The organism is Bradyrhizobium sp. ORS 86, assembly GCF_045571475.1.
GTDB lineage: Bacteria > Pseudomonadota > Alphaproteobacteria > Rhizobiales > Xanthobacteraceae > Bradyrhizobium.
In genome coordinates, this window is record NZ_CP120699.1 from 2,798,855 (window position 1) to 3,251,078 (window position 452,224).

The 452,224-nt window shown below is 64.3% G+C and carries 431 protein-coding genes, 4 tRNA genes, 5 pseudogenes and 2 riboswitches (2 of these 442 cut by a window edge); of the genes and pseudogenes, 252 read left to right on the forward strand and 188 right to left on the reverse strand.

Annotation, left to right across the window (positions count from 1 at the left end; all coding sequences use genetic code 11):
* Positions 1–394: the start of an FkbM family methyltransferase gene (locus tag P6U25_RS12585; protein WP_407151487.1), read on the reverse strand. 473 nt of this gene lie to the left of the window's left edge; 394 of the gene's 867 nt are visible here — the first part of the coding sequence; the start codon lies at positions 392–394; its stop codon lies beyond the left edge, outside the window.
* Positions 395–638: 244 nt separating this feature from the next.
* Between P6U25_RS12585 and P6U25_RS12590 the strand changes: the two genes are divergently transcribed.
* From P6U25_RS12590 to P6U25_RS12600, 3 genes are all read left to right on the forward strand, one after another.
* A complete protein-coding gene (locus P6U25_RS12590; protein ID WP_407151488.1) occupies positions 639–1,979 on the forward strand; it encodes an MFS transporter in 1,341 nt (446 codons plus the stop codon).
* Positions 1,980–2,015: 36 nt separating this feature from the next.
* Positions 2,016–2,393 (forward strand): SPW repeat protein, encoded by a 378-nt coding sequence (locus P6U25_RS12595; protein WP_407151489.1) that lies wholly within the window; start codon positions 2,016–2,018, stop codon positions 2,391–2,393.
* 156 nt (positions 2,394–2,549) lie between these two features.
* The gene (locus tag P6U25_RS12600; protein WP_407151490.1) at positions 2,550–2,765 is read left to right on the forward strand and encodes a hypothetical protein; all 216 of its coding nucleotides are present in this window, start codon (positions 2,550–2,552) and stop codon (positions 2,763–2,765) included.
* Positions 2,766–2,828: 63 nt separating this feature from the next.
* On the opposite strand, the gene P6U25_RS12605 is transcribed toward P6U25_RS12600, so the two are convergent.
* The 3 genes from P6U25_RS12605 to galE form a co-directional block, all read right to left on the reverse strand.
* Positions 2,829–3,530 (reverse strand): fumarylacetoacetate hydrolase family protein, encoded by a 702-nt coding sequence (locus P6U25_RS12605; RefSeq protein ID WP_407151491.1) that lies wholly within the window; start codon positions 3,528–3,530, stop codon positions 2,829–2,831.
* Between the two features lie 35 nt (positions 3,531–3,565).
* The gene (locus tag P6U25_RS12610) at positions 3,566–5,377 is read right to left on the reverse strand and encodes an ABC transporter ATP-binding protein (RefSeq protein WP_407151492.1); all 1,812 of its coding nucleotides are present in this window, start codon (positions 5,375–5,377) and stop codon (positions 3,566–3,568) included.
* A gap of 99 nt (positions 5,378–5,476) precedes the next feature.
* Positions 5,477–6,490 (reverse strand): UDP-glucose 4-epimerase GalE, encoded by a 1,014-nt coding sequence (gene galE / locus P6U25_RS12615; RefSeq protein WP_407151493.1) that lies wholly within the window; start codon positions 6,488–6,490, stop codon positions 5,477–5,479.
* Between the two features lie 85 nt (positions 6,491–6,575).
* Here galE and P6U25_RS12620 point away from each other — a divergent pair, with 85 nt between their 5' ends.
* The gene (locus tag P6U25_RS12620) at positions 6,576–7,667 is read left to right on the forward strand and encodes a glycosyltransferase family 4 protein (RefSeq protein WP_407151494.1); all 1,092 of its coding nucleotides are present in this window, start codon (positions 6,576–6,578) and stop codon (positions 7,665–7,667) included.
* On the opposite strand, the gene waaF is transcribed toward P6U25_RS12620, so the two are convergent.
* Positions 7,649–8,713, reverse strand: coding sequence for a lipopolysaccharide heptosyltransferase II (gene waaF / locus P6U25_RS12625; RefSeq protein WP_407151495.1), 1,065 nt, complete (start codon positions 8,711–8,713; stop codon positions 7,649–7,651). The genes P6U25_RS12620 and waaF overlap by 19 nt on opposite strands.
* 137 nt (positions 8,714–8,850) lie before the next feature.
* Between waaF and rfaD the strand changes: the two genes are divergently transcribed.
* From rfaD to P6U25_RS12655, 6 genes are all read left to right on the forward strand, one after another.
* Positions 8,851–9,831: an ADP-glyceromanno-heptose 6-epimerase gene (gene rfaD, locus P6U25_RS12630; protein ID WP_407151496.1), complete on the forward strand. Its 981-nt coding sequence runs from the start codon at positions 8,851–8,853 to the stop codon at positions 9,829–9,831.
* Between the two features lie 18 nt (positions 9,832–9,849).
* Complete coding sequence (rfaE1, locus tag P6U25_RS12635; RefSeq protein WP_407151497.1) at positions 9,850–11,322, forward strand: D-glycero-beta-D-manno-heptose-7-phosphate kinase; 1,473 nt, start codon at positions 9,850–9,852, stop codon at positions 11,320–11,322.
* Positions 11,319–12,611, forward strand: coding sequence for an O-antigen ligase family protein (locus tag P6U25_RS12640; RefSeq protein WP_407151498.1), 1,293 nt, complete (start codon positions 11,319–11,321; stop codon positions 12,609–12,611). The genes rfaE1 and P6U25_RS12640 overlap by 4 nt, the downstream gene beginning before the upstream one ends.
* 84 nt (positions 12,612–12,695) lie before the next feature.
* Entirely contained in the window at positions 12,696–14,609 is a 1,914-nt protein-coding gene (locus P6U25_RS12645) for an SDR family NAD(P)-dependent oxidoreductase (protein WP_407151499.1), read from the forward strand.
* Between the two features lie 41 nt (positions 14,610–14,650).
* Positions 14,651–15,865: a glycosyltransferase family 4 protein gene (locus P6U25_RS12650; protein ID WP_407151500.1), complete on the forward strand. Its 1,215-nt coding sequence runs from the start codon at positions 14,651–14,653 to the stop codon at positions 15,863–15,865.
* Complete coding sequence (locus P6U25_RS12655; protein ID WP_407151501.1) at positions 15,862–16,797, forward strand: NAD-dependent epimerase/dehydratase family protein; 936 nt, start codon at positions 15,862–15,864, stop codon at positions 16,795–16,797. Before P6U25_RS12650 ends, P6U25_RS12655 begins: the two co-directional genes overlap by 4 nt.
* Before the next feature lie 24 nt (positions 16,798–16,821).
* Here P6U25_RS12655 and P6U25_RS12660 read toward each other — a convergent pair whose 3' ends face one another.
* Positions 16,822–17,838 carry an MraY family glycosyltransferase gene (locus tag P6U25_RS12660; RefSeq protein WP_407151502.1) on the reverse strand — a complete coding sequence of 339 codons (1,017 nt, stop codon included), beginning with the start codon at positions 17,836–17,838 and terminating at the stop codon, positions 16,822–16,824.
* Positions 17,839–17,850: 12 nt separating this feature from the next.
* Positions 17,851–18,816 (reverse strand): lysylphosphatidylglycerol synthase transmembrane domain-containing protein, encoded by a 966-nt coding sequence (locus P6U25_RS12665; RefSeq protein ID WP_407151503.1) that lies wholly within the window; start codon positions 18,814–18,816, stop codon positions 17,851–17,853.
* A gap of 333 nt (positions 18,817–19,149) precedes the next feature.
* Here P6U25_RS12665 and P6U25_RS12670 point away from each other — a divergent pair, with 333 nt between their 5' ends.
* The 6 genes from P6U25_RS12670 (at position 19,150) to P6U25_RS12695 (ending at position 27,754) form a co-directional block, all read left to right on the forward strand.
* Positions 19,150–20,562 (forward strand): mannose-1-phosphate guanylyltransferase/mannose-6-phosphate isomerase, encoded by a 1,413-nt coding sequence (locus tag P6U25_RS12670; RefSeq protein ID WP_407151504.1) that lies wholly within the window; start codon positions 19,150–19,152, stop codon positions 20,560–20,562.
* A 431-nt stretch (positions 20,563–20,993) separates the two neighbouring features.
* Entirely contained in the window at positions 20,994–22,010 is a 1,017-nt protein-coding gene (locus P6U25_RS12675) for a Gfo/Idh/MocA family oxidoreductase (RefSeq protein WP_407151505.1), read from the forward strand.
* A 31-nt stretch (positions 22,011–22,041) separates the two neighbouring features.
* Complete coding sequence (locus P6U25_RS12680; protein WP_407151506.1) at positions 22,042–23,193, forward strand: DegT/DnrJ/EryC1/StrS family aminotransferase; 1,152 nt, start codon at positions 22,042–22,044, stop codon at positions 23,191–23,193.
* A 45-nt stretch (positions 23,194–23,238) separates the two neighbouring features.
* Entirely contained in the window at positions 23,239–24,768 is a 1,530-nt protein-coding gene (gene murJ / locus P6U25_RS12685) for a murein biosynthesis integral membrane protein MurJ (RefSeq protein WP_407151507.1), read from the forward strand.
* Positions 24,769–24,898: 130 nt separating this feature from the next.
* Complete coding sequence (locus P6U25_RS12690) at positions 24,899–27,208, forward strand: xanthine dehydrogenase family protein molybdopterin-binding subunit (protein ID WP_407151508.1); 2,310 nt, start codon at positions 24,899–24,901, stop codon at positions 27,206–27,208.
* Positions 27,209–27,307: 99 nt separating this feature from the next.
* Positions 27,308–27,754 (forward strand): c-type cytochrome, encoded by a 447-nt coding sequence (locus P6U25_RS12695; protein ID WP_407151509.1) that lies wholly within the window; start codon positions 27,308–27,310, stop codon positions 27,752–27,754.
* A 94-nt stretch (positions 27,755–27,848) separates the two neighbouring features.
* On the opposite strand, the gene P6U25_RS12700 is transcribed toward P6U25_RS12695, so the two are convergent.
* Positions 27,849–28,271, reverse strand: a complete 423-nt coding sequence (locus tag P6U25_RS12700; RefSeq protein ID WP_407151510.1) for a CHRD domain-containing protein — start codon at positions 28,269–28,271, stop codon at positions 27,849–27,851.
* A gap of 164 nt (positions 28,272–28,435) precedes the next feature.
* Here P6U25_RS12700 and P6U25_RS12705 point away from each other — a divergent pair, with 164 nt between their 5' ends.
* Positions 28,436–29,371, forward strand: a complete 936-nt coding sequence (locus P6U25_RS12705; protein ID WP_407151511.1) for a c-type cytochrome — start codon at positions 28,436–28,438, stop codon at positions 29,369–29,371.
* A gap of 70 nt (positions 29,372–29,441) precedes the next feature.
* Here P6U25_RS12705 and P6U25_RS12710 read toward each other — a convergent pair whose 3' ends face one another.
* Positions 29,442–29,687: an Lrp/AsnC ligand binding domain-containing protein gene (locus tag P6U25_RS12710; protein WP_066501746.1), complete on the reverse strand. Its 246-nt coding sequence runs from the start codon at positions 29,685–29,687 to the stop codon at positions 29,442–29,444.
* A gap of 164 nt (positions 29,688–29,851) precedes the next feature.
* Between P6U25_RS12710 and thiD the strand changes: the two genes are divergently transcribed.
* Entirely contained in the window at positions 29,852–30,655 is an 804-nt protein-coding gene (gene thiD, locus P6U25_RS12715; RefSeq protein WP_407151512.1) for a bifunctional hydroxymethylpyrimidine kinase/phosphomethylpyrimidine kinase, read from the forward strand.
* Positions 30,656–30,788: 133 nt separating this feature from the next.
* Here thiD and P6U25_RS12720 read toward each other — a convergent pair whose 3' ends face one another.
* On the reverse strand, positions 30,789–33,272 hold the full coding sequence (locus tag P6U25_RS12720; RefSeq protein ID WP_407151513.1) for a hypothetical protein: 2,484 nt from the start codon (positions 33,270–33,272) through the stop codon (positions 30,789–30,791).
* Between the two features lie 667 nt (positions 33,273–33,939).
* On the opposite strand from P6U25_RS12720, the gene P6U25_RS12725 reads away from it, so the two are divergent.
* The 4 genes from P6U25_RS12725 to P6U25_RS12740 all read left to right on the forward strand — a co-directional run bounded on the left by P6U25_RS12725 (position 33,940) and on the right by P6U25_RS12740 (position 40,233).
* Positions 33,940–34,752, forward strand: coding sequence for a UDP-2,3-diacylglucosamine diphosphatase (locus tag P6U25_RS12725; RefSeq protein ID WP_407151514.1), 813 nt, complete (start codon positions 33,940–33,942; stop codon positions 34,750–34,752).
* The gene (locus tag P6U25_RS12730; RefSeq protein ID WP_407151515.1) at positions 34,749–35,840 is read left to right on the forward strand and encodes a glycosyltransferase family 4 protein; all 1,092 of its coding nucleotides are present in this window, start codon (positions 34,749–34,751) and stop codon (positions 35,838–35,840) included. The genes P6U25_RS12725 and P6U25_RS12730 overlap by 4 nt, the downstream gene beginning before the upstream one ends.
* Before the next feature lie 71 nt (positions 35,841–35,911).
* Positions 35,912–36,901 (forward strand): threonine/serine dehydratase, encoded by a 990-nt coding sequence (locus P6U25_RS12735; RefSeq protein WP_407151516.1) that lies wholly within the window; start codon positions 35,912–35,914, stop codon positions 36,899–36,901.
* 659 nt (positions 36,902–37,560) lie between these two features.
* Positions 37,561–40,233, forward strand: a complete 2,673-nt coding sequence (locus tag P6U25_RS12740) for an autotransporter domain-containing protein (protein WP_407151517.1) — start codon at positions 37,561–37,563, stop codon at positions 40,231–40,233.
* Between the two features lie 168 nt (positions 40,234–40,401).
* On the opposite strand, the gene P6U25_RS12745 is transcribed toward P6U25_RS12740, so the two are convergent.
* Positions 40,402–41,661 (reverse strand): hypothetical protein, encoded by a 1,260-nt coding sequence (locus P6U25_RS12745; protein WP_407151518.1) that lies wholly within the window; start codon positions 41,659–41,661, stop codon positions 40,402–40,404.
* 75 nt (positions 41,662–41,736) lie between these two features.
* On the opposite strand from P6U25_RS12745, the gene P6U25_RS12750 reads away from it, so the two are divergent.
* A complete protein-coding gene (locus P6U25_RS12750) occupies positions 41,737–42,786 on the forward strand; it encodes an MFS transporter (RefSeq protein ID WP_407151519.1) in 1,050 nt (349 codons plus the stop codon).
* Here P6U25_RS12750 and dgcA read toward each other — a convergent pair.
* The gene (gene dgcA / locus P6U25_RS12755) at positions 42,756–43,757 is read right to left on the reverse strand and encodes an N-acetyl-D-Glu racemase DgcA (RefSeq protein WP_407151520.1); all 1,002 of its coding nucleotides are present in this window, start codon (positions 43,755–43,757) and stop codon (positions 42,756–42,758) included. The two genes, P6U25_RS12750 and dgcA, sit on opposite strands and share 31 nt — an antisense overlap.
* A gap of 135 nt (positions 43,758–43,892) precedes the next feature.
* Between dgcA and P6U25_RS12760 the strand changes: the two genes are divergently transcribed.
* The 3 genes from P6U25_RS12760 to P6U25_RS12770 all read left to right on the forward strand — a co-directional run bounded on the left by P6U25_RS12760 (position 43,893) and on the right by P6U25_RS12770 (position 46,768).
* Entirely contained in the window at positions 43,893–45,026 is a 1,134-nt protein-coding gene (locus tag P6U25_RS12760) for an MlaE family ABC transporter permease (RefSeq protein WP_407151521.1), read from the forward strand.
* A gap of 2 nt (positions 45,027–45,028) precedes the next feature.
* Entirely contained in the window at positions 45,029–45,805 is a 777-nt protein-coding gene (locus P6U25_RS12765) for an ABC transporter ATP-binding protein (RefSeq protein ID WP_407151522.1), read from the forward strand.
* Positions 45,806–45,907: 102 nt separating this feature from the next.
* Positions 45,908–46,768, forward strand: a complete 861-nt coding sequence (locus P6U25_RS12770; RefSeq protein WP_407151523.1) for an MlaD family protein — start codon at positions 45,908–45,910, stop codon at positions 46,766–46,768.
* 684 nt (positions 46,769–47,452) lie between these two features.
* On the opposite strand, the gene P6U25_RS12775 is transcribed toward P6U25_RS12770, so the two are convergent.
* The gene (locus tag P6U25_RS12775; RefSeq protein ID WP_407151524.1) at positions 47,453–53,197 is read right to left on the reverse strand and encodes a negative regulator of septation ring formation; all 5,745 of its coding nucleotides are present in this window, start codon (positions 53,195–53,197) and stop codon (positions 47,453–47,455) included.
* A 377-nt stretch (positions 53,198–53,574) separates the two neighbouring features.
* Between P6U25_RS12775 and P6U25_RS12780 the strand changes: the two genes are divergently transcribed.
* Positions 53,575–53,952, forward strand: a complete 378-nt coding sequence (locus P6U25_RS12780) for an Hpt domain-containing protein (protein ID WP_407151525.1) — start codon at positions 53,575–53,577, stop codon at positions 53,950–53,952.
* Positions 53,953–54,116: 164 nt separating this feature from the next.
* Positions 54,117–54,437, forward strand: coding sequence for a 2Fe-2S iron-sulfur cluster-binding protein (locus P6U25_RS12785; protein ID WP_407151526.1), 321 nt, complete (start codon positions 54,117–54,119; stop codon positions 54,435–54,437).
* Positions 54,438–54,441: 4 nt separating this feature from the next.
* On the opposite strand, the gene P6U25_RS12790 is transcribed toward P6U25_RS12785, so the two are convergent.
* Positions 54,442–54,903: an acyl-CoA thioesterase gene (locus P6U25_RS12790; RefSeq protein ID WP_407151527.1), complete on the reverse strand. Its 462-nt coding sequence runs from the start codon at positions 54,901–54,903 to the stop codon at positions 54,442–54,444.
* A 164-nt stretch (positions 54,904–55,067) separates the two neighbouring features.
* Between P6U25_RS12790 and P6U25_RS12795 the strand changes: the two genes are divergently transcribed.
* A complete protein-coding gene (locus P6U25_RS12795) occupies positions 55,068–56,096 on the forward strand; it encodes an NAD(P)/FAD-dependent oxidoreductase (protein WP_407151528.1) in 1,029 nt (342 codons plus the stop codon).
* A 125-nt stretch (positions 56,097–56,221) separates the two neighbouring features.
* The gene (locus P6U25_RS12800) at positions 56,222–56,791 is read left to right on the forward strand and encodes a DUF2147 domain-containing protein (RefSeq protein WP_407152506.1); all 570 of its coding nucleotides are present in this window, start codon (positions 56,222–56,224) and stop codon (positions 56,789–56,791) included.
* 112 nt (positions 56,792–56,903) lie between these two features.
* Here the strand turns inward: P6U25_RS12800 and P6U25_RS12805 are convergent, their stop codons facing one another.
* Together P6U25_RS12805 and P6U25_RS12810 are read right to left on the reverse strand one after the other, a co-directional pair.
* On the reverse strand, positions 56,904–58,862 hold the full coding sequence (locus P6U25_RS12805; protein WP_407151529.1) for a hypothetical protein: 1,959 nt from the start codon (positions 58,860–58,862) through the stop codon (positions 56,904–56,906).
* 83 nt (positions 58,863–58,945) lie between these two features.
* Positions 58,946–60,022 (reverse strand): YbhN family protein, encoded by a 1,077-nt coding sequence (locus tag P6U25_RS12810; RefSeq protein WP_407151530.1) that lies wholly within the window; start codon positions 60,020–60,022, stop codon positions 58,946–58,948.
* Positions 60,023–60,618: 596 nt separating this feature from the next.
* Here P6U25_RS12810 and P6U25_RS12815 point away from each other — a divergent pair.
* The 3 genes from P6U25_RS12815 to P6U25_RS12825 all read left to right on the forward strand — a co-directional run bounded on the left by P6U25_RS12815 (position 60,619) and on the right by P6U25_RS12825 (position 66,681).
* Positions 60,619–62,037: an MFS transporter gene (locus tag P6U25_RS12815; RefSeq protein WP_407151531.1), complete on the forward strand. Its 1,419-nt coding sequence runs from the start codon at positions 60,619–60,621 to the stop codon at positions 62,035–62,037.
* 81 nt (positions 62,038–62,118) lie between these two features.
* A complete protein-coding gene (locus P6U25_RS12820) occupies positions 62,119–64,122 on the forward strand; it encodes a S9 family peptidase (protein WP_407151532.1) in 2,004 nt (667 codons plus the stop codon).
* A gap of 156 nt (positions 64,123–64,278) precedes the next feature.
* Positions 64,279–66,681, forward strand: a complete 2,403-nt coding sequence (locus P6U25_RS12825) for an EAL domain-containing protein (RefSeq protein ID WP_407151533.1) — start codon at positions 64,279–64,281, stop codon at positions 66,679–66,681.
* Between the two features lie 21 nt (positions 66,682–66,702).
* On the opposite strand, the gene P6U25_RS12830 is transcribed toward P6U25_RS12825, so the two are convergent.
* Complete coding sequence (locus P6U25_RS12830) at positions 66,703–67,137, reverse strand: hypothetical protein (protein WP_407151534.1); 435 nt, start codon at positions 67,135–67,137, stop codon at positions 66,703–66,705.
* A gap of 119 nt (positions 67,138–67,256) precedes the next feature.
* On the opposite strand from P6U25_RS12830, the gene P6U25_RS12835 reads away from it, so the two are divergent.
* Complete coding sequence (locus P6U25_RS12835; RefSeq protein ID WP_407151535.1) at positions 67,257–67,835, forward strand: hypothetical protein; 579 nt, start codon at positions 67,257–67,259, stop codon at positions 67,833–67,835.
* 69 nt (positions 67,836–67,904) lie between these two features.
* Positions 67,905–68,498: a YdcF family protein gene (locus P6U25_RS12840; protein ID WP_407151536.1), complete on the forward strand. Its 594-nt coding sequence runs from the start codon at positions 67,905–67,907 to the stop codon at positions 68,496–68,498.
* A gap of 20 nt (positions 68,499–68,518) precedes the next feature.
* On the opposite strand, the gene P6U25_RS12845 is transcribed toward P6U25_RS12840, so the two are convergent.
* Positions 68,519–69,862, reverse strand: a complete 1,344-nt coding sequence (locus P6U25_RS12845) for a PLP-dependent aminotransferase family protein (RefSeq protein WP_407151537.1) — start codon at positions 69,860–69,862, stop codon at positions 68,519–68,521.
* 183 nt (positions 69,863–70,045) lie between these two features.
* On the opposite strand from P6U25_RS12845, the gene P6U25_RS12850 reads away from it, so the two are divergent.
* The gene (locus P6U25_RS12850) at positions 70,046–70,282 is read left to right on the forward strand and encodes a DUF1127 domain-containing protein (protein ID WP_407151538.1); all 237 of its coding nucleotides are present in this window, start codon (positions 70,046–70,048) and stop codon (positions 70,280–70,282) included.
* 27 nt (positions 70,283–70,309) lie between these two features.
* Here the strand turns inward: P6U25_RS12850 and P6U25_RS12855 are convergent, their stop codons facing one another.
* On the reverse strand, positions 70,310–70,735 hold the full coding sequence (locus P6U25_RS12855) for a universal stress protein (protein ID WP_407151539.1): 426 nt from the start codon (positions 70,733–70,735) through the stop codon (positions 70,310–70,312).
* Between the two features lie 135 nt (positions 70,736–70,870).
* Positions 70,871–71,413: a SixA phosphatase family protein gene (locus P6U25_RS12860; RefSeq protein WP_407151540.1), complete on the reverse strand. Its 543-nt coding sequence runs from the start codon at positions 71,411–71,413 to the stop codon at positions 70,871–70,873.
* Between the two features lie 95 nt (positions 71,414–71,508).
* On the opposite strand from P6U25_RS12860, the gene P6U25_RS12865 reads away from it, so the two are divergent.
* The 5 genes from P6U25_RS12865 to P6U25_RS12885 all read left to right on the forward strand — a co-directional run bounded on the left by P6U25_RS12865 (position 71,509) and on the right by P6U25_RS12885 (position 79,362).
* Complete coding sequence (locus P6U25_RS12865; protein WP_407151541.1) at positions 71,509–72,996, forward strand: NAD(P)/FAD-dependent oxidoreductase; 1,488 nt, start codon at positions 71,509–71,511, stop codon at positions 72,994–72,996.
* A 62-nt stretch (positions 72,997–73,058) separates the two neighbouring features.
* A complete protein-coding gene (gene msrB / locus P6U25_RS12870; RefSeq protein ID WP_407151542.1) occupies positions 73,059–73,559 on the forward strand; it encodes a peptide-methionine (R)-S-oxide reductase MsrB in 501 nt (166 codons plus the stop codon).
* Between the two features lie 184 nt (positions 73,560–73,743).
* Complete coding sequence (locus P6U25_RS12875) at positions 73,744–75,552, forward strand: flagellar hook-basal body complex protein (RefSeq protein WP_407151543.1); 1,809 nt, start codon at positions 73,744–73,746, stop codon at positions 75,550–75,552.
* Between the two features lie 44 nt (positions 75,553–75,596).
* Complete coding sequence (gene flgK, locus P6U25_RS12880; protein ID WP_407151544.1) at positions 75,597–77,474, forward strand: flagellar hook-associated protein FlgK; 1,878 nt, start codon at positions 75,597–75,599, stop codon at positions 77,472–77,474.
* Positions 77,475–77,481: 7 nt separating this feature from the next.
* Positions 77,482–79,362, forward strand: a complete 1,881-nt coding sequence (locus P6U25_RS12885) for a flagellar protein (RefSeq protein ID WP_407151545.1) — start codon at positions 77,482–77,484, stop codon at positions 79,360–79,362.
* Between the two features lie 74 nt (positions 79,363–79,436).
* Here P6U25_RS12885 and flbT read toward each other — a convergent pair whose 3' ends face one another.
* Positions 79,437–79,868 (reverse strand): flagellar biosynthesis repressor FlbT, encoded by a 432-nt coding sequence (flbT, locus tag P6U25_RS12890; protein ID WP_407151546.1) that lies wholly within the window; start codon positions 79,866–79,868, stop codon positions 79,437–79,439.
* Between the two features lie 369 nt (positions 79,869–80,237).
* Here flbT and P6U25_RS12895 point away from each other — a divergent pair.
* The 3 genes and pseudogenes from P6U25_RS12895 (at position 80,238) to P6U25_RS12905 (ending at position 82,798) form a co-directional block, all read left to right on the forward strand.
* Positions 80,238–81,835: pseudogene (locus tag P6U25_RS12895) on the forward strand (flagellin).
* 205 nt (positions 81,836–82,040) lie between these two features.
* Positions 82,041–82,406, forward strand: a complete 366-nt coding sequence (gene flaF / locus P6U25_RS12900; protein ID WP_280972510.1) for a flagellar biosynthesis regulator FlaF — start codon at positions 82,041–82,043, stop codon at positions 82,404–82,406.
* A gap of 26 nt (positions 82,407–82,432) precedes the next feature.
* Positions 82,433–82,798 (forward strand): hypothetical protein, encoded by a 366-nt coding sequence (locus tag P6U25_RS12905; protein WP_407151547.1) that lies wholly within the window; start codon positions 82,433–82,435, stop codon positions 82,796–82,798.
* A gap of 11 nt (positions 82,799–82,809) precedes the next feature.
* On the opposite strand, the gene P6U25_RS12910 is transcribed toward P6U25_RS12905, so the two are convergent.
* The 4 genes from P6U25_RS12910 to P6U25_RS12925 form a co-directional block, all read right to left on the reverse strand.
* A complete protein-coding gene (locus tag P6U25_RS12910) occupies positions 82,810–83,196 on the reverse strand; it encodes a hypothetical protein (RefSeq protein ID WP_407151548.1) in 387 nt (128 codons plus the stop codon).
* Positions 83,197–83,359: 163 nt separating this feature from the next.
* Positions 83,360–83,857 carry a hypothetical protein gene (locus P6U25_RS12915; protein WP_407151549.1) on the reverse strand — a complete coding sequence of 166 codons (498 nt, stop codon included), beginning with the start codon at positions 83,855–83,857 and terminating at the stop codon, positions 83,360–83,362.
* A 22-nt stretch (positions 83,858–83,879) separates the two neighbouring features.
* Complete coding sequence (gene flgJ / locus P6U25_RS12920) at positions 83,880–84,236, reverse strand: flagellar assembly peptidoglycan hydrolase FlgJ (RefSeq protein WP_407151550.1); 357 nt, start codon at positions 84,234–84,236, stop codon at positions 83,880–83,882.
* Positions 84,236–85,360 carry a flagellar basal body P-ring protein FlgI gene (locus P6U25_RS12925; protein WP_407151551.1) on the reverse strand — a complete coding sequence of 375 codons (1,125 nt, stop codon included), beginning with the start codon at positions 85,358–85,360 and terminating at the stop codon, positions 84,236–84,238. The genes flgJ and P6U25_RS12925 overlap by 1 nt, the downstream gene beginning before the upstream one ends.
* 265 nt (positions 85,361–85,625) lie before the next feature.
* Here P6U25_RS12925 and P6U25_RS12930 point away from each other — a divergent pair, with 265 nt between their 5' ends.
* Positions 85,626–86,039, forward strand: coding sequence for a flagellar assembly protein FliX (locus P6U25_RS12930; RefSeq protein WP_407151552.1), 414 nt, complete (start codon positions 85,626–85,628; stop codon positions 86,037–86,039).
* 24 nt (positions 86,040–86,063) lie between these two features.
* Here the strand turns inward: P6U25_RS12930 and P6U25_RS12935 are convergent, their stop codons facing one another.
* A complete protein-coding gene (locus P6U25_RS12935) occupies positions 86,064–86,450 on the reverse strand; it encodes a winged helix-turn-helix transcriptional regulator (RefSeq protein ID WP_407151553.1) in 387 nt (128 codons plus the stop codon).
* A gap of 104 nt (positions 86,451–86,554) precedes the next feature.
* On the opposite strand from P6U25_RS12935, the gene P6U25_RS12940 reads away from it, so the two are divergent.
* The 5 genes from P6U25_RS12940 (at position 86,555) to P6U25_RS12960 (ending at position 90,903) form a co-directional block, all read left to right on the forward strand.
* Positions 86,555–87,166, forward strand: a complete 612-nt coding sequence (locus P6U25_RS12940) for an NAD(P)-dependent oxidoreductase (RefSeq protein ID WP_407151554.1) — start codon at positions 86,555–86,557, stop codon at positions 87,164–87,166.
* A 210-nt stretch (positions 87,167–87,376) separates the two neighbouring features.
* A complete protein-coding gene (gene dksA / locus P6U25_RS12945) occupies positions 87,377–87,742 on the forward strand; it encodes an RNA polymerase-binding protein DksA (RefSeq protein ID WP_197082755.1) in 366 nt (121 codons plus the stop codon).
* A 258-nt stretch (positions 87,743–88,000) separates the two neighbouring features.
* Positions 88,001–88,828, forward strand: a complete 828-nt coding sequence (locus P6U25_RS12950) for a phytanoyl-CoA dioxygenase (RefSeq protein WP_407151555.1) — start codon at positions 88,001–88,003, stop codon at positions 88,826–88,828.
* A gap of 173 nt (positions 88,829–89,001) precedes the next feature.
* Positions 89,002–90,030, forward strand: coding sequence for an SDR family oxidoreductase (locus P6U25_RS12955; RefSeq protein WP_407151556.1), 1,029 nt, complete (start codon positions 89,002–89,004; stop codon positions 90,028–90,030).
* Positions 90,031–90,117: 87 nt separating this feature from the next.
* Entirely contained in the window at positions 90,118–90,903 is a 786-nt protein-coding gene (locus P6U25_RS12960) for a 2-keto-4-pentenoate hydratase (protein WP_407151557.1), read from the forward strand.
* Between the two features lie 197 nt (positions 90,904–91,100).
* Here the strand turns inward: P6U25_RS12960 and P6U25_RS12965 are convergent, their stop codons facing one another.
* Positions 91,101–91,832 carry a carbonic anhydrase gene (locus tag P6U25_RS12965; protein WP_407151558.1) on the reverse strand — a complete coding sequence of 244 codons (732 nt, stop codon included), beginning with the start codon at positions 91,830–91,832 and terminating at the stop codon, positions 91,101–91,103.
* A 1,009-nt stretch (positions 91,833–92,841) separates the two neighbouring features.
* On the opposite strand from P6U25_RS12965, the gene P6U25_RS12970 reads away from it, so the two are divergent.
* The 5 genes from P6U25_RS12970 (at position 92,842) to P6U25_RS12990 (ending at position 95,188) form a co-directional block, all read left to right on the forward strand.
* The gene (locus P6U25_RS12970; RefSeq protein ID WP_407151559.1) at positions 92,842–93,270 is read left to right on the forward strand and encodes a DoxX family protein; all 429 of its coding nucleotides are present in this window, start codon (positions 92,842–92,844) and stop codon (positions 93,268–93,270) included.
* A gap of 306 nt (positions 93,271–93,576) precedes the next feature.
* Positions 93,577–93,900 (forward strand): ArsR/SmtB family transcription factor, encoded by a 324-nt coding sequence (locus tag P6U25_RS12975; protein ID WP_407151560.1) that lies wholly within the window; start codon positions 93,577–93,579, stop codon positions 93,898–93,900.
* Complete coding sequence (locus P6U25_RS12980) at positions 93,897–94,328, forward strand: SRPBCC family protein (protein WP_407151561.1); 432 nt, start codon at positions 93,897–93,899, stop codon at positions 94,326–94,328. Before P6U25_RS12975 ends, P6U25_RS12980 begins: the two co-directional genes overlap by 4 nt.
* 76 nt (positions 94,329–94,404) lie before the next feature.
* Complete coding sequence (locus tag P6U25_RS12985; protein WP_407151562.1) at positions 94,405–94,641, forward strand: hypothetical protein; 237 nt, start codon at positions 94,405–94,407, stop codon at positions 94,639–94,641.
* A gap of 118 nt (positions 94,642–94,759) precedes the next feature.
* Positions 94,760–95,188, forward strand: coding sequence for a DUF1801 domain-containing protein (locus P6U25_RS12990; protein WP_407151563.1), 429 nt, complete (start codon positions 94,760–94,762; stop codon positions 95,186–95,188).
* 161 nt (positions 95,189–95,349) lie between these two features.
* On the opposite strand, the gene P6U25_RS12995 is transcribed toward P6U25_RS12990, so the two are convergent.
* The 6 genes from P6U25_RS12995 to flgF all read right to left on the reverse strand — a co-directional run bounded on the left by P6U25_RS12995 (position 95,350) and on the right by flgF (position 99,783).
* Positions 95,350–95,643: an antibiotic biosynthesis monooxygenase gene (locus tag P6U25_RS12995; RefSeq protein WP_280976967.1), complete on the reverse strand. Its 294-nt coding sequence runs from the start codon at positions 95,641–95,643 to the stop codon at positions 95,350–95,352.
* A 98-nt stretch (positions 95,644–95,741) separates the two neighbouring features.
* Positions 95,742–96,182 carry a hypothetical protein gene (locus P6U25_RS13000; RefSeq protein WP_407151564.1) on the reverse strand — a complete coding sequence of 147 codons (441 nt, stop codon included), beginning with the start codon at positions 96,180–96,182 and terminating at the stop codon, positions 95,742–95,744.
* Positions 96,183–96,402: 220 nt separating this feature from the next.
* Positions 96,403–97,155, reverse strand: coding sequence for a flagellar basal body L-ring protein FlgH (gene flgH, locus P6U25_RS13005; protein WP_407151565.1), 753 nt, complete (start codon positions 97,153–97,155; stop codon positions 96,403–96,405).
* Positions 97,156–97,160: 5 nt separating this feature from the next.
* Entirely contained in the window at positions 97,161–98,213 is a 1,053-nt protein-coding gene (gene flgA / locus P6U25_RS13010) for a flagellar basal body P-ring formation chaperone FlgA (RefSeq protein ID WP_407151566.1), read from the reverse strand.
* Positions 98,214–98,215: 2 nt separating this feature from the next.
* The gene (gene flgG, locus P6U25_RS13015) at positions 98,216–99,004 is read right to left on the reverse strand and encodes a flagellar basal-body rod protein FlgG (RefSeq protein ID WP_407151567.1); all 789 of its coding nucleotides are present in this window, start codon (positions 99,002–99,004) and stop codon (positions 98,216–98,218) included.
* Between the two features lie 14 nt (positions 99,005–99,018).
* Complete coding sequence (gene flgF, locus P6U25_RS13020) at positions 99,019–99,783, reverse strand: flagellar basal-body rod protein FlgF (protein ID WP_407151568.1); 765 nt, start codon at positions 99,781–99,783, stop codon at positions 99,019–99,021.
* Between the two features lie 381 nt (positions 99,784–100,164).
* Between flgF and fliL the strand changes: the two genes are divergently transcribed.
* From fliL to P6U25_RS13040, 4 genes are read left to right on the forward strand one after another with little or no spacing between them, the layout of a single operon-like run.
* Complete coding sequence (fliL, locus tag P6U25_RS13025) at positions 100,165–100,653, forward strand: flagellar basal body-associated protein FliL (RefSeq protein WP_407151569.1); 489 nt, start codon at positions 100,165–100,167, stop codon at positions 100,651–100,653.
* Between the two features lie 18 nt (positions 100,654–100,671).
* Positions 100,672–101,874, forward strand: coding sequence for a flagellar motor switch protein FliM (gene fliM / locus P6U25_RS13030; RefSeq protein WP_407151570.1), 1,203 nt, complete (start codon positions 100,672–100,674; stop codon positions 101,872–101,874).
* Positions 101,871–102,341 (forward strand): DUF6468 domain-containing protein, encoded by a 471-nt coding sequence (locus P6U25_RS13035; protein WP_407151571.1) that lies wholly within the window; start codon positions 101,871–101,873, stop codon positions 102,339–102,341. The genes fliM and P6U25_RS13035 overlap by 4 nt, the downstream gene beginning before the upstream one ends.
* Positions 102,338–103,138, forward strand: a complete 801-nt coding sequence (locus P6U25_RS13040; protein WP_407151572.1) for a MotE family protein — start codon at positions 102,338–102,340, stop codon at positions 103,136–103,138. The genes P6U25_RS13035 and P6U25_RS13040 overlap by 4 nt, the downstream gene beginning before the upstream one ends.
* An 89-nt stretch (positions 103,139–103,227) precedes the next feature.
* Here the strand turns inward: P6U25_RS13040 and P6U25_RS13045 are convergent, their stop codons facing one another.
* Complete coding sequence (locus tag P6U25_RS13045) at positions 103,228–103,620, reverse strand: type II toxin-antitoxin system HicB family antitoxin (protein ID WP_407151573.1); 393 nt, start codon at positions 103,618–103,620, stop codon at positions 103,228–103,230.
* A gap of 44 nt (positions 103,621–103,664) precedes the next feature.
* Positions 103,665–103,853, reverse strand: coding sequence for a type II toxin-antitoxin system HicA family toxin (locus tag P6U25_RS13050; protein ID WP_407151574.1), 189 nt, complete (start codon positions 103,851–103,853; stop codon positions 103,665–103,667).
* Between the two features lie 227 nt (positions 103,854–104,080).
* Here P6U25_RS13050 and P6U25_RS13055 point away from each other — a divergent pair, with 227 nt between their 5' ends.
* The 3 genes and pseudogenes from P6U25_RS13055 (at position 104,081) to P6U25_RS13065 (ending at position 109,842) form a co-directional block, all read left to right on the forward strand.
* The gene (locus P6U25_RS13055) at positions 104,081–107,887 is read left to right on the forward strand and encodes a tetratricopeptide repeat protein (RefSeq protein ID WP_407151575.1); all 3,807 of its coding nucleotides are present in this window, start codon (positions 104,081–104,083) and stop codon (positions 107,885–107,887) included.
* Positions 107,888–108,182: 295 nt separating this feature from the next.
* A pseudogene (locus P6U25_RS13060) lies at positions 108,183–108,413 on the forward strand (hypothetical protein).
* 163 nt (positions 108,414–108,576) lie between these two features.
* On the forward strand, positions 108,577–109,842 hold the full coding sequence (locus P6U25_RS13065) for a YbfB/YjiJ family MFS transporter (RefSeq protein ID WP_407151576.1): 1,266 nt from the start codon (positions 108,577–108,579) through the stop codon (positions 109,840–109,842).
* Here P6U25_RS13065 and P6U25_RS13070 read toward each other — a convergent pair.
* The 4 genes from P6U25_RS13070 to P6U25_RS13085 all read right to left on the reverse strand — a co-directional run bounded on the left by P6U25_RS13070 (position 109,839) and on the right by P6U25_RS13085 (position 113,673).
* Positions 109,839–110,990 carry an aminotransferase class V-fold PLP-dependent enzyme gene (locus P6U25_RS13070; RefSeq protein ID WP_407151577.1) on the reverse strand — a complete coding sequence of 384 codons (1,152 nt, stop codon included), beginning with the start codon at positions 110,988–110,990 and terminating at the stop codon, positions 109,839–109,841. The two genes, P6U25_RS13065 and P6U25_RS13070, sit on opposite strands and share 4 nt — an antisense overlap.
* 54 nt (positions 110,991–111,044) lie before the next feature.
* Positions 111,045–111,932: a hypothetical protein gene (locus tag P6U25_RS13075; RefSeq protein ID WP_407151578.1), complete on the reverse strand. Its 888-nt coding sequence runs from the start codon at positions 111,930–111,932 to the stop codon at positions 111,045–111,047.
* Positions 111,933–112,018: 86 nt separating this feature from the next.
* On the reverse strand, positions 112,019–112,771 hold the full coding sequence (fliP, locus tag P6U25_RS13080) for a flagellar type III secretion system pore protein FliP (protein ID WP_407151579.1): 753 nt from the start codon (positions 112,769–112,771) through the stop codon (positions 112,019–112,021).
* Entirely contained in the window at positions 112,768–113,673 is a 906-nt protein-coding gene (locus tag P6U25_RS13085) for a flagellar biosynthetic protein FliO (protein ID WP_407151580.1), read from the reverse strand. The genes fliP and P6U25_RS13085 overlap by 4 nt, the downstream gene beginning before the upstream one ends.
* A 357-nt stretch (positions 113,674–114,030) precedes the next feature.
* On the opposite strand from P6U25_RS13085, the gene flgB reads away from it, so the two are divergent.
* The 10 genes from flgB to P6U25_RS13135 all read left to right on the forward strand — a co-directional run bounded on the left by flgB (position 114,031) and on the right by P6U25_RS13135 (position 122,967).
* Positions 114,031–114,441, forward strand: a complete 411-nt coding sequence (gene flgB, locus P6U25_RS13090) for a flagellar basal body rod protein FlgB (RefSeq protein WP_407151581.1) — start codon at positions 114,031–114,033, stop codon at positions 114,439–114,441.
* Between the two features lie 27 nt (positions 114,442–114,468).
* Complete coding sequence (gene flgC / locus P6U25_RS13095; RefSeq protein ID WP_407151582.1) at positions 114,469–114,894, forward strand: flagellar basal body rod protein FlgC; 426 nt, start codon at positions 114,469–114,471, stop codon at positions 114,892–114,894.
* 29 nt (positions 114,895–114,923) lie between these two features.
* Complete coding sequence (fliE, locus tag P6U25_RS13100; RefSeq protein ID WP_407151583.1) at positions 114,924–115,235, forward strand: flagellar hook-basal body complex protein FliE; 312 nt, start codon at positions 114,924–114,926, stop codon at positions 115,233–115,235.
* Between the two features lie 109 nt (positions 115,236–115,344).
* The gene (gene fliQ / locus P6U25_RS13105; protein ID WP_066514213.1) at positions 115,345–115,608 is read left to right on the forward strand and encodes a flagellar biosynthesis protein FliQ; all 264 of its coding nucleotides are present in this window, start codon (positions 115,345–115,347) and stop codon (positions 115,606–115,608) included.
* A gap of 18 nt (positions 115,609–115,626) precedes the next feature.
* A complete protein-coding gene (fliR, locus tag P6U25_RS13110; protein ID WP_407151584.1) occupies positions 115,627–116,397 on the forward strand; it encodes a flagellar biosynthetic protein FliR in 771 nt (256 codons plus the stop codon).
* 8 nt (positions 116,398–116,405) lie between these two features.
* Positions 116,406–117,479, forward strand: coding sequence for a flagellar biosynthesis protein FlhB (flhB, locus tag P6U25_RS13115; protein ID WP_407151585.1), 1,074 nt, complete (start codon positions 116,406–116,408; stop codon positions 117,477–117,479).
* 145 nt (positions 117,480–117,624) lie between these two features.
* Positions 117,625–120,198, forward strand: coding sequence for a cell cycle histidine kinase CckA (gene cckA / locus P6U25_RS13120; RefSeq protein WP_407152507.1), 2,574 nt, complete (start codon positions 117,625–117,627; stop codon positions 120,196–120,198).
* 150 nt (positions 120,199–120,348) lie between these two features.
* A complete protein-coding gene (locus tag P6U25_RS13125; RefSeq protein ID WP_407151586.1) occupies positions 120,349–121,302 on the forward strand; it encodes a Tim44 domain-containing protein in 954 nt (317 codons plus the stop codon).
* A gap of 148 nt (positions 121,303–121,450) precedes the next feature.
* Positions 121,451–122,125: a lectin gene (locus P6U25_RS13130; protein ID WP_407151587.1), complete on the forward strand. Its 675-nt coding sequence runs from the start codon at positions 121,451–121,453 to the stop codon at positions 122,123–122,125.
* Positions 122,126–122,259: 134 nt separating this feature from the next.
* Positions 122,260–122,967, forward strand: a complete 708-nt coding sequence (locus P6U25_RS13135; protein ID WP_407151588.1) for a glutathione S-transferase — start codon at positions 122,260–122,262, stop codon at positions 122,965–122,967.
* Between the two features lie 330 nt (positions 122,968–123,297).
* Here the strand turns inward: P6U25_RS13135 and P6U25_RS13140 are convergent, their stop codons facing one another.
* Positions 123,298–123,657 carry a GFA family protein gene (locus tag P6U25_RS13140; protein ID WP_407151589.1) on the reverse strand — a complete coding sequence of 120 codons (360 nt, stop codon included), beginning with the start codon at positions 123,655–123,657 and terminating at the stop codon, positions 123,298–123,300.
* A 9-nt stretch (positions 123,658–123,666) separates the two neighbouring features.
* Positions 123,667–124,341 carry a methyltransferase family protein gene (locus P6U25_RS13145; protein WP_407151590.1) on the reverse strand — a complete coding sequence of 225 codons (675 nt, stop codon included), beginning with the start codon at positions 124,339–124,341 and terminating at the stop codon, positions 123,667–123,669.
* Positions 124,342–124,478: 137 nt separating this feature from the next.
* Between P6U25_RS13145 and P6U25_RS13150 the strand changes: the two genes are divergently transcribed.
* Positions 124,479–124,805 carry an ArsR/SmtB family transcription factor gene (locus P6U25_RS13150; RefSeq protein WP_407151591.1) on the forward strand — a complete coding sequence of 109 codons (327 nt, stop codon included), beginning with the start codon at positions 124,479–124,481 and terminating at the stop codon, positions 124,803–124,805.
* Positions 124,805–125,251, forward strand: coding sequence for an SRPBCC family protein (locus P6U25_RS13155; RefSeq protein ID WP_407151592.1), 447 nt, complete (start codon positions 124,805–124,807; stop codon positions 125,249–125,251). The genes P6U25_RS13150 and P6U25_RS13155 overlap by 1 nt, the downstream gene beginning before the upstream one ends.
* A 27-nt stretch (positions 125,252–125,278) precedes the next feature.
* Here P6U25_RS13155 and P6U25_RS13160 read toward each other — a convergent pair whose 3' ends face one another.
* Positions 125,279–125,758: a hypothetical protein gene (locus tag P6U25_RS13160; RefSeq protein WP_407151593.1), complete on the reverse strand. Its 480-nt coding sequence runs from the start codon at positions 125,756–125,758 to the stop codon at positions 125,279–125,281.
* A gap of 98 nt (positions 125,759–125,856) precedes the next feature.
* A complete protein-coding gene (locus tag P6U25_RS13165) occupies positions 125,857–126,171 on the reverse strand; it encodes a hypothetical protein (RefSeq protein ID WP_407151594.1) in 315 nt (104 codons plus the stop codon).
* Positions 126,172–126,388: 217 nt separating this feature from the next.
* Between P6U25_RS13165 and P6U25_RS13170 the strand changes: the two genes are divergently transcribed.
* Both P6U25_RS13170 and P6U25_RS13175 read left to right on the forward strand, forming a co-directional pair.
* Positions 126,389–128,044 (forward strand): fumarate hydratase, encoded by a 1,656-nt coding sequence (locus tag P6U25_RS13170; RefSeq protein WP_407151595.1) that lies wholly within the window; start codon positions 126,389–126,391, stop codon positions 128,042–128,044.
* Positions 128,041–128,715: a DUF429 domain-containing protein gene (locus P6U25_RS13175; protein ID WP_407151596.1), complete on the forward strand. Its 675-nt coding sequence runs from the start codon at positions 128,041–128,043 to the stop codon at positions 128,713–128,715. The genes P6U25_RS13170 and P6U25_RS13175 overlap by 4 nt, the downstream gene beginning before the upstream one ends.
* Positions 128,716–128,819: 104 nt before the next feature.
* On the opposite strand, the gene P6U25_RS13180 is transcribed toward P6U25_RS13175, so the two are convergent.
* From P6U25_RS13180 to P6U25_RS13195, 4 genes are all read right to left on the reverse strand, one after another.
* Positions 128,820–129,116, reverse strand: a complete 297-nt coding sequence (locus P6U25_RS13180) for a hypothetical protein (protein ID WP_407151597.1) — start codon at positions 129,114–129,116, stop codon at positions 128,820–128,822.
* A gap of 85 nt (positions 129,117–129,201) precedes the next feature.
* Positions 129,202–129,756: an inner membrane-spanning protein YciB gene (locus tag P6U25_RS13185; RefSeq protein ID WP_407151598.1), complete on the reverse strand. Its 555-nt coding sequence runs from the start codon at positions 129,754–129,756 to the stop codon at positions 129,202–129,204.
* Between the two features lie 81 nt (positions 129,757–129,837).
* The gene (locus tag P6U25_RS13190) at positions 129,838–130,428 is read right to left on the reverse strand and encodes a hypothetical protein (RefSeq protein ID WP_407151599.1); all 591 of its coding nucleotides are present in this window, start codon (positions 130,426–130,428) and stop codon (positions 129,838–129,840) included.
* 211 nt (positions 130,429–130,639) lie between these two features.
* Positions 130,640–132,043, reverse strand: coding sequence for a carotenoid oxygenase family protein (locus P6U25_RS13195; protein ID WP_407151600.1), 1,404 nt, complete (start codon positions 132,041–132,043; stop codon positions 130,640–130,642).
* A 111-nt stretch (positions 132,044–132,154) separates the two neighbouring features.
* Here P6U25_RS13195 and P6U25_RS13200 point away from each other — a divergent pair, with 111 nt between their 5' ends.
* A complete protein-coding gene (locus P6U25_RS13200; protein WP_407151601.1) occupies positions 132,155–132,880 on the forward strand; it encodes a TetR/AcrR family transcriptional regulator in 726 nt (241 codons plus the stop codon).
* 10 nt (positions 132,881–132,890) lie between these two features.
* Here the strand turns inward: P6U25_RS13200 and P6U25_RS13205 are convergent, their stop codons facing one another.
* Positions 132,891–133,493, reverse strand: a complete 603-nt coding sequence (locus P6U25_RS13205; RefSeq protein ID WP_407151602.1) for a hypothetical protein — start codon at positions 133,491–133,493, stop codon at positions 132,891–132,893.
* A gap of 164 nt (positions 133,494–133,657) precedes the next feature.
* Here P6U25_RS13205 and P6U25_RS13210 point away from each other — a divergent pair, with 164 nt between their 5' ends.
* On the forward strand, positions 133,658–134,314 hold the full coding sequence (locus P6U25_RS13210; RefSeq protein ID WP_407151603.1) for an SET domain-containing protein-lysine N-methyltransferase: 657 nt from the start codon (positions 133,658–133,660) through the stop codon (positions 134,312–134,314).
* Between the two features lie 16 nt (positions 134,315–134,330).
* Here P6U25_RS13210 and P6U25_RS13215 read toward each other — a convergent pair whose 3' ends face one another.
* Both P6U25_RS13215 and P6U25_RS13220 read right to left on the reverse strand, forming a co-directional pair.
* A complete protein-coding gene (locus P6U25_RS13215) occupies positions 134,331–134,621 on the reverse strand; it encodes a DUF6522 family protein (protein ID WP_407151604.1) in 291 nt (96 codons plus the stop codon).
* Positions 134,618–135,052 (reverse strand): RrF2 family transcriptional regulator, encoded by a 435-nt coding sequence (locus P6U25_RS13220; protein ID WP_407151605.1) that lies wholly within the window; start codon positions 135,050–135,052, stop codon positions 134,618–134,620. Before P6U25_RS13220 ends, P6U25_RS13215 begins: the two co-directional genes overlap by 4 nt.
* A gap of 83 nt (positions 135,053–135,135) precedes the next feature.
* On the opposite strand from P6U25_RS13220, the gene P6U25_RS13225 reads away from it, so the two are divergent.
* Positions 135,136–135,597: a group III truncated hemoglobin gene (locus tag P6U25_RS13225; protein ID WP_407151606.1), complete on the forward strand. Its 462-nt coding sequence runs from the start codon at positions 135,136–135,138 to the stop codon at positions 135,595–135,597.
* A complete protein-coding gene (locus tag P6U25_RS13230; protein WP_407151607.1) occupies positions 135,594–135,752 on the forward strand; it encodes a hypothetical protein in 159 nt (52 codons plus the stop codon). Before P6U25_RS13225 ends, P6U25_RS13230 begins: the two co-directional genes overlap by 4 nt.
* A gap of 59 nt (positions 135,753–135,811) precedes the next feature.
* Here P6U25_RS13230 and P6U25_RS13235 read toward each other — a convergent pair whose 3' ends face one another.
* Entirely contained in the window at positions 135,812–136,210 is a 399-nt protein-coding gene (locus P6U25_RS13235) for a hypothetical protein (RefSeq protein ID WP_407151608.1), read from the reverse strand.
* 29 nt (positions 136,211–136,239) lie between these two features.
* Positions 136,240–136,464: a hypothetical protein gene (locus P6U25_RS13240; protein WP_407151609.1), complete on the reverse strand. Its 225-nt coding sequence runs from the start codon at positions 136,462–136,464 to the stop codon at positions 136,240–136,242.
* 315 nt (positions 136,465–136,779) lie between these two features.
* On the opposite strand from P6U25_RS13240, the gene P6U25_RS13245 reads away from it, so the two are divergent.
* From P6U25_RS13245 to P6U25_RS13260, 4 genes are all read left to right on the forward strand, one after another.
* Entirely contained in the window at positions 136,780–137,088 is a 309-nt protein-coding gene (locus tag P6U25_RS13245; RefSeq protein ID WP_407151610.1) for a hypothetical protein, read from the forward strand.
* Between the two features lie 202 nt (positions 137,089–137,290).
* Positions 137,291–138,115, forward strand: coding sequence for a helix-turn-helix domain-containing protein (locus P6U25_RS13250; protein WP_407151611.1), 825 nt, complete (start codon positions 137,291–137,293; stop codon positions 138,113–138,115).
* Between the two features lie 61 nt (positions 138,116–138,176).
* A complete protein-coding gene (locus P6U25_RS13255) occupies positions 138,177–138,842 on the forward strand; it encodes a DsbA family oxidoreductase (protein WP_407151612.1) in 666 nt (221 codons plus the stop codon).
* A gap of 83 nt (positions 138,843–138,925) precedes the next feature.
* Positions 138,926–139,564 carry an NIPSNAP family protein gene (locus P6U25_RS13260; protein ID WP_407151613.1) on the forward strand — a complete coding sequence of 213 codons (639 nt, stop codon included), beginning with the start codon at positions 138,926–138,928 and terminating at the stop codon, positions 139,562–139,564.
* Between the two features lie 21 nt (positions 139,565–139,585).
* Here the strand turns inward: P6U25_RS13260 and P6U25_RS13265 are convergent, their stop codons facing one another.
* The 3 genes from P6U25_RS13265 to P6U25_RS13275 all read right to left on the reverse strand — a co-directional run bounded on the left by P6U25_RS13265 (position 139,586) and on the right by P6U25_RS13275 (position 142,311).
* On the reverse strand, positions 139,586–140,443 hold the full coding sequence (locus P6U25_RS13265) for a transglutaminase domain-containing protein (protein WP_407151614.1): 858 nt from the start codon (positions 140,441–140,443) through the stop codon (positions 139,586–139,588).
* A 329-nt stretch (positions 140,444–140,772) separates the two neighbouring features.
* A complete protein-coding gene (locus P6U25_RS13270; protein ID WP_407151615.1) occupies positions 140,773–141,627 on the reverse strand; it encodes a tetratricopeptide repeat protein in 855 nt (284 codons plus the stop codon).
* A gap of 69 nt (positions 141,628–141,696) precedes the next feature.
* Entirely contained in the window at positions 141,697–142,311 is a 615-nt protein-coding gene (locus P6U25_RS13275; protein ID WP_407151616.1) for a FecR domain-containing protein, read from the reverse strand.
* 476 nt (positions 142,312–142,787) lie between these two features.
* On the opposite strand from P6U25_RS13275, the gene P6U25_RS13280 reads away from it, so the two are divergent.
* Complete coding sequence (locus P6U25_RS13280; protein ID WP_407151617.1) at positions 142,788–146,999, forward strand: hypothetical protein; 4,212 nt, start codon at positions 142,788–142,790, stop codon at positions 146,997–146,999.
* A gap of 94 nt (positions 147,000–147,093) precedes the next feature.
* On the opposite strand, the gene P6U25_RS13285 is transcribed toward P6U25_RS13280, so the two are convergent.
* Together P6U25_RS13285 and P6U25_RS13290 are read right to left on the reverse strand one after the other, a co-directional pair.
* The gene (locus P6U25_RS13285; protein ID WP_407151618.1) at positions 147,094–148,278 is read right to left on the reverse strand and encodes a GNAT family N-acetyltransferase; all 1,185 of its coding nucleotides are present in this window, start codon (positions 148,276–148,278) and stop codon (positions 147,094–147,096) included.
* Positions 148,279–148,475: 197 nt separating this feature from the next.
* Positions 148,476–150,230: an adenylate/guanylate cyclase domain-containing protein gene (locus P6U25_RS13290; protein WP_407151619.1), complete on the reverse strand. Its 1,755-nt coding sequence runs from the start codon at positions 150,228–150,230 to the stop codon at positions 148,476–148,478.
* Between the two features lie 470 nt (positions 150,231–150,700).
* Between P6U25_RS13290 and P6U25_RS13295 the strand changes: the two genes are divergently transcribed.
* Positions 150,701–151,402 (forward strand): Bug family tripartite tricarboxylate transporter substrate binding protein, encoded by a 702-nt coding sequence (locus P6U25_RS13295; protein WP_407151620.1) that lies wholly within the window; start codon positions 150,701–150,703, stop codon positions 151,400–151,402.
* Between the two features lie 218 nt (positions 151,403–151,620).
* Here the strand turns inward: P6U25_RS13295 and P6U25_RS13300 are convergent, their stop codons facing one another.
* Together P6U25_RS13300 and P6U25_RS13305 are read right to left on the reverse strand one after the other, a co-directional pair.
* The gene (locus tag P6U25_RS13300) at positions 151,621–151,842 is read right to left on the reverse strand and encodes a hypothetical protein (protein WP_407151621.1); all 222 of its coding nucleotides are present in this window, start codon (positions 151,840–151,842) and stop codon (positions 151,621–151,623) included.
* 163 nt (positions 151,843–152,005) lie between these two features.
* Positions 152,006–155,260 carry an AMP-binding protein gene (locus P6U25_RS13305; protein ID WP_407151622.1) on the reverse strand — a complete coding sequence of 1,085 codons (3,255 nt, stop codon included), beginning with the start codon at positions 155,258–155,260 and terminating at the stop codon, positions 152,006–152,008.
* A 657-nt stretch (positions 155,261–155,917) separates the two neighbouring features.
* Between P6U25_RS13305 and P6U25_RS13310 the strand changes: the two genes are divergently transcribed.
* Positions 155,918–156,772 (forward strand): SDR family NAD(P)-dependent oxidoreductase, encoded by an 855-nt coding sequence (locus tag P6U25_RS13310; RefSeq protein ID WP_407151623.1) that lies wholly within the window; start codon positions 155,918–155,920, stop codon positions 156,770–156,772.
* A 242-nt stretch (positions 156,773–157,014) separates the two neighbouring features.
* Here P6U25_RS13310 and P6U25_RS13315 read toward each other — a convergent pair whose 3' ends face one another.
* Positions 157,015–158,787, reverse strand: a complete 1,773-nt coding sequence (locus tag P6U25_RS13315; RefSeq protein WP_407151624.1) for an adenylate/guanylate cyclase domain-containing protein — start codon at positions 158,785–158,787, stop codon at positions 157,015–157,017.
* Positions 158,788–159,584: 797 nt separating this feature from the next.
* Positions 159,585–160,034, reverse strand: a complete 450-nt coding sequence (locus P6U25_RS13320; RefSeq protein ID WP_407151626.1) for a hypothetical protein — start codon at positions 160,032–160,034, stop codon at positions 159,585–159,587.
* Positions 160,035–160,188: 154 nt separating this feature from the next.
* Between P6U25_RS13320 and P6U25_RS13325 the strand changes: the two genes are divergently transcribed.
* Both P6U25_RS13325 and P6U25_RS13330 read left to right on the forward strand, forming a co-directional pair.
* Positions 160,189–160,410 carry a hypothetical protein gene (locus tag P6U25_RS13325; protein WP_407151627.1) on the forward strand — a complete coding sequence of 74 codons (222 nt, stop codon included), beginning with the start codon at positions 160,189–160,191 and terminating at the stop codon, positions 160,408–160,410.
* A 35-nt stretch (positions 160,411–160,445) separates the two neighbouring features.
* Complete coding sequence (locus tag P6U25_RS13330) at positions 160,446–162,488, forward strand: pyrroloquinoline quinone-dependent dehydrogenase (protein WP_407151628.1); 2,043 nt, start codon at positions 160,446–160,448, stop codon at positions 162,486–162,488.
* Between the two features lie 21 nt (positions 162,489–162,509).
* On the opposite strand, the gene P6U25_RS13335 is transcribed toward P6U25_RS13330, so the two are convergent.
* Both P6U25_RS13335 and P6U25_RS13340 read right to left on the reverse strand, forming a co-directional pair.
* Complete coding sequence (locus P6U25_RS13335) at positions 162,510–162,974, reverse strand: PaaI family thioesterase (RefSeq protein WP_407151629.1); 465 nt, start codon at positions 162,972–162,974, stop codon at positions 162,510–162,512.
* A 36-nt stretch (positions 162,975–163,010) separates the two neighbouring features.
* Entirely contained in the window at positions 163,011–164,486 is a 1,476-nt protein-coding gene (locus tag P6U25_RS13340) for an amidase (protein ID WP_407151630.1), read from the reverse strand.
* Between the two features lie 164 nt (positions 164,487–164,650).
* On the opposite strand from P6U25_RS13340, the gene P6U25_RS13345 reads away from it, so the two are divergent.
* The 3 genes from P6U25_RS13345 (at position 164,651) to P6U25_RS13355 (ending at position 165,479) form a co-directional block, all read left to right on the forward strand.
* Entirely contained in the window at positions 164,651–164,782 is a 132-nt protein-coding gene (locus P6U25_RS13345) for a peptidylprolyl isomerase (protein ID WP_407151631.1), read from the forward strand.
* Positions 164,783–164,868: 86 nt separating this feature from the next.
* The gene (locus tag P6U25_RS13350) at positions 164,869–165,153 is read left to right on the forward strand and encodes a hypothetical protein (RefSeq protein WP_407151632.1); all 285 of its coding nucleotides are present in this window, start codon (positions 164,869–164,871) and stop codon (positions 165,151–165,153) included.
* A 95-nt stretch (positions 165,154–165,248) separates the two neighbouring features.
* Positions 165,249–165,479, forward strand: a complete 231-nt coding sequence (locus tag P6U25_RS13355; RefSeq protein WP_407151633.1) for a hypothetical protein — start codon at positions 165,249–165,251, stop codon at positions 165,477–165,479.
* 206 nt (positions 165,480–165,685) lie between these two features.
* Here the strand turns inward: P6U25_RS13355 and P6U25_RS13360 are convergent, their stop codons facing one another.
* Positions 165,686–165,895: a hypothetical protein gene (locus P6U25_RS13360; protein WP_407151634.1), complete on the reverse strand. Its 210-nt coding sequence runs from the start codon at positions 165,893–165,895 to the stop codon at positions 165,686–165,688.
* A 1,086-nt stretch (positions 165,896–166,981) separates the two neighbouring features.
* Here P6U25_RS13360 and recA point away from each other — a divergent pair.
* The 3 genes from recA to P6U25_RS13375 all read left to right on the forward strand — a co-directional run bounded on the left by recA (position 166,982) and on the right by P6U25_RS13375 (position 169,978).
* A complete protein-coding gene (recA, locus tag P6U25_RS13365) occupies positions 166,982–168,067 on the forward strand; it encodes a recombinase RecA (protein ID WP_280977055.1) in 1,086 nt (361 codons plus the stop codon).
* 100 nt (positions 168,068–168,167) lie between these two features.
* Positions 168,168–168,890 (forward strand): hypothetical protein, encoded by a 723-nt coding sequence (locus P6U25_RS13370; RefSeq protein ID WP_407151635.1) that lies wholly within the window; start codon positions 168,168–168,170, stop codon positions 168,888–168,890.
* A 161-nt stretch (positions 168,891–169,051) separates the two neighbouring features.
* The gene (locus tag P6U25_RS13375; RefSeq protein ID WP_407151636.1) at positions 169,052–169,978 is read left to right on the forward strand and encodes a hypothetical protein; all 927 of its coding nucleotides are present in this window, start codon (positions 169,052–169,054) and stop codon (positions 169,976–169,978) included.
* Positions 169,979–170,015: 37 nt separating this feature from the next.
* Here P6U25_RS13375 and P6U25_RS13380 read toward each other — a convergent pair whose 3' ends face one another.
* The 4 genes from P6U25_RS13380 to gcvT form a co-directional block, all read right to left on the reverse strand.
* Positions 170,016–170,447 (reverse strand): acyl-CoA thioesterase, encoded by a 432-nt coding sequence (locus P6U25_RS13380; RefSeq protein WP_407151637.1) that lies wholly within the window; start codon positions 170,445–170,447, stop codon positions 170,016–170,018.
* A gap of 294 nt (positions 170,448–170,741) precedes the next feature.
* The gene (gcvP, locus tag P6U25_RS13385; protein WP_407151638.1) at positions 170,742–173,615 is read right to left on the reverse strand and encodes an aminomethyl-transferring glycine dehydrogenase; all 2,874 of its coding nucleotides are present in this window, start codon (positions 173,613–173,615) and stop codon (positions 170,742–170,744) included.
* A 183-nt stretch (positions 173,616–173,798) separates the two neighbouring features.
* Positions 173,799–174,164, reverse strand: coding sequence for a glycine cleavage system protein GcvH (gene gcvH / locus P6U25_RS13390; RefSeq protein ID WP_407151639.1), 366 nt, complete (start codon positions 174,162–174,164; stop codon positions 173,799–173,801).
* Between the two features lie 9 nt (positions 174,165–174,173).
* Positions 174,174–175,319, reverse strand: a complete 1,146-nt coding sequence (gene gcvT, locus P6U25_RS13395; RefSeq protein ID WP_407151640.1) for a glycine cleavage system aminomethyltransferase GcvT — start codon at positions 175,317–175,319, stop codon at positions 174,174–174,176.
* Between the two features lie 142 nt (positions 175,320–175,461).
* A riboswitch (glycine riboswitch) is annotated at positions 175,462–175,549 on the reverse strand.
* 200 nt (positions 175,550–175,749) lie between these two features.
* Here gcvT and alaS point away from each other — a divergent pair.
* Positions 175,750–178,419, forward strand: a complete 2,670-nt coding sequence (alaS, locus tag P6U25_RS13400) for an alanine--tRNA ligase (protein WP_407151641.1) — start codon at positions 175,750–175,752, stop codon at positions 178,417–178,419.
* 16 nt (positions 178,420–178,435) lie between these two features.
* On the opposite strand, the gene P6U25_RS13405 is transcribed toward alaS, so the two are convergent.
* Positions 178,436–178,936: a DUF3455 domain-containing protein gene (locus P6U25_RS13405; protein ID WP_407151642.1), complete on the reverse strand. Its 501-nt coding sequence runs from the start codon at positions 178,934–178,936 to the stop codon at positions 178,436–178,438.
* Positions 178,937–178,974: 38 nt separating this feature from the next.
* Complete coding sequence (locus tag P6U25_RS13410) at positions 178,975–180,189, reverse strand: NADP-dependent isocitrate dehydrogenase (RefSeq protein WP_407151643.1); 1,215 nt, start codon at positions 180,187–180,189, stop codon at positions 178,975–178,977.
* Between the two features lie 519 nt (positions 180,190–180,708).
* Between P6U25_RS13410 and P6U25_RS13415 the strand changes: the two genes are divergently transcribed.
* On the forward strand, positions 180,709–181,908 hold the full coding sequence (locus P6U25_RS13415) for a TrmJ/YjtD family RNA methyltransferase (RefSeq protein ID WP_407151644.1): 1,200 nt from the start codon (positions 180,709–180,711) through the stop codon (positions 181,906–181,908).
* A gap of 357 nt (positions 181,909–182,265) precedes the next feature.
* On the opposite strand, the gene P6U25_RS13420 is transcribed toward P6U25_RS13415, so the two are convergent.
* Positions 182,266–183,594 (reverse strand): hypothetical protein, encoded by a 1,329-nt coding sequence (locus tag P6U25_RS13420; RefSeq protein WP_407151645.1) that lies wholly within the window; start codon positions 183,592–183,594, stop codon positions 182,266–182,268.
* A 32-nt stretch (positions 183,595–183,626) separates the two neighbouring features.
* Complete coding sequence (locus P6U25_RS13425) at positions 183,627–186,353, reverse strand: autotransporter outer membrane beta-barrel domain-containing protein (RefSeq protein WP_407151646.1); 2,727 nt, start codon at positions 186,351–186,353, stop codon at positions 183,627–183,629.
* Here P6U25_RS13425 and P6U25_RS13430 point away from each other — a divergent pair.
* Entirely contained in the window at positions 186,334–186,690 is a 357-nt protein-coding gene (locus P6U25_RS13430) for a hypothetical protein (protein ID WP_407151647.1), read from the forward strand. The two genes, P6U25_RS13425 and P6U25_RS13430, sit on opposite strands and share 20 nt — an antisense overlap.
* A gap of 251 nt (positions 186,691–186,941) precedes the next feature.
* Here the strand turns inward: P6U25_RS13430 and P6U25_RS13435 are convergent, their stop codons facing one another.
* Positions 186,942–188,156 (reverse strand): cation:proton antiporter, encoded by a 1,215-nt coding sequence (locus tag P6U25_RS13435; protein ID WP_407151648.1) that lies wholly within the window; start codon positions 188,154–188,156, stop codon positions 186,942–186,944.
* A 107-nt stretch (positions 188,157–188,263) separates the two neighbouring features.
* Positions 188,264–188,324, reverse strand: a riboswitch (Fluoride riboswitch).
* 362 nt (positions 188,325–188,686) lie between these two features.
* Positions 188,687–189,661, reverse strand: a complete 975-nt coding sequence (locus tag P6U25_RS13440) for a L,D-transpeptidase family protein (protein ID WP_407151649.1) — start codon at positions 189,659–189,661, stop codon at positions 188,687–188,689.
* Between the two features lie 188 nt (positions 189,662–189,849).
* On the opposite strand from P6U25_RS13440, the gene P6U25_RS13445 reads away from it, so the two are divergent.
* Positions 189,850–190,833 (forward strand): lytic transglycosylase domain-containing protein, encoded by a 984-nt coding sequence (locus tag P6U25_RS13445; RefSeq protein ID WP_407151650.1) that lies wholly within the window; start codon positions 189,850–189,852, stop codon positions 190,831–190,833.
* A gap of 46 nt (positions 190,834–190,879) precedes the next feature.
* Here the strand turns inward: P6U25_RS13445 and P6U25_RS13450 are convergent, their stop codons facing one another.
* From P6U25_RS13450 to P6U25_RS13460, 3 genes are all read right to left on the reverse strand, one after another.
* Entirely contained in the window at positions 190,880–191,275 is a 396-nt protein-coding gene (locus P6U25_RS13450; protein WP_407152508.1) for an NUDIX hydrolase, read from the reverse strand.
* Between the two features lie 114 nt (positions 191,276–191,389).
* Positions 191,390–192,580, reverse strand: coding sequence for an acetate/propionate family kinase (locus tag P6U25_RS13455; RefSeq protein ID WP_407151651.1), 1,191 nt, complete (start codon positions 192,578–192,580; stop codon positions 191,390–191,392).
* A 28-nt stretch (positions 192,581–192,608) separates the two neighbouring features.
* Positions 192,609–195,026: a phosphoketolase gene (locus P6U25_RS13460; protein WP_407151652.1), complete on the reverse strand. Its 2,418-nt coding sequence runs from the start codon at positions 195,024–195,026 to the stop codon at positions 192,609–192,611.
* 227 nt (positions 195,027–195,253) lie between these two features.
* Between P6U25_RS13460 and P6U25_RS13465 the strand changes: the two genes are divergently transcribed.
* Both P6U25_RS13465 and cynS read left to right on the forward strand, forming a co-directional pair.
* Positions 195,254–195,982 (forward strand): SDR family oxidoreductase, encoded by a 729-nt coding sequence (locus P6U25_RS13465; RefSeq protein ID WP_407151653.1) that lies wholly within the window; start codon positions 195,254–195,256, stop codon positions 195,980–195,982.
* A gap of 133 nt (positions 195,983–196,115) precedes the next feature.
* A complete protein-coding gene (cynS, locus tag P6U25_RS13470; RefSeq protein WP_407151654.1) occupies positions 196,116–196,604 on the forward strand; it encodes a cyanase in 489 nt (162 codons plus the stop codon).
* Positions 196,605–196,714: 110 nt separating this feature from the next.
* On the opposite strand, the gene P6U25_RS13475 is transcribed toward cynS, so the two are convergent.
* Complete coding sequence (locus P6U25_RS13475) at positions 196,715–197,542, reverse strand: oxaloacetate decarboxylase (RefSeq protein ID WP_407151655.1); 828 nt, start codon at positions 197,540–197,542, stop codon at positions 196,715–196,717.
* Between the two features lie 111 nt (positions 197,543–197,653).
* Between P6U25_RS13475 and P6U25_RS13480 the strand changes: the two genes are divergently transcribed.
* Positions 197,654–198,589 carry a LysR family transcriptional regulator gene (locus P6U25_RS13480; protein WP_407151656.1) on the forward strand — a complete coding sequence of 312 codons (936 nt, stop codon included), beginning with the start codon at positions 197,654–197,656 and terminating at the stop codon, positions 198,587–198,589.
* 49 nt (positions 198,590–198,638) lie between these two features.
* Here the strand turns inward: P6U25_RS13480 and P6U25_RS13485 are convergent, their stop codons facing one another.
* On the reverse strand, positions 198,639–198,962 hold the full coding sequence (locus P6U25_RS13485) for a DUF1476 domain-containing protein (protein ID WP_407151657.1): 324 nt from the start codon (positions 198,960–198,962) through the stop codon (positions 198,639–198,641).
* Positions 198,963–199,309: 347 nt separating this feature from the next.
* Between P6U25_RS13485 and purC the strand changes: the two genes are divergently transcribed.
* The 4 genes from purC to purQ are packed head-to-tail and all read left to right on the forward strand — an operon-like array spanning position 199,310 to position 201,628.
* Entirely contained in the window at positions 199,310–200,077 is a 768-nt protein-coding gene (gene purC / locus P6U25_RS13490; RefSeq protein WP_171708996.1) for a phosphoribosylaminoimidazolesuccinocarboxamide synthase, read from the forward strand.
* Positions 200,078–200,087: 10 nt separating this feature from the next.
* The gene (gene purS, locus P6U25_RS13495; RefSeq protein WP_407151658.1) at positions 200,088–200,330 is read left to right on the forward strand and encodes a phosphoribosylformylglycinamidine synthase subunit PurS; all 243 of its coding nucleotides are present in this window, start codon (positions 200,088–200,090) and stop codon (positions 200,328–200,330) included.
* A 13-nt stretch (positions 200,331–200,343) separates the two neighbouring features.
* Positions 200,344–200,922 (forward strand): hypothetical protein, encoded by a 579-nt coding sequence (locus P6U25_RS13500; protein ID WP_407151659.1) that lies wholly within the window; start codon positions 200,344–200,346, stop codon positions 200,920–200,922.
* A gap of 4 nt (positions 200,923–200,926) precedes the next feature.
* Positions 200,927–201,628, forward strand: a complete 702-nt coding sequence (purQ, locus tag P6U25_RS13505; RefSeq protein WP_407151660.1) for a phosphoribosylformylglycinamidine synthase subunit PurQ — start codon at positions 200,927–200,929, stop codon at positions 201,626–201,628.
* A 62-nt stretch (positions 201,629–201,690) separates the two neighbouring features.
* Here purQ and P6U25_RS13510 read toward each other — a convergent pair whose 3' ends face one another.
* The 3 genes from P6U25_RS13510 to P6U25_RS13520 form a co-directional block, all read right to left on the reverse strand.
* Positions 201,691–202,671 carry a DMT family transporter gene (locus P6U25_RS13510; protein ID WP_407151661.1) on the reverse strand — a complete coding sequence of 327 codons (981 nt, stop codon included), beginning with the start codon at positions 202,669–202,671 and terminating at the stop codon, positions 201,691–201,693.
* A 180-nt stretch (positions 202,672–202,851) separates the two neighbouring features.
* Positions 202,852–203,868, reverse strand: a complete 1,017-nt coding sequence (locus P6U25_RS13515; protein WP_407151662.1) for a methyltransferase — start codon at positions 203,866–203,868, stop codon at positions 202,852–202,854.
* A 30-nt stretch (positions 203,869–203,898) separates the two neighbouring features.
* Positions 203,899–204,879 (reverse strand): Bug family tripartite tricarboxylate transporter substrate binding protein, encoded by a 981-nt coding sequence (locus P6U25_RS13520; RefSeq protein ID WP_407151663.1) that lies wholly within the window; start codon positions 204,877–204,879, stop codon positions 203,899–203,901.
* A gap of 170 nt (positions 204,880–205,049) precedes the next feature.
* On the opposite strand from P6U25_RS13520, the gene P6U25_RS13525 reads away from it, so the two are divergent.
* Positions 205,050–206,606, forward strand: coding sequence for a winged helix-turn-helix domain-containing protein (locus tag P6U25_RS13525; protein ID WP_407151664.1), 1,557 nt, complete (start codon positions 205,050–205,052; stop codon positions 206,604–206,606).
* 71 nt (positions 206,607–206,677) lie between these two features.
* Here the strand turns inward: P6U25_RS13525 and P6U25_RS13530 are convergent, their stop codons facing one another.
* Positions 206,678–207,181: a PaaI family thioesterase gene (locus P6U25_RS13530; RefSeq protein ID WP_407151665.1), complete on the reverse strand. Its 504-nt coding sequence runs from the start codon at positions 207,179–207,181 to the stop codon at positions 206,678–206,680.
* A gap of 163 nt (positions 207,182–207,344) precedes the next feature.
* On the opposite strand from P6U25_RS13530, the gene purL reads away from it, so the two are divergent.
* Entirely contained in the window at positions 207,345–209,564 is a 2,220-nt protein-coding gene (gene purL, locus P6U25_RS13535; RefSeq protein WP_407151666.1) for a phosphoribosylformylglycinamidine synthase subunit PurL, read from the forward strand.
* Positions 209,565–209,699: 135 nt separating this feature from the next.
* Here purL and P6U25_RS13540 read toward each other — a convergent pair whose 3' ends face one another.
* Both P6U25_RS13540 and soxR read right to left on the reverse strand, forming a co-directional pair.
* Entirely contained in the window at positions 209,700–209,960 is a 261-nt protein-coding gene (locus P6U25_RS13540; protein ID WP_407151667.1) for a GlsB/YeaQ/YmgE family stress response membrane protein, read from the reverse strand.
* Positions 209,961–210,067: 107 nt separating this feature from the next.
* Entirely contained in the window at positions 210,068–210,541 is a 474-nt protein-coding gene (gene soxR / locus P6U25_RS13545; RefSeq protein ID WP_407151668.1) for a redox-sensitive transcriptional activator SoxR, read from the reverse strand.
* A 124-nt stretch (positions 210,542–210,665) separates the two neighbouring features.
* Between soxR and P6U25_RS13550 the strand changes: the two genes are divergently transcribed.
* A complete protein-coding gene (locus tag P6U25_RS13550) occupies positions 210,666–211,775 on the forward strand; it encodes an efflux RND transporter periplasmic adaptor subunit (protein WP_407151669.1) in 1,110 nt (369 codons plus the stop codon).
* A 29-nt stretch (positions 211,776–211,804) separates the two neighbouring features.
* Positions 211,805–214,894, forward strand: coding sequence for an efflux RND transporter permease subunit (locus tag P6U25_RS13555; RefSeq protein WP_407151670.1), 3,090 nt, complete (start codon positions 211,805–211,807; stop codon positions 214,892–214,894).
* Positions 214,895–214,896: 2 nt separating this feature from the next.
* On the opposite strand, the gene P6U25_RS13560 is transcribed toward P6U25_RS13555, so the two are convergent.
* The gene (locus P6U25_RS13560) at positions 214,897–216,081 is read right to left on the reverse strand and encodes an acyltransferase family protein (protein WP_407151671.1); all 1,185 of its coding nucleotides are present in this window, start codon (positions 216,079–216,081) and stop codon (positions 214,897–214,899) included.
* 194 nt (positions 216,082–216,275) lie between these two features.
* Between P6U25_RS13560 and P6U25_RS13565 the strand changes: the two genes are divergently transcribed.
* On the forward strand, positions 216,276–216,449 hold the full coding sequence (locus P6U25_RS13565; protein ID WP_024582607.1) for a DUF1328 domain-containing protein: 174 nt from the start codon (positions 216,276–216,278) through the stop codon (positions 216,447–216,449).
* Positions 216,450–216,567: 118 nt separating this feature from the next.
* On the opposite strand, the gene P6U25_RS13570 is transcribed toward P6U25_RS13565, so the two are convergent.
* Entirely contained in the window at positions 216,568–216,927 is a 360-nt protein-coding gene (locus P6U25_RS13570; RefSeq protein ID WP_407151672.1) for a DUF427 domain-containing protein, read from the reverse strand.
* Between the two features lie 182 nt (positions 216,928–217,109).
* On the opposite strand from P6U25_RS13570, the gene P6U25_RS13575 reads away from it, so the two are divergent.
* Entirely contained in the window at positions 217,110–217,346 is a 237-nt protein-coding gene (locus tag P6U25_RS13575) for a BolA family protein (RefSeq protein ID WP_407151673.1), read from the forward strand.
* Between the two features lie 24 nt (positions 217,347–217,370).
* Positions 217,371–218,563 (forward strand): annotated as a pseudogene (locus tag P6U25_RS13580) (low temperature requirement protein A).
* 24 nt (positions 218,564–218,587) lie between these two features.
* On the opposite strand, the gene egtD reads toward P6U25_RS13580, so the two are convergent.
* Together egtD and egtB are read right to left on the reverse strand one after the other, a co-directional pair.
* A complete protein-coding gene (egtD, locus tag P6U25_RS13585; RefSeq protein ID WP_407151674.1) occupies positions 218,588–219,556 on the reverse strand; it encodes an L-histidine N(alpha)-methyltransferase in 969 nt (322 codons plus the stop codon).
* Positions 219,557–219,609: 53 nt separating this feature from the next.
* Entirely contained in the window at positions 219,610–220,863 is a 1,254-nt protein-coding gene (gene egtB / locus P6U25_RS13590; protein ID WP_407151675.1) for an ergothioneine biosynthesis protein EgtB, read from the reverse strand.
* A gap of 295 nt (positions 220,864–221,158) precedes the next feature.
* Between egtB and grxD the strand changes: the two genes are divergently transcribed.
* From grxD to P6U25_RS13610, 4 genes are read left to right on the forward strand one after another with little or no spacing between them, the layout of a single operon-like run.
* On the forward strand, positions 221,159–221,491 hold the full coding sequence (gene grxD / locus P6U25_RS13595) for a Grx4 family monothiol glutaredoxin (protein WP_407151676.1): 333 nt from the start codon (positions 221,159–221,161) through the stop codon (positions 221,489–221,491).
* Positions 221,488–222,039 carry an O-acetyl-ADP-ribose deacetylase gene (locus P6U25_RS13600; protein WP_407152509.1) on the forward strand — a complete coding sequence of 184 codons (552 nt, stop codon included), beginning with the start codon at positions 221,488–221,490 and terminating at the stop codon, positions 222,037–222,039. Before grxD ends, P6U25_RS13600 begins: the two co-directional genes overlap by 4 nt.
* 46 nt (positions 222,040–222,085) lie before the next feature.
* The gene (locus tag P6U25_RS13605) at positions 222,086–223,366 is read left to right on the forward strand and encodes a serine hydrolase domain-containing protein (RefSeq protein WP_407151677.1); all 1,281 of its coding nucleotides are present in this window, start codon (positions 222,086–222,088) and stop codon (positions 223,364–223,366) included.
* Position 223,367: 1 nt separating this feature from the next.
* Complete coding sequence (locus P6U25_RS13610; RefSeq protein ID WP_407152510.1) at positions 223,368–224,630, forward strand: serine hydrolase domain-containing protein; 1,263 nt, start codon at positions 223,368–223,370, stop codon at positions 224,628–224,630.
* Positions 224,631–224,667: 37 nt separating this feature from the next.
* Here P6U25_RS13610 and P6U25_RS13615 read toward each other — a convergent pair whose 3' ends face one another.
* The 3 genes from P6U25_RS13615 to P6U25_RS13625 all read right to left on the reverse strand — a co-directional run bounded on the left by P6U25_RS13615 (position 224,668) and on the right by P6U25_RS13625 (position 227,800).
* A complete protein-coding gene (locus P6U25_RS13615; protein WP_407151678.1) occupies positions 224,668–225,735 on the reverse strand; it encodes a threonine aldolase family protein in 1,068 nt (355 codons plus the stop codon).
* Positions 225,736–225,960: 225 nt separating this feature from the next.
* Positions 225,961–226,578, reverse strand: a complete 618-nt coding sequence (rpsD, locus tag P6U25_RS13620; protein WP_407151679.1) for a 30S ribosomal protein S4 — start codon at positions 226,576–226,578, stop codon at positions 225,961–225,963.
* Positions 226,579–226,990: 412 nt separating this feature from the next.
* A complete protein-coding gene (locus P6U25_RS13625; RefSeq protein ID WP_407151680.1) occupies positions 226,991–227,800 on the reverse strand; it encodes an IclR family transcriptional regulator in 810 nt (269 codons plus the stop codon).
* Between the two features lie 251 nt (positions 227,801–228,051).
* On the opposite strand from P6U25_RS13625, the gene P6U25_RS13630 reads away from it, so the two are divergent.
* The 6 genes from P6U25_RS13630 to P6U25_RS13655 are packed head-to-tail and all read left to right on the forward strand — an operon-like array spanning position 228,052 to position 233,021.
* Positions 228,052–228,669, forward strand: a complete 618-nt coding sequence (locus P6U25_RS13630) for a flavin reductase family protein (protein ID WP_407151681.1) — start codon at positions 228,052–228,054, stop codon at positions 228,667–228,669.
* Positions 228,670–228,700: 31 nt separating this feature from the next.
* On the forward strand, positions 228,701–230,026 hold the full coding sequence (locus P6U25_RS13635) for an MFS transporter (protein ID WP_407151682.1): 1,326 nt from the start codon (positions 228,701–228,703) through the stop codon (positions 230,024–230,026).
* Positions 230,027–230,048: 22 nt separating this feature from the next.
* A complete protein-coding gene (locus tag P6U25_RS13640; protein ID WP_407151683.1) occupies positions 230,049–230,909 on the forward strand; it encodes a fumarylacetoacetate hydrolase family protein in 861 nt (286 codons plus the stop codon).
* Positions 230,910–230,912: 3 nt separating this feature from the next.
* Positions 230,913–231,716: a 2-oxo-hept-4-ene-1,7-dioate hydratase gene (gene hpaH / locus P6U25_RS13645; protein WP_407151684.1), complete on the forward strand. Its 804-nt coding sequence runs from the start codon at positions 230,913–230,915 to the stop codon at positions 231,714–231,716.
* Positions 231,717–231,741: 25 nt separating this feature from the next.
* A complete protein-coding gene (locus P6U25_RS13650; RefSeq protein WP_407151685.1) occupies positions 231,742–232,134 on the forward strand; it encodes a RidA family protein in 393 nt (130 codons plus the stop codon).
* A gap of 11 nt (positions 232,135–232,145) precedes the next feature.
* Positions 232,146–233,021, forward strand: a complete 876-nt coding sequence (locus tag P6U25_RS13655) for an amidohydrolase family protein (RefSeq protein ID WP_407151686.1) — start codon at positions 232,146–232,148, stop codon at positions 233,019–233,021.
* Between the two features lie 61 nt (positions 233,022–233,082).
* Here P6U25_RS13655 and P6U25_RS13660 read toward each other — a convergent pair whose 3' ends face one another.
* Together P6U25_RS13660 and murI are read right to left on the reverse strand one after the other, a co-directional pair.
* Complete coding sequence (locus tag P6U25_RS13660) at positions 233,083–233,859, reverse strand: HpcH/HpaI aldolase family protein (protein ID WP_407151687.1); 777 nt, start codon at positions 233,857–233,859, stop codon at positions 233,083–233,085.
* A gap of 58 nt (positions 233,860–233,917) precedes the next feature.
* On the reverse strand, positions 233,918–234,715 hold the full coding sequence (murI, locus tag P6U25_RS13665; RefSeq protein ID WP_407151688.1) for a glutamate racemase: 798 nt from the start codon (positions 234,713–234,715) through the stop codon (positions 233,918–233,920).
* A 181-nt stretch (positions 234,716–234,896) separates the two neighbouring features.
* On the opposite strand from murI, the gene P6U25_RS13670 reads away from it, so the two are divergent.
* Complete coding sequence (locus tag P6U25_RS13670; protein ID WP_407151689.1) at positions 234,897–235,526, forward strand: cytochrome b; 630 nt, start codon at positions 234,897–234,899, stop codon at positions 235,524–235,526.
* A gap of 19 nt (positions 235,527–235,545) precedes the next feature.
* On the opposite strand, the gene P6U25_RS13675 is transcribed toward P6U25_RS13670, so the two are convergent.
* The 4 genes from P6U25_RS13675 to P6U25_RS13690 all read right to left on the reverse strand — a co-directional run bounded on the left by P6U25_RS13675 (position 235,546) and on the right by P6U25_RS13690 (position 240,660).
* On the reverse strand, positions 235,546–236,718 hold the full coding sequence (locus tag P6U25_RS13675; protein ID WP_407151690.1) for a M20 aminoacylase family protein: 1,173 nt from the start codon (positions 236,716–236,718) through the stop codon (positions 235,546–235,548).
* A gap of 279 nt (positions 236,719–236,997) precedes the next feature.
* Complete coding sequence (purB, locus tag P6U25_RS13680; RefSeq protein ID WP_407151691.1) at positions 236,998–238,305, reverse strand: adenylosuccinate lyase; 1,308 nt, start codon at positions 238,303–238,305, stop codon at positions 236,998–237,000.
* Positions 238,306–238,633: 328 nt separating this feature from the next.
* Positions 238,634–239,287: a response regulator gene (locus P6U25_RS13685; RefSeq protein ID WP_407151692.1), complete on the reverse strand. Its 654-nt coding sequence runs from the start codon at positions 239,285–239,287 to the stop codon at positions 238,634–238,636.
* Positions 239,287–240,660, reverse strand: a complete 1,374-nt coding sequence (locus P6U25_RS13690) for a histidine kinase (RefSeq protein WP_407151693.1) — start codon at positions 240,658–240,660, stop codon at positions 239,287–239,289. The genes P6U25_RS13685 and P6U25_RS13690 overlap by 1 nt, the downstream gene beginning before the upstream one ends.
* A 288-nt stretch (positions 240,661–240,948) precedes the next feature.
* Between P6U25_RS13690 and P6U25_RS13695 the strand changes: the two genes are divergently transcribed.
* The 6 genes from P6U25_RS13695 (at position 240,949) to P6U25_RS13720 (ending at position 244,962) form a co-directional block, all read left to right on the forward strand.
* Entirely contained in the window at positions 240,949–241,710 is a 762-nt protein-coding gene (locus P6U25_RS13695) for a MotA/TolQ/ExbB proton channel family protein (protein WP_407151694.1), read from the forward strand.
* Entirely contained in the window at positions 241,707–242,378 is a 672-nt protein-coding gene (locus P6U25_RS13700; RefSeq protein ID WP_407151695.1) for a hypothetical protein, read from the forward strand. Before P6U25_RS13695 ends, P6U25_RS13700 begins: the two co-directional genes overlap by 4 nt.
* On the forward strand, positions 242,371–242,979 hold the full coding sequence (locus P6U25_RS13705) for a hypothetical protein (protein ID WP_407151696.1): 609 nt from the start codon (positions 242,371–242,373) through the stop codon (positions 242,977–242,979). The genes P6U25_RS13700 and P6U25_RS13705 overlap by 8 nt, the downstream gene beginning before the upstream one ends.
* Positions 242,980–243,367: 388 nt before the next feature.
* Positions 243,368–243,502, forward strand: coding sequence for a hypothetical protein (locus tag P6U25_RS13710; RefSeq protein ID WP_407151697.1), 135 nt, complete (start codon positions 243,368–243,370; stop codon positions 243,500–243,502).
* A complete protein-coding gene (locus P6U25_RS13715; protein ID WP_407151698.1) occupies positions 243,499–244,095 on the forward strand; it encodes a TetR family transcriptional regulator in 597 nt (198 codons plus the stop codon). The genes P6U25_RS13710 and P6U25_RS13715 overlap by 4 nt, the downstream gene beginning before the upstream one ends.
* Positions 244,096–244,221: 126 nt before the next feature.
* Positions 244,222–244,962 (forward strand): metallophosphoesterase family protein, encoded by a 741-nt coding sequence (locus tag P6U25_RS13720; protein WP_407152511.1) that lies wholly within the window; start codon positions 244,222–244,224, stop codon positions 244,960–244,962.
* A 158-nt stretch (positions 244,963–245,120) separates the two neighbouring features.
* Here P6U25_RS13720 and P6U25_RS13725 read toward each other — a convergent pair whose 3' ends face one another.
* Together P6U25_RS13725 and rpe are read right to left on the reverse strand one after the other, a co-directional pair.
* Positions 245,121–245,261 carry a hypothetical protein gene (locus tag P6U25_RS13725; protein ID WP_407151699.1) on the reverse strand — a complete coding sequence of 47 codons (141 nt, stop codon included), beginning with the start codon at positions 245,259–245,261 and terminating at the stop codon, positions 245,121–245,123.
* 178 nt (positions 245,262–245,439) lie between these two features.
* A complete protein-coding gene (rpe, locus tag P6U25_RS13730; protein WP_407151700.1) occupies positions 245,440–246,141 on the reverse strand; it encodes a ribulose-phosphate 3-epimerase in 702 nt (233 codons plus the stop codon).
* Positions 246,142–246,452: 311 nt separating this feature from the next.
* Here rpe and P6U25_RS13735 point away from each other — a divergent pair, with 311 nt between their 5' ends.
* Positions 246,453–247,250 (forward strand): EF-hand domain-containing protein, encoded by a 798-nt coding sequence (locus tag P6U25_RS13735; protein ID WP_407151701.1) that lies wholly within the window; start codon positions 246,453–246,455, stop codon positions 247,248–247,250.
* On the opposite strand, the gene P6U25_RS13740 is transcribed toward P6U25_RS13735, so the two are convergent.
* The 6 genes from P6U25_RS13740 to P6U25_RS13765 all read right to left on the reverse strand — a co-directional run bounded on the left by P6U25_RS13740 (position 247,247) and on the right by P6U25_RS13765 (position 253,517).
* Complete coding sequence (locus tag P6U25_RS13740) at positions 247,247–248,242, reverse strand: P1 family peptidase (protein ID WP_407151702.1); 996 nt, start codon at positions 248,240–248,242, stop codon at positions 247,247–247,249. The genes P6U25_RS13735 and P6U25_RS13740 overlap by 4 nt on opposite strands.
* A 169-nt stretch (positions 248,243–248,411) precedes the next feature.
* Positions 248,412–249,530 carry a branched-chain amino acid ABC transporter substrate-binding protein gene (locus P6U25_RS13745; protein WP_407151703.1) on the reverse strand — a complete coding sequence of 373 codons (1,119 nt, stop codon included), beginning with the start codon at positions 249,528–249,530 and terminating at the stop codon, positions 248,412–248,414.
* 159 nt (positions 249,531–249,689) lie between these two features.
* A complete protein-coding gene (locus P6U25_RS13750) occupies positions 249,690–250,436 on the reverse strand; it encodes an ABC transporter ATP-binding protein (RefSeq protein ID WP_407151704.1) in 747 nt (248 codons plus the stop codon).
* Positions 250,433–251,266, reverse strand: a complete 834-nt coding sequence (locus P6U25_RS13755) for an ABC transporter ATP-binding protein (protein ID WP_407151705.1) — start codon at positions 251,264–251,266, stop codon at positions 250,433–250,435. The genes P6U25_RS13750 and P6U25_RS13755 overlap by 4 nt, the downstream gene beginning before the upstream one ends.
* Positions 251,263–252,585 carry a high-affinity branched-chain amino acid ABC transporter permease LivM gene (gene livM / locus P6U25_RS13760; RefSeq protein WP_407151706.1) on the reverse strand — a complete coding sequence of 441 codons (1,323 nt, stop codon included), beginning with the start codon at positions 252,583–252,585 and terminating at the stop codon, positions 251,263–251,265. The genes P6U25_RS13755 and livM overlap by 4 nt, the downstream gene beginning before the upstream one ends.
* Before the next feature lie 14 nt (positions 252,586–252,599).
* Positions 252,600–253,517 carry an ABC transporter permease subunit gene (locus P6U25_RS13765; protein ID WP_066499910.1) on the reverse strand — a complete coding sequence of 306 codons (918 nt, stop codon included), beginning with the start codon at positions 253,515–253,517 and terminating at the stop codon, positions 252,600–252,602.
* A 614-nt stretch (positions 253,518–254,131) separates the two neighbouring features.
* On the opposite strand from P6U25_RS13765, the gene P6U25_RS13770 reads away from it, so the two are divergent.
* Positions 254,132–254,656: a hypothetical protein gene (locus tag P6U25_RS13770; protein ID WP_407151707.1), complete on the forward strand. Its 525-nt coding sequence runs from the start codon at positions 254,132–254,134 to the stop codon at positions 254,654–254,656.
* On the opposite strand, the gene pcaC is transcribed toward P6U25_RS13770, so the two are convergent.
* The 3 genes from pcaC to P6U25_RS13785 form a co-directional block, all read right to left on the reverse strand.
* On the reverse strand, positions 254,636–255,028 hold the full coding sequence (gene pcaC / locus P6U25_RS13775; RefSeq protein ID WP_407151708.1) for a 4-carboxymuconolactone decarboxylase: 393 nt from the start codon (positions 255,026–255,028) through the stop codon (positions 254,636–254,638). The genes P6U25_RS13770 and pcaC overlap by 21 nt on opposite strands.
* A 142-nt stretch (positions 255,029–255,170) precedes the next feature.
* A complete protein-coding gene (pcaD, locus tag P6U25_RS13780) occupies positions 255,171–255,953 on the reverse strand; it encodes a 3-oxoadipate enol-lactonase (RefSeq protein WP_407151709.1) in 783 nt (260 codons plus the stop codon).
* 119 nt (positions 255,954–256,072) lie between these two features.
* The gene (locus tag P6U25_RS13785) at positions 256,073–257,428 is read right to left on the reverse strand and encodes a 3-carboxy-cis,cis-muconate cycloisomerase (protein WP_407151710.1); all 1,356 of its coding nucleotides are present in this window, start codon (positions 257,426–257,428) and stop codon (positions 256,073–256,075) included.
* A gap of 220 nt (positions 257,429–257,648) precedes the next feature.
* On the opposite strand from P6U25_RS13785, the gene P6U25_RS13790 reads away from it, so the two are divergent.
* From P6U25_RS13790 to P6U25_RS13830, 9 genes are all read left to right on the forward strand, one after another.
* Positions 257,649–258,095 carry an SRPBCC family protein gene (locus P6U25_RS13790; protein WP_407151711.1) on the forward strand — a complete coding sequence of 149 codons (447 nt, stop codon included), beginning with the start codon at positions 257,649–257,651 and terminating at the stop codon, positions 258,093–258,095.
* 155 nt (positions 258,096–258,250) lie between these two features.
* A complete protein-coding gene (locus tag P6U25_RS13795) occupies positions 258,251–258,736 on the forward strand; it encodes a (2Fe-2S)-binding protein (protein ID WP_407151712.1) in 486 nt (161 codons plus the stop codon).
* Between the two features lie 103 nt (positions 258,737–258,839).
* Positions 258,840–259,646: an FAD binding domain-containing protein gene (locus P6U25_RS13800; RefSeq protein WP_407151713.1), complete on the forward strand. Its 807-nt coding sequence runs from the start codon at positions 258,840–258,842 to the stop codon at positions 259,644–259,646.
* Positions 259,647–259,694: 48 nt separating this feature from the next.
* The gene (locus tag P6U25_RS13805; RefSeq protein ID WP_407151714.1) at positions 259,695–260,603 is read left to right on the forward strand and encodes an AAA family ATPase; all 909 of its coding nucleotides are present in this window, start codon (positions 259,695–259,697) and stop codon (positions 260,601–260,603) included.
* Between the two features lie 119 nt (positions 260,604–260,722).
* Positions 260,723–261,925: a vWA domain-containing protein gene (locus P6U25_RS13810; protein WP_407151715.1), complete on the forward strand. Its 1,203-nt coding sequence runs from the start codon at positions 260,723–260,725 to the stop codon at positions 261,923–261,925.
* Positions 261,926–261,950: 25 nt separating this feature from the next.
* On the forward strand, positions 261,951–262,274 hold the full coding sequence (locus tag P6U25_RS13815) for an XdhC family protein (RefSeq protein WP_280977144.1): 324 nt from the start codon (positions 261,951–261,953) through the stop codon (positions 262,272–262,274).
* Between the two features lie 2 nt (positions 262,275–262,276).
* Positions 262,277–262,978: an XdhC family protein gene (locus P6U25_RS13820; protein WP_407151716.1), complete on the forward strand. Its 702-nt coding sequence runs from the start codon at positions 262,277–262,279 to the stop codon at positions 262,976–262,978.
* The gene (locus tag P6U25_RS13825; RefSeq protein ID WP_407151717.1) at positions 262,975–264,579 is read left to right on the forward strand and encodes an NTP transferase domain-containing protein; all 1,605 of its coding nucleotides are present in this window, start codon (positions 262,975–262,977) and stop codon (positions 264,577–264,579) included. The genes P6U25_RS13820 and P6U25_RS13825 overlap by 4 nt, the downstream gene beginning before the upstream one ends.
* 128 nt (positions 264,580–264,707) lie before the next feature.
* Entirely contained in the window at positions 264,708–265,115 is a 408-nt protein-coding gene (locus tag P6U25_RS13830; RefSeq protein WP_407151718.1) for a DUF4189 domain-containing protein, read from the forward strand.
* A gap of 64 nt (positions 265,116–265,179) precedes the next feature.
* On the opposite strand, the gene P6U25_RS13835 is transcribed toward P6U25_RS13830, so the two are convergent.
* A complete protein-coding gene (locus P6U25_RS13835; protein WP_407151719.1) occupies positions 265,180–265,968 on the reverse strand; it encodes a DUF4239 domain-containing protein in 789 nt (262 codons plus the stop codon).
* 448 nt (positions 265,969–266,416) lie between these two features.
* On the opposite strand from P6U25_RS13835, the gene P6U25_RS13840 reads away from it, so the two are divergent.
* The 7 genes from P6U25_RS13840 to P6U25_RS13870 all read left to right on the forward strand — a co-directional run bounded on the left by P6U25_RS13840 (position 266,417) and on the right by P6U25_RS13870 (position 273,408).
* Entirely contained in the window at positions 266,417–266,827 is a 411-nt protein-coding gene (locus P6U25_RS13840) for a DUF2000 family protein (protein ID WP_407152512.1), read from the forward strand.
* 474 nt (positions 266,828–267,301) lie between these two features.
* Complete coding sequence (locus P6U25_RS13845; protein WP_407151720.1) at positions 267,302–268,024, forward strand: TetR/AcrR family transcriptional regulator; 723 nt, start codon at positions 267,302–267,304, stop codon at positions 268,022–268,024.
* Positions 268,021–268,806 carry an HlyD family secretion protein gene (locus P6U25_RS13850; RefSeq protein WP_407151721.1) on the forward strand — a complete coding sequence of 262 codons (786 nt, stop codon included), beginning with the start codon at positions 268,021–268,023 and terminating at the stop codon, positions 268,804–268,806. The genes P6U25_RS13845 and P6U25_RS13850 overlap by 4 nt, the downstream gene beginning before the upstream one ends.
* Entirely contained in the window at positions 268,803–269,759 is a 957-nt protein-coding gene (locus P6U25_RS13855; RefSeq protein WP_407151722.1) for an ABC transporter ATP-binding protein, read from the forward strand. Before P6U25_RS13850 ends, P6U25_RS13855 begins: the two co-directional genes overlap by 4 nt.
* A complete protein-coding gene (locus P6U25_RS13860) occupies positions 269,756–270,919 on the forward strand; it encodes an ABC transporter permease (RefSeq protein ID WP_407151723.1) in 1,164 nt (387 codons plus the stop codon). The genes P6U25_RS13855 and P6U25_RS13860 overlap by 4 nt, the downstream gene beginning before the upstream one ends.
* Positions 270,920–271,111: 192 nt before the next feature.
* Positions 271,112–272,353, forward strand: coding sequence for an adenylate/guanylate cyclase domain-containing protein (locus P6U25_RS13865; RefSeq protein ID WP_407152513.1), 1,242 nt, complete (start codon positions 271,112–271,114; stop codon positions 272,351–272,353).
* A 137-nt stretch (positions 272,354–272,490) separates the two neighbouring features.
* Entirely contained in the window at positions 272,491–273,408 is a 918-nt protein-coding gene (locus tag P6U25_RS13870) for a PhzF family phenazine biosynthesis protein (protein WP_407151724.1), read from the forward strand.
* A 99-nt stretch (positions 273,409–273,507) separates the two neighbouring features.
* On the opposite strand, the gene P6U25_RS13875 is transcribed toward P6U25_RS13870, so the two are convergent.
* Together P6U25_RS13875 and P6U25_RS13880 are read right to left on the reverse strand one after the other, a co-directional pair.
* A complete protein-coding gene (locus P6U25_RS13875; RefSeq protein ID WP_407151725.1) occupies positions 273,508–273,969 on the reverse strand; it encodes a DUF488 family protein in 462 nt (153 codons plus the stop codon).
* Between the two features lie 6 nt (positions 273,970–273,975).
* A complete protein-coding gene (locus P6U25_RS13880; RefSeq protein WP_407151726.1) occupies positions 273,976–274,815 on the reverse strand; it encodes a DUF72 domain-containing protein in 840 nt (279 codons plus the stop codon).
* A 125-nt stretch (positions 274,816–274,940) separates the two neighbouring features.
* Between P6U25_RS13880 and P6U25_RS13885 the strand changes: the two genes are divergently transcribed.
* The 6 genes from P6U25_RS13885 (at position 274,941) to P6U25_RS13910 (ending at position 282,541) form a co-directional block, all read left to right on the forward strand.
* On the forward strand, positions 274,941–275,297 hold the full coding sequence (locus P6U25_RS13885; RefSeq protein ID WP_407151727.1) for a hypothetical protein: 357 nt from the start codon (positions 274,941–274,943) through the stop codon (positions 275,295–275,297).
* Between the two features lie 523 nt (positions 275,298–275,820).
* Positions 275,821–276,954, forward strand: coding sequence for a glycosyltransferase (locus P6U25_RS13890; RefSeq protein WP_407151728.1), 1,134 nt, complete (start codon positions 275,821–275,823; stop codon positions 276,952–276,954).
* Positions 276,955–276,961: 7 nt separating this feature from the next.
* On the forward strand, positions 276,962–278,464 hold the full coding sequence (locus P6U25_RS13895) for a glycosyltransferase family 39 protein (RefSeq protein WP_407151729.1): 1,503 nt from the start codon (positions 276,962–276,964) through the stop codon (positions 278,462–278,464).
* Between the two features lie 81 nt (positions 278,465–278,545).
* Positions 278,546–279,241: a DUF899 family protein gene (locus P6U25_RS13900; RefSeq protein WP_407151730.1), complete on the forward strand. Its 696-nt coding sequence runs from the start codon at positions 278,546–278,548 to the stop codon at positions 279,239–279,241.
* Between the two features lie 424 nt (positions 279,242–279,665).
* Positions 279,666–280,835 carry a tlde1 domain-containing protein gene (locus P6U25_RS13905; protein WP_407151731.1) on the forward strand — a complete coding sequence of 390 codons (1,170 nt, stop codon included), beginning with the start codon at positions 279,666–279,668 and terminating at the stop codon, positions 280,833–280,835.
* A 209-nt stretch (positions 280,836–281,044) separates the two neighbouring features.
* Positions 281,045–282,541 (forward strand): AMP nucleosidase, encoded by a 1,497-nt coding sequence (locus tag P6U25_RS13910; RefSeq protein WP_407151732.1) that lies wholly within the window; start codon positions 281,045–281,047, stop codon positions 282,539–282,541.
* Positions 282,542–282,563: 22 nt separating this feature from the next.
* Here the strand turns inward: P6U25_RS13910 and P6U25_RS13915 are convergent, their stop codons facing one another.
* Together P6U25_RS13915 and P6U25_RS13920 are read right to left on the reverse strand one after the other, a co-directional pair.
* The gene (locus P6U25_RS13915) at positions 282,564–283,193 is read right to left on the reverse strand and encodes a glutathione binding-like protein (RefSeq protein ID WP_407151733.1); all 630 of its coding nucleotides are present in this window, start codon (positions 283,191–283,193) and stop codon (positions 282,564–282,566) included.
* A 10-nt stretch (positions 283,194–283,203) separates the two neighbouring features.
* Positions 283,204–283,797, reverse strand: a complete 594-nt coding sequence (locus P6U25_RS13920; RefSeq protein WP_407151734.1) for a cysteine hydrolase family protein — start codon at positions 283,795–283,797, stop codon at positions 283,204–283,206.
* A gap of 128 nt (positions 283,798–283,925) precedes the next feature.
* Here P6U25_RS13920 and P6U25_RS13925 point away from each other — a divergent pair, with 128 nt between their 5' ends.
* A complete protein-coding gene (locus P6U25_RS13925; protein ID WP_407151735.1) occupies positions 283,926–284,765 on the forward strand; it encodes a LysR family transcriptional regulator in 840 nt (279 codons plus the stop codon).
* Between the two features lie 323 nt (positions 284,766–285,088).
* A complete protein-coding gene (locus P6U25_RS13930) occupies positions 285,089–285,868 on the forward strand; it encodes a Crp/Fnr family transcriptional regulator (RefSeq protein ID WP_407152514.1) in 780 nt (259 codons plus the stop codon).
* Positions 285,869–285,883: 15 nt separating this feature from the next.
* On the opposite strand, the gene P6U25_RS13935 is transcribed toward P6U25_RS13930, so the two are convergent.
* The 5 genes from P6U25_RS13935 to groES all read right to left on the reverse strand — a co-directional run bounded on the left by P6U25_RS13935 (position 285,884) and on the right by groES (position 289,431).
* Complete coding sequence (locus P6U25_RS13935; protein ID WP_407151736.1) at positions 285,884–286,081, reverse strand: hypothetical protein; 198 nt, start codon at positions 286,079–286,081, stop codon at positions 285,884–285,886.
* Between the two features lie 21 nt (positions 286,082–286,102).
* A complete protein-coding gene (locus P6U25_RS13940) occupies positions 286,103–286,324 on the reverse strand; it encodes a hypothetical protein (RefSeq protein WP_407151737.1) in 222 nt (73 codons plus the stop codon).
* Positions 286,325–286,538: 214 nt separating this feature from the next.
* Positions 286,539–286,970, reverse strand: a complete 432-nt coding sequence (locus P6U25_RS13945; RefSeq protein ID WP_407151738.1) for a phasin family protein — start codon at positions 286,968–286,970, stop codon at positions 286,539–286,541.
* A 460-nt stretch (positions 286,971–287,430) separates the two neighbouring features.
* Positions 287,431–289,071, reverse strand: a complete 1,641-nt coding sequence (groL, locus tag P6U25_RS13950) for a chaperonin GroEL (RefSeq protein ID WP_407151739.1) — start codon at positions 289,069–289,071, stop codon at positions 287,431–287,433.
* A 45-nt stretch (positions 289,072–289,116) separates the two neighbouring features.
* Complete coding sequence (gene groES / locus P6U25_RS13955) at positions 289,117–289,431, reverse strand: co-chaperone GroES (RefSeq protein ID WP_407151740.1); 315 nt, start codon at positions 289,429–289,431, stop codon at positions 289,117–289,119.
* Positions 289,432–289,809: 378 nt separating this feature from the next.
* Here groES and P6U25_RS13960 point away from each other — a divergent pair, with 378 nt between their 5' ends.
* Both P6U25_RS13960 and P6U25_RS13965 read left to right on the forward strand, forming a co-directional pair.
* Complete coding sequence (locus P6U25_RS13960; protein WP_407151741.1) at positions 289,810–290,100, forward strand: usg protein; 291 nt, start codon at positions 289,810–289,812, stop codon at positions 290,098–290,100.
* A gap of 154 nt (positions 290,101–290,254) precedes the next feature.
* Positions 290,255–290,821: a cupin domain-containing protein gene (locus P6U25_RS13965; RefSeq protein WP_407151742.1), complete on the forward strand. Its 567-nt coding sequence runs from the start codon at positions 290,255–290,257 to the stop codon at positions 290,819–290,821.
* 96 nt (positions 290,822–290,917) lie between these two features.
* Here the strand turns inward: P6U25_RS13965 and P6U25_RS13970 are convergent, their stop codons facing one another.
* Positions 290,918–292,168, reverse strand: a complete 1,251-nt coding sequence (locus tag P6U25_RS13970) for a NupC/NupG family nucleoside CNT transporter (protein WP_407151743.1) — start codon at positions 292,166–292,168, stop codon at positions 290,918–290,920.
* A 115-nt stretch (positions 292,169–292,283) separates the two neighbouring features.
* On the opposite strand from P6U25_RS13970, the gene P6U25_RS13975 reads away from it, so the two are divergent.
* Complete coding sequence (locus P6U25_RS13975) at positions 292,284–293,507, forward strand: MFS transporter (RefSeq protein ID WP_407152515.1); 1,224 nt, start codon at positions 292,284–292,286, stop codon at positions 293,505–293,507.
* Between the two features lie 174 nt (positions 293,508–293,681).
* On the opposite strand, the gene P6U25_RS13980 is transcribed toward P6U25_RS13975, so the two are convergent.
* Both P6U25_RS13980 and P6U25_RS13985 read right to left on the reverse strand, forming a co-directional pair.
* Entirely contained in the window at positions 293,682–294,443 is a 762-nt protein-coding gene (locus P6U25_RS13980; RefSeq protein ID WP_407151744.1) for an SDR family oxidoreductase, read from the reverse strand.
* Complete coding sequence (locus tag P6U25_RS13985; RefSeq protein WP_407152516.1) at positions 294,440–295,216, reverse strand: peptidase; 777 nt, start codon at positions 295,214–295,216, stop codon at positions 294,440–294,442. Before P6U25_RS13985 ends, P6U25_RS13980 begins: the two co-directional genes overlap by 4 nt.
* A 360-nt stretch (positions 295,217–295,576) precedes the next feature.
* Here P6U25_RS13985 and P6U25_RS13990 point away from each other — a divergent pair, with 360 nt between their 5' ends.
* Entirely contained in the window at positions 295,577–297,172 is a 1,596-nt protein-coding gene (locus P6U25_RS13990; protein ID WP_407151745.1) for an ABC transporter substrate-binding protein, read from the forward strand.
* A gap of 176 nt (positions 297,173–297,348) precedes the next feature.
* On the opposite strand, the gene P6U25_RS13995 is transcribed toward P6U25_RS13990, so the two are convergent.
* On the reverse strand, positions 297,349–297,642 hold the full coding sequence (locus P6U25_RS13995; protein WP_407151746.1) for a GYD domain-containing protein: 294 nt from the start codon (positions 297,640–297,642) through the stop codon (positions 297,349–297,351).
* A gap of 445 nt (positions 297,643–298,087) precedes the next feature.
* Between P6U25_RS13995 and pdhA the strand changes: the two genes are divergently transcribed.
* Genes pdhA through P6U25_RS14010 form a run of 3 tightly spaced genes read left to right on the forward strand, consistent with a single transcriptional unit; the run spans position 298,088 to position 301,279 of the window.
* A complete protein-coding gene (pdhA, locus tag P6U25_RS14000; RefSeq protein WP_407151747.1) occupies positions 298,088–299,185 on the forward strand; it encodes a pyruvate dehydrogenase (acetyl-transferring) E1 component subunit alpha in 1,098 nt (365 codons plus the stop codon).
* The gene (locus P6U25_RS14005; protein WP_407151748.1) at positions 299,178–300,158 is read left to right on the forward strand and encodes an alpha-ketoacid dehydrogenase subunit beta; all 981 of its coding nucleotides are present in this window, start codon (positions 299,178–299,180) and stop codon (positions 300,156–300,158) included. Before pdhA ends, P6U25_RS14005 begins: the two co-directional genes overlap by 8 nt.
* 20 nt (positions 300,159–300,178) lie before the next feature.
* Positions 300,179–301,279 (forward strand): dihydrolipoamide acetyltransferase family protein, encoded by a 1,101-nt coding sequence (locus P6U25_RS14010; RefSeq protein WP_407151749.1) that lies wholly within the window; start codon positions 300,179–300,181, stop codon positions 301,277–301,279.
* 55 nt (positions 301,280–301,334) lie between these two features.
* Here P6U25_RS14010 and P6U25_RS14015 read toward each other — a convergent pair whose 3' ends face one another.
* The 3 genes from P6U25_RS14015 to P6U25_RS14025 form a co-directional block, all read right to left on the reverse strand.
* Positions 301,335–302,177: a transglutaminase domain-containing protein gene (locus P6U25_RS14015; RefSeq protein WP_407151750.1), complete on the reverse strand. Its 843-nt coding sequence runs from the start codon at positions 302,175–302,177 to the stop codon at positions 301,335–301,337.
* A 39-nt stretch (positions 302,178–302,216) separates the two neighbouring features.
* On the reverse strand, positions 302,217–303,161 hold the full coding sequence (locus P6U25_RS14020) for an alpha-E domain-containing protein (RefSeq protein ID WP_407151751.1): 945 nt from the start codon (positions 303,159–303,161) through the stop codon (positions 302,217–302,219).
* Between the two features lie 386 nt (positions 303,162–303,547).
* Positions 303,548–304,966: a circularly permuted type 2 ATP-grasp protein gene (locus P6U25_RS14025; protein ID WP_407151752.1), complete on the reverse strand. Its 1,419-nt coding sequence runs from the start codon at positions 304,964–304,966 to the stop codon at positions 303,548–303,550.
* Between the two features lie 225 nt (positions 304,967–305,191).
* On the opposite strand from P6U25_RS14025, the gene P6U25_RS14030 reads away from it, so the two are divergent.
* The 3 genes from P6U25_RS14030 to P6U25_RS14040 all read left to right on the forward strand — a co-directional run bounded on the left by P6U25_RS14030 (position 305,192) and on the right by P6U25_RS14040 (position 307,277).
* On the forward strand, positions 305,192–305,947 hold the full coding sequence (locus P6U25_RS14030; protein ID WP_407151753.1) for a competence/damage-inducible protein A: 756 nt from the start codon (positions 305,192–305,194) through the stop codon (positions 305,945–305,947).
* 6 nt (positions 305,948–305,953) lie between these two features.
* Positions 305,954–306,481, forward strand: a complete 528-nt coding sequence (gpt, locus tag P6U25_RS14035) for a xanthine phosphoribosyltransferase (protein WP_407151754.1) — start codon at positions 305,954–305,956, stop codon at positions 306,479–306,481.
* 172 nt (positions 306,482–306,653) lie between these two features.
* A complete protein-coding gene (locus P6U25_RS14040; protein WP_407151755.1) occupies positions 306,654–307,277 on the forward strand; it encodes a hypothetical protein in 624 nt (207 codons plus the stop codon).
* Positions 307,278–307,293: 16 nt separating this feature from the next.
* On the opposite strand, the gene P6U25_RS14045 is transcribed toward P6U25_RS14040, so the two are convergent.
* Positions 307,294–308,316, reverse strand: a complete 1,023-nt coding sequence (locus P6U25_RS14045) for a methionine synthase (RefSeq protein ID WP_407151756.1) — start codon at positions 308,314–308,316, stop codon at positions 307,294–307,296.
* Between the two features lie 100 nt (positions 308,317–308,416).
* Here P6U25_RS14045 and P6U25_RS14050 point away from each other — a divergent pair, with 100 nt between their 5' ends.
* The 3 genes from P6U25_RS14050 to P6U25_RS14060 all read left to right on the forward strand — a co-directional run bounded on the left by P6U25_RS14050 (position 308,417) and on the right by P6U25_RS14060 (position 310,839).
* The gene (locus P6U25_RS14050) at positions 308,417–309,121 is read left to right on the forward strand and encodes a glutathione binding-like protein (RefSeq protein ID WP_407151757.1); all 705 of its coding nucleotides are present in this window, start codon (positions 308,417–308,419) and stop codon (positions 309,119–309,121) included.
* A gap of 132 nt (positions 309,122–309,253) precedes the next feature.
* Positions 309,254–309,865 (forward strand): 2-hydroxychromene-2-carboxylate isomerase, encoded by a 612-nt coding sequence (locus P6U25_RS14055; protein WP_407151758.1) that lies wholly within the window; start codon positions 309,254–309,256, stop codon positions 309,863–309,865.
* A complete protein-coding gene (locus P6U25_RS14060) occupies positions 309,865–310,839 on the forward strand; it encodes an NADPH:quinone oxidoreductase family protein (RefSeq protein WP_407151759.1) in 975 nt (324 codons plus the stop codon). Before P6U25_RS14055 ends, P6U25_RS14060 begins: the two co-directional genes overlap by 1 nt.
* Before the next feature lie 205 nt (positions 310,840–311,044).
* Here the strand turns inward: P6U25_RS14060 and P6U25_RS14065 are convergent, their stop codons facing one another.
* The 8 genes from P6U25_RS14065 to P6U25_RS14100 all read right to left on the reverse strand — a co-directional run bounded on the left by P6U25_RS14065 (position 311,045) and on the right by P6U25_RS14100 (position 321,185).
* Positions 311,045–311,935, reverse strand: coding sequence for a crotonase/enoyl-CoA hydratase family protein (locus tag P6U25_RS14065; RefSeq protein WP_407151760.1), 891 nt, complete (start codon positions 311,933–311,935; stop codon positions 311,045–311,047).
* A 133-nt stretch (positions 311,936–312,068) separates the two neighbouring features.
* The gene (locus P6U25_RS14070) at positions 312,069–313,490 is read right to left on the reverse strand and encodes an amidase (RefSeq protein WP_407151761.1); all 1,422 of its coding nucleotides are present in this window, start codon (positions 313,488–313,490) and stop codon (positions 312,069–312,071) included.
* The gene (locus P6U25_RS14075) at positions 313,483–314,655 is read right to left on the reverse strand and encodes a M20 aminoacylase family protein (protein ID WP_407151762.1); all 1,173 of its coding nucleotides are present in this window, start codon (positions 314,653–314,655) and stop codon (positions 313,483–313,485) included. Before P6U25_RS14075 ends, P6U25_RS14070 begins: the two co-directional genes overlap by 8 nt.
* Before the next feature lie 7 nt (positions 314,656–314,662).
* Positions 314,663–316,183 carry a M81 family metallopeptidase gene (locus P6U25_RS14080; protein WP_407151763.1) on the reverse strand — a complete coding sequence of 507 codons (1,521 nt, stop codon included), beginning with the start codon at positions 316,181–316,183 and terminating at the stop codon, positions 314,663–314,665.
* Between the two features lie 163 nt (positions 316,184–316,346).
* Positions 316,347–318,011, reverse strand: a complete 1,665-nt coding sequence (locus tag P6U25_RS14085) for an ABC transporter ATP-binding protein (RefSeq protein ID WP_407151764.1) — start codon at positions 318,009–318,011, stop codon at positions 316,347–316,349.
* Positions 318,008–318,895, reverse strand: coding sequence for an ABC transporter permease (locus tag P6U25_RS14090; protein WP_407151765.1), 888 nt, complete (start codon positions 318,893–318,895; stop codon positions 318,008–318,010). Before P6U25_RS14090 ends, P6U25_RS14085 begins: the two co-directional genes overlap by 4 nt.
* Positions 318,896–318,898: 3 nt before the next feature.
* A complete protein-coding gene (locus P6U25_RS14095; RefSeq protein ID WP_407151766.1) occupies positions 318,899–319,840 on the reverse strand; it encodes an ABC transporter permease in 942 nt (313 codons plus the stop codon).
* Positions 319,841–320,054: 214 nt separating this feature from the next.
* Positions 320,055–321,185, reverse strand: coding sequence for a M20/M25/M40 family metallo-hydrolase (locus tag P6U25_RS14100; RefSeq protein WP_407151767.1), 1,131 nt, complete (start codon positions 321,183–321,185; stop codon positions 320,055–320,057).
* Between the two features lie 266 nt (positions 321,186–321,451).
* Between P6U25_RS14100 and P6U25_RS14105 the strand changes: the two genes are divergently transcribed.
* A complete protein-coding gene (locus P6U25_RS14105; protein WP_407151768.1) occupies positions 321,452–323,050 on the forward strand; it encodes an ABC transporter substrate-binding protein in 1,599 nt (532 codons plus the stop codon).
* 117 nt (positions 323,051–323,167) lie between these two features.
* On the opposite strand, the gene P6U25_RS14110 is transcribed toward P6U25_RS14105, so the two are convergent.
* Complete coding sequence (locus P6U25_RS14110; RefSeq protein ID WP_407151769.1) at positions 323,168–323,455, reverse strand: hypothetical protein; 288 nt, start codon at positions 323,453–323,455, stop codon at positions 323,168–323,170.
* A gap of 291 nt (positions 323,456–323,746) precedes the next feature.
* Here P6U25_RS14110 and P6U25_RS14115 point away from each other — a divergent pair, with 291 nt between their 5' ends.
* The gene (locus P6U25_RS14115; RefSeq protein WP_407151770.1) at positions 323,747–324,034 is read left to right on the forward strand and encodes a PilZ domain-containing protein; all 288 of its coding nucleotides are present in this window, start codon (positions 323,747–323,749) and stop codon (positions 324,032–324,034) included.
* Positions 324,035–324,334: 300 nt separating this feature from the next.
* Here the strand turns inward: P6U25_RS14115 and P6U25_RS14120 are convergent.
* Positions 324,335–324,421: transfer RNA gene (locus tag P6U25_RS14120), tRNA-Leu, on the reverse strand.
* A 223-nt stretch (positions 324,422–324,644) separates the two neighbouring features.
* Here P6U25_RS14120 and P6U25_RS14125 point away from each other — a divergent pair.
* Entirely contained in the window at positions 324,645–325,076 is a 432-nt protein-coding gene (locus P6U25_RS14125; RefSeq protein WP_407151771.1) for a twin-arginine translocation pathway signal, read from the forward strand.
* A 40-nt stretch (positions 325,077–325,116) separates the two neighbouring features.
* On the opposite strand, the gene P6U25_RS14130 is transcribed toward P6U25_RS14125, so the two are convergent.
* Together P6U25_RS14130 and P6U25_RS14135 are read right to left on the reverse strand one after the other, a co-directional pair.
* Positions 325,117–326,316 (reverse strand): FAD-dependent monooxygenase, encoded by a 1,200-nt coding sequence (locus P6U25_RS14130; protein WP_407151772.1) that lies wholly within the window; start codon positions 326,314–326,316, stop codon positions 325,117–325,119.
* A gap of 7 nt (positions 326,317–326,323) precedes the next feature.
* Positions 326,324–326,569, reverse strand: coding sequence for a zinc-finger domain-containing protein (locus tag P6U25_RS14135; protein ID WP_407151773.1), 246 nt, complete (start codon positions 326,567–326,569; stop codon positions 326,324–326,326).
* A gap of 237 nt (positions 326,570–326,806) precedes the next feature.
* On the opposite strand from P6U25_RS14135, the gene P6U25_RS14140 reads away from it, so the two are divergent.
* Both P6U25_RS14140 and P6U25_RS14145 read left to right on the forward strand, forming a co-directional pair.
* Positions 326,807–327,937 (forward strand): hypothetical protein, encoded by a 1,131-nt coding sequence (locus P6U25_RS14140; protein WP_407151774.1) that lies wholly within the window; start codon positions 326,807–326,809, stop codon positions 327,935–327,937.
* Between the two features lie 76 nt (positions 327,938–328,013).
* Positions 328,014–328,766 carry an alpha/beta fold hydrolase gene (locus P6U25_RS14145; protein ID WP_407151775.1) on the forward strand — a complete coding sequence of 251 codons (753 nt, stop codon included), beginning with the start codon at positions 328,014–328,016 and terminating at the stop codon, positions 328,764–328,766.
* Here P6U25_RS14145 and P6U25_RS14150 read toward each other — a convergent pair.
* Positions 328,752–330,146 (reverse strand): hypothetical protein, encoded by a 1,395-nt coding sequence (locus P6U25_RS14150; RefSeq protein WP_407151776.1) that lies wholly within the window; start codon positions 330,144–330,146, stop codon positions 328,752–328,754. The genes P6U25_RS14145 and P6U25_RS14150 overlap by 15 nt on opposite strands.
* Positions 330,147–330,343: 197 nt before the next feature.
* On the opposite strand from P6U25_RS14150, the gene cysE reads away from it, so the two are divergent.
* Positions 330,344–331,171 (forward strand): serine O-acetyltransferase, encoded by an 828-nt coding sequence (gene cysE / locus P6U25_RS14155; protein WP_407151777.1) that lies wholly within the window; start codon positions 330,344–330,346, stop codon positions 331,169–331,171.
* A gap of 182 nt (positions 331,172–331,353) precedes the next feature.
* Complete coding sequence (locus P6U25_RS14160) at positions 331,354–331,566, forward strand: DUF3126 family protein (protein WP_066511091.1); 213 nt, start codon at positions 331,354–331,356, stop codon at positions 331,564–331,566.
* A 152-nt stretch (positions 331,567–331,718) separates the two neighbouring features.
* Here the strand turns inward: P6U25_RS14160 and P6U25_RS14165 are convergent, their stop codons facing one another.
* Positions 331,719–332,429, reverse strand: a complete 711-nt coding sequence (locus P6U25_RS14165; RefSeq protein ID WP_407151778.1) for a hypothetical protein — start codon at positions 332,427–332,429, stop codon at positions 331,719–331,721.
* A 219-nt stretch (positions 332,430–332,648) separates the two neighbouring features.
* Between P6U25_RS14165 and P6U25_RS14170 the strand changes: the two genes are divergently transcribed.
* Together P6U25_RS14170 and P6U25_RS14175 are read left to right on the forward strand one after the other, a co-directional pair.
* Positions 332,649–332,978, forward strand: a complete 330-nt coding sequence (locus P6U25_RS14170; protein WP_407151779.1) for a DUF6949 family protein — start codon at positions 332,649–332,651, stop codon at positions 332,976–332,978.
* Between the two features lie 190 nt (positions 332,979–333,168).
* Complete coding sequence (locus tag P6U25_RS14175; protein WP_407151780.1) at positions 333,169–333,699, forward strand: gamma carbonic anhydrase family protein; 531 nt, start codon at positions 333,169–333,171, stop codon at positions 333,697–333,699.
* Positions 333,700–333,706: 7 nt separating this feature from the next.
* Here the strand turns inward: P6U25_RS14175 and P6U25_RS14180 are convergent, their stop codons facing one another.
* Positions 333,707–333,943 (reverse strand): hypothetical protein, encoded by a 237-nt coding sequence (locus P6U25_RS14180; protein WP_407151781.1) that lies wholly within the window; start codon positions 333,941–333,943, stop codon positions 333,707–333,709.
* 616 nt (positions 333,944–334,559) lie between these two features.
* Here P6U25_RS14180 and P6U25_RS14185 point away from each other — a divergent pair.
* Complete coding sequence (locus P6U25_RS14185) at positions 334,560–335,096, forward strand: hypothetical protein (protein ID WP_407152517.1); 537 nt, start codon at positions 334,560–334,562, stop codon at positions 335,094–335,096.
* 1,132 nt (positions 335,097–336,228) lie between these two features.
* On the opposite strand, the gene P6U25_RS14190 is transcribed toward P6U25_RS14185, so the two are convergent.
* Positions 336,229–336,891 carry a hypothetical protein gene (locus P6U25_RS14190; protein WP_407151782.1) on the reverse strand — a complete coding sequence of 221 codons (663 nt, stop codon included), beginning with the start codon at positions 336,889–336,891 and terminating at the stop codon, positions 336,229–336,231.
* 50 nt (positions 336,892–336,941) lie between these two features.
* Here P6U25_RS14190 and P6U25_RS14195 point away from each other — a divergent pair, with 50 nt between their 5' ends.
* The 5 genes from P6U25_RS14195 (at position 336,942) to P6U25_RS14215 (ending at position 339,201) form a co-directional block, all read left to right on the forward strand.
* Positions 336,942–337,352 (forward strand): hypothetical protein, encoded by a 411-nt coding sequence (locus P6U25_RS14195; RefSeq protein ID WP_407151783.1) that lies wholly within the window; start codon positions 336,942–336,944, stop codon positions 337,350–337,352.
* 120 nt (positions 337,353–337,472) lie between these two features.
* Entirely contained in the window at positions 337,473–338,258 is a 786-nt protein-coding gene (locus tag P6U25_RS14200; protein WP_407151784.1) for a sterol desaturase family protein, read from the forward strand.
* Positions 338,259–338,275: 17 nt separating this feature from the next.
* On the forward strand, positions 338,276–338,653 hold the full coding sequence (locus P6U25_RS14205; RefSeq protein WP_407151785.1) for a hypothetical protein: 378 nt from the start codon (positions 338,276–338,278) through the stop codon (positions 338,651–338,653).
* A gap of 13 nt (positions 338,654–338,666) precedes the next feature.
* Positions 338,667–338,864, forward strand: a complete 198-nt coding sequence (locus P6U25_RS14210; RefSeq protein ID WP_407151786.1) for a hypothetical protein — start codon at positions 338,667–338,669, stop codon at positions 338,862–338,864.
* Positions 338,865–338,892: 28 nt separating this feature from the next.
* A complete protein-coding gene (locus P6U25_RS14215) occupies positions 338,893–339,201 on the forward strand; it encodes a DUF6166 domain-containing protein (protein WP_407151787.1) in 309 nt (102 codons plus the stop codon).
* Between the two features lie 28 nt (positions 339,202–339,229).
* Here the strand turns inward: P6U25_RS14215 and P6U25_RS14220 are convergent, their stop codons facing one another.
* From P6U25_RS14220 to P6U25_RS14230, 3 genes are all read right to left on the reverse strand, one after another.
* Complete coding sequence (locus tag P6U25_RS14220) at positions 339,230–339,988, reverse strand: GntR family transcriptional regulator (protein ID WP_407151788.1); 759 nt, start codon at positions 339,986–339,988, stop codon at positions 339,230–339,232.
* 257 nt (positions 339,989–340,245) lie between these two features.
* Positions 340,246–340,860, reverse strand: coding sequence for a transglutaminase-like cysteine peptidase (locus P6U25_RS14225; RefSeq protein WP_407151789.1), 615 nt, complete (start codon positions 340,858–340,860; stop codon positions 340,246–340,248).
* A gap of 332 nt (positions 340,861–341,192) precedes the next feature.
* Positions 341,193–341,810, reverse strand: a complete 618-nt coding sequence (locus P6U25_RS14230; RefSeq protein WP_407152518.1) for a PilZ domain-containing protein — start codon at positions 341,808–341,810, stop codon at positions 341,193–341,195.
* 186 nt (positions 341,811–341,996) lie between these two features.
* On the opposite strand from P6U25_RS14230, the gene P6U25_RS14235 reads away from it, so the two are divergent.
* The 6 genes from P6U25_RS14235 to P6U25_RS14260 all read left to right on the forward strand — a co-directional run bounded on the left by P6U25_RS14235 (position 341,997) and on the right by P6U25_RS14260 (position 350,919).
* Entirely contained in the window at positions 341,997–343,148 is a 1,152-nt protein-coding gene (locus tag P6U25_RS14235; protein WP_407151790.1) for a zinc-binding dehydrogenase, read from the forward strand.
* A gap of 431 nt (positions 343,149–343,579) precedes the next feature.
* A complete protein-coding gene (locus P6U25_RS14240) occupies positions 343,580–345,394 on the forward strand; it encodes a patatin-like phospholipase family protein (RefSeq protein WP_407151791.1) in 1,815 nt (604 codons plus the stop codon).
* A gap of 116 nt (positions 345,395–345,510) precedes the next feature.
* Positions 345,511–347,271, forward strand: a complete 1,761-nt coding sequence (locus P6U25_RS14245; protein WP_407151792.1) for a serine hydrolase — start codon at positions 345,511–345,513, stop codon at positions 347,269–347,271.
* A 22-nt stretch (positions 347,272–347,293) separates the two neighbouring features.
* A complete protein-coding gene (locus tag P6U25_RS14250) occupies positions 347,294–348,433 on the forward strand; it encodes an amidohydrolase/deacetylase family metallohydrolase (protein WP_407151793.1) in 1,140 nt (379 codons plus the stop codon).
* Positions 348,434–348,649: 216 nt separating this feature from the next.
* Positions 348,650–349,489, forward strand: a complete 840-nt coding sequence (locus P6U25_RS14255; protein ID WP_407151794.1) for a class I SAM-dependent methyltransferase — start codon at positions 348,650–348,652, stop codon at positions 349,487–349,489.
* Between the two features lie 467 nt (positions 349,490–349,956).
* Positions 349,957–350,919: an alpha/beta fold hydrolase gene (locus P6U25_RS14260; RefSeq protein ID WP_407151795.1), complete on the forward strand. Its 963-nt coding sequence runs from the start codon at positions 349,957–349,959 to the stop codon at positions 350,917–350,919.
* Positions 350,920–351,379: 460 nt separating this feature from the next.
* Here the strand turns inward: P6U25_RS14260 and P6U25_RS14265 are convergent, their stop codons facing one another.
* Positions 351,380–352,441 (reverse strand): PAS domain S-box protein, encoded by a 1,062-nt coding sequence (locus P6U25_RS14265; RefSeq protein WP_407151796.1) that lies wholly within the window; start codon positions 352,439–352,441, stop codon positions 351,380–351,382.
* A 991-nt stretch (positions 352,442–353,432) separates the two neighbouring features.
* Between P6U25_RS14265 and P6U25_RS14270 the strand changes: the two are divergent.
* Positions 353,433–353,635 (forward strand): annotated as a pseudogene (locus P6U25_RS14270) (amidohydrolase/deacetylase family metallohydrolase); the annotation flags it as partial.
* Positions 353,636–353,645: 10 nt separating this feature from the next.
* On the opposite strand, the gene P6U25_RS14275 reads toward P6U25_RS14270, so the two are convergent.
* Positions 353,646–353,816, reverse strand: coding sequence for a hypothetical protein (locus tag P6U25_RS14275; protein WP_407151797.1), 171 nt, complete (start codon positions 353,814–353,816; stop codon positions 353,646–353,648).
* A gap of 441 nt (positions 353,817–354,257) precedes the next feature.
* Positions 354,258–355,868 carry an ABC transporter substrate-binding protein gene (locus P6U25_RS14280; RefSeq protein WP_407151798.1) on the reverse strand — a complete coding sequence of 537 codons (1,611 nt, stop codon included), beginning with the start codon at positions 355,866–355,868 and terminating at the stop codon, positions 354,258–354,260.
* Positions 355,869–356,242: 374 nt separating this feature from the next.
* Between P6U25_RS14280 and P6U25_RS14285 the strand changes: the two genes are divergently transcribed.
* The 3 genes from P6U25_RS14285 to P6U25_RS14295 are packed head-to-tail and all read left to right on the forward strand — an operon-like array spanning position 356,243 to position 359,845.
* Positions 356,243–357,103, forward strand: a complete 861-nt coding sequence (locus P6U25_RS14285) for an FAD binding domain-containing protein (protein ID WP_407152519.1) — start codon at positions 356,243–356,245, stop codon at positions 357,101–357,103.
* A 4-nt stretch (positions 357,104–357,107) separates the two neighbouring features.
* Complete coding sequence (locus tag P6U25_RS14290) at positions 357,108–357,590, forward strand: (2Fe-2S)-binding protein (RefSeq protein WP_407151799.1); 483 nt, start codon at positions 357,108–357,110, stop codon at positions 357,588–357,590.
* Positions 357,587–359,845, forward strand: a complete 2,259-nt coding sequence (locus P6U25_RS14295) for a xanthine dehydrogenase family protein molybdopterin-binding subunit (protein WP_407151800.1) — start codon at positions 357,587–357,589, stop codon at positions 359,843–359,845. The genes P6U25_RS14290 and P6U25_RS14295 overlap by 4 nt, the downstream gene beginning before the upstream one ends.
* A gap of 110 nt (positions 359,846–359,955) precedes the next feature.
* Here P6U25_RS14295 and P6U25_RS14300 read toward each other — a convergent pair whose 3' ends face one another.
* A complete protein-coding gene (locus P6U25_RS14300; protein WP_407151801.1) occupies positions 359,956–360,900 on the reverse strand; it encodes an ornithine cyclodeaminase family protein in 945 nt (314 codons plus the stop codon).
* Between the two features lie 169 nt (positions 360,901–361,069).
* On the opposite strand from P6U25_RS14300, the gene P6U25_RS14305 reads away from it, so the two are divergent.
* On the forward strand, positions 361,070–361,810 hold the full coding sequence (locus tag P6U25_RS14305) for a hypothetical protein (RefSeq protein WP_407151802.1): 741 nt from the start codon (positions 361,070–361,072) through the stop codon (positions 361,808–361,810).
* Positions 361,811–361,872: 62 nt separating this feature from the next.
* Here the strand turns inward: P6U25_RS14305 and P6U25_RS14310 are convergent, their stop codons facing one another.
* A complete protein-coding gene (locus P6U25_RS14310) occupies positions 361,873–362,457 on the reverse strand; it encodes an HdeD family acid-resistance protein (RefSeq protein ID WP_407151803.1) in 585 nt (194 codons plus the stop codon).
* 230 nt (positions 362,458–362,687) lie between these two features.
* On the opposite strand from P6U25_RS14310, the gene P6U25_RS14315 reads away from it, so the two are divergent.
* Positions 362,688–362,909 carry a dodecin gene (locus P6U25_RS14315; RefSeq protein ID WP_407151804.1) on the forward strand — a complete coding sequence of 74 codons (222 nt, stop codon included), beginning with the start codon at positions 362,688–362,690 and terminating at the stop codon, positions 362,907–362,909.
* 180 nt (positions 362,910–363,089) lie between these two features.
* On the opposite strand, the gene P6U25_RS14320 is transcribed toward P6U25_RS14315, so the two are convergent.
* Together P6U25_RS14320 and P6U25_RS14325 are read right to left on the reverse strand one after the other, a co-directional pair.
* A complete protein-coding gene (locus tag P6U25_RS14320; protein ID WP_407151805.1) occupies positions 363,090–363,650 on the reverse strand; it encodes a GNAT family N-acetyltransferase in 561 nt (186 codons plus the stop codon).
* 18 nt (positions 363,651–363,668) lie between these two features.
* Entirely contained in the window at positions 363,669–366,026 is a 2,358-nt protein-coding gene (locus P6U25_RS14325; protein WP_407151806.1) for an Orn/Lys/Arg decarboxylase N-terminal domain-containing protein, read from the reverse strand.
* A 392-nt stretch (positions 366,027–366,418) separates the two neighbouring features.
* Between P6U25_RS14325 and P6U25_RS14330 the strand changes: the two genes are divergently transcribed.
* Positions 366,419–367,576, forward strand: a complete 1,158-nt coding sequence (locus P6U25_RS14330) for an acyl-CoA dehydrogenase family protein (RefSeq protein ID WP_407151807.1) — start codon at positions 366,419–366,421, stop codon at positions 367,574–367,576.
* A 14-nt stretch (positions 367,577–367,590) separates the two neighbouring features.
* On the opposite strand, the gene P6U25_RS14335 is transcribed toward P6U25_RS14330, so the two are convergent.
* Positions 367,591–368,748: a DJ-1/PfpI family protein gene (locus P6U25_RS14335; protein ID WP_407151808.1), complete on the reverse strand. Its 1,158-nt coding sequence runs from the start codon at positions 368,746–368,748 to the stop codon at positions 367,591–367,593.
* 185 nt (positions 368,749–368,933) lie between these two features.
* The gene (locus tag P6U25_RS14340) at positions 368,934–369,551 is read right to left on the reverse strand and encodes a tetratricopeptide repeat protein (RefSeq protein ID WP_407151809.1); all 618 of its coding nucleotides are present in this window, start codon (positions 369,549–369,551) and stop codon (positions 368,934–368,936) included.
* A 398-nt stretch (positions 369,552–369,949) separates the two neighbouring features.
* On the opposite strand from P6U25_RS14340, the gene P6U25_RS14345 reads away from it, so the two are divergent.
* Positions 369,950–370,900 carry an oxygenase MpaB family protein gene (locus P6U25_RS14345; RefSeq protein ID WP_407152520.1) on the forward strand — a complete coding sequence of 317 codons (951 nt, stop codon included), beginning with the start codon at positions 369,950–369,952 and terminating at the stop codon, positions 370,898–370,900.
* A gap of 66 nt (positions 370,901–370,966) precedes the next feature.
* Here the strand turns inward: P6U25_RS14345 and mctP are convergent, their stop codons facing one another.
* Positions 370,967–372,523, reverse strand: a complete 1,557-nt coding sequence (mctP, locus tag P6U25_RS14350) for a monocarboxylate uptake permease MctP (protein ID WP_407151810.1) — start codon at positions 372,521–372,523, stop codon at positions 370,967–370,969.
* A 93-nt stretch (positions 372,524–372,616) separates the two neighbouring features.
* Complete coding sequence (locus P6U25_RS14355) at positions 372,617–372,826, reverse strand: DUF3311 domain-containing protein (RefSeq protein ID WP_407151811.1); 210 nt, start codon at positions 372,824–372,826, stop codon at positions 372,617–372,619.
* 313 nt (positions 372,827–373,139) lie between these two features.
* On the opposite strand from P6U25_RS14355, the gene P6U25_RS14360 reads away from it, so the two are divergent.
* On the forward strand, positions 373,140–373,526 hold the full coding sequence (locus P6U25_RS14360) for an ester cyclase (protein ID WP_407151812.1): 387 nt from the start codon (positions 373,140–373,142) through the stop codon (positions 373,524–373,526).
* A gap of 66 nt (positions 373,527–373,592) precedes the next feature.
* On the opposite strand, the gene P6U25_RS14365 is transcribed toward P6U25_RS14360, so the two are convergent.
* Both P6U25_RS14365 and P6U25_RS14370 read right to left on the reverse strand, forming a co-directional pair.
* Positions 373,593–374,249, reverse strand: a complete 657-nt coding sequence (locus P6U25_RS14365) for a substrate-binding domain-containing protein (RefSeq protein WP_407151813.1) — start codon at positions 374,247–374,249, stop codon at positions 373,593–373,595.
* Positions 374,250–374,485: 236 nt separating this feature from the next.
* The gene (locus P6U25_RS14370; protein ID WP_407151814.1) at positions 374,486–375,811 is read right to left on the reverse strand and encodes an MFS transporter; all 1,326 of its coding nucleotides are present in this window, start codon (positions 375,809–375,811) and stop codon (positions 374,486–374,488) included.
* Between the two features lie 737 nt (positions 375,812–376,548).
* Between P6U25_RS14370 and P6U25_RS14375 the strand changes: the two genes are divergently transcribed.
* Both P6U25_RS14375 and P6U25_RS14380 read left to right on the forward strand, forming a co-directional pair.
* Positions 376,549–377,316 (forward strand): SDR family oxidoreductase, encoded by a 768-nt coding sequence (locus P6U25_RS14375; protein WP_407151815.1) that lies wholly within the window; start codon positions 376,549–376,551, stop codon positions 377,314–377,316.
* A gap of 22 nt (positions 377,317–377,338) precedes the next feature.
* Positions 377,339–378,103, forward strand: a complete 765-nt coding sequence (locus P6U25_RS14380) for an SDR family NAD(P)-dependent oxidoreductase (protein WP_407151816.1) — start codon at positions 377,339–377,341, stop codon at positions 378,101–378,103.
* Between the two features lie 99 nt (positions 378,104–378,202).
* On the opposite strand, the gene P6U25_RS14385 is transcribed toward P6U25_RS14380, so the two are convergent.
* Both P6U25_RS14385 and P6U25_RS14390 read right to left on the reverse strand, forming a co-directional pair.
* The gene (locus tag P6U25_RS14385; RefSeq protein WP_407151817.1) at positions 378,203–379,936 is read right to left on the reverse strand and encodes an adenylate/guanylate cyclase domain-containing protein; all 1,734 of its coding nucleotides are present in this window, start codon (positions 379,934–379,936) and stop codon (positions 378,203–378,205) included.
* 429 nt (positions 379,937–380,365) lie between these two features.
* Positions 380,366–380,920 (reverse strand): PAS domain-containing protein, encoded by a 555-nt coding sequence (locus tag P6U25_RS14390; RefSeq protein ID WP_407151818.1) that lies wholly within the window; start codon positions 380,918–380,920, stop codon positions 380,366–380,368.
* Positions 380,921–381,431: 511 nt separating this feature from the next.
* Here P6U25_RS14390 and P6U25_RS14395 point away from each other — a divergent pair.
* Both P6U25_RS14395 and P6U25_RS14400 read left to right on the forward strand, forming a co-directional pair.
* Positions 381,432–382,235, forward strand: coding sequence for a rhomboid family intramembrane serine protease (locus P6U25_RS14395; RefSeq protein WP_407151819.1), 804 nt, complete (start codon positions 381,432–381,434; stop codon positions 382,233–382,235).
* Positions 382,236–382,422: 187 nt separating this feature from the next.
* Positions 382,423–382,851 carry a CBS domain-containing protein gene (locus P6U25_RS14400; RefSeq protein ID WP_407151820.1) on the forward strand — a complete coding sequence of 143 codons (429 nt, stop codon included), beginning with the start codon at positions 382,423–382,425 and terminating at the stop codon, positions 382,849–382,851.
* A 4-nt stretch (positions 382,852–382,855) separates the two neighbouring features.
* Here P6U25_RS14400 and P6U25_RS14405 read toward each other — a convergent pair whose 3' ends face one another.
* On the reverse strand, positions 382,856–383,896 hold the full coding sequence (locus P6U25_RS14405; protein WP_407151821.1) for a patatin-like phospholipase family protein: 1,041 nt from the start codon (positions 383,894–383,896) through the stop codon (positions 382,856–382,858).
* 224 nt (positions 383,897–384,120) lie between these two features.
* Here P6U25_RS14405 and P6U25_RS14410 point away from each other — a divergent pair, with 224 nt between their 5' ends.
* Both P6U25_RS14410 and P6U25_RS14415 read left to right on the forward strand, forming a co-directional pair.
* Positions 384,121–385,200 carry a hypothetical protein gene (locus P6U25_RS14410; RefSeq protein ID WP_407152521.1) on the forward strand — a complete coding sequence of 360 codons (1,080 nt, stop codon included), beginning with the start codon at positions 384,121–384,123 and terminating at the stop codon, positions 385,198–385,200.
* A 173-nt stretch (positions 385,201–385,373) separates the two neighbouring features.
* Positions 385,374–387,857 (forward strand): putative bifunctional diguanylate cyclase/phosphodiesterase, encoded by a 2,484-nt coding sequence (locus P6U25_RS14415; RefSeq protein ID WP_407151822.1) that lies wholly within the window; start codon positions 385,374–385,376, stop codon positions 387,855–387,857.
* A gap of 118 nt (positions 387,858–387,975) precedes the next feature.
* Here P6U25_RS14415 and P6U25_RS14420 read toward each other — a convergent pair whose 3' ends face one another.
* Both P6U25_RS14420 and thrS read right to left on the reverse strand, forming a co-directional pair.
* Positions 387,976–388,539, reverse strand: a complete 564-nt coding sequence (locus P6U25_RS14420; protein WP_407151823.1) for a nitroreductase — start codon at positions 388,537–388,539, stop codon at positions 387,976–387,978.
* A gap of 84 nt (positions 388,540–388,623) precedes the next feature.
* Complete coding sequence (thrS, locus tag P6U25_RS14425) at positions 388,624–390,669, reverse strand: threonine--tRNA ligase (RefSeq protein WP_407151824.1); 2,046 nt, start codon at positions 390,667–390,669, stop codon at positions 388,624–388,626.
* Positions 390,670–390,924: 255 nt separating this feature from the next.
* On the opposite strand from thrS, the gene P6U25_RS14430 reads away from it, so the two are divergent.
* Positions 390,925–392,184 carry a hypothetical protein gene (locus tag P6U25_RS14430; RefSeq protein ID WP_407151825.1) on the forward strand — a complete coding sequence of 420 codons (1,260 nt, stop codon included), beginning with the start codon at positions 390,925–390,927 and terminating at the stop codon, positions 392,182–392,184.
* A gap of 106 nt (positions 392,185–392,290) precedes the next feature.
* Positions 392,291–393,427: an MFS transporter gene (locus tag P6U25_RS14435; protein ID WP_407152522.1), complete on the forward strand. Its 1,137-nt coding sequence runs from the start codon at positions 392,291–392,293 to the stop codon at positions 393,425–393,427.
* Positions 393,428–393,516: 89 nt separating this feature from the next.
* Here the strand turns inward: P6U25_RS14435 and P6U25_RS14440 are convergent, their stop codons facing one another.
* Positions 393,517–394,815, reverse strand: a complete 1,299-nt coding sequence (locus tag P6U25_RS14440) for an alpha/beta hydrolase (protein ID WP_407151826.1) — start codon at positions 394,813–394,815, stop codon at positions 393,517–393,519.
* Between the two features lie 315 nt (positions 394,816–395,130).
* On the opposite strand from P6U25_RS14440, the gene P6U25_RS14445 reads away from it, so the two are divergent.
* Both P6U25_RS14445 and P6U25_RS14450 read left to right on the forward strand, forming a co-directional pair.
* Positions 395,131–396,501: an APC family permease gene (locus P6U25_RS14445; protein ID WP_407151827.1), complete on the forward strand. Its 1,371-nt coding sequence runs from the start codon at positions 395,131–395,133 to the stop codon at positions 396,499–396,501.
* A gap of 2 nt (positions 396,502–396,503) precedes the next feature.
* Positions 396,504–397,712 (forward strand): hypothetical protein, encoded by a 1,209-nt coding sequence (locus P6U25_RS14450; RefSeq protein ID WP_407152523.1) that lies wholly within the window; start codon positions 396,504–396,506, stop codon positions 397,710–397,712.
* An 88-nt stretch (positions 397,713–397,800) separates the two neighbouring features.
* Here the strand turns inward: P6U25_RS14450 and P6U25_RS14455 are convergent, their stop codons facing one another.
* Together P6U25_RS14455 and yidD are read right to left on the reverse strand one after the other, a co-directional pair.
* Entirely contained in the window at positions 397,801–397,968 is a 168-nt protein-coding gene (locus tag P6U25_RS14455) for a hypothetical protein (RefSeq protein WP_407151828.1), read from the reverse strand.
* Positions 397,969–398,071: 103 nt separating this feature from the next.
* Positions 398,072–398,365 carry a membrane protein insertion efficiency factor YidD gene (yidD, locus tag P6U25_RS14460; protein WP_407151829.1) on the reverse strand — a complete coding sequence of 98 codons (294 nt, stop codon included), beginning with the start codon at positions 398,363–398,365 and terminating at the stop codon, positions 398,072–398,074.
* A gap of 298 nt (positions 398,366–398,663) precedes the next feature.
* On the opposite strand from yidD, the gene P6U25_RS14465 reads away from it, so the two are divergent.
* Complete coding sequence (locus P6U25_RS14465; protein WP_407151830.1) at positions 398,664–399,566, forward strand: hypothetical protein; 903 nt, start codon at positions 398,664–398,666, stop codon at positions 399,564–399,566.
* A gap of 2 nt (positions 399,567–399,568) precedes the next feature.
* On the opposite strand, the gene P6U25_RS14470 is transcribed toward P6U25_RS14465, so the two are convergent.
* The gene (locus tag P6U25_RS14470) at positions 399,569–400,015 is read right to left on the reverse strand and encodes an iron-sulfur cluster assembly scaffold protein (protein WP_407151831.1); all 447 of its coding nucleotides are present in this window, start codon (positions 400,013–400,015) and stop codon (positions 399,569–399,571) included.
* Positions 400,016–400,260: 245 nt separating this feature from the next.
* Here P6U25_RS14470 and folE point away from each other — a divergent pair, with 245 nt between their 5' ends.
* The 4 genes from folE to P6U25_RS14490 all read left to right on the forward strand — a co-directional run bounded on the left by folE (position 400,261) and on the right by P6U25_RS14490 (position 403,867).
* Positions 400,261–400,941 (forward strand): GTP cyclohydrolase I FolE, encoded by a 681-nt coding sequence (folE, locus tag P6U25_RS14475; protein ID WP_407151832.1) that lies wholly within the window; start codon positions 400,261–400,263, stop codon positions 400,939–400,941.
* A 27-nt stretch (positions 400,942–400,968) separates the two neighbouring features.
* Positions 400,969–401,397, forward strand: coding sequence for a phosphoribosyl-AMP cyclohydrolase (gene hisI, locus P6U25_RS14480; RefSeq protein WP_407151833.1), 429 nt, complete (start codon positions 400,969–400,971; stop codon positions 401,395–401,397).
* A 116-nt stretch (positions 401,398–401,513) separates the two neighbouring features.
* A complete protein-coding gene (locus tag P6U25_RS14485; protein ID WP_407151834.1) occupies positions 401,514–402,521 on the forward strand; it encodes a transglycosylase SLT domain-containing protein in 1,008 nt (335 codons plus the stop codon).
* A 164-nt stretch (positions 402,522–402,685) separates the two neighbouring features.
* Positions 402,686–403,867 (forward strand): DUF2336 domain-containing protein, encoded by a 1,182-nt coding sequence (locus tag P6U25_RS14490; protein WP_407151835.1) that lies wholly within the window; start codon positions 402,686–402,688, stop codon positions 403,865–403,867.
* Between the two features lie 60 nt (positions 403,868–403,927).
* Here P6U25_RS14490 and P6U25_RS14495 read toward each other — a convergent pair whose 3' ends face one another.
* The 3 genes from P6U25_RS14495 to P6U25_RS14505 form a co-directional block, all read right to left on the reverse strand.
* The gene (locus P6U25_RS14495; RefSeq protein ID WP_407151836.1) at positions 403,928–404,506 is read right to left on the reverse strand and encodes an Hpt domain-containing protein; all 579 of its coding nucleotides are present in this window, start codon (positions 404,504–404,506) and stop codon (positions 403,928–403,930) included.
* Between the two features lie 8 nt (positions 404,507–404,514).
* On the reverse strand, positions 404,515–405,060 hold the full coding sequence (locus P6U25_RS14500) for a response regulator (RefSeq protein ID WP_280977273.1): 546 nt from the start codon (positions 405,058–405,060) through the stop codon (positions 404,515–404,517).
* A 104-nt stretch (positions 405,061–405,164) separates the two neighbouring features.
* Entirely contained in the window at positions 405,165–405,944 is a 780-nt protein-coding gene (locus P6U25_RS14505; RefSeq protein WP_407151837.1) for an NAD kinase, read from the reverse strand.
* 147 nt (positions 405,945–406,091) lie between these two features.
* On the opposite strand from P6U25_RS14505, the gene P6U25_RS14510 reads away from it, so the two are divergent.
* The 7 genes from P6U25_RS14510 to P6U25_RS14540 all read left to right on the forward strand — a co-directional run bounded on the left by P6U25_RS14510 (position 406,092) and on the right by P6U25_RS14540 (position 415,243).
* Positions 406,092–407,654 carry a S10 family peptidase gene (locus tag P6U25_RS14510; protein ID WP_407151838.1) on the forward strand — a complete coding sequence of 521 codons (1,563 nt, stop codon included), beginning with the start codon at positions 406,092–406,094 and terminating at the stop codon, positions 407,652–407,654.
* 380 nt (positions 407,655–408,034) lie between these two features.
* Entirely contained in the window at positions 408,035–408,406 is a 372-nt protein-coding gene (locus tag P6U25_RS14515) for a hypothetical protein (protein WP_407151839.1), read from the forward strand.
* 97 nt (positions 408,407–408,503) lie between these two features.
* Complete coding sequence (locus tag P6U25_RS14520; RefSeq protein ID WP_407151840.1) at positions 408,504–408,911, forward strand: FixH family protein; 408 nt, start codon at positions 408,504–408,506, stop codon at positions 408,909–408,911.
* On the forward strand, positions 408,908–410,347 hold the full coding sequence (locus tag P6U25_RS14525) for an efflux RND transporter periplasmic adaptor subunit (protein ID WP_407151841.1): 1,440 nt from the start codon (positions 408,908–408,910) through the stop codon (positions 410,345–410,347). Before P6U25_RS14520 ends, P6U25_RS14525 begins: the two co-directional genes overlap by 4 nt.
* Positions 410,344–413,529 carry an efflux RND transporter permease subunit gene (locus P6U25_RS14530; protein WP_407151842.1) on the forward strand — a complete coding sequence of 1,062 codons (3,186 nt, stop codon included), beginning with the start codon at positions 410,344–410,346 and terminating at the stop codon, positions 413,527–413,529. Before P6U25_RS14525 ends, P6U25_RS14530 begins: the two co-directional genes overlap by 4 nt.
* 138 nt (positions 413,530–413,667) lie before the next feature.
* Entirely contained in the window at positions 413,668–414,378 is a 711-nt protein-coding gene (locus P6U25_RS14535; protein ID WP_407151843.1) for a c-type cytochrome, read from the forward strand.
* A 115-nt stretch (positions 414,379–414,493) separates the two neighbouring features.
* Positions 414,494–415,243 carry a cation transporter gene (locus P6U25_RS14540; RefSeq protein ID WP_407151844.1) on the forward strand — a complete coding sequence of 250 codons (750 nt, stop codon included), beginning with the start codon at positions 414,494–414,496 and terminating at the stop codon, positions 415,241–415,243.
* A 261-nt stretch (positions 415,244–415,504) separates the two neighbouring features.
* On the opposite strand, the gene P6U25_RS14545 is transcribed toward P6U25_RS14540, so the two are convergent.
* Positions 415,505–416,569 (reverse strand): citrate/2-methylcitrate synthase, encoded by a 1,065-nt coding sequence (locus tag P6U25_RS14545; protein WP_407151845.1) that lies wholly within the window; start codon positions 416,567–416,569, stop codon positions 415,505–415,507.
* A gap of 183 nt (positions 416,570–416,752) precedes the next feature.
* Complete coding sequence (locus P6U25_RS14550; RefSeq protein WP_407151846.1) at positions 416,753–416,971, reverse strand: GDCCVxC domain-containing (seleno)protein; 219 nt, start codon at positions 416,969–416,971, stop codon at positions 416,753–416,755.
* 134 nt (positions 416,972–417,105) lie between these two features.
* Between P6U25_RS14550 and P6U25_RS14555 the strand changes: the two genes are divergently transcribed.
* Entirely contained in the window at positions 417,106–417,378 is a 273-nt protein-coding gene (locus P6U25_RS14555; protein ID WP_407151847.1) for a hypothetical protein, read from the forward strand.
* Between the two features lie 181 nt (positions 417,379–417,559).
* Positions 417,560–418,759 carry an MFS transporter gene (locus P6U25_RS14560; RefSeq protein WP_407151848.1) on the forward strand — a complete coding sequence of 400 codons (1,200 nt, stop codon included), beginning with the start codon at positions 417,560–417,562 and terminating at the stop codon, positions 418,757–418,759.
* Positions 418,760–418,816: 57 nt separating this feature from the next.
* Here the strand turns inward: P6U25_RS14560 and P6U25_RS14565 are convergent, their stop codons facing one another.
* Positions 418,817–419,362: a tetratricopeptide repeat protein gene (locus P6U25_RS14565; RefSeq protein ID WP_407151849.1), complete on the reverse strand. Its 546-nt coding sequence runs from the start codon at positions 419,360–419,362 to the stop codon at positions 418,817–418,819.
* Between the two features lie 277 nt (positions 419,363–419,639).
* On the opposite strand from P6U25_RS14565, the gene P6U25_RS14570 reads away from it, so the two are divergent.
* From P6U25_RS14570 to P6U25_RS14585, 4 genes are all read left to right on the forward strand, one after another.
* Positions 419,640–419,963: a His-rich protein BRANT gene (locus P6U25_RS14570; protein WP_407151850.1), complete on the forward strand. Its 324-nt coding sequence runs from the start codon at positions 419,640–419,642 to the stop codon at positions 419,961–419,963.
* 190 nt (positions 419,964–420,153) lie between these two features.
* On the forward strand, positions 420,154–420,588 hold the full coding sequence (locus tag P6U25_RS14575) for a hypothetical protein (RefSeq protein WP_407151851.1): 435 nt from the start codon (positions 420,154–420,156) through the stop codon (positions 420,586–420,588).
* Between the two features lie 263 nt (positions 420,589–420,851).
* Positions 420,852–421,568 (forward strand): outer membrane protein, encoded by a 717-nt coding sequence (locus tag P6U25_RS14580; protein ID WP_407151852.1) that lies wholly within the window; start codon positions 420,852–420,854, stop codon positions 421,566–421,568.
* Between the two features lie 181 nt (positions 421,569–421,749).
* Positions 421,750–421,989, forward strand: a complete 240-nt coding sequence (locus P6U25_RS14585) for a DUF6719 family protein (RefSeq protein ID WP_407151853.1) — start codon at positions 421,750–421,752, stop codon at positions 421,987–421,989.
* A 56-nt stretch (positions 421,990–422,045) separates the two neighbouring features.
* Here P6U25_RS14585 and P6U25_RS14590 read toward each other — a convergent pair whose 3' ends face one another.
* Positions 422,046–422,300 carry a hypothetical protein gene (locus P6U25_RS14590; protein WP_407151854.1) on the reverse strand — a complete coding sequence of 85 codons (255 nt, stop codon included), beginning with the start codon at positions 422,298–422,300 and terminating at the stop codon, positions 422,046–422,048.
* 623 nt (positions 422,301–422,923) lie between these two features.
* Between P6U25_RS14590 and P6U25_RS14595 the strand changes: the two genes are divergently transcribed.
* From P6U25_RS14595 to P6U25_RS14605, 3 genes are all read left to right on the forward strand, one after another.
* A complete protein-coding gene (locus P6U25_RS14595) occupies positions 422,924–423,292 on the forward strand; it encodes a hypothetical protein (protein WP_407151855.1) in 369 nt (122 codons plus the stop codon).
* Positions 423,289–424,137 carry an alpha/beta fold hydrolase gene (locus P6U25_RS14600; protein ID WP_407151856.1) on the forward strand — a complete coding sequence of 283 codons (849 nt, stop codon included), beginning with the start codon at positions 423,289–423,291 and terminating at the stop codon, positions 424,135–424,137. Before P6U25_RS14595 ends, P6U25_RS14600 begins: the two co-directional genes overlap by 4 nt.
* A gap of 127 nt (positions 424,138–424,264) precedes the next feature.
* Positions 424,265–425,422, forward strand: coding sequence for a DUF2652 domain-containing protein (locus tag P6U25_RS14605; protein ID WP_407151857.1), 1,158 nt, complete (start codon positions 424,265–424,267; stop codon positions 425,420–425,422).
* Between the two features lie 41 nt (positions 425,423–425,463).
* Here the strand turns inward: P6U25_RS14605 and P6U25_RS14610 are convergent, their stop codons facing one another.
* The 5 genes from P6U25_RS14610 to P6U25_RS14630 all read right to left on the reverse strand — a co-directional run bounded on the left by P6U25_RS14610 (position 425,464) and on the right by P6U25_RS14630 (position 426,951).
* Entirely contained in the window at positions 425,464–425,967 is a 504-nt protein-coding gene (locus P6U25_RS14610) for a hypothetical protein (RefSeq protein ID WP_407151858.1), read from the reverse strand.
* A gap of 135 nt (positions 425,968–426,102) precedes the next feature.
* A complete protein-coding gene (locus P6U25_RS14615; RefSeq protein ID WP_407151859.1) occupies positions 426,103–426,273 on the reverse strand; it encodes a hypothetical protein in 171 nt (56 codons plus the stop codon).
* Positions 426,274–426,344: 71 nt separating this feature from the next.
* Positions 426,345–426,524 (reverse strand): hypothetical protein, encoded by a 180-nt coding sequence (locus P6U25_RS14620; protein ID WP_407151860.1) that lies wholly within the window; start codon positions 426,522–426,524, stop codon positions 426,345–426,347.
* A gap of 41 nt (positions 426,525–426,565) precedes the next feature.
* The gene (locus tag P6U25_RS14625) at positions 426,566–426,748 is read right to left on the reverse strand and encodes a hypothetical protein (protein WP_407151861.1); all 183 of its coding nucleotides are present in this window, start codon (positions 426,746–426,748) and stop codon (positions 426,566–426,568) included.
* A gap of 128 nt (positions 426,749–426,876) precedes the next feature.
* Positions 426,877–426,951 (reverse strand) — tRNA-Thr (locus P6U25_RS14630).
* Between the two features lie 301 nt (positions 426,952–427,252).
* Here P6U25_RS14630 and P6U25_RS14635 point away from each other — a divergent pair.
* The 3 genes from P6U25_RS14635 (at position 427,253) to P6U25_RS14645 (ending at position 429,157) form a co-directional block, all read left to right on the forward strand.
* Positions 427,253–427,969, forward strand: coding sequence for a dienelactone hydrolase family protein (locus tag P6U25_RS14635; protein ID WP_407151862.1), 717 nt, complete (start codon positions 427,253–427,255; stop codon positions 427,967–427,969).
* Between the two features lie 173 nt (positions 427,970–428,142).
* Positions 428,143–428,613, forward strand: coding sequence for a hypothetical protein (locus tag P6U25_RS14640; protein ID WP_407151863.1), 471 nt, complete (start codon positions 428,143–428,145; stop codon positions 428,611–428,613).
* 46 nt (positions 428,614–428,659) lie between these two features.
* Positions 428,660–429,157, forward strand: a complete 498-nt coding sequence (locus tag P6U25_RS14645) for a hypothetical protein (protein ID WP_407151864.1) — start codon at positions 428,660–428,662, stop codon at positions 429,155–429,157.
* A 57-nt stretch (positions 429,158–429,214) separates the two neighbouring features.
* On the opposite strand, the gene rlmB is transcribed toward P6U25_RS14645, so the two are convergent.
* Entirely contained in the window at positions 429,215–430,039 is an 825-nt protein-coding gene (gene rlmB / locus P6U25_RS14650) for a 23S rRNA (guanosine(2251)-2'-O)-methyltransferase RlmB (protein ID WP_407151865.1), read from the reverse strand.
* Between the two features lie 195 nt (positions 430,040–430,234).
* On the opposite strand from rlmB, the gene P6U25_RS14655 reads away from it, so the two are divergent.
* The 7 genes from P6U25_RS14655 (at position 430,235) to P6U25_RS14685 (ending at position 434,186) form a co-directional block, all read left to right on the forward strand.
* A tRNA-Tyr gene (locus P6U25_RS14655) sits at positions 430,235–430,320 on the forward strand.
* 460 nt (positions 430,321–430,780) lie between these two features.
* Positions 430,781–431,764: a glucokinase gene (gene glk, locus P6U25_RS14660; RefSeq protein WP_407151866.1), complete on the forward strand. Its 984-nt coding sequence runs from the start codon at positions 430,781–430,783 to the stop codon at positions 431,762–431,764.
* Between the two features lie 172 nt (positions 431,765–431,936).
* A complete protein-coding gene (locus P6U25_RS14665; protein ID WP_407151867.1) occupies positions 431,937–432,233 on the forward strand; it encodes a hypothetical protein in 297 nt (98 codons plus the stop codon).
* 152 nt (positions 432,234–432,385) lie between these two features.
* Positions 432,386–432,613 (forward strand): hypothetical protein, encoded by a 228-nt coding sequence (locus P6U25_RS14670; protein ID WP_407151868.1) that lies wholly within the window; start codon positions 432,386–432,388, stop codon positions 432,611–432,613.
* 309 nt (positions 432,614–432,922) lie between these two features.
* Positions 432,923–433,123 (forward strand): hypothetical protein, encoded by a 201-nt coding sequence (locus tag P6U25_RS14675; RefSeq protein WP_407151869.1) that lies wholly within the window; start codon positions 432,923–432,925, stop codon positions 433,121–433,123.
* Positions 433,124–433,537: 414 nt separating this feature from the next.
* Positions 433,538–433,660, forward strand: a complete 123-nt coding sequence (locus P6U25_RS14680) for a hypothetical protein (protein WP_407151870.1) — start codon at positions 433,538–433,540, stop codon at positions 433,658–433,660.
* Between the two features lie 310 nt (positions 433,661–433,970).
* Positions 433,971–434,186 (forward strand): hypothetical protein, encoded by a 216-nt coding sequence (locus P6U25_RS14685; protein ID WP_407151871.1) that lies wholly within the window; start codon positions 433,971–433,973, stop codon positions 434,184–434,186.
* Between the two features lie 169 nt (positions 434,187–434,355).
* Here the strand turns inward: P6U25_RS14685 and P6U25_RS14690 are convergent, their stop codons facing one another.
* Complete coding sequence (locus P6U25_RS14690) at positions 434,356–434,742, reverse strand: VOC family protein (RefSeq protein ID WP_407151872.1); 387 nt, start codon at positions 434,740–434,742, stop codon at positions 434,356–434,358.
* Entirely contained in the window at positions 434,739–435,107 is a 369-nt protein-coding gene (locus P6U25_RS14695; RefSeq protein WP_407151873.1) for a MerR family transcriptional regulator, read from the reverse strand. The genes P6U25_RS14690 and P6U25_RS14695 overlap by 4 nt, the downstream gene beginning before the upstream one ends.
* A gap of 134 nt (positions 435,108–435,241) precedes the next feature.
* Here P6U25_RS14695 and P6U25_RS14700 point away from each other — a divergent pair, with 134 nt between their 5' ends.
* The 3 genes from P6U25_RS14700 to P6U25_RS14710 all read left to right on the forward strand — a co-directional run bounded on the left by P6U25_RS14700 (position 435,242) and on the right by P6U25_RS14710 (position 438,438).
* Positions 435,242–436,768, forward strand: a complete 1,527-nt coding sequence (locus P6U25_RS14700; RefSeq protein ID WP_407151874.1) for an FAD-dependent oxidoreductase — start codon at positions 435,242–435,244, stop codon at positions 436,766–436,768.
* Positions 436,769–437,121: 353 nt separating this feature from the next.
* Complete coding sequence (locus P6U25_RS14705; protein ID WP_407151876.1) at positions 437,122–437,919, forward strand: lytic transglycosylase domain-containing protein; 798 nt, start codon at positions 437,122–437,124, stop codon at positions 437,917–437,919.
* Between the two features lie 108 nt (positions 437,920–438,027).
* A complete protein-coding gene (locus P6U25_RS14710; protein ID WP_407152524.1) occupies positions 438,028–438,438 on the forward strand; it encodes a hypothetical protein in 411 nt (136 codons plus the stop codon).
* Positions 438,439–438,460: 22 nt separating this feature from the next.
* Here P6U25_RS14710 and P6U25_RS14715 read toward each other — a convergent pair whose 3' ends face one another.
* Positions 438,461–438,847, reverse strand: coding sequence for a YciI family protein (locus tag P6U25_RS14715; protein WP_407151877.1), 387 nt, complete (start codon positions 438,845–438,847; stop codon positions 438,461–438,463).
* A gap of 493 nt (positions 438,848–439,340) precedes the next feature.
* On the opposite strand from P6U25_RS14715, the pseudogene P6U25_RS14720 reads away from it, so the two are divergent.
* Together P6U25_RS14720 and P6U25_RS14725 are read left to right on the forward strand one after the other, a co-directional pair.
* Positions 439,341–440,538 (forward strand): annotated as a pseudogene (locus P6U25_RS14720) (IS256 family transposase).
* A 187-nt stretch (positions 440,539–440,725) separates the two neighbouring features.
* Positions 440,726–440,799, forward strand: a tRNA-Gly gene (locus P6U25_RS14725).
* 294 nt (positions 440,800–441,093) lie between these two features.
* On the opposite strand, the gene P6U25_RS14730 is transcribed toward P6U25_RS14725, so the two are convergent.
* Together P6U25_RS14730 and P6U25_RS14735 are read right to left on the reverse strand one after the other, a co-directional pair.
* A complete protein-coding gene (locus P6U25_RS14730) occupies positions 441,094–441,486 on the reverse strand; it encodes a tautomerase family protein (protein ID WP_407151878.1) in 393 nt (130 codons plus the stop codon).
* An 81-nt stretch (positions 441,487–441,567) separates the two neighbouring features.
* The gene (locus P6U25_RS14735) at positions 441,568–442,542 is read right to left on the reverse strand and encodes a catalase family peroxidase (protein WP_407151879.1); all 975 of its coding nucleotides are present in this window, start codon (positions 442,540–442,542) and stop codon (positions 441,568–441,570) included.
* Between the two features lie 128 nt (positions 442,543–442,670).
* On the opposite strand from P6U25_RS14735, the gene P6U25_RS14740 reads away from it, so the two are divergent.
* Positions 442,671–443,558, forward strand: a complete 888-nt coding sequence (locus P6U25_RS14740; protein ID WP_407151880.1) for a LysR family transcriptional regulator — start codon at positions 442,671–442,673, stop codon at positions 443,556–443,558.
* Positions 443,559–443,752: 194 nt separating this feature from the next.
* On the opposite strand, the gene P6U25_RS14745 is transcribed toward P6U25_RS14740, so the two are convergent.
* Both P6U25_RS14745 and P6U25_RS14750 read right to left on the reverse strand, forming a co-directional pair.
* Positions 443,753–444,337 (reverse strand): ANTAR domain-containing response regulator, encoded by a 585-nt coding sequence (locus P6U25_RS14745; RefSeq protein WP_407151881.1) that lies wholly within the window; start codon positions 444,335–444,337, stop codon positions 443,753–443,755.
* Positions 444,334–445,509, reverse strand: a complete 1,176-nt coding sequence (locus P6U25_RS14750; RefSeq protein ID WP_407151882.1) for a transporter substrate-binding domain-containing protein — start codon at positions 445,507–445,509, stop codon at positions 444,334–444,336. Before P6U25_RS14750 ends, P6U25_RS14745 begins: the two co-directional genes overlap by 4 nt.
* Before the next feature lie 417 nt (positions 445,510–445,926).
* Here P6U25_RS14750 and P6U25_RS14755 point away from each other — a divergent pair, with 417 nt between their 5' ends.
* The 6 genes from P6U25_RS14755 to P6U25_RS14780 all read left to right on the forward strand — a co-directional run.
* Positions 445,927–447,327 carry an amidase gene (locus P6U25_RS14755; RefSeq protein ID WP_407151883.1) on the forward strand — a complete coding sequence of 467 codons (1,401 nt, stop codon included), beginning with the start codon at positions 445,927–445,929 and terminating at the stop codon, positions 447,325–447,327.
* 17 nt (positions 447,328–447,344) lie between these two features.
* A complete protein-coding gene (locus tag P6U25_RS14760) occupies positions 447,345–448,340 on the forward strand; it encodes an acetamidase/formamidase family protein (RefSeq protein ID WP_407151884.1) in 996 nt (331 codons plus the stop codon).
* 31 nt (positions 448,341–448,371) lie between these two features.
* On the forward strand, positions 448,372–449,610 hold the full coding sequence (locus P6U25_RS14765; protein WP_407151885.1) for an urea ABC transporter substrate-binding protein: 1,239 nt from the start codon (positions 448,372–448,374) through the stop codon (positions 449,608–449,610).
* Positions 449,611–449,706: 96 nt separating this feature from the next.
* Positions 449,707–450,573 carry an ABC transporter permease subunit gene (locus P6U25_RS14770; RefSeq protein WP_407151886.1) on the forward strand — a complete coding sequence of 289 codons (867 nt, stop codon included), beginning with the start codon at positions 449,707–449,709 and terminating at the stop codon, positions 450,571–450,573.
* Between the two features lie 140 nt (positions 450,574–450,713).
* Entirely contained in the window at positions 450,714–451,787 is a 1,074-nt protein-coding gene (locus P6U25_RS14775) for a branched-chain amino acid ABC transporter permease (protein ID WP_407151887.1), read from the forward strand.
* Between the two features lie 2 nt (positions 451,788–451,789).
* A protein-coding gene (locus P6U25_RS14780) for an ABC transporter ATP-binding protein (protein ID WP_407151888.1) crosses the window boundary here: on the forward strand, positions 451,790–452,224 show its 5' portion. 285 nt of this gene lie beyond the right edge of the window; only the first 435 of its 720 coding nucleotides appear in the window; its start codon is at positions 451,790–451,792; the stop codon falls past the right edge of the window.

Consider the following 452,224-nt stretch of genomic DNA (forward strand, 5'->3'; position numbering starts at 1 on the left):
GGGCGTCGAGGTCGTTGCCTTCGATATCGATCTTGCAGTACCTCGGGACGCCGTGCTGCTTCAGAATATCAGCGAGTTTAGCGGCCTGTATCTTGAACGTCCGGCCCACGCCTGCGCCGAAACCCTTGTTTCTCTCGGACCAATCCGGATTGGTTGTTCCCCATTCCGAAACACGATCGTCGACGTAAAAATTGACGTTTCCGGGCGAGTTCGAAACGGCAACATTGACCACCGAGAGCGCGCCCGACGCGACGTATTCCGAAAAGCGCTTGCTGATGGAATCGCAGAATTCCGGCATCGCTTCTATGGCGACGACGCGAAATCCCTTTCTCAAGTAGAATTCAGTATCCTCGCCCTTGTGGGCGCCCACGTCGTAAATGAGAGTCTCGTCCATAGCTGGTCCTTTGCGCGCCCCACGGCCAAGAGGGTAGTTGGGAAAGTGACAATTGAGGGGCTGTTGCGCGGTTTGCACAACCGTCGAATTGGGACGCTGCCTGATCTGTCCTTTTCCGGCGACTAAAGTTCTAGTCTCCAGTTCCAGCCCGGCTGGAACCCTTGGGCTGCAATGTTGTTTGTGACCTAACGACACAACAATCAGGCACAATCCACGCGGGGGCCAGTCCGAGGGAGACAATCCCATGGCAACACTCGGCCTCGACCCCACCCGGCTTAGTTCATCCGAGCATCAGCTCCAGCTTCGTCGTGCCGTTTTCGCGTCCACGATCGGGACCGCGATCGAATGGTATGACTTCTTTCTCTACAGCACGGTCACGGGCCTCGTGTTCGCAAAGCTGTTCTTCCCGCACTCCGATCCCTGGGTCGGTACGCTGGAGGCCTTTGCGATCTATGCGGTCGGCTTCGTCGCGCGCCCGATCGGGGCGGCCATCTTTGGGCACTTTGGCGACCGTATCGGCCGCAAATCGACGCTGATCGCAACGCTGCTGCTGATGGGACTGGCAACCGCGGCGGTCGCCGTGGTGCCGACCTATTCGAGCATCGGCATTTGGGGCGCTGTGATCCTGACCGCGCTGCGCTTCATCCAGGGCATCGGCGTCGGCGGCGAATGGGGCGGCTCGGTGTTGATGTCGATGGAATGGGCGCGCAACGACCGCACCCGCGGGCTGATCGCTTCATGGCCGCAGTTCGGCGTGCCCTGTGGTCTGTTCCTCGCCAATCTTGCCGTGCTGGCGTTCAGCCAGATGTCGGGCGACCAGTTCCTGGCTTGGGGCTGGCGCATTCCGTTCGCGCTCAGCCTCGTCCTGGTCGTTGTCGGCCTCTACATCCGGCTCGGCATTCTGGAAACGCCGGTGTTCTCGAAGCTGCTTGCCGAGCGCCAGCTCGACCGGACGCCGATGCTGACGGTGATCAAGGACTATCCGCGGGAGATCCTGCTGTCCGCGTTTGCGCGCATGTCCGAGCAGGCGCCGTTCTACATCTTCACAGCCTTCGTGTTCTCCTACGGAATCGGTACGCTGCACCTCACGCGCGACCTGCTGCTCACCGCAGTCCTCGCGGCTTCGGTGGTGTCGTTCGTCTCGATCCCGGTGTTCGGGTACGTGTCCGACCAGATCGGCCGCAAGAACATGTACATGATCGGCGCGGCCGTGACCGGTGTCTTCGGCTTCATCTACTTCGCGATGCTCAACACCGGATCGGAGCCGATCGTCTTCCTCGCGATCGTGCTGTCGCTGATCCCGCACGACATGCAGTACGGCCCGCAGGCCGCCCTGATCGCCGAGAGCTTCACCGGACGCCTGCGCTATAGCGGCGCCTCGCTCGGCTACCAACTCGCATCCGTGATTGCCGGCGGCCCCGCGCCGCTGATCGCGGCCTGGCTGTTCGGCACCTTCAAGTCGGCGACCGCGATCGCAATCTATATCGCGCTTTGCGCGGTCATCACCTTGATCGCGACCGCGCTGATGACCGATTACACGGGCAAGGACATCAACGTGGCCAGCGCCCATGAGCGGCGTGCCTGACGCGGCAAGGGTTGAAGCAGCAAGGGAGATATCGACATGATCAAATGGCGAAGCGAATCGGCGCTTGATCTCTACAATCTGGTGGCGGCCATCTTCCTGCTCGCCGCGCCATGGCTGTTCGTGCACGCCAACCAGACGGCGGCGATCGACCTCAGGACCAGTGGCGCTGTAATCGCCGTGCTGTCGCTGGCGGCGATCATCGCGTTTTCGGTCTGGGAGGAGTGGGCCAACCTGGTCGTGGGCTTGTGGCTGATCGTCTCGCCATGGCTGCTCGGCTTCACGCATAGCCGCGCGATGCACTTCAGCATCGCCGCCGGTGCTGTCGTGGCGTTCATGGCGCTGCTCGAACTGTGGCTGGAATATGAGAAGACGCATCTCGGGCCGCCGGCGGCGCAGGTCACCGACAGGCATTAGAGCCGACCGTCCGCCCAATCCTGCAAGCCCGACGTACGCCTCGATCGGGCGCTCGCGCGCCGGTGATCGGACGTGATGAAATAACTTCGACAACAAATCGTTCTTGGTCACAGGAGCCGGGCTTGCCTCGGCTTCCACCACCCCGTGGAGAATCCTATGACCAAACTGACTTTCGCGGCGGTTGCTCTGGTTGCGGCAGCCGCATATTCGGCTCAGGCTTCCGCTGCCGGCGGCAATGCCGCGTCACGGCGCGCTCATGCGTCGACAACGGCCAGCAGCAAGACCGTCGATTGCGTGCGCGCGCCGAACGTTGGATCGTTCGCGACCGCTCCCTTCACCGAGCCACCCTGCATGCCCGGCACGATGCGCTGAGCACGCCCAGCAAAAAGCCCCGGACGTGATGTCCGGGGCTTGGCGCGATATCGTGAGGTTGGTCTATTCCGGCTTGCCGATTGCAACCTTCAGCGTGCCGACGCCGTCGACGCCGCATTCGAGCTTGTCGCCGGGCTGGAGCTGGGAGACGCCGGCCGGGGTGCCGGTCATGATGATGTCGCCGGCAGCGAGCTTCACTTGCTGGGAGAGCTGCCAGATGATTTCCGGCACGCTCCAGATCAGCTCGGTCAGATCCCCCTTCTGCGCTTCCTTGCCGTTGACGGTGAGCCAGATCTTGCCCTTCGAGGGATGGCCGATCTTCGAGGCCGGCTCGATCGCGGAGCAGGGCGCGGAATAGTCGAACGACTTGCCGACTTCCCACGGACGTTCCTTCTTGCGCGAAGCGATCTGCAGGTCGCGGCGGGTCAGGTCGATGCCGACGGCATAGCCGTAGACATGCTCAAGCGCCTTGTCGGCGGGGATGTTCAACCCGCCGCTCTTCATCGCGACGACAAGCTCGACCTCGTGATGCAGGTCCTTGGTCAGCGGCGGATAAGGGATGGTGGCGCCGTCCGCGACCAGCATGTCGGCATGCTTGGCGAAGAAGAACGGCGGCGCGCGCTCGTCATTGCCCATCTCGCGGATATGCTCGAGATAGTTGCGCCCGACGCACCAGATGCGGCGCACCGGGTAGGCGCCGGATTCTCCGACGACGGGAAGCGAGGGCTGCGGGGGAAGCGGAATGACATAGGAGGCGGCGTTCATGAGGCGGTTCTCGCTGCTCTTGTGGTGAACTTGATCTAGCCGGTGGCGCTGATCGGCGCCATGGCCAGCGGGGAAGGGTCGCTATAGTGCTGCAAGCGGAAGAACGAGGCGTAGCGTCCGCCGCGGCGCAGCAGCTCCTCGTGCCGTCCGCACTCCACGATCTCGCCGCCCTCGACCACTAGGATCGCGTCGGCATGCATGATGGTGTGCAGGCGGTGCGCGATCACGATCGTGGTGCGGTTCTGGCAGAGATGCTCGATCGCCTCCTGCACCTGCTTCTCGGATTCGGAATCGAGCGCTGCGGTGGCTTCGTCGAGCAGGATGATGGGCGCGTTCTTGATCAGCGCGCGGGCAACCGCGATGCGCTGGCGCTGGCCGCCGGAGAGTTGGGTGCCGTGCTCGCCGACCGGCGTGTCGTAACCGAGCGGGAAGCTCGTGATGAAGTCGTGCGCGCAGGCCGCCTTTGCGGCCTCGATGATCTCGGCCTCGGTCGCGCCCTCCTTGCCGAAGGCGATGTTGGCGCGAATGGTGTCGCGGAACAGGTAAACATCCTGGCCGACATAGGCGGTCTGCTGCCGCAGCGACTTGCGCGACACCGACGAGATCGACTGCCCGTCGATCAGGATCTCGCCTTCGCGTGCCTCGTAGAAGCGGAGCAGCAAGGCGAGCACCGTCGACTTGCCGCCGCCGGAGGGGCCGACCAGCGCGGTCACCTTGCCGGGCTCGGCGACGAAGCTCATGCGGTTCAGCACCGGCTCACCATCGCGATAGGCGAAGCTGACGTCGCGCAATTCGATCCTTGCGTCGGAGAGCTTGAGCGGCGGCTTGTCGTCGTCGGCCTGCTCGCTCGCCGGGCTATCGACCACCTCGAGCAGCATCCGCGCGCCGACCAACTGGCTGTTGAGGTCGATATTGAGCCGCGCCAGGCGCTTGGCCGGTTCGGTCGCCATCAGGAAGGCGGTCAGGAACGAGAAGAACTGGCCCGGGGTGGCGCCGAGTGCCACCACGCTGTAGCCACCATAGAGCAGGCAGCCGGCGACCGCGAAGCCACCGAGCATCTCCATCAGCGGATTGGAGCGATTGGCGACGCGGGCCATCTTGTTGGCGTTGCGCTCGACGATCGCGATGTTCTCGTCGATGCGCTGCTGCATGGTGTCTTCGAGCGTGAACGCCTTCACCGTGCGGATGCCCTGCAGCGATTCCTGCATCGTCTCCAGGATGTCGGCAGTGCCGGTGAACTGGTTGTAGGCGAGGCCCTTGATCCGCTTCACCAGCTTGCGCAGCACCAGCATCGCCGGCGGCACCGCGACCAGCCCGATGAACGACATCAGCGGATCCTGCCACACCATCACAGCGATCATCGCGACCAGCATCAGGAAGTCGCGCCCGATTGCGTTGACCAGCATGTTGAGCACGTCGGTGATCGACTTGGCGCCGGCCGTCAGCCGCGCCAGGAATTCCGACGAATGCCGCTGCGAGAAGAAGCCGATGCTCTCGCTCATCAGCTTGGCGAACAACCGTCGTTGATTGCTGGCGAGGATGGCGTTGCTGATCTTCGACAGGATCACCATGTGGCCGTAGGTCGCCACGCCCTTGATGAAGAGCAGCACGACGGTGATGCCGGCGAACATGGCGATGCCGGGGATGTTCTTATCCACGTAGGCCTGGTTGATCACCTGGCCGAGCACGTAGGTGGCGCCCGCGGTCGAGCCGGCCGCAATGGCCATCAGCGCGAACGCCATCAAATAGCGCCGCCAATAGGTAACCCCTTGTTCCATGACCAGGCGACGAATCAGGATCGCCGCGCCATAGGGATCGTCGGTAATTTTCTTTGGAAACTGGGCCATCCGCGTTCCATTGACGGCAGGCCTTGCCGGCCGTCAGGGTTGCGGAAACCTCCTTGCCCGCTTGTCAGCGCTTTTTCAAGCCCAATAACGGCTTGATTTTCAGGCCGATTCTGCCTGCAGCGGAAGGCCGCCACGCTCCCGGAACAGCTTCTCCTCCCAGTTCAGCGCATGGGTCGCGATGATCTCGATATTGTCGTAGCGCGGCGTCCAGTCGAGCAGTACACGGATGCGGCCAGTGTCGGCCACCATGGTCATGATGTCGCCAGGCCGGCGGGCCGCATAGGCGACGGCGAAATTGCGCATCGAGACACGACGCACCGCCTCGATGGTCTCGAGCACGGAATAGCCGCGGCCATAGCCGCAGTTCAGCGTCACCGATTGGCCGCCGGCGCGCAGGTAGGACAGCGCCGACCGGTGCGCCTCGACGAGGTCGCTGACATGGATGAAATCCCGGATGCAACTGCCGTCATGCGTCGGATAGTCGGTGCCGAACACGTCGATCTTGGCGCGCTGGCCGGTCGCCGCCTCGACAGCGACCTTGAGCAGATGGGTGGCGCCGACGGTGGCAAGGCCGGCGCGTCCTTGCGGGTCGGCGCCGGCGACGTTGAAATAGCGCAGCACGACGTAGCCCATGCCATGGGCGGTGGCGACGTCGTGCAGCATGATCTCGGTCATCAGCTTCGACGAGCCGTAGGGCGACAGCGGCCGCGTCGGCGCGATCTCGGGTACCGGCACGTGGTCCGGGTTGCCGTAGACGGCGGCCGTCGAGGAGAAGATGAAGCGGTTGACGCCACCCTTCACCGCGGCATTGAGCAGGCTGCGCGTCGTCATGGTGTTATTGCGGTAATAGCCGAGCGGATCGCGCAACGAGTCCGGTACCACGACGGAGCCGGCGAAATGGATGATGCTCTCAACCTTGTGCTGGGCGATCACGCCCTCGACGAGATTTTCGTCGCCGGCGTCGCCGATGAACAGCGGCACGCTCTCGGGCAGGAACGCGGAGAAACCTGTGGAGAGATTGTCGATCACGACGACGCTTTCGCCAGCATCGACCAGCGCGTGGACCATGTGACTTCCGATGTAGCCGGCGCCGCCGGTCACAAGCACGGTCATGGGTGCAGCTCTCCCGTTCTATTTGCCGGGAATGCTAGCGGCGCCGCGGTGAAGAGGGGGTTTCGTCGCGCCTGAACTGGCCACTATGCTTAATGTTGCGTATAGGAACTGGCGCGAAACGGAGACTTGCGTGCCGATCGAGAACATATCTGCCGGCGAGCTCGAACTGATCGTGCCGAACCTGCACCGACGCTATTCGGGCGTCACCGCAACCAACCGCATGGTGGCGCCAAAGCTCGCGCGGATGTTTCGCGCGGCATGGTTCGGCACGCACCGGCCCGACGGCATTGCGGCGATGGGATTCACCGACCTGCTGCGGCTGTGGCGCCGCCGCAGGCCTCTCATTTGGCACGCGCGGCGCAACGACGAGATGATCGCAGGACTCCTGCTGCGCGGGCTCGGCTGGCCGCTGAAGCTCATCTTCACCTCGGCGGCGCAGCGTCATCACACTTGGCTGACGCGCTGGCTGATCCGCAAGATGGACGCGATCATCGCGACCAGCCCGCTGTCGGCATCCTATCTCAAGCGCGAAGCGACGGTGGTGATGCACGGTGTCGACACCGATCGCTACGCGCCGCCGGCCGATCGTACGGCGGCCTTTGCCGAGAGCGGATTGCCCGGGCGCTATGCCATCGGATGCTTCGGGCGGGTACGCGCGCAAAAGGGCACCGACGTCTTTGTCGACGCGATGTGCAGGTTGCTGCCGCGCTATCCCGAATTCAGCGCCGTGGTGGTCGGCGCCGTCGTGCCGGAGCAGCAGGCGTTCGCAAACGACTTGAAGCGGCGCATCGAGGCGGCGGGCCTGCAGTCGCGCATCATTATCACCGGCGAGCTTCCGATCGAGGATGTCGTGCGCTGGTATCAGCGGCTGACGATCTATGCCTTCACCTCGCGCAACGAGGGCTTTGGCCTGACCTTGATCGAGGCGATGTCGGTCGGCGCGGCACTGGTGGCAGCGCGGGCGGGAGCCGCGGAGTTCGTGGTCGAGAACGGCGTCACCGGCATGCTGACGCCGCCGGGCGACGTCGAAGCGCTGGTGGCCGCGCTGGAGCCCTTGATGCGCGATCCGGCGGAGGCGACGGCGATGGGCGCGCGGGCGCAGGTGCGGGTTGTGGATAAGTTCAGCCTGGACGCGGAAGCGAATGCGATCGCCGCGGTCTATCGGACGCTGATCTGAGCCAGCACGCGCTGAGCAGTCTCGACGACGTCGATGGCGGGGAGGTCGCGCATGCAGCGATGGTCGTTCATCCGGCAGATGGTGCTCTGGCACGGTTGGCACGACAGCTTCGCTTTGGTCTGCTGCATGGTGGCGGCGAGGCCGTTGATGGGAGCCCAGAGATAGGGGCTGGTCGGGCCAAAAATGCCCATGGTCGGCGTGCCGATCGCGGCTGCGATATGCATCAGCCCGGAATCGTTTGATATTGCGACGCTGGCCGCGGCCATCGCCAGCACGCCATTGCGGAGGTCGGTGCCCGTGAGATCGCGGACCCGGGCGCCGCCGGCGGCGACGATCTCCTTTGCGAGCGACTTTTCGGCAGGGCCGCCGATCACCCAGACGTCAAATCCACGCTCGGCGAACAGACGCGCCGCCTCCGGATAGTAGGTCCAGCGCTTGGAGGCGCCGACCGAGCCTGGTCCGAGCGCGATGGCTGGACCGGTTCCCAGGCCATTGGCTCGCCGCCATCGTGCGACCTCGTCGGCGGGAACCTGGAGCTGCGGCACCGGCCATTCCGGCGGCAGCGGCGCGCCGTTGGGCAGGGCGAGCGAAGCATTCTGGTCGATGAAGCGCGGCAGCTTCTTCTCGCCCCAGCGCATCGCATTGATCAGGCCGAAGCGGGCCTCGCCGAAGAAGCCGATCCGCTCCGGGATGCCGGCCAGCGTCGGCGCAATCGCGGACTTCCAGGTGCCCGGCAGCACCAGTGCGGTGGCGTAGTTCCGGGTCCGGAGCTCAGCCGCGAGCGCCCGCTGCCGCCCCACCGCCAGCCGGCTGCGGGGCAGATCGGAGATGATCCCGGCACGCACGCCCGGCATGTAGTCCACCAGGGGCGCACACAGGCGGGTGACCAGCAGGTCGACCGGTCGATTGGGCCAGCGCTTCCGGAGCACCCGGATGACCGTGTGGCCCCGCACAAAATCCCCAATCCACATATAGGGAATGACGAGGATCGGACGGGTGTCCGCGGCATCCTCTGTCTCAATGCCTAATATTGAATCGGAATTCATATCTAAAAGGGTGCCAGGCCGGACCGGTTGCGGCCCCGTCGGTAACCGGTTCGCGTCTGGAGGTAAAGCCGTCGTTGCTTGCGGCGCCGGAGTGGGGCAAAGCTGGCGGCTGCAGTGGACTTGGGTGGGATTTCGCAATGTTTCTGGTAACCGGGGGTGCCGGTTTTATCGGATCGAACGTCGTCGCCGCGTTGAATGACGCCGGGCGCAGCGACGTCGCGGTCTGTGACATCCTCGGCAGCGACGGCAAGTGGCGGAACCTGGCCAAGCGTCAGCTCGCCGATCTTGTGCCGCCCGCAGAGCTCGGCCACTGGCTGGAGGGGCGGTGCCTCGACGCCGTCATTCATCTTGGCGCCATCTCGGAGACCACCGCGACCGATGGTGACCTCGTCATCGAAACCAATTTTCGCCTGTCGCAGCGGCTGCTCGACTGGTGCACGGCCAGCCACACGCCGTTCATCTATGCTTCATCGGCGGCCACCTATGGCGACGGCAATCAGGGTTTCGATGACGATCCATCGGTGGCGGCGCTGAAGCGGTTGCGGCCGATGAACCTCTACGGCTGGAGCAAGCAACTGTTCGACCTCGTGGTCGCCGAGCGCGCGGCGAAGGGAGAGCCTCTGCCGCCGCACTGGGCCGGGCTGAAATTCTTCAACGTGTTCGGCCCGAACGAATATCACAAGGGTCCGATGATGAGCGTGCTGGCGCGCCGCTTCGACGACATCAAGGCGGGCCGCGTCGTGCAGCTCTTCAAGTCGCATCGCGAGGGGATCGCCGACGGCGACCAGCGCCGCGACTTCATCTATGTCGACGATGTCGTGCGGGTGATGATGTGGCTGCTCGCAACTCCGTCGGTCAGCGGGCTGTTCAATGTCGGCACCGGCAAGGCGCGCAGCTTCAAGGATCTCATTGTCTCGGCGTACAGTGCGCTCGGCGCGACGCCGAACATCCAGTACATCGACATGCCCGAGCAGATTCGCGGCAGTTATCAGTATTTCACGCAGAGCGAGGTCGATCGCCTGCGGCACGCCGGCTACAACGGCGGCTTCACGGCGCTCGAAGATGCGGTCGACGCCTATGTGAAGGGCTTCCTCGACCGCGCCGATCGATATCGCTGAAGCGGGGCACGGTCACAGATGTTCGATTTTGAAGCCCTGTTGCATGCAATGTCCGGCCAGACCGTGCTCTGCGTCGGCGACCTCATGCTCGACGAGTTCGTGTACGGCGAGGTGTCGCGAATTTCTCCGGAAGCGCCGGCGCCGGTGATCGCAGCGCGGCGCAGCGAGATCCATATCGGTGGCGCCGGCAATGCCGCGCGCATCGTTGCCTCGCTCGGCGGGCGCTGCATCTTCATCGGTCTGATCGGCGAGGACGACGCGGGCGCCCGGCTGCAGGCCGTGCTGGGCCGGGAAAGCCGGATCGAGAGTATATTGGTGCATGATCCCGGCCGGCCGACCACGCGGAAGGTGCGCTTTGTGTCCGAGCATTTCTCGACGCACATGCTGCGCGCCGACTGGGAGCAGTCGGTGCCTGCTTCCGCCGAGGTCGAGCAGAAGCTGATCGATGCCATCCTGCCGCAGCTCGCGCGCGCCGATATCGTACTGCTGTCGGATTACGCCAAGGGCGTCCTGACCGCGCGGGTGATCCGCAACACGATCGATGCGGCGCGCGAACTGGGCAAGTCCGTGATCGTCGATCCGAAGAGCCTCAATTTCGCGATCTATCGCGGCGCCACGCTGCTCAAGCCAAACCGCAAGGAATTCGCCGAGGCGACCCGGAGCCGCGCCGATTCGGACAGCACGATCGCGGCCGCCGCCGAGGATGCGATGCGGCTTGCCGACTGCGAAGCCATGCTGGTGACGCAGGGCGAGCACGGCATGACGCTCGCGCTGCGTGACAAGGGGATCATCCACGTGCCGTCGCTGCCGGTGAAGGTGCGCGACGTGTCAGGTGCGGGCGACACGGTGGCGGCGACGCTGGCGCTAGCGCTGGCTGCGACGGCAGACTGGGAGGCCGCGCTCAGGATGGCGACCGCTGCAGCCGCGGTGACCGTCGGCAAGACCGGCACCGCGATCGTCAGACCCGATGAATTGCGGCGACGGATTCTGCCGCATGCGTCGCTTGCCGCGGAAGAAAAGATCGTCGCGGCCGGCGGCGATATCGATGCTTATCTTGCCGAATGGCGCAAGCAGGATCTACGCATCGGGTTCACCAACGGCTGCTTCGATATTCTTCATCCCGGCCACGTCAAGGTGCTGACCGCGGCGCGCGGCGCCTGCGACCGTCTCGTCGTCGGTTTGAACAGCGATGCCTCGGTGAAGCGGCTGAAGGGAGAGGGGCGCCCGGTGCAGGATGCGCAGGCGCGCGCCGAGGTGCTGGCGGCGCTGGAGGCCGTCGACCTTGTTGCGATTTTCGAGGAGGACACGCCGATCAACCTGATCACGAAGGTGCGGCCGAGCGTGCTGGTCAAGGGTGGCGACTACACCCGCGAGCAGGTCGTCGGCCGTGAGATCGTCGAGGCGTCCGGCGGCGAGGTGTTGCTGGTCGATATCCTGGCCGGGCACAGTACGACGTCGCTGGTCGATCGGGCCCGCGGGGGCAAGGCGTGAACGCGAGCACGGCTTCCCCGACCTCGGCCGCGGCGCTGCCCGCCTGGCGCGATCCGGCGCGGTGGGCGACGACGACCGACGTGATCGCCGTCCTGATCGCGCTGTCGCTGCCCTGGTCCACCTCGCTGGTCGGCATCTTCGGCGTGTTGCTGCTGATCGCGGTCGCTCCGACAATCGACCTGAGGGCGTTCTGGGCGTTGGTGAAGCAGCCGATCTGCGCGGTACCGGCCGCGCTGTTTGGCCTCGCGCTCGTCGGAACGCTCTGGTCGGACGCCGTCTGGGGCGCGAGGTTGTATGCGGTGGAGCCGACAGCGAAGCTCCTGGTGCTTCCGTTCCTGTTCTATCATTTTCAGCGCTCGCGACGTGGAACGTGGGTATTCACGGCTTTCCTGGTGTCCTGCACGCTGCTGATGGTGATGTCCTGGCTGGTGCTGGTGCATCCTGGCCTCTCGCTGAAGCCGTCGGGAGGCGCCGAACGCGGCATCTTCGTCAAGGACTACATCAACCAGAGCCAGGAATTCACGCTCTGTGCGGTCGCGCTGGCCTATCCGATCGTGATGCTCTTGCAGGCCAAGCGCATCGCGCTGGCCGTGCTGCTGATCGTGATCGCCGTGAGCTTCTTCGCCAACATGGCGTTCGTGGTGGTGTCGCGGACGGCGCTGGTCACGGTCCCGATCATGTTCGCGGTGTTTGCGCTGCTCCATCTGCGCTGGCGCAGCATCGCCCTGATCCTGTGCGGGGCTGCCGCGCTCACCGTAGTGGCTTGGTATTCGTCGCCCCAGTTGCGATGGACCGCCGAGACGTTCAGCCGCGACTACCAGCTCTACATGGAGCGCAACGAGCCGACCTCGATCGGCCTGCGGCTTGAGTTCTGGCGAAAGTCGCTCGGCTTCTTCGCCGAGGCGCCGATCATCGGACACGGCACCGGGGCGACGCGAGGTCTGTTCGAGCGCGTCGCGACGCACGTCCAACGGCAGGCTTCAAGCGAAGTGATCGGCAATCCACACAATCAGACGTTGAACGTCGCCGTGCAGTGGGGCATTGTGGGGGTCGCCATCCTTTATGCCATGTGGATCCTGCACCTTTTGCTGTTCCGCGGCGGCGGGCTCGCCAACTGGATCGGGCTCCTCGTCGTGGTGCAGAATATTTTCACTTCATTGTTCAATTCGCACATCTTCGATTTTCACGAGGGCTGGATGTACGTATTGGGTGTCGGGGTCGCCGGCGGCATGGCGCTGAAAGCACGATCGGCGGCGAGCGTGGAACTTGAGCGCCCAATCCGTCCATGATCGCTGGCATGACCGTCGCAGATACGCTATCAGCCTCGATACCTTGTCGCAAAACCCACAGTTGCCGCTAAGCCACCCGCATACATGACGCGCCTTTCACAATTCACTCTGCGCAACTTCCTGATTCTGATCCATGACGCGCTTGTGACGGCGTTTGCGCTGGTGGCGACCTTCTATTTGCGTTTCGAGGGCAGCCTTCTTACGGACCGGCTGCCGCTTTTGATGCGCGTCCTGCCGTGGTTCGTGCTCTTCAGCATCGTGGTCAGCTATCTCTGCAACCTGACCACCGCGAAATGGCGGTTCACGTCATTGCCGGATGCCGTGAACATCCTGCGCGTCGCGGCGGTGCTGACGCTGGCGCTCGTGGTGCTGGACTACGTCTTCATCTTCACTGAAACAAGCTCGCATGGCGTCGTCTTTCTGGGACGCGTCACGATCATCCTCTTCTTCTTCCTCGAGGTGTTCGGGCTGAGCGCGCTGCGCCTCGGCTACCGCTATTTCCGCTATTCTCGCACGCGTCTTCATGCCCGCTCCGACAACGCTGCACCGGCACTGCTGGTCGGACGCACCGCTGACGCGGAAGTCGTGCTGCGCGGCATCGAGAACGGCGCCATCAAGGGACTGTGGCCGATCGGCGTGCTGTCGCCCTCGGCCGCCGATCGGGGCCAGAAGATTCGCAACATTCCCGTCGTCGGCGGGGTCGACGACATCGAGCCCGTGATTCGCGACTTCGGCGTTCGCCAGCGGCCGATCAAGCGGGTGGTCATGACGCCGTCTGCGTTCGAGCCGGAGGCCCATCCGGAAAGCGTGCTGATGCGCGCCAAGCGACTCGGCTTGATCGTTAGCCGTATGCCCTCGCTCGAGGGCGGCGACACACCGCGGCTGACCAATGTCGCGGTTGAGGATCTGTTGCTGCGTCCGAGCCACAAGATCGACTATGGGCGGCTCGAGACCCTGGTGAAGGGCAAATCGGTCATCGTGACCGGCGGCGGCGGCTCGATCGGGGCGGAAATCTGCGATCGTGTCGCAACCTTCGGCGCGGCACGCCTGCTGGTGATCGAGAATTCCGAGCCGGCGCTTTACGGGGTCACCGAAGCGCTGTCGGCCCGAGGCACGGCCGCAGTGGTCGAGGGCAGAATCGCCGACATCAGGGATCGCGAGCGCATCACACGGCTGATGAGCAACTTCAAGCCCGACATCGTGTTCCACGCGGCTGCGCTCAAGCATGTGCCGATCCTCGAGCGCGACTGGAGCGAAGGCGTCAAGACCAACATCTTCGGCTCAGTGAACGTTGCCGACGCGGCGCTGGCCGCCGGCGCTTCGGCGATGGTGATGATCTCGACCGACAAGGCGATCGAGCCGGTGTCGATGCTGGGGCTGACCAAGCGGTTTGCCGAAATGTATTGCCAGGCGCTCGACCACGATTTGATGGCCGGAGCCGACGGCAAGCCGCATATGCGCCTGATCTCGGTGCGCTTCGGCAACGTGCTGGCCTCCAACGGCTCGGTGGTGCCGAAGTTCAAGGCTCAGATCGAAGCAGGCGGCCCGATCACCGTCACGCATCCGGACATGGTCCGTTACTTCATGACGATTCGGGAGGCTTGCGACCTGGTGATCACGGCCGCCACGCATGCGATGACGCCGGCGCGTCCTGACGTCTCGGTCTACGTGCTGAACATGGGACAGCCGGTCAAGATCGTCGATCTTGCCGAGCGGATGATCCGCCTGTCCGGCCTGCAGCCAGGCGTCGATATCGAAGTCGTGTTCAGCGGCATTCGACCCGGCGAGCGGCTGAACGAGATCCTGTTCGCAAGTGAGGAGCCGACCATCGAGATCGGCGTCGCTGGCATCATGGCAGCGAAACCAAACCAGCCGCCGATGTCGACGCTGCGCAAGTGGCTGGCGGCGCTGGAGGATGCCATCGAGAGGGACGACCGAGCGACCATCCGCGCCGTGCTGAAGGACGCCGTGCCTGAATTCGGATCGAATGCCGCCTGATCGCGCCGTCGCGCGCGGCAGGACCATCTCGAAAGCCATCGATGCGCAAGCCCAATAAAGTTGTCGTCGTCAGCCAGCATTATCCGCCGGATCACAGCACGACTGCCGCGATCATGGCCGCGATCGCCGAACGGGTCGCACAAGATGCGGAGGTCGTGGTGGTGTCCGGCATGCCGGGCTCGGCGAGAGAGCCCCGGCCCGGACGGCCGACGGTGGTCGAGATCCGGAACTGGTTGCCGGACAAGGCCGCGCTGATCAAACGCGCTCTGGCCGAGACGTTGTTCACCTGCCGGATCTTCGTCGCGCTGTGGACGCGGCTGCAGCGCGGCGACGTCGCGCTCACGGTCACCGCGCCCTTCGTGCTTCCCTACGCCGTGGCTGTCGCGGCGAGGCTAAAGGGGGCGAAGTCGGCGCTGATCCTGCACGACCTGTTTCCTGATGTGCTCGTCATGGCCGGGCTACTGAAGCCGGCCTCTCTCGTCGCGCGCACAATGCGGGCGATCAATGGGCTGATGTTCCGGGCGCTGAACGTCGTCATCGTGATCGGCCGCGACAGCGAGAAGCTATTGCTGCGGTACCGTGGAATGACGCCAGACAGGATCAGGTTCATTCCGAACTGGACCACGCTGGTGCCGGGCATTCGTCCCGTGGACTCCGACAATCCGTTTCGCAGGGCGATCGGCGCCCGTTTTGTCGTCGGCTTGTCCGGCAATCTCGGATTCACTCACGATCCGGACATCGTGTTTGAAGCGGCGCGGCTGCTGCGCGGCGAAAGCGATATTCATTTCCTGCTCTCGGGCTGGGGGATGGGCTTTGACCGGCTGAGGGAGATGCAATCCGCGGATCGGCTGGCCAACGTCACGCTGGTCGATCGGGTCGCGGACACTGATCTCGACGCGTTACTCTCCAGCGCCGACGTCTGGCTGATTCCCTATCGCAAGCACGTCGCCGGCGTGTCGGTGCCGAGCCGGTTCTACAATCTGCTCGCGGCGGGCCGTCCTGTGATTCTGATCTCGGAAGCCGAGGCCGAGGCCGCACTCACTGTGAAGGAAAACGAGCTCGGCTGGGTCGTGGAACCCGGCAAGCCGGATCAACTCGCCGAAGCCATCAGGCAGGCGTCGCGTTCGCAGGACACCGCGATGGCGGAGCGCGCGATTGCGACGGCCCGGACCTTCAGTCCCGAACGCGCCCTTGGCAGTTACGCCGCGCTCGTCGGCGAGCTATTGTGCAACCGCGATGTGGAGCGGACGGCATGAGTAACGGTCATCGACCGACGGTTTTGGTCACGGGGGCGAGCGGCTTCGTCGGCCGTCACCTGGTGCCCTTGCTGGCCAGTAACGGCTGGGTGGTGCGGCGCGCGGTGCGGACTCCGCCTCAGGATGCAAACGAGGTGGCGATCGATACGCTGGGGCCAACCACCAATTGGCGCGAAGCGGTTGCCGGCGTGGACGCGGTGGTGCATCTCGCCGCGCGTGTTCATCACCAGAAGGAAGAACACGCGATCGAGCTCTACCACAACGTCAATGTCGGGGGGACGCTACACCTGGCGCGGTCGGCGATAGCCGCGGGCGTGCGGGATTTCGTGTTCATCAGCACGATCCTGGTTCATGGCCGCAGCAACAATGGGCGTCCACCATTTCGCGAGGACGACACGCTGACGCCGCGCGGTCTCTACGGCATGTCGAAGGCGGCTGCGGAAGCCGGCTTGAGTGAACTGGTGGCGGGCAGCGGCATGAAGGTCACCGTCGTCCGTCCGCCGATGATCTATGGCGCCGGGGCAAAAGGGAACTTTGCACTGCTCGAAAAAGCCGTGAAGCGCGGTGTTCCGCTTCCCCTGGCCAATATTCACAATCGTCGCGCGTTCCTGTCGGTGGAGAACCTGGCTTCGTTTATTCTCCACCGCCTTGAGCATCCGGGGCAGGATTTCGACGTATTTCTGGTGGCGGACAGCGAGCAGGTGTCGACGCCGCAATTCATCGAGCGGCTCGCCCATGCAGCACAGACCTCGCCACGTCTATTCCGGTTGCCCGCACCGCTGTTGAGCACACTGCTCAAGGCCAGCGGTCGAAGCGAGGCCAACGACAGCCTGCTGGGCTCACTCGAGCTCGATTTGTCGAAACTCGGCACGATTGGATGGCGGCCGCCGCTCAGCCTCGATGACGGCCTGAAACTCGCCTTGAGTCGGTGACCACCCTGATCTGGCCGTGGCCGATCAAGGCATCCTTGGTTGCGAGAACCGATGCAGCAGGAGGGCGACGGCGAGCGCGCCGGCCAACAGCAGGACAATATCCGCGGCGAGGCTATTCAGGGCGACCGAGGTGATCGCAAGCAGCGCCAGCACGACATTGAGCACGAAGACCTCGCCGATGACGCGCCATACCGTAAATCCGTTGTCGGTCGCGCGCTGGTAGAAGTGCGAACGGTGCGCGGCCCAGAACGGCTCGCGTCGCGCCATCCGGCGAAGCAGCGTGACCGTCGCATCCGCCAGATAGTACAGCGGCAGCAGCAGCGCGGCTGCGAATTGCTGATGCAGCGCGAGCTGCAGCAGGCACCAGCCGAGGAGCAGGCCGATCGGCAGGCTGCCGACATCGCCAAGGAAGATTCGTGCGACCGGCCGGTTGAACGGGGAGAAGCCGAGCAGCGCCCCGCACAGCGCGGCGGCGACGATCGTGGTCGCAGCCGGGACATGGCCGAAGCTGCCGAGCAGGGCGACCGCCACCGTGATCGGCACGGCTTCGGCTGCGGTCATCAGGTCCAGCCCGTCCATGAAATTGACGAGATTCACGAACCAGAGGCCGGCGACCAGCAGCAAGCCGCGCTCGAGCCAGAGCGGGCAGGCCGGAACGATCCGCAGATCGCCCGGTGCGGCGAACACCACGACGGCGACGGCCGCGGCTTGCAGCAGCAATCGGGGGACAACCGGCAGGGGGCGGACATCGTCGGCGAAGCCCACCACCGCGATGAACAGGCTGGCGGCGAACACCACGAAGGGAGGAGTCAAGTCCGACAGTCCGGCGAGGACGAGGACGATCGCCCCTGCGAGCAACGTGGCCACGGTGACCGCGATGCCGGCTCCTTGTGGCGTTGGAATCTTGTGCGACGAGCGGGCATTCGGCTTCGCCAGCGCCACGCGCAGCAGCATCGGCCGCGTCGCCTGGATCAGCATGGCCGAGATCGATGCGGCCAGAACCGCTGCGATGAACGACAGGAGGATTTCGAAGCTGGTCATGGCAGTCGACGGCTATTCCGATGCCGGCACTTCGATCGGCGCAGCGCCCTTCGCGGCTTTCTCCGGGCTCAGTATCCACACCAAGCCGCCGAAGATGCCGACCAGGAATGATATCGCACCGAACAGCAGCGAGACATTGACGCCCTCATTCGCGATCAACCCGGCATATCCGAAGGCCAGTCCCATCGTGGCTTCGCGCACGCCCCAGCCCGCGATCGAAATCGGCATCATCGTGATCAGCATGACCGGCGGCAAGAGCTGAAAGATCTGGCCGAACGTGACCGGCGCCGCGATCGACCGCACCACGCACCAGCCGATCACGGCCGTGACCACGTGAATCATCAAGGAAAGCACGATCACCTTCAGCCCGCGCTTGCGGCTGAACAGCACCCGGTTCGCAATCACGGCACAGGCATGTACGTGATGCGTCCCCCACCACCGCTTCAACCACGGCCACGGCAGCACGCCGATCAGCAGGAAGCCGAATCCGGCCGCGAGCGCCGCGAGATCGAGCAGCAGCAGGGCCGTCCAGCCGTGGGGATCGGAAATCAACCGGTAGCTCCACGGCAGGGTGGCGGCGATAACAACGGCAAGCGCAATGAGTCCGATCGCGCGATCGACGAAGATCGAATAGGTCGCCGCGCGCCAGCCCGCGCCGTTGCGCGCAACGAGCCACAGCCGCACCGCGTCGCCGCCGATCGAGGACGGCAGCGTCTGGTTGAAGAAGGTACCGATCATGTTGAAGCGCATCGCCTGCGCGGTCACGAGCGGCGCGCCGCATTCCACACTGATCTCCCGCCAGCGCAACACGCCGAGAAAGATTTGGCCGATCGTGACCGCGATCGCGAGCCCGAGCCAGCCGAGACTCTCGGCCTGGATGCGCGAGGCGAGATCATACAGATTGACCTTGCGCAAGGAGAGATAGAGCAGCGCGGCCGAGATCAGTATCTTGAGGGTAGAAAGCAGGATTCGGCGCATTTCGCCCGCGTTTGCCCAGTTTCAGAATGTGTCAAAAAACCGCGCAAAAAGGCTTTCGCGCGCCCAAATTCGTCGCCTTGGTATGGTGTCCGCACCGATCTGGCAATAGCCGCGCGGCTGTCATTGCCGCTAGCCTGACAAATGGGGCAAAGAGGCCGAAACGGGACTGTCCGCTGTGCACCGGGTACAATACCGGTAAGATCTGACCTGACGCACGGGATCGCATGATGCTACACGTTAATAGTGCTTCCCGAGCAACAGGGGCGTCGATCACGGCCGCCTTCGCGCAATTTTGATGTGTTATCCGCGGACACGACAGGACTTGAGGCATCGATGGACCGACGAATTATCCCCCTGATCATGTGCGGCGGTGCGGGCACGCGGCTGTGGCCGGCCTCGCGCGAGGTGCATCCGAAGCAGTTCCTGTCGCTGTTCGGGGCGCGCTCGACGTTCCAGGACACCCTGCTGCGGGTCGCGGACGCGAGCCTGTTCGAGCGGCCGATCGTGATCACCAATGAGGCCTATCGCTTCATGGTGCTGGAGCAGCTCGCCGAGATCGGCCGCGAGGCCGACGTGCTGCTCGAGCCGATGCGGCGCGATTCCGGCCCGGCGATCGCCGCCGGGGCGGCGTTTGCGCACAGCCGGGACGTTGACGCGGTGGTGCTGGCGCTCGCCGCCGACCATCTGGTGCGCGACACCCAGGCCTTCGTCGCGGCGTGCCGGGAGGGGCTGGCGGCGGCCGCGCAGGGCCGCATCGTGACCTTCGGCGTCCAGCCGGAGCGGCCGGCGACCGAATACGGCTATGTCAGCCCGGGCGAGGTGGTCGCCGGCGCGGTGCGGGCGGTCGGCAAATTCGTCGAGAAGCCGGATGCGGAACGTGCCGCCGGCTATATCGAGGCCGGCTATCTCTGGAACAGCGGCAACTTCATGTTCCGCGCCGCGGTGCTGCTCGACGAGTATCGCACCGTCGATGCCGCCAGCGTGGCGGCCGTCGAGCAGTCGGTGGCCGCGGCGGCGCGCGACCTCGGCTTCGTCAAGCTCGACCCGCCGGCGTTCGGCGCGGCGAAGGCGATCTCGATCGACTATGCGGTGATGGAGAAGACGGCGCGCGCGGCGGTGGTGCCGGTGGCCTGCGGCTGGTCCGACATCGGCTCGTGGCGCCAGGTCTGGGAGCTGTCCGCCAAGGACAGCCAGGGCAATGCGGCGCGGGGAGCTGTGGTGTTCGAGGACTCCCGCAACTGCAACGTCACGACCGACCGTGCGCTGGTCGCGCTCGAGGGCGTCGACGATCTCGTGGTGGTGGCGACCCAGGATGCGGTGCTGGTGTCGCGGCAGAAGGACGCCAACGGGCTGAAGCGGCTGGTCGCCAAGCTGAAGGTGACGGCGCCCGAGGTGACGGAGAGCCACATCAAGGTGCATCGTCCGTGGGGCTCCTACCAGTCGGTCGACAACGGCGACCGCCACCAGGTCAAGCGCATCATCGTCAAGCCGGGCGGCCGGCTCAGCCTGCAGAAGCACCACCACCGCTCCGAGCACTGGATCGTGGTGCGCGGCACCGCGCAGGTGACGGTCAACGAGCTGATCAAGACCGTGCACGAGAACGAATCGATCTACATCCCGATCGGCGCGGTGCACCGGCTGGAGAACCCCGGCAAGATCCAGCTCGAGCTGATCGAGGTGCAGACCGGCAGCTACTTCGGCGAGGATGACATCATCCGCATCGAGGATGACTACCGGCGCACCTGACAGCCTGTAGTTCTATCCAGTCCCGCGATTGCAAGGAGCTCGCGACAAAATCGCAAAGCAATTTTGCGCCGAAGCGACAATGCAATCCATGCTCCAACCTATGCGACACGATGGATTGCTTCGCTGGCGCCCGCAATGATGGGTATGGCGCTGCCCAATCTTTCGCCTGCGATCCTGACGCAAGGCGGCTTGCCATGACCAAAAAAGCTCATCGGACGATGTAACTCTTTGAATCAAAACGTGTCCGGATTTCGTGCTTGGCAATCGCCACATTTGTGGCGCCGTGCTATAGCGGCTGCCAACGAAGCGGGTCATGGTTCGCGCCAAAAGCGCCAAACTTGGGATGAAGCCTTTGTGCTGGTCCCCTTGGAGCCGGGGTGGCTCCCTGAGAAGCCGGGACAACCGCCAGAACGTCAGTTGGGGTCTACAATATGAATGCAAAGGTGTCCGGATCGGGCGCGAAGGCCGACATCAGGCGCGCACTGCGCGTCGGCGTGATCGGGGCCGGCGTGATGGGTAGCAATCATGCTCGCGTGCTGGCCGGGCTGCCCGGTGTCGTGCTGGTCGGGATCGTCGACCCGCTTCCGGAACATCGCTCGCGCGCCATCGACCTCGTCGGCTGCCGCGCGTTCGAGACCCTTGACGGACTGCTTGCCGAAGGCGTCGACGCGGTGACGATCGCAGCTCCCACTCATTTGCATCACGACATCGCGCTCACTTGCATCGCGCGCAACATCCACATCCTCGTCGAGAAGCCGGTCGCATCCACGGTCGAGGAGGGCCACCAGATCGTTGCTGCCGCACAGCGCGCCGGCGTGACACTGATGGTCGGCCATGTCGAGCGCTTCAATCCTGCGGTCGCCGCCATCAAGCAGGCGATCTCGGGTGAAGACATCCTGTCGATCGGCATCACTCGCGTCGGTCCGTTCCCGCCGCGGATGTCCAATGTCGGCGTCGTGATCGACCTCGCCGTGCACGACATCGACCTGATTCGCTGGTTCACCGAATCGGACATCGTCGAGGTGCAGCCGCAACTATCGAGCGCGGTTGCCGAGCGCGAGGACATCGCGCTGCTCCAGTTCCGCACCGCCTCCGGCGTGCTCGCCCACATCAACACCAACTGGCTGACGCCGTTCAAGGCGCGCAACGTCACGGTGGCAACCCGCGGCAAGTACGTGATGGGCGATCTGCTGACGCGCCAGGTCACCGAATGTTTCGGCTTCAAGCCCGACGGCAGCTATTCGATGCGGCATCTGCCGGTCGGTCATGACGAGCCGCTGCGCGCCGAACTGATCGCCTTCCTCGATGCCGTGCGCACCGGCAAGCTGCCGGCGGTGTCCGGTGACGAGGGCGTGGCGAGTCTCGAGATCGCAATCCGCTGCCTGGAATCACCCGCCAGGCCTGCCGCCTCCACGGCGCTCAAGGGACCGCGCCGCGTCGTCGGCTGATGTCATCTTCAAATCACGCGCGAACAGCTCCATGAACCAGCATCTCCGTCCGGAACCTATTCCCTTCATCGATATCTCGGCGCAGCGCCAGCGGCTCGGCAAGTCGATCGATGAGGCGGTTGCCCGCGTCCTCGACCATTGCCAGTTCATCAACGGCCCGGAGGTTACGGCGCTGGAGAGGGCGCTGGCCGAGTATAGCGGTGCCAGACATGTGGTGACCTGCGCCAGCGGGACCGATGCGCTCCTCATGGTGCTGATGGCGAAGAACGTCGGACCGGGTGACGCGGTGCTGTGTCCGTCCTTTACCTTCTGCGCGACCGGCGAAGCGGTGGCGCTGACCGGCGCGACGCCGGTCTTTGTCGATGTCGACGAGGCGACCTTCAACATCGACGTCAATTCGCTCAAGCGCGGGATTGCGACCGCGCGGACGCGCGGGCTGAAGCCGGTCGGCGTCATTCCGGTCGACCTGTTCGGCCAGAGCGCAGATCACGATGCTGTGGCCGCCGTCGCCACAGCCGAGGGCCTGTTCGTACTCGACGATGCGGCGCAGGGCTTTGGCGCCAGCTACAAGGGCCGCAAGCTCGGCACCTTCGGGCTCGCCACCGCGACGAGCTTCTTCCCGGCAAAGCCGCTCGGCTGTTTCGGCGACGGCGGCGCCATCCTCACCGATGACGACGAACTCGCCCACACGCTGCGCAGCATCCGCGTGCACGGGCAGGGCTCGGACAAGTACGACAATGTCCGCCTCGGTCTCACCGGCCGGCTTGACACCATGCAGGCCGCAATCCTGATCGAGAAGCTGAAGATCTTTGAGGACGAGATCGCGGCGCGCAATGTGGCCGCCGACCGCTATTCGCGCGGGCTCGGCAACGTCGTGGCCGTGCCGCGACTGGCCTCCGGCTGCACCTCGGTGTGGGCGCAATACACCATCCGGCTGCCCAAGGGGACCGACCGCGACGCCTTTGCGGCGGCGCTGAAGGCGCAGGGCGTCCCGACTGCGATCTACTACACCAAGTCGATGCATCAGCAGACCGCCTATCGCGACTTCCCGGTCGCCGAGGGCGGCCTTCCGGCCAGCGAGAGCCTGTCGGAGGACGTCATCAGCCTGCCGATGCACGCCTATCTCGACGAGGCGACCCAGGAGCGTGTCATCCAGGCAGTGCGCGGCGCGCTCTCGTCCTGAATGTCCGGTTTGTTCGCATGGTGATCATGCGCTAGAAGCACCGGCATGCTTGGGCGCATCTTCACCGTCGGCGGTTATACCCTGCTTTCACGGCTGACCGGGTTCGCACGCGATATCATGCTCGCGGCGATTCTCGGCGCAGGTCCGGTGGCGGATGCGTTCTTCGTGGCGCTGCGGCTGCCGAATCACTTCCGCGCGATCTTTGCCGAGGGCGCGTTCAACGCCGCCTTCGTGCCGGCCTATGCCCATGTCCATGGCGAGCGCGGCGAGGCATCGGCGCGGCTGTTCGCAGATCGCATCTTCACGCTGCTGTTCGCCTCGCAGGTGGCCCTGCTGGTGGTGGCGATGCTGTTCATGCCGCAGGCGATGAGCATCCTCGCGCCGGGCTTCACCGAGGACGTCGAGCAGCGCAAGCTCGCAATTGAGCTGACGCGGATCACCTTTCCTTACCTGCTGCTGATCACGCTGGTGACGCTCTATGGCGGCATGCTCAACGTGATGCACCGCTTCGCCAGCGCCGCCGCGGCGCCGATCTTCCTCAACCTGGCGATGATGATGACGCTGGCGCTGGCCGCGTTCTTTCCGAGCGCCGGCCACGCCGCCGCCTGGGGCGTGCTGATCTCGGGTTTCCTGCAGTTCTTCCTGCTGGCCGGCGACCTTGCACGCCATGGCGGCCTGCCGCGGTTTGCGCCGCTGAAGCTCGACGAGGATGTCCGCGCTTTTTTCCGCGCGCTGGGGCCAGCCACGCTCGGCTCGATGGGGACGCAGGTGGCGCTATTTGCCGACACCATCATCGCGACCTTCCTGCCGGCCGGTGCATTGTCGGCGCTCTATTATGCCGATCGCCTCAATCAACTGCCGATCGGCGTGATCGGGATCGCGATCGGCACAGTGCTGCTGCCGGAAATGTCGCGGCGCCTGTCCGCCGACGACCACGCTGGCGCCATGGCGGCGCAGCGCCGCGCGTTCGACTTTACCCTGCTGTTCTCGGTGCCGTTCGTGGCGGCATTCCTGACGGTCGCCGATCCGATCATGCGCGCGATGTTCGCTCGCGGCGCCTTCTCCAAGGCGGACGCCGCAACCGCTGGCGCAACGCTCGCCGCCTATGCGGTGGGGCTGATTCCCTTCGTGATGATCCGCAGCGCGGTAGCGACCTTTTATGCCCGAAAGGACACTGCAACCCCGGTGAAGGCGGCACTGACCGGGGTCGCGGTCAACGTCGCGCTCAAGGTCGCTCTGGTCGGGACGCTGGCGCAAGTCGGGCTCGCGCTCGCGACCGCGGTTGGCGCCTGGATCAATCTGTTGCTCGTGCTGTTCTTCGCCGCACGTCGCGGCTTTCTCGATTTCGATCGTACGCTGGTGCGCTCATTCGGCACCTTTGCGGTTTGCGGTATCCTGCTGGCCGTCGCCCTGTGGCTGACCTCGCACTTCGCGGCGGTCTGGTTCGCCCCGATGCAGATTTTCCGTGACGAACTGATCCTGCTGCTGCTCGTCGCGGTCGGCCTCTTCGTCTACGGCCTTGCGATCCTCGTGCTATTCGGTCGCGGCTGGCTATTCGCGCTGCGCCGCGGATAGTTTGCCCTGTTAAATCAAAAGCATAGAGCTGGGCTGCGCGATCGCGTCGCGCCGTGTGGAAAGCGGTTTGCGCTTCCGGAACAACCACGCCAATATGCGGACCAAACAAACCAAGACAATTGGAGACGAGATGGCTGCTCCCATCAAATTCGGCGTCGGTCAAAGTGTGCTGCGCAAAGAGGATGATGCCCTGATTCGCGGCAAGGGCCGCTACACTGACGACGTTGCCCCGTCTCCCGCATTGCACGCGCTGGTGCTGCGCTCGCCGCACGCGCACGCCACATTCACCATCGACGCGACCAAGGCCCGCGGCATGCCGGGAGTGGCGTTGATCCTGACCGCGGCCGATGTTGCCGACCTCGGCGGCTTGCCGTGCCTGTTCAACCTCGAAACCGATCCGTTCACGGCGCCGCCCTATCCGATCCTCGCCAAGGACGAGGTGCGCCATGTCGGCGACGCCGTCGCCTTCGTGGTCGCCGACACTCTTGATCATGCCCGTGATGCGATCGAGGCGATCGACGTCAAGTGGACGCCGTTGCCTGCTGTCGTTGGTCTCGTCAACGCCGTGAAGAAGGGCGCGCCGCAGGTCTGGCCTGATAAGCCGGGCAACGTGCTGTTCGATGTCTCGATCGGCGACAAGAAGGCCGCGGAGGACGCCTTCGCCAAGGCGCATGCGGTGGCCGAGATCACCATCGTCAATCCGCGCGTCATCACCAACTTCATGGAAACTCGCGCGGCGGTCGCCGAATACGATGCCAAGAAGGACCATCTGACGCTGACGATCGGCAGCCAGGGCAGCCACCGCCTCCGTGAGATTCTTTGCGACATGGTTCTGAAGATGCCGAAGGAGAAGATGCGGGTGATCTGCCCCGACGTCGGCGGCGGCTTCGGCACCAAACTGTTTCCGTACCGCGAATATGCGCTGATCTCGGTCGCGGCGGGCCAATTGAAGAAGACCATCAAGTGGACCGCCGAGCGCTCCGACCACTTCATGGGCGACGCGCAGGGCCGCGACAATGTTACGACGGCGAAGATGGCGCTCGCCGAGGATGGCAAATTCCTAGGCATGGACGTCGACCTGATGGGCGATATGGGCGCCTATCTATCGACTTTTGCGCCCTATATCCCGCACGGCGGCGCCGGCATGCTGCCGGGCCTCTATGACCTCCAGGCCTTCCACTGTCGCGTCCGCACCGTGTTCACCCACACGGTGCCGGTCGATGCCTATCGCGGCGCAGGCCGCCCGGAGGCTGCCTATGTGATCGAGCGCCTGGTCGACGCTGCCGCGCGCAAACTCGGCATGACACCTGACGCGATCAGGCGGAAGAATTTCATTCCGCCGAAATCGCTGCCCTACAAGACCGCGACCGGCAAGGTCTACGACTCCGGTGATTTCGTTGCGCATATGAAGCGCGCGATGGAGATCGCCAACTGGAAGGAATTTCCAAAGCGCGCCAAAGCGGCGAAGAAGGAAGGCTTGGTGCGGGGCATCGGCATGGCGAGCTATGTCGAGGTCTGCGGCACCATGGGCGAGGAGACCGCCAACGTGGCGCTCGATCCCAATGGCGACATCAGCATTCTGATCGGCACGCAGTCGAGCGGGCAGGGCCATCAAACCGCCTACGCGCAGATCGTCGCCGAGCAATTCGGGTTGCCGCCCGAGCGGGTCCACGTGCTGCAAGGCGATACCGATAAGATCGCGACCGGGCTCGGCACCGGCGGCTCGTCGTCGATTCCCTCCGGCGGCGTCAGCGTTGAGCGCGCCACGCGCGATCTCGGCAATAAGCTGAAGGAGCTCGCAGCGCAGGCGCTGGAAGCCGGGGCGGGCGACCTCGAGATCGCTGATGGCCGCGTTCGCATCGCCGGTACCGACCGCTCGATCAGCTTTGCCGATCTTGCCAAGCGTCCCGGCGGCGATTCCTCGAAGCTGAACGGCAGCGCGACCTTCTCGAGCGCCGACGGCACCTATCCGAACGGCACGCATCTCGCCGAGGTCGAGATCGATCCGGCCACCGGCATCATCAAGATCATCAACTACGTCATCGTCGACGATTTCGGCGTCACGCTCAATCCGCTGTTGCTCGCGGGCCAGGTGCATGGTGGCGCGATGCAGGGCATCGGTCAGGCGTTGATGGAACGGGCGGTCTACAGCGCAACCGATGGTCAGCTCGTCACCGGGACGTTCATGGACTATGCGATGCCGCGCGCCTCCGATGGTCCGTCCTTCGTGTTCGAGACCCACAACGTGCCCTGCACGACCAATCCGCTTGGCGTGAAGGGAGCCGGTGAGGCCGGTGCGATCGGCTCGTGCCCGGCGGTGGTCAATGCGATCGTCGAAGGGCTGTGGCGCGAATACAAGATCGACCACATCGATATGCCCGCAACGCCCGAGCGCGTCTGGATCGCGATCCGTGAAGCACAACGTCAGCACAAGCTCTGACAAAGCGCCGCAGGCGGAATGAATATCTGCCTGCGGTGTTTGCAAACAAGCCGGCCACAGACTGTGGACCGGCATAAACCGTATCGAGGGGTTTAGCAGATGAAGCGGATCGTCGTTGTTGCAGCGGTGCTTGCGGTCAGTGCCGGTGCGGTCACTGCGCAGCAGGACCAGGTCAAAACCACCCAGGCCATGATGAAGGACAACGGCAAGAACGCAGGCGCGCTGGTGGCAATGGTCAAGGGCGAGAAGCCTTACGACCAGTCGACAGTCAATGCCGCAATGGCCCAGTTCGAAGAGACCGCCAAGAAACTTCCAACGCTGTTCCCCGAGAGCATTAAGGGCCTCAAGTTCGAGGGCGACTACTCTCCCTCGTCAAAAATCTGGGAGGACAAGGCGGGCTTCGAGTCCCACATTGCCAGTTTTGCCAAGGTCGTCGCCGACGCGAAAAGCAGGATCAAGGATCTCGACGCGCTGAAGACAGAACTGACTGTCGTCGGCAAGCAATGCGGTGGCTGTCACGAGACCTACCGCATCAAGAAGGGCTGATCCTTCGATTGAAAAAGGGCGGACGCGGCGAAGCGTCTGCCCTTTCTGTTGTGTCGGCCTCTTTTGTTTTAGTCGAGTTACTTCGTTGCCTGGGTTACTTCGTAACCTGGCCCCGGATCTCGCCGCCCGGATTCGCCGCGGTGTGAACGTTGACGTAGTACTTGCCGGCGAGCAGATCGGCGGCCTGTGCATCGGTCAGCGTGGCACTGCCTTCCACCGGGTTCGAGCCGGCATTGGGGATAGCGACTGCGACGCCGGCGTTCTTTCCGGATTCGGCCGGGCCGTGGAAATGTGCGGCGGTGGCTGGCCCGGTCAGGCCGGAATAGGAGAGCTTCCAGGTCAGCTTCTTGGTCGCTGCGTCGTAATTAATGTCGGCGGTACCGGTGCCCGTGCTGGTGGTTGGCGGTACCTCGGACTTGCCGCTTAGCGTCGCCTTCAGCTTCTCGGCGAAGGCAGGGCCGGCAAAGGCGACCGCAGCACTCAGCGTCAGCGCGGCAAGCATGGTCTTGTTCGGCATGGTTTTCTCCCTGTTGACATCAAACGACAGTATCAGCCTCAAAACAGCAGCCGTCCGGATTTATTCCCAAAATCAACTTGAGCGGGCGAAATTTGATGGAAGCATATGCGCCGCCTTGCGTTCATAGTAGCCGACAGATGCTGGGCTCAATGACGGGTCAGTGAATGCTGCGACGAATTCTCCTGCTGGCCATCGTGGCCGGCATCGCCGGTTTTGGCGTGTTCTGGTGGCTGACGATCCCAGCGACCATTGCAGCGAGCGCGCTGCCCGCCTACCAGCCCGATTTGGCCAACGGGCTCACAACGTTCAATGCAGGTGGATGTTCCTCCTGCCATGCCGTGCCGAAGCAGGACGACCGAACCAAGCTCGGCGGCGGCCTTGCGATCCCGTCGCCGTTCGGCACCTTCTATGCACCGAACATCTCGCCCGATCCAAACGACGGCATCGGCCGCTGGAGCGAGGCTGACTTCGTCACCGCGGTCATGAACGGCACCTCGCCGTCGGGGGTGCACTACTTCCCGGCGTTTCCCTATCCGTCGTATCGGCATGCCAAGATCAACGACGTGCGCGATCTCTTCGCCTATCTGAAGACGTTGCCGCCGGTCGCCGGAAAGGTGCGCGACCATGACGTGCCGTTCCCTTTCAACATCCGCCGCAATATCGGCGTCTGGAAATGGCTGTTCATGGACGGCCGGCCGCTCGTTGCCGATGCAGGCCACTCGGCACAATGGAATCGCGGCGCCTATCTCGTCAACAGCTTCGGCCATTGCGCCGAGTGCCACAGCCCCCGGAATGCCCTCGGCGGCATCGTCGGCGCGCAGCGCTTTGCCGGAGGCCCCAATCCCGAAGGCGAGGGCTGGGTACCAAACATCACGCAAAAGGGGCTGTCGGATTGGAGCGCCAAGGATATCGCCTATTTCCTCGAGACCGGGCAGACGCCGGATGGCGACAGCGCCGGCGGCTCCATGGTGCGCGTGATCCGCAACACCTCGCAGCTCTCGCAGCCCGATCTCGACGCGATCGCCGACTACGTCAAGGCGCTGCCGCCGGTCGACGGGCCGCCGCGACCACCGAAGAAAAAGCTGGCGGAGGAGTCCTGAGGCGCGAACGTTTCGGGCGGCCTTCGCGCCGGCGTAGCCGCCTCAGGCAACGCCTCGACAGATGCGAACCTCACTTCGTTCCGAATGCCTTGAAGGTGATGATGGTGAGGGTATCCTGGATACCCGGGATCACCTGCACCTTCTCGTTGATGAAATGGCCGATATCGGTGTCGTGGTCGACGTAGAACTTCACCAGGAGGTCGTAGTTGCCCGCGGTGGAATAGATCTCGGAGGCGATCTCGGCTTCCGCCAGCGCGTTGGCGACGGTGTAGGACTGGCCGAGCTTGCATTTGATCTGGACGAAGAAAGGAACCATCGCTGTGTCTCCGGGGATTTCCGCGACTATAGGCCAAAAACGAGCGGCCAAGGCAAGCTCAAGTCGGGGGCAAGCCGCGGTAACACCAGGCGAACTTGCTGCCACTCGGCGGTCGGGCTAGGACAGGTCATGATCCCGTTCGCATCAACCGCCGGCGCCGCAACATGACGCCGATCGCGCTCACCATTGCCGGCTCGGATTCCTCCGGCGGCGCGGGCATCCAGGCCGACCTGAAGAGCTTTGCCGCGCTCGGCGTCTATGGCGCCTCCGTGATCACGGCCCTGACGGCGCAGAACACCACCGGCGTCAGCGGCATTCATCCGGTACCCGCGCCGTTCGTCACCGCGCAGATCGACGCGGTATTTTCCGACCTTGCCGTCGGCGCGGTCAAGATCGGCATGGTGGCGCAGGCCGAGACGATCGCGGCAATCGCCGAGGGGCTGAAGCGATGGGCCCCGCGCCACATCGTGCTCGACCCGGTGATGGTCGCGACCTCGGGTGACCGCCTGCTGCCGAACGAGGCGGTCGATGCGCTCAAGACCATGTTGTTTCCGCGCGTATCGCTGATCACGCCAAACCTGCCCGAGGCCGCGGCGCTGCTGAACGAGACCGTCGCTTCGAGCGAGGCTGCCGTCGCGGACCAGGGCAGGCGGTTGCTGGCGATGGGATGCCGCGCCGTGTTGATCAAGGGCGGCCATGCGCAGGGCGCCGAAAGCATCGACTATCTGATCGACGGCGAACGCACCGTCGCGCTTGCCGCGCCGCGGATCGCGACGGCCAATACCCATGGCACCGGCTGTTCCTTGTCATCGGCGATCGCCGCGGGTTTGGCCAAGGGCGAGGACATGGACGCCGCCGTGCGCAGCGCCAAGGCCTGGATCACGGCCGCGATCGCCGCGGCGGATCGCTTTGCGGTCGGGCGCGGCCACGGACCGGTGCATCACTTCCACAACTACTATCCGGATTGACCGCCCGCCGCGCTCAATCTTGGCCTCCAGATCCATGTGCGTCCTCAGGGACCCCGGCGCGGCGCTCCCCAGGACCTGACGGGCGCGACTTCGCGCCAGTCGCCGCCGCTTTGCGGGCATGCTTGATCGGTAGTCAATGGGCGTGACGGAACTTGCCCCGCAGTTCGGCCAAGGCCCCTGCGAACGGATGAAACGTGAAGCTCACCGTGTGGTGCCCTGGGCGAACAGCGACGGCCCGAAAGATGACGTTGGCCCTCAGGATGTCGCTCGGCTCGCCATCCACCGTTGCACGCCACCAGGGATGCCAAACGTCGTTGAGGAGCAGCAGGCCGCCTGACGGCGCGTCGACCTCGACGTCGACTCGCGTATTCTCATAGTGGATCAGGCGTGCCGTTCCGGGCACCGTGCCGGCCGCGCTTGCACGCGGCAGCGCTGGCGCGCGGTCGAGCAGGACGGTGCGGCGCGGATCGACGTCCGTCGGCCAGCCATTGGTGAGAAGCTGGTTGAAATCCGCGATGCGCCAGTCAGAGACCACCATCACACGCGGCAGAGCGCGGGGATTCTCGTACACATAGGCGTCCGCCGTATGGGCGACGAGCGTGAGATCGCCGGGGGCAAGCGATGGATCGACCTTCTCGACCGGCACGCCGACGGCGATGAAGCGCAGACCGAACAGATCGGCGAAGGCGGAGCGATAGGACGGAAATAGCGGCGAGAAGCGGCGCTGGTCATAATCCACGACCGTGTCACCGACCAGGGTGGCGTCGTAGAACCACTTGAGGCGCAGCGGATTGTGCCCGAACACGTGGTCGCAGCCGTGGATCATACACAGGTTCGGCCAATGATAGGCGATGCCGATCAGCTCGACGCGATCGCGCCGGGCCGGATCCGACGCCGCCGCAAGCTTTGATTTCAGCAGCGCCAGCGTTGCGTTCCTGGTGTCGAGGCGCAGTGCATCGAATGTCGAAGGCGCCATGGCAGTGGAAATGTGCGGCGCATTGTTCCAGGCGAGGTCGACGGCGGAGAACGAGCTCAGCAGCAGCATGACCGCAAGGAGCGAGAGACCGTTCAGCCAACGCGCGAGAACGAGCGCCGCGACCGCACCGCTGGTGAAGACGAGCGCGGTGACGACCGGTACGATCACCTGCGTGATGGACCCAATGGCGTGGGCGAGCCACACCGCGATTGCGACGAGCACAACCGGCATAGCCAGCTCGACTGCCCGCTGCGCACTGGTGGGTTGCGGTACCGTGCCTTCGAGCCAGCAATGCACGAGGTAGCCGGCGATGATGGCGAGCAGCGCCCCGATGACGAACGTCGCATCGGCAGGGCGCCGGTATAGCATCACCCCGGGCAACCATTCGTACATCGCATGGAAGACGAGCGTGTACCAGCCGAGTCCATAGAGCAGGACGATGCCGGCAGCGATCGAGAAGAAGCGGATGTCACGCGACCAGGCGAGGCGGCGCACGATGCCAAACGAGACGATGACGACGAGCAGCAGGGCTCCCGAATAGACCAGACCCATGTTTTGCGCGAGCGAGAGATCGGCGCCGCCAAGCGCTGCTTTCCAGGACGACGTTGCCGGCCCCCAGTACTCGATGGCCGGATCCATCGCGCCGTAGAGATCGGCGAAAGCGAGGGTCAGCAGATGTGCCGGATGCAGCGATCCCTGGCCGGCGACCATCCAGCCAATCTCGGGCCGGTTCGAGCGTGCGGCGAGCAGAGCCGTCAGCGTGACCGGAACGGCGGCGATGGGGATGCCGACCAGGCAGCCAGCCGCGAGCGGTCTGATGCTCGCGTTGATGCGCTTGCGCCAATCGTCACCCGCGATCCAGTGGTGCACGACAAATCCGGCGACGAGGTAGAGCGAGATCAGCGCAACCTGATCCCGCCCCACGGCGAGCAGGCCGCCAAACGCGCCGGCCGCCAAGCCGGCGCGCCACGACGAACGTTCGAGTGCGCGCGACAGCATCCAGAGCGTCAACGGCAGATAGACCAGGCTGATGATCTGGCCGGTATGCTGCAATCGTGAATTGGCCGAGCCGCCGAAGGCGAAGGCGAGCGCAGCGACAAGCGCACCGGCCGCATGCCAGCCGCGGTCCCGGAAATACAGAATGATGGCCACGCCGCCGAGCAACAGATAGGCAAAGGTCAGCCCGTCGACCACACGGAAGCCTGGTTTCGGGTCGACGCAGGCGAGCAGAAAATGCAGCGGCGAGAAGATCAGCGATTGCGGATCGGAGATGAGCGGCCAGCCGCCGAAGACGTTGGGCGTCCAGAACGGCGACTGGCCATGTGCCAGCGACGTGGCGAGAAATTGCAGCGGCGGCAGGAATTGCGACTTGGCGTCCCAGGGAATCGTGACGTGGCCGGATAGCCATGGCCATGCAGGCAACAGAAACGCGAGCGCGAACAGCGCGACAGTAAGGCCTAGCGGGAATTTGCCCGCCGAAACCGCCGGTCTGGCCCGCCGCCCCAAAGCGCGTGGTTCGGCACCGGCGAGCCACGGCGTCGCCTGGAAGGACGGCGCGGCCACGGGGTCGTCGATCCACGACAGCGACCGCGCTTCGCTCTCGGGTCCCTCAAGCGACCCGTCCCCCAGGTCGGTTCTCATCTACGGCCCATTGTCTGGCGGAGGCGAGGCTGGGCCTGCATCACAACTCCGGGGCTGCAACCGGCGAACTCCCTTTTGCTATCCGCATGCCGGCTTTGCCTGTTTGGCGCGGAGCGCGCGCTGTCTCCACAACAGCGATTGCACTCCGCCCCCGACGGAGAGTGTATTCTGATATTGAGGACCCCTTGGCTGGGCCATTTGCGCCTCACAAAGGCTGGATATTACGGAATTTCTATGGCACCGCGCGGTGATGAAGCATCCACTCCGCTAGATCTCGAGTTAAGTTCACGCTCCGATAAGCCGACTGCTGCGATAGGTCCTCTCGCGACCGTCTCTTCCGCCGCCGCTGGGGTCAGGTCATCGCTGACGTGCCGCGGATCGTGACGGAGATTGGCGCTTGCCGACTGTGATGTACGGAGCATTTGAAATTGGCGCGCCGGCCTTGTTCTTCGTCGCGCCGTCCGGGTGATGACGGCGGTTGAACCATCCAAGCGAACATCGAAGTGACCTGCGTCCAGGCATCTGCGCGTTGCCATGTCGCCAGATTGTCGCATCACGCTGTTATCGCCAATGAAGAGGCGTGCAACTGATTCTCGTTAGCTTTCCAGGGCCTTCGGTCGCGGGGATCGTCATCGCCTTGTCACAGGAATCTGTTAGGTGCACCGGCATGGGAAGCGACTCCTTGAGTGAAGAAAGCCCCGAGCGGCGCTTTCGCACTTTGTTCATCTCCGACGTCCACCTCGGAGCCCGCGGGTCGCAAGCCGACCGCCTGCTTGACTTCCTCCGCTCTCACGATGCCGACACGATCTATCTCGTTGGCGATATCGTCGACGGCTGGGCGCTGAAATCGAACTGGTACTGGCCGCAGACTCACAACGACTTCGTGCAGAAGATGCTGCGCAAGGCACGCAAGGGCGCCAAGGTGATCTACGTCCCGGGCAACCACGACGAATTTCTGCGCAAATATTACGGCACCCATTTCGGCGGCATCGACGTGGTGGAGAACACCGTCCACACCGGCGCCGACGGCAAGCGCTATCTCGTGATCCACGGCGACATCTTCGACCTCGTGGTGCAGAACGCGCGTTGGCTCGCTCATCTCGGTGACAAAGCCTACGACTTCGCGATCCAGATGAATCGCTTCGTGAACTTCTTCCGCAAGATGTTCGGCGTGCCCTATTGGTCGCTGTCGCAATGGGCCAAGCTGAAGGTCAAGAAGGCGGTGAACTATATCGGTGCGTTCGAGGCCACACTCGCGGGCGAGGCGCGCCGCCACGGCTGCGACGGCGTGATCTGCGGCCACATCCACTACGCGACCATTCATGACGAGCACGGCATCCGCTACATGAACTGCGGCGATTGGGTGGAGAGCTGCACCGCGCTCGCCGAGCACGAGGACGGCCGCTTCGAGATCATCATCTGGACCGATCCGGTGCGCCGCATCGCGCCGGTTCCGCGAGTGACGGCACGCGCCGCATGACGCATATCCTGGTCGCGACCGATGCGTGGCATCCCCAGGTCAACGGGGTTGTCCGCACGCTGACCATGATGGCGCAGGCGGCGAAGTCACTCGGCGTCGAGGTGAGCTTCCTGACGCCGGAATCGTTTCGCACCTTCGCGATGCCGAGCTATCGCGATCTCAGGCTGGCTCTGCCGTATCGGGCGAAGGTCGCCAGCCTGATCGAGGCGGCCAAGCCCGACAGTATCCACATCGCCACCGAAGGGCCGATCGGGCTGTCCGCTCGCCGCTATTGCCGCAAGCGCGGCTTGCCGTTCACGACGAGCTTCCACACCCGCTTTCCCGAATATGTTTCGGCGCGATCACCTGTCCCGGAATCCTGGATCTGGCGCGCGCTGCGCTGGTTCCACAAGTCCAGCCAGGCCGTGATGGCGGCGACACCGGCGCTGGCCGGCGAATTGCGGTTGCGTGGTTTCCGCAACGTGGTGCTGTGGTCGCGCGGTGTCGATACCGCGTTGTTCCATCCGCGCGATGTCGATCTCTGTCTGCCGCAGCCGGTCTATCTCAGCGTCGGCCGCGTGGCGGTGGAGAAGAATCTCGAGGCCTTCCTCGATCTCGATCTGCCCGGCACCAAGGTGGTGGTCGGCGATGGGCCCGCACGTGCGGCGCTGGAGCGGAAATATCCGCAGGCGGTGTTTCTCGGCGCCCGCCATGGCGAGGAACTGGCCGAGATTTACGCGGCCGCCGACGTGTTCGTCTTCCCGAGCCGGACCGATACGTTCGGCCTCGTGCTGCTCGAGGCGCTGGCAAGCGGCCTGCCGGTTGCCGCATTTCCGGTCACCGGCCCCCTCGACGTGATCGGGGCGGCTCCGGTCGGCGTGCTCGACGAGGATTTGCGTCACGCCTGCCTGGAGGCGCTGAGCATCCCGCGGCAGGCCTGCGTTGATTTTGCTGCGCTCCACACCTGGCAGGCCTCCGCGCGGGTGTTCATCGACCGCGCCATGAACGTCCGGCCGGTCGCGCGGGATCGCGAGGGCGAAGCCATCGAGTTCGGCGTCGAAGGACACCATTTCAGCGCGCTGCCGGCCACCCAGCCCACGCCGCGCTGACCGGCCTCGCGTCGCAGGCCTCACGCCAAAGCGTCTTGCCGGACTATCCGCCGCCGCGATAGAAATTGCGGATGATGGAAAACGCCTTAAACCCGCCCGTCGCTGCCGCGGATATCGATGCCGCCGCAAGGGTGGTCGCGCCGTTCGCGGTGCGTACGCCGCTCCTGACCTTTCCCGTTCTCAACGAACGGGTCGGCACCAAGGTCTTCCTCAAGCCCGAGATGCTGCAGCGGACAGGATCCTTCAAGTTCCGCGGCGCCTTCAATAAGCTCGCCTCGATCCCGCAAGGAGCGCGCGGCGGCGGCGTGGTCGCGTTCTCGTCGGGCAATCATGCCCAGGGCGTCGCGGCCGCAGCCAAAATCCTCAACATGCAGGCGACCATCGTGATGCCTGCCGACTCTCCCGTCACCAAGCGCGAGCGGACCAAGTCCTACGGCGCCGAAGTCGTGCTCTACGACCGCGATCGCGACGACCGCGAGGCGATTGCCAACGGCATTGCGAGCAAGCGCGGCGCCACGCTGGTGCGTCCCTATGACGATCCCTTCGTGATTGCAGGGCAGGGCACCGCCGGTCGCGAGATCGCCGAAGACATGACGGCGCTCGGACTCGCGCCCGACATCGTCGTGGCGCCGGCCTCCGGCGGCGGCTTGATCGCAGGTGTCGCCACCGCGGTGAAGGCGAAATTTCCGCAGGCCCAGGTGATCGTCGCCGAGCCCGCGGGCTATGACGACCATGCGCTGTCGCTCAAGGTCGGGCACCGCGAGGCGCATCCGGTGGCGGGGCGCACGATCTGCGACGCACTGATGGCGATGATGCCGGGCGAGCTCACCTTCGCGATCAACAGCAAGCTTTTGGCGACCGGTGTGAGCGCCTCCGACGACGAAGTCGGCGCCGCGGTTGCTTTTGCCTATCGCGAGCTGAAGCTCGTGGTCGAGCCCGGCGGCGCGGTCGGACTCGCTGCATTGCTGGCGGGACGGATCGACGCCAAGGGCAAGAACGTCGTCATCGTGCTCTCGGGCGGCAATGTCGACGCGGAGTTGTTCGCCAAACTGGTGGCCTGACGCGGACTGATCGGATGGACAATGGGCAGAGCGTGGCCGCTCTGCCCATTGTCGTTTTTGGCGGTCGATGCGATCAGCGCATGAAGCCGCGCCGGCCACCACCCATGTTCCTCGATTTGCGCACCGACGTGTGGACCAGAATTGAAGCTCGCGGTGGCACCGAACCTGCGCCCGCCGGGCTTAGCTTCTAATTGGCTGATTTGCTTCTCTTGCGCGCCAAACTTCTGCTCTTTCGCTTAAAGCTGTTTACGCGCTGCTTCCATATTTCGTTGAGTTCTTTCGCTCCGCCTCGGACGAAAACAGAGTCCGACTCTCAATCTCCTCGCTAACTGAGCGCCCGCTTTTTGCAGCAGTTTCGGAGTGCCGATCATGCATGTCACCGCGGCTTCGAAACCGTGTAATTCTTAGCCTTTCGGGAACTCTCGGGGAGCGGAGGTCGCCCAGGAGTCCGCCCGCCTGTTATTCTCTGCTACAGCATTGGTCATCGGAGTTGAGCGTCGGACACAAAGGGAACCAACCGATTTCCGTAAAAACCTAGAGTTGTTCCGTGCCATGATTGCCACATCAATGGGTTTATTCGCTTGACATGCGACTATCGCGTTGATGCAGGGCTGAGTCTGTATAACAGTACCAAAAAAATAAGACAGGGACCGTGGGACATGGAAGGACTCGCTGGCTTCTCTGAGATTGCTACAGATTTGCTAGGTGATCAGCGCTTAGCTCGCACTCTTGTGTGCCTAGCCTTGCTGATGTGCATAGCCTTGCTGGCGACAGCGCGTACCGCATGCGCCCAAAATGTTCTGGTGACACTCGAACAACCTGGAGTCCAGCAATCCTCCCTTTTCACAAATCCGAGCGGATTTGGTGCGACCAGCGTATTCCAAGAGAACTTCAATGAGTTGTCTGCCGGATTCCAGTCGAGTTCCTTTCCGTTCGCACAAAATTCCGCGCTGGGAAGCTACGACCATGGCCAGATCCGACGTGCAGATGCGTTTGGTGGCGCAGGAGGCACGGGGAATTACCTGACCGTCAACCAAAGCATCAATCCGGCTTCTAATCCCACAACACTCACCTTCACGGCCCCACAACGATATTTTGGCATGTGGTGGTCTGCGGGCGACCCGAACAACGTGCTACAGTTCTATTCAGGCAGCACGCTGGTGGAGACTTTCAGAACATCGGATGTCGTGAATTTCATCAACGGATCAGCCAACAAAAGCGCTTTTTTTGGCAACCCAAATAGCGGCGCGAACTCAAGCGAGCCGTATGCCTTCATCAATTTCTACGCCGATCCGTCCAATCCGAATTTAACGTTCAATCGGATCGTCCTTTCAAACGTAGGAATTGGCACTGGCTTTGAGTCAGATAACCATACGATCGCCACGTCCTATGTGGATATCTCGGGTATGGACATCGATCCTGCAACGCCGATTGATCTGGGCGGTAGTCGAGGCTCGACTGATATAAAGGGGGTTGAGGGACCGGGCTCTACCTTGACGGACTCAGGAACCGCGGTCATTGGCGGTAGCGGCTCCGGAGCATTGGGTATTATTGACGGCGGCAAGGTAAGCGTTGGGGACGCCATTATCGGCGAGGAACCGGGTTCCAGCGGTAGTGTCGTGGTAGATGGTTCCGGTTCACAGTTGAACGACACCGGAACGTTGCTGGTCGGGCCGCAGGGCTCCGGTGTGCTTGATATTACGGATGGGGGGACAGTCACTGCCAATGGTGGAACGGTCGTGGGTCCGAATGGCGAGATCACGGGGAATGGCACGATCACGACTCCGACACTCATCAACAATGGCGTGGTGATCCCGACAGGCCCCAATGGCACGCCCGGTGCGCTGACGATCAACGGTAACTATCAGCAAGGAGCCAACGGCACCTTGGGTATCGGTATTGCTGGGCCACAACCGTCCCAAGCCGATCAATTGATAGTCAATGGCTCGGCGAAGCTGGACGGCACGGTGAATGCCGCGTTCGCTCCCGGCACGTCTGTGGCCAAACAATATATGATCCTGCAGTCGGCAGGGCTCGGTGGCACGACGTTTTCGAGCCTGATCAATACCAACCTGTCTCCCAATTTCACCGACAGCCTGAGCTATAGCGCCGACGATGTGTTCCTGAACCTCACCGCCGCGCTCGGTGCCAACACGGCGATCAACGTCAACCAGCGGAACGTCGCCACTGCGATCAACAATCTCTTCAACTCCGGCGCTACGCTGCCGACCGGCTTTGGCAGGCTGTTCAATCTCACAGGGGCGAATCTCGCCAACGCGCTGACACAAATCGATGGCGAGAACGCGACCGGGGCCGAGCGCAGCGCGTTCACGCTGACGAACGAGTTCCTGAGTCTGATGCTCGACCCGCATTTGGCCACCTCCGGCCTTGAGCCCGAGCAGCAGCCCCAGCAGCAGGTCAGTCCGCCGTCTGGGATGGTGTACAAGGCGCCCCGTGCGGTGTTCAAGGCGCCCATTCCAACGTTTGAGCAACGCTGGACCGCATGGGGAGCGGGCTTCGGCGGCAGCGGCACGACCAACGGCAATCCCGCTGTCGGCTCGAACGACGTGACGGCGAGTACCTTCGGCTACGCGGCCGGAATGGATTATCGCTACTCGCCCAATAGCGTTGTGGGCTTTTCGCTCGCCGGCGGCGGCACCAACTGGAGTTTGGCGCAAGGACTCGGCGGCGGCAGGAGCGACGCGTTCCTTGCCGGCATCTATGGCATCACCCATCAGGGCCCGGCCTACCTTGCAGGCGCGCTCTCCTTTGCCAACAACTGGTTCACCACCAGCCGTACTGCTTTGGGCGTGCCGTTTAATGCGAGCTTCCAGGGCCAGAGCTACGCCGCAAGGCTCGAAGGCGGCTACCGCTTTGCCGTCCCGGTTGCTTACGAGACCATCGGCATCACGCCCTATGCGGCGATCCAGGTGCAAGATTTCCGCACGCCGTCCTACAGCGAGGCCGATGTGACCGCCAGCGGCTTCGGCCTGTCCCATGATGCCATGAACGGCACCGATACGCGCAGCGAATTGGGCGGCCGCTTCGATGATCTGACAACTGTGAACGCGATGCCGCTCGTTCTGCGCGCGAAAGTGGCGTGGGCGCATGACTGGGTCAGCAACCCGGCGCTCAAAGCCTCATTCGAGTCGCTGCCCGGGTCGAGCTTCACCGTGACCGGCGCGCCGATCCCGCACGACTCGGCGCTCGCCAGTGCCAGCGCGCAACTATTCCTCACGCCGCACTGGTCAGTGCTCGCCAAGTTCGACGGCGAGTTTGCCTCCGGCGCGCAGATCTACGCCGGCTCGGGCATCCTTCGCTACACCTGGTGAGTGGTGCGACAACGCCCGCGCCATGCGGTCGCGGCGGCAGTTGCGAGATTTCGGAATAATAGAAAATACGGCTGATTTGCCCGACGTGTCAAGTTTCCGTGTCGAACGCCGGCAGCCGCCGGCTACTTTGCATGGGGTTGTTTTCGATATTTTGGCAGTGCGCCGCGCTTACGAGAAGAACGCGATCTTCTCGACCTGGCTCATGCGTCGGATCGGCGCGAGCGGGTCGTTGGCCGCGGCGCTCGGCCTTTTCACGAGGCCGCTGGCGATGATCGTCGAGCCGAGCGAGACGTCGGTCGCGGGAGCCGGAATGGTTTCGAGATCGGCTTGCGTCGCCGCCGGGTTCGCAGTCGCCTCTGCAATCCGCGCATCGGCCGCCAGTTGCGGTTCGAGGATCGGCTCCGGGGTCCGTGCGAGCTCTGGCGCTGGCTCGGCTGCCTGAAGCAGCTCCGTGTTCAGCGCCGGCACAGCGATCTCGGGCTCGGCTGCCATTGCTTCAGCGGCGCGCATCTCTGCAATCAGCATGGCCTCGTCATCGTCGATCGGATCGGGCGCGCCCATCTCCATCGCAATGAGGTCGAGCACCGCTTCGTCCTGCGCGTCGGCGGCCGCCTCATCGGCGACGCGGGCAACTTCGGCAGCCTCGGCTTCCGCCAACGCGGCCTCGGCTTTTGCGAATGCGTCAGCGGTGGGGTGTGACGTCTCGGCCCCAGCAGGTACAGCGTCCGGCGTCACGGGCACCTCGCAAGCAGGTGCCGCCTCCGCGGCCACGATTTCGGGCTGGATGCTATCGGCTGCGGGAGTTGGCGAGGGAGGAGCCGGCGCCTCCGCGACCGGTGCCTCGGCGACGGTAGGCTCTGTCGCAGGCACGGCCGCCTCATCCGCGTTGAACTCGGTCAGCCGACGGGTCAGTGCCGCGAATGCCGCATCCACGACGGCTTTGGCCTCGCCGAGCGAGATCTGGGCGGCGCCGGCCTCGATGGCGCTGGCCTGCGAATCCATGATGTCGCAGATCCGGCCATCGTTGCCGATCTCGCGCAGCCGCCACGAGATTTCCCGGATCACCCGCACGCCCTTGCGGATCGGCGCGAGCCTTTGCTCAAAGCTCAGGTCATCGAGCGCGGCAATGGCGGAGGCCTGCACGGCCTCGACCGCGCCGCGCAAGGCGGCCAACGCCAGTTGGAGCTGCTCGTCCCTGAAGGCGTCTGCGGCCGCCTGTCGCTGCGCGGCCAAGCTCTCCTCGATCCTCGCCACGGCGTCGAGCACCATGCGGGTATCGGCGTTGCGGTTGCGCTTGGCGTACTCGCCGAGGAACCAGCGGCCCCGCGAGGTCTCCATGAAGGCCTCGCTGATCGCGGCATAGTCCTCCTCGCTCGGCTGGGCCGCGCGGGCGGAAATCGGCGACAGGGCGAATGCTTCTTCGGCCATCACAATCTCTTCGCGCAAATCACTGCGCGTTACGCTAACGATCACCACGATATCGCGCGAATCGCAATTGAATTGATGTCTTCCGAATCACAAATCCCCATCGCAGCCAAGGTTGCGTCGCGGCGATTCGCCAGGAGCCTGGCGGCATTCTACGCCACGCTGTTCGGGATGACGGGCGTCCATCTGCCATTTTTCACGGTGTGGCTGAAGGCGATCGGCATCGATGCCACCTGGATCGGCATCATCACGGCGGTGCCGGCGGTGACGCGCTTCACGTTGCTGCCGCTGGTCACCGCTGCGGCGGAACGCCGGCAGATGCTGCGCGGCGTGACGCGTTACGGCCTCAGCTATGGACCGCTGCGGCTGTGGGGATCGACCGCGTTCGTGGCCTGCGCGCTCGCAAGCGGCCTGCTGCTCGGCTATGTCGCTGAGGTCCACCTGATCTGGATCATCACGGCCATGACCGTCGTCACAGCGATGGTAGCCTTGACGCTGCGGCCACTCGACCGGCCAGCCGCCGTGACCGCGCCAACGGCCGGTGCACGAAAGCTTCTGCGCGATCCCGGCTTCCTGGCGATCATCGTATCCTCGGCGCTGATCCAGAGCAGCCACTCTGCCTATTATGTCTTCGCGTCGATCGCCTGGCGGCAGGCCGGCTTCAGCGGCCTGACGATCGCGGGGCTGTGGGTGATCGGCGTTCTCGCCGAGATCGTGCTGTTTGCGCTGTCGCCGCGTTTCACGCTGCCGTCAGCAACGCTCGTGGTGATCGCGGGCGCCAGCGCCGTGGCGCGGTGGACCATCACGGCGCAGGATCCGCCGCTCGCGATCCTCGCGGTCGTGCAGCTCGCGCACGGGTTGACCTTCGGGCTGACGCAGGTCGGCATCATGGGCCTGATGGTGCATCATGTACCGTCCCATGTGATGGCGCGCGGGCAGGGCTACCTCACCGCGTGTGGCGGCATCGTCGCGAGCACCGCGTCGATCCTGAGCGGCATGGTCTATGCGCGCTACGGACTGGGCGTCTACGACATGATGGCTGCGATGGGGGCGGCGGGCGGGCTCGTGATGTGGCTGTCCCGCAGGCGGTTCGCCCATCATCCCCAGAGCGCGGCGTCCGGGGGATAGACGAGGCTGCCGTCGTAGCGCAGGCCGTTCTCGCGGTCGCGCGCCAGCAGCAGCGGGCCGTCGAGGTCGACGAAACGCGCGGCCTGCGCGATCAGCATCGCCGGGGCCATCGCCAGCGAGGTCGCGACCATGCAGCCGATCATGATCTCGAAGCCGAGCGCGCGGGCGGCGTCCGCCATCGCCAATGCCTCGGTCAGCCCGCCGGTCTTGTCGAGCTTGATGTTGACGGCATCATAGCGGCCGCGCAGGCCCTCGAGCGAGGCGCGGTCATGCACGCTCTCGTCGGCGCAGACCGGGACCGGGCGCGTGATCCGCGACAGGGCTTCGTCCTTGCCGGCCGGCAGCGGCTGCTCGATCAGGGTGACGCCGGCTTCGGCGCAGGCCGAGAGGTTGGCGGCAAGATTGCTCTCGGTCCAGGCCTCGTTGGCGTCGACGATCAACTCGGAGGCCGGTGCCGCCTGGCGCACAGCGGCAATCCGCGCACCGTCGCCATCGCCACCGAGCTTGATCTTGAGCAGCGGGCGATGCGCCGCCGAGGCGGTGGCCTCGGCCATCGCCTCGGGGGTTCCGAGCGAGATCGTATAGGCGGTGGTGCGGGCCTCGGGCGCGGGCCGGCCGAGCAGATCCCAGATGCGCTGGCCGGCACGCTTGGCCTTCAGGTCCAACAGGGCGCAGTCAAGTGCGTTGCGGGCAGCGCCCGTAGGCATCCTGGCCTGCAGGGCGTCGCGGTCGATGCCGCCGGCGAGCGGCTCCTGCAGGGCCCGGATCGCCCGCAGGGTCTCCTCCGGCGTTTCGCCGTAGCGGGAATAGGGCACGCATTCGCCGCGGCCCGTCAGGCCGTCTTGGCGGACCTCGGCCACCACGACAACAGCCTCAGTCTTGGCGCCGCGGCTGATCGTGAAGCTGCCGGCGATCGGCCAGCGCTCGATCCGGGCGCTCAGGGAAATTGCGCGGAGTGGGGTGGAAGTCATTTAAAAGTCTACTATTTCCTGGACCGTAGGCTTGCGACCTGCGATCAATTATGGCTGGTTAGTGGCAGATTCGACAACCCGGCCCGGCCGCGCCGGTAACATGCAGGCCAACCAGCCGAGGGGTAGGCAAAAAAGGTGAGCGGCGACCCGACACTGGAGCGGATAGCCCAAGGCGAGGGACTGGCGTTGTGTGCGGCGGGAAGCTGGACAGCCCGCTTTGCTCCGGCGCTCGAGCGGATTGTCTCGGATGCCGAGAGGCTGCGCGGCAGCCGTCCGCATATCTTCATCGACGTCTCCCAGATCTCCAGCCTCGACACCTTCGGCGCCTGGCTGATCGAGCGGTTGCGCCGCAGCCTCAGCGACACCACCACGGAGGCCATGATCGCCGGCCTCTCCGCCAACTATTCCAGCCTGGTGGACGAGGTCCGCCGCGTCGGCGCGGCGCCCAGGGCCGACAGCGAGCCGCTCTCGATCACGGTCATGCTCGAGCAGATTGGCCGCACCGTGGTCGGCATCGCCGGCACCATCGTCAGCCTGGTCGATATGCTCGGCGCCGTGATCACCGCGTCCGGCAAGGTGCTGGTCCATCCGCGCAGCTTCCGCTTGACCTCTACGGTGCATCATCTTGAGCAGGTGTGCTGGCGCGCGGTGCCGATCGTGGTGCTGATCACCTTCCTGATCGGCTGCATCATCTCGCAGCAGGGCATTTTTCATTTCCGCCAGTTCGGCGCCGACATTTTTGTCGTCGACATGCTCGGCGTGCTGGTGCTGCGCGAGATCGGCGTGCTGCTGGTCGCGATCATGGTGGCGGGCCGTTCCGGTTCGGCCTACACCGCCGAGCTCGGCTCGATGAAGATGCGCGAGGAGATCGACGCGCTGCGCACCATGGGCTTCGATCCGATCGAGGTCCTGATCCTGCCGCGCATGCTTGCGCTGGTGCTGGCGATGCCGATCCTGGCTTTTCTCGGCGCGATGGCGGCGCTCTATGGCGGCGGCCTGGTGGCCTGGCTTTACGGTGGCATCGATCCGGAGGCCTTCTTGCTCCGCCTTCGTGACGCCATATCGATCGATCATTTCATCGTCGGCCTCGTCAAGGCACCGGTCATGGCGGCCGTGATCGGCATCGTGGCCTGCGTCGAGGGGCTTGCGGTGCAAGGCTCGGCGGAATCGCTCGGGCAGCACACCACCTCGTCGGTGGTGAAAGGGATTTTCTTCGTGATCGTGATGGACGGCATATTCGCGATCTTCTTCGCATCGATCGGGATCTGATCATGCCGGAGCAGGCAGACAACGCCATCATTCGGGTCCGCGACATCACTGTGCAATTCGGCAAGACCCGCGTGCTCGATGGCCTCAATCTCGACGTCAAACGCGGTGAGATCCTCGGCTTCGTCGGTCCGTCGGGGGCCGGCAAGTCGGTGTTGACACGCACCATTATCGGCCTCGTGCCGAAGGTCTCCGGCCGCATCGAGGTGTTCGGGATCGATCTCGATGCCGCTGGTACCGCCGAGCGGCGCGGCGTCGAGCGGCGCTGGGGCATCCTGTTCCAGCAGGGGGCGCTGTTCTCATCGCTGACGGTGCGCCAGAACATCCAGTTTCCGGTGCGCGAATATCTACGTGTCTCGCAGCGACTGCTCGACGAGATCATGGTCGCCAAACTCGTGATGGTCGGCCTGAAGCCCGAGGTCGCCGACCGCTATCCGTCGGAGTTGTCAGGTGGCATGATCAAGCGCGTGGCCCTGGCGCGCGCGCTCGCGCTCGATCCCGAGCTGGTGTTTCTGGACGAACCGACGTCGGGCCTCGATCCGATCGGCGCCGGCGAATTCGACGAGCTGGTGCGCACCCTGCAGCGTACTTTGGGGCTGACCGTTTTCATGGTAACCCACGATCTCGACAGCCTATATACAGCGTGCGACCGCATCGCCGTTTTAGGGAACGGTAAGATCATTGCTGCAGGATCGATCGCCGACATGAAGGCATCCCAGCATCCCTGGCTGCAGCAATACTTCAACGGCAAGCGTGCCCGCGCCGTTGTGGCTGGCGCATGATCCCGAAATGCGAAGACCGGTTTTCGGACCAGATTATGCGCCACAGAGCAATTCGACGGGCTCCGACGCAGGCTGGCTGCGTGAGAGCCTAGGAGCCGATTGATGGAAACGCGGGCGAACTACGTGCTGATCGGAGCGTTCACGCTGGCGGTGATCGCGGCCGCGTTCGGCTTCGTGCTCTGGTTCCAGAGCCTGCACACCACCAAGCAGCGCAGCCCCTTGCGGGTGGTCTTCGAAGGTCCGGCGTCAGGCCTGCGCAACGGTGGCAGTGTCAATTTTAATGGTATCCGGATAGGGGAGGTGATCTCAGTCAAGCTCGACAATCCGCGCCGCGTGATCGCGCTGGCGATGATCGAGAACAATGCCCCGATCCGCAAGGACACCCATGTCGGCCTCGAATTCCAGGGGCTCACCGGCGTCGCTGCGATCTCGCTGCGCGGCGGTGAGGAGGCGGCCGCGCCGGTGCCGCTCGACGAGGACGGCATCCCGGTGCTCACCGCCGACCCCAACTCCCTGCAGGACGTCACCGAGGCGATCCGCGCCACGCTGCAGAACGTCAATCGCATCGTCGCCGACAATCAGGAGTCGGTGAAGAATTCGCTCAAGAACCTCGAGACCTTCACTTCAGCGTTGGCGCGCAACTCCGAGAAGATCGACAACGTCATGCTCAAGGTCGACGGCGTGATGGGCAAGGCCGACAACTTGATGCTCGGGCTGAACGCGATCGCCGGCGGCAACAATGGCGGCGAGCTCAATCTGATGGTGAAGTCGATCCGCGAGCTTGCCGACGATCTCGACAAACGTTCCAATGCTCTGATCCTCGACGGTCGCAGGACGCTGTCGGACATCAGCCGCGCCGTCAACAATTTCGATCGCAACCCGAGCCGGGTGATCTTCGGCGGTAGCAACAACGCGCCTGAGCCTGCACCAGCCCCCGCACCGCCTGGGCCACGGCGGCGGTGATGCGCCAACGGTGCTTGGCGAATAGCGAATATTTTGCCGGACCCGTCATTGCGAGCCAACGGGTCGCGCGAATGCGCGCCCGGTGACAGGCTCAGCGAAGCAAACCATCCCACCGCGACCGCGGAGGCATGATTGCTTCCGCCTTCGCCGAGGCTTCGGCGGACAAGTCGTCGCTTCAGCGCAAAATTGCCTTGCAATTTTGTCGCGAGCTCCTCGAAGAAAGTGAGTGAGTTCCAGGTCAGCGACGTCACGCCGGTCCGAACCCGCAATGACGGGGGCCGTTCCAAGTTCACGGTTCAAACAGCGCTGTGTCATCACCCGCGCATGCGGGTGATCCAGTATTCCAGAGAGGCCGGTGCTTGAACCGAGAGGCCGCGGCGTACTGGATGGCCCGCCTGCGCGGGCCATGACGACTGAGAGGATGCGCGCCCATCGGGCGCGCGTCCACGCGACCCGTTGGCTCGCAACGAAGAAGTGATGCCTCGATTCACATGTCGAACAGCTTGCTCAGCCGTCATCACCCGCGCATGCGGGTGATCCAGTATTCCAGAGATGTCAGAGCTTGATCGAGAGGCCGCGGCGTACTGGATGCCCGCATGCGCGGGCATGACGACCGAGCGGACAAAACGGAGGCCTTTCGGCCTCCGTTTTTCATTCGCTATTCGCTACTCGCTATTCGCCAATTCACCCCAGCCGCCCGGCCGCATGCGCGAGCAGGGTGTAAACCAGTCCCGTCTCCGAGATCAGGTGGCTGCGCAGTTCGTGCGGGTCGCGGCCGTCGCGGGCGACCTCGTCGAGCAGGCGCTCGAACTCGGCGATGTAGCGGTCGACCGTCTGCTTGAAGCCGCGGTCGGAGCGATACTTCCGAGCCACCTCATCGAAGGCCTTCTGGCCGGCCGGCGTGTAGAGGCGCTTGTTGAACGCCTTGTTCTCGCCGCGCTGGTAGCGATCCCACATTTCGGCGGCCAGATTGCGGTCCATCAGCCGCGCGATGTCGAGCGACAGCGACTCCAGCGGATTGGTGGCGGCCTGCGGCGCCGGGCGGGGCCGCTGCGCCTCGCGGCCCGGGCCGGGGGACGTAGCGTCGCTGCGGTTGAGCAGGTCCGACAGCCAGCCATCGCCGCGGCCATTGTCGGGACCTGTCGGGCTGACTGGCGGCGCTTCGGTCCGCCGCGAGGACGGCATGCCCAAATTCTGCACGCCCAGGTCCGGCGGCGGCAGCGTCGAGGCGCTGTTGCCGTTGTCACGCATGCGCACTTCGCCGCGACCACCGCCAGCGGCGGCCGCCACCAGCGGTTCCTCGCGAACGCTGGCGCGATTGCCGCTGACGACGTCGAGGCCGCGGCCGTGATGCGCCACGATGCGGTTGAGCTCGGCCAGTGCCTCGATCTGGTCGACGATCACCTTGCGCATCTGCGCGGTGTTCTCGGCGGCTTCCTGCGGCATTTCGAGCACGCCGCGGCGCAGCTCGTTGCGGGTGGCCTCGAGCTCGTTGTGCATCTCGGTCGCCATCTGCTTCATCGCCGTGACCATCGCGGAGAACTTCTCCGTCGATTCCTTGAACATCGCATCGGTCTCGGCGTTGCTCTGCTGGTAGAGGTCGTTCATGGCGTCGATCGTCTGCTGACGCTCGTTTTCGGCTGCAAGCCGCACCGCCTCGAATTGCCGGCTGATCGTCGCCGAACCGGCGCCGGCGGTCTCCGCCACCACGCGAGCGATGTCGCGGGCACGCTCTTCGGCCGCAGCGAGCGACTCGTCGAGCAGGCCGGTGAAACGCGACAGCCGCTGGTCGAGATCGGTGGTACGCAGATCGATGGTCGTGATCAGCGATTCCAGTGCCGACTTGCGCTCGTTGACGGACGCCGTCGTGGAGCGATTGGCCTGCTCGACCATGGCAGCCGCGTCGATCAGCGCCTTTCCATGCGTCTCGAACTGGCTCGACAGCTCACCGAGGTCCTCCAGCGCCTTGCTCGTCTTGCCGTTGAACACCGTGAGCTGGTCTTCGAGGGCCTGGGTCGCGATGCCGTTCCGCGAGGTGACGTCGTTCATGGCGGACACGAAGTCGGCCACGCGGGTTACCAGCGCACGCTCAAGCGAGTTGAGGTTGTCGTGGGCGCCGGTCAGCACTTCCTGCAGCAAGATGTTGCCCTCGCGCAGCCGCTCGAACAGCGCCACCGTATCGGTGCGCAGGATCTTGCTGGTCTCCTGCATTTCGGTGACGGCCGAGATCGAGACCTGACGCGACTGATCGATCGCAGCGCGTGAGGCTTGCTCGAGGTCCTTGAGCGACTTCGCCACCGCGCCGGTCGCCTGGTCGCCAGCGGAGGTGATGTTGCGCGCGACGTCGCTGCCGTGCGCCGCCATCGATTGCGAGAACGCCTGGCCGCGGGTTTCGATCGCCTTCAGCGCATCGGCAGTGGCGCGATCGATGTCGGTCGCAAGATGCGTGGCCTTGGCGGTGAGCGCCTCGACCAACGCGCCCCGGCGACTGTCGACCATCTGCGACAGGCGATCGGTCTGTTGCTGCACATAGGTGACGATCTCGTCGGTCTTGCCGGTCATCGCCGAGCCGAACGCGCTCGAAGCAGACAGCACCGAGCGTTCGATATCGGCTGCGGTCGACTTGACCTTGGTCGAGACCTCGCTGGACATGTTGACCAACGCCGCCTGCGCGTTCTGCGCCGATGTCTGGATGTTGTCGGTGGTTTTGGCCGTGACCGCGCCGAGCGAACGCTCGATATCGGCTGAGAGCGTGCGGATCTGGTTGGCGGCATCGGCGGAGGTCGCAGAGAACGAGTTCTGGGCCTCGCGGGCGCTGCCGAGGATGGCCTGCGCAGTCTCTGCACCGGCCGTGGTCAGCGTGCGCTCGATCTCGGCGGAGATCTCGCGAATCTGGCTTGCTGCCTCGGTGGAGGTCGCTGCGAACGAAGTCTGAGCTTCGCGGGCACTGCCAAGGATGGCTTGGGCGGTGTTGGCGCCCACCGCGGTCAGGGTGCGTTCGACGTCGATCGCCAGCGACTTGACGTGGTTGGCGGCGTCCGAGGACGCAGACACGAGGGTTCCCTGCGCCTCGTGGGCGCTGGCGGTGATGGCTTCGGCAGTCGTGGAGCCGACCAAGGACAGCGAACGCTCGACGTCGGCGGCAAGTGCCGTCACCTTGCTCGCAGCGTCCGCCGATGCGTTGATCAGCGTGTTCTGGGCATCACGCGCTCCGGCGGTGATAGCCTCCGCGGTCGCGGAGCCGGCCAACGACAGCGAACGCTCCATGTCGGCGGCGAGGGTGCGGACCAGGCTGGTGGCTTCAGTGGATGCGTCGACCAGCGTGCTCTGGGCCTCGCGCGCGCTTGCGACGACTGCCTCGGCCGTGGCCGCTCCGGCCGTCGTGAGCGAGTGCTGAACGTCGGCTGCGAGCGTGCGCACCAGATTGGCGGCCTCCGTGGATGCACCGGCCAGCGTGCTCTGGGCTTCGCGGGCAGAGGCGACCACGGCTTCCGCGGTGGCCGTGCCGGCCATCGAGAGCGAGCGCTCGACGTCGCCGGCGAGCGACTTGACCTGGCCCGTGACGTCGGTCGACGTCGAGATCAGCGTGGTCTGGGCCTCGCGCGCACCGGTCATGATCGCTTCGGCGGCGGCGGAGCCGGCCATCGACAGCGAATGCTCGACGTCGGTGGCGAGCGACTTGACCTGGCTTGCGGCCTCGGCAGAGGCGGTGACCAGCGCGGTCTGGGCTTCGCGGGCGCCCGACAGCACCGAGGCTGCGGTGGCGCTGCCGGCGGCCTGCAGCGTGCGCTCGACATCGGTCGACAGCGCCTTGATCTGCGAGGCGACGCCGTCGGAGGAGGAGACCAGCGAGGCTTGCGCGTCGCGGGCGCTGGTGAGGATCGAATTGGCAGCGCTGGTCCCGACAGCGGTCAGCACGGCCTCGACTTCGGACGACGTCAGCTTGAGCTGTGCCCCGACGTCCGTGGACACGGTGAGCAGCGCCTGCTGGGCGGTGCGCGCACCGGTCTGGATGGTCTCGCTGGTGTTGACCACGAGGTTGGTCAGCGAGCGCTCGGCGTCCTCGACGTGGGACTTGATGCTCGACGACAGCAGTTCCGCGCGAGCCATCAAATCATCGCTCGCCTGGCGGCCGCTGCTCTCGATGCGGCCCGCGACGGCTTCGACGCGCGAGCCGAGCAGATCCTCGAACTGCGCGACGCGGGTGTCGATGTCGTTGGCAATCGCACCGACGCTGGTTTCGATGCCCTGCTGGACGTCGACGAAGCGCGCCGAGATGGTATCGGTCAGGCGCGCGCTGTGGCCGTTGATGGTCTCGGCGAGGCGATCACTGTGGCCATTGATGGTCTCACTGACGCCGTTGATGCGATGGTCGACCGCGGCAATCGCCTGCACGGTGCCTTCGGTCAGGGTCGTGGTGAGCAGGCCGAGCCGCGAGTCGATCGACTGGATCGCCTGGGCGGCGCCTTCGGTCAGCGAGGTCGCGAGCGCGCCGAGATGGCCGTCGATCGACTCGGTGACGGACTTCGCACGGCTCTCGAAGGTGATTTCGAGCGTCTTCAGGCGGCCATCGATGGTGTCATCCAGCGACCTGAGACGGCCATCGAGCGAACTGTCGAGCGAGCCGATCTTGCTGGCAAGTGAGCTGTCGAAGGTCAGGAGCTTGTCGTCCAGCGAGGCGTCGAGATTGGTGACGCGGTCGCCCAGCGTGGTCTCGAACTGCAGCAGGCGCTGGTCGAGCGAGGCGGTGATCTCGCCGCTGTTCGAGCTGACCCGGTGATCGAAGGTGTCGACGTAGGTCTTGAGGCTGTCGGCGATGTCCTGGGTCCGCTGACCCATGCGCTCGACGATGTCGCCGCCGAAAGTCTTCACCGTGCGATCGAACTCCGAGATGTGGCGCGTGATCAGCGCGCCTAGCGTGCCGGAGTCGCGGGCGAAGCGCTCGGCGAGATCGCTGCCGTGGTTCTTCACCAGCTCGTCGAATGCGCTCATCTGCAGCGACAGCGAGTCGTGCGCGGTCTCGGTCTGGCTCACCACCTTGGCGACCAGCGAATTGACGGTGACATCAAGTGCCTCGCTCGCCTTGTCGCCGCTCGTCATGATCTGGCCGGCGAGGCGGTTGCCGGCATCGTCGATCTTGTTCACGAGATCGTTGCTGCGCAGCTCGAGCTCCAGCAACAGCGAGTCGGCAGAGTTCTTGAGCGAGTCGTGGACCTGCTCGGTGCGGTCGGAGATGCCGTCGACAATGGCCGCCGAGCGCTGCTCGAAGTCGCCCGTGATGCGGTCGACGCGCTCGTTCAGCATCTCGTGGATGCGGTCGGCCAGGTCGGCGAATTCGTCGTGAACGTGGCCGGTCTTGAAGTTGAGGCTGGTGGTAAGCCGTTCGGACGCTTCGAGCACGGCGCGGGTCGTCTCGGCGCTGGCTTCCTCGAGACGGTCGAGCAGGTCGCCGCCGCGCTCGCCGAGCGCGAGGATCATGTTGTCACCGGCATGGCCCAGCGCGGTCGTGATGTGTTGGCCGCGCTCCTCCAGCGCGCTGGTGATGCTCTTTGCCACCTCGTCGACGCGCGAGGCGATCGCATCCGAGATCAGCGCGATGTCATGGCGCAGGTCGATCTGCACGCCGGAGATCGCGCTGCGCACCTGCTCGGCCTGGCCGACCAGATTGTCGCGCTGATGGGCGATATCCTGCAGCAGCGCGCGGATGCGCACTTCGTTGTCCGAATAAGCGCGTTCCAGTGCCGCAACTTCGTTGGCGACGAGGGTTTCGAGCTCGCCGGCGCGCGCGATCGCACGCTCGACACCGTCACCCATCGCCGCGACCTCGCGGCGGATCGCCTGACCGACCGTGACCATGGAATCGGCGGCGGCGTTTTCGGGCTCGGAGAAGCGCATCGCGACTTGTGCCATCGATTGCGCGATCATCTGCATTTCCTGGCCGCGCCAGGCAAGGCTCGCGAGGAAGAAGAACAGCAAGATCGGCGCAAGGAAGAGAGCGGCGAGGCCGGCGAACATGAGGACGCCGCTGCCCTGGGCCATCCCGGCCTGCAGCGACGGCAGGAAGGCAACGGTGAGGATGATGCAGCCGAGCAGCCAGACGCCGGCGGCAATCGATGCGAGCATAAAGGCGTTGCGGGCGGGGCGGCCCTTTCGCAGCGATTGCAGGAGCTGGCCGATGGTCTCGCGATCGTCGTTGGCGGCGCGGCGCGGCGCGCGCGGCTCCTCGATCGGATCGAATGCAGAGCGCTCCGGACGGGGCTCGAATGATGTAGCCGAGAAATCGGGCGAGGCCACCGGAAGGCTCGGCGCCGCCTGCTCGGCGGTAGCGCCGGACTTTTCGGCGGTCTGTTCGTTGATGTTGAGGGCTTCCTGAATCGCAGAAAGCGCGACTTCGGTGGGATCTTTGACCTTCTTGGGAGTGTTCGCCATGTTCAGTCTAACCCCTCTACTATTTTACGCGCGGCGAGCGTGCGAACGTCCCCCCGCAAGCTCGAGCCGGTGCCCGATGCGGAACGCAAGCTGCCCGTCGGCGGCTTGTCCGCTACATCCGCAAACATCCTATTGGTTGAGCGATGCGAATGAAATGCTTGCGATTAATACTTTCTTAATCATCGTTAACAGCTTTAAGCCATAAGGCCTTATGACTACTCGAAATTCCGGCCGAACCGCGTCGATTGTGTCGAGAACTTGTCCGAAATCGGGCCGATTTGTAGATCATCCTGACAACAATCCGTTAACCAGTTTCATGATTGGCTAGGCCGATAGGCCGCCGGGAACCGCCCAGCGGAGAGGACAGGGACCGGGTCATGCCACTTCATCTCGAACGGGTTGAATGGACACAATCGCCGCCGCTCGCGCCCGGCAACGGTCCGATCGACCTCGAACACCTCCGGCGCATGACGCTGGGCGATCCAGGCCTCGAGCGGGAAGTGTTGGCGATGTTCTCCACACAGTCGGCCAAGATCCTGGCTGAATTAGCGGCGTCGTCGGCCGAGGCTGCGACCCATGCTCACACCCTTAAGGGATCGGCGCGCGCGATCGGCGCCTTTGGCGTGGCCGAGGGCGCGGCCCGGCTGGAAAAGGCTTTGTCCAGCGGTTCCGATCCATCCCAACCGCTAACCGAGCTCGGAACCGCCATTGCCGAGGCGCGCGCCGCGATCGACCTGATACTGCATCGATCGTAGGCCTCTCGCCCTTCGAAGGGGCCGGCAAGCCGTCAAACGACCCATCCCAAACCGGCCGGCAGGTTTTCGGCCGCCGCCGCTAGCGCTGCAGGGATCGACCCGTTATAGGACTGCCGGGGACCTTTCCATTCATTGTCCGGCGCACTCCGGCAGCACGAGCGATCATGGCCAAAATCCACTTTATCGACCATTCCGGCGAGAAACGCACCATTGAGATCGAGAACGGCGCGACCGTTATGGAAGGGGCGATCCGCAACGCCATCCCCGGCATTGAAGCCGAATGCGGCGGGGCCTGCGCCTGTGCAACCTGCCACGTCTATGTCGATGAAGCGTGGCGCGAGAAGGTTGGTCCTCCATCGCCGATGGAAGAAGACATGCTGGACTTCGGCTTCGACGTTCGGCCGAACTCGCGGCTGTCCTGCCAGATCAAGGTGACCGACGAGCTCGATGGTCTTGTTGTGTCGACGCCGGAGCGGCAGGCCTAGAGTTCTAGTCGCCGTCCGGATTCACGCCGCGGCGAACCCAGCGTCGAAAATTCTCTTTGACCTCGGCCGGCAACGGCGTCGGCCTGCGGGTCGCCTCGTCGATCATGACGGTAACGGCCCGCGCCGACGCCACGCATTTTCCCTCCGAGAACACCACCTGATCGAAGGCGGTCGAGGTCCGTCCGAATTTCACGAGGCCGAGCCCGAGATCGATCTTGCCGGGCCAGTGCAACTCGGCGCGGAAATGGATGTCGAGGCGCACCATGATCCAGCCGAGCCCGGGAGGCATCAGCCCCATGCTCCGGTCCTTCACCAGCGTGACGCGGCCGGTCTCGAAATAGGTAGCATAGACCGCGTTGTTGACGTGTCCGTTCGGATCGAGATCGGCAAAGCGCACATTGTCGGTGAGGCGATAAGGGAAGTCTTCCAGGCGCGGCGTATCGTCGGCGCGGATCGGGGCATTCACGAGCGGTCTCCGTCAGTTTCAAGCCCATACAGCCGACTTGTCGAGGCTCGGCAAGGGGTTGCCGCGCCAGCCTCTACCCCTATTATGCATTCCCGATCCGGCGCCACCTGATGGCTGGACAGGCGATGGCCGCCCCAGTCGATTTCAACTGAAAAGAAGCGGATATGAGCGAAGCGATTAAAACCGATGTGCTGATTATTGGCGCAGGTCCCTGCGGACTGTTCGCCGTGTTCGAACTGGGCCTGCTCGACATGAAGACGCATCTGGTCGACATCCTCGACAAGATCGGTGGCCAGTGCGCGGAGCTCTATCCGGAGAAGCCGATCTACGACGTTCCCGGCATTCCCTTCGTTACCGGCCAGGGCCTCACCGATCAGCTCATGGAGCAGATCAAGCCGTTCAATCCGACCTTCCATCTCAACGAAATGGTGGAGACGATCGAGAAGGTCGGTGATCCGCTGTTCCGCGTGAAGACCGATGCAGGCAAGGAGTTCGAGGCCAAGGTCGTGGTGATCTCCGCCGGCGGCGGCTCGTTCCAGCCCAAGCGGCCGCCGGTGCCCGGCATCGAGGCCTATGAAGGGACGTCGGTGCACTACGCCGTGCGCAAGATGGAGCAGTTTCGCGACAAGACCATTCTGATCGTCGGCGGCGGCGATTCCGCGCTCGACTGGACGCTCAATCTGCATCCGATCGCCAAGCGCATCACGTTGCTGCATCGACGCGACGATTTCCGCGCAGCGCCCCACAGTGTCGAGCAAATGCGCGCGCTGGTCGCTGACGGCAAGATGGATCTGAAGATCGGTCAGGTCACCGGGCTCGAGGGCGCGAGCGGTCAGCTCGCGGCCGCGACCATCAAGGGCAATGACAACGCGATCTCGACGATCGCCTGCGATACGATGCTGCCGTTCTTCGGGCTCACCATGAAGCTCGGTCCGGTTGCGAACTGGGGCGTGGCGCTGGAGAACAATCTGGTGCCGGTCGACACTGCGGCATTCGAGACCAATATTCCCGGCATCTTCGCGATCGGCGACATCAACACCTATCCAGGCAAGCTGAAGCTGATCCTCTCCGGCTTCCACGAGGGTGCGCTGATGGCGCAGAAGGCGCACCGCTATGTCTATCCTGACAAGCGGTTGGTGTTCCAGTACACGACATCGTCTTCGAGCTTGCAGAAGAAGCTCGGCGTGACCTGATTGCAGCCGAATTGTGGCCGACAGAAACGGCTTCGGCGTCTCGGCCGTCGCGTGGGGTACTAGAACACTCCGCGAAATGGACGTAGACTCTAAAGCTGGGCTTGTCGATTGATCAGGTGATGACGATGCGCACCACGCTATCCAGACTTCGGCTGATCTTCGCGATCGCAACGACGCTTGTCGTTGCGATTCCATTTGCGGCCTCGGCCGCAGAGCCTTCCGCCGTCGGCCTGTGGCAGAAGGTAGAGGACGGCAAGACGACCGGGTGGTTTCTGATCTTAGACCACAGCGGCACCTTCGAAGGCGTGATCGCCAAGATGTTTCCCGACGCCGACGATCCGCCCAATCCCGTCTGCGCGAAATGCACCGATGATCGCAAGAACGCGCCTTGGCTTGGGCTGCCGTTCATCCGCGACATGAAGCGCGCGGGCCTGAAATACGAGAACGGCAACGTGCTCGATCCGCGCGACGGCAAGGTCTACAAGGCCAGGATGACGCTGAGCGCCGATGGGCAGACGTTGACGATGCGCGGCTATCTCGGCATCTCGCTGTTTGGCAAGGACGAAGTCTGGACCCGACTGCCGGACACTGCGATGGCCCAGCTCGATCCGGCGATCGTCGCCAAATACATGCCGTCGCTCGCAGCCGTGAAGACGACGCCGACATCGACCTCGCCGATGACGAAACGGCATTAAAGCGCGATTAGATTGAGGTTGTATCGTCTTCGCTCTTTAGCTCTTGCGCGCGCAAACGGATTCCGCGCTTGTCGCGAAGGAATAGCGTGACGCGTTTTCTTGCGCGTCAACCTTAGCGCCGCTCCGGCGCCGCGGGCAGCGGCGCCACCGGCTCCGAAATGATTTCCGGCACGACGTTGTCGAGTTGCAGCACGCCGGCGGCGGCAGGCACGGCCGCATCCGCCATCGCCGCGTGTCCTTCCGCGGTCGGATGGACAGCGCCACCGTAAACGGCGGAGAGAATACCCCACGTCGCGTCGTGGATATCGGTTGGCTGCATCGAGGCCGGCAGAGCCTGCGGATAAGTCATCGCCGCGAAGTAGCTGTCATTGGCATCGCGGATCCAGCGCGCGCGCGGCAGGTAGGCGCGATAGTCGCCGGCGCTGCGGCCGCATTTGAGCGGTTGGTTCGCCGCGGCGACAATGTCGGACACGAAGCTGTCACCATTGGCCGAGAAGCAGTCGCGATCGAACTCGGGATCGGTCGACGCACGGGCGCAGAAGCCGTGGCTTGCAAAGGCGTCCTGATGTGCGTCGACGAACGTCATCCGGTCGGTCTGCGGATCGCGGCAGATGACGCCGGACTGGCACAGCGCGAGCGCCTTGAGCTGCGGCAGGAACTCGTTCTGCACGAAGCTCGAGACGGTCGCGAGCCGTTGCGGATCAGCGTTGAAGGAGGGATGGATATCGAACCCGGCGCGGCCGCCGGGGCAGGGGGTGCCGCCATTGGTCAGCGCCGGATTGGCATAGGCCGTATAAATGACACGCGACAGGTCGCCGCCGACCAGCGGCTTCAGCGCATCGCGCAGCTTGGCGAAACCGGACGGCAGATCGCGGGCTAGCGCCGAGCGGGCATCGTCGACCGATGCCAACGAGCCGCCGCGCTTGAACAGCGTGCGCTCGGTCGGAGTGTCGACGATCACGTCGGCGACAAGACCGGAGAAGTAGATGTCGTTGGCGCCAATCGACAACAGCACGAGGTCGAGCGTGCGGTCCGGCTGGCGGCGCCTCGCGGCCGCCAGGGCGGCGCGCAATTCGGCGAGCTGGCCGCTCACGGTGCCCGAACAGGTGTTGGCGGTCTTCGTCGGCAGGCACTCGCGCGCCTGCTGCGAGCCGAGTAGCCCGTCGGCAATGGTGGCGCCGGTGCAGGCCAACGGCAAATAGGTCACCGCGATGTGCGGATATTGCACGGCCAATGCCAGCGCAGTGCGGGTCTGGTAGCTGTAGAGTGAGCGATGGCAGGCCGAGTTGAACCATAGCGCGCTGTGGCGCTGCCAGTTGGACAGGGTGTCCGGTGCCTCGCAGGCGCGCCCACCCTTGTAGCCGGCGCGGCTCGGCCGATAGTACTGCGCGCCCCCGAGATAGGAGCGGAAGCAGAAGCCGTCGTCGGACAGCGCGATCGCGCGGTCCGGATTGCCTTCGCCGGAGGCGATGCTGTCGCCGAGGCCGGCGATGAAGAAATCCCGCACCGCGATCTGGGTCGTGACCCGCTGATTTGCTTCGGAACCGCTCGCGACGTCGACGGTTGCGACCGTGGTCCGACCGTAGCGGACGCGCAGATTGACCGGCTCGGCGCAATCGAACGTCGAGGATTGCGGCCCGTCGCCATCGTCAAACGACCAGGCGCAGGTCGCGCCGACCGGGACCGGACCTGTGAGGCGGACGACGATCGCGTGGTCGATCGGCGTCAGGTAGCTTTCTTTGACGTTGTCGCGAGTGCAGGGCTCGTTGACGCGGCCTTGCAGGTCGATGCAGAGCCGGTTGACGGTGTTGCGCGCCCAGCCGCGGCCGTCGCTCTGCAATTCCAGCACCCGCTCCGAGTCCAATACGCTGCGTCCAAGCCCGCTCTCCACCTGGAGGCGGAAGTCACGTTCCTCGCGGAACAGGCGGAAGCGGTTGCGGACCTCCCAGGAAATCTGCAAGGGGGTGTCCTGCGCTTTCGCGGCCGATGCGATGACCGCAGATAGCGCGCTGCCGAGCAGCACCGTGCAGACCGTCAAACGAAACGAAAATCGAGCCAAAAAACCAGCCATGGCGCGTTTGACGTCAACGGTAAGGCAAAAATAAGAGAGCCGGGTTTGGGGGCGAAAAACCCCGTGGGGCGATAACGTCGCTGTTACCTTTTCAGCCGCCTGATCCGCTGCTGTCGGCTTTCGATCGGCTGCCGCACGGTCGCCGAAGCCGTGCAGGCTTGGCTAAGTCGCTTTCGTTCCTGCCAGGGCTGCACCACGTTGAGCCAAAACTCGCGCATGCCCATGATCGAGATCGAAATCCCGAACGGAATCAGGAAATAGAGGATGCGGAACACGACCAGCGTCGCCAGGAGCTGTTCCTTGCTGAATTCCGGCAGCGCCACTAGCATCGCAGCATCGAACACGCCGATCGAGCCCGGGGCGTGACTGGCGAACCCGAGCAGGGTGGCCAGGATGAACACGACGGCCAGCGAAACGAAGTCGATATAGGGCTCGGTCGGCATCAGCAGGTACATCGCGAGCGCACAGAAGCCGAGATCGACCACGCCGATGAGGACCTGCAGGAGCGTCAGCTTCGCCGACGGCAACACCACCTTCCAGCCGTTCTGGCCGAGTTCGCGGCGTTTGTCGCCGGTGAGCAGCCAGTAGAAATAGGCGGCGATGCCGGCGAGGCAGCCGATCGCGATCAGGCGGTTCATTGCAGGCGGCAGGAGGTCCATCGCCGATGCCGCGGCGGGGTGCCAGGCCATGCCGAAACCAAGCACGAACAGGTTGCCCAGCCAGAACGTCAGCCCCGACAGGAAGCAGATCTTGGCGACGTCGATCGCGGTCAGGCCGTAGTCGGAATAGATCCGGAACCGGATCGCGCCGCCTGTGAAGACGGTCGCGCCGATATTGTGGCCAATCGTGTAGCTGGTGAAACTCGATAGCGCTGCGATGCGGTAGGGGACGTGGTTCTTGCCGATCGTGCGGAGCGCGAAGAAGTCATAGAACGTCAGCGTGCAGAAGGCGCCGACGACGCACAGGGCCGCCAGCGCGATCCTGTGCGGCGCGATGTTGGTCAGCGCGGTGAGGATGATACCGGTATCGACGCCCTTCAGGGTCCGGACCAGCGTCGTGACCGCGAACACGATGATGAGCACACTCGCAGCGATCCCGAGCCGTTTCCAGCCGATCTTTTCCTTGAAGCCACGCCTGAGCGTGGTCAGCAGCCGATGCATTCATCCTCCCGGCGGGGGCGCAATTTCAGTGGGACCCGATCACGAACGGCGACGGGTGACGGGCAGACGCACCGTGCGCGATGACCCATAAGGCAAAACCGATGCGTTGTGCAGTCCTTGACAAGCCAAGCTTCGGCTCCCGTCGGTCGTCGTTGTCATATTGGCTACATATGATCTCGTCTTGTGGAATGTGAGTCGCAGGTAAGGCATTTGCCGCGATCGGTTCACCGCACGTTCCGGTGTTCCGGCGGTTTCCTCCACATTTTTTGCACATTTGCCGCCGCTGCTGGCCTGCCGTCCCAATTCGTGAATGGACGATATGCATGAGAGGCAGGGGATACCGCACCCCCGGCGTCGTTTACCAGGACAATAAGTTGGCCCGCAGGCCGCGTATCCGACGATCGGAGGGGCCGGCCGAGCCGTGCAGGGCCGATATCGCGCCAGTCCGTTGGTCAGTTGGTCTATTGAGGCAAAACGACGCGCGGCGTGAAGCGCGCGCCGCTTGGTCGCGGCCATCATACTTCGATCAAAAGCGAAGTGTCCTGTCGAAACGGACGGCTATGTGTTGCATTGGTAGCCAGAGATCGAGGTGAGCCATGCAACGCATATCCCTGAAAGCCGGGTCCGTGCCGGATCGACCCGCAGCCTCCCGTCCGCAACCGACCAGGCTTGCGGCGACACTGACGCTTGCCGCAATGAGCCTCGGCTACGGTGTCGTGCAGCTCGACGTCACCATCGTCAACACCGCACTCAACGCCATCGGCACCTCGCTCGGTGGCGGCGTTGCCGGACTGCAATGGGTGGTGAGCGCCTACACGGTCGCCTTCGCGGCCTTCATCCTGACCGCGGGTGCGCTCGGCGACCGCCTCGGCGCCAAGCGCATCTTCATGGCCGGGTTCGCGCTCTTCACCGCGGCCTCGGTTGGCTGCGCGGCGGCACCAAATGCCGCGACGCTGATCGCGGCGCGCTGCGTGCAAGGGCTGGCCGCGGCCATCCTGGTGCCGAACTCGCTCGCGCTGCTTCGCCATGCCTATGCGGACGAGAAGGCGCGCGGACGTGCTGTCGGCATCTGGGCCGCAGGCGCGAGCCTCGCACTGACGGCCGGCCCGCTCGTCGGTGGTGGCTTGATCGCGCTGGTCGGTTGGCGCGCGATCTTCCTGGTCAATTTGCCGATCGGCCTTGCAGGCTTATGGCTCGCCTGGCGCTATGCCGACGAAACCACGCGCCATTCGGAGCACGAGCTCGACCTGCCGGGCCAGCTCGCCGCGGTGGCTGCCCTCGGCACGCTGGCCGGCGCGCTCATCGAAGGCGGCGCGCTGGGTTGGAGCAATCCATTCGTGGTGGCGGGCTTCGTCGTGGCGGCGTTCTTCGCGGTGCTGTTCGTCTGGCGCGAGTCGCGCGCGACCCAGCCGATGTTGCCGCTGTCGCTGTTCGAGGAGCGGATGTTCGCCGCGACCTCGCTGGTCGGCCTGCTCGTCAATATCGCCTTCTACGGCCTGATCTTCGTGATGAGCCTTTACTTTCAGCAGGTCAACGGTCTGTCGGCGCTCCAGACCGGCCTTGCCTTCGTGCCGATGCTGGGCGCGGTCCTGCCGGTCAATCTGATTGCGCCACGCGTTGCCGAACGGATCGGCGCGGTTGCGACCATCGCGCTCGGCACCGCGCTGGGCGCGGCCGGCTGCCTCGCGATGCTCGGCATCGATCGCGACACCAGCTATCTGGCGATCTGCCTGCAACTGATCGCGATGAGCGCCGGGCTGGGCCTTCTGGTGCCGCCGCTGACATCCGCGCTGCTCGGCAGCGTCGAGCCGAAGCGCTCGGGCATTGCGGCCGGCGTGCTGAATGCCACGCGGCAAACCGGCAGCGTGCTCGGTGTCGCTCTATTCGGCTCGCTGATTGGCCGCTCCTCGGCCTTCATCGCCGGGCTGCATGCGTCGCTCCTCATCTCGGCCGGCGTGCTGCTGGCTGCGGGCGCGATGATTTGGACCGGCACATCATCACAAGCACGGCAATGACCGAAGCCAGTGATTGCGCCGCGGCGGACCCGCATCTAACGTTACCTGGTCGGCGACTGCCGCCGGCGGGGGGCCGATCAAGTGCTTGCTCCAATCGACCGTCGCCTCTTCTTGAGCCGCGCCGTCGCGCTCGGCGTTTCGCTCCCATTCGCCAACCGGATCGGCGCGGCGCGCGGGCAGACGCCCGACCTGGTCGCGCGCAGGGTGTTCTTCGACAATCCCGACTATATCAACGTCCGCCTCAGCCCGGACGGTACGCATTTGTCCTATGTCGCTCCCGTCGATGGCGTGAACAATCTTTGGATTGCGCCGCTCGCCGATCTCAAGACGGCGCGGCCCGTCACCCGCGTTACCGACCGCAATATCGGCGTCTATCATAGCTGGGGCTACACCAATCGACATCTGGTGTTTTTCCGCGACCACGATGGCGATGAGAATTTCCGGGCTGCGAGCGTCGACATTGTGAGCGGCACGATCGTGCCCCTGACGCCCGAGACCGGCGTCAAGTCGTTCAAGCAGGAGGCCGATCGCAAGTTTCCCGAGGAGATGCTGCTGCGGCACAACCAGCGCGACAAGCGCTATTTCGACCTGTTCCGCGTCAACATCGTGACGGGCGCAAGCGAGCTCGTCTTCGAGAACCACGAGTATCTCGGCCTCATCACCGACAGTGCGTTCCAGCTCCGCCTGGCGACGCGCCTGACCGCGGACGGCACGGCCGAGGTGTTCGAGCGCCGTCCGGACGGCGGCTGGGCGCCGTTCATGACGGTGCCGATCGCCGACTCCGATACGACCGAGCTGCTGGACTTCAGCGCCGACGGCAAGACCTTGTACCTGATCGATTCACGCGGCCGCGACAAGGCGGCGTTCTTCGCGTTCGACATGGCGACGCGCCGGACCACGCTGCTCGCCGCCGATGACGATGCCGATATCGCGCTCGCGATTTTCGACGAGAATCGCAGGCCGCTGGCGGCAATGGCCAATACCGACCGAAAGCGGTGGCATGCTGTCGATCATTCTGCGGAGCAGGATCTCGCCGATCTGGTCCGCCATGGTGCCGGCGACATCACCTTCGTCAGCAACAGCCACGATCACGGCCTGGGCACGGTGTATTACGAGCGCGACACCGAAAGCGGCGAGTACGCGCTGCTTGACCGCGGGACGCGCGAGGTGCGTAAACTGTTCACCCAGCGCCAGTCGCTCGCCGGCGTTGCGCTGCGCAAGCTGGAGCCGGTCGTGATCCGTTCGCGCGACGGCCTGCGCCTCAACTGCTACCTGACCCGGCCGGCGGAGGCCGAAGGCGGCCGCGTGCCGCTGGTGCTGGTGATCCATGGCGGGCCGTATCTGCGCGATAGTTGGGGGTTCAGCCCGGTGCACCAGTGGCTTGCCAGCCGCGGCTATGCGGTGCTCAGCGTCAACTATCGCGGCTCGACCGGATTCGGCAAAGCTTTCGTCACCGCCGCCGATCACGAATGGGGCGGCAAGATGCATGACGATCTGATCGATGCGGTCGATTGGGCGGTTGCACAAGGCATCGCCGATCCCAAACGCGTCGGCTTCTTCGGCGGGAGCTACGGCGGCTATTCGGCGTTGGTGGCGGCGACCAAGACGCCCGACGTCTTCGCATGCATCGTCGACCTGTTCGGCATCTCCAACCTCGTCACCTTCATGGCGACCATCCCGCCCTATTGGGGACCGTGGATCAGTGTCTGGAAGAATCGGCTCGGCGATCCCGGCACGGAGACCGGCCACGCATTCCTAGTCGAGCGTTCGCCGCTGACGCATATCGACCGCGCCATGCGGCCGATCCTGATCGCGCAAGGCATGCGTGACGTCAGGGTGGTCGCCGCCGAATCCGAGCAGATGGTCAACGCGCTCAAGCAGCGCAACGTGCCCGTGACCTACGTCACATTTGCCGACGAGGGGCATGGATTTGTGCGGCCGCAGAACCGGCTTGCCTTCTATGGCGTCGCTGAAGCTTTTCTCGCCAAGCATCTCGGCGGCCGCTGCCAACCGACCGGTGGTGATTTCGCCGGCTCGTCCCTGAAGATCGAGACCGGAGGCGACCTTGTGCCGGGACTACGTTGATGAGACGAACAGTGTTCCGGGTGGAAAAATCACGATCACTTCCGACGGTGCGACGCGCCGTTCAAGCCTTCTTCACCATCCGTGGAACCTCGCTCCACGTAATTACCGTTCCTACACGAATGGGGTCGCCTTTATAGGCCCATAACGGGGGCCTATATGTATCGCGTTCTCACCTGTCTCACTTTGGAGCATGACTGGCGGCTGGTCGTCCTTGGCGGGGTGATCTGTATGCTCGCCAGCGCAGTTGCGATCAGCCTGTTTCACCGCGCCCGTGCCGCGCAGGGCCGCTCACGCGACATCTGGATAGGCCTTGATGCGGCGGTGGGCGGTTGCGGCATTTGGGCCACTCATTTTGTCGCCATGCTGGCTTACGATCCCGGCATCGGCGTCGGCTATAGCGTCCCGATCACCGTCATGTCGCTGGTGCTTGCCGTAGCCGTCCTGGCCGTGGGGCTTGCCGTTGCGTCGATCGACGGGCGCTGGTGGACGGTCGCCGCCGGCGGCGCGATCGTCGGTGCCGGTGTCGCGGCGATGCACTATACCGGGATGTCGGGGCTCGAATTGCCGGCTCGCATCGCCTGGTCGCCCGGCATCGTCGCGGCCTCGATCGGGTTTGGCGGCCTGTTTGCCGCGCTTGCGCTGATCGTCGCGGCGCGTGGCGAAACCTTCGGCCACACGGCTGCGGCAACGGGTTTGCTGACGGTTGCGATCGTCTCCCATCATTTCACGGCGATGGGCGCGATCACCCTGATCCCCGATCCGACCATCGTTGCCGACGGACTGACGATATCGCCGTCGGTGCTGTCGTTCATGACTGCCGTTGCCGCGTTTGCCATTCTCGGCATTTCGCTGATCGCAGCGATCCTCGACCGTCGCGCCAAGACCGAGCTTCACAAGCAGAAGCTGGTGTTGGATACCGCGCTCGAGAACATGTCGCAGGGATTGTGCATGTTCGATGCCGACGGCCGCATCATGCTCTTCAACGAGCGCTACAGCGAGGTCATGGGCCGCACCCGCACGCCGCTGCGCGGACGCCTGCTGATCGACGTGTTGCAGGACCTTCGCTCCGCCGGTGAATGGGATGGCGATCCGGACGAGTTCTGCGCCGGCCTGATCGCCGAGGCGAAGGCCGGCAACACCGCGACGCGGATCATCAATCGCAATGGACGCGCGATCCGTGTCGTCGACCAGCCGATGAAGGGTGGCGGGTGGGTCGCGACCTTCGAGGACATCACCGAGTGGCAGCAGGCCCAAGAGCAGATTTCGCACATGGCGCGACACGATGCGCTGACCAATCTGCCAAACCGGACGCTGTTCCGCGAGCAGCTCGAAAAGGCGCTGCGGCTCGCCAAGCGCTCCGACCAGGTCGCGGTGCTCTGCCTCGATCTCGATCATTTCAAGGAGATCAACGACACGCTCGGACATCCGGTGGGCGATGCGCTGCTTCGGGAAGTGGCGCGGCGTCTCGGCGAGTGCGTGACCGAGCATGACACCGTGGCACGCCTTGGCGGCGACGAATTCGCCATCGTGCAGTTCTGCAGCAATTGCGAACCATCGGTCGTCTCGGCGCTCGCAAGCCGCGTCGTCGAGACGATCGCCGCCCCCTACGAGATCGGCGGGCACCAGCTCGTGATCGGCGTCAGCATCGGCATCTCGCTCGCGCCCGAGGATGGCAAGGATCCCGACGAGCTCTTGCAAAAAGCCGATCTCGCGCTGTACCGCGCCAAGGCTGACGGCCGCGGCACCTATCGCTTCTTCGAGACCGGCATGGACGCACGTGCGCAGGCACGTCGCATGCTGGAGCGCGATCTGCGCCTGGCGCTGCAACGCGACGAGTTCGAGGTCCACTACCAGCCGATCCGCGACGTTGCGGGCGATCGCGTCGTCGCGTTCGAGGCGCTGGTGCGGTGGAGTCACGCATTGCGCGGCTTGATCGCGCCGAACAACTTCATTCCGGTCGCCGAGGAGACCGGCCTGATCGTTCCGCTCGGCGAGATCGTGCTGCGCAAGGCCTGTGCCGACGCCGCGGGCTGGCCCGAGGACGTCGCCGTGGCCGTCAATCTCTCTCCGGTGCAGTTCAAGAATCCGAATCTGGTGACGTCGGTGAAGGCGGCGCTGCAAGAGTCCGGTCTGGCGGCCGACAGGCTCGAGCTTGAGATCACCGAATCGGTGCTGCTGCAGAACAGCGAGGCGACGCTCGCCGTGCTGCATGAACTGCGCGGCTTCGGCGTACGGATCTCGCTCGATGATTTCGGCACCGGCTATTCCTCGCTGAGCTACCTGCGCAGCTTCCCCTTCGACAAGATCAAGATCGACCGTTCCTTCGTCACCGATCTCGCGACCCGCGACGAGTCGATGGCGATCGTGCGGGCGGTCACCGGTCTCGGCAAGAGCCTTGGCATTGTGACCACGGCCGAGGGTGTCGAGACCGATACCCAGTTCGACCTGCTGCGCCAGGAGGGCTGCACGCAGGCGCAGGGATACCTCTTCAGCCCGCCACGGCCGGCCGCCGAGGTGGCCAGGATGTTGCGGCGGACGCCGGAGCGTTCCGTGGCCTGATCAACGAGAAGGGCGCCCAAGTCAGGTCTTGCGCAGGGCGAAATAGGCGCCGCAAAACGCCATCACCGCTCCAAGGCATAGCGCGGCGAGGCCGGCGAGCACGGCGGAAGCGGTCGAGACCGAACTCGGCGCCGACGCGGCCTGGCCGGTGCCGGCCAGGACCAGCACGCCGACGACGATCAGGAACTGCCGCATCCGCCGCGGGACCTGACCCGACACCGCGCTCTGCATCAGATTGGTGGTGAAGTAGCCGCCCGAGAATCCGACGGTCGCGATCAGCCACCATGCGATCGCTGCACCCGCGGGCATGAATTCGTGTGTGTCGGACCGCCACAGCCCGCCAAGGTCGAGCCCGTAGCGCGCGCCGAGCATGTGCACGGCCAGCGCCAGCAGCACTCCGGATAGCATCGCGCCACCCAGGATCAGGTAGCGCGGAAAATAGGTCGTCTCGGCCATGCGTCGCTTGTAGGATAGCCGCGGCGTGCCGCGCAAGCTCGCGCGCGTGTTTGAACAAGCGGAATGGCCGATTGCCAACAACGTTGCAGGACCGATCGGAGACAGGCGCGGGCGCTCCCGTGCGCTATGCCTACAAGGCCTCCCTGATCGGCTCAGCGCATCAGTTCGAACTGACCGACGCAGGGCTGTCGTGGACGATCGCCGGCAGATCGGGTGTGTGGGAGTATTCGGACATCTCCGCGATCAAGCTGTCCTATCGTCCGGTGTCGATGCAACAGCAGCGGTTTCGTGCCGACATCGACAACGCCAAAGGCGGCCGCATCGCGGTCCTTTCGACCACCTGGCAAACCGCGACGTTGATCGCGCCGCAGGGGCACCTCTACCGGGACTTCATCGTCGAACTGCATCGCCGGATGCGGGCCGCCGGCAGCAGGGCGATCTTGACGGGAGGCCTCGGGCCGAAGACCTATGCTGCGGCGCTCGCACTGCTGGCGGGTCTGGCCATCGCGATGACGGGACTGTTGCTGCGCGCGCTGGCAACCGCGGAGTGGACCGGCGCGCTGTTCCTGGTCGGCTTTGCCGCGCTGTTTGCCTGGCAGGTCGGCGGCTTCGTCACGCGCAACCGGCCGCGTCGCTACGATTTCGATCATTTGCCCGAGGTGCTGCTGCCGCCGAATCCGCGCAATCAAGCGCAATGAAATGTGACTTCGTCGGTGCGCCCACGCGCGGCATCGTCGAGCTGCGATGGGGTGGCCAGGGGGCAGGGCGTGCAGGATCGAAGTCTACGGATTCCATCTGATGACGAGATTGCCGCGATCAATGCGCGGCACCTGATCGAGACGCCGCTGCGGCCTGCGGATCTCCTGTTCGTGTTCGGCACGCGCGTGGATGTCACCGAACGGGTGGAGGCGGCGGTCCGGCTCTGGCACAACGGGCTCTTTCGCTGGTCGATGGTCAGCGGCGGCGTGACACCAGGCGATCATCGTTCCGAATGCTCGATCATCAAGGCCGCGATGGTCGCGCGCGGCGTGCCGGCCGAACGCATCCTCGAAGAACATCGCGCGCAGAACACCGGCGAGAATGTGATCTTCTCGCTGCCGGTGATCGATGCCGCGCTCGGGCGCGACAGCATCAAGAGCGTGATCTGCCTCGGCAATACCTGGACCGCCCGGCGCTATCCGATGACGCTCCAGCGGCACTGGCCGGAGGTCGAGAAGATGCTGGTCACGGTGGACACCTTCGCAACGCCGCGCGCGCTCTGGCACACCGATCCGGAATTCCGGCGCCGCGTCCTGAGCGAATGGGACAAGATCGAGCCCTATAAGGCGAACGGTTTTATCGCGGACTGGCCGGTTAGTTAAGGGGAGAGGCGCCGCTCGCATTACTCCGTCGAGTCGAAATCCTCTTCGGTCGCGCTCAGCATCCCCGCCAGTGTCCGCAGGCCGACGTCAAGCTGCTCCATCGGCGGCGCCGCGAGCGCGAGCCGTACCGCATTGGGCGCGTGCCCCGGTGTGGCGGCGAAGGTCGTGGACGGCGTCAACGCGATGTCGCGGCGTGCCGCGGCTGCGACCAGCGTCTGCGAGCGCCAGTGCTGCGGCAAGGTCAGCCAGAGGTGATAGGACTTGGGGTTGGTCTGAATTTCGAAACCGGCCAGATGCTTTGCCGCCATCTGCTGGCGGCGGCCGGCATCGATCCGCTTCAGGCGCGACAGTTCGGCGGCGGTGCCGTCGGCCATCAGCCGCTGCCCCGCTGCGAAGGCGTAGCCCGACGCCGTCCAGCCGCCCGAGCGCACCGCGGCCATGATGCTTTCGCGAAGCCGTGGCGGCGCGACGATGAAGCCCAGTGCCAGTCCCGGTGCGACTTTTTTCGACAGGCTGTCGAGCACGATGCAGCGATCGGGCGCGAGCGCCGCCAGTGGCATCTCGTCGTCGAGAAATCCGTAGACAGCATCCTCGATGATGACGAGGCCGAGTTTGTCGACCACGCGCAGCAGCTCGGCGCGCCGCTCCGCCGGCATCGTGATGCTGAGCGGGTTCTGGATCGTCGGCTGGATGTAGAGCGCGGACAGATGCGCCTCGCGGTGCGCCTTCTGAACCGCATCGGGGCGTACGCCGTGCGCATCCATCGCGAGCGGCACGAGCGTGATCCCGAGCCGTGCGGCGATGCCCTTGACGAAGGGATAGGTCAGCGCCTCCACGCCGCAGCGCCCACCGGGCTGCACCACAGCGGCAAGCGCCGCGGCGATGCATTGCCGGCCATTGGCGGTGAACACGACCTGGTCCGGATTCGGCGTCCAGCTCTTCCGCGTGAGGAATTCCGCGGAGATGGTCCGTGCCGCCCGCGTGCCGAAGCTGGTCGCCGGGCGCAGCGCGCCCTCGAGCATCTCGGGCCGTTCCAGCCCCTCCAGGCTCTTGGCGATCATCGTGGCCTGGTGCGGCAGCAGCGGATAGTTGAATTCGAGGTCGATGCGGGCGCCGCGCGGCTCGGTAGGCGCGGCGACGCCGCGCCGTGCCTCGCCCGACACAAATGTGCCGCGTCCGACTTCGCCGACCACGAGTCCGCGCCGCAGCAGTTCGGTGTAGACCCGGCTCGCGGTCGAGACCGCGATCTTGCGTTCATAGGCGAAATGACGCTGCGGGGGCAGGCGGTCGCCGGCCTTGAGCGCGCCGGAGGCGATCTCGGCGGCCACCGCGTCCGCCAACTTCAGATACTCGAACCTCGACATTATTGCACCGAGAGCAATGTTTTAGTTGCTCCGAGCAATCTACCGGAGCAATTAAGACGGAACAAGCCCGTGATTGTACCGAAGAGAGCGTAAGCTAATCCGAGGTTCTCGATGGCGCGGACGCAGAATACGCGTCGCGTCAATGGCATTGCTTTTGCCGCGCGGGTGTCGAAGGAGATGACAATGACCACGATATCGTCGGCCGCGGCACTGCCTAGGCGGCCTGGTGTGTTGGGCAGATTGCTCCGATTGCTCCGAGATCGGAGAGATGCAATCGTCGTCTATTGGTTGCGTCGCGAGGCGATCAAGACCCTGCACCAGCTCGACGACCGGTCCTTGCGCGATATCGGGATCCCGCGCTGCCACATCGAGATCGCCGTCGCCGGCAATGTCGATTTGGAGCTGATCCGGATCCGCTGAGCTTCTGGGGCGGCACCCGCCGCAAGGCTAGTGCCGCACCACCAGCACCGAGCATTTGGCGTAGCGCACCACGTGTCCGGCGTTCGAGCCGAGGAAATAGGTGCGCATCGCTGGGCGGTGCGATGTCATCACGATCAGGTCGGCCCTCATCGCGGCGGCCTCTTCGAGGATCTCGTGATAGATGCCGCCCTGGCGGACCACGCCCGAGATGCGGTGCGGCTCGATGCCGGATTCGCGCGCCACGATGGCAAGGGCCTCTTCCGACGTTTCGCGCTGCTGGCTGTCAAAGTCCGCAGGCACATATTCCGCCAGCATCACCGGCGTCATCGGCAGCACATTGAGCAGGCGGATCGAGCCGTTCCACGTCTTCGCGAGCGTTGCAGCGGTTGCGATCGCCGGCTTCGCCAGATCGGTGTCGGCGAGGTCGATCGGCACGAGAATGGAGCTGTACATCTGCGCCTCCTGTCCGCGATGGTCTGGAGCCGTTTCGTCCCTGTGACGCCGTGCCTCTCTTGTTGTGTTGACGCGAACCGGTCCCCTGTCGCGCGTTGGAACTATAGCATGGCGGGGCTGCGATGTCCGCCCACGTCAACTGCGTGAGGCCTGCTTCAATAGTTTCGGACTGACGAACAGCACGAGCTTGCCGCGGCGGAAGGATACCTCGTCCCAGTCATTGGTCGCGAAGTCGAAGATGGCCAGCCCCGAAGTCGGCAGGTTATCGCTGAGCGCGCGCCTGGCGGCGTCTTCGCCGCTCCCGGTCAGCGTCAGGGCGAGCTCATGCATGCCGGGATTGTGGCCGACCAGCATCAGCCGCTTCGGGTCGGTGACCGAAGCCATCCGGATCGTGGTCAGCAACTGGGTCGGATCGGCGCCGTAGAGTTCCGGCAGGAATTCGACTTTCGGCTGCGGCGCCAGGCCCTTCATGGCCTCGTGCACGATTTCCCAGGTCTGCGCCGCACGGACCGCGGGCGACACGAACACCCGGTCCGGGAACGGTGGATGGTGGGCGATCCAGCCGCCAATCTCCGCTGCATCGCGGTGGCCACGATGATCGAGACGGCGGTCCTTGTCCCGCCCCGAAGGCGCGTCGGTTTCGGTTTTGGCGTGACGCAGCAGCAACAATCGGCGCATGGACTTCCATCTCGATTCGTTCAGTCGAAATTAATTCTACAGCCTCATGCCCTGGACAAGGTGACAAGCGCCGCGGCGGTTCGTAAGAAAACGCCATGACCGGGACTTCCACAAGTGCGGCGGACGGCCTCAATCGGGGGGCCTCGCCGTTCCGTGAGCGTTTGGGATCCGACCTCGATGTCGACATCTGTGTGGTCGGGGCAGGGCTTGCCGGCCTGACAGTGGCGCGCGAGGCCGCGCGGCTCGGCGCGAGCGTTGCCGTGCTCGAGGGCCGCCAGATCGGCTGGAACGCCTCCGGCCATCATCTCGGCACGGTGATGCCGGGTTTCGGTCTGCCGATCGCCGATCTGATCGAGCGGGTCGGCTTCGACGATGCGCGTGAGCTCTGGGCGCTGTCGAGGGAGGGCGTCGAATATGTCCGCGCCACCGCCACCGAGGAATTGATCCCCGGCATCGGTTACAGCGAGGGTGCGCTGGAGGTCTCCAATGTCGACGTCGGCGAGACGCTGATCGGCCGCCTGCAGATGCTCGCCGAGGATTTCTCGACCGAGGTCGAAGGCTGGCAGGTCGATCGCGTGCGCAGTGTGCTCAGAACCCGCCGCTATTTCCACGGCATCCACTATCCGAAGGCGTTCCAGATCGACGGCCGGAGATATGTCCACGGCCTCGCGGAATTGGCGACCCGTGCGGGCGCGCGGATCTTCGAGGACACGCCGGTCGTCAGCATCGACTTTTCAGGCATCCGCAAGCGCATCGTGACGCCGTCGGCGAAGCTGCGCGCCGGGCACATCGTGCTGGCGGGCAACGTCCATCTCGGTGCGCCGCTCAAGCGATTGTCGGACACGCTGCTGCCGGTGTGGCGCTACGCGGCACTGACCGAGCCGCTCGGCGAAGGGCTCAGTGAGGCGGTGGCGTTTTCGGGCTCGGTGACCGACAGCGACGGCATCGACCATTTCCGCGTCGTCGGCGGTGATCGCCTGTTATGGGCCAGTCCGGAAACCACGTGGGACGCGCGGCCGCAGCGCTTGAGCGGCGCTGTGCAGCGGCGGATCGCCACAATGTTCCCGAAACTCGGCAAGGTGCCGATCGCAGAAATGTTCGGCGGCGCAGTCGGCGTCACGGTGCATGGCATGCCGCAGATCGGCCAGTTGCGCAGAGGTCTCTGGGTGGCGAGCGGCTTCGGCCGCCATGGGCTCAACACCTCGGCGATCGCCGGCCAGTTGATTGCGCGCAGCATCCTCTGGGGCGACGACCGCTGGCGGCTGTTTTCGCCGTTCGAACTTGTCTGGGCCGGCGGCACTACCGGGCGCGTCGCCGGCCATCTGATCAGCCTGTGGGCGAGGGGGGCTTCGTCGGCTGCGGGCGTGCTGGCGCGCTACCGTGAGGGCGCGCGGGCCAAGGAGCGGCGCCGCGAGGCACGGCTGGCCGAAGCCAATCTCAAGGCAGGAACCAGGGGAGCGGTCCGTCGGCCGCCGCCGGGTGCTGCGCGGGTGCCACCACGGGCGCCCGCGCCGATGCGTGACGACGAGCCGCATCCGCATATCTCGCAAGAAAGTGAAAGGATCCCCGGCGGGCCGGTGTAACGTTGCGCGGCTGCCTTCGTAACTGATGGCGAACAATGCGCCGTCCGCCTCGGAGAAGAATGATGATCGATCGTCGTATCCTGCTCGCTTCCGTCGCCAGCCTGCTCAGCATCGCCTCTCTCCGCTGGCTGCGTGCCTCGCCGGCGAAGGCCGCCGAGAAGTTCGAGGTCGAGAAGAGCGACGCCGAGTGGCGTGCGCAACTCACGCCGCAGCAATATGAGATCCTGCGCAATCAGGGCACCGAGCGGCCGGGATCGAGCCCGCTGCTCAACGAGCATCGCAAGGGTATCTTCGCCTGCGCCGGCTGCGACCTGCCGCTGTTTTCGTCCGACACCAAGTTCGAGAGCGGCACCGGGTGGCCGAGCTTCTATCAGCCGCTGGAGAATGCGGTGGGCACCACCTCCGACCGCACCTACGGCATGCTTCGCACCGAAGTGCATTGCCGCCGCTGCGGCGGCCATCTCGGCCACGTCTTCGACGATGGCCCGAAGCCAACCGGATTACGCTACTGCATGGATGGCCTTGCGCTGGTGTTTCACCCGGCCACGCCCTCGGCCACCTGAGGCGTCGTTCCCGGCAATTGTTGCCGGCCCGGCAATTGTGCCCCGGTCCAACGACCGGGGCTTTTTTTTCAAGCGCATGATTTTGTTACATTTTGTTTCCTGGCACGAGGCTTGCGACATGCTCCGCCGATGCGGCTGATCCTCTCATTACGAGTCGCCGGAATTTGAATTTGGAGAATATGTCATGGGTATCTTCGGCGCTCTCACCACAGCGGTCGGCGGCCTGCGCGCAGGGTCGTATGCGCTCGAAAACATCTCCGGCAACATCGCCAACTCGCAGACCACGGCCTTCAAGCGCATCGACACGTCTTTCCTGGACCTTGTCCCGCAGACTGCGCTGACCGCGCAGCTCGCAGGCGGCGTCACCGCACAGTCCCGCTCCACCAACACGGTGCAGGGCGACGTGCAATCCGCGTCAGTCGCGACCTTTATGGCGATCAACGGCAACGGCTTCTTCGCGGTGCAGAAGCCCGGCAGCTTCACCGACGGCTCGCCGGTGTTCGACGGCGTCGACCGCTACACCCGCCGCGGCGACTTCCAGCTCAACAAGGACGGCTATCTCGTCAACGGCGCCGGCTATTACCTGGAGGGCGTGCCGATCGACCCGACCACCGGCAACCCCTCGGGCTCGTCGCCGCAAGTGCTGCGGTTCAAGAACGATTTCCTGCCGGCGCAGCAGACCACCAAGATCGATTATCGCGCCAATCTCGCGTCCTATCCTCTGACCACCAAGCACGACACCTCGGTCCCGGGCTCCGAACTGATCCGGCCCGGCTCGTTCAGCTCCGGATACAACCCGCTGGTGCTGGGCACGCCGGCCGCCCCCTATACTGACTCCTCGACTACCGGCACAGTGCAGAACAACAAGGCGACGCCGTCGGTGCCGAACACCGGCAACACCGCGCTGTCCGGCACCGCCGGCACGGACTCGATCAACGCCAATTTCGTTGCCGGCGATACCATCACGGTCAACGGCACCGTCATCACCTTCGTCGCCTCCGGCGCCACCGGCAATCAGCTCAACGTCACCGACAACATCACGACCCTGCTGCAAAAGATCGACTCGATCACCGGCACGGCCACTCCGTCGTCGATCTCGGGTGGCTCGATCACGCTTCACACCGGCACCTCGGCCGATCTCTCGATCACGAGCTCGAACTCGACGGCCTTCGCGGCGCTCGGTTTTGCCGGCGGCAAGGCGACCGCGACGCGTGGCGGTGGCGGCACCGTCGGCACCGGTCAGGTGATCGGCAACGACAACTCGGCCTTCCTCGATCAGAGCGTCTCGGGCGGCGCGGTGACGGCCTACGACGTGTCGGGCGCGCCGGTGAACCTGCAGTTCCGTTGGGCCAAGACCGACAGCTCCTCGCTCGGCGCCGGGCATACCGATACCTGGAACCTGTTCTACCAGGTCAACCCCAACGCGACGGGCACCCAGGTCGCTTGGCAGAACGTCAACATCAACTTCACCTTCGGATCGAACGGCCAGATGTCGCCGCCGATCGCGTCGGTGACGCTCAATAACGCCATCGTCAACGGCGTGTCGCTCGGCAGCCCGGTGATCAATTTCGGCAGCGGCGGCGTGACCCAGTTCGCGGACGCCAACGGCAACGTCCAGGTCAACCAGATTCAGCAGGACGGCTTCCCCGCCGGCCAGCTCCAATCGGTCAGCGTCTCCACCAACGGCCGTATCGTCGGCAACTACACCAACGGCCGCAACATCGATCTCGCGGAGATCTCGGTTGCGACTTTCAACGGCACCAACTTCCTGAAGCGCATCGACGGCGGCGCGTTCGAGGCGACCGACGAGTCCGGCGCCGCGCTGTTCGGCAAGGCCGGCACCATCGTCGGGTCCTCGCTCGAAAGCTCGAACACCGACATCGCCGACGAGTTCACCAAGCTGATCGTCACGCAGCAGGCCTATTCCGCCAACACCAAGGTCATCACCACCACCAACTCGATGGTGCAGGATCTCCTCAACGTGATGCGCTGATCGCGGTGACGACGCGCGGCATGAGTAAAGGCGAGTAACAGATCATGGGTTTGAGCCAAGCCCTCTCCACCGCGATGTCGGGCCTGCGCGCCACGCAGGCCTCGCTGTCGCTGGTGTCGTCCAACGTCGCCAATTCGGAGACGCCCGGCTACACCAAGAAGACACTGAATCAGGTCGCCGGCACCACCGGCGATTACGGATCGAGCGTCCTGATCAGCGGCGTCAACCGGCAGCTCGACGAGTTTCTGCAGACCCAGCTTCGCACCGAGACGTCGGGGGCGTCCTATGCCGACATTCGCTCGACCTATCTCGCCAACTTGCAGAGCGTGTACGGCAATCCCGACTCCACCGGCACGATCGAGGATACCTTCAACAAGCTCCTGACCGCGATCCAGGGCCTGTCGACCAGCCCGGATTCGCAATCGGCGCGGATCGGCGTCGTCAATGCCGCGCAGGCCATGGCGCAGCAGCTCAATGCGACCTCGCAAGGGATCCAGACGCTGCGCGCCAACGCCGAGGCCGGCATCAATGACTCCGTCAATACGGCCAACAACGCGCTGACCCAGATCGCCCGCATCAACGTCCAGCTCCAGGCCGGCGGCCAGACCGACGCGTCGACCGCGGCACTGCTCGATCAGCGCGACCAGTACATCACCCAGCTCTCGCAGTTGATGGACATCCGCACCGTCACCAACAGCCAGAACCAGGTGACCGTGTTCACCAATTCCGGCGTGCAGCTTGTCGGCACCGAGGCGGCGCAGCTCAGCTTCAACGCGCAGGGCACGATGACGCCTAACGCGCTGTACAATTCCGATCCGACCAAGAGCAATGTCGGCACCATCAGCATTACGTTCCCGCACGGCGGCAGCTATGATCTGGTGTCGACCAACTCGATCCGCTCCGGCAAGATCGCCGCCTATCTCGAATTGCGCGACAACACCCTGGTGAAGGCACAGACGCAGATCGATCAGTTCGCTGCGTCGATGGCGAGCGCATTGTCGGACAAGACGACCGCGGGCACTGCGGCATCGGCGGGAGCGCAGTCCGGCTACGACCTCGATCTCTCGGGGTTGCAGAGCGGCAACGTCATCCACATCAGCTACAAGGACAACACCACCGGCGCCACGCACAACCTGTCCATCGTTCGTGTCGACGATCCGAGCGTGCTGCCGCTGAGCAACACGGCCACCGTCGATCCGAACGACGAGGTGCTCGGGATCGATTTCTCCGGCGGCATGAGCTCGGTGCTGTCGCAGCTCAACGGGGCGCTCGGCGCGACGACGGGGTTGCAGTTTTCCAATCCGTCCGGATCGACGCTGCGCGTGCTCGACGACGGCGCCGCCAACCGAACCGACGTGACGGCCGCGTCCGTCACCACGACGGTGACCTCGCTCACATCGGGCGATCCGCAGCTACCAATGTTCACCGACAATGGCGCGCCCTATACCGGCGCGATCACCGCGAACGGCTCGCAGATGACCGGTCTTGCCGCTCGCATCAGCGTCAACAGCTCTCTCGTCGGGGATCCCTCGCGCACCGTCGTGTTCTCGACCAATCCGCCGACCGCGGCCGGCGACACCACGCGCGCCAACCTGCTGCTGTCGCAATTGTCGACCGCGTCCTACAGCTATTCGCCGCAGACCGGCCTCGGCACCAACAGTGCGCCGCTGTCCGGAACGCTGCTGAGCTTCGCGAGGCAGTTCATCAGCCAACAGGGCGAGGCGGCGACGGCCGCCAAGCAGCTCGCGGACGGGCAGGACGTCGTGCTCAATACGTTGCAAAGCAAGATGAATGCGACGTCGGGCGTCAACATCGATGATGAGATGGCGCATCTGCTGGCGTTGCAAAATGCCTATTCCGCCAACGCGCGCGTGATGTCGTCCATCAAGCAGATGTACGACACGCTGATGCAGGCGATGTGAGGGTTCAATGTCGATCGACGGCGTTAGCGGCAGGACCTCCTATATCGGGTCTACCATCCTCAACCTGCGGAGCCAGCTCAACGATCTGACGACGCAGCTCGCAACCGGCAGGGTCTCGACGACCTATGCGGGGCAGGGGCCGGACCGCGGCTTCGCGCTCAGCCTGCGGGCGCAGATCAGCAGTATCAACGCATTCTCCGACACCGCGTCCAACCTCAACACGCGCCTCGGCGTCGCCAATCTCGCCTTGCAGGGATTGAGCGACATCGGCACCCAGGTGAAGAGCGCATCGACGACGGCGACGCTGACCCTCAACGACAAGGGCCAGACCTCGGGCCAGATCACGGCGCAGGCGGCCTTTGCCAATGCGGTCGCGATGCTGAACAGCCAGTCCGGCGACCGCTATTTGTTTTCCGGCCGCGCCATGGATACGCCGGCAACCGTGCCTGCCGACACCATGCTGAACGGCACCGCGACGCAGGCCGGCCTCACGCAGCTTATCAACGAGCGCAGGCAGGCCGACCAGGGTACCAACAATATGGGCCGCCTGAGCGTGTCGTCGCCGCCGGCGACCACGACCGTGACCAGCGTCGCCGAGGATGGGTCGGCCTTCGGGCTGAAGCTGCTATCGGTGCAGTCGTCGCTGACTGGCGCCACCGTGACGCAGCCGACCGGCACGCCGCGGGGGGCGTCGGTCGATCTCGGCGCGGTTAATCCGAATGAAGGCGACACGATCAAGCTCAACTTCACGCTGCCTGACGGCACGACTGAAGCGATCGAGTTGACCGCAACGAAGACGAACCCGCCGCCCGCAGGCTCGTTCCTGATCGGCGTCGATACCGCGGCAACGACGGCGAACCTGCAGTCGACGCTGACGTCATCGATCAAGACGTTGAGCGACACGTCGCTGGTCGCGGCGTCGGCGATCGCGGCGTCGAACAATTTCTTCAATCCGGTCGCGACGGTGTCCGGCAGCGCGGTCAACAACCAGGCCACGCCGCCTGCGCCGATCACTGGGGCGACGACCCTGTCGGGAGCCGCGGGCACAGACTCGCTCGCCACGAGCTTCGCGGCCGGCGACACCATCACGGTGAACGGCACGCCGATCACCTTCGTGGCCTCGGGTGCGACCGGCAATCAGGTCAACATCACCGACAGCGTTCAGACGCTGATGGCGAAGATCGACCAGATCACGGGCACCAAGAACCCGTCGACCATCAGCAACGGTGCGATCACGCTGCATGGCGCTGATGGCGCGAACTTGTCGATTTCAAGCTCCAATCCGGCGGCGCTCGGCGCGCTCGGCATCGCAAACAACACCACTGCGGCCCCGGCGCCGTTGCGGGTCGGCGGCCCGCCCTTCGACACCGCGACCGGCCTGGTGGCGGGAACGCCTGCGAATACCGTGTACTGGTACACCGGCGAGAGCGGGACGGATTCGGCGCGCGGCACCGCGGTTGCGCAAGTCGACCAATCGATCACGGTGCAGTACGGTGCGCGCGCCAACGAGCAGGCGTTCCGCTATTTGTTGCAGAACGTCGCGGTGTACGCGGCGGTCACAACCAACGCCAGCAATCCGAATGCAAGCGCGCAGGTGACGGCGCTGGCGCAACGTGTGACGGCAAACCTCGCGCCGCAGAACGGGCAGCAGCAGATCCAGGACGTTCAGGCCGAGTTCGCCGGAGCGCAATCGGCGACGAAGGCGGCGACGGATCGCCAGACCCAGCTCAAGGGAATGGCGCAGACGATGCTCGACTCGATCGAGGGCGTGAACCAGGACGAGGTCGCAACCAAGATCCTGGCGCTGCAGACCAGTCTGCAGGCGTCGTATCAGACCACGTCGATGCTGTACCAGACGACACTGCTGAAGTATCTGCCGATCGGTTGATCGCGCGGCTGCAATTGCAATCATGAAAAAAGGCCTCCTCGCGGAGGCCTTTTGTCGTCGGATCGGGGGAAGGCTCAGGCGCTCTTGCGAGTGTCGTCCTGGACGGCGGCCTGCAGATTTCGCACGCTTTCGAGCAGCTTCTCTTCGTGCGCGATCAGCTTCTTGGATTCCTTCAGTGCGTGATAGAGGTCACCGTTGAGAATGAAATTGTTGATGCTCTCGATGAACGGCCAGGCACTCGGCGTCGCCGTGATGATGTCGCGCACCAGGCTGAAATAGGTCGGGTGGTGTGCCATCGGATCCGGCGACAGATACATCAGTTGCACGGCGAGGTAGATCAGCTTCGCCGGCGTATCCGCGGTCTCGGGCGTCAGAATGTCCTTCTCGCGCAGGATTGGGATGCGGTCGCCGTCGATCAGGAGACGGGCGCGCTGGTCGGTGTTGGTGATCACGCAATTGCCGACGATGATGCGCTCGTTCGGCTTCAGTTCCACCTTCAGGGCCATGTCCGTTCTCCTCTGTCGGCAGTCGCGCGGGACGTCGTTGCTGCAGATCGAAGTCGAGTTCGGCACTGCTTAGCAGCCGCGGTCGCGGCTTGGGGCCGATGCGACGGCGATCCTTTCCCATGATGGTTAACGCTTGGTGAACGCGGGCGAGAGCCGGCCCGGCGTACTGCAGAAATTCTCCGTCGTCTCAGTAGCCTTCCGGACGAAACTCATTTGCCGGCGATCATTCTATTCTCTTTCATTTGGCTCAAATGCGATCAGGGAGATTTGCTTTTCTTTCGTGGCTTGTTCCGCACGATCGGCTATCCGCCCGATCAGAAAAGATTGGCGCGGTTTCTTCCCTCGGTTTCACACCAGAAAGGTATGAAAATGTCCGACCTTGTTCTCTCCGCTTCCGTTCGTCAGAACCTTCTCTCCCTCCAGTCGACCGCCGATCTGCTCGCCACCACGCAGAACCGCCTTGCCACCGGCAAGAAGGTCAACTCTGCGCTCGACAATCCGACCAACTTCTTCACCGCGCAGTCGCTCGACAACCGCGCCAGCGACATCAACAACCTGCTCGACGGCATCAGCAACGGCGTGCAGGTGCTGCAGGCCGCCAACACCGGCATCACCTCGCTGCAGAAGCTGGTCGACAGCGCCAAGTCGGTCGCCAACCAGGCGCTGCAGGCCGCCGTCGGCTACTCCCAGAAGTCGTCGGTGACGACCGCCGCGATCACCGGCGCAACGGCCGACAACCTGCTCGGCACGCCGACCTACAGCAACGCCCAGCTCGTCGGCTCGGTCGTCAACAACAACCTCGGCACGCCCGCGCCGATCACCGCGGCGACCAAGCTCGTCAGCGCGGCGACCTCCGACACCCTGGCGGCGACGCCGACCGGCGTCCTCACCGTCAACGGCAAGACGATCACGTTCTCGACCGCGCAGACCACCTCGACCACCGACGCGGCGGGCAACGTCACCCTCGGCACCGGCGCGGGCAGCACGCTGACGGTCGGCGACCTGCTCACCGCGATCGACGGCATCACCGGGGCGACCACCGCCTCCTCGGTGTCGGGCGGCAAGCTGCAGATCAGCACCGGCACCACCCAGGATCTGGTGATCTCCGGCACCGGCACCGCGCTGACCGCCTTCGGCCTCACCGCCGGCACCACCGCGCGCACCGCGACCACCGCGCTCGGCGGCCTGACGCTGACGATCGGCGCCACCGGCAACGGCACCGCCACCAACATCACCTTCGGCACCGGCGCCGGCCAGGTGAAGTCGCTCAACGACCTCAACACCCAGCTTGCCGCCAACAACCTGCAGGCCTCGCTCTCCTCGACCGGGGCGCTCACCATCAGCACCACCAACGATGCCGCGTCGGCGACCCTCGGCACGATCGGCGGCACCGCGGCCGGTGCCGGCAAGCAGTTCAACGGCCTCGCCGGCAGCGCCCCGGTGCAGGATCCGACCGCGCTGGCCAACCGCGCCAACCTGGTCGACCAGTACAACAACATCCTGGATCAGATCACCACGACGGCCCAGGACGCTCGTACAACGGCATCAACCTGCTCAACGGCGATCAGCTCAAGCTGACCTTCAACGAGACCGGGTCCTCGACGCTGAAGATCCAGGGCGTGACCTTCAACGCCGCCGGTCTCAACCTCACCAAGCTGACCGAGGGAACCGACTTCCTGGACAACGCCTCGGCCAACGCCACGCTGAAGACGCTCAACACCGCGAGCGGGCTGCTGCGCACTCAGGCCTCGACCCTCGGCTCGAACCTGTCGATCGTGCAGATCCGTCAGGACTTCTCCAAGAACCTGATCAACGTGCTGCAGACCGGCTCGTCCAACCTGACGCTGGCCGACACCAACGAGGAAGCGGCCAACAGCCAGGCGCTGTCGACCCGCCAGTCGATCGCGGTGTCCGCGCTGGCGCTCGCCAACCAGAGCCAGCAGAGCGTGCTCCAACTGCTCCGCTAAGCGTAGCGACAGGCGATTCTGAAACGGCGGGGGAGAGCCCCGCCGTTTCTTTTTGTCTGCGTGTATTCAGTACCTCGCCATGCCGCGAGAAAGACGCATTTGGTAACGGTTGCTAACCATATTTAAAGGCGTTTCCGGCATAGAAAATGAGCAATCTTTTGCAGTCTCTGCGGCCCAAGAAATCCGCATCCATCGAGGTCATTGAATGTCGAATGCAGCCCAGGCCTACGCGCGCACGTCCGTCACGACTGCGTCTCCACGTGAAATCGAAGCGCAGGCGCTGTTGAAGGCCGCTCGGCAGCTACAGGAAGTGCAGACCAACTGGACCGGACCCGGCAAGGAGATGGAGCAGGCGCTGCTGTTCAACCGCCGTCTGTGGTCGATCTTCATGAGTGCCGCAGAGGGCAACGACAATCCGCAGCCGCTCGAGATCCGGCAGAACATCGCCAACATCGGCGTGTTCGTGATGAAACAGACTGTCGACATGCAGATGAATCCCGATCCGGCGAAGCTGAAGTCGCTGATCGACATCAACTGCCATCTCGCCGCCGGCCTGTCCGGCCGCGGCTGATCGGCGGTCCGCGGCGGAGTTTCGGCATGGCCGATTTGATGAGCATCCTGTCGGCCAACTACAAGGCGGTCGGGCTGACCGTGCCGTCGAATACGCCCTATGTCGCGGTCGACCCGAAGCTCTACCAGGGTAGCTGGAGCGGGAAGTACGCCAACAACAAGTCGTTCAACATCACGATCTCGAACATCTCGGGCTTCCGCGCCAAGGTTCACTATCAGAGCGACGGCACCAGCAAATATCAGGACGTGCTGATCAAGGACGGCGGGTTTCGGATCGGCGACACCAAGTTCACGCTGGTGCAGTCGGGCACCGCGCTGATCAAGAACGTGGTGACCGACCCGGCCTCCGGATCAACTTATCTCGATCAGGCCTACGCCACGCAGGCGACCTGAACGTTGTCTGCTTAGACCTGACGATCGGTTGAGCGCGCGCGGGTCGGCGCGACCTTGCTGAGATCGAGGGTGTGGAAATAGGCGCGGCGGCGCAGCACCGCTTCTTCCGGATACTGTCTCACCACCAGGTTGGTGCGATTGTCGACCACCTGATAGACCACGGCGGCGGCATCGCGGTCGATGATGACCTGGTTCGTGAACGTGGCTGTCTGGCTCGAGCCGCGCGCATTGGCGGCATTCGGATCGATCGTGACGCGTATGGTCGGCTCCGGAGCGGTCACGCTCTGACTCGGCGGCAATTCGGTTGCAACGGCCTTCTGCGCCGTCTCGCTCGCGGGAGACACGATCGGCGCCGCAACCGGTGCACCCACCGGCTTGATGTTGAAATCCGCACTCATGGCAGCCTCTTAGTGCGCAAGCACTAGTTTGCTTGAGTCAAATCCCAACCCCTCACGATCCGCAACTCTATGGGGAACCTCTCAATAGGCTGTTAGAGAACACGCTGAACGAGGCGCTGACTGGCATCGTTCGAATTGAATAAAGCTCTAGCGATGCGGTGCATCAGAGCGAACGGCTGACGGCGATCGGCGTCATGTTGCGCGGCCCGGGCACTGCGCGCCGTCCGGCCGCGGTATAGGTGTTGGGGATGTTGCGGCGCTGCACTTCGGCGTTGACGCCGCGCACGATGCCTTCGGACACTGCGTGCGCCGTCGCAAGCACGGTCAAGTTCACCTGCAGCATGGCACGGAACGTCTCGTGGTGCCGACGCAACGTCGCCAGTAGTTCAGGCTCGGTGTGCGACAGCATCGTCTGCATGGATTTCAGATGCTCGACCGCCATCATGTAACGCCGCGACAATTCCGATTTCTGCGCCTCGAGCTGCATGCCCTCGCGCACCTTGCCGGCGCGGACCAATTCGGTCTCCTGCTCGACCACGACAAGCAGCGCGCTCATCACATCCGTCAATTCCTTGGCGAGCCGTGCGACATCGGGTGGCGTCGTCGTCGCAGACCGTGCGGCGGGGGCGGTCGCGGGCCGCTGCTGTGGACGCTGGTTCATCGCGCTTCTCCTTGAGGCCGAATTAGCTGTGGTTGGCTTGCTGCAGGATCAGCGAGCGGTACACCTCGCTGGAAATGCCGACACCGCCGGACTTGGCGAAGTTCTTGGCGTATTGATCGGTCAGCATCGATCGCCACACGCCGGTGCCGACTGTGTCGCCGAACGGGCCATCGCCCTTCAGGCCTGCTGTCATCTGCGAGAACATCGAGCTCAGGAACATCGATTCGAAATCGGTCGCGGTGGCTTTCGCCTTGGCCTGTGCCTGCGGCGACACCTTGGTGAGCGCCTCCTGCAGCACCGGATCGGGGCGCCCCTTGTACAGCGGCATCGTCGCCTGCGCCGGCTTGCCGCCGGTGACGCTGTTGATCAGGCTGCCCATCACATCACCTCGATGTCGGCTTCGATCGCGCCGGCGGCCTTGATCGCCTGCAGGATGCTGATCAGGTCGCGCGGTCCGATGCCGAGGCCGTTGAGGCCGTCGACGAGCTGCTGTAGCGACACGCCGTTTTTCACGACTGCGAACTTCTTGCCGTCCTCGGTGACCTGGACATTGCTCCGCGGCGTCACCACGGTTCGACCACGCGACAGCGGATTGGGCTGGCTGACCTGCGGGCTCTCCGAGATCGTGACGGTGAGGTTGCCTTGCGCGACCGCGACGGTGGCCACGCGGACATCACGGCCCATCACGATGATGCCGGAGCGTTCGTCGATCACGATCTTGGCTGCGAGGTCCGGTTCGACCTGCAACTGCTCGATCTCGGTCAGGAACGCGACGACGTTGCCCTTGAACTCGGGCGGGATCGAGAGTTGCACGGTGGAGGGATCGAGCGGTTCGGCGGTCTTGACGCCGAGATAATCGTTGACCGCGGCGGCGATCCGCTTGGCGGTGGTAAAGTCGGCGTTGCGCAGCGCAAGGCGCACATTGGGAAGCCGGTTCAGCGCGAACTCGATCTCGCGCTCGATGATCGCGCCATTGGCGATGCGCCCGACCGTCGGGACGCCGCGCACGACCTTGGCGGCCTCGCCCTCGGCCTGGAAGCCGGAGATCGCGAGCGTGCCCTGCGCCACCGCGTAGACATTGCCGTCAGCGCCGAGCAGGGGGGTAACGAGCAGGGTGCCGCCGCGCAGATCCTTGGCGTCGCCGAGCGCGGAGACGGTGACGTCCATGCGCGTGCCCTGGGTGCCGAAGGCCGGCAGGTTGCCGGTCACCATCACGGCCGCGACGTTGCCGGTGCGGATGGTGGCGCCACGGATGTTGACGCCCATGCGTTCGAGCATCGCCTGCAGCGACTGCTTGGTGAAGGGGATGTTGTTGAGGGTGTCCCCGGTGCCGTTGAGGCCGACCACGAGGCCGTAGCCGATCAACTGGTTCTGGCGCACGCCTTCGATGTTGGCGAGGTCCTTGATCCGCGACGTCGCGGCGGCAGGCACCATCGAGCCCGCCAGCGCCAGCAACGCGGCGCAGGCCAACCCCAATAGTTTTACGTTGCGGATGCCAGGCATCCCGGTGCTCCCCACAAACTTACTGCTGGACCACGCGACACTCCCATGACGGCGATCCGCCGTTAACCATGCCAGCTTCGTGCCATGATGTTTTGTTCACGCAATCCATTGATATATTTGTCGAAATGACCAGGCTTGATGTTCTCGCCGGATTTGGCAGCCCGCGCGAAACTGCCGTGCGGAGGCAGAAATTGCCGGGCCGTTTACGCGCCGTTAACCATAAGGCGGTGATGCTCGGCCCATTCAGGCCCGCGGGATCATCACGATGCGCATCTATGGACCGAACGGCACCACGCTTGGCACGTCCACCAGCTCGACGCGCCGTACCTCGTCGAGCGGCTTCGCGCTGCCGGACGCTGCCTCGGTTCCGGAGGAGGTCCGCTCCGCCGCCGCGCCGAAGGCCGCGACCAGTCTCGATGCGCTGCTGGCATTGCAAGGCGTGGAAGACCCGACCGAACGCCGCAAGCGCTCGGTCGCTCGTGGCCGGGGCGCGCTCGACGTGCTCGACGACCTCAAGCTCGGGCTGCTCTCCGGCAACTTCGATGCCTCGACCGTGAGCCGGCTGCGCAGTGCGGCGGCGAGCCTGAAGGAATCCTCCGGCGATCCCGGCCTCGATGCCGTGCTGGGCGAGATCGAGCTGCGCGTCGAGGTCGAGCTCGCCAAGGCCGGCCAGCACTAGATCCCTCCGCCATCCAACCTGTGCTCAGGCTGCGAGCGCCTTGCGCTGCGCGTCGTAGCGGCGCTGCGCCGCCAGCACCTCCTTCAAATTCTGCTCGGCCCAGTCGCGCAGCGGATCGACCGCAGCGGCCAGCGTCAGCCCGAGCGGCGTGATCGAATATTCCACCGTGACTGGCACGGTTGCGATCGCCCGGCGGCGCAGCAGTCCGTCACGCTCCAGGCTCTTCAACACCTGCGATAGCATCTTCTGCGAAATGCCTTCGATCGCGCGGCGGAGCTGGTTGAACCGCATCGGCTCGTCACGCAGCAAGAGCAGGATCAGCACCGCCCACTTGTCGCCGACGCGGTCGAGGATCTGACGCGTCGGGCAATTGGCGGAATAAGCATCCGGTTTCAGGCTGGCGGCTTTCATCGCGGTTACTCCGGCGTAATCAGGTGACGCGTAAGTGCGTTCTTCACACCTACATCCAATTGGCTATCTAGTCACCATCGGAAACTACATAATCGGAGACTCTGATGAAGATCGCCATTGCCGGCGCATCCGGCCGGGCCGGCTCGCGCATCACCGCGGAACTGTCCCGCCGCGGCCACACCGTCACCGCCATCGCCCGCAATCCCGAGAAGATCGCCGCGCTGCCCAACGTCACCGCCAAGAAGGGCGACGTCCACGACCAGGCTGGGCTCGCCGCGCTGTGGGCCCGCCACGACGCCGCGATCAGTTCGGTGCACTTCCTGGCGAGCGATCCGGTCAAGCTGATCGGGGCGGCCAAGCAATCCGGGGTCGGCCGCTATCTGGTGGTCGGTGGAGCCGGCAGCCTCGAAGTGGCGCCAGGCGTCCGGCTGGTGACGACCCCGAACTTCCCGGCCCAGTACAAGGCAGAGGCGCAAAAAGGCGCCGAGTTCCTCGATTTGCTGCGGCAGGAGAGGGAACTCAACTGGACCTTCCTGTCGCCCTCGGCGCTGTTCGTGGACGGCGAGCGGACCGGCAAGTTCCGTCTGGGGACGGACCAGCTTTTGACCGCGGGCGACGGGAAAAGCTGGATTTCCTTCGAGGATTTCGCAGTTGCACTCGCCGACGAGATGGAGCGCCCCGCGCACATCCGGAGCCGTTTCACGGTCGGTTATTGAGAGCCCAGGGTGCGCCACGCGGGGGCCGGATAAGGTTGCCTGTGCAAGGCCTTGGGGGCAGACCCGCTTTGGCGGTGGCAGATATTGTCTGTCACATGTCGTGGCTATATAAGGCGCCGCGCGGAGGGGAGCTGTTCCCTCCGCCTGACAGGGACATGGCTGCCTTTGGAAAAGCTGAAGAACTACCGGCCGACTGAAAAAGAGCCTTTCATGAATGAGCGGCAGCGCGAATATTTCCGCGCCAAGCTGCTGGCCTGGAAGGACGAGATCCTCCGCGAATCGAAGATCACGCTGCAAACGCTCCAGGAAGAGAACGTCAATCACCCCGACCTGGCCGACCGCGCGTCCTCGGAAACCGACCGTGCGATCGAGCTCCGCGCCCGCGACCGTCAGCGCAAGCTGATCTCCAAGATCGACGCGGCGCTCCAGCGCATCGAAGACAACACCTACGGTTATTGCGAAGAGACCGGCGAGCCGATCTCGTTGAAGCGGCTCGAAGCCCGCCCGATCGCAACGCTGTCGGTGGAGGCGCAGGAACGCCACGAGAAGCGCGAGAAGGTCTATCGCGACGAGTAGTGGCGGCGGATCGCCACGCATTGCTTCCGGCGCGCACCGGTTGTAGGTTCGCGCCGCCATGATGACACACACTCTCAACATCGCTTCGGCCTTCTTCCTGGCCCGCTGATCCCGCTCCCGCGAGGGAGCCCGCTTCCGCCGGGAAGAGCTGATCAGCCCCACAGGCTTTGCCTGGCGGGATTCCAGCGAATCGAACGAGCCGGCCGAATTCCGCGCATCGCGGAGCGTCGATGGCTGGCGACAGATTGAGAGACAATCATGAACGATCGAGACGACGCGCGGGCACTTGGCGACGCGCAAATCGCACATTTCATCGAACAGGGTTTTGTCAGGATTGACAATGCCTTCCCGCGGGAACTTGCGGAGCAGGGTCAAGCCATCATGTGGCGTGACCTGCCGTGCAGCGCGCATGATCCATCGACCTGGACCGAGCCGGTGATCCGGCTGCCCGGATATGGCGGCGATCCGTTCCGGCAAGCGATCAATACGCCGGTACTGCATCGGGCCTTCGACCAGATCGCAGGTCCCGGCCGCTGGAGTCCGCGCGACAACATCGGCACGTTCCCGGTGCGCTTTCCGCATCCGGATGATCCCGGCGACACCGGCTGGCATGTCGATGTCAGCTTTCCCGGCGACGATTGCGATCCGAGCGAGCGGCACGACTTCTCCGCCTGGCGGGTCAACATTGTCTCGCGCGGCCGGGCGCTGCTGATGCTGTTCCTGTTCTCCGACGTCGGCGAGGACGATGCGCCGACGCGGATCAGGGTCGGCTCGCACCTCCCGATGGCCCGCTATCTGGCGCCAGCGGGCGCAGCCGGACGTGCGCGCATGAAGCTCGACAAGGTCGGCGCCGATTGCGACGTCGCGCTGGCGACGGGCGAGGCGGGCACGGTCTATCTGTGCCATCCCTTCCTCGTGCATGCCGCGCAGAAGCATCGGGGGCGAACGCCGCGCTTCATGGCCCAGCCGTCGCTGGGTGCGAGCGAGCCGTACCGCCTCGAGCGCGACGATGGCGCCTATTCGCCGGTCGAGATCGCGATCCGGCGCGCGCTCGGCATGGAGCGAGGCGGGATGGTGTTTGATTGAAGCGGTCATTCCGCAAACGAGGTCGGCCTCTCCCGCTTGCGGGGGAGGCCGGATCACATCGCCAGATGTGATCCGGGTGGGGCTATCTCCGCGACATGACTCGTCGTGATATCCTCGCCGTTGCCGGTGGTACGATGCCGCGCCGCCGCCGAACCCTGGGAAAGGGCAGAAACATGAGCACGGTGTTGGTCACGGGCGGATCGGGGTTCATCGGCACGTATGTGATCCTGCAACTTCTTGCCGCCGGGCACGAGGTGCGGACCACGGTCCGCAAGCCGGATCGCAACAAGGATGTGCTCGCGATGCTGCGCGCGGGCGGTGCGTCCACGCCCGACAGGGTCGGCTTCGTCACCGCCGATCTGCTGCGCGACGACGGCTGGCAGGAGGCTGCGGCCGGTTGCGACTACGTGATGCACGTCGCCTCGCCGCTGTTGACCCACGTGCCCGATGACGAGAACGAGCTGATCGTTCCGGCGCGCGAAGGGACGCTGCGGGTGCTGCGCGCGGCGCGCGACGCCGGTGTCAAGCGCGTCGTCGTGACGTCGTCGTTTGCCGCGATCGGTTACGGCCATCCGCCGCGATCGGCGCCGTTCGACGAGGCGGTCTGGACCAATCTCGATGGCGACGACGTGCAGGCCTATCCGAAATCCAAGACGCTGGCCGAGCGCGCGGCCTGGGATTTCATCGCCCGCGAGGGCGGCGCCCTCGAACTTTCCGTCGTCAATCCGACCGCCGTGTTCGGGCCGGTGCTCGGCCCCGACTTCTCCAGTTCGATCGGCATCGTCAAGGCGCTGCTCGACGGCGCGATGCCGGCGGTGCCGCGGATCTATTTCGGCCTGGTCGACGTGCGCGACGTCGCCGACCTGCATCTGCGCGCCATGACTTCGCCCCAGGCAAATGGCGAGCGCTTCCTTGCGGTCGCCGGCGAGACCATGTCGGTGCTGCAAATTGCTCGCGTGCTGCGTCAAAAGCTCGGCAGCCGGGCGCGGCGGGTGCCGCGGTTCCAAGCGCCGGACTGGCTGATGCGGCTTGCGGCGCGGCGCAATCCGCTGGCCCGGGCGGCCCTGCCCCTGCTCGGCAAGGTCAGGCGGGCGACCAGTGCGAAGGCGCAAGACCTGCTCGACTGGCGCCCGCGCGGCAACGGGGAAATGATCGTTGCGACCGCCGAAAGCCTGATCAGGCTCGGCCTGGTCAGGTCGTGACGGTGCGCACAGCCCGGCGCGCTTGCCAGACCTCTCCCTGAGTGGTGAATTGCCACGAGCAGACAGAACCTCAGGGAGGCTGCGCCGATGGATAGGATCCTCGCGGCCGCAAAAACGATCGCTACCGCCCGCCGCAGCCGCGCGCCGCTGAAGGCGTTGCCGAAGGATATCGTGCCGCGCGACGAAGCCGAAGGCTATCGCGTCCAGCGGGCGGTGCACGATCTGCTGCGCGGACAGGCCGGCAGTCTCGTCGGCTACAAGATCGGCTGCACCAGCGCGGTGATGCAGGAGTATCTCAACATCTCCCATCCCTGCGGCGGCGGCGTATTCGAGAAGGTCGTGCACGACAGCGGCGCGCGATTGCAGGTGACCGATTATGTTCATGTCGGCGTCGAGTGCGAGATCGCGGTAAGACTGGCGCGCAATCTCGCGGCGGGCGAAGCGCCGTTCACCGCCGAATGGGTGGCGGAGGCGATCGAGGCCTATTGTCCGGCGATCGAGATCGTCGACGACCGTTATGTGAAGTGGGAGACGCTCGGCGCGCCAACGCTGATCGCCGACGATTTCTTCGCCGCCGGCTGTGTGCTCGGGGAGGCGGTGCCGCGCATCTCGGGGCTCAATCCGCTGCACGTCACTGGACGCGCGATCGTCAACGGCGAAGAGGCGGGACGCGGCTCCGGCGCCGATGTGCTCGGCCATCCCCACAACGCGCTCGCCTGGCTCGCCAATCATCTCGCCGCCGAAGGCAAGGGCCTGCACGCAGGCCAGATCGTGCTGACCGGCAGCCTGGTCAAGACCGTTTGGCTGAAGGCCGGCGACAGCGTCGTGATGGAGCTCGATGGACTCGGCACCGTCGAGGCGACGTTCACGTGAAACAGCACATCTCCGTATCAGGAGATGGCTCCACATATGCGCTGTCGTCCCTGCGAAAGCAGGACCCATAACCACCGATGGTCATTGATGCGTGTCGCTGGAATGACGAGTCCCGTTCATAATGCCCGCTGCGGGGTATGGGTCCCTGCGAAAGCAGGGACGACAGTGAGTTTGTTGCCCCATTCCGCGAACACGCATCACACCATCAATTCGACCTTGCCGTCGCGAAGCCGATAGATGCCCCCGACGACCTTGAGCTTGCCCTGGTCGACCGCGGCGCTAAGGATCGGCGTCGCCGACTTCAGCTTGCTGATGTTGTCGATCACGTTCTGCCGGGTCGCGTTCGCCAGGAGGTCGCCGGGCTTGCCTTCGCTTGCCTTCACCGCGGGCGCGATGGCCTTGATCAGCGATGGCAGATGGCCAGGCAGGGTGCTGTTGTTCTTCAGCGATTTGATGGTGGCGTCCACCGCGCCGCAACTGTCGTGGCCGAGCACCATGAACAGCGGCACGTTGAGCGCAGACACCGAATATTCCAGGCTCGCGACCTCCTCGTCGCTGGCAAAATTGCCGGCGACGCGGCAGACGAACAGGTCACCGCGGCCGCTGTCGAACGCATATTCCGGCGCGATGCGCGAGTCGGCGCAACTCAGGATGCCGGCAAAGGGGTTTTGACCGCCGGCCAGCGCCTCGCGCTCATGCTTGAAATCGTGCCGGCGCGACACGCCCTCGACATAGCGGGCGTTGCCTTTCATCAGCCGGTCCAGCGCCGCATCCGGCGACAACACGTTCTGCGGCTTCGGCGGCGGCTTGGTCTCCTTGCCGAACACGGGCGGCGCGAAGGCAAGGCTGGCAGCGATCCCGCCGGCTGCGGCGATGAAGCGGCGCCGCGAAGTTCGGGTGAGAGCAGAGGCATCGCAGACTTGGCACATGAGGGTTCTCCATGGCGACGGCGACATCGCTGATGAATTTATGTCATTGCGGGCGAAGCGAGGCAATCTGCGTACCGCCGTCATACCTGCGCATACACGGGGTCCGGTACGCTGTGGTCTTTCACTGCTGCCTCTGAAAATATTGGATGCTGTTGTGCCTCAACAGGCTCCCGATCGTCGTCCTGGCGAAGGCCAGGACCTATCACGACCCCGTTGCCGATGAACGGGATGGCGGCCCCGGCGTCTTGCGACAACTGACATTCGGGGTAATGGGTCCCGGCCTGCGCCGAGACGACGCTGGGGATAGGTCTTGCTCGATGTCTCAATGCCGTCATTGCGAGGAGCCAACGGGTCGCGCGAACGCGCCCGATCACAAGCTCCGCGACGAAGCAATCCATTGCTTCGCTTGCGGCGGGACGGATTGCTTCGCTTCGCTCGCAATGGCGGCGTGAGGCTTCGGATTCGTCTGTCAAACAGCGCGGTGTCGTCACCCGCGAAGGCGGGTGACCCAGTATTCCAGAGACGCTGGTGCTTGAGCCGAGAGGCTGCGGCGTACTGGATGCGCGGGGCATGACGACGGAGGATGTGGCTCGCATTCTCGCGACATGATGAGTCCGAGTCTTGCATGTCATTAATATTTTCGTCGCGCGGGCTTGACAGGTTTCTGACTGAGTTGCCCGTCGATGGACAAACCGAGCACCGCCTGGAACGGCGGGCACGGCGCTGCGCGCCTTCGCCACCTTACTATTCTGATGGCGCCCTGGCGCACCTCGCTCGGAGGAATAGGGACATCCGCCGGTTTAGAGGCCGAGTATGCAGGAAGAGCCGTCGGCACCGGGACTTCTACGGATAGACTAGGTTCGAGGCTGCGCCTTCAATGAAGCATTGTTCTTAATCGTATTAGCGGTTGCGCCGAATGGCAGCCGTCGCTGGACGTCAGTTTGAACATATCGCCTTGGGCGCCCGGCGGCTTGGATGAAGCGCTTCCGTTCCATCTGGGAGCATTCCGATGATTGACCAACGGACCGCGCCTTACGCTGCTTTCGTTTTGCGGATTACGATTGCCGGCCTCTTCCTGGCCGCGCTCTACGGGAAATTCATCTTGAGGCCGATCAGCCTTTGGTGGAACGGCCTGCTGAAGGCCGGCTATCCGGAATGGGTGCTGACTTACACGTTGAGCGCGGAGTTCGCGTCGGCGGTGCTGTTGCTGCTCGGCGTCTATACTCGCTGGGTCAGCTTGTACACGTTGCCGATGATGCTCGGGGCGACGCACTTCTGGATGGTCCGCAAGAATTTTTGGTTTGTCGAAGGCGGATGGGAAATGCCCTTCGTTTGGGCGGTGATGTTGGTCGTCCAGGCGCTTCTCGGTGATGGGGCTTTTGCGGTAAAGGTGCCGGCATTGCCTTGGGAGCGTCGATTGCAAAAAGCTCCTGCTTGAATTCGCACGAGTCTCAGTTGTCCGTGCCGATGCGCTCGACGTTGTCGTTAGCTTCGCCAGGTGCCGGATTGGCGCAGCGGGGATCGCCAAATTCTATGGCGATCGCTGCGCGTGCGGGCAAATCAACGCACCTGCCGCGGCGGCGATAACCTTCGGGTTATTGCTAGGCCGCCGCCTGTTTCGCGGACGATGCCGCCGGGAAGGACTCTTAAGTCTTACCGCTAAGTCTTAGCGCCCATATTTCGGCTTGACTGATCCATAGCTGGATGGTTATACGTTAATCCATAGCCAGCGGGTTATGGATTGATGTCTAAAGCTCACGACGTGCTGTTCAGAACACTCGCCGATCCAACAAGGCGGGCCATTTTCGAGCGGCTGTGCCGCAACGGAGAGCAGACGGTCGGAGCCCTGACCGTGCATGTCGGCATCTCGCAACCGGCCGTCTCGAAGCATCTCGGTGTGCTGAAGCAGGCCGGGCTGGTGCGGGATCGCCACGAAGGCCGGCAGACCCACTACAGCGCGCAGCTTGGTGCGCTGGCTCCGCTGATCGACTGGACCAGCCAGATGGCCGGCTTCTGGCAGAACCGGTTCGACCACCTCGAAGATCTGCTCAAAAGGATGGACCAATGACCATGCAAGCGACCGAAACGCGCTCCGCCATCGTCGAACGTGAGTTTCCGCACCCGCCGGAAAAGCTCTGGCGCGCGTTGACGCAACCGCATCTGATCGAGGAATGGCTGATGAAAAACGACTTCAGGCCCATCGTCGGACACAGCTTCAATCTGCGCGGCGAGTGGGGCGGCGTGCTGGATTGCAAGGTGCTGACCGTCGAGCCGAACCGGACGTTGGCCTACACCTGGAATTTCGCGCATGAGGACCCCGCTTACAATCTGGAGAGCGTGGTGACCTTCACGCTCACGCCCACCGCCGGCGGCACTCACCTGCGCGTCGAGCAGGCCGGCTTCCAGCCGCATCACAAGCAGGCCTTTGGCGGCGCTCACGCCGGATGGAAGCAGTTCCTTGGCAAGCTCGATGAACTGCTGGCGCGGGGAGACTGACGTTCGCCGCGCGCGAGGTGGGCCGCCGCGTGGCGGCTCGCCGATCCCTATCAATTCGTCTCAGCAGGAGGTCATATTGAACTGGAATAACTGGATCCGGCAGTTTCATCGCTGGCTGTCGATCGCCTTTACCTTGGCCGTCATCGTCAACATCGTCGCCATGATCCAACAGCAGCAAGCACTCTGGATCGGCTTGCTGGCGCTGTTCCCACTCATCCTGCTGTTGCTCACCGGCCTCTACATGTTCGCGCTGCCTTATGCCGCGAAGTGGCGCAGCGGATATGCCGTGAGCGGAGCGGTGCGCACCGAATAGCCGCACGACATCGAGGGCGGCGAGGATCACACGAGACATGTCGCCGCTCTCGACTTTTGCCTCGAACCCGGTATCACGGTCGTGGTTTCATGACGCGGGACCACACCACGAGGTATTAATGACCCCATCGGAACGCATCGACCGGATGATCGCGGAGCTCACGGACTGGCGCGGTAAGACGTTTGCCAACATGCGCAAGGCCATCCTCGCCGCCGACCCGGAGATCACGGAGGAATGGAAGTGGATGGGAAGCCCGGTGTGGTATCGCGATGGAATCATCGCGGTCGCCAATGCCCACAAGGGCAAGGTGAAGCTGACCTTCATGCACGGTGCGAGCCTTCCCGATCCCGACAAGCTCTTCAACGCCGGGCTCGAAGGCAATGCGCGGCGCGCGATCGATTGGCTCGAGGGCGATAAGATCAATGAACGCGCGTTGAAGGATTTGATCCGCGCCGCAATCGCGTTCAACCAGGCGAAGGCGAGGAAGCCGACGAAGAAGGCGGCTGCGGTGGCAGGCGCGCCGGCGCGGAAGAGCAAGAAAGCGTGATGCTCTCGCGGTCGTCGTCGTGGGTCGACGAGCCGCGCATCCTTAAATGGCCCGGCCCCTATGAACGCCGGCGAGGCGCACGAGAGAAGCGCCGGCCAGCATCCACAGCGGATTCAAGTCTGTGAAGACGACCAGGCCCGCGGTGCTGCCGTTGCCGGCGCTCATGCCATCGTATGCACGATCACCGGACCTGCGACCGCGCTGGCTTGCCCGACCAGCAACGGACCGAGATTGTCGTCGATCCAGGCCAGCGCGCGACGGTTGGCCTCCTCGGCGCCGGCGTGGTTGTTGAAGACACTGATTGCGGTCACCGTGTCGTCGCCGGCATAGACCACGTAATAGGCCATGAAGCCTTCGACGTCGCTGATGATCGGGATCGCTCCCTCCTTGATCCGGCGCGCGAGTTCTTCGGCGGTGCCGGCTTTCGCCTTGGCCTGACGGATGGCGGCATACATGGGGATCCTCCTTCCGGCTGCATCGATCGGGCTGCGCTTCGCGCATGCGCGATGGTACGCCGGCCCGGGCTGAGACGCCATCGGCATCGGGGCGGGGATCAGCCGAAGCGCTTGCTTGCGAACGGGTTTGCCGCGCGGCGGTCGGACGGGAGTTTCGGCAGTCTTGCCACATCCGTCTGCGACAGTGTGGGTTTCGGGCCGGGCGCGGGAGGTTGCTCCTGCTGCTGCAGGAACAGCGTGGCTTCGAACACGACGCCGGGCGCCTGCCTCGCCGTGCCGGAGCAGACCGCGCGGTTGCCGTTGAAGCAGCCGGTGAGCTGCGCCTCGACCTCGTCGCAACCGAACACGGTGGTCGGGCCGTCGGCATATCTGCGCGTCGTCAACGTCGCGGTGAAATGGTCGTTATCGAGCTGATAGGAGCCGCCATAGACGAACACGGCGTCGCCGCCGCTGATCCTGCCGTTTGAGAGATGGACTATTCCGGTGCCTTCGCCGCGCGGCGTCCGGAACCACGCCGCATATTGACCGTCTCTGAGCATGGCCGTTGAACTGCAACCCCTGCGTGGTCGTCTAGCTAATTTGCAATCGCGTGAATCGCCACTGCGCTCTGCCGCGAAGGTTAACCGACCAAGAAGACAGCCGCGCAACTTGTTCGCAATGCAGGAAAGCCGCGGCCTCCGTCAGGGGAGCTAACGGAGGCCGCGTCGGTACACCGCGCCGCGCCTAGGTTCGCGACGTGATGTGGGAGCTCGTAAAAGGTCAGAACGGTAGCAGGACGTCCATCACCTGTTGGCCGTAGCGCGGCTGTTGCACGTCGGTGATCTGGCCGCGGCCGCCATAGGCGATGCGGGCCTGCGCGATCTTCGAGGAGTCGATGGTGTTGTCGCTCTGGATGTCCTCCGGACGGACGATGCCGGCCACGATCAGCTCGCGAATTTCGTAATTGACGCGGATCTCCTGCTTGCCTTCGACCACGAGATTGCCGTTCGGCAGCACCTGGGTGACGACGGCGGCGACGTTGGTCTGCAAGGCTTCCTGCCTGTTCACCGAACCCTTGCCGTCGCTGTTGGACGTCGAATCGGTGGTGAGGATGCGGCCGGGCAGGATCTTGTTCGCCTGCGTGATGGTCTGCGAGCCCAGGAAGTTGGTGATACCGGAATCTTCCGTGCTGGTGCGGCTGCGCTGCGTCTCGTTGGCGATCGCAGCCTTGTCGGTGAAGTTGACGGTGACGGTCAGGATGTCGCCGACGCGCGCGGCGCGCTGGTCCTTGAAGAAGGCCCTGGAGCCGCTTCGCCACAGCGAGTTGGGGCTGTAGGAGGCGACCTCGGGCTTCGGCATCGGCATCTGCACCGGCTTGTAGCCGGGCTGCGTGGTCGGATTGTCGATCGCCGAAAGCTTCGGCTGCTCGCCGATCTGGGAGAGCCGGTCGATCGACGAACAACCGCTGGCGATTGTGCCGAGCGCGAGCAGGGCGCCGGTCAGGACAAGACGGTTGATACGATACCAGGACATGAACTTTACTCGGCGTTTGGAGCGACTGAACTGAGCTTGACGGGAGCTGACGTTGATGCGTCGGTGTCGGCGACCGGCACAGGGCGAGGGGTCGCAACCGCGATCGAGACCTCGCCGCGGCCGGTGACGACGCCGGAGATGACGCGCTTGGACTGCAAATTCATCACGCTGACGACGTCGCCCTCGGCGCCGTTGTCCATCGCCTTGCCGCGGATCGTCAGGTAGAGGCCGCCGTTCTGGTAGGCCAACGTGACGTTCTGGTCGCGGGTGACGAGATCGGGCTTGGCGAGATCGGCGACGCGCAGGGCGCGGCCGGCGCCGAGCTGGCGGCGGACCTGCATGCCGACCGCGCTGTCGCGCACCGCCGCATCGCTGCCAACCTCGGCCTTCGGACGGCGCTCGATTACAACGTCCGAGCCCTTCAGCACATCGCCGCGCTCGACGCTACGAGTCAGGATGGCGGCCTCGACGGTTTCGATCGCGGTGCCGGTGAAGCGCAGCTTGACCGGCGCGCTACCTGCGTCGTTGCCGATCTCGAAGCTGACGTCGAAGCGCGTGCTGCGTGGATCGTAGCGCACGGCGATCGGCTGCAATGCCCCGGTGCTGGTGGCTTCGAGCCTGACATCGCCGGGATCGCGGTCGAAGGTCAGGGCGATGTCGGCGGCATTGCCGAGGCCGTGGCGGCGCTCGAGCGCGCGCGCGACCTGCTGCTCGATCTCCTTGGTGTCGATGGTGCGCGCCAGCCGCGTGACGGTGACCTCCTTGAGGTCGCGGGTGTCGACGCCGATGATCTGGCGCGCGCGCAGCGTGGTCAGCACCTGGGCCACCGGCAGCGTGCCGGTGGTGCCGAGATCGGGTGCGCGATAGATTGCGATCGAGGCGGCGCTGCCGGCATTGTCGACGAGGTCGCCGACCCGCACGATGTCGTCCGCGACCGTGACGCTGGCGCGCAGCGTCGGCGCCGCGATGCTTTCGCTTTGGCTTTGCGCGATTGACGCGGTCGCGGTGACGGCGAGCAGGGCGGCGACGAGGAGCGGGCGGGCGATCATCGACATCATCCTCAGCGGAACAGGTTGGCGGTCGACTGCATCATCTGGTCAGCCGCGGAGATCACCTTGGAGTTCATCTCGTAAGCGCGCTGCGCGGCGATCAGATTGGAGATTTCCGAGACCACTTCGACGTTGGCCTGCTCGAGGTTGCCCTGTTGCATGTCGCCGTAGCCATCGGTGTTGGCGGTGCCATCCTGCGGCTGGCCGGAGGCCGGGGTCTCCGTGAACAGGTTGTCGCCGATCGGGTTCAGCCCGGCCTTGTTGATGAAGCGGGTCAGGCCGATCTGGCCGATCGTGGTCGAGGCGGTCTGGCCGGGCAGCGTCACCGAGACCTGGCCCTGCGTGTTGATGGTGATGCCGGAGGCGTTCTGCGGGATCGTGATCGTCGGCTGCACCGGGTTGCCCTGGGCGTTGACGATGCGGCCCTGGTTGTCCATCTGAAACGAGCCGTCGCGGGAATAGGTGAAGGTGCCGTCCGGCATCAGGATCTTGAAGAAGCCTTCGCCGCGGATCGCGATGTCGAGATCGTTGCCGGTCGGCGACAGCGTGCCCTGGGTCATCATCCGCGGCGTGCCGACGGTCTTGACGCCGCCACCGAGGTCGATCCCGACAGGCAGGATGGTGTTCTGCTGCGAGGCCTGCGCGCCGACCCGGCGCACATGGTCGTAGATCAAATCCTGGAACGCGGCGCGCTGCTTCTTGTAGCCGGTGGTTTGCAGGTTCGCGATGTTGTTGGAGATCACCTGGACGTTGAGCTCCTGGGCGGCCATCCCGGTCGCAGCGGTATAGAGTGCGCGCATGGATCAGCCTCCGATCAGGTCGGGACGTCGGCGAGCTTTTCGATCGCCGACTTGTGCAGGTCGCTCTGCTGCTGCAGCAGCGAGGCGATTTGGGTGTAGGTCCGCGTGATCTCGATCATGCGGCTCATCTCGGTGACGGAATTGACGTTGGACTTCTCGATGAAGCCCTGGCGCAGCACCGATTGGGTATCGACCACCGGCACGGCGCCTTCGCCCGGCGCGTAGAGGTTGGAGCCTTCCTTCAGCAGGCGCTGGGCGTCCGGGAACGACACCAGGCGCAGCCGGCCGCGCACCGAGTCGAGCGTGGAGGTGCCCTCGACCACGGTGATGTTGCCGTCGGGAGCGATGCTGATGTCGTGGTCGGTCTGCTGGAAGGTGATCGGGCCGGAGCTGCCCAGCACCTGGTAGCCGTCGGCGGTAACGAGCTGGCCCTGATTGTTGATCTGCAGATTGCCGTCGCGGGTGTAGCGCTCGCCGCCGGGCGTCTGCACCACGAGGAACGCGCTGCCGTCAATTGCGACGTCGAGCGGGTTCTTGGTCTGCTCGGTCGAGCCCTGCGAGAAATCGTGGAACGTCGCGCGGTCCTGCACGAAGGAGACGCGGCGGTCGTTGCCGGCGAAATTGTCCTCGTGCGCGCTCGACGACAGATATTCCTGGAACAAGGACCGGTCGGCCTTGTAGCCATTGGTGTTCATGTTCGCGATGTTGTTGGCAACGACATCGATCTGCCGTTCCAGCACCATCTGCTTCGACAATCCGATCAGAAGCGTGTTCTGCATCGGCGGTTCTCCCCTGTGAGTTGATCCGATGCAGGGGCTCTCCCAAGCCTTCACCCCGGACCGTCGTTAACCTTGGGGTTCTCCCAAACCCGCGGGTTACGCCAATCCCTTAGCGAAAGCCGTGCCAAGTCGAAATGTGATGGTGTTTTAATGGGTTAGATATGCGGTCGAGCCCTCTGCGGGGCGGCAGAAAGGTCTTGTTGACCATATTTGCCCGGCAGTTTTTTCCTAGTTGAGGGGTAATCCTAAGCTTCCGTTAACCATTATGACCCTAGCGTCGCCATTATTGGGGCGCGTGTGCGCCGGCGGCATTTGTATCGCGTCTCTAAGCCAAGGCTGGTGGCAATCGCGTTCGCATCCTTCAATTGAAGCGGGCGGACGATGGCGGACGACGACAAGACGGAAGGCGGCGATGGCGCGGCCGCTCCGAAGAAAGGCAAGCTCAAGCTGATCATTGCCGCGGTCGGCTTCCTCGCCATTGTCGGTGCCGGCGCAGCCGGATGGTTCTTCTTCATGCGCGGCCACGGCGACGAGCAGCACGCCGAGGCGCCGCCGCCGAAGCCGCCATCCTTCGTCGATGTTCCCGACATGCTGGTCAACCTGGTCGGCGCGCCCGGCGAGCGCGTGCAATATCTGAAGCTGAAGCTCGTGCTCGAGGTGAAGGAAGAAAAGCAGGCCGAGGCCATCAAGCCGTCGCTGCCGCGCGTCACCGACCTGTTCCAGACCTATATGCGCGAGCTGCGCCCGAGCGATCTCAACGGCTCCGCCGGCCTGTTTCGCCTCAAGGAAGAGCTGACCAAGCGGGTCAATCTGGCGCTCGCACCCAACCAGGTGAACGCGGTGCTGTTCAAGGAAGTCGTGATCCAGTGACAGGGCGGATATAAAGCCATGGCCGGCACCGACCAGATGGATCAGGACGCCATTGCGGCGCAGTGGGAAGCCTCGCTCGATTCCGAGGATCCCGCGGCTGCCGCCGCGGAGGCGGCCAAGAACGAACTCACCGAGAGCATGGCGCTGCAATGGGCGGCCATGGTCGAGGACGGCAGCCGTGACTTCGGCGGCAAGAACACCAACGGCGAACGTGTCCTGTCGCAGGAGGAGATCGACAATCTCCTCGGCTTCACCGTCGGCGACGTCAATCTCGACGATCACTCCGGCATTCGCGCCATCATCGATTCCGCGATGGTGTCGTACGAGCGCCTGCCGATGCTCGAGATCGTGTTCGACCGCCTGGTGCGGCTGATGACGACATCCTTGCGCAACTTCACCTCCGACAACGTCGAGGTCTCGCTCGACCGCATCACCTCGGTGCGCTTCGGCGACTACATGAACTCGATCCCGCTGCCCGCGGTGCTCTCGGTGTTCAAGGCGGAGGAGTGGGAGAATTTCGGCCTCGCCACCGTCGATTCCAGCCTGATCTATTCGATGATCGACGTGCTGCTCGGCGGCCGCCGCGGCCAAACCCAACTGCGGATCGAGGGCCGGCCCTACACCACGATCGAGACCAACTTGGTCAAGCGGCTGGTCGAGGTGGTGCTGGCCGATGCCGAGCAGGCGTTCCGGCCGCTGTCGCCGGTGACCTTTTCGATCGACCGGCTCGAGACCAACCCGCGCTTCGCCGCGATCAGCCGGCCCGCCAACGCCGCGATCCTGGTGCGGCTGCGCATCGACATGGAAGACCGCGGCGGCAACATCGAGTTGCTGCTGCCTTATGCGACCATCGAACCGATCCGCAACGTGCTGTTGCAGATGTTCATGGGCGAAAAGTTCGGCCGCGACCCGATCTGGGAAGGCCATTTCGCCACCGAGGTGGCGCAGGCCGAGATCTCGGTCGACGCCGTGCTCTACGAGGCCGATATTCCGCTGAAGCAATTGATGCGGCTGAAGGTCGGCGACACGCTGCCGCTCGAGATCCGCGCCGACTCGCTGGTATCGGTGCGCTGCGGCAACGTCACCCTGACGGAAGGACGGATGGGCCGCGTCGGCGATCGCGTCGCGATCCGCGTCACCAAGAATTTGCGCAAGCCGCAGACCACCTTCGCGATGTTCGAGAAGGCGGACGAGCAGACCAAGATGATGGAGGCACCATGAGTCATGTGCTTGGATTAGCAATCGAGAGCCTGGTGACCGTGCTTCTGATGTTGACGATCGGCTATTGCTGGTTGCTCAACAAGCGCCTGCAGCGGCTGAAGGCGGACGAGCATTCGCTGAAAGCGACGATCGCCGAACTGATCACGGCGACCGAGATCGCCGAGCGGGCGATCGGCGGGCTCAAGCACGCGGTGCGCGACGTCAACGAGAATCTCGGCAACCAACTCGACGCGGCGACGCAGATGTCGATCCAGCTCAAGAACCAGATCGCCGAAGGTGATCACGTGGTGCGCCGCCTGTCCAAGATCGCGCTTGCCGCGCGGCCGTCGGCGCCCGCGCCCGCCGCACCCATGCAGGCGGCGCCCGCACCGGTGGCGCCGGCGCCGCGGGTCTCCGCCGCGCGTGCCGTCGCAGCGGCCGCGGAGGCCTTCACCGAGCGCAGGAGGGCCGGCGGCCTCGCTGCATGAAGTCGTTCCGTGACATCCGAGTATTGCCCGTGGTGCTGGCCGCGGTCTTCGGCCTGATGGTGCTGAAGATCGCCGGCCTCGTGCTCGATGGCGGCTATGTGTTCGACTACGCTCCGCAACCGGCCGGGCTGTCGTGGGCGCAGGAAAATTTCAACTTCCCCGGCAGCAGGGTCGCCGCCGACAACAAGGTCAAAGGCGATCCTTCCGACATCACAGGATCGGTCGAGAACAAGGAGACGAAGAAGGACGAGCCGCCGATACCCGCTGCTCCCGCGGCGGTGCCGCCCAAGCCGGACGGCGTGGCGGTCAATATGGATCAACCCGCGCCGGTGTCGGCGACGGAGCGCGCGATCCTGGAACGGCTGCAATCGCGCCGCCAGGAGCTTGATCAGCGTGCGCGCGAGGTCGAGATCCGCGAAAGCCTGTTGAAGGCGGCCGAGAAGCGCATCGAGGCCAAGGTCGAGGAGGCCAAGGCCAACGACGCCAAGGCGAGCGCCGATGCGGCGGCGAAGGCCGCGGCGGAGGCGGCTCGCTTCAAGGGCATCGTCACCATGTATGAGAACATGAAGCCGAAGGACGCCGCCAAGGTGTTCGACCGCCTGGACATCGGCGTGCTCTATCAGATCGCCTCGCAGATCCAGCCGCGCAAGATGTCCGACATTCTCGGCCAGATGCAGCCGGAGGCCGCCGAGCGCCTCACGGTCGAACTCGCCCGCCGTGCCAGCGGCGACACGTCGGCAGCCGCCGACGACCTCCCCAAGATCGAGGGCAAGTTGCTGGCGCCGAAGACGAATTGACGGGCGGCGTAGCTCCTCCGTCTATCGGCAGTGGCCTGTGTGGACAAGTTTGTGTGCCGCGCGAGCCACGATCGCCTCGTTGCGCCGGTTCAAGCTGCCAGGGCTTTCCTAGCGGCCTGAGCGAGAAAGCCCGAGCGCGTGAAGCCTTCTTGTTCGGCACGACGATCGATCTCGTTGAGTATGTCGGACGGAAGAGTGATGTTGACACGAACACTCTTCACGCCCTCCGACGGGGCTGGAATGAGCACGGCTACACCGTCTCGATTTTCGATATTGGCCATGATCTCTTCAAGAGAGGAAGGCTCAGGCACGGCCTCGCCGTCTTCGACCAAACCTTCGAGATGGAGGGCCAAGGCTTCCGCGGCCATCGTACGCGCGTCGTCCAGATCGGTACCCGCAGTGATGACCCCAGGTAGATCGGGAAACGAGACGCCGTAATCGCTGTCGGCGTCCTTATGGATCAGGGCAATGTAGTGTCGCATGGCTTCCCTCCTTGGGGCGGGCCGTTGGCCCTCTCTATGCGATGTCATTTCAGTTTCAGGCCGGACTGCTTCTCGATGCTTTTGAACGTTCCGACGGGGACATCCCGTTTTGGGTGAGGGACTGTCACGCGGCCCGGCTTGCTTGGGTGCTTGAACTGAACATGGCTGCCCTTCTGGGCGACCTGTCTCCAACCATCGGCCAGCAGGGCTTTGATGATGTCCGTCGAGTTCATGTGTGGATTTATACACACAATCAGCCGACTGGCGTCAACACATAAATACACACTGGTAACTAACGGAGAGGCGACCTTCGGTTTGCCCCTTTTTTCGCGGTGCGCCGGTACGCTGTTCGCGGCGCGTTGACGTTAACAGCTCCTTAACGCCGCCCATCCAAAATCGGGACGCGTGGGCGAGGGCGCTTCGCGCTGGCATCGTTGAGGCATTGAGAAGACGTTTCGAGATGGCGCGAACGGCTGCCGCTGGAACATGGTCGCTGGGCCGCGCCTGGACCCGGGCTGCGCGCCTGTGCCTGTTGGCGACCGGCTTCGCTGTTGCAGTTATCGCATCGCCCCGCGCCGCCCGCGCGGACGATCCGGTGCCGGGCGAGGCGACGTTCTCCGCCGCGAACGGGTTTGCCCGGCTGGTGCTCAAGCTGAAGGAAGACGTCGATTCCGAGGTGACGACGGCGGGCTCGATCGTCGTGATCCGCTTTAAGCGCCCGGTCGATATCCCCGTTGAGCAACTGTCGGATGCGGTGCCCGACTATGTCGGCTCGGCGCGCCGCGATCCGGATGGCTCGGCGATCCGCCTGTCGCTGGCGCGCCGCGTCACCATCAATACCATGACTGCGGGCGAGCGCATCTTCGTCGACTTCCTGCCCGACGGCTGGACCGGCCCGCCGCCGCCGCTGCCGCAGGAGGTGATCCGCGAGCTCGCCGAGCGCGCCCGCAACGCCGAGCGCCTGCTTCGCCTGCAGCGCGCAGCCGATGCCGCGAAGAAGCGGCCTCCGGTGCGCGTCCGCGCGCTGCTGCAGCCCACCTTCGTCCGCTTCGTCTTCGAGGTTCCCGACGGTGTCGGCGTCTCCTCGGTGCTGAACGAGCAGAAGCTGACGTTGTCCTTCAATGCGGTGCTGACCTTCGACCTCGCCGACGCCAAGGTCGCCGCGCCCCCCAATGTCGCATCGATCAGCGCGCGCGCCGATACCGATACGTCGGCGGTCGACATGACATTGGTGGGCGACGTCGATGTGCATTCGTTTCGCGACGAGAAGAACTATATCGTCGACGTCGCCTTCCAGCAGAGCGACCAGCAGGCGCAGGCAAAGCCTGCGCTCACCGCGCTGATCCCTGCACCGCGCGGCAAGCCGAAAGCCGCGATGTCGCGAGAGCCGGCCGCGCTCCCGCCCGTGACCTCGGAAGGCATCGCGCAACAGGCCAAGATCGAGATCAAGCCCGAGACATCCGAGCAGCCGCAGGGCGAACCGGCCAATCCGGAGCAGGCCGAGCAGCCGATATCCGCGCCGGCTCAACCGGGGCCGCCCAAGGCGGATTTGCCGAAGGCGGACTCGTTGAAGTCGGATCTGCCCAAATCGGATCTGCCCAAGTCGGAGTTGTCCAAGTCGGATCTGCCGAGCGCCGCGGCCGCACCGCATGACGGCGCGGCCGCGGCTCCGGAAGACGTGAAGCCCGCGGCCGTGACCGAAGCGCCGAAGCCGCCGGCTTCTGCCACGCAGGCGCCGGTAATGGAGACACCGAAGGCGGCCGCGGCACCGTCGCCATCCTCGGAGGCTCGTGCGAGCGGCAAGGCCTCGGTCGAGGCACAGCGCGACAGCGACGGGCTGCGCGTGACGTTCTCGTTCCTCACCGCCACCCCGGCCGCACTGTTCCGCCGTGCCGATGCCGTGTGGATGGTGTTCGACACGGCTGAGGCGATCGACGTCGATCCGATCCGCGCCAAGGGCGGGTCCATCATCGCCGATGTCACACGCATGGCCCTGGACAAGGGCCAGGCCGTGCGCTTCCGCCTCAACCGGCCGCAGATGCCGTCGCTCGAAAGCGATGATCGCTCGCGCGGAGTCAGTTGGACGCTGACCTTCGCCGACCGTGTGCAAAAGCCGCCGTTGCCGCTCACCGTGGTGCGCAACATCACCGAGCCCGCGCTCGCCAATGTCAGCGTGCCGCTCGCCAATCCCGGCCAATTCCACCGACTGGTCGATCCCGATGCCGGCGACGCACTCTGGGTCGTGACCGCGCCGCCGCCGACCCGCGGCATCCTGAAGCGGCAGGATTTCGTCGAACTGTCGCTGCTGGAATCGATCCACGGCCTGGTGGTTCGTCCGAACGCCGACGACGTGAAGGCGGAGATCGGCGACGACAAGGTGACACTGGGACGTCCCGGCGGGCTGACGCTGTCGTCGGCCGATGTGGCCGCCGAGCGCGCCACCGCTGCGGTCAAGCCGCTGTTCGACATCGACGAATGGCACAAGAACGGATCGGAGAATTTCCTCAATCGGCTCGACAGCTTGATTGACGCCACGGCGGCGGCCAATGCCGACCAGCTTCCGCAGGCGCGGCTCGATCTCGCCGACTTCTACATGGCGCGCGGCATGTATGAGGAAGCTCATGCCGTTACCAACCTGATGCTCTCCGAAAGCAAGCGCGGCAGCGAGACGCCGGCGATGGTGATGGTGCACGCCATCGCGAGCATCCTGATCGGCCACCCGGAGCAGGGCCTGAAGGACCTCGCCAACCCGGTGATCGGCAACGGCTACGATTCCCAGTTGTGGAAGGGGCTCGCCTTCGCGCGCGAGGGCAAATGGGTGGAAGCGCGCGAGAAGTTCAAGAACGTCGAGTTCTCGGTGGCCACGCTGCCGCCGGAGCTGCAGCGCATCATCACCATGAACGCGATGAAGGCCTCGCTTGAGGTCAAGGATTATGCCGGCGCTGCACGGCGCAAGAGCGATCTCGACGTGGTCGGTGTCCCTGACGACCTCAAGCCTGCGGTGGCTGTGCTGAAGGGCCGGCTCGCGGAAGCCCTTGGCCAGGAGAAGGATGCGCTGGACGCCTATCACTTCGCCGCCATCTCCACCGATCGTCAGGCGGCAGCGGAAGGCGAGCTGCTCGAAACCCTGCTGCGGCAGAAGCGCGGCGAGATCGGCCGGGATGAAGTGCTGAAACAGCTCGAACTGCTGTCGATGATGTGGCGCGGTGACAACATCGAGCTGAAGACGCTGTTCGTGTTGTCGAAGATCTATGCCGACACTGGACGTTACGCCGATGCCTTTGCCGTGAGCCGCGCCGCGACACGGCTGCAGCCCAATGCACCGGAGTCGCGGCAGGCGCAGGATGCGGCATCGGCGCTCTTCGTGCAGCTCTTCCTCGGACCGAAGGGCGACGAAATGTCGCCGATCGACGCGCTCAGCACCTTTTACGAATATCGCGAGCTGACCCCGATCGGTCGCCGCGGCGACGAGATGATCCGCAGGTTGGCCGATCGTCTCGTCGGCGTCGACCTGCTGGACCAGGCCGCCGACCTCCTGCAGTACCAGGTCGACAAGCGGCTGGAAGGCGCGGCGCGCGCCCAGGTCGCCGCGCGCCTGGCCATGGTGTATCTGACCAACCGCAAGCCGGATCGCGCCATTGCCGCGCTGCGCTCGACGCGCATCGCCGACCTGTCCGGCGAATTGCGGCAGCAGCGGCTGCTGCTTGAGGCAAGGGCGCAGAGCGACGTCGGCCGCCACGATCTCGCGCTCGACATCATCTCGAACATCGCCGGCCGCGAGGCGATCCGGCTGCGCTCCGACATCTACTGGGCGGCGCGGCGCTGGCGCGAGGCGTCCGAGCAGATCGAGCTGTATTACGGCGATCGCTGGCGCGACTTCGCGCCGCTCAATGCCGCCGAGAAGGCCGACGTCATCCGTGCCGTGGTCGGCTACGCGCTGGCCGAGGACGCCATCGGCTTGGCGCGATTCCGCGAGAAATACGCGCCGCTGATGTCCGGCGAGGCCGACAAGCTGGCGTTCGACACCGCCAGCAAGCCGGTCGCGACCTCGAGCGCGGAGTTTGCCGCGATCGCCAGGATGGCGGCGAGCGTCGATACGCTGGACGGTTTCATCCGCGAGATGAGGACCCGCTTCCCCGACGCGACCGCCCGCGCGCCGCTGCCGGACTCAGTCGCGACCGGATCGCTGCCGGACAAGGCGAAGGCCGCACGGGTCAGCACGCTGCCGGCCGTCGGGAGCGAGCGGAGCGTCAGCGCGTCGCGCTAGGCAGACGTCACAATGGGGTATTGAGGAACCGAGTCGGACTCGGGTGTCATCGATGACGGGCGGATGCTGCGATGCCGTGATCGGGATTGGCCTTGGTCTAAAAAAGTCGTCGGTCCGATTGACTCTGCTTGGAGGCGGCGTAGCCTCGTCAGCGGATCGCGAGCAGGCCTCCCACGCCAGCCGAGCCAGAGCGGGTCGCTCCCGCCAGCGCCAGTCAAAGTGGGCCGATTCCACGCGTGAGGTGCACCGAAGCGGCGCTGGCAACAGCGCCGTTTCTGCTGGGGACGTCGTCATCATGTGCAAGCCGATCAAGAGCGAAGCCGTACTCATCGCGATGGCGCGGGCCGAGCTGAAGGTGCATGCCGACTGACCTGATGGCATCGACATCTCGATCCTCCGCGACGGCGAGAGCTGGGAATTTCGCGCCAGCGCTGATGGTGCGACGGTGGCCAAGCCCGGCTATCCCGAATGCGTCGCGATGCTGGTGCAGATCCACCTCAGCAAGCAGTGTGACGTGGAAGGCTAGAGACCAACGATTGCGCCTGAACCGGGACCATTACTGTCCGGGAGCAAAGGCGGAATCTTTGCGTGATGCCTGCACAGGTCATCAAGCTGCGCACGACGCCATTGCCGCGCTGCTTCCTGCAATCGTTACGGACGATCGCAGCAATCGGAACTAATCATTTTTCATGAACGCTCCTGCGGCCTATGTCGTGGGAATGCTGAGTACGAACGCCGACCATCATCGCCGGCACCGTCACGCCGCGTCGCATCGGGACGCGGGCAGGCCGGTGTGGCTGTCCGCGATTGCCGGGCTCTGCGCGTCGCTGGTCGGGCTCGGGCTTGCGCGCTTCGCCTATGCGCCGCTGATCCCGGCGCTGATCGCGGCCAAATGGTTCACGCCGGCGGAGGCCGTCTATCTCGGCGCCGCCAATCTTGCCGGCTATCTCGCCGGCGCGCTGATTGCCCGCGATCTCGGGACACGGATCGGCTCGGTGCGCGCGCTGCGCGGCATGATGGTGCTGGCGGCGCTCTGCTGCTTTGCCTGCGCCGTGCCGATCTCGTTCATCTGGTTCTTCGGTTTCCGCTTCCTCGCAGGCGTGACCGGCGGCGTGATCATGGTGCTGGCGGCAACAGCGATCCTGCCGCACACCGCGCCGAGCAAGCGTGGCTTGGTCGGCGGCGTGATCTTTGCCGGCGTCGGGCTCGGGGTCGCGGCCTCCGGCACACTCGTTCCGCTCTTGCTGCGCCAGGGGCTCAGCGAAGCCTGGTATGGCCTTGGCGTGTTGTCGGCGCTGCTGACGTTGATGAGCTGGAAGGCGTGGCCGGCGGAGACACCGGTGGCGCATGCTGCCGTCGAGCATCATGCCACGGCGCACGGTGCGCGATCGCCTCTGGTACTGATGTTGAGCCTGGAATACGGCCTCAACGCGCTGGCGCTGGTGCCGCACATGGTGTTCCTGGTCGACTTCGTGGCTCGCGGGCTCGGGCAGGGGATTTCGGCCGGATCGTATTACTGGGTGCTGTACGGGCTGGGCGCCGTCATTGGTCCGCTCTTGACCGGGCATCTCGCGGATCGCGCGGGATTCGCAACAGCACTTCGTGCAGCGTTCCTGGTCGAGGGCGTGGCGGTCGCGCTGCCGGCCGTGAGCACGTCGGCGGTCGCGCTGATCGTGTCGAGCCTCATCGTCGGTGGCTTCACGCCCGGCATCGTGCCGCTCGTCATCGGCCGCATCCACGAATTGATCCCGCATTCCGCTGCCGGCCAGCGCACTGCGTGGGCGCAAGCCACCACGACATTCGCGCTGTTCCAGGCGGCGGGCGCCTACGGGATGTCGTTCCTGTTCGCGCAGAGCGGCGGTGATTATGCGCTGCTGTTCGTGATCGGCGCGGCCGCGGTGATCGTCGCGCTGGCGCTCGAGTTCGTGAGCGCTCTTGCAAAGTCAGGCCGCTAGCTGCGCAGCGCCCGCGCCAGCACGGCAATGAACCGGTCGGTGTCGGCTTCGTCGTTGAAGACATGCGGCGACACGCGCATCCGGCCGAGCCGCAACGCGACATGGACGTTCTCGGCAGCAAGGCGCGCGATCAGGTCTCTCGGAACGCCGCCCGCCATGCCGAGGCTCACGATGTGCGGTGCGCGCAGCCGCCGGTCGAGCGCGCTGACGCCGAGGTCGCGGACGCCGTCGGCGATCCGCTGGGTCAGCATCGCAAGCCGCGCGCTGACGGCGGCCGCGCCCCAATCCGCCATCATCTCCATGCCGATGGACGCCAACTCCAGCGAGATGAAATGATCGCGTTCGCCCATGTCGTAGCGCCGCGCATTATCAACATAGCCGAGATCGCCGAAATAAACCGGGTTCTCGGAATTGACATTGCGGCGGCCGGCTGAGGTCTGCTCCAGCGGCACGCCGGTCTGATGGCGCTTCGCGACGTAGAGGAACGCGCGGCCGTAGGGACCGATCAGCCATTTGTAGGTCGGGAAGATCACGGCGTCGGGATCGAGCTGCTTCACATCCATCGCCACGACACCAGCGCCCTGCGTCGCATCGATCACGAACATGGCGCCTTGCCGCCGCAGCGCGGCCTGCACCTTCTCGACATCGATCAGGCCGCCGTCCGACCAGTGCACCGAGGAGATCGAGGCGAGGCCGACCGGCGGCGCGCCTGTCCGCTCGATTGCCGCGAGCACCGCCGAGGTCCAGTCGCCGTCGGCGGGCTGGTCGACGGTTTCGACGGTAAAGCCCTGCGCCGCGGCGCGGGCATGCCATTCCAGCACCGGCGAGGAGTGATCGTTCTCGAGCACGATGACGCGCGTGCCGCGCGGAATGGTCAGCACTTTCGCCATCGTCGCGACGCCGTAGCTGACCGCAGGGATCAGCGCGATGTCGTCAGCATCGGCATTGATCAGGCGTGCCGCAGCAGAGCGGGCGCGTTCGTGCTGGCGGTGGGCAAAGTCCGCGTCCAGCGTCCAGGGCTGGCCCTTGCGCGCCACCGCGATGCGGCCGGCGTCGAGCGTCGTCCGCGGCAGCGGACTGTAGGAGGCCGAGTTCAGGTAGCAAATGTCTTGCGGAACATCGAACAGATGGCGCTGCGAGGGAAGCATGGCGGCTCGTTGCTGGCGTTTTCGGATGAGGTTTGGATCGGGGGGCGCTGGCCGTCATCCGTCGTACTGATCCGGTCCCATCGCCCAGAGTGCCTGGTCGTGGCCATGGGCGAAAGTGCGGTTGGTCTGCGCGGGATTGCGGTTGATCAGCGGGCGCAGATACATCGGGTGGGTGACGCTGCGCACCTCATGCTCGACGGTGAACAGGTGCCTGCCATCTTTGGGATCGACGATGTCGCAGAAGCGGTACTGGTACTGATTGTCCTCGCGCGAGATCAGGTTGCGCTCCAGCAGACGCCTGTAAGGGCCTGAGAAATCGGTGATATAGATCTGGATGTGATGGCCGTCGAACTCCGGCTGCGCCCGGTCGCTCTCGCGGAATTGTAGATACTGATCCTTGCCGACTTTTGCGCACGCAACGGTGCCGTCGCCGTTCGTGACATTGGCGGGGATTCCCATGATTTCCCGATAGAACCGGCCGATCGCCTCGGCGGTGCCGTGCGGCACCTCGAACTCGACATAAGGCATCCCGAGCGTGATGCGCCCGAAGCGGCTTGCGTCCGGCTCATAGCAGCGCAGCCGATTGCCCCAGGGGCAGGTCGCCTCGACATGGTCATTGTGTGCGCGATAGTTGAATGCGGTGCCTTCGAGCTTCGGCGCGACGGACGCAAGCCGGTCGAGCAGCGCCTGCCGCCCGGCGATCACCAGTGCGGTATGGCCGCGCAGCACCTGCGGCTTGCCGCTCGGCAGATGAAACTGGCTGCGGCCGACGTTCACCCACATGTTGCTGTCGGAGACCATCAGATAGGGATCGCGGGTCAGGCCGATCCCGGCGACGTAGAACAGCGTGGCCAGGCGCTGGTCGGGCACCTGCACGTTGACATGTTCGAGATGGATGGCGTTACCGAGGTCTTCTGCGGCGCGGTCGAACGGCTGTTGCATGGACGCGGCTCTCCGGATGCGACGCCGCGCATGATAATGCAATGCGGAGGCCGATCCAGCGAGCGGGCCATGATTGTTTCGCGGGGCTACCCCCCGTAACTCTGCACCAGACTGCCGGCGACCAGCGACCAGCCGTCGACCAGCACGAAGAAGATCAGCTTGAACGGCAGCGAGACCACGACTGGCGGCAGCATCATCATGCCCATCGACATCAGCACCGATGCGACCACGAGGTCGATGATCAGGAACGGCAGGAACAGCAGGAAGCCGATCTCGAAGGCGCGCTTCAGCTCGGAAATCATGAAGGCCGGCACCAGAATGCGCAGCGACATCTCGTCCGGCGTCGCCGGCGGCGGTTCGCCGGAGAGGTCCATGAACAGCTTGAGGTCCTTCTCGCGCACGTTCTTCTGCATGAAGCCGCGCAGCGGCACCGAGGCGCGCTGCAACGCGTCCTCGACGCCGATCTGGTTGGCGACCAGCGGCTTGATGCCGTCGTCGTAGGATTTCTGCAGCACCGGCCCCATCACGAAGGCGGTGAGGAACATGGCGAGCGCAATCATCACCGAGTTCGGCGGCGCGGTCGCTGTGCCGAGCGCGGTGCGCAGCAGCGACAGCACGACCACGATGCGCGTGAACGACGTCATCATGATCAGGATCGACGGTGCGATCGACAGCACCGTGAGCAGCGCGATGAGCTGGATCGCGCGCTCGGTGACGCCGCCATTGCCGCCGCCGAGATTGATGCTGATGTCCTGCGCCATCGCCGGGTCGGCGAACGATCCGGCGGCGATCAGGACAGCGATGAAAAAAACTCTACGCGGGAGGCTCGCGGGCCTCACGAAGGATTCTTCGGGCGGCCGAGCAGCGATGCCATCTCGTCCTCGAGATTCTCGAACCCGCTCTTTTGCGGCGCCGGAGATGCGGGCGGCTCGCTGCGCGGCGGACGCGCTGGCGGGGCGTCGGGCGCAACCGGCGGCGCGGTAGCTTCGCCGCCGCCGGACGGACGGCGCAGCGCCGCCTCAAGCCGTTGCGCCATCTCGGCGAGATTGGCGTCGGCGTTCGGCGGCGGAGCCGGAGGCGCCGGCGTCGTGGCCGGAGCAGGCGGCGTCGGCGCTGCCGCCGCGCGATCGGGCGTGCGCAGCGGTGGCGCCTTGGGCGGCTCGGCGGCGCGCGGCGGACGCGGAATCACTGGTTCGGAGCGCGCCAGTCGCGGCGGTACCGGTTCGGTCCGCTCTGGCGTGAAGCCGGCGAGCGGATCAGTGCGACGCTCGGAGGCGGGCGCGGAGCGACGGACCTCGTCGGCAAAGGACGGGCGAGCCGGGCGCGACGGCAGCTCGGGCAGTTGCGGCTCCGCGTGATCGAAATCGGTGCGGGCGATCTCGCTCTCGTTCCAGGCGGCATCCGGCAGCGGCGCGACCCGCGGCGGGGCGGAATCGGCTGCGACCGCCGGGCGCGTCGACATCTGATCGCGTCCCGGACTCGCCCGCACGATATTCGGCTCCACGACGATATCACTCGGACCGCCGATCATCAGGAGATGCTCGACATTGTCGCGGCGAACCAGCACCAGCCGACGGCGGCCATCGACCGCCGCGGCATCGATCACTGCCAGTCGCGGCATTCGCCCGCGATTGGCATTGGCGCCGAGACGGTTTCCTCCGAAGCGGCGGACGAGCCACGCGGCGACGCCGATCAGCGCCAGCACGGCCACGAATGCGAAGACGAATGTAAGTGCCTGCATACTGGAGTCCCCGGCCATGGTGGCCATCCTCAGCTACCGCTATCAGTGAGCGCGAAACGACACTGCGGTTTGCGCGGCGAATCGCGCCCGAGATCCGCCTTATTCCTTAATTCCCCGCGGCTTGCAGCCGACTGTTCTATTAATAGACCAAGAATCGTTTGTCCCAAAACGACTTCTCAGCGCGCCGAACTGGCTCGGTCCGGGCTGGTTAACGCAGCTTTCGTGGCGAAAATGCGCTCGCCGGCCGCAATTGGGGCGTTCTCCACGGATCCATCGGCTCTTTTAACCCTCCGTTAACCATACACCGGGCAAATTCTGCCTACTTCTGGGGGCCCAGAGGTTAACGGAACCGCGCCAATGTCCATGAACGACCTCCCGATCCTGTCGGCGTTGCGCACCAAGATGCAGTGGCATCAGGAACGCCAGCGCGTGCTCGCCGAGAACATCGCCAATTCGGACACGCCGAGCTTCCGGCCCCGCGACCTGGTCGAGCCGAAGTTTGACCGGACCGGTTCCACAATCGGCGGCGGCATGGGGACGCTGGCGATGACGCAGACCACGGCCGCCCATATGGCGGCGTCGGGCGCACCCGACACGTTCGACAATGATCGCGGCAAGAGCGGCTTCCAGACCCGCCCGGCCGGCAACGCGGTCAATCTCGAAGACCAGATGCTGAAGGTATCGGCCAATCAGATGGACTACGCAGCCGTCACCTCCCTCTACAGCAAAAGCCTGCATCTGTTGAAGACGGCGATCGGCAAGGGCTAGGCCGCCTGAGGGCGGCGGGAGGATGTCATGGCAGATGAGATCAGCGATTTCGCCCGTTCGATGAGCATCGCGACCTCGGGCCTGCGCGCGCAGGCCGGGCGGATGCGGGTGATCTCGGAAAATATCGCCAACGCCGATTCGACCGCGCAGACCGCGGGCGGCGATCCGTACCGCCGCAAGGTACCGACCTTCTCCTCCGCGCTCGATCGCACGCTCGATGCCCAGGTGGTGTCGCTCGGCCGGGTGCGCCCGGATCGGTCGGCGTTCCGCATCAAGCATGAGCCGGGCAATCCGGCGGCGGACGCTTCCGGCAACGTCAAATATCCCAACGTCAATGCGCTTGTCGAAATGACCGACATGCGGGACGCCCAGCGCTCCTACGAGGCGAACCTCAACATCATCAGCGCGACGCGGCGGATGATCCAGCGCACGCTCGACATCCTCAAGTCCTGACACAACAAGAACAGCAGGGATCGTAGATCATGGCTTCACCGACAATCGCCGCCAACGCCTACGCCAACTTCGCCAAGATGATGGAGCGGGGTGGGCTTGAGAAGGCCGGCAATCCCGTCGCCGGGCCGTCGTTCGGCGAGCTCGTCAAGGACGCCGTCGGCAGCGTGATGGAGGTTGGCCGGAAATCCGATGCCCAGACCATGGCGATGGCCTCGGGCAAGGCGAATGTGATGGACGTGGTGACCGCGGTTGCGGACACCGACGTTGCGGTGTCGACGCTGGTCTCAGTCCGCGACCGGGTGATCCAGGCCTATGAAGACATCATGAAGATGCCGATTTGATTCACCGTCATTCCGGGGCGCGAAGCGAACCCGGAATCTCGAGGTTCCGGGTTCGATGCTTCGCATCGCCCCGGAACGACAAAACAAGGTGCAACAGCGAGAACTCCAAATGACCGGACCCGAAACCCTCGACGTGGCGCGCGATGCGATCTGGACCATCGTGGTGGTGTCGTCACCGCTGATGGTGGTCGGCCTCGTGGTCGGCGTGGTGGTGTCGCTGTTCCAGGCGCTGACGCAGATCCAGGAGCAGACTTTGGTGTTCGTGCCGAAGATCCTCGCGATCTTCGTCACACTACTGCTCGCGCTGCCGTTCATGGCCGACTCGCTGCACGCTCACATGATGCGGATTTCGTCGCGAATCATCGGCGGATGAGGCAGTAATGCTCCGGTCATGCGCATCGACATCTCGCTCCTGCCGGCGCTGGCCGCAACCTTCGTGCTGGTGTTCGCCCGCGTGGGCGCGATGGTGATGCTGCTGCCCGGCTTCGGCGAGACCAACATCCCGGCGCGGGTGAAGTTGTCGATCGCGCTGTTGCTGACGCTGATCATCCTGCCGCTGCATCGCAACGCCTATCATGTCGACGTCACGTCGATCGCCTCGATCGGAGTCCTGATGGTGCATGAGCTCATCATCGGCGTCGTGCTCGGCGCGACCGCGCGGGTGACGCTGTCGGCGCTCAACGTCGCGGGCTCCATCATCGCCCAGCAACTCGGCCTCGGCTTCGTCACTGCCGTCGATCCGACCCAGGGACAGCAGGGTCAGATCATCGGCAATTTCCTCACCATCCTCGGCATCACGCTGCTGTTCGCCACCGACACCCACTACCTCGTCATCGCGGCGCTGAGCGAGAGCTACCGCATCTTCTCGCCGGGCGAGGTGATGCCGACCGGCGATGTCGCCTCGCTCGCGACCAGCGCGTTTGCGGCCGCCTTCAAGATCGGCCTGCAATTGTCGGCGCCCTTCCTGGTGTTCGGCCTGGTGTTCAATATCGGCCTTGGCGTGCTGGCGCGGCTGATGCCGCAGATGCAGGTCTATTTCGTCGGCGTGCCGCTCTCGATCATCGTCGGCTTCCTGATCTTCGGCCTCGTGCTCGCGGCAATGATGGGCACCTATCTCGACTACTTCGTCGGCGTCATGCGCCAGCTCGCTCCGATGAACTAGGAGCCGGGATGGCCGAGGATACCGAAGACAAAACAGAAGACCCGACGCAAAAACGTCTCGATGAGGCGCTGGAGAAGGGCGATGTTGTCAAGAGCCAGGAGGTCAACACCTGGTTCGTGATCGCAGGCGCGACGCTGGTGCTGTCGACGTTTTCGGGCTCGATCGGCGGCGGCATCCTGATGCCGCTGCGCAACCTGATCGCCAATTCATGGATGATCCGCACCGACGGTGCCGGCCTGCTCCAGCTCACCCAATCGCTCGGCTATGCCGTGATTGCGGCGGTCGGCGTGCCGTTTCTGATGCTGGCGCTGGCGGCGATCGCGGGCAACATGATCCAGCATCGCCTCGTGTGGTCGGGCGAAAACCTCAAGCCCAAGCTGTCCAAGATATCGCCGGGCGCCGGATTGAAGCGGCTGTTCGGCAAGCAGGCGGTCGCGAACTTCCTCAAGGGCCTGCTCAAGCTGGTCGCGCTCGGCGCCGTCATGGTCGCGGTGCTGTGGCCCGATCGTTTCCGGATGGAAGCGCTCCTGCACGTCGACCCGGCCGAGCTGTTGCCCGCTGTCGTCGGCACAACGGTGCACCTGATGGCCGCGGTGGTTGCGATCCTCGCGGCGGTCGCGATCGGCGACTACTTCTTCCAGTACCGGACCTGGTACGAGCGTCAGAAGATGTCGCTGCAGGAGATGAAGGAGGAGTTCAAGCAGTCGGAAGGCGATCCGCACGTCAAGGGCAAGATCAAGCAGTTGCGGGTCCAGCGCGCCAAGAAGCGCATGATGGCCCAAGTTCCCAAGGCCTCGGTGATCATCACCAACCCGACCCACTTCTCGGTGGCGCTGGCCTACGACCGCAGCATGTCGGCGCCGGTCTGCGTCGCCAAGGGCGTCGATAATCTGGCTTTCAGGATCAGGGAGATCGCCAAGGAGCACGACATTCCGATCGTGGAGAACGTGCCGCTCGCCCGCGCGCTCTATGCCACCGTCGAAGTCGACCAGGAGATCCCGGTCGAGCACTATCACGCGGTCGCCGAAATCATCGGCTACGTGATGCGGCTGAGGCGCGGATTGTCCGGCCTGCGGTCGTAGAAACCGCCGGTTATCCGCGTGAAATGCGCGTAACTTGCGAAATTGCCGCCTGATGGACTTGGTTTTCGGGTCCGATTCAGGCACTCAGGAGCAGGCGGCCGGGGTCCGGACGCCTTCTCGATGCAGCCGAGCCATGTCTCTCCAGATGACTGCCGATTCCAACGATCATCCCGCGACCGAGCCGTTCGTGGCCCATGGACCGGTGCGGCGGGGCGGCAGCATCCTGCTGGTGCTCCTGATCGCCGCTGGTATCGTCGCGGTCGCGGTCTGGCTCATGACCATCGGCCGCAGTCAGGCGCAGCCTTATATTCTCGGCCTGCTGGCGCTGCTCGCGACCTTCGGGCTGTTCAACCTGTTCGCCTTTGCCGCCGGCATCATCCGCTTCTCCGACCGCGCCACCGACGATCCCGTGATGGGGCGCATCGCCGACCACGCGCAGGAGGGGCTGGTCGTCACCGACTCCCGCGGTCACGTGGTCTATTCCAACGCGGCGTATCTCGCGCTGACCGGCGCGGCCGGGCCGCAGGATGTCCGTCCGGTCGAGCGCGTCTTCATCGGCAATCCTGACGTCTCCGAGGCGGTGTTCCGCCTGCTGAAGGCGGCGCGCGAAGGCAAGCGGCAGCAGGAGGAGGTCCGGATCGCCGGCCATGACGGCAGCCAGGGCCGCTGGCTGCGGCTACGGGTGCGCCCGCTCGGCGAGGGCAAGCGCGACGCGAAATATGCGGTGTGGTCGATCGCCGACATCACGCGCGACCGCGAGCGTCAGGAGGATGTGTTCCAGGAGTTGCGCCACGCCATCGAGTACCTCGATCACGCGCCCTGCGGCTTCTTCTCGGTCAATCCAGCCGGCGAGATCGCCTACGTCAACGCGACGCTGGCCAACTGGCTCGACTACGACCTCGCCGAGATCGGCTCGGGCGGCCTGAAGCTGACCGACATCGTCTCCGGCGACGGCGCGGCGCTGTTGACCGCGATCGTGCCGGTGCCGGGCGAGGTCAAGACCGAGGTGTTCGACATCGACCTGCGGATGCGCGGCGGCAAGACCGTGCCGGTGCGGCTCTATCACAAGCTCGCATTTGGCGCCGATGGCGGGCCAGGAGCCTCGCGCACGCTGGTGATCAGCCGCGCCCGCGACGAGCATTCCGATCCGGAGCGCGCCGCTGAGGTGCGCTTCATGCGCTTCTTCGACCACACGCCGATGGCGATCGCGACCGTCGATCGCGGCGGCAACGTGGTCGGCGCCAATGCCCGCTACGCCAAGCTCGCGCAGGGCTTGAACGGCGAGGGCGGTGCGGCCAAGTCGATCTTCCGCGCGGTCAATCCGCGCGACCGCGGCCTGCTGATCGCCGCGATCAACCAGGCGGCCGAGGGGCAGGGCGATATCCCGCCGGTCGAGGTGATGCTCGACGGGCCCAAGGAGCGCTTCGCGCAGTTCTTCGTCACGTCAGTCGAGAAGAAAGACGAGCGCGACGCCGAGACCGCGATCGTCTACATGCTAGAGACCACCGAGCGGCGCACCCTGGAAAACCAGATCAACCAGTCGCAGAAGATGGAGATGGTCGGCCAGCTCGCCGGCGGCATCGCGCACGATTTCAACAACGTGCTCTCCGCCATCATGATGGCGAACGACTTCCTGCTGAACGCGCACAAGCCGACCGATCCGTCGTTCCAGGACATCATGCAGATCAAGCAGAATGCAACCCGCGCCGCGACGCTGGTGCGGCAACTGCTCGCCTTCTCGCGCCGCCAGACGCTGCGGCCGCAGGTGCTCGATCTCGGCGATGCGCTCTCTGACCTCACCATGCTGCTGCGCCGGCTGATCGGCGAGAAGGTCAAGCTCGACCTGGTGCACGGCCGCGACCTGTGGCCGGTCAAGGTCGACGTCTCCCAGTTCGAGCAGGTGATCGTCAACCTCGCGGTGAACGCACGCGACGCGATGCCCGACGGCGGCAAGCTGATCGTCCGCACCGCCAACGTGCCGACCGAGGAAGCCGCGCAGCTCGCCAACAAGGGCATGCCGGCGGCCGACTATGTGAAGATCGAGATTTCGGACACCGGCACCGGCATTCCGGCCGAGATCATCGACAAGATCTTCGAGCCGTTCTTCTCCACCAAGGAAGTCGGCAAGGGCACCGGCCTCGGCCTGTCCACGGTGTACGGCATCGTCAAGCAGACTGGCGGTTTCATCTATGTGGATTCCAGGCCGGGCGAGGGCACTACGTTCCGCATCTACCTGCCGCGGCACCGGCCCGAGCAGGAGGTCGTGCCCGAGGCCCATGCCGGCAACGGCGCGGCAAAGGACGCCGCCGTCGCATCCGAAGCCGCCAAGCCGAAGCCCGATCTCACTGGGCAGGGCACCATCCTGCTCGTGGAGGACGAAGACGGCCTGCGTTCGCTGAACGCGCGCGGCCTGCGCTCACGCGGCTACAGCGTGATCGAGGCCGCGAACGGCGTCGAGGCGATGGAGGCTTTCGACGAGAAGAACGGCGAGGTCGATCTCGTCGTCTCCGACGTGGTGATGCCGGAGATGGATGGGCCGACGCTACTCAAGGAGATGCGCAGCCGCAATCCGAGCCTGAAGATCATCTTCGTCTCCGGCTATGCGGAGGACGCGTTCGAGAAGAGCCTGCCCGAGAACCAGCAATTCGCCTTCCTGCCGAAGCCATTCACGCTGACCCAGTTGGTCGCCGCGGTGAAGGAAACCATGACGCTGCAATAGGATGTGCGCTCGCATCCACAAGGACCATAGTGTCACATCTCCGCGACTGAGGGCCGCAGCCGCGGGTCTCGTTTCCCGCTTCACTTTTACCCGGCCCTGCCCATGTTAAGGGCGCTTCCCCATGCTGGGGAATTCTCTGAGGAACCCAACATGAATTTCTCGCAACGCACGCGTGGAATTGTACGGGCGATCGCCGTCGCGATGGCGTTGGCGCTGCCCGTCGTAATGACCGTTTCGGCGGCCGACGCCCGCGTCGGCGGCGGGGGCTCGCGCGGTTCGCGCACCTTCTCGGCACCGCCGAGCACCAACACCGCGCCGGGCTCGGTCGCACCGATGAACCGCACCTTCAGCCAGCCTGGCAGCCCCAACGTCGGCGCGCCGGCGGCCAATTCGGGTGGCCTGTTCGGCCGTCCCGGCATGGGCCGCGGCCTGCTCGGCGGATTGGCCGCAGGCTTCCTCGGCGCCGGCCTGTTCGGCATGCTGTTCGGCGGCGGCCTGTTCTCCGGTCTCGGCGGCCTGTCCTCGATCCTCGGCCTGTTGCTGCAGATCGGTCTGATCGTGCTCGTAGCGCGGCTGGTGATGTCGTGGTGGCAGCGCCGCAATGCTCCTGCCTATGCCAGCGGTCCTGCCTCAGGCGTTGGCCCGCAGCCGAGTTCCCGCTCCGGTTTTGGCTTCGGCCTCGGCGGCGCCTCGAGCGCACCGGTCGAGATCGCGCCGGCCGACTACGAGACGTTCGAGCGGCTGCTCGGCGAGATCCAGACCGCGTGGTCGAACGAGGACATCGCGAAGCTGCACACGCTCGCGACGCCGGAGATGGTGTCGTACTTCTCGAAGGATCTCGAGGAGAACAAGGCCCGCAACGTCACCAACAAGGTGACCAATGTGAAGCTGCTGCAGGGTGACCTTGCGGAAGCCTGGCGCGAAGGCGACAGCGAATATGCGACGGTCGCGATGCGCTACTCGCTGGTCGACACCATGCGCGATCGCGGCACCGGGCGCCTCGTCGACGGCAGCGAGCAGCCGGAGGAGGTGACGGAGGTCTGGACCTTCGTGCGCCAGCGCGGTGGCCTTTGGGAGCTCTCGGCGATCCAGCAGACCAACTGATCGATTGCCTGGCAATGACGACGCAAGCGCCGCGGCTCGCCCCGCGGCGCTTTTGCTTTGCGCATTTCACGAGCTCATCGCTCAATTGGAATATCCCGCGCCGGTGCGGGTTGATGTCAGCGAACCACGATAACCATTGGAGGATGACATGAACGTCGTTGCCCGGATCGCCGTTCCCGCCTGTCTTGCGCTTGCCGTGGTCGCGCCGCCGGGGCTGGCGCAGACCGCCGACACGAGCTTCTTTGTGACCAGCCAGGGCATCGGCAATGGCGGCAATCTCGGTGGACTGGCCGGCGCCGACAATCACTGCCAGACGCTGGCGCAGGCCGCGGGATTCGGAGTGCCGAAAACCTGGCGCGCTTATCTCTCGACGCAGGCGGCCGATGGGCAGCCCGCGGTGAATGCGCGCGACCGCATCGGCAAGGGGCCGTGGAAGAACGTCAAGGGCATCGTGATTGCGAAAGATGTCGCCGAGCTGCACAGCGCCAACAACAATCTCACCAAGCAGACCGCCCTGTCCGAGAAGGGCGAGGTCCTCAATGGTGCCGGCGATACGCCGAACCGCCATGACGTGCTGACGGGATCGCAGGCGGACGGCACTGCGTTTCCTGCCGGTGAGGACCGCACCTGCAAGAACTGGACAAGCAGCACGCAGGGCGCCGCCATGGTCGGGCATTTCGACCGCAAGGGCCTGCGTGACGACGAGCCGTCAAAATCTTGGAACACATCGCATCCTTCGCGCGGTCCCGACGGCGGCTGCTCGCAGGCCGATCTGAAGAGCACCGGCGGCGACGGCCTGTTGTACTGCTTTGCGGCGAACTGATCCCGGATTGGCGCGTTGACGCCCGCGATAGCGCGCCGCAGATTGCGGGGCGCTATCGCAATTCGAGGCTTCTATTCACGCGCTCAGGGATCCTCCCCAAGGATCCTTCCAAGGATCACTCCCAAGGATCGTCCATGCATTATCAACTCTACTACTGGCCCTTCATCCAGGGCCGCGGCGAATATGTCAGGCTCGCGCTGGAAGATGTTGGCGCTGGTTATACCGACGTTGCGCGCGGCAGGGGCGGCACGGGCGCGATGATGAAGATGATGGAGGGGCAGAAGGGCACGCCGCCCTTTGCGCCGCCGTTCCTCAAGGCCGGCCGTCTCGTGATCGGGCAGACCGCCAACATCCTGCTCTATCTCGGCGTGCGCCATGGCCTGGCGCCGAAGGCCGAGGCCGGAAAGCTGTGGGTGCACCAGCTCCAGCTCACCATTGCCGACTTCGTGGTCGAGATTCACGACACGCATCATCCGCTCGGGCCGTCGCTCTACTACGAGGACCAGAAGGCGCCGGCGAGGAAGCGTACCGATGAGTTCTGGAAATCGCGCGTGCCGAAATATCTCGGCTACTTCGAGGATCTGGTGCACGCCAATGGCGGTGCCTTCGTTACCGGCCGTCGCGCGACCTACGCCGACCTGTCGCTGTTCCAGATCGTGGCAGGGCTACGCTACGCGTTCCCAAAGCGCATGGCGGGATTCGAGAAGAGGGTTCCGCGCCTCATCGCGCTGCACGACCGTGTTGCCGAGCGGCCGAATATCAAGGCGTACCTTGCGAGCAAGCGCCGGATTCCGTTCAACGAGGACGGCATCTTCCGCCGCTACAGGCCGCTAGATCTGTGAGCGGCAGCGCGCGGTCTCTTTTTCATCGTCATGCCCGGCTTGACCCGGCCATCCACGTCTTTGTCGCCGCGAAGATAGATGCCTCGAGTCAAGCCCCAGGGATATCGCATATGCCGCCTTGGGGGCGCTGCGCGCGTCCTCGGCCTCGTGGTTCGAGACGCGCCGCAAGCGGCGCTCCTCACCATGAGGGTCTACTATTGTGCCGCAAAACAAGACCTCATCCTGAGGAGCCCGCCGAAGGCGGGCGTCTCGAAGGATGGCCACAGGGCCTTTTCTCCCAGATGCAATTCCCCTAGGTCAAGCCCGGACATGACGGAGTGAGAAAGCCCGCTATTTGCTCCGCCCGTCCACCGGCGTCATCTCTATCTTCGCAAGGTCGATGCCGTCGATGCAGCTCACATTCACCGCCACCATGTCCGACCCGTCGGGTTTCTTGCCGCGGGCAAAAACCTCGACGCCGCAATCGATGCAGAACTGGTGACGGATCGCGTGGCGGTTGAAGAGATATTCCTTCAGGTTCTCCTCGCCGGCGCGAAGCTGGAAGCTTGGCGGCGGCAGGAAGGCAAAGTGTAGTCCCTTCTTGGTGCAGATCGAGCAGTTGCACGCGGTGACAAAAGCCATGTCGGTGGTGCATTCGAAGCGGACCTGGCCGCAATGGCAACCGCCGGTATAGGTCTTGCTGTCAGGCATGACGTGTCCTCACCAGAGCCCGGGGATCAGACGATAGCGCACCCGCATCGTGTAGTCGGCGTAGCCGGGCAGTCCCGCTGCCAGCGTGCGCTCCTCGATCCGGGTGCGCACCGCGAACATCAGGAAGAACACCGGCACGAAGGCAAGGCCCCACCATGAGCCGAGCATCAGCGGCACGCCGATGAGGAACAGCATGGCACTCGCATACATGGGATGCCGCACCACGGCATAGGGACCGGTCGAGATCACACGATGATCGCGCTCGGCCTGCACCTTCACCACCGGCGCGGCAAAGGAATTGGTCCGGAACACCCAGAGGATCAGGATCATCGAGACGAAGTACAGCACGACGCCAAGCAGCATCAGCGTAACGCCGGCATTGGCGCCATCGAACCGTCGATCGAGCCCCATCGCGACCAGCCAGATCACGACAAGGGCCATCAGCACCAGCATGAAGTACTTGTCCGCGGCGGGCTGCTCCTCGCGCGCCGTCAAGCGCATGCGTTCGGCAAGCAGCCCGGGATCGACTTTGGCAAGCCACAGGCCGCAGGCCGGGCCGAGCACGGCCGAGGCGATGAGATAGGTCCACGCGCCGGGCCAACGCAGCGTGCCGGCGGAGGCGAACAGCAGCGCGCCCATGCCGACGACGAAAAAGGTGTTTTGCAGGAGGACCTTGGTGATCATGGACGGCTCCGAGCGACTCTCGGGGACCTGATCATCGCATGCTTTCCCGTGAACCATACGTCCGCTGCCATCAACTTTCCGATCATCGGGGCTGTTCCCGCTTTGACAAATATATAAGCATATGCTTATATATTGTCATGACCAGTGCGATGCAGCTCACCAATGTTCTCAAAACCCTCGCGGACCCAACGCGGCGCGCGGTGTTCGAGCGGATCGCGCAGGAAGGAGAGGTGGCCGCGACCGGGCTGGTGCGCGGCTCTAAGGTGTCGCAACCGGCGGTGTCGCAGCATCTGCGCGCGCTGCGCGATGCCGGCCTCGTCGCTGAACGGCGCGACGGCAGGCACATCCACTATCGCGTGGCGCCGAAGGGGCTCGGCCCGCTGATCGACTGGCTCGGCCACTACCAGACGTTCTGGGCCGAGCGGTTCGAGAACCTCGAGAAACTTTTGAAGGAGACCGAGTGATGAGTGCGAAACATGCGATCACGGTCGAGAAGGTGCTGCCCCATGCACCCGAGACAATCTGGCGGACGCTGACGACCAGCGAACGGATCGCGAAGTGGCTGATGCCGAATGATTTCGCTGCCGCCGTCGGCCACAAGTTCAATTTCCGTACCGCGCCGATGGGTGACTGGGACGGCGTCGTGCATTGCGAGGTGCTCGACTGCGATCCGCCGCGCCTGTTGCGCTATTCCTGGAAGGGTGGCGCCGACAGCAATCCCGCCTACGGCTCGAAGCTCGACTCGGTCGTGACCTGGACGCTGACGCCGGTCGAGGGCGGCACCCATCTGCGCATGGTGCATGACGGCTTCGTGTTCCCAGGCAACCAGATCGCCTTCGACATGATGAGCCCAGGTTGGGGCAGGGTGCTCGATGGCATCGCGCGCGTCACTGCCGAAGCAGGAAGCTAGCGCAGCTCGATTCTAGTGAATCGGTGCTCACTCGCCCTTGCTGCGCCGGACCGTGATCGAGGCTTCGGTCTTGGTGCGCGTGCATTCCAGGTTGAGGCGGCGATAGCGCATCGTGATGGTGTTGCCGCGCAGGATGCCCATGCGCTTCAGGCAGCGGGAGGTGCCGGTCATGGTGTCGTCCTTCGGCACGGTGAACACCAGTGCCGTGGCGGAGCCGACCAAGTTGAAGAATTCCGGCTTCATCTTGCGGTCGGTCTTGGCGTAGAGCTCGATCGAGTAGTCCTTGCCGCGGCAGCCGAGCGACAATTCCTTCGCCGCCGGATGCGTCAGGTACGTGATGTTGCCGGCGGAGAAATTGATCTTCAGCCCTTCGATCTGGCCGGCGAGCTGCTTTGCGATATCCGCGCAGGGGTCGGCATGCGCCGGCGCGGCAGCAAAGGCTGCGGCTAGCGCCAGCAGCGCACCTGACACGGTGGAGCGAATATTGAACGGTGATCGTCCGGTCATGAATACCCCCGCGGCATGAAATGCGCGAAGGTTCATGCAGGCTCGCGCGCGGCGCGTCAATACGCCGTCAACCTCAGGTAATGTGGCGGACCAGCACTTTACGAGGTGCACTTGCCCTCGTGCGCCTTGGAGGTCCCGGCCGTCATGCGCTCGCAATCATTGCCATAGGTTTTGCCGTCGCAGCCGCACACAGGCTTGAAGATCTTGTTGCAGAACCTCGGCTTGCGCGTGCAGATGCCGGTCTGGTCGACGCGACCGCATGTCCCGGACCTGAACTGGCAGAACTGATCGGAGCGGCATTGGAGGCCCGCGATGCCGCCGCAGCGTTGGCCGAGGATGGCGGCGCTGGAGCCCGTCGACACCGCGATTAGCAATGCCAGCGCTGCGAATGAGGCGAAAAGCCCTGCCTTCATGATGGCCTCCTTCCGAATTCTGGCGTGCTCGCGGCCGGCAACCAGAGATTACATGGCCGCGAAGGATAGCACAGCGATTGCCGTTCCCTGCGCATGGCTGGGGGCAGCCGGCTTCCCTTTCCTTTGTCCGAAAAATGCTTAGAACGGCTCTATGTCGCCGGCGGCCGCCCTGGCCGATGCGGACTTTCGAGCAGACTTGCAGCCCAAAGAGCAGCCCATGAACGCCCCCACCGCCTTTCCCGACCAGCAGAAGCCCGTTCCGTCCTACAAGCACACGCCGCTGTTCCCGCTCGGCGCGGATACCACGCCCTACAAGAAAGTCACGAGCGATGGCGTGCGGGTCGAGAAGGTGCTCGGCAAGGACATGCTGGTGGTGTCGCGCGAGGCGCTGCGAGCGCTCTCGGAGGCCGCGTTCGGCGAGATCAACCATTATCTGCGCCCGGGCCATCTGAAGCAGCTCCGCTCGATCCTCGAGGACAAGGAAGCCAGCGACAACGACAAGTTCGTCGCCTTCGACTTCCTCAAGAATGCGAATATTGCGGCCGGCGGCGTGCTGCCGATGTGCCAGGACACTGGCACTGCGATCATCATGGGCAAGAAGGGCTGCAACGTCATTACCGACGGCGACGACGAGGCCGCGCTCTCTGAAGGCGCGCGCGACGCGTACTTGCGCCGCAATCTGCGCTATTCGCAGGTCGCTCCGCTGTCGATGTACGAGGAGAAGAACACCGCCAACAACATGCCGGCGCAGTGCGAGATCTATGCCGAGGGTGACGACGCCTACAAGTTCATGTTCATGGCCAAGGGCGGCGGAAGCGCCAACAAGAGCTTCCTGTTCCAGGCAACGCCTTCGGTGCTGACCAAGGACCGTCTGCTCGCCTTCCTGAAGGAGAAGGTGCTGACGCTCGGCACCGCGGCATGCCCGCCCTATCACCTTGCGATCGTGATCGGCGGCACCTCGGCCGAGCTCTGCATGAAGACGGTGAAGCTCGCCTCTGCGCGCTATCTCGATGCGCTGCCGACCCACGGCTCGGCCGACGGCAACGCGTTCCGCGATCTCGAGATGGAGCAGGAAATCCTCAAGATGACGCAGAGCCTGGGTGTCGGCGCGCAGTTCGGTGGCAAGTATTTCTGCCACGACGTGCGCGTGATCCGGATGCCGCGTCACGGCGCCTCGCTGCCGATCGGGCTTGGCGTCTCCTGCTCGGCCGATCGCCAGGTGCTCGGCAAGATCACCAAGGACGGCGTCTATCTCGAGGAGCTCGAGCACAACCCGGCGCAGTATCTGCCTGTTGTCGAGCAGTCGCTCGGCGGCGAAGTCGTGAAGATCGATCTCAACAAGCCGATGAAGGAAATCTTGGCGACGCTGTCCCAATACCCGATCAAGACCCGGGTCTCGATGACCGGCACCATGATCGTGGCGCGCGACTCCGCGCATGCCAAGCTGCGCGAGCGGCTGGAGAGAGGCGAGCCGCTGCCGGATTATTTCAAGAACCATCCGGTGTACTACGCCGGCCCGGCCAAGACGCCCGACGGCTACGCCTCCGGCGCGTTCGGCCCGACCACGGCAGGACGCATGGATTCCTTCGTCGACCAGTTCCAGGCCGCGGGCGGATCGATGGTGATGGTCGCCAAGGGCAACCGCGCGGTCGCGGTGCGCGAGGCCTGCAAAAAGCACGGCGGCTTCTATCTCGGCTCGATCGGCGGCGCCGCGGCGAACCTCGCCGAGCACTGCATCAAGAAAGTCGAGGTGGTCGAATATCCCGAGCTCGGCATGGAGGCGATCTGGCGCATCGAGGTGGTCGACTTCCCGGCCTTCATCATCATTGATGACAAAGGCAACGACTTCTTCAAGGAATTGAACCTGGGTTGAGGGTCACAGGCCTCGACGGGTTCTCCAGAGGTTGGGTCGCCGTCACGATCGACGGCGACCGGCGGAGTATTTCATTCCACGCTGATGTCGCGGACGCGCTGGCGGCTCCGTTCGATCGTGCCGGCATCGATATTCCGATCGGCATGACCGACGACGGCGCGCGCGCTTGCGATCGGCTGGCGCGCGAGAGGCTGCGGCCGCACGGCTCGCGCGTCTTCACCGGAGCGCGGCGCTGGCTCTGGCAGGAGTTTCGCGATCCCGACAAGGCGAACGAGGACGCGCTGCGCCGTGGCGAGACGCGCATCTCGCGTCAGCTTTGGCACATCGGGATCAAGATCATGGAGGTCGACGCGTTTATGCGCGCAAATCGCACGCGCGACATCCGCGAGGTTCATCCCGAGCTGGTGTTCCTGCGCTTGAATGGCGGCAAGCCGCTGCCGCGCAAGAAGTCGGAAGAGGGCGATGCCCTTCGCCGCAAGCTGCTCAAGCAGGAGGGCTTTCGCGAGATCGATCATTGGCTCGGCGATGGGCGGATCGGCACCGGCGCAAAGCGCGATGACGTGCTGGATGCGTGTGCCGTTGCGCTCGCCGCACATGAGCCTCACGGCTGCATTCCCGAAGGAGCGCCGCTAAACGACGCGTGCGGTTTGCCGATGCAGATTTGGTTCTAGCGCCGGCGTCGTTCGCAACGATCCGGCCGTGCATGCGCCGGATACTAATGAGGGCCGCGCCGGTGATCGGCGCGGCCCTCGCGCGTGACGGAATGTCCGATGACTCAGGCGCGGGTGCCGGTGAACGGGAAGTTGCCCATCGGGCCGATGCCCATCTCGCCGGAGATGCTGTCGCCGGTGATCTTGCCGCTGAAGTCAAGCGTCAGCGGCATCGGGTTGGTGATCGAAACCTTCCAGGCGACGTCGTCACCGTTCACGGTGCCATCGAAGATGTCGGTGGAATTGCCTTCGGCGCCCTGCGTGCCCGTGAGCGTGCCGCCGGCGGCCTTCAGCGACAGCGTCGCCTTGCGCTCGCCCATCGGCGTCGTCATGGTGAGATTCCAGTTTCCGTCCACCGCCATTGATGTCTCCCCTCGAGATGAAAAAGCGTGCGGGGCGGTATAACTCATATCGCCGCGCAAGCCTAACCCTTTGCGCCTGCGGTGATCAGGCGCGGGCGGCGGCGCGCAGCCGGTTCGTGATCAGGACGCGGAAGGCGAGATACTGGATCGCGAAGGCTGCGACCTTGGCGCCGGCTGCAACCACGGTCACATAAGTCGCCCATAGCTTCATGTCGCCGGTCGCCGCGACGGCGATGGTGCCAGCGCCGAGGGCGAACATCAGCACGGCCCAGGCGAAGCCTGCGGCGGTGACATATTCCGGGATTACCTCGACGACCCGCGGCGGCATGTAGCGCAGCATCCAGCCGCGCTTGAGCATGATGGCCCCGATCGCGACATGCGCGATCGCGGGCTTGGCGAGCACGAAGCGGGGATCGCTGGTCAGCAGCGTCGCCGTGCCGAGCACGATGACGAGCGCGAGGCTCGCCCAGGTCATGAAGCCCAGCGGCTCACCCCTGATCCGCGAATAGACCGCCTGTGCGATTGCGCCTGCGATCGCAACGCCGGTGGCGAGCAGCACATTGTCGGTGGCGAGATAGACCGCCAGGAACACGATGGTGGAGAGGAAGTCGCTCGCGAGCTTGGCCAATACGCTCTTCATCGTCGTGCCTTCCGTTTCCCCTGGCGCTCGATCGTTGTGGTGGTGCGCTCGTCGCGTCGTGCGGCGTGAGTTCTGATGCACTCAGAACCGAAATGTTATGGTGAGGGCAGGGCGTTGGCCGGGGGGCGCGCGGTCCCTGGCCTTGCGATATTCCGGATACCATTTGGTGAAGTAGATTGCGCTGTTGCGCACGGCGAAGGCGATCAGCAGGCCCGACCACAGCGGCAAACCGGGCACATAGAGCACGGCCATGTTGCCGACCGCCATCAGCAGGAATGCGCCGGTCCAGGTCCAGGTGAGCAGGTAGTTGGTGGGCACGAAGCCGGGATGCTGCATGGTCTCTGCGTCGACCATTTCCCGCGCATATTGCAGCGTGAAGGGGTGGCGGAATGCGATCGACAGCAACGCCACCGAGAGCAGGCCAGCGTTCACGGCGAAGCTCACCGCGTTGATGCTGAGTGTCGCATCGATGAAGGTGAGATAGCAGCCGATCGCGGTGAACACGGTCACCGAGCCGACGGTGAGGATCTTGATGGTGCGGCCGCGCGCGATGTCGAGCGCGATCACGGCAAGGCAGATCAGGGCGGCGCAGAACAGGCTCACGGTGGCCGACGTCAGTAGCGACAGCAGGGCGAGGACACCGTAGGGAGCGAGGATCAGGAAGATCGTCATGAGAGCCTCAAAGGCCAATCTTTACACCGTAAAGATAGCCTATGGGTGGATCGCGAGGTCGTCAAGCGAAATCTTTACAGTGTCAAAATCGTGAAAGGGGCCGCGAATGGACGAGGAGGTCAGCGGCCTAGCGGCAATAATCCTGACGGCGCGTCTCGCGCCGCCCGGAATGTCTGATGGCGCGACGGTCCAAAAGCGACGAACGACGAGGCTATTCCGCCGCGACCCAGTTGCCGTGGAATCCATCCGGCACGCGATGGCCGAGATGCACCAGCGCCGCCGGACCGGCTTCGACATCGGTCGCGTTGAACACGGCGAGGTCGCTGCGGTTCTCGCGCGCGCGCCAGACCACGGCGAGCAGCCAGCCATCGCCCTCGGCGGCATCAGGACCGCGCTCGACGAACACCGGCTCGGAGATCGTGTCGCCGGCCGGCAGCAGATAGTGGCCGCGCCGCTTGCCCTGGCCGTCAACGTGGACGATGCCCGACAGTGCGCCGAACATCGGCAGATCGGGATTGGCGCAGGCGTACCAGCCGTGATGGCTCGTCATACCGGCACGGCGGTCGTCGACGCGGGGGAATTCGCCGGTGAGGTCGTCGAGATAGGTCTGCGTGAAGCGGTCGGTGTTGCCGTCGAGATCGAAAGTCCAGCGGCAATAGCGCGCGCGATTCTTCTTCGGATCGGTCGGCGAGCCGTCGGGATGGTTGAACAGCGGCGCCTCCTCGAACTGCATCACGTCGGCGATGATGCGATTTCCCTCTTCCCACGCATGCATGACGTGAAAGACGTAGCAGGTCTCGGCACGGAACCAGACGATGTCCTTCGACGCGCCGCTGCGCTTCATTACGCCGACATAGGCGCCTTTCTCCGGCTCCCAGGCGTAGGGCGCCTGTCCACGCATCGCGCGTTGCATGCTGCCGGTGATCGGCAGGATCGGAAACAGCACGTGGTTCTCGGTAACGATGAAGTCGTGCACCATGCTGGCATAGGGCGCCTCGAAGCGCTCGAACCGCGTCACCATGCCGGACGAATTGACCGCGCCGTACGACAGCGCCGGCGTCAGCGGGCCTGCGGCGTTGTAGCCGAAGAACACCAGTTCGCCGGTTGCGGGATCGATCTTCGGATGCGCGGTGAAGGGACCCGAGATCGCGCCCTTGTAATCGCAATAGCCAAGACGATTAAGCGTACCCGGCTCGATCTCGGTCGGCAGATGGCCTTCCTCGAGCGCAAGCAGGCGGCCTGCGTGGAAGATGATGTTGGTGTTGGCGACGCCGCCGTCGGTCGTGGTGGTGGCGGGCGCGTCGGCGAGCTTGCGGCCAAAGCCGCCGAACAGCGCGCGGCCGGCGTCGTGCTCGGCCTGCCATTTTGGCGTGCGAACCCAGCGGTTGCGGTAGCTGGCGCGGCCGTTCTCGAGATGGAAGGCGTGCAGCATGCCGTCGCCGACGAACCAGTGTGCACCCGGCGCATCGAACTGCGGGTTGGGGCCGTTGCGATAGAGCGTGCCGTTCAGCTCGCGCGGCAGGTCGCCCGTGATCTTCAGGAATGGTGCGTCAGCTTCAAAGGGGATCGGCGCCAGATTGGTTCGCGCCGCATTTGACGTCACCTGGTCAAGCATCTCACGCCTCCTCCATTTTATCTTTACATCGTAAAGATATTGATAGGAGCGAGCATCGTGAGCGTCAAGCAAAATCTTTACACTGTCAAAATCGCGTCATATAAGAGGGCCATGGCTAGATTCTCCAAGGAAAACAAGGCGAGCCGACCGGCGCCGAGGCGTGCGCGGCGGGCCGCCCGCGTTGCGGCCGATCGTCCCGCCCCGCGGCGGCGTGCGGGCGACGCGCCCTACCATCACGGCGATCTGCATGAGGCGCTGTTGAAGGCCGCCGAGCTGGTGCTCGAGCGCGACGGGCTGGCAGGCCTGACGCTGCGCGCGGTGGCGCGCGAGGCCGGCGTATCTCACGCCGCGCCGACGCATCATTTCGGCGATCTCACCGGGCTCGTCAGCGAGCTTGCCGCGATCGGCTTCCGCCAGTTCAACGAGGCGATGATCGCCGCCGGCGCGACCGGCTCAACGCCGAGCGAGAAAGGGCTGGCGCGCGCCAAGGCTTACATCGCCTATGCGCAGACGCATCCCGGCATGTACGGGCTGATGTTCCGCACCGAGCGGCTCGACATGAAGCGGCCGTCGCTACATGAGGCGGCCAATGCCTCGTTCGCCGGGCTCGCCGGCTCGATCGGCGAGAGCCGCCAGGAGCAGATCCGGGAAACGGCGCTCTCGCTCGATCAGGCCGCGGCGATCGTCCGCGCCTGGTCGCTGGTCCATGGCTTCACGATGCTGCTGCTCGACGGGCGGCTGACCGACGTGCTCAGCCGGATGCCGCCGGGCAGCTCGCTCGACATGTTGTTCGAGGCGATGCTGAAGGGATCTGTCAGCAAGGCGCCTGGCTGTTAGCAAAGCGCTTCTAGCGCCTGGTCAGCGCGGTACTCCGGCCGCTCTGGCCGATGGTCTTCACCGCGTCTTTGTCGCACTGGAAACCCCGGGCGAAATCGTCTGCGGCTTGCCGCGCCAGCTCGTTGGCGTTGGGATTGGCCGCGACATCGATGTAGGCGACGTGACAGACCGCGCCGGGCGGCAGCCGCGTCACGGCGAGCATCGCCCGGTTTCTGGGGCTACCGCTCTTGTCCTGTTCGCTGTTGTCGGCGATCAGCCAGCGCTGAATGATAGCGAACGGCTTGCCGTCGGCCGCGCGCCACTCGACGGTATCGCCGGTCGAGCTGAACGGGCCGAACCAGGCTTGTGCAGCCGGCTCCTTGGCCGCCGCCTCACGGTTCCGGCCGACAGAGACCACCTCGCGCAGATCGCCCTCGTTGATCAGCACCACAAAGCCGGACTTTCCTGGACAGACCCGGCTCGCACTGCCGTCCTCGTCGTTGGGCTTGCCGATCATGCGGCAGTCCTTCGGCGCGGTCGAGGTATAGAAGCTGCTGATCGTTTCGGCACCGGCCGGACCGGCATTTGCGCTGACGAGCGCCACAACGGCTGTTGCAAATGTGAGGTATTTCATCGGGAAAGCCTGCGATCCGGACCTACTTGTGTGTCTGACATGTACAATCTGGGGAAGGTTCAAGAGACACGCGGGAAAGGCCTGACAGGCGCGCGGAATCGTCCTAGAAGGGCGGCTTCGCCATTTCTGTCGCTTACGCCTTGCGTGCCGTAGCCTCGATCATCATGCCCACGATATCACCGAACAAGCCTTATCGCGTCGGCCGGTCCCGCACCGGACTTGGCCTCTTCGCCACCAAGCCGATCAAGAAAGGCACCAAGATCATCCGCTATTTCGGGCCGCTCTTGGACTCGAAAAAGAAGGATGAGGACGCGATCGAGAACAAATATCTGTTCGAGCTCACCAATCGCTGGACCATCGACGGCTCGATCCGCGAGAACATCGCTCGCTACATCAATCACGCCTGCAGGCCGAACGCGGAGTCCGACGTCAAGCCGCGCAAGCGCAAGGTATTCATCCGGGCCATCAAGAACATCGAGCCGGGTGAAGAGATCAACTACGACTACGGCACCGATTATTTCAAAGCCTATCTGAAGCCGATCGGCTGCAAGTGCGACGCCTGCGAGAAGAAGCGCAAGAAGAAGCGGGCCGAGGCGAGGGCGGAGCGGCTCCGTCTCAAGGAAAAGGCCGAGCGGAAAGCGAAGCGCAAGGCCGAGAAGGTCGCCCAGGAGAAAGCCAAGGCTCGGGCGAAGGCGAGCGGCGCCAAGGCCAACGGCAAAGCGCTGAACGGCAAGCAGTTGAATGGCCACAGCCTGACCAGGGCGGCGGGCAAGAAGGCAACGGCCTCGAAGCGTGGCGCCGCGCGGGCGCTGCAAGCCTGATGACCAGAACGGACCTCTAGCCGCCCGGCCGGCGCGCCGAGCGCGGCACCGGGGCATTGCCGAAGTCCACCGTCGAGCGCTGAATGATCGTGCCGTGCTCGTCGATGACGAGACGGAAACGCCGGGTGTCGGAGAAGAATGTCAGGCGATGCCGTCCCTGGTCGGCCTCTATCCCGCGCTCCGACAGCGTCGTGATCCTGCCCTCGCGCATCCCGGCCTGCAGCAGCGGAACCGCGATGCCGAGCCCCTCCGCGACAATAGCGGCGTCGACTTCGAACGCGCCGTCTGCGAATGCGATCGTCTTCATGACACTCTCACAGGATGGCGGGAGAGGACCGGCAGGTAAGCGCATTCCGCGAGCGTCGTTCCGTCGAGCTCGCGCAGAAAGGCCTCGCGCGCCGCGGCGAGCTTCGCCTTCAGCCGGCAGCGCGGCAGCAGCACGCAACCTCCACCATCGTCCCTGAAGCATTCGACCAGCGCGCCGTCGCCTTCGAGCGCGCGCACCACCTGGCCGAGCGTGATGGCCTGCGCCGGCCGCGCCAGCGAAAACCCGCCGCCCACGCCGCGCTGGGTGGTGACGAAACCGGCCTCGGCGAGGTCGCGCACCACCTTGGCAAGGTGATTGCGGGAGATGCCGAATTCGGCCGCGATCTCGCTGGTCGCAAATGACCGGTTGGGCTCGCCGGCCAGCCGCATCAGCGCGCGAAGCGCAAAATCCGTGAACGATGTCAGGCGCATGGAAGCCCTTCGAAATCAGCACTTGGCGGATCAGCTATAGCAGTCTAAATGGGCATTTGAAATACCTATTTAGGATGTGAACCATGACAGGAGCAGAGCGCCGCGAGCAGATCACCGCCGAGATCGTCGCGCGCACCGGCATCACCGAGGCTGTCATCGAGCGGCTGGTGCACGCCTTCTACGCGAAGGTCCGCAAGGACCCGATGATCGGACCGGTATTCGACGCCAGGATCACCAATTGGGAACCGCATCTGGCGCAGATGTGCGCGTTCTGGTCCTCGGTCGCATTGATGACCGGCCGCTATCACGGCACGCCGATGGTCAAGCATATGCCGCTGCCGATCGATGCCGCGCATTTCGACCGCTGGCTCGAACTGTTCGAGGCGACCGCAGCGGAATTGTGCACGCCCGTGGCGGCCGCGCATTTCGCCGACCGCGCCCGGCGCATTGCCGCGAGCCTGGAGATGGGCGTCGCCAGCGGGCAGGGCGTCATGCTGGCGGTCGGCGAGCGTTACAGGCGGAGCGAAGCTGGAGCAGCGCAATGAGGGACAGAGCGAAAGTGGTCGCGCGTGCCATCGACAGCACGGTGGCTCAACAGGACCAGGCCAATCCGTTTTGCGGCAGCAGCCTCATGCCGATGCTGATCCTCGGCCTGGCGTTGACCTTTGCAGGCATGATCGTTGCAGTGGCGCTGAGCTGACAAGCGAAAACGGCCGCCGCTTAAGCTGCGTCGGCCGCTGATCAGGTCTCGCATTCGGCTTACGCCGCGACTGTCCCGCCGCTCCGGCGCAAGCCGATGTATTGCAGCTCGGCGAACAGGCCGGTGGCGATCGCCTGCGCCACTATCACGATCGTGCCGAGCAGGTTCGGCGACACCGCGCCCGAGAACAGCAAGGCGATGCTGGCGAGCGTCCAGGCGGCGTTGCCAATGATCACGATCATCACCAGCATCCTCGGCACTGAGATCCGCGTGCCGAGCCAGCCGACCAGCAAGGTGTAGGCGATCAGGAACAGGCCGGTCTCGCGCAACAGCGCCTCCGGCAGGTTCAGGAACGGCGCCAGCACGCCGGCATCAAGCGTCATCGCGACCGCGGATAGGCCGCTGAAGACGGCGTCCGCGAGCAGTGCGCGGCGCAGGAACTGGGACAAATGGATCATGGCAGTCTCCTCTCGTTGGGATTGAGTTGTCAGCCGAACCAGGACCTGAGCTGACGCCACCGGCGGAGCGGGCAGAGCGCGCGGCCGACCCTCGTCTCCACCGCCTGCACTTGTGCGACCACGAACACGCCGGTGTCGTGCACGAGCGGCTGGGGCATGTTGAGGCTCCGCGCCAGCAGCCAGGTGGCCAGATGAACCAGCCACGGGACGAGGACGGCAGCGGCGCGAATAAGGGACAGCATCAGCATGGTCATCTCCTGTGGTTGCGAAGATGACCCGCCGCGCTCGCCAATTCGATTACCTCAGGCGTAATGGAGATTGGCTCTTAACTGTTTGACTTGGCGAAGCTTCTGTTTGCAGTGCCTGTCCAAGGCCAACGATAAGACCAGACGGATCAGCTCCGCGCCACCGCACGGCACAATCCCGTTTGGAACGACCAATCCGCCTCCGGCTTGTTCATGGCCCACGTCGGCCGCTGGTCTTCGTGGCCTGGCCGGTCCCATCTCCGCAACTCATCTCCGCGTGCCACGAGAGCCGGGCTTTGTGGCGCTTAAGCAGGGGTCATAGACATGCTCGGATTGGCAATTCTGTTCGCTGCGCTCGGCTTGGGTTTCTTGGCAGGCTACGGGACCCGAGGCGTCGTCTCTCGCAGACGACGGGCTGAAGTTCTCGCGTATGCGACCTATTTCGAGCCTCTGCCCAATCCTTCACAGACCGACATTCACGCTGATCGGCCATCATCGGCAAATCAGCCAAGGACCTCGGTCATGATCAGAGCCTTGGCGAACTTGGCTGACGGAGTGAGCTTCGCGGTGGCCTTGGATTTTGCCTTGGCGCTGTTGATGATCCTGTTGTTGTCGAGCCTGCTGCAACGTTAGCGACCGATGGTCGTGGCTCGACGGCCGCTCCCAGCCAGGCCGTCGACCGATCGGACCACCCCCTACCTGAGTTTCCCCAATCTGCAAGAGGTTCTGCACACTCCGCGAACGCTCCGGACGCTTCAGGGCACGATCGCCGGCACGCGTTTACTTACCTCAGACGTAATGGAACGAGCGAAACCCGCATGATAGGTTTTGCACCATGAACGCACACGCATCCACGGCGCGGGCCGAGCCCGCAAGACCCATCCATATCGGCGAACATCTGCGCGAGTGGCGGCAGCGCCGCCATCTCAGCCAGCTCGACCTTGCCGTCGACGCCGAGATCTCGGCGCGGCATTTGAGCTTCGTCGAGACGGGCCGCTCGGCGCCGTCGCGCGAAATGGTCCTCAAACTGGCGGAGCGATTGGACGTGCCCTTACGCGAACGCAATGTGCTGCTGGTCTCCGCTGGCTTCGCGCCGGCGTTCCCGCAGCGCTCGCTGGACGACCCGGCGCTGAAATCGGCGCGCGAGGCGATCAACCTGGTCCTCAAGGCGCATGAGCCCAATCCGGCGCTCGCCTATGACCGGCACTGGAATCTGGTCTCGGCCAACCGCATGGTGGCGCCGCTGCTCGATGGCGTGCCGCAGCGCCTGCTCGGCCAGCCCTTCAACATCCTCAAGCTCGCCTTCCATCCCGAGGGGCTGGCGCCGCGCACCGTCAATCTGCCGGAGTGGGCCGCGCATCTGCTGGAGCGGTTGCATCGGCAGTGCGAGGCGACCGCCGATCCGGAGCTGCTGAAGCTTTACCAGGACCTGAAATCCTATCCGATCCCGGCGCGCTCGGCGCCGATCACGCCGGACAACAACGTCGCGATCCCGTTCAAGCTGCGCCACAATGGCGAGGTGCTGAGCTTCATCTCAACCACCATGGTGTTCGGCACGCCGGTCGATGTCACTTTGCAGGAACTGGCGCTGGAAACCTTCTTTCCGGCCGACGAGCTGACCGCGGAGCGGATGCGGCAGATGGCAGCCAGTATGAAATAGCGGCTTGTCTCGGGGCGCTTTCGCCTTAACTTTGGGGCTCCATTTCGCGAGGAGCCCTGCCATGAGCGACCTGAAGCCGCTTCGCCTCGACATCGTCTCCGACGTCGTGTGCCCCTGGTGCTACATCGGCAAGCACCGCATCGAGGATGCGCTCAAGCTGGTGCCCGATGTGCCGGTCGAGGTGCACTGGCGGCCGTTCTTCCTCAACAATTGGGTGCCGCGCGAGGGCATCAGCCGCGAGGACTATCTCACCGCCAAGTTCGGCTCGGTCGAGGCCTACAAGGGCATTGCCGGCCGGGTAGTCGCGGCCGCAGGCGAGGAGGGGCTGAGCTATCACCCCGAGCTCGTCAAGCGCCAGCCCAACACGATCGACTGCCACCGCCTGATCCATTGGGCCGGAGCCAACGGCAAGGCCGCCGAGATGAAGCAGCGTCTGATGGAATTGTATTTCCGTGATGGCGGCGATCTCACTGACACCGATGTGCTGGTTCAGGCGGCGAAAGATGTCGGGCTCGATGCCGATGACATCCGCAAGCGCCTTGCCACCGACGAGGACACGGACCTCGTCACGGCACAGGCCAAGGAAGCCTCCGACAAGGGCATCTCGGGCGTTCCGACCTTCGTGTTCGCGCAGAAGTACGCGATCTCAGGCGCGCAGCCGGCCGAGCAGCTCGCCCGCGCCATCCGCCAGGTCTCGGCCGAGATCAACGCCGAGGCGGCGGAGTAGCTCGCCATCCTTCCTCAAAGCCCGGCTCATGCCGGGCTTTTCGTTTGCACCAAGATCAATCAAAGACAATCAGGGAGATCAGCATGATCTATGAGCTGCGGACCTACACGGTGCGCCCGGGCGGCGTCGGCGACATGGTCAAGTTCGCGAGCACGCTGTCACGCGACATCCGCGCCGATCATTTCGGCAAGCTCGAAGGCTACTGGATCACCGAGATCGGCCCGCTCAACCAGGTCATGCACATGTGGAGCTATGCCGACCTCAACGAACGGACCCGGCTGCGCGGCGAACTCGCCAAGAATTCCCGTTGGACCGGCGAGTACATTCCGGCGATCCGCCCGCTCTTGGTGCGCCAGGAAGTCCGCCTGCTCAACGCGATCATTGCGCCGATCGCACCGGCCACGTCAGGCAATGTCTACGAATTCCGCAACTATCGCGCCAAGCCCCTCGGCGCCGCCAAGCAATGGCTCGACCTGGTCAAGGGCGTGCTTCCGGCGCGCGAGAAATACTCGAAGATCGTCGGCCTCTGGCAGACCGAGACCGGGCAGCCCAACGAAGTCTGCCACATCTGGGCTTATCCCAGCCTCGACGCCCGCGCTGAGGCGCGGGCCAACGCGATGAAGGATCCGGCCTGGCTGGAATTCCTGAGCAAGGGCACGCTGCTCCTGGAAGAGATGCACTCCACCATCATGCTGCCCGCGCCGCACTCGCCGTTGCAGTGAGGGGAGCGGTGGTCGTCTGCATTACAATAGCCAGGGCGGTATTGCGTTGCGCGATGCTGCCTCCTGCAAGAAAGCGAACTGCTCTGAGCCGTCCTCAAAGGCCGTGACCGCATCGGCCAGTTGGTCGAGCTCGGCGAGCGCCCCGGTGCCCAGCACCTTGGCGGTGAGCGGAGCGTCGCGCCATGTATCCCATGCCGACACTTCTCGGTTCGTCAGCGACAGAACATCCCGATGAAGGTTGACGGAAAGAAACCAGAATCCCGTGGTGCCTCCATGCCCGAACGCTTCTGCGGCGACGCTGTTGTCTCTCGCCGACAGCCATGCCCGCGCCGCCGTTATGAACGCGCCAGGCGGCAGATCAGCGCAATCGAAGGTGATCCCGAGTTGATCCACTTGAGGCCGATCGAGTTGCGCGTCGACCTGCACCCAGCGCATCGTGCCGGGCGACCAATATTCGCAGATCCAATGGTCCTGGTAGGTATCGGCAGCAAGATACGCGGCAAAACCGCATCGGACACGGGCCGGGATCGCGCGGCTTCGCAGCATGCTGCAAAGCAGGAGAGCGTAGTCACGACAGGTGCCGAAAGTGCGTTTGAGCGGCGGGCGTGCTTCTGTGAGCGATCCGGGGAAGGAATCCTCTATCAGTCTCAATCGATCGGCGACCGGGCGTGTCGCCCGGGTCAACGGCACGTCAGCCGGAATGCCGTATCGCTCCGCCCATGACACGTGAACGATCAATCCCGAGACGATATCGCGCAACTGCGGGACGGTATCGGGCAAATCACGATACAGGTCGACTAACCCCCCGGGGTCGGTCCGCTCGTCTTGCCGGACATAGAGGTCCTGCAGGTCCGCGGTCTCGCCCGATCGCATCTGCATCGTCTGCCCTCACGAGGTCGTGGGAGAGCGTATCCGCCCCGGCTGTTTCTTGTAAGGGGCAGTGGGCGCTTAGCGCATACAGGCCGGGCCGATAGGGGGCGCTCGCCGACGACACATGGACAGCCAAAAAGCCTCATCCGATGCTTCCATCGGATGAGGCTTCCAAGGGCTGCGCCGTGCTGAGAACCGGCGCGTCGCAATGCTAGTTGGCCCGGCTGACACTGACCTGACGGCGGAAGCTGTTTGTTTCGCGCTGTGTCTGCATGGCTACGAAAGGGTAAACCGTCGGCAGCGGGCGAGAAGGCCAGCCGTCCGCGCGGTTTTGCCTCCTATCGCACGCCATACCGTTTGAACTCGTTGGCTATGGTGCCGCGGATTGCCTTTGCCGCTGAGATGTCTGCATTGCCCCCGGCCTTGTTGCCCTGTTTGAGCTCGGCAAGCCCGCGTCCATAGAGCGCACTCGCCAGCTTCGGGTCCAACCGGAGCGCGGAATTGTAATCATCGATCGCCGCTGACATCTGGCCCATTTTCAGATGGACCAGGCCGCGCGAGTCATACGTCGCGGCGTTGCCGGAATCCGACTGAAACGCCTTGTTGCAATCCTCCAGCGCCGCCTTCAGTGCTCCGAGCACAGCTCGGGTCCAGCAGCGTCCGTTCCACACGCCCGCCAGATTGGGCGCGAGGCGAATTGCTTCGTCGTAATCTCGCGATGCGCGATCGTAATCGTTCTTTTTCAGGCGGGTTTCGGCGCGGTTGGCGAAGGCTTCCCCGTAGTTGGGATTGAGCCTGATTGCATGATCGAAAGCGCCGATCGCGAGATCGTATTCGCCCTTCTTCAGGAACGCCACGCCGCGATTGTTGAACGGCTTGACGTACTTTGGATCGAGCTTGATCGAGCTGTCAAAATCCAGGATGGCGCGATCATAGTCGCGCTCCGCGGCATAGGCGTTGCCACGATTGTTGTATGCGATAGCCAAGCCGGTCGTCGTCATGTCCGCGCCGGCATCGATGAGCGCCGTGCAACCGTTGATGCGAGCTTCGAATGGCGTGCGGTTGAGCCCGTTGCAGAGCTCAATGTTGCGGAGATAGCCATCTTTTTTCGGGTCTTGCGCCGGCACAGGTGACGCGAGCAGCAGCACGACGACAAACGACGCCAGACCTTCGCTGACAGCACGAATGCCCACGTCAGGCTTCCCGATTCTGGAATGTGCGGCCGCTGAGGCCCGCAAGTCGGCCATCTGAAGCCCCACTCTTCAGCATCCCCGGCAGATGCGGGGATTGAATGTGCGGTCGACCTTTTGCTCCGCAGGCTGCGTCGCGGGTGCCTTGAGCTTTTTCACAATCCTGGCCTTGCCCTCCTCGATGAGCGTTGCAAATTTGACCGTTCCGTCATCCGATATTTCGACGTGTGGCGTGGTGCCGCGAATTCCCATCGTCGCGACAGGCGTGTCGATCTTCATGTCGCCGGTCTTTGCGATGTTGCCGGCAACAAACGTGAACGTTCCCTTGGTCAGGGTGAGCAAGCTCGAATTCGACTTTCCGTGTGGGGCGTAGACGTATTCGGTCAATGCCATGCGGGCATTGCGCGACAGGTTGAACGAGGTGCCATCGGCAAAGTTGATGCCGACCCGGCCATCGGCTCCGGTCTGGACCACGTCGCCCAAATAAACGAGATCGCCGACCTTGGTCTCGGACGCTTGACCGGACACATTTGCCTGAACGACGACGGCATTCACATGTTCGATCGTGACCGAGCCGGCGACAGCGACGACTTTCCCGATCGGCGTCGACGAAGCGTCCTGAGCGGCGGGTTGGCCTGAATCGACCTGTGCTTGCGCTGGAGCAGGCGCCAGGCTTGCCAGCGCCAAAGCGAAACTTGCGGCCAATACGTTCATCGAATGCATGCGCATGATCCCCTCCTTCTCGAGAAGATCTTATGGTGTGGCGCTCGACGGTGATCGACCTTCGAGCCAAAATAATTTCGACGTCAAAAAGAGGCTCGTCGAGGGCCAGGTTTCTCGCATTTAACAAGTGGACATTTCGTCCTTAAATTATACTATAATTAAATGGAATGCACCCGAGGCAGAACGACAGCAATACTGTCGGATTGGCGGAGTATTCCTGATTGCTGTGAATTAATTCACGACTGAAATTGAATTTAACCAGGACTTTTCGGCGGGCGAGCCCAGGCTGCCCAGCGCCAAGATAATTTGACCTCGTGGCGAGGGCACGTCAGAGCAAGAAGACTGGGGCAGCGCGCTGGGCTTGAGTTACTCGGCAGGCGAGGTCGAAGCCTATGTCAGTTGCGTCCGGCGTAGAGTCGGGGGACGCGAGTACAGCCGCATTGGGCCCGCTTCCCCCGGCATTGGACAATATCATCGGCAATATTCAGACGGCGATCGGCCGCGCCACCATCAGTCGTGCAGGCGGAATTTATTTTCAAGCCAGGTTTGGCGATCCGGTTTGTCCGGGAGACGTCATCGAGACCGCGGCGGACGGACAGATCGAAATCCGCTTCATCGACGGCACCGTATTTAATCTGTCTCACGACGCAGGCGTGGTGCTGGGTGACTTCGCGCGCGACACCAACGGTACCTTGCGGTCGGCGCTGCTCACGGTGACCAGAGGCGCCTTCGCGTTCACTGCGGGCAAACTGGCGAACCCGGGCTCGCTGATCGTGGACACGCCCGTTGGCAGTATTCGCTGCCGGAGCCAGGCCAGCGGTTTCGGCTTGCTGTCGCTCGCGGCGTTGATCTTCTCGTTCGCAAGGGAGGCCCACGCCGCCGACCCGGACGTCACATTCCTGGACGACGACAGCATCACATACAAGGACCTGCATCACGGCGTCTTCGAGCTCGTGACCAAGGAGGCAATCCCGCGACACATCATCGTCGAAGATCCCGGTGAGACGGTGGTCTTGAACAGGTCCGGGTCTTCGGTCGGCGTAAGCACCGTCGCCAACACGCCTGCTCAAATGCAGGAGTTTCAGACGGCTCAACAGGACGTGCTGGCCAACTATGCGAAAGGATGGACCGACAGTGGCTCCGGCACGTCCCCTTTCCCCAATGCGCGGGAGTTGCTGCAGCCCATCAATTTCATTCAGCCTGATCCCACCGAACCGCAAAATCAGCTCCCAGTGTTGGAAACGGCGGTCTTCACGATCCAGCAGGTCTTCTTCCCGATTCAGCCGACGCTGGCGATCACCAGCATTGGGGGGCAGATCAGCGTAGGCGGCGATAATCTCATCAATGCCAGCAAAGCCAATACCGGGGTTGAGATCGCGGGCGCAACGTCGGGTGTGGAGGACGGAGAGATCGTTACGGTCTCCATCATCGACGCGTCCGACCGCGTCGTTTACAGCGGCACCGCGGCAGTCTCCAACGGGACTTGGCTGATCAATCTCGGTCCGACGAATGCCAAGGCGCTGGCCGACGGCGTCTATACGCTGACAGCGACAGTGTCGAATGCGAGCGGCCAGGTGGCCGAGGCCTCGCAGGCGATCCGGGTGGACGAGACCCCGCCAACGATCGCAATCGATCCAATTGCGAGGAGCAACGTCGTCAACGTCGTGGCGGGGAGCAACGGGTTCGCCATCGCCGGAACGACGACGGACGCCGAGAACGGCCAGCCGGTGACGGTCAAGATCGTGGACAGCTCCGGCCAGGTCGTCGACATGTTTGTCGCCACGCTGACGAACAACGGCTGGTCGGTCAACATCAGCTCGGCCGAAGCCAAGTTGCTGCACGACGGCAGCTACACGGTGATCGCGGACGTTTCGGATGCGGCCGGCAATCCGGCGCTGGAAGCCGCGCAAACGCTCACGGTCGACCAGACGCCGCCAACCGTGACCTGGTTGCCGCCGGCCGAGCGAGGCATTGAGGGCATGGCGATCGCATTGGGTACGATCGCGGCGACCGCGAACAGCCTGCCGGGCCACGGCAACAGCGTGCAGTCGCTCATGCTGAGCGGCATCCCGGTCGGGGCGGTGCTCACCGACGGTGCGAACAGCTTCGTTGCGACGAACGGCAACACCTCGATCGATGTGAAGGCCTGGAATATCGCAAGCCTGAAGATCACTCCCCCGAACGACCTCAACTTCACTCTGACTGTCACAGCGACCGACCAGGATGCCAACACGGCGAGCGCGAGCGAGCTGGTGACGGTCTCTCCCCTCGCGCCCGCCCTCAATCCGGTCGCGGCAGAGGGCAACGAGAACACGGCGATTGCCCTGGATCTCGGCGCGACTGCTAGAAGCCTCTCCGGCGCCAACGGCGACGCGTCGCCGAACAGCCTCGCTGCGCTTGTCGTGAGCGACATCCCGGTGGGTGCCACGCTGAGCGACGGCACCGGCGGTCACAGCTTTACGGCGACCGCAGGCCATACCTCGCAGGACGTGGCCGGCTGGAACCTGTCGAGCCTGACGATCACGCCGCCGACCGAATTCGAGGGAAGCTTCACGCTGAAGATTGCGGCGAGCGAGCGCGATTCGGAAGGCGACGTCAGCGCGACGGTGACGGCAACCGAGTGCGTAACGGTGAACCCGGTCGCCGAGCCGCCGACGGCATGTGCGCCGCCGACGCTGACGCTCGACGAGGACGCCATTTGCGTGGCGGTTGCCGGGCTGAAGGTCGGGCCTCTTGCGGAGGACGCCGACGACACGGTGAGCGCGACGCTGACGGTCTCCCATGGAACGCTGCATGTCGCAGACCTCAGCGGCGTGACTGTGACCGGCGACGACAGTGCGACGCTGACGCTGTCGGGCAGCGCGGCAGCGGTGAACACGCTGCTGGCAGGGCTGACCTATACGCCGACCGCGGACTATGAAGGCTGCGACACGCTACGGCTGTCGGTGACGTCGAGCGACGGCTCCAACACGTACCCGGCGGCGGCCACCGCTTCAACCGCGATCACGGTGAATCCGGTTGCCGAGCCGCCGACGGCATGTGCGCCGCCGACGCTGACGCTCGACGAGAACGCCGTTTGCGTGGCGGTTGCGGGGCTGAAGGTCGGTCCTCCAGCGCAGGACGCTGATGACACGGTGAGCGCGACGCTGACGGTCTCACATGGGATGCTGCATGTCGCAGGCCTCAGCGGCGTGGCCGTGACCGGCGACGACAGCGCGACGCTGACGCTGTCGGGCAGCGCGGCAGCGGTGAACACGCTGCTGGCAGGGCTGACCTATACGCCGACCGCAGAGTATGAAGGCTGCGACACGCTTCGGCTGTCGGTCACGTCGAGCGACGGCTCCAACACTTACCCGGCGGCGGCCATGGCTTCGACCGCGATCACGGTGAATCCGGTTGCGGAGCCACCCACGGCATGCGCTCCACACACTGCGACCACTTGCGAGAACAAAGCGGTCGAGATTTGTGGTGTCGTCGTGGGGCCGCCGGCGGAAGATGCAGACGATACTGTCAAGGTATCGCTAAGCGTCGCGCACGGCACATTGGCGGTGTGCCCGGCCGGTGGGGTCACGGAGATCGTGAGCGCCGCCGGATGTGTGACGTTGTCGGGGGCGGCGGCCGACGTCAACGCCGTGTTGGCGAGCCTGGTTTATACGCCCGACGCGTGCTTCATCGGATGCGACAGGCTGGAGGTCTCCGTTACATCGATCGACGGCAGCGACACGTACCCGACGCCGGCGACCGCGGAGACGGCAATATCCGTCGGACTGTATTCGGAAGCGCTGATCGCGGACGGGACCAGGCCCACGACCCACGACGCAGTCACTTCGAGCGGCGATGTTGGTCCCATTTCGAGTGTCGGCGCAACGGTCAGTGTGCCTGCCATCGTTGACGGCGCCGCCCAGGCGGAATCGAGCGTCGTGTTTGATCAGGCGCCGGCGCTTGACGGCGCCAACGCGATGACGATCGACCACGGCGGCGCGCCGCTCGATGTGGCACAGGGGAGCGGTAACGAACTCGCACCATCCGCGACCAATTCGAAGGACACAGAAGCGGGCGCGAGGAGCCAAGCGGCTGCGTCCGTGAAGGACGCGGGCGCCGCGAATGCCGGCAACGGTCATACCCACGCCGGAGGCGGCGATCCGGATGCCGCGGCCGACAAGGGAGCCCTGGAAACGCCGGGTAACGGCGCTCACTCGAGCGCAATGCAGGGGGCTCAGGCGCATGACGACGGGTCATCCCCCCCGGGGCAGGCCAAGTCCGCGGACAGTGCCGATCCGTCCGGACAAGCATTTCATTTCAAGAGTGAGATTTACGGAGCCGACCGGGCAGCCATCGCTGACGCCGTAAGGTTCGACGATCATCCGTCGATGGGCCATCACGACGCTGCGATGACTCAAGGGTGGCAGGCGATTCCGGAAGGCGAGATGTTCGCTTGGTCTGGCGACACCTTTCAATTCAAGACCGCAGAATCCAACGCCGCCACCGACATTGCAAAGTTTAATCTCAAAGGCAGCAACGTGCCCCCAGGATCAGGCGGAGCGCAAGTCGTTGGCCTCTCTCCGCACGAACAGCACCCGGGTGACCATCTCAATGATGTCGCTGGCCAAGTTGCCCACACGATCCACGTGCTGCACGATCTGATCGTGTGACCGGCCGGCTCGCGCAGCCGAGAGGCTGCGAATCGATCCAGCAATCCTGCTTCCAAACCCGCTGTGCGCTCGCACGGCTTGTCGTCGGGCGCGTCTATCCGGACCTGCTGAGCCGGCTGCGGATCAAGCGACGGACGGCGCGCGCGGCATCGTAGGCGAGATTGTTCACGGTCAGCGCGGCATGGATGGCCGGGACCAACGGATCGCGGCGTCGCAAGGGAATCAGCACGTCGCCGATCGCGAAACGCGCGCGCCAGATCGGGTCGATCATGGGATGGCCGGGCGCGGCGGTGGAGTCCGCCGAGGCGATCATGGGGTCGGCGCAGAGATGCCGGGTCAGGTCGAGCGTCAATTGTGTGCCGGGCGACCATTTCGCAAAGCGCTCGTCGATGCCGATCTTGAAGAAGAAGGCGCGGTCCTGATGGCGCAGCACGATGCCAGCAGCGACGGGCGTGCCGCCCGCGTGCAGCGTCACGATCTCGCAGCGCCCGATTTCGGCCATCGCCGATGTGGCGCGGCGGATGAACGCGGCGTCGCCGGCATGCTGACCGAGCGCGGTGCCGCGCTTGCCCTTCCAGCCGCCGGCCTCCAGCGCGAGAAACGTCTCGAGCGCGGCCGCGACGGCGCGCGGCGTGCGTGCGACATCGAACCGCACCGCGCCGTGCTCGGCGAGGCGGTTGCGTTGGCGTCGCAGCTCCTTCAGCTTCTTGGCGCCCAGCGCATCGCGCAGCAATTCATCGGCGTCGCGCGTCGCATCGAGCGCGGCGCGCCGATAGCTGCTGAGCAGGCGCGGATGTAGGCCATCGCGTGCCAACGCCGCGCGGATCGCCGCCATGGCCGGCCCCTCCAGCGACATCGTGCGCAGGATCAGCGCGTGCGCGCCTACGCTGCGAGCCTGGCGCAGCAATTTTGCCGTAGCATCTTCCGCGGCATCGCGATCGAGCAGCGGTGTGCAGAGCGTGCCGTAGGGCTCGGCGCCGACAAGGGCGGGCAGGGGGATTCGATAGATCCGCCGCATCGGCATGACCGGCAGGATGCCGATCAATTGGCCGGCATCGCTGAAAGCGCTGAGCGCCTTGGCGCCGGCGCGGCCGCGCGCGGAGGCATCGACCGCCAATTCCCAGTCGGGCTGGTAATAACCGTTGGCCTCGATCGCGCGGTCGGCGAGGGCGCGCCACTGGCCGATCGGAGCTGCGGACAATGGCGGCAGGCTATGCCCATTGGCAGCGCGCTTGCGTGATGCGCCGCGGCTCGCTGCCTGATGCGCGATATCGGCCATGTCCCTGTTTCCCCGTGCGCAAGGCCTCTCCCGGTCGGCCCGCGGTCGTCAGGGGCAACGCTAGCGGAAAGAGATGGACAATGCCGTTGATGCCACCGGGCAATTTGAGCGGTCAGCTTAACGGGGCATTCAGCATGTCGATCCGGGCTTGGGCGTGGATGGCGGACTGCGGTCTCGCCGCTGCGGATGCGCCAGGGCTATGGCGGAAGGCCGGCCTTTCGCAGCCCGTCGACCAGATGCTCAAGGTCTTCGGCGCGTTTGAGAATGGATACGTGCGTCTGCGTGCCGCTGATGCTGTACCTCGGATTCAGGCGCAGAACCTCGCTTGCCTCCGCACGCGCATCTTCCATGCGTCCGAGCTGGGCGTATGTCGCGGCCAGGAAAGCGTGGCCATACTGGTGATTGGGCGCGCGGCCAATCGCCTCAGTCAACCAATGTTGGGCATCGCGGTACTCTTTGAGGTGGTAGTGGGCTACGCCGGCCATCAACGGTGCAAAATGCGGATGGAATGGATCAAGGCGCATTTGCAGTTTGGCGATGGCAATGGCTCTAGCCGGCTCTCCCACCGAGTAGAATATCTGCGCGAGGCGGTAGTCCGCGAAATTGGGATTTAGCGCAAGCGCTCGTTCGGCGGCGGCCGTCGCCGCGTCGAAGTCACGCTTCCGGATGATGTTATAGCCCAATTCGGCATAGGCCTCGGGCAGGGTCGGATTGAGCGCAATGGCCGTGCGCGACAATTTGATGGCGAGATCAAGGATCGTCGGGCTCAAATATTCGTCGTTCAGCGGATTGAGCCAGGCCACCCGGTGAGTGCTGGCCAGCATTGCGTAGCAACGGGCATATTTCGCATCGATGGCCAGCGAATCTGCAAGATGCCCCCGTGTCCTCAACAATTCCGACATTTGCCACGAGGACTGGAACGATATCCAGGCAGCGGCCGCGCGCATGTAGTGATCGTAGGCCTGCCAGGTTGCGGGCGGCTTGAGCAAGGTGCGTTCGGCTTCCGCCATGTTGACATGCGCGACCAGAATTGCGGCGATCGTCCGCGCAACGTCGTCCTGGATCGTAAATACGTCCTTCAACTTCTGATCATAGCGCTCGGCCCAGCGGTGGACGCCGCTTGCAGCGTCGATCAGCAGCGCCGTGATCCGAACCCGGTCATTGCCCCGACGAACGCTGCCCTCCAGAACATAGCGCACGCCGAGTTCTCGACCCACCTGACGCAAATCGACCGCTCTGCCCTTGTATCGAAAGCTCGAATTGCGGGCGATCACGAACAAGTCGGAGAAGCGGGACAACTCGGTGATAATGTCTTCCGAAATCCCATCCGCAAAGTATTCCTGCTCCGGGTCGCGACTCATGTTCTCAAAAGGCATGACCGCGACTGACGGCTTGTCGGGAAGCGCAAGCGTCGGTCGCGCGGGAGCGTTGCCGAACGACACGCGATAGACCCGCACCGGCCGCGCAATGTTCTTCAGTTGATGCTCGCCGCTATCTTCGAACTCGACGTCAACCTTATCATGCGTATCTTCTCGTACGCGTTGCGACACGCAGATGCCGCCCGGCTCGCAAAGCGCTTCGAGCCGAGCCGCAACATTGACGCCGTCCCCGAAGATATCGCCGCCTTCTATGATGATGTCGCCGGCATTGATGCCGATGCGGAACTCGATCCGTTTCTCAATTCGCACATCGGTGTTTCGGATGATCATGCCACGCTGTATCGCGACGGCGCATCGCATCGCGCTGACCACGCTGGCAAACTCCACCAGCATTCCGTCTCCGGCGCTTCTGATCAGCCGCCCGCCGTGCTTCTTGATTTCGGGATGGAGCAGCGCGGACAGATGTTCATTCAGCCGGGCGTGCGTATCCTCCTCGTCAGCACCCATGAGGCGGCTGTAGCCAGCCACATCCGCCACGAAAATAGCACTCAGTCGCCGTTCCACACGGGCCATAAAAGCTCGCCCTGATCCGATCCGATCTTTAATCAAAGTCTATTGTCAGACGTTGGAGGTGTCTATCGGGCCCCTGACACTGCTGTCCTTCAGGCCGCACCAGCCGGCGTCCGAGCGGCGAGATCGGTCTCGGTATCGAATTCTGCCTGTTTTGATGGCGAACCCTGTGCGATTGTCGCATGGACGGGCGCTCCCCCAGTGTGACGGAAAGCACGTAGCCGGTCAGATGGCGTTCGTTCGGAGGTTGCACCGTTGAAGGGCGCGTGGTCCAGTTGTCTCTGGGGGATCGCGATACTCGTCGAAAGGCACCAGTGCATGATGAGACTCACGCCGCTATTTTTCGCCGTGCTCGTGATGCTCTCCAGTCCCGCGCAGCCGAATGACGGGCAAATGACCCTGGTTGTGGGATTTGCGGCAGGGGGGGGACCTCTTCAACCGCGGCCAGAATCATTGCTGACGCAGCAGAGCAGATGACGCGAATCCCGACGATCGTGGAAAATCGACCCGGTGCGGGAGGGGCGATCGCGGCGGATTGGGTGCTTCGACAAAAGGGGACTCAGACGCTACTGTTCATGTCCTCCACGTCGTCGCTCAAAACGTCTCCTCAAAGCGGGCTCGTGCCCATCGGAATTTTGGCGACCTTCTCATACGTTGCGGTCACCAGAAAGGACGCTGCCCCGCATCTTGCGGAATACATGGAGGACGCCTCGCGCGACGACAAATATCGCACGGTCGCCACCGCAGGCGCCGGGAGCATTCCCCATCTCATAGGTACAAAGCTCTTCAACGACTACGGTGTGTCGATGGTGCACGTGCCGTATCAGGGGTCGGCGCCGGCGATCCTCAGTGTCCTTGGCGGGCACGTCGCGGTCGCGATCGTTCCTTTTCCGGACTTCCTCCCGTTTCAAGATTCGCTTCGCGTCCTTGCGCAAACCGGCAGCGGGATCGAGACGGAAGGATGGGTCGGCATCTTCGCGCCGCGGGGAACGTCAGTGGAGGACGTCGCCCGACTTGCCGAGATTTTCCGGCGAGCATCGCAACATTCTCAGGAAAAACTGCAGAATGTCGGATTCAAGCATGCATGGCGATCCGGCGCTGAGGCACGCGCGATGCATGAGAAGGATTACGCCCAGTGGACGCCAGTTCTTAAGACGCTCGGAATTCAACCCTGACATAGCCGCAGCGGTGGCCGGCCATCACGTGACCAACGGCTTCCACACCCTGCCGTGGGGCACCGTCGACTTTGCGTGCCCTTTAAGTCAGGCGGCTCTGCCGTCTTTCCGCATTCGGCAAGCCCATGTTGGAAGGCTGCCTCGAGCTCCGATCACGGAGCCCCTGCACGGATGAAGCACGGAGACCAGATTACAGCGGGGCGCTGGCGGCTCGGGCGCTAGCGGCCCTTTGATACTTTTTGAACCGTCTTGAGCGCTTGGTTGACGCCCTTCAGCGATTCATTGACATCCTGAAGCTGCGCTTGCAGAGCATCCCTGCGCTTCTGTAGGTCCTTCAGCAGTGCTTTCTTTTGCGCCGCGGTCAATTCCTCGAAGTCAATGAGATCCACTGCAAATCTACACATCGCCGCCTCCACGTGGCAAAAACTAGATTTGATCAATCCCTTGTCCAATACGCGGCTGAATTGTCGGCAATTTCTGGTGGATAATCAAGCTGGATGATACTCGGATCGGACGAATTTTGGGCGACCTCGCGCATGGCAGGACACCGGCACGAGGCGTTGCACTTCTTTTCACCGGTCTCGCTCGACTGATCTGACCGTTTCAAGGATCAATCAATCGGCCGAGCTGCTCGTTGGGGTTTGCGGCCGCATTGGCCAGGATTGCCGTGTAATCGGCAACCCAGTTCTGGACAGTGCTGGGCTCGAACAACTCGTCCTTGCGCCCGCATATGCCGGTCATCCCCGACGGGGTGTCCTTGAGGGTGATCGAAAGCCAGGCGCGATCGATCGGCATGGCAGAGCGTTCTTCCTGGTAGCCGAACGGCCGAACCGTCAGATCGGCTAGTTGGAGCGCTCGGCGGAACGCAATCTGGAGAACGAAATAAACCTGCACGAGCGATGCCGGGCACAAGCCGGTTTCCTCCGCCAGTCGGCTGGCAATGATATCGAACGGAAGGTCTTGTCTGGCGTAAGCCTCCAGGACGGCCTTGCGCACACGGTTCAGCGCTTCGCTAAAGGTCAGATCAGCATCAAGTTGGGTGCGGATGATCGTTGTGTTCGCGAACGGACCGATCACGCGCGCTGTCCTGAGGTGAGACCGATTGGCCATCAAGGTCGCCACACAAATGTCGCTGCGCTCGCTGCGGAGCAGCAGCAGGGTCTTGAAGCCGGCGAGTAAGCTCATGAACAGAGTTGCGCCCCGGTCGCGGCTCATGGCGCCGAGCTGCGTCACGAGATTGTTCGATATTTGAAATGGCTCCTCGGTCACGCGCGAGCTCAATTCGCCACCGACGCTGCTTTTCGGGGCCGCAAACGGAGGTAAGGCCTTGTCGAGGCGCTGCTTCCAGAAAGCAAACTGTCTGTTTGCGTCCTCGGTGCTGGACCACACCCGCTGCCAGCGGGCGAAGTCGGTAAACTGAAGCGATGGTTCGGGCAGCTTCGCCGTCGTGCCGGCAAGTGAAGCGGCATAGATCTCCAAAAGCTCCTCCAGGAAGATCGCCATCGACCAGCCGTCGATGATGATATCGTGCATGACCAGAAGCAACACATGATCGCTGGTATCGAGCCGGAAGATATAGGCCCGGAACAGCGGCGCCTGGTTCATGTCGATCGGCGCCAGGGAGCAGCGCTCGGCCTCCAACTTCGCCTTTGCCAGCAGGAGCTCTTTGGCCCGGGCATCACCGGTATGCGCTGGGGCTGCATAGTCCTTCACGGTCAGGATGGACCCGACATCGACGTCCGGCACCACGCGAGCGCGGGCAACCTCATCCTGCCAGACAAACACTGTGCGTAGCATGTCGTGCCGACGCACGAGTTCGGCAAGGCTCCGCTCGAGCACGGGGATGTTGAGTGGGCCCTGCAGTCGATAGGCGAACGGCAGGTTGAACTGGGGCAGGCCGGGTAGCTTTCGCTCTATGCGCAGCATGCGCTCCTGCACGACGGACACCGTCAGTGCGTCATCTCCGTCAGCGCGCGAGATCTCCGTTGGCGGATCGTGCGGGCGCGCGAACGAGCCTGGGCCCGCTTGGGCTGATTCAAGGCGAACCGCAAGAGCCGCAACGGTCGACGCATTGAAGATATCCTCGAACGACAGCGAGATGCCGAGCCGCTCTTCCACACGCAAAATCATCTGCGTCATGGCAAGCGAATCCACCCCGAGCGCGAAGACGTCCTGGTCAACGCTGATCTGGTCGATATCCAGGATGTTCTCCCAGAGTCCGGCCAGTTGACGCTCCAGTTCCGAGCCGGGCGCAACTCCCTTGCCGCCGTCCTGGAGTGGTCGATGCTTCGAAAAGCGGGCCGCAAGTTCGTTGCGCTTGATCTTCCCGCCGGCGCCTTTCGGGATCTCAGGCACAATCAGGATGAGGCCAGGGACCTTGAAGCCGGCCAGGCGTTCCCGGGCAAAGTCTCGCAGATGTTGTGCGCTCAGCTTTGCGTCCTGACGCAGCACGATTGCGGCGGCGACATCGGCGCCCAATCGCTCATGGGGGACGGGAAAAACAGCGGCTTCGATCACAGCCGGGTGGCTCAGCAGGGCGCCTTCGACCTCGGCGGGCGCAATCTTCTGCCCGCCCTTGTGGATGATCTCCTTGATGCGACCGACGATGAAGAGATAGCCATCGGCGTCCATGTATCCGAGGTCGCCGGTCCGGAACCAGCCGTCCTGAAATGCGGATGCGGTAGCGACCGCGTCATTGTCGTACCCCCTGGTTATTGTGGGACCTCGCAGCGCGATCTCGCCACGTTTGCCGGGTGGCAAGCGTCGACCTCCACGGTCCAATATCGCGATCTCGGGGCCGGCCGGCCGGCCGACTGAACCGCGCTTTTGCCGCTGCAGGGGATTCGCCGCGATCTGGGTGGCGGCCTCGGTCATGCCGTAGGTGTCGATAACGGGAACGGCAAACAACGCTTCCAGTCCGTCGAGCACCTCCGACGGCAGAGACGTCGAGGCCGAACGAACGAGCCGCAAGGAGGACCGCCGCGCAGCCTGCCTGAAGGGATCCGCCGCCGCCAATATCGCGCGATGGATGGCCGGTACCGCCGTGTACCAAGTTGGTCGAAACTCGGTCAGCCAGCCGAAGAACGCCGTTGCATCGAAGCCGGGTGGACAGACGACACTCGAGCCCGCCGCAAGCGCGGCGAGAAGTCCCGAGATCAAGCCATGCCCATGAAAGAGTGGCAGCACGTTCAGCAATCGGTCGCGAGCCTCAAGCTCCAGGGCGGCGCCAACATTGTCGGCCGACAGACAGACGCTCGCATGGGTCAGAGGCACCGTCTTGGGCCGCGACGTGCTGCCCGATGTCATCAGGATGAACGCGTCGTCCGCGCTGGCGGCAAACGCGTCGTCGGCCAGGCGTTGCGGTGACAGATCGACAACGCTGAACGCGCCAGCCCCCTCGTTGGGTCGCCTCGACACATCGATCACGGGCACGCCCTGGATGCGGGCGGCGCGTCGGCAGGCCGAATTCAAGCCGGCGTCCGTCAGGAGTGCGGCCAGGTGCAATTCGCCGAAATAGCGCTGGTATTCATCACAGGTGAAGCCCGGATTGAGCGGCACACAAACCGCGCCCGCTGCAACGGTGATCATCGCCACCGCAGCCTCGGGCCCGTCCGGCAACACCACAGCGACCCTGTCGGTTCGGCGCACGCCGATGGTCCGCAAGCCGAAAACCACTGCGTTGGCCTGCGTCCACAGCGCGCGATACGTCATCGGGAGGCGTGCGGGAGCCAGAATGGCGTGGCGCTCCGGCGCATTTTCCGCGTGGGCGGCGAGGAGATCTCGAACGCACTGAAAGGGGCGTCTGCCGGCGCTCTTGCGTGCGATACCGTTCTGCAACTCCTTGACAATATTCGACAACGCCGCCCCCTACGTCAATGTCGCTCCGTATCGTGCGCTGTTGAAGTCATTTCCAGAACCACCACACACGTCGAACGGCGAGACGACGCAGATAATGTCGTCCACGCTCAGGCAAGTCGAGCGTTCTGACGGCAGCTTGGAACGCTCAACGTTTATAGCAGCATGTCGAGCCGCTGTCCGGCATGGCCGGCGACCGTTTCGGGTCAAGGCTGTCCATGGCGACCAAATTGGTCGAACTCCGCTCATCGCCGGCGAAACACTCATGGTGCTCGACTTCAGTCGTGCGCCGGAGGTCTCATAAGGGTCATAAGCGTCGACGCAAGCTACATCCTGAAAATCGGGCTGGCCTCGTGTGACACGGCAAAGGCGAGTAGGGACCTTTCCATAGGTAACCGCCGCCATCCTGCTTTCCCTTCCTCAGCGATCACGCAAAGGCGATCATATCTATAGTGCGCGAGGATTACCGGCCACAGCGCACCCGAGCGTCGGAGCATCAGCATGAGCAGGCTGCCGACCATGGGTGCGAGAAGAACATTTCCAACGCCAGTCCACTAATGATCCGTACGTCCACACGCTTCCCAATCGCTCGAAAGTGCGGTCATATACCGTTCAGAGACGCTCTCGTTTGGGACGGGGGTCTCGGCTTGCGGGAGGAGAATGCGCGTGAAAGAACTCGCTGGAAAGACCGCGTTCGTAACCGGTGCAGCGTCTGGCATTGGACTGGGGATCGCGAACGCTTTCGCCCAGGCGGGCGCGAAAGTTATGCTTTGCGATATTGAAGAAGAGGCTCTGTCTGCGGCGCTCAAGCAACTGAGGCTCACCAACGTCGACGTCGACGGCGTGAAAGCGGATGTCTCACTCAAAGCCGAACTCGTGGCGGCCGCCGAAGCCACGACTGCGCGTTACGGCAAGGTGCATATCCTCATCAACAACGCGGGCGTCAGTGGCGGTGGGCCCTATGGCACCTGGACCGAAGCGTCGTGGAATTGGACCCTGGGCGTCAACCTGATGGCGACCATTTGGGGGATCGAGATTTTCGGGCCGTTGATAGAGCAGCATGGCGAGGGTGGACACATCGTCTCCACAGCTTCGATCGCTGGCCTTATTTCCGGGACCAGCACGGCATACAACGTTTCAAAGTATGGCGTTGTCGCGCTGTCCGAGGGCCTGCGGCGCGAACTCGAGCCTCGCGGGATTGGCGTATCGGTGCTGTGTCCCGGGTTCATCCGCACTCAAATCGTGAACTCAAGGCGCAACCTCCCCAAGCGCTTCGAGGGGGCCGTCCGTGCCTTGCCGACTTCGGGCCCAATTGCCGAGCAGGTCAATCTGATCCGGGAACGCGTCTCTCAAGGCATCGATCCCAACTATGTCGGTGAACTCGTCCGCGAAGGCGTCGAAAAGGACTGGCCCTATATCTTCACCGACCTCGAATTTGAGCCGATGATCGAAGCGCGCTTCGCCGCAATCAAGCAAGGCTTCGACAATATCCGCGGGCGCGACCCGAAACGATGAGTGCAGCCCAGCCTGATTGTTGTTTTATGTGGCCGTGGCGCCGAGCCGATTTTGCCGGCAGCGACGCCATGTTTGCCCTGGATAATGCGGTCAATGAGGCTCGAACTGAGTGATGTCCGCTCCACCCCGACGAGCTGACGGACCGATGGTCAAACTGAGCTTCAGCTATGGGCCATAATCGGAAGGCCTCGCCTATCGTCGTAACGACGGCGGGATACTCAAAAACTTAGCTTGCCCGTGAACTATTCCGGTAATCCGGCGCGTCGCAGGCCTTCCGCATATCTTGCAAGATCTTCGGGCCGCCGCATTGGCACGTGATCCGACAACTTGGACACTCTGAATGTAGGATCGATTTCCAGCATTCGCTTCGCCGCTTTACGGGCTCGCTCCAGTTGACCGGAATTTCCGGCGCTGGTCGCGATAATTCTAATGGCGGGCAAGAAGTTGGGATCTTCCCGCGAGGCTTTCTCAGCCCACAAGACCGACTCGTCATATCGGCCGGCAACAAAATGGGCGAGCGCCGTCGCCGTCTGCATCGAGTAGAGACTTGGATCGAGCGGGCTCAACCGCATGGCATGAGCCAAATGCTCAACTGCCGTTTCCGGCTCTCCGCGGAATGCCTTGAGTAGGCCGCCGAATTGCCACGCGGAGGAGAGATGCGGATTGAGCGCAAGTGCCCGTTCGATCAGGTCAGCGCCTTCCTCCGGTTCGAAAGCGACCCGCGCGAGAGCGTAACCAGCCCGTGACAGAACTGCTGCGTCATCTCTTCCCAGTTCCACGGCCCGGCGAGCCAGCTTCGTGGTCTCTGCCGATTCCTTTGTGACATCGGCCATCCAGCCGTTTGCTTTTCGTAAGGTGAAGCACCGCGCCAGCATCGCGTGTGCCAGCGCAAAATTGGCGTCGATCTCGATCGCCTTGTAGAACAGCCTGAGCGCTTCCTCGTTCTCATCCTTGGTTGCGCCTTCGACGACGGCCAACCCACGAAGATAGTAATCATAGGCATCCAGCCGTTCGGTCGGCTTTCGCCTGGAGCGCTCGATCTCGGCCTGGTCGAGCCTGGGTGCAATCGCGGCAACCACGCTCATGGTGATCCTGTCCTGAAGATCGAATACATCTTGAAGCGATCCGTCGAACTTGTCAGCCCACAGATGCGCGCCGCTCGCGGCGTCGATCAACTGCCCGGTTAGCCTGAGCCTTCCTCCGGCCTTGCGGATGCTGCCTTCGAGCACATAACGAACGCCCAGCTCACGACCGACTTTCTTGATGTCGACAGCCTTGCCCTTGAACGTGAAGCTCGAGTTGCGGGCGATGACGAACAGCGACTTGAAGCGCGACAGAGCAGTGATGATGTCTTCGACGATTCCGTCCGCGAAATATTCCTGCTCGGGATCGCCGCTCATGTTCTGAAACGGGAGCACGGCGATGGATGGTTTGTCCGGCAGGGATAACTGGCCGCTGCTGGCGGGTGTCGCGAAACCGACTATGTCCGCTGTCGCCGCACCCTTTGAGGTGACTGCATAAGCCCTGATCGGCTCCTCGATGTTCTTGACCTGTTGGGCGCCAAGGTCAGTAAATTCCAGGGGAAGAATTTTTTTGACCTGATCGTAGGCAACGCTGGAGATACAGCAGCCGCCGGCGCTGGCGAGGGCTTGCAATCGTGCGGCGATGTTGACGCTATCGCCAAAGAGGTCACCTCCTTTGATCATGACATCGCCGACGTGGATTCCGATCCGGAAGTTGATCTGACGCGACAGGCCAGCATTGGCCTTGGCCAGCGCGGCCTGCGCCTCGACCGCACATTGGACGGCATCGACGGCGCTGCCGAACGCCGCGAGCACGCTGTCGCCAGCGGTATTGGCAATCCTGCCGCGATGAGAAGCAATCAACTGGTCGAGAACGGCACGCCGCTCTGTCAAATCCCTGAGAGTGCCGACCTCGTCAGCTCCCATCAGGCGGCTATATCCCTCGACGTCAGCCGCAAAAATCGCGATCAGCCTGCGCTCGGTCTCAGCCATTTGCGTCTCGATACGCCCTCGGAGCGGGCTGACAGATTATCGTGCGTCCAAGGCGCGGAACACCCCAAAATCCGAGCTTCGCGGCTTCCTTAATAAAGCGAACGCCCGCTTCGGTTTGAAAAGCCGTAGATGGTGCCCAAGCTGGATGGCGTCCGATCGTCCCGAACCAGCCGACACCGTGATCGATCAGGGCTTCGCTGGATGCATGCCTATCAGGGCATCACAGCAGCCGAGCCAGTTGGATATGTCGGCGGCGCCTCCAACGCCGATAGGCTGCCGGCGTGTGCGACAAAATAGCCCGACGGGCAAGTTTCCGCTTGGCGATTGACCCAACTCAGATGTTGAATCCGCTCCGTCTCACCCGCCTGAGGGGCGCTTCGCGATCGTCACGAGTGCTGGGTCGAGATGCGGTGGACGCCGCGCGTGTGACTGACGAGCACATGCAAGGCGGACGGCGAAGTCGTGCAGGCCTGACGCCCTAGTGGCAGGTGTCCTGTTGCAAGACGCAATTGCGTGTTGCAACGGCGGTGACAACCAAGCCCAGTCTCGCCGGGGCGAGCACGTATAAGCCGTAACCCATCGCGCAGGGAAAGCCGGGATTGCTCCGGTTACACCTGTGGTCCTACCCCCGAGCTTTCTACCCTTGCTCGGGGCCCATGGGTGCGATCGGCACCCGGCTTTCCCTGCGCCCTCTACCTGATGAGAGGGCGGAACGAGATGCAAAGCTCGGACAGATCGTGTCGCGAGAACGCAGAATCATCTTTGCCGTCATCGGGAGCCAGTGGCCGCAGTCGCGCCTAGGATTTAGGGTTTCGCGCTTCCATCGGACCGGGGCCTTTGATCGGTTCGTAATTTTCGGCGACGCAGTTGTCGTCGGCGTCCACGAGCCGGCGATCCTGGATTGTGCCGCCATCGATGAAGATGCGGTAGGTCTGGGTGCCGAGCGGCTTGCCGATCACGGAGGTCAGCTCGGCGCGCACACAGGCGGTCCAGCCGGGACCGCGCGGATCGTGCAGCGGCGCCGAGACCCGGACATGGGTCGGCTGCGAGCCCGCCGCGAACACCGAATCCAGCTTCGCGCCGACCAGTTGCTTGATGTCCGGCGGCGCTTCGAGCGGCGGCGGATCGGAGGCCTTGGCCTTCAAGAAATCGGGCCACACCGCGTGGCTGTCCGCCAGTCCGCAGCCGCTCAAGATCAAGGCGGCGCCGGCCAGCAGCACCGCAATGCAAAGTCGTCCCTGTCCCATGCGAGTCACTTAATGTGCGGCTGCCCAGATTGCGCCCCCTGAAGGCGCTGAATCGCGCCACAAGGCGCGCTTTGTCGATCAACAAATGTCGATGGGCAAGTTATTCTTGAGGTCCCGGTGTTGCCGGATATTTCTGCGGCGGAGGGGGGTTGACATGAAGAGTTTCACGATGGCTGCCGTGATTGTTGCGCTGATCGCGACGCCTGCCTTGGCGCAGGGCCGGCGGGGACATCAGCAGGACAAGGCGACCGAAAAGAAGCCGCAGATCGACGAAAAGGCCTACAAGGCCGCGCTCGATCGGATTCCCGAGCCCAAGGAGAAATACGATCCGTGGGGCATCACCAAGCCGGTCGACGCCGGCAAGAAGCCGAAGTGATTCCGTTCCGGCTCCGCCGTCGGCCCCTGGGTGCGATGCGATTGCTGTTTCGCCTGCTTGCAGCACTGCTGCTGCTCGTTGCGCCACCCGCGCTGGCCTGGGAGCATTGGGGCGGCGACGCCGGCGGCACGCGGTTCTCGCCGCTGGCGCAGATCACGCCTGACAATGTCGGCAGCCTCGTGCGCGCCTGGGAGTTTCGCACCGGCGATCTCGAGACCCGGCCGCGCGATGTCATGAAGCGCACCAAGTTCGAGGCGACGCCACTGTTCGTCGAGGACAGCGTGATCTTCTGCACGCCGTTCAACGAAGTAATTGCGCTCGATCCCGGCACGGGTGCGCAGAAATGGCGCTTCGATCCCAAGATCAGCATCGCGCAGCGGCCGGCCAACCGCTTCGTCTGCCGCGGCGTCGCCTACTGGGTCGACGATCAAGCGCCTGAGGGCGCCGCCTGCCGGTCGCGGATCTTCACCGGCACCAACGACGTGCGCCTGATCGCGCTCGACGCCAGGACCGGCACACCGTGCGCCGATTTCGGGAACGGCGGCGAGATTGCCATTGACGCCGGGATGAAGCTGCAATGGCCCGGCGAATTCCAGATCACGTCGGCCCCAGTGACCGGGCGCGGCGTGGTCGTGGTGGGATCGGCGATCGCGGACAACCGAAGGGTCGATGCGCCAGTCGGCGCGGTCCGTGCCTATGACGCGCGCACCGGGCGGCCGCGCTGGAGCTTCGATCCACTGGTGCATGACGGGATTGCCGCCGGCCACAGCAATGTCTGGGCGCCGATGTCGGTGGACGAGGCGCGGGGCCTCGTCTTCCTGCCGACGACGTCGCCCAGTCCAGATTTCTGGGGCGGCAAGCGTCCGGGCAACGACGAGCACGCCGACTCGGTAGTGGCGCTGAAGATCGAGACCGGTGAGCTGGCATGGGCGTTCCAAACCGTTCATCACGACGTCTGGGACTACGACCTGCCGGCGCAGCCGACGCTGGCGCGGATCGACACCGGCGAGGGGATGCGCGATGTCGTGATCGAGCCGACCAAGCAAGGCTTTGTGTTCGTGCTCGACCGCGACACCGGCAAGCCGGTCTGGCCGGTCGAGGAGCGCGCCGTGCCGCAAGGCGGCCCGGAGGGCGAGCGGCTGTCGCCGACGCAGCCGTTTCCGACCCACGTGCCGCCGCTGTTGTCCCAGCATATCTCCGCCGCCGACGCGTTCAGCCTGGTGCCGGGTGTTGGCGGCGCCTGCGAGAAGCTGCTCGCTCAATCTCGCAACGAGGGCCTCTACACGCCGCCATCGACGCAAGGCACCGTGGTCTATCCGATGACCGGCGGCGGCGTGAACTGGGGCAGCGCGGCGTTCGATCCCATCCATCAAGTTCTGTACGCCAACACCAGCCACGCCGTGCATATCGTCAAGCTGATCCCGCGCGAAGAGGCCAAGGGCTTTAATCCGCCGCCGGGTCATGACTTCGGCCGGCAGGAAGGGACGCCGTTTGCGATGTCGCGGGCGGTTGCGATGTCGCCGCTCGGCCTGCTCTGCAACAAGCCGCCGTGGGGCGAGATGGTGGCGGTCGACCTGAAGGCCGGCAAGATCCTGTGGCACTCGACGGTCGGCACCAGCGAGGATCTCGCGCCGCTCGGCCTCGCATTCCACTGGGGTACGCCGCTGGTGAGCGGTGTCGTGATCACTGCGGGCGGGCTGGTCTTCACCGGCGCGATGGACGCCTATCTGCGCGCGTTCGATGCGAGGTCAGGCCAGGAGCTGTGGCAGGGTCGTCTCCCGGTGCCCGGTGTCGCCAATCCCATGACCTATCTCTGGAAGGGCGAGCAATATGTCGCGATCGGCGCCGGTGGTCATTCCGAAGGCGGCACCTCGATTGGCGACAGCGTGGTGGCGTTCCGCCTGCCGCGTCAGGGCGAGGGACCTTCGTTGTGGTCGCGGATGATCGATCGCCCGGGTGGGCGGTTTGCGGCGAAAGCGGCCGCGGTCGTTGTCGTGCTGATCGCACTCGTCGCGCTGCTGTGGCGCTGGCGGCGAAGGCGTCACGCGAGCGCCGCGCAGCCGAGGTCGGGCGCATGACGTTCCCGCCAGGCCGCTCTCCTAGCCCGGCAGCATTGCGAAGGCGCTCGACACCATGGCCACCGGCTTGTTGTCGGTGGCCGAGAGCAGCGTGACGCGGCCGAAGCTCATGGTGCGGCCGAGCCTGACAACGCGCGCGTCGGCGAGCACGTCGGACGCGGTCACCGCGCGCATGAAATGGGTGGTCTGGTCGACCGTCGTCATCGGGCGGTAGGCCTTGTTGGCGGCGAGGTTGGCCAGCACCATCGCGGTGTCTGCAAATGCCATCAGCGCCTGGCCGCAGACGATGCCGCCGGTGCGGCAGAGCCGTTCGGAGAACGGCATGCGCAGCACCGCGCCGGGCTGCCAGTCGGCGGCATTGCCCGTGGGCGGCGCGAAGTCGAATTGCTCGATCGACAGGTTGAGATCCTGCACCCACGGCGCAAACACGTCGCCAAGCACGCGCCGCGCATCGTCGATCCCGAACTCTCCGGCTTGCTGCTGCATGATGATCCGTTTCCTCTCCCGAATGGTCGTCTTGTTCTAGTCGCGCGTCACGTGCACGCGCGGCGTCTCGCCGCGATTCCACTTTCCGTCGATCGCCCGTTCGATCTGGGCGGCGAGCTGCAACAACAGTCCGTCATTGGCCTGCTTTGCGATCGCCTGGATGCCGAGCGGCAGGCCGTGCTCGTTGGTGGCGAGCGGCAGCGAGATCGCGGGGATGCCGCAGAGATTGGCGAGCGGCGTGAAGGCGAAATTGCGCCAGAGATTGCCGAACCAGTCCAGCACCGACGGATTGTCGCTGATCGTAAGATACTCGGTCGTGCCGATTTTGGGCGTCGGCAGCGCCGTGATCGGCGTCAGGATGATGTCCCAATCCTCGAAGAACGCGCCGAAGCCGCGCGACGTCGTGTTGAAGACGGCTTGCATCCGGGCGCGATCGGCAAAGCTGGTGTGCCGGCCGTGCTCCCAGATCCGGATGTTGATCGGCTCGATCAGGTCCGCCGGCGGCCGCTGCAGGCCGCGCGCGGCGAGCATGTTGCTGATCACGACGGCGAAATTGCTGATGTAGCAGGTGGTCTGCGCCGCGAAGGCCTCCCGGTAATCGACCGACGGCAAGGCGTGGTCGACGTGATGACCGAGGCCTTCGAAAAAGCGTCCGACCCGCTCGAGCTCGGCAGCGATATGCGGCGTCGCGCGAAAGTCGCCCCATTGGTGCGACAGCGCGATCTTGAGGCGGGGCGGATCGCGGGTGATGGTGGTGGTGTAAGGCTCGGGCGGTGTCCAGAACGGCATGAACTCGCCCGGTCCGGGCCCGCGGCAGGCATCGACAAAGGCCGCGGTGTCGCGCACCGAGCGCGACTGGCAGCCCTGGATCGAGACCAGCCCGGTGAGATCGGACAGATGCGGCGCCAGCGAGAACACGCCGCGCGAGACCTTCAGGCCGATATTGCCGTTCACGCCCGCCGGAATCCGGATCGATCCGCCGCCGTCGGTCGCATGCGCGATCGGGACGGCGCCGGCCGCCACCATCGCCGCGCTGCCGGCCGACGAGCCGCAGGTGGTGTAATCGGTGTTCCAGGGATTGCGCGTGACATAGACTGCGGGGTTCTCGGCCGAGCTGCACACGCCGAACTCCGGCGTGGTGGTGCGGCCGATCAGGTTGAGGCCGGCCTCGCGCAGCTTCGACGTCAGGAAGGTGTCCTCCGTGGCGCGATTGCCGCGCATCATCAGCGAGCCCATTTCTTGCAGGCGGCCCTTCAGCGTCGGGCCGAGATCCTTCATTAGGAAGGGCAGGCCGGCGAACGGGCCGTCGAGATCGGTGCCGTCGCGCGCGGGATCGGCGATCGCGTCATCGAACAGCTCGACCACGCCGCTGAGCGCGGGATCGACCTTGGCGACGGCGGCGGCAGCCTGGGCGGCCAATTCGCGAGGCGACAGCTCACCTGTCCTGACGCAGGCCGCGAGCGCCGTTCCATCGTGCTGCGCCCATTCGTCCCAGCTCATCGCCAAAGTCATGCTGTCGATTCCTTATTCCGCTTTGTTTCGCACTGTAAATTGAGCGTGCGCCGCGTCAAACCGTCCGTCGGGTGTGGCGGCGGTGCAGGGCAGGCGCCGCGTCCCGTGGCTTGAAAATGCCCCAGTTTTGAGGCCTATTGCCGCTGTCAGGGATGGGGCCGCTCATGTTCCGCAGATTGGTGATGCTTGGCAGCGTGATTGCGATCGGGCTTGCGCTCAACGGCTGCACCAAGTGCGGACCGATCTGGGACGACTGGGCGCAGTCACCGAAATCCTGCAAGTCGGACAATCTCTAAGCTCATGAGAGGTCCGCCGCAGGCGCGCTTGGCGGCGCCTTTTTTGCGGTGATATACCGCTGGCGACAATGCGAGGGAGCGTTCTTATGCGAGTTTTGTGCGCGGTTGCGGTCGCGGTGCTGCTGTCGGCGCCGGCCTATGCGCAGATGCCGAACATCAACCTGATGCCCGAGGTCAAGAGCAAGACCCAGGAAGAGAAGGATCAGGACGCGGTCAACGAGAAGGCCTACAGGGACTCGCTCAGCAAGATTCCAGACGCCAAGACGTCATCCGATCCGTGGGGTGCGGTGCGCAGCGATGCACCCAAGGCGGCCGCCCATCCCGCCAAGCCAAAGGCCAAGACCGGCAGCGCGGCGCAGCGCAGCCAGTAGCCACGGCCGCTCAGCAGCGATCGTCTCGCGGACTCGGATTCCCTCAGCGCCATCCCTATATTGGGACGGTCGTTAGATGGTTCGGAGTTACGACGATGGCTTTTCGCCCGCGCGATCTCGCCAGCCGAATGGCCGAACGGCGGAAGGCGCATGACGGCTATGTGCGCGAGACCTTTACCCTGCCACGCGATGAGGCCCGGTTGCGGGCGCGCGACTTTCTCGCGCGCTACCCGAAGGCCGCCTATATGAGCGCCGTCGAAAGCTGGCGCGAATTGCCCGGTGGCGATATCGAGTTCACGATGCGGCGGCTTGCGAGCGCGGACTAGGACGTTTTCAAGCGACGTGGACGCCGATTGGCGCGAAGAAAGCGTGTCGAAACTAGAATTTGCAGCTTTGGTGCTGATTCAACCAGAATCGAAAATGCGGGGGGCGCTCCTATGGCGGACGCGGCGACGTCTTCCGTTGGCTGATCTTCGTATGGGCGCCTTGGATCGCTTGTTCTGAGATGCGGTGGCGTTGTCCGGATCACGCTTCAATCCGCATTGCCTCGTCCGCGCGGCGGCTGATCGTGCGCGATTTTCTTCAGCTCGCGATCAATCCGCAACTGCACGCGGCGGATCGCCAATAAATCCAGGTTTGTCCCGGTCCTGCCCGTGAAGATCCGGTCGCCGAGCTGGAAGCGCCACGTCCAGACGCCGGCCGCAACCTCGGTGACGCTGAATTCGATGCCCCTGTGGATCATTGATGAGCTCCGCGGAAATTGAGGGCGGGCCGCTAAACTAAAGGTTGTATAAATAAACAAAGCTCTTTAAGCGGAAGCGAGATGTCGTCCTCAAATTCGTATTTCAGTTTGTTGCGGACCCTAGCTGGGATTCGTGCGCTAGCGGTGCCGCCTGCGCACCCGAAGTGGGCTTGCCTAGTTGGAGGAACACCGATGGAACCGGCGCAGTCGCCCGAAGGCTACGGACTTTTTTCGGCGGTCAGGAGAGTACCAAGGTAGTACGTGCAAATACGGCTCACGCGCTGCGACTAGGCGTCCGCACGGGATTACGAGTAGCTCTTGAACGCGTTTGTGAAAGGAAGTTAAGTATCTGATTTGGAAACGTAATTTAGATTGGTCCGATTTGTGGCAGGAACTTTGTTCTGCCCGGAGAACAACGGGCCGTGATGTCGCTTCCTTGGCGACTCGCGCGGCGCCAGAGCCTGGCCGCCGGGACAGCCCTCGCATCTCCCAAAAACGCAACGCCGCCCGCTTGAAATACGTGCGAGCGGCGTCGGCTAGCCCCAGGAAGGTTGCTGCAAAATCCTGGCCCACATAGGTCTGCACGAGCCACCATAAAGGTTCATGCGTTCGAACCCCGTATGATTGCGGGGATCCCGAACGTCCACGGAACCCACGCGGGCCGCCTCGCGTTCGTTTGCTGCTCCCTCCGGCTGACGCCAAATGTTCGGGCTGGCCCTGGAACCTTGTTCACGGCCGGAGAACTACGGAAGTAATCCTTACTCTTTTGTGGTCTCGAACGGCTAATCTTGGGACGGAGAGAGCTTGGGGCGCAACGCGAATACTTTTCGCCACATAAAGATTGCTCTGCCCAGAACCTCCATTGAAATGCCAGCAGTCCTGCAGAGAGCGTGGTCTAAGCGGTTCAGGTCGTTCGCGGAATTGCGCTGACCGCTGGGGACAAAATGGGCTGCGGTCGCGCATCCGAAAAGAACATATTGCGAACATGGAACAAACATGGTACGCAGCAATCAACAACGTGTTCTGCCTGAACTCGTCGCCCGTTTGTCCCGCTAGCGAATCCCCGCCATAAGGAGCACATCCCAAATGTCCGCCACTGCACTGCGTATCGTCGAAGGATCCTCCATGGACAAGTCCAAGGCCCTCTCAGCCGCGCTCTCCCAGATCGAGCGCCAGTTCGGCAAGGGCTCGGTGATGAAGCTCGGCAAGAACGACCGCTCGATGGATGTCGAGACGGTGTCGTCGGGATCGCTCGGGCTCGATATCGCGCTCGGCGTGGGCGGTCTGCCGAAGGGCCGCATCGTCGAGATCTACGGGCCGGAATCGTCGGGCAAGACCACGCTGGCGCTGCACACGGTGGCGGAAGGCCAGAAGAAGGGCGGCATCTGTGCCTTCATCGACGCCGAACACGCGCTCGATCCGGTTTATGCGCGCAAGCTTGGCGTCAACATCGATGAGCTCCTGATCTCGCAGCCGGACACCGGTGAGCAGGCGCTGGAAATCGCCGACACGCTGGTACGCTCCGGTGCGGTCGACGTGCTGGTGATCGATTCAGTCGCGGCGCTGGTGCCGAAGGCCGAGCTCGAGGGCGAGATGGGCGATGCGCTGCCGGGCCTGCAGGCGCGCCTGATGAGCCAGGCGCTGCGCAAGCTCACTGCCTCTATCAACAAATCCAACACCATGGTGATCTTTATCAATCAGATCCGCATGAAGATCGGTGTGATGTACGGCTCGCCGGAGACCACCACGGGCGGCAATGCGCTGAAGTTTTACGCCTCGGTCCGCCTCGACATCCGCCGCATTGGCGCGATCAAGGAGCGTGACGAGGTCGTCGGCAACACCACCCGCGTCAAGGTGGTGAAGAACAAGCTGGCGCCGCCCTTCAAGCAGGTCGAGTTCGACATCATGTACGGCGAGGGCGTCTCCAAGATGGGCGAGATCCTCGACCTCGGCGTCAAGGCCGGCCTGGTCGAGAAATCCGGCGCCTGGTTCTCTTACGACAGCCAGCGGCTCGGGCAAGGACGCGAGAACGCCAAGGCCTTCCTGCGCTCCAACCCGGACATCACCGCCAAGATCGAAACCGCAATCCGTCAGAACTCCGGCCTGATCGCCGAGCAGATCCTCGCCGGCACGCCCGAGCGCGACGCCGACGGCGAAGAACCGGGAGAGTAAGCGTCAAAGACTGGAATGATTTCGCTGCAAGCGGGCGCTGAGGACGTTGAGTTGCCGACGTCTTCGGTGCCCGTTTCGTTTTGTGCTGAGTGAATGGCCGATGAAGCGTCTGATCATGACCAGTTCGTCCGGCAGCAGCCTCACGCGTGCGGGGCTTGCCGAGGTCGGCATTATATCGTTCTTTCGGTTTGTTGGCGGACCGCTGCCGTCACCGAAAGAGCTTGAGGCATATTTCGGATTACGTTCCGACCAAGATCCGGTCGGACATTGGTCGCACTGGAGCCCGCGGGGCCGGTGGCCTCAGGAAGCCAAGGCGCGCAGGGATCTCGCATTGATCGAGTTTTGCGATGCTTATGAGATGATCGAGCTTTGGTTCGATCCGGATCCAAACGATCAACTGCAACTGATTTGGTTGCTCGACCATTTCCGGGCTTATCCAGCGACGGTGGCCAAGCTGAAATTGCGTCTGGTCGGTTTCGACCTGATGACGACCCACGAGACATGGGGTGAATGGGACAAGGTGCCGCTTGTCAACGTCCGACCAGCGGATATCGAGACGGCAAGCATGTGCTGGCAGGCGTACCGGACGACGGTTCTCGCGGGCTTTCCACCGGAAATGGAAAGGCCTGGCGATGCGAAGGCTCGCTGGGAGTGCTTCCTGCAGAGTCGTCTGACGATGACCGACTTCGGCGAAGAGGTGCTGAAGCACGAGTTGGATTTCAGCCAGTACAACCCCGTCAATCGCTGGTGGGGCGGCACGGAGTTGATCAAAGAGCGGCTGTGGCGCTGGGACGCCAAGAGCCGTGCCCTGGTCGCTCCATAGATTTACTCATTGGATCGAAGCTGGAGGCTCGCAAAGTGTCGTTCAGTAAGTTCGACCGATGAATTTCCCCCGACCGCGGCATGACCGTTATGACCCGGCTTATCCTCACATTCACCGATAGCGGCGCGGGCGGCCTGAAAGCCGCACGGCTCGCCGATTGCGTGATTGGCATCGAGCAGCAGTTTGCGTGCGGAAGGTTGCCGGCGTCAAGCGAACTTGACGCGTTGCTGTCGCCGCGCGCGGCTTCGCGCCGTGTGGGTGCCCACTGGCTGGATCATCTCACCGGCAGGTTGGTCGAGGACGCGCGCAGCCAGGGTCTTGGATTGACGGAATTCTGCGAGCGCTTCGACGCCGTCGATCTATGGGTCGATCCCGATCCGAACTCTCAACTGCAATTGATCTGGCTGCTGCACTACTTGCGCCCTCATGCGAGCGTCATATCCAGGCTTGCGATATTGCAAGCGGATCAGGCCATCGGCGAGCAGCAGCCGTCCGAATTGGCCGCGTGGTCGCTGCAACTCGCTCTCATCCGTGACGATCATCTCGAGACCGCCAGCGACGCGTGGACAGCTTGGCGCGCATCGACGCCAGAAACCTGGTTCAATTTGTTGGCTCAGGATCTTGGCGCGCTTCCGCAATTGCAGAATTCAATCGTCGCGTTGCTGGAAGAGCTCCCCTCGCGCGGCTCCGGGCTCGGCGCAACGGAAATGCGGATGCTGGAATTGCTCTCAGCGGGGCATGTTCATCCATATGACCTGTTTCCACGGCACGAGAAGCTCATCCCACGGCGGACGCTCGGATATTGGGAGACCGGGGCCCTGCTGGACAGGCTGGCCCGTTGTCCGATGCCTGCCATCGCGGGCCTCAATGAGGGGCCATTCGATCTCGCCCTGCACGAAGATCCTGACCGTCATCAACGCTACAAGCGAAGCCGGCTCGCGCTGACCGGCTTCGGCCAGGCAATCGTCGCGGGCACCGGCGACTTCAGCCAGCACAACCCGATCCATCGCTGGTGGGGCGGCACCGAACTGATCAATGAGCGGCTGTGGCGCTGGGACTCCGAGAGCCGCACTCTGGTCGCGCCGTAATGCTTGTTTGCGCGACGCCGGTAGGCGTCGCTCGTCCCTATGCCAGCGCCTTCTCCCGGCTTGCAATCAGCGCCCGCACGTCCTCCGTTACCGCGACCGATTGATGGGTCTTCTGATCGGTCGCCACCCAGACGATCTCGCCGGTGGCGCGAAGGTCCTCGGAGCCCTTGGCGAAGATGGCGAGCGCCAGCGTGATCGAGGAGCGGCCGATCCGCGCGACCCGCACACAGACGTCGATGTCCTCGTCGAACCGGATCGGCGCCTTGTACTCGACCACCGAGCGCACCGTGTGAAAATCGATGCCGGTCCTCGCCACCTCACCGAGGTAATCGTAGCCGAGCGCACGAAAATACTCGGTGATGGCGGTGTCGAAGTAGGTCAGATAGTGGGCGTTGAACACCACGGCCTGTGCGTCGACCTCGGAATAGCGGACGCGAAACGGGAAATGAAACCAGAATTGCTCGCGCATGAAGCCTCCTTCCTTGCGCCGGACCATTCCGTCATTCCGGGGCGCGACCAAGTCGCGAACCCGGAATCCAGAAGTCGTGGATCCAGATTCCGGAGTCTCGCTTCGCGAGCTCCGGAACGACACCGAGTGAATCACGCGTCAGAGACGCAGCACTTCTAGACCGTAGGATGGGTAGAGCCAACGGGTCGGCGCAGCGCGCGGTCCGATGATAAACCCCACGAAACCCATCTTTCACGGCGCTGATTGGCAGTGATGGGTTTCGCTGCGCTCTACCCATCCTGCACCAGGGGCGCTTTATTCAGCGGCCTGCGCGTAATCCTCGACCGGCGGGCACGAGCACACCAGGTTGCGATCGCCGTAGACGTTGTCGACGCGGCCGACCGGGCTCCAGTATTTGTCGGATCGCGACACTCCGTCCGGGAAGCAACCCTCGGCGCGGGTGTAGGCCCTGTTCCAGGCATCGTCGGCGATGTCGTGGACGGTGTGGGGTGCGTTACGCAACGGCGAGGCTTCGACCTTGAAGCGCCCCTTCTCGATCTCGGCGATCTCGTTGCGGATCGCGATCATGGCGTCGCAGAAGCGATCGATCTCGATCTTCGACTCCGATTCCGTCGGCTCGATCATCAGCGTGCCCGCGACCGGGAAGCTCATGGTCGGCGCATGGAAGCCGTAGTCGATCAACCGCTTGGCGATGTCGTCGACGGTGACGCCGGCGCTCGTCTTCAGCGGCCGCGGATCGACGATGCACTCATGTGCGACGCGGCCGCGCGCGTTGCGATACAGCACCGGGAAGTGCGGCTGCAGCCGTGCGGCAATGTAGTTCGCATTGAGGATCGCGATCTCGGTCGCCCGCGTCAGGCCTTCGCCGCCCATCATCAGGATGTAGATGTAGGAGATCGTCAGGATCGACGCCGAGCCGAACGGCGCGGCCGAGACCGGGCCAACCGGATGCGTTACGGCGCCATCGGTCGCCGGGTGACCGGGCAGATAGGGCGCCAGATGCGCCTTCACGCCGATCGGGCCCATGCCGGGCCCGCCGCCGCCATGCGGGATGCAGAAGGTCTTGTGCAGGTTGAGATGGCTGACATCGGCGCCGTAATCGCCGGGCCGGGAGAGCCCGACCTGTGCATTCATGTTGGCGCCGTCGAGATAGACTTGTCCGCCATGCGCGTGAACGATGTCGCAGATCTCGCTGATATGCTCCTCGAACACGCCATGGGTCGAGGGATAGGTGATCATCACAGCGGCAAGGTTGTTCGCGTGCTTCTCGGCCTTGGCGCGGAGGTCGTTGACATCGACGTCGCCGCGCGCATCGCACGCGACCACCACGACATCCATGCCGACCATCGCCGCCGATGCCGGATTGGTGCCGTGCGCCGAGGAGGGGATCAGGCAGACCTTGCGGTGCGGCTCACCGCGCGCGAGGTGATAACCCCGGATTGCGAGAAGTCCGGCATATTCGCCCTGCGCGCCGGAGTTCGGCTGCAGCGAGACCGCATCATAGCCGGTGATGTCGCACAGCCACGTTTCCAGCCGCTTGAACAGCGCGTGATAGCCCTTGGCCTGGTCCGCCGGCGCGAACGGATGCAGATTGCCGAATGCCGGCCAGGTCAGCGGGATCATCTCGGTGGTGGCGTTGAGCTTCATCGTGCACGAGCCAAGCGGGATCATCGCGCGATCCAGCGCGAGGTCGCGGTCGGCAAGCTTGCGCATATAGCGCAACAGCTCGGTCTCGGAGCGATGGGTGTTGAACACCGGATGAGTGAGGAAGGCACTGGTGCGCTTCAGATCCTTCGGCAGCGCCTCGCGCGCGCCGGCCTCGATATCGGCATAGCTGAGCTTGCCGCCGAACACGCGCCACACGGCCTCGACGGTCTCGGGCGTCGTAGTTTCGTCGACGGCGATGCCGAGCGTGGTCTCGCCGATGTGCAGGTTGATCCGCTCCGCGAGCGCGCGGGCGACGAGCTCGCTCTGTTTTGCGCCGACCTCAACGGTGAGCGTATCGAAGAACGCCTCGCTATCAGGCGCGAAGCCGAGCTTGCGCAGGCCCGCGGCGAGCACCGTGGCGCGGCGATGCACCGACCGCGCGATGTGCATCAGGCCTTCGGGGCCGTGATAGACCGCATACATCGAGGCGATGACCGCAAGCAGCACCTGCGCGGTGCAGATGTTGGAGGTCGCCTTCTCGCGGCGGATGTGCTGCTCGCGGGTCTGCAGCGCGAGCCGGTAGGCAGGCAATCCGCGCGAATCCACCGACAGGCCGACGATGCGGCCGGGCAGCGAGCGCTTCAGCGTATCACGCACCGCCATGTAGGCGGCGTGCGGCCCGCCATAGCCCATCGGCACGCCGAAGCGCTGCGCCGAGCCGACAGCGATGTCGGCGCCGAGCTCGCCGGGCGAGGCGAGCAAGCTCAGCGACAGCAGGTCGGCTGCGATGATCGCAAGCGCGCCCTTCGCGCGCAGCGATGCGATAGCGGGCCTGAGGTCGCGCACCGCGCCCGACGTGCCGGGATATTGCAGCAGCGCACCAATGACGTCGGCCTTGTCGAGCTCGGTCAGGGGATCGCCGACGATCAGGGCCCAGCCCAACGGGGCGGCGCGCGTGCGCATCACCGCCAGCGTCTGCGGATGCACGTCCTTGTCGACGAAGAAGGCCTTCGCCTTCACCTGCGAGTGGCGCTCGGCGAGCGCCATCGCTTCCGCCGCCGCGGTCGCTTCGTCGAGCAGCGAGGCGTTGGCGACATCGAGCCCGGTGAGATCGCAGACCATGGTCTGGAAGTTGAACAGCGCTTCGAGCCGGCCCTGGCTGATCTCCGGCTGATACGGCGTGTAGGCCGTGTACCAAGCCGGATTTTCCAGAATGTTGCGCTGGATCACGGTGGGCAGAATGGTGCCGGAATAGCCCTGGCCGATCAGCGAGGTGAAGGTCTGGTTCTGCGCGGCGAGCTCGCTCATATGCGCCAGCGCCTCGGGCTCGCTCAGCGCACGTCCGAGATCGAGCGGCGCCTTTTGCCGGATCGACGGCGGCAGCGTCTCGCTCATCAGCGCTTGCAGGCTCCGGGCACCGACGGTTTCGAGCATCGCGTCGATGTCGCGAGGCGATGGGCCGATGTGACGGCGCACGAAATCGGTGGCGGCTTCGTTGCTCGGCTTGAAGGGCGCGTTCATGGGCTGATCCTCATTATTCGCCGTCACACCCCGCGAAAGCGGGATATCCAGTACGCCGGGACATCAGTGATGAAGCTGAAGCGCTGCGGCGTACTGGGTCGCCCGGTCCAGTGCGCAATTGCGCACAAGGCCGGGCGACGACAGCGAGTGCGTGGTCGAAAATCGGTTCATTCACTCATTCACTCAGGCGGTGTGCGCGGCGTAGGCGGCCTCGTCCATCAGGCCGTCGAGCTCGCTCTTGTCGGCGATCTTCAGCTTGAAGAACCAGGCCTTGCCGCCGGCATCCGAATTGACCAGCGCGGGGTCGGCCGCGAGCGCCTCGTTGACCTCGACGACCTCGCCGGTGATCGGCGCGTAGACGTCGGAGGCGGCCTTGACGGATTCGACGACGGCAGCGGCCTCGGCCTTCTTCAGGCTGCGGCCGACCTTGGGCAATTCGACGAATACGACGTCGCCGAGCTGCGATTGCGCATAGTCGGTGATGCCGACGGTGGCGACGTCGCCCTCGATGCGGAGCCACTCGTGATCGGAGGTGTAGAGCGTCGTCATGGATGTCCTCTAGCGTTTATAGGTGTTGGGGACGAAGGGCGTTGCGGCGACCTTGAGCGGCAGCCGCTGACCGCGCACTTCGGCGAATACGGTGGTGCCAATGGCGGAAAGGGCGGTGGGCAGGTAGCCCATCGCAACGGGCGCATTGAGACTCGGGCCGAAGCCGCCCGAGGTCACCTTGCCGATTGGCTCGCCTGAGCCGGCGTCGGCAAACAGCACAGCGCCCTCGCGCACCGGCGCGCGGCCGTCGGGCTTGAGGCCGACGCGGCGACGCGATGCGCCCTGCGCGAACTGCGCGAGGACCTTGTCCGCGCCCGGAAAGCCGCCGGCGCGGGCGCCGCCGCTTCGGCGAACCTTCTGCACCGACCATTCCAGCGCGCCCTCGACCGGCGTCGTCGTGGTGTCGATGTCATGACCATAGAGGCAAAGCCCGGCCTCGAGCCGCAAACTGTCGCGCGCGCCGAGCCCGATCGGCAGCACCTCGGGATTGTCGAGCAGGGCGGTGACCAGCGCCTCCACCTTGTCGGCGGGCACGGAAATCTCAAAGCCGTCTTCGCCGGTGTAGCCGGAGCGCGAGACGAAGCAGTCGGTATCGCTGACGCGGCGCGGGCCGGCGTCCATGAACTTCATCGAACCGACATCGGCGCAAAACTTCGCCAGCGCCGATTCGGCCTTCGGTCCTTGCAGTGCGATCAGCGCGCGATCGGCCAGCGAGACGATCTCGCAGGTGTCGGAGAGATGCGCGCGCAGGTGAGCCTCGTCCTCGGTCTTGCACGCGGCGTTGACCACCAGGAACAGATGATCGTCGAAATTCGCGACCATGAGGTCGTCGAGCAGGCCGCCGTCATCGTTGGTGAACTGCGCGTAGCGCTGCCGTCCGGGCGCAATGCCCAGGATGTCCTGCGGCACCAGCTTCTCCAGCGCCAGCGCCGCGTCGGCAACCTTGCCGGATTTGGGCTTCAGCACGAGCTGGCCCATATGGGAGACGTCGAACAGGCCCGCCTGGCTGCGGGTGTGCAGGTGTTCTTTCAGGACGCCGGCCGCGTATTGCACCGGCATGTCGTAACCGGCGAACGGCACCATCTTGGCCCCACGCGCGAGGTGCAGCGCGTGCAACGGGGTCTGCTTCAGCGGGGAATGATCGGTTGCAAGCATCACAGGGCCCTTGCGGTTCCCGCCGAGGACCCATTCCCCTTGAGAAACCTGCAGAAAGCCCCATCTGTCGCTTTGCCTGAGAGTATTATCCCGTCGGCGGACGCGTCGGGGCCAAGCCCGTCAACGCCTCTTTCCAGATGTCAGACGTCACGCGGTCCTTTTGCCTGAGAGTTTCCGGGGCGGTTGCTCCTTCGGCGCCGGCAAGGCCGGTCTCTCCCGACGTGACTTAACAATAGGTAGGACAGAACCACGCCTTCGCCAAGGCTGTCAACGCGGCCCAAGCTGCTATCAACGGGCTTTGTGCTCCTGCGGCAAGCCCATGATCCGCCTGCACAGTTTCTGGACACCGCGGCTGGCAATGTCTAAAAGCGTTCGGCCGGAAATTGACGTTATTTTGCGCCTGGCCGGCCCATTTTCCGATTGGATGAACATGAGCAGCGTCAACGACATCAGGGCGACATTTCTGAATTTCTTCAAGGAAAACGGTCACGAGATCGTGGCGTCGTCGCCGCTGGTTCCGCGCAACGACCCGACCTTGATGTTCACCAATGCCGGCATGGTGCAGTTCAAGAACGTCTTCACCGGTGTCGAGAAGCGGTCCTACCAGCGCGCCACAACCTCGCAGAAATGCGTGCGCGCCGGCGGCAAGCACAACGACCTCGACAACGTCGGCTACACCGCGCGCCATCTCACCTTCTTCGAGATGCTCGGTAACTTCTCGTTCGGCGATTACTTCAAGGAGCGCGCGATCGAGCTTGCCTGGAACCTGATCACTAAGGATTTCGGGCTGAAGAAGGACAAGCTGCTCGTTACCGTCTATCACACCGACGACGAGGCGGCAGGCCATTGGAAGAAGATCGCGGGCTTCTCGGATGACCGCATCATCCGCATCGCGACCTCGGACAATTTCTGGGCGATGGGCGATACCGGCCCGTGCGGTCCGTGCTCCGAGATCTTCATCGATCGCGGTGAGCACATCTGGGGCGGGCCTCCGGGCAGCCCTGAGGAGGACGGCGATCGCTTCCTCGAGTTCTGGAACCTGGTCTTCATGCAGTATGAGCAGGTGACGAAGGACGAGCGCGTGGCGCTGCCGCGTCCCTCGATCGACACCGGCATGGGGCTGGAGCGCATGGCCTGCATCCTGCAGGGCGTCGACAGCGTGTTCGAGACCGACCTGTTCCGCCATCTGATCGATGCCGCCGCGTCCGCGCTCGGGCATGGACCGACCGAGCAGACCGTCGCCTCCTACCGGGTGATCGCCGACCATCTGCGTTCGTCGGCGTTCCTGGTCGCCGACGGCGTGCTGCCGTCGAATGAGGGCCGCGGCTATGTGCTGCGCCGGATCATGCGCCGCGCGATGCGCCATGCGCAGCTCTTGGGCGCGCAGGAGCCGCTGATGCATCGCCTGGTGTGGGCCTTGGTGCGCGAGATGGGCCAGGCCTATCCGGATCTGGTGCGCGCGGAGAGCCTGATCGAAGAGACGCTGCGGTTGGAAGAGACCCGCTTCCGCAAGACGCTGGCGCGGGGACTCTCGATTCTCGACGAGAAGAGCGCGGGGCTGAAGAAGGGTGACATGTTCGACGGCGATACCGCCTTCACCCTCTACGACACCTATGGTTTCCCGCTGGATCTGACACAGGACGCGCTGAAGTCGCGCGGCATCAGCGTCGACCAGGCGGCGTTCGACGATGCGATGAACCGGCAGCGCGAGAAGGCGCGCGCCTCCTGGGCTGGCTCGGGTGAGGCGGCGACCGAGAGCGTTTGGTTTCCGCTGCGCGAGAGGCTCGGCGCGACCGAATTCCTCGGCTACGAGACCGAGAGCGCGGAGGGCGCGGTGATCGCGCTCATTAAGGATGGCACCGAAGTCGACAGCCTCAAGGCGGGCGAGACCGGCGCGATCGTGCTGAACCAGACCCCGTTCTACGCGGAGTCCGGCGGTCAGGTCGGCGACATCGGCGTGCTCACAGGCGAGGGCGTCACCTTCCGTGTCACCGACACGCAGAAGAAGGCCGGCGATCTGTTCGTGCATCTCGGTACCGTGGAGCAAGGCACGCTGAACGTCGGCGCTGCGCTGCAGCTCGAGGTCGACCATATCAGGCGTTCAGCGATCCGCGCCAACCACTCGGCGACGCATCTGTTGCACGAGGCGCTGCGCCAGGTGCTCGGCGACCACATCGCCCAGCGCGGCTCGCTGGTTGCGCCTGACCGGCTGCGCTTCGATTTCGTGCATCCGAAGCCGATCACGGCGGAGGAGCTCGCACGTGTCGAGGACATCGCCAACGACGTCGTGCTGGAGAATGACGAGGTCATCACCCGCATCATGGCCGTCGATGACGCCCGCGAGGCCGGCGCCCGCGCGCTGTTCGGCGAGAAGTATGGCGACGAGGTCCGCGTCGTCTCAATGGGCAAGAGCGCCCGCGAGCATGGCCAGAACGCGCTCGGCTGGTCGGTCGAGCTCTGCGGCGGCACCCATGTGCGCCGTACCGGCGACATCGGCCTGATCTCGGTGACCAGCGAGAGCGCGGTCGCCTCGGGCGTGCGGCGCATCGAGGCGCTGACGGGCCGCCATGCGCGCAGGCACGCCAACGACACCATCGCGCTGGCCAAGACCGCCGCGCTCGAACTGCGCACCACCATCGAGGACGTGCCGGCGCGCATCACGGCGCTGATGGAGGAGCGCAAGAAGCTCGAGCGCGACCTGTCGGATGCCCGCAAGAAGCTCGCGATGGGCGGCGGCGTAGCGTCGAACGGCGCCGGCGGCGTCCGCGAGGTCGGCAACGTCAAGCTGCTGGCGCGTGCGATCGAGGGCGTCGAGACCAAGGACCTCAAGAGCCTGGTTGACGACGGCAAGAAGCAGATCGGCTCCGGCGTGGTTGCGATCGTCGGCGTCACCGAGGACGGCAAGGCCGGCATCGTGGTCGGCGTCACTGCCGATCTCACCTCGCGCTTCAACGCGGTCGAGCTGGTGCGCAAGGGCTCCGAAGCCCTCGGCGGCAAGGGCGGCGGCGGCCGACCCGATATGGCGCAGGCCGGTGGTCCCGACGGCGCCAAGGCGAACGCCGCGCTGACCGCGATCGAGCAGGCGATGGCCGGGGCCTGACAGGCCCGGCCGCGCCTCAGCCTTTCCGCAGGAACACGTAGTCCGCGGTGTAGGGCGCGCTCTTCAGCGCGCCGGCTCGGTCGCAGGCGCCGTTGAGCTGGCCGCCCGACGTATTGATCCGCTGCACGGTGGTGACGCCGGTGAGCACGCCTTCGCCACGGCGGGAAATCACCTCGAGCTTCAGCCAGGGAATATCGGACGCGGTGGCACCCGGCGCATCGCCGGCGGTGCGGGCGGTCACGGCGCTGCCGTCGACATGCTCCCAGTTCGGCCCGGCATAATGCCGGCCGACGGTGCGGCCGTCGGCGATCAGGGTCGCGATCGGCTCGCGGAACGACCAGCCGAGCTTGCCGTCGGTGACCGGCTTGCACTCGTAAACCTGCACGCCCTCGGCGTGGACGGTGAGCACCGCGGTCTCGCCCGGCGCCGCGACGCCGGCGGGAAGGGGATCGGCGGCGAGCGCCGCCGACCCGGTCAGCAACAGCATTGCGAGCGTCGCGCCTTTGAAGAGGGCCATGATAACGCTCGCCGCCAACAGTCCGGAAACGGCAGCCCTCAGGCCGCCATCGCCTTCACGAGGTTGTCGGACACCTTGTCGAGGAATCCGGTGGTCGACAGCCAGCGCTGGTCGGCGCCGACCAGCAGCGCGAGGTCCTTGGTCATATACCCGTCCTCGACGGTGGCGACACAGACCTTCTCCAGAGTCGAGGCGAACTTCGCCAGCTCGGGGTTGTTGTCGAGCTTGGCACGGTGGGCGAGGCCACGGGTCCAGGCGAAGATCGACGCGATCGAGTTGGTCGAGGTCTCCTTGCCCTTCTGATGCTCGCGGTAGTGGCGGGTCACCGTGCCGTGGGCGGCTTCGGCCTCCACCGTCTTGCCGTCGGGGGTGAGCAGCACCGAGGTCATCAGGCCGAGCGAGCCGTAGCCCTGCGCCACGGTGTCAGACTGCACGTCGCCGTCATAGTTCTTGCATGCCCAGACATAGCCGCCGGACCACTTCAGCGCCGAGGCCACCATGTCGTCGATCAGGCGGTGCTCGTAGGTCAGGCCCTTGGCGTCGAATTCCTTCTTGAACTCGCGGTCGAACACGTCCTGGAAGATGTCCTTGAAGCGGCCGTCATAGACCTTCAGAATCGTGTTCTTGGTCGACAGATAGACCGGATAGTTGCGCATCAGACCGTAATTGAACGAGGCGCGGGCGAAGTCGATGATGGAGTCGTCGAGATTGTACATCTCCATCGCGACGCCGGCGCCGGGCGTCTTGAACACTTCCTTCTCGATCACGGTGCCGTCCTCGCCGACGAACTTCAGCGTCAGCGTGCCCTTGCCCGGGAACTTGATATCGGTGGCACGATACTGGTCGCCATAGGCGTGGCGGCCGATGATGATCGGCTTGGTCCAGCCCGGAACCAGGCGCGGCACGTTCTTGCAGATGATAGGCTCGCGGAAGATCACGCCGCCGAGGATATTGCGGATGGTGCCGTTCGGCGACTTCCACATCTCCTTCAGGCCGAATTCCTTCACCCGCGCCTCGTCGGGGGTGATGGTGGCGCACTTGACGCCGACGCCGACCTTCTTGATGGCGTTGGCGGCATCGATCGTCACCTGATCATTGGTGGCGTCGCGGTGTTCCATCCCGAGGTCGTAATAGAGCAGGTCGACATCCAGGAACGGGTTGATCAGCTTGTCCTTGATGTACTGCCAGATGATCCGGGTCATCTCGTCGCCATCGAGTTCGACGACGGGGTTGGACACCTTGATTTTTGCCATGACGGAGAGGCCCTCTTGGGAACAGCGCGCTTTTGACCGCGGGTTGGAATACGCGTGCGCTATAGCACCGCCCGGGGACGGGCGGAAGCGGACCGGTTATGCAGTTTAAGCCCATCTTTTGGCCTAAAATGCTGCCTGCGTGGCGGTGCCCGCGACGACATATCACGTCACGACCAGCCGGTGATCAGCGCGCCCGGCGTCCATCTGCCCCCGGATTCGCTTCTGATCTCGCGCCACGCCGTTAAAGTGGTGTCTCAAGCCCGGCTTTACAGCTTCGCTTTGATTGTGGTTGATAGCCCGTTCGAGGACGAAGGGCGCGTAGGGCGTAGCCCGCGGCGGCGCCGCTGGAATTCCGATTGAGGATTCGCAAACGCCGCTAACCCTGTTATCTCCCTGGAGAAAATGGTCTTGGGTGAAAGCGGTGCGAAGCCGGTCCGCGGCCTCGGCGTAAGGTCTTGAATCAGCCAGTTCGGAAACTGATTCAAAATCTTCAGACGTTGAATCAGAAGGTGAAGTGAGATGTCCGGCACCGACAAGACCAAGGCAGGGCACGACCTCGCCGGTCCCGTCGTCATCCTGATCGAGCCGCAGCTCGGCGAGAACATCGGCATGGCCGCGCGCGCGATGGGCAACTTCGCACTGACCAGGCTTCGTCTCGTCAAGCCGCGTGACGGCTGGCCGAACATCGCCGCCCAGCGCGCCGCCGCCGGCGCCGACCACATCATCGGTAACGTCGAGCTGTTCGAGACCGTCGAGCAGGCGATCGCCGACCTCACGCTCGTGTTCGCGACCACCGCGCGTGCCCACGATCAGGCCAAGCCGGTGGTCGGGCCGGAAGGCGCGGCGCGCGAGATCGTCGGCCATGTCGCCCATGGCGGCGGCGCGGGAATCCTGTTCGGGCGCGAGCGGTCGGGCCTCACCAACGAGGAGGTCGCGCTCGCCAACCGCATCATCACATTCCCGGTCAATCCGGGTTTCGCCTCGCTCAACCTGGCGCAGGCGGTCCTGCTGATGGGCTATGAATGGTTCAAGCTCTCGACCGGGGGCGCGCTGCCGTTCGCGATGCCGGAGCGGTCCGAGCCGGCATCCCAGCACCAGATCCAGGCGTTCTTCGACAATCTGGTCGCCGAGCTCGACAAGGTCGAGTTCCTGCGCCCGGCCGAGAAGCGCGACACCATGCTGGTCAACCTGCGCAACATCTTCACCCGGATGGACCCGACCAAGCAGGACATGCACACGCTGCACGGGGTGGTGATGGCGATCGCCGAGGGGCGCAAGGGCCCGGCCAAGGGCGGTGTGCTCGACGGCGCACAGGCGACCCGGCTGCGCGCGCTGCTCGCCGAGCAGGGGCAGGGCGGCGCGACCGCCGACAACAGCAGCACCGTCCGCGGCCTGGCGCGGCTGCTTCGCCGCAATCCGACCGACGCCGAGCGGATCTTGTGGCAGGCATTGACGCGGGACCGTCGCTTTGCCGGTCAGTTCAAGCGGCAGACCCCGGTCGGCCGCCACATTCCCGATTTCGTCTGCTTCGCGCACCGGACCGCGATCGAGCTGGTCAACCCGAATGAGAGCGAGGCGATCGCCGCCGACCGCGCCAAGCGCCGCGCCTGGCTCGAGGCGCGCGACTACCGTGTCGTCGACATGCAGGTCGTCGATGTCGAGCGCGATCTCGCCGGCGAGCTGGCGCGGCTGGAGGGAAGTGTTCGACAGGGGCGGTGAGCTTTCGCCGCATTCGGCCTGCCTGGTAGGAATGAGTTCGGGGCGCGGCTTTCTCGACACGTCGTCCCTGCGAAAGCAGGGACCCATACTCCGCGGCTTGCGTTGTGATTGGGATTCGTCGTTCCGGCGCCGCGCAACAATCGACATTGGTGGTTATGGGTCCCTGCTTTCGCAGGGACGACACCGAGATTTGTTGCAACGTGCGAGTCATACATCTGCCTTCTCGCGACGTGATGTGTCCGAGCTCTGCACCTCTTTGTCGCGGTACTTGCCTCGTATCAACGCCCAGGCTTGGACGCACCCGCTAGAGGCCCGCCCGAGGAGGCGCGCCGATCTGCTTCAATGATCGGGCGTTGATCAGATCGCCGACACATCCGTCTGGATGTTGTTGGCGTCCTGCAGCACCTTCACGTAGTCGATGTCCATAACCTGGCCGGTCTGATCCATCGGTGTGGTGAAGTTGTAGCAAGCCCAGCCGCCGCCGCAGGCGAGGTTCATGATCACGGACATTGGGCCGCTATCGGAGCCGTCCTGGTTGAAGTTCTTGAACTCGCGGGAGCCGATCGGGTTGCCGTCGATGTAGCAGGTAATCATGCCGGGATTGCCATCGGGCTGATGGTCGACCCAATACAGACTGTAGATGTGGAAGTCGTCGTTGATGAAGCCGTTCGGATCCCCCGAGCCGACATAGTCCCACGGCTTCCACACGCCGCCGTACTGGGTGTCGAGGTACTTGTCCTGGTAGTACCAGCACGGGTCCGCCACATAGTCGTTGTGGATATTGCAGGTGTGGATCATGTTGCCGCTCTCGGTCACGCCGTTATAGGCCGACTCGAGCACGTCGATCTCGTTGGGCCACTGACCTTCGATGAAGGCGTCCTTCAACAGCCACAGCGCCGGGAACATCCCGAGTCCCTTCGGGCAGCGGACCCTCCACTCAACGTAGCCGAACTTGAAGGTCGTGCGCGAGCGGACCATCTGCGACGACATGATTGGATAGGTGTAGTTGTTCGGCGGCGGCGAGGGCACGTGCGCCTCCGCGATCGGTTGCTGCGGGATCGCGGTGAAGCGCAGGCAGCCGTCCACGATCTGATGGTTGTCGTCGTAGCGCTGACACTCGTCGCCATAGTGGTCGAGGGTGCCACCATAGTCGTGATACCGGGTCCACCAGGCGTTGCGGTCGAGCGAGGGCCCGTTGAAGTCGTCACGGAACACGGTCTGGAACACGGTGCCGTCATCCGGCACGAAGCCGGTCACCAACGGGTCGGTGCCGGGGACCGCGGGCTTGAGCGGCACCGGCGCGACGGTCGAAGCGGCGACAGTGAAGTACGCGCCGCCAGAACCGGAGGCGTTGAAGTTCGCGGTGTTGCCGCATGCGGTCCAGTCGCTGTTTTGAACGGTGGTGAAGAATGAATAGAGGCCGGGCTCCGCGTTGGCCGGTAGCGAGAAGTCGCGCTGGACATCGGTCGGCGTGTCGCCGGCGCCCGCGATATTCTGGTTGTAATAGGCCTGCTGCGCCCCGATCAGCGCGTCGCCGAGATAAACGCTCTGCACGATGACGACGTCGGTCGCGGTGTCGCTGGCGGTCGCGCCGATCACGCTGGAGTGCAGCGGGACGGTGGCGCCCGGCTCGAAGGAGTCGCCGACCGGATCGAAGTTGGTCGCATTGAAGGTGGGGGCGGTCATACTTGTCCCTCCTTTGGCGCACTGCGCATCCGTCACCACGCTACGCGCAGGCCGAGATTGCCCCGGATGGTGCGACTGCGGTCGCCATCGATTTCCGTGGTGTAGCCAGCGCTGCCGTAAAGGCTGACGGCCTGGGTCAATCTGGCCGCAACGCCGCCACCGATTTCAAACGAGGTCGTCGCGCGGCCCAGCGTGGGGATGACGTCCACGCTGGCGAATGTGACGTTGTCCGTGGGACCTGAGCCGTACCAGAGATTGGCCTTGAGATAGGGCTGCAACAGGCCGCTTGCGGTTTGCACGTCGCCTTGCAGGCGTGCACCGATGCGGCCGGTAAAGCTGTCGGTGGTGTTGAAGGCGACGGTCGAGAACCGGTCCTGAGTGGCGTCCAGCGACGCATGCTGCCAAATCGCCTGGGCCTGCGGCTCCAAGGTCAGGTGCGGAGCAATTGCGATCGGATATCCACCCTCCAGCGAGGCCGTGACGACATTGCCGTCGGTGTCGGCGCCGACACTGCGAATGGAGCGCGGATCACCGACCATCCAGGTGTTCATCAGCACGGCGTCCACGTACCAGCCACTCGGACCGATATGTGTCCAGTAACCGCCCAGGCTATAGCCGTCGAGCATCAGATCGCCGACCGCGGCCGCGCGCTGGCCGACAGCAAAGCCACGCACGTCACCGTCCGCGCGGCTGTAGCCGAAGAAGAGCCCGGCACGGTCGCGATGTCCGCTTGCCGCTTCCCTCGCAAATAAATCGACGCCAGTCTGCACGCCGGCGACGTAGCCATCGAACTCCGGAGATACCGCGCCGCTCCAGCTTTGCTCGGTCCCCTGACCGAACACACGGCCCCAGCCGGCAGAGACCACGCCGTTGCCGCCGACAAGGAGGCTTTGGTCCCCCTGGCGTTCGTGAAAGGTGCCGAGCATCGCCAAACCCATTTGACGCGCGATGGATGGCACGGCCGAATAGAGTGCCACCTCGGGGCGGTAGAGCGGAATGGGATCGGCACCAGCAGCGACGACTGGCAGCGGCGGTGAGCCCGGTGCCGGAGTCGGCCCGGCCACCACGTTTGAGCGCAGATACCAGTTATCGCCGGTTCCAGCCGTCACGCCACCTTTGAAGAGGAAGTACTCATAAGCTCCGGCGCTCGCACCCCCGGAAAGCGAGAAGGCGCTTGCTGCTGTCGTGCCGCCGTTGACCGCCTGCACGACCATGATGCCGTCGGCGAGCGTTTGCGCGCCTGCGCCGCCGACGTTGGTCACGCTGATTGCTGTGGTCCCTGTCGCTGTGCCGCCCGAGATCACGAGCCGGTCGGACGGCGAGCCGTCGGCAGCCAGAACGGAGTTGAGATGTAGCTGGCCGTTCCCGCCGATATAGTTGCCGGCGACGGTCAAACTATTGCCCACGCCACTGCCTGCGAGATTGGCAATGCCGTTGTTGCGGAGCTCGCCGTTGATGGTGAAGTTGCCGTTCGGCCCGTCTGCGAGACCAGGCAAGGCGTTCGCTGTCGCGATTGTGCCGTTGTTGGTCACCGTGCCCGTCACGCTTCCGTAGCCTCCAAGCATTGCATCGGCGGCGACCGCGACCGGACCGCCGCCTGACAGTGCAGCACCAGGATGAGAGGCGTCGCCGACAATCAGCGTGCCGACCGCAACATTCGTGCCGCCGCTATGCGCATTGTCGCCGTTCAGGGCGAGCATGCCGGAGCCGAGCTTGGTCAGCGCGCCGGTGCCGGTGGTCCCTTGCGTGATGGTGGAGTTGAAACCCTGGACGTCGAGGGTGCCGCCGCCCGCGTTCAGGGCAATCGGACGACTCGCGGCGAGGTCGAAGGCAGAATTGAATTGCAGGGTTCCGCCGTTGAAGGTCAGTCCGCCGGTCGCGGCACCCAGGGCATTGTCGGCGCCGACGGCGACGACGCCTTCGTTCAATCGGGTTCCGCCGGAGTAGGAATTGCCACCGGAGCTGGTCGGCGCCAGCGTCAATGTGCCAGGCCCGGTTTTTTCGACGGCACCTGTTCCCGAAATCAAGCCCGTGTAGGTCCCGTCATCGGTCTGCGCGAAGCGCACGAGCCCGTTGTTGGTTACGGTCGGCGGCAAGCTTTGGGCTCGTGCCTGAAGTGTGCCGGCAGGATCGACGAGGATTGAACCGGTGTAATTCGAGTTGTTGCCGGTCAGAATCAAGGTGCCTTGCTGCACGATGGAAGCCGTCACACCGGTGATGGTGCCGGTCAACGTCCACGTTCCCGGGTCCTCCTTGATGAGGGTTTCGAACCCGGCCATGTTGCCGTGAAGCGAGTCCTGTCCGCTGCCGCTCAGGAAAATCGTATCGTTGCCGGCTCCGCCGTTGAAATCGCCATTCAGGACCGAGCCGGTGGTGAACCGCAATGTGTCATTACCGCCGGCGAGCACGAGATTGCCGTTCACCGTGCCTCGGTTGGTGAAATCGAGCGCGCCATTGCCGGAGCCTCCGATCGCGTTGACGGGGGCCTGAATGAGTCCGGTCTCGGTATTGATGACGGTATTCAAGCCTGTGACGTTCTGAGACCAGATCGCGACGCCGTTGGCGGCGCTGATGGTACCGCTGTTGACGACGGTATTGTCGGTACCGTGAAAATTCACGGCTTCGGCGCTGCCTTGCGTACCGAGCGCGAGGACTTGACCGCCTTGATCGACAGTCAACGTGCCGTTGCTGCCGAACTCGATCGTGTTGCCGCCTGTGCCGTACTGGCCGGGGGCCGATATGGCGGTCGCACTGACCACAGCGTTGTTGCGTACAGTGATAGTCGCACTGTTGCCAAGGCTGATCGCGTTCATATCCCCGACGGCGACCCTGGCGCCGGATTGCACATCGACGCTGGAGCCTGCCGGCGCAGCGGGACCGGCGCCTATTGTGCTCGTCCAGGGATTGGGGGCAGTTGCATTACACGTCGTTGCGATACCGACCGTGACACACGCTGCATCGGCCGGCGCCGCCGACATGCTGACGCTCATGGCCGCAAGCAAGAAGGATATCAGCGTCGTCGCGCTGCGAGGACGTGTGAGCGAAGATTTTGATGATGGAGAACATGACAGCGAAATGACTCTTCTTCTGTCGTAGGTTCGCCGCATACGCAGCCCCGCAGGATCATGGTTGTTGTTTTTCGTTTGACACCCTTGGAGCGAAAACGTGTCAGAAGTGTGCGAGCAGGGCTGGAAAACGCGCATAGCTGATACTCGCGTTTTGCGTGTTCCATATATCAATGCACTCTTGAGTGAATTTGTGATCGCGCCGTCGGGTCGAATTGTCGCAGCGAGTGGCGGACGCTGGCGCGCTTCGCGATGCGGTCATGCCGTCTTCGGGCGCTCCGACTATTCAGCCTGCTCCGGAATTGGCGTGTTGGCGGGCCTCGGCATCGCCGCCTGCTTCAGGCGCACGTCAGGGAGCAAGTGGTAGGGAAGATAGAATGCGTTCGCGATGATCGTCGGGATCACCGCGCTTCCGATCACAGCGGCCACCAGCGCCGAATACTGGCTTTGGTTGATGATCCCGTGCGAGAGACCATAAAGGGACGAAATGGTCCCGAAGGTCAACCCGGTCGACATCAGAAGCGTTGTGTACATCGCTTCCCTCCGCGGAGAGCCGAACAATTTCGTGACAGGCAAGACGCCGGCGATCTTGGTGGACATCTTCACCAGCAGGAAGAACACGAAGGCCGTCGGTGCGGACACCAGCGCCGGGAGCGAGACAAACGATCCGGCGCGGATGAAGTAGAACGGCGTCAGCAATCCAAACGTCAGCGTGCGAAGCCGACGCACCAGCACGTGATCCTTCCCGACCGTGCCCGCCAGCACCATGCCGATCAGATAGGCAGGCAGCACCGCCTCGCTGTCGGCCCAGGTTGCGAGCGCCCCCATGCCGAACAGACAGAGTAGCAGGAATTTGGTTTCGAGCTCCGAGGGGCGATTACCGTAGAGACGGAAGAAGCGCGGCGTGAGCCAAGGCAGAATGGCGAAAACAACGGCGCCGACTCCCAGAAAGACCAGCGTCTTCCAGCTAAAGGGTGCAAAGATGAGACCGAGTGCGACGACGGTGCCGAGGTCGGTCACGAAGCAGGCGGCAAGCACCGTCTTGCCATAGTCCGTGGTATTGAAGCCGAATTCGATCATGACCGCATAGACCACGGCGACCGAGGTCGTCGACATTGCGACGCCGGCGAGCCAGCTCGGCATGATCTCCCATCCAAGGAGATAGCGCGCCGCTGCCGCGCAACCGAGGAACGGAACGAAGAAGCTCACCAGGCCAACTGCGGCCGCCTCCCGCCATTTTTGCCTGAAGATGGTTGGGTCGAGTTCGGCTCCGGCGAGAAACGTCAGCACGATCGCGCCGATGCCTGAGAGAAACTTGATCCAGGATTCGTCGGTACCAAGCACTGATGAGCCAATCATCGCATCGATGACAAGCTGCGCGATCGTGCCGACCACAATTTCTGACAGCGCGGTGGAGATGCGCAGCCAAATCGACAGCAGGCTGGCGAGCAACGCCAAGCCGAGCCACAGCGCCGCGAGTGCCCACATGCTCGTCATGACGGCCTCCGCGCGATGACGTCGCGTGACTTCTGCGGTCTTGTTGCGAAACTCTGGGCAAAGAATGGACGTGCTGAGTGGGGCATGGATCCTCCTGCTCGCGTTGCAGCGTCGCAGGAGTCATCAGCCGGTCCGGCGTTTTTGGGGGACTCCATCCCCGTTATTCGGATAGTAAGCGCGACCGCGACAAACACAAGGGCCGATCGTCCGGGCACCTTCCCGAAACCCGGCCGCTTTTTCGGCTTCGCGGTGCCGCAGAGCCGACAGGGATGGTGCCCTGACAGTCCCGCGTCGCAATATCCAGGAATAGCCCATTTGGGACATGAACCTTGGGCGGGGGTATGTAGACCTATAGATACCGGGATTTTGCAATCACCTTCCTGGGGCTAGAACCAACGCCGCTCGCACGTATTTCAAGCGGGCGGCGTTGTTGTTGTGCGCACGTGGCCGTCATCGCGAGGCGAGGCATCGTCCCGAGACGCGCGTTCTGCCTCCTTGCCACGAGGGTTATCGACGTTTGTGACGCACAACTAATCCAGGAAGGTCACGGGCGTGCCGCGCTTGACGACGGCAGCCAACGCATGCGCATCCCAATTGGTCAATCGCACGCAGCCATGCGAGGCCGCCTTGCTGATCCTGCCGGGATCGGCCGTGCCGTGAATGCCATAGCCCTCGGCAGAAAGATTGATCCACATCGAGCCGACCGGATTGTTCGGACCGGGCCTGATGGTGAAGGGCTTCCTCGATTTGACGCCCTTGAAGCGGTATTTCGGGTTGTAGCGATAGATCGGATTCTTGTTGATCGCCGTCACCTTCAGCGTACCGGTCGGCGTCGGCTTTTCCGCGCTGCCGACCGTCGCGGGATAGAACGCGAGCAGTTGTCCCTTGGCGTCGAACGCCTTGACCGTCTGCCGCGTCTTGTCGACCTCGACACGTGCGACCGGCGTCGAATGTCCGGTTTGGAGAACGTTCGCGACCGCAATGGTTTCGCCGGCCTTGTCGAACTTCTTGCCGGGATTGATCGCCTGAAGCAATGCCTCGCTCATGTGGAATTTCTCGGCGAGCGCTTCACGCGGACTGGTATAGTTCAGAGCCGGCAAGCTCTTCATGTTCTCCATTTTTGCCGGCAGCTTCTTCAGGAACGGTCCTTTCACGTCCGCCTCGGCGATCTCGTAGTTGACGATCGCAGGACCATCGCTGACAGCGGCAAGCTTGTCCCAGAGCTCTGTCGTGACCGCCTTGTCGAAGGACAATCCATTCGCCTCGGCGAAGGCCACAAGCGCCTTCTGTGCATTCTCGCCAAGCTTGCCGTCGATCTCGCCAGGGGAAAAATGCGCGCGATCGAGCAGAATTTCGAGCTTGGCAACGGACGCGTTGATCTGGTCGCGGCTTGGCGGCTTTGCTGGCGGGGCTGCCGCGTCATTGATGGCGGCGGCATCGAGCCGTGCCGCAACCGTCGGCCCGGCCGACACGAGCAGGAGGACAACGGCAAGGGACCGAAACATCGTGCATCCCACGCGTGGATCATTCCGTAAAGCTACGGAGAGCTTCGAAGTTCCATCACGTGTAACCGCGGAGATCCTGCGATGGAACAAGCAAGATCGCAGCTTCGCCCCAATCGACCCGTTAAAAAGTCGTTATCGGAAGTGCATTTGCGCCCAGCTCACAGCACAATCGAGGTCCTCCGTAGCAAATGCGATTCATCGTCGCGGTGCTGGCCGCGTTTCTCGCCTTGATGTTCGATTTCGAACGTTCGCCAAACCCCGTCCCAAGTGACGCCCCAACAACTCAAGCCTCGCCTGTCTCAAGACATTCGGTGTCCGATGCCGTCCCGTTCGCGGCCCTCTTCATTGAGAGCGCGGCTGCCAGCGAGAAGCCGAGTGCGACGGTCGAGAGTGAAGGGCCCGCCGAGAGTCAGCCGCAGCAAGCTGAGCTCAAGCCTCAGGCTTCCGCGATCGATGCGTTCTGTCACGCCCTCAGTCAAGCAGCCGAGGCGAGCGAGATTCCCGTCGCGTTCTTTGCGCGTCTGATTTGGCAGGAGAGCCGCTTCCGCTCGAACGAGGTCAGCCACGCGGGCGCGAAGGGCGTTGCGCAGTTCATGCCGGAGACGGCCGCGGAAGTCGGCCTCGACGATCCCTTCGATCCGTTCAAGGCGTTGCCCGCATCCGCAAAGCTGTTGCGCAAACTGCGCGACGATTTCGGCAATCTCGGTCTTGCGGCTGCCGCCTACAACGCCGGCGCCGGCCGCATCCAGAAGTGGCTCGCCAAGCAGAGCGACTTACCGCGCGAGACCCGCGACTATGTCCGCATGATCACCGGAACCAAGGCGGAGGACTGGATCGAGGATGCCGACAGGCTTGCAATCCGCGTCGACCTGCCACGCGAAGCGCCGTGCGAAGGGGTCGGCGGCTTGTCCAAGGCGAAGGATGTCGCCTTTGTCTCGGCACTGGCCGCGCCCGGCGTGACCACGATCATCCGCAAGGCGGAGTCGGCCGAACTGGCGGCAAGACTTGCGGCCAGCCGCGTGCGCAAGCGGGTCGCGATCCTGCTCAAGAAGGCAACGCCGGAAGCTGCCCGGCTCGGCAAGGGCCGCCGCGTCGTGGTTGCACACACCAAGGCAAAGTCCGCGAAAGGCCGTGCCATTCGCCTGGCTTCACGCGAGCGTTCATCGAGCTGACAGATCGGTAAGCGACCGACGTGTCATGCTCTAAATATGCCGCGGCTTATCTCCGGCGCCGCCGTTTCCTTGGAAACAGGCGGTCGCGGATATAGCGTGAGGTCGGCGTCAGGCGGACTCCCCGGGGCTTCTGCCAGACTGCGCGGTCGATCTCCTTCTTGTCGCCAATGGCGAGCCTGCCCTTGGCGTACTTGGCGATGAAGATCGCGTCGCTCATCTTGCGGCCAGAGCGCTTGTTCCTTGCCTTAACTTCCCTCCAGAGGCTGAGCCTGCCGAGTTTGAGCTTTGGCAGCTCCTCCTTGATCTCGCGCTTGAGACAATCCTTCCCGGATTCGCGAGCGCGTCTGCGGCCGCCGGGGAACATCCACAAACCGTCGGATCGGCGTCGGACCAGAAGAACCTTGCCGCGCTTCGCGGCTACCAGCTTGGATGACTTGGCCATTGCTGCAGTAAATCTAAAAGGAATCGATGACACTTTAACTTGTCTACTCATGTAGACAAGTTCGACGATGCGTTGTTCCACTATCGGTTGACGAACGCGGACGCTACCGGAATTTTACGGCTTTACTCGCGAACGCAGCAGCGCCGCGCAGTGCCGCGCCATGCTGGTCTCCTCGCTGGTCGGGATGACGAGCACGTCGACTCGGCTGTCCGCTGCCGCGATGCGCTGCTGCCCCTTGCCGTTCGCTGAGGCATCCAGGCGCACGCCGAGCCAGGCCAGGCGTTCGCAGACCTGCTGCCTGACCTCGACGGCATGCTCGCCGATGCCGCCGGTGAACACCAGGCCATCGAGCCCGGCGAGCGTGGTCGCCATCACGGCGACCTCGGCCGCGACGCGGAAGGTGAAGAGATCGACGGCTTCGCGTGCGGCGGCCTCCGGGCTCGCAAGCAGCGCGCGCATGTCGGCCGACATGCCGGATATGCCGAGCAGGCCGGACTTTTCATACAGCAAATGCTGCACCTCGTCGGCCGACATCTTCTCTTGCTGCAGCAGATATAGCAGCACGCCCGGGTCGATCGTGCCGCAGCGCGTGCCCATCACGAGACCGTCGAGCGGGGTCAGGCCCATGGTGGTATCGACGCTCTTGCCCCTGTGCAGGGCGCACAGGCTCGCGCCGTTGCCGAGATGCGCCACCACGATGCGCTTCTCGGCCCATTGCGGCGCGATCGCGGCGAGGCGCCCCGCGACATATTCGAAGGACAGGCCGTGGAAGCCGTAGCGGCGGATGCCGCGCGCTTCAAACTGCCGGGGAATCGCAAAGCGGCTTGCCGGTGGCGTCAGGCCGTGATGGAAGGCCGTGTCGAAACAGGCGATCTGCGTCACCTCCGGTTGCAGCGATTGCACGGTGCGGACTGGCGCCAGGCAGCGCGGCTGGTGCAGCGGCGCGAGCGGCGTCAACGCGTCCAGTGCGGCGAGAGTCTGCTCGGTGATGACGACGGGGCCGGCAAAGTCGCGCCCGCCATGGACGATGCGATGGCCGACCGCGGCGAGCCTGCCGCCCGCAAGGTAGTCCTCGATCCAGGCAAATATGTCCGCGAACAGATCGTTGTCCTTTGCAGCGCCGCTCGCACGGCGCTTTTCAAAAAGTGTCTTGCCCGACGCATCGCTCACCACGACGCGCGGAACCTGCTCCTGCTCATCGAGCAGGCCCTTGCACTGAAGCGCCGGCTCCGTCGGCCCGATGTCAAACAGGCCGAACTTGACGCTGGAGGAGCCGGCATTGAGCACTAGGACGCTGTCGGACATCGGTGGTCTCGCTCGCGTTCGTGGCCCTTCAGCCGCCGGATTTGGGCTCCGTCGTGTCGGTTGCACGATAGGGCCAAACCCAGTCGCGGATCTGCGGCATGTCCTCGCCATGCTCGCGCACGTAGCGGGAGTGCTCGATCAGGGCGTCGCGGAATTGCTGCTTGACGTGGGCGGCGGCGATATCGAGCCCCGGCACGCGCTCGATCGCTTCGATGGCGAGATGGAAACGATCGAGCTGGTTCAACACCACCATATCGAACGGCGTCGTGGTGGTGCCTTCCTCCGCGAAGCCGCGCACATGCATGCCCGCGTGATTGGTGCGGTTGTAGGTCAGGCGGTGGATCAGGTAGGGATAGCCGTGATAGGCGAAGATCACCGGCTTGTCGCGGGTGAACAGGCTGTCGAAATCGCGGTCGGGCAGGCCATGCGGATGCTGCTCCTTGGGCTGCAACGTCATCAGGTCGACCACGTTGACGACGCGGATCTTCAAGTCCGGCAGCGCCTTGCGCAGCAGGTCGACGGCGGCGAGCGTCTCCAGTGTCGGGACGTCGCCGGCGCAGGCCATCACCACGTCGGGCTCGGCATCCGCCGGCTCGGTGCCCGCCCATTTCCAGATGCCAATGCCGGCCTCGCAATGAGTGATGGCTTCGCGCATCGGAAGCCATTGCGGGGAGGGCTGCTTGCCGGCGACGATCACGTTGATGCGGTCGTAGGTCCGCAGGCAGTGATCGGCGACCCAGAGCAGCGTATTGGCATCGGGTGGCAGATAGACGCGGACGATATCGGCTTTCTTATTGGTGACGAGATCGATGAAGCCGGGATCCTGGTGGCTGAAGCCGTTGTGATCCTGGCGCCAGACATGCGACGTCAGCAGATAGTTCAGCGATGCGATCGGGCGGCGCCAGGCCAGCGCGCGCGACACCTTCAGCCATTTGGCATGCTGGTTGAACATCGAATCGACGATGTGGATGAACGCCTCGTAGCAAGAAAAGAAGCCGTGCCGTCCGGTGAGCAGGTAGCCTTCGAGCCAGCCCTGGCAGAGATGCTCGCTCAGCACCTCCATCACCCGCCCGTCATGGGCGAGGTGGACGTCGTAGGGCTCGATCCCCTCCATCCAGATGCGGTCGGTCGCCTCGAACACCGCGTCGAGCCGGTTCGATGACGTCTCGTCCGGGCCCATGATGCGGAAATTGCGCGTATCCGCATTGAGCTTCACCACCTCGCGCAGGAGCTTGCCGAGCTCGCGCGTGGCTTCGCCGACGACGCCGCCGGGGCGGGGCACCTCGACGGCATGCTTGCGGAAATCCGGCAGCTTGAGCTCGCGCTTGAGCAGGCCGCCATTGGCATGCGGATTGGCGCCCATGCGGCGGTCGCCAGTCGGCGCGAGTGCCTGCAATTGCGACACCAGCCGGCCGTCGGCCTCGAACAGCTTGTCCGGCTCGTAGCCCTTCATCCACTGTTCCAGCAGCTTCAGATGATCGGGATTGCTGCGCGCGTTCGATATCGGCACCTGATGGGCGCGCCAGAATCCCTCGACCTTCAGGCCATCGACCTCTTTCGGCCCGGTCCAGCCCTTCGGGCTGCGCAGCACGATCATCGGCCATTTCGGCCGCTTGAAGCCCGCGCGCTGCCGCGCGCTCTGCTGGATTGAGCGGATGCCGGCGAGGGCGCTGTCGAGCGTGTCGGCCATCAGCCGATGCATCGCAGGCGGATCATCGCCTTCGACGAACAGCGGCTCGTAACCATAGCCGGTGAAGAGGCTGCGCAGCTCCTCGTCGCTCATCCGCCCCAGCACTGTGGGGTTGGCGATCTTGTAGCCGTTGAGGTGCAGGATCGGCAGCACCGCGCCGTCATGCAGAGGGTTGAGGAACTTGTTGGAATGCCAGGAGGCCGCCAGCGGGCCGGTCTCCGCCTCGCCGTCGCCGACCACGCAGGCCACGATCAGGTCGGGGTTGTCGAAGGCGGCGCCGTAGGCATGCACCAGGGCGTAGCCGAGCTCGCCGCCCTCATGGATCGAGCCGGGCGTCTCCGGCGCGGCGTGGCTCGGAATGCCACCGGGGAAGGAGAACTGGCGGAACAGCTTGCGCAGGCCGTCCGCATCGCGCGTCACCTCCGGATAGATCTCGGTGTAGGTGCCCTCGAGATAGGTGTTGGCGACCATGCCGGGCCCGCCATGGCCGGGCCCGCAAATATAAATGACGTTGAGATCGGACGCGCGGATCGCGCGGTTGAGGTGGGCGTAGATGAAGTTGAGGCCCGGCGTGGTACCCCAATGTCCGAGCAGCCGCGGCTTGATATGTTCGGGCTTGAGCGGCTCCTTGAGCAGCGGATTATCGAGCAGATAGATCTGGCCGACGGAGAGATAGTTGGCGGCGCGCCAGTAGCGGTCGAGCAGTTCCAGATCGTCGCTGCGGGCTTGCTCGCCAGGGTTCGTCGTCACCTGCATGCCGATCTCCTCGGGATGATGCCAACAAATGACCCCCAAGCCGTCGATCTGTTCCATCGGCGGCGACGTTAGAACGCAAATATGACGAGAGGTTGAGATGGGGCAAAGGCGCTACCCCCGCGGCAGATCATCCGGCCCGCAAGCAAGGTGGCGGGCCGCCCGACGCCGACAATCGTGAACGGGATTGTTATACTCGCCGCGGGTGATGGGTTTAGCAGGGTGGATCGATGGCGAGAGAGCTGGAAGGAAAAGTCGCAGCCGTGACCGGGGCCGCCTCGGGCATCGGCCTGGCGAGCACGGAAGCGATGCTGGCGGCCGGCGCACGCGTGGTGATGGTCGACCGCGACCAGACTGCGCTGCAAGCGCTGCGCGACAAGCACGGCGACGCCGCTATGCCGCTGGTCGTCGACCTGCTCGACCCGCAAGCCTGCGCGACGCTGCTGCCGGGCGTGCTGGAGAAGGCCGGCCGGCTCGACATCCTGCACGCCAATGCCGGGACCTATATCGGCGGCGACCTGGTCGATGCCGACACCGCCGCGATCGACCGGATGCTGAACCTGAATGTCAATGTCGTGATGAAGAACGTGCACGACGTGCTGCCTCACATGATCGCGCGCAAGACGGGCGACATCATCGTCACGAGCTCGCTCGCCGCGCATTTTCCGACGCCGTGGGAGCCGGTCTATGCGTCGTCCAAATGGGCGATCAACTGCTTCGTGCAGACCGTGCGGCGCCAGGTGTTCAAGCACGGCATTCGCGTCGGCTCGATCTCGCCCGGACCGGTGATTACCACGCTGCTCGCCGACTGGCCGGCGGAGAAGCTGGAGGAGGCCAAGGCGGCGGGAAGCCTGCTGGACGCCAGGGAGGTGGCCGATGTCGTGATGTTCATGCTGACGCGGCCGCGCGGCATGACGATCCGTGACGTCGTCATGCTGCCGACGAATTTCGATCTCTAGCGGTATCGATCTCGGCTGGCGCCGCTTCATCCGGAGTCGCGGGCATCTTTACCGACATTGGCCTACGCAAGCGCCCGATTGCTGGCATGCTCCTTGCTCTGGACGGACAGTGCAACGCAGAGGGAGACGACCCATGAAACGATCCGACCTCACCGAGAAACTGCTCGACATCAAGCGCGACAAGGGCTGGAGCTGGAAATACATCTGCGAAAAGATCGGCGGCTATTCGGAGGTTCTGATAACCGGCGCGATCCTCGGCCAGATGAAATTGACCAAGCCGCAGGCAGCAAACGCCGGCGAGCTGTTCGGGCTCTCGCCGTCGGAGGTCGCGATGCTGAACGAGACGCCGATGCGCGGGCAGGGCATTCCGATGCCGCCGACCGACCCGCTGATCTATCGCTTCTACGAACTCGTGATGATCAACGGCCCGGCCTGGAAGGCGCTGATCGAGGAAGAGTTCGGCGACGGCATCATGTCGGCGATCGACTTCGACATGGTGATGGAGCGGCTGCCGAATCCGAAAGGCGATCGCGTCAAGATCACGATGAGCGGCAAGTTCCTGCCCTACAAATATTACGGCGCCAGCGGCAACGTGCCGGAATACGGCTTCAAGGAAGGCTGAGGAACGGATGGCGAGTAGCGAATGGCGGGTAGCGACTGGCCTGTTCGCTGCTCGCCGCTCCCTAGACCTTCGGTTCTGATTGAATCAGAACCGAAGGTCTCGAAAGCGCTCTAGTCGCTTGTCGCGGCGGCGAAGGCCTTGCGGATGTCCTTCACCGGCGCCATGTCGCGCACATAGGTGAACGAGCCCTTGTCCTTCATCTCGCGGGCGCAGTGCAGGAACGCAGCCAGCGCGTGGCGTTCCATCGCGCCGCCGACGCTGATGCGCTTGACGCCGGCGGTGGCGAGTTGCTCGACGGTCAGCGTCGGATCGGCGAAGCCCATCACGAGGTTGAACGGCTTCTTCAGGGCCGAGACCACGGTCTTGATGGTGGCGAGGTCGTAGAGGCCCGGTGAATACAACACGTCCGCGCCGGCCGCCTCAAAGGCCTGCAGCCGCTTGATGGTATCGTCGAGATCCTTGCGGCCGTGGAGAAGGTTCTCGGCCCGCGCGGTCAGCGTGAACGGGAACGGCAACGCACGCGCCGCCTCGACCGCCGCCTGCACCCGCTCGACCGCAAGCGAGAAATCATAGATCGGACGCTGCGGATCGCCGGTCGAATCTTCGATCGAGCCGCCGACCGCGCCGGCTTCCGCAGCGAAGCGGATTGCCTCGGCCGCGAGCTTTGGCATGTCCGCGCCGCAATTTTCGAGATCGACACTGACGGGCAGGTCGGTGGCCTGCGCGATCGCCCGGCAATTCTCGATGATGGCATCGAGGTTGACGGTCGACTGGCCGAGCGTGTTGGCGAGCCCGAGGCTCGTGGTCGCCAGCGCCTCGAAACCCATCGCCGCCAGCAGCTTGGCGGTGCCGGCGTCCCATGGATTTGGAATGATGAACGCGCCGGGCCGCTGATGCAGCTCGCGAAACCGTGCTGCCTTGTCCGCCTGGGTGCGCATGTGAGCTCCTGCTGTTGTCAAAGCGACTGACAGCAGCGATAGGGCGGTTTTGCCCATCAGACAAATTTGTTATTTCTCTCCATGTCATCAGCTTTTTGCATGAGGGCCGAGATGGACAGCGACGCGCTCAACACGTTCCTGGTGGTGCATCGGCGCGGCGGGATCTCGAACGCCGCCAAGGCGCTGCACCGGTCGCAGCCGGCGATCTCAAGGCGCATCGCGCTGCTCGAGCAGGAGCTGGGCGTTCCCTTGTTCGAGCGGATCGCGGGCAAGACGCGGCTGAGCGATGCCGGGCGGGTGATGGTGCCCTATGCCGAGCGCGCGGTGGCGGCGGCGCAGGACGCCGAGAACGCGGTGCGCGCCCTGCTGCGCGACAATTCCGGCCCCGTGGCGCTGGCGGTAACCGGCACGCTCGCCGGCGAACGGCTCTCCAAGGTGCTGAAGCGCTTTGCCGCTCAGCATTCGGATGTCGCGCTGACGTTGCGAACCGCGACCAGCGCCGAGGTCAGCGATCTGATCCGGCGCGGCGAGGCGACGATCGGGCTGCGCTACGATCGTGACCGCTCGCGCGATCTCGACTGCGAGGTGTTGTTCGCCGAGCCGCTTCAGGTGGTCTGCGCGCCGGACCATCCGCTGGCCGGGCGCCGTGTCAGCAAGCTCGCCGATCTCAGGAACGAGCGCTGGATCGCCTTCCCCGAGGTGCCGGGACGGCGCGAAATCACCGCCTCGCACGTGTTCGCGCTGTTCCTGACACACGGGCTCGGCGAGGTCGACTGGACGCCGGTCGACAGCCTCACCGCCCAGAAGCGGCTGGTCGAGGCCGGGCTCGGCATCGCGCTATTGTCGCAAAGCAATGCGGCGGAGGAGCTGCGCGCGGCGACGATCGCGACGATCCGCGTCGGCAATCTCAGCGCAAGCCACGAGGTTGTCGCGGTGACGCGGCATGGCGGCTTCCTCAGCGCCGCGTCGCGCCGTCTGCTCGATATCATCCGCGCGGAATTTTCAACGAAGCGAAGTAGCAGGAAGCGAATGGTGAACGGCGAATAGCGAACGGAATGGCTCAATTCGCTACTCGCTACGTCCTATTCGCGAGATATCACGTTCCCGCCTTCACCTGGGCCACCGCCTGGATCAACAGCTCGTCCATCTTGGCCCGGATATCGGCCTCGGTGACGGCATTGCCCTTGGCGGTGAGATCCTTCAACACCTTGTGCAGGACGTCGCGGTCGCCGGCTTCCTCGAAATCGGCGGCGACTACCTCCTTGGCGTAGGTGCTGGCGGCATCGCCTGTGATGCCGAGCTTTTCTGCGGCCCACAGGCCGAGCAGCTTGTTGCGGCGGGCCTCGGCCTTGAACTTCTGCTCCTCATCGAGGGCGAACTTCTTCTCGAAACCTTCCTCGCGCTTGTTGAATTCGCTCATGGCCGAAGTTCCAATCCCTGCTCAATGGTGGGCCGCAGCTCGTTGCGATAGCCCCGATCCCTGCCTAGATATGCAACAGGAATCGGCAACACAACGAGCCGTTAAGCCGCAGGCAAAACAGGCGGAATCGGCCCTTTAGGATAGGGCGGTATAAGTCAGCCCGATGGGGTCGTATCGATTGTGCTCCATGGGCCAATCGGGTACGTTGCCAGCAGGCATGGTTCTTGTTCTGTTTCCTGTTGAAGTACCAGGTTCCAGGCCTCCGCGGCAGCTCCGTCGTGGGTCGCAACCCCAAATCATCCGGAGCACCCAAATTCATGGATTTCAACAAAACACGGTACATCCCAATGAGCCGTCGACGCCGTATCTATGAAGGCAAGGCGAAGGTCCTTTATGAAGGCCCCGAGCCGGGAACCTTGATCCAGCACTTCAAGGACGACGCGACTGCGTTCAATGCCAAGAAACACCAGGTGATCGAGGGCAAGGGCGTCCTCAACAACCGGATCTCGGAGTACCTGTTTCAGCACCTCAACGACATCGGGGTGCCGACCCACTTCATCCGCCGCCTCAATATGCGCGAGCAGTTGATTCGCGAGGTCGAGATCGTGCCGCTCGAGGTTGTGGTGCGGAACGTCGCCGCCGGCTCGCTGTCGCAGCGGCTCGGGATCGAGGAGGGCACCCAGCTCCCGCGCTCGATCATCGAGTTCTATTACAAGAACGACCAGCTCAACGACCCCATGGTGTCGGAAGAGCACATCACTGCCTTCGGCTGGGCCACGCCGCAGGAGATCGACGACATCATGGCGCTCGCCATCCGCGTCAACGACTTCCTGACCGGCCTCTTCCTCGGCATCGGCATCCGCTTGGTCGACTTCAAGATGGAATGCGGGCGGCTGTTCGAGAACGAGATGATGCGAATCATCGTCGCCGACGAGATCTCGCCGGACTCCTGCCGGCTGTGGGACATCAAGTCGAACGAGAAGCTGGACAAGGACCGCTTCCGTCGCGATTTGGGCGGCTTGCTCGAGGCCTATACCGAGGTCGCCAAGCGGCTCGGTATTCTCATGGAAAACGAGCGGCCGGCCGGGACCGGCCCGGTACTGGTGAAAAGCTAAAGGGGCGATCGTGAAGGCACGTGTGACTGTGACGTTGAAGTCGGGCATCCTCGATCCGCAGGGCAAGGCGATCGAGGGCGCGCTGAAATCGCTCGGCGTCGACGGTGTCGCCAGCGTGCGCCAGGGCAAGGTGTTCGACATCGAGCTCGCGGCGACCGACAAGGCGAAAGCGGAGGCGGCGCTGAAGGCTGCCGCCGACAAGCTGCTGGCGAACACTGTGATCGAGAATTACCGGGTCGAATTGCTGAGCTAGTCGGGCGAGCCAGATGACAACAGCCGCTCCCGCCATTCCCGGCCGCAACCACGCTTTGATCCGATCGTTGTTGCTCGCCCTGTTCACGGCCGGTGGAATTGGCGGCGCAGCGGCTCAATCATCGCCTGCGCCAACGGCGGGATCGCAGGCACCGCCGGTTTCGGTCAACGGGTGGAGTTATCAGCACGGCGGCTCCGATGTGCACATCTTCCATTGCGAGCAGCCGAGCTGCGGTGCGGGCTCCAAGGTGACCTATCGGCTCTATGCCGCCAAAAATCCGATGACCCTGCAACAGTTCCGTGAAAGCCAGGACCAGATCATCAAGGCGCTGGAGCAGCGGAAGCCAGGACAGCGGATCACGCTACTCGGCGTCGATGGCGCCAAAGGCACGGCGGTGCCGCGGATGTACCGGGCTCGACGCCTGACGGTGACACCCGACGGCACCAGCGAGTATCAAGTCAATGGTTTGCTGTTTGGTACACGCGCCTCGGCCAGCCTGATCAGCTCGGCACGCGACGAGAAGGCCAGCAATGACAATTACGCAAAGTTTGCGGCCGCAGTTATGCTTGCTCTAGCGCCTAAAACCCGGTGACCTCATGAAATCAGCCGTCCTCGTCTTCCCCGGTATCAACCGCGAGCGCGACATGGCGCGCGCGCTCAAGCTCGCCTCCGGCAACGAGACCGCGATGGTCTGGCACGCCGAGACCTCGCTGCCCAAAGGCACCGATCTCGTGGTGGTGCCCGGGGGCTTCTCCTACGGCGATTACCTGCGCTGTGGCGCGATCGCGGCGCGCGCGCCCGTGATGGACGCGGTGCGCGACTTCGCCGCCAAGGGCGGCCTCGTGCTCGGCGTCTGCAACGGTTTCCAGATCCTCTGCGAGTCCGGCCTGCTGCCGGGCGTGTTGATGCGCAATGCCGAACTGAAGTTCGTCTGTCGTGACGCGCATATGCGGGTCGAGCGCTCCGATACGCCGTTCACCCGAGGCTACAATGCCGGCCAGGTGATCCGCGTGCCGGTCGCCCATGGTGAGGGTAATTACGAGGCGGACGAGGAGACGCTGAAGCGTCTCGAAGGCGAGGGGCGGGTGCTCTATCGCTACTGCTCGCCGGAGGGCGTGGTCGACGAGGCCTCCAATTTCAACGGCGCGGCGCATTCGATCGCCGGCATCGTCAACGAGCGCGGCAATGTGCTCGGGATGATGCCGCACCCCGAGAACCACGTCGAAGAGATCATGGGCTGCACCGACGGCCGCGGCCTGTTCGCAGGGCTGGTCCAGCATCACGAGAAGGCCGCGTAAGGTTCACCGCGCTTTCTCGCCGCATGCTGCCGGCCAGCAATGAGAAATAGCCATCTGCTTCATCACCACAACCGACTGAGCGCACGCTTCAGCGTGTCGGCCGGCACTGTCATCGCGGCGACGCCGGCCATCACGAGCACTAGGCCAAGTGCGAGATTGGACGGCACGGATTCCCCAATCAACACCACCGAGAGCGCCACGCCGATCGGGATGCGCAGATAGGCCTGCGCGTTGGTGGCGAGTGTGCCGAGCCGCGTCAGGCACATGTAGAACAGCATCAGGCCGAGCGCACTCGAGAAGATGCCCATGGTGACGGTGGCGACCAGCGCCTGCGGCGTCGGATGCAGCGTCCAGGGATGTTCGAGCATCAATGCGAGCGGCAGCAGCACTGTGCCACCGAACAGCAGCGAGCCGGCCGCGACCACCATCGGATCGTAGTCCGACAGGCGCAGGCCGAAGATCGTGGCACAGGCAAATGAGACCGTGGCGAGCAGGATCGCGATCTCGGCGGCGATCTCCTTGCCGAAGCCGCTAAGCGCATCGAGACCGATGATCGCGACCGTGCCGGCGAGGCCGAGGGTCGCCCCTAGCAGCTTGATGAGCGAGGCCGGCTCATGCCGCGTGATTGCCCATGTGATGAGGAAGGCGAAGATCGGCGTCGTCGACGCCAGCACGACGGTGTGTGATGCCTGCACGAATTGCTGCGCCCAGGTGATCACCAGGAACGGGATCGTGGAGTTGATGGTCTGCTGGAACGCGAACAGCTTCCAGGCCTTCAGGTCGGTCGGGATGCGGATGCCGCGAATGCGCAGCACGACGAGAAGAAAGAGCGCGGCGACCAGCGAGCGGGCCGAGATGAAGGTGACCGGTGGGATCGAGCCGAGCGCGATCTTGGTCAGCGGGTAGGTCGAGCTCCAGCAGCAGGCGAGCGCCAGCAGCAGCACGTAGTCGCGCCAGCCGCGCACGGAGGGTGCTGTCGTGGATGCAGTGGACGTTTGCACGGGAGCCGTGACGCCACCCGTCTTCGCTGTGCTCTTCGGCACCTTGATTGGCTCCCCCGCGCATTGGCGCGCGAAACGCAAATGTAGCGCGGCGGCGGGCCGGAAGGCTAGGGCGATTGACCCAGACGCGAATACCGGGCTCGTGATGGCATGTCAGTTTAATCCGAAGCGAGCGTCTGGTCGGAGACGCGGCATCCTCCGCCACAATAGGAGATGGCCTCCTCAATCGGAAATTTTTCTGAAGTGGATCAAGCTGAACGAACCGATTCCGGCGGTCTCGATGAAAGCGAAGCCGGCCAAGACGGCCAATTCGCGGTACTCGGCTTCCGTCCGCTCGCAGCCGCCGGGGCCCCGTAGCATGTTGAGGTCGCTCAGAGCGCAGTAGAGGTCCCCGGCCTCTGCCTTGGCAAGCTCCGGCATGATCCGCTCGATCACGATCAACGATCCACCAGCCGGCAGCGCGTCGCTGCAATTGCGCAGAATGACATCGCAACGATCGTCATTCCAATTGTGCAGAATGCTCTTCATCAGGATCGTGTCGGCGCCGGCGGGAAGCGGTTGAAAAAAGCTGCCGGCAACGAACCGGCAGCGATCGGCGAGACCAAGTCGATCCAAATGCGCATGTGCCCCTGCTTCGCAGCGTGCAAGATCGAAGGCGATGCCCTCGAGATGCGGGTTGCGGTGCAGCACGCCGCTAATCAACTCGCCGGTGCCGCCGCCGACGTCCATGACGACGCGCGCCGATGCGAAATCGTGGGCTGCTACGATTTTGGGAACGAGGGTCCGCGTCAGACTGACCATCGCAGCGTTGAAGAGACGCGTCCACTCCGGTGCATTGATTGTCGCAGCATAGCGATCATCGCCGTCTCCGCGCAGTTGGGTTGCGGTCCTTCCGGTGCGAACCGAATCGACCAATCCGCTCCAGGACTGCAGGAGCATCTCGCCTTCGAAGAGAACCCAATCCTTGAATGACGGATCGGCGGTCGCGTCGATCTGGCGGCCGAGGCTGGTCATGGCAAACCGGTCCCGGTCGAATTGCGTGCAGAGGCCAACTGTCGTCAGGCCGACGAGCAGCCTGCGCAACGCGCTCTCGTCAGCATCGACCAGTGTGGCGAGTTCGGCCGCCGATTTGACATCAGCACCGATGGCCTCGGCAAGATTGAGTTTCGCCGCTGCATAGATCACTGCGGTGATGCGATGCGACTGTACGAGATCGTGAACGGATACCGCCTGGCCCATGTGTTCCTCCGATATGCAGCAAACCCCACTTCAATCGGTCGGAACGAACCCCGTTGCCTGAACGATTGCTCTCCACCGGTCGGATTCGGCCGCGATCAGGCGGGCAAATTCACCCATCGGGATTGCGTCAGGCTCGACGGCCAGCTTTGTCATTCCGGACTTGACCTCGTCGGTGAGCATGGCCGCCTGGATCGCGGCGTTGAGCTTCTCGACGAGAGGCGCTGGCGTCTTCGCCGGAACGAAGAACGCATACCATGTGAGGTCCTCGAGCGACGGATACCCGGCTTCGCGAACCGTTGGCACCGCAGGAACGAACGGACAGCGGCGCGGGCCGGTGGTTGCCAGCGCGCGAAGATGTCCGGATTGGACTAGGCCGAGCGAGCTGCCGACCGGCATGATCGTGGACGCAATCTCACCCTTGACCAGATCTTGAATGGCGCCATTGCCTTGATAGGGCACATGAAGGAAATCGAACCCTGCGGTGCGCCCAAGCGTCGCACCAAGAAAATGCAGCGTCGTTCCTGCGCCAGCGGTCCCGTAGGTGGCGGACTTAGGGTTGGCGCGGCACCATGCGACAAACTCCGCGACCGTCGTGACGTCCACGGGGACCTTCGGACCGACGGTGAGCAGTGTCGGGGTCGAGGCCACGGTCGACACGGGCGTGAAATCCCGCGGCTGATATCTCAACGTCTTGTAGACGTGCGGAAACAGCATCATGAAGCCGAGTGGAGCAAACAGTATGGTCGATCCGTCGGGGTCGGCGCTTTTCACCGCCTCTACTGCGACACGACCGGCCGCGCCGGGCCGGGTCTCCACCACGATCGTTTCGGCATAGTCGTTCATCTGACCGGCAACGAGCCGCGCCAGCGCATCCTGCAGCCCGGGCGTAAAGCCGGTCAGAATGTGCACAGTCTTTGCGAGCGGCTGCGCGAACGCGCGCGGCACGAGGCACGCGGTCGAGATCGCGGCACCGGCGGCCGACACGCTCAGTAGGTCGCGACGCGTGATCATCACCTCTCTCTCCCGATCCATCTCGAGTATCCGCGCGGCTTTTGCGTTTGGTGTAGCATGTCGGCGGCGGCCGGACTTGGCCGCCGGCTTACTTTTTCCTTATCGGCAGTTTATCCTTTCGCGCGCGGCGCAGGGATTTTGACGATGAACCGCGCTCGCGGGGGAGTGGCTTGCGCTATTTCTTTGAAGACCTTTCGCTCGACACCGACCAGCGCGAACTGCGGCGCGGGGAGGAGATGATCGCGATCGCGCCGCAGGTATTCGACCTGCTTGAGTATCTGATCGGCCACCGGGAGCGCGTCGTCAGCAAGGACGACCTGATCAACACCATCTGGCAAGGTCGCGCCGTCTCGGACGTGGCGTTGACCACGCGCCTGAACTCGGTGCGGAGGGCGGTCGGCGATTCCGGCGACGAGCAACGCGTCATCAGGACTTTCCCGCGCAAAGGTGTCCGCTTCATCGCCGCCGTACGCGAAACGCCGGGGCCGACGACGGCGACACCGGGTGGCCTGCCGAGCGTGATCTCGGGCAAGCCGTCGCTCATCGTTCTGCCGTTCGCCAATTTGAGCCCCGATCCCGAGCAGGACTATTTCGTCGACGGTGTGACGGAGAGCCTGACCACGGATTTGTCGCGGATGGCCGGCATTTTCGTGATCGGTCGCAACACCGCCTTCACATTCAAGGGAACCTACGTCGATCTGAAGCTGATCCGTGGCGAGCTTGGCGTTCGCTATGTTCTCCAGGGATCAGTGCAGCGAGGCGGGAGCCGGATACGCATCAACGTCCAGCTCATCGACACCGAGACCGGCAACCAACTTTGGGCCGAACGTTTCGACAAGCCGATCGCCGACCTGTTCGACATGCAGGATGAGATCGGAGCCCGTCTCGCCAATCAATTGGGCACGGAGCTGGTCACGGTGGAGGCGCGACGCGCGGCGCGGGCACCGTGCGCCGACTCGATGGACCAGTATTTCCAGGGCATGGCGAGCGTGAACCGCGGATCGGACCCTAGTAACCTGGTGCAGGCGCGACGTTTCTTCGAACAAGCTCTCGACCTGGACCCGACGAACCTTGATGCGATGGTCGCCATGGCATTCGTCGATACTATGCGGGCGACGTCCATGCTGATCGATCGGACGGCGCCCCTGCGGATGGTCGAAGCGTCCTTGGACAGGATACTTGCCAAAACGCCCAATCACGCGATGGCACATTGCCTGATGGGTGTCGTCCAGATTTTCACCAAACGCGCCGCTCAGGGTATTGCCGAATGTGAGCGGTCTTTGGCGCTCGATCGGAATCTGGCCACCGCTTATGCGTGGATCGGACTCGGCAAGTGCAATTTGGGCTGCGCGGAGGAGACCGAAGCGTATGTCATGGAAGCTTTTCGGCTCTCGCCGCGCGACAACAGGGCCTTTTCCTGGATGAATACGGCTGGTGTCGCACAGTCGTATCTTGGAGCCGATGAGGCGGCCGTTCACTGGTTCAAACGCTCAATCGAGGCCAACCGGAATATTGCTCCGTTCGTCAATTTCTATCTTGCCGCCGCGTTGGCCCATCTCGGTCAGATCGAGGAAGCGCAGGCCTATTTGCGGGCGGGCCTCATCCTCGCTCCGGATTTCAGCATCGCCCAATTCCACGCCAGTTCGCCAACCGATCATCTGACCTGTCTCGCGCAGCGGGTTCGGATTGCAGAAGGCTTGCGCAAGGCGGGACTTCGCCCGGAATGAACTCGAGCCGGTAGGCAGCCTGAACGACCGGCCGCTCCCGGTCGGGCGTCGCCGATTTCACGTCTCGGATCTTATTGTTCGGCAGGAGCTACGGCCTCCGCCGGCGCCTTGCGCTTCACCCGCTTGATCGTGCCGGAGAAGGTGAACAGCGGCCGCTCGGCGGATGTCAGCATTCCACGCACGAAGATCAGCGACCCGCCGGCGCGGGTGACTTCGCCGGTGCATTCGATCAGCTCTCCTTCGCGGGCCGCGTCGAGGAATTCCGAGGAGAACGACACCGTGACGCCGGGGCCCTGGAGCACCGGGGCGGCGAGCGCGAACAGGCAGTAGTCCGCAAAGGTCATGAAGCAGCCGCCGTGGACGTTGCCGGAGCCGTTGAGGTGCTTTTTTCCGACCCGGAACGCACAGGTGATGACGCCGTTTTCGTTCATGCGGTGGTAGAAGGGACCGGTATGGGTCTCGAAATTGTCGCGAGTCCAGGTCCGCCAGCCGGCGAATTCGCCCCCGGTTTCGACGTGCAGATCGGGGCGGCGGTTGAATGCAGTCTCTATTGCGGTCTTGGCGAGCTCGTTCACGAAATCCGGACCTTCAATTATCGGGTTTCGGTCCTTAAATCCGATCCATCCGCGATGTGCAAATCCCGCGACCCGCGGCCACCCGCCGCAAAGCTCTGGACAGGCCGGAAATGCCTCGTAAAAGGCCTTTTCGCCCCCGTTCGATCTACCTATTAAGGGACCCATGAACGAGCCCAAGAACGAGCCCAAGATCACCCCCGAACTCGTGGCCGCCCACGGGCTGAAGCCGGACGAGTATGAGCGCATCCTGAAGCTGATTGGGCGGGTCCCGACCTTCACCGAGCTCGGCATCTTCTCGGCGATGTGGAACGAGCACTGCTCGTACAAGTCCTCGCGCATCCATCTGCGCGGGCTGCCGACCAAGGCGCCCTGGGTGATCCAGGGCCCCGGCGAGAACGCTGGCGTGATCGATATCGGCGACGGCCAGGCGGTGGTCTTCAAGATGGAGAGCCACAACCATCCGAGCTACATCGAGCCGTATCAGGGCGCGACCACCGGCGTCGGCGGCATCCTGCGCGATGTCTTCACCATGGGCGCGCGCCCGATCGCCTGCCTCAACGCCTTGAGCTTCGGCGCGCCCGAGCATCCCAAGACCCGGCACCTCGTATCCGGCGTGGTCGCGGGCGTCGGGGGCTACGGCAATTCGTTCGGCGTGCCGACGGTCGGCGGCCAGGTGCGCTTCCACACCCGCTATGACGGCAACATCCTGGTCAACGCGATGGCGGTCGGGCTGGCCGACGCCGACAAGATCTTCTACGCGGCGGCCTCCGGCGTGAACATGCCGATCGTCTATCTCGGCTCCAAGACCGGCCGCGACGGCATCCACGGCGCCTCGATGGCCTCGGCCGAATTCGACGACGCCTCCGAGGAGAAGCGCCCGACCGTGCAGGTCGGCGATCCCTTCGCCGAGAAGCTGCTGCTGGAGGCCTGCCTCGAGATCATGGAGCAGGGCTGCGTGATCGCGATCCAGGACATGGGCGCGGCGGGGCTGACCTGTTCGGCGGTCGAGATGGGCGCCAAGGGCGATCTCGGCATCGAGCTCGATCTCAACGCGGTGCCAACCCGCGAGACCGGCATGAGCGCCTATGAGATGATGCTCTCGGAGAGCCAGGAGCGCATGCTCATGGTGCTCAAGCCCGAGAAGGAAAAACAGGCCGAGGCGATCTTCCGCAAATGGGGGCTCGACTTCGCCATCGTCGGCTACACCACGCCGAGCAAGCGTTTCATCGTCAAGCACGGCGGCGACGTGATGGCCGACCTGCCGATCAAGGAGCTCGGGGACGAGGCCCCGGTCTATGACCGTCCGCACGTCGCCTCGACCGCGCTGCCGGTGATCCGTGCGCAGGACGTGAAGCCGCCGCTCGGCATCGGGCAGGCTTTGGAAAAGCTGATCGGCACGCCCGAGCTCTGCTCGAAGCGCTGGGTGTGGGAACAGTACGACCACGTCATTCTCGGCAACACCGTGCAGCGGCCGGGCGGCGACGCCGCCGTCATCCGCGTGCAGGAGGGGCCGAAGGGCCTTGCGCTTACCGTCGACGTCACGCCGCGCTACTGCGAGGCCGATCCGTTCGAGGGCGGCAAGCAGGCGGTGGCCGAAGCCTGGCGCAACATCACCGCGGTCGGCGGCCGCCCGCTCGCCATCACCGACAACCTCAATTTCGGCAATCCGGAGCGGCCCGAGATCATGGGCCAGTTTGTCGGCTGCCTGAAGGGCATTTCGGACGCCTGCCGCGCGCTGGACTTCCCGGTCGTCTCCGGCAACGTCTCGCTCTACAACGAGACCAACGGCCGCGGCATTCTGCCGACACCTTCGATCGGCGGCGTCGGGCTGCTCGATGACTTCACCAAGTCGGCGACGCTGGCGTTCAAGGCCGCCGGCGAGGCGATCCTGCTGGTCGGCGAGACGCATGGCTGGCTCGGCCAGTCGGTTTACCTGCGCGATATCTGCGGCCGCGAGGAGGGGGCTCCGCCGCCGATCGATCTGGACGCCGAGAAGCGCAACGGCGACGTCGTCCGCGGCATGATCCACGCCGGCACCGCCACCGCGGTGCATGACGTTTCCGACGGCGGGCTTTTGATCGCGCTCGCCGAGATGGCGATCGCGAGCGGCATCGGCGCGCAGCTTCTGGCGGCTCCGAGCGCGATCGTGCCGCATGCCTATTGGTTCGGCGAGGACCAGGCGCGCTACATCGTCACCGTGCCGGAGGCCGAAGCGGGTCGCGTGCTCGCCAAGATGAAGGGCGCGGGCGTGCCCTGCGCGCGGATCGGCACCACCGGCGGTGACGCGGTTGCCGTCGCCGGCGAGCAGCCGGTCGCGGTCGACAGCCTCTCCCGCGCCTTCGAGCACTGGCTGCCGAACTACATGCGCGGCGCCGCGGCCTGATCGTCGCGTGCGACTCGCTACGCACCGTGCGAGATGAGTTTGGATCGAATCGACTCGTGGCGGCGTCAGCGCACCTCTCCCAAGGGAGAGGTGACTTCCGACGTTGTTTTCAGGTCAACCTAATCCCATCGTGCCTTAGGTCGCGCCGCGGATCGCACGCCAGGCAAAGATGATGATGCAGGCGCCGATGAAGCCGGCGACGAGATAGCTGATCCATCCCGCCCCGAGGGACACGCCGAGCAGCCCCAGCAGCCAGTTTGCCAGCGCCGCGCCGACGATGCCGAGAATGATGTTCATCACGATGCCCGTTCCGGATTTCATGAACATCTCGGCAAGCCAGCCGGCCAGTCCCCCGACGATGATTGCGGCGATCCATCCGATTTGAGGGTCGTTCATCCTAGGACTCCCTGTGGTCAAGCAGTCCAGCCAGTTTAGCCGAGAATCACCCGCGGACATGTGTCAATCGTCAGGTTGTGCGCAACTTGTCGGTCGCGATTCGGTGGTCAGCCTGTCCGCTTGCGCCTGCGGCGTTCGGCGGCCGTGATCAGGATGCGCGGGCCCGGGCCCTCGGCGGCGAGCTTGTCGTCGCGGTTGCGCAGGGGGCATTGGGTTACCGACAGGCAGCCGCAGCCGATGCAGTTGAACAACTTGTCTCTGAGGTCGGTGAGATCGTCGATCCGCTGCTGCAGCGTTTCGGTCCAGCGGCACATCGCGCGCTCCCATTCGCGTATGCTCGGGGCACGGTCAGGCGGTATTGCGGCGAAGGTCTGCTTGATCTCTTCCAACGGAATCCCGGCGCGTTGCGCGATCCTGATGATCGCAATCCGCCGCAGCACGCCGCGCATGTAGCGTCGCTGATTGCCGCCGGTGCGCCGGCTCGCGATCAGTCCCTTGCTCTCGTAGAAGTGAAGCGTGGACACGGCAACGCCGCTGCGTCTCGCGACCTCGCCGACCGAAAGCTCAGGAGGGAGCGCCATCGTTCTAGAAATCCTGCAAGCTGGCCGCCTTGACCTCAACTAGACTTGAGGTTCTATATCACTCGCGGGCTTGCACGGGCAAGCTTCCGGCGAAGCCGTCGGATTTGCTGTTCTGGAATTTGAAATGCCGTCCGCATCATTCCTTTCGCGCGAGTCGCTGCGCGCTCGCGTCATGCCGTTCGGCATTGCTTCACTGCTGATGATCTCCGTTGCCGCCGCGCTGTTCGCCTGGCGCAGTGGCGGCGTCGCCGCTAAACCCACGGGCGATCCGCCGCCGATACCAGTGGCGGCCATGACGGTGCGCGCCGAGGCGCTGCCGCGCTCGATCGAGGCGATCGGCTCGCTGCAGGCGGTGCGCCAGGTGATCCTCGCGCCGGAGGTGGCCGGCCGCGTCACCGCGATCAATTTCGATGCCGGCACCGAGGTCGGAGAGGGGGCGCCGCTGGTGCGGCTCTATGACGCGCCGCTGCGCGCTTCGCGCGCGGTCGCGGTCTCCAAGGGACGCTTTGCACAATTGCAGGAGAAGCGTTCGCAGGGGCTCGCGCCTTCCGGCTTCGTCACCCAGGAGGTGTTGCAGCAGCGGCAGGAGGATCTGAAGCAGGCCGACGCCACGGTCGAGCAGCTCGATGCGCAGATCGCGCAGATGACGATCCGGGCGCCGTTCGCGGGTCAGATCGGCCTCCGCAAGGTCAATCTCGGCCAATACGTCAATGCCGGCGATGCGCTCGCGACGCTGACCGCGCTCGACCAGCTCTATGCCAATTTCACCGTTCCGCAGCAGCGCCTGTCAAATCTGAAGGTGGGAGGCGCGGTGACGATCCGTACCGATGCTTTCCCCGATCGGGTGTTCGAGGCTGTCATCAATGCCATCGAACCGCAGGTGGCCGAGGATACTCGCAATGTCCTCGTGCAGGCTCTGTTCGATAATCCCGATCGGCTGCTGCGGCCGGGCTTGTTCGTGACCGTCAACGTCATGCTGCCGCCGCAGCTCGACGCCATCGTGGTGCCGGTCACCGCGATCCAGACCAGCGCATCCGGCGAGAGCGTGCTCGTGGTGCGCGACAACAGGGCCGTCGGCGTCGCCGTGAAGACCGGGCAACGCATCGGTGAGCGCGTCGTGGTGGAGCAGGGGCTGTCGCCCGGCGACCATATCGTCACCGCGGGTCAGCTTCGCGTCATGCCCGGCGCGACCGTTCAGATGACGATGGTCGATGCGCCGAAGCAGGCGCGCTAACGCCGGTTGACGCAGCCGAGGCAATCATCATGCATTTCACCGACGTCTTCATCCGCCGGCCGATTCTTGCGACCGTCGTCAGCCTGCTGATTCTCCTGATCGGCTCCGCGGCGATGCTGTCGCTGCCGGTACGCCAATATCCCAGCATGGAAAGCGCTACCATCCAGGTGGATGTCTCCTTTCCCGGCGCGACCCAGGATGTGATGCAGGGCTTCGTCACCTCGGTGATCGCGCAGTCGATCGCGACCGCCAACGGCATCGAGTACATGACGTCGAATTCGACGCTGGGCTTGAGCTCGATCAAGGCCAAGCTGGTGCTCAACGCCAATGCCGACCGCGCCATGACCGAGGTGCTCGCCAAGGTGCAGCAGGTCAAGTACCGCATGCCGGCCGGCGTGTTCGATCCCGTGATCACCAAGATCACCGACGGTGCATCGGCCGTGCAGTACATCGCCTTCAGCAGCGACACGCTGACGCCGTCGGAGATCACCGACTTCGCGACCCGGGTGGCGCAGCCGCTGTTGACCTCGGTGCCGGGCGTGGCGTCGGCCGACACCTCGGGCGGCTCGCCGCTGGCGATGCGGGTGTGGATCGATCCGTTCAAGCTGGCCGCACGCGGCTTGACCGCCGGCGATGTCGCCGCGGCCTTGCGGGCCAACAACGTCCAGGCGGCGCCGGGACGGCTGCGCGGCGAGATGACCGTCACCAACATCACCGCGGCGACCGATCTTAGGAATCTCGACGATTTCCGCAGGATGGTGATCAAGACCAGCACGGCCAGCGGCGGCCTGGTGCGGCTCGGCGATGTCGCGACGCTGGAGATCGGCGGCGAGAACTACGACACCAATGCCCGCGACAGCGGCAAGCCGACCGTCTACATCGCGGTGCAGCCGACGCCGGACGGCAACCCGCTGGAGATCGTCGCCGCCACCACCAAGGTGATCGAGGACCTGAACCGGGTGGCGCCGCCAGGGCTCAAGATCGCCGACGTCTTCAACATCGTGCATTTCGTCAAGGCGTCGATCAACGAGGTGCAGCGCTCGCTGATCGAGGCGATCGTGATCGTTGTCGTCGTCATCCTGCTGTTCCTGGGATCGTTCCGCTCGGTGTTGATCCCTGTGGTCACCGTGCCGCTGTCGCTGGTCGGCACCGCCGCGATGATGCTTGGGCTCGGCTTCTCCATCAACCTGTTGACCCTGCTCGCCATGGTGCTGGCGATCGGGCTCGTGGTCGACGACGCCATCGTCGTCGTCGAGAACATCCATCGTCACATCGAGGAGGGCTTGAGCCCCGGCGAAGCGGCCCTGATCGGCGCGCGCGAGATCGTCGGTCCCGTGATCGCGATGACGATCACGCTGGCCGCGGTCTATGCGCCGATCGGCCTGATGGGCGGGCTGACCGGAAGCCTGTTCCGCGAATTCGCCTTCACGCTGGCCGGCTCGGTCGTCGTGTCGGGCGTGGTCGCTCTCACCCTGTCGCCGATGATGAGCGCGCAGCTTCTCGGAGAGGCGACCTCGCATGGCCGGTTTGCCCGCTTTGTCGAGCACAAGTTCGCGAAGCTGTCGCGCGGTTACAGCCGGCTGCTGGCCGCGACGCTCAGGATGCGCGCCGCGGTGCTGCTGGTCGCGGCCTGCGTGCTGGGGGCGATCGTGGTGCTGTTCCTGGGCAGTCAACGCGAGCTCGCCCCGTCGGAGGACCAGGGCTACGTGTTCACCGTGCTGAGGGCGCCGCAATATGCCAGCGTGGACTACACGACGCGATATACCGGCGAGATCGAGAAGATCTATCGTTCATTCCCCGAGTATCACGCGAGCTTCGTCCTGAACGGCACCGACGGCCAGAACCACGCTTTCGGCGGCATCACGCTGACTGACTGGGACAAGCGCAAGCGCTCGGCGAACGACATCCAGAACCAGCTCTACGGCATGTCGCACGGCGTGCTGGGCGCGACGGTGACGCCGTTCCAGCCGGCCGCGCTGCCCGCGGCCACCGGCGGCCTGCCGTTCCAGATGGTGGTACGCTCGGCCGCCGATTTCGCCAGCATCTATCAGGAGGTCGAAACCCTGAAGCAGGCGGCCTGGAAGAGCGGGCTGTTCGCCTTTGTCGACAGCGACCTGGCATTCGACAGCCCGACGGCCAGGATCACTATCGATCATGCCAAGGCCGCGGAAGCCGGCGTCAGCATGCAGACCATCGCGGACACGCTGGCCGTGCTGGTGGGTGAGAACTACGTCAACCGCTTCAATTTCTTCGAACGCTCCTATGCGGTGATCCCGCAGGTGCGCAAGTCCGACCGTGTCACGCCGGAGAATCTCGGAAGGTTCCTTGTGCGTTCGAAGTCGGGGCAGATGTTCCCTCTGTCGACGGTAATCAAGGTCAATATCAGCCCCGAGCCGAACCGCCTGCCGCAGTTCAACCAGATGAACGCGGCGACGATCTCGGCGGTGCTCAAGCCCGGCGTGACCATGGGGCAGGCGGTCTCATTCATGGAGGCGCAGAAGCTGTCGCCGGGCATGACCATCGACTGGCTGTCGGACAGCCGGCAGTATGTCCAAGAGGGCAACCGCCTGATCGTGACGTTCGGCATGGCGCTGATCGTGATCTTCCTGGTGCTGGCGGCGCAGTTCGAAAGCTTCCGCGATCCGCTGGTGATCATGGTCACGGTGCCGCTGGCGGTCTGCGGCGCGCTGTTACCGCTGTATTTCGGCTTCACCACGCTGAACATCTACACCCAGATCGGCCTCGTCACGCTGATAGGCCTGATCTCCAAGCACGGCATCCTGATGGTGAGCTTCGCCAACGAGATCCAGCATCACGAAGGGCTCGATCGGGTCGCGGCGATCCGGAAGGCCGCGGCCGTGCGGATGCGGCCGGTGCTGATGACGACCGCCGCGATGGTGGCAGGGCTTGCGCCACTGCTCTATGCCGACGGCGCAGGCGCGGCGAGCCGCTTTGCTATCGGCATCGTCGTCGTGATGGGGATGCTGGTCGGCACGCTGTTCACCCTGTTCGTGCTGCCGACCTTCTACATCCTGATCGCTCGGGATCACCGCGCTGCGGCCGCGCCACGGCTAGAGCGCGGCCGCGCAAGTGAGGCCCCGAGCGAGATTGCGGCTTAAAGCTACAGCACGTGCTTGGCGCCCGGCAGCTTGCGCAGCGCCGCCGTGGCGGCCCAACTCAGCGCCACCGTGGCGAAGAACGCGATGGCGGCCTTTGCGATCGCCGGCAGGTCGAAGTCGAACAGCCAGTATTGCAGCCATAGCACGATCGGATAGTGCACCAGGAACATGCCATAGGCGTCGCCCTGCATGCGGTCGAGCAACGTCGGTCCCGCCGCCTTCGAATGCAGGAAGTAGCCGAGGATCGCGAACATGATCGACGCGCTGAACAGCACGAAGAAGATGCCGTAGAATGCGAGGTACCAGCCGGGCAGCGGATCGGGATTGCCGATGATTGCACGCTTGATGTAGATCATCACCCACATTCCGGCGTAGGGGACCAGGGTGACGATCGCCCAGAGCCAGGGCATCGTGGTCAGCCGTCCGTTCGCGCTGAGCACCCCGCGTTCGAAGTTTGCCGCACCGATGCCTGCTCCGATGAAGAAATAGGCCGCATAGAGCAGCACGCGGCTGGCCTGCACGGAAAACGGTCCGAACTCGAACCAGCGGTTCTGGCCGTAATAGACCAGCATCGGCAGGTAGACGACGATGCTGGCCCCGACGATGAACAGCCAGAACGTTGCGGGACGATCGAATGCCTGCTGCGACAGCCGGTTGATCGGATCGAGCAGGCGCGGCGACACCCGGTAGAGCAGGCTCGCGGTGACGTCGAAGGCCAGTAGCACCCAGACGAACCAGATCGGGCCGCTTGGCCAGGGGCCGACCGTCACCGTCTTCCACCAGAACTCCGAGAAGCTCAACGTCGGCGTCTCGCGCAGCGCAATCGCGTAGTAGGCGAGCGGGATCACGGTAACGGCGCAGATCACGAAGGGCAGGCCGAGCCGCAACAGGCGGTCCCGCAGGAAGATGGGCAGCGGCTTGTGGCCAAGCCCGGGCCAGACGAACAGCCCCGAGAGGAAGAAGAACATCGCCATGAAGAAGCTGTCGGTGGCGAGCACCACACAGTCGAAGCCGATCCACGAGGTGGGATCAGTGTGCCCGAAATAGGTGTAGGGGATCACCGAATGATGCAGCAGCACGACCAGGGTCAGGAATGTGCGCGCACGGTCCAGTGCGACGTTGCGGGCGTGAGCCTTCGGGGCTGCTTGAACGTCAACGGCCGGAGCGGCGTGAGCGATCGATTTCATGGTCCCCCCCGCAGGGTGCGTGACCGGATGTTGCAACCGGGAATCCGATTCAGCAAGGCTTATTCGTCCCGATTCCGTGGCGTCGAGGTCCGTCATCTGCGTGCATCTGTTTCGTTTCAGGAACTGTGGTCGTCCGCGGACGTTGTCGCGGTGACTGGCGGCCGCGCATGCCGCGCGGTTTGGAGGAGCTGGTAATGACTATTCTTAAATGGGCGCTGATCTTCCTTGTGGTGTCGATCATCGCGGGCCTGTTGGGCTTCACCGGCATCTCTGCCGCCTCCGCCGACATCGCGCGCTTCCTGTTCTACGTGTTCGTCGTGATCTTCCTGGTGCTTCTGATACTCGGGCTCACGATATTCAGAGTGTAGCGGGAGCCTGATCGATCCCGCTTGAACAAACGCCGTCATTCCGGGGCGCGAAGCGAACCCGGAATCTCGAGATTCCGGGTCCGATGCGTCCGCATCGTCCCGGAATGACGAGATTCAACTAAGCCACCTCCTCGATCGTCACCTTGTCCGGGTAGAACGCCAGGTGGCCGGCGATCTCGGTCATGGCCGGGAAGGGTGTCTCATAGGTCCAGATCGCATTGTCCAACGTCTTGCCGTTGGCCTTGATGCTGAAATAGCTCGCGTCGCCCTTGTACGGGCAGTGCGTGGTCCGCTCGGTGCGGGCCAGCAGCCCCATGTTGGCATCCTGACGCGGAATATACTGCACGGCGGGATAGCTTGCTTCCTTCAACGTCAGCGCCTGGGTCGTCTCGGCGATGACGACACCGTCGGCCGTGACGCGGATGCGCTTCGGATTGGGCGTGATCGTGATCGGGTGGTCGGGGCCGGGGAGCTTCATGGTTCTGCGCCCTTTCTGGTCATTTCGGCGTGAATGCTTGTGACCGATTGATGCAGGTTTCAATCGCTGGGAATGGGAATATAGTGCGTCCTAGATGACCTAGAAGACCACTGGCGCTAGGTTTTATCTGCATGGCGGCTGAGCCGGCCATGATTCGAATGACCTGATGGAGGTGGACTGGGATGCCGATGGACGCCCGCGATATCGAATCGTTGATCAAGGCCGCGATTCCGGACGCCGAGGTGACGATCCGCGATCTGGCCGGCGATGGCGACCATTACGCGGCCACTGTCATTTCAGAGTCCTTCCGCGGCAAGTCCCGCGTCCAGCAGCACCAGATCGTCTACCAGTCGCTGAAGGGGCAGATGGGCGGGGTGCTGCACGCACTGGCACTGCAAACCGGTGTGCCGGAGGGCTAGGTCCGGCCAGCGGGGGCCTGATCGATGGCGGACAATCCACGTGGCGCGATGTTTCGCGTCATCGAGCCGAACCAGCATGGCCGCGTCACCAACGCGGAGCTGTTCTTCGACCTTGTCTTGTCTTCGCCGTCACGCAGCTCTCGCACACGCTGCTGCATCATTTCACGCCGCTCGGTGCGGTCCAGGTCACCCTGCTGTTCCTGGCGGTCTGGTGGGTGTGGGTCTACACCACCTGGGTCACCAACTGGCTCAACCCCGATCTGACGCCGGTTCGCATCCTGCTCTTCCTGATGATGCTCGGAGGGCTCGTGCTGTCGACGTCGATCCCGACGGCCTTCGAGGGACGCGGGCTGTGGTTTGCCGTCGCCTATGCCGTCATGCAGACCGGGCGGACCCTGTTCTGGCTGCTGGCGACGCCGCGGCACCGGACCGCGGTGCGCCACAACGCGATCCGCATCCTGACCTGGCTCTCCTGCTCGGGCGTGCTCTGGATATCAGGCGGGCTCTCCGAGGGCGACATCAGGCTATTTCTGTGGATCGCGGCGCTGCTGATCGAGTATGTCGCGCCGGCCGCGCGGTTCTGGACGCCGCGGCTCGGCTTTTCCTCGATTGAGGCCTGGGCGGTCGAGGGCGGCCACATGGCCGAGCGCTGCTCCGCCTTCATCATCATCGCGCTCGGCGAGGCCATCGTCGTCGACGGCGCGACCTTCGCCGAGCTGACGTGGACACCGGAGAATGTCGCTGCCTTCGTTTCCGCTTTGGTCGGCAGTATCGCGATGTGGTGGATCTATTTCCACAAGGGCGCGGAGGCCGGCTCTGAGATGATCTCCAAATCGGAAGAATCCGGGCGGGTGGCGCGGATCGCCTATACCTATCTGCACATGCCGATCGTCGGCGGCATCATCCTCACCGCAGTCGCCGATGAGCTGGTGTTGAAGCACCCGGGCGGGCATTCCGATCTCAAGACGATCGTGAGCTCGGTCGGCGGTCCGTTGCTGTTCCTGGTCGGCACTATCCTGTTCAAGTATGTGATCCGCGATTTCCTGCAGCTCTCGCACGTTGTCGGGATCGTCGCGCTCGCCGTCACCGCCTATTTCGCAAGCGAGCTGTCGCCGCTGTGGCTCTCGATCGTCACCACCGCGATCATGATCGTGGTCGCGGCATGGGAATCGATCTCGCTGGGGTCCGCTGAGCAACAAACCGGTGGATCGCGGTAGCGACGCGGCGGCAGGACTTGCGGTTCACTCCGCGACGAGCGCATGCACCGAGAACATCTTGTTGACGTCGGTCCAGCTTTCACGCACCTGCCAGCCGGAGCTGCTGGCAAGGGCGGTGAAACGGTCGAGGCTGTACTTGTAGCTATTCTCGGTGTGGATGCTCTCGCCTGGGCGGAACGCAAAGGTGTTGCCGAGGATGCGCACCGTCTGCGCCTTGTGGCTGATCAGATGCATCTCGATGCGATGGCGGTCGCGGTTGTAGATCGAGCAGTGCGTGAATCCCGACAGGTCGAAATTGCCGCCGAGCTCGCGGTTGATGCGCACCAGCACATTGAGATTGAAGCGCGCGGTGACCCCGGCCGCGTCGTTGTAGGCGTCGTAGAGCACGCGCTCGTCCTTCTCGAGGTCGACGCCGATGATCATCTGCGCGCCGTGGCCGAGGATCTTGCGCGCGCTGCGCAGGAAGGCTGCGGCCTCATGCGGTTCGAAATTGCCGAGTGTCGAGCCCGGGAAGAAGCCGACCTTCGGCATGCCGGCGACAGCCTCCGGCAGCGCGAAAGGCGTTGTAAAATCGGCAGCGACCGGATGGATGCCGAGATCGGGGAAATCCTTGCGCAGGCCATCGGCCTGGGCATTGAGGAAGTCACCGGAGATGTCGACCGGCACATAAGCGCTGAACTCGCAGTGCTCGAGCAGCAGCCGCACCTTGGTGGTCGCACCGGCGCCGAATTCGACCAGCGCCGCGCCGCGCGGGATGATCGCGGCGATCTCATCGCCGCGGTCGTGCAGGATGCCAAGCTCGGTCCGCGTCGGGTAGTATTCCGGCAGCACCGTGATCTGTTCGAACAGCTCGGAGCCCACAGCGTCGTAGAAATATTTCGGCGACAGCCGTTTCGGGTGACGGGCGAGGTCGCCGATCACGTCGCCGGCAAATACCGAGGTCGCCTCGTCGAAAGGATACGCTTTGGCCAAAGCGGCGGCATGCACATTCATGATACTCTCCCGAACGCGCTTACCGGCGCGCTATTGATTTCGACAGGACTCAATCAGGCGTAATCTGCGAGGCGTAACCCCGTGAATTGCCAGCGATGGTGCGGATAGAAGAAGTTGCGGTAGGTGACGCGGCTGTGGCCGGCCGGCGTCGCCAGCGACGAGCCGCGCAGCACGAGCTGGTTGACCATGAATTTGCCGTTGTACTCGCCGAGCGCGCCGTCGATGGCGCGGTAGCCCGGATAAGGTGAATAGGAGCTGCGGGTCCACTGCCAGACGACGCCGTAGGCGTCGTTGAGCAGGCCGGCCCGTCCGGCGACCTCCCACTCCATCTCGGTCGGCAGATGCTTGCCGGCCCAGCGCGCGAAGGCGTCGGCTTCGTAATAGCTGACGTGGCACACCGGGGCCTGTGGATCGATCGGCTGCAGGCCGCCGAGCGTCATGATCTTCCATTCGCCGTCGATCTCGCGCCAGTGACCGGGCGCCTGCCAGCCCTCGTTGCTGACGGTAGCAAAGCCGTCCATCAGCCACAGGGTGGCGGTCGAATAGCCGCCGTCCTTGATGAACGCGAGCCACTCGGCATTGGTGACGAGGTTCTTGGCGAGCTTGACTGGACCGACGAGGGCGCGGTGCGCTGGCTTCTCATTATCGAAATGGAAGCTGTCGTCGGCATGGCCCACGCTGTGGATGCCTTCGTTCAGCGTAACCCACTCCTCGGTCGCGCGACTCGAGGCCGGGAAACGCCACGCCGGATCATAGGCGGGTGGGATCGGGTTCTGCGCGAAGGCATGCAGGATGTCGGTGAACATCAATTCCTGATGCTGCTGTTCGTGATTGAGACCGACCTCGACCAGCGGCACCAGCGCTTGAAGCTTCGGCTGTTCGGCGGTCTGGAAGAACTTCACCACCTCGGCGTCGACATGGCAGCGGTAGGCCGTGACCTCATCGGCAGTCGGTCGGGTCAGATGGCCGCGCTGATGGCGGGCGTGACGCGGTCCGGCGCTGACATAATAGGAATTGAACAGATAGGCGTAGTCGGGATGGAATGGCGTATAGCCGTCGACATGTTGGCCGAGCAGAAACTGTTCGAAGAACCAGGTCGTGTGGGCGCGGTGCCACTTGGCGGGGCTGGCATCCGGCATCGACTGAATGAGCTGATCTTCCGGCGACAGCGGCGCAGCCCGGCGCTCGGTCTCGCCGCGGACCGCAAGGTAGGCATCCACCAGCCTTTGGGCGAGAGGCCCAGACTCGGACGACAGCGACGGGGGAGTGGTGGCTATGGCGGCCGCAGCAGAGGCTGGTTTCGTCACGGTGGTCTCCGGTTCTTCGGGAGAACGTTGCTTCGGCGAACTGGTTCCTGACGGACAGTTCGTCCTAGATAGGGGCTGGCGTTCAGGAAAAAAGCCTCCCCCGCCGATTATATTAGTGCCGTCAGACTATGATTTGCCCCGCCGCGGGGTGCCGTCAGGCTTCCGCCGCATGCCAGATTTCCGCCATTTTGCTTTGGATGCACAATGGTTTGGGCTACATATATGGCATGTCACGGGTTAAGCAGGGCGGGCCGGCCCGTAAGGCTTCGGAGCGCCGCCCGATAAGGAAGCGAAAATGAGCATCGAGCAATTCATCGACAACGAAGTGAAGTCGAACGACGTCGTGCTGTTCATGAAGGGCACGCCGCAATTCCCGCAATGCGGTTTTTCCGGACAAGTGGTCCAGATCCTCGATCACATCGGTGTCGGCTACAAGGGTCTCAACGTTCTCGAGTCGGCCGAACTGCGTAACGGCATCAAGGTCTATTCGAACTGGCCGACCATTCCGCAGCTCTATGTGAAGGGCGAATTCGTCGGCGGTTGCGACATCGTGCGCGAGATGTTCCAGGCCGGTGAATTGCAGCAGCTCTTCGCCGACAAAGGCATCCCGGTCGACGCGGCGGCCTGACCTTGACCGCGCGCCAGATCGGCAAAGCGCGGCTTGAAGTCATCGTTGCAGACATCACCACCCTGCGCGTTGACGCCATCGTCAACGCGGCCAACTCGTCGCTATTGGGTGGCGGTGGCGTGGATGGCGCGATCCATCGTGCAGCCGGGCCGGAGCTGCTGGCCGAGTGTCGTACACTCGGTGGCTGCAGCACCGGCGATGCCAAGATCAGCAGGGGCTATCGGCTTCCCGCCAAGCACGTGATCCATGCGGTCGGCCCGGTTTGGCACGGCGGTACGCAGAACGAGGATGCGCTGCTCGCGTCCTGCTATCGCCGCAGCATCGAGCTTTGCGCGGCCAACCGTCTCGCCTCGGTCGCATTTCCGGCCATTTCGACCGGCGTCTATCATTTCCCGCCCGATCGTGCGGCCGGCATCGCGGTCAAGGCGGTCGCCGATGCCTTGGTCGCTGCTCCCGAGGTCACGCACGTGATCTTCTGCTGCTTCTCCACCCAAGGCAGCAAGCTGCACCAGGCCGCGTTGTCCCCCTTTGGCAGCCCTTGTGCCTGAGGACGCGCTGGCTACACTTCCCCGTGATGTCCGGGGAGGGAGATAGATGACTTTGTCAGGATTGTTGCGCGCGGCGGCCGCTGGCGCGGTGCTGCTGGCAGTGCCCTTGGTCCACGCCGAAGGCACCTACGAAATTCCAGCGGGCGCGCATTTCAACAAGGAGAAGCTCGCCAAGATCGGTGCGTTCTTCACGAATGAAGTGGCGACCGGCAAGATTCCCGGCGCGATCGTCTTGATCCAGCAGCACGGCAAGCCGGTCTACCACCAAGCCTTCGGTGTGCAGGACGAGGTCAGCAAGGCACCGATCACCGACAATACCATCTTTCGGCTGTTCTCGATGACCAAGGCGATCACCGCCGTAGTCTCGATGCAGCTCTTGCAGGAGGGCAAGTACAAGCTCGACGATTCCGTCTCGAAATACATTCCCTCCTTTGCCAATGTGAAGGTCGGCGTCGAGAGGAAGAATGAGGACGGCACCAAGACGCTCGAGCTGGTGCCACCGAAGCGGCCGATGACGATCCTCGATTTGATGACGCATACGTCGGGTGTGACCTACGGCTTCTACGGCGACAGCCTGGTGCGCAAGGCGTATCGCGAGGCCAACATCTATGCCGGCGATTTCGATCTCGCAGAGTTCGCCGAGCGGATCGCCAAGCTGCCGCTGCACAACCAGCCCGGCGCGCTCTGGCAGTACGGCCATTCCACCGACATCCTGGCGCGCGTGATGGAGGTCGTGACCGGCCAAAAGCTCTCGACGATCGAGCGTGAAAAACTGCTCGATCCGCTCGGCATGAAGGACACAGCGTTCTTCGTCACCGATCCCGAGAAGCAGAAGCTGATGGCCGAGCCGATGCCGAATGACAGCGATTTCCGGGTCGGCCGCATCAACGATCCGACCAAGGTCAAGAAATGGGAGTCCGCGAGCGGCGGCATGGTCTCGACCATGGCCGACTATTCGCGCTTCGCACAGATGCTGCTCAACGGCGGCACCTTCGAGGGCAAGACCATCCTGAAGCCCGAGACCTTCAAGGAGTTGACAACCGATCGTGTCGGCCCGGGCTCCGGTGTCGAGCGCGACTATTTCTATTTCCCCGGTGACGGCTTCGGCTTCGGGCTGGGGCTCGGGGTGCGCACTGATCCCGGCAATGCAAAGCCGCCGCCCCCTGGCGACCTCGGCGAGCTGAAATGGGATGGCGCCAGCGGCTGCTACTTCGTGATTGACCGCAAACAGGACATGTTCTTCATCCTGCTCGAGCAAACGCCGACCGAGCGCCAACGCATCCAGCGGACCCTGAAGCAGTTGATCTATGAAGCGATGGAGAATTGACCTGCCCGGGCGCCGCGCGACAATCGCGGCGCTCGTGCTTCTGCTGGGCGCAACCGGTGCGAAGGCGGGCTCGGAGGGCTCCGTCGGACACAGGTTTTCGCCGGAAGGTTTGGCCAAGGTCTCCGACTACATTAGGAACGAGATCGCGACCGGCAAGATTCCCGGCGCGATCCTCCTGCTGCAGCAGCATGGCAAGCCGGTCTATTACCGGAACTTCGGCGTCCGCGATGTCGCAACCGAGCTCTCGATGAGCGCCGACACGATCTTTCGTCTCTATTCGATGTCGAAGCCGATCACTTCGGTCTCAGCGATGATGCTGGTCGAGGAGGGCAAGCTCAGGCTGGACGATCCGGTCTCGAAATACATTCCGGCGTTTGCCGACATGAAGGTCGGCGTGGAGAAGCGCGGCGAGGACGGTAAGGCGACGATGACGCTGGAGCCGCTCAAGCGTCCGATCACGATCGAGGACCTGATGCGCCATACCGCGGGGCTGCCTTACGGCTATTACGGCGGCGGTGTCGTGAACAAGGCCTATGCCGATGCCGGCTTGTTCGACAACGATCCCTCCAATGCCGACCTGGTAGCGCGGCTCACGGCGCTGCCGCTCGCCGAGCAGCCCGGCACGCAATGGGACTACGGCCATGGCACCGACGTGCTCGGCCGCATCATCGAGGTCATCACGGGAAAGTCGCTGCTTCAATTCGAGCAGGAGCGGCTGCTCGGTCCGCTCGGCATGACCGAGACCGCGTTCTACGTCGCCGACAAGGCGAAATGGCCCCTGATCGCCGAGCCGATGCCGAAAGATCGCAGCATCAGCCCGGTCGCCGAGGTCCGCGATATCAGGAAGCCGCTGCGATGGGAGTCCGGCGGCGGCGGCATGGTCGGCACCGTCGGCGACTATGCGCGCTTTTCGCAGATGCTGTTGAACGGCGGCACCTATGAAGGGCGGCGCTATCTGAAAGCGGAAACCATCGCGCTGATGGCCTCGGACCATATCGGTCCCGAAACCGGGGTCGTCCGCGACAAGAACTACTACCCGGGCCTGAACTCCGGTTTCGGCCTCGGCTTCGCCGTCCGCACCTCGGTTCCTGCGAACACCTCTTGGCCGCTCGGCGAGTATCGCTGGGACGGTGTCGGGGGTACGTTCTTCTTCATCGATCCCGAGGATGACCTGTTCGGGATCTTCATGGTCCAGACACCCTCGCAGCGCGGCCGGATCCAGCTCGAGCTGAAGACGCTGATCTACCAGGCGATGGGGCGGTAGCCCGGATTGCGCTGTGCTCCATCCGGGCTGCGAGGAGCTACGCCGCGCGCACGATCTCGCGGACGTGGCTGACGGCCTCCTCGATCATCGCGGCGGTCACGTCGAGATGCGTGCAAGCCCTGATCCGGCCGTCCATCATCGCCAGCATCACGCCACGCTTGCGCAGCTCGGCGACCATCTTGTCGCCGGGTACGCCGGCGCCATCGGGCTTGAAGAAGACCAGGTTGGTCTCGGGCGCCTGCACCTGGATGCCGTTGATCTGGGACAGGCCGCGCGCCAGCGCCCGCGCATTGGCGTGGTCGTCAGCGAGGCGGTCGACGTGATGGTCGAGCGCGTAGACGCAGGCCGCAGCGCAGACGCCGGACTGGCGCATCGAGCCGCCGAGCCGCTGCTTCCAGCGCCAGACATCGTCGATGAAGCCGCGCGTTCCCGCAATCACACCACCGATCGGAGCGCCCAGTCCCTTCGAGAAGTCGATCCAGGCGGAATCCCAGCCCGCCGTCATGTCGCGCGGCGAGATGCCCGATGCCACGGTGGCATTGAGCAGCCGTGCGCCGTCCATGTGGGTGGCAAGGCCGTGGGCCTTCGCTATGCCGACGACCTCGTCGAGCGCAGCCTTTTTCCAGATCGTACCGCCGCCGATATTGGCGGTCTGCTCGACGCTGACGAGGACCTGCGGCGGCTGATAGCGGGTGCGCGGATGCAGCGCGGCGCGGAGCGCCTCTGGCGTGAACTGGCCGTCGTCGCCCGGCAGCGGCGTGATCTGGAAGCCGCCGAGCGCGGCATGTGCGCCGCCTTCGCGGGCGATGATGTGCGCGGTCGCATGCGCCAGAATCTCGTCGCCGGGGCGGCAATAGGCCAGCGTCGCCGCGACATTGCACATCGTGCCTGACGGCATGAACACGGCCGCTTCCTTGCCGAGCAGATCGGCGACCCGGGCACAGAGCTCATTGGTGGTCGGATCGTCGCCGACCTGTTCATCGCCCACCTCGGCTTTCGCCATCGCCTCGCGCATCGCAGGCGTTGGCTTCGTCTGCGTATCCGACAGCAGGTTGATGCGGACGGGCGGAGCCTTGGGATCGGGCGGGGCAGGGGTGTAGTGCATGTCACATTCTCTCCAGTGTCATTCCGGGATGGTCCGAAGGATCAGACCTCAGGGGCGCAATTGCGCCTCGGGGAATCCCGAGATTCCGGGTTCGCGTCTGTGACGCGCCCCGGAATGACGTCGTCTCAACAGACTCGCAGATTCGAGTTTGACCGCGCCGATCCTAGCCAAACAAAAAGGCCCCGGCAAAACCGGGGCCTTCCGTATCTCGCATGCGTGCTGTGATCAGCGCGAATAGAATTCGACGATCAGGTGCGGCTCCATCTGCACCGGGAACGGCACGTCGGAGAGGCCGGGGATGCGCGCGAACTTCGCGGTCATCTTGGAGTGATCGACCTCGATGAAGTCAGGCACGTCGCGCTCGGCGAGCTGGATCGCTTCCAGCACCGGCGTGAGCTGCTTGGAGGATTCCTTGACTTCGATGGTGTCGCCGACCTTCAGCTTGTAGCTGCCGATGTTGACGCGGCGGCCATTCACCTTGACATGGCCGTGGTTGATGAACTGGCGCGCGGCGAACATCGTGGAGACGAACTTGGCGCGGTAGATCACGGTGTCGAGGCGGCGCTCCAGGAGGCCGATCAGATTCTCACCGGTGTCGCCCTTCAGGCGGCTGGCTTCGACATAGATGCCGTGGAACTGGCGTTCGGAAATGTTGGCATAGTAGCCCTTCAGCTTCTGCTTGGCGCGGAGCTGCACGCCGAAGTCGGAGAGCTTGCCCTTGCGGCGCTGGCCGTGCTGGCCGGGGCCGTATTCGCGGCGGTTCACGGGGCTCTTCGGGCGGCCCCAGATATTCTGGCCCATGCGGCGATCGATCTTGTACTTCGCCTCACTGCGCTTTGTCATCGCGTCCTCTTTGCATGGCCGTCGCGTGGCGCGGCGGCGTTTTGTCAGTTTCAGGTTTGAGGAGACGCGCCCTCCTGTGCACCGGCCCAAAGGCCTGTGCCGACAGATCCGCCTCGAAAGCTCGGGGACGAACCACGGGTCGCGAAACGCTTCGCGGGCCGAAACCGGCCCGCGAGCAGGGGTGGTCTTAAGGACAAAGCGCCGCCATGTCAAACAAATCGGCGCATTTTCCGGCCCGTTTTGCTGCCAAATCGGCCATTTTAGGTGCTTTGCGGCCGGTTCCGGCCATCCGGACGGGCCGGATCGCCCGCAGCTCGGAGGCGATCCCGCTGTTCAGCACCTGTTCGAGCCTAGTCAGGGGTCCCGGCACGCCGGATCAGCGGGCAAGGCTCCATCGCAGGCTCAATCTTGCTCACGGCGACGATGCGCGGATCTCCTGCTCGATGGTGCGCGCCGCCTGCAGCAGGATTTCCGCGACTTCCTGCTCGCGGCGGGGACCAAGTCGCACCCTCACCGCCGACACGGTGATGGCCGCTGCCGGGCGGCCATCGGGAGTCTTGATCCAGGTCGAGATCGATTTCGTTCCCTGCACCAGTCCAACTTCGCGCAAATTGTAGCCGCGTCGCCTTGCGGCGGAGATCTGCTCCAGCACGGCGGATGCACTGGTGCGATAGGGTTTGAAGCGCACCTCGTTGGCGGCCACGATCTTCCTGGCCTCCTGCGTCGGCATCGCCGCGAGAATTGCGACGCCGGCGCTGCTGACGCCGAGCGGACGCCGGGCGCCGACCTCGATCGAGAGCACCTGGATCGGGTAGGAGCCGATCCTGCGGTCGACGCACAGCGTGTCGTTGCCGGTCCGCACCGTCAGAAACAAGGTGTCGCCGACCCGCTGCAGGGTTTGCTTGAGAACGTCGTCTGCGGCAGCCAATAGCGGCGAGCGCGCCTGACGCGCCAGCGCCAGTTCGCCCACTTGCCCGCCAATCGCATAGCGGCCGGTTTTCGAATGACGCTCGATGATGCCTTCCTCGATCAGCACGTGGACGATGCGATGCACCGTGGGCCGAGTCAGTCCGGTGACCTGCACCACCTCGGCGAGTGGTACGCCCTGGCCACGGCCCGCAGCCAGAATCCGCAGCACCGATAACGCGCGCCGAATTGCCTGGGCTCCCGGCCGCGGTTCCGCCGGACGGCGTGCCGATTTTGAGGGAGGGACGTTGTCCATAATGTGGACGAGAACTGCATGAATCGGTCGACAGGTAAAGCCCGGAATCGACAGATTACGGTCACATCAGGGTGCCGGTCGCGGCTTCGACGGGCGCTCAAGAACAAGAGGGCGGGCACGGTCCGCCACATCTTGGGGAGGACGGATGAAATCGCTCTGGATCGCCATAGCTGCTGTCGTACCGGGCCCGCAATGGGCGGCTCTCGATGTCAGGCTGCCGCTCACAAAATGCGATCAGGATTGACGCGTCGATGCTGATCGACCCAATCGATCTCAGTGCCGAGCGGATTTACCGGCTCATGACCGGCATCGTGGTGCCGCGTCCAATTGCCTGGGTGACGAGCCTGTCGCGCGATGGCGTGCTCAACCTCGCGCCGTTCAGTGCATTCACCTTCGTCTCGCAGAAGCCGCCGATGCTCGGCATCAGCGTCGGCCGCAAGGGGGACGATTACAAGGACACGGCGGACAACATCCTCGATACCGAGGAATACGTGATCCACATCGCGGACACGCCGCTGATGCACGCGGTGCACGAGAGCTCCGTCGAGCATCCACGGGAGATCAGCGAGGTCGAGCACCTCGGACTGCAGACGGCGCCATGCGAGCGCATCAAGGTGTCACGGCTGGCCGCGGCGCCAGTCGCCATGGAATGCCGGCTTCGGCAATGTCTCGAGTTCGGCGATGCACGCAGCCGCTTCATCGTCGGCGAAGTCGTGATGTTCCACATCCGCGACGGCCTCGTGGCGAACGGTAAAGTCGAGACCGAAGCACTCGACCCGATCGCCCGTATCGGCGGCCCGCGTTATGCGCGGCTCGGCGAGATCGTCACGTTGCGCGCCGTCTTTCAGACCCCGAAGTCGGCGGAGTGAGTCCATGTCGGCGACAGCAAGCAGCAGATTGATGACCGATCATTCCACGACCACCGAATCCAACGCCTATTCGACCGGCGAACGCGCCGCGATCATCTTTTCATGCATGCTCGGCTTTGCGCTCGATCTTTACGACGTGCTGATCATGCCGTTCCTGATGAGCTCGATTCAGGCCTCGCTCAAGATCTCGCTCACCCAGGTTGCGAGCGTCACCAGTCTGACGCTGATCGGCTCGGTGATCGGCGGCGCGCTGTTCGGCTGGCTCGGTGACCGCATCGGCCGCAAGCAGGCGTTGCAGCTCACACTCGGCGTCTTTGCCGCCGGATCGATCGCCTCGGCCTTCGCGTGGGACTATGCCAGCCTCGCCATCCTGCGTTTCGTCACCGGCGTCGGCCTCGGCGGAGAATGGGGCGCCGGCATGGTGCTGTTCAACGAGGCCTGGAACAAGGAGCGCCGCGGACTCGGCAGCGCCTTCATCCAGGGCAGTGCAGTCATCGCGAGCGCCGGTGCATCGATCGTCGGGGTCTGGGCAACGACCTCATTCAGCCTCGACTGGGGCTGGCGCATTGCGCTGCTCACCGGCGGCTCGCCGATCCTGCTGATGATCTTCATCCGCTTCTTCATGCCGGAATCGAAAGCGTGGCTGCAGTTCGACCGCGCCCGCAACAGCGGGCTGGTCGAGGCCCGCGTCAAGACCGCCAACACATTGCTGCTGATGTTCCAGGGCCGGCTGCTGCCAATCTCGATCATGTGCCTCGCATGGATGATGGCCTACATGTTCTGCTACTACGGCATCGTCGTGTTCACGCCGACGCTGATGCAGAAGTCGCTCGGCACGCCGCCCGAAGTGGTGCGCAACATCTCGGTCATCGCGTCGGTCGTGGGCGGTTGCTCCTATATCGCAATGGGCCTGCTCAACGACGCTTTCGGCCGCCGGTTCGGCGCGCTGCTGCCTGGGCTTGCCTGGGGCGTGATGGCCTGCGGGCTCTATACGTTCGCGCATGTCAAATTTGCCGGGAGCTTGTTCGGCTTTCCGATGTTCTGGACCTACATCGCCTTCGTGATCGGCAATTCCGCGCTCGGCGTGGTCGGAACGTGGCTGTCCGAGATCTATCCGATCGAGGTGCGGTCGACTGCAGTCTCCCTCATCTACATGGCCGGCCGCGGCATCGGCAGCCTTGCGCCGGTGGTCGTTCCGCTGGCGGCTGCCGGCTTCGGCGGTGAGCTCGCTGCGGGCATGCTGGTCGTGGTGCCGGCCATCATCCTGTTTCTCGCGATGACCCTGTTGCTGCCGGAGACCCGTGGACGTGACCTGACGGTGGCCGCGTCGACGCGTCGTACCGGTCAGGCGGCCTGAAGTATTCCCGGAAAGGACGACAATGCGACTGTTGAGCTATCTGGCACATGGCGAGGCGCATTACGGCGCAGTCATCGCAGGCGGAGTGATCGATCTGACCAGGCGGATCGGTCGTGACTTCGCCGACCTGAAGGCGCTGATCGCTGGCGAGGGGCTGGCGGCGGCGCGAACTGCGGTTGAGGGACAAACGCCCGATCACGCGCTCGAAGGCCTGACCCTGCTGCCCCCGGTGCTGGCGCCCGAGAAGCTGTGGTGCATCGGCGTGAACTACGCCGAGCGCAACGCCGAATACCGCGACAATTCGGAGCTGCCCAAATATCCGAGCCTGTTCGTCCGCAGCCCCTCGTCGATGGTCGGCTCCGGACAATCGATCGAGAAGCCGAAAGTCTCGGAGCAGCTCGACTATGAAGGCGAGCTCGTCATCGTGATCGGCAAGCGCGGCCGGCACATTCCGCGCGAGCACGCTTGGTCACATATCTGCGGAATGACGCTGTGCAACGAGGGCACGGTGCGGGACTGGCTGCGTCACGGCAAGTTCAACGTCACGCAAGGCAAGAATTTCGATCGCTCCGGCAGCGTCGGCCCGTGGATCGTCACGGCCGACGAGCTGGACCCGCGCGGTCCGCACGACATCGTCACGCGCGTGAACGGCGAGGTGCGGCAGCAGGACACGACCGAACGGCTGATGTTTCCGTTCGATATGCTGATCGCCTATCTCTCCACTTTCGCCACTTTGAAGCCGGGCGACATGATCGTGACGGGCACGCCGACCGGCGCGGGCGCCCGGTTCGATCCGCCGCGCTGGCTCAAGCCGGGCGACGTGGTCGAGGTCGAATCCGCGGGGATCGGCGTGCTGCGCAACACCGTGATCGCGGAGCAATAGAGCATGCTCGATGCATCCACGGTCGAACGTCTCGCAGCCAGGCTCGACGAGGCCGAGCGAACCAAATCGCTGATCCCGATGTTCTCGCGCGAACATCCGGATCTCACGATCGAGGATGCCTACGCGATCCAGCGCGCCTGGACTCGGCTCCAGCTCGATCGCGGCCGCGTCATCAAGGGCCACAAGATCGGCCTGACCTCGAAGGCGATGCAGAACGCGGTCGGCATAGCCGAGCCGGATTACGGCGTGCTGTTCGCCGATATGTTCTATCCCGATGCCAGACCGATCCCCTTCGATCGTTTCCACGCGCCGCGGATCGAGGTCGAACTCGCCTTCGTGCTGAAGGCGCCACTGCGCGGGCCGCACTGCACGATCTTCGATGTGCTGAACGCGACCGACTATGTGACGCCGGCGCTCGAGATCCTGGAGGCCCGTATGCATCGCCTCGATCCCGACACTGGGAAGGGGCGCAAGGTCATGGACACGATCTCGGACAATGCCGCGAACGCCGCGCTGGTGCTCGGCGGCCGGCCGTTCCGTCCGCTTGAGGCGGACCTGCGCTGGATCGGTGCGCTCTTGTTCCGCAACGGCGAGATCGAGGAGACCGGGCTTGCCGCCGGCGTGCTCAACCATCCGGCCAACGGCATCGCCTGGCTCGCCAATCGCCTGGCGCCGCACGATGAGCATCTTGCCGCAGGCGAGGTCGTGCTCGCCGGATCGTTCACGCGCCCGGTCGAGATCCGCCGCGGCGATACGTTCCACGCGGACTACGGCGCCTTCGGCTCGGTCTCCTGCCAATTCGTCTGATCAGCAAACCAAGAGGGACCAGTTCATGACAGGCCATTTCAGGCGCAACAGCATCCATATCGGCGGCTTCAAGCACGCCAATCCGATCCCGAACGCCTGCCGCATCGGCAATCTCGTGATGTCCGGTGTCATCCTCGGCCGCGATTCCGCGACCGGAAACATGCCCGACAGCCTCGAGGCGCAATGCGCCAACATGTTCGCGCACATGAAGGCGACCGTGGAAGCCGCGGGCGGCAGCACCGACGACATCATCAAGATGACGGTGTGGCTCAAGGACCGCTCGCAGCGCGGGCCTGTCAATGTCGAATGGCTGAAGATGTTCCCCGACGAGCATTCGCGCCCGGCGCGGCATTCGCTGCCGCTGGACCTGGAAGGCGGCGCACTCGTGCAGTGCGATTTCACCGCCGTGATTGACTAAAGGACGACTCGATGCCGACCTATCTGCCATTCGATCCCAATCCCCGCCGGCCAGCGAAGCGTCCGCCACCGAAGACGGCGGACAGCCAATTCCACGTGCTCGGTCCGCTGGAGAGATATCCGGTGCGTCCCGGCGCGGCCTACCAGATGCCGAGTGCGACCTGGGAAGCCGCGCTCAGGATGCACAAGGCGCTTGGCATCGAGCGCGGCGTGATCGTGCAGACCACCACCTATGGCGCCGACCATGCGGTCGTGCTCGACGCGCTCGCGGCGATGGGCCCGAACTATCGAGGCTGCGCCAACGCGCTGGTGTTTGCCGAGGCCGACGATGCGTATCTTGCGAAACTGCATGATGCAGGCGTACGCGGCGCGCGTTTCAGCTTCCGTCAGGAGCTCGGCGCGGTGCTGTCGGACAAGGATTTCGCGCGGGCCATTGCGCGCATCCGCGAGCTCGGCTGGTACGTGAAGATCCAGCCGGAGAAGGATGGCATCGTGTCGAGCGTCGAGAAATACCAGTCGCTCGACGTGCCGGTCCTGATCGACCACATGGCGCGTCCCGATCCTGTCAGGGGCAAGGACGATCCCAATTTGCGCAAGATGCTGGACCTGCTGTCCCGAGGCAATTTCTGGGTCATGCTGTCGCTCGGCGAGAAGACCTCGAAGGCCGGTGCACCCTGGGACGACGTGATCCCGATCGCGCGCGCCTATATCGAGGCAGCGCCGGATCGCTGCGTCTGGGCGAGCGACTGGCCGCACCCGGTGTCCGTCGTGCAGCCGCCCAATGATGCCGACCTGATCGAGCTGATGTATCGCTACGTGGCTGATGAGGCGGAGCTGGAGAACATCCTGGTCCACAATCCGGCGAGGCTGTTCGGATTTCCCGCCTGAGGCGGGATGACACTGTCTCCCCGGTGCGGTTGGCACGGGGAGACAGACCATTGTCGATCGCTCAGCGCTTGATCCCGGCAAAGGCCGCGGCGATGCCGCGCTGAAACAGCGACCAGTCGAAGCCGAGCGCGAGCGCGAGGTAGCCGCGGTCAATCATCGCGTTGGCCTGCTCGGCGCTGCGCGCGACACCGCCGATCGGCACGCCGCTTTTCATGATGCCTTTCTCGGCACGCTGCATCAGTGCGACGACCTCCGGATCGTCGGGCAGGCCGCGTTTGTTGATCGAGGTGGCGAGGTCGCCGGGACCGATCACGGCGAGGTCGATGCCCGGCGTCGCCATGATCTCGTCGATGCGGTTCACCGCCTCGACATGCTCGATCGTGATCATGCAGATCATATCGTCATCGGCGGTCGCCATGTAGTCCGCCATCGAGACGCCCCAGCGGAACGGCGCGTGGAACGGTCCCCACAGCCGGTCGCCCTTCGGCGGATAGTGCACGCTGCGCACCGCTTTCTCGGCATCCTGCCGGTTGCAGATCATCGGAAAATTGATGCCGAGCGCGCCGAGATCCATCGGCGCCTTGGCAAGGTGCGGCTCGTTGGCCGCGATCCGCACCATCGGCACGCAAGGCGTACCCGAGGTGGCGACGATCATCGCGTGCGCGCTAGTCAGATCGATCGGCCCGTGCTCGAGGTCGACGATGATCCAGTCCAGCGACTGCGCCATGATCTGCACGGTCTGGATGCTCGGGATGGTCGCGATCGCGCCGAAGGTCGGGCGCTTGTCGCGCCACTGCTTGCGCAGGCGGTTGAGCGGCGTCAGCGGTGTGGATGGCAAAGGCGATTCTCCCTCGGGGTGGGAGAAAGCTAGCAGCACGCCGTGACGGCGGAAAGGATCAAGCCGGAACGCGGCCGCCGAAGAACGGGGTGAGCGCTTCGCTGAGCTTGTGCGGACGGTTCGATGTGAAGATCATCTCGGCACCGGCCGCATCGCCCTTGCTATCGGCCGGGCCGAGCAGGTCGGCGACGCGGCGCGCGATCGCGGGCGCCGGATCGATCCAGTCGACCGGCCAGGGCGCGAGCCGCCGCAGCCGGTCCAGCAGCAGCGGATAGTGCGTGCAAGCCAGCACAACAGTGTCGGTGCGGGCGGGGTCGTCAGCGCCATCGCCGATGAAGCAGGGCGCGAGCTCGGCGGCGATGTCCTCATCGCGCACGGCCTGTCCGCTCAGCGCGGCTTCCGCCAGCGAAGCCAGTTCGCCGGAGCCGACCAGCGTCACCTCGCATCCCTGGGCGAAATCCGAGATCAGCTTGCGGGTGTATTCCCGCTTCACGGTGCCTCTGGTGCCGAGCACCGAGACGCGCCTTGTCTTCGATGCGGCACAGGCCGGCTTGATCGCGGGCACCGTGCCGACGAAAGGAACCCGGTAGGCGTCGCGCAGATGCGACATCACGATCGTGGACGCGGTGTTGCAGGCGATCACCACGAGGTCGGGGGCGTGGGTCTCGATCAGTTCGCCGACCAGCGGCACCACGCGGGCGACGATCTCGTCCTCGCCGTGGTGGCCATACGGAAAAAAAGCGTCGTCGGCGACATAGACGTAATGGGCGTGGGGCCGGGCCCGAACGATCTCGCGCAGCACGGTGAGGCCGCCAAGGCCGGAATCGAAGACAAGGATGGTTGAGGAAGTAGACACGTCCAGGAGATTATCCGATCCACGGTTACCATTCGGTTGTTCTACCTGTCCGACCATTGGGGCCCGCACAAGGCGGTGAAGCCAGGGAATTTCATAAAGCTTTGGCCGGTATCTGCCACTATCAGGACAAGCCATTGCTTTGACGTGCAAAATCCGAACAGGCCGAAGGGGCAGACCGATCATGATCCGCAACACCGCCTCAAGCTGGGGTTCACTCGCCCGCGCGTTCCACTGGGTGCTGAGCATCGCCATCATTGGCATGCTGGCTTATGGCTGGTGGATGAACCACCTCGCGGCGCGGCCGGATCGCCTGTTCTATCGTTCGATCCACGCCGATTTCGGCTACCTGGTGCTGCTCCTGACAGTGCTCCGGTTGCTATGGCGCGTCGTCAACCCGACGCCCGAGCTGCCGGCGGAGACGTCTGCCTGGCAACGGATCGCGGCCCGCGTCAGCCATATCGCGCTCTATGCCGTCACCATCCTGGTGGCGATGCTGGGCTGGGCGCATTCCGGGGCGCATACGCCTGATTATTCGAGCTTCTTCGGCCTGTTCCACGTGCCGCAGATCACCTCGCCCGACAAGGCAGCGGCGCAGGCCTACGAGGACAGGCACATCTTCTTCGCCTATGTGCTGCTGGCGCTGATCGGGCTGCATTTGGCCGCGGTGGCGTTCCATCAGTTCGTCAAGCGCGATCGCATCGCAGCGCGCATGATCGGTTCGGCACAAGCCGTCCGCGCGACTGATGACGATTTCAAACGCCCTCGTGCATCAGGCCGCGAGCGGGACCGCGGCCTGATGGTTGATGGCTGAAAGCCGCGGACGGGCGGCCCTATCCCGCCGGCATCTGCTTCTCGACCAGGCGCACCCAATAGGATGCGCCGTGGCCGAGGATGTTGTCGTTGAACTTGTAGGCCGGGTGGTGGCACATCGGGCCGTCGCCCATGCCGAGAAAGACGAAGGCGCCGGGGCGCGCTTCCAGCATGAAGGCAAAGTCCTCGCCGCCCATCACGGGGACCACGCGTTCGTTGACGCGGTCGGCGCCGACCACGTCGCGGGCGATCTCCGCAGCGATGCCGGCCTCGCGCGCATGGTTCAGCGTGACCGGATAGAGCCGGGTATAGTTCGTCTCGGCGCGCCCGCCATAGGCGCGGGCGGTGTTGTCGGCGACCTCGGCGATCCGGCGCTCGACGAGATCGCGCACTTCAGGGTCGAGCGTGCGCACGGTGCCGGCGAGCTTGACGGTCTCCGGGATGATGTTGAAGGCGGTGCCCGCCTGGAACATGGTGATCGAGATCACCGCCGACTTCAGCGGATCGACGTTGCGCGCGACAATCGACTGCAGCGCATTGATCACCTGCGCGCCGATCAGGACGCTGTCGATCGCCTCGTGCGGGGCGGCGCCGGCGTGACCGCCCTTGCCATGGATCGTGATCTGCACCGTGTCCGACGAGGCGAGCATCGGGCCCGGCGTGGTGGCGAAATGGCCCTCGGGCAGGCCCGGCATGTTGTGCAGGCCGTAGACCTCCTGGATGCCCCAGCGGGTCATCAGCCCGTCGTCGACCATCGCCTTGCCGCCTGCGCCGCCTTCCTCGGCGGGCTGGAAGATCACGATTGCGGTGCCGTCGAAATTGCGCGTTTCGGTCAGGTACTTCGCGGCCCCCAGCAGCATCGCGGTGTGGCCGTCATGGCCGCAGGCGTGCATCTTGCCGGGAATCTTCGAGGCATAGGGCACGCCCGAAGTTTCCTCGATCGGCAGCGCGTCCATGTCGGCGCGAAGGCCGATGGTCTTGCCCGACGTGTTCTTGCGGCCACGGATCACCCCGACTACGCCGGTGCGCCCGATCCCGGTCACCACCTCGTCGCAGCCGAACTCGCGCAAGCGGTCGGCGACGATGCCGGCCGTGCGGTGGACTTCGTAAAGCAGTTCAGGATTCTCATGGAAGTCATGGCGCCAGGCGGCCATTTCGTCCGAGAGGGCGGCGACGCGATTGACGATGGGCATGGAAAAAGTCCGTTTCTTGTGCGTTTTGCGGGGCGCGTGAGCCTAGCGTAACCCGCCGCTTTGTCACGCAGAATGGAGCCGTCAATCCGGGACGCTGCGGGGCGTTGAACCCGGAATGCCATGCCACAATCTCGAATTCCGGGTTCACGCGCAGCGCGCGCCCGGAATGACGACGGAATCAGCGATCCGTAGCCCGGATGGAGCGAAGCGCAATCCGGGAATCATCGCGAGTGGACCCGGATTTCGCTTTCGTTCCATCCGGGCTACGCTTTTGCGTCCTCACGCTTCCCCGAACACCCGCTTGAAGATCGTGTCGACGTGCTTGAGGTGGTAGCCGAGGTCGAACTTCTCCTCGATCTCCGCGTCGGTGAGATATTTCTTCACGTCGGCGTCCTTCTTGAGCAGCGTCTGGAAGTCGCCTTCGCCGCGCCAGACCGGCATCGCGTTGCGCTGCACGAACTTGTAGGCATCCTCGCGGCTCGCGCCCTTCTGGGTCAGCGCGATCAGCACGCGCTGCGAATGCACGAGGCCGCCGAGGCGGTCGAGGTTCTTCTGCATGTTCGCAGGGTATACCAGGAGCTTCTCGATCAGTCCGGCGAGGCGGACCAGCGCGAAGTCGAGCGTCACGGTCGCGTCGGGGCCCATCATGCGCTCGGCCGACGAGTGCGAGATGTCGCGCTCGTGCCAGAGTGCGACATTCTCCAGCGCCGGCGTCACATAGGCGCGCACCATGCGCGCGAGGCCCGAGAGGTTTTCCGACAGCACCGGGTTGCGCTTGTGCGGCATCGCGGACGAGCCTTTCTGGCCCTCCGAGAAGAACTCCTCGGCTTCCAGCACCTCGGTGCGCTGCAGGTGGCGGATCTCTACCGCCAGGCGCTCGATCGAGGAGGCGATCACGCCAAGCGTCGCAAAGTACATCGCATGGCGGTCACGCGGGATAACTTGCGTCGAGACCGGCTCCGGCCGCAGGCCCATCGCCTTGGCGACATGCTCTTCGACGCGCGGGTCGATCTGGGCGAAGGTGCCGACCGCGCCCGAGATCGCGCAGGTCGAGATTTCGTCGCGCGCGGCGACCAGGCGGGCGCGGGCGCGACTGAACTCGGCATGGGCATAGGCGAGCTTGAGGCCGAAGGTGACGGGCTCGGCGTGGATACCGTGGGAGCGGCCGATGGTCGGCGTCATCTTGTGCTCGAAGGCGCGCGTCTTCAGCGCCGCCAGCACCCGGTCGAGGTCCGCAATCAGCAGGTCGGCGGCACGCTTGAGCTGCACGTTGAGGCAGGTGTCGAGGACGTCGGAAGAGGTCATGCCCTGGTGCACGAATCGCGCCTCGGGGCCGACGATTTCGGCGAGATGGGTCAGGAAGGCGATGACGTCGTGCTTGGTCTCGCGCTCGATCTCGTCGATCCGCTCCACGTTGAAGGTGGCGTCCTTGGCCTTGGCCCAGATCGTCTTCGCCGCCTCCTTGGGGATCACGCCGAGCTCGGCCAGCGCGTCGGCGGCATGCGCCTCGATCTCGAACCAGATCTTGAAACGCGTCTGCGGCTCCCAGATGGAGGCCATTTCCGGGCGGGTATAGCGGGGGATCATCGAAAACTCCGAAGGGGGCCGGGGGGCGCGCAAAAAGCAGCGCAGCCGGCCGATTTGTTTTTACGCCGTGCTCTAGCAGATCGGGCCCGGGGAGGCCACCCACATGGGGGATTTCGAAGGGAAAACCGGGCCAAATGGGCGGCCTGCGGAATGGTGGCCGCGAAGGGACCGCGCTCCCTCTCCCGCTTGCGGGGGAGGGCTGGGGTGGGGGCTCTCACCACGAGTCATGCCGTGGAGAGAGCCCCCACCCGGATCGCATCTTCCGATGCGATCCGGCCTCCCCCGCAAGCGGGAGAGGCGCGCGACTGTGGATCGACCGATCACCCCGCTACAAATTCGCCAGCCCGCATTCGACGGCGAGGCGGACGAGCTGGGCGTCGGTCCGCATGCCGGTCTTGGCCTTGATAAGGTAATGGTAGTTCTGCACGGTTTTGGTGCTGAGGTTGAGGTTGGCGGCAATCTGTTCCTTGGTGCTGCCCGCCGCAAACTGCCTGAGGATCTCGATCTCCCGCTCGCCGAGCTGGTCGAGGGCCGATTTGGTCGGCACCAGACTTTCCATGGCCAGCACCCTCGCGACGTCGTCGCTCATCGCAGGTTCGCCACGCGCAACCGAGCGGATCGCCCTGATCAACTCGGCCGGTTCGCTGCCTTTGGTGACGAAGCCGCTGGCACCGGCGCCGAACGCCGCCTTCACCTGGGCCGCCTCGCTGTGCATGCTGAAGACGAGAATACGGGCGGCCGAGTTGCGGGCGCGGATGTTGCGGATGGCTTCGAGGCCGCTCGCGCCCGGCATCGAGATATCCATCACCACGACGTCGGGCCCGTGCGACTTGAACGCGCGGTAAGCGTTGGCGGCATTGTCCGCCTCGGCGACCACGTGGAAGTCGTCCTGATGCTCCAGCACGCGCCGGTAGCCCTGGCGGACGACGGGGTGATCGTCGACCAGCAGGATCGAGATGCCTGTGGTCCTTGCTGCGGTCATCAGGCGGCAAGCGGAATCGTGGCCGCTATGGACAGGCCGCGGCTGGCGCGCGCGATCGACAGCGAGCCGCCGAGCGCAGCCACCCGCTCGCTGACCCCGGTGAGGCCGAAGCCCGCCGACTGCGCGACCTTGGCGGCGTCGCCGTCGCCGTCGTCCTCGACGCGGACCAGGAGCGCGTTCTCCGGCTCGGTGCGCCGCTCGATCCGCAGCACGATCTCGCGCGCGGCGCTGTGGCGCAGCGCATTGGTCAGGCATTCCTGCGCGACACGATAGGCGGTGGCGGCGACCGTGCCGGAGATATCCGCAAGGTCGCCTTGCAGGTCGAGTTGGATCATCGGCTGGGTTGCAGCGCGTGATCGCCAACTGTCGACCAGATCGACCAGGCTTGCCTCCAGCCCCAGCTCCTCCGCCGGCGGATGGCGGAGGCGGTTCAAGGTATCGCGCAGGCAGGCCATGATGCGGCGCGTGGCTTGCGAGATCATCCGCGCATCCTGCGCGATTTCGGTACCGGCAGCGTATTTGTCTCCGGCGCTCGCTTCGATCGTGCTGGTGAAGGCGAGGATGGCTGTGAGGTTCTGGCCGAACTCGTCGTGCAGCTCGCGGGCCAGCGTGCGGCGTTCGTCGCTACGGATCTCGAGCAGGCGCCGGGTCAGGACGGCGCGTTCCTCCTCGGCCTGGGCAAGGCGCTCGCCGAGATCGCTGACGGCTTGCCCGATCATCGCCAGCTCCATCGAGCGGATGCGAGGCAGCGTGGTTCGATATTGGCCATCGGCCATGCGCTGCAGCGCCGAGACAATCGAGCGGGCAGGGGCCAACGTGTGCGCGATCGCCAGTGAGGCGAGCAGGGCGATGGCGAAGGCCATCAGCAACGCGACATGGATGTTGTCCAGGATGTGTTGCCAGGCGAGCGCGACCGCGGCGTCCGGATCTGGGTTGGCGAGCACCGTTCCCGCGGTGGCTGCCCGCACGCTGATCGGGCGGGCGACGGTCGGGTGATCGCCGAGCACAGTCTGCACGGCGGCGGTAAACCAGCGCGGCGGCTCCTTGCCGATCCCCTTGCTCTGTCCGCAGAGCGGCTTCTCGAATGCACCGGCCGGTTCGAACTGCACGCAGATGCCGGGCGAGATCAGGCCCATGGTTTCGATGGTGCGCCAGTCCGGCGCGGGCAGCAGTTGCTCGCGCATGCGGTTGCTGCGCAGCAGCAATTCGCGCCAGTAGAGCGCTCCGAGCGCCTGCGAGACACGCTCGGCGGACGCCGCTGTGGTGCGGTCGACGCTGCGATAGGCGTCGATCGTGGCCCAGACGGTCGCCGCGCCGAGACACAGCGCGACGATGACGAGCAGGCGGCCGACCAGTTGAAGCACGAGGCGCATGCGATCACTCCACAGCCAGAGCATGATCCGGAAAAGTGTGAAGCGGTTTTCCGAACGGGTCATGCTCAAAGGAGAGGCCAAAGCGCAATGCTTCGCGCTTTAGTGGCTGAACCGTAACAGCAACAGCGTCCCACGCCAATTGCGCGCTGCCGCCGTGGTGCAGATCGGGAAATTTGCCCAACAAAGTTTGGGCAGATGTCTTTGGACGGCAACGCCGGCCTCTGGTCTAACGATGGGCGAGGCCTTCGCGCGGGCAAGTCGCCAGGGAACAGTGGGGAGCCAATGCAGATGAGTGCCAAGGTCGGTGTCGCGACCCCATCAGGCGGCAAGGACAAGGACACCGCGGAACGCGGTGTCCTGTTGCTCTGGATGATCTTCACCGGCCTGTCGCTGTTCGCCGCCTTCCTGCTCTGGCGATACGGGCTGATCCGCCTCATGGTCAGCTCCGATCGAACCTACATTTCGAGCGTCATTGCGGTGCTCTACATCGCCACTTGCGTGCACTGCTTCTGGCGGACACGAGCGATCGCGCGGGAGGGGGAGGCGGCGCGCGGCTGTCGCGCGATCCTCGCCGCGCCCGGCGGCGCCCACGCGCTTGCGGGCGAAGCGTCCGGCCTGCCGCGCGGGCTGGTGACCGATCATATCAAGAGCCTGGTGCAGAAGGCCGAGGTGCAGGCCAAAGGCCCGATCGACCAGACCCTGCTGCTGCGGACGCTCGCGGACCGCCTGCGCGGTTCGAACGGCTTTGGCGCCTTCGCCTCCGACACGCTGATGAAGCTCGGCCTGCTCGGCACCATCATCGGCTTCATCATCATGCTGGCCCCGATCGCCACGCTCGATGCCGCCGACAAGGTCGCGATGAAATCGTCGATGGGGATGATGAGCGACGGCATGGCGGTCGCCATGTACACGACGCTGGCGGGGCTGATCGGGTCGATCATGGTCCGGATCCAGTACTACATGCTTGATACCGCGACCCAGCGGGTGTTCTCCGACGCCGTCGTGCTGACCGAGACGCACGTCACCCCGGCTCTGGAACGCCGATCATGATGGATGAGTTCGGCCTCTATCCGCGCGACGAACAGTTCGACCCGTTCGGCGTGATGCTGTTCAAGGCACTGCAGGTCGTGGCCTTCCTGTTCTTCCTGGCGCTGCTTGCAGTGTCCCCGGATTCCAAGGAAGGCAAGATCGACTCCAAGGCGGAATTCATCATCACGATGGACTGGCCGGACAACCATCCCGACGATCTCGACCTGTTTGTGCAGGATCCCGCCGGCAACATCGCTTGGTACCGGCATCGCGAGGCCGGATTCCTGACGCTCGACCGAGACGATCGCGGCGGCGCCAACGATTTTATCATGGTCAACGGCAAGAAGATCGCGTCGCCGATCCGTGAGGAGATCGTCACCTTACGCGGCATCGTTCCCGGCGAATACACCGTCAACGTCTCGCATTTCCAGGCCACGACCGGCGAGCCGGTCGCGGCGAATGTGAAGGTGCAGAAGCTCAATCCGACGGCGCAGGTGATCTTCGACGACAAGGTGACCCTCAATCACACCGGCGACGAGAAGACAGCGGTCCGTTTCCGGCTCGATGCCGAGGGCAAGGTGATCAACGTCGACCAGCGGCCGAAATCGCTGCTGGAGACGTTCCGCAATGTCCACGCGAACGGCGCCGACATCGATCCGAAGACAGGGGTGAGGACGCGCCGTGACTAGCTTGCAGTCGATCATCCTGACGCTTGCGGTCGCCTACGCGGTGATCGGCGCATTGTTGTTGATCGTGCTGGTCTATGCGCGGCTGCACTGGTCGCTGAAGGCGCTGGCGATCATCGTGACCAGCACCTTCTACGTCGTCAGTTTCGGTGGCATGCGCGGGCTGCTTGGCTGGGCCACGACGGACAAGCTGCCGGCGTCCTTCAAGCTGCTCGCCGCGCGGATCGTGGAGCCGCATTCGCTGGAGGGCGACCCTGGCGCGATCTACCTGTGGGTCGAGGAGCTCGATGAAGACAATCGGCCGAGCGCCATTCCGCGAGCCTTCCGCGTGCCCTACAACGACGCGCTGGCCGAGCAAACCCACGCGGCGGAGAACGAGATCAAGGCCGGGCATACGCAGGGCGGGCGGGCGGCCGATTTCGGCGGCGGCGAGGGCAGCCTCACCGACTTCGTCCGGGAGTACGTCACGCCGAAAGCGATCCTGGAGACATCGGGCGGAGATTCCTCGACTGGTGAATTCAAGGCCCCGCCGGCCGGTGCGCAAGGGTCGGTTTTCACGCCGGTGCCACCGCCCCGGATGCCTCCCAAGGACGAGCAGCAATAGGCTTGGCAGGAGCTGAAATTGGTCAGCAGGGTGGACAGTAATCGTCCGGAATCCCCACAATCCACAGAATATGCAAGCGTAGTGCAATCCGGGGCTAGATTTCATTTCGTAACCCATATTTTCCCGGCAAAGGGGCCGCTGCGTGAGCGGCCCCTTTCGTGTCTGGGCCTCGGGCCAAGCCAATAGCCGCTGCAAAAGTCGAAGGAGAGACGCCCGCCGCGACCGGAGGGTCCGCACGTTCCAGGTTAAAAATATTTGCTGACAGATATTGAAATCTGTCAGCGCGATGATCTATATTCAAGTTGCGCCAGGGCAGGGGCGCCAGACGGCTTTTCCGGCGTTTGGTCGGTGAGCCCAGCTTAATTGACTACCTCGAAGGACTACCTCCATGACTATCGAAATCATTCAATTGACCGCCCAGATTCAGAAGTGGCTCAACCATCGCGTCGCCCGCCATTTGGCCGCTCAGGCCGCCAAATTCACCCGCGGGCAGGACAGCGATAATCAGACGGTGAACGTATGAACGAGGCGGTGGTCCTGACACCCGAGCGTATCCTCGAAGCGACCGAGGACGTTTTGCGGCGCTTCGGATTAGCCAAGGCCACCGTCGTCGACGTCGCCCGTGCGCTGGATGTCAGCCACGGCAGCGTCTATCGCCATTTCCCCAGCAAGGCTTCGCTGCGTGACGCAGTGGCCAAGCGTTGGCTCGATCGCGCCAATGAACCGCTGTGCAAGCTTGCGACAGGCTCCGGCCCGGCGCCGGAGCGGTTGGAAAAATGGCTCCGCACCGCCTTTGCGATCAAGCAGAAGAAGGTCTGCGACGATCCCGAGATGTTCGCGACCTACCTCGCGCTGGCCCAGGAGGCGCGCGAGGTGGTGGAGGCTTACAAGGACAAGCAGGTCGAGCTGATCGCGCGGATCCTGTCTGATGGCATCGCGCAGGGCGTGTTCCAGATCGACGACGTCAAGGCAACCGCGCGGGCCGTCTTCGACGCGACTGTCCGCTACCATCACCCGGCGCATGCCGAGGAATGGGCCAAGCCCGAATGTGCGGCGCGGATCGATGCGCTGATGGCCCTGCTGCTGAGGGGCCTCGAAGCGCCGCGCAAGCACTAGCGGCAGTTCTCCAACATTCCGCGATTCCCGCTGGCGTCTTTGGCAGATTGCAGGCTGAAGGCACCCGTGTTTGATGTTGCCGGGGATCGGGGCTCGATCCCACCGGGTCTAATGCAGCGGATCACGATGCGGCTCGCGCTCTTTGCCGATATTCACGCCAACAGGCAGGCCTTCGCCGCCTGTCTCGAAGCCGCGCGGGCGCGCGGCGCCGAGGGGCTGATCTGCCTCGGCGATATCGTGGGCTACGGCGCCGATCCCGAATGGGCCGTCGATACGATGATGGACCTCGTGAGCAAGGGCGCCATCGCCGTGCGCGGTAACCATGACGATGCGGTCGGCGTGCCGAGCGACCGCATGAATGACGAGGCGCAGGCCGCGATCGATTGGACCCGCGACCGGCTCAGCGCGGAGCGGAAGCGCTTCCTCGCCGGCCTGCCAATGATGCGCGAGGAGGACAATCGCTTGTACGTCCATTCCGAAGCGTCGGATCCGGCGAGATGGCGCTATGTCCGCGACTCCTCCGATGCCGCGCGCAGCATGATGGCGACCGGGATGCAGATCACATTCTGCGGCCACATCCACCGGCCCGGACTTTATTCGATGTCGTCGGCCGCGAAGATGACGAGCTTCGTTCCAACCGTGGGCGTCGCGGTGCAGTTGCTGACGGGACGGCGCTGGCTCGCGGTGCTCGGTTCGGTCGGTCAGCCGCGCGACGGCGACCCGGCTGCATCATTTGCGATGTACGACACTGCGAGCCGCGAGATCACCTATCTACGCGTGGCTTACGACGTCGAGGCCGCGGCGGCGCGGATCAGAGCGAACGGGCTGCCGCACTGGCTCGCCGATCGTCTGCTCGTCGGCCGGTGATGTCGTCACGGCGCAATGGAGCGGCCGCATCCTCGCGGCTGACGATGCAGGCGAACACCGGCGAAAGCAGTGAAACCGATCGCACAACCAATGAGACTGCGGTCACGCCGCCTGGAATGTTCTGATCACGCGCCTCGGCGTGCGCGGTGGGATCGCCCTCAGGCCCGGCGCAGATGCACGTAGACGATGCGTGCGGCGGCGGTCTGAGCGGGCAACGCCACATATGCGCGCCGGGCGACAAAGGCAGCATTCAGGCCAAGCCAGAACGCCAGGCCGGTCCAGACAAGGGTCATCGTCATGATGCGCGCCTCCCTTTTATTTTATAGAGAGTGTTGTGCATCGGATCGTATGAGTCTGTGAAGCCCTGATGGCCACGATACTCAGCACGAATATTATGCATGCGGCGACGCAGCAGCGTGGTGTGCGCCGCACATGCAGGCACGGCGCACACCACACGTGATGATCGGATCGCGATGATCAGATCGCTTCGCCGCGCGCCAGGGCTGCCGCGTTGCGGATCGCAGAGATGTTGGTCTTGTAGGCCTCGACCGTCCCGCCCTTGAACACGGCGGAGCCTGCAACGAAGGCGTTGGCGCCGGCGGCCGCGAGTTGGCCGGCAACGTCGGGCGCAACGCCGCCATCGACCTCGATGTCGATCGGCCGGCCCGCCGTCATCGCCTTGATGTCGCTGACCTTGCCCAGCGCCGAACGGATGAAGGCCTGGCCGCCGAAGCCGGGATTGACCGACATCACCAGCACCAGGTCGATCAGATCGAGCACGTATTCGATCGCGCTCGGCGGAGTTCCCGGATTGATCGAGACGCCGGCCTTCTTGCCGAGCGCGCGGATCGCCTGCAGCGAGCGATGCAAATGCGGGCCGGCCTCGGCATGCACAGTGATGTGGTCGCAGCCCGCCTTGGCGAAGGCTTCGAGATAAGGATCGCACGGCGCGATCATCAGATGCGCGTCGAAGACCTTCTTGGTGTGTGGCCGCATCGCCTTGATCACGTCGGGTCCGTAGGAAATGTTCGGCACGAAGTGGCCGTCCATCACGTCGAGATGGATCCAGTCGGCGCCGGCTTGATCGACGGCACGGACTTCCTCGCCGAGCTTGGAGAAATCCGACGCCAGGATCGACGGAGCGATGACGAGGGGACGCGGGGTGAACGACTGAGTCATATGCGCTGTTCCGAAAGACTTGCGGGAGCGTACGGGCGATTTCCGCCTAACATGCGGATGCGCGGCGGGCAATGCGAGCAGCGGAGCGTGCTGTGGGCGGAAAAATCTGCCGTGGCGGCAGCTCTTGCCGGGTGTGCCGTGTCTCCTTCGTTATCGGAAAGCCCGGATTTGATTGGGCTTTTGCCGTGGCACAGCGCTTGCTGGAATACGGTCAGGAGTGAAGCCGAATTTCTTCGACCGGGGCGCGATCATGCTCGGGGGAACCGGCAAGCGTTGCAGCCGCCTGGGGCGGCGTTGTTCGGAGTATTGCCATGTTGTTTGCCATTGGCGCTGCGTCGTCCGCCATCGATCTCTTGAGCTCCTTGATGTCGTCGAGGTCGTCCCAGGCGACGACGCAGGCGCAGACCGCTGCGTCCAACCAGGGCACCGGCTTGTTCGACCCCTCGACGGTCTCGACCAGCGGCAGCGCGAGCGTCGGATCGGGCAGCGGCACGACGCAGATCTCGCCGCAGACGATGAGCGCGCTGCTCGCCGCGCAGAGCCAGTCGCAGACCACAGGCACGACCAGCGCGACCTCGACCAGCCGGTCGGATGCGCTCAAGGACCTGTTCTCCCAGATCGACGCCAACGGTGACGGCCAGATCACCAAGTCCGAATTCGAGAGCGCGCTCGGCGCCGGCGGCACCAACATCGCGCAGGCCGACGACGTATTCTCCAAGCTCGATAGCAACGGCGACGGCACCGTCAGCATCAACGAGATGGCGCAAGCGCTGCAGGGCCACAAGGGTGGCCATCATCATCACATGGCCGGCTCGACCGATGGCGCCGGCTCCAGCGGCGGTGCAGGCGACTCCGGCGGCGCGGGCTCCGATCCGCTGACGCAGTTGCTCGATGGCGCCACCACCACGTCGGTGACCAACAGCGACGGGTCGACCACGACCACCACGACCTATGCCGACGGCTCGAAGGTGACGCTGACGATGCCGGCTGCATCGTCGGCCGCTTCCAGCAACGCGACCTCGTCCTACAATTTCATCGAGCAGCTCATCCAGCGTCAGTCGCAGGCGATCTCCGCGCAGGCATCGTCCTCGGTTTCGGTCAGCGCTTAGCCGAACCGGTCTTGCCAGCTCGGCAGGGCGCCAGGGAAGGGCAGCGCGGTCGCCGAATAAACGCCGCGTGCGATCGCGCGCGCCACCGTGTTGGCGGCAACTGCGCCGAGACTGGTCAGGCCGAACAGCGGGTCGATCGGCTTTGCGCCGGTCGCCGCGGCGAACACCACATCTCCGTCGAGCGGCGCGTGCACCGGATAGATCGCCCGCGCCATGCCGGTCTGCGCGATCATCGCAAGCCGCTTGGCCTGTGGCTTGGTCAGTTGCGCGTCGGTCACGACAACCACGAGCGTGGTGTTCTCCGCGGCAGTGGCATCCGCGCCGCCCTTCAGCCGCAGCTTCAGCATGTCAGGCGTGAAGGACGGCGGCAGGCCGCGCCCGCCGAACTCGTTGTCGACCTCGAACGGCGCCGCCCAGAACCACGGCCCGCTGCCGATCGTCACGCTGCCGACCGCATTGACTACCGCGAGCGCCGCGACCGTCACGCCGTCGTCGGTCCTGGCCGACGCCGAGCCGAGGCCGCCCTTCAGTCCGGCCGTGGTCGCGCCCATGCCGGCGCCGACGCTGCCGAGATGGAAGTTGCTCGTTGCCGCATTCGCCGCGGCGTAGCCGAGATCGCGATAAGGTGGAAAGCGTCCCCATTGCTTGTTGCCGCCGTTGAGCAGATCGAAGCAGATCGCGCCCGGCACGATCGGGATCACCGCGTCACGAATGCGGAAGCCGCGGCCGCGCTCGGCGAGCCAAGCCTGGACGCCGCCGGCGGCATCGAGTCCGAGCGCGGAGCCGCCGGACAGCGTGATGGCGTCGATCGCCTCGACGACACTCTGCGGCGCGAGCAGCGCGTCCTCGCGGGTGCCGGGACCGCCGCCGCGGACATCGATCGAGGCCACGGCCGGCTTGTCGAAGATGATGGCGGTAACACCCGAGGCGATCGCGGCGTCGTCGGCGTGGCCGACGCTGACGCCGGCAATGTCGGTAAGAAGGTTTTTCACGATGCAGTCCGTTCGTGCCTGCTGCCCTGGATCGGATATAGCAACAGCAGTAGATGCATCAACTGCAATGCGCGCAGACGCGCGGCGGGTATGGCAGGTGTTCATTAAAAAAACGCCCCGGCTTGCCGGGGCGTTTTGCGCTGTCATCCGATTCAGGTCAGAACCGATTCTAGGACCCCTTGGGGTTGATCTCGGCGTAGTTGCCCTTGGCGTCCCACTTGTAGACGACGTAATCGATCGCCTTGATGTCGCCCTTGGCATCGAAGCCCATCTTGCCGAGCACGGTATCCCAGTCTCCGGCCTTGATGGTCGCCATCACCTTCTTGGCGTCGGTGGTGCCGGCCTTGGCGACGGCCTGTGTCCAGACCTGCATCGCGGCGTAGGTGTAGAGCGTGTAGCCCTCGGGATCGATGTTCTTGCTCTTGAACTTCTCGACGATCGCCTTCGCGGTCGGCTTATTGCGCGGATCGGGGCCGAAGGTGAACAGGGTGCCTTCCGCGGCCGGCCCGGTGATCGAGGCGAATTCCTTGTCGTTCATGGCATCGCCCGCCATCAGTATGGTCTGCAGGCCCTGGTCGCGCATCTGGCGCAGGATCAGGCCGGCTTCCTGATGGTAGCCGCCGACATAGACCAGGTCGATGTTCTCGCGCTTCAGGCGGGAGACGATCGAGTTGAAGTCCTTGTCGCCCTTGTTGTAGGACTCGAACATCTTCTCCTGGAAGCCCGCCTTGTTCAGCGCCTTCTTGGTCTCGTCGGCGAGGCCTTTGCCGTAGGTGGTCTTGTCGTTCAGGATTGCGACGTTCTTGCCCTTGAAGTGCTTGACGATGTAGTCGGCGGCAACCAGACCCTGCTGGTCGTCGCGGCCGCAGACGCGGGCGACGTTCCAGAGCTTGCGCTCGGTGAACAGCGGGTTGGTCGAGGCCGGCGTGATCTGCAGCACGTTGCCGTCGGCGTAAGCTTCCGAAGCCGGAATCGATGACGACGAGCAGAAATGACCGGCCACGAACGGAATCTTCGAGCCACCGATCTTCTCAGCCACCGAGCGTGCTTGCTTGGGATCGCAGGCGTCGTCGTCGGTCTCAAGCGCGAGCTTCTTGCCGAGCACGCCGCCGGCGGCGTTGATATCGGCCACCGCCATCTCGGCGCCGTTCTTCATCTGTCGGCCGAACGCGGATTCGGAGCCCGTCATCGGGCCTGCCACTGCGACGGTGATGTCCTGCGCGAACGCGCTCGCCGACAGTGCGAACGAAGCGCCCAAAGCCAGGCCGATGAGCTTCAATGATTTCATGACAAGTCCTCGTGGTCGTTGCCTCTTGGGAAGAACCCGGCAGGCGGGTTCAATAACCGCCGCCATTGTCGGCTGATTTTCCGGCGAAGTCACCGGCAATTTTCAGGCAATTCGATGCTTCGCGCGCAGCATCGTGCTGCAAAGGGATTGCGGCGCAGGCTAGCCGCGGCGGCCGCCTTCCAGATAGGCGGCGCGGATTTCTGGGCGCTGCAGCAATTCGTTGCCGGTTCCGGCCAGTGTGATCAGGCCATTGACCATGACGTAGCCGCGATGGGCGAGCTTCAGTGCATGGTTCGCGTTCTGCTCGACGATCAGCACGGTGAGGCCATCCTGCCGGTTCAGCGTGCGGATGGCCTCGAAGATCTGCCGCGCGATCAGCGGCGCCAGGCCGAGCGAAGGCTCGTCCAGCATCAAAAGGCGCGGCCGGCTCATCAGCGCGCGGCCAATCGCGAGCATCTGCTGCTCGCCACCCGACAGCGTGCCGCCGCGCTGCGCGACGCGTTCCCTCAGGCGCGGGAACAACGCGAAGACGCGTTCCAGCGCGACGGCGCGTTCGGCCTCGCTGCTGTCGGTGGCATCGGCGCCCATTTGCAGGTTTTCCGCCACGCTCATGCGCGGAAAGATCCGCCGTCCTTCCGGCGATTGTGCGATCCGCAGCCGCGCGATCTCGTGGGTCGGCACGCCGGTGATGTCGTGGCCGTCGAACTCGATCCGCCCGGCGCGGGCACGCGGCTTGCCGAAGATCGTCATCATCAGCGTCGACTTGCCGGCGCCGTTGGCCCCGATCAGCGCCACGATCTCGCCGGGATTGATCTCGACGTCGACGCCCTTCAGCGCCTCGATCTTGCCGTAGGCGGCGCGCAGGCCGCGGACCGCGAGCAGGGGTGTTGCGGCGGCCGCGCTCACGGGGTGCTCTCCATCACCGCGATCGCCTCTTCTTCGTCGGCGCCGAGATAGGCGGCGATCACCTTGGGGTCGTCGCGCACGGCTTGCGGCGTGCCCTCGGCGATCTTGACGCCGTAGTCCATGACCACGACGTGATCGGAGATCTCCATCACCACCGACATGTCGTGCTCGATCAGCAGGATCGAGGTGCCTTGCTCGGCGCGAATCGACAGCAAGAGCTCGTTGAGCGCGCCGCTCTCGCGCGCGTTCAGGCCGGCCGCCGGCTCGTCGAGGCAGAGCAGTGCGGGCTCGGTGCACATCGCGCGTGCGATCTCGAGCCGCCGCTGGTCGCCGTAGGGCAGGTTGCCTGCGGCGTCGTCGGCGCGTGCGAGCAGCCCGACGCGGCCGAGCCAGGTCCGCGCCAGCTCGATGGCGCGTTGCTCGGCCTGGCGCCAGACCGGTGCGCCGATCAGGCCGAGGAAGGTCAGCCCGGAGGCGCGCATCAGCGCGTTGTGCTGGGCGACCATCAGGTTCTCCAGCGCGGTCATGCCGGGAAACAGCCGGATGTTCTGAAAGGTGCGCGCGACCTTGGCCTGCCTTGAGATGCGAAAATCGTTCAACCGCTCGAGCTGAATGACGCGGCCGTCGTCGTGGGTCAGGCGAATGGCGCCACCGCTCGGCCGGTAGAAGCCGGTGATGCAGTTGAAGACCGTGGTCTTGCCGGCACCGTTCGGGCCGATCAGCGCGGTGATCTTGCGCCGTTCGGCGGCGAAGGAGAGATCGTTGACCGCGACAATGCCGCCAAAGCGCATCATCAGATGGTCGACGGTGAGGATGTTGTCGACGCTCATCCGTGGCCCTCCTTGACGAGGTCGGACGAGATCGCCTGTTGCCGCTCCAGGAACACGGTCGGGGCGCGATGGCCGATCAGCCCGCGCGGCCGCCAGATCATCAGCAGCACCATGGCCATGCCGAACACCAGCATGCGGTACTGGTCGAGGCCGCGGAACAGCTCGAAGCCGCCGATCATGGTAAGCGCGGCCAGCGCGACGCCGAGCTGGGAGCCCATGCCGCCGAGCACGACTATCGCGAGCACCAGCGCCGATTCCTGGAAGGTGAAGGATTCCGGGCTGATGAAGCCCTGGCGCGTGGCGAAGAACGCGCCGGCAAAGCCGCCGAACATTGCGCCGGTCGCAAACGCGGTCAGCTTGGTCGTCGTGGTGTTGATGCCGAGCGCGCGGCAGGCGACCTCGTCCTCGCGCAGCGCCTCCCAGGCGCGGCCGATCGGCAGTCGCCGCAGCCGGATCGTTACCCAGTTGGTGAGCAACGCCATCGCCAGGATCAGGTAGAACAGGAAGACCAGGCGGTGGGTCGGCGAGAACTCGATGCCGAGCTTTGCCGCGAGCCCATCATCGCTGTTGTCGAGCGGGATACCGAACACGGTCGGGCGTGGAATTCCCGACACGCCGTTCGGGCCGCCGGTCAGACTCTGCCAGTTGATGATGACCAGACGGATGATCTCGCCGAAGGCAAGCGTGACGATGGCGAGATAGTCGCCGCGCAGCCGCAGCACCGGGAAGCCGAGCATCACGCCCCACAGCGCTGCCAGGATGCCGGCGAGCGGCAGGCACACCCAGAACGACAGGTCGAAATTGGTGGCGAGCAGCGCGTAGGAATAGGCGCCCACGGCGTAAAAGGCGACGTAGCCGAGATCGAGCAGGCCGGCGAGACCGACCACGACGTTCAAGCCCCAGCCCAGCATCACATAAGTCAGGACCAGGATGGCGAGGTCGAGAATGTAGCGCTGATTGTAGAAGATCACCGGGACAAACAAGGTGAACGCCAGCAGCGCCGGCGCGAGCCAGCGCCCCACGAAAGACGTCGCGGCTTGCAGCGGCTTGGGAACAACCCGGTCGGTGTCGACCGGACCCCACCATTGTCGCAGCAGCTCGATGATGATGCTGCCGCCGAACACGATTCCGACGATGGCGGCGAGATCGCCGAACCGCGTCCAATAGATCAGACTGCCTTCCGGACCGGCCTCGGTGCGCACGCCGATCATCAGCAAGAACAGGACCAGCGCGACGGCCGCGCTGATCAGGGCTTTCTTGAGGATGAAGGCGCTGCCCGAAGGCTGCGAGGCGTGGGGGCGGGCTGGTGTCGCGCTCACGTAGTGCAGCCTCGTCAGACTTTTTCGACTTCGGGACGGCCGAGCAGGCCGGTGGGCATGAAGATCAATACCACGATCAGGATCGAGAACGCCGCAACGTCCTTGTACTCGACCGAGAAATAGGCTGACCAGAACGTCTCGATCAGGCCGATCGCGAGCCCGCCGAGCATCGCGCCGGGCAGCGAGCCGATGCCGCCGAGCACGGCGGCGGTAAACGCCTTGATGCCGGCCACGAAGCCCATAAAGAAGTCGACCAGGCCGTAATAGAGCAGGTACATCATGCCGGCGACGGCGGCGAGCGCGGCGCCGATCACGAACGTCATCGAGATGGTGCGGTCGACGTCGACGCCGAGCAATGCTGCCATGGTCTGATCCTGCTCGCAGGCGCGCATGTCGCGTCCGAGCCGCGTGCGCGAGACCAGCCAGGTGAACAGCGCAAGCACCACGATGGTGGCGAGCACCACCAGGATCTGGATGTTGGAGAGCTGCACCGCGAAGCCCTCAGCGCCTTCATGCAGCGTGTAGCCGCCGGTGATGATCGGCGGCACCGGCTTCACTCGCGCGCCCTGCGACACCTGCGAGAAGTTGGTCAGCACGAATGACATGCCGATCGCCGAGAGCATCGGCGCGAGGCGGAACGAATGCCGCAGCGGCCGGTAGGCGATCCGCTCGATGGTCCAGCCATAAAGCGCGGTGATCGCCATCGAGACCAGGAGCACGATCAGCAGGATCACCGGGATCGCGGTGAGGCCGAGCGAGACCAGCACCAGGAACGAGATCAGCGCGATGAAGCCGCCGATCATGAAGATATCGCCATGGGCGAAGTTGATCATGCCGACGATGCCGTAGACCATCGTGTAGCCGATGGCGATCAGGCCGTAGATCGAGCCGAGCACGAGGCCGTTGATCAGTTGCTGAGCGAAATAATCCATACGCTGCCGCTAGAGCCCGTTCGATGGAGAACCAGACAGGCTCTCGTTTTGATTTGAACGCGTTTTCTTCACGCGAACCGGTCTCCACTTCGCTCGAAAAACGCTACGTCGAGAGTGACGCGGCGAGGGCCCCGGCAGCCTGAGCCGACGCGTCGTATCATTTTCTAACAGCGGAACTACAGCGGCGGCAACAGGGCCGGCGGCCGCGGAGGGGGCTTGTACATAACTACTTTGGGGGGTGCGGTTCCGCCGTCACACAATGATCGCGCGGGAACCAATGTTCCGTTGAAACTCAGGATCGGGCTGGCGGGCTCATTTCCATGCTTCACGAGGTGAGGGAGCTGGCGACCCGCGCCGGAGCTCGGCCAAACCCGGCCGGGCGGGTCGGGGCCGGAACCGCGGTCCGCAGAGGAGGCTTGCTTGGCAAAACTGGGAGCGACGATGACGGCAGGCGGGTCTTCCTTTTGCCCCGTTTCGGCACGGGCAGGGCGGCCCCAAGGCGATCCCCAGGGAGTTAGGGTTAACAAAGGGTTTAAATTGCCGCTAGCCGTCCGACGGCGTTAGCTCGCCAGTCAGCCGCCCGCAACAAGGGCCGCGCAAGCGTGGGAAGCGACATGTCCAGCAATTGGCGGATCAGTTCATGCAACGGCGCGCTGCTCGCGGCCTACTTCATCCCGGTCTGGACGCTGATCGCCTTCAATATCATGGCGTCGCCGATCCACGGGCTCTATGAGCGGCCGAGCGTCTCGATCGCGCTGTACGCCAGCGATCATCTGCAACTCGCCAAGATGGCGACCGTGCGGCTCGCCTGGCTGCTGGCGTTGGCGCGGATCACGGTGGTGGCGTTCTTCGCGGTCTTCCTTGTGATGCTGACCCGCCCATCGCTGCGCAAGAGCGGCGCCTGCGACGAAGCGCTCGCCGTCGCGCTCTGCCTCGGCAGCGTGCTCAGCTTCACCAGCATGCTGCTGGCCTCGAACGTCGGCGAGCTGGAAGCGCTGCGCATGCATGCCGCCGAGCTATTGATGCTGCTCGGCACCGCGATCGTGATGCTGGTCGAGAAGCCGGTGAGGTCTCCTGTCGATGCAGGCGCTGCCAAAGCATCAGCGCCGGCCGGCAAGCTATCCCTTCAGCAGCCCTAATTCGGCGATGATCGCATTGGCTTCCTTGACGGCGTGGTTGGCTGCCGGCACGCCGCAATAGATCGCCTGCTGCAACAGGATTTCCTTGATATCGTCGCGCGTGAAGCCGCCCTCGGTGAGTGCCGCCCGCACATGCAGGCGAAATTCTTCCCACTGGCCGAGCGCGACCATGGTGCCGATCACCAGCACGCGCCGCGTGCGATGATCGAAATGCGGCCGCGTCCAGATGTCGCCCCATGCATAGCGGGTGATCAGGTCCTGGAAGTCGGTGTTGAACGCGTTGCGGTTCTTAATCGACTTGTCGACCCATTCGTTGCCGAGCACCCGACGGCGCTGCGTCATGCCGGCATCGCGGCGTTGGTTGTCGTCCATGGCTGTCTCCTTCGTCATTGCGAGCCACCCGGTCGGCGCGGAGCGCCGCCGGATGACAGGCTCCGCGAAGCAATCCATCTCACCACTTGCGGAAGCATGGATTGCTTCGTCGCTACGCTCCTCGCAATGACGCTCTTGGCTGTTAGCGTTGCGTCAGGAAGCCGACCACGGCTTCGGTGAAAGCGTGTGACTGCTCGACATTGGAAATGTGCGCGGCATCGAGCAGCGTCATGCTGGCGCCGGGGATGCCGCTGCGGATCATTTCCGCCGCCGACACCGGCGTCGCCATGTCCTGCCGTCCCGCGATCACCAGGGTCGGGCTCTTGATCTTTGGCAGCAGCGCGCGCTGGTCGAGTGTGGAGAGCGCCTCGCAGCAGGCGAGATAGCCCTCGACGGGAGAGGCGAGCAGCATCGCCTTCAGGCGCGCCGTGGTCTCAGGCTCGCGGTCGCGGAAATCCGCGGTCAGCCAGCCGGCGATCACGGTGTCCGCGACCGCCGCGATGCCGCCTTCCTTCACCGCCTTGATGCGGTTCAGCCAGTTGGTCGGATCCGGATAGTAGCAGGAGGTGTTGGAGAGGATGATCTTGCCAAATCGCTCAGGCGCGTTGGCGCCGAGCCATTGCCCGACCATGCCGCCCATCGAGAGCCCGCACCAATGCACCTTCTCGATGTTGAGGTCGTCGAGGATCGCCAGCACGTCGCGGCCGAAGCGCTCCATCGAGTAGGGCCCGGGCGGCACGCTCGATTTGCCATGGCCGCGGCGGTCGTAGCGGATGACGCGGAACATCTGCGTCAGCGCCTTCATCTGCGGCCCCCACATCTGCAGGGTGCAGCCGAGCGAGTTCGACAGCATCAGCGTCGGGCCGCCGTCGCGGCCGTCGACCTGGACATTGAGCAGGCATCCATCGGCGTCGATCATTGGCATTGGCTTAATCCTCTCATGCGCGGCGAAAGCGCGAAGCGCGTCTTTCCGTCACGCGTATCCATCTATCGAAGAGTCTCTTGCGATGGATTGCCGGGTCAAGCCCGGCAATGACATCGTTGTTACCTTTCATCCAGCGAGGCCAGCAGGCGGTCGATCAGCATCTGCGAAGCGCCCTGATAGGCCATCGGCTCGAACAATTTTGCGATTGCAGCGGCGTCGAGATGTGCGGTGACCTTTGCATCCGCGCTCAGCACCTCGCGCAAATGCTTCTTCTCTGCGACAGCCCGCTTGCTGGCGGTCTCGATCAGATGATGGGCATCGCTCTTGCCGATTGTCTCGGCGAGCGCCATCGCCACCGCTTCGGCCATGATCAGCCCGCCGGTCGCGTCGAGATTGGCGCGCATCCGTCCCACGTCGACCTCCAGCCCCTCGGCGAGATCGACGATCGCGGCAAGCGCGCCCGAGGTGACCAGCATCAAGGCGGGCAGGGTCGGCCATTCCGCGTGCCACGGACCGGCGCTGCGCTCGTGGACCTGAACCTGCGCGGCAAAGATCGTCGCCGCGAGGTTGGGCGCCATGGTGGCGGCGCCGAGCGCGCTCGCCGCGGCCACCGGGTTGCGCTTGTGCGGCATGGTGGAGGAGCCGCCGCGGCCAACACCGGCTGGCTCGAAGGCTTCGGCGACGTCGGTCTGCATCATCAGCGAGACGTCGCGCGCGATCTTGCCGCAGGTGCCCGCTGTTATCGCGAACACCGCGGCCGCCTCCGCGATGCGGTCGCGATGGGTGTGCCAGGGCGCGGCGGGCAGCGGCAGGTCCAATTCGTTCGCAAGCTGCTCGGCGACAGCAAGCCCCTTGTCACCGAGCGCGGCGAGCGTCCCGGCGGCGCCGCCGAATTGCAGTGCAAGAGTCTCCTTGCGCAGGCGTTGCAGCCGCGTGCGGGAGCGATGCAGCGCCGCGGCATATTCAGCGAGCTTCAATCCGAACGGCATCGGCAGCGCGTGCTGGAGCCAGGTGCGCGCCACCACCGCGGTGCTGCGATGAGCGCGTGCCAGTTTGGCAAAGCCCGCGACGGCGCGATCGAGATCGGCGAGCAGCGCGTCGATCCCGGCACGCACTGCCAGCATCGTTGCTGTGTCGATCACGTCCTGGCTGGTCGCGCCCCAATGCACATAGCGGGCCGCCTCGGCATCGGCCTTGGCGACATTGGCGGTCAGCGCCTTGACCAGGGGAATCGCCAGATTGCCCGATCGCGTCGCGGCCTCCGCCAGCGCGGCGTGGTCGATTGATTCGCCCCGGCAGGCAGCGCCGATCGGCCCCGCGGCTTGCTTGGGAATCACGCCGCGGGCGGCTTCAGCCCGGGCCAGCGCGGCCTCGAAGTCCAGCATGTTCTGCAGGTAAGCCGCGTCGTCACAGATCGCGCGCATCGCGGCGCTCGACAGCATCGGCGCAAGCAGGGGAGAGAGGGCTGTGCTCATGGCGTGCGACCTAACCACTCCGGCGCGCCCATGCCAATGCCTGGCCGCGGCTCGCGGGCGTTATTCAACCACAACGTCGATTGCGCAATTTTGTGAATGGCGAGATCGTCTTGCTGCGGTTGCGAATATGCATCGCTCATCCTCCGAAGGTGCCCTTTCCTTTGTTCGCCGGCTGCTTTAGTTGGAAAGACGAAGGTTCTAGCGACAAGGAGGGTCCCCCATGGCCATGACGATGACCGGCGAAGTCCAGCTTGCGGCGGCGCGCCAGACCGTGTGGGACAAGCTCAACGATCCCGAGGTGTTGAAGGCCTGCATTCCCGGCTGCGAGGAGCTCGAGAAGACCGACGAGCATGGCTTCCGCGCCACAGCCAAGATGAAGGTCGGACCGGTCTCCGCCCGCTTCAAGGGCAAGGTCACGTTGAGCGATCTCGACCCGCCCAACGGCTACAAGATATCAGGCGAGGGTGAGGGCGGAGTTGCCGGATTCGCCAAGGGCGGCGCCACCGTCGCGCTGGCCGACAAGGATGGCGGCACGCTGCTCAGCTACAACGTCGAGGCCCAGATCGGCGGTAAGCTCGCCCAGCTCGGCCAACGCCTGATCAACGGCGCCGCCAAGAAACTGGCCGACGAATTCTTTGCCAATTTTGCCAAGGCGGTGCAGGGTTAGCCCTGACGCCAGACTGGATCACACCGGTCCGGCCATGCCCTGGATGAGTGGCTCGAAAGGTTGCTCATTGGGGGGCCCGCCCATATTATGCCGTCTGGAATGATTTTAAACCGCCTGTTCTGCCGATGTGCGGCAGGGCAGATAAGAGAGTGCTGATGGCCAAGATTTCAATGATCGTGAACGGCAGCCCCGTTACCGCGAACGTCGACCCCCGTACCCTTCTGGTTCAGTTTCTGCGCGAAAATCTGCGGCTGACGGGGACGCATGTCGGCTGCGATACCTCGCAGTGCGGCGCTTGCGTCGTGCACCTGGACGGCAAGGCGGTGAAGTCGTGCACCACGCTGGCGGTGATGGCCGACGGCCATGAGGTCCGCACCATCGAGGGACTCGCGCCGGACGGCGCGCCGCTGCATCCGATGCAGGAGGCCTTCCGCGAGCATCACGGCCTGCAGTGCGGCTTCTGCACGCCCGGCATGATCATGACCGCCGTCGACCTGGTCCATCGCAAGGGCCACGATCTCAGCGATGAGGTGATCCGCGAGGAGCTGGAAGGCAACCTCTGCCGCTGCACCGGCTATCAGAATATCGTCGCTTCGATCGCCGCCGGCGCCAAGGCGATGGCGAAGTCGGACCTCGCCTAAACATGATCCGGACCCGGAGGGCCGCGTTAGCGCAAAGCGTGAAGCGGTTTTCCGAACAGATCATGCTCCAGTAAATATCGCGACACGCGATCAGGACATTCCAATGTACGAATTCAAATATCATCGTCCCGGGACCGTGCGGCAGGCCGCCAACCTCCTGGTGAAGAACGAGGACGCCAAGCTGATCGCCGGCGGCCACACCCTGGTGCCGGTCATGAAGCAGCGGCTGGCAAGCCCGCCGCACCTGGTCGACCTCTCGCACATCGAAGGTCTCGACACGATCGAGATGAAGGGCCGCTCGCTGGTGATCGGCGCCACTGCCAAGCATGCCGATGTGGCGACCTCGCCGATCGTTGGCGAGGCGATCCCGGCGCTCGCCGAGCTCGCCGGCGGGATCGGCGATCCGGCCGTGCGTCATCGCGGCACCATCGGCGGCTCGCTCGCCAACAACGATCCGACTGCCGACTATCCGGCCGCGGTGCTGGCGCTGGGCGCGACCATCGTCACCAACAAGCGCCGCCTCAAGGCCGAGGAGTTTTTCCAGGGCCTGTTCTCGACCGCGCTGGAGCCGGGCGAGATCATCACCAGGGTGATGTTCCCGCTGCCGAAGAAGGCGGCCTATGTGAAATTCCGCAACCAGGCGTCGCGCTACGCGTTGGTAGGCGTGTTCGTGGCCAAGCGTCCGTCCGACGTACGCGTCGCGGTGACCGGTGCCGGCTCGGACGGCGTGTTCCGCGTCACCTCGTTCGAGGAAGCCTTGAAGAAGCGCTTCTCGCACAAGGTGCTCGATGGCATGACTGTTCCGGCCGAAGGCCTGAACAGCGACCTGCACGGCAGCGCGGAATACCGCGCGCATCTGATCGGCGTCCTGGCGCGCAGGGCCGTGGAAGCCGCGACCGCCAAGGGCTAAAGACCAAGGCGTGATTTTGCTAACTCCTGCTTCAAGATTGGCCGTTCCATGAGTGCATCGGCGTTTCCCACTTCCGTCGATGCGCTCGTGGAGCTCTTGAGCTCGCGCGGCTATCTCGCTGAGCGATCGCTGGCGACGGTGACCTATCTCGCGCTGCGCATGGGCCGGCCGCTGTTTCTCGAGGGCGAGGCCGGCGTCGGCAAGACCGAGATCGCCAAGGTGCTGTCGTCGGCGCTCGGGCGCAAGCTGATCCGCCTGCAATGCTATGAAGGCCTCGACGTCGCCTCCGCCGTCTACGAGTGGAGCAGCGCGGCGCAGATGATCGCGATCCGCCTTGCGGAAGCCTCCGGCGACACCGACCGCGACCAGCTCGCCAGCGACATCTTCGCCGAGCGCTTCCTGATCAAGCGGCCGCTGCTGCAGGCGCTCGAGCCCGATGTCGCGGGTCCCCCGGTGCTCCTGATCGACGAACTCGACCGCGCCGACGAGGCGTTCGAGGCCTATCTGCTGGAAATCCTCAGCGACTTCCAGGTGACCATCCCCGAGCTCGGCACCGTGAAGGCGCCGGCGCCGCCGATCGTGATCATCACCTCGAACCGCACCCGCGAGATCCATGACGCACTGAAGCGCCGCTGTCTCTATCACTGGGTGGATTATCCCACCGCCGAGCGCGAGCTCGCGATCGTCAAGTCGCGGGTGCCGAACATCTCGGCAAAGCTGTCGCAGCAGGTCGTCCGCTTCGTGCAGGCGCTGCGCAACCAGGACTTCTACAAGTCGCCGGGCGTGGCCGAGACCATCGACTGGGCGACCGCGCTGTCCGAGCTCGACGCCCGCTCGCTGACGCCGCAGGTGGTCGGCGACACGCTGGGTGCGCTGCTCAAGTACCAGGACGATATCGCGCGCATGCAGGGCGAAAGCTTGCAGAAGACATTGAAGGACGCGACGAGCGACATCTAGCTCGCGCGTTGCAACCGTCATTCCGGGGCGCACGAAGTGCGAACCCGGAATCTGGAGTTTGTAGCGCGAGATTCCGGGTTCACGCTGCGCGTGCCCCGGAATGACGAGGCAAAGACAAGATGGCGATCAATCACCTTGCGCCGCCGACCGGGCATATGGCCGACAACGTCATCGGCTTTGCCCGTGCGCTGAGGGCGGCCGGGCTTCCGGTCGGTCCCGGCTCGGTGATCGACGCGCTGAACGCGCTGCAATTGATCGAGGTCGGCAACCGCGCCGATTTCTACGCCACGCTGGAAGCGATCTTCGTCAAGCGCCACGAGCACGCGCTGATCTTCCGCCAGGCCTTCGACCTGTTCTTCCGCGCCGCCGAGGAGTGGAAGAGCATGCTCGACTCGGTGCCGCTGCCCGACCACGCCAAGAAGAAGCCGCCGCCGGCCTCGCGCCGCGTCCAGGAGGCGATGTCGCAGCCCGCAATCCGTGAGGAGCGGCCGCAGGCCCAGGAGCAGGAGCTGAGGCTCTCGGTCTCCGACAAGGAGGTGCTGCAGAGGAAGGACTTCGCGCAGATGACCGCGGCGGAGATCGCCGAAGTTACGCGCGAGATCGCCCTGATGCGGCTGCCGCAGGCCGAGCTCGTGACCCGGCGCTACCAGCCGGATGCCAGGGGCTTGCGGCTCGACATGCGCCGCACCGTGCGCAACTCCTTGCGCACCGGCGGGGAGATCATCGACATCCGCAAGCTCGGCCGGATCGAGAAGCCGGCGCCGATCGTGGCGCTGCTCGATATTTCCGGCTCGATGAGCGAATACACCCGCTTGTTCCTGCACTTCCTGCATGCCATCACCGATGCCCGCAAGCGCGTCTCGGTATTCCTGTTCGGCACACGGCTCACCAATGTGACGCGGGCGTTGCGGCAGCGCGATCCCGACGAGGCGCTGGCGAGCTGCTCGTCCTCGGTGGAGGACTGGGCCGGGGGGACGCGGATCGCAACCTCGCTGCACAGCTTCAACCAGCTCTGGGCCCGCCGGGTGCTGGGGCAGGGGGCGATCGTACTCCTTATATCCGATGGACTAGAACGGGAGGCCGATGCCAAACTGGCCTTCGAGATGGATCGATTGCACCGCTCCTGCCGCCGCCTGATCTGGCTCAACCCGCTGTTGCGCTACTCCGGCTTCGAGGCCAAGGCCCAAGGCATCAAAATGATGTTGCCCCACGTTGACGAATTCCGCCCGGTGCATAACTTGACCTCCATCAAGGGGCTGATCGAGGCGCTGTCATCCCCGCCGCCGGCGCATCATCGCAGCCTGATCCGCTCCGTAGCCTAAAGAAGCATCCGAACAGGAGGCCGCCATGCTGAACCGCGACGAAGACATTCTTCAGGCCGCCGAGACCTGGCAGAAGCAGGGCCACGGCGTGGCGCTCGCCACCGTGGTCGACACCTGGGGCTCAGCGCCGCGTCCGGCGGGCTCCAGTCTCGTCATCAATGACGAGGGCACCTTTCTGGGCTCGGTGTCTGGCGGCTGCGTCGAGGGCGCCGTCGTCACCGAGGCGCTCGACGTGATTTCGAGCGGCCAGCCCAAGATGCTGGAATTCGGCGTTGCCGACGAGACGGCCTGGAATGTCGGCCTGTCCTGTGGCGGCACCATCCGCGTCTTCGTCGAGAAGGTTGGCTAGCCGTGAAACTGGAAACTCTGAAAGAGCTCAATACCGAGCGCGCCGCGCGCCGCCCGGTCATCATCATCACGGACACCTCGAACGGCGAGCAGCGCTTGGTGAAGGCCAAGGACATCGCTGCCGATCCGCTCCACGCCGAGCTTGCCAAGCAGTTGCGAATGGGCAAGAGCGGCAATGTCGAGGTCGGGGCTAAGAAGCTGTTCCTCAACGTCTACGCGCCGACCGCCAAGCTCGTGATCATCGGCGCGGTCCATATCAGCCAGGCGCTGGCGCCGCTGGCGCGCGCGCTCGACTATGACGTCACCGTGGTCGATCCACGCACTGCCTTTGCCAGCCCCGAGCGCTTTCCCGACGTGCCGCTGATCGCGGAATGGCCCGACGTCGCGCTACCGCCGCTCAACATAGATCCCTACACCGCCTTCGTCGCCGTGACCCACGATCCGAAGATCGACGATCCGGCGTTGCTGCACGCCTTCGATCGCGGCTGCTTCTATATCGGCGCGCTAGGCTCGCGGAAGACCCATGCCAAGCGCGCCGATCGGCTGCGTGCACAGGGCGCGAAGGACGGCGACATCGCGCGCATCCACGCGCCGATCGGCCTCGACATCGGCGCGGTGTCGCCGGCGGAGATCGCGGTCGCCATCATGGCCGAGATCACTGCGCAGTTGCGCCTTCCTCCCAAAGAAAAAGAAGAAGCAGCATGAAGTTCGGTCCCGCCAGTCCGGCCGACGCGATTGGCGGCGTCACCGTGCACACGCTCCGCCAGGGCTCGCTGGTGCTCAAGAAGGGCACCACGATCGGCCCCGCGGAAGTCGAGGCCCTCACCAAGGCCGGCGTCAACGAGATCGTCGTGGTGCGGCTGGAGGAGGGCGATGTCTCCGAGGATGTCGCGGCCGCCAGCATCGCACAGGCGGTGGCGGGCGACGGCGTCAATGTCGAGCGCGCCTTCACCGGCCGCGCCAATCTGTTCGCGGCGCGCCCCGGCGTGCTGGTGGTTGATCGCGCCGCGGTCGACCGCATCAACGGCGTCGACGAGGCCATCACCTTCGCCACGCTCGCTGCGTTCAAGCCGGTGGTCGAAGGCGAGATGATCGCAACCGTCAAGCTGATCCCGTTCGGCGTCGAAGCCAGGCTGCGCGACGCGGCGGTTGCGGTGGCAGGCAAGGATACGCTGCGGATCGCGCCTTATGTGATCAAGAAGGTCGGCGTGGTCTCGACAATGCTGCCGGGCCTCGTGCCCAAGGTGATCGACAAGACGCTGCGTGTGACCGCGGAGCGGCTGGCGCCGGCGGGAGCTGCCATCATCGCCGAGCGGCGCATTCCGCACGATGAAGCCGTGCTTGCGGCCGCAATCAAGGAATTGCTTGGCCTTGGCGCCGAGCTCGTCATCGTATTCGGCGCCTCCGCGATCGCCGACCGGCGCGACGTGATCCCGGCCGCGATCACCGAGATCGGCGGCGCGGTCGAGCATTTCGGCATGCCCGTCGATCCCGGCAATCTGCTTCTGATCGGCAGCGCTGGCGGCGTCCCGGTCCTGGGTGCGCCGGGCTGCGCGCGCTCGCCGGTCGAGAACGGCTTCGACTGGGTGCTGATGCGGCTCTTGGCCGGCATTAAGGTGACCAGAGCAGACCTCACCGGCATGGGCGTCGGCGGCCTCCTGATGGAGATCGTGACGCGGCCACAGCCGCGCACCGTTCCGGACACCGAGGGCAACCGCAACGTCGCGGCAATCGTGCTCGCGGCGGGGCGCTCGACCCGGATGGGCGGCCCCAACAAGCTGCTCGCCGAGCTCGACGGCAAGAAGCTCGTGCGCATCGTCACCGAGCAGGCGCTGGCCTCCAAGGCCTCGGAGGTGATCGTCGTCACCGGGCATCAGGCCGAACTGGTCGAGCAGACGCTTGACGGTCTCAAGGTGAAGTTCGTTCGCAATCCCGATTTCGCCGGCGGGATCGCGAGCTCGGTGAAAGCAGGGATCACGGCAGTCTCCGACAATGCGGATGGCGCCATCGTCTGCCTCGGCGACATGCCGTTGATTTCGGCCCAATTGATCGATCGTCTGATCGAGACCTTCGCGCCCGACCGCGGCCACCTGATCGCGGTGCCGGTCAGCGAGGGCCGCCGCGGCAATCCGGTCTTGTGGTCGCGGCGCTTCTTCAAGGAATTGATGACGCTCGACGGCGACGTCGGCGCCCGCCATCTGATCGCCAAGCACGCCGAGGCGGTTGCCGAGGTGCCGGTTGAAGGCGACAGCGCCTTCCTCGACATCGACACCCCGCAGGCGCTCGAAGCCGCGCGGCGCGGATAACTCCATTCGCGCGTCGTCCCGGCGAAAGCCGGGACGACGTGTGGTTGGAGCCGCGCATCGACCCGTCATTCACCATCTGGAAACGACCCCCGAATAGTGTCGCCCGCGGAGTTTGGGGGATTTCCATCTTGATTATTTCGACCGCCGCCGCGCAGCGCCGCGCGATGATGATTGTTGTCTTGACGCCGCTGCTTGGCGCCACGCTTGTCGTCACCGAAAACTTCGTCAGCAAGGCCTGGGCCGCCGGTGCATTCGCGGTCGGCAAATGCGGCGCCTACGGCCAGGCTTATGACTATCCGGCCGAACAAGCAGCGCGCGCGGCCGCACTGAAGCAGTGCCAGGGGGACTGCACCGCGGTTACCATGAAGCGCGCCTGCGCCGCGCTCTCGATCGACATGGCCAATCCCTGCGGCGCCCATGGCTACGCGGTGGCGCCGAAGATCTCGAGCTCGCTCAACGCCGCCACCCGCAAGTGCTACGAATATGGCGGCAAGGAATGCGTGATCCGCGCCTGGGCCTGCGACGCCAGGGGGTAGAGCGGCAGCGATCGCAGCCCGGATGAGCGGGCCAAAGTCCGATGACGATGCAATCTCATCGCGCTTAGCGGCTCGCTTCCTTGTCCGGCATGATCTGCAGCAATGGCGTGGGCGCAATCGAGATCTCACCGGTGAACGGCCGGTCGTGCGCGGCGATCAGCAGCACCGCGGTCGCCACGCCGCTCGCGAACAGTCCCATTGCGATCGCCGATCCGAGCCGGTTGTCGCAGTGAACGAGCGCGATCGCCAGCAGCTCGCAGATGGCCTGCAAATAGAGGCACCACCACTTCACCGGATTGACTTCCGATTGGCTGATGATGATCCGCTGTCGCCGCGCATCCAGCGCCGACTCCAACGCGGCGACGATTTCGCGCTGCGCCGTCTGCTGGCCCGAGCTCTGAGTCGGAATCGCGACCACAAGCTGTAGCGCCTCGGTGAGGGCGGGAGGAGCCGGCTTGAGCGAGGCAGCCTCCCGCGCCATCATCGGCCATTCCTCGGCGACCGTCCGCTCAATGTAGTCGCGAACCAGGCCGCGCACGCGCGCCGCCTGCTCCGGCGGCAGGGCGCCGGCGAGTAACACAACCGCACGCAGCGAACTCGCTTCGCGGCTCACCGCCGCGCCGGCACGGTCGCTGTCGCCCCAGACCTGTGCCGCGACGAAAGCGACGAACAGGCCGAACAGGATGCCAAGCACCGGCAATATGCCCGGCGAGATCGATTTGAACGAAGCCGTGCGCTCCTTCGTCGCCAGGATTGTGACGACTGCGAAAACAAGGATGGCAAGAAGATAGGTAAAGCCGAAGATCACCAGCGCCATCCAGGGCACTGAAAGATTATGTATCCAGTTGCTCATCTTGCGTGTTTCCCCAGCGTGGGTTGAAATGCGTTTCGGCCATACGCTCGATGCGTACGCCATTATCTGATTGGGTCCTGACCACGTGGCCCGGATGAGTGCAGCGACATCCCGGGTGCAATGCTACTCAGACGGCGCCGTAAAAGTGACGGTATTGCCAGGCGGCTTCTGCAATTGAGAGTCAGACCACGAATGGTCTACAACAACATCGGCCTTGCTGGTGATGATGCAATGCCTCGAAATATGCTGGTGATTGCCGAGTCTACTACACGGCCCAGGAACTGACCATTGCCTTCCTTCTCGGCGCGAACGGCTTTGCGCGATCCAGAGCGGACATGCCGGCAGCCGCTCCGAGATCTGGTTCGAGGCAGCTATCGCCATGCCGTGGCGTCTGCGATGTGATCATAGGTGCTGGTCTTGTCCGGTGACCTTCCGCTACATTTGCGCCATGCAGTTCGACACCAAGATCGCGGTCGTAATCCGCAATGACCTTGAAGTCTGGCAGAAGCTCAACGTCGCGTCCTTTCTGTCCGGCGGTATCGCGGCTTCCTTTCCGGAATGCGTCGGCGAGAATTACGAAGACGGCTCAGGGACCAGATATCTGTCCCTGATCGGCCAGCCGATCCTGATCTACGGCGCCGATCGGCCTGCGCTGTCGCGGGCGCTGGAGCGTGCGCTGAGCCGCAACGTGGTGCCGGCGCTCTACACCGAGGACATGTTCAAGACCACGCATGACGCCGCCAACCGCGAGGTGGTGAGGGCGGTCGCGCGCGGCGATCTCAATCTCGTCGGTCTCGCCGTCCGCGCCAAGCGCAAGGTGGTCGACAAGATTCTCGACGGGCTGAAGTTTCACAGCTAGCGATGGATGCGTGGCGTGTCCGGCGGACCTTGCGTGAGCGCAATCCGCGCAGGCTCGTTTGTCTGTAAGGCGAGCACAATGTTCAGGCTCCCTCACACCTAGTGGCAGGTGTCTCCCGCGAGATGCGCAGCATCTTCGCGGGGACGGTGACAACCAAGCCCGGACTCGCCGGGGCGAGCACGTATAAGCCGTAACCCATCGTGCAGGGAAAGCCGGAGTGTTTCCGGTACACCTGTGGTCCTACCCGAGCTTTCTACCATTGCTCGGGGCCCATGGGTGCGATCGGCACCCGCTTTACCTCTGTCCAAGAGAGGGCGGAACGAGATGCAAAGCTCGCACGAGCCCTGTCGCGAAAAGGTAGTTGCGCGGCGACAGGCGCGGGATCCTACTCGGCGGCAGACTCCAGGATACCCGGCGGGGGTATTCCGATCTTCTGGTCTTGACAATGACTGACCAGTCAGTCATAATTTACGCATGACCAAGCGCAGCAAACCATCGACCGCAATACCCGCCGCAAGGCGGACCATCGCGAGAGCCGCGTCGGCCAATGTCCCGAAGGTGACCTCGCCGAACCCGCTGGGTGCCACGCGGGTCGGGAATCGCTCCGAGAGATCGGCGGAGCGGCGCGCCGCGATCGTCGCGGCGGCGATGGAGGAGTTCGTTGCACGGGGTTTTGCCGCGACCCGGCTCGACGACATCGCGAAGCGGGCAGGGGTCGCCAAGGGCACCATCTACCTGCACTTCAAGGATAAGGAATCGATGTTCGAGGAGCTGATCCGCACCGCGCTCGTGCCTCTGATCGATCGGATGGCTGCGCCGCCGGCCCTTGCGGGTCCGGTACGCGACGCGGTGGAGCGGTTCGCGGAGACCTTCATCCGCGAGATCATCTCGACTCCGCGCGCCGACATCATCCGCCTGATCGTGGCCGAAGGACCGCGCTTTCCGGCGCTCGCCGACTTCTATTTCCGCGAGGTGGTATCGAAGGGGCTGGCGGGCATGACCGCATTGGTCCAGCTCGGGATCTCGCGTGGCGAAATCCGGCAGAAACAGCTTGTGCAATTCCCCCAGTTGCTCGTCGCACCCGCGATCGTCGCGGTGATCTGGCAGAGCCTGTTCGCTAGGCATGCGCCGCTGGATGCGATCGCGATGTTCAGGGTTCATCTCGATCTGATCTTCGGCGAACGGAGGGCGTCATGATCTCGTCGCACGCGGTGAAGCTGCTGGCGGCGCTCGCGCTGGCGGCGGCACTCGCCGGCTGCAAGGATACCCGGGATCCCGGCTTCCAGGGTTGGGTCGAGGCCGACATGATCTTCGTCAGCCCCGACGAATCCGGCCGAGTCATCAGGCTCAATGTGCGCGAAGGGGACGAGGTCAAGCCTGGCGATCTGCTCTATTCCGTCGACGACGATTTGCAGAAGGCCGACCTCAACCAGAGCAACGCCACGCTGGCCAACGCGCAGCAGAGCTATGACCGCGCCGCGTCCTTGAGGAGCACCGGCGCGGGCACCCAGGCGACGCTGGATTCCGCGGTCTCGTCGCTGCGTGTGGCCGAGGCTCGCGTCAAGACATCACAGACCCGGCTGGACCGGCGCAAGGGTTTCGCGCCGATCGCCGGTACGGTCCAGCAAATCTACTTCCGCGAAGGGGAGATGGTGCAGGCGCAACGGCCGGTGTTGTCGATCATGCCGCCCGGCAACATGAAGCTGCGCTTCTTCGTGCCGGAGAGTGAGCTGCCGAAGCTCGCGATCGGCGACGAGGTGAGGGTCACCTGCGACAACTGCGCCGCCGATCTCACCGCCAAGATCTATTTCATCGCCACCACGGCCGAATATACGCCTCCCGTCATCTACAGCCTCGACGAGCGCAACAAGCTGGTCTACCTGATCCAGGCGCGGCCGAGCCGGCCCGATGCCTTGCGTGTTGGCCAGCCGATCAGCATCTATTTCAACCCCAAGACTCCGGTGGCGGACCGGCAATGAACGGCGGCTCGACCAACGCGCGGCCCACCGCACCTGGCATCGCCATCGATGTCGAGGGCCTGTCCAAATCGTTCGGCGGGCGCGAGGTGGTCCATGACCTCTCGATGCAGGTCAAGCGCGGCTCGATCTACGGCTTCCTTGGCCCCAACGGCAGCGGCAAGACCACGACGATCCGCATGCTCTGTGGCCTGCTGACGCCCGACAGCGGCAGCGGCACCTGTCTCGGCTACGACATCCGGCGCGACGCCGACAAGATCAAGCGCAAGGTCGGCTACATGACCCAGCGCTTCAGCCTCTATCAGGATCTCTCGGTGCGGGAGAACCTCGAATTCGTGGCGCGGCTCTATGGCTTGCCGGACGCGCGCGGCGCCGCGGCCGACATGATCGCGCGGATCGGGCTCAGGGGGCGCGAGGAACAGCTCGCCGGTGAGCTGTCCGGCGGCTGGAAGCAGCGGCTGGCGCTCGGCGCCTGCACGTTGCCAAATCCGCAACTGCTGCTGCTGGACGAGCCGACCGCCGGCGTCGACCCGAAGGCGCGGCGCGATTTCTGGAACGAGATCCACGCACTCGCCGCCGAGGGCCTCACCGTGCTGGTCTCGACCCACTACATGGATGAGGCCGAGCGCTGCCACGAGATCGCTTATATCGCCTACGGCCACCTCCTGGTCCGCGGCACCGTGGACGAGGTGATCGCGAACTCCGCGCTATCGACCTACACGGTAACCGGCGACGACCTCAACGGCCTGCCGGCCGAGCTGACCGGCAAGCCCGGGATCGACATGGTGGCGCCGTTCGGCACCAGCCTGCACGTCTCCGGCCGCGATAAGGCCGCGCTGGAAGCGGCCATTGCGCCATATCGCGACGATGCGAAATGGCACTGGCAGGCAAGCGAGCCGTCGCTTGAAGACGTCTTCATCGACCTGATGGGGCGCTCGAGGGACAATTTCCAATGAGCGCGACTGATACGATCCGGAATGGCGAGCAAAGGGAGCCGTCCTTCGGCTTCTGGCGGCGCAGCTATGCGATGCTGGTCAAGGAATTCATCCAGCTTCGCCGCGACCGTGTGTCGTTCGCCATGATCATCATGATCCCGGTGATGCAGCTATTGTTGTTCGGCTACGCCATCAACACCACGCCGCGCCACTTGCCGACCGCGGTGCTGTTGCAGGAGGATACCGACCTTGGCCGCTCGATCCTGAAGGCGATGGAGAACACCGCCTATTTCCGCTTCACTCGCGAGGTCCACACTGTTGACGAGTTCGACGAGCTGCTGCAGTCCGGCAAGGTGCTGTTCGGCGTCGAGATCCCGCGCGGGTTCGAGCGCGCGGTGCGGCGCGGCGACAAGCCGGCGCTGCTGGTCGCGGCCGACGCCACCGATCCGGTGGCGGCCGGTTCGGCGTTGGGCGCGCTGGGGCCGCTGGTGCAATCTGCGCTGGCGCACGATCTGCATATCGGCGATCCGCCCGAGATGCCGTTCGAGATCCGCGCTCATGCTCGCTACAATCCGGCGGCGGAATCGCGGCTCAACATCGTGCCCGGCCTGGTCGGAACCATTCTGACCATGACCATGCTGATCTTCACCGCGCTCTCGGTGACGCGCGAGATCGAGCGCGGCACGATGGAGAGCCTGCTGTCGATGCCGATCAAGCCGGTGGAGGTGATGTTCGGGAAGATCATTCCTTACGTGATCGTCGGCTTCGTGCAGGCCGCATTGATCATCGGCATCGGCGTCCTGCTGTTCGGCGTGCCGGTCCTCGGCAGTCTGCTGCTGCTCGGGTTGCTGACCACGCTGTTCATCACCACCAATTTGTCGATCGGCTATACCTTCTCGACCATCGTGCAGAACCAGCTACAGGCGATGCAGCTCTCGATGATGTTCTTCCTGCCGAGCATCCTGCTTTCCGGCTTCATGTTTCCGTTCGCAGGCATGCCGGTCTGGGCGCAATATGTCGGCGAGGTGCTGCCGCTGACCCATTTTGTGCGGATCGTCCGTGCGATCATGCTGAAGGGCGCCGGCATGCAGAACCTGCAATATGACACGATTGCACTGGCCGCCTTGATGTTGTTCGCGATGACGGTCGCGGTGACACGCTTCCGCCGCACGCTGGATTGAGCTTAGGATGTGAGAAGTTGGTTATCGTCGTTCCGGGGCGTCGCGGCAGCGACGAACCCGGAACCTCGAGAGTCCGGGTTGGATGCGACGCATCGCCCCGGAATGACGGGGTAGGAAGTGATCGGGCTCTGGCGCAAACAGAAAACTGCGGTGCAACTCGCGTCCTTATCGGCCGACTTCCATCACGCGCTGATGCGCGAGGTCATGCGCACGGAGTTGCTCCGCATCAGGGTGCTGATCGGTACCGCTGTCGTGCTCGGCGCAGTCAGTCTGGCCATTGACTTCCTCGCGCCAGAGGCGGTCAGTCGCGTCTGGCGCGGCAATCTCAGCCCCGTTTACGTCTTCTACGTTATCATTCCGCTGATCCTGTTCGAGCTGTGGGTGCATGGCGCGATCACCTGGCACATGCGCAAGGGACGCGATTTGCCGGTGATCCGCCGCTACATCGGCGTCGTGGTCGAGACGTCGCTGCCGACCGTCGTGCTGGGGATGCACATCAACAGCATGGGGCCGGAGCAGGCGCTCGGCTTCGTGGCACCGTTGGTCTATTTCGTCTTCATCATTCTCTCGACGCTGCGGCTCGATTTCTGGCTGTCGACCTTCACCGGCTTCGTGGCGGCATCGGAATTGTTCTACATGGCGGTGTTCTTCCACCCCGCAGGACCGGGCGCGGCGGAACAAGGTGTCTACTATCACGCGGCGCGCAGCACGATCGTCCTGATCTGCGGCGTGCTCGCCGGCGCGGTCGGCATGCAACTGCGCCGGCAGTTCGAGGCCAGCATCGCGGCCGCTACCGCGCGCGACCGCATTACCAATCTGTTCGGCCAGCACGTCTCGCCGCAGGTGGTCGAGCGGCTGATGGCCGAAGGGGCGAGCACGGAGAGCGACATCCGGCGCGTCGCGGTGATGTTCGTCGATTTCCGCAGCTTCACCGCCAGCGCCCGCACGCGCTCGCCGCAGGAGGTCGTGGATCGGCTCGACGGCGCCTTCGCAGTTCTGGTCGAAATCCTGGATCGCCATGGCGGCATCGTGAACAAGTTTCTCGGTGACGGCTTTCTTGCGCTGTTCGGTGCGCCGCTTGAATCAGGCGATGCCGCGCAGCATGCGGTCGCGGCCGCGCGCGAGATGCTTGCGGCGAACGAGCGCGCCAATGAGTCGTCGAGCTGGCCGCTGCGGATCGGCATCGGCGTTCACGTTGGCGAGGTCGTCGCCGGCAATATCGGCTCGCCGCGGCGCAAGGAATACACCGTGATCGGCGACACCGTGAATTTCGCTGCGCGGCTCGAGGCGCTCAACAAGGAACTCGGTTCGCAATTCCTGATCTCCTCCGCGGTGCGCGATGCGCTCGGTGACCACGGCAAGGATGCCGTGCCGCGCGGCGAGGTGCCGGTGAGGGGCTACGACCGCCCCGTCCCGGTCTGGCAACTGGGGTAGGGTATGCCGGCATCGCCGGGCGAGCTGTTTCGCATCCAAGATTTGATTGCACCGAATGCTCTGAAGAGCGTCTTCCCGGCCGTGTTACGATCCGAGCGTCCGGTCGATGACGATCGGAAAGCATGAGGACAGACAAGATGCAGCGGCGCTATATCACCGTCGACGTTTTCACCGACCAGGCCTTCGGTGGCAACCCGCTCGCCGTTGTGCTCGACGCCGGCGGGCTCTCGACGGCGCAGATGCAGGCGATCGCGACCGAGTTCAACTATTCCGAGACGACCTTCGTGCTGCCGCCGCAGGACTCAGCGCACGATGCCCAGGTGCGCATCTTCACGGTGCGCTCGGAAATTCCGTTCGCAGGCCATCCCAATGTCGGCACGGCGTTCGTGCTGGCAACACAGGCCGCAAAGGCCCCGGCGCGGCTGGTCTTCGAGGAGAAGGCGGGGCTGGTGCCTGTCGAGATCCTCACCGATGGCGGACGCGTGATCGGCGCCGAGCTGACCGCGCCGGAGAAGCTGCAGCGGACCAACGAGGTGAGTGCGACCGAGGCGGCGGCGTGCCTGTCACTGTCGGCGAGCGACGTGAGAACCGATCGCCACGCGCCGCAGGTCGTCTCGGTCGGGCTGCCGTTCCTGGCGGTGGAGATCGCCTCGCGCGAGGCGCTGAAGCGGGCCCGGCCGGATGCCGCGGCCTTCGACAGGGCACGGGCGCGCATCGGACGTGACGTCGTCTATTTCTACACGCGCGATGTCCCGCTAAGCGAGCAGCCCCTGGACTTGCAGGCACGCATGTTCCACCCGGGCGCCAGCGGGATGTCCGAGGACCCGGCCACCGGCAGCGCGACGGCGGCCGCTGCGGCGCTGCTTGCGGATATCGATCCGCTGCGCGACGGCGAGTTGCGGTTGCGGATCGGGCAGGGCGTCGATATGGGCCGGCCAAGCCTGCTGCTGACGCGGGTGCGCAAGCAGGGCGGCGCCATCACGTCGGTGCATGTCGGCGGCGGCTGCGTGAAAATGATGGAAGGGACGCTGAACGTACCGGGCGAGGGGAGGTAGAGCGTTTTCGAGCGAAGTGGATACCGGTTCGCGTGAAGAAAACGCGTCAAAACAGGGATCTAGAGCTTCGGTTCTGATTCAATCAGAACCGAAAATGCTCTAGAGCTGCGGCGCCACCAGGTTCTCGATCCTGACGCCCTCGCGCTCCTCGATCGCCTCCGCGATCCAGCGTCGATGGCAGTGCTGGTGGTCGCGCTCGTAGCAGAGAATGCAGACCGGGCCGGATTTCTTCACCAGTGCCGACAGCTCGTCGAGCTCTTCCTTGGCTTGTGTGGTCTTGAGGTGTGCCGAATAGATTTTGTGCAGCAGCTCATACTTGCCGCTGCGCGCCGCCTCGCGGCCGCTCTTCGGCGTGCCGAGGCCGCGCAGATGGACGTAGGCGATGCCGCGCTCGTCGAGGCCCGCGGCGAGCTGGGTCTTGGAAAAGCCCGGCCTGCGCGACGAGGCGATGGCGCGGACGTCCACCAGCAGCTTGACGCCGGCGTGCTCGAGCTCGTCCAGCACCGCCTTCGACGGCGTCTGCTCATAGCCGATGGTGAACAGCGTCTTCGCTCTCGCCATCGCCGCTCACTTCACGCGTTCGATCAATTCCATCGCACCGGCCGGCGCGCGGACCTTGCCCTCGTGGATCACGTAAGCGAACACATCGCGCGGGGCCTTTTTCGGCTTGCCCTTGTCGACGCGGGGCAGGTCGGCCGGCTCGCCGCCGCCGGCCCAGTCCTGAAAGCGCTTGGCCCAGGCGTCGAGCTGCTTCGGCGGATAGCAGGTCTTCAATTCGTCATTGCCCTTCTGCAGCCGCGCATAGACGAAGTCGCTGACGACGTCCGCGATCGCGGGATATTTGCCGTGCTCGGCGAACACCACGGGGATCTCGAACTCGCGCAGCAGCGCGACGAACTCGGGCACGCAGAAACTGTCATGGCGCACTTCGACGACATGGCGCAATGCGCGGCCATCGAGCTTGCGCGGCAGCAGCTCGAGGAACTTGCCGAAATCGGCGCCGTCGAACTTCTTGGTCGGCGCGAACTGCCAGAGCACCGGCCCCAGCCGGTCCTTCAGTTCGAGCACGCCCGAATCATAGAAGCGCTTCACGGAATCGCCGGCTTCGGCGAGCACGCGGCGGTTGGTGGCGAAGCGCGGTCCCTTCAGCGAGAAGATGAAGCCGTCGGGCACCTCGCCGGCCCATTTGCGAAAGCTCTCCGGCTTCTGCGAGCCGTAATAGGTGCCGTTGATCTCGATCGAGGTCAGCTTCGATGCCGCGTAGGCGAGCTCCTTCGATTGCGCGAGCTTCTCGGGATAGAACACCCCGCGCCATGGCTCGAAGGTCCAGCCGCCGATGCCGATATAGATGTTGCCTGCGTCCGTCTTGGTTGTCTTGTTGGGAGCTTGGGCCACGATTGCACTCATCGCGAGAAGAAGGGAGTGGTCAGACTAGTCAAAATAATCGTGATTGGCCAGTTCGCCAGATTTGCGGGGCGATGCTTATCGTGGTGATCGGTCTTCGTTAGGATGCGGCAAACGGGAGAACAACAATGCGCATGCTGGTTGCAGCCGTCCTCTTGATCACGTCCTCCGCCGCCGTTGCCGACGAGGTCGACGATGCGCATAAGCTCGCGGTCAGCGGCCGCGATGCTTACTGGAATTGTCTCGCCCGCGAATATCCCCGCGACAGCAACAAGGCGATGTCCGACCAGGAGTTCACCTCGCTGATTGCAAGCGTCTGCGCCTCGGAGCGGCAGAATTTCCGGGTGTCGCTGATCGACTTCCTGTCGCTGCAATTTCCGAAGGAGGGACCCGACGCGAATCTGGCGACCGCCAATCGCGCGATCGAGCTCGCGCAAAAGGACATCGTGAGCGCGTTCGTCCGGCGCGGGGCGGCGGCCAAATAGACAGCCAAGTCCTGTTGCGGCTGGCCGATTTTTGATATCAATCGGCGCAGAGGCGAGGGACGATCCGGTATGAGTTCTCAATCGATGGCAGGCTTTTTGGGCGCTCTGGTCGCGGCCATCGTGCTGGTGGCGGCGTTCATCTATGGGCCCTCGCCCAGCCAAATCCATAATCCTCCGCCGCCCGCCACGGCGCAGCAGCAGGCGGCCCCCGCCCCGGAGCCTGCGCCCGCGCCGACACCACGAGGCCCGGTGATCCGGGAAGTCCCGAACAACTAGCGATCCTGGCCCTTGCGGGCAGGTCCGGGCCTTCCTATGTGAGAACGAACGGCGACGTTGCAGCCCGCGAGGGCTCCGGCGCTGGGACGACCACGACAATGCTGGCTGCGCCGGATGTACGCGCGGCCCTTGTTGTGGTCGTTGGTATTTCCGGGGGTATTTCGACCCTGTTTTCCCGCCTTCCGAGATGTGTTTGGTCCCCGTCCGCCTTGGCAGCGGGAGAGGCTGCGGCTATACGCTGGCGCTCATGAATGACGCCATCAAACCGGGCCCCGAAATCCCGTCGCAGGCCGCTGGTTTGCCGCAACTTTCGGTCGTCGTCCCCACCTTCAACGAACGCGACAATGTCACGGTCCTGTACCGGCGCCTCGACGCGACGTTGAAGGACGTGGCCTGGGAAGTCATCTTCGTCGACGACAACTCACCCGATGGAACCTGGGGCGTGGTGCGCGGCCTGGCGCGGCGGGACCCACGCGTCCGCTGCATCCGCCGGATCGGCCGACGCGGCCTGTCGGGCGCCTGCATCGAGGGCATCCTGGCCTCGAGCGCGCCCCATGCAGCGGTGATCGATGCCGACCTGCAGCACGACGAGACCCAGCTCCCGCAGATGCTGGCGTTGTTGCAGAGCGGCAAGGCCGAACTGGTGGTCGGCAGCCGCTACATCGAGGGCTATCGTGCCGCGGGCTTCAACAAGAGCCGTGCCGGCGCCAGCGCCTTCGCCACCGAAATCGCGCGCCGTGCGCTGAAGGTCGAGATCGCCGATCCCATGAGCGGCTTCTTCATGATCCGCCGCGACCGCTTCGAGCAACTCGCGCCGCAACTGTCGACCCAGGGCTTCAAGATCCTGCTCGACGTGGTCGCGACCGCGCATGGCAAGCTGCGCACGGTCGAAATCCCCTACACGTTTGGCGCCCGCCAGCACGGCGAAAGCAAGCTCGACTCGATGGTCGCGCTGGACTTCGTCGGGCTCGTACTCGCGAAGCTGACGCATGACGTGATCTCGCTCCGCTTCCTGTTGTTCGCGATGGTCGGCGCGCTCGGTCTGGTGGTGCATCTTGCCGCGCTGTTCATCGCGCTCGAGGTGTTCCGCGCGCCATTCCCGGAAGCGCAGGCCACCGGCGCGATCGTCGCCATGACCAGCAATTTCATCCTCAACAACTTCCTGACTTACCGCGACCAGCGGCTGAAGGGCTTTGCGATCGTGCGCGGCCTGCTGCTGTTCTATCTCGTCTGCGGCGTCGGTCTGCTCGCCAATGTCGGTGTCGCGTTCTCTGTCTACGATCAGGAGCCGATCTGGTGGCTTGCGGGCGCGGCGGGCGCGCTGATGGGCGTGGTCTGGAACTACGCGATGTCCGGGCTGTTCGTCTGGCGCAAGCGATGACGCTGGCATGAATCCGAACGAGGGGCGGCTTGCCCTCAACACCGCTCTCGTGGTCTGCGCGCTGGTCGCGTTGCGGCTTGCGGCTGCGGCCTGGACACCGCTGACCTTCGACGAAGCCTATTACTGGATGTGGTCGAAGGCGCTGGCCGGCGGCTATTACGATCATCCACCAATGGTGGCGGTCGTGATCCGGCTCGGCACGATGATCGCTGGCGACACGCCGCTCGGTGTGCGGCTGGTCTCGGTCCTGCTTGCGCTGCCGATGAGCTGGGCGGTCTACCAGGCGTCCGCGATCCTGTTCGGCGGCCAGCGCGTTGCCGCAAGCGCCACGATCCTGCTCAACGCCACGCTGATGGCAGCCGTCGGCACGCTGATCGTGACACCGGACGCGCCGCTCCTGGTTGCGGCGAGCCTGCTGCTGTTCTCGCTCGCAAAGGTGCTGGAGAGCGGCCGCGGTGCCTGGTGGCTTGCCGTCGGCGCCAGCGCCGGCGCGGCGCTATTGTCGAAATACACAGCGCTGTTCTTCGGCCCTGCGATCCTGATCTGGCTTGCGATGGTACCGAAGCTGCGCCGCTGGTTTCTCTCGCCCTGGCTCTATCTCGGTGGCCTGGTCGCGCTGGGAATGTTTGCGCCAGTCATTCTCTGGAATGCCGGTCACCATTGGGTGTCGTTCATCAAACAGATGGGCCGCGCCCGGATCGAGGATTTCCGGCCAACCTTCATCGCCGAGCTGATCCCGACTCAATTCGCGTTTGCGACCCCGCTGGTCTTCATTCTCGGCGTGATGGGGCTCTATGCGCTCTACAGGCGCCGTGCCGGCGCAATGGCTGCGCGGGTGCTCGTCAACACCATGTTCTGGACCATCGTGGTCTATTTCGCCTGGCATGCGCTGCATGCGCGGGTCGAGGCCAACTGGTTTGCGCCAGTCTATCCGGCCTTCGCAATCGCAGCCGCGGTCGCTGCGATCCAGGTGCAATGGGCGCCGCGCGAGCAGCGGACGATCGATTTCTGCCGCCGTTGGGCGACCCCGAGCGGCGTCGTGCTGTTTGCGCTGTTGATTGTGCAGGCCAACACCGGCGTCCTGTCCGGCTATCGCCGCGACGCCACCGTGCGCAGCGTCGGGGTCGGCTGGCAGGAGCTCGCGGACGAGATCGAGACGGTGCGGGTGCGCATCGGCGCGACCTGTGTGCTTGCGCCGGATTACGGCACCACCGGCTGGCTGGTGTTCTATCTCCCCAAAGGTACCTGTGTTGTGCAACAAGGGCAGCGCATCCGCTGGGTCAACATGCCCGAGCCGAGCCCGGCGAAGTTGTCCGGCAAGCTGCTGTATGTGCATGAGGTCGAGCAGGCCGTGCCGGCGTCGATGCGCGCCAATTTTGGCCGCATCGAGACCGTTGCCGAGGCCAAGCGCATGCGCGGTCCGTTGACCATCGAGACCTATGCGCTCGATGCTCTGGAAGGCCCGAAGGGCGACGTCCTCGATCGCTCGCCGCCACCGGAACTGGAGTAGGAACATTTGTCGATGATGTCGGATATCATCCAGCTCCGACTCGTCTTCCAGGAAGCCCGTCAACCAGATGAGGTTCCACTCATGACCGGTTCCAATCTCAAGCCTGCTGCCGAACTCGCCAAGACCAACACCACGCGCTTTCCCAATGAGAGCGCCGAATATCGTCGTGCCCGCCAAGCGTTGCTCATCGAGGAGATCGAACTGCGGCGCCAGATCGAGCGCGTCGCCGAACTGCGCCGTGCGTTGCCGCCGGGCGGCGAGGTGACCAAGGCCTATCAGTTCATCGGCGAAGCCGGCCCGGTGTCGCTGGCCGACCTGTTTGGTAACAAGCGGACGCTCGTCATCTACAGCTACATGTTCGGTCCGCAGCGCGAGAAGCTGTGTCCGATGTGCACGTCGTTCATGGGCACATGGGAGGCCAAGCTGCCTGACGTCGCGCAGCGCATCTCCTTCGTCTTCGTGGCGCGTTCGCCGATCGCGCGGCTGATCGAGGCGAAGAACGCCCGCGGCTGGACGCGCCACAAGGTCTACTCTGATGCATCGGGCGACTACACACGTGACTATGTCAGCAAGGATGATGCCGACGTGCCCGGCTACAACGTCTTCACGCGGCGCGACGGGACGATCCGCCATTTCTGGGCGAGCGAGATGGGGCTGGGCACTGCCGATCCTGGCCAGGATCCGCGCGGCGCGCCCGATCTCGATCCGCTCTGGACCATCCTTGACACCACGCCCGAAGGACGCGGCAAGGACTGGTATCCGAAGCTGTCCTACTGAGGAGATTGTTCTTACAAAATCCCCGCGAAATTGCGGGGCGATCGGCAAGGAAATTCTTCCCGCGCATGCCGCTGCCAGCGCTGGCCCCAGCGGCATCTGCGGATGTCCCATGATGAGACAAAAAATCCGCTTTCGCGATCCAGTGTGATCTTAAAAAAGCCCCACGCCACAGGCACTTCCCGCGCTGCAGGGGATCGCATCCGGTTAAGTCGCATTTAACTAAAAGTCGCCTTAATGGGCATCCGCGTCCCTGCGAGACGCTGAGCCGAAACGTCGTTCGGCTCCGAGTCGAGTGGGACAAGGTGGACCTGTTTTGAGCGCCGGGCGTATGGGTACGAGTGCGACTGCGTATGGTCTTGGGGCGCCACGCCGCAAGCAATCCTCCCGAAGGATTCTCCCTCAGCATTTCCTCGGCAGTGCCGCGGTGGCGGGATTGGTGCTTGGCTGCGCCTGGACCGTCTACGCCAATATCTTCGCGGCGAGTGTCTATCCATCGGTGAGCAGTGCGGGGCTCAATGAGCCCGTCGTCAAGCACCGCGTGGCGGTCACTGAACGGCCTGCGCCGTCGTTCAACGAGGTGTTCGCATCGTTGACGCCTCCACCCGGGAAGGCCGAGGTCGCCAAGTCAGATTCGGCCAAGTCGGATTCTGCCAAGTCTGAGCCTGCCGCACCGGCACTGATGTTTAACGAAAGGTTTGCTGCGGCCTCGCCGGACGGCGTTCCATCCAGCGTCGTAGTGGCCGATGCCGCGCCGCAGACCGATCCGGTCAAGACGGCCGATGCGCCGAAGCTCGCGGAGGCGCCGAAGCCGGCCGCCGCAGCGAAGGTCGCCGAAGCCAAGGCGCCTGCGCCGAGGTCGGTCGAGGCCGCGAAGAAAGAAGCGGCCGCCAACCTGCAGGTCGCGCTCAACACGCCTGCCGAATCCGTGGAGCCCAAATCCGCCGAGCCCAAGCGGGCTGAGGCCAAGTCGGCCACGTCGAAGTCGGCCGCAAGATCCGGTGGTGTCACGGTGCGTGACATGGCCGCGCGCGCCAAGGCCGCGGTGATGTCGATCGCATCGAACGAACGGCAGACCATGGTCGAGAAGCTGTGGGGCAAGCGTGAGTCGAGCGGCGGGCTGCTCTCCTACGCGTCCGCCGATGCAAACGTTACCGGCAGCATCCCCTCGACCCTCGATCAGGATCCAACCCGTGGCGGCTCGCCGCCTTATGATCGCCAGACCGCGGTCTACGACATTTCGGCCAAGACCGTGTATCTGCCCGACGGCACGCGGCTCGAAGCGCATTCGGGTCTCGGCTCACGGCTCGACGATCCGCGCTCCGCGAGCATGAAGATGATCGGCGTGACACCGCCGCACATCTACGAGCTGAAGCCGCGCGAGGCGCTGTTCCACGGCGTGCCGGCACTGCGGCTCAACCCGATCGGCGGCGAAGGCCGGATCTACAACCGCGTCGGCCTGCTCGCGCACACCTACATGCTCGGCCCGAACGGCGACTCCAACGGCTGCGTCTCGTTCAAGAACTACTACGCATTCCTCGACGCCTACCGCAACAAGGGCATCCGCCGCCTCGCCGTGCTCGCGAGGATCCAGTAGGCCGAGCGGATCGCAGGTCGTTACCTCCTTCTGCAGCCCCGAAATAGCGCCAGAGCGCCGGCTCGTCCTGATGGTGGTCCCGAGTCGAGCCTAAGCGACTTCGAACCATCCGGCCTGCAACTCCGGCAGCATGCATCATTCCGGGGCTGGCTGGAACCAACGAGTCGATTGTTGTTATACTTCAACGGCCAATTACCGGTTGAAGCGCAATGTCTCCTGCACCGCTCCTCGAAACTCCGCCCCCGTTTGCAACCGAAGCCTTCGTCGATGCCGGTGCGGCCGTCGGCCGTCTCGAAGAGATTTACGAGCGTAACACCCAGTTCCTTCGCGATCGCTTTGAGGCGTACGTCAACGGCGTGTCATTCACGACGCGCGTGCGGGCGCATTATCCGTTCGTGCGCATCACGACATCGTCGCATGCGCGGCTCGATTCCCGGCTTGCCTACGGCTTTGTCGCGGGGCCGGGCGTGCATGAGACCAGCGTCACGCGCCCCGACATCTTCAGAACCTATCTTACCGAGCAGATCGGCCTGTTGATCAAGAATCACGGTGTGGCCGTCGAGATCGGCCAGTCGAACGAGCCGATCCCGATCCACTTTGCCTACCGGCGAGACATCAACATCGAAGCGGCGCTGACGATTGCCGACAGTTCGGCGTTCACGCGATCGCTGCGCGACGTGTTCGATACGCCCGATCTCGCCGCGATGGATGATGCGATCGCCGACGGCACGTTCGAGCTGGCGCCCGGAATGCCGGAGCCGCTGGCCCTGTTCCGTGCGGCGCGGGTCGATTACTCGCTGCGCCGGCTCTATCACTACACTGGCACCGATCCGGAGCACTTCCAGAACTTCGTGATCTTCACGAATTACCAATTCTATGTCGATGCCTTCGCACAATCGTGCCAGCAGCGCCTCGCGTCAGGCGAAGCCGGCCTGGACGCTTTCGTTGCGCCCGGCAACGTGATCACGCGCAATGCGCGGCTCGGCGGCGGCACGAGTGGGACCGCGCCGGACCGCGTGCCGCAGATGCCGGCCTTTCATCTGGTCGAACCAGACTATCGCGGCATCACCCTGATCAACATCGGGATCGGTCCGTCCAACGCGCGCAACATCACCGATCACGTCGCGGTGCTGCGGCCGCATGCCTGGCTGATGATCGGGCACTGCGCGGGTCTGAGGAATACGCAGCGGCTCGGCGATTACGTGCTTGCCCATGGCTACGTTCGCGAGGATCACGTGCTTGATCACGAGCTGCCGCTCTGGGTCCCGATCCCTGCGCTCGCGGAAATGCAGGTCGCCCTCGAGGAGGCGGTCGGCGAGGTCACGGGCGTGTCCGGCTTCGAGCTCAAGCGGCTGATGCGCACCGGCACGGTCGCCAGCGTCGACAACCGCAACTGGGAGATCAGCGGGCCGTCGGTGATCAGGCGCATGTCGCAATCGCGCGCCATCGCGCTCGACATGGAGTCAGCGGCCATTGCCGCCAACGGCTATCGCTTCCGGGTGCCCTACGGCACGCTGCTGTGCGTCTCCGACAAGCCGCTGCACGGCGAGATCAAGCTCGCTGGCATGGCGAGCGAGTTCTACCGGCAACGCGTCGGCCAGCATCTCGAGATCGGCCTGAGGGCGCTGGAGCGGCTCAAGCAGCAGGAGTCCGAGCGGCTGCATTCGCGCAAGCTGCGGAGCTTTGCCGAGGTCGCGTTTCAGTAACGCCGAGTGACGTTTGTCGCGCTCACGCGGCGAGCGACTTCCACAACTGCATCTCGGTGGCGACGGCGGCCTTGACCTGCGGCCGCGCCTGGATGCGTGCGAGATAGGCTGCCAGCGACGGCCATTGCGCAACGTCGACGCCGGCGGCGCGGAGCAACAGCAGGGCCCAGGCGAGATGCGCGTCGGCAACGGTGAAACGGTCTCCGACCAGAAATTCGCGGTCCGCGAGATAGGCCGATGGCACCGACAAGGTTTGCCCGATCCTGGCACGCGGCTTGGCCAGAGATGCGTCGTCCTTGTACCAGAAGGTGGGGAACAGAAACCCCTTGTGGATCTCGGTGCCGACGAAGCTCAGCCACTCCTGCAGCCGATAGCGATCCGGCTCGCCCGGCCGCGGCGCGAGGCCGAGCTCGGGCCTCAGGTCGGCGATATATTGCAGCACGGCTGCGCTCTCTGTCAGCCGCTCGCCGTTCTCCAGCACCAGCACGGGCACCGCGCCCTTCGGAGAGACCGCGCGGAAATCGCCGTCGTCTTCCAGCACCTTCTTGGTCCAGAGATGGACGAGGTGGTAGCGCACCTCGACGCCGGCCTCCATCAACGCGATGCGGCTGGCGAGCGAGCAGGCCATCGGCGAGAAATAGAGCTGCAGCATGTTGGTCGTTTCAGGCGAGGGCGTTGCCGCGGGCGATGATGGCGAAGCGGTCGGACAATTCGGCGAGCGCGACGTCGTGAATGAGCTTTGCGGCAATCGTGCCGCCGGTGCCATCCGGCAGGTCGCGGGTGGCGCAGCTCTCGGCGTCGATGGTGGTACGGAAGCCGAGGTCGAGCGCGGCGCGGGCGGTGGAGCTGACGCACATATGCGTCATGAAACCGGCGAGAACCAGCTCCTTGCGTCCGGTCGCGGCAAGCTGCGCGTTGAGGTCGGTGCCGGCGAATGCGTTCGGCAATTCCTTCTCGATCACCGCTTCGCCCGGCCGCGGCGCCAGCGATGCGACGATGGCGCCGCGCTCCGCGCTGCGATCGAACAGGCTGCCGGGCCGTCCCCTGTGCGCGATGTGGAAGATCGCGGCGCCGCTCTCGCGGGCGCGGGCGAGCAATGCGGTCGCGCGAGCGATCGCGGCGTTGGCGTCGGGCAAAGCGAGGGGACCCGCCAGATATTCGTTCTGGATATCGATCAGCACCAGGCAGGCGTCGCCGAGACGGGGCGGGGTGAGGTCGATACCGGCAAGCTGCATCAGCGTTTTGGCGGCGGTCATGGTGCAAGGGTCTCCCGGAGAAATGCTCGTCGATGATAGCCGCGGAGCGTCCTGCCGTTATGCAGGGATATTGCAGCCGATGGCTGCGTTATTGCAGGTGAGGCGGAAAGCGATGTAGCCTTGAAGCCATGAACTGGGATGATCTTCGCATCATTGCGGCCGTCAGGGACGAGGGCACCTATGCGGGCGCCAGCGCGCGGTTGCGTATCGACGAGACGACGGTCGGCCGCAGGCTGGCGCGCATCGAGCGGGCGCTCGGTCTGCGCCTGTTCGAGGCGGCCGACGGCGTGCGTACGCCGACCCGGCAATGCGAGCTGGTGCTGGCGCATGTCCAGGCGATGGCGGCGCATGCCGAGGACATCGGCCGCATCGGCGCGAGCCTGCCGGGCCCGGTGGGGCGGCTGCGCATCGCGTCGACCAACGCGGTCGCGGAGGAAGTGCTGGCGCCGCGCGCCAGCGAATTCCTGCGCGCCAATCCGGGGCTGACACTGCAGTTCCTGACCTCGAGCGACAACGTCAAGTTCTCGCGCTGGGAGGCCGATCTCGCGGTCCGCCTGCGCAAGCCCGACAAGGGCGACTTCGCGATCTCGAAGCTCGCCGAGGTCAGGCTGTATTTCTTCGAGCCGGCCGTGGTCGGCACAGACGAAGCGGTGACCTGTGCGTATCCCGACGAACTCGAAGGCATCCCCGAGATGCAGTTCCTGCGAGCGCGGCGAGTTCGCGCGCGCTGCGTCACCGACAACGTCCGCGTCATCCGCACGCTGATCCAGTCGCATCAGGCCGCCGGTGTGCTGCCAGAATATGGCTCCGCGGCGTTGCTGGCCGACCGCCGGCTGCGCGCCACGCTGCTGCCGAAGCGGCGCGATGTCTGGCTCCTGGTGCAGAACCATCTCAAGCGCGACGTCGCAGCGCGCGTCACCATCGATTGGCTTCGTGCTTGCTTCCAGGTTGTCGCGCGCGGCGCGTGAGGTGGAGCCCACTCGTCATTCCAGGCGCTCGCGTCGCGAACCCCGGAATGAAATCGGGGGGCCGCTCACGGGGCGGCCCTCCAATGTCACGAACCCGGTCACTGAACCGAATTGCGATGTTTACCGCGCGCCGAAATTGGAACCCCGATTTTCGCGGGCGAGCAGGCACATTTTGCTGTTGCGTCTATCAGCCCATTGCATCTAACTCGTTTGCGTACTGCCTACAGAGAATTCCGCCTTTGCGGCCAAGCGTTTGGAGTTGGCTTTTTGAACGTGCGTCTGAGTGAGTTGGTTATGTGTCGCTTCACCACGGGTCGGCGCCGGTGAGGCTTTCTTCCGGAACCGGTAATCGCCTTCTCGCAACCTTGCCGGCAGCGGACCTCGAACTGCTCGGGGCCGAGCTGGAAACCGTGGCGCTCGATCAGGATGCGGTCCTGGCGCGGGCCGGCGAAGAGGTGGATTATGTCTTCTTTCCCCATAGCGGTGCCATCCTTCTGATGATCGACATGGCGGATGGGCACACGGTCGCGACCGGTGTGGTCGGACGCGAAGGGATGGTGGGCAGCCTGTCGGTGCTCGGCCCGTCGCCGTCGGGCATCACCGCAGTGGTCGCTGCCGCGGGCACCGCTTCGCGGCTGCCGGCGGCGCGGTTTCATGCTGCTTTTGGCCGCAGCCCCGCGATCCGACGGGTGATCCAACGTCACATCGCGGCGATGCTCGTACAGTTTCAGCTCGGTTCGGCCTGCAACGCGCTGCACCCGGTCGAAGCCCGCATGGCGCGATGGCTGCTACAGCTTCGCGACCGTATCGACAGCGACATTCTCCCGCTGACCCAGCAGGCGCTCTCGCAAATCCTCGGTGTGCGGCGAACGACGGTAACGCTGCTCATGCGCAATCTGCGCGCGCGCGGCGCGATCAGGTCCGATCAACGAGGTCGGATCGAGATCGACCGGTCGCGGCTATCGGCGGTGGCGTGCGAATGCCACCACGTCATGCGTCTCGAAGCCGAGCGGATATTCGCGGACGACAAGATCCGACCTCGCGCGGCGGCTCGGACCGACGATCCGTTCATGCCGGAAACGGAAGCGGACGACGCGGTGTGAGCCGGTTCGGCGCGATCAACTCCTCTGTCGTCGATCGGACTCCCGCGCCGCTTCGGACGCCGTCTCCAACCTTGCAATCTCGCGCAGCACCTTCGCCGTCTGGCGCAACTCATTGCGCTCTGGGCCGGGCTTCAGCCGTCGTGCTTCGTCGAGACAATCCCTGGCCTGCAGCAGCCAGACGGAAGTTTCGGTCGAGGTTTGCATGAGCCCCATGGTGTCCCTCCATCGCGATCATCAATGATCTGTATCGACCGCCAGGCTACTGAACCGCCGCACACGGATGCTGGGCTCAGCGACCCAGGCATCCCGCGCGAACCAGGCGTGATCGGTGCGGCAGAATGGGCAATGTGTGCGCGAGAAAAATACCGCGCTACGTCCAAAGCTTTCGCGGTCGGCTTTGATGCCGGTGGGAATCGCGTGCGCGGTTTGCGGACATTTGACCATGAGCATGCCCATGTGACCCTCCCTCGATATTGCCTTTTTGTTTTTTTGCAGAAAAGCACCGGCCGGTTGGATGGCGCCTTGTCGGTGCGACCAGTTGGGGGGCATCGCGCACCTGCGGCTTGACAGAGCATCGGGCAGTGGGGGCTGACATGCTCGTCACTGAGCGTCTCCAACCGGCCGGATCCCTCCTCAAACGAATCCTCGACGTGAATTGCGGGCCGCCTTTTTAGCCGGCTGGGTGGAGAACCTTCTCGAAATGCTTCCTGACCGGCTCACTCATGTCCGTCGCAAGCTTCTGGCCAAGCGCCCACAACTCCTTGTTCTGGTCCGATGCCATGTCGAGGGCCTTGCGGGTTTGCTCGGTGGACAAGGTCAAGACGTCGCTCGCTGACCTGCTGCCGGCGAGATGGATGACAAAATCGAGCGCGGAGGCGGCATTGGCGTATGAGATTTCAAACACCTTCAGCCCGTAGTCGGCCGCGCCTCGTGCATTGCGCGAATATGTTTCGCCCAACGTCTCCGTCATCTGTTCGGATGCGGCCCGCGCGCGGGCAAGACCCTGTTCGGCAAGATCGCCGATTACGCCCGGCAAGGCGATCTTCGGGAAGCTCGACAACGGCATGCCAAAGATATTCGTGCCGTTCACTGTGACTTTCATTTCTGTTTCACTCAAGACGCAGTTCCTCTCTCAAGCGAAAGCATTCCCCGCAACGCTCGCTCGCGTCACGAGAGCTGACGCTCCGTGTTCGGTTCAGATTCCAGGTGAGCAGTTTTGATCCAGTCCCGATCGTACTGTGCGGGACGAACATGGGACTGTCGGTTCGGTTTGCGACTCTCGCGAACAATTTTTTTGAAGTTGTCAACTCAGACCAAGGTATGTTTGCGGGCGTGGCTGTGCATAGCGTGGACATCGTGAGCGTCAGATGACTCCTCGCTTCAGCGTGAGGTTGTGCAGCGCGCCCACCATGAGCTGCGCTGCGGTAAGCACCCACGTGGCTTGCCGCAAACAAAAACCCCGGCATCGCTGCCGGGGTTTTGCGTTTCGCTTTCGTTGAGCGAGATCCCGGCTCTGCGGTGCACCGCTGCGCGCTGCACCGCGTCCAGGACGACTCCGTCGCTTAGAAGTCCATGCCGCCCATGCCGCCGCCCGGAGGCATTGCAGGGCCGGCAGCGTTCTTCTTCGGCAGTTCGGCGACCATCGCTTCGGTGGTGATCAAGAGCGCCGCAACCGAGGCAGCGTTCTGGATCGCGGTGCGCACGACCTTGGTCGGGTCGATGATGCCCTTCTTGACGAGATCGGCATAGTCGCCGGTCTGGGAGTCGAAGCCGTGATTGTAGGCCTTGTTCTCCAGGATCTTGCCGACGATCACCGAACCGTCCTCACCGGCGTTGATCGCGATCTGGCGAGCGGGAGCCGACAGCGCCTTGCGCACGATCTCGACGCCGGTCTTCTGGTCGTCGTTCTTGGTGCGCAGGCCCTTGAGCTGCTCGGAAGCACGGAGCAGGGCGACGCCGCCACCCGGGACGATGCCTTCCTCGACAGCCGCACGGGTCGCGTGCATCGCGTCATCAACGCGATCCTTGCGCTCCTTCACCTCGACTTCGGTCGCGCCGCCGACGCGGATCACCGCGACGCCGCCCGCGAGCTTGGCGAGACGCTCCTGCAGCTTCTCACGGTCGTAGTCCGAGGTGGTCTCCTCGATCTGCGCCTTGATCTGGGCAACGCGAGCGTCGATGTCGGCCTTCTTGCCGGCGCCGTTGACGATCGTGGTGTTCTCCTTGTCGATCATCACCTTCTTGGCGCGGCCGAGCATCTGCAACGTGACGTTCTCGAGCTTGATGCCGAGGTCTTCCGAGATGGCCTGGCCGCCGGTCAGGATCGCGATGTCCTGCAGCATGGCCTTGCGGCGATCGCCGAAGCCCGGAGCCTTGACGGCCGCGACCTTCAGGCCGCCACGCAGGCGGTTGACGACGAGGGTGGCGAGCGCTTCGCCTTCGACGTCTTCAGCGACGATGACCAGCGGCTTGCCGGTCTGCACCACGGCCTCGAGCAGCGGCAGCAGCTCGTTCAGCGAGGAGAGCTTCTTCTCGTTGATCAGGATGTAGGCGTCGTCCATCTCAACGCGCATCTTGTCGGCGTTGGTGACGAAGTAGGGCGAGATGTAGCCGCGGTCGAACTGCATGCCCTCGACGACGTCGAGTTCGGTTTCGAGCGACTTGGCTTCCTCGACCGTGATCACGCCCTCGTTGCCGACCTTCTTCATGGCGTCGGCGAGGAACTTGCCGATCTCGGCGTCGCCGTTGGCCGAAATCGTGCCGACCTGGGCGATCTCCTCGTTCGAGGTGACCTTCTTGGAGTTCTTCTGGAGGTCCGCAACGACGGCTTCGACCGCGAGGTCGATACCGCGCTTCAGATCCATCGGGTTCATGCCGGCGGCGACCGACTTGGCGCCTTCCTTCACGATCGCCTGGGCGAGCACGGTGGCGGTGGTGGTGCCGTCGCCGGCCGCGTCAGCGGACTTGGAGGCGACTTCGCGCACCATCTGGGCGCCCATGTTCTCGAACTTGTCGTCGAGCTCGATCTCCTTGGCGACGGTGACGCCGTCCTTGGTGATGCGGGGAGCGCCGAACGACTTCTCGAGCACCACGTTGCGGCCCTTCGGACCGAGGGTGACCTTCACCGCGTTGGCGAGGACGTCGACGCCGCGCAGCATCTTGTCGCGCGCCTCGACGGAGAATTTGACTTCTTTGGCTGCCATCTGAGTTTTTCCTTGAGAGATTTAACCAGGGAGGGAGAGGGGCGCTTAAGCGGCCTTCTTCTTGGAAGCGGGGACGTCGAGCACGCCCATGATGTCGCTTTCCTTCATGATCAGCAGGTCTTCGCCGTCGATCTTGACCTCGGTGCCCGACCACTTGCCGAACAGGACGCGGTCGCCGACCTTGACGTCGATGGGGACCAGCTTGCCAGCCTCGTCGCGGCCACCCGGGCCGACGGCGATGACTTCGCCCTGGGAGGGCTTTTCCTTGGCAGTGTCCGGAATGATGATGCCGCCAGCAGTCTTCTCTTCGGCGTCGATGCGCTTGACCACGACGCGGTCGTGAAGCGGACGGAATTTCATGCAGTCCTCCTAAACATTTGCATATGCTGTAGATTTTGGAGTGTTAGCAGTCCAGCCTGGCGAGTGCCAGACTGGCTGCGGAGGAGATAGGCCAAGCCGTTGCAGCGGGCAAGAGCCTCTAGCAGAAATTTTGGCACTCGCGGACGGGCGCTGCTAGGATCATTTCGGCATCCTTAATGCGGCCGCCATCGCCTTCCAGGCGCTATTAGCAGATGCGGTAAGCTGCTGCCAACGCAGGAAATTTCAACAACCTTTTAAACATTCAGGCTTGAGATGGGTTAGTCGCGTGCGTCACATTTCTCTCATGTGAGCGCATCCATGCCGGTGGTCCGGTGGGGTCGACCACCATGTGAATGCGCTCCGTCACAGGAGGTTGGCATGGTCTCGCGAGTTGGTGGGGTTGTTTCCGACGATTTCCGGAAGCAGTTGCTGGGATATGGGCTGACGACGGCGCAGATTCTCTATCGGATGCCGGATCACCCCTCGCTGCTGCAGACCTACATCTGGCAGAACTACGATCTGTTTCCGAAATTTCCGGCGCTGCAGGACTTCCTCGCCTTCTGGCAGCAGGAGCTCGAGGGGCCGCTGTTCTCGGTGACGGTCGCGCACTCCAAATTGGTCAAGCCCGCGGAGCTGCGCGCCGTCGACGGCGTCTTCCGGCTGCATTGACCGGCGGAGGGGCCACGACACAATCGTGCCGTGGCGACCATCTGGCCACCTGCCTGAGCGCGCAGGCAAGTTCGCGCGTACCCAGTCCTTTCGCCCATCTCCCGAGAGGCTTTTGTGCTAGCCTCGTCGTGATGAAAGACGGGAGGAGCCACCAATGGCCAAGCGAAAGCCGGCATCAAGACCAGCAGTCAAGACCGCGGTAAGGAAGAAATGGACTGGGCTCGGGAGCGTCGCCAAACCCTCGGCGCGCAAGACCATCAAGTCGAAGGGGCGCGTCTCGACCGCCGGGAAGACAACAACGAAGACGGCAACAAAGTCCAAATCCAAGGCGCGGCCGAAGCAGCGTATCGCCATCAGCCATCACCGCGAGGAAGCCTTCAAGGCCGATGGCTTGCGCGCCTATGCCAAATACCGCGACCTCGGCATCGCCGACGCCACGCACGGCCTGGCGCGGGCGCATGTGATCCGGCTGCAGGGCCCCTGCAACCCGGACGAGGTATCGAAGCTGCATTATCACGACGTCGAATTCCAGATGGTCTACGTGCTCAAGGGCTGGGTGAAGACCTACATGGAAGGCGAGGGCGAAACGCTGATGCAGCAAGGCAGCGCCTGGACCCAGCCGCCGCGCATCCGGCACATGATCCTGGATTACTCCGATGACGTCGAACTGCTGGAAGTGATCCTGCCGGCGGAGTTCAAGACGGTCGAGTTGACGGCGTAGGATACTGTCGTTCCGGGGCGATTCGAAGCATCGAACCCGGAACCTCGAGATTCCGGGTCTGGTCCTTTGGACCATCCCGGAATGACGACTTCGTCGTCACGTCAACACCCCCACGATCGCGCCCATCAGGCACGTCGTCAGCGTGCCCGATACGATCGACTTCAGGCCGAGCGCATTGATCTCCTCGCGCCGCTCCGGCGCCATGATGCCGAGACCGCCGATCATGATGCCGAGGCTGGCGAAGTTGGCGAAGCCGCACATTGCGTAGAGCATGATCAGCCGCGAGCGCGGATCGAGCACGTCGGGGCCGAGCTTCGACAGGTCGACATAGGCGATCAGCTCGTTCAGCACGGTCTTGGTGCCCATCAGGCTTCCCGCGGTGACCGCCTGTGACCAGGGCAGGCCCATCAGCCAGCACACCGGCGCCATCGCATAGCCGAGCAGCCGCTGCAGCGAGATCTTTGCGCCGCCGATCTCCGGCAACAGGCCGACGATCGCATTGAGGAGATACACCAGCGCGACCAGCACCAGCAGCATCGCGGTGATGTTCATCAGCAGCTCGAGCCCGGCCGCGGTGCCCTTGACGATCGCGTCCATCGTCGACGAGACGTGGATGTCGGGATCGTCCAGCGATCCGCCGGTGCGCTTGTCCGTCGTCTCCGGCACCATGATCAGGCTGACCAGGATCGCGGCCGGCGCGCCGAGCACCGAGGCGATAACGAAATGCGCGGCCGCGTCCGGGATCAGCGGCGCCAGCAGCGTGGCGTAAAGCACCAGCACGGTGCCGGCGATGCCCGCCATGCCGCCAGTCATCACCAGAAACAGTTCGCTGCGGCTGAGCTGCGTCAGATAGGGGCGGATGAACAACGGCGCCTCCACCATGCCGAGAAAGATATTGGCCGCGGTCGAGAGCCCGACCGCGCCGCCGACGCCGAGCGTGCGCTCGAGCAGCCAGGCCATGCCGCGCACCACCGGCGGCAGCACGCGCCAATAGAACAGCAGCGTCGTCAGCACGCTCATGACGAGCACGATCGGCAGCGCCTGGAAGGCGAGGATGAAGTCGGTGCCGGGCGCCTTGGGATCGAACGGCGCGGGGCCGCCGCCGACATAGCCGAACACGAAGGCGGTGCCGGCATGCGTCGCGGCGGCGATGGTGCCGACCGCATCGTTGATCGACCCGAAGGCCTTCGTCACCAGCGGCACCTTGATCAGCACCAGCGCGGTGACGATGGTGACCGCCAGCCCGATGGCGGCCTGACGCAGCGACACCGCGCGGCGGTTCTCCCCGAATGCCCAGGCGAGCGCTAGCAGCGCTACCACGCCAAACGCCGATTGCAATTGCAGCATCAAGACCCCGAAAACCCGTCGCGCGATTATGGCAGGGACCTCGCGCAGCGCAATGCTGTTGCGCGTTGACGTCTCCGGGATTGACAAGTTGCAGGCGGTCGGCCACGGCTCGGCGATGTCTTCCGCAACGACAGTCGGCGCCCGCGATCTGCTCGGTCACAGGTCCTTCCTGTTCTTCCTGTCGTCGCGCAGCCTATCGCGCTTTTCCAGCCAGATCGGGGCGGTCGCGATCGGCTGGCAGATTTACGATCTGACCGGCAGCGCCTTCGCTCTCGGCATGGTCGGCTTGGTTCAGTTCCTGCCGACCGCGCTGCTCGTGTTCGTCGCTGGCCACGCCGCCGACCGGTTCGAGCGCAAACGCGTGGTGCAGGCCTGCCAGCTCGCCGAGGCGCTGACCGCGCTGTTCCTCGCGGCGAGCACCTATGCCGGCACCATCTCCGAGGTGCAGATCTTCGCCGCCACCTTCGTGCTCGGGATTGCCGGCGCATTCGAAAGCCCGGCGACCGCGGCGCTGTTGCCGCTGATCGCCCCGCAAGGCTCGCTGCAGCGGGCGACCGCGATCTCGAGCGGCGCGGCGCAGGTCGCGACGATCACCGGGCCCGCGCTCGGCGGCTTTGCCTACGCCATGATGCCAAGCGTGCCTTATGCCGTGATGATGGTGTTCTGGCTGTTCGGGATGATCCTGACCGGCGGCATCGGCCGGCTGCAGCAGGTGCCGGCGAAGAATAGCGCATCATCGGATGATGTGTTCGCCGGCGTGACCTTCGTTCGCCGCAATCCGGCGATCCTCGGCACCATCTCGCTCGATCTGTTCGCGGTGCTGTTTGGCGGCGTCACCGCGCTGCTGCCGATCTATGCCCGCGACATCCTGCAAACTGGTCCGCTCGGGCTCGGTATCCTGCGCGCCGCGCCCGCGGTCGGTGCGCTCTTGATGACCATGGTGCTGGCGCGGCATACGATCAGCCGCCGCATCGGATTGAGGATGTTCCAGGCGGTCATCGTGTTCGGCGCGGCGACGGTGGTGTTCGCGCTGTCTCATTGGATGTGGTTGTCGGCACTGGCGCTCGCGGTCCTTGGCGCGGCCGATACGATCAGCGTCGTGATCCGGTTCTCGCTGGTGCAGTTGGCGACGCCCGACGAGATGCGCGGCCGGGTCGGCGCCGTCAATTTCCTCTTCATCAACGCCTCGAACCAGCTCGGGCAGTTCGAAAGCGGCGTCACCGCCGCGCTGCTCGGCACGGTGCCGGCCGCAGTGCTCGGCGGCATCGGCACGATCGCGATCGCGCTGCTCTGGATGAAACTGTTCCCGACGCTGCGGACTGTGGAGAAGCTGGAGTAGGGGGCCCTTTACCTCGCCCCGCTTGCGGGGAGAGGTCGGATCGCATGAAGCGAAGCGAAATGCGATCCGGGTGAGGGGGCTTTCCGCTCATTCATCTCTGACTGGTCTTGCGGCGGCAGCCCCTCACCCCAACCCTCTCCCCGCAAGAGCGGGGCGAGGGAGCGGACACACGGCCTAGCCCCGTCCGACGAACGGCATCTTGGTCGCCATCACGGTCATGAACAGCACGTTGGCGTCGAGCGGCAGGCTCGCCATGTAGGCGACGGCGTCGCCGACCGCCTTCGCGTCCATGCGCGGCTCGTGCTTGGTGGTGCCGTCCGGCTGCAGCACGCCGGGGCCGTTGACCATGCGGTCGGTCATCGGGGTCGCGGCATTGCCGATGTCGACCTGTCCGACTGCGATGTCGTACATGCGTCCGTCGAGATTGGAAGACTTGGTGAGGCCGGTGATGGCGTGCTTGGTCGAGGTGTAGGCCGCTGAGAACGGCCGCGGCGCGTGCGCGGAGATCGAGCCGTTGTTGATGATGCGGCCGCCGCGCGGCTTCTGGTCCTTCATGATGCGGAAGGCGTGCTGCGTGCACAGAAACGGCGCGGTGAGGTTGGTGTTCACCACCGCCTGCCACTGCTCCAGCGGCAGGTCTTCGAAATTGACCGGCGGCGCACCCATGCCCGCATTGTTGAACAGCACGTCGAGCCGGCCGTAGGTGGCCTTCACCTTGTCGAACAGCGCGGCGATTGCGGCCGGACTGGTCATGTCGGCGGTGACGCACAGGCTCTTGCCGGCAGGTCCGAGCTTGGCGGTCTCTTCCAACATCTCCAGGCGGCGCCCGACGAGCACGACGGTATAGCCTGCATTCATCAAAGCGAGCGACGCGGCGCGTCCGACGCCGGTGCCGGCACCGGTCACGACGGCGATCTTGTTGGCTGCCTCAGTCATCTGGTTTCCTCTTGCTTGGCTTTTGCTTCGATCTCGGTCTTGTAAGGTGGTCGCGGAATATTCTGGTGCGCCGCGCGCAGCGCCGCCGACCAGCGCGAGCGCAGGTCATGGAAATAGGGCTCGCCGACCTCGATGCGATGGTTGAGGTCGGCCTCGCAGGCGTCAGTGCGCACCACCAGCACGTCGATCGGCAGGCCGACGCCGAGGTTGGAGCGCATCGTCGAATCCATCGAGATCAGCCCGGTCTTCAGCGCCTCATAGAGCTCGACGTCGTAATGCATGGCGCGGTCGAGCACCGGCTTGCCGTATTTGTGCTCGCCGATCTGCAAATAGGGCGTGTCGGTGGTGCATTCGATGAAATTGCCGGCGGTGTAGACCATGAACAGACGCATCCGCGAGCCCTTGATCTGGCCGCCGAACAGGAAGGAGACGTCGAAGGTGATGTCCTCGGCGCGCAGCGCGTCTCCTTCGGTCGCGTGCACGGAGCGGATGGCGCGGCCGATCCGCTGCGCCGCCTGGAACATGGTCGGGGCGTTCATCAGCGTCTCGAGCTCGCCGGTTTGCGGGTCCTGCATGCCCTCGGTCAGGGTCGAGAGCACCGACTGGCTGATCGCCAGATTGCCGGCGCTCGCGACCGCCATGATGCGCTCGCCGGGGGTTTCGAAGATGTGGAGCTTGCGAAAGGTCGAGACGTTGTCGAGGCCGGCATTGGTGCGGGTATCGGCGATCATGACGAGGCCGTCCCGCACCAGAATTCCGCAGCAATAGGTCATTTCCAGTCCCCAACGGTCCGAGGTTCTCGGCGCAAGACTAGTAGCCAATTTCACGATGCCATCCAACCCTAATTCCCTTCTGCGGAACATGCTGTGAATGGTCAAAATTGGTGACCTCTCGACCGCATCGATGCTCTGGCAATCGCTCGCCTTGTCTTGCCCTCAACAAGGGGCGGCGATCCCGAGCCCCGCCCCCGGAACGAGGTTCACTGCGCTGCGTCACCCGCAATGATGCGACGACGTGCCCGTCCTATGTTGTGCGCAGTCGGCAATGATCTATGCCCGGCATCGTTGCGGCGTGCGCGGCGTTGTGCTCGACTGTTCGCGATCGACAAAAACAAGAAATTCCGGGAGGCGAGAATGTCGTTCAGGCTGGCCGCATGCGTTGCGGCGTTGGGTCTCGTGACCATGGCGGCAAGCCCAGCATTGGCCCAGAAGAAGGGCGGCACGCTGCGGCTCTATCACAACGACAATCCGCCCTCGACCTCGCTGCTCGAGGAATCCACCATCGCCTCGGTGATGCCGTTCGCGGCCGTGTTCAACAACCTCGTGGTGTTCGATCCTGCCAAGGTCCACGAGAGCATCGATACCGTGATTCCCGATCTCGCCGAAAACTGGTCATGGGACGCGACCAACACCAGGCTCACTTTCAAGCTGCGGCAGGGCGTGAAATGGCATGACGGCCAGCCGTTCACGGCAAAGGACGTGCAATGCACCTGGCGGATGCTGATCGGCAAGGGCGAGACCCAGGACTTCAAACGCAATCCGCGCAAGGTCTGGTACACGAAGCTCAAGGACGTCAGCATCAACGGCGATGACGAGGCGACGTTCGAATTGAGCGAGCCGCAGCCGGGGCTGCTGGCGCTGCTCGCCAGCGCCTTCTCGGTGGTCTATCCCTGCCACGTACCGCAGCAGGTGATGCGCACCAAGCCAATCGGCACCGGACCGTTCAAATTCGTCGAGTTTAAGCGCGGCGATTCGATTCGGCTCGTGCGCAACCCCGATTACTTCAAGAAGGACCGGCCGTATCTCGACGAGATCACGGCGCGCACCATCGACAGCCGCGCCACCCGCATGCTGGCGTTTGCGACCGGCGACTACGACATCACCTTTCCCTCTGACGTCACGATCCCGCTGATGAAGGACGTCAAGGCGCGGGCGCCGAACGCGATCTGCGAGATGACGGCGACCAACACCCAGATCAATCTGCTGGTCAACCGCGTCAATCCGCCGTTCGACAATCCCGATATCCGCCGTGCGATGTCGCTGGCGCTGGATCGCAAGGCCTTCAACACGATCCTGTTCGAGGGCAACGGGCGGCTCGGCGGCGCGATGCTGGCGAAGCCGGAAGGCGAGTGGGGCATGCCGCCTGACGTGCTGGCGACGTTGCCGGGTTACGGGCCTGACACCGAGAAGAATGTCGAGGAGGCGCAGGCGATCATGCAGAAGCTCGGCTACAGCGACGCTAAGCCGCTGCCGATCAAGATCCAGACCCGCAATTTGCCGACCTATCGCGATCCGGCGGTGATCCTCGCCGACCAGCTCAAGAAGATCTACATCGTGGCCGAACTGGACATCCTGGATACGCCGCGCTGGTACTCGCGCTTGCAGCGTAAGGACTACACCATCGGGCTGAACGTGACCGGCGTCAGCGTCGACGATCCCGACGGCAATCTGGTCGAGAACTACTCCTGCCACTCCGAGCGCAACTATACGCAATATTGCAACGCCGAGGTCGACAAGCTGCTGGCTGCGCAGTCTCGCGAGCTCGACAAGGACAAGCGCAGGCAGCTCGTGTTCGATATCGAACGGCTGCTGGTCGAGGACGCGGCACGGCCGATCATCCTGCATTCATCGGCCGGCAATTGCTGGCAGCCCTATGTGAAGAACTTCCATCCGCACGACAACAGCCAGTACAACAACCTGCGCTTCGAGGACGTGTGGCTGGATAAGTAACGCATGCCGCCGCCACTGGTGACAGCGTGCGCCGTCGCCCTAATGCGCTGTGCGCCTGTCCTCGTTCGCGCGAGCAAAACCGGGTTCCGGCGCACGCGCCGAGCGGCCGGGCGTCAAGATCGGGACAGCACCCGTCAGTCAGATCGCGCAGATGCTCATCGGGACATTCGAAGCTGCTACGGAAGCTCGGATATCAGCTTGGTCCACTCGGCCTCGGGCCAGGCCCGTGAGGTGCAGGTTCGTACGTTTCCCTGAGAACTGAGGGCAAGCGCGAGCTTTGTGATGTGGTCGCCGACAGGCGCTTCGGCGAGGAGAAGGATGTCATGCTCGCCCGAGGTGAGATAGACCTCCTTGATTTCGACGCCGAGCGTCTTGGCGAGTTCTCTCGCCGCGCGGCTGCGCTTGGGAGCTTCCTTGACATTACGAATTCCCTGGTCGGTCCAGTCGATCCTCAAGATGAATGTCGCCATGTCGTCCTCCAAGGGTTATGCATTTCCCTTGTCTGCCGCGCACGCGGCAGGCCAACCTGCTTCATGTTGAAGTTGAGGGAGCGCCACATAAGGCAGGCGCTGCTTTCAGACTGAGATGCCTGCCGACGGCCTGAGCGCTGCCCGTTCCGTCAAACGGAGACGTCGGCCCGTCCCGTCTCAAAGGGCAACTCGCGGCAGATTACGCCATGTCGTTTGGTCGAGAAAGAGGGCTCCCTGCGTTGTGATCGAAAGCGCGGTGGTTAGGCCATCGCATCAGCGGGACACTGCGTGAAAGCCACAGGCTCCGCGTAATCCTGTTGATCGATCGCCGCGAACCGGCCGCCACCGAGCGCCTGAAAAGCGAAGCCGGCGCGCTATTGCATCGGCGCGGCTCGAACACCAGATAGCTGAATGTGGGAGGCAGGACCGCTCCAGGAGAGAGAGCGTGGCCAGCAAAAGAGCAAACGAAGAGCTGCCCATCATTGCGCGCTTTGAGGTGCGCCGCCGCAATTACCTCGCGCCGGACGGCGCGATGAGCCGACCGCTTCCCGCCTTCGCCACCGATGCCAAGCTGCTTGTCGAACTTTACCGGTCGATGGTGCTGTTGCGCTTGTTTGACCGAAAGGCTGTTGCATTGCAGCGGACAGGCCGGCTGGGAACCTACGCCATTTCGCTCGGCCAGGAGGCAGTGTCGGTCGGCATCGCGAGTGCGATGCGGGAAGACGACGTTCTGGTCCCTTCCTATCGCGACAATGGCGCATTGCTCTGGCGTGGCGTCAAGTTGGAGGAGATCCTGCTGTTCTGGGGCGGCGATGAACGGGGCAATCAATCCTCTGGTCCGGTCCATGATTTTCCGTTCTGCGTTCCCGTCGGATCACAGGCGCCGCATGCCGCCGGTGTTGCCTATGTCTTCAAGCTGCGCAAGCAGCCGCGTGTCGCCGTCTGCTTGTTCGGCGACGGAGCCACCTCGAAAGGCGACGTCTACGAGGCGATGAATTTTGCCGGCGTGCACAAATTGCCGGTCGTATTCGTCGCCACCAACAATCAGTGGGCCATATCGATGCCGTTGCGGCTGCAGACCGCGTCGGAGACGCTGGCCCAGAAAGCCATCGCCGCAGGGTTCAGCGGCGAGCAGGTGGACGGGTGTGACGTGGTGGCGATGCGCGCCGCGGCCGAGGAGGCCATCGCCGCGGCCCGCGACGGCAAGGGCCCTTGCTTGATCGAAGCGGTGACCTACCGGCTCGGCGATCACACGACATCAGATGATGCATTACGCTATCGCTCGGCCGAAGAAGTCCAGGCGCATTGGAAGGAAGAGCCGATCGCGCGGCTCAGGTCCTATCTGGTCGGGCAGAAGATGTGGACCAAGGCGGACGAGGAGCAGCTTGCCGCAGCGTGCCATCAGCGCATCGAGGCAGCGGTGGAGCGCTATCTGACGACGCCGACGCGCCGGGCGGAGACCATGTTCGACAACCTCTATGCCGATCTGCCCGAGGTCTATGCCGCGCAGCGTCGCGAACTCGCGGGAGAGGACGATGCCTGAGGTCACGTTGGTCGAGGCCGTCAATCTGGCGCTCGGCCGCGCCATGGCTGATGATCCCGATGTGGTCGTGCTCGGCGAGGATGTCGGCGTCAATGGCGGGGTCTTCCGCGCGACCGTCGGCTTGCAGGAGCGCTTCGGTTCGGAGCGCGTCCTGGATACGCCGCTTGCCGAGCTCCTGATCAGCGGGCTCTGCGTCGGCATGGCCGCGCAGGGACTGCGGCCGGTCGGTGAAATCCAGTTCATGGGATTCATCTACCCCTGCCTCGATCAGCTCGTGAACCATGCATCACGGATCCGCAACCGCACCCAGGGACGGCTCACCTGTCCGATGGTTCTGCGCACGCCGCATGGTGCCGGCATTCGCGCGCCCGAGCATCATTCCGAAAGCACCGAGGCGATGCTCGCCCACATTCCGGGCTTGCGTGTCGTGATGCCGTCGTCGCCGGAGCGCGCTTATGGACTTCTTCTCGCCGCGATCCGTGACCCCGATCCGGTCGTGTTTCTGGAGCCGACGCGGCTGTACCGCGCAGCGAAGAGCGAGGTGGAGGACAACGGCGAAGCCCTGCCGCTCGATATGGCTTTTGTCCTGAGGGATGGTCGCGACGTCACGCTCATTAGCTGGGGCGCGATGCTGAAGGAAACGATGGCCGCGGCTGATACGCTCGCCGGTGAGGGCATCGCCGCCGAGGTCGTCGACCTCGCTACGCTCAAGCCGTACGATGAGAACACCGTGCTTGGCTCGGTCGCGAAGACCGGGCGCTGCGTCATCGTGCACGAGGCGGCGCATACTGGCGGATTTGGCGCGGAGATCGCCGCCCTGATCGCCGAGCGCGGCCTATCGTCGCTGCTTGCCCCCGTCGCCCGCGTCACCGGCTACGACACGATCGTTCCCATGGCCCGGCTTGAGCAACGCTACATGCCGTCGGTCGGACGCATCGTGGCTGCAGCCCGAAAGGCCTGCCAATACAACTGAACACCAACGGACGTCGTCCCATGCGCCAGTTCACGTTGCCGGACCTCGGTGAAGGTCTTGAAGAAGCGGAGATCGTCACCTGGTACGTCAACGAGGGCGACAACGTCGTGACCGACCAGCCGCTGGTTTCGGTCGAGACCGATAAGGCGGTGGTCGAAATACCGGCACCGTCGAGCGGGCGCGTCGCGCGCCTGTTCGGCGCCAAGGGCGATATCGTGAAGGTCGGCGCTCCGCTCGTGGAATTTGCCGAAGGCGCTGCGCAGGACACCGGCACGATTGTGGGCGAACTTGGCAGCGGCGAGCAACGGCCCGCGGCAGCAGCTCCTGTGGCGCCGGCCAGCGAGCAGGGAGCTCACGTGTTTCCGGCGGTGCGCGCGCTCGCGCGCAAGCTTGATGTCGCGCTCGATCTCGTCGAGGCGACCGGGCCTGGCGGCACCATCACGCGAGCCGATGTCGAGAGGGCGGCGAAACGGATGTCGCACAGCGGACCCGCCGAGCCGTTGCGCGGCTTGCGCCGTGCGATGGCCCAACGCATGACGGCCGCGCATGCGGAAGTCGTCCCTGCGACGGTCACCGATGAAGCCGACATCGACGATTGGCCGGGTGGCGAGGACGTGACGATCCGTCTGGCGCATGCGATCGGCGCCGCCTGCAAAGCCGAGCCGGCACTCAATGCCTGGTATCATTCCGGCACGGGAGAGCGCCGCCTCATCGAGCGCATCGATCTCGGCATCGCGGTCGACACCGGCGGCGGGCTGATCGTTCCCGTGCTGCGCAACGTCGCGGAGCGGAGTGTATCGGACTTGCGTGCCGGGCTCGATCGCCTGCGCGCCGACGCGATCGCGCGCGCCATACCTCCGGAAGAGCTGCGCGGTGCCACGATCACGTTGTCGAACTTCGGAATGATCGGCGGCCGGTTTGCCAATCTCATCATCGTGCCGCCGCAGACGGCGATCGTCGGTGCCGGGCGGATTTCGGAACGCGTGGTCGCGCATCGGGGGCAGGTTGCAGTCCGGCGTACGCTGCCGCTATCGCTGACCTTCGACCATCGGGTGGTGACGGGCGGCGAGGCGGCCCGTTTCCTGGTTGTCCTCAAGTCCGATCTTGAGCGCGTTTCGTGACACCATCCATCAGTGTCGACCATCCCGACCGAAACTTGTCTGAATTCCCGCCATGCTATGACTGCGTCTGGCTCTGCCACTGCCCGGGACGCCCGGCCTGGTCGACCTTGACAGCGACCGTGAGGGTCTCGGTGCCGCCGCCATAGCGGGTGCCGCGCACGGGCGCGGCTCCGAGATAGTCGAGGCCGATTGCAACGCGGGCGTGAGCATCGGTGGTGCAGATGCCGTTGGCGGCGTCGAAGCCCACCCAGCCGAGGTCGGGCACGAAGGCTTCCGCCCAGGCGTGGCCGGCCTGCTGGTTGACCATCCCGTCCGAGCGCAGGAAGTGGCCGGAGACGAACCGCGCCGGCACGCCGCCGGCCCGCGCGCAGGCGATCAGGATGTGGGCATAGTCCTGGCAGACGCCGCGCTTCAGCGTGAACGCCTCGGAAGCCGAGGTGGCGCTGTTGGTCGGATCCTCGTCGAAGGTCATGTGCTCGTAGACTTGCACCATCAGCGCGTGCAGGAAGCCGAGCACGTCGCTGCCGGCCTCCGTGCGCAACTCGCGCACGAAGGTCGTCATCGCCGGGTTGAGATCGGTGAGCGGTGTGGAGCGCAGGAACAGGCTCGGCGGAAACCGCTCGTCGGTGCCGCGCAACACGCCGCCGGTGTCGTGGGTCTCGATCAGACCCTCGCAGTGGATGGCGAGCTCGGCGATCGAGCCATGCGTCAGCACGTGGGTGACGTTGCCGAAGGCGTCCTCATGAGCGTCCAGCCGCGAGTCGGTCGAGACGTCGATCTGCCACTCCGCGACATACTGGCTGTCGTGACTGCCCGGCGTCATCCGCAGAATCTGGATAACGCCGGAGGCTGCCGGCTCGTAGCGGTAGGTGGTGGTATGGGCTATCCGCAGGCGCATGGCACCGATCCCGAAATCCCTGGAGCAGCGAAGCTGGCGTTAGATCAGATACTGCTTGGTGACGATCTCACCGAGCCGCGAATTATCCGCGATGAACTCCTGGATGAATTCGTGCACGCCGCGCTGGAAGATATCGTCCATATGGCTGTGTTCAAGCCGGTTTCTGATGCCGCGAGCGTGGCGCTGGGCGGCGCCCTGGCGGCCATAGGCGACGCCGATCTGGTCCAGATTGCGCACCAGGTTGCTGTAGCAGCTCGCGAGCGACCGCGGCAGCGTGTCGTTGAGGATCAGCAGATCGGCAATCAGCCAGGGCTTCAGGGTTTCGCGATAGACCCAGTGATAGGCCGTCAGCGCCGAGACCGAGCGCAGGATCGAGGTCCACTGATAATAGTCGAGCGGACCGCCGATATGCTCCTCTTCGGGCAGCAGCACATGGTATTTCACGTCGAGAATGCGCGCGGTGTTGTCGGCGCGCTCGAGATGCACGCCGAGCCGCGAGAACCAGTAGGCGTCGTTGCGCAGCATGGTCCGATAGGCCGAGCCGTCGAAGCGCAGCGAGGTCTCCTGCACGAAGCGCAGGAACTTGGCCAGCTCCTCGCGGTTGGCCGGACCCTTGCTCCAGACCGCCTGCAGTTCGATCCAGGCCGAGTTGATGGTGTCCCACATCTCCGACGTCAGCGCGGTGCGTACCGAGCGGGAGTTGAGCCGCGCCGCCTCGATGCAGTTCTTGATCGAGGAGGGGTTTGCCGACGAGAACGAGAGATACTCGACGACGTTCTGCTGGTTGGCTTCCTGGTAGTGATCATAGAAGCTCGCGCCGACGCCGGCGGTGAGAAGCGCGGAATCCCATTCGTTGGTCTTGCCGACATAGGCCGCGGGCAGGGCGGTGACGCGCAGCGTCGCATCGATGGTGCGCGCGAGATATTCGGCGCGTTCGACATAGCGGGCCAGCCAGAACAGGTTTTCGGCAGTGCGCGACAGCATCCAGAAATCCTCACAAGACGCGATGCATTTTGAGTTCACCTCCCCCTGCAAGGGGGAGGTCGGCGCGCAGCGCCGGGTGGGGGTCTTCTCTCTGCGCGGCACAAGTGGCCGACCGCCATCCCGACCTTCCCCCTTTCAGGTAGGGCAATTGCATTTGGGAGAAAAGCGCCCTGCGGCCATCCTTCGAGACGCCCGCCTTTGGCGGGCTCCTCAGGATGAGGACTTGTTTTGCGACACAATAGTAGACCCTCATGGTGAGGAGCGCCGCTTGCGGCGCGTCTCGAACCACGAGGCCGAATACGTGCGCAGCCGCCCAAAGCGGGCGTATGCGATGGCCCCGCCCTTTCAGGGGGAAGGAGTGCGCCCGCGCCGTGCTCTGGTTCAAATCACTCACTCAGAATCCAGGTGTCCTTGGTGCCGCCGCCCTGGCTCGAATTGACCACGAGCGAGCCTTCCTTGAGCGCCACGCGGGTCAGCCCGCCCGGCACGATGGTGGTGTGGCTAGAGCCGGTCAGCACGAACGGCCGGAGATCGACATGGCGCGGCGCGAGCCCCTTGTCGGTGCAGGTCGGGCAGGTCGAGAGCGCCAGCGTCGGCTGGGCTATGAAGCCTTCGGGCTCGCGCTTGAGCTTGTCGCGGAACGCCTCGATGGTCGCTTTGGTGGCGGCCGGGCCGATCAACATGCCGTAGCCGCCGGAGCCGTGCACCTCCTTGACCACGAGGTCGGCGAGGTTGTCGAGCACGTAGGACAGATCCTGCGCGTCGCGGCAGCGCCAGGTCTGCACATTCTTCAGGATCGGATCCTCGCCGAGATAGAACTTCACGATGTCGGGCATGTAGGAGTAGATCGCCTTGTCGTCGGCGATACCGGTGCCGACCGCATTGGCGAGCGTGATGTTGCCGGCGGCATAGGCCGACATCAGCCCGGGCACGCCGAGCGCGGAATCCGGACGGAAGGTGAGGGGATCGAGGAAATCGTCGTCGACGCGGCGATAGATCACGTCGACCCGCTTCAGCCCCTCGGTGGTGCGCATGAACACCTCATCGTTCTTGACGATGAGATCGCGCCCTTCGACCAGCTCGATGCCGAGCTTGTCGGCGAGGAAAGAATGCTCGTAATAGGCCGAGTTGTAGACGCCCGGGGTCATCAGCGCGACCGTCGGCTCGGCGGAAGCGCTGTGCGGCGCCACCGAGCGCAGCGCCGACAGCAATTCGTCCGGATAGCGCTCCACCGGCGCGACACGGTGTCGCGCGAACAGGTCCGGAAACAGCCGCATCATGATCTCGCGGTTTTCCAGCATGTAGGACACGCCGGACGGCGTGCGCGCATTGTCCTCCAGCACGATGAAGTTTTCCGGATCAGTGCGGATGATGTCGATGCCGGCGATGTGCACGTAGATGTCGTGCGGCACGTGCTGGCCGTTCATCTCCGGACGGAACACCGGGTTCTGGAAGATCAGGTCTTCGGGAACGACGTTGGCGCGCAGGATGTCGCGGCCGTGATAGATGTCCTTGAGGAACATGTTGAGCGCGAGCACGCGCTGCTTGAGACCCTTTTCGAGCAGCGTCCATTCGTTCGCGGACATGATGCGCGGGATGACATCGAAGGGGATCAGCCGCTCCTGGGCTTCGGCATCGCCATAGACCGCGAAGGTGATGCCGATCCGGCGGAACAAGAGCTCCGCCTCCTGCCGCCGATATTCGAGCGCATCCGGCGGCGTCTCTTTGAGCCAGCGGGAGAGCTCCAGGTAGGCCGGGCGAAGATCGTCGCCGAGGCCGTTCATCTCATCGAACGCAACTGCCATAAAGCCCGCCGCCCTCCGAAGCCGTGTGACACAGTGCATGACTTGACGGGATGGTAGCAAGGGGCGGGCCAGCGCTGTATGCATTGCCTTGCGGCATTTGCCGGGGATGACCCGGCGGACTGCCTGAAAAACCGGCGAAGAACTGCTTATTTCGGCGGCAAAACCCCGTGACATCAAAGCATTGGACCGGCAATGTCAGGGGGACCAAGTTTAAGGAATGAGAACATGAGCGAGATCGTCACGGCAGGACTTCTGGTGATCGGCGACGAGATCCTGTCCGGCCGGACCAAGGACAAGAACATCGGCTTTATCGCCGAGTACCTGACCAACATCGGCATCGATCTGAAGGAGGTGCGCGTCGTCGCCGATGACGAGGCCGATATTGTCGCCGCCCTTGATGCGCTGCGGCATAGGTACACTTACGTGTTCACCACCGGCGGCATCGGGCCGACCCATGACGACATCACCGCCGACAGCGTGGCGAAGGCGTTTGGCGTTGATATCCGCCATCACCCGGAGGTGGTGGCGCGGTTCAGGGAGCGCTGGAGCGGACAGGATCTGAACGAGGCCCGGCTCAGGATGGCCCGCGTGCCTGACGGCGCCGAGCTGATCCAGAGCGCGACCATTCTCGCGCCGGGCTTCAAGCTCGGCAACGTCATCGTGATGGCCGGCATCCCGACGATCATGCAGGCGATGATGGACATCGTGGCGCCCACTTTAAAGTCCGGCGTGCGCATGCTGTCGGACTCGGTGCGTGCCGATGCGCGGGAAGGCGACATCGGCGGCCCGTTGCGGGCGATCGCGGAGGCGCATCCCGACACGATCATCGGCAGCTATCCATTCCAGGACGAGAATCAGAAGCCGAACACCAATCTGGTGGTGCGCTCGCGCGATCCGGAGAAGCTTGCGGCCGCGATGGGCGCCGTGAAAGAAATGCTGAAGCAGGTGCAGGCCGCGCAGAAGAAGCCAGCGGCAGGTTGATACGGCATGGTTGAGAAGAATTCGGAACCGAGCGTGCAGGAACGGGCCGGCAGGCCCTTTCCGGTCTCGTGGGATCAATTCCACCGGGATTGCCGGGCACTGACCTGGCGGCTCAACGAGGTCGGGCCGTTCCATGCGGTGATCGCGATCACCCGCGGAGGGCTGGTGCCGGCGGCGATCGTCGCGCGCGAGCTCGGCTTGCGTGTGATCGACACCGTCTGCGTGGCGAGCTACGACCACGACAAGCAGGGCGACCTGCAGGTGCTCAAGAGCATTTCGCAGCAGACCGCAAAGCTCGGCGGCGGCACCGGCAAGGGTCTTCTGATCGTCGACGATCTCGTCGACACCGGCAAGACCGGCAAGCTCGTGCGCGAGATGCTCCCCGACGCGCATTTCGCCACCGTCTACGCCAAGCCGAAGGGCCGGCCGCTGGTCGACACCTTCATCACCGAGGTGTCGCAGGACACCTGGATCTTCTTTCCATGGGATACCGCGCTGTCGTTCCAGCCGCCGATCCGCGACGGCGCGGCGTAAGAAGTCACCTCGCCCCGCCTGCGGGGAAAAGGTCGGATCGCATCGCATGACGCGATCCGGGCGAGGGGCTCACCGCGTGTACATCTCTCACTATATCTTTATATCTTTGCGGAAGCAGCTCCTCACCCCAACCCTCTCCCCGCAAGAGCGGGGCGAGGGAGGAGTAAGAACCATGCCCCTGCAAAACCGCGTCACGCCGACCGGTGACATCGTCGCCACCGAGCATCGCGGGATGTTCACCGGCAATCGCGGCATCATCCATAATCCCGCGACGCGAACGCTGCTGAACAAGCGCTGGTCGACGCCGGCCTGGCTCACTTGCGTCTGCGAGTTCAGGGGACGGCGGCGCAAGGTGATGAGCCGGCAGAGCTGGACCGAACTGTTCTTCCTTGACGAGGCGACCGCATTTGCCGCCGGGCATCGGCCCTGCTTCTACTGCCGCCGTGACGATGCCAAGCGCTTTCGCGCCGCCTGGGAGGAGGGTAACGGCGTCAGCGATCTCAGCGCCAAGGCGATGGATGCGGTGCTGCACGCCGAGCGGCTCGATCGTGGCAAGAAACGGCTGCATCCGTTGCCGATGCCGGTCGACGAGTTACCCGATGGCACGATGGTGCAGGCGAACGGGGACAGCTATCTCGTCGCCGATCGCAAGACATTGCGCTGGTCATTTGCCGGCTATAGCCCTGCCGACGTGATCGCTCCCGCCATGCTGCTGACGCCGCCGTCAACGGTTCATGCATTCCGGGCCGGCTACCGGCCGGTGCTGCGCCCGAGCGCGGCGACCGCGCTCAGGTGACCTGTCGGCGCAGCGCTTACGCCAGGCGCTGCCGCGCCAGCCTGGCGCCCGCGCCGAGCGCGATCAGCTTGGCTTCGGCGATATCCCGCCGCATCGGCGCCATGCCGCAATTGGTGGTCGCGATGATGTTGCCCTTCGGCACGAACTTCGCCACCGCCTCGATCACCTTGACGACATCTTCGGCGGTCTCGACCTCGTCGCTGGCGACATCGATCACGCCGGCCTGCACGATCTTGCCGGGGAGCGCGGCCAGCAATTCCAGCGGCACCTTCGAATTGCGGCATTCGATCGCGACCTGCTGGATCGAACTCTTGTCGATCACCGGGAAGGTCTCTTCATACTGGCGCCACTCGCCGCCGAGAGTCTGCTTCCAGTCGGTGTTGGCCTTGATGCCGTAGCCGTAGCAGATGTGCACGGCGGTGGCGCAGGTCAGCCCTTCGGCCGCGCGCTCCAGGGCCTTGATGCCCCAGTCGCGGACCTGGTCCATGTAGACATTGAAGGCCGGCTCGTCGAACTGGATCATGTCGACGCCGTCAGCCTGCAGCGCCTTGGCTTCCTGGTTCAAGAGTTCAGCGAACGCAAAGGCCATCTTGACGCGGTCGCCATAGTGGCGGTCGGCGATGGTGTCGATGATGGTCATCGGGCCGGGCAGGGTGAACTTCAGCTTGTTCGTCGTGTGCGCGCGTGCGGCGCGGGCTTCGGCGTCGTGGACGCGGCCCTTGAGCCTGAGCGGCGCGACCACCTGCGGGACCATTGTCTTATAACGGTCCTTGCGGATGCCCATCTCGACCTTGTGGGCGAAATCGATGCCCTCGATCTTCTCCAGGAAACCGTGCACGAAATGCTGCCGCGCCTGCTCGCCCTCGGTGACGATGTCGACGCCGGCATCCTCCTGCAGCTTGACCGCAAGCACCGTGGCGTCGCGCTTGGCGCGGGCGAGCTCCGCGCCTTGCGATTTCCACGGCGCCCACAGCATGTCTGGCTCGGCCAGCCATTCCGGCTTGGGCAGGGAGCCTGCGATCGTGGTTGGAAACAGCATGGGTGCCTCCCGGGCGGTTCGGATTGAGCGCCTGTGTGCCATGTCCTAAGGTGGAGGTACAGAACAACAAAAGTCTCTGCGACGGGGAATAAGGACGCCCATGATCGACCTGCACTACGCGCCGACGCCCAACGGCTGGAAAGTCTCGATCATGCTGGAGGAACTCGGGCTCCCGTACAAGGTCATCCCGGTCAACATCCGGGCCGGCGAGCAGTTTCGCCCCGAATTCCTGGCGATCAGCCCGAACAACCGTATCCCCGCGATCGTGGATCATGCGCCGGCCGACGGCAGCGGTCCGTTCTCGGTGTTCGAGACCGGCGCCATCCTGATCTATCTCGCCGACAAGACCGGCCGTTTCCTGTCGCAAGAGATGCGGGCGCGGTCGGCCGTGATCCAATGGGTGATGTGGCAGATGGGCGGCCTGGGGCCGATGCTCGGCCAGCATGGCCATTTCGCGCTCTATGCCGCCGAAAGGATTCCCTACGCGATCGAGCGTTACCGCGACGAGGCGGCGCGGCTCTACGGTGTGCTGGATCGTCAGCTCGGCAAGACCGGCGCCTATGTCGCCGGCAACGACTACTCGATCGCCGACATCGCCTGCTTCCCGTGGACCATGACCCACAAGGCGCAAGGCTTCACCCTCGACGATTACCCGAACGTCAAGCGCTGGTACGCGACCGTGCGCGCCCGTCCGCAGGTGCAGGCGGGGCTTGCGATCGGCAAGTTCGTCAAGGAGCCGTTCGACGAAGAGGCACGCAAGAACATGTTCGGGCAGAGGGCGAAGGAGCTTTCCGAGAGGAAATGACGCTATAACCCCTCATGGTGAGGAGGCGTAGCCGTCTCGAACCATGAGGCTCGGATGGTAGCCTCATCCTTCGAGACGCGCTCCGCGCTCCTCTGGATGAGGATTGAGAGAAGCGAGAACAAAGGAAACGCCATGATCGAATTCTTCTTCGACTGTTCCAGCCCCTGGACCTATCTCGCCTGGCACAACATCCAGCCGCTGGCGAAGGAGTTCGGCGCCGAGATCACCTGGCGACCGATCCTGGTCGGCGGCATCTTCAACACGGTCAATCCGTCAGTCTACGCGCAGCGCGAGAAGCCGGTGCCGCTGAAGGCGCGTTACATGAAGAAGGATCTGGCCGATTGGGCGCGCTCGGCGGGGCTTGCGATCAAGATGCCGCCGACCGTGTTTCCGGTGAACAGCGTCAAAGCGATGCGCGGCTGCATCTGGCTCGGCAACGAGGCGATGGTGCCGTTCGCCCGCGCGGTGTTCGAAGCCTATTGGGGCGATGACAGGGACATCTCGCAGGACGCGGTGTTGACCGAGATCTGCGGCAAGCTCGGCATCGATGCCGCAAAGTTCTTTGCCGGGATCGGCGACCAGGCGGTGAAGGACCAGCTCAAGGCCAACACCGATGAGGTGATGGCGCGCGGCGGCTTCGGCTCGCCCACGATCTTCATCGACAAGACCGACATGTATTTCGGCAACGACCGTCTGCCCTTGATCCGCGAGGCATTGGCACGTCTCAACGCGCGGGCTGCCTGATGCCGAAAGCCGTCGTCTGCCGCGAGCTCGGGCCGCCCGAGCGTCTGCACCTGGAAAGCTTCGCCTCGGCGCCGCTGAAGCCGGGCGAGGTCCGTGTCGCGATCCGCGCCGCCGGGATCAATTTCCCCGACATTCTGATGGCCGCGGGCGAGTATCAGCTCAAGCCGCCGCTGCCGTTCACGCCGGGCTCGGAAGCCGCCGGCGATGTGGTCGAGATCAACGGTGCGGCTGCTGTCGCCGTCGGCGACAGGGTGATCGTCAAGATGCGCTTCGGCGCCTATTGCGACGAGACCGTCGCGACACCATCGCAGCTCGTGCCGGTGCCATCGACCTTCGATTATGCGGAAGGAGCGACGTTCCTCGCGGCGCACGGCACCGCGTACCACGCGCTGATCGACCGCGGCCAGATCAAGCCGGGCGAGGTGCTCTTGGTGCACGGTGCCGGCGGCGGCGTCGGGCTCGCTGCGGTCGAGATCGGCAAGCTGCTCGGCGCCACCGTGATCGCGGCGGCTTCCAGCGAGGAGAAGCTCGCCATTGCGAAAGCACGTGGCGCCGATCACGTCTTGCTCTACGAACGCGAACCCTTCCGCGATGTCGTCAAGCGCCTCACCGAGGGCCGCGGCGCCGACGTGGTGTTCGATCCCGTCGGCGGCGAGGTGTTCGAGAACTCGATGCGTTGCATCAACTGGGGCGCGCGGATCCTCGTCGTCGGCTTCACCGGCGGCATCGGCCTTGCCCGCACCAATCTGCTGATGATCAAGGGCGCGAGCGTACTCGGCGTTCGCGCCGGCGAGGCGGTGCGGAAGAACCCGGCACTCGGCGAGGTCAGATTCAAGGCGCTGAGCGAGTGGGCGGAAGCCGGCAAGGTGCGGCCCAACATCTCACATCGCCTACCGCTCGAGGATTACGCGAAGGCGATGCGGCTCCTGATCGAACGCAAGGCGATCGGGCGCGTGGCGCTGCTGACCCGATAGCTCGTCGCCGAAGAGCCGTAGGGTGGGCAAAGGAGCGCAAGCGACGTGCCCACCACCGTGAGTAACGCAAGACGTGGTGGGCACGCTTCGCTTTGCCCACCCCACGATTGACTCAGTAGCTCGTTGTCGAAGAAAGCGCCGTCCTGCTGATGTCGCGCAGCAGGACGACGCCGCCAGGTGTCGACGTCGCGGGGACGCCGTTCGCTCACTTGTACTCGCGCTCTTGCCACCACGGGAAATAGTCGGGCATGTCCGACGACACCTTGTTCTTGAACTGTGCCGGACGCTTCTCCAGGAACGACACCACGCCCTCCTTGACGTCGTCGGAGCGACCGCGGGCGTAGATGCCGCGGCTGTCGACCTTGTGCGCTTCCATCGGATCGTCGGCACCCATCATGCGCCACATCATCTGGCGGATCAGCGCCACCGACACCGGCGCCGTCTTGGCGGCGAACTCCCTGGCGAGCGCACGCGCCGTCGGCAACAGCTCGTCCGGCGGCACCACCTTGCTGACGAGCCGGCCGGCAAGCGCTTCCTGCGCCGGAAAGACCCGGCCTGAATAGCACCATTCCAGCGCCTGCGAGATGCCGACGATGCGTGGCAGGAACCAGCTCGAGGCGGCCTCCGGCACGATGCCGCGCTGGGAGAACACGAAGCCGAAGCGGGCGGCCTCGGAGGCGATGCGGACGTCCATCGCAAGCTGCATGGTGACGCCGATGCCGACCGCCGGACCATTCACCGCTGATATCACCGGCTTCAGGCACTTGAAGATGCGCAGCGTCACCTGGCCGCCGCCGTCGCGCACCTGCGGATCGCTGTAGTCGACGCTGCCGTCGGCATTCCGCCGCACTGGCCCGCGCCGCGCGTCGCGATCGAAGGTGTTGGCGCCGGATGACAAGTCCGCGCCGGCGCAGAAGCCGCGGCCCGCGCCGGTGACGATGATGGCCCTGACGTCGTCATCCTTGTCGGCTTTGTCGAACGCGTCGATCAGCTCCTGCTGCATCGTGGCGTTGAAGGCGTTGAGCTGGTCGGGCCGGTTCAGCGTGATGGTGAGAATCTGCTCGGCGACCTCGTACTTGATCGTCTCATACGCCATGGGGATGATTTCCTCTCGGTTTTCTTGGATGAAGCGCAATGCGCTTCGTCATCCAGATAACCCGGCAATGCATCCCTTGGAAAGAAGCGCGATGCGCGGAAGGGCTCCGCGCATCGCGACTTGCGTTGAGGCGCTATTTCTTCGGCGGCGTCGGCCACGGTTTCTGCGCGCCGCGCAGGCTCTCGAAGGCCTTGCCCATGCCGAGCACGCCGATGTCGTCGAAGCGGCGGCCGACGATCTGGACGCCGATCGGAAAGCCCTTCTTGTCGTAGCCGCCGTTGATCGACAGCGCGGGATTCTCCGACATATTCCACGGCACGGTATAGCAGATGTGCTCGAACGGTTTTGCCGGATCGTTGAGCGGCGCGGCGAACTCCGCCGGGAAGTTGACGACCGGCGACACCGGCGAGATGACGTAGTCGATCTCGCAGAACAGCTTCGCCGCCGCCGCCCGGATCGCCATCGTCTGGTTGAAGCCGCGCACGACGTCGACACCGGAGAGCTTCGCACCGGCCTCACCCCATTTGAGAATGTAGGACAGTGTCTTGTCGCGCTCGGCCGCCGGCAGCTTCGACAGATCGTCCCACATCCGGGCACGCCAGAAATTGTCGAGGCCTTCGAGCATCTCCTGGGTCAGGATGCCGTCGATCTCGGTGATCACGGCGCCGGCGGATTCGAAGGCCTTCGCGGCCTTGACGACGACGTCGCGAACCTCCTTCTCGAGCTTCTGGCCGACGCCGAGATCGAGCATCAGGCCGATGCGCAGCTTACGCGGCGCCTTCTCCAGCGCCTTCCAGTTGACCTCGAGGGCGGCGGGCAGGCTCATGCCGTCGCGACGGTCGGGGCGCGACAACACGCTCATCATCAGCGCGGCGTCGTCTACCGTCCGGGTCATGGGACCGGCAACGCGGCCGACATAGGGCGGGTCGATCGGCACGCGACCAAGGCTCGGCTTCAGCGCCACGAGACCGCACCAGCAGGCCGGCAGCCGCACCGAGCCGCCGATATCGGTGCCGAGATGCAGTGGGCCATAGCCGGCGGCAGCCGCCGCGCCCGCGCCGGCGCTCGATCCGCCGGGGTTCTTGCTGACATCCCAGGGATTGCGGGTGAGAGGATGGAACGAGGACAGGCCCGACGACAGCATGCCGTAGTCGGGCATCGTGGTCTTGGAGAAGATCACGCAGCCTGCTTCGCGCAACCGCGCGGCAGGCGGTGCGTCCTTCAGCGCCGGCGCGAGCTTGACGCTCGCTGAACCCAGCGGCACCGGCTGGTCCTTGGTTGCGACATTGTCCTTGATGGTCGCGGGAACGCCGTCGAGCGTGCCGGCGGGCTCACCCTGGTTCCAGCGCCCGGTCGAGGCCTTCGCAACCTTGCGCGCCCCGTCCGGATCGTAGAGGTACAGCGCCTTGATGTGCGGCTCCCATGCCGCCACGTGGGCGATGATCTCTTCCAGGACCTCCGACGGCGAGAACTGCTTCGCACGATAGCCGGCGAGCAGGTCGACGGCGGAGAGGTCGTGCAGCGAGGTGATGGCGTCCTGAGTGGCCTTATGCATGGGCACCTACCGGCAAGCGTTTCTCGATGATGCGGGCGAACATGCTGGCGCCGATCGGCAGGATCTTGTCGTCGAGAACGTAACCGGGGTTATGCACGGGCACCGAGCCGTCATGGCCGACCCAGAAATAGGCACCGGGAACGGCCTGCATCATGTCGGCGAAATCCTCGCTGCCCATCTTCGGCGTCGAGCGGGTGATCACCTTGGCGGGATCGACCACGGTGCGCGCGACGTCCTCGACGACGCGGGACTGCTCTTCCTGATTCACCAATACGCTGAAGCCGTCGCGGATCTCGACCGAGATTTCGGCGTCATACGCCGCCGCAATGCCGGCGGAGATTTCGCGCATGCGCTTGCGGATCAGCGCGCGGATCTCGTCGGAGAAGCAACGTACCGTGCCGCACATCCAGGCTTCGCCGGGAATGACGTTGTACGCCGACCCGGAATGGATTTGCGTGATCGACAGCACCGCAGCCTGCAGCGGATCGACGTTGCGGCTGACGATCGACTGCAACGCCTGTCCGAGTGTCATTGCGATCACGACCGCGTCCTTGGAGCGCTCCGGCATCGCGCCATGCGCGCCGTAGCCCTGAATCCTGATGTCGAAGAAGTCGGCTGCGGCCATTGCCGGACCCGGCAGGATGGCGATCTCGCCATGGTTGAGGTCGGGCGCGTTGTGCAGGCCATAGACCTCGTCGCAGGGGAACTTCTGGAACAGGCCGTCCTTGATCATCGCGCGCGCGCCGCCGAGGCCTTCCTCGGCCGGCTGGAAGATGAAGTGCACGGTGCCGTCGAAGTTGCGGGTCTCGGCCAAATAGCGGGCCGAGCCGAGCAGCATCGTGGTGTGGCCGTCATGGCCGCAGCCGTGGAAGCGGCCGGGAATCGTCGAGCGCCACTTCAGATTGGTGTTCTCCTCCATCGGCAGCGCGTCCATGTCGGCGCGCAGGCCGATCTTCTTGGTGCCGTTGCCCTTGCCCTTGAGCACGCCGACCACGCCGGTGCCGCCGAGGCCGCGATGCACCTCGATGCCCCAGCTCTGCAGCTTGTCGGCGACGATGCCGGACGTGCGCACTTCCTCGAAGCCGATCTCGGGATGCGCGTGCAAATCCCGCCTGATGGCGGTGAGTTCGTCGGCAAAGCTGTCGATGCGCTCAATTGTGGGCATGGTCTCTCTATCCGTTGGTGCGTGATGGGGAGGTGGGCGTGAAGGCAGGACCGTTCGGCTTGATGCGAATGCCCGGACGCAGATGCTTCCAGGGCAACGAGGCGGTATCCGCCGGCATCGCGCCGGGTGCGGCGCAGATCAGGAGTTTTGCCGCGATCGGCTCGAAATCGGCGCGGAAGTGCACCGAGCTCTTGTTGACCAGGATCTTCTGCGACGTCGGCTCGATGCCGACAAAGCGATACATCGACTGGTCGGCGAGTTGAGCCTTGTAGGAGCCGACGACAACGCGGACGTCGCCGATGCGGAGGCAGGCCGACGGCCCCATGTCCATGTCGCGGCCGCCATAATAGGGGCCAGGTGCGACGAACTTGCCGTCGGAGAGCTGTTCGACGACGAAGGTCTCCTTGTACGGCGCGTCGCCGGGAATTCCCGACTTGCCGCCGAGATCGAGCGTGACGGTCGCGCCGACGCCGGCCGCGTGCGCGGCCTTCGCCGATTGCGGATCGTAGATCACGCCGGTCGCGGCACTGGCCTTGTTGCGCACCAGCGCGCGCAGCATGCCTGTGGTGTCGGAATCGCCGCCCGCGCCGGGATTGTCCTGGGTGTCGGCGATGATGATCGGCTTGCTCGCTGATTGCGCGAGCTCCATCGCCAGCCGCACGCCTTCGTCGGGCGAATAGATGCGGCCGTCGAAATCGTCTTCATGGCTTTCGACCAGCGCGACGATGCGGTCGGCCACTGCGTCCGCATCGGCTTGGGTCCGGCCGTAGGCGAACACGCTCGGGCCGCAATCCCTGAAGTCGGCGGCCGGAAAGCCCGGCGCGAACGAGAGCGTCGGCACGGCATCGCTCTCCAGCGCGGCGAGCTTCTGATAGATGCCCTTGGTCGGCTGGTCGTTGGTGCATTGCCAACTGATCGGGATCAGGAACGGCAATTGCCGGAACGCTTTCGCAAAGCGCTGGCCGGTCTTGAGCAGCAGCGCCAGATGTCTCGCGCAGGCGCGGCCGGCGTCGGCCATGTCGACATGGGGATAGGTGCGGTAGGCGATCAGCGCATCGGCATGTGCGATCATCTCGGGCGAGACGTTCGCGTGCAGGTCGAGGCTCGCGACCAGCGGCAGGTCCTTGCCGATCACCTTGCGGACGCGGGCGAGAATTTCGCCTTCGCCGTCGTCATGGTGCTCGGTCACCATCGCCCCGTGCAGGTCGAGATAGACGGCATCGATCGGCCCGGCCGCGGCGATGCCATCGACCATCTCCTTCACGATCCGCTCGAACGCATCCTTTGTCACATGCGCCGACGGACTCGCAGCCGCCGAAATCGTCGGCACCAGCTCCCAGCCACTGGCCTCCGCGGCCTCGACGAAGCCGGCGAGGCCGACATTGATCTTGCGCATGACCTTGAGCACGTCGGCGCCGTGCGCCATCGAGGGCCAGCCGCCGCCATGCACGAAGTCGTCATAGGTTGCCTTCGTCGGCGCGAAGGTATTGGTCTCGTGCAGGAAGCCGCCAACGGCAATGCGGGTCATCAAGTCGGTCTCAACGTTTTCATTGATCATGATGCGACGGATCATGCTCTAGCGCGCGACGTTAAGCGTGTCGTCGCGCCAAGCGCAAGCCGTGGAGCACTTCCGGATTTGCATGCCGCATGGGCGTATCGAAAGGTCAGGCCAAGGCACTACGGCTAAAGACTTAGGCCGTTGCACCAATGCCTTCCGAAACCGGGCGGAAATTCGCGAAGTCCCAGCCGCGCCCGGGGGCCGCATCGAGCAAGGCCCGGGTGTAGGCTTGTTGCGGATTGGTCAGCACCTCGGCGGCCGGCCCCTGTTCCACGACACGGCCATGCTGCATCACGGCGACGTCGTCGCAAATCTGTGCGGCAACGCGCAAATCGTGGGTGATGAACAGCAGCGCGATGCCGAGCCGCTTCTGGATTTCGTCAAGCAGATCCAGCACCTGCGCCTGCACCGAGACGTCGAGCGCGGAGACTGCTTCATCCGCCACCAATACGTCCGGATCGAGCGCCAGCGCGCGTGCGATCGCGATGCGTTGGCGCTGGCCGCCGGAGAATTGGTGTGGATAGCGCGAGATCGCGTCGGGCGGCAGGTGGACCAGCTCGAGCAGCTCGCGCGCTCTCGCAAGCGCGTCCTTGCGCGACATGCCGTAATTGATCGGGCCCTCCGCGATGCTCTCGCCGACGGTGACCCGCGGATTGAGCGAGCGGTAAGGATCTTGGAACACGATCTGGATCTTCTGGCGATGCGGCTGCAGGAGCCGTCGCGACAAATCGGAGATCTCGCGGCCGGCGAGCCGTACGCCGCCGGAGGTCGGGTCGATCAGGCGGACGATGCAGCGCGCCACCGTCGATTTTCCCGAACCGCTTTCGCCGACGATGCCGAGCGTGCGGCCCTTGCGCAAGGTGAGGGTGACGTTCTGCGCCGCGGCGACCTCGCGCGCCTTGCCGAACAGCGACCGCTCCCGGTAGACCTTGCCGAGCTCGTTGGCCTCCAGCACGACCGGTTCTGTCGTCTCCGGGCGCGGCGCCCGCGGCACGAGGCTCGGCACCGAGGACAGGAGGTTGCGTGTGTAATCCATCTTGGGATTGCGTAGCACGTCCTGGAGCGCGCCGGTTTCGACCAACCGGCCATGGCGCATCACCGCGACGCGGTCGGCGATCTCGGCGACCACGCCCATGTCGTGGGTGATGAACAGCACCGCAGTGCCATGGTCGCGCTGCAGGTCGCGGATCAAGGTGAGGATCTGCTTCTGGGTGGTGACGTCCAGCGCGGTGGTCGGCTCGTCCGCGATCAGGAGCTTCGGCTCCAGCACCAGCGCCATCGCGATCATGATGCGCTGACGCTGCCCGCCCGAGAGGCGGTGCGGATAGGAGGCAAAGATACGCTGCACGTCGGGCAGCCGCACATGCTCCATCATCGCCAGGATCTTCTGCCGCCGCGCGCGGGCATCGAGATCGGTGTGGGCGCGCAGCACCTCGTCGATCTGGCGGCCGACCGGCACCACCGGATTGAGCGCGGTCATCGGTTCCTGAAAGATCATCGCCATCCGCGTCGCGCGCAACTGGCGCAGCCGCCGGTCGCTGGCAGCCAGCAGATCCTCGCCGACCAGCTTGATGCTGCCGCCGGACGGCACCAGCGTGCCCTTCTGCTGCAGGCCCATCACGGTGAGCGAGGTCACCGATTTGCCCGAACCGCTTTCGCCGACGAGGCACAGCGTTTCACCCTCGCGCACCTGCAACGACAGGTCGTCGATGATGCGATGGGCGTCCGTCTTGCGGCCGAGGCTGACGACGAGGTTGTTGATGTCGAGGACGACGTTGGTGGACTTGGCTGCGGTCACTTGCCCTCACGCTGCTTCATGCGGGGATCGAGCGCGTCGCGTGCGGCGTCGCCGATCAGATTGACGCTGAGAATGGCGATCGAGAGCAGAAGCCCCGGCCAGAAGATCAGCGACGGCTTGACCTGAAAATAGGCCCGGCCTTCCGCCATGATGTTGCCCCAGGTCGGCGTTTCCGGCGAGATGCCGGCGCCGAGGAACGACAGGATCGCCTCGGTGAGGATCGCGGATGCGCAGACATAGGTGCCTTGCACGATCAGGGGCGCGATCGTGTTCGGCATCAAATGCCGCCACATGATCTTGGGCAGGCTGGAACCGAGCGAGATCGCCGCCTCGACATAAGGCTCCTCGCGCGCGGTCAGCACCACCGATCGCACCAACCGCGCCACACGCGGGATTTCGGGGATGGTGATCGCGATCATCACGGTCCAGATGCTGGCGCCCGACAGCGACACCACCGCGATCGCGAGCAGGATGGAGGGGATCGCCATCAAGCCGTCCATCACGCGCATCATGACCGCATCGACCCATCGGAAGAAGCCGGAGACGAGGCCGATCAGGAGCCCGACGCCGATCGAGCAGATGGCGGCGCCAAGCCCGATCAGGAGCGAGATCCGGGCACCGTAGATGATCCGCGACAGCACGTCGCGGCCATAGGCATCGGTGCCGAGCAGGAACTGCGCTGACGACGGCTTCAGTCGCTGCGCCGGTGTCAGCAGCAGCGGATCGTGCGGTGCGAGCAGCGGTGCGAAGATCGCCATCAGGATGATGAGCACGAGACAGATCGTCGCGATCGCGATGATCGGCGTCGCCGTCAGGAAACCGAACTTCAGCCGGAACGGCCGGGTGACCGGAAGCGAGGACTCGGGAAGGGTATCGATCGCCATCGCTCAGTACCGGATACGAGGATCGAGCAGGGTGTAAGCGACGTCGATCAGCAGGTTGACCCCGACATAGATGCCCGACGTCAACAGGATCATTGCCTGGATCACCGGATAATCGCGCGCCAGCACCGCATCGACGGTGAGGCGGCCGATGCCGGGCAGGTTGAAGACGCTCTCGGTGACGACGACACCGGAGATCAGCAGCGCAAAGCCCGAGCCGATCACGGTGATGACGGGCACCGCGGCATTGCGCAGCGCGTGACGCAGCAGCACGCCGGTCTCGCTGATGCCCTTGGCGCGCGCGGTGCGTACGTAGTCCTCGCCGAGCACATCGAGCATCGAGGCGCGCGTCATGCGCGCGATCAGCGCGACATAGATGAAGGAGAGCGTGCAGGTCGGCAGGATGATGCGCTCGAAGAACGGACCGAAACCGGCCGAGATGCTCTTGAAGCCCTGCACCGGCAGCCAGCGCAAATCAATCGCAAAGACCTGGATCAGCACGTAGCCGATCACGAACACGGGCACGGAGAAGCCGAGCACGGAAAGGCCCATCACGCCGCGGTCGATCCAGGTGCCGTGCTTCCATGCCGCGATCACGCCAAGCGGCACCGCGACCAGGATCGACAGCACGATGGTGGTCAGCGCAATCGAGATCGAAGGCTCGACGCGCTGGCCGATCATCTTCAGGACCGGCACGTTGGAGATCAGGGAGACGCCGAGATCGCCGTGCAGCAGCTTGACGATCCAGGTGTAGAACTGGATGTAGATCGGCTCATTGAGACCGAGCGATGTTCTGATGCGTTCGAGCTGTTGCGGTGTCGCGTTGTCGCCGGCGAGGATCGCGGCGGGATCGCCGGGCGTCAGCCGCAGCAGCAGGAACACGAACAGCGCGACCACTCCCATCACGGGAACGGCGGCCAGGATGCGGCGAATGAGATAGCCGAGCAAATGCACTCCGTTGGATTGTGGTCGATAAAGTCCCCGGCGGACCGTAGCACCTCAGCAAGTCCTGTGCCATCGAGGCCGGCATTTTTGCGGTGCAGCTAATCCCTCCGGGATTATTCCCGTCGTGAGGCGCGAGGTCGTCCACTGAACGGTGGATTGCATTCGCGCTTCAATGCTGATCTCGCCGCAAGTAACCAGTATGGGTTCGTAACGGAGTTTATTCCAGCGTCGCCAACAGCGCCGCCATCAGGCGGCCGCGCTCGGCGAGGCTGTCGACCTCGATATGCTCGTTGAGCGTATGCGCGTCGGCGCCGCGAACACCGAGGCCATCGAGCGTGGGGATGCCCATCGCCCCCGTAAAGTTGCCGTCAGAGCCGCCGCCGGCGCTGCCGTGCGGCAGATCGAGGCCCATCTCGCGGGCAAGGCCCTTTGCCTTCTCGTACAAAGCCATGGTGCCTGCATCGGGTTCCCAGACCGGACGGGTGACGCCGCGCGTCACCTTGAAGGTCACGTCGTTGCTCGTGCCCGACAGCGCCAGCATCCGCTCGACGCCGCGGTCGAGATCGGCCTGACGCTTGGCCATGCTGAGAGCTTCGCCGGTGCAGGTTGTTGCAACGCAATTGACCCATTGGCCGCCATGCACGATGCCGACCGAGAAGGTGCAGTCCTCGGTCGTCATGCCGTCGATGGCGAGGATCTGCCGCGCCATTTCGCGGATCGCGGAGCGACCGGACGAGAGCGTGGCGCCTGCATGGCTGGGCTTGCCGATCGCTTCCAGATTGAAGCGCGCGATCGCGTAGCGTCCAGTGACGACGCCATTGTTCGGCCGGCCCGGCTCGGGCACCAGCACATATTTGTTGCGCGCCGCTTCCGCCTCGATGATGTCGCGCGTCGACGGTGTGCCGACCTCTTCATCGGGCGTGAACAACACGGTGATCGGCAGCGGCGTCGTGAACGACGCACGCGCCAGTTGTCGGATCGCTTCCAGCGACAAGTAGTTGCCGCCCTTCATGTCGAAGATGCCGGGGCCGTAGCACTTGTTGCCTTCGCGCCGCCATTTCAGCGTCTCGATCGTGCCGACCGGATGAACGGTGTCCAAATGTCCGGCAATCAGGATTCCGGGCTGGCCTTGCTTGGGATGAGGGAAGCGGGCACGCACGCAGCCTGCGAAACCTTGCCGTCCTGCGATGCGCTCGATGGTCGCACCCATGATCGCCATCTCGCGCGCGGCGAGATCGAGCATGCGCTCCACGGCCGCAGCGTCCCAAGTCGGGCTTTCACACTCCACCCAGCCGCGCAGGCCCTGCAACATCGTTTCGGAATCAAACGGAAGATTGGCTGGGTTCATGGTTGTTCTCGCTTCGCTTCTCTGACCGCGCCGGCATCGCGCGCGCCTACGAAAATCTTACGCGGCGATTTTGTAAAGCCAAAATGCAGCGCACCATGAAATTCGTTTGTGTACGTGCGATCGCGACCAAAACCCGATTGACGCGCAAAGCACTTGGTGCAAGTCTCGATTTCGCAAGCCATACAGCGTGTTAGTTCGCTTAAATAACGAACCGCATGCATAACGAATAAGCTGGCTTTGACCACTTTCACGTCAGGAGAGATTGCATGTTCCTCAGCTCGCGTTGGAAGCACTACACGATAGCGGCCGCGCTGTCGGTGCTTGCGCTGTCGTTTGCGCCGAAGGCGATGGCCGCAGAGAAGACCATCACCGCGGTGATGCATTCGGATTTGCGCATCATCGATCCAATCCTGACCACGGCTTATATTACGCGTGACCATGGCTACATGGTCTACGACACGCTGATTGCCACCGACTCCAACTTCAAGATCCAGCCGCAGATGGCGGACTGGAAAGTGTCTGACGACAAGCTCACGTACACATTCACGCTGCGCGACGGCCTGAAGTGGCATGATGGAACGCCGGTGACGGCCGAGGACTGCGTCGCTTCGCTGAAGCGCTGGGCCAAGGTCGATGGCATGGGCCAGAAGCTGATGGACTTCACGGCCAGCCTCGAGGCCACCGATGCCAAGACGATCACGCTGAAGCTGAAGGAGCCCTATGGGCTGGTTCTGGATTCGATCGGCAAGCCGTCATCGCGGGTCGCCTTCATGATGCCGAAGCGGCTCGCCGAAACACCGCCGGACAAGCCCATTCCGGAGCAGATCGGCTCGGGTCCCTTCAAGTTCGTCCAGTCTGAATTCCAGCCGGGCGTGAAGGCGGTGTATGTGAAGAACAAGGATTATGTGCCGCGCAAGGAGCCGGCGAGCTGGACCGCGGGCGGCAAGGTCGTGAAGGTCGACCGCGTCGAGTGGCTGACGATGGCGGATGCGCAGACCGCGATCAACGCGCTGCAGTCAGGCGACATCGATTTCATGGAAAATCCGTCGTTCGACATGTTGCCGGTTCTCGAAAGCAATCCGGACCTCAAGGTCGAGACGCTGAACAAGTTCGGCTTCCAGACCCTCGGCCGGATGAACTTCCTCTATCCGCCCTTTGACAACGTCAAGGTCCGTCGCGCCGCGCTGCTGGCCGTCAACCAGAAGGACGTGCTCGATGCGCTGGTCGGCAATCCCAAATACTACAAGACCTGCGTCGCCTTCTTCATCTGCGACACGCCGTTCGCGACGGATGCCGGCGGTGAGACGCTGCTGAAGGGCGGCAACATCGCCGAGGCCAAGAAGGCGCTCGCCGAGTCCGGCTACGATGGGACGCCCGTCGTGATCATGGCGCCGGGAGACGTCACCACTCTGAAGGCTCAGCCGGTTGTCGTCGCCCAGCAATTGCGGGAGGCCGGCTTCAAGGTCGACCTGCAGGCGACCGACTGGCAGACCGTCGTCAGCCGGCGCGCCAGCCAGAAGTCCCCGAAGGAGGGTGGCTGGAACATGTTCTTCACCAACTGGGTCAGCGCCGACGTCTCCAACCCGATCACCAACCTCTCGATTGGCGGTCAGGGCAAGAATGGCGGCTGGTTCGGCTGGGCCGAGGACGCCAAGATCGAGCAGTTGAAGGATGCCTTCGTTCGTGCGCCGTCGCTCGACGAGCAGAAGAAGATTGCGACCGAGATCCAGAAGGAAGCCTACGATCAGGTCATCTACATTCCGCTCGGCCAGTACCAGGCGCCCAGCGCGTGGCGGAAGTCGCTCACCGGCGTGCTCGACGGACCGGCGACCCCGATCTTCTGGAATATCGACAAGTCGGAGTAGGGCGACGCAAGCCTCGTCCGAGACGAATGGCCGGGCTTGTCCCGGCCATTTTTCGTTTTCGCAGACCGCATGGGTCCCGACGGGCGTGCCCCTTCGGCGTCGTTACGCTGGGTTCTCTTATCGGGAGGCGGCGCGGTCTGACAGGCTTGTCAGCTCGATCGAGCCGATGCGCGCATGGTTCAGCGAGATCAGCACTGTGCCCGCCAACAGCAACGTGCCGTAGAAGGCGATCGCGCCGCGGGCCCATCGCCGGAAGACCGCGCGCTCCTCTGGCGTCGCCTCGCGGAATGTCCGCGCGTTCAATCCGTTGCTGCAATGAGCGGCGTCGTCACTATAAGCATTCATCGAAGCGGCGGCGTTGTGCGCCTGGCTATCGGGGATCGCATTGGGATCGGCACTGGCCATGGGGCAAATCTCCGATTGAAATCAATTTGGGATACGAGGACCCGCGAAAAATGCGGCCGGAGTTTCCAGCGAATGATAGCTACGCCGCTCGGTGATCATCTCCTGTGAACTGCATCACAGCCGCGGGACACGATGCGGTGACGGGCGTACAACTCGTGTCGCTGATGGCATTGCCCCATTGATTGGCAGGCCAATCCGCTGGCGCCGACATCGAGGTTGTCTATGCGTAAGTCTCGTGTCAGGTTTGCGCGGTAATCTAAATGCCCGCCTCCGTGCATATCGCGACAATCCATGGCCGAAGACGACATCAACTCCGCGCCGATCGGTGCACAATGGCCGGCTGCCATCTCGGACCGGCGCGCCGCTCGGCGCCGCCGGATTCTCAAGTCCGGGGCGATCGAATTCGGAAGCGAGGCGATTCCGTGCACGGTCCGCAGCCTCTCCGCAGACGGGGCCGGGATCGAGGTCAACTCGCCGCTCTGGTTTCCTGACCGCTTCGTGCTCGCCGTCGAGGGCGAGCGGCGATCGTCCCGGATTGTGTGGAAAAAGGGACAGCGCCTCGGACTGGCGTTCGATTGACGCCCGGCCTGCGTGCCAGTGATCGGCGAGACAGACCGCCGTCCCTCGGTACGGCTGGCTCACCCCGAGCGCAGGGCAGGGCAATCGCATATGGCGTCTGCGGAGGTTGTCCGCGGGCCCCCTTCGCCTCTCCCGCTTGCGGGGGAGGCCGACGCGTGCGCAGCGCGCGGCGGGTGGGGGCTTCCTCCACGAGACGACTCGCGGAGAGAACCCCCGCCCCAGCCCTCCCCCGCAAGCGGGAGAGGGAGCCGACTGCCGATGCGACTCGAATCTCATATGCGATTGCCCTGGAGCGAAGGGTGGTGCGGGCGGTGGGAGTCGAACCCACACGACGTTGCCATCGAGGGATTTTAAGTCCCTTGCGTCTACCAGTTCCGCCACGTCCGCGTTGCGCCAGGCGCGCCGACTTCTAGCGCGTTTGGCGGCCGAGTGGAATTGGCATTATCCTGAGCGAACGGATGCGGGTTCAACGGCTTAGCGCTTCGCTGCCATGCCAATTGCGCAACGCCTGCGTCACGGGATAAGGCAAGGCGCTGCCGCGAAGAAGCCTCAATCCGGACATCGCTGGCTGCTTTAGGCAATCTCAACACTGTCTGACTAAGAAAGCTGCATGTCCGTTCGCAATTCACGCCGCCGAAGCCTGTCGCGCGCGGCCCTCATCGCTGCGTTGCTCGCCTTGGCCGCGGGCGCATCCGGCTGCGCGCAGATCGGCGACTCCATGTCGTCAGCTTTCGCCGATCCCGCCAAATACGAGCTCTATGATTGCAAGCAGCTCGAGGCCGAGCGAAAGAGCCTTACCAACCGTGCCGCGGAGCAGGAAGGGCTGATGGCAAAGGCCCGGACCGGCGTCGGCGGTGCCCTCGTGTCGGAGATGGCCTACCGCAACGAGCTGATTGCGATCCATGGCCAGCAGAAGTTCGCCGAGGAAGCCTGGCGCAAGGGCAAGTGCCATGAAACGCCGCCGGACACTCCTGCGGCGACACCGGCTCCCACGGCGGCGCCCAACGCGAAGGGCTCACGGTCGCGTTCCGGGCTCCACTAGCTAACACGTTTCCGGGTAGCGTAGCCTCCCGGCGCGAGCCTCACACGCGCCAGTCGTAGATCCAATCCTGCCGCGCCAGCATGCGATGCGGTCCCATCGCACGGATGGCAAGATCGCGCGCGATCGCGGCGGCCCCGCTGAGGTGATAGATTCGGCCCTGTTGCCGGGCGACGCGCTGCACCTGCAACACGCGCGCACGCCGCGTCTGCGTATAGCGCGCCAGCGCGGCCGGAATCTCCGATCTGGTGCCAGTGCTGCCGCTCAGGCTCTTCGCGAGCACGGCTGCGTCTTCGATCGCCATGCCGGCGCCCTGCGCGGCAAATGGCAGCATCGCATGCGCGGCATCGCCCAGCAGCGCCACCGCACCTTCGTTCCAGCGGCCGATATCAGGCAGGGTAAAGAGCGCCCATTTGCGCCAGCCGTCGACTGCGCAGACCAGCGTCTGCGCGACCGATGGCCAGCGCGACTCGGCGAATACGCCGTTGATCTCGTTGCTGTCGCCGGGTGCGCTCCAGCCCGGCTGGTTCCATGCGCCCGCTGTGATTGCGACGACGTTGATCTGTCGTCCGGCCGAAATCGGATAGACCACGAGATGCGCATCGGGCCCCATCCAGAGCTGCACACACGGTGCGGCGTCTTCCTGTGGAAGGGCGCTCGCCTCCAGCGTGCCGCGCCAGGCGATCAGGCCCGAGAACTGCGGCTGGACATCCGGGAATAGTTGCCCGCGCACCGACGACCAGATGCCATCAGCGCCGATCAGCGCCACCGCCTGTTCCTGCTGCCGTGCATTGCCGCGCTGCTGTACCACCGTCAGCCCTTCGGCGTGCCTGGTGACGTCCTCGAACTGGCAGCCCAGGCGGAGATCGATCTCGGGGTGGTCGTTGACTGCGGCCTGGAGCGCGGCCTGCAGGTCGGCGCGATGGACCACCCAATAGGGGGCGCCGGCCCGCGCCGCAGCGGCTTCGCCGAGCGGCATTCGCGCGATCTCGCCGCCGGCCCGTGTGCTCATGATGTTGACGGATTCTGGCGTCACCGCGCGCGGTGCAAGCCGCTCCCTCAGCCCGAGCTCGACCAGGATTCTGCTGGCGTTGGGTGAGAGCTGGATCCCCGCGCCGGCTTCCTCGAGCTGCTCGGCCCTTTCGAGCACCACGACGCGGAAACCTTGCGCCGCCAGCGTCAGCGAGGCGGTCAGTCCTCCGATTCCGGCGCCCGCTACGACAACGGTTCGCGTCAGCGCCACGGAGCGGTCAGGCGACCTTGTCTTTCACGACGCATTCCGGAGGGCGCGCCTCACCGGGACCGAGGTCGGTCGCGAAGCGATAGAGCGTCGAGCAATACGGACAGATGATCTCGTTGTCGTTGCCGAGGTCGAGGAACACGTGCGGATGGTCGAACGGCGGGTTGGCGCCCACGCACATGAACTCCTGCGAGCCGATCTCGATCACTGAGACACCGGCATCGTTGTGGAAGTGCGGGACGACGTGGTCGGACATATTCTCACCTTGGTGGCAACGGCAGACGAATGCATTCAGCAGCGTGCAGCCCTGCGAAATGCGGCGCACCATACTGGCGGGAACAATTGATTCCTAGAGCCCCGATCGCTCATCTGCTCATGCAAATTCGACACAATCTTGTCGTCCCAGAGAAGCCCTCCTTTGGTCGGAGCCGTTGTGTCGCAAAAACGGCACACTATGTCCAAGACGAATTAAACTCGAGGTTCCTTCGCCGAAATGAACCGGATGCGTCTCAGCTTCGCGGTGGCGGGCATGGTGGCAAGCGTTGCGCTTGGCCTCGCCATCTGGCCGCATGCCCGCGATGCTGGCGTCGTGCTGGCGGCGCAGGACGATCCCGCGGCGCTCGCCGATGTCAGGCTGAATTCCGTCCTGCGGAGCAATCCTGCATTGCTCGGCGAGAATATCGAGGCGGCGCTCGCCTCTCACGATGCCGATCTTGCGGCGAGCTTGGTCGCGCTCGCGCGCGAGAAGAACGTCGCGCTCAATGACGAGCTCACAGCGCGCGTCGACGATGCGGTCGCCGAACAAAATTCCACCACGCATTTTGCCAAGGGCTTCGCCACCGGTCTCGTCACCGGCAACGCCGACGACGTCGCAAGCCTGTCCGGCACGGTCGCGGGCGATCTCTTCGTGTTCGGCGACGTCAGGGATGTCGTGCGCGAGGGCAAGCACCTGGCGATGGGCGAGGATACCGACCGTCTGGTGCTCGGGCTTGCGGCCGCGGGCCTCGCGGTGACCGCGGCGACCTATGTGTCGGTCGGCGGCGTCGGGCCGTTGCGCGCTGGATTGACGCTGGTCAAGGACACGCGCAAGGCGGGACGGCTGAGCGAGGGGCTGGTCGAATGGGCCGGCCGCTCGACGCGCGACGTCGTCGACACGCCGGCGTTGCGAGAGGCGGTCGCATCCGGTTCGGTCTTTCGGCCGAGAGAGACCGCGAGCGCGATCCGCGCCGCGTTCCGGGCCGAGAAGGCCGGCGCGCTGGTACGCGCTGCCAAGGATGTCGGGCGCATCGGCGAGGCCGCCGGCATGCGCGCCGCGCGCGACACGCTGAAGATCGCGGAGAACCCCAAAGACCTGGCGCGTGCCGCCCGGCTTGCGGAAGCGAAGGGTGGCCAGACCCGCGCGATCCTGAAACTGCTCGGCCGCGGCGCGCTGCTGCTCGCGGCCGGGACATTCAACCTGACGATGTGGCTGTTCGGTGCGCTGCTCACGCTGTTCGGCTTCCTGTCGTCGATCAAGGCGACCGCCGAGCGGGCCACGGCGTCGTGGCTCAGGCGGAGCAAGGCGCGCCGCCTGCGGCAGATGGCGGCCCAGGTTGCGCTGGCGGGTCCTGCCGCCCAGGGCTAGGTTTGCGATCGCGCGTCGATCGCCAATCCCCAATCCTCCAAAAAACCAATCCCCCCAAAAAACAACGGAATGGATGATGCCGAGTTTTCATCACGGCGATGTTGAAATCGCCTATCTCGACGAGGGTGAGGGCGAGCCGATCGTGCTTGTGCATGGCTTTGCGTCGAGCAAGAACGTCAACTGGATCTACCCGACATGGGTGTCCGAACTCGTCAAGGCCGGCCGGCGCGTCATCGCGCTCGACAATCGCGGCCACGGCGAGTCCACCAAGCTCTACGATCCCGCACAATACGAGATCGCGATCATGGCGAGCGACGTGATCGCGCTGATGGATCATCTTGCGATCGCGCGCGCCGATGTCATGGGCTATTCGCTGGGCTCGCGGATGACCGCGATCCTGGCGCGGGAAAATCCGGAGCGGCTGCGCTCGGCGATCCTGGGCGGCATCGGCATCGGGCTGATCGAAGGCGGCGGCCCCGGTGAGAACGTCGCGCTCGCGCTGGAAGCGCCGTCGTTCGACGATGTCACGGATCCGGTCGGCCGCACCTTCCGCGCCTTTGCCGACCAGACCCGCTCCGACCGCCGCGCGCTCGCGGCGTGCCTGCGCGGCTCGCGCCGCCTGATGACGCGTGCGGAGGCCGCCGGCATTCGCGTGCCGGTGTTGATTGCGGTCGGCAGCAAGGACGAGATCGCCGGCTCGGCGGTGGCGCTCGGCAAGATCATTCCGGGCGCGGAGGTGCTCGACATTCCGAACCGGGACCACATGCGGGCGGTCGGCGACAAGGTCTACAAGACCGGCGTCGCCGAATTCCTGTCACGGCGAGCTTAGTTCGTCTGCGTCACGCTCGCCGAACAATCGCGCAGCAGCGATCAACACCACGAAGGTGGCGATCCAGACCAGGCGCGCGCCGTAGCGGTCGTGCGGACCGGAGATCACCCCGCAGATCACGGCGTTGCCGAGCAGGGCGAGCGTGACGGTGCCTGCGAGCAAGGTGAGGTCGTCGCGCCGTCGCCGCCACAGGCCGTAGCCGAACAGGATCGCAACGATGAGCATCGAGCCCAGCGCGACCGGCACGTGGACACGGTTCATCGCGGTGAAATCGAGCCGCCAGCGCTGCTGGCGCGCCGCGCGCATCTTCGTGACTTGCGACGGAATATAACGCTCGATGATGCCATAGGTATGGGGAATCCAGCCATTGGTGCCTTCCCCGGTTGCCACATGCACAAGCTGGTCCGCGGTTGCTGTCAGCGCCGCCTTGGCCTGCCATGCAGGGTATTCGGCAAGCGACTGCACCACGATGTGGCCCATCTCGTCATTCAGGCCCGCGAAGCGCCCGAGCTTGTCGAACATGCTGTGGCCCCACAGGAAGTCATCGGCGGTCGGCGGCAACTCATTGCGATAGGGACAGAGCTTGAGGTTCTCCTTCGCGCAATGGTCGTGCAGATATTGCGTGACGATGCCGTCTTGCAGCATCCGGCCGAAGGCGACGCCGTAGCCGCCGGGCGTCCAGGCGAGTTGTCCGGAGAGCGCAAAATTCGCCGCCAGCAGCATGATGGCGCCGGCGGCGATGGTCAGGCTGCCTTGCAGCAGGCTGGCGGCCGGGATGCGTTTGCCGAGGAACGGACGTGCAATCCAGCCGACGCAACACAGCCCGAGCAGGATTGCGAGCGTCGCGCTGTGGGTCGCGCCCGAGAACGCGATGAAAGCGAACAGCGCAAACTTTTCCAGCGTCGCGATCTTCCCGCCATGCAGGACGAGGACGAACAGCGCAAGCACCGACAGGCCGGCAAAGATGTCGGTCAGCAGCATACTGGCCAGCCAGGGCAGGGCGGTGGTCAGGATCAGGATCAGGCCGATCGGGACCAGCCGGACGGTCCGGGCGAGGCCGAGCACGCGCAGCGTCAAGTACAGGATCCACAGCGTCGCCAGGGCTTGGATGCCGAGGTTGAGCCAGAAGCTCGATCCCTCGCCGAGGTGCAGGTAGATGCCGAACACGGTGGATCGGCTCGGCACCAGATATCCCTCGTACCAGCGGGCCAGATAGCCGCCGGTATCCCATTGGAGCAGCGGATAGCCGTTCCAGAACGCTGGCGCGAGCAGCAACAGGGGAATGGCGATGGTGGCGACCCAGACCGACCATGCATCGGTCAGGCGCGCGCGTAAAATCTGCGTGTTGATGATATATCCCCCCATATTGGGGCCGACCATGCCCAAAACTGCGGTAGGGAAGAAATCCGCCAATAGTTGCAGAAGCACGGCTTGATTTCGGCAAAATCCCGACCACTTGCCCTAGACGGCCGCCAGCGCGCGTTTGGCCGGGGTTCACCCTGCCGAGCCGTCCCGGGACGGGCCTGATCCGTCGTGCTATAACGCGCAACCGAACAACCGTATTGCGAGAGCAGGCTATGGCAGTTCATCAGGTCAATCCGCAGGGTGGGAAGCTTGCGGCGCTCGATCCGATCTGGGATCGCGTGCGCGGCGAGGCGGAGGACATCGTCCGACGCGAGCCGGAGCTTGCGTCCTTCATCTATTCGACCGTGCTTCATCATGACCGCCTGGAAGATTCGGTGGTGCATCGCCTGGCCGAGCGGCTCGACCATGCTGCACTGTCCGGCGACCTGATCCGCCAGACTTACGACGAGGCACTGCGCGATACGCCCGATATCGGCAACGCCTTCCGCGCCGATCTTGTTGCGGTCTACGACCGCGATCCGGCAACGTCGCGCTTCATCGATCCCTTGCTCTACTTCAAAGGCTTTCATGCGCTGCAGACCCATCGTCTCGCGCACTGGCTCTATCAGAAGGGCCGCAAGGATTTTGCCTATTATCTGCAGAGCCGTTCTTCCGCGGTGTTCCAGACCGACATCAATCCGGCCGCACGGATCGGCCGCGGCATCTTCCTCGATCACGCCACCGGCTTCGTTTGCGGCGAGACGGCGGTGATCGATGACGACGTCTCGATCCTGCACGGCGTGACGCTCGGCGGCACCGGCAAGGAGAACGAGGATCGCCACCCGAAGATTCGCCATGGCGTCCTGATCGGAGCCGGCGCCAAGATCCTCGGCAATATCGAGATCGGCCATTGCGCGCGCATCGCCGCGGGCTCGGTCGTGGTCAAGCCGGTGCCGCACAACGTCACTGTCGCGGGTGTGCCTGCAAAAATCGTTGGCGAAGCCGGCTGTGCCGAACCCTCGCGCACGATGGACCAGATGCTCAACGCGACCGGGCTTTGATTTCGTTCGTTTTCTGACCGCAGCGCGCGTCAAAACAGCAATCTGGAGCTTCGGTTCTGATTCATAAGAACCGAAGCTCTTGCAAAAAATATCGCGTTGTCGGAGCCTGAAAAGGCTCTGGCGGTCTTCGGCGTCTCGTCCTAAAACTCCCCGGAAAATCATCGACCCGATTGGAGACGGCTGTGGACGTTCAGGAAGTCAGGAAGCTCGACGCGTATCTCAAACGCGTTTTCGGCAATCCCAAGATCCGCGTGGTGCCGCGGCCGAAGAAGGATGACTCGGCCGAGGTGTATGTCGGCGAGGAGTTCATCGGCGTGCTGTTCGTCGATGACGAGGATGATGATCGTTCATTCCAGTTCCAGATGGCTATTCTGGAAGAGGATCTGAGCGAGTAGGAGCTCGGCGAGAAACCGTAAGAAGCCGTGTAGGGTGGGCAAAGCGAAGCGTGCCCACCATTGCGGCTTGAATCTGCGCGGCGGGCACGGTGCTGCGCACCTTTGCCCACCCCTACGACATCTACGAAATCTTGATACGTCGTGACGCGAGACTATCCCTTCGCGCTGTGCATCTGCCCGGAGAGGCGATCCATTGCCGTCGCGATGTCGCGCCATTGCGCAAGCCAACTGCGCGGAAAGCGGAACGTCAGATCGGCACCCTCGATGCGCCGCTCGCTCAGGCACATGCCGGGCGTCGAGGTGTCACGCGAGCAGCGCGCGGTCAGCGCGGGTTCACTTGAGGTGACCAGGTCCTCGCCGCCATAGGGCGTGCCATCGCGAAACGCGCGCATGGTCAGGCCGTCGTTCGTCGTTGCCGCGTCATTCAGATAGCGCGGATAGATCGTGCGCAGCCGCATGTCTGGCGCAAGCGAGTCGTGATGTGCGGCGATCGACACGAAGATCCGGTCGATCGGCTGCACCTTGTCCTCGATGGTGTCGGCGCTGTAGTGCTTCGGCGCCGCCGGTGCTTCGAGCGAGGGGTAGAGGAAGCTGAGGTCGACGCGCTCCTGCGGTCCGGAATGACGCTGGATCTTCATGCGCACCGCCAAGGTCGGCACGTTGAACAGCGTGCCGCCGACGCTGACCGGCAATCGCGACGGATCGCTCGGCGGCACGGTGGCGTAGGTCGGCCACAGCAGATAGGCGACCAGTGCGATCGCCGATGCGGCGATGACGGCCGAAAGGATGATCGGCAGCAGATGTGCGCGCGGATTGCGCCGCGTATCGCGGGCGAGATGCTGGGCCGTTGCAAGCAGTGTCATGAGCGAGGCATTGGATCAGGTCGGAGGGCCGAATCACTTGCCGAATATGCCATGGGGCGGTGGCGGATTCTCGTATGATTCCAATGCAGTCCGCACTAGCTATGCCGCGAGCGGGCGCTGCTCTGCTCCGTCGGATTAACCCTTTCTTAAGGATGATGTAGCGGCGGCCCGGTAATTTTGCGAAGCAGGGCGGTGGTCTGTTGCGTAGCGGAAGTTCCAATGTCGCCCGATACCCTGAATTCGCTGTTCTCGCTCTGCATTGGTTTCGCTCTCGCAGGCGCCCTGGCCAACGGATACCAGGCGATGGCGGCGCGTCCGGCCGGGTTCGGCCTGCTCCAGGAGGGGGTTGCGACGAAGGCCCTCGCGGCCGTGCCGTTTCTCGTCTTCGCTGCGCCCTTCATCATCATGCGCAATACGCTGCGTGGAGCGCGCATCGAACGCCGACGATTCGAATTCGTGATGATGGCAACCATCATCGCCGGCTTCTGGAGCCTGATGTCCGGCACCGTCTTCCTGATGACGCTGCGTGCGGCCGGTCTGTTGGCCTGATCGGATCATGATCCGTCCTCGATCATGATGCCCGTCGCTTGAAACCACGCGCGCCGCTGTGCCAAGGTCGCTCCGACCAGAGCTGTGGTTCTGATTGAATCGGAGCCACGGCTTTGAATTCTCGTTTCGATGCGTTTTCTTCACGCGAAGCGGTATCCACTTCGCTCGAAAACGCTCCAGGGAGACCTTCATGGCGATCTACGAGCTCGACGGGCAGGCGCCCGATCTTCCCTCTGACGGCAGCTACTTCATCGCCGACACCGCCGTCGTGATCGGCAAGGTGCGGCTCAAGCCGTCGGCGAGCGTCTGGTTCGGCGCAGTCATTCGCGGCGACAATGAGTGGATCGAGATCGGCGAGGGCTCCAACGTCCAGGACAATTCGACACTCCACGTCGACCCCGGCTTTCCGCTGACGATCGGCAAGGACGTGACCATCGGCCATAATGCGATCGTTCACGGTTGTACGCTCGAAGATGGCGTGCTGATCGGAATGGGCTCGATCGTGATGAACGGCGCGCGGATCAGGCGCGGCAGCGTCGTCGGCGCCGGCGCCGTCATCACTGAAGGCAAGGAATTTCCGGAATATTCGCTGATCATCGGCGCGCCTGCGCGCGCGATCCGCACGCTCGATGCGGCCCAGATCGAGGCGCTGTCAAGGCCCGCGAAGTCCTACGCCATCAGGGGACCGCAGTACAAGGCAGGGCTGAAGAAGATCGGCTGAGCCGTCGTCAGGTCTTCCGATCCCGCTTGCTTCTGTCCTTAGACGTTGCGGCACTCCGCTTCGGCGCGTCCTGTAGTCTTGCGCTCTTGCGCAAAGCATCCTTCAGATCGATCGGAATGCCGTGCTTCTTGAGCAGGTCGGCGAAGGCCTCGTCGGCGAGCTCCTGAAGCGTCGCCATGCGGTCACGACCAAGCTGCTTCAACTTGTCGAACGTATCGTCATCGAACTCGATCAGCTTGCGCAAATCCGCATTGCTCCAATGTCTGGCGGAACCGCCATCTTGCGGAATCGTTGACGTCCGCAAGGAGAATTTCCATGCGCAAAGTATCAGCCAGCGTCGCCCTGGCGACAATCGCAATTCTGCTGGCGTCTCCAGCGGCCTTGTCCCAAGGCACGGGACAAGGCGCAGGACAAGGCACAGCCAGCCCATTGTCTCCGCAACCCACCTCGCCACCGCCGCCCGGCACCAATAGCGCCGGCACCGCCCAATCCTCGGGAGGCAGCCCCAACACGCGTGAAGGCGTCACGACCGGTTCGGCAAACAGCCAGAGCGTCGACCAGGCCATCGAAAGGGAGAACCGATCGATCGACCAACGGCTGAAGGGTATCTGCCGCGGCTGCTAGAGGTTTTCGGTTCTCTAGATTCTTGTTTTGACGCGTTTTCTTGACGCGAACCGGTATCCACTTCGCTCGAAAACACTCTAGGGAGTACGGTTTTGAGGCTGCCGGCTCGATGACGCCGGTCGCGCAGAAGTGAGCGCGACGCCGCGCGCGGGCGTGAAGCCGCGACCTTACTTTGGGATTAAGACGATAGGGCGCAGGAGTGCTTTGACGTTTTCTTTGAGAAGGAGTGACAGGTGATGCTGCGTAACGTGATGGTCGCCTTCATGGCGACGGCCTCGATCAGTTTGCTCACGGTTGACACCGCATCGGCACGGGGTGGTTTTGGTGGCGGCGGCTTCCACGGTGGTGGTGGCTTCCACGGCGGTGGGTTTGGTGGTTTCCGTGGCGGCGGCGTGGGCTTCCGCGCTGGGGGATTTGGCGGCGGCTTCCGAACCGCAGCGATCGCCGGTCCGGCCTTCCACGGCGGATGGGCGGGGCGCGGCTGGGCAGGACGCGGTTGGGCCGGTGGCGGCTGGCGCGGTGGTGGCTGGCGCGGCGGCTACTGGCGTCATCGCGGTTGGGGCTGGGGTTTCCCGCTCGCAGCAGCAGCGGTCGGCTTTGGATTGGGCTACGGTGCCTATGACTACTATGACGGCGACTACGGCTATCCGTACTACGCCGGCTACGGTTACAACGACGACTACTACTATGGCGGCAGCAGTTGCTACATTGTCCGTCGCGGCGTGATGACGCCGTTTGGATGGCGAATCCGGCGCGTGCAGGTTTGCGATTGAGCTGGTGCGGCAGTGCATAGCACCGCTGATCGCTGTGCCGGCTGTTTGGGAATAGTTGTCGCGGCCTCGGTATCGTTATGCCGAGGCCGTCTCGTTTGAAGGCGCCGCCGGTATGCGGCTTGCATCGTATTCCGACTGGTCGGCGTGAACGCGCTGCGAAACAAGGGACGGTGCTGCGATCACAGCGGGGCCTCGGAGATGCTGTTCGTGGTTTCAGTCCCGCAGTCGCCCTGATCTGGATGCTCTGCGAACTCGAGCCGAAGCTTGCGGGGTTGTGGCTGAAGCACGATCGCGTCTCACGCGATCACATCGAGTGAAGCCGTAGGCGGCGCTGCGAGACGAACGTCGCAGTCGTTGGCCCGTCGCCTGCTCGAATGCATCGACGCTGGAAACCGAAATGGCGGTATCGGCTTTCCCATGGACGTCGAGGCCGTGCCTTCATACCGGGCGGCAGTCGCATCGGGGCTGTCCGGCCGGAGCAGGTTCGAGTGAGGCCAAGGCTCATGAACATAGTTCCGCCGCGTGGTCCGCGCAAAAGCCGTTCAGCCGGGAGCGTGGGGTGAGCGAAATGAAGAAAGCTGATGTAACGTGTCCACACTGTGGAGCCGGTTTCCGCCGGCTCGAACTGTCATCCGGATCCGGCACCCGAGGCGAGTATCACTGCCCGGCCTGCGACACGGTGTTGGAGCGTTTTGACGGTGACAGGCTGGTTGCCTATCGTCTGACCGTCCAGCCTTCAATTCGAGGGCTCAAGGGTTAGCGGGGGCGCCCGTCGCCCAGAGCATGGACGTGCAGCTCTCGGGGCGGAGATCTGCGATTCCGGGGCTCCAAAAGAACAAGGCCGTCGACGCAGTATACCGTCAACGACCTTGCCAGCCCCGGATATTGAAATCGGCTCACGCCATCCGGTGGCCGCAGGATGGCCCGAATTCGACGCGGGATGTGTGAACCAGTTCACAAAGTCGGGATTAATTCACGCTACCGGGCGCTCGAGATTTGGGCCCGGGCGGATCAGAAACGGCGCAAATCCAAGTTTTGACGGGTTTTTGACATTTTTGGGAAACCGACCGGCGATCGACTGTCCGCGGAAACCGTTGGCCCGATGGCTCGGACTGGCCGCCGATCCGAAGGATCAGCTCCGCGATCTGCCACGCTTGCGGTGGGCGGTCCGTGAACGCTTGCGCGGCGACTGATCGGCTGCGGACGGTTCAGTGGCCTGGGAGCTTGCGAAGGATTGGCGCAGGTTCTCAACCGCCTCGGTCAGCGCCGTGACCTGGTCGGAGAGCTTCTTGGCGTCAGCCTGTTGGGCGGCGATCTGCCGGCGGATGGTCTGCACCTGGTCCTGCAGCTCCTGCAACTGGTCGATCGATTCCTGCTGGGTTGCCTCGATCCCCCGGGTCTTTTCCGCCAGGCCTTCGGAGACTTGGGCGGTGCGGGCCTGCAACTCGCGGAAGGCAGCCGCGCGATCCGATTCGGACGTGTTGCCGAAGGCGCGCCACAGTCCGATCGAGCCGATCCCGAACAGCACGAGCACGAGCGCCACCGCGGCGATCGCGATCGGCTGGACGCCGATGCCGCTGCGCGGCTGCGAATCCTCGGGGGCTAGATCGATCATGCGGCCAGGACCGGGCATTGATTGAATGGCCCCGCATACCACAACCGGAGCGGGGCTAAAACCGTGGATTCGGATGGGGATGCGGCGGCGGTCGCAGGGCTGCAACGAAGGCTGCAACTTTGGGTCAAATTGGTTCCGGCTTTTTGCAGTGCGCAAAGCCGGCGCCGCGGCTTCATTCATGCTACCAGCCATGGTGTGAGCTCGTCCGATCGACGGGTACGGGGCAGGCGATGGTGTTCGCGATCAAGGCCGAGATACGCAATCCACAGGCCAAGACGTTTACGTTCCCGTCACAAAAGACCATGTACGGCGGCAGGCGTATTGCCGCCGGCGACATCGTTTTCCTGTTCGCGAGCGAGAACGAGGGCGGACAGGGCCTGATCGCGCGGGCGGTCGTCACCTCGGCCGAACCGGTCCCGCGGAAGCCCGGCGTCCTCAGGCAAACACCCCGCGTGAGCATCGCCGTCAGGCGCAAGGCGCTGGCGAAGCGTCGCCTCGGGCGGGCCGAGCTCAAGCGATATAGCGACTGGAGCGACGGCCATCCCGGGACCGAGCTCAACTTCAAATTCTACCGCCAAGCCACCAACAAGATCGTCGGTATCTCGGACGAGGCGGCCGCCTATCTCGGCGGCTTCTTCTAGCGTCGTCTCCCGGAGGCATTGTCCGCACCGCGAACGCCACCGGGGACCGACCCGGCTTGCCTTCGGCATCTGATGTGCTACTGATATGTCAGAAGCAAATCGACGTATGGGAGGATCGCGATGGAGTTGGCCGCGACCGGAATGACGGAACGCCAGCGCAAGTATCGCGCCACCTACCGCGAGCGCGTGGTCGGTTGGTACAATGGCTGGCTCCATGTGGTGCTGATCTACACGATCGGCTTCACGGCGCTGTACGTCTATCTCGCCAACCTGCACGACGTGCACTGGTGGGAATACATCACCATTCCCGTGGTGTTCCTGATCGCAAATTTCTTCGAATGGGCGGTGCATCGTTTCGTCATGCACCGGCCGTCAAACGTGCCGGTGCTGCGCGCGATCTACAATCGCCACACGCTGATGCACCATCAGTTCTTCACCGAGCAGGAAATGCGCTTTGCCGATCACTACGACTGGCGCGTGACGTTCTTTCCGCCCTATGCGCTCGTGGTGTTCACGCTGATGTCGATCCCGCCCGCCATCGTGGCCGGGCTCGTGATCTCGGCCAATACGGGCTGGCTGCTGATCACCACGACGACCTCGATGTACCTGATCTACGAGTTCATGCACTTCTGCTGCCACGTCGAGGAAAGCGCCTTTGTGCGCAACACGCCGTTCGTCAACACCATCCGCAGGCATCACACCGCGCATCATAACCAATCGATCATGATGGAGCGGAACATGAACCTGACATTCCCCGTGATGGATTACCTGTTCGGCACCTCCGACCTCAATCGTGGTCTGCTGGGTCACATCTTCAACGGCTACAGCACGCGATATGTGAAGACCGACATGCGACGCACGGCCCGGACCCCGCGCGTCGGTGGCATCGCCGCTCCCGCCGAATAGGAGATGGGCAAGCCCTGATGATGCAGCTCGAGCCAAATCTCGCCGCGCTCACTTGGTTCTGCCTGCTGTGGAGCGTCTGCTGTATCTGCTTCCTGCAGCTCGTCGGCATGTATCCGCTGCAGCGCCGCTTCGGCGCGGCGGTCGTTGCGGCAACGCTGCTGTGGAGCGCGCTGTTCGTCGGAACCATTGCGTTCGCCGCCGTCGAATTGCGCTGGAGCACCATCGTCGTGGTGGGCGGCGTGCTGTTCCTGTTCCTGCCGGAGCTGTTCCAGGCACTGCCGCGCCACTGGCGCGACGGACGAGCGGGGCTCGGGATATCCGGCTGCGTGATGATCATCGCGCTCGTGCTGCTCGCGCAGGTCGCGCCGCCGGCGCTACATACGTGGTTCGCCTGAGAGGAGATGCCGAATGCCAAGCCGCATCAAGTTGATGTTATCGGTGGCGTGGCTCGTCACCGCTGCATGCGGGTGTTGGTTCATGGTCTATCTCGGCCGGCAGGGCCCGAGCTACGCGGTCGCGTTCCTCGGCGTGTTCGCCACCGTCGCGATGTGGATCTTCCCGGAGGTGGTGAGGAAGGATCTCAAGACACGGCCGCCGGGGTCATGACACGATGCCGGGACGCGAGGAGAGACTGATGGCTATCTACACAGGCGATCGCACCATTGACGGCATCTCTGTCCTGGTCGATGGGCAGCCGCTGTCGCCGCACTACGATCAGCTTCGGTTGACCGACCACGGCTTCGAATGGAGCTATGAGGGGCCCGAGCCGGCCCAGTTGGCGTTCGCGCTGCTCTACGAGCACCTGAGGGACGCTGGCGCAGCGAAGGCGCTGCATGAGAGCTTCATGCGCGGTGTGGTCGCCAATTTCGACAATGAATGGGAGTTGAGCTCGGCCGATCTCGACGAGGCGGTCGCGGCGCTCAGGGCGGGACGGGCGGCGTAACGGTTCTCCGCGCTGCCCGTGCGCTGCCTCACAGCGTCGATCGCGCAAAACTTTCGATGTAATCGATCAGCTTGTCCGAAGCTTCGCCCGCCGCATCGACACGGTGCTCGACGATCGCTTCGGCGACTTCGGCATGCAGGCGGGCGGCAAGCGGCAGATCGGCCGCTTCCTTGTAATGCTGATACCAGAAGCGACGCGACAGCCCGTGCATCAGCCCCATCGCCCGGCTGGCGAATTCGTTGCGCGATGCCGCCGCTACCAAGGTGTTGAATTTCTGGTCGAGCCGCATGAACAGCAGGTCATCGGACTTGCTCGCCGCCTGCCGCATGCCGGAGGCAATCTCCGAGAACCGCGCCCGCTGCTCGGGGGTCGCCCGTTCGGCGGCCCCGCGCGCCATCAGCCGTTCCAGCTCGCGCCGCACTTCGAGCAGGCGAAGCTGAGCGCGCAGATCGATCTCCGACACAAGGACGCCGCGACGGGCGAGAATGTTCACCAGCCCATCGCGCGACAGCCGCTGTAGGGCTTCGCGGATCGGCGTGCGACCGATGCCGAGGCGGTTGGCGAGCACGAGTTCGGACAGCGCGGTGCCCGGTGGCAGTTGCAGCGTCACAATCAGCTCCTCCAACTCGGAATAGGCCCGGTCGGTGAGTGTCACGTCATTTTGGAGAAACGGTGCCTGCTTCGAGGAGCGCGACTTTTCGATGGTCGCGCCGGACTTGCGCCTCGGTCGGCTGGTTCCTGCAAGGGCAGCGCGCGCGGTACCGGATCGTTTGCTCGAATCTGCCATAGACAATGATGCTGCTGATACGCAGCAGATATGTCACAGCTCCGATGGCGGTGACAAGGCCGGCGACCAGCGCAGGGCGATTGACCTCCGGACTTCGATGATGCCAGCCGTCAGCGCGGGATGCTTTCGAGTGCCTCGGTGTGCGCCCAAAAATGGTGCGGCCAGGCTTTGGGGGAAGCCTGGCCGCGCGCGAACCGGTCTGGGACGGGGAGGGGTGGGGATGTGACCGGGTCGCGTGTTCGAGTGATCCCTTGGCTTTACTTCGAGCTTGCGGTTGCCACGGCCGGGCGATTGTCGCCGAGCGAGACCCACACATTGGGATCGCTCTGCGACTGCCGCTTCACGAAGCGGTAGCCGGTCTCGGTCCAGGCGACGATGCTCTCGTTCTGGTTATCGAGCACGAACTCGCCCTTGTTGGTCTTCACCGTCAGCACCGCGTGGCCTTCGCCCTTCTTGTCGCGGACGACCGTGATCAACAGCGCCTCGCGCGGCCAGCCGGCATCCATCAGCATCTTGCGCTTCAGGAGCACGTAGTCCTCGCAGTCGCCGTAGCCGTCGGTCGGCAGCGACCATTTCTCGACGACGCCCCAGTGATCCATGTCGGTCATCGGCTTGATCGTCTCGTTGACCCACTTGTTGACCCGCACCAGGTCGCGCCATGCGGTCTGCGACAACACGATGTCGCGTGGCTGCGTCGCGCCGCCGCGACATTCGCCCGGATTGTCGGTGCAGAATTCGACCCAGCCGATCGGCGATCGCGCAACGTCGCCCAGGCTGGCGTAGAGCACGTCGCCGGCCTTGGCCGAGACGCAAGTCGCAAACAGAATGGCGGCAACCGCCACTGCTTTCCCCTGTCCCCTGAACCCAAACATCGTGGCCCCCGTTCTTTTTGTTGGGACCATGTCTCGCACAAAGGATTTGCGCCGCCGCTAAGTATGCAAAGTAGATTTGACGCGAATACTCGTAAAAGCCTCGGCGTATTCGATCTGTACTTGAATCGAACTCGCCTAAAATTTGAAACAACTGCAATTGATTCAAATTTTATGCATTAACGCGCGAAGCGCTGGGACGACGCGATTTGTTGTCCGGGATGCTCCCGGCGTTAACCGCAAAGCGCGCGGCCCAAATGCGTTGAAGGCGGCCTCCGGTGCTCCGGAGACCGCCTTCAACGACCAAAATTCAAGGAGTAGGACGGCTTGCCGTTTTACCGGGCGGTAACGCTCTCCTCGAGCGCTTCCGCGACCTGCTCGTGAACGAACTCGAGCGCGAAACCTTCCTCCAGGTTTCGCACCACGCGGGCCTGCACCTTGCCGAGCATCACCAGCGACTTCAGCGGCGGGCGGTTCTCGGCGGCGATCGCCGCGCCAGAGAGCGAAAGGTCGATGATCCGGCAGGTCATCCGCGAGCCGTCCTCCTGCGTGAGCAGGGCGATCGGGTTGCGCGGCACGATACGGTCGTGGCGTCGATCCTCCGGCAGATTGAGGATGTCGCGGTTGGCGAGCCAGGTGAGCTGTGCCGCGAGCTTGTCGCGCTTGCGCGCGGTGGCGCCGATCGTCATGGCAAAGCCGTTGTCGATGATGCGGGTGATGCGGCCTTCGACCCGACCGATATGGTCGAGATAGGCGATCACACGGTCGCCGACATTGCCGATGCCCGGTGCCAGCAGAGCGAGGCCGCCCGGGGACATATTGATGATCTGGCAGGGAAACTCGCGCCGGTCGGGCAGCATGTAGCGGCCGAGCAGATGCACCTTCACGCGCTGAAAGCGCCGTCGCTCCTCGGCCATGGGGACGACGGAAGGTTTCTTCTGTGCAAACGACATCACCGCAACCCGACCACAGGCTTCGCCGAACGACCCTAAGGCTGATAGGGTTAACGAGCCGTTATCGCCGGGTGCATCAAGGGTAGGCCGGAGGGTTGCGGTTGAATGATGCTGGGTTGCAGGCCGCCCGATTTCATCACCCGAAATCTGAGCCGCGACCACCGACAACGACAGGAGGACAGGCCGATGCAGGAGATCCGCGTATGCACCCATGAGGGGCCGGGAACACAGCCCGTGATCCGCACCGTGCCGTGGCCCGAGGTCGGCAAGAAGGCGGCCCTGATCAAGGTCGGCGCCTGCGGCGTCTGCGGCACCGACCTGCACATTCTGAAAGGGCACTGGCCCAAGCCGCTGCCATGGCCGTTCACGCTCGGCCACGAGCTCGGCGGCGTGATCGTCGAGTGCGGGCCCGAATTCACCGAGGACTTCATGAGCAAGCCGTTAAAGGTCGGCTCCAAGGTGATGATTCCGCCCTTGATGCCGTGCGGCCGCTGCTACTACTGCATCCATTATCCGGAGAGCGCCAACAAGTGCCTGACGCCGGTCTATTACGGCCGCTACCTCGGCTTCGACAAACCTCCGCACATGTGGGGCGGTTGGGCCGAATACGTCTATGTCGACCTCGACATGCTGCCGGGCACCAAGATCTACAAATTGCCCGACGACATGTCGCTGCGGCTGGGGGCGTTGTCGGAGCCGCTGACCTCGTGCATCCGCGCCTTCAATCGCGCGACGCGCGCCGGCGGCTTCCACTGGGGCGACACCGTCGTGATCCAAGGCTCGGGCCCGATCGGCATCCTCGCGGTTGCCGCCGCGCAGGAGATGGGCGCCGGACGCGTGATCTGCGTCGGCGCGCCGGAAACTCCGCGTCTGGCGCTGGCGCGCAAATTCGGCGCGGAGGCGACGGTCGACATCGAAGCGCTGAAGACGCCGGATGAGCGCATCAAGGCGGTGCGTGACATCGTCGGCGGCTTCGGTGCCGACCTGGTGATGGATTGCTCCGGTCATCCGAGCGCGGGGCCCGAGGGCATCGAGATGCTGCGCGACGGCGGCACCTATGTCGAGATGGGCCAGTTCACCGACGCCGGCTCGATCAATACGTCCTGGCATCGGATCTGCACCAAGGACCTCAACGTGCTCGGCTCCTGGGGCTTCACCGGCAACGACTTGCCGCTCGGCGTCGACATGCTCTACCGCACCCGCGGCAAATATCCCTGGCTCGACATGCAGACGATCTATCCATTCACGGAGCAGGGAATTGCCAGCGCGGTCGCGGATGCGATGGCGATGAAGACGGTGAAGTCGACCATCGTGCCGTGGCCGGAACTGGTCGGCTGATCCCGGTGAACAGTAGGGCAATTGCATTTGGGAGAAGAACGCACTGTGGCCCATCCTTCGAGACGCCCGCCTTTGGCGGGCTCCTCAGGATGAGGTCTTGTTTTTGCGGCACAATAGTAGACCCTCATGGTGAGGAGCGCCGCTTGCGGCGCGTCTCGAACCACGAGGCCGAGGACGTGCGCAGTCGCCCAAGGCGGCATATGCGATAGCCCTGCGGCGAACAGCGGTGCTGCAAATCCTGTTGCACTGCTCCAAAAATAGTGATGCCGCGGAGGCCTCCTTATTTGCTCGCCGCGGCGGCGGCTCGGCGCTAACATGGCAATATGCAATCCAACCGGGTGCCGCCCGCGCAAGGGACAAGCGCAACATTCGCGCTGGGAAACGCGTCGGAGGACTTCGCGCTGTTCAAAACACTCAGCGCGGAGCAGCGGTTGATCGCCTTCGGTGCAATGACCCGGCAGGACCTCGTGCGCGGCCAGTTGCTGGTCGAGCAGGGCGGCCCCTCGGACGCGTTATTCCTGGTGCTGCACGGCGCTCTCGCCGTGTACAGGACCGATCATCCCGAACCGATCGCGGAGCTTCGCGCCGGCGAGCTGGTCGGCGAGATCGGCTTCTTTGCGAATATTCCGCGCACGGCCAATGTGATTGCGATCCGCGATACCAGCGTGCTGGTGTTGACGCGCGCGGCCTATGCGACGCTGGCGCAGCAAACGCCTGGTATCGTCGAGGCGCTGCTTGCCGCCCTTGCACAGCGATTTGCCGTCCAAACCGCGCGCCTGTTGCCCGCGCGGGCCTCACCCAAGGCGCGGACGGTCGCGGTGATATCAGGCGGACGCGAGGCGGCGCCGGCCGAATTTGAACACCGGTTGCGCCGGCGGCTTGCCGCCGTTGATGCGGAGATCGTCGACCTCGCGCGCCTCCAGGCCCTGTTTCCCGGCCGCGCGCTCGATACATCCGAAGTCGCCGACTGGCTCAACAGGATCGAGTATGACGCGCCGCTGGTGGTCTATTTGGGCGGCCAGGACGCATCGGAATGGGCGCGCAAAGCCATTCGCCAGGCCGATCTCGTGGTGTTCGTTTGCCGCGGCGATGCGCCCGGGCCTGATCTCACCGAGATCGAGCGCTTCGCCTGCGCGGTGCATCCCGTGTCGGCGCGACGGCTGGTTCGCGTCCACGATCGCCGGCGCCACGAAGTCAGCGGCACTGCGGCCTGGCTGGCGCGGCTGCCTTGCTTCATGCATCATCATGTCGCGCTCGAGGACGATGTCGACATCGACAGTCTGGTTCGCTTCCTGTGCGGTCGCGCGGTCGGATTTGTCGCCGGCGGCGGTGGCAGCCTGGGTACGGCGCATGTGGGAATCTACAAGGCGTTCCGCGAACGCGGCGTGATGTTCGACATCTTCGTCGGCACCAGCGTCGGTTCGGCAATGGCGGCCGGCTTTGCCAAGAATTTCGACGCCGAGCATCTCGAGCGCGGCACGCATGAGATCTTCGTTTCGAGCCGCAGCTTCCGCCGTCCGACTTGGCCGCGCTACGCCTTGCTGGATCACAAGGCCTTCGATGCGGCCCTTGCCGATCAGTACGGCCACAACTGCCGGATCGAGGACTGCTGGCGTCCCTTCGCGGCGGTGGCGACCAACCTTTCGACGCACAGTCTCGAATTGATCCGCACCGGCCTGCTCTGGCAGGCGGTGCGCGCATCGAGCGCCATCCCCGGCCTGCTGCCACCGTTCTACACCCGCGACGGTGTGATGCTGGTCGACGGATGCCTCGTCGACAACGTTCCGCTGGCGCAAATGCATCAGTTGAAGAGCGGTCCCAATCTCGTGGTTCACTTCGGCGAGCCGGCAACCGAGATGTTCGACGTCGACTATGCCGCGCTGCCGGGTCGGCTCGAACTGCTTGCGGCGATGTTGATGCCGTTCCGGAGAAAGTTGCTTCCCGCCGCGCCCAGTGCTGTCAACGTGTTGTGGCGAAGCCTCGTCGCGCATCAACGCTACGATACGCTGCCGACCACGCCGCTCGACATGGTGATGCGCCCGCCAACTCCTGATGGCATCGACGTGACCGACTTCGACCGTCATCAGGAAATCTTCGAGTCGTCTTACCGTTGGGCCCACGAGACGATCGCCGTCCAGGAGGCGGCGCATCATCCGGCTATTGCAGCCATCGTCGCGTCGGCCAAGGGCGCATATCAATCGGCGCCGATGACCACGGCCGCTTCACAGGAGGCGGTGTTGGGTTGAGGCGCTTGCAGGCGGCGGAGAACTCGATCATCGTGCCGCGGCCGGAACCGGTGAGATAGCCATGCCGGACCGATCCGGCGAGCACTGACGATGCGCAGGACCCAATGAGCCTGGCCATGACCGAGCCCTCCGAACAGCCGGCCTTATCGATCGAGGCCGTGATCCCCGATCTCGACCGGCTCGCCGCTGATCTCATGGACGACTGGAAAGTGCCAGGGGTGGCGCTGGCCGTGGTGCAGGACGGCGAGGTGACGCTGACGCGAGCCTACGGCCAGCGAGATGTCGAGGCAGATCTGCCCATGACATCGGCGACCCATGTCGTGATCTGCTCGATCACCAAGACCTTCACCGCGAGCGCAATCGCGCTGCTGCATAGCGAGGGACGGCTCGACTGGACCAGGCCGGTCCGCGACTATCTGCCGGAATTCCGCCTCAGCGATCCGATCGCGACCGATCGGGTCACGATTGAGGATTTGCTCAGCCACCGGTACGGCTTGCCGCGTCACGACTGGGTGCATCTTCCGGGGGATCGATCGCCGGCCGAGTTGCTGGCGCCGATGCGCTATCTGGAGCTCAGCCGCGACATGCGCACCCATTGGCAGTACAGCAACCTCGGCTACAACGCCCTGGGACTGCTGATCGCGCGCGTCAGCGGCCAGAGCTACGAGAGCTTCATCCGCAAGCGCTTCGCCGACCCGCTCGGCATGACCGTCAGCTTCTCGCTGGACGAACTTGAGGCGACCGAGGGAGCCGCGCGCGGCTATATGATCGACGGCGACATCCGGCTGCCGGGTCTGCGCCTGCCGATCCGCACTATGGCGGCCGGCGCGATTAACACGTCGGCCGCGGATCTTGCGAAATGGATGCGGCTGCATCTCGGCAAGGGCGAGGTCGACGGCCAGCGCCTGTTGCCGGCCGCGATGACGAACGAGATTCTGGTGCCGCGCGTCCACGTCGGCGCGTCTGAGTACTCTGAATTCGGCCATGGGCATTATTGCCTTGGCTTTCAGACCAACAGCTATCGCGGGGACCGGCTGGTCTGGCACGGCGGCGGATGGAATGGTTGGGGCCATCTGATGACACTGATGCCGGATCACGGCATCGGTGTTGTCGTCCTGACCAACCGCAGCGCCAGCCAGGTGCCGCCGGCGCTGACCTGGTCCATCATCGACCGGCTGCGCGGACGCGAGGCCGTCGACTGGCGTGCGCGATTCCGCAAGCAGCGTGACGACTTCATCGCCCATATGCAGGCCGATAAGGATGCGCGCGAGGCGTCGCGCCACAAGGACACGCACCCAGCGCACGCGCTTGCGGCCTATGCCGGCGACTATGAACATCCGGCCTATGGCGTGATGTCGATCGAGGAGCGGGATGGCGCATTGCAATGGTCGTGGCGTGGCATGGCGGCGCCGCTCGCGCACCGGCACTATGAGACCTTCGAATTGCCCGAGATCGTTGGCCGTCTGTTGCCGGACCGGCTCAGCATCACGTTCCTGACCGATCGCGACGGCAACATCGTCAGCCTGTCGGCACCGCTCGAGCAATTGGTGAAGGACATCGTGTTTGCGCGGCTGGCGGGCGGCGAATGCACGGATGCGGCGTTCCGGGCGCGCTGCGTCGGCCGGTTCAAGGGCGCGGTGACGCACCACATCACGCGCGATCCGGAGGGCCAACTGGTCTGGAAGGGCGATTATCAGCCCGCCTATCGGCTTGCGCCGTTGCAAGGCAGGCGCTTTCGCGTTGTCGAACTGGATGGCTTCGCCGTCGAGTTCCGCGGCGACGCGTCGACCGTGACCGAAATGGTTCTGCACCAGCCGTATGGCACCTTCATTGCCGCGCGCGCGGACGATGACGCCGCGACGGCGCAGCAACAGTGACATCCCACGTTCGGAGACGAGAATGCCTTTCGATTTGATCCTGCGCGGCGGCCGGGTGATCGACCCCTCGCAGAAGCTGGACGCCGTAACGGACGTGGCCTTCGCCGGCGGCAAGGTCGCCGCGGTCGGCAACGGCTTGAAGCCTGACGCGTCGACCGAGGTCCGCGATGTCTCCCGATACATCGTCACGCCCGGGATCATCGACCTGCACACCCACGTCTATTGGGGCGGCACCTCGCTCGGCATCGATGCCGAGGAGTTCTGCCGCACCTCGGGCGTGACGACGGCCGTCGATACCGGCAGCGCCGGTCCCGGCAATTTCGCAGGCTTCCGCAAGCATGTGATCGAGCCGAGCCAGGTCCGCATCCTCGCTTATCTGCACGTCTCGCATGCCGGCATCTTCGGCTTCTCCGACAGGGTGATGGTCGGCGAGAGCGAGGAGCTGCGGCTGATGAATCCGGTCGATGCCGCCCGCGTCGCCGACGAGAACCGCGATCTGATCGTCGGCATCAAGGTGCGGGTCGGGCTGTTCGCCTCCGGCACCTCGGGCGTCGTACCGCTCGACATCGCGCTCGAGGTCGCCGAGCAGGTCGGCATGCCCTTGATGGCGCATATCGACCATCCGCCGCCGAGCTATGAGGAGGTGCTGGCGCGCCTGCGTCCCGGCGATGTGCTGACCCATGCATTCCGTCCGTTCCCCAACACGCCCGCGACGGCGCAGGGCACGGTGAAGAAGGTGGTGCTTCAGGCGCGCGAGCGCGGCGTGCTGTTCGACATCGGTCACGGCAAGGGCTCGTTCGCCTTCAAGACCGCACGTGCGATGCTCGCCAACGGCTTCTATCCCGACACCATTTCGTCCGACATCCATCAGCTCTGCATCCACGGCCCGGCCTTCGACCAGGTGACGACGATGTCGAAATTCCTCTGCATGGGGATGTCGCTGCCGGATGTGATCGCGGCCTCGACTGTCAATGCCGCGATGGCGCTGCGCCGCCCGGAGCTCGGCAGCCTCAAGCCCGGCAGCGTCGGCGACGCCACGCTGATCTCGGTCAGGGAAGGGCAGTTCGACTATGTCGACGTGGTCGGTGAGCACCTGACGGGGAATCGCAAGATCATCGCCGAAGGCGTCGTCATCGGCGGCCGCTGGTGGCATCCGAGATAGGGCGTGCGCTTGCGAAACCCGCATCCGCTTTGTTCTCAGAAAGGCGGCTTCGAAGCTGGTTTGAATGAACGGCGGCTATGGGCCAGGAATGGTCATTTGCCTTCCGAAATCACCGATACTTCCCGGCTTCTGTTCGTTACCCCTGGTTCGTGATAATCTTTGAGCGGCGCTGCTCTATTCAAAGCGCGACAGTGAAAGCCTGATCGGGGGCGGGACATGCCAATTCAGGTGTCGAACCAGCCGGATGCCTTTCGAGACTTCGAGCGAAGCGGATGGAACGCGGTGTCCGAGGGTTACGAAGCTGTCTTTGGTCCGCTGACCGCACAGTCGGTTGATGTCACGCTCGATGCAGCCGGAGTCATTAGCGGATGTGACGTGCTCGATGTCTGCACGGGACACGGTGTGTTGGCGCTGGCTGCTACCGAGCGCGGTGCGAAGGTATCCGCGGTCGACTTCTCGGAGGCCATGGTTGCTGCTGCCCGTCGGAACGTTCCGTCGATCGATTGTCGCCAAGGGGACGCGCAAGATCTGCCGTATCCCAATGATAGGTTCGATGCCGTCATTTGCGGCTATGGCATCCTCCATGTACCCGAGCCGGACCGCGCTTTGGCGGAAATGCGTCGAGTTCTTCGTCCCGGCGGCCGCGTGGCGATCAGCGTTTGGGAACGCCCCTCGCCAGCCAATGGCTTCGGCCTTCTCTTGCGGACGGTGAAAGCTCACGGGCGTGTTGACGTCTCCCTGCCGCACGGGCCCGACTTCTTCCAGTTCGGCGATCCCGAGGATATGAAGGCCGCGCTTGCCCAAGCGGACTTCTCCGATGTCGCTGCAACTACGGTGGCTCAGACCCTGGTACTGAAAACCGCGACTGGATTGGTGAATCTGGTATTGCAAGGAGGAGTAAGGATAAGGGCTCTTTTACTTGCACAAGACAGCGCTGCTCTCTCGGCAATCAACATCGCCGTCGCTGAAGGAGTGGATCAGCTATTCCGCAAGGGCGACCGCTTCCAGGTCCCCATGCCTGCCATTCTTGGAAGTGGGGTAAAGCCGCGGCAGTAAATAGGTCCCATCCTATTTCCGATTGAGGAGCGGCAAGCTCTGGCCCGACCATGATCCGCCTGTCTTGGCGAAATGAGCCGCGCGGTTCTTTCCCGTCAGCGCGTCGGCGTCGCGCTTCGCGATCGGCGCGACGCGAATTTCTTTAGCCTGTCCCATGGTTGGTCACTGAGCTCGTAGCGCATGATTCGAGGCTCCGGTTCGCGAGTCACGGCGGGACCGTCAACCCAGAATGGCCCGTCGCGGAGGCGACAATGCTCTGAATTCACTTCAGCCTTTGGGATATTGTGGATATTGCCGGACTTGCTTCTGGCTCGATCCGGTCGACAATGACCCCAAGCCGACCTTGCGCCGTTGCTGCCGGCGAGCATAGCATGGATGCACGGCGGTGTGCACAGGGCCACTTCGATTGTGGCTGGAGGCTCACAACGTGACTGATTGGCTATCAGATAATCTTGCGGGGGGTGGCAATGACGATCTCGCATCGATTTATCGAGACAAATGGCATTCAAATGCACTTGGCCGAAGCAGGAAGCGGTCCCGTTGTGCTTCTCTGCCACGGCTGGCCGAAGTCCTGGTATTCGTGGCGACACCAATTGGAAGCACTCGCTGCCGCCGGATATCACGCCATTGCTCCCGATATGCGTGGTTACGGGCAGACGGACAAACCAGAGGCGATCGATCAATATACCATGTTGCACCTGACCGGTGACATGGTCGGATTGCTCGATGCTGTCGGCGTGGACCAGGCAGTTATTGTCGGACACGATTGGGGAGCGCCGGTCGCCTGGCACTCTGCTTTGTTCAGACCGGACCGGCTTAAGGCCGTCGTTGGCTTGAGCGTGCCGTTTCGGCCACGGGGTCCCAACCGTCCAAGCACCGTTTGGCCGAGGACCGAAACGCAACGTTGGTATCAACTCTATTTCCAGACGCCGGGAGTTGCCGAGGCGGAGCTCGAAAAGGACGTCCACCATGCAATCAAGACAACATACTTCGCCTTATCTGGCGATGCAGCGGTTGAAAATCTGGCGTCGCTCTCGATGCTCCCCGGTGAAGGTGGCTGGCTCGATGGGAAGCCGACAACCCAGTCATTGCCGGCGTGGCTAACGGAGAATGATCTCGAATTTTGCGTCGAGGAGTTCAAGCGCACCGGCTTCAGGGGAAGCTTGAATTGGTATCGTAACATTGATCGCAATTGGGAGTTGCTCGCGCCGTGGTCTGGCGCAAAGGTTCAGGTCCCGGCACTCTATATCGTTGGCGATCGAGACCTGATTAACGCATTTCCGGGAATGGACAAAACCATCCTTAACCTGAAACAGTCCGTGCCCCTGCTTCGCGAGACTATCGTCTTGAAAGGTTGTGGTCATTTGACGCAGCAAGAGCGCGCAAAAGACGTGAATGATGCGATCTTGGAATTTTTGAAGTCGTTATAGGTCGCGAACCGACCACGTCGCCGCTAGAGCGCCGTGAGTGCCCCCTTCAACCACATCAGGTAATCGCGGACATTGGGGCCCCGGAGGACAAGGCCATGCCAGACACACCATCGCGGTCCGCCCTCTCACGTCGCAGCCTCACAGTGAAAATCCAGGAGTCGCATCGGCGCCGTCATCTGAGCGCGATGAAAGCCGCGCTCATCAAGTTTGCATCGGGCGGTGTGCACAGAGCCACTTCGATTGTGGCTGGTACCTTTGAGTTCATATAGCTGTAACGGGCGCATTCGTTCCCAGCGTCGGAAAATTCAATCATAACTTGATATTCGAAAGCCGGAAGCGGGCGCGGACTATCCCTGGAAGCAGGTCGAGGTTGCGAACCGAAGGTTCAACGCAGTCTCCGCAGCTTCGCCTTCGAGACCAGCGTCACACGTGACGCAGCGAAGCCCGGTTCGTTGGGATTTCACGTCGGAACCGCAATTACGCAGACGAGACCTTCTGCACGCCAGTCAAAGCGCACCTGGCCGCCAAGTGGGCTGATCGTTCCTTCGATGAGGCGGCTACCAAATCCCTTGCGTTCGGGCGCATTTACCTTCGGACCGCCCAATTCCGTCCAGCGGATTATTAGTTTTCCATCTTCGCTGCGCGACCACGCCAACTCGATCCGGCCTTTCGCGTTGGATAGCGCTCCATACTTGGAAGCATTGGTTGCTAATTCATGCAAGACGACAGCAATCGCCTGCGCAGCGGTGGGGTCTAACACTGTTTGCGGACCCTCCATCCTAATCCGCTTGTCGTGGCTCGCTTGGAGATAAGGGGCGAGCTCCTGCTTGGCGATCGCCGAGACTTCGGCCCCTTTCCACCGTGATGCAACGAACAGCGAGTGAACATTTGCCATCGCTTGGATGCGCCCGGTGATCACTTCCTTGAGCCTGTCGCAGGTGTCAGATTGAGAAAGGTTGATGATTGCCTGGACGTTCGAAAGGATGTTCTTGCTTCGGTGCTCCGCCTCGCGAGCCAGAATGCCAATCTGCTCCTGAGCTCGTTTCTGCTCGGTGATATCTCTCGCAATCTTTGATGCGCCAACGATGTTGCCGTGGGTATCTTTGACAGGAGAAACGGTCAGGGAAATAGTGATTAAGCTACCATCCTTACGTCGCCGAACCGTCTCAAAATGATCGACTCGCTCACCTCGTCGGATGCGGGCTAAAATCTCAGGCTCTTCGCTTTGCCGGTCTTCCGGGATCACAAGTGTAATGGACTGACCGATCGCCTCGGTGGCAGAGTAGCCGAAGATGCGCTCAGCCGCTCTATTCCAGCTCGTAATAATGCCATCTAGATCCTTGCTAACGATCGCGTCGTCGCTGCACTCAACTATGGAGGCAAGTAGATTGGCCAAGCGCTTGGCGCGTTCCAGAGCCGGCTCGCGGACAAGAGGCTTGCTTTGAGATTCCGATTCGCCTTTCGGCGCCAATGGCTTCCCCCCGAAATCGACATGCGGCAGGGCGTTTGGTGTTTCAATCATAGCAGCAAGCGCAAAGGATGGAATGTCTTCGTTGGGTCAAGAACCGCCGTTGGTGGCCGAATAAAGTCCGCCTATCGCCCACCAGACAACGTGACTGATGGTCAAAGGAGGATTTCAGCTATGGGCCAACAGACGAACATCAGCGAAACGAAAGGGGCCGCCGAGTGAAGCGGCCCTAGTGTTGCCGGAGCTGGTTCGACGCTCTTGTGAGCGCCGCGTCAATCTTCTAGTCCGGTACTAGTAGTCGCAACGGCGGACCCTGCGGACCGAACCATCGTCGCGCTCGATCGTGACGGTGCGGCATCCACGATATCCGCGATCGTATCCGTAGGCACGATAGGCGGGTCGATCGTAGTCTCGGTAGTAACGCGGATAATGCGGACCCACTCTCACGCCGCCGAACGGAGTATCAACGGCAACTTGAGCTGACGCGGGTGTAATGGAGATCGGAGTGGCGATACCGAAACCAGCAACCGCCAGTACGCCAGCCAGTAACAGAGTTCTCATAACACATTCCTCCCGAATTATTACGTCGCTTTCCAACATCCCAGGTAGAGCAAAGTTCCTGCCCGAAATTCATCCAAACGCGGGCGGCTCAGACTGAGCTCGCCTGCCTCCGCTACCCAGCATGGCCGAGGCACTGGATCACCTGCGGCTCGCAGTCTCGCTTTGGCGGCCCGGCCCATCGCAATAGCGTGTCGTCCTCCATGCCCCATAATGCAGGACCGATTCATCTTGTTCCCGCGAATACGGACAGTAGCCGCCGTCGCATATTCCTGAACCGAACAAATTCCGACCGGAATGTCCGTTGAGGGTCAAAAGCCGTCGATGACAACCGATCTTGGCGATGACTGCTTCCCCAAAAGCCGAATTTGTGAGTCCACGGCTAGTCATCTCGCAAATCTTTCGCGAGCAAGAGCGTGCGCTGAACGAGGCCAAGGCGACGACGGCGCAGATGGCGCTGATGCAATCGTCGGGCGAGGGGCGCGATTCCTCGACCTTCAATGCTGCGATGGCGCTGCGCCCCCGAAGCTCGGCAGTCTCAAGCCCGGCAGCGTCGGCGACGCCACGCTGATCTCGGTCAGGGAAGGGCAGTTCGACTATGTCGACGCGGTCGGCGAGCACCTGACCGGCAATCGCAAGATCGTGTCCGAAGGCGTCGTCATCGGAGGCCGTTGGTGGCATCCGAAATGAACGTCACGACTTACAGCTCCTGCATCTGTTTGAGCTCGGCGTTGAACACGGCCTTTGGCACCTGAACCCGCTCATCGGCAAGGAGAGACCTGAGTTCGTTGGCATGAGCATCAAGTTCGCGGCTGACGACAGCCAACCGGTCGAAGAAGTCGAGATCCAGTTCGCTGTCGCGCCGGCGCATGGCGCCCCAGATGTCCCACGGCAGCAGCTCGCGGTTGTTCGGCGCGGCGATGTCGCGGATGAGGTTGCCGGCAATGACGGGAGTAAAGCTTCCAGGCTAAGAGACGACCAAACCCAGGGGTCTTCTCGTCCGCCTCGGAAAAGCGGTCGATGACGATCCGACCCTGGCCACGACTGCTTCCCCAAAAGCCGCGCGCTGCACGAAGCCAAGGCGGCGGCGGCGCAGACGGCGCTGATGCCATCGTCGGGCAAGGGGGCAGGATTTCGGAATATTAGAAATGTATTCCTGAGTTGCCCGACATGTCAAGTTGCTCGGTCGAACCGCCAGTGGCCCGCGGCTCCTTTGCATGGGGTTGTTTTTTATATTTTGCTGCGGCTGGCTGCGCGTGCCTCGGCTGCCCCCAAAGTTGATCGGCCGCGCGCGTCGCTCGCGCCGCCGATCTTACTCGGTCTTGTCGACGTTCCAGAACACCGGCGGCGCCGGGCCTTCCAGCACGCCGGTCAGCGATGTGCGCCAGGCGCTCGGCGCACGGAACTGGCCGAGCGGGATATAGATCACTTGATCATAGGCTTCCTTCTGGATGTCGGTCGCGAGCTTCTTGCGTTCCTCCGCGGAGCTCGCGCGCGCAAAGGCGTCGCGCATCTGCTCCAGCTTGGGATCATCAGGCCAGCCGAACCAGGCGCGCTTGCCGTTGGCGACGATCTGGTTGTTGACGATCGGGTTCATCGTTTCGGTGGCACCGGTGAAGGTGAAGAACATGTTCCAGCCGCCTTCCTTCGGCGGCTTCTGGCTGGCGCGGCGGCTGACCACGGTCTGCCAGTCCGTCACCTGGGCATCGACATTGAAGCCGGCCTCGCGCAGGAGCTGCGCCGCAACGGTCGGCGGGCCCTTCAGCGTCTGGACGTCGCCGGGCACCATGATCACGACGGGCGTGCCGTCATAGCCTGATGCCGCGAGCGCCTTCTTGGCTTCCGCCATGCCGTTGCCCTTGATCAGGGTCTCCGAGCCGACGTCACTGGCAAGCGGCGTGCCGCAGGCGAAATAGGCGCCGCAGATCTCGTAAAATTTGGGATTGCCGACGGTGGCGTCGAGCACGTCCTTCTGGTTCATCGCCAGCAGCGCGGCGCGGCGGATTTTGACGTTGTCGAACGGCGGGTACAGGAAGTTCATCCGGCCCTCGATCTGGAAGCCGAACTTGTTCAGTACCGCGACTGCCAGATCGGGATTGGCTTCAAGCGCCGGCAGCATGTCGATCGACGGCTGCTCCAGGAAATCGATCTCGCCGGATTGCAGCGCGTTGATCGCGGTCTGCGCATCCGGCATCGTCACCCACTCGATGCGATCGACCTTCGCCACCTTGGCCCCGGAGGTCCAGTCCGGCTTCTCCTTGCGCGGGACGTAGTCGGCATTCTTCTCGTAGACCGCTTTGACGCCCGGCTGGAATTCGGCGGCAACGAATTTGAACGGGCCGCAGCCGATCTGCTCGGCGATCTGCTTACCCGGCGGCGTCTCTGCCAGCCGCTTCGGCATCATGAAGGCGACATAGGAGGAGGGCTTTGCGATCGTCTCCAGCACCAGGCCGTATGGCTCCTTGAGCTTGAGCACGATCGTCTTCGGTCCGATGGCCTCGAGGGTTGCCGTGAACTCGGCCAGCTTCTGCGCCATGCCGTCAACCGCGCCCCAACGCTTGAGCGAGGCGACGCAGTCCTCCGCGGTGACCAGCGCGCCGTCATGCCATTTCAGTCCGTCGCGCAGCGTGAAGGTGTAGGTCAGCTTGTCGTCGGAGATCGTCCAGTCCGCCATCTGCGGCCGCACCTTGAAGCTGGCGTCGATCCCGAGCAGGGTGTCGTAGACCATGTAGCCGTGGTCGCGGGTGATGTAGGCGGTGGTGAAACCGGGATCGATGATGCGCAAATCCGAATGCATCACCGCCGTGATGGTCTTGCCCTTGCCCGCGGCAGCGGCCCGTGACGTCCATATCGCCGGCGCGGCGAATGCCGGCGGCAGGCCAGTGGCAAGCTTGAGGAGGGTCCGGCGCGAAACGTGGGGCATTCGCTGTCTCCCGATGTGGCGCAGGCGGGGTCGGTGGTGATCGATCCGTGTGTCGTTTGGCCCGGCACACATGCCGCAGCGATGGGCATGTTTCCCTAATCCGGCCCTTCAGGCAAGCAGGGCGCGTGCGGCCGGGTCCGTGGCCCGCGATTCTCACGATGTGAGAGATCGGTGACTACGGCGCGCGCCGCGGCGGGGGCCGCACAAGTCCGCATCCTGCATAGGAGCCTGCCACTTTCCACCGCAGCTCGGAGGCTGTTCCGACCCCGCCTCGCCGTGTAGGCTGTTGATCCTGCCGGCCAAGCCAGCAAGGCCAACAACCATCCACAAGGGAACGGCAGGCGAGGGAGAACCAAACAACGGCCATGACCGATATCCGATACGTAGCACCGCGCACGCTTGATGAAGCGATTGGCGCATTCGCTGCCGCCGGAAGTGCCGCCCGCATTATGGCAGGCGGGACCGACTTATTGGTGCAAATGCGCTCCGGCCTGGTGCGGCCGGGACTGATCGTCGACATCAAGAAGATCGGCGAGATGACTGAGATCACAGAAACCGCCGACGGCGGCTTCCGCGTCGGCGCCGCCGTCTCCGGCATGGCGCTCGCCGAACACAAGCGCTTCGGCAAGGTCTGGCCCGGCGTGCTCGAGGCCGTCAACCTGATCGGCTCCAAGCAGGTGCAGGGCCGCGCGTCCGCCGGCGGCAATCTCTGCAACGGCTCGCCCGCCGGCGACAGCGTGCCGGCGATGATCGCGGCCGGCGCCGTCGTCACCGTGCAGGGCCCGCATGGCCGCCGCGAGCTCAAGATCGAGGACGTGCCGGCTGGTCCGGGCCGCACCAACCTCAAGCCGGGCGAAATCCTCGTCAGCTTCGCCTTGCCGCCGCGCCCCGCGGGCTCCGGCGATGCGTACTTGCGCATGATTCCGCGCACCGAGATGGACATCGCGGTGGTTGGCCTCGGCGTCAATCTGACGCTGAAGGACGGCATCTGCACCGCGGCGCGGGTCGGGCTCGGCGCGGTCGCGCCGACCGCGCTGCTGATCGAGCCGGCGGCGCAGGCGCTGATCGGCTCGAGGCTCGATGCAGCGGCGCTGGAAGCTGCCGCTGCGGCGTGCCGCGCCGCCTGCCGTCCGATCGACGACAAGCGCGGCACCATCGCCTATCGCACCAAGACCGCCGGCGTGCTGCTGAAACGCGTCGCCGCGATCGCCGCCACGCGCGCCGGAGGGAACTAGCACCATGGCGAAACTGCACGTCACCACCACTGTCAACGGCGAGCCGATGGAGTTCCTCTGCGAGCCCTACGACACCATGCTCGACGCGCTGCGCGGACAGCTTGGCCTCACCGGCTCCAAGGAGGGCTGCTCGTCCGGCGATTGCGGCGCGTGCTCGATCACGCTCGACGATCGCCTGGTCTGCTCCTGCCTGATGCTCGCGGCCGAAGCCGAAGGGCACGAGATCAGGACCATCGAGGGTATCGCGAGCGGCGACCGGCTGCATCCGCTGCAGCAAAAGTTCCTCGAGCACGCCGCGCTTCAATGCGGCATCTGCACCTCGGGCATGATCGTCGCCTCCGAGGCGTTGCTGCGGAAGAACCCGAATCCAACCGAAGAGGAAGTCCGTTTCTGGCTCGCCGGCAATCTCTGCCGGTGTACCGGCTACGACAAGATCGTCCGCGCGGTGATGGAGACCGCCGCCGAAATGCGGGAGGCTGCCCAATGAACGTCGTCGACAACAAGTGGATCGGCCAGCGCACCATTCGCCCTGATGGCGTCGACAAGGTGACGGGCCGCGCGGCGTTTGCCGCCGACACCACCATGCCAGGGATGATCTGGGGCAAGATCCTGCGCAGCCCGCATCCGCATGCGCGGATCAAGTCGATCAACACCGCGAGGGCCGAGGCGCTGCCCGGCGTGAAGGCGGTGGTGACCTCGCGCGACATCGTCGACTTCACAGTCGAGAAGGGCGCGGTGATGCTCGGCATCCAGGACATGCGCTGGATGTGCCGTAACGTGATGGCGCGTGACAAGGCGCTGTTCCCCGGCCATCCGGTGGCGGCGGTGGCCGCGACCACGGAAGCGATCGCGGCGGAGGCCTGCAAGCTGATCGAGGTCGACTACGAGGTGCTGCCCTGGGCGATCGAGATCGACGACGCGTTGAAGCCGGACGCGCCGATCCTGCATGAGTGGAACAAGGTTGACGGCAAGCCCTCGAACATCGTGGGCAAGCTCGAGGTGAAGAAGGGCGACGTCGCGCAGGGCTTCAAGGAAGCCGACATCGTGATCGAGCGCTCCTTCACCACGCGCCCGGTGCACCAGGGCTATATCGAGCCGCATGCCTGCCTGATCTCGGTCGCGGCCGACGGCAAGACCACGATCTGGAGCTCGAGCCAGGGCCAGTTCATGGTGCGCGCGATGACGTCGATGCTGACCGGCATCCCGCAGAGCGACATCCGCGCCATTCCCGCCGAGATCGGCGGCGGCTTCGGCGGCAAGACCATCGTCTATCTGGAGCCGCTCGCGACCTTGCTCGCGAAGAAGTCCGGCCGCCCGGTGAAGATGGTGATGACGCGCGAGGAGGTGATGCGCGCCACCGGGCCGACCTCCGGCTCGAAGAGCACGGTGAAAATCGGCGCCAAGAAGGACGGCACCATCGTCGCCGCCCATGGCACTTTCTATCTCCAGGCCGGTGCGTTTCCGGGATCGCCGATCCGCGGCGCGGTCGGTTGCAGCTTCGCGCCCTACGACATCCCGCATGTGCTGTCGGAAGGTTTTGACGTCTGCTCCAACCGCTCCAAGGTCGCGGCCTATCGCGCGCCCGGCGCGCCGATCGGCGCCTATGCGGTCGAGTGCGTGCTCGACGAGCTGGCCGAGGCACTGAAGATGGATCCGCTGGAGCTGCGCCTGAAGAACGCGGCGAAGCAGGGCACCAAGGCGGCACACGGCCCGGTGTTTCCGCGCATCGGCTATATCGAGACGCTGGAGGTCGCGAAGAACCATCCGCACTATTCCGCGCCGCTCGGCAAGCTGCACGGCCGCGGCGTCGCGTCCGGCTTCTGGTTCAACGCCGGCGGGGAATCCTCGGCACAAGTCAATATCACCGAGGACGGCAACGTCGTCGTCACCACGGGTCACCCTGACATCGGCGGCTCGCGCGCCGGCATCGCCAACATCTGTGCCGAGCTGCTCGGCATCGACTACAAGCGCGTCTCCGTCATCATCGGCGATACGCAGACCGTCGGCTTCTCCAACCTGACCGGCGGCAGCCGCGTGCTGTTCGCCTCCTCGATGGTGGTGACGCAGGCGGCCGACAAGGTGATATCGACCTTGCGCGAGCGCGCGGCAAAGATCTGGGAGATCGATCCCGAAGCGGTGAAGTGGGAAAACGGCGCCGCGCATCCGGTGAGCCCGAATGCCGGCGAGTTCAAGCCGCTGACATTGGCCGATCTCGCCGAGAAGGCGCCCTCGCAGGGCGGCCCGATCGGCGCCAGCGTGCAGCTCAACACGCAAGGCGCCGAAGGCGGCTTCGGCACGCACATCTGCGACGTCGAGGTCGATGTCGAGCTCGGGATCGTGAGAGTCATCCGCTACACCGCTGTGCAGGACGTCGGCCGCGCCATCCATCCAAGCTATGTCGAGGGCCAGCTCCAGGGCGGCGTCGCGCAGGGCATCGGCTGGGCGCTGAACGAGGAGTACATCTACAACAGGGATGGCAAGGTCGATAATCCCGGCTTCCTCGATTATCGCATGCCGGTGTGCTCCGACCTGCCGATGATCGATTGCGCGCTGGTCGAGGTGCCCAACCCGAAGCATCCACAAGGCGTCAAGGGCGTCGGCGAAGTGCCACTGGTGCCTGTCATGGCCGCGGTCGCTAATGCCGTCCACAATGCGCTGGGCAAGCGGTTCTACAGCCTGCCGATGTCACCGCCGAAGGTCTCGGCGGAGCTGGATGCGCCGGTGCAGCAGGCGGCGGAGTAAAAGTCGTAGGGCGGGTTAGGCGAAGCCGTGACCCGCCCTCGCTCTATGACGTCGCATGTCGGCGAGTTACGCTTCGCTAACCCGCCCTGCGCTTTGGACGCGCGTCGCGCTCACCGCAACTCCTTCCCGAGCCGCGCAAACACCGTCTCGCATGTCATCAGATCGAGATGGCCGCCTCCGGCGTTCTTGAAGAAGGTGATGTCGTCGGCCGACAGCCGGCCGGCGATCTTGCCGCCGGCGAGGTCGTAGTGGTCGCCGAGCACGTCGCGCTCGCTGATGGCGCCGCTGGCAATCGGTTGCAGGATGTCGCCGACGCCGTCGAAGGCGGATTCGCGGCGGTCGACGAAGATGCGGGCGCGCCGCGCGGCCTCATCGTCGGCCTCGCGGGTCTCCGGCGTGAAGCCGCCGACCAGGTCGAGATGAGTGCCGGGCTTCAGGTTCGCGCCCTTGACCAGCGGCTCGCGCGAGCGCGTGCAGGTGGTGATCACATCGGCCTCGCGGGTTGCGGCATCGAGATCGGTGGCGACCTCGGCGGCAACGCCCTCGTTCGCGAGCTGCGTGGCGAGTTCTTGGGCGCGCTCCGCGGTTCGGTTCCAGATCAGCACGCGGCGCAGCGACGGCCGCACCGTGCGGTGCCCGCGCACCAGCCAGCGCGCCATCTCGCCTGCACCGACCACCAGGAGCGTCTCGACATCCGGCCGCGCGAGCTGCTTGGCGCCGAGCGCGGAGTCCGCGGCCGTCTTCCAATGGGTGATCTCGGAGGCATCCATCACCGCGAGCGGCCGCCCGTCGACGCCGTCGAACAGCACGCAGACCGCCTGTACGGCGGGCAGCTTGCCCTGCGCGAGATTGCCCGGGAAGCTGGTGTACAATTTGGTCATCATGAAGCGGCCGGCATCGACCGCGCTGCGCGTCACGAGCTGCTGCCCCTTGCCGTCGCCGAGATAGCCGTCGTGCACCGCGATCTTCGGCCGGCGGTGCGCCGCCTCGATCGCATCGATCAGGATCGGAAAGGTCAGGACGCGATTGACCTCGCTGTCGTCGACAAAATGCACGTCGTTCTCCTCTGAGCGCTGTTGCGCTCCTCGCTGGGGGTTGCCCGAGCGAGGCCCGGACTCGACCGGGATGGATAACGCGTGGGGAAGGTCAGTCAACCGGACATGCGCGCCCGTGCCGCGCTTGCTATGCTCCCGGTTGATTCTGTCGCAGGTTTTCTTAAAGACTGTGGTTGCATTCATCGTCGCCATCCTGACCTTCATGCTGCTTGCAGGCGCAGCGCTCGCGAGCATGGCGGTCTATGGGCGGCTCAAGGAGCATCATCGCACCGACGACACCAATACCTCGGTGCGGCTGGTCGCGACGCTATTCGTCACCATGCCGTCGCTGCTGCTCGGCCTGATGATGAACAACGCGGCCAACACCTATGTGGCGATCGACCGCAATCTGCATGTCTTCGCGACCGACGTCATCATGCTCGATCGCACGTTGCGACCGCTCGGCCCGAGCGCCGACGAGCCGCGGCAGCGGCTGCTTGCCTATGTCGAGCATGCGTTGAAGGACGTACCCATCGTCCGCGCCACCGAGAGTTCCGAGCATCTGCTCGATGAGGTCGGTACCAGCCTGCGCTCGCTGCGGTTCGATGACGAGCAGATGATCGCGCTGTGGAACGATGCGCGTGCGCTCTACCGCCAGTTACAGCAGCAGCGCTGGACCTTCGCCGAGCAGTCCGACTCCTCGTTTCCATCGCCGATGATCGGCATTCTCGTCGCCTGGCTGACGCTGATGTTCGCAACCCTGGGCTTTCGCGCACCGCGCAATGCGGTGGTGATCGGCGCGTATGTCGCTGCGGCGGCGCTGGTCTCGGCTGCGATCTATCTGATCCTCGACATGAGCACGCCGTTCTCCGGACCGATTCAATTATCCGACCGGCCGCTGGTGCGTGCCGCGGAGGAGATCAGGCGATAGGGCGGATTAGGCCGTGCAGCACCGTACGGCGAATTACGCTGCTGCCAACCCGCCCTGCGGCCTCACGCACGGCGCTTCAACGCCATCCCCATGCCGATCCAACTGATGCCGGCGAAGATCAGGTCGACGCTGAGGAAGATGCCGAGCACGTAGAGGCTCGATACCGGCCAGTGCGCGAGAATGATGGCGCCGAGCACGAGCGTGATGATGCCCGAAAGCGCAACCAGCCCCCACGGCGCCGCGGCGTTCATGCCGAAGGCGAGGAAGATGCGGACAATCCCCGAGATCACCAGCGCAACGCCGAGGAATAGCGTCAATGTTGCTGCCGCGAGCAGGGGATTCTCGAAGACGATGAAGCCAGCGACGACATAGAGCACGCCGAGCAGGGCCCAGAACAGGAACTTGCCCCACGATTTGACCTGGAATGCGTTGATGATCTCGGCGATGCCCGAGACGATCATCATGACGCCGACGAACAGGACGCTGACGACGGTTGCGAAGAGTACGCTGCCGAACGCCAGGATGCCGGCGATCAGATAGATCACCCCGAGCGCGACGATCCAGCCCCACTTCGTGCGGAGGGTGGACAGTCCGGATCCGAGGCTGTGGGCAGGAGGGCTGGTGGGTGAGCTGGACGTCGTTGACATGGCATCGCTCCCGTAAACTGGATCGAGCCATGCTACCATAGGTAGGCGTGACGACAAGGGCGGATGCCGGTGGCACCGAACGCGGCGCGACACGTTGATTCAATTCGTCTGCCGTGCTGCCGCGCAGCATTTGTGCAAGCGACAACATCTGATCCACATTGGAGGACGGATCGTCCGGATTGCGCAGGGACAAGCTGTCCGGTCCGCCCATCCATCCCGAGGAGGTCGACATGCCCGCCAGTCACGACAGGGATCACGTCTACAAGATGCTGGAACTCGTTGGATCATCGGAGAAGAGCGTCGAGGCCGCGATCGAGAACGCTATCAACCGCGCGTCGAAGACGATCCGCGAGATGAAATGGTTCGAGGTCGTGCAGACGCGAGGCCATATCGAAGAGGGCAAGATCCGCCACTATCAAGTGACGCTGCGGGTCGGCTTCACGCTGGAATAGCGCGGCTTCCTGGCTGCACGCTCAAATCCAGCCCCGTCATGCTGAGGAGGCCGCATAGCGGCCGTCTCGAAGCACGACGGCCTAACTGCGGCCGTGCATGCTTCGAGACGCGCTACGCGCTCCTCAGCATGACGGGGCTGGATGTGAACGCGTTGATCCACGCCGTTGCCCACGTCCCGATCACCGCCGCGACAGCGGCGCGGGTGGCGGCGGCTCGGTTGCGCCGGGGCCGAGCGAGCGCTGCACCATCACGCTGTCCGACCAGCGGCCGTAGCGGTAGGCAACGCCCGGCAAATGCGCGACGCGCGCGAAGCCGAACCGGTCGTGCAGCGCCAGCGACGCGGCGTTGTCGGCATCGATATAGCCGATCATCTGGCGGAAGCCGGCCGCGGCGCAGGTGTCGATCAACTCCTGCAGCAGCTTTCGGCCGACGCCCTGGCCGACATGTTGGTGATGCACGTAGATCGAGTGCTTCACCGTGTAGCGATAGGCGGGACGCTTGCGGAACATCACGACATAGGCGTAGCCGACGACCTCGCCATTGCGGACTGCGACCAGATGCGGCAGGCGGGTGTTGCGCAAATTCTTGCGGCGCTCGCGCAGATCGTCGGGCTCCGGCGTGCCGCTGTCGTCGACGCTTTCCTCGACGCCGCGGCGGATGTGGCGGCGGTAGATCGACAGCATGGCGTCGACGTCGCTGTCGCGCGAAGTGCGCACAGTGATCTTGTGGTCATTCTCCATTGCGTGCTGTCCGTCCGCTTATTCCGACACGACGTAGGTATAGAAACGGACCCGTCCTGACGCATCGATTTCCTTGTAGACGCCCTGGATCTCGACCTCGAAGCCGGGGAACGCGTTGAAGCTTGCCTCGAACATCCTGAGATACTCGATCATCGGCTTGCTGCGCTCCGAGAGCCGCTCGCCGGGCACGATGGTCGCGATGCCGGGCGGGTACACCACGAACGGCGTCGCCGCGATCCGTCCGAAGATCTCGTCGATCGGCAGGTAGTCGACGTCGTTGCGCACCAGGTAGCGCGAGGCCTCGCGCGGCGACATCGCGATCTCAGGCAGATGCTCGGGCAGGAATTGCTTCGCCTGCAGCGCGCTGACCCCGGCGTCGCGAAAGAAGCGGTGCATGTCGCCGCAGAGATCGCGCAAGCGTACCCCGGCATAGCGGTTCGGCCGCCGGCGGTAGAATTCGGGGATGACGTCCTCGAGCAGCGCGTTGTCGTCGTGCAGCTTCTTGAAGGCGACGAGGCCGGAGACCAGCGTGCCGGCCTTGCTGGCCTCGACGCCCGGCGTCAGCAGGAAGAGGAGGGAGTTGAGGTCGTTCTTCTCGGCGACGATGCGGTTCTCGCGCAGATATTGCGCCACCACAGGCGCGGGGATGCCATGGTCGGCATAGGCGCCGGTCGCATGGTCAAAGCCCGGTGTCAGCAGCGTCAGCTTGTTCGGGTCGGTCATGGCAAAGCCCGCGGTCAGCTCGGGAAAGCCGTGCCAGCTCTCGCCGGGCTTGAGCTGCCAGTAGGAGGGGCTGGTGGCAAGCTGGTCGGTCGAGATCGTCTCCCAGGCGACATTGTGCACGCCGCCTTCGCGCGCTACGTCGGGGATCATCACGCGGTCGGGCACGAACGGCTCGAAGAACCAGCGCCGCTCGACCCGCGTCTCGTTCTCCTCGAACTCGCGCTTCACCGCGCGGATCTTCTTGCGCAGCTCGATGCCGAGCCGGATCGTGTCGTCCCACAACACTTCGCCGGAGCGGCCCTTCATCATCTGCGCGCCGACGTCGAGCGAGGCGAACAGCGGATAGAACGGCGAGGTCGAGGCGTGCTGCATGAAGCTTTCGTTGAAGCGGCGGTGCTCCACCCGGCGCTTCTGGCCCTTGATGTGCCGATCGCGGATGTGGATCTGGGAGGCCTGCGAGAAGCTCGCGAGCTGCTTGTGGGTCGATTGGGTCGCGATGATGCCGGGTGCCTCGGAGCCGAGCTCGGACAGCCCCATCGCGAAGCGTCCCGTATAGATCGGGTGGAATTTCATGAAGCCGGCCCAGGCCTCATCGAACAGGATGTAGTCGCAGAGGTGGCCCATGCGCTTGAGGATCATCTCGGCAGAGTGGATGGTGCCGTCATAGGTGCACTGCTCCACCACCGCGACGCGGAAGGGGCGGGGCTTCTTCCAGGCGTTCTCGTCCTTGACCAGCGGGTGCTTGCGGATCGCATCGCGCAAGCTGCCTTCATCGAGCAGGTCCCAGCGCATCGGGCCGATCAGGCCCCAGGCGTTGCGCACGGTCGGGACGTAGATCGGGATGCCGCCGCCGATCAAAAGCGCGCCGTGATGGGCGGCCTTGTGGTTGTTGCGGTCGAACAGCACGAGGTCGCCGTCGGTGACCAGCGAGCCGAGCGCGACCTTGTTGGAGGTCGAGGTACCGTTGAGCACGAAATAGGTCTTCTCCGCGCCGAAGATCCGCGCCGCCTCCTTCTGCGCCCGCAGCGCCGGCCCCTCATGGGTGAGGAGGTCGCCGAGGTCGAGCACGGAATTGTCGAGATCGTCGCGGAATACCGCTTCGCCGAGATGCTCGACGAACACCCGCCCGATCGGGCTGCGGCTGTAGAACACGCCACCATTGTGGCCCGGGCAGGTCCAGAGCTGGTTGCCTTCCTCGGCATAGTCGACCAGCGCGCCGAAGAACGGCGTCTTCAGCGTCTCGGCATATTGCTTGAGCCGGCTGATCAGGTTCTTGGCGATAAAGGGCGGGGTCTCCTCGGACAGGAACACGTAACCGTCGATGAAATCCAAGACCTCGACCGGCAGGTCCTCGAACCGCTTGCGGCGGATCAGGAGGATGATCGGGAAGTCGAGGCCGCGCCGGCGCATCAGGTTGATCAGCGCGGCGGTCTTGCCTTCAAGCCCCTTCTTGCCCCAGTCGACCACCATGCAGCCGATCGCGGCGTCAGTCTGCACCGCGATCTCGGCATCCTCCAGCTTGCGGGCGCGCACCACCTCGAAGCCGGACCGCTCGATTTCGGTGATGATCTGGTTGAAGCGGATGCCTTCGAGATCGTCGGCCTCGAACACCGGCGCGGCGAACAGGAAGTTGAAGCGTTTGAAATAGTCCATGCGTGTCCTCGACGTCCATCCGGGCTGAACCTGTCGGCACAATTCATGACAGGCGGATGACAGGCGGCGGGCGCAGGACGGTAGGGCAATCGCATTTGGGAGAAAAGCGCCCTGCGGCCATCCTTCGCGACGGCTGCCTTTGGCAGGCTCCTTAAGGATGAGGTCTTGCTTTGCGGCACACTGGTAGACCCTCATGGTGAGGAGCGCCGCTCGCGGCGCGTCTCGAACCACGAGGCCGAGTACGTGCGCAGCCGCCTAAGGCGGCATGTGCGACAGCCCCGCACCGGACGGGGAGTGTGGATGAATTCAGTTCACCCTTAGCTGAAATTCTTCGCGTTTGCCTGGTGCGGCATGATGCTCGACAGTGGACGCATCCCAAGCCGGAGGGCGCCATGCTCGTACCCGCTGAAGCCAGTGTCGCGACCTATCTTGCCGCCATCGACCGGCTGGCACCGCTCGTCGCCGCGGAGCGCCAGCATTTCGACCACGACCGCAGGCTGCCCGACGCAGTCTTCAACGCGCTCGCCGAAGCGGGACTGTTTCGGCTCTATCTGCCGAGGTCGCTCGGCGGGCCGGAATTCTCCCCGTTCGATTTCATGACGATTGTCGAGGCAGCTTCCGCGCTCGACGGCTCGGTTGGCTGGATTGTCGGCAATGGCGGCGGCATGAGCCGGATCGGCGGCTATCTGTCCGCGGAGGTGGCCCGGAGCTGGTTCGCCGATCCGCTGGCCTTTGTCGTCAGCGCGACCGGTGCGGTCGGCACGGCCACCGAGGTCGAGCGAGGGTATCGTGTCAGCGGACGCTGGCCGTTCGGCAGTGGAGCTCATCATGCGACCCGGTTCATGGGGCTCGCCGCCGTGAAGACGGCTAGCGGCCAGAATGGGCCGCCGTTGTGCTGCTACTTCGACCGGTCGGAGGTCCGGGTGCACGACACCTGGTTCGTATCCGGACTGCGCGGCACCGGAAGCTGCGACTTCGAGGTGCGCGACAGCTTTGTTCCGTTCAGCCACACCCACGCGCTGGTCGATCTTCAACCCACCGAACGCGGAATTCCGTATCGGCTGCCGGGTCTGTCCGCGTTCGCCTGGACGATCTCTGTCGTTCCCCTGGGCATCGCACGAGGCGCGCTTGCGGCCTTTATCGAGCTGGCCGGGCGAAAGGCACGGCTCGGCAGCTCCGGCACGATGCGCGACAGCGAGCCCGTTCAAGACATGGTTGGCCGGGCGGAGGTCGCGCTGCGTTCAGCGCGCGCTTTGCTCGCCGAAGCCATGGCCGAGTTGATCGCAGCGATCGACGCCGGAGGCGGCCGTCTTGTCGAGGCGCGGGTGTTCCTGCGGACGGCTTGCGCCAATGCCGCGGAAAATGCCGCGCGGGTCGTCGACATGATTGCGGCCCATGCCGGCACCGCAGCGATCTTCGAGACCGGGACGCTGGAGCGGTCGATCCGCGACGTCCACGCGGCGATCAAGCATGTGGCGATGAACCCGAGCTGCTATGCTCTCGGCGGTCGCGTAAGCCTCGGCCTCGATCCCGGCACGTGGCGGTTCTAAAGGGCCGGTTTCGACTATTCATTGCGCGCCGCCGGAGGCCGCGGATATTCCAGTTGCATGGCGACGAAGTCGACCGTGCTTCGACCATAACGCGTCTCAATTTCGTGCAAGGCCCGGTCGAGTGCCTGCGCCGGCGGCGTCGTTCCTACCGGAGGGAGCAGGCGCGCCGCGGGCCAATCGGTCGCGACCTGTTGCGGATAGATGCGCAAGCCGTTGCGCGTGACCTGAACGCCGTCGGTTGCGGCAAAGGTCACCGCGTGTGAGCGGTAGGTGCGCGACCAACTGTCTGCGACCAGCGCCAGCGAAACCTCGTCGACGCCCCGCGTGAGCTTGAGGCCGAGCTGCTCCCTGTTCCAGAGGGCCAGCGTGTTCCGGATCGCGGTCAGCGCGAACGGGCGCGTGAATTTGAACGCGCTGCTGTCGTGGCGCGCATCCCAGTCGTCGACACCGATCTCGCGGGCGATCGTCTCCGCCTTGGCGCGGCCGGCGATCGCCTCGATCAGGGTGAGCGACATCGGCAGCGACGCCGAGATCCCGGTCGTCGTCGCAACGCCGCGGTCGATCACGATCCTGCGGTCCGCGACGTAGTGGATCTGTGGATGCCTGTCGCGCCAGCTCTTCAGATAGAACCAGTGCGTCGTCGCTCGCCGGCCGTCCAGCAGGCCGGCAGAGGCGACGACCTTGGCGCCGGCGCAGACGCTGATGATGACGGCGCCGTTGTCCGCCTGACGTCGGATCCATTGCATCACGGTCAGATCGTCGTCACGGCTCATCGCGGGCACGATGACGTAGTCGGCCCCATCGGGATGCGCGGCATCGAATGCTGCAATCGTCGCGTCCGGTTCGACCTTCAGCACCGGGAACAACGTCACCGCTCCCGGCTCCGTTGCCAGCGTCACAACGTCGGCGACATCGGCGCGCTTGAGGATGCCGTAAGGCATCAGATAGTCGGTGGTCTCGGTCATCTCATTGATGCCGACGATCGCGATCAACGGGCGTTGTCGCTTCGGCGGCTTCAGAGCCGCGACCGATGCGTCGTGCTCCTCCCGTGCGATCGGAGGAGGGCGCTTATATGTCGACGCGGCAGGAAGGCTGAGCAGCCAGCCGCCACCAACGATTGGAACCAGCGCGGCGACCGCAACACCACCCCATGCAAGAAATCGCCAGTTCATGATGAAGTGTCTCAACGGGTCTGCTTGGTCGTCGTCCAAGCTACCCGGCGAGTCCATCGATCGAAACGGCGTATTTCCCGCAAAAACGGACACGCGGCTGACGGCGGCCGCGTCCGTATGTAGCCCGCCTGTAGCCCGCGCGCTCATGCGCGGGCTACAGGCTGCCACAAGATCGACGCTGCCGGTCAGTAGACCAGGTTCGTGCCGGGCGGCTGCTCGAGCGCCGCCGCAAGCGAGCGATACTCAGCGCAATCGGTGCCGCAGATCTCGGCGATGCGGCGCAGATGGTATTCCGCCTGGTCGCGGTTGCCCTGTTCGATCTGCCAGAGACCATAGTAGTTCCACGTCAGCACATGGTTCGGATCGGCCTTCAGCGCGCGTTCGTACCAGACCTGCGACTGCTTGTAGTCGCCGAGCTTGCGATACGAATAGCCGATCAGATTGGCGACGTTCGGATGATCGTCATGACCGAGCGCATGGAGTTGATCGATCGCGGCGGCGTAGTCGTTGCGCTCGTAGATCGTCGCATAGGCGGCGCGGTAGCCCTCGCGAAACGCGGGGTCCTCGAAGCCGGATTGCTTGGCGGGCTTTTTGGTATGTGTCGCCTTCTTGCCTTTCTGCTGTGGGTAGGTCGGCGCGGTTGCCGGCGTGTCGTAATGCGACCCGTAGGGATCGCCTCCACCTCCTCCGCCGCCACCTCCGCCCCCGCCGCCGGCTGCCATGGATGCCTGCGGCGGGAAGAGGGCGAGCGGCACTGTCAAGCATGCTGCAAGTGTTGCGAGCTTCATCGGTGACTTGATCATGCGCACCTCCCGATACGAACAGGCCGTCATGGCCTGAAGCACTAAACTCCCCATCGCGGGAGACATTCCGGCTCGACTCAAAAGATTGTTCTTGTTGCAACGAATGCGACAACCGCACTGTCGCGGTGGGTGTGTGCAGCCTGACCGTGGCGGATGCTGTCTTCGTATCGGCAAAGTTCGAAGCTAACATTCATGTTAGGTTTCGCGTTGCTGGAACGCGGCTGTCCGGAAACTGGGTCGGGGGCGTACCGCCTTCGTACTAAGCCGGCTCAACGACGGCCGAGCGGGAGGTAATCCAGAATGTCGCAACGTTTAGAGCGCTTTGGCTGGCTCAATCGGGATAACCTGCACAGATGAGTGCAATGAATCGAGCCGCGTTCGTCTCGAAGGGTGCGCATTTGGTTTCTGAACGCGACCTGGAGGCTGCGCTTGAGTCCGTCCGGGACCGAGCCGCCGGGGCGGCCGAGGGCATCTTCGGCCCGGCCTCGATCACCTGGCAGATCGACAGGGAAGCCGTCATCTTTCTGGGCGCCGGTCGGGCCTTGCTCCTTCAGCTCGCGCATCCCTGGGTCGCTGCCGCGGTGGCCGAGCACTCGCGGACCTTTGCCGATCCGATCGGCCGCTTCCATCGCACCTTTGACGTTGTGTTCACGATGGTGTTCGGCTCGCTCGACAACGCTCTTGTTGCGGCCAGACACCTGCACCACCGCCATACCGCGATCGTCGGTTGCTTGTCCGAGGCGATCGGCCCCTACGCAAACGGCTCTCCCTACCGCGCCAACGAGGTCGCAGCGTTGCGCTGGGTTCACGCGACTCTCGTCGACACGGCCCTCATCGTGCACGACCTGATCTTGCCTCCGCTCTCGGTCGAGGAGCGCGAGCGGTATTGGGCAGAAAGCCGGCTGTTTGCGGCATTGTTCGGGCTGACGTCGGCTGACCTGCCGACGGACTGGGACTCGTTCGCCACCTACACGGCGGCCATGATGCAATCGGATACGTTGTCGGTCAGCACCGCGGCACGCGAGGTGGCCAGCCAAATCTTCGCCGGAGGACGCCCTTGGCTGCGGCCGCCGCGATGGTACCGGGCGCTGAGCGCCCAGCTCCTGCCGGACCGGTTGCGCACCGGCTTCGGATTTGTCTTGGACGAAGGTGACAGGAAAGCCGCAGAACGCGCGCTTGCATGGACTCGCCGCCTCTATCCAAAAATTCCGACCCGCCTTCGGTACGTCGGTCCCTACCAGGAAGCCCAGGCGCGACTGCAGGGCAAGCTGCAGCTCGGCTGGGCAACCCGGTGTCTTAACAGGGCCTGGATCGGCCGACCTCAACTGGATCATCGCCGGAGCAGGTGAGGCCGTCCCGGACGCGATCTGCGGCAAAGGTCTCGCGCTGCAACGGTGCCGTTTCGCCAGGTCGGGTCACGCTGTCGGCGACGGTGCGTGATATTCGGTCGCAGCGGTTTCGTCGGTCGAACCGGCGCCCAGCGAGGTGAACACCAGGGTGAGGACAACGGTCAGGCCGAGGTTGACGATCACGGCGTAAAGCGCCGCGTAGCCTGGAAAGGTGAAGGTGCCGATCGCAAGCGCGTAGGTCGGCATCAGCTTCGCCGCGATGAACATCGCCGTGCCGGTTGCGATCCCGGCAGCCCAGCCGATCAGCAGCGCCCAATCATTGAACCAGCGGGTATAGACGCCGAGCATCACCGACGGCAGCGTCTGGATAATCCAGATGCCGCCGAGCAGTTGCAGGTAAATTGCAAACTTGGACGGCAGGAAGAGGATGAAGGCGAGCGCGCCGAACTTGACGATCAGCGACACCCACTTCGCCATCTGCGCTTCCTGCCGGTCGGTCGGCTGTCGATTGATGAACTCGCGATGAATGTTGCGTGTGTAGAGATTGGCCGCGGCAATCGACATGATCGCCGCCGGCACAAGTGCGCCGATCCCGACGGCCGCGAACGCGATCCCCACGAACCATGACGGGAAGCTGTGCAGGAACAGTGCCGGCACCGCAAAGTTGTTGCCGAATTCCTTGAAGCCGGCCGCATATTCGGGACGCTCGCTGACACCTGCCGCGATGGCGAAGAAGCCGACGAGCGCGAGCAGACCGAGCATGAACGAATAGCCCGGCAGCAGTGCGGCGTTGCGGCGGATGGCGCGGCCGCTGCTTGCGGCGAGGATCCCGGTGATGGAGTGCGGATACAGGAAGAGCGCAAGCGCCGATCCCAGCGCCAGCGTCGCGTAAGCCCCATACGCGCCGGTGGTGTTGTCGCCGGGAACAGCGAGCAGCAGCTTCGAGGCCGGTACCGCCGCAAAGATCTTCTCAAAGCCGCCCAGTTGGATCGGAACGACGACGACTGCGGCGAATGCCGTCAGATAGATGAGGAGGTCCTTGACGACGGCGATCGAGGCGGGCGCTCGCAGCCCGCTCGAGTAGGTGAAGGCCGCGAGGATGATGAAGGCGATGACCAGCGGCAGATCACCGGCATAACCCGTCCCCGAAATGCCCAGGCCTCCGATCACGACCTGCAGCCCGACGAGTTGCAGCGCGATGTAGGGCATCGTCGCGACGATGCCGGTGACCGCGACAGCCAATGCAAGCCAGCGGTTGCCGAAGCGCCCGCGGACGAAGTCGGCGGCGGTGATGTAATTGTGCCGGTGACAGACGTACCAGAGCCGCGGAAAAGCCAGCAGGAGAATAGGGTAGGCGACGATCGTGTAGGGGACCGCGAAGAACGCAATCGCGCCGGCCCCAAAGGCGAGCGCCGGAACGGCAATGAACGTGTAGGCAGTGTAGAGGTCGCCACCGATCAGGAACCAGGCAACGACGGTGCCGAAACGACGTCCGCCGAGTCCCCATTCATGCAGGAGGTCGAGGTCCCCTTGGCGCCAGCGGGCTGCGGCAAAGCCCAGCCAGGTGATGAAGGCAAACAGTGCCAGGAAAATGATGAAGGCGGTCCAGTTCACGTTCTGCACGGCACCCTCCCGGTTAGCCCTCCCGGTCAAATCTCCACGTTACCTCGTCGTTGTCTTCCCGTTTTGGCGATACGTCCCGGCGTCGCTTTGGCGCTAGTCATCAGTCGCAAAGTAGACAATTGCGGTCAGGACGGCTCCGATGATGATCCAAAGAAGCTGGTACCAGTAGAAGAAAGGCATGCCGATCCAGGATGGCTCGGCTCTGTTGTAGAATGGCGGCCAGAGCACTGCGATGAATTGAATGAGAAGGAGCAGGTACCACCAGCTCCAACTCCATTCCGTGCGTCGGATCTGTTGATTCATGTTTCCTCCTCGGAGGAAGCCCGGCTCCTGATGACGTTGCGCTCGCCGGCGCGATTGCCGCGCGGTTCGAAAATGCGAGCCGATCAACCATCTTGCAGCATCCGCGAGCCGGAAAGCGATCCACGGCAGCGCGCAACGGCGGTTCAATATATCACGCTGGCGCTAAACTTTGGTTCCAAATCGACGTCATGTCGCTGGCAAGAAGCGGCACCAGGTCCATTCGCTAGTGCAGCATCGTCTTGCGTGTTATGGACGACTCGTTGCCGTGCTCACAGGGGATATGGCACGCGCGGAGGACAACGACAGCGAGGCCATGAGCAAGGTCGACCTCTCCGACGTCTATCGAGACTATATTGCCTGCCTCAACCGACAGGACTGGTCGCTGTTGGGACAGTTCGTGGACGATGACGTGTGCCACAATGGCCGGCGGATCGGCCTGTCGGGCTACCGCGCGATGCTGGAGCGGGACTTTCGCGACATCCCGGATCTTGGTTTCAATATCGAGCTGCTCGTCGCTGATGCGACGCGGGTTGCGAGCCGGCTCGCATTCGATTGCGCGCCGAAGGGCAAATTCCTCGGCCTCGACGTCAACGGCAAGCGCGTCGCCTTTGCCGAAAACGTGTTCTACGAATTCCGGGACGGCAAGATCGTGCAAGTCTGGTCGGTTATCGACAAGTCCGCGATCGAGGCACAGCTCTAAAGACGTATACGCATCGGCGTGAGGTCCGCTTGACCCTGAAGGAGCGACATGGAAGCCGGCGCTCGTTCAGCGGCGGGGCCGCTCCATGCCCGCACGCTTGATCGCCGCGAGCAGATGATCGCTGTCCAAGGACAGAAAATCGATCAGGCGCCTGGCTGCTTCGGGCGCCTCGGAGTCGCTGACGATCGCGGCTGTGAAGGTTTGGACAAGCTGCAGATTCGGGGGCAGCAAACCGACCATTTCGATGCCGGTCTCCTGCACCAGCTCGCTGGTCGGCCCGATCGAAAGATTTGCCTTGCCCGCTCTAAGAGCTTCAACCGCTTCGGTCCCGCGAGCCTCGAGCGTGAGCTTGACCGTATCAGGCAGATTCAGCTTTGGGAAAACCTTGTCGCGGACGTACTGCCCGCTTGTGCTGCTTGGCACCACCACCTGGCCGGCGTCGATCAAGGCTTTCTTGAGAGCGGCATCGGTGCTGATGTCCGGCTTGGGAGTGCCCGACCGAACCGCGGCGGCCAAGGGAGCCGTCGCCAGTCCGGCGTCGGACCCTGCACGAATCCGTCCGTCTTCGATCAGCGTCCGAAGTCCCTCTCGCGAAAGGATGACCACGTCCGCTTTGGTGCCGTTCGCAAGCTGGTGCCTGATCGTTTTCGGACCGGTGCCCTCCGACGCTCCCGATCCGGTTTCCACCTTGATGGCCGTACGTCGCTCGAATTCGGGCAGCACGTCCCGGTAGACCGCAGCGAAGCCGCCTGAAATGATGACCTTGATCGTGTTAGGGGCATCGGCGATTGCCGGCGTCGATGCGGCCGCAGTGGTGGCTTGCTCGGTCATTGCGCTTCCTTCGATGTCAGAGGGAAATTAGCGGCACCAAGCTGACGTTGCCAGCCAGTGGGCCATCAGCGACTGTTGAGTAGGGTAGCTTGACGTCATCTCGGGCACGCCGCGTGAGCCGTCGAGGCTCAGCTTCGCGCCACCTTGCCTTCGAGATCAACGTTGCGCGTCTCGGCCGTCGCGATGATGGCATAGATGGCCAGCGCCGCATAAGCCATCACCAGGAGCCCGATGTAGATATAGGCCTGATGGATCCCAAAGGTCTTGAGAATGAGACCGGCGAGGATAGGGATCAGCCCACCGCCATAGACCTGCGCGATCTGATAGCCGGCGCTGGCGCCGGAGGCGCGGTAGCTGGTTGGAAAATTCTCGGTATAGAAAGCGGGGATCGCGCCATAGCCAAATCCAAAGACGAAGCCGAAGCCGATGATTTCGCCGACCGCCGCGAGCAGGAAGCTGCCGGTATTGACGAGAGTGAAAAAGGGAATCGCAAAAGCCAGAAGGACGACCGCAGCAATCAGCAGCACCGCCCTGCGGCCGATCAGATCGGCCAGCCAGGAGCCGATGATCATGAAGAGCAGCATGAATGCTGCTGCGATGAGCCCGATCTGCTCCGGCTCCGATCCGCTAAATCCGACGGCTTTCATGTAACTCGTGCCAAACACGAAATACAGAAAGAAGGCGCCGCCGAACATGGCATTGACCAGCGACGTGCGCAGGATGACGAGCGGCATGTCGCGCCAGACCTGGGTCGCCGGATATTGCAGCACGTCGGTTGTCGTCCTGTGACGCTCGAACACGAAACTGTCCTCGGTGCGGGTTCGGATGAAGATGCCGACCACCGCGACCAGGAAGCCGAACACAAAGAGGATGCGCCAGCCCCATGCCGAGAAGGCCTCCTGCGTCATCAAGGATTTCACGAAAATGACCGAGCCGAAGCCCAGCAGCAGGCCGATCGGGATCGCGAAGCCAACCCAGGCGCTCCAGAAGGCCCGAAAGCGCGAGCGCGCCGCCTGTTCGGCGACCCAGGTCGAAGCGGTTCCGAATTCGGCGCCGAAGCTGATGCCCTGCACCAGCCGAAACAGGATCAGGAGCAGGGGCGCGGTGGTGCCGATCGTGTCGTAGCTCGGCGTGAGCCCGATCAGGAGCGTGCTGGCGCCCATCAGCCACAGCGCATAAACCAGCGCGTCCTTGCGACCGTAGCGATCGGCGAGGTGGCCGAACAGATAGGCGCCGATCGGACGTATGATGATGCCGATGCCGTAAACACCGATGGCGGCCGCAGCGGCCGCGAGCTCGGGGAGCTTGAAGAAGACATCACCCCAGACCGTCGCTGCAATCACGCCGGTCACGAGGAAGTCATACTGCTCGATGATGGAGCCGACGATGCTGGCAAGCGCAACCTTGTAGATCTGCCTCTGGCTCGGCCCCGCATGTTCGCCGGTGTCAGCCAAGCTCGTGTCCTCCTTTGCCTGCGCATTCGTCATGAGCGGTCGTGGTCACACGGCGGAGCGGACGGGCGTTCAACGTCGCAGCCGGACTTGCCGAAGTGCTGCATATGCACGGCGTGAGATCAGTTTCGGGGTGACGTGTTTTGGCATCTCGACAGCCCTTTCGGACTGCGGTGCCCCCGCATCGATCTGACGTCGGCTACACTGATACAAAGCCAATGCACGCTGGCGCGTTCGGTTCCAGCCGTGATTGTCGGGCTGTCGATATCCCTACGGCCAATCATGTTCAGCGGATCATCACGATGAGCGTTGAAAGTTCCCGCCTCTGGCATCCTGCAGCTTCAGATGGTTATGGCTAGTCGGATGCTGCGGCGTGCGCGCTCGCCTTCAACTGGCAAAATTGCGAGGAGGTCGCCTGCAGCCTCGCGGCTCATTCATAACGTCCACTAATGATTCCAATCAATTTCTATCACCTAATCTTCAGCGTTCGAAAGATTTAGGTTCAGCGTGGTCGGCCGGACGAGCAGTGGCAAGGAACGCCTTTCGTCCATGCCGAAATCCGGCCGTCGAGAACAACCTCGGCGGCTCATGCGTGCCTTGCTCGCGGTGTAGCGCGAGAAACCTGAGATCGGAACAGGCGAGCAGGCCCCTTGATTTCGAAGGGGCCGAAACCAATCCCGGGGCCCGCAAGTGACCACCGAGCGGATCGAATGATCTTGCAACATGAAGTGAGGAGTTGGATGAACCCGATCTATGACTTCAAAGGACAGGTGGCCCTGGTCACCGGTGCCGCCAAGGGCATGGGACTGGCAACGGCGCGGATGTTCGCCGAAAGCGGCGCCTCCGTGGTTCTGGCCGACCTGGACGGCGATCTCGCCGCGAAGGAGGCCGAGCGGATCGTCCGGGACGGCGGCACCGCAATTGGCTTGGCCTGCGACGTCGCCGACGAGACGCGGGTGGCGGCGATGGTCGACCGCGCGGTCGCAGAGTACGGACGGCTCGACATGGCCTTCAACAACGCCGGCATCCAAGTGCCGCCATCGGACGCCGCCGAGGAGCCGATCCAGCATTTCGAGCGCGTCACGGCGGTAAACCAGCGGGGGGTCTGGGCCTGCATGAAGCATGAGCTGCGCGTGATGCGCGATCAAGGCAGCGGCGCGATCGTCAATTGCTCTTCCTTGGGCGGTCTCGTCGGCCTCCCGCAACGCGCAGCCTATCACGGCACCAAACATGCCGTGCTCGGCATGACCAAGAGCGCGGGTGTCGAATATGCTCCGCGCGGCATCCGCATCAACGCGGTCTGCCCCGGCACAATCGACACGCCGATGGTCGCCGACATGCTCAAGGGCCAGGCCGACGCGATGGCCGAAATCATGAAGCAGCAGCCGATCGGCCGCCTCGGCCGGGCCGAGGAGGTCGCGGCCGCCGTGTTGTGGCTATGCAGTCCCGCCGCCAGTTTTGTCATCGGCGTGGCCCTGCCGGTCGATGGCGGCTTCACCGCGCACTAAGGATCATACCAATGGGTGCAGCATGGTAGACGGCTTCGAAGGAAAGGTTGCGCTTGTGACCGGCGCCGCTGGTGGCATTGGTCTGGCGACGGCCAGGGCATTTGGTGTTGCAGGCGCGTCCGTGGTCGTTGCGGACAGCAACACAGCGTTGCTCGAAGCTGCCGCTGATGAACTGCGATCCGCGGGTCATGAGGTCCTTGCCATCGGCTGCGATGTCACGGATCGCGGCCAAGTGAACGCAATGATCGAGCAGGCGATCGAGACTTACGGCAAGCTCGATGCAGCTTTCAACAATGCGGGCATAAACTGCGATGGTGCGCCATTGGTTGAAACGGAAGATGCCGAGTTTGACAACATCATCGATGTCAATCTGCGGGGTGTGTGGAACTGCATGAAGGCGGAGCTTCGCCACATGACCGCACAAAGGAGCGGCACAATCGTCAACTGCTCGTCGATCGGCGGGATGAGGGGCTCCAAAGGGCGCGCCGCTTATTCCGCCAGTAAATTCGGAGTGATAGGTCTGACCCGCGCCTCCGCACTCGATTATGCCGAGAAGGGCATTCGTATCAACGCCGTATGCCCGGGCATTATCGGCAATACGCCGATGGCGAAGCGGGTCACAAAGGACAATGATCCAGAGATCGTCAGGACGTTCATAGCAGCCGAACCGATCGGACGCCTCGGCGAACCTGAAGAAATCGCTGCCGCTGTTCTATGGTTATGCGGCCCAACGGCAAGCTTTGTGGTCGGCCATGCCTTAACCGTCGATGGAGGTATCTTGGCCTAGCACCAGAGCAGAAAACGTCTCGTTGGTCATCGACCCAAGCACGACCGCTTCGCTTTCAGAAGCGGACTTTTATGAGTACACGTCTGGCGCGCGGTGACGCTACTTGTGCTCGAGGTGCCAGGCGCCGTCCCAGTCCGCGGCCGGCGGGTTTTGCCGGAAGCCCGCAACGCGCGCTCTCAATGCCGTCGAGGGACCGTCGCCGGGCACAGCTTCAAGCGCGGCGGCGAAGGCGCGCTCGGCATCATCCCAGCGGCGTTCGCGGTAGGCGGCCAGACCCTCGGCATAGTGCTGTCGTAGCAGCGTCTGCGCCGGCGTGAGCTCGTCCTTCCTGGCGATGATCTCGAACACGGTCTGCGGCTGGCTCTGACCGACCACCACCAGACGATCGACCTCGCGCAGCTCGATTGCCGCCGCGCAAGCGGCCGCCGTCGCTTCCGAGATCAGGGTGCGGCTGCCATAGACCTTGTTGGCGCCTTCCAGCCGCGAGGCGAGGTTCACGGTGTCGCCGAGCACGGTGTAGCTCATCATGAATTCGGAGCCGATGCTGCCGACCAGCGCTTCGCCGGTGGCGATCCCGATGCGGATGTCGCAGTCGGCCGGGATGGCGCGGACCCCGAGCAGTTCGGGCAATTCCTTGCGAAGCTGCGCAACGTGTCCGATCATGTCGAGCGCGGCCAGTGCTGCGAGCTCGGACTGCTCAGTCTCCTCGACGAAGGGCGCGCCCCAATAGGCCATGATGGCATCGCCGATATATTTGTCGATGATGCCGCGATGGGCGTGGACCGGGGCCGACATGGTCGAGAGATAGAGGTTCATGATCTTGACCAGCCCGCGCGGCGTCACGCCCTCGCTCAAGGTGGTGAAGCCCTTCATGTCGCAGAACATCACCGTCATGATGCGCCGCTGTCCCTCGGTGGCGGCGATCGCCGGTTGTTCGAGCAGGCCTTCGGCGATCCGCGGATTGATGTAGCGGCCGAAGGTTTCGCGGATGCGCTGGTTGTGGCGCAGCGTCTCGATCATGCGGTTGAAGGCGGCCGAGAGCTGGCCGATCTCATCCTGTGTCGTGATGGTGATGGTGCCGTCGAGACGGCCGGCCTCGACCTCGCGGGTGCCTTCCAGAAGCCGCATCACCGGGCGCGTGATGCCACTGCCGACCAGCATCGCGAACACGAAGCCGAGCACGGCGGCGATCGCGGTGACCACCGCCGAGACGATGATGGCGCGCTGCTGCGCGGCCATCACGGTCTTGGCGCTGCCACCGACCTGGGCCAGCATGTCGGCGCGGATGCCTTCGATCCTGGCGTTGAACTCGTCGCGCAGGGCCTCGGCATGGAGCATCGTCTTGCGCGCCGCGGCGAAATCCTTCGCGTCGAGCTCATCGAGCAGCGCCTGGTTTTCGGTGTTCAGCCGGACCAGCAGGTCGTTGAGCGCATTGTCGATCCGGTCGTCGATGCGTCCGAGCGCGGCATTGTCCGATGGCGTCGAGGGATCGTCGATGATGGCTTCAATCAGCTTGCGCGCGGCGTTGGCTTCCTGGGTGATCACCGGATTGATCTGATCGAAGGTCTTGCGCGCGGCAGCGTAGCTTTCGTCCTCCGCCGATCCCTGCATCTTCGCCATCATCATCCGCCGCATCGCGAGCGAGCGTTCGAGCGAACGGACGTTGACGCGGGCGAGATGGGCGTAGGCGGGAATGTAGCGATTGGTGAGCTCGCCGAGCAGATGGCCGACCCGGCCCGCCATTACCATCGACAACAGCGATGTCACCACCGCGAGGATGATCAGCCCCGCGGCGATGCCGACGATCTTCTGCCTGATCGATTTCCGAAACATGCGCCTCGCGCCCAGCCCTGGCCGCAGCTCAAACCGGCAATCCGTCATCGCGGCGGAACAGCTAATAAAGTTCCGTGGCTCGCCGCGCAAGGACGGATCTCCCCGGGGGCCCGACCGAAACGAGAGCGCAAATCGCCCCTAGCTATGATTTGCCGCAAAACGAAGAGCAAAGCTCGGACAGATCATGTCGCGAGAACGCGAACGTATGACTCACAAATCGTACCGCACACTCACGGTCGTCCTGGCGAAAGCCAGGACCCGTTACCCCAAATGCTCGTTGTTGCGCGACGCTGGGATCACGATCCCGTTCATAGCCACGGTGGTGGTTATGGGTCTTAGCTTTCGCCAGGACGACGAAGGGGGGAGTCTCGTTCACCGCAAGGGCCGCGGACCATGGGACGAGGGCGACCGGTGGCGAAATCTATGCAACTATCGCAAGCCCTCATAGACCATCATGCCACGGGCGATCGCGAGCTTGCGCAGCGCGCGCGGCACCAGCCGTTCCGGAGGATGCAGGTAGCGCCAGGAGGTCAGCACCAGATCGTGCAGCGTGGTGGTGTTATCCTCGAACGGTGCGAGCAGGCCGGTGAGGCTCGCCGGCACATGCACGCGGGCGGAGAAGGGGAGCAGCAGCAATTCGAGATGCGCTCGCGCGCCGGTCTCGGTGGTTGCGGTGACGCCGGCGATGGCCGGGAGCGTCTCCTCGGCAACGCAGGTGATGATGTCTTCGATCTCGCCGCGGCTTTCGCTCGCAAACAGGGCGGCAAAGCTCCGGTCCTTGAGGTCGCATCCGAGCAGGGCCGAGATCCGGGTGCCGGCGACCCGGAAGGGATAGCCGGCCGCGCTGTCATAGGACAGCACGAAGATGTCGGACAGCAGCTCGCGCACCGCGGACGGCTCGAACTCGCTCCGGTCGGGTGCGCGTGCATCGCCGCGTTTCGCATTCCAGTAAGCGAACAATTCGCGGCTGGAGCTGTGTTTCATCTCAAGAACCTTGCCCGGCGCCTGCCTCGGCGGGACACATCTGTCCCGGTTTCGTGCAGATGCGTTCCCTTCTCTGTTGTGCAGGGAAGGCTGTGCAGCGTCCATGCCGCGGCCTGGTTTTTGGCGGCTTATCGCCAGCTTTGCGTCGTTAACGTAAATTTAACTATAGGCTTGGCGATGGCCGGAACCCGGCATAGGGTCTCCGCATTCCCGTTCGCGCCGGTTCGCTCCAAGGGCAGCCGGCGTACACATACAGGTGGCGTCAAACAGTTTGGTCGTCGCGCCGGGAGGGGCGGGGACGCATTCTCGATCCCCTCTCGGGTCGCGATAAGATCAGCGGAAGCAAGGGAGGGTGTTCTCAGCGCCCTCCCTTTTGCGTTTGTCGCGGCTTTGCACCGGTGCTGCGTGGCATCCGGGGGCCGCGGGTTGACCGATTTCGGGATTGTGCACTTGCACAGCGGTCGGAAAGCCGCCTATCTGGGATTCAACGCGCATCGAGGTCGTCGATCCCTTGGACTCCCATCCCGAAGCTCCGCTCGAGCAACCGCCGCCACCGGAGGCGCCGCGCGAGCCGATCCTGACGTTGCCGCCGGCACTCACCGCCTACATCCTGCTGCTCGCGGTGATCCATTTGCGGGTGCTGCTGCCGCCGGAGATGGAGAACTGGACGATCGACGTCTTCGGCTTCATCCCCAAGCGCTACGATTCGACGCTGCTCGACATCACCTTTCCAGGCGGCGCGGGCGCCAAGGTCTGGACCTTCGTCACCTATTCGCTGCTGCACGCCAATCTGACCCATATCGGCTTCAACGTGCTGTGGCTGCTGCCGTTCGGCAGCGCGCTGGCGCGGCGTTTCGGCGCGCTAAGGTTCTTCGTGTTCATGGCGGTGACGGCGGCCGCCGGTGCGCTGGCACATCTTTTGACCCACGAGCATGCGATCGCGCCGATGATCGGCGCTTCGGCGTCGGTGTCGGGGACGATGGCGGCGGCGATCCGCTTTGCCTTCGTGAAGGGCAGCTTCCTGTCGTTTAGCCGGGGCGATGCCGAGGCGGCCGCCAAGGTGCCGGCGCTGTCCCTGTCGCGGGCGCTGCGCGACGGCCGCGTGCTCGGCTTCCTCGCGGTCTGGTTCGGCGTCAACATCGTGTTCGGGGTCGGCTCGATCGCGGTCGGGGGCGACGACGTCAGCGTCGCCTGGCAGGCCCATATCGGCGGCTTCCTGGCCGGGCTGGTGCTGTTCGCGCTGTTCGATCCGGTCCCGCGCGCCGAAGGCGATGCTGCCGATGCGTCATCGGTGGACCAGTCCGGCCGCGTCTGATTGCCGCTTGTGGCTCGGGTCGAATTCATCCATCATCTTCGCGATGCAAGATAAGGTAGGCTGACAAATTTGCAGCGCTGCCGTTGACGCGCCCCGGAACCGAAATCGGCGCGGAACTGTTGATTGAAGGCTCTGGCGAACAGGCTCGATCCCCGAAGGGGAGACGAACGGATTCAGGGAGGCGACAATGACGGTACGTTCCATTCTTGATGCAAAGGGCCATCAGATCGTCAGCGTGGAGCCGGGCGCGAAGCTCGCGGCTGCGATCAAGCTGCTCGGTGAGCGCAAGATCGGCGCGGTGCTGGTGATGGATCAGGACCGGATGGAGGGCATTCTGTCGGAGCGCGACATCGTGCGCGTGCTCGGCCAGCGCGGCGCCGCCGTGCTGGATGAGCCGGTGAGCGCGGTGATGACGAAGAAGGTCGTCAGTTGCCGGGAGACCGACACGGTCAGCGGGATCATGGAGATGATGACGACGGGCAAGTTTCGCCATCTGCCCGTGCTCGAGGGAGGCAAGGTGGTCGGGCTGATCTCGATCGGCGACATCGTCAAGCGGCGCGTGCAGGAATACGAGCACGAGCAGGAGGCGTTGCGCGACTACATCAAGACGGCTTGAGGCGCTATTTGCCCGCGGCGCCGGTCGGCGGCGGCGCCAGGATGTCGATCGCTTCCTCGATCGCCCCGATGGCGCGCTCGGCGGCGCGGATGCCGTGCGCGATCAGGTCGTCGGCGCGGTGGAAGTCGAACCAGCCGATCTGGCCGACCCGGGGCGAAATCAGCATATCGGGCGGATCGCCGGCGAGGCGCGCCCGGGTGATGCGGTCCTGCATGATGTTGAAGGCGTCCACCATGACGCTTGAAATGCCCGGCCGGCTCGCGCTGCCGAAGAATTCGCGCTTGACAGTGCGCTCGGCCGAGAAGAAGCGTCCGAAGCGGCGCTTCGGCGGCTCCGGCTCGAGCGCCGTCTCGGCGGTCACCGCCACCGTCACCTCGGGTGCGGCGGATTGGCCGTGATTGTAGATCGTGGTCGAGTGCGCGAACACGTCGCTGGAAAGATTGGCCGCGATCACAATCTCGGCGCCGAGTGCGCGGGCGGCCGACACCGGCACCGGGTTGACCAGCGCGCCGTCGACCAGCCAGCGGTCGCCGATCAGCACGGGGGCGAAGATACCGGGCAGGGCGTAGGAAGCGCGCATGGCATCGACCACGCGGCCGTGGGTCAGCCAGATCTCGTGGCCGGTACGTACCTCGGTCGCGACGCTGGCGAATTTCACCGAGAGGTCCTCGATCATCGACTGCCCCAGCGCCGCCTCGAGCTCGGCGGCAAGCTTGGTGCCGCCGATCAGGCCGGAGCCGCTGAGCCGGATGTCGAGATAGCCGAGGACACTGCGCGGCTGCAGGCCGCGGGCCCATTGCTCCAGCGTCTCGATATGACCTGCGGCATAGGCGCCGCCGACCACGGCACCGATCGAGGTGCCGACCACGACGTTGGGGACAATGCCGTGGGCGAGCAAAGTCTTGATGATACCGATATGGGCAAAGCCGCGAGCGGCGCCGCCGCCGAGGGCAAGCCCGATCACGGGGCGGCGAACCGTTCCCAGTCCGACCTTGTCGGGGCCGTCGGAGCTCTTGTGGCCACGGCCCATCCAGCTATCCAACACGACACATCTCCTGCCGGCACGAGCTTAGTCCTCGCGGCGTTGCTGCGCCAGAATCGTCCATGTGCATGGTTTATGCCCGGCTGGCTCGGCCTAGGCAGGGATTGTGACTGGACCGCGACGCTAGAGCTAACATCGGCTTGATCGAACTGTTCCAAATGGGGATCAAGGCGTCCGGGTCGCCACGAAGGCTTGAATTTGCCGCGTTTTCGTTGAAAAGCATGGCGATGACTTCGTGGGGTAATGGCATCGGCAGACGCGGGCGGGGCAGGTGGCGGCTTCTTCCGTTGGTTGCGCTCGCGCTTGCCGCCATCGTGATTGCCCTGCCGCCCGGCTCAGCTTCGGCTCAATGGTTCAGCGATCGGCCGCCACCGATCCCGCCGGCTCCGGTCCCGGAGGGCTCCTCCAGCCCGGCGTTCAATCTGGCACCACCTTCCGGAGCCGGCTCCGGGCCCACTTTGCCGTCGCCGCTGACCCAGCCCACCATCGTCCAGCCGTCGATTGCGACCATGCCGCCCGCGGCGCCGCCGCCGGGTGCCTCGACGGTGGGCCAGGCAGTGCTTGCGCTGACGGCGCGGTATGGCAAGGACATGCCCGTCATCAACGGCGGGCTGGTGTGGCGGGTGTTCGCCGACAAGCCGGACGAGAACGGCACCTTCAAGCTGGTCCGCGAGGAGCGCGGAGCGACGCCCAATATCGTGCTGCCGCCCGGCAATTATGTGGTGCATGTCGCGCTCGGTCTGGTCAGCGCGGTCCGTGCCGTCAACCTGAAGTCGGAGACCGACCGCGAGTCCTTCGTGCTGCCGGCCGGGGGCCTGCGGATCGAAGGCCGTGTCGGCACCAGCAAGATCCCCGCCAACCAGATATCGTTCGCGATCTACAAGGGCAGCCAGTTCGACGGTTCGGATCGCAATCCGCTGATCCCCAACGTCACCGCCGGCGACGTCGCGCTGTTGCCGGAGGGGACCTACTACATCGTCTCCAACTACGGTGACGCCAACTCGGTGGTGCGCTCTGATATCCGCGTCCAGGCCGGCAAGCTGACCGACGTGACCGTCACCCATCGCGCCGCCGTTATCACGCTCAAACTGGTGAGCGAGAAGGGCGGTGAGGCGCTTGCCAATACCGCCTGGTCGGTGATCACGCCGGGCGGCGACGTGATCAAGGAATCGATCGGGGCGTTCCCGCGTGTGGTGCTCTCCGAGGGCGAGTATCGCGCGATTGCCAAGAACGAAGGCAAGGTGTTCGAGCGTCCCTTCAACGTCGTCAACGGTGTCGACGGCGAGGTCGAGGTCGTCGCGCGCTAGGGACAGTGGCATGTCATGCGACTGTCATAATCTCTAAAGCGAACTAACCATCGCACGACTTTAAACTGTCATAATCACCCGGGCGGCACGCCGCATTCCCGTTCTTTACATGGCATTAAGTGCGGATCACTTGGATGCCGCGGGGACAAGCGTTTGCGTGAGCGGGGCGTGCCATGGTCGTGGCCAACAAGAAATCAGCAAAGACATCGGCCAAATTCAACACCGAGATGTTCGCCGACGTCCCGGTTCTACAGCGCAAGTGGCAGGCGGCGGTCCGTCCGGGCGAGAAGCTGCCGCACTATGAAGACGTAATGCTCGGCAGTCTCGGCCGGCTCGCCGATCACATCGTGCTGCTGCGTAGCGACGATGGCGTGCTCCGTGTCTCTCACCCCGGCCGTTATATCCAGGCGTGGTTGAACGACGACCGCTGGGACATCCCATTAAGTGCGCTGCCACCGGACTGCGCGACGGCGTTGGCCGAAGCCGCGGCCAACGCCCGCCAGAACGACCGTCCCTATCTGGCATCGGCGCATTGCGTGCGCGACGGTCTGGTGCGGACCTACGATGTGCTGGCGCTGCCGACGCGGTCACGCTGGGGCGGCATGCTGGTCGGCGTCTACGTCAATGAGCGCAGCGCTCAGTACAATCTGCTGGACACGATCTTCTCGGCCACCGACGAAGGCGTGCTGTCGCTCGCCGCGATCCGCAACGCGGCCGGCAAACCAGCCGACTTCCAGGTGGTGCATCTCAACCAGGGAGCCGCAAGGCTCTTGATGCAGCCGGCGACCGATCTACTGTGGCGGCGGCTTTCCGCCGGCGGCAATCCGCTTGCCGCGCCGGAGGTGATCTGCCGGCTCCGGGAGTTCGTCGCAAGCGGCCGCGGCGGGCAGTTCGAGATCGAGAGCGGCGACCGCTGCGTTCGGCTCGGTGTCACGGCGTTCGGCGACATGCTGTCGCTGACGGTCTCCGATGTCACCGCGCTGAAGCGGCGCGAGGTTTCGTTCCGCCTGTTGTTCGAGAACAACCCGATGCCGATGTGGGTGTTCGACGCCGACACGATGCAGTTCCTGAGCGTCAACGACGCGGCCGTTCAGCATTACGGATACAGCCGCGAGACATTCCTCCGCATGACGCTGCGCGAGATCTGGCCGGAGGACGAGTGGGCCGTCCACAGCGAAGCGTTACGCGAGATCGGCGACGTCTATCAATCCAGCCGCGACTGGCGGCACATCAAGGCCGATGGCCGCGAGATCCATGTGCTGACCTTTGGGCGCAAGGTGACGTTCGATGGCCGCGATGGCTATTTGGTCGCGATCGTCGACATCACGGAACGGCGCGCCGCCGAGGCGCGGATCGCTCACATGGCGCACCATGACGGGCTCACCAACCTGCCGAACCGCGACTTCTACCAGGAGCGCCTGCGCGATGCGCTGGAGCGCGGCCGCTCCGGCAACAAGCGCGTCGCGGTGATGTGCGTCGACCTCGACCTGTTCAAGAACGTCAACGACTCCTTCGGCCATCCGATGGGCGATCGGCTGCTCAGGCTGGTGGCGGAGCGGCTGAGATCCGAGGTGCACGGCGACAACATGGCGGCGCGGCTCGGCGGCGACGAATTCGCGATCGTGCTCGCGGCCGACGTTTCGCCGAACGATGCGAGCGCCTTTGCCGAAGGGTTGATCGAGAACCTCAGTGCGCCCTACGACATCGACGGGCTCGAAGTCGTGGTCGGCGCCAGCATCGGCATCGCGCTGTCGCCGGGCGACGGCACGACGTCGGAAGAATTGATGCGCAACGCAGACATGGCGCTGTACCGCGCCAAGTCTGAGGGCGGCGGCGTGCACCACTTCTTCGAACCCGAGATGGACCTGCAGGCACAGAAGCGCCGCGACATGGAGCGCGATTTGCGCGCTGCCTTCACCAATGGCGAGTTCGAGCTGCACTACCAGCCGCTGGTCGATATCGCGGCCGATCGGATCAGCGGATTCGAGTCTCTGCTGCGGTGGCGGCACCCGCAAAAGGGGATGGTCTCGCCCGCGGAATTCATTCCAGTCGCGGAAGATATCGGCCTGATCGTCGCGCTTGGCGAGTGGGTGCTGCGCGAGGCCTGCTCGGAAGCGACGAAATGGCCCGCCGATGTCAAGGTTGCCGTCAACCTGTCGCCGGTGCAGTTCCGCAGCCGCAATCTCGTCCAGGCGGTGATCTCGGCGCTGGCGCATTCCGGGCTGTCGGCGCGTCGCCTCGAGCTCGAGATCACCGAGTCGGTGTTCCTGGCGGAAACCGAAGCCAACCTCGCGATCCTCCACCAATTGCGCGAGCTCGGCGTCAGCATCTCGATGGACGATTTCGGGACCGGCTATTCCAGCCTGAGCTATCTGCGCAGCTTCCCGTTCGACAAGATCAAGATCGACCGCTCCTTCGTCAAGGACCTGGCGCGGCGCTCCGATTGCCTCGCGATCGTGCGCGCGATCTCAGGGCTCGGCCGCAGTCTCAAGATCACGACGACGGCGGAGGGTGTGGAGACCATCGATCAGCTCGACTGGCTACGTGCGGAAGGCTGCAACGAGGTGCAGGGCTTCCTGTTCAGCGCCGCGAGGCCGGCGAGCGAGATCGCGGCGTTGCTGATCGGCTTTGCCGAGCGTGCGTCGAGGGCGGCGTAGCGGCTTTTTCGGTCGTCATGTCCGGGCTTGACCCGGGCATGTGTCTTTCCGTGGAAAGAGTCCCATTGTCCTGATGGATTGCCGGGTCGAGCCCGGCAATGACGGAGGTGGACGGGTCTCAGAACCGCGTGACGATGTCCGACAGCGCCGGGCGCGGGCGGTCCTCGCTTGGCTTGGTCGGCTTGCCGATATGGATCAGGCCGGCGAGCTTTTCGTCGGGCTTCAGGCCAAGACCATCGAGCACGTCGCGGTCGAAGACGAACCAGCCGGTCAGCCAGCACGCGCCGTAGCCGAGCGCGGTGGCCGCGGTGACGATGTTCATCGCGCTTGCGCCGGCCGACAGCTCCTGCTCCCACGGCGGCACCTTCGGGTGCGGCTTGGTGAAGCTGACGATCCCGATCACCAGCGGGGCATCGGTCAGGCGCTTCTTCTCGATCTCGATATCGGAAGCCGGCGCGCCCGGATTCTTCTTGGCAAACACCTTGGCGATTACGTCGCCGGCGCGTGACCGGGCATCGCCCTCGAACACGATGAAACGCCAGGGCGCGAGCTTGCCGTGGTCGGGAACGCGCGCGCCAATGGTCAGGATGGTCTCGAGCTCGGCCGGCGAAGGGCCGGGCCCGGTCATCTCGCGAGGCTTGATCGAGCGGCGGGTTTTCAGCAGTTCAATGGCGTCGGGCACGGACATGTCCTTCAGGTTAGGTCGTGCCCCCGAGATGGGGGCACGACCAGGCCGATGAAAGTCAATTTAGACCGACTGTGAGGATCAGGCCGCCGATTGCGCCCGCCTGACGTCCGGCGGGGTCGCTTCGTCCACCAGGGCGGCGATCGCCTCGCTGGTCGGCATCACGGTCTGGCGCTCGCTGCCGAGGCGGCGGATCGAGACCGAATGCGTCTCGGCCTCCTTCTTGCCGACGACGAGCAGGGCCGGGATCTTGGCCAGCGAATGCTCGCGGACCTTGTAGTTGATCTTCTCGTTGCGCAGGTCAATCTCGACGCGCAGGCCGGCGCGGCGCGCCGCAGCCGCCACCACCTTGGCGTATTCGTCGCCCTCGGAGGTGATGGTCGTGACCACGACTTGCGTCGGCGCGAGCCAGAGCGGGAAATGGCCGGCGTAGTGCTCGATCAGGATGCCGATGAAGCGCTCCATCGAGCCGCAGATCGCGCGGTGCACCATGACCGGCACCTTCTTCGATCCGTCGTGATCGATGTAGAACGCGCCGAACCGCTCCGGCAGGTTGAAGTCGACCTGGGTCGTGCCGCACTGCCAGTCGCGGCCGATCGCGTCGCGCAGTACGTATTCGAACTTCGGCCCGTAGAATGCGCCTTCGCCCGGATTGATCTCGGTCCTGATGCGGTTGCTGCCCTTGGCCTTGATCTCCGACAGCACGGTCGCCATCACGCGCTCGGCGTGATCCCACATCTCGTCGGTGCCGACCCGCTTCTCGGGCCGCGTCGAGAGCTTGACCGTGAGCTCGCCGTCGAAGCCGAAGTCGCCATAGGTCGACAGGATCAGGTCGTTGATCTTCAGGCATTCGTCAGCGAGCTGCTGTTCGGTGCAGAACACGTGAGCATCGTCCTGGGTGAAGCCGCGCACGCGCATCAGGCCATGCATGGCGCCCGACGGCTCGTAACGATGCACGACGCCGAACTCGGCCAGCCGCAACGGCAGGTCGCGGTAGCTCTTCAGGCCGTGCTTGAAGATCTGCACGTGCCCCGGGCAGTTCATCGGCTTCAGCGCGAACCAGCGCTTGTCCTCGGCCTCGTCGCCGGCCGACTGTGCCGCGAACATGTTCTCGCGATACCAATCCCAGTGGCCAGAGGTCTCCCACAACACCTTGTCGAGGATCTGCGGCGCATTGACCTCGTTGTAGTCCCCGGTCAGCCGGCGCCGCATATAGGCGATGAGCTGCTGGAAGATGGTCCAGCCCTTGGGGTGCCAGAACACGACGCCCGGGCCTTCCTCCTGGAAGTGGAACAGGTCGAGCTCGCGGCCGAGCTTGCGATGGTCGCGCTTCTCGGCCTCCTCGATCTGCTTGAGATAGGCGTCGAGATCCTCCTGCTTGGCAAACGCGGTGCCGTAGATGCGCGTCAGCATCGGATTGTTGGAATCGCCGCGCCAGTAGGCGCCCGCAACCTTCATCAGCTTGAAGGCGTTGCCGACCTTGCCGGTCGAGGTCATGTGCGGGCCGCGGCAGAGATCGAACCAGTCGCCCTGGAAATAAATCTTGATCGGCTCGTCGCCCGGAATGGCGTCGACCAGCTCGACCTTGAAGGCCTCGCCCTTGTCGCGGAAGACCTGTTTGGTCTTCTCGCGATCCCAGACTTCCTTCGTGAACGGTTGGTCGCGCGCGATGATCTCGCGCATCCGCTTCTCGATCGCGGCAAAATCCTCCGGCGTGAACGGCTCGTTGCGGAAGAAGTCGTAGTAGAAGCCGTTCTCGATCACCGGGCCGATCGTGACCTGCGTGCCCGGCCACAGCGACTGCACGGCTTCGGCCAGCACATGCGCGGCATCGTGCCGGATCAGCTCCAGCGCGCGCGGATCGTCGCGGCTGATCAGTTCGATCTTCGCATCCGCTTCGATCGGATCGTTGAGGTCGGCAAGCGTGCCGTCGAGCGCCATCGCGACGGTGCGCTTGGCGAGCGAGGGCGAGATGCCCTTGGCGATATCGAGGCCGGTGGTGCCTTTGGCGAATTCGCGCCTCGCTCCATCGGGGAAGGTGAGGGCGATCTTGTGCACGGGCTCTGCTGGCTTGAGATTGGAGAGGCTGTACTGGAATCCGGATTCGGATTTGGGCGTGTCGGCCATTGAAGTCTCCTGTGGCTCACTCCTGCGAACGAGCGCAGGTAAGCGGAAAGCAGCGGTATAGCAGGGGATTTGGCGTCTGCAATCGGGCAATATCAAGAAAATCCGCATCTTGGCCTTGTCGCAGGGATGACGCCGTCCCGCTGCACGCGACGCAGGCAAGATCTTCCCAGTGTCGCACGCGGGCCGCACGTTGCGACGGCGCCGCTCCTCGTTTAACGTCGAGCGTCAATTCTCGGCCGGGATCCGGCACGTTTCATGCTCATCCGAATTCTGTTCCTGTTGGCCTCGCTGTCGATTGCCGGTGCATTGCGGGCGCAAGACACGCCGGCTCAGAAGGCCGGCTATCCGCCGAAGCTCACGATTTACCTCGCCAAAGGACCGGCGAACGCATGCGGTGCCGGCTGCGACCGCTGGATTGCCATCGAAGGCGAGATCGATCGAGATGCAGCCGGGCGCGTCCGCCGCTTCCTCGCCGGCGTCAAGGACATGCAACGCCCGATCTACCTGCATTCACCCGGGGGGAACGTGGAACAATCCTACGCCATCGCGCGGTTGTTGCGTGCCCGCAGGGCGACCGCCCGGATCGGCCGGACGATCGTGCCGGCGTGCGCCGGCACGCAGGTCGATGCCGGGTGCCTGAAGGTCAAGGCCGCGCGCGGTGAGGTCGAAGCTGAACTCTCCACGCACAATGCGATGTGCAATTCGGCCTGCGCATACGTGTTCCTCGGTGCGACGACCCGCGAGGTCGCGCCCGACGCGGCGATCGCGGTGCATAACTCCCGGCTCACCTTTGTGATCCACGGGCATCCGCCTCCGCAGGCGGTTGCTGAGTACAGGCAGCGGCAGATGGTCACCGCCGATCGGGATCGTGCAGCGTTCGTCGCGGCGATGGGGATCAGGCGTGAGCTCAACGATCTGATCAGGACAGTGAAGTTCGAGAGCGTGCACGTGCTGACTCGCCTCGAGCTCTATCGCTTCGGGATCGACACGCGGCCGCTGACCGAGACTCGATGGACGGTGGAGAAGGACGTGCGGCCCTATGTCCGCAAGCTCGCACTGGAGAAGAAGGGCGACGGCGCCGCGTTCCGGCTGATGGAGTGGCGGCTGTTTTGCGAGAACAAGGATCGCGCGCGGCTGATGTTCGTGCGGGAAGCCGATGAGACCACCGCCGGCAAGAGGACCGTCGTCATCACGGCGGGCACCGACAAGTCCGTGACGTTCGGGAGATCTCCGGCGCGGATCGGGAAATTCGAAGTCTGGAGCGACGCAATCGCGCCCGACGCACTGAAGGCCATGCTCGCGGCAGCGCACCTGCAAGTCGGTGAGATGTCGGCGCCCGATGGCAAGGCGGATCTCACGACGTTCGATATCGACACGACCGGCTTGGAGCCCGCATGGGCGCAGCTTCTGACGTCCTGTCCGGCGGTGACGACCAGCCCAAAGCCGGCGGGCTCGCCGCCGTCGGCCGCGTCGCCGAGCCTCAACGCAGCGCCTCCAGCACCGCCGTCGCCATGAGCGCAACGGCTCCAATCGATGACGGGCCATGCATTTAGATGCAATTGCATTGAAGTCGACTTCTGCTTAGTAAAGTGGTGTGAAACGCTTCGCCCCCACCGCATTGATGCTCGGAAACCTGGTCACCGGCTGTTCGGTGCTGGCGCCGGCGGGCATGCTCACCGAATTGTCCAACGGCCTCGGCGTCACGATCCGCACCGCCGGCTTGCTGATCACTTTCGGCGCGATCGTGCTGTGTGTGGGCTCGCCGGTCACCGCGTGGCTCACCAGCCGGATCGAACGGCGCGTGCTGCTGACGACGACGCTGCTGGTCCTCGCGCTGACCAACGCGGCGTCCGCGATTGCGCCGGATTACGACAGTTTGTTGATCATCCGTCTCGTGATGCTCGCGGTTGGCGTGCTCTATACACCACAAGCGGCTGGCACCGCGGCCCTGATTGTGCCGGCGGAGAAGCGCGGCAGCACGATCGCCTATGTTTTCCTCGGCTGGTCGCTCGCGGCTGCGATCGGGCTGCCGCTGATCACCTTCATCGCAAGCCGCTACGGTTTCCGCGCCACCTATGCTGCGATCGCGCTGACGGGATTCGCCAGTTTCATGTTCCTGTGGTGGCGCTTGCCGGGCGGATTGCGCGGCGCGCCGGTCGACTTGAGGACGTGGGTGGATCTCGGCCGCAACCCGATGATCATCCTGCTGCTGTCGATCACGACGTTGCAGATGTCCGGCCAGTTCGTGGTCTTCACCTTCATGGGTCCGTTGCTCGCCAAGCTCACCGGCGCAAGCCCCGATGCGATCGGGATCGTGTTCGCGCTCTACGGGATCTTCGGGTTCGTCGGCATTGTGATTGCAACGCGTATCGTGGATTCTTGGGGTGCCTGGAAGACCTCGCTGCTGTTTACCGGGCTGCTGCTCGCCGGCGTCGCCGGCTGGGCGGTGAGCGCGGGCGCCTATGTGCTGATGGCGGGCTCGGTCGCGCTATGGGGGCTCGGCTTTGCGTCGACCAACTCGATGCAGCAGGTGCGCCTGGTCGGTGCCGCGCCGGCGTTCGCATCGGCGTCCGTCTCGCTCAACACCTCTGTGCTCTATATCGGCCAGGCCATCGGTTCCGCGGTCGGCGGGCTGCTGTTTGCCCGTGAGTGGCTCTATAGCGCTGGCTATGTCGCGACCGTCTTCGTGGCGCTGGCACTTGCTGTGGTGATCGCCACGCGGCCGCGCCGGGTAAGTCGGGCTGCCGCAGCCGAGTGAGCCAGGCGTTGGAGCCGTTCCAATCAGAACCGGCGCTGCGCACGTCTTGGCGCGGTCCTGTCACGCGACCAAGGCGTGTGACGCCGATGTCAACGGCTCGCTGACGCCGGAGCACTCGCCATGCGCGTGAATGCTGGCGCTGCGGCCATCTTGGACAGCACTTGCTTGATCGGGAATTCGGTCCAGGCCTGGGTCACATAGCTTCGGTGGGTGATGCCCTCGCGGGTCTGCACGAACACCACGCTGCCCGGACGCAGCGGCCCTTCCATGCTCTCGCTGACCGCAATGCCCTTGTTGCGCAGCATCGACATCAGCTCGCGGTCATGCGGCTTGGTGTAGTGGGTGTAAGAGGAGATGAAGAAGCCGGTGCGGTTTTTCTCGATCCAGGAGGCAAACTTGTCGAGCTCGCCGTAGACGGCATCGAGCAGCAGCACGCCGCGGACACGACTGGTCGCGCCGCCGATCTCGAGGCTCCAGGCGGTCGGCAGGAAGCCGCCGCTGTAGCCAATGATCACGACCGGCATGTTGGCAAACACCGGCTCGGATTTGGGGTCGCCATAGAGGCGGGCGAGGTGATGCGCGGACTCGTCGAGGAATCGCTTGAAGCCGCCCGGTTGCCAGAACTTGCCGGCGCTGGAGTCGGCGGCGTCCACGGCCATTTGGGGCGCAAGCAGCACCGCGTTGGCCCCGGAGTCGGTGATCTGCTGCGGCACGAGCTGGCGGTCGCGCACGTCGCGTTCCAGCGTCGCGCCGTTGCCGTGGAAGAACACCACAATCACGCCAGGCTTGTTGACGTCGAAGGTCTCCGGCACGTGCACCAGCACGCGGTTGTCGTTGTAGGTCTCGTTCTGCCAGTAGACGCGGCCGCTGAGGCTGCGGTGGCCGCGGCGGTCGCCACCGCCGACATTGAGGAAGGGCGCGTCGGTGCGCGGGTTGTTGCCGAAATAGGGGAAGGCCGAGGATTTCATGCTGACCAGCGTGGTCAGCTCCTCGCGCTCGGCCGGACGCGGCAGCGTCAAGGTCGGCGAGATCGAGGCGACGCGCACAGGCGATGCGGCCGGCTTCTGCGGCGCCTCTGCCGGCGCGGGCGCAGCGGCAGCGGTCCGCTGATAGGGAACGAAGCTCTCCTTCTCGGTCGGGAAGCGATCCTTGAACTGCGGTGCCGGGAAGCGATCCTCGAACGTGTCGCCAGTTGCCTGGGTGTTGGCCGCCAGCATGTCGGCGTTCGGCGCCTGGCCGCAATGCGCAAGAGGCAGTGCCAGCGGGACGAGAAACAAGATCGCCGCGATCCGGGCACCGCGGGGCGATCGCACATGACGCGTCGCGTTGGGTAGCATCACCCGGCACGCATGATCACGTCTGTCGAATTTCGGTTGCGCCCCGACCATCCTACCCGTTGCCCCGAGCCCACCGGCAAACGACGTATTTGAGCTTGTCGGTGTTTAGGTCCCGTTAAGCTTCCGGAGCATTTCCCCACATCCGGAAGCCATGATGAGACCATTCAATCGTGTCTTGATTGTGGGAGGGCTCGCTGCATACGGGTTCCGGTCGTTGCCCGGAGGATAGCAAGCTCGGTTTGAGGGTGCTGAAGTACCTCTTCTGTATTTCGGCTTAAGCCATTGTTAACGCTGCTTGAATTGCAGGGCGCGAACCTGCAGCATGGCGGGCACTGAGGCGTGCGGCGGCTTGAAGGTAAGGTCGAGATGGCGGCATCACCCACGGAAAGCGCGGCACTGCGCGGCCCACTTCCCGGCACTGGTTCGACCGTTTCGGTCCTGACGGCGACCGCGATCGTGGTGGCCGACATGGTCGGCGTCGGCGTGTTCACCAGCCTCGGCTTTCAGGTCAAGGATATCCCGTCCGGCTTCTCGATCCTGCTGTTATGGGCCGTCGGCGGCATCGTCGCGCTTTGCGGCGTGTTCTCCTATGGCGAACTCGGCGCCATGTTCCCGCGCTCGAGCGGCGAGTACAATTTCCTCGGCCGCGCCTATCATCCGGCATTCGGATTTCTCGCCGGCTGGGTGTCGGCGACCGTCGGCTTTGCCGCGCCGGTTGCGCTGGCTGCGATGGCGTTCGGGGAGTATGGCCGCGCGATCCTGCCCGACGCGCCGCCGCTCGCGCTCGCCATCGGCGTAGTGTGGCTGGTGTCGATCGTGCAACTCACCGGGGTGAAGCATTCCTCGACGTTCCAGCTCGTTGCGACCGTCCTCAAGGTGGTGCTGATCGTGGCCTTCCTGGTGACCGGCTTCGTGGTCGCAACACCGCAACCCGTGTCATTTGCGCCGTCCTCGGCCGATTCAGCCTACGTCCTCAGCGCGCCCTTCGCCATCAGCCTGGTGTTCGTGATGTACTCGTTCTCGGGCTGGAACGCCGCGACCTACATCATCGGCGAGATGCGGTTCCCGGAGCGCAATCTGCCGCGCGCGATGTTGTCGGGTACGCTGATTGTGCTGGTGCTTTATGTCGCGCTCAATGCGGTGTTCCTGCACACTGCGCCGATCGACAAGCTCGCTGGCCAGCTCGACGTCGCCCGCATCTCAGGCAACTACATCTTCGGTGAGATCGGGGGCCGCATTGTCGGCGCGATGATTTGCGTCGGGTTGATCTCCTCGATCAGCGCGATGATGTGGATCGGGCCGCGCGTGATGATGACGATGGGCGAGGACATTCCGGCGCTGCGGATGTTCGCGCATCGCTCGGGCAGGGGGGCTCCGGCCTATGCCATCCTGTTCCAGCTTGCGGTGGCGACCCTGATGCTGCTGACACGCAGCTTCGAGGCGGTGCTCGACTTCATCCAGTTTGCGCTGCTGTTTTGCTCCTTCTTCGCGGTTGCCGGCGTGATCAAGCTGCGCATCACGCACCCCGAGCTGCCGCGTCCCTATCGGGCCTGGGGATACCCGGTCACGCCGCTGGTTTTCCTGCTCGTGACCGCCTTCATGATGTACTATCTGTTGACACAGCGCCCGCTGCAATCGGCATTGGGCACCTTGATCATGATTTCGGGCCTTGTGATCTACGCAATCTTCCGCAAGCGGGCGGTTTGTCCCGCGACCGAACACCCAGGCCAACAATGAAAATGCTGCTCCCCGTGAGGCTGTTGACGCTGGCTGCGGCCTTGCTGCTCGTTGCGCCGGCGGTGCGTGCCGCCGAGGCGACGGCGGACGACACCGCGCGTTTCCTCGCCGGCATGCCGCCGTCGGCCGACTCGCCCTTGATGCCGCTGACCAGGGATCCTGCGTGGCGGCGCCACGCCAAGTTCTTTGATGGAGCGTTCGCCCAGCTCGAGCAGCGGCAATTGTCGAAGATCCGCGCCTGGTCGGACGCCAATCTCGCCGCGCCCAAGCCGACCATGTTCTATATGTTCTCGGGCCCGGACTTCCTCTACGCCGACGCGTTCTATTCCAAAGCCACGACCTATGTGCTGAGCGCGCTGGAGCCGCCCGGCGCGGTGCCCGACCTGACCCGGCTGCCGCCGGGCGGTCTCGGTGCGGCGCTCTACAATGTCGAGCGTTCGCTCGGATCGGTCCTGAGCTTCTCCTTCTTCATCACCAAGCAGATGAAGACCGACCTGAGCGCCGGTGAGCTCAGCGGCACCTTGCCGATCCTCTATGTGTTCCTGGCGCGCTCGGGCAAGACGATCCGCGACGTCAAGCCGGTCACCGTCGACGAGAACGGGACACTGAGCGTGGGTGCCGACGGAGCGGCACGCAACGTTGTGCGTGGCATTCGCATCATGTTTGCGGGCTCGGACGGCGTCGAGAAGACGCTGTATTATTTCTCGACCGATCTCTCCAATTCCGGCGTGAAGGCGAGCGGCTTCCTGAAATTCTGCGCGACGTTCGCGCCCGGCAACAGCCTGATCAAGAGCGCATCCTACCTGATGTACGCCGGCAACTTCTCCACGGTGCGCCACTTCATCCTCGCCAACAGCGCGACCATCATCCAGGACGATTCCGGAATTCCGCTCGGCTATTACAATTCGAAGCGCTGGCGCTTCTTTCCGTTTGGCCGCTATCTCGGTCCGATCGAGAAGTTTCCCGGTCGCTTCCAGGAATCCTATGCCGAGCTGTTCGCCCGGGCGCAGCCGATCGATTTCGGCATCGGCTATCGTTGGCGTCCGCACGAGTCCAATCTGCTGCTGTCCGTGAAACTACCTGACGACGGCGTGGGCACCGCGGAGGCGACCCCGCCGGTCGAAGAGTTGCCGCCGCCAAAGCCGCGGCCGCGCCGGCCGCGGCCGGCGCCGCTGCCGCCACCGCAGGACTTCTTCTGGTTCTGGCGCTAAACCGCAATCCGACCAAGATGAATCAGCTTCTCATCATCGCGTCTTAACGCGTTGATGAGGCGTGGTCTTCGTGCAGGCAGTTGGCGCTTCACCACCGCACGCTCTGGCTCGGCACGATGAACGCCGTTGTATTCGGCGTGCTGGACTTGTGGGTAAAGTAGCCGTAGGCGGCGCCGATCAGGACCAGCAAAGCAAGGACGGCCAGCAGATCGACCTGCCGAGGATCGTGACCGTTGTGGCTGATTTTCCAGCGCATTGTTGGTTCCCTCCCAAGAGGGCCAAAGAGACAATGCGGCAACTCCGCCACAGTTCCATTGGGCTCAGCGCGTCGCGCAATCGGGCGCGCTGCAACAATTGGGTCAATTGTCGTTGACGCCGCGCCAGCGTCCGTAGCGCCAGGGCAAGTACCAGCGCGCGGCGGGTGGAGCCGCGAGCGGCACGTTGTCGATGCCCGACGTACCCCAGGGATGGCAGCGCAGCAGCCGCGCCAGCGTCATCCAGCCGCCAGCCCACAGCCCGAAACGCGAGATCGCCTCGTCGCCATAGACCGAGCAAGTCGGCAGATGACGGCAGTTATAGCCGACCAGCGGCGACAGCGTGTGCCGGTAGATCCAGATCAGCGCGCGGCCGAGGTTGCGCGGCAGGCGGCGCATGTTAGTGGCACACTCTATGCAGCGGGCAGAGTGTGACGTTGAATGGTCTGTCGACGGCATCTCTCGACTATGTACGTAGTCTTGCGGGGGTTCCAAGCCAAGGAACTGTGTTGTTGCAGATATTTACGCCACAGTTGGCAATTATTGCCCTGCGCGAACGACGCTGTAGCAGGGGTTGTATGGACGCTCAGGATCAGCAGGGATACCGTTTCGATAACGCTCCGGCGATGGAATCGTGGCGCGTTGACATGGGGCCGTTGCCACCGCTCGCACCGTGGGCACGGGGGAAGGAACCAAATTGAGACTCGTAAAGTCGCTTTCATTGCGCGGCTGGGCGCTTCTCGGCGCTGCCAGTCTTGGCATCGCAGTTTCCGGCATCGCCACCACGCTAGCCCGTCCGGCCCATGCCGGCCCAACCGTCGAACAGCGCAAGCTGCCGATGAAGTTTAGCTGGGTTGCTTGCCAGCCGAATTGCCGGGGTTGGGTATCTGCCGTCGGTATCATCACGGCCGACAGCCCGAAGGAATTCGATGAATTCGCTCGCGGGCGCCAGCTCAATGGCGCCACGATCGTGCTCGACTCCAGCGGCGGTTCGGTCAACGACGCAATCGCGCTTGGCCGCCGCTTCCGTGGCCTCGGTGCGCTGACGACGGTCGGCGCCAGCGTCGCCGGCAAGATGGCGCAGGGCGCCAGTGTGCTGCCCGATGCCTACTGCGAGTCGATGTGCGTGTTCCTGCTGCTGTCCGGCAAGACGCGGTATGTCCCGCCGGCCGCTCACGTTCGCGTTCACCAGATCTGGATGGGTGACCGCGCCGATGATGCCAAGGCCGCAAGTTACACCGCGCAGGACCTGATGATCGTCGAGCGCGATATCGGGCGTCTCGCCAAGTACACGTTCGACATGGGCGGTGGAGGCGAACTGCTGTCGCTGGCGCTCAGTGTGCCGCCATGGGAGGAACTCCACGAATTGTCGCCGGCTGAATTGCGTCTGACCAATCTGGTCACGACCGATGCGGTCGCCGACGTGCTGCCGCGGCACAACGATGCCGTCCCGGTTGCCGAAGCGAAGCCGAAGACCAGTGACCGTTTTGTGAGCAACCTGATGGAAGATGAGGCAACGCAGGCCGCAACCAGGACCGCCGCGGCGGCGACGCCGACCGGCAGCACGGCGGCTGCCGCGCCGGTTCAGCCCGTGCGGTAAGTCTACGCGGGCTGCTTCGCCTTGGCCTCGATTTGGCCGATTGCATCGACCACGGCATCGAAGGTCAGCATGGTCGAGGCATGGCGGGCCTTATAGTCGCGCACCGGTTCGAGTAGCGCGATATCGGCCCATTTGCCTTCCCCAGGAGGCTTGCCGTCCTCCTTCAGCATCTTGCGGACGGTCTCGCGTAACTCGCGCAGTTCATCCGCCGTCGAGCCGACGACGTGGCTTGCCATGATCGAGGAGGAGGCCTGGCCGAGCGCGCAGGCCTTCACGTCATGGGCAAAATCCGTCACTACGGGGCCGTCCATCTTGAGGTCGACCTTCACGGTCGAACCGCAAAGTTTGGAGTGGGCGGTGGCGCTGGCGTCCGGGTCGGCCAGTCTGCCGAGGCGCGGAATATTGCCGGCCAACTCGATGATCCGCTTATTGTAAATGTCGTTCAGCATGAGGGCGGGTGCCTGGTTCCGGCGTTGCCGGGCGCTCTTGGCGGCTTGGTTTCACCGTCCTATATATGAACGGCATTGGCGGAAATATAGTCAGTCCGGCCATGCGGTCGCTGCGGCCCACCTCCGCCGCCGCGGTGCGAGAAAAGATGGGACTCAGGCGCCCGGCGGCTCGAATATCCGCCCCGTCTGCCCGGTGACACATCCGGCCCGAAGGTCATTGCCTGGGCTGGTCGAACGGAGAAGACATGGACGCCTTGATCAAATCGATCCGCCCCAACAAGCCGACCGACGCCAAGACCACCGAACTCGACCCTTCAGAATTCATGGCTGTGGCCGTCCGGGCCGACCAGCCGCGGCCGTCGCGGGCCGAGGCCGAACTCGCCGTGAAGACGCTGCTCAGCTATATCGGCGAGAATCCGGAGCGCGAGGGCCTGCTCGACACGCCGCGGCGCGTGGTCGAAGCCTATGACGAACTCTATCAGGGCTATCATCAGTGCCCGGCCGAAGTGCTGAACCGTACCTTTGGCGAGACCGCCGGCTATGACGACTTCGTGCTGGTCCGCGACATCGAGTTCACCTCGCAGTGCGAGCATCACATGATGCCGTTCTACGGCAGAGCGCATATTGCCTACACGCCGGTTGAGCGGGTCGTGGGCCTGTCCAAGCTGGCGCGGCTGACCGACATCTTCGCCCGCCGCCTGCAGACCCAGGAGCATCTCACCGCGCAGATCGCCGCCGCGATCGACGAGATCCTGAAGCCCCGCGGTGTTGCGGTGCTGATCGAGGCGGAGCATACCTGCATGTCGGTGCGCGGCGTCGCCAAGCATGGTGCATCGACCTTCACCAGCCGCTTCACCGGCATGTTCCGCGACAATCCGGCGGAGCAGCAGCGTTTCCTGTCCTTGGTGCGAGGACCGACCCGGTAACCTCGCATCTGCTGAGCGAGGTTTTCCGTGTCCACATCGACCCACGATCACGACCGCGAGGAGGGGCTCGGCTTCCAGCCCAAATTTGACGCGGCAGGTCTTGTGACCTGCGTCGCGACCGATGTCGCGACCGGTGACGTGCTGATGGTCGCTCACATGAACGACGAAGCCCTGCGCAAGACCATCGCGACCGGCGAAGCCTGGTACTTCAGTCGCTCGCGCAACGCGCTGTGGCGCAAGGGGGAAAGCTCCGGCCAAACCCAGCGCGTGGTCGAGATGCGGATGGACTGTGATCAGGACGCGGTGTGGATTCGGGTCGAGCAGATCGGCGCTGCCTGCCACACCGGACGGCGTTCTTGCTTCTATCGCAGGGTTGATCGCGCGGGCAGCGATGTCAGTCTGTCATTTGTCGACGCCGAGCGGCTGTTCGATCCGGCACAGGTCTATCGCAAGTAGCGGCATCCGGACCGTTCCCCGGTCGGCCGAGCAGCTTAACGCGCCATTAACCATAATCGCCGCAGTCTGGCTGGACATGGGCGCCGATTGCCGGCACCCGGCAAGGCATCGGACGGATGGCGGTCGACACATTCATTGCCTCGGCTGCGGCAGGTGTCGATCCGTCGCGCCTGCAGATTGCGAGTTCGATCAGGCAAGCGGCCTCGACCACCGGCGTGAGCTTCGAATATCTGCTCACCACCGCCAAGATGGAGTCCAATTTCAATCCGCAGGCCGGCGCCTCGACCTCGTCGGCGCATGGGCTCTATCAGTTCATCGACCAGACCTGGCTCGGCACCGTCAAGGAGGCCGGAAGCCAGCTCGGCTACGGCCGTTATGCCGATGCCATCACCAGGAATTCCGACGGCAGCTATTCGGTCAGCGATCCCGCCGCGCGTAACGCGATCATGAAGTTGCGGGACAATCCCGACGCGGCCTCGTCGATGGCGGCCGTGCTGACCCAATCCAACAGCTTCAAGCTCACCGGCACGCTCGGACGGCGTCCGACCGACGCCGAGCTCTACATGGCGCACTTCATGGGCGTCGGCGGCGCCGGCAGGCTGATCTCCGCCGCCGAAGACAGCCCGGCGGCCAGCGCCGCGGCGATGTTTCCGAAGGCGGCGGCCGCCAACCAGTCGATCTTCTACGACGGGTCGGGCAGCGCGCGCAGCGTGTCGCAGGTCTATTCGGTCCTGACCACGCGTTATGCCGCCGCTGCGAATTCGAAGGATACCCGCACCGCCTTCGCCGCGGCGGGCGGCGGCACAATGAGTCAGTACGCCGTCGCCAGCGCCGCGCCGACGCCCGCGCTGACCATGGACACCGCGGCTTATCTGTCGACTTTCCCGGACGCCCGCGCGAGCGCGGTGGTGGGGACGACGTCACAGGCCACGGCATCCGCGCAGCAGCCGCCAGTCTTCCGCTCGCTGTACCAGGGCGGCGACCGCACGCAGCCGATCTCGCCGGCAGTGCAGGAATTGTGGGGAAGTTCGCCGGCGTCGACCGCAGCCGCGACACCAGCGGTCCGCGCCCCCGGGCGGCTCGATCTGTTCAGCGATCCCAACGGCACCTACAGCAACGGCTAGCCAGTTGCGTGAGCCCACGCGCCTTTGGCGCATCGCGGGCGTCTTAACGAAACGTCAATAATCCCAAACGTTTATGGTGAACGCTTTGTTAAGCGTCATGGTTTATTTTCCTTGTATTGGGCATCGCATACCGATGCCGTTTCGTTGCGTAAGCCGGCAGGACCATGATCGTTCGGCAGTTTATTAGTTGGATTAGGACAGCCCCGGCCGGCGAGCGCGCAGAAGCGACGCGGGCGTTGGCGCGGGCCTGGCTCATTTCGGATCTGAGCGACGACGATCGAGCGGCGGCCGAAGGCGCGCTGCTAATGCTGCTCGACGATCCGTCGCCGCTGGTGCGGCAGGCGATGGCCGAGGTGTTCGCACGCAGTACCGACGCGCCGGCTGCGATCGTGCGGGCCTTGTCGGTCGACCAGCCCTCGATCGCGCTGCCCGTGCTGGAACATTCGCCGCTTCTGATCGATGCCGACCTGGTCGACATCGTCGCGACCGGCAGCGACGAGATGCAGTGCGCGATCGCGCGCCGCATCAATCTGCCGCCCTCCGTCTCCGCAGCCGTCGCCGAGGTCGGCTCGGCTGCGGCGGCGCTCGAATTGATCGAGAATCCCCACGCCGAGCTTGCGCCGTTCTCCTGGGACCGCATCGTCGAGCGCCATGGCCATCTCGCGGCGATCAGGGAATCGATGCTGCAGCTAGCAGACCTGCCGTCCGCGACGCGGCTCGCGCTGGTCGCAAAGCTCTCCGACACGCTGGCGCAATTCGTGGTCGCACGGAATTGGCTCGGTGCCGACCGGGTAGGGCGGATCACCGACGAAGCGCGCGAGCGCTCCACGGTGAACATCGCGGCGCGCTCCTTCGGCGAGGACATGCGCAGCCTGATCGCCCACCTGCGTGCCACCGGCCAGCTCACCGCCGGGCTGATCCTGCGTGCGCTGCTGTCGGGCAACCTCGACCTGTTCGGCGCTGCGCTCTCCGAACTGTCCGGCCTGCCTTACGGCCGCGTCTCGGCGCTGCTGAACGATCGCGGCGGCAACGGCCTGCCGGCGCTGCTGATCCGCGCCGGTCTGCCGGAATCCACCTTCGCGGCGTTCCGCGTCGCGCTCGAGGCCAGCCACGAGGTCGGCTATGTCGATACCGGTGATGGCGCCGCGCGGCTGCATCGCCGCATGGTGGAGCGGGTGCTGACCCATTGCGAGACCGACCATTCCGCGGCCGAACCGCTGTTGATCCTGTTGCGCCGCTTCGCGACGGAATCGGCACGCGAGGATGCCCGGATGTTCTGCGACGAGCTGGTCGCCGAAGACGCGCTCGCGGCGCTGCCCTACGACGACGACCTGATCGCGGCCTGACCAGGCCGCGTCCCTCAGAACAGTTGGAAGTTCGGACGGCCGCCGCGGCGCCGTGCGCCGCTATTCGTTCGGCACGATGCTTGGCGCGAGGATCGCCTCGAGATGCTCGGGGCGGTCGCGATTGGCGTGGGTCAGGAATTCGTCGGCAATGCCGCGCAACTGCTTGCTCAACACGCCGGCCACCACGGCGGTGTCGAGCTTGGTGCGCTCGCGCACGATCGCCTGCACGGCATTGATGTGATGGGCGATGAGCTGCGGCGGCACTGCATCGAGGTCCGGCGCGTGCTCGATGATCCGGCACAGGCTCTCCGCTGCCGCGGCCGCCGAGGGATAGCCGAACGTCGCGGCATCACCCTTGATGTCGTGCGCGGCGCGGAACAGCTCCTCGCGTGTGCGCTCGTTGAAGCCCTCGCGCTTGACGGCGTCATACGCGGCCGAGAGGCGGTCGGCCTCGACCGTCATCCAGGCCTTAAACTCGCCGGAGAGGCCGGCCAGCGCTTTCTCCGCGCGCCCGACCGGATCGTCGAGATCGCTCTCGGGCACCCGCAACAGCATCCCGCGCAGCGGGTTGGGCTGCGTGATGACATGGTGGGTGCCGAAACTTCTGACCTCGATCGTGCCGGGTTTGTCCTTGGCCATGACGGTTCCTAGATGCTCGACCGCGCCTTTTCGAGCAGCGACGGCTGCTGCATCACTTCCACCTCGCCGCTGCCGCGACGCTCGGGACCGATATAGGTGTTGGTGGTGTTGCGGCGGCGGTCGGGGCCGAAATAGGTCTTGGTCTTGATGAACGGACGCGGATTGGCGACCACGTTCATGATGCGCTGGTAGAGGCCCTTGGCCGAGATCGGCTTGGCCAGGAATTCGGTGACGCCGGCATCGCGCGCCACCGTGACGCGGCGCTTCTCGGAATGTCCGGTCAGCATGATGATCGGCGCGTACGGGTTGCCCTTGGATTCCGGCTGCCGGATCATCTGCGCGAGCTCAAGCCCGTCGAAGATCGGCATCGACCAGTCGGTGATGACGATGTCTGGCACGTAATGGGTGTACATTTCGAGCGCGGTGGCGCCGTCCTCGGCCTCGTAGACCTCGCGCGCGCCGAACGAATGCAGCAGCGTCCGCAGGATGCGGCGCATGTGCGGATTGTCGTCGCAAATCAGAAATCGCAGCTTGTTGAAATCGATGCGATACATGGTCCGGCCCCGAACGGGCATACCGGACAGGCGCGGCATTACCCGAAATTAACCATATCCCGGCTGGGGTTAATGTTTGGTTTCCGCGCCAGGGCGCGCCGCCCTCAATAGCCGAACTGCTCGCGCAGGATGCGCTCCTCCAGCGAGTGGCCCGGGTCGAACAGCATCCGCATCGCGATCGTCTTGTCGGAGAGCACCTCGACGCGGCGCACGTCGCGGACCTCGTCATGGTCGGCGACCGCGGCGACCGGCCGCTTCTCGCCCTCGATCACCTCGATCACCACGAAGGCGGAATTCGGCAGCAGTGCGCCGCGCCAGCGCCGCGGCCGGAACGCGCTGATCGGCGTCAGCGCGAGCAGCGCCGCGTTGATCGGCAGGATCGGCCCCTGGGCGGAGAGGTTGTAGGCGGTCGATCCGGCCGGCGTCGCCACCAGGATGCCGTCGGCCATTAGCTCCGGCATCCGTTCATGCTCGTCGATCAGGATGCGCAACTTCGCCACCTGATAGGTCTGGCGGAACAGCGCGACCTCGTTGATGGCGTGATGCAGATGCGCGGCGCCGTGAATGTCGGTGGCGCGCATCAATAGCGGATTAATCAGTGACTCCCGCGCCGCCGCCAGCCGTTCGCGCAGGTCGTGCGTCGAGTATTCGTTCATCAGGAAGCCGACGGTGCCGCGATGCATGCCGTAGATCGGCTTGCCGCCCCGCATATGGGCGTGCAGGGTCTGCAACATTAGGCCATCGCCGCCGAGCGCGACCACGACGTCGGCATCGTCGATCGAGTGGTTGCCGTACATTGCGGTGAGCTGCTCGAGCGCGGACTGCGCTTCCGCGCTCGCGCTGGCGACGAAGGCGATCTTGTCATACCGCTTGGAGCTTTTCATCGCTCACGAACTCGTTTGCCACGGAATACGCCGCGCTCGTCTATACATCCCGGGCGGCCTTGTCGAGATGGTTCCGTGAGGCCCGATGCCTTGCTGGTGCCGCCAGGCTATCGCAGTTTGCGGCCTGTAGTGCGGGGAGTGAACGACATGGCTAATAGTCTTGCGACACGGCTCGCGGCGGCGCTGCTCGCAGCCTGCCTTCTGACTGCCGCGCGCGCCGACGACGCGGCCCCGCAGCCGCAGCCGCAGCCGTCGCCGAGCGCGCAGGCGCCGACCGGTCAGAAGGGGCGGGCAGGGCGCGGCGACGCCGGTCCCAGCACCAACGCCTCTAGCGCTGAACAGCACCGACTGCCACCGGACTCGACCACCAAGCAGTCCGTCGAGTTGCCCGGCCGCACGCTGGCCTTTACCGCCACTGCCGGCTCGATCCGCGTGTTCGACGACAAGGGTGAGGCACTCGCCGACATCGCCTACACCTCCTATCAGCTCGACGGCGCTGACCGGGCGAGCCGGCCGGTGACGTTCCTGTTCAACGGTGGTCCGGGCTCGGCGTCGGCCTGGCTGCAATTCGGCAATGTCGGACCGTGGCGCCTCTCGTTCGATGTCACGGCGTCGTCGGCGTCGCCCGACCTGATGCCGAATGCCGAGACCTGGCTCGACTTCACCGATCTCGTCTTCATCGATCCCGTCGGCACCGGTTACAGCCGCTTCGTCACGATGTCGGAGGATGCGCGCAAGCGCTTCTTCTCGGTCGATGGCGACGCCAACGCAATCGCGCTGGTGATCCGCCGCTGGCTGGAGAAGCACGATCGGCTGCTGTCGCCGAAATACGTCGTCGGCGAAAGCTATGGTGGCATTCGCGGGCCCAAGGTCGTGCATAATCTGCAAATGCAGCAGGGCATCGGTGTGCGTGGCCTGATCCTGATCTCGCCGGTGCTGGACTTCCGGGAATATTCCGGCTCCAGCATTCTGCAATATGTCGCGAGCCTGCCGACCATGGCGGCGGTCGCGCGACAGACCAAGGGGCCGGTGACGCACGAGGATCTCGCCGATGTCGAGCGCTACGCGCGCAGCGATTTCCTGATCGACCTCATCAAGGGCCAGGCCGACACCGAGGCCACCACGCGGCTTGCGGACAAGGTCGCGAGCCTCACCGGCATCGATCAGGTAGTCAGCCGCCGGCTCGCCGGCCGTTTCGACATCGGTGAATTCCGTCGCGAGTTTGATCGCAAGAACGGCAAGGTGACGGGCCGCTACGACGCCTCGGTCGAGGGCTTCGATCCCTATCCCGACTCCAGCTCCTCGCACTTCAACGACCCGTCGGGCGACCCGCTGATGGCGCCGCTGACCAGCGCGGCCGTCGACCTCACCACGCGCAAACTGAACTGGCGGCCGGACGGCTCCTATCATCTGCTCAGCGGGAGCGTGAACAAGTCTTGGGATTTCGGCCACGGCATTAGTCCACCCGAGTCGGTGACCCAGCTTCGCCAGGCGCTGGCGCTCGATCCGAAGCTGAAGCTCCTGATCGGCCACGGCCTGTTCGATCTCGCCACGCCGTATTTCGCTTCGCAAATTATCATCGACCAGTTGCCGGCCTTCGCGACCGGAGACCGCACCAAGCTCGTGGTCTATCCGGGCGGCCACATGTTCTATTCCCGCGACGGCTCGCGCGAGGCGTTCCGGAAAGAGGTCGAGGCGCTGGTGAAGTGAGGGGCGTAGCGACCTGGACTGCGTAGCCCTGCAACTACCTGACGGCGTCGTCCCGGCGAAGGCCGGGACGCATAACCGCCACTGTTGATTATTGCGCGGGGCTGGGACGACAAGTCCCATTCACAACTCCTGCTGCGGCTTATGGGTCCGGCGTTCGCCGGGACGACAGTCAAGTGTGTGTCACGGCTTGTGAGTCATGCACTCGCATTCTCGCGGCGCGAGGCGTCCGAGGTTTGCTGCAATTCACGCCGCCCTGAATTGCAGGAAGCGCGGGGAGCGCCGCTATGTGAGAGCCAATTCCGCCCGCCGGCAATCGGAGCTGGCGCGATCGTGATGTGGGGCGGATTTGCAGGCTGCGGCGAGACGTGCGACAAGTGGGCATGCATTTGAGGCGGCTCGCCAATCTCTGGATTCTGATTCTTGTCGCGGCCGGGCTGCTGCTCGCGCCCGTGGCGCCGGCATTTGCCACGACGATGCCGGCTGTCCCTGCGGCCACCATGCCGGCGGCATCGGACGATCACGCCATGGCCGACGACATGCCGTGCTGTCCGGACCAGACCAAGCAGCGGACCTGCGACGGTTGTCCGTTCCTTGCCCTTTGCATGCTGAGCATCTCGCTGCCGGTCCCCGACGGGACGGCGTCGCTGATCGTGCGTGACCCACAGCGAAGCCTGTTTGTGGCGCATGACGAGCGTATGCTTGACGGACTCGGCGCCAAACCTCCCGATCATCCCCCTCGAACCAACGTCTGAGAGGCGCGCCAGCGCCTGATCGCTGATGCGTGCGCCGATGGCGCGCGCCGCTTTCTGCCGCTCACGCGGTGAATCAGACGTATCGAGGATCATAACCATGAAGACTTCCAACCTGGCGCGGGCCACCATGGCCGCGCTGATTGGCATTGCCATCACGGGCGTTGCGCTGCCCGCTCATGCCGAGATCAAGAACTACGAATTCCAGCTCGTGCAGCCGACCGTTCAGGTCGGGACCGATCGCATCGTCACGGTGCGACTGGTCGACAAGGCGACCGGAAAATCCGTGCCTGACGCGGTCATCTTCGCGACGCGTCTCGACATGGCGCCCGACGGCATGCAGGAAATGGTCACCAAGGTGACGCCGATGCCGGGGACCGAGTCCGGCACGTACCGCTTCAAGGCCAGCTTCAGCATGGCCGGACGCTGGCAGTTGTCGCTCGGCGCGAAAGTGCAGGGCGAGACCGGATCGGTCGAAAACAAGCTCGTCGTTACGGCCCAGAAATGAGCCGCGTCGTCCTGGCTGGCGCTGCCGCTGCGATCGCCGCAGCGGCAGGCGCCGCACTCATCGGTCGCGGCCTGCCGCCGCGGCCGGTCAGCGTCGCTATCGCTCCCGCCGCGCGTGCGGCGGAGGCCGGTGCACCGATCTACTACCGCGACCCCGACGGCAAGCCGTTCTACTCGCCGACGCCGAAGAAGACGTCGGACGGGCGTGACTATCAGCCGGTGCCCGCGGGTACCGACATCAGCTTCGACGATCCCGAGCCATCCGCGGACATGGCGCCGGCGGATGCCAAGCCCGAGCGCAAGATCAAATATTACCGCAATCCGATGGGGCTGCCGGACACCTCGCCGGTGCCGAAGAAGGACTCCATGGGGATGGACTACATTCCCGTCTATGACGGCGACGACAGCGACGACGGGACTGTGAAGCTCTCACCAGGCAAAATGCAGCGCACCGGCGCGAAGTCCGAGCCGGTGACGAGGCAACCCATCTCGTCGATCATTCGTGCTCCGGGCACTGTCCAGGAGGACGAGCGGCGCGTGTCGGTCGTCGCACTGCGCTTTGAGGGATTTGTCGAAAGCGTCGCCAACGTCACGACCGGGGATCATGTTCACAAAGGGCAGGTGCTCATGAACGTGTACAGCCCGGCACTCTCCAGTGCGGCCGCCGAGTATCTTTCCGCCGTCAACGCAGGCGCAACCGGAAAGGAGTTGAAGGGGGCGCGCCGGAGATTGGAGAACCTGGATACCCCGGAGCCCGCGATCAAGGAGCTGGAGCGCACCCGAGATATCTCGCTGTCCATTCCGTGGCTCGCGCCGCGGGACGGTGAGATCGTCGCGCGGAACGCCGTCAACGGAATGCGGGCCGGCCCCGGCGACGTGCTGTTCAGGATCGCCGATCACCGCCTTGTCTGGGTGGTCATCGACGTCGCGGAACGAGATCTCAGTCAAGTCTCAGTTGGAACGAAGGTGACGATCAAGCCGCGCGGACTGGGCGGCAAGACTTTCACAGGGACCGTCGCGCTTATCTACCCGCACCTGAATGCTCAGACCCGCACGGCGCGCATCCGCGTCGAGCTTCCCAATCCGGACGAATTGCTGCGGCCCGAGATGTACGTCGACGCGGAGATCGAAATCGGCTCGCCGGATCCGGTTCTGGCCGTCCCAGAGAGCGCCGTCCTCGACGACGGCACGCGACAGCAGGTCCTAATCGACAAGGGAGACGGGCGTTTCGAGCCGCGTGAGGTCAAGCTCGGTCGGCGCGGCGGAGGCTATGTTGAGATCGCCGAAGGCGTCAGCGAAGGCGAGCGAACTGTCACCTCGGCCAATTTCCTGATCGATGCCGAGAGCAATCTGAAGGCGGCATTGAAGGGTTTTGCCGAGGCGAGCAGTCCGAAATCAACCGAGCCGGCGGCCGCAAACACGGGAGCGCGCCCATGATTGCCCGCCTCATCGCCTGGTCGGCGCGCAATCTGCTGCTCGTGCTGTTCGGCACCGGCTTTGCGGCCGCTGCCGGGCTCTACGCGCTCGTCCACCTGCCGCTCGACGCAATTCCCGATCTCTCCGATACGCAGGTGATCGTCTACACCGAATATCCGGGCCAGGCGCCGCAAGTCATCGAGGATCAGGTCACCTATCGCCTGGCCACGGCGATGCTGACGGTGCCGAAGTCGAAGGTGGTTCGCGGCTTCTCGTTCTTCGGCGTGTCCTTCGTCTACGTCATCTTCGAGGATGGCACCGACATTTACTGGGCGCGCTCGCGCGTGCTGGAATTCCTCAACGGCGCGGCGTCCCGCTTGCCCGCCGGCGTGACGCCGACGATCGGCCCCGATGCGACCGGCGTCGGCTGGGTCTACCAATATGCGGTCATGTCCAAGGAGTTGAACCTCGCCGATACGCGCACCATCCAGGATTGGAACCTGAAATTCGCGCTTGCCAAGGCCGAAGGCGTCGCCGAGGTCGCCAGCGTCGGCGGCTTCGTCAAGCAATACAACGTCATTCTGGACCCGCAGCGCATGCGTGACCGGGGCATCACCATGCAGCGGATGCGCGAGGCGATCCGCGCCAGCAACGCCGACGTCGGCGGCCGTACCGTCGAGCTCTCCGAGTTCGAATATGTGATCCGTGGCAAGGGCTATCTCAAGAGCATCAACGATCTCGGCAACATCGTGCTCAAGACCGACAATGGCACACCGGTGCTGCTGCGCGACGTCGCACGCGTCGAGCTCGGCCCCGACGAGCGCCGCGGGGTCGCCGAACTGAACGGCGAGGGCGAGGTGGCAAGCGGCATCGTGCTGCAACGCTTCGGGATGAACGCGCTCCAGGTGATCGAGAACGTCAAGAAGCGGTTCAGCGAGATCGCGACCAGCCTGCCGAAGTCGGTCGAGATCGTCCCGGTCTATGACCGTTCTAACCTGATCTATGCGGCGATCGATACGCTCAAGCGCACGCTGGTCGAGGAGAGTGCCATCGTTGCGCTGGTGTGCATTGTGTTCCTGCTGCATGTCCGCAGCGCGCTGGTCGCGATCCTGATGCTGCCGGTCGGGGTGCTGATGGCGTTCGGCGCGATGAAGCTGCTCGGGATCGGCTCCAACATCATGAGCCTCGGCGGCATCGCGATCGCGATCGGGGCGATGATCGACGCAGCCATCGTGATGATCGAGAACGCGCACAAGCATCTGGAGCGCGCCGCGCCCGGCCGGTCGCGCGTCGCGATCCTGATCGAGGCGGCCGCTGAGGTCGGCCCGGCGCTGTTCTTCAGCCTCCTCGTCATCACCGTGTCGTTCATGCCGATCTTCACGCTGGAGGCGCAGGAAGGACGGCTGTTCAGCCCGCTCGCCTTCACCAAGACGTTTGCGATGGCGGCGGCGGCCTTGCTGTCGGTCACGCTGGTTCCGGCGCTGATGGTGATCTTCGTCCGCGGCAGGATCGTTCCCGAGCACCGCAACCCGATCAACCGCTTCCTGATCTGGATCTATCGCCCTGTGATCCACGGCGTGTTGCGTGCCAAGACGCTGGTGATCCTGCTGGCGCTCGGCGCGCTCGCCGTCTCGGTCTGGCCGGCCCGGCAACTGGGCACCGAGTTCATGCCTGATCTCAACGAAGGCACGCTGCTCTATATGCCGACGACGCTGCCCGGGATCTCCGTGACCAAGGCATCCGAACTGATGCAGACCCAGGACCGGATCATCAAGGGCTTCCCGGAAGTCGCCTCGGTCTATGGCAAGGCCGGCCGTGCAACGACGGCGACCGATCCGGCGCCGCCGGAGATGTTCGAGACCATCATCAACCTCAAGCCGAAGGAGCAATGGCGGGCAGGGGTGACCCTCGACAGCCTGATCGCCGAGATGGATAAGGCCCTGCAATTTCCGGGCGTCTCGAATGCCTGGACGATGCCGATCAAGGCGCGCATCGATATGCTCTCGACCGGGATCCGCACGCCTGTCGGCGTCAAGGTGATCGGTCCCGACCTTGCGGGGATCGACAAGCTCGCCAAACAAATCGAGCAGGTCCTGAAAGCCGTTCCCGGCACTTCGTCGGCCTATGCCGAGCGCAGCCTCGGCGGCTACTATCTCGAGATCACGCCGAACCGCGAGGCGCTGTCGCGCTACGGCATCGCGGTGCAGGATGTGCAGGATACCATCGCGACCGCGCTGGGCGGCCAGAGCGTGACCACGACCGTCGAGGGGCGCCAGCGCTTCACCGTCAACATGCGCTATCCGCGCGATCTGCGCGACAATCCAAAAGCCATCGCGAGCGATACCCTGGTGCCGATGCCGGCGGGCGGGGCGGTGCCGCTCGGCGAAGTCGCCGATGTCACGCCGTCGCGCGGTCCGACCTCGATCAGGACCGAGAATGGGCAGCTCGCGACCTACATCTATGTCGATATCCGCGATCGTGATCTCGGCGGCTATGTCGCAGATGCGCAGCGCGCCGTGCAGGCGAGTGTGCAGTTTCCGCCGGGGACGTACGTGGTCTGGAGCGGGCAGTACGAATATCTCGAACGTGCCATGGCACGGCTGAAGATCGTCGTGCCGGCCACACTATTGATCATCTTCCTGCTGCTCTATCTCAATTTCAGGTCGGTCACGGAGACCTTGATCGTCATGCTGTCGCTGCCGTTCGCGCTGGTCGGCGGGCTTTGGCTGATGTGGTGGCTGGGGTTCAATCTCTCGGTCGCCGTCGCCGTTGGCTTCATTGCGCTTGCAGGTGTCGCTGCGGAAACCGGCGTCGTGATGCTGATCTACCTCAATCAAGCACTCGCGGACGTCACGCAGCGCCGTGCCGCCAAGGGGGAGGCGGTGACCCAGACCGATCTCCGCGAGGCCATCATGGAGGGCGCGGTTGAGCGCGTCCGGCCGAAGATGATGACGGTCGTCGCCGTCATGGCGGGACTGCTGCCGATCATGTGGAGCACCGGCACCGGGTCCGAGATCATGCAGCGCATCGCGGTGCCGATGATCGGCGGCATGATCTCGTCGACCCTGCTGACGCTGATCGTGATTCCTGCGATCTTTGGGCTCGTCAAAGGGTTCCGTTTGCCTCCTGCGGGCCAATCACGGCCGCCGGCAAAGACGAAATCGATTGCAGCGAGAGTGAGAGAGCTGGAGCTAACCGAATGAGGTGATCCATGATGCACGACATGATGCCGGGAATGATGTGGGGCATGGGCCTGATTGGTATACTCGTCATTGTTGTCCTGGTTCTGGCAGCCTTGGCGTTGGTCAAATACCTTCGTTCCTGAAGCCGAGGAGGCCAGAATGAAGCCGTGTCGAATTGCGATAGTCATGACTATCGCTTTCGCGTCACCTGTGTTGGCGCAGAGCGGCGATCGTGGCGAGCGGGATTTTCAGGCTTGCGTGCCGTGCCATTCGCTTGAACCCGACCGCAACATGACCGGCCCGAGCTTGGCAAACTTGTGGGGGCGCAAGGCCGGAAGCCTGCCGAGCTTCGATCGTTACTCCGACGCGCTGAAAGCTTCTGATATCATTTGGGACGACCGCTCGCTGGATGCCTGGTTGACCGATCCGCAACGCATGGTGCCGGACAATGAGATGCCGTTCGAAGGGATCAAGGATGCACGCGTTCGCTCGGATCTGTTGGCGTTTCTCAAGCAGGCCACAAAGCCGGGGGCCGCGTCGGAGCGAGTCGCCGAAAATCGCATGAAGGGGATGGGCGGCATGATGGGAGGTATGATGGGCGGCAATCACACTCCCAATCTGAAGGTCCTGGAGCCCGGACAGCGCGTGACTGCCATCACGCACTGCCGGGACACCTATCGCGTGATCACCGCCGACGGTAAGACGCGCCATTTCTGGGAGCGCAATCTGCGTCTGAAGACGGACTCCAGCCAGGAGGGCCCGCAGAGCGGAGCACCAGCAATCCTCCCCGCAGGAATGATGGGCGACCGCGCGGACGTGATCTTCGCGGCTCCGGAGGAGATCAGCAAGACTATCGAAGGACAGTGCTGACCTTCGAACCGTCGCAGTGAAGCGCGGAACACAGCGCCTGAATTGGCGCAGTTCCGCGTGGCCCGGCTTGAATTACCTGCAATGGCGGCCGTATCCTGTTCCGAAAGGACCACCAATGACCGATTGCTGCGAGCAGAAGACATCCGAATGCTGTGCGCCACCGCCGTTGATATTGCCGAAGACCACCGGCGTGCCGACGGTCGAGCGCCATCGCGCGGCTGACGCATGCTGCTCGGGCGGCGTTCCGGTGTTTGACGGTCTCGATCCGCGCTACAAGCGCATTCTCTGGACGGTCATCGGCATCAACGGCGCAATGTTCCTGACCGAGATGATCGCGGGTCAACTGGCCGGATCGCAGGCGCTCAAGGCGGATGCGCTCGACTTCCTTGCCGACACGGTGACCTATGGGCTGAGCCTTGCGGTAATCGGCGCCAGCCTGCGAACGCGCGCCTCCGCGGCGCTCTTGAAGGGCGTTTCGCTGAGCCTGATGGCGCTGTGGGTGTTCGGCTCGACTGTTTACCAGACCCTCATTCTCGATGTTCCGAAAGCCGAGGTGATGGGTGCGATCGGCACCTTGGCACTCACTGCGAATTTGGCGTCCGTTCTGCTGTTGCTGCCGTACAAGGACGGCGACGCCAATGTCCGCTCGGTCTGGCTCTGCTCGCGCAACGATGCAATGGGAAACGTCATCGTGATGGTGGCCGCCCTGGGCGTTTGGGGAACGGCCACGCGATGGCCCGATCTCGCAGTCGCCGCCGTCATGGCGGTGATATTCCTGACCTCGTCGGTGCAGATTCTGCGGCAGGCCTGGGCCGAGCATCGCGAGGCAGCCCCGCTGCGCAGTCCGACGGCGGCGCGCGGCTGATTGAGCCGCACGCGAGTGTGGGTGCATCGAGCCGCCGCTCGAGTCTACTTGAGTTTGGGTTGCATTTCGCAGCGGCTTCGGTCGATCTCTTCCCATCGTGGAGAAGTCGGATTGCATCGCTAGATGCAATCCGGGTGAGGGGCCTTGCGCTCTCGATAGACCGTAACCTCTCACCCGATTTGCTGTGCAAATCGACCTCTCCCAAGGGAGAGGTGACTTCCGCCGCTGTTTCAGATCAAGCTGGTCTAATCCCATCATGCTTTAGGTATTCAAGGCCGGGCCGACATAGCGGCTGGTCGGACGCAGCATGCGGCCGGTGGCTTTCTGCTCCATGGCATGCGCCAGCCAGCCGACCGCGCGCGTGGTGGCAAATGTCGGCGTGAAGGCATCGCGCGGAATCCCGCAGGCCTCCAGCAGGAGCGCGGCATAGATCTCGAGGTTCGGGCGCAACGTCTTATCGGGCCGTTGGCGCGCGAGGGCCGCGAGCGCCTTGCGTTCGAACGCGAGCGCGAATTGCAGGCGCGCATTATCGCCGCCGAGCTGGCGGACCGCATCCGCGAGCAGTGTGGCGCGCGGATCACCATTCGGAAACGCGCGGTTGCCAAAACCCGCCAGCCGTTCGCCAGCGGCGAGCTTCCGATCGAGCCAGGCGTCGACATCGTCGCTCGCCTGCGCCTGATCGACCATCGTCAGCGCCGGACCGGGCGCGCCGCCGTGCAGCGGACCTTCGAAGGCGCAGTAGGCGGCGAGCACCGCCGCAGCGAGCGTCGCGCCGGTGGAGGCGACCACGCGCGCGGTAAGCGTGGAGGGGCCGAGGCCGTTTTCCGCCGCGACGACGAAGTAGGTGTCAAGCGCGTGAACCAGATCGGGCGCGGCGGCCGTCCCGGAGACCATCCTCAGCATGTCTGCGGCCGTCGGCAGCGTGGGATCGGGCGGGACAGCAGGCAAACCCCGTTGATGGCGGATGATGGCGGGACCACCGACCGAGAGCGCGCCGATGATCTCCGCCGGCGTGCTGTCATCGGGCAATGCCGCCAGGCATCGGCGAGTCGCTTCGCCCGGCGTCGCGCCCGTTGTGGTCGGCAGCCACGAGCCGAGACGGTCGAACGCCTGCTGTCGGCCGGCGCCGAACTCCGCGGTGATGCGGTCGCGTGTGAGTCCTTCGCCCGCAAAGCCTTCCCACAAGAGTGTGATCAATCCCTCGAAGCCGAGATCATGTGCGGCCGTCTCGAGCGGCACGCCGCGGATCCACAGCCGCGATGCCTGCGGATCGGAATGGCTGAGGACGGTTTCAGCGGCGACGACGCCGTCGAGACCTGCTTTCATGAGCTGCACCTCTTGAGGCGGTCTTGGTCCGAAGACGCATTGATGATGTCAAACGTGGAACCAACAACGGTACCTGATCTCCCTGTGCTTGTCAGATGGTCGCAGCGCCAATGTTGGATGACGCGATGACCGGCATTGCGCGGTTGCGCCTGCTGCGATGCCGGTCATCGAGCGCTGCTTCCCTCATTGGCCGCAGCATTTCCCGTCCGCCTGGACGGGAGGGCACGGCACCGAACCGTAGGAGCAGAACACGCAGCAGTCGCCGGCTTTGGGCTTGAGGCGGATGCCGCAACCCTTGCAATCATAGAAGAACTGGCAGGCGTCGGTCGGCATGGTGACGGCTTCGGCGAAGCCGCAAGCCGGGCAGGTCAGGGTGGAGACGAGTTGCACGTTACGCTTCATCCTCGGCTGGTTAATCTCGTGAACGGCCTACATTAACTCTCTCCGGCTGGAAAACGCATTGATCGGCCGCATCACTGGAACGCGATCGGCATTGGCGCGTTGCTGTGCATTCCAGCGCACAGAAGGGCCTTTCCATGAAAATCCACGCCGCGGTCATGCTGATAGCTACACTCATGCTGTCGGGAACCGTGCTGGCGCAGAGCTCCGGTCCCACGGCCGGAAATGGACAGGCTGGTAATGTCACCACGACGGGTCAGGCGCTGAACAGCGCCAAGAAAACCGGCGACAGCGGCCCGCCGATCGACAAGGCAGCGCGCCAGGCGAAACCGGACGCAGGCGCCGCCAACAACACGGTCGGCGTGAACCGCGGGTCCAAGGTCGACCGGCGCAACGAGCACTATCCGTAGCCACAGGACCTCCAGTCGTTCGCGATCGGGAGCGTCGCCGCCCTTCGGGCCGTGGATGGCGTCGCCTCCGGCGCGGGGCTGCCCATGCCGGTCATCGTAGCGTCATGTGCTATCGGTTAGCCATGGCGTTTCGATCGCGACGGGCAGCATGGGGATGAATGGCCGGGCACGGCTTCTCGGAATGAACCGGGAGATTACGGGCGTCCTGGTTGTGCTCGCCGTCGCGCAACTGATCGGGTGGGGGAGCCTCGGCTTGCCGGCCATCGTCGGCCGGCGAATCGCCGCCGATCTCCAGATCGCGCTGCCGACGGTATTTGCAGGAACCTCGGTCCTCTACGTGACGATGGGCCTGTGCGCGCCGCTGCTCGCCGAACCGTTCAAGCGCGCAGGCGCTCGGCGTGTCATGATGGCAGGCGCCGCGGTCGCAGCACTCGGTTTCGTCCTTCTGGCCTGCGCCCAAGAGGTGGCGCTCTACTTCATCGCCTGGACGATCCTTGGCGTCGGTGGCAGCGCCGCCCTGAGCACGGCCGCCTACATCATGCTCAACGAGGTGGCGGGCCGGCATGCGAAGGGCGCGATCGGAGCTCTGATGCTGGTCACCGGACTGTCCAGCAGCATCTTCTGGCCAACGACGGCATGTCTCGCCGACGCGGTCGGCTGGCGCGGGACCTGCTTGGTCTATGCCTTGGCGATGGGCTTGGTCTGCCTGCCGCTCTACACGTTCGGGCTGCCGCGCCGGACCGCTGCTGTCGCCGATTCAGAGACTGCATCGGAGCGGTCGGCCGCGCCGTCTGCCCCGGATAGAAGCACTTTTGTCCTGGTGGTGGCGGCGATTGCGCTCAACGCATTCGTCAGCATCGGCTTCAGCGCAATCCTTGTCGAGCTCCTGAAGGCGCAGGGGCTCTCGGCGACCGAAGCCGTTGCGTTCGGATCGACGCTTGGCGTCGTGCAGGTGTCGGCGCGCGCAATCGATTTCATCGGCGGCGGACGCTGGGACGGCATCACGACGGGCCTCGTCGCGGGTACGCTGCTGCCGGTCGCGATGCTGATCCTGATCTTGGGCCACGGCGCTTATTGGTCGATCGCGGCTTTCATCCTGATCTACGGCCTGGGCAGCGGCGCGCTCGCGGTTGCGCGCGCAACGATCCCGCTGGTGTTCTACGATAGGGGTGCGTTTGCCAAGGCGACGTCGCATATCGCGCTGCCGCTGAACCTGATCTCGGCGGCAGCGCCGCCGCTCCTGGCCGGGTTGCTCACGCGCTTCAGTAGCGACGCGCTGCTGGCACTCGCGATGCTGTGTTCGACCGGCGCGCTTGTCATGCTGCTCATGCTCGGCCGCCGCCGGCGCGCGATCGGAATAACCGCCACCACGCCATCATGAAAAAAGCCGGCGCAGTCATGTCGACTGCACCGGCGGGATGCTTCGATATCAATCCGCTCAGTAGACGAGGCCAGTGCCCGGCGGCTTCTCCAGCGCTGCGGCCAGCGAGCGGTATTCCTCGCTGTTGGTGCCGGCGAGCTGCGCGATGCGGTTCAGATGGAATTCGGCCTGGTCGCGGTTGCCCTGCTCGAGCTGCCACAGGCCGTAATACTGCCAGGTCCGCACATGGTTGGGATCGGCCTTGAGCGCGCGCTCGTACCAGATCTGCGACACCTTGTAGTCGCCGAGCTTGCGATAGGAGTAGCCGATCAGATTGGCAACGTCGGCGCGATCGTCCTGACCCAGCGCTTTCAACTGCTCGATCGCGGTGGCGTAGTCGTGGCGATCATAGATCGTGGTGTAGGCCGCGTGATAGCCGGCCAGGAACTTCGGATCATCGATCGACGATCTCCTGTCCTTCTTGGTCGCCTTCTTACCCTTGCCGCTGTCGGAGGCGGGCGGGGAGGGGTCATCGCTGCCGGCGGCGTAAGCCTTGATGACGGGGCCGCCCGCAAGGGCCATCGAGAGCACCGCGAGGGTCAAAAACCTTGTCGTCCTGCTCATTCCTGATCGCTCCTGATCGTTCCTAATCGCGCTCGGTAATCCTACACCGAAGCCTGTCGACTTGAACACCCGAGGCCTCAGAACATTCCCGCCGCCGCGCGATTCCACGTGATCACCCACGGCGCCGGCGCATGACAGAGAAGTCATTCACATGAATGAACACCGACAGTGACCTTCAGGACGGGTTCAGCGGGGGCTCTCTAAGGTCGCCTCCATTGATCGGCGAGGCCGACCATCCGGCCGGGTAACTCTCGATCCCGTGGAAGAGGAGACCACCATGTTGAAGTCGATTTCTGCAGCGCTGCTCGCCATGTCCGTGATCGCTGCCCCGGCGCTCGCCGCCGAGCAGACCAAATCCGCCACCTCCGCGCCCGTGACCACCCCCGCGCCGACGACCAAACCCGCGCCGGTGATCAAGAGCGAGCAGGAGCCGTCGAAGGCCCTGAACGCCAGCGCGAAGATGACCCGTCACCACACCCAGCATTATCGCCACCACAAGCACATGGGCCTCCTGAAGGTGAAGAAGGCGCAGAAGCACGCCAGCCAGCACGTTAAGGCGAAGGTCGCGGTCAAGCACGTCGCGCCGGTCAAGCGCGGCTGAAACTGATCCGCCGGCGTGGTTTCGATCCACATTGCCCCGCTGCGCCGGCGGATGTCAGACCCGGCCCGTTCGCCATTGCTTCCCCAGTGGCGGCGGGCCGGTGTGCTGTCCTGCCTTCGCGTGGCACGGGATAACCGAGTTGCGAATTCCATTCCGGCGCCGGGCGGTCTAAGAGGTCGTCACGGGGATCATGGAACTGCAGCGGTTGGGGACTTCAGCTAAACTTGCGGCGATCTTGGCGCTGTCGATCGGGCTCGCCGGCTGTGCCGGCGGCGACAGCGGGCCAATCTCGTTCACCGCCGATCGTGGCGCGGCCGACCAGCCGTTTCCGACCAACTACCGGGCCGAGATATTGGCGTTCATGCGGACCTATCTGAACAATCCGGTTGGCGTGCGCGATGGCGCTATTGCCGAGCCGGTGCAACGGACGATAGGTGGCCGCCTCCGTTACGTCGCATGCGTGCGCTACAGCGCAAAGGACTCGGACGGCAATTACGGTCCGGCCCGCGAGCACGCCGTGGTGTTCGTCGATGGTCGGCTCGACCGCATCATCGAGAACGCCGCCGAGCCCTGTTCCGGCATCTCCTACGGGCCGTTTGCCGAACTGGGCAATTTGTCGCGGTAGCGTGGTCGGGCCTGAGCATTGGTTAGCGCAAACCGATCACTTTTCGGGGAGCGCTGAACCTTAGCTTAGGTATCTGCGACTCCCGTCACGCGGAGGCGTGATTACTTAACCGATCAAAAATCTTCTATGATCAGGAACAAACGGCCGTTGTTGCCGCCCTGTCACAGCTTGGGAAGATCACGGCTGCGGCATTGCCCCAAAGCAACCTAATTGAGGTCACGTTGTTTGGGTTGATAGCGCAACGCTAGTAATGGGGACCCCCAATGAAGAAGTTTCTGCTCGGCACCGTCGCCCTGGCCGCGCTGGCGAGCCCGGCGCTTGCGGCTGACATGCCGGCACGCACCTATACCAAGGCACCACCTCCCGTGACCGCGCCTGCGCTCGTCTACAATTGGACCGGTTTCTATATCGGCGGCCATGTCGGCGGCGCGTTTACCGACGGCAACAACCTGATGGGCAGCGATGCGCGCTTCATGGGTGGTGTGCAGGGCGGTTTCGATTACCAGTTCGCACCCAACTGGGTGATGGGTGTCGAGGCGCAGTACAGCTGGCTGCCGAGTTCGTCGAACAATGGCGTGTTGTTTCCGGGAGGTACGCTTGTGACCGGCAATACCGACCAGATCGGTTCGGTAACCGGCCGCCTTGGCTACACCTGGGGTCCGGCGCTGCTCTACGCCAAGGGCGGTTATGCCTGGCGTGACAACAACAATCTCACTGCTTCGGTTGGTGGCGTGCCGGCGGCCTTCACCACCGACGGCAACCACAAGGACGGCTACACCGTCGGCGCAGGCCTCGAATACATGTTCGCCCCGAACTGGTCGGCCAAGGCCGAATACCAATACTACAATTTCGGCAAGACCACCTTCACGGGCGGCCCGGCCGACATCGTCGGCACGAGCTTCCGCAACGACGAGCATACCGTCAAGCTGGGCATCAACTATCGCTTCGGTTGGGGCGGCCCCGTGGGCAGTAACTACTGATCGTCAGCTCGCTTGAATGCGCAAAGGGCCGGCTTCCTCGAGCCGGCCTTTTTGTTTGGCGCAATCGCTCGGGCCCTGCCACGACCGCAGCCATGCAATGCAAAAAATAATCCCTGCATGGCACGGAACTTTCATTGTCGTGCGCTATTGTGGGGCTGCTTGGGTTGGTGGACAAACGAACATGCGTAGCGTTGCGTTAGGGCTCATTCTCTCTGCGGTGTCCGTGCCGTGCCTTGCCCAGACTGTCCTGAAATCCGAGCCCCTGATCCTCGCCCCCTATGAGATCGTGCTCGTGCAGGACGCGTCCTGCCCGCCCGGCAAGGTCCTCAAGGTCACGGGCGCAATCCGGGGTCTCCATCGACGGAAGGTCTGCGTTTCGCTCGCCTCCGAGCAGGCTTCGCTCGCGACGGCGACGCCATAGGGCCGCAGGGTCATCCCACTGCACGTCGGGTCCGCGCACGCGCCCCGCGGGTGGCGTTACGAGTGCAGCCGCGGCTCGATGCGCGCTTCAAGATCGGCGTCCGCCTTGTTCTTGTCCGGATCCTCGTTCGGATCGAGCTGGCAGGGGCGGATCTCGTAGTCATTATCCAGCACCGGGCGCGGCGAGCGCTTTTGCTCGTCAGTGACGGCGTCGACCACGAGGCCGGATTTCTGGGCCAGACTCCAGACGTCAGCCTCCGTCGGATAGGCCTTGCTCAGCTTGGCGTCCTGATAGAACAGTGCATACGGCATTTCGTCGCTCCCCCCGAAAAACCGACAACGCCCGCGCTGGTTAAGAGGTTTCCGCAAACCGCACCGGCGTTCCGATCACGGAACCGTGATTTATTGACTCCCAAGCTGTTGAAAATGTGGGTCATTTCGGGCCATTCCGCGGCGCGCCGTGAGTCGTTAATGCGTCGTAAACCCGGTGAAAAAGAATCCCCGGGACTCTCCGGGTAGAATCGCCGGATGCTCCGCTCCATGAGAGCGATCCTGCAGACCCCGAATGAACGCGTGCTGTTCGCGCTGGCGGTAACGCTGCTGGCCGCCTGCGCCGCGAACGTCGCGCTGGTCTGGGCGTGGCTCTAAAGGGGAAGGGTTGAATCGACTCGCGGCGGCTTCGGTCGACCCCGTCGGGGAGAGGTGACCTCCGCCGCTGTTTCAAATCAAGCTAATCCCATCATGCACTAGATTTTGCACGAGGCGTCTCCACGACAACCGGTATCCACGTCGCTTGAAAACGCTCTGGCCCACGCGAAAACGCCGTGGCTGCCCGACGTCCGGACCGATTGACGGTTCGCCCAATCCCTCCATCATCGCCGCGACAACAGGAGCCTTCCGCGCGACCAGCGGAGGCCATTGCGGGTGGAGCGACCATGATCGAGACGCTGAAGGAACGGGTCAATGGCGATGCGGGGCTGGTGCGCCGCGGCCGCTATCTCACGACGACGCTGCTGCTCGAGATCGGCAAGACGGCGTGGTTGATTCCGATCCATGAGGGCCGGGTCGTGTCGGTAACGAAGGGGCCGTTCGTGATGCCATCGTCGTGCTTCGTGCTGCGCACCTCCGAGACCGAGTGGAACAAGTTCTGCGAGCAGCGGCCGCCGCCGGGCTCGAATGACCTGATGGCGCTAATCAAGCGGCGCGTGCTGAAGGCCGAGGGTGACCTCAAGGTGTTCATGGCCAACCTGCGCTACTTCAAGGACGCACTCGGCAAGCTGCGTCGCGAAGGAGCTGCGGCATGAGCGCAAGGTTCGAACCGATCGTCGGCCGCTACATGCATCTCGAATTGTTCGGCCGGCCGCACCGCATCTATGTCGAGGAGGCGGGCGAGGGCACGCCGCTGCTCTGCCTGCACACCGCCGGCAGCGACGGCCGGCAATATCGCGGCCTGATGAACGATCCGCGCGTCACGCGCACTCACCGTGTCATCGCCTTCGACATGCCCTGGCACGGCAAGTCGTCGCCGCCTGAAGGCTGGCACGACGAGGAGTATCAGCTCACCTCGGCGCAATACACCGCGATTATCCTGGCCGTGATCGATGCGCTCGGGCTCGACAAGCCGATCGTGATCGGCTGCTCGATCGGCGGGCGAATCGCGCTGCATCTCGCGCTCGAGCACCCGGAACGCTTCCGCGCCATTATCGGCCTGCAGGCCGGCGCGCATGTCGATCCCTATTACGACCTGAATTTCCTGCACCGGCCGGACGTGCACGGCGGCGAGGTGGCCGCGGCCATCGTCTCCGGTCTGGTCGGGCCCGACGCGCCCGGCAAGGAGAAGTGGGAAACGCTATGGCACTACATGCAGGGCGGCCCCGGCGTGTTCAAGGGCGACCTTTATTTCTACAAGATCGACGGCGACATCCGCGCCCGGGTCGCCGAGATCGACACCAGGCGCTGCCCGCTGTTTCTGTTGTCGGGCGAATACGACTATTCCTGCACGCCGGAGGAGACGCTGGCCGTGGCAAGCAGCATCCCTGGGGCAGAGGTCACCATCATGAAAGGTCTCGGCCATTTCCCGATGAGCGAGGATCCGGGCGAATTCTTAAAGCATCTGCTGCCAGTGCTGGAGAAGATCGGCAGCCGCTAGCGAGCGCGGTGGTCTAGCGAGCGTTTGGCCGGAGCAGGGGTCTCTTTGGCCCTCGACCGCGGGCGGCGCGGTATGACAAACTGCGCAACCGTACAATCGGAGCGAACCGGTTGCGTTGGAGGTCTGCATGCTTCCGAAGGCTGAAGCGGCATATTTCGCGATTGCCGACATCTCCGGCTATACGAACTTCCTCGCGGCGGTCGAGCTCGACCATGCGCAGGACATCATCGCCGACTTCATGGACGCGGTGGTGAAAGGATTGCGCCCCCCGTTTCGTCTCGCGAAGTTCGAGGGTGACGCCGCGTTCGTCTACACCACCGCCGAGACGATCGACGGCTCGCTGCTGCAGGATGCGATCGAGGGCGCCTATTTCAAGTTTCGCCGGCGCCTGCGCACCGTTCGCCAGGCCTCGACGTGCGAGTGTCAGGCCTGCGTCGCGATGGGCGATCTCGATTTCAAATTCGTCGTCCATCATGGCGAGATGGTGAAGCAGAAGATGGGCGGCAGGGAAGAGCTCGCCGGGCGCGACGTCATCCTCGTCCACCGACTGCTCAAGAACACGGTCAGCGAGAAGTTGGGCGGGCGTGCCTACGCGCTCTATAGCGACGCGGCCATACGCGCCATGGGTGCCGACCCGGCGGCACAAGGCCTTATCGCCCATCACGAAGCCATCGACGTCATCGGCGACGTGACGCTGTGGGTGCGCGATCTCGAAGCGGCGTGGCGGCAGGACGACGGGCAGGTTCGCACGGAGGTGACGCGCGCTGACGCCTACGCCACCCTGGAGTTCGAAATTGCCGCGCCCCGGCAGACGGTGTGGGAGTTTCTCACCGTGCCCGGACAATGGCGAAAATGGTGGGACGCCGACGACATCATCGAGGATTCGGGCAAGGGACGCCGCGGTGTCGGGACCAGGAATCACTGCATGCACGGCAAGAACACCAACGTCGAGGAGATGCTCGATTGGCGTCCGGCCGACTACTTTACGGTCAGCATCGCGCTTCCTGTTCCCGGCGCGCCGCGGATCGTGATGACCCGCGCCGTTCTGGACGGTCCAAACGGAACGACGCGCCTGGAGCTGCGGATCGCCAAGCCGAAGCCGAAGGACAAGGTGTTCGTCGAGAGCGCCACGGCCAAATACGCCGAACGGATGACCCAGGCGATCGCCGGCTTGCGTTCAATGGTGGAAGGGAAGCAGCCTGCTCTTGACGCAATGGAAGAGCCGACATCGTTGCGATCGACCGGACGCTTCCTGACCGAGCCGGTGAAATCGGGCGCCCGCTGAAGCCCGAGAGACCCCAGGCCCCATCCGCAAGAAAGGGCTCGTTACTTGCCGGAGCGCGGCAGCTCACTGTTGTCGCGGATCGCGGCACGCACCTTGGCCATGGTGGAGGTGCAGTATTCCTCGCGCTCTCTGATGAAGCGCTGCTGGTTGGCGCGGAAATTCGCCACGCGCGCCCGCACCTCGGATCCGAAGTCACCGCGGATGTCGAGCTGTGCGAAATGCGGCATTTGCACAGGCGTCACAGGGGCAGTCACTTTCGCGGCTTCCGTAGCGGCAACTTCGATGGCGGGCGGAGCGGAGGGTGCGGCAGGCGGCACCTCGAACACGGTCGGGACCGGCAGCGGCACCGGTGCGGCCACCTGTGTCTGGACCACGCGAGGCTGAGTGTCGTGAGCTTCGGTCCCGGCCTCCAGGGCAACGGCCGGTGGAGCAGCCGTCTGCGGAGCAGGGCGCATCATCTCGGCGTCCGGCCGCTTGCCGGTCACCGACTGCACGAAGGCCATCGTCTGCGCGATCAGGAGATCGCGTTCTTTCATCCACTTCATAGCGCACCTTGAACGCGCGGATTGCACCAAAGCAACCTCGCGGAATCAAGCGTTCACCATAATGATGGTTGACAAAGACGTTCGTTTTGCAGGCGAGGTGACAAAAGGGTGACACTGCTTCAGCGCGCGAGGGCCCTATCGCACGCTGGGATTGGTGTTCGGGACGAACGGGGTACCGATGATCCGCACCGGGGGCTGATCGGCGAGCTTGCGGGACTGGCTACTGGCCGGGGCAAGGGACGGGTTCAGCAGCGCGATGAGTCCCGCGACCGCCACGCTCAGCAGCGTGACGACGACCAGCAGCATGTTGCGATTGTCTTCGCGTATTCTCATACGCTGAGAACGACGAGAAACCGCGTCACGTTCCTAAAGGAGCGCTAGTGAGCCGTTGCCTCGACGGCGAGCTGTTCGGCCGCGCGGGCGTCGATCATGTCAGCATAACGGCCATACTCGTCGGCCATTTCGAGCAGCTTCTCGCGCACCGCGGCGTCGGTGACCTGGCGAGCCAGCCGTTTGGCCTGATCGGACTGGAAGCGGTAATGTGCTGAGTCGGACATGTGGCACCTCACACGTATGTAAGGGGCCGCTTCCGAAAGGTTCATTGCAGTGTTTGGTTCTGATCCGCAGGCGGTGCAACGTCCGCTGCCGTGTCCTCGCGGACCTCGACTTCGAACCAACCCATCTCCTTCAGTTCGCGTGCCTTCTTCTCGGCCGCGTCCTCGCTGCTGCGCTTCAAAACGATTCGACTGGTGCCATCACGGGCAAGGATCAAATAGGTCATCGCCTGAGCCCCCCCTTTGTGACCTGCATACACTGTTTTGAACGGCAAGGGCAGAAGCAATCTCGGTGTTGCGTGGTCCTACGGGAATGTCCCCACGAATCCTGCCAGGGCCACGGGGTGCGAGAGCGTGGTGCCGGCTGAGGGGATTGAACCCCCGACCTTCAGTTTACAAAACTGCTGCTCTACCGCTGAGCTAAGCCGGCGAATGGAAGGATTTGCGGGGCTCGAATAGCAGACTTGGCGGGCGAGGGCCAGAACCAGAAGTGGCCGTGCCCCCGGTGGTTCGCGTCCAACGACCAGGCCGCCCTGTGAGGCTGCCTGGTTCGCTGCATGCGTCGGGGCTCTGCGCCACTGGCAAGGATGCCGGAGGAACCAAGTGCCGGGCGTAGACGAGGCCGTTACGCTGGGCATCTTCCGCGCCATGCCGGTCCGGCCTTGTCGCGCGATCAAACCGGTGTGATGTTCCGTGTGCGCCTGACCTGTCCCTCACTTGACGAGACCTGCATGCACACGCGCGACATCGACTACCGCTGCGGCGACGCCCATTTGCGCGGCTATCTCGCCTTGAACGCGACCATCGGAAAGCGGCCCGGCGTGCTCGTGTTTCACGAGGGGCTCGGGCTCGGCGATTTCGCGATGGAGCGGGCGAGGCGGCTCGCCGGGTGCGGCTATGTTGCGCTCGCTGCCGACATGTTCGGCGAGCGGCGACAGGCGGGCAGCCTCGATGAGGCGATGTCGCTGATCGGCGGATTGCGGGCCGAACCGGAGACGCTTCGCGCTCGCGCTCGCGCCGCGCTTGGGGTACTGGCTGGCCTGCCCGAGGTCGATGCGGGAAGATGCGCGGCGATCGGCTTCTGCTTCGGCGGAACGGTCGCGCTCGAACTCGCGCGCGACGGCGCCGATCTGAAGGCCGCGGCCAGCTTCCACGGCGTGCTCTCGACCACGCGGCCGGCGGCCAAGGGCGCCGTGAGGGCGAGCGTGCTGGTGTTGACCGGTGCCGACGATCCATTGGCACCGCGTGATCAGGTCGCGGCCTTCGAGGATGAGATGCGCGCCGCCGAGGTCGCCGACTGGCAGGTAGTCAGTTACGGCAATGCGCTGCACGGTTTCGCCAACCCGGCCGCCGACGGCTCGATCATGCGCGCGGCGCTCTACAATCCGCAGGCCGACCGCCGCTCCTGGGCGGCGATGCGCGGCTTGTTCGACGAGGTGCTGGCCTGATACGCGCCGACGCGGCGTGACATGCGTTAACGATTCCTGATCTGGTTTCTTCATAATTGAGCAGGCGCGGATGCTTACGCGTTAGGCTTACCGGCAGTTCGGCCCGTGGCCTTAACCCTTGCGCGTGCGCGTTGCTTTAGGTTGCGCGTCGAACAACCGGGACTCTGCGTGGCATGCGCGTCGGCCTAGCATTGGCGATATTGGCGGGAATGACGTCAACGGCGTCGGCTGGCGGCGGTTTCGACATCGTCGTGCCCAACCGTCCGGGCGTGCCCATCATCATCAACGGCGTCGACGCCTCCTACGCTGTGGTCGAGAGCGCCATGGGCCTCGCCCGCAACGAGTCGATGGTGCCGACCGTCTATGGCGGCCGCCCGATCGATCCTGTGCCGAATGTCGGCCACTATTATCCGAGCCTGGGTCACATGCCCGGTTACGGCCGCCTCGAGGTCGAGCCGCCGGCGAACCGCCGCCTGCCGCAGCCAGCCGAGAGCTATCACCAGTCATGGTCGGCGCAATCGGCGCCGCTGCCGGCGCAGTCGAATGTCCCCGTCGATCCGCCGCCGGTGATCTATGCGCCGCAGTTCAACGGCCCGCGCTCCGGCCCAATCCCGCGGCCGCCGCGTCTGCGCAGCCCGCAATAGCCTTCAAGAAGCCCATACCAACGAAAAGCAGATACAGGAGAGAGTAATGCGTCAAATGATTACGGGATTGGTTGCAGCCGTGGCTGTCATGGCCGCTGCGCCCGCGATGGCGTGCGGCTTCAGCCCGTGCGGCACGCCGGTCTATGCGGCGCCGGTCGTGACCTATGGCTACGGCTATGGTTACGGCAATGGCTATGGTTACGGCTATGCCGGCTGTAACGCCTGCGGCGGCTATGCTGGCTATGGCGGATATTACGGCGGCTGGGGCGCTGTCGAACGCCTGCCGGACCCGGATGCGGTCTATCCTGGCACCGCCCAGCAGTACTACTACGTGAACCAGGGCCCGACCTTTACTGGTCCCGGCAATTGGGCGCCGCTACCGTATTATCGCGAGGGCTACGGCCGTCCGTATTACGGCCATCGCCACTATGGCTATGGATACCGCACGTACCACCGTCCGTGGTATCGCCGCTCGCACTATGGCTACCGCTACGGCTACGCGCCGCGCTACTACGGCCACCGCGTGCTGCGCCGCTATTACTGATCCGGCGACAGATCGAGGAGATCGACGCCCGTTCGCATGTTGCGAGCGGGCGTTTTGCTACATCAGCCCAAGCCGGCTCGCCCCGATATAGAGCGCGAGCACCGCGGCATTCGACACGTTGAGGCTCTTGATCTCGCCGGGCATGTCGAGCCGGGCGACGACCCGACAGGTCTCGCGCGTCAACTGCCGCAGACCCTTGCCTTCGGCGCCGAGCACCAGCGCCAAGGGCTGCTGCAACGCCACCTTGCCGAGATCGTCCGCGCCCTGGCTGTCGAGCCCGACGGTCTGGAAGCCGCGCTCGTTCAGTTCGTTCAGCGCGCGCGCCAGGTTCTGCACGGTGACCAGCGGCACCAGCTCGAGCGCACCGGAGGCTGATTTCGCCAGCACGCCGGTCGCCTCCGGACTGTGGCGGGCGGTGGTGACGATCGCCTTCACCGCGAACGCCGCGGCCGAGCGCATGATGGCGCCAACATTGTGCGGATCGGTGATCTGGTCGAGCACCAGGACGATGCCCTCCTGCGCCAGCGTGTCGATATCGGGCGAGGGCAGGGGATCGGCCTCCGCGAGCAGGCCCTGATGCACGGCATCGGGGGTGAGCCGCTGGTCGAGCGCGCTGGGACGGACGATTTCCGGCGCGACGCGGGTGTCGATATTCTGCTCCGCGAGCCGCCTGGCGGCGTTCTCGGTCAGGTAAAGCTTGCGGATATGGCGCCCCGGGTTGGCGAGCGCCGCCGATACCGTGTGCCAGCCATAGAGAATCACCGGTCCGTCGGAACCGGCTTCGCGCCCCCGCCAGGCCGGCGGGCGGGCAAATTTCTGCCCCTTCTGGAAGGGTTTACCGCCCTTGCTTCGGAAATTGGGTTTGCGGTCACGATCGCTCATGTGAGGCTTGTGTCACGGCTCCCGAATATTGGCAATTTAACCCGCAAATAGCACGTAGGCTTGGTTGACTTTGACCGGTCGCTTCGCCCATAACGGCGCCCGACCGTGCGCCCGAACCGGGCTAGCGCGGTTATCAGCGTCATTTCGATGACCCGGTCCGCCGCCACTCGCGCGGCCGGTCTGGCGCTGTTGGACGGGGGAGTGTCCCGAGTGGCAAAGGGAGCTGACTGTAAATCAGCCGTCTTATGACTTCGTAGGTTCGAGTCCTACCTCCCCCACCACGCTTCGCCCTGACGGGCTCCGCGTGGCGCAGCCATGCCAAGGCCCGTCAGGGCGCAGCGTGTCCGGCGTAGCTTGAGCGCTAGCGAAAGCGAAGACGGACTGACCGGGCACGACCACACAGGCCAGGAAAATCCATCGTAGCGAAGCGAGCGAAGGCTGCCACGCCGAAGCCCAAGGGGCGAAGGCGGGCTGTTCCGTTGGTATTTGCACCGCCTCCTGCGGCTGAGCGGCCGCGGCCGCCGCATCGCGGACTCCTCACCACAGCGCCAGACGCGGCATCCTGACATCGTCGCGCCGATCGATACAGTCGATGGAACCGTTGGCAGGTCGGCGGTGTTGCGGAAAGGCGGGGGCCGACCGACGCTGCTCCGGTCGTTGTCCGGCGATGGTATCGAGATGGCTCGCGCTGTGAGACCACGCGGGCAGATCATGAGGGACAACGGATCGCGAATGACGGGGATGGATCAAGTCTTGCTCGCCGACATCGGCGGCACCAATGCGCGGTTCGCGCTCCTCGATCAGGGCACGATTGGCCCGACCACGCATATGAAGGTGGCCGACTACGAGACCCCGGCCGATGCCATGGCGGCGTTCCTGGATCAGCAGGGCGCGCGAGCCGCCACCGGTTTCGCCATCATGGATGTCGCAGGGCCGATCGAGAACCAACGCGTCACCCTGACCAACAGCCGCTGGACATTCGACGCCGCCGAGTTGCAACGCCTGTTCGGCTTCCGCGCCGTGCATCTGCTCAACGATTTCGAGGCCATGGCGTGGTCGCTGCCGGCGCTGACCGCGAACGACTTGGTCAAGCTCGGCGGACAGGATGCGGTCGCCGGCGGGCCGATGCTGGTGGTCGGTCCTGGGACCGGCTTCGGCGCCTCCTGCCTGATGCCGCGCGGCGCCTGGCCGCTGGCGATCGTCACCGAAGCCGGTCACGCCACCTTGCCGGCGACGTCGGAACGGGAAGAGCAGGTGATCGCGCGCATGCGCAGCCAGTTCGGCCACGTTTCGATCGAGCGGGCGCTGTCCGGGTCCGGGCTGGAGAACCTCTATCGCGCCATCAATGCCCTCGATGGCGCCGGCGCGCCGCCGCGCGACGCGGCCTCGATCGTGCACGCGGCCGCTTCCGAGCGCTGCGCCACCAGCCGCGCCGCGCTCGACATGTTCTGCTGCTTCCTGGGCAATGTCTGCGGAAACCTGACGCTGACATTTTCCGCCTCCGGCGGCCTCTATCTCGCCGGCGGCATCCTGCCGCGCTTCGTCGACTATCTGGCGCGATCGGACTTTCGCAACCGCTTCGAAGGCAAGGGACGGTTCGCCGCCTATCTCAGACGCGTGCCCGTCAACATCATCGTCACGCCGGATACCGCTTTTGCCGGGCTCAAGACCTTCTTCGACATCAACGTGTCGGCGTCCGGTCGGCCGCTCGCACCGGCGCTGTGACGATCTCGTCTTCGTCGCGTCATCCTGTCGGCTCTCGACGTCCATGGCGCTGTCGCTCGCGAGGACGCGGCGCTCGTTCATCGGGTGACGCGGACCAAATTCACCTTCCGGCTGATTGACTGAATGTTCATGATTTGTTCTTATGGTGGCCTTCCCCGGAGGAGACGCCGCCATGGACAATCGCATCAATGAAATTCGCAGACAGATCAGAGCCTTGAGGATCAGCATGCTGGAGGCCGAGGCGATCATGCGTGAGCAGATCAATCGGGATGAGGATTGCGCCTTCGTGGCCGGGGACATCCTGAAGATGCGGGTCGTCATGAGCCGCCTGGTCGAGGAGCGCACCGTGCTGGGCGACAACGAGCCGATCCTGGTGTGCTTCGGCTCACGCCGGCCTCGCGCGCAGAAGCCAGTTGTCGTGCCCCTCGCGAAACGCCGCCCGGTCTTCGGCGAACAGCTTGCGCGATGACGGGCTCGAACTGCTGAGACTTCGCGCGGAACTGCGCGAACTGGGCTCGACCGTGGATCAGCTCAGGCAGGCCGGGCTCGACAGCGCAGCCGCGCAGTTCCTGCTGTCGCGCAAGCGCGCGCGATTGGACGACATGATCAGCCGGAGGAAACATGAAAGAGCCGCTTCGCTACTTCCACGACAGCGATGAGCATTCGCCGTGGATCAAGGCGCTGGCCGAGGTCCGGCACCGGGCGACGCGGGAAGGCTGGTGCTTCCAGCATGTCCAGGCGATCATCGTGACGATCGATCAATATGCGGAGGCGGCGCTCGGCAACCGCGAATTCTTCCTCAACCGGCCGCAAACCGTCGGTCCGATCCGGAGAGACGATCTGCCGTAGCAGATGCAGCGGGGCGGCTAGCCAGAGGCAAGCGCTCATCTGATTTCAGGCATTCCTGCTGGGCTCGGCCAGTTTCACTTGGCGGGTGAAAAATGCTCGACACGTCGAGAAGCGGAGCGCTGCACCCGAGACGAGTGCGAAGAATAGTAAGCCTTGCTTCCGTAGTTCTCCGGCCGTGAACAGAGTTCCGTCCGTCAAGTGGAACCGGGCACCTGTTGAAAAAGTTAACGTCTGTCGCCGCGCATCATCCCGGCCTTCGGCGAGTGGACGCAATGGCGCGCTCGCCCTTCTAACGGAATGGAGCAGCGCATGCAGAAGCGTCGCCGCGTCAAACAAGTTCACTCCCTCGAGCACCGTCTAACCGAAGAGGCCAAGAGCTTGCGTGAAGAGGCAAAGACACTGCCTCCTGGCCTTGAGCAAGAACGCCTGTTGATGAAGGCGCGGCAGGCCGACACCGCCGCTCACATCAGCGAATGGCTGTCGTCGCCGGGATTGATGCCGCCTCAGTGATGCCAGCCGTCCTACGGGATGGCGCGCCTTTATTTGCTCACGGGCATCGGCGGCCGTCCTGTCAATCCAAATCGATTTCGACCAGCCGTTTCGCTTCTGCAGTAGCCGCTGGAAGCATGATCGGGAAAGTGGAAACGGGCTTTCTCGGGCGACCAAAGCGGAGCGCGTTTGCGCGTGGGTCATGCTCAAGGGTTATTCAGCGTAGTCGCGTTGCTTCCGTCGCGGCACTCCCATCCATTTTGAGGTCCGCTCGCCCTGGGAGGTCGTTTCCGTACCAACGCGTCGGTGCATTTTCGCTTTCGAACGAAGGTCGCCTGAGCTAGCTTGTCTATGTCCCCGGCGCGGCTCCGTCCGTAAGCGCCGGTGGCTGAGAGGCCGGTTGCGCTTCCGCCCGCACAGCATGGGAGAAGTGTCGTGATCGAACAGCCCCATTTCGAATCCTATTCCATCCCAGCTCGCATTTGTCTTGCCATTGCCGTCGCCGGTGGCTCCGTGCTTGTCGCGATGGCGATCGCGGGTGTCTATTTCATTCACTAGACGAGGCTGCGTCAGATAAGGGGGCCGCGTCAGATGATCCGGCTTCTTGCATATCAAGCTTCGCGAGAATTCCGATTTTGGGATAATTCATCGGACTGATTTGCCGGTATTTCTTTCGCTTGAAGCTCAAGTTGCCTGAGCATGCACGCGCTGGCGACAACAGTCGCTGGTAAACGCCGGTACGGTCGCGCATCAGCGCGCTTCGCGCGATGGTGCGACGAGCAATCCGGTGTCCCACGGCACCTGGAACGCTGCGGACGCGGGGAGATCAGGACCTAGGAACGCCGGTCCCGCGGGGACGTTGGTCCGCATGACCGACAGTGAGTTACGTGAACAATCCTTTGAAATCGCCTGGAACGTTCTCGAACGGTCCGGCGACCTTGGCGACCCTCTTGCGGCTGCCCATTTCCTGCTGGGCACGATCGATCGCATGATGCGCGGAGGCGAGAGGCGCCGCTTGCTTCTGTCCAACGCCGCGATCGATGCGTACCGGTTGAGGTATGAGCCGTTTGTTCTGGCGTCATGACAATCTCAACGGCGCGAGCGATGCCGCGTGGGCGGAGACGAGCGCTTGCGCGCTTGACAAGACCCGGTCGCGGTCATCCAACCGCTTTCCTTTGACGACTAAGGCGAGCGGTTGATCGTTCCCAGCGGGGTGCCTCGCGCTCCGCCTTCGCGATCGCGGCTGGCCGCCATCACGTCAGCACATCCGCCGGATGCCTGTTGCGATGCTCAACATATTCGACGCGTGTCTGGTCCGGATGCAACACCAGCATGTTTCGGCCCGTCGGCACCGGCTTGGGCGCTTCCAACACCGTGGCGCCGACGCTGGGGAGATGGGTGGCGAACGCATCGATGTCGTCGACCAGGAACGTCAGGTGCGTGGCCGTGAATCGCTTGAGGCTCTGCTCCGTGCCCGCGATGAACAGGATCGAGGCGACCTGCGCGAGCCTGAGATCATATTCGGGGTAGTCGAAGCGAGGACGGGCCTCTTGACCGATCATGGCCTCGTAGAAGGCGACCGTGTCGTCCAGTGCCTCCAGCGGCAGGTAACGGCGCGCCAGGATATTGAGTATCTTCATTGCCGTGTCCTCGTCTGTTGCTGCGGCTTCGCTCCGGCCAGCCGAGCCGACAGGGCACGCCGCCGCTTGCGGAGCGTCGTGATCGCCCGGTCGATCTGGTCGAGCTTGTCCTGCATCACTGCGGCGCAATTCACGCCCGGGGTGCGCCGGCCGTCTTCAAGCGCGGTCAGGAGATTGCGCAGTTCGCGGGTCGAGAAGCCGGAGGCGATCAGGTCTCGCACCCATGTGGCCCGCTCGACCTCGGATGCGGAGTAGCTTCGGTAGCCGTTCGAGGTCCGGCGCGGCACGATGAGGCCCGCCGCTTCATAGTGCCGAAGCGTGCGCGCACTGACGCCGAGGCGACGCGCCGCATCCTGAATTCTCATTGCAATCTCCTATCGACGGCAGGCCTAGCACCTTGTCATTAATGGCAATGTCAAGCGTTATGCCAGCGCCGTCTCGATGGAACCAATTGCTCCCGCGCGCTTTGATTTCGCTTCTCGTCATGGAGGACGCTCCGATGGCCGAACAGAGCAAAGCACCCGCTGGCCCGGACCTCGCACGAGGCGTCACGCTGGGTGACTTCGAAAACGACATGCTGGTCGGCCATGTCGGCGATGACGAGATTCTGCTGGTGCGAAGGGATGGGCAGATCTTCGCGATCGATGCACATTGCAGTCACTATAACGGTCCGCTTGCGGACGGGCTCGTGGTCGGCGACAGCGTCCGCTGCCCTTGGCACCATGCCTGCTTCGACTTGCGCAGCGGCGAGGCGATCCGGGCGCCCGCGCTGTCGCCGCTGTCGGTCTGGAAGGTCGAGCGGGACGGCGACCGCGTCGTCGTCCGTACGAAGCAAGAGCCGCGTCAGGCTTCGCGAAAGCTTCCGGCCGACGCGCCGAAGCGGATTGTGATTGTTGGCGGCGGCGCTGCCGGCTTCGCCGCGGCGGAGATGCTGAGGCGCGAAGGGTTTGACGGCGCGATCACGATGCTGAGCAGCGACACGGCATCGCCGGTCGACCGGCCGAACTTGTCGAAGGACTATCTCGCGGGCAGCGCGCCGGAGGACTGGGTGCCGTTGCGACCGGACGATTTCTACCCGAAGGCCAGGATCGAGCTTCAGCTCAAGACCGAGGTAACCGCGATTGACAGCAAGGCGAGCCGGGTCTTGCTCGGCGACGGCAAGGCCGTTCCCTACGATCGATTGCTCCTCGCGACCGGTGCCGAGCCGGTTCGGTTGCCGATCCCGGGCGCCGATCAGCCGCACGTCTACACGCTGCGCACGCTCGCCGACAGCCGCGCCATCATCGCGGCAGCAAAGACAGCGCGGCGCGTGATCGTGATCGGCGCAAGCTTTATCGGGCTGGAGGCCGCCGCCGCGTTGCGCACGCGCGGCCTCGAAGTTCATGTCGTGGCGCCCGAGGCCCGTCCGATGGAGCGGATTCTTGGGCCCGATATGGGCGACTTCGTGCGCGCGATCCACGAGGAGCATGGCGTGATCTTCCATCTCGGCGACACCGTCACTGCGATCGATGGGCATCGCGCCAGCCTGAAAAGCGGCGGGACGCTGGAAGCCGAGCTGGTCGTGGTCGGTGTCGGCGTGCGGCCGCGGCTGACGCTGGCCGAGCAGGCAGGGCTCGCGCTCGATCGCGGCGTCGCCGTGAACGCGCATCTTGAGACCAGCGTGCCCGGCATCTACGCCGCCGGCGATATCGCGCGCTGGCCTGATCGGCATTCAGGCGAAAGCATCCGCGTCGAGCACTGGGTGGTCGCCGAGCGACAGGGGCAGACCGCCGCGCGCAACATGCTCGGCCGGAAGGATGTCTTCGATGCCGTGCCGTTCTTCTGGAGCCAGCATTACGACGTGCCGATCAACTATGTCGGGCACGCGGAAGCGTGGGATGAGATCGCCGTCGACGGCGATATCAAGGGCAGGGATTGCCTGTTGCGCTACAAGAAAAAGGGACGCGTGCTGGCCGTGGCCTCGATCTATCGCGACCTGGATAACCTGCGGGCCGAGCTCGCAATGGAGCAAGGCCAGACGGTCTGAGCGCCGCATTATTCCATCGTCGCGAACACAAGCGGGTTGGTGTCGTGAACGACGCGAAATCTCGCATGATAGCGGACCTCATCGCCGGCTGCGCCGTTGCGCTGGCGTTGGCCGTGACAGCTTATTACGGATACCTGGCCTGGCTGCTCGTCTCCCCCGACTAGACGATGGTGCCGTTCGCATCCCCATGCCAGGGCCAAATGCCTCGGCAACATGGCCGCGACCGGGATAGTCAATTCCGCTGCCTCGCCATATCGTACGATCCCGGCCGATCGTTCATCGGCCGGTCATATATCTTCGGCCATCGTCCAGGCCGGCCGAAGGCCAAAGGCCGCGATATGGAGGGGTTTTGAATGATCAGGGGCAGCCAGCTTGTGACGTCGGCGCTTGGTGCCATCGCGATCGTGGCGTTGCTTGGTGCGCAGGCCAACGCTGCCCAGTGCGGCAACGGACCGGGCGGCTTCGAGAATTGGAAACGCGAGTTTTCCGGGGAAGCCAGGGCCAAGGGCATCGGCCCCACCGCGATTGGCGCGTTGATGCAGACCAACTACGCCAGCGCGACCATCGCCGCCGATCGCGGCCAGCGCAGCTTCGGTCTGTCGCTCGAACAATTCATGGCCAAGCGCGGCGCTGCGACCATCGTGGCGCGCGGCCGCTCGCTCAAGCAGTCGCATGCGGCGCTGTTCGCGCAGATCCAGCAGCGCTATGGCGTGCCGCCCGGGCCGCTGATCGCGATTTGGGGCATGGAGACCGGATTCGGCAGCCAGCGCGGCAACCAGAACATGTTGTCGTCGATCGCGACGCTTGCCTATGACTGCCGCCGTCCGGAGTTCTTCACCGATCAGCTCTATGCCGCGCTGAAGCTGGTCGACCGCGGCGCGATCTCGCCGAACCAGCGCGGCTCGATGCATGGCGAGGTCGGCCAGACCCAGTTCATGCCGAAGAACATCCTGGCCTACGGCACCGGCAATCTCGACGTCGCGGCCAATGCGCTGAATTCGACTGCGAATTTCTTCAGGGCCCATGGCTGGCGCGCCGGCGCGGGCTATCAGCCCGGCGAACCCAATTTCGCGGCGATCGAGGCGTGGAACGCCGCGCAAGTCTATCAGAAGTCGATCGCCATCATGGGACGGCAGATCGACGGCCAATAGCGCCGCCTCGGCCGTTCCGCCGTCCTTCACACCTTGTTAACGAAGGGGTGCGTTAACGAAGGGGTGCACAGATCGGTGGCGCGAATGCGCGAGAGTGGAGACACCTCCGTGCTCAAGGACGGCACCTACGCGGCCTGGTTCAGGACGCCGCTCGGCGAAGGCACCGGCATCGTTCATTTCGCCGACGGCAAGCTGTGGGGCCGCGACAGCATCATGCACTATAGCGGCACCTACGAAGTCGCTGGCGATCGCTTCTTCGCCGTTGTCGCCACCAGGCGGCATACTGAAGGTCACGCGACGGTGTTCGGCGTCGACGATCTCGTGCTGAGGCTCGAGGGCTTGTCGGTCGGCGCGATCGCGACTTGCACCGGGACAGCCGACCAGGTGCCTGGTGTGAGGTTCGAGGCGACGCTGATCCCGAGCGAAGGCATGCCCGCCGAGCCGAAAGCGCCTTTGCCAGCGCCGAAGTTCGATGCCAGCAAGCTCCCGAAATTGCCGAGCCGTTCCAGCCATCGCTGATCGGCCTACCGCGATCCGCGGCTCAGACGTCGCTCGGGCCGGCCGTCTCCGGAAACGGTGCGCCCGGCAGATAGAGCTTGAGCGGGCGGATTTCGTAGACCGCCGACGGATTGACCCGGCGCAAGTCGCGCGCAGCCGCGATGGCCGCGTCCTCGTCGGCGCAATCGATCACGTAGAACCCAAGCAACTGCTCCTTGGTCTCGGCGAACGGGCCGTCGATCACCATCCCCTGGCCGGGGCCGCGCAGCGTGCGCGCCTTGTTGGTGTCGCCGAGCCGTGCGGCGGGACCGAGCCGGCCCTTGAGCCGCTCATGGACCTCGCGCAGGCCGGTCATCACGGATGCGTCCTCCGTGGCGGTCCATGATTTGACCTCGGCTTCGACATGATAGGCCAGGATGGCATAAAGCATCGGTAGCTCTCCTTGTGTTGGGGCGGCTGGGCAGAGGACGTTCCGGCGCGGCCCGAACCGACAATTTTTCTGGCGGGACGGCGAGCTCACGAACCAACGGATCGGTACAGCAAAAGGCGCGGCGGGATCACTCCCGCCGCGCCCCGGTTTGTTGTTGTCTCGCTGGTCCAGGGCTGAGAGCGCCCCGATGCCAGGCTGATTGATCCGAGCCTAGCGGGCGATCCCAGCGAGGTGACAGCGCTTGAGACAAGACACTGGATCACCTCCTTTCGTTGTTGATGGGACTGCGAATATAGGCACCGAATCCGCCTCTGTTAAGGCGACGGCATGTTTGAGGGTCGTGTCCCCATTGGTGGTGTAGCTCGGTAGAGCAAAGCCGTCCGCACGCGCGCCCTCCCATGGCGCCGTAGCGGGCGGGCGGCTTTGCGGTGGTCACCGGCAGTTCGCCGGTAGGGTCGGGTTGCTGATACCAACCTGATTCGAGGAACCACCGATGACCGATGAGATGATGAACCTCCGCACGCTCGTGGAGAAGACCCCTGATGCCGATCTGCTGCGCGAGATGATCGGCTTTGCCGCCCAGCGCCTGATGGAGCTGGAAGTGGAAGGCCAGACTGGGGCCGCCTATGGCGAGAAGAGCCGAGCGCCTGGCGCAGCGCAACGGCTACCGCGACCGGACCTGGGAGACCCGCGCCGGCACGGTCGAGCTGCGTATCCCCAAGCTGCGCAAGGGTTCCTACTTCCCCGGCTTTCTGGAGCCGCGCCGGATGGCCGAGAAGGCGCTCACCGCCGTGGTGCAGGAAGCCTATGTGCAGGGCGTCTCCACCCGCTCGGTCGACGACCTGGTGCAGGCGATGGGCATGAGCGGCATCTCCAAGAGCCAGGTCTCGCGGCTGTGCGCGGAGATCGACGACAAGGTGAAGGCGTTCCTCGCTCGCCCGATCGAGGGCGATTGGCCGTATCTGTGGATCGACGCCACCTACGTGAAGGTGCGCCAGCAGGGGCGCATCGTGTCGGTCGCGGTGATCGTCGCGGTCGGCGTCAACAGCGATGGCCGGCGCGAAGTTCTCGGTATGGACATTGGTCCCTCGGAGGCCGAGACATTCTGGACGGCGTTCCTGCGCAAGCTCGCCCGCCGCGGCCTGCGCGGCGTCAAGCTGGTCGTCTCCGACGCCCACGAGGGCATCAAGGCGACCGTCGCCAAGGTGCTCAACGCCAGTTGGCAGCGTTGCCGCGTGCACTTCATGCGCAACGCGCTGGCCCATGCCGGCAAAAGCGGACGGCGTGTCGTCTCCGCCTTCATCGCCACTGCGTTTGCCCAGGACGATGCCGAAGCCGCACGAGCGCAATGGCGAAAGGTCGCCGATCAGCTCCGCCCCAAGCTACCCAAGCTCGCCGGCTTCCTCGACGAGGCCGAGACCGATGTGCTGGCCTACATGACGTTCCCGCCGCAGCACCGCACCAAGCTGCACTCGACCAACCCGATCGAGCGCCTCAACGGCGAGATCAAGCGCCGGACCGAGGTCGTCGGCATCTTCCCCAATGAGGACGCCATCGTCCGCCTCATCGGCGCGATCCTGCTCGAACAGAATGATGAATGGGCCGTCCAGCGCGCCCGTTACATGACGCTGGAAACCATCGCGCCGTTGAGCGATGATCCAACCGTCAGTCTCCCGGCTATCGCCAGCTGACCAGTCCGGCTCTTGCCGGCGAACGCGGTGTCCCACCGCCAGTTACACCACGCTCAGGGACACGATCTGTTTGAGCCGGGCGGGGGAACGGAACGGATTGTGTGTAAATAAAGGCCGTTCACAGGGGATAACGGCGCCGCCGGAAGAGTTGAGGCGGGCGCCCGGCCGTGTTAGGTGATCGCGGAACGCGGGTGTAGCTCAATGGTAGAGCAGCAGCCTTCCAAGCTGAATACGAGGGTTCGATTCCCTTCACCCGCTCCAACACCAGACCGTAAAAATCACGACAAAACAACGTGTTGCATGCGCTTCGCCAGCCGTTAAATCTGCGCGCGAAGCTTGGTCGGTGCGCTTTCGGCGCACATAGGGCGCAGGTTTGCGAGAACGCCGAGCGTTCTCGACTCTCGGCATTCTAAATCATCAGACTGAATGGAAGATGCCGTCCTGCTTGCGTTGTGATTGTCCACAGTTTGTCACGGCAACTCATCGCAGCTTGCGTGGGGCCATGCGTGCGTTCGGGAGAGCATCGTGATTTCCCAATGTGCTTGTCACACGGCCTCACGCAAGTTCGCCGGTCAGAAACTGAGCGCGCCCTAGCCCGAACGACCAATCGGCGTCTCCATTCTCGACGAAGGAAACGATGATGTCCGAGCTTTCGAGATTGCAGGCATCCTTGAGCATCTGACACAGCAGTTCGTAGAATTGCAGCTTTTCTTCCTCGGGTCTGGTTCGGGATCTGACCTCGACCAGGACAACCTTGTCGGTTCGCGCAATTCCAAGACCAGTATCCAAGGCGATCATCCGGCCAGGGCGATATTCTGAGACAAGCTGATAGCGATCGCCCTCAGGCACGTGGAATGCAGCAACGACCGCGGCGTGAGCCGCGTCGAGCAGCTTCTCGATCTCGGCGTCTGTTCGGCCTTCGAGAATGTTGAACCGAAGCAGCGGCATCTGGTTATTCCTTTCTCTGTTTTCGAGACGAGGACGATGGTCTTCAGCCAGCGTCCCGTGCCAGTGGGAGGGGAGGTCGCGTCACTGACGGCGGCCGAACGACACCGGATAAGCCTGCCCGCGCGCGTCGATCATCGGATCAGCAGATTCAATCCCATCGGGCAACGCGTTCGGCAGAAACAGCAGCGACTTGTCGAGCGCCTCATCAGCAATGACGCGTGTCAAACTGAGCGTGCCGAGCTCCGCAGTCTCGCGGTTGTCGGGCCAAGCGACTGAGGGGTCATCCAGCTTGTCGCCCGGTCCGGCAAGCTGCAGGACGAGGCGAAACTTCACGGGCCCTTTCTCCGTGCGCTGCTTGATCTCCGTGAGCAGATAATCCGGTGGCTCCTTGGCCGCGGCATCGTCGGCGATGTACTTGGCGCCAGAGACGGGCTGGAGCTGGTATCGTCCGAAAGTCGTTTGATCAGCGGCGTTGGTGAACTTGAACGTGTTGACGCCGAAATATGGAAGCGTCGCGAAGCTCTCAGGGTTAGGCTTTGGCGCAGTCAGGAACGCCTTGGCCCGAGGATGGCTTGCCAGATAGGTGTCAAGCGGCGTGGGTTTTGTGGCATTCGGCCCGGAACGGCCCAGCGCAATGAGGAGGTCGCGGAAGTCCGCGGCGGTTGCTGACGGAAAGCCGTTGAACGAGTGGGTGACGAGATCGGTGTCGCTCCCATCCGGCAGCTTGAACTTGATGGCCATGCCGTGCGGGCTTGCGAGGGGATCGTTGTCTGGAACGGAGGGAATGCCGGCGAAGTCCGAGAAACGGACGACCACGGGCACTGAGGTTTGCTGCAGATGCGGCGCTTTGCTGATGCGCGATGCCGTCGCGGAGGGAGTGAAGGCGCCGTTGAGCAGGACCCCCTTGGCATGCACGGCACGCGCGTGATGCTGACCAAAGACCCCATTGAGCGCGTCGACCAGTTGGCCAGGCGTTGCCTGCTCCTCCGCAAGCGCTGTCGTGGCTGCAACGAAGCTGGACATCAGAACCAGAGCGAGATTGTAGGGTCTGCGCATGAATCACCTCGACGATCGAGCAAGATTGCCCCTGCACTGAATGCTTGATTTCGGACGGTATGCGTTACATAAAATTGCATATCAACGAACGAATTTGCGGCATGGTTGTGCAGAAAGTGTAGTCATCGATGGATTGGGAACGGGTGAGGATATTTCTGGAAGTCGCGCGCGCGGGGCAGATCCTGAAGGCGTCAAACAATCTGCGATTGAATCACACGACGGTTGCGCGTCAGTTGACGGCGCTGGAAGAGAGCCTGAATGCGAAGCTGCTCGAACGGCACACCTCCGGCAGCACGCTGACCGCCGCAGGGGAGGCTCTGGTTCAAGCGGCAGAGCGCGCGGAAAGCGAGTTTCTGAAGGTTGGCGCCAGGATCGGCGGCAGCGCAGACGCCATTACCGGCACAGTGCGAGTTGGGGCACCGGATGGACTTGGCAACTATTTCCTGGCCGAGCATCTGGGCGCGTTGGCAGCGCGCCACCCTGGATTGATTATTCAACTCGTGCCCCTCCCGCGCACGTTCTCGCTCTCGCGTCGCGAGGCAGATGTCGCGGTCACGTTGGACCGGCCGAAGCAGGGCCGGCTCATCCTGTCCAAGCTGACGGACTATACCCTCAGCGTATACGCCTCACAGACCTATCTTGAGCGCGAGGGGCCCATCGAGGCTCATTCCGATTTGGCCGGCCGCCTGTTCGTGACCCACATCGAGGATTTCGCCTACAGCCGGGCTCTCGACTACGCCGCGGTCCTCGGCCGGCTCATGTCTCGCCGCTACGAGTGCGGCAGTGTCGTTGCCCAGATGGAGGCTGTCCGAGCCGGACACGGGGTTGCTATTTTACATGATTACGCGGCACGCCGTTATCCTGAATTGCGGCGCTTGCTGCCCGACGTCCGCTTCGTTCGAAGTTACTGGCTGACGTCACATCCTGACACCCATGGAACGCGCCGGGTTCAGGAAGTGCATCGGTTTATCGCCTCGTCGGTCAAAGCGGCCAGATCCTCCTTTGAGCTGGACTGATCGCGATACGAAGGTTCGATTGGTATGCGAAAAAGCGGTAGCGCTCTCCTGACTCGAACCCCGATCCCAAGGGACCTGGCGCGAATCGCGAGCGCGTCGCTGATAGCAGATTGAAGGTCACCGCAGTGGCCGAAGCGAGCCGCGTTGCTGCTCGCCTTGAGCCATCTTTCGGCGACTTCGACCGTCGCGCCGGCCTAGCCGGCCCGGGGCAGGTAGCCTCTCGCCGTGACCTCCGCCGAGAGCTCCTCGATGGTCTTGCGCTGCTCCATGGCGGCGCGCCGGATCAGCGCGAAGGCGGCCGGTTCGGCGATGGCATGCGAGTGCATGATCTGAAGGACGGCGGCGAGCACGACGCGGCGCGAGCGAAGGCGCTGCTCCAGCTTGGCGACCTGCTGCTTCAGTTCGCTGGTGCGCTCGTTACGCTCGAACGCCATCACGAGGGCGGCATAGATGCCGGCCGAGCGCAGCGGCTTGACCAGGAACGAGGCGGGATCGAGCTCGAGCACCAGCTTCAGGCGGCTCGGCGTCTCCGTGCCGAGCAGGGCGATCACCGGGCACCGTCCGGGGACCACGCGTTGCGACGGCGCGGTCAGCGGCAGGAATTCGTCGTCGATGAGCACCACATCTGCATCGCCGTTGATGGCGCCGCCGGGCTCCCATGGCAGCGTGTCAATCCCGAGGCGATCGAACTGACGTCTGACGATGGAGGCGTCGCGCTCGTCCTTGATGGCAACCAGCGCCTTGCGTCCGCGCAACGAAAATGAAGACGGCTTGCTCATTTCACAACCCGTAAATGCGGCGCGTTCGGCGACGCTCCGTCCCTTGCGGTCTCCCGCGCGGGGCTGACGGCGACGTCGAGCTGCGTCAGATAGGGATCCGGCTTAACCGGAGCATCAGCTTCCCAGAAGATGTCAAACTGTCCTTCGGCATTGGAAACGGCGAGCCGCGGCGTCAGGACGCAGTGGTTGTTGGCGCCATCGATCCAGACCGGTCCTTGCGGCGAATTGTAGCGCAGGCCGGCCGCGGCACGCCGTACTTCGGCGATGTTCGAAGTCCCGGCCCGTTGCAGCGCGCGCGCCAGCAGGTAAACGGCGACATAAGTGGATTGTCCGTCGACGCAGGGGCTGCTGCCATCGCCATAGCGCGCCTTCCAGCGCGCGACGAAGGCGCGGTTCTCGGGCAAGCGGATGCTTTCGAAATAGGCTGACGACGTGATGCAGCCGGCCGATGCCGGTCCCACGACCTTGAGCTCGGGTTCGCACAGGCTGCAGCTCAACATCGGGATGTTGAGGCCTGCGCTCGTCGTCGCGGCATGGAAGGCGCGGATAAAGTCGTAGCTCGAGCTGCCGACCAGGGTGTTGAAGACGGCCGGCGGCTTGCGGCGCACGATCTCGTCGACGATGTGGTCGACCGTGCTTTCGCCGAGCTCGAGCAGCCGTTCGGCGAGGATGCTGCCTTGCGCAGCCGTCACCAGCTCGCGTGTCACGCGATTGGTTTCCCAGGTCCACACATAGTTGGAGCCGACGCAGAAGAGATGCCGCGTGACATTGTCGAGCACATAGCGCACCAGCGGGAGCACGTTGTGGTTGGGCGACGCGCCGACATAGATGACGTTATCTGAACATTCGAACCCCTCGTAGCGGGCCGGGTGCCAGAGCAGGCGGTCGGTGCGCTCGACGATCGGCAGCACCTGCTTGCGCGATGCCGAGGTATAGCAGCCGACAATGTGCTCGACGCCGACGTTGCGAATGAGGTCGTCGCAAGCAGTGTGATACTCCGAAACGATGCCGCGGGGATCGCGAACGTGAGGGGTGAGCGAGAAGTCGAAGTCACTCTCGTTGTTGATCTCGTCGACGGCCATCAGCGCGCTCTTGAGCAGCTCGCGTCCCATCGCCTGATAGGGCCCGTGCTGCGAGCATATGATGCCAACTGGGATGGACGGCTTCGTCATCGGCGACTTTCGGCGGTGCAACGCGTTGAGCAGATCATCATCGCCGATATCGGCGCAAGAGGTCTTGCCGATTTGCTGCGCATGCACTTCGTGAAATTTGTGCAGCCAGCCTCGTTGACAATGCGCCGGACACTTCCTTAGAGTTTTCCGCTACCGGGCTTCCTGTCGAACCTTGCGTGCGTCGATCTGGCCGATGACGTCCTGATCCCCGCACTACCTGCTGCGTTCGGCTTTGAGTCCATGCGATAGATCATAGCCGCGGCATTAGAGCCATTCGTCACCTCGTTTCGGAGGGGCGGGTGGCTTTTTTCTTTTGCCGTCAAGAAAATTGGCGACGCATCCGTGTCGCTAAGCTGGAGGCGCATGTGCGGCGATTGGCCTGCGCTTGCGTCGCGTCAAGCGCGGGGGATGAAGGCGATGCCGACGACAGATCTTCACTATCTCGGACTGATCGAGGTGGGGCAGCAAGTCCAGGCCAGGAAGCTGTCGCCGGTCGAAGTGACCAAGGCGATGCTCGAGCGGATCGAGCGTCTCGATGGCAAGCTCAAGAGCTACGCTTACCTGATGGCCGATGCGGCGCTCGCGCAAGCCGCCGCCGCCGAGAAGGAGATTGCATCCGGCAAGATCAGGGGGCCGCTGCATGGCGTGCCGATCGCGGTCAAGGATCTCTGCTGGGTGAAGGGCGCGCCGGCGGCGCATGGCATGACGATCCATCGCGACTTCCGTCCCAGCGAGGACGCCACGGTGGTCGCGCGGCTGAAAGACGCGGGTGCGATCATCCTCGGCAAGTTGCAGCAGACCGAAGGGGCCTATGCCGACCATCACCCGAAAATCGATCCGCCGAAGAATCCGTGGAACGCGGATCTCTGGTCGGGGGCATCTTCGAGCGGCTCGGGTGTCGCGACGGCTGCGGGCCTCTGCTTCGGATCGCTCGGCACCGACACCGGCGGTTCGATCCGCTTTCCCTCGGCCGCCAACGGCATCACGGGGCTGAAGCCCACCTGGGGGCGGGTCAGTCGCTATGGCGCGTTCGAGCTCGCGGCCACCCTGGATCACATCGGGCCGATGGCGCGCAGCGCGGTCGATTGCGGCGCGATGCTTGCCGTGATCGCGGGCCAGGACCCCAAGGATACGACATCGGTGCCATTGCCCGTGCCGGACTATCTCGCCGGCCTGTCCGGTGATCTGCGCGGCCTGACGATCGGTGTCGATCGGCGTTGGACCAACGAGGGCACCGATGATGCCGCGAGCAAGGTGCTCACCGACGGCCTGCGCGTCGCCGCCGATCTCGGTGCCACGATCAAGGACATCACGTTTCCTGATGCCACGGCCGTGATCGAGGATTGGTTCCCGCTGTGTGGCATCGAGGTGGCCGTTGCGCATGAGGAGACCTATCCCGCGCGCAAGGACGAATATGGCCCCGCGCTTGCCGGCTTGCTCGATCTCGGCCGGCAGCAGTCCGGCATGGACTATCAGAAGATCGTGCTGCGGCGCGAAGCGTTTCGCGGCGCAGTGCGGCTGCTGTTCGAGACGGTCGATCTGATCGCCGTTCCGGCCCAGGGCTTCGCCGCGCCCACGCTCGCCAAGATGGCAACGCTCGGCGAGGAGCCGTCTTTGATCACCGGACTGCTCCGCTTTACCTGTCCGTTCGACATGACCGGAAGTCCGACCGTGACACTGCCAGGCGGTTTCGCGCCGAACGGCGGTCCGATCGCCTTCCAGTTCGTCGCACCCCACTTCGGCGAAGCAAGCCTGGTGCGCGCGGGAGATGCGTTCCAGCGCGTCACCGACTGGCACAAGCGCCACCCCGCGATCTGAATCGAGGAGCCGTTCGCATGTCTGAAGACTGGTTGAGGAATTCGATCATGGCGAAGCGAGCGCTCGCCAAGGGCGCGATGGGCACGACGCATAGCTTGACCATCGAGCAGCAGGGCGGCTTCCACTACGTCTACGGTCCTTACGCGAAGCCGACGCTGTCGATTGATCCCGGCGGCGTGGTGGTCGTTGAGACCGAGGACGCTTTCGGCGGTGTGTTGACCAGCGAGAGCGACAGCCCCACCGCCAAGCTCAATTTCCCATACCTCAATCCGCAATGCGGGCCGATCGCGGTGAACGGTGCCAGGAAGGGTGATTGCCTCGCGGTCTATATCCGCGACGTCGAGACGCGCGGCGCGCAGCCGGCGGGAACCACCTGCATCATCCCGGAGTTCGGCGGCCTGGTCGGGACCGCCTCCACGGCCATGCTCAATCCGCCGCTGCCCGAGCGTGTGAGGAAGCTGCATGTCGACCGTAATGGCGTGCGCTGGAACGACAAGATCACGCTGCCCTACGAGCCCTTCATCGGGACGATCGGCGTGTCGCCCGAGATCGAGGCGATCTCCTCGCTGCAACCCGACTACCACGGCGGCAACATGGATCTGCCGGATGTCGCACCCGGGGCCATTCTGTATCTGCCGGTGCACGCCGAAGGCGGGCTGCTCTATGTCGGAGATTGCCATGCGACGCAGGGCGACGGCGAACTCTCCGGCGTCGCGCTCGAGCAGCGCGCGACCGTGACGCTGCAGATCGATCTGATCAAGAACTGGAGCTTCGCCTGGCCGCGGCTTGAGACCCGCGACTTCATCATGACGATCGGCAGCGCACGCCCACTCGAGGATGCAGCCCGCATCGCCTATCGCGAGCTCGTGCGCTGGATGAGCGCCGACTACGGCTTCGACGAAATCGACGCGTACATGCTGCTCAGCCAGGCCGGCCGGATGCGGCTCGGCAACATGGTCGACCCGAAATACACAATGGGAGCGTCGATCCTCAAGAATTACCTCAAGTCGTGACTTTCACAGTTTCAAAACAGGGGACATCGCCATGATTTCGGGAAGTAGGTGTGGGACTGCTTTGCTCGGCGCGATCGTCGCGGCGGCAGCACTGGGTGTCGCTCACGCGGCCGAGCCGCCGCTGAAGGTCGGTTTGCTCGAGGACGTCTCCGGCGACCTCGCCTTCATGGGCATGCCAAAACTGCACGGCTCGCAGCTCGCGGTCGAGGAAATCAACAAGAGCGGCGGCATCCTCGGACGGCAGATCGAGCTGATCCATCTCGACCCGCAGGGCGACAATGCCCGCTACCAGGAGTTCGGCCGCCGGCTGCTCAACCGCGACAAGGTCGATGTGCTGATCGGCGGCATCACCTCGGCTTCGCGCGAGGCGCTGCGCCCGATCGTCGACCGCACCACCACGCCATACTTCTATACGAACCAGTACGAAGGCGGTGTTTGCGACGCCAGCATGGTCAGCATGGGCGCGGTGCCCGAGCAACAGTTCTCAACTCTGATCCCCTGGATGGTCGAGAAGTTCGGCAAGAAGGTCTATGTCATCGCCGCCGACTATAATTTCGGCCAGATCTCGGCAGAATGGAACCGCAAGATCATGAAGGATCTCGGCGGCGAGGTGGTCGGTGAGGAGTTCATCCCGCTCGGTGTCTCGCAATTCGCGCAGACGATCCAGAACATCCAGAAGGCGAAGCCGGACTGGCTCCTGACCATCAATGTCGGCGCTGCGCAGGACTCGTTCTTCGAGCAAGCCGCCGCGGCCAACCTCAATTTGCCGATGGGCTCCTCGATCAAGATCATGCTCGGCTTCGAGCACAAGCGGTTCAAGCCGCCGGCACTCAACAACATGCATGCGACGGCGAATTGGTTCGAGGAGATCGACACCCCCGAAGCCAACGACTTCAAAAAGCGCTGGCACGCCAAGTTCCCCGACGAGCTCTACATCAACGACATGGGCTACAACGCCTACAATGCGCTCTACATGTACAAGGCGCTGGTCGAGAAGGCGAAGTCGACCAAGCTCGCAGATCTGCGCAAGGTGATTGCGGCCGGCGATGCGTGCATCGACGCCCCGGAGGGCAAGGTCTGCATCGATCCGAAGAGCCAGCACACGTCGCATCGGATGCGCTTGATCTCGGTCGGTCCCAAGCACGAGGTCACGGTTGAGAAGGACTACGGAACGATCCAGCCGTATTGGCTTGGCGAGATCGGCTGCGATCTCACCAAGAAGAACGACAAGGATCAGTACACGCCGAGCCATCTTCCCAGCAAGTCGTGACGCGCGCCGGGCACGAATCTTGCTCGTGTGAGCACGTGGAGGCGTTGCGCCTCGCCGGCGTCGCAGCGATGCGACGCCTGGATCAGGGAGGCCGGGATGTCGGCTGAACTCTTCTCGCTGTTCTATCAGTTCGCCGACGTCTTTGCGTTCCTGATCCTGTCGGCCGCGGGCCTTGCCATCGTGTTCGGCATGATGGGCGTCATCAACATGGCGCATGGCGAATTCATCATGTGCGGCGCCTACGTCACCGTCGGACTGGTGAATCTCGGCGTGCCGCTGCCGATCGCGCAGATCCTCGCCGCGGTGACGGCGGGGCTCATCGGCGTGGTCGTCGAGTTCCTGATCGTGCGGCGCTTCTACAAGCGTCCGCTGGATTCCCTGCTGGCCACCTGGGGTCTCAGCCTGATCGTGACGCAAGCGATGCTGCTGATCGTCGGCTCCGCTGTGCGTGGTATCGGCACGCCCGAAGGGAGCTTTGCGATCGGTGAGTATACGTTCTCGACCTACCGGCTCGTGCTGTTCGGCTGTGCGGTGGCGGTGCTCATCGGTCTTTACGTCATCTTCATGAAGACGCGCTTTGGCGTGATCGCGCGGGCGACGATGCAGAACGCCGCGATGGCCAAGGCGCTGGGCGCCCGGACCGGGCGGATCTACGCGATCAGCTTTGGCATCGGCACCGGGCTCGCGGGGCTCTGTGGCGCCCTGTACGCCCCGACCATGACGCTGATCCCGACAATGGGCGCGACCTTCGTGGTGGAGAGTTTCGTCACCGTCGTGATCGGCGGAGCCAATGTGCTGCTCGGAACGGCGCCGGCGGCGGTATTCCTGGCGATGATCCGGATGACGCTGAATGCGAGCTACGGCCAGATCATCGGGCAGATCGGTATGCTGGTTGCCGTCATCCTGGTCATTCGCGTCCTGCCCGAAGGACTGTCCAGCGTGCTGGTGCGTCGTGGGCGCTAGAGCATGATCCGGAAGGTGGCAAGCGGTTCTCCCTCGCGACAAATGCGGAACGCGTTTGCGCGGAGATCACGGTCAAACAAGGAGGCGAGACGGTGATGCGATCGCACTCGACCGCACCATCGTCGAAGCGAGGATCCCTGATGTTCAAGTTGTTCGATGGTCCGCAGACGCTCGGACGAGGCAAGATCTTCTGGTCCTGCTTCCTCGCCGTGCTGGCGTGCGCGCTGATCTATCCGCTGTTTGCCGACTCCTATGATGTCGGAAACTTCGCCTATTTCCTGATCTGGATCTTCATGGCGCTCGGCCTTTGCCTGATGTGGGGCTACGGCGGCATGCTGTCATTCGGCCAGACCTTCTTCTTCGGCATCGCCGGCTACGGCTATGGTGTGCTGGCGATCAATATGGGCGGCGGGACGACGACGATCGCCGCACTCATCCTCTCGGTGCTCATCGCGATGGTCGCGGCCGCGATCCTCGGCTACTTCATGATCTGGGGCGGCATCAGCGGCATCTTCTTCGGCATCGTGACACTGTCGGCGACGCTGGTGCTTGCGTTCTTCCTCGGCCAGACGGCCGGGCCGGAATGGCATATCGGCCCGGCGCGGCTGAACGGCTTCAACGGCATGAAGGGCATGGACCCGCTGGCGGTCGGTGAGTTCTACATCGAGGGGTCGGCGCTCTATTACCTGATGATCGCGCTGATCGTGATCGTCTATGTGGCATTGCGTGTGCTGGTGAACTCCAGCGTCGGCAACGTGATCGTCGCCACGCGGGAGAATCCGCAGCGCGCCGAGATGCTCGGCTACGACGTCCGCAAGTATCAGCTTCTCACCTTCGTGATCGGCAGCGGGCTCGCTGGCCTCAGCGGGGCGCTGTACACCTCGTGGGGACAGTTCATCACGCCCTCGAGCATCGGCTTGCCAGCAGCGGCAATGCCGATCGTGTGGGTCGCATTCTCCGGCCGCAGCGATCTGACCGCGACGTTGGTCGGATCGTTCCTGCTGCTGTTCGGCTTCCAGACCATCACCGTCTACAGCCAGCAGGTGGCGCTGGTGCTGATGGGAGCACTTCTGCTCGCGACCGTGATGCTGGCGCCGCAGGGCTTCGTGCTCGGCATCGGCAAGCTCGTCGTCGACTGGTGGGCCAGGCGTCGGGGGCGCGAACCGGCTGCCGCGCTGGCTGACGTCGGCCGCTTGCAATCGGATGAGACCTGACCATGACGCTCGTCGATGTGAAAGGCGTCTCCAAGCGCTTCGGTGGATTGACCGCCGTGTCCGACGTCGATCTCACCGTCAATGCCGGCGAGGTTCACTGCCTGATCGGGCCCAATGGGGCAGGGAAGAGCACGCTGTTCAAGCTGATCGTCGGGCTCTACCCGCCGACCAAGGGCAGCATCTTCTTCGATTCCGTCGATATCACCAGTGAGCGCCCGTACGCGCGGGTGCAGCGGGGCATGAGCATCAAGATGCAGGCGCCGAGCGTGTTCAAGGAATTGCCGGTGCGTCAGAACATCCAGATTGCGCTCCAGGAGCATCTTTCAGGTGCTGCGCGCAGCGCTGAGGAGGAACGGCTGCTGACGCTGCTTGACCTCGCCGCGGACAGCGGCAAGCTGGCCGGCGCACTGTCGCACGGCCAGCAGCAATGGCTCGAG

Bases quoted from the DNA above. Each gene is read 5' to 3' on its own strand.
- P6U25_RS12590 (WP_407151488.1), top strand. From the start codon at position 639: ATGGCAACACTCGGCCTCGACCCCACCCGGCTTAGTTCATCCGAGCAT.
- P6U25_RS12595 (WP_407151489.1), top strand. From the start codon at position 2,016: ATGATCAAATGGCGAAGCGAATCGGCGCTTGATCTCTACAATCTGGTG.
- P6U25_RS12600 (WP_407151490.1), top strand. From the start codon at position 2,550: ATGACCAAACTGACTTTCGCGGCGGTTGCTCTGGTTGCGGCAGCCGCA.
- P6U25_RS12605 (WP_407151491.1), bottom strand. From the start codon at position 3,530: ATGAACGCCGCCTCCTATGTCATTCCGCTTCCCCCGCAGCCCTCGCTT.
- P6U25_RS12610 (WP_407151492.1), bottom strand. From the start codon at position 5,377: ATGGCCCAGTTTCCAAAGAAAATTACCGACGATCCCTATGGCGCGGCG.
- galE (WP_407151493.1), bottom strand. From the start codon at position 6,490: ATGACCGTGCTTGTGACCGGCGGCGCCGGCTACATCGGAAGTCACATG.
- P6U25_RS12620 (WP_407151494.1), top strand. From the start codon at position 6,576: ATGCTTAATGTTGCGTATAGGAACTGGCGCGAAACGGAGACTTGCGTG.
- waaF (WP_407151495.1), bottom strand. From the start codon at position 8,713: ATGAATTCCGATTCAATATTAGGCATTGAGACAGAGGATGCCGCGGAC.
- rfaD (WP_407151496.1), top strand. From the start codon at position 8,851: ATGTTTCTGGTAACCGGGGGTGCCGGTTTTATCGGATCGAACGTCGTC.
- rfaE1 (WP_407151497.1), top strand. From the start codon at position 9,850: ATGTTCGATTTTGAAGCCCTGTTGCATGCAATGTCCGGCCAGACCGTG.
- P6U25_RS12645 (WP_407151499.1), top strand. From the start codon at position 12,696: ATGACGCGCCTTTCACAATTCACTCTGCGCAACTTCCTGATTCTGATC.
- P6U25_RS12650 (WP_407151500.1), top strand. From the start codon at position 14,651: ATGCGCAAGCCCAATAAAGTTGTCGTCGTCAGCCAGCATTATCCGCCG.
- P6U25_RS12655 (WP_407151501.1), top strand. From the start codon at position 15,862: ATGAGTAACGGTCATCGACCGACGGTTTTGGTCACGGGGGCGAGCGGC.
- P6U25_RS12660 (WP_407151502.1), bottom strand. From the start codon at position 17,838: ATGACCAGCTTCGAAATCCTCCTGTCGTTCATCGCAGCGGTTCTGGCC.
- P6U25_RS12665 (WP_407151503.1), bottom strand. From the start codon at position 18,816: ATGCGCCGAATCCTGCTTTCTACCCTCAAGATACTGATCTCGGCCGCG.
- P6U25_RS12670 (WP_407151504.1), top strand. From the start codon at position 19,150: ATGGACCGACGAATTATCCCCCTGATCATGTGCGGCGGTGCGGGCACG.
- P6U25_RS12675 (WP_407151505.1), top strand. From the start codon at position 20,994: ATGAATGCAAAGGTGTCCGGATCGGGCGCGAAGGCCGACATCAGGCGC.
- P6U25_RS12680 (WP_407151506.1), top strand. From the start codon at position 22,042: ATGAACCAGCATCTCCGTCCGGAACCTATTCCCTTCATCGATATCTCG.
- murJ (WP_407151507.1), top strand. From the start codon at position 23,239: ATGCTTGGGCGCATCTTCACCGTCGGCGGTTATACCCTGCTTTCACGG.
- P6U25_RS12690 (WP_407151508.1), top strand. From the start codon at position 24,899: ATGGCTGCTCCCATCAAATTCGGCGTCGGTCAAAGTGTGCTGCGCAAA.
- P6U25_RS12695 (WP_407151509.1), top strand. From the start codon at position 27,308: ATGAAGCGGATCGTCGTTGTTGCAGCGGTGCTTGCGGTCAGTGCCGGT.
- P6U25_RS12700 (WP_407151510.1), bottom strand. From the start codon at position 28,271: ATGCCGAACAAGACCATGCTTGCCGCGCTGACGCTGAGTGCTGCGGTC.
- P6U25_RS12705 (WP_407151511.1), top strand. From the start codon at position 28,436: ATGCTGCGACGAATTCTCCTGCTGGCCATCGTGGCCGGCATCGCCGGT.
- P6U25_RS12710 (WP_066501746.1), bottom strand. From the start codon at position 29,687: ATGGTTCCTTTCTTCGTCCAGATCAAATGCAAGCTCGGCCAGTCCTAC.
- thiD (WP_407151512.1), top strand. From the start codon at position 29,852: ATGACGCCGATCGCGCTCACCATTGCCGGCTCGGATTCCTCCGGCGGC.
- P6U25_RS12720 (WP_407151513.1), bottom strand. From the start codon at position 33,272: ATGAGAACCGACCTGGGGGACGGGTCGCTTGAGGGACCCGAGAGCGAA.
- P6U25_RS12725 (WP_407151514.1), top strand. From the start codon at position 33,940: ATGGGAAGCGACTCCTTGAGTGAAGAAAGCCCCGAGCGGCGCTTTCGC.
- P6U25_RS12730 (WP_407151515.1), top strand. From the start codon at position 34,749: ATGACGCATATCCTGGTCGCGACCGATGCGTGGCATCCCCAGGTCAAC.
- P6U25_RS12735 (WP_407151516.1), top strand. From the start codon at position 35,912: ATGATGGAAAACGCCTTAAACCCGCCCGTCGCTGCCGCGGATATCGAT.
- P6U25_RS12740 (WP_407151517.1), top strand. From the start codon at position 37,561: ATGGAAGGACTCGCTGGCTTCTCTGAGATTGCTACAGATTTGCTAGGT.
- P6U25_RS12745 (WP_407151518.1), bottom strand. From the start codon at position 41,661: ATGGCCGAAGAAGCATTCGCCCTGTCGCCGATTTCCGCCCGCGCGGCC.
- P6U25_RS12750 (WP_407151519.1), top strand. From the start codon at position 41,737: ATGTCTTCCGAATCACAAATCCCCATCGCAGCCAAGGTTGCGTCGCGG.
- dgcA (WP_407151520.1), bottom strand. From the start codon at position 43,757: ATGACTTCCACCCCACTCCGCGCAATTTCCCTGAGCGCCCGGATCGAG.
- P6U25_RS12765 (WP_407151522.1), top strand. From the start codon at position 45,029: ATGCCGGAGCAGGCAGACAACGCCATCATTCGGGTCCGCGACATCACT.
- P6U25_RS12770 (WP_407151523.1), top strand. From the start codon at position 45,908: ATGGAAACGCGGGCGAACTACGTGCTGATCGGAGCGTTCACGCTGGCG.
- P6U25_RS12775 (WP_407151524.1), bottom strand. From the start codon at position 53,197: ATGGCGAACACTCCCAAGAAGGTCAAAGATCCCACCGAAGTCGCGCTT.
- P6U25_RS12780 (WP_407151525.1), top strand. From the start codon at position 53,575: ATGCCACTTCATCTCGAACGGGTTGAATGGACACAATCGCCGCCGCTC.
- P6U25_RS12785 (WP_407151526.1), top strand. From the start codon at position 54,117: ATGGCCAAAATCCACTTTATCGACCATTCCGGCGAGAAACGCACCATT.
- P6U25_RS12795 (WP_407151528.1), top strand. From the start codon at position 55,068: ATGAGCGAAGCGATTAAAACCGATGTGCTGATTATTGGCGCAGGTCCC.
- P6U25_RS12800 (WP_407152506.1), top strand. From the start codon at position 56,222: ATGCGCACCACGCTATCCAGACTTCGGCTGATCTTCGCGATCGCAACG.
- P6U25_RS12805 (WP_407151529.1), bottom strand. From the start codon at position 58,862: ATGGCTGGTTTTTTGGCTCGATTTTCGTTTCGTTTGACGGTCTGCACG.
- P6U25_RS12810 (WP_407151530.1), bottom strand. From the start codon at position 60,022: ATGCATCGGCTGCTGACCACGCTCAGGCGTGGCTTCAAGGAAAAGATC.
- P6U25_RS12815 (WP_407151531.1), top strand. From the start codon at position 60,619: ATGCAACGCATATCCCTGAAAGCCGGGTCCGTGCCGGATCGACCCGCA.
- P6U25_RS12825 (WP_407151533.1), top strand. From the start codon at position 64,279: ATGTATCGCGTTCTCACCTGTCTCACTTTGGAGCATGACTGGCGGCTG.
- P6U25_RS12830 (WP_407151534.1), bottom strand. From the start codon at position 67,137: ATGGCCGAGACGACCTATTTTCCGCGCTACCTGATCCTGGGTGGCGCG.
- P6U25_RS12845 (WP_407151537.1), bottom strand. From the start codon at position 69,862: ATGTCGAGGTTCGAGTATCTGAAGTTGGCGGACGCGGTGGCCGCCGAG.
- P6U25_RS12850 (WP_407151538.1), top strand. From the start codon at position 70,046: ATGACCACGATATCGTCGGCCGCGGCACTGCCTAGGCGGCCTGGTGTG.
- P6U25_RS12855 (WP_407151539.1), bottom strand. From the start codon at position 70,735: ATGTACAGCTCCATTCTCGTGCCGATCGACCTCGCCGACACCGATCTG.
- P6U25_RS12860 (WP_407151540.1), bottom strand. From the start codon at position 71,413: ATGCGCCGATTGTTGCTGCTGCGTCACGCCAAAACCGAAACCGACGCG.
- P6U25_RS12865 (WP_407151541.1), top strand. From the start codon at position 71,509: ATGACCGGGACTTCCACAAGTGCGGCGGACGGCCTCAATCGGGGGGCC.
- msrB (WP_407151542.1), top strand. From the start codon at position 73,059: ATGATCGATCGTCGTATCCTGCTCGCTTCCGTCGCCAGCCTGCTCAGC.
- P6U25_RS12875 (WP_407151543.1), top strand. From the start codon at position 73,744: ATGGGTATCTTCGGCGCTCTCACCACAGCGGTCGGCGGCCTGCGCGCA.
- flgK (WP_407151544.1), top strand. From the start codon at position 75,597: ATGGGTTTGAGCCAAGCCCTCTCCACCGCGATGTCGGGCCTGCGCGCC.
- P6U25_RS12885 (WP_407151545.1), top strand. From the start codon at position 77,482: ATGTCGATCGACGGCGTTAGCGGCAGGACCTCCTATATCGGGTCTACC.
- flbT (WP_407151546.1), bottom strand. From the start codon at position 79,868: ATGGCCCTGAAGGTGGAACTGAAGCCGAACGAGCGCATCATCGTCGGC.
- flaF (WP_280972510.1), top strand. From the start codon at position 82,041: ATGTCGAATGCAGCCCAGGCCTACGCGCGCACGTCCGTCACGACTGCG.
- P6U25_RS12905 (WP_407151547.1), top strand. From the start codon at position 82,433: ATGGCCGATTTGATGAGCATCCTGTCGGCCAACTACAAGGCGGTCGGG.
- P6U25_RS12910 (WP_407151548.1), bottom strand. From the start codon at position 83,196: ATGAGTGCGGATTTCAACATCAAGCCGGTGGGTGCACCGGTTGCGGCG.
- P6U25_RS12915 (WP_407151549.1), bottom strand. From the start codon at position 83,857: ATGAACCAGCGTCCACAGCAGCGGCCCGCGACCGCCCCCGCCGCACGG.
- flgJ (WP_407151550.1), bottom strand. From the start codon at position 84,236: ATGGGCAGCCTGATCAACAGCGTCACCGGCGGCAAGCCGGCGCAGGCG.
- P6U25_RS12925 (WP_407151551.1), bottom strand. From the start codon at position 85,360: ATGCCTGGCATCCGCAACGTAAAACTATTGGGGTTGGCCTGCGCCGCG.
- P6U25_RS12930 (WP_407151552.1), top strand. From the start codon at position 85,626: ATGCGCATCTATGGACCGAACGGCACCACGCTTGGCACGTCCACCAGC.
- P6U25_RS12935 (WP_407151553.1), bottom strand. From the start codon at position 86,450: ATGAAAGCCGCCAGCCTGAAACCGGATGCTTATTCCGCCAATTGCCCG.
- P6U25_RS12940 (WP_407151554.1), top strand. From the start codon at position 86,555: ATGAAGATCGCCATTGCCGGCGCATCCGGCCGGGCCGGCTCGCGCATC.
- dksA (WP_197082755.1), top strand. From the start codon at position 87,377: ATGAATGAGCGGCAGCGCGAATATTTCCGCGCCAAGCTGCTGGCCTGG.
- P6U25_RS12950 (WP_407151555.1), top strand. From the start codon at position 88,001: ATGAACGATCGAGACGACGCGCGGGCACTTGGCGACGCGCAAATCGCA.
- P6U25_RS12955 (WP_407151556.1), top strand. From the start codon at position 89,002: ATGAGCACGGTGTTGGTCACGGGCGGATCGGGGTTCATCGGCACGTAT.
- P6U25_RS12960 (WP_407151557.1), top strand. From the start codon at position 90,118: ATGGATAGGATCCTCGCGGCCGCAAAAACGATCGCTACCGCCCGCCGC.
- P6U25_RS12965 (WP_407151558.1), bottom strand. From the start codon at position 91,832: ATGTGCCAAGTCTGCGATGCCTCTGCTCTCACCCGAACTTCGCGGCGC.
- P6U25_RS12970 (WP_407151559.1), top strand. From the start codon at position 92,842: ATGATTGACCAACGGACCGCGCCTTACGCTGCTTTCGTTTTGCGGATT.
- P6U25_RS12975 (WP_407151560.1), top strand. From the start codon at position 93,577: ATGTCTAAAGCTCACGACGTGCTGTTCAGAACACTCGCCGATCCAACA.
- P6U25_RS12980 (WP_407151561.1), top strand. From the start codon at position 93,897: ATGACCATGCAAGCGACCGAAACGCGCTCCGCCATCGTCGAACGTGAG.
- P6U25_RS12990 (WP_407151563.1), top strand. From the start codon at position 94,760: ATGACCCCATCGGAACGCATCGACCGGATGATCGCGGAGCTCACGGAC.
- P6U25_RS12995 (WP_280976967.1), bottom strand. From the start codon at position 95,643: ATGTATGCCGCCATCCGTCAGGCCAAGGCGAAAGCCGGCACCGCCGAA.
- P6U25_RS13000 (WP_407151564.1), bottom strand. From the start codon at position 96,182: ATGCTCAGAGACGGTCAATATGCGGCGTGGTTCCGGACGCCGCGCGGC.
- flgH (WP_407151565.1), bottom strand. From the start codon at position 97,155: ATGTCCTGGTATCGTATCAACCGTCTTGTCCTGACCGGCGCCCTGCTC.
- flgA (WP_407151566.1), bottom strand. From the start codon at position 98,213: ATGATGTCGATGATCGCCCGCCCGCTCCTCGTCGCCGCCCTGCTCGCC.
- flgG (WP_407151567.1), bottom strand. From the start codon at position 99,004: ATGCGCGCACTCTATACCGCTGCGACCGGGATGGCCGCCCAGGAGCTC.
- flgF (WP_407151568.1), bottom strand. From the start codon at position 99,783: ATGCAGAACACGCTTCTGATCGGATTGTCGAAGCAGATGGTGCTGGAA.
- fliL (WP_407151569.1), top strand. From the start codon at position 100,165: ATGGCGGACGACGACAAGACGGAAGGCGGCGATGGCGCGGCCGCTCCG.
- fliM (WP_407151570.1), top strand. From the start codon at position 100,672: ATGGCCGGCACCGACCAGATGGATCAGGACGCCATTGCGGCGCAGTGG.
- P6U25_RS13035 (WP_407151571.1), top strand. From the start codon at position 101,871: ATGAGTCATGTGCTTGGATTAGCAATCGAGAGCCTGGTGACCGTGCTT.
- P6U25_RS13040 (WP_407151572.1), top strand. From the start codon at position 102,338: ATGAAGTCGTTCCGTGACATCCGAGTATTGCCCGTGGTGCTGGCCGCG.
- P6U25_RS13045 (WP_407151573.1), bottom strand. From the start codon at position 103,620: ATGCGACACTACATTGCCCTGATCCATAAGGACGCCGACAGCGATTAC.
- P6U25_RS13050 (WP_407151574.1), bottom strand. From the start codon at position 103,853: ATGAACTCGACGGACATCATCAAAGCCCTGCTGGCCGATGGTTGGAGA.
- P6U25_RS13055 (WP_407151575.1), top strand. From the start codon at position 104,081: ATGGCGCGAACGGCTGCCGCTGGAACATGGTCGCTGGGCCGCGCCTGG.
- P6U25_RS13065 (WP_407151576.1), top strand. From the start codon at position 108,577: ATGAACGCTCCTGCGGCCTATGTCGTGGGAATGCTGAGTACGAACGCC.
- P6U25_RS13070 (WP_407151577.1), bottom strand. From the start codon at position 110,990: ATGCTTCCCTCGCAGCGCCATCTGTTCGATGTTCCGCAAGACATTTGC.
- P6U25_RS13075 (WP_407151578.1), bottom strand. From the start codon at position 111,932: ATGCAACAGCCGTTCGACCGCGCCGCAGAAGACCTCGGTAACGCCATC.
- P6U25_RS13085 (WP_407151580.1), bottom strand. From the start codon at position 113,673: ATGCAGGCACTTACATTCGTCTTCGCATTCGTGGCCGTGCTGGCGCTG.
- flgB (WP_407151581.1), top strand. From the start codon at position 114,031: ATGTCCATGAACGACCTCCCGATCCTGTCGGCGTTGCGCACCAAGATG.
- flgC (WP_407151582.1), top strand. From the start codon at position 114,469: ATGGCAGATGAGATCAGCGATTTCGCCCGTTCGATGAGCATCGCGACC.
- fliE (WP_407151583.1), top strand. From the start codon at position 114,924: ATGGCTTCACCGACAATCGCCGCCAACGCCTACGCCAACTTCGCCAAG.
- fliQ (WP_066514213.1), top strand. From the start codon at position 115,345: ATGACCGGACCCGAAACCCTCGACGTGGCGCGCGATGCGATCTGGACC.
- fliR (WP_407151584.1), top strand. From the start codon at position 115,627: ATGCGCATCGACATCTCGCTCCTGCCGGCGCTGGCCGCAACCTTCGTG.
- flhB (WP_407151585.1), top strand. From the start codon at position 116,406: ATGGCCGAGGATACCGAAGACAAAACAGAAGACCCGACGCAAAAACGT.
- cckA (WP_407152507.1), top strand. From the start codon at position 117,625: ATGACTGCCGATTCCAACGATCATCCCGCGACCGAGCCGTTCGTGGCC.
- P6U25_RS13125 (WP_407151586.1), top strand. From the start codon at position 120,349: ATGAATTTCTCGCAACGCACGCGTGGAATTGTACGGGCGATCGCCGTC.
- P6U25_RS13130 (WP_407151587.1), top strand. From the start codon at position 121,451: ATGAACGTCGTTGCCCGGATCGCCGTTCCCGCCTGTCTTGCGCTTGCC.
- P6U25_RS13135 (WP_407151588.1), top strand. From the start codon at position 122,260: ATGCATTATCAACTCTACTACTGGCCCTTCATCCAGGGCCGCGGCGAA.
- P6U25_RS13140 (WP_407151589.1), bottom strand. From the start codon at position 123,657: ATGCCTGACAGCAAGACCTATACCGGCGGTTGCCATTGCGGCCAGGTC.
- P6U25_RS13145 (WP_407151590.1), bottom strand. From the start codon at position 124,341: ATGATCACCAAGGTCCTCCTGCAAAACACCTTTTTCGTCGTCGGCATG.
- P6U25_RS13150 (WP_407151591.1), top strand. From the start codon at position 124,479: ATGACCAGTGCGATGCAGCTCACCAATGTTCTCAAAACCCTCGCGGAC.
- P6U25_RS13155 (WP_407151592.1), top strand. From the start codon at position 124,805: ATGAGTGCGAAACATGCGATCACGGTCGAGAAGGTGCTGCCCCATGCA.
- P6U25_RS13160 (WP_407151593.1), bottom strand. From the start codon at position 125,758: ATGACCGGACGATCACCGTTCAATATTCGCTCCACCGTGTCAGGTGCG.
- P6U25_RS13165 (WP_407151594.1), bottom strand. From the start codon at position 126,171: ATGAAGGCAGGGCTTTTCGCCTCATTCGCAGCGCTGGCATTGCTAATC.
- P6U25_RS13170 (WP_407151595.1), top strand. From the start codon at position 126,389: ATGAACGCCCCCACCGCCTTTCCCGACCAGCAGAAGCCCGTTCCGTCC.
- P6U25_RS13180 (WP_407151597.1), bottom strand. From the start codon at position 129,116: ATGGCGGTGGACGGAAACTGGAATCTCACCATGACGACGCCGATGGGC.
- P6U25_RS13185 (WP_407151598.1), bottom strand. From the start codon at position 129,756: ATGAAGAGCGTATTGGCCAAGCTCGCGAGCGACTTCCTCTCCACCATC.
- P6U25_RS13190 (WP_407151599.1), bottom strand. From the start codon at position 130,428: ATGACGATCTTCCTGATCCTCGCTCCCTACGGTGTCCTCGCCCTGCTG.
- P6U25_RS13195 (WP_407151600.1), bottom strand. From the start codon at position 132,043: ATGCTTGACCAGGTGACGTCAAATGCGGCGCGAACCAATCTGGCGCCG.
- P6U25_RS13200 (WP_407151601.1), top strand. From the start codon at position 132,155: ATGGCTAGATTCTCCAAGGAAAACAAGGCGAGCCGACCGGCGCCGAGG.
- P6U25_RS13205 (WP_407151602.1), bottom strand. From the start codon at position 133,493: ATGAAATACCTCACATTTGCAACAGCCGTTGTGGCGCTCGTCAGCGCA.
- P6U25_RS13210 (WP_407151603.1), top strand. From the start codon at position 133,658: ATGCCCACGATATCACCGAACAAGCCTTATCGCGTCGGCCGGTCCCGC.
- P6U25_RS13215 (WP_407151604.1), bottom strand. From the start codon at position 134,621: ATGAAGACGATCGCATTCGCAGACGGCGCGTTCGAAGTCGACGCCGCT.
- P6U25_RS13220 (WP_407151605.1), bottom strand. From the start codon at position 135,052: ATGCGCCTGACATCGTTCACGGATTTTGCGCTTCGCGCGCTGATGCGG.
- P6U25_RS13225 (WP_407151606.1), top strand. From the start codon at position 135,136: ATGACAGGAGCAGAGCGCCGCGAGCAGATCACCGCCGAGATCGTCGCG.
- P6U25_RS13230 (WP_407151607.1), top strand. From the start codon at position 135,594: ATGAGGGACAGAGCGAAAGTGGTCGCGCGTGCCATCGACAGCACGGTG.
- P6U25_RS13235 (WP_407151608.1), bottom strand. From the start codon at position 136,210: ATGATCCATTTGTCCCAGTTCCTGCGCCGCGCACTGCTCGCGGACGCC.
- P6U25_RS13240 (WP_407151609.1), bottom strand. From the start codon at position 136,464: ATGACCATGCTGATGCTGTCCCTTATTCGCGCCGCTGCCGTCCTCGTC.
- P6U25_RS13245 (WP_407151610.1), top strand. From the start codon at position 136,780: ATGCTCGGATTGGCAATTCTGTTCGCTGCGCTCGGCTTGGGTTTCTTG.
- P6U25_RS13250 (WP_407151611.1), top strand. From the start codon at position 137,291: ATGAACGCACACGCATCCACGGCGCGGGCCGAGCCCGCAAGACCCATC.
- P6U25_RS13255 (WP_407151612.1), top strand. From the start codon at position 138,177: ATGAGCGACCTGAAGCCGCTTCGCCTCGACATCGTCTCCGACGTCGTG.
- P6U25_RS13260 (WP_407151613.1), top strand. From the start codon at position 138,926: ATGATCTATGAGCTGCGGACCTACACGGTGCGCCCGGGCGGCGTCGGC.
- P6U25_RS13265 (WP_407151614.1), bottom strand. From the start codon at position 140,443: ATGCAGATGCGATCGGGCGAGACCGCGGACCTGCAGGACCTCTATGTC.
- P6U25_RS13285 (WP_407151618.1), bottom strand. From the start codon at position 148,278: ATGGCCGATATCGCGCATCAGGCAGCGAGCCGCGGCGCATCACGCAAG.
- P6U25_RS13290 (WP_407151619.1), bottom strand. From the start codon at position 150,230: ATGGCCCGTGTGGAACGGCGACTGAGTGCTATTTTCGTGGCGGATGTG.
- P6U25_RS13295 (WP_407151620.1), top strand. From the start codon at position 150,701: ATGACGCGAATCCCGACGATCGTGGAAAATCGACCCGGTGCGGGAGGG.
- P6U25_RS13310 (WP_407151623.1), top strand. From the start codon at position 155,918: ATGCGCGTGAAAGAACTCGCTGGAAAGACCGCGTTCGTAACCGGTGCA.
- P6U25_RS13315 (WP_407151624.1), bottom strand. From the start codon at position 158,787: ATGGCTGAGACCGAGCGCAGGCTGATCGCGATTTTTGCGGCTGACGTC.
- P6U25_RS13320 (WP_407151626.1), bottom strand. From the start codon at position 160,034: ATGGGACAGGGACGACTTTGCATTGCGGTGCTGCTGGCCGGCGCCGCC.
- P6U25_RS13325 (WP_407151627.1), top strand. From the start codon at position 160,189: ATGAAGAGTTTCACGATGGCTGCCGTGATTGTTGCGCTGATCGCGACG.
- P6U25_RS13330 (WP_407151628.1), top strand. From the start codon at position 160,446: ATGCGATTGCTGTTTCGCCTGCTTGCAGCACTGCTGCTGCTCGTTGCG.
- P6U25_RS13335 (WP_407151629.1), bottom strand. From the start codon at position 162,974: ATGCAGCAGCAAGCCGGAGAGTTCGGGATCGACGATGCGCGGCGCGTG.
- P6U25_RS13340 (WP_407151630.1), bottom strand. From the start codon at position 164,486: ATGACTTTGGCGATGAGCTGGGACGAATGGGCGCAGCACGATGGAACG.
- P6U25_RS13345 (WP_407151631.1), top strand. From the start codon at position 164,651: ATGTTCCGCAGATTGGTGATGCTTGGCAGCGTGATTGCGATCGGGCTT.
- P6U25_RS13350 (WP_407151632.1), top strand. From the start codon at position 164,869: ATGCGAGTTTTGTGCGCGGTTGCGGTCGCGGTGCTGCTGTCGGCGCCG.
- P6U25_RS13355 (WP_407151633.1), top strand. From the start codon at position 165,249: ATGGCTTTTCGCCCGCGCGATCTCGCCAGCCGAATGGCCGAACGGCGG.
- P6U25_RS13360 (WP_407151634.1), bottom strand. From the start codon at position 165,895: ATGATCCACAGGGGCATCGAATTCAGCGTCACCGAGGTTGCGGCCGGC.
- recA (WP_280977055.1), top strand. From the start codon at position 166,982: ATGTCCGCCACTGCACTGCGTATCGTCGAAGGATCCTCCATGGACAAG.
- P6U25_RS13370 (WP_407151635.1), top strand. From the start codon at position 168,168: ATGAAGCGTCTGATCATGACCAGTTCGTCCGGCAGCAGCCTCACGCGT.
- P6U25_RS13380 (WP_407151637.1), bottom strand. From the start codon at position 170,447: ATGCGCGAGCAATTCTGGTTTCATTTCCCGTTTCGCGTCCGCTATTCC.
- gcvP (WP_407151638.1), bottom strand. From the start codon at position 173,615: ATGAACGCGCCCTTCAAGCCGAGCAACGAAGCCGCCACCGATTTCGTG.
- gcvH (WP_407151639.1), bottom strand. From the start codon at position 174,164: ATGACGACGCTCTACACCTCCGATCACGAGTGGCTCCGCATCGAGGGC.
- gcvT (WP_407151640.1), bottom strand. From the start codon at position 175,319: ATGCTTGCAACCGATCATTCCCCGCTGAAGCAGACCCCGTTGCACGCG.
- alaS (WP_407151641.1), top strand. From the start codon at position 175,750: ATGAGCAGCGTCAACGACATCAGGGCGACATTTCTGAATTTCTTCAAG.
- P6U25_RS13405 (WP_407151642.1), bottom strand. From the start codon at position 178,936: ATGGCCCTCTTCAAAGGCGCGACGCTCGCAATGCTGTTGCTGACCGGG.
- P6U25_RS13410 (WP_407151643.1), bottom strand. From the start codon at position 180,189: ATGGCAAAAATCAAGGTGTCCAACCCCGTCGTCGAACTCGATGGCGAC.
- P6U25_RS13415 (WP_407151644.1), top strand. From the start codon at position 180,709: ATGTCCGGCACCGACAAGACCAAGGCAGGGCACGACCTCGCCGGTCCC.
- P6U25_RS13420 (WP_407151645.1), bottom strand. From the start codon at position 183,594: ATGACCGCCCCCACCTTCAATGCGACCAACTTCGATCCGGTCGGCGAC.
- P6U25_RS13430 (WP_407151647.1), top strand. From the start codon at position 186,334: ATGGCGGTCGCACTGACCACAGCGTTGTTGCGTACAGTGATAGTCGCA.
- P6U25_RS13435 (WP_407151648.1), bottom strand. From the start codon at position 188,156: ATGACGAGCATGTGGGCACTCGCGGCGCTGTGGCTCGGCTTGGCGTTG.
- P6U25_RS13440 (WP_407151649.1), bottom strand. From the start codon at position 189,661: ATGTTTCGGTCCCTTGCCGTTGTCCTCCTGCTCGTGTCGGCCGGGCCG.
- P6U25_RS13445 (WP_407151650.1), top strand. From the start codon at position 189,850: ATGCGATTCATCGTCGCGGTGCTGGCCGCGTTTCTCGCCTTGATGTTC.
- P6U25_RS13450 (WP_407152508.1), bottom strand. From the start codon at position 191,275: ATGGCCAAGTCATCCAAGCTGGTAGCCGCGAAGCGCGGCAAGGTTCTT.
- P6U25_RS13455 (WP_407151651.1), bottom strand. From the start codon at position 192,580: ATGTCCGACAGCGTCCTAGTGCTCAATGCCGGCTCCTCCAGCGTCAAG.
- P6U25_RS13460 (WP_407151652.1), bottom strand. From the start codon at position 195,026: ATGCAGGTGACGACGAACCCTGGCGAGCAAGCCCGCAGCGACGATCTG.
- P6U25_RS13465 (WP_407151653.1), top strand. From the start codon at position 195,254: ATGGCGAGAGAGCTGGAAGGAAAAGTCGCAGCCGTGACCGGGGCCGCC.
- cynS (WP_407151654.1), top strand. From the start codon at position 196,116: ATGAAACGATCCGACCTCACCGAGAAACTGCTCGACATCAAGCGCGAC.
- P6U25_RS13475 (WP_407151655.1), bottom strand. From the start codon at position 197,542: ATGCGCACCCAGGCGGACAAGGCAGCACGGTTTCGCGAGCTGCATCAG.
- P6U25_RS13480 (WP_407151656.1), top strand. From the start codon at position 197,654: ATGGACAGCGACGCGCTCAACACGTTCCTGGTGGTGCATCGGCGCGGC.
- P6U25_RS13485 (WP_407151657.1), bottom strand. From the start codon at position 198,962: ATGAGCGAATTCAACAAGCGCGAGGAAGGTTTCGAGAAGAAGTTCGCC.
- purC (WP_171708996.1), top strand. From the start codon at position 199,310: ATGAGCCGTCGACGCCGTATCTATGAAGGCAAGGCGAAGGTCCTTTAT.
- P6U25_RS13500 (WP_407151659.1), top strand. From the start codon at position 200,344: ATGACAACAGCCGCTCCCGCCATTCCCGGCCGCAACCACGCTTTGATC.
- purQ (WP_407151660.1), top strand. From the start codon at position 200,927: ATGAAATCAGCCGTCCTCGTCTTCCCCGGTATCAACCGCGAGCGCGAC.
- P6U25_RS13515 (WP_407151662.1), bottom strand. From the start codon at position 203,868: ATGGGCCAGGCGGTATCCGTTCACGATCTCGTACAGTCGCATCGCATC.
- P6U25_RS13520 (WP_407151663.1), bottom strand. From the start codon at position 204,879: ATGATCACGCGTCGCGACCTACTGAGCGTGTCGGCCGCCGGTGCCGCG.
- purL (WP_407151666.1), top strand. From the start codon at position 207,345: ATGAACGAGCCCAAGAACGAGCCCAAGATCACCCCCGAACTCGTGGCC.
- P6U25_RS13540 (WP_407151667.1), bottom strand. From the start codon at position 209,960: ATGAACGACCCTCAAATCGGATGGATCGCCGCAATCATCGTCGGGGGA.
- soxR (WP_407151668.1), bottom strand. From the start codon at position 210,541: ATGGCGCTCCCTCCTGAGCTTTCGGTCGGCGAGGTCGCGAGACGCAGC.
- P6U25_RS13550 (WP_407151669.1), top strand. From the start codon at position 210,666: ATGCCGTCCGCATCATTCCTTTCGCGCGAGTCGCTGCGCGCTCGCGTC.
- P6U25_RS13555 (WP_407151670.1), top strand. From the start codon at position 211,805: ATGCATTTCACCGACGTCTTCATCCGCCGGCCGATTCTTGCGACCGTC.
- P6U25_RS13560 (WP_407151671.1), bottom strand. From the start codon at position 216,081: ATGAAATCGATCGCTCACGCCGCTCCGGCCGTTGACGTTCAAGCAGCC.
- P6U25_RS13565 (WP_024582607.1), top strand. From the start codon at position 216,276: ATGACTATTCTTAAATGGGCGCTGATCTTCCTTGTGGTGTCGATCATC.
- P6U25_RS13570 (WP_407151672.1), bottom strand. From the start codon at position 216,927: ATGAAGCTCCCCGGCCCCGACCACCCGATCACGATCACGCCCAATCCG.
- P6U25_RS13575 (WP_407151673.1), top strand. From the start codon at position 217,110: ATGCCGATGGACGCCCGCGATATCGAATCGTTGATCAAGGCCGCGATT.
- egtD (WP_407151674.1), bottom strand. From the start codon at position 219,556: ATGAATGTGCATGCCGCCGCTTTGGCCAAAGCGTATCCTTTCGACGAG.
- grxD (WP_407151676.1), top strand. From the start codon at position 221,159: ATGAGCATCGAGCAATTCATCGACAACGAAGTGAAGTCGAACGACGTC.
- P6U25_RS13605 (WP_407151677.1), top strand. From the start codon at position 222,086: ATGACTTTGTCAGGATTGTTGCGCGCGGCGGCCGCTGGCGCGGTGCTG.
- P6U25_RS13615 (WP_407151678.1), bottom strand. From the start codon at position 225,735: ATGCACTACACCCCTGCCCCGCCCGATCCCAAGGCTCCGCCCGTCCGC.
- rpsD (WP_407151679.1), bottom strand. From the start codon at position 226,578: ATGACAAAGCGCAGTGAGGCGAAGTACAAGATCGATCGCCGCATGGGC.
- P6U25_RS13625 (WP_407151680.1), bottom strand. From the start codon at position 227,800: ATGGACAACGTCCCTCCCTCAAAATCGGCACGCCGTCCGGCGGAACCG.
- P6U25_RS13630 (WP_407151681.1), top strand. From the start codon at position 228,052: ATGCTGATCGACCCAATCGATCTCAGTGCCGAGCGGATTTACCGGCTC.
- P6U25_RS13635 (WP_407151682.1), top strand. From the start codon at position 228,701: ATGACCGATCATTCCACGACCACCGAATCCAACGCCTATTCGACCGGC.
- P6U25_RS13640 (WP_407151683.1), top strand. From the start codon at position 230,049: ATGCGACTGTTGAGCTATCTGGCACATGGCGAGGCGCATTACGGCGCA.
- hpaH (WP_407151684.1), top strand. From the start codon at position 230,913: ATGCTCGATGCATCCACGGTCGAACGTCTCGCAGCCAGGCTCGACGAG.
- P6U25_RS13650 (WP_407151685.1), top strand. From the start codon at position 231,742: ATGACAGGCCATTTCAGGCGCAACAGCATCCATATCGGCGGCTTCAAG.
- P6U25_RS13655 (WP_407151686.1), top strand. From the start codon at position 232,146: ATGCCGACCTATCTGCCATTCGATCCCAATCCCCGCCGGCCAGCGAAG.
- P6U25_RS13670 (WP_407151689.1), top strand. From the start codon at position 234,897: ATGATCCGCAACACCGCCTCAAGCTGGGGTTCACTCGCCCGCGCGTTC.
- P6U25_RS13675 (WP_407151690.1), bottom strand. From the start codon at position 236,718: ATGCCCATCGTCAATCGCGTCGCCGCCCTCTCGGACGAAATGGCCGCC.
- purB (WP_407151691.1), bottom strand. From the start codon at position 238,305: ATGATCCCCCGCTATACCCGCCCGGAAATGGCCTCCATCTGGGAGCCG.
- P6U25_RS13685 (WP_407151692.1), bottom strand. From the start codon at position 239,287: ATGACCGCAGCAAGGACCACAGGCATCTCGATCCTGCTGGTCGACGAT.
- P6U25_RS13690 (WP_407151693.1), bottom strand. From the start codon at position 240,660: ATGCGCCTCGTGCTTCAACTGGTCGGCCGCCTGCTCGTCATCGTCGCG.
- P6U25_RS13695 (WP_407151694.1), top strand. From the start codon at position 240,949: ATGAGTGCCAAGGTCGGTGTCGCGACCCCATCAGGCGGCAAGGACAAG.
- P6U25_RS13700 (WP_407151695.1), top strand. From the start codon at position 241,707: ATGATGGATGAGTTCGGCCTCTATCCGCGCGACGAACAGTTCGACCCG.
- P6U25_RS13710 (WP_407151697.1), top strand. From the start codon at position 243,368: ATGACTATCGAAATCATTCAATTGACCGCCCAGATTCAGAAGTGGCTC.
- P6U25_RS13715 (WP_407151698.1), top strand. From the start codon at position 243,499: ATGAACGAGGCGGTGGTCCTGACACCCGAGCGTATCCTCGAAGCGACC.
- P6U25_RS13720 (WP_407152511.1), top strand. From the start codon at position 244,222: ATGCGGCTCGCGCTCTTTGCCGATATTCACGCCAACAGGCAGGCCTTC.
- P6U25_RS13725 (WP_407151699.1), bottom strand. From the start codon at position 245,261: ATGACGATGACCCTTGTCTGGACCGGCCTGGCGTTCTGGCTTGGCCTG.
- rpe (WP_407151700.1), bottom strand. From the start codon at position 246,141: ATGACTCAGTCGTTCACCCCGCGTCCCCTCGTCATCGCTCCGTCGATC.
- P6U25_RS13735 (WP_407151701.1), top strand. From the start codon at position 246,453: ATGTTGTTTGCCATTGGCGCTGCGTCGTCCGCCATCGATCTCTTGAGC.
- P6U25_RS13745 (WP_407151703.1), bottom strand. From the start codon at position 249,530: ATGAAATCATTGAAGCTCATCGGCCTGGCTTTGGGCGCTTCGTTCGCA.
- P6U25_RS13755 (WP_407151705.1), bottom strand. From the start codon at position 251,266: ATGAGCGTCGACAACATCCTCACCGTCGACCATCTGATGATGCGCTTT.
- P6U25_RS13765 (WP_066499910.1), bottom strand. From the start codon at position 253,517: ATGGATTATTTCGCTCAGCAACTGATCAACGGCCTCGTGCTCGGCTCG.
- P6U25_RS13770 (WP_407151707.1), top strand. From the start codon at position 254,132: ATGTCCAGCAATTGGCGGATCAGTTCATGCAACGGCGCGCTGCTCGCG.
- pcaC (WP_407151708.1), bottom strand. From the start codon at position 255,028: ATGGACGACAACCAACGCCGCGATGCCGGCATGACGCAGCGCCGTCGG.
- pcaD (WP_407151709.1), bottom strand. From the start codon at position 255,953: ATGCCAATGATCGACGCCGATGGATGCCTGCTCAATGTCCAGGTCGAC.
- P6U25_RS13785 (WP_407151710.1), bottom strand. From the start codon at position 257,428: ATGAGCACAGCCCTCTCTCCCCTGCTTGCGCCGATGCTGTCGAGCGCC.
- P6U25_RS13790 (WP_407151711.1), top strand. From the start codon at position 257,649: ATGGCCATGACGATGACCGGCGAAGTCCAGCTTGCGGCGGCGCGCCAG.
- P6U25_RS13795 (WP_407151712.1), top strand. From the start codon at position 258,251: ATGGCCAAGATTTCAATGATCGTGAACGGCAGCCCCGTTACCGCGAAC.
- P6U25_RS13800 (WP_407151713.1), top strand. From the start codon at position 258,840: ATGTACGAATTCAAATATCATCGTCCCGGGACCGTGCGGCAGGCCGCC.
- P6U25_RS13805 (WP_407151714.1), top strand. From the start codon at position 259,695: ATGAGTGCATCGGCGTTTCCCACTTCCGTCGATGCGCTCGTGGAGCTC.
- P6U25_RS13810 (WP_407151715.1), top strand. From the start codon at position 260,723: ATGGCGATCAATCACCTTGCGCCGCCGACCGGGCATATGGCCGACAAC.
- P6U25_RS13815 (WP_280977144.1), top strand. From the start codon at position 261,951: ATGCTGAACCGCGACGAAGACATTCTTCAGGCCGCCGAGACCTGGCAG.
- P6U25_RS13825 (WP_407151717.1), top strand. From the start codon at position 262,975: ATGAAGTTCGGTCCCGCCAGTCCGGCCGACGCGATTGGCGGCGTCACC.
- P6U25_RS13835 (WP_407151719.1), bottom strand. From the start codon at position 265,968: ATGAGCAACTGGATACATAATCTTTCAGTGCCCTGGATGGCGCTGGTG.
- P6U25_RS13840 (WP_407152512.1), top strand. From the start codon at position 266,417: ATGCAGTTCGACACCAAGATCGCGGTCGTAATCCGCAATGACCTTGAA.
- P6U25_RS13845 (WP_407151720.1), top strand. From the start codon at position 267,302: ATGACCAAGCGCAGCAAACCATCGACCGCAATACCCGCCGCAAGGCGG.
- P6U25_RS13850 (WP_407151721.1), top strand. From the start codon at position 268,021: ATGATCTCGTCGCACGCGGTGAAGCTGCTGGCGGCGCTCGCGCTGGCG.
- P6U25_RS13855 (WP_407151722.1), top strand. From the start codon at position 268,803: ATGAACGGCGGCTCGACCAACGCGCGGCCCACCGCACCTGGCATCGCC.
- P6U25_RS13860 (WP_407151723.1), top strand. From the start codon at position 269,756: ATGAGCGCGACTGATACGATCCGGAATGGCGAGCAAAGGGAGCCGTCC.
- P6U25_RS13865 (WP_407152513.1), top strand. From the start codon at position 271,112: ATGCGCGAGGTCATGCGCACGGAGTTGCTCCGCATCAGGGTGCTGATC.
- P6U25_RS13870 (WP_407151724.1), top strand. From the start codon at position 272,491: ATGCAGCGGCGCTATATCACCGTCGACGTTTTCACCGACCAGGCCTTC.
- P6U25_RS13875 (WP_407151725.1), bottom strand. From the start codon at position 273,969: ATGGCGAGAGCGAAGACGCTGTTCACCATCGGCTATGAGCAGACGCCG.
- P6U25_RS13880 (WP_407151726.1), bottom strand. From the start codon at position 274,815: ATGAGTGCAATCGTGGCCCAAGCTCCCAACAAGACAACCAAGACGGAC.
- P6U25_RS13885 (WP_407151727.1), top strand. From the start codon at position 274,941: ATGCGCATGCTGGTTGCAGCCGTCCTCTTGATCACGTCCTCCGCCGCC.
- P6U25_RS13890 (WP_407151728.1), top strand. From the start codon at position 275,821: ATGAATGACGCCATCAAACCGGGCCCCGAAATCCCGTCGCAGGCCGCT.
- P6U25_RS13895 (WP_407151729.1), top strand. From the start codon at position 276,962: ATGAATCCGAACGAGGGGCGGCTTGCCCTCAACACCGCTCTCGTGGTC.
- P6U25_RS13900 (WP_407151730.1), top strand. From the start codon at position 278,546: ATGACCGGTTCCAATCTCAAGCCTGCTGCCGAACTCGCCAAGACCAAC.
- P6U25_RS13910 (WP_407151732.1), top strand. From the start codon at position 281,045: ATGTCTCCTGCACCGCTCCTCGAAACTCCGCCCCCGTTTGCAACCGAA.
- P6U25_RS13915 (WP_407151733.1), bottom strand. From the start codon at position 283,193: ATGCTGCAGCTCTATTTCTCGCCGATGGCCTGCTCGCTCGCCAGCCGC.
- P6U25_RS13920 (WP_407151734.1), bottom strand. From the start codon at position 283,797: ATGACCGCCGCCAAAACGCTGATGCAGCTTGCCGGTATCGACCTCACC.
- P6U25_RS13925 (WP_407151735.1), top strand. From the start codon at position 283,926: ATGAACTGGGATGATCTTCGCATCATTGCGGCCGTCAGGGACGAGGGC.
- P6U25_RS13935 (WP_407151736.1), bottom strand. From the start codon at position 286,081: ATGGGGCTCATGCAAACCTCGACCGAAACTTCCGTCTGGCTGCTGCAG.
- P6U25_RS13940 (WP_407151737.1), bottom strand. From the start codon at position 286,324: ATGGGCATGCTCATGGTCAAATGTCCGCAAACCGCGCACGCGATTCCC.
- P6U25_RS13945 (WP_407151738.1), bottom strand. From the start codon at position 286,970: ATGAAAGTCACAGTGAACGGCACGAATATCTTTGGCATGCCGTTGTCG.
- groL (WP_407151739.1), bottom strand. From the start codon at position 289,071: ATGGCAGCCAAAGAAGTCAAATTCTCCGTCGAGGCGCGCGACAAGATG.
- groES (WP_407151740.1), bottom strand. From the start codon at position 289,431: ATGAAATTCCGTCCGCTTCACGACCGCGTCGTGGTCAAGCGCATCGAC.
- P6U25_RS13960 (WP_407151741.1), top strand. From the start codon at position 289,810: ATGGTCTCGCGAGTTGGTGGGGTTGTTTCCGACGATTTCCGGAAGCAG.
- P6U25_RS13965 (WP_407151742.1), top strand. From the start codon at position 290,255: ATGGCCAAGCGAAAGCCGGCATCAAGACCAGCAGTCAAGACCGCGGTA.
- P6U25_RS13970 (WP_407151743.1), bottom strand. From the start codon at position 292,168: ATGCTGCAATTGCAATCGGCGTTTGGCGTGGTAGCGCTGCTAGCGCTC.
- P6U25_RS13975 (WP_407152515.1), top strand. From the start codon at position 292,284: ATGTCTTCCGCAACGACAGTCGGCGCCCGCGATCTGCTCGGTCACAGG.
- P6U25_RS13980 (WP_407151744.1), bottom strand. From the start codon at position 294,443: ATGACTGAGGCAGCCAACAAGATCGCCGTCGTGACCGGTGCCGGCACC.
- P6U25_RS13985 (WP_407152516.1), bottom strand. From the start codon at position 295,216: ATGACCTATTGCTGCGGAATTCTGGTGCGGGACGGCCTCGTCATGATC.
- P6U25_RS13990 (WP_407151745.1), top strand. From the start codon at position 295,577: ATGTCGTTCAGGCTGGCCGCATGCGTTGCGGCGTTGGGTCTCGTGACC.
- P6U25_RS13995 (WP_407151746.1), bottom strand. From the start codon at position 297,642: ATGGCGACATTCATCTTGAGGATCGACTGGACCGACCAGGGAATTCGT.
- P6U25_RS14005 (WP_407151748.1), top strand. From the start codon at position 299,178: ATGCCTGAGGTCACGTTGGTCGAGGCCGTCAATCTGGCGCTCGGCCGC.
- P6U25_RS14010 (WP_407151749.1), top strand. From the start codon at position 300,179: ATGCGCCAGTTCACGTTGCCGGACCTCGGTGAAGGTCTTGAAGAAGCG.
- P6U25_RS14015 (WP_407151750.1), bottom strand. From the start codon at position 302,177: ATGCGCCTGCGGATAGCCCATACCACCACCTACCGCTACGAGCCGGCA.
- P6U25_RS14020 (WP_407151751.1), bottom strand. From the start codon at position 303,161: ATGCTGTCGCGCACTGCCGAAAACCTGTTCTGGCTGGCCCGCTATGTC.
- P6U25_RS14025 (WP_407151752.1), bottom strand. From the start codon at position 304,966: ATGGCAGTTGCGTTCGATGAGATGAACGGCCTCGGCGACGATCTTCGC.
- P6U25_RS14030 (WP_407151753.1), top strand. From the start codon at position 305,192: ATGAGCGAGATCGTCACGGCAGGACTTCTGGTGATCGGCGACGAGATC.
- gpt (WP_407151754.1), top strand. From the start codon at position 305,954: ATGGTTGAGAAGAATTCGGAACCGAGCGTGCAGGAACGGGCCGGCAGG.
- P6U25_RS14040 (WP_407151755.1), top strand. From the start codon at position 306,654: ATGCCCCTGCAAAACCGCGTCACGCCGACCGGTGACATCGTCGCCACC.
- P6U25_RS14045 (WP_407151756.1), bottom strand. From the start codon at position 308,316: ATGCTGTTTCCAACCACGATCGCAGGCTCCCTGCCCAAGCCGGAATGG.
- P6U25_RS14050 (WP_407151757.1), top strand. From the start codon at position 308,417: ATGATCGACCTGCACTACGCGCCGACGCCCAACGGCTGGAAAGTCTCG.
- P6U25_RS14055 (WP_407151758.1), top strand. From the start codon at position 309,254: ATGATCGAATTCTTCTTCGACTGTTCCAGCCCCTGGACCTATCTCGCC.
- P6U25_RS14060 (WP_407151759.1), top strand. From the start codon at position 309,865: ATGCCGAAAGCCGTCGTCTGCCGCGAGCTCGGGCCGCCCGAGCGTCTG.
- P6U25_RS14065 (WP_407151760.1), bottom strand. From the start codon at position 311,935: ATGGCGTATGAGACGATCAAGTACGAGGTCGCCGAGCAGATTCTCACC.
- P6U25_RS14070 (WP_407151761.1), bottom strand. From the start codon at position 313,490: ATGCATAAGGCCACTCAGGACGCCATCACCTCGCTGCACGACCTCTCC.
- P6U25_RS14075 (WP_407151762.1), bottom strand. From the start codon at position 314,655: ATGCCCACAATTGAGCGCATCGACAGCTTTGCCGACGAACTCACCGCC.
- P6U25_RS14080 (WP_407151763.1), bottom strand. From the start codon at position 316,183: ATGACCCGCATTGCCGTTGGCGGCTTCCTGCACGAGACCAATACCTTC.
- P6U25_RS14090 (WP_407151765.1), bottom strand. From the start codon at position 318,895: ATGGCGATCGATACCCTTCCCGAGTCCTCGCTTCCGGTCACCCGGCCG.
- P6U25_RS14100 (WP_407151767.1), bottom strand. From the start codon at position 321,185: ATGAACCCAGCCAATCTTCCGTTTGATTCCGAAACGATGTTGCAGGGC.
- P6U25_RS14105 (WP_407151768.1), top strand. From the start codon at position 321,452: ATGTTCCTCAGCTCGCGTTGGAAGCACTACACGATAGCGGCCGCGCTG.
- P6U25_RS14110 (WP_407151769.1), bottom strand. From the start codon at position 323,455: ATGGCCAGTGCCGATCCCAATGCGATCCCCGATAGCCAGGCGCACAAC.
- P6U25_RS14115 (WP_407151770.1), top strand. From the start codon at position 323,747: ATGGCCGAAGACGACATCAACTCCGCGCCGATCGGTGCACAATGGCCG.
- P6U25_RS14125 (WP_407151771.1), top strand. From the start codon at position 324,645: ATGTCCGTTCGCAATTCACGCCGCCGAAGCCTGTCGCGCGCGGCCCTC.
- P6U25_RS14135 (WP_407151773.1), bottom strand. From the start codon at position 326,569: ATGTCCGACCACGTCGTCCCGCACTTCCACAACGATGCCGGTGTCTCA.
- P6U25_RS14140 (WP_407151774.1), top strand. From the start codon at position 326,807: ATGAACCGGATGCGTCTCAGCTTCGCGGTGGCGGGCATGGTGGCAAGC.
- P6U25_RS14145 (WP_407151775.1), top strand. From the start codon at position 328,014: ATGCCGAGTTTTCATCACGGCGATGTTGAAATCGCCTATCTCGACGAG.
- P6U25_RS14150 (WP_407151776.1), bottom strand. From the start codon at position 330,146: ATGGTCGGCCCCAATATGGGGGGATATATCATCAACACGCAGATTTTA.
- cysE (WP_407151777.1), top strand. From the start codon at position 330,344: ATGGCAGTTCATCAGGTCAATCCGCAGGGTGGGAAGCTTGCGGCGCTC.
- P6U25_RS14165 (WP_407151778.1), bottom strand. From the start codon at position 332,429: ATGACACTGCTTGCAACGGCCCAGCATCTCGCCCGCGATACGCGGCGC.
- P6U25_RS14170 (WP_407151779.1), top strand. From the start codon at position 332,649: ATGTCGCCCGATACCCTGAATTCGCTGTTCTCGCTCTGCATTGGTTTC.
- P6U25_RS14175 (WP_407151780.1), top strand. From the start codon at position 333,169: ATGGCGATCTACGAGCTCGACGGGCAGGCGCCCGATCTTCCCTCTGAC.
- P6U25_RS14185 (WP_407152517.1), top strand. From the start codon at position 334,560: ATGCTGCGTAACGTGATGGTCGCCTTCATGGCGACGGCCTCGATCAGT.
- P6U25_RS14190 (WP_407151782.1), bottom strand. From the start codon at position 336,891: ATGAATGAAGCCGCGGCGCCGGCTTTGCGCACTGCAAAAAGCCGGAAC.
- P6U25_RS14195 (WP_407151783.1), top strand. From the start codon at position 336,942: ATGGTGTTCGCGATCAAGGCCGAGATACGCAATCCACAGGCCAAGACG.
- P6U25_RS14200 (WP_407151784.1), top strand. From the start codon at position 337,473: ATGGAGTTGGCCGCGACCGGAATGACGGAACGCCAGCGCAAGTATCGC.
- P6U25_RS14205 (WP_407151785.1), top strand. From the start codon at position 338,276: ATGATGCAGCTCGAGCCAAATCTCGCCGCGCTCACTTGGTTCTGCCTG.
- P6U25_RS14210 (WP_407151786.1), top strand. From the start codon at position 338,667: ATGCCAAGCCGCATCAAGTTGATGTTATCGGTGGCGTGGCTCGTCACC.
- P6U25_RS14215 (WP_407151787.1), top strand. From the start codon at position 338,893: ATGGCTATCTACACAGGCGATCGCACCATTGACGGCATCTCTGTCCTG.
- P6U25_RS14220 (WP_407151788.1), bottom strand. From the start codon at position 339,988: ATGGCAGATTCGAGCAAACGATCCGGTACCGCGCGCGCTGCCCTTGCA.
- P6U25_RS14225 (WP_407151789.1), bottom strand. From the start codon at position 340,860: ATGTTTGGGTTCAGGGGACAGGGGAAAGCAGTGGCGGTTGCCGCCATT.
- P6U25_RS14230 (WP_407152518.1), bottom strand. From the start codon at position 341,810: ATGTCGTTTGCACAGAAGAAACCTTCCGTCGTCCCCATGGCCGAGGAG.
- P6U25_RS14235 (WP_407151790.1), top strand. From the start codon at position 341,997: ATGCAGGAGATCCGCGTATGCACCCATGAGGGGCCGGGAACACAGCCC.
- P6U25_RS14245 (WP_407151792.1), top strand. From the start codon at position 345,511: ATGACCGAGCCCTCCGAACAGCCGGCCTTATCGATCGAGGCCGTGATC.
- P6U25_RS14250 (WP_407151793.1), top strand. From the start codon at position 347,294: ATGCCTTTCGATTTGATCCTGCGCGGCGGCCGGGTGATCGACCCCTCG.
- P6U25_RS14255 (WP_407151794.1), top strand. From the start codon at position 348,650: ATGCCAATTCAGGTGTCGAACCAGCCGGATGCCTTTCGAGACTTCGAG.
- P6U25_RS14260 (WP_407151795.1), top strand. From the start codon at position 349,957: ATGACGATCTCGCATCGATTTATCGAGACAAATGGCATTCAAATGCAC.
- P6U25_RS14265 (WP_407151796.1), bottom strand. From the start codon at position 352,441: ATGATTGAAACACCAAACGCCCTGCCGCATGTCGATTTCGGGGGGAAG.
- P6U25_RS14275 (WP_407151797.1), bottom strand. From the start codon at position 353,816: ATGCGCCGGCGCGACAGCGAACTGGATCTCGACTTCTTCGACCGGTTG.
- P6U25_RS14280 (WP_407151798.1), bottom strand. From the start codon at position 355,868: ATGCCCCACGTTTCGCGCCGGACCCTCCTCAAGCTTGCCACTGGCCTG.
- P6U25_RS14290 (WP_407151799.1), top strand. From the start codon at position 357,108: ATGGCGAAACTGCACGTCACCACCACTGTCAACGGCGAGCCGATGGAG.
- P6U25_RS14295 (WP_407151800.1), top strand. From the start codon at position 357,587: ATGAACGTCGTCGACAACAAGTGGATCGGCCAGCGCACCATTCGCCCT.
- P6U25_RS14310 (WP_407151803.1), bottom strand. From the start codon at position 362,457: ATGTCAACGACGTCCAGCTCACCCACCAGCCCTCCTGCCCACAGCCTC.
- P6U25_RS14315 (WP_407151804.1), top strand. From the start codon at position 362,688: ATGCCCGCCAGTCACGACAGGGATCACGTCTACAAGATGCTGGAACTC.
- P6U25_RS14320 (WP_407151805.1), bottom strand. From the start codon at position 363,650: ATGGAGAATGACCACAAGATCACTGTGCGCACTTCGCGCGACAGCGAC.
- P6U25_RS14325 (WP_407151806.1), bottom strand. From the start codon at position 366,026: ATGGACTATTTCAAACGCTTCAACTTCCTGTTCGCCGCGCCGGTGTTC.
- P6U25_RS14330 (WP_407151807.1), top strand. From the start codon at position 366,419: ATGCTCGTACCCGCTGAAGCCAGTGTCGCGACCTATCTTGCCGCCATC.
- P6U25_RS14335 (WP_407151808.1), bottom strand. From the start codon at position 368,748: ATGAACTGGCGATTTCTTGCATGGGGTGGTGTTGCGGTCGCCGCGCTG.
- P6U25_RS14340 (WP_407151809.1), bottom strand. From the start codon at position 369,551: ATGATCAAGTCACCGATGAAGCTCGCAACACTTGCAGCATGCTTGACA.
- P6U25_RS14355 (WP_407151811.1), bottom strand. From the start codon at position 372,826: ATGAATCAACAGATCCGACGCACGGAATGGAGTTGGAGCTGGTGGTAC.
- P6U25_RS14360 (WP_407151812.1), top strand. From the start codon at position 373,140: ATGAGCAAGGTCGACCTCTCCGACGTCTATCGAGACTATATTGCCTGC.
- P6U25_RS14375 (WP_407151815.1), top strand. From the start codon at position 376,549: ATGAACCCGATCTATGACTTCAAAGGACAGGTGGCCCTGGTCACCGGT.
- P6U25_RS14380 (WP_407151816.1), top strand. From the start codon at position 377,339: ATGGTAGACGGCTTCGAAGGAAAGGTTGCGCTTGTGACCGGCGCCGCT.
- P6U25_RS14385 (WP_407151817.1), bottom strand. From the start codon at position 379,936: ATGTTTCGGAAATCGATCAGGCAGAAGATCGTCGGCATCGCCGCGGGG.
- P6U25_RS14390 (WP_407151818.1), bottom strand. From the start codon at position 380,920: ATGAAACACAGCTCCAGCCGCGAATTGTTCGCTTACTGGAATGCGAAA.
- P6U25_RS14400 (WP_407151820.1), top strand. From the start codon at position 382,423: ATGACGGTACGTTCCATTCTTGATGCAAAGGGCCATCAGATCGTCAGC.
- P6U25_RS14410 (WP_407152521.1), top strand. From the start codon at position 384,121: ATGACTTCGTGGGGTAATGGCATCGGCAGACGCGGGCGGGGCAGGTGG.
- P6U25_RS14415 (WP_407151822.1), top strand. From the start codon at position 385,374: ATGGTCGTGGCCAACAAGAAATCAGCAAAGACATCGGCCAAATTCAAC.
- thrS (WP_407151824.1), bottom strand. From the start codon at position 390,669: ATGGCCGACACGCCCAAATCCGAATCCGGATTCCAGTACAGCCTCTCC.
- P6U25_RS14430 (WP_407151825.1), top strand. From the start codon at position 390,925: ATGCTCATCCGAATTCTGTTCCTGTTGGCCTCGCTGTCGATTGCCGGT.
- P6U25_RS14435 (WP_407152522.1), top strand. From the start codon at position 392,291: ATGCTCGGAAACCTGGTCACCGGCTGTTCGGTGCTGGCGCCGGCGGGC.
- P6U25_RS14440 (WP_407151826.1), bottom strand. From the start codon at position 394,815: ATGGTCGGGGCGCAACCGAAATTCGACAGACGTGATCATGCGTGCCGG.
- P6U25_RS14445 (WP_407151827.1), top strand. From the start codon at position 395,131: ATGGCGGCATCACCCACGGAAAGCGCGGCACTGCGCGGCCCACTTCCC.
- P6U25_RS14450 (WP_407152523.1), top strand. From the start codon at position 396,504: ATGCTGCTCCCCGTGAGGCTGTTGACGCTGGCTGCGGCCTTGCTGCTC.
- P6U25_RS14455 (WP_407151828.1), bottom strand. From the start codon at position 397,968: ATGCGCTGGAAAATCAGCCACAACGGTCACGATCCTCGGCAGGTCGAT.
- yidD (WP_407151829.1), bottom strand. From the start codon at position 398,365: ATGCGCCGCCTGCCGCGCAACCTCGGCCGCGCGCTGATCTGGATCTAC.
- P6U25_RS14470 (WP_407151831.1), bottom strand. From the start codon at position 400,015: ATGCTGAACGACATTTACAATAAGCGGATCATCGAGTTGGCCGGCAAT.
- folE (WP_407151832.1), top strand. From the start codon at position 400,261: ATGGACGCCTTGATCAAATCGATCCGCCCCAACAAGCCGACCGACGCC.
- P6U25_RS14485 (WP_407151834.1), top strand. From the start codon at position 401,514: ATGGCGGTCGACACATTCATTGCCTCGGCTGCGGCAGGTGTCGATCCG.
- P6U25_RS14490 (WP_407151835.1), top strand. From the start codon at position 402,686: ATGATCGTTCGGCAGTTTATTAGTTGGATTAGGACAGCCCCGGCCGGC.
- P6U25_RS14495 (WP_407151836.1), bottom strand. From the start codon at position 404,506: ATGGCCAAGGACAAACCCGGCACGATCGAGGTCAGAAGTTTCGGCACC.
- P6U25_RS14500 (WP_280977273.1), bottom strand. From the start codon at position 405,060: ATGTATCGCATCGATTTCAACAAGCTGCGATTTCTGATTTGCGACGAC.
- P6U25_RS14505 (WP_407151837.1), bottom strand. From the start codon at position 405,944: ATGAAAAGCTCCAAGCGGTATGACAAGATCGCCTTCGTCGCCAGCGCG.
- P6U25_RS14510 (WP_407151838.1), top strand. From the start codon at position 406,092: ATGGCTAATAGTCTTGCGACACGGCTCGCGGCGGCGCTGCTCGCAGCC.
- P6U25_RS14515 (WP_407151839.1), top strand. From the start codon at position 408,035: ATGCATTTGAGGCGGCTCGCCAATCTCTGGATTCTGATTCTTGTCGCG.
- P6U25_RS14520 (WP_407151840.1), top strand. From the start codon at position 408,504: ATGAAGACTTCCAACCTGGCGCGGGCCACCATGGCCGCGCTGATTGGC.
- P6U25_RS14525 (WP_407151841.1), top strand. From the start codon at position 408,908: ATGAGCCGCGTCGTCCTGGCTGGCGCTGCCGCTGCGATCGCCGCAGCG.
- P6U25_RS14530 (WP_407151842.1), top strand. From the start codon at position 410,344: ATGATTGCCCGCCTCATCGCCTGGTCGGCGCGCAATCTGCTGCTCGTG.
- P6U25_RS14535 (WP_407151843.1), top strand. From the start codon at position 413,668: ATGAAGCCGTGTCGAATTGCGATAGTCATGACTATCGCTTTCGCGTCA.
- P6U25_RS14540 (WP_407151844.1), top strand. From the start codon at position 414,494: ATGACCGATTGCTGCGAGCAGAAGACATCCGAATGCTGTGCGCCACCG.
- P6U25_RS14545 (WP_407151845.1), bottom strand. From the start codon at position 416,569: ATGAAAGCAGGTCTCGACGGCGTCGTCGCCGCTGAAACCGTCCTCAGC.
- P6U25_RS14550 (WP_407151846.1), bottom strand. From the start codon at position 416,971: ATGAAGCGTAACGTGCAACTCGTCTCCACCCTGACCTGCCCGGCTTGC.
- P6U25_RS14555 (WP_407151847.1), top strand. From the start codon at position 417,106: ATGAAAATCCACGCCGCGGTCATGCTGATAGCTACACTCATGCTGTCG.
- P6U25_RS14560 (WP_407151848.1), top strand. From the start codon at position 417,560: ATGAACCGGGAGATTACGGGCGTCCTGGTTGTGCTCGCCGTCGCGCAA.
- P6U25_RS14565 (WP_407151849.1), bottom strand. From the start codon at position 419,362: ATGAGCAGGACGACAAGGTTTTTGACCCTCGCGGTGCTCTCGATGGCC.
- P6U25_RS14570 (WP_407151850.1), top strand. From the start codon at position 419,640: ATGTTGAAGTCGATTTCTGCAGCGCTGCTCGCCATGTCCGTGATCGCT.
- P6U25_RS14575 (WP_407151851.1), top strand. From the start codon at position 420,154: ATGGAACTGCAGCGGTTGGGGACTTCAGCTAAACTTGCGGCGATCTTG.
- P6U25_RS14580 (WP_407151852.1), top strand. From the start codon at position 420,852: ATGAAGAAGTTTCTGCTCGGCACCGTCGCCCTGGCCGCGCTGGCGAGC.
- P6U25_RS14585 (WP_407151853.1), top strand. From the start codon at position 421,750: ATGCGTAGCGTTGCGTTAGGGCTCATTCTCTCTGCGGTGTCCGTGCCG.
- P6U25_RS14590 (WP_407151854.1), bottom strand. From the start codon at position 422,300: ATGCCGTATGCACTGTTCTATCAGGACGCCAAGCTGAGCAAGGCCTAT.
- P6U25_RS14595 (WP_407151855.1), top strand. From the start codon at position 422,924: ATGATCGAGACGCTGAAGGAACGGGTCAATGGCGATGCGGGGCTGGTG.
- P6U25_RS14600 (WP_407151856.1), top strand. From the start codon at position 423,289: ATGAGCGCAAGGTTCGAACCGATCGTCGGCCGCTACATGCATCTCGAA.
- P6U25_RS14605 (WP_407151857.1), top strand. From the start codon at position 424,265: ATGCTTCCGAAGGCTGAAGCGGCATATTTCGCGATTGCCGACATCTCC.
- P6U25_RS14610 (WP_407151858.1), bottom strand. From the start codon at position 425,967: ATGAAGTGGATGAAAGAACGCGATCTCCTGATCGCGCAGACGATGGCC.
- P6U25_RS14615 (WP_407151859.1), bottom strand. From the start codon at position 426,273: ATGCTGCTGGTCGTCGTCACGCTGCTGAGCGTGGCGGTCGCGGGACTC.
- P6U25_RS14620 (WP_407151860.1), bottom strand. From the start codon at position 426,524: ATGTCCGACTCAGCACATTACCGCTTCCAGTCCGATCAGGCCAAACGG.
- P6U25_RS14625 (WP_407151861.1), bottom strand. From the start codon at position 426,748: ATGACCTATTTGATCCTTGCCCGTGATGGCACCAGTCGAATCGTTTTG.
- P6U25_RS14635 (WP_407151862.1), top strand. From the start codon at position 427,253: ATGCACACGCGCGACATCGACTACCGCTGCGGCGACGCCCATTTGCGC.
- P6U25_RS14640 (WP_407151863.1), top strand. From the start codon at position 428,143: ATGCGCGTCGGCCTAGCATTGGCGATATTGGCGGGAATGACGTCAACG.
- P6U25_RS14645 (WP_407151864.1), top strand. From the start codon at position 428,660: ATGCGTCAAATGATTACGGGATTGGTTGCAGCCGTGGCTGTCATGGCC.
- rlmB (WP_407151865.1), bottom strand. From the start codon at position 430,039: ATGAGCGATCGTGACCGCAAACCCAATTTCCGAAGCAAGGGCGGTAAA.
- glk (WP_407151866.1), top strand. From the start codon at position 430,781: ATGGATCAAGTCTTGCTCGCCGACATCGGCGGCACCAATGCGCGGTTC.
- P6U25_RS14665 (WP_407151867.1), top strand. From the start codon at position 431,937: ATGGACAATCGCATCAATGAAATTCGCAGACAGATCAGAGCCTTGAGG.
- P6U25_RS14670 (WP_407151868.1), top strand. From the start codon at position 432,386: ATGAAAGAGCCGCTTCGCTACTTCCACGACAGCGATGAGCATTCGCCG.
- P6U25_RS14675 (WP_407151869.1), top strand. From the start codon at position 432,923: ATGCAGAAGCGTCGCCGCGTCAAACAAGTTCACTCCCTCGAGCACCGT.
- P6U25_RS14685 (WP_407151871.1), top strand. From the start codon at position 433,971: ATGACCGACAGTGAGTTACGTGAACAATCCTTTGAAATCGCCTGGAAC.
- P6U25_RS14690 (WP_407151872.1), bottom strand. From the start codon at position 434,742: ATGAAGATACTCAATATCCTGGCGCGCCGTTACCTGCCGCTGGAGGCA.
- P6U25_RS14695 (WP_407151873.1), bottom strand. From the start codon at position 435,107: ATGAGAATTCAGGATGCGGCGCGTCGCCTCGGCGTCAGTGCGCGCACG.
- P6U25_RS14700 (WP_407151874.1), top strand. From the start codon at position 435,242: ATGGCCGAACAGAGCAAAGCACCCGCTGGCCCGGACCTCGCACGAGGC.
- P6U25_RS14705 (WP_407151876.1), top strand. From the start codon at position 437,122: ATGATCAGGGGCAGCCAGCTTGTGACGTCGGCGCTTGGTGCCATCGCG.
- P6U25_RS14715 (WP_407151877.1), bottom strand. From the start codon at position 438,847: ATGCTTTATGCCATCCTGGCCTATCATGTCGAAGCCGAGGTCAAATCA.
- P6U25_RS14730 (WP_407151878.1), bottom strand. From the start codon at position 441,486: ATGCCGCTGCTTCGGTTCAACATTCTCGAAGGCCGAACAGACGCCGAG.
- P6U25_RS14735 (WP_407151879.1), bottom strand. From the start codon at position 442,542: ATGCGCAGACCCTACAATCTCGCTCTGGTTCTGATGTCCAGCTTCGTT.
- P6U25_RS14740 (WP_407151880.1), top strand. From the start codon at position 442,671: ATGGATTGGGAACGGGTGAGGATATTTCTGGAAGTCGCGCGCGCGGGG.
- P6U25_RS14745 (WP_407151881.1), bottom strand. From the start codon at position 444,337: ATGAGCAAGCCGTCTTCATTTTCGTTGCGCGGACGCAAGGCGCTGGTT.
- P6U25_RS14750 (WP_407151882.1), bottom strand. From the start codon at position 445,509: ATGACGAAGCCGTCCATCCCAGTTGGCATCATATGCTCGCAGCACGGG.
- P6U25_RS14755 (WP_407151883.1), top strand. From the start codon at position 445,927: ATGCCGACGACAGATCTTCACTATCTCGGACTGATCGAGGTGGGGCAG.
- P6U25_RS14760 (WP_407151884.1), top strand. From the start codon at position 447,345: ATGTCTGAAGACTGGTTGAGGAATTCGATCATGGCGAAGCGAGCGCTC.
- P6U25_RS14765 (WP_407151885.1), top strand. From the start codon at position 448,372: ATGATTTCGGGAAGTAGGTGTGGGACTGCTTTGCTCGGCGCGATCGTC.
- P6U25_RS14770 (WP_407151886.1), top strand. From the start codon at position 449,707: ATGTCGGCTGAACTCTTCTCGCTGTTCTATCAGTTCGCCGACGTCTTT.
- P6U25_RS14775 (WP_407151887.1), top strand. From the start codon at position 450,714: ATGTTCAAGTTGTTCGATGGTCCGCAGACGCTCGGACGAGGCAAGATC.